The organism is Rhizobium sp. K33 (genome assembly GCF_056501445.1).
Genome location: NZ_CP096478.1, coordinates 1,511,742 through 1,968,404 on the forward strand (window position 1 = coordinate 1,511,742; position 456,663 = coordinate 1,968,404).

The 456,663-nt window shown below is 62.0% G+C and carries 441 protein-coding genes, 4 tRNA genes, 1 other RNA gene, 1 pseudogene and 1 riboswitch (2 of these 448 running past the window's edge); of the genes and pseudogenes, 213 read left to right on the top strand and 234 right to left on the bottom strand.

The window, feature by feature from the left end:
• A protein-coding gene (locus M1E12_RS07590; RefSeq protein WP_479564252.1) for a ComEC/Rec2 family competence protein crosses the window boundary here: on the top strand, positions 1-1,993 show its 3' portion. It extends 323 nt beyond the left edge of the window; 1,993 of the gene's 2,316 nt are visible here — the last part of the coding sequence; its start codon lies beyond the left edge, outside the window; it ends in the stop codon at positions 1,991-1,993.
• Here M1E12_RS07590 and lexA read toward each other — a convergent pair.
• A complete protein-coding gene (gene lexA / locus M1E12_RS07595) occupies positions 1,974-2,690 on the bottom strand; it encodes a transcriptional repressor LexA (RefSeq protein WP_136540738.1) in 717 nt (238 codons plus the stop codon). The genes M1E12_RS07590 and lexA overlap by 20 nt on opposite strands.
• Positions 2,691-2,891: 201 nt before the next feature.
• Between lexA and M1E12_RS07600 the strand changes: the two genes are divergently transcribed.
• The 17 genes from M1E12_RS07600 to M1E12_RS07680 all read left to right on the top strand — a co-directional run bounded on the left by M1E12_RS07600 (position 2,892) and on the right by M1E12_RS07680 (position 16,685).
• Complete coding sequence (locus M1E12_RS07600; protein ID WP_113461276.1) at positions 2,892-3,434, top strand: DUF1003 domain-containing protein; 543 nt, start codon at positions 2,892-2,894, stop codon at positions 3,432-3,434.
• A 26-nt stretch (positions 3,435-3,460) separates the two neighbouring features.
• On the top strand, positions 3,461-4,354 hold the full coding sequence (locus M1E12_RS07605; protein ID WP_479564851.1) for a VOC family protein: 894 nt from the start codon (positions 3,461-3,463) through the stop codon (positions 4,352-4,354).
• Complete coding sequence (gene kdsA / locus M1E12_RS07610) at positions 4,351-5,199, top strand: 3-deoxy-8-phosphooctulonate synthase (RefSeq protein WP_479564253.1); 849 nt, start codon at positions 4,351-4,353, stop codon at positions 5,197-5,199. Before M1E12_RS07605 ends, kdsA begins: the two co-directional genes overlap by 4 nt.
• Positions 5,200-5,412: 213 nt before the next feature.
• Positions 5,413-6,687 carry a phosphopyruvate hydratase gene (gene eno, locus M1E12_RS07615; RefSeq protein WP_136540742.1) on the top strand — a complete coding sequence of 425 codons (1,275 nt, stop codon included), beginning with the start codon at positions 5,413-5,415 and terminating at the stop codon, positions 6,685-6,687.
• A 141-nt stretch (positions 6,688-6,828) separates the two neighbouring features.
• The gene (locus tag M1E12_RS07620) at positions 6,829-7,146 is read left to right on the top strand and encodes an FtsB family cell division protein (protein WP_113461280.1); all 318 of its coding nucleotides are present in this window, start codon (positions 6,829-6,831) and stop codon (positions 7,144-7,146) included.
• A 148-nt stretch (positions 7,147-7,294) separates the two neighbouring features.
• Entirely contained in the window at positions 7,295-8,341 is a 1,047-nt protein-coding gene (gene pdhA / locus M1E12_RS07625) for a pyruvate dehydrogenase (acetyl-transferring) E1 component subunit alpha (RefSeq protein ID WP_113461281.1), read from the top strand.
• Positions 8,342-8,356: 15 nt separating this feature from the next.
• On the top strand, positions 8,357-9,766 hold the full coding sequence (locus tag M1E12_RS07630; protein ID WP_113461282.1) for a pyruvate dehydrogenase complex E1 component subunit beta: 1,410 nt from the start codon (positions 8,357-8,359) through the stop codon (positions 9,764-9,766).
• A 15-nt stretch (positions 9,767-9,781) separates the two neighbouring features.
• Positions 9,782-11,131, top strand: a complete 1,350-nt coding sequence (locus tag M1E12_RS07635) for a pyruvate dehydrogenase complex dihydrolipoamide acetyltransferase (RefSeq protein ID WP_479564254.1) — start codon at positions 9,782-9,784, stop codon at positions 11,129-11,131.
• A gap of 16 nt (positions 11,132-11,147) precedes the next feature.
• Complete coding sequence (locus M1E12_RS07640) at positions 11,148-11,786, top strand: SGNH/GDSL hydrolase family protein (protein ID WP_479564255.1); 639 nt, start codon at positions 11,148-11,150, stop codon at positions 11,784-11,786.
• A 111-nt stretch (positions 11,787-11,897) separates the two neighbouring features.
• Entirely contained in the window at positions 11,898-12,164 is a 267-nt protein-coding gene (locus M1E12_RS07645) for an HP1242/YdcH family protein (protein WP_113461285.1), read from the top strand.
• 76 nt (positions 12,165-12,240) lie between these two features.
• Positions 12,241-13,686 (top strand): dihydrolipoyl dehydrogenase, encoded by a 1,446-nt coding sequence (lpdA, locus tag M1E12_RS07650; RefSeq protein WP_479564256.1) that lies wholly within the window; start codon positions 12,241-12,243, stop codon positions 13,684-13,686.
• Between the two features lie 33 nt (positions 13,687-13,719).
• Positions 13,720-14,016, top strand: coding sequence for a GlsB/YeaQ/YmgE family stress response membrane protein (locus tag M1E12_RS07655; RefSeq protein WP_113461287.1), 297 nt, complete (start codon positions 13,720-13,722; stop codon positions 14,014-14,016).
• A 37-nt stretch (positions 14,017-14,053) separates the two neighbouring features.
• Positions 14,054-15,037, top strand: a complete 984-nt coding sequence (lipA, locus tag M1E12_RS07660) for a lipoyl synthase (protein ID WP_113461288.1) — start codon at positions 14,054-14,056, stop codon at positions 15,035-15,037.
• Positions 15,038-15,064: 27 nt separating this feature from the next.
• The gene (locus tag M1E12_RS07665; protein WP_479564257.1) at positions 15,065-15,346 is read left to right on the top strand and encodes a type II toxin-antitoxin system RelE/ParE family toxin; all 282 of its coding nucleotides are present in this window, start codon (positions 15,065-15,067) and stop codon (positions 15,344-15,346) included.
• Between the two features lie 8 nt (positions 15,347-15,354).
• A complete protein-coding gene (locus M1E12_RS07670) occupies positions 15,355-15,651 on the top strand; it encodes a HigA family addiction module antitoxin (protein ID WP_479564258.1) in 297 nt (98 codons plus the stop codon).
• Positions 15,652-15,653: 2 nt separating this feature from the next.
• Positions 15,654-16,223, top strand: coding sequence for a P-loop NTPase family protein (locus tag M1E12_RS07675; RefSeq protein ID WP_479564259.1), 570 nt, complete (start codon positions 15,654-15,656; stop codon positions 16,221-16,223).
• 9 nt (positions 16,224-16,232) lie between these two features.
• Positions 16,233-16,685: a type II toxin-antitoxin system RatA family toxin gene (locus M1E12_RS07680; protein ID WP_479564260.1), complete on the top strand. Its 453-nt coding sequence runs from the start codon at positions 16,233-16,235 to the stop codon at positions 16,683-16,685.
• On the opposite strand, the gene M1E12_RS07685 is transcribed toward M1E12_RS07680, so the two are convergent.
• Positions 16,670-17,176, bottom strand: a complete 507-nt coding sequence (locus M1E12_RS07685) for a CinA family protein (protein WP_479564261.1) — start codon at positions 17,174-17,176, stop codon at positions 16,670-16,672. The genes M1E12_RS07680 and M1E12_RS07685 overlap by 16 nt on opposite strands.
• Before the next feature lie 2 nt (positions 17,177-17,178).
• Positions 17,179-18,384: a bifunctional 2-C-methyl-D-erythritol 4-phosphate cytidylyltransferase/2-C-methyl-D-erythritol 2,4-cyclodiphosphate synthase gene (locus M1E12_RS07690; RefSeq protein ID WP_479564262.1), complete on the bottom strand. Its 1,206-nt coding sequence runs from the start codon at positions 18,382-18,384 to the stop codon at positions 17,179-17,181.
• A 158-nt stretch (positions 18,385-18,542) separates the two neighbouring features.
• Here M1E12_RS07690 and dusB point away from each other — a divergent pair, with 158 nt between their 5' ends.
• The 11 genes from dusB (at position 18,543) to bchJ (ending at position 32,360) form a co-directional block, all read left to right on the top strand.
• The gene (gene dusB / locus M1E12_RS07695) at positions 18,543-19,556 is read left to right on the top strand and encodes a tRNA dihydrouridine synthase DusB (protein ID WP_479564852.1); all 1,014 of its coding nucleotides are present in this window, start codon (positions 18,543-18,545) and stop codon (positions 19,554-19,556) included.
• A complete protein-coding gene (locus M1E12_RS07700) occupies positions 19,553-20,686 on the top strand; it encodes a two-component system sensor histidine kinase NtrB (RefSeq protein WP_113461296.1) in 1,134 nt (377 codons plus the stop codon). Before dusB ends, M1E12_RS07700 begins: the two co-directional genes overlap by 4 nt.
• Entirely contained in the window at positions 20,686-22,137 is a 1,452-nt protein-coding gene (gene ntrC / locus M1E12_RS07705) for a nitrogen regulation protein NR(I) (protein WP_113461297.1), read from the top strand. Before M1E12_RS07700 ends, ntrC begins: the two co-directional genes overlap by 1 nt.
• Before the next feature lie 176 nt (positions 22,138-22,313).
• Complete coding sequence (locus M1E12_RS07710) at positions 22,314-24,581, top strand: sensor histidine kinase NtrY-like (RefSeq protein WP_479564853.1); 2,268 nt, start codon at positions 22,314-22,316, stop codon at positions 24,579-24,581.
• A complete protein-coding gene (ntrX, locus tag M1E12_RS07715) occupies positions 24,571-25,935 on the top strand; it encodes a nitrogen assimilation response regulator NtrX (RefSeq protein ID WP_136540770.1) in 1,365 nt (454 codons plus the stop codon). Before M1E12_RS07710 ends, ntrX begins: the two co-directional genes overlap by 11 nt.
• 49 nt (positions 25,936-25,984) lie before the next feature.
• Positions 25,985-27,361, top strand: a complete 1,377-nt coding sequence (gene trkA / locus M1E12_RS07720; protein WP_113461299.1) for a Trk system potassium transporter TrkA — start codon at positions 25,985-25,987, stop codon at positions 27,359-27,361.
• A gap of 14 nt (positions 27,362-27,375) precedes the next feature.
• Complete coding sequence (locus M1E12_RS07725; protein ID WP_479564263.1) at positions 27,376-28,239, top strand: D-amino-acid transaminase; 864 nt, start codon at positions 27,376-27,378, stop codon at positions 28,237-28,239.
• A 111-nt stretch (positions 28,240-28,350) separates the two neighbouring features.
• Positions 28,351-28,602, top strand: a complete 252-nt coding sequence (gene hfq / locus M1E12_RS07730) for an RNA chaperone Hfq (RefSeq protein ID WP_113461301.1) — start codon at positions 28,351-28,353, stop codon at positions 28,600-28,602.
• Between the two features lie 67 nt (positions 28,603-28,669).
• Positions 28,670-30,004, top strand: a complete 1,335-nt coding sequence (hflX, locus tag M1E12_RS07735; RefSeq protein WP_479564264.1) for a GTPase HflX — start codon at positions 28,670-28,672, stop codon at positions 30,002-30,004.
• An 87-nt stretch (positions 30,005-30,091) separates the two neighbouring features.
• A complete protein-coding gene (gene bchE, locus M1E12_RS07740; protein ID WP_479564265.1) occupies positions 30,092-31,717 on the top strand; it encodes a magnesium-protoporphyrin IX monomethyl ester anaerobic oxidative cyclase in 1,626 nt (541 codons plus the stop codon).
• Positions 31,704-32,360, top strand: a complete 657-nt coding sequence (bchJ, locus tag M1E12_RS07745) for a bacteriochlorophyll 4-vinyl reductase (protein WP_479564266.1) — start codon at positions 31,704-31,706, stop codon at positions 32,358-32,360. The genes bchE and bchJ overlap by 14 nt, the downstream gene beginning before the upstream one ends.
• 90 nt (positions 32,361-32,450) lie before the next feature.
• Here the strand turns inward: bchJ and mazG are convergent, their stop codons facing one another.
• Together mazG and M1E12_RS07755 are read right to left on the bottom strand one after the other, a co-directional pair.
• Entirely contained in the window at positions 32,451-33,272 is an 822-nt protein-coding gene (gene mazG / locus M1E12_RS07750) for a nucleoside triphosphate pyrophosphohydrolase (protein WP_479564267.1), read from the bottom strand.
• 18 nt (positions 33,273-33,290) lie between these two features.
• Complete coding sequence (locus M1E12_RS07755) at positions 33,291-33,878, bottom strand: deaminase (protein ID WP_479564268.1); 588 nt, start codon at positions 33,876-33,878, stop codon at positions 33,291-33,293.
• A gap of 263 nt (positions 33,879-34,141) precedes the next feature.
• On the opposite strand from M1E12_RS07755, the gene cysG reads away from it, so the two are divergent.
• The 5 genes from cysG to M1E12_RS07780 all read left to right on the top strand — a co-directional run bounded on the left by cysG (position 34,142) and on the right by M1E12_RS07780 (position 39,100).
• Positions 34,142-35,584, top strand: a complete 1,443-nt coding sequence (cysG, locus tag M1E12_RS07760; protein ID WP_479564269.1) for a siroheme synthase CysG — start codon at positions 34,142-34,144, stop codon at positions 35,582-35,584.
• A gap of 2 nt (positions 35,585-35,586) precedes the next feature.
• Positions 35,587-35,901, top strand: coding sequence for a DUF2849 domain-containing protein (locus tag M1E12_RS07765; RefSeq protein WP_136540786.1), 315 nt, complete (start codon positions 35,587-35,589; stop codon positions 35,899-35,901).
• A gap of 15 nt (positions 35,902-35,916) precedes the next feature.
• Positions 35,917-37,590: a nitrite/sulfite reductase gene (locus M1E12_RS07770; RefSeq protein ID WP_479564270.1), complete on the top strand. Its 1,674-nt coding sequence runs from the start codon at positions 35,917-35,919 to the stop codon at positions 37,588-37,590.
• Between the two features lie 13 nt (positions 37,591-37,603).
• Positions 37,604-38,116, top strand: a complete 513-nt coding sequence (locus M1E12_RS07775; RefSeq protein WP_479564271.1) for a DUF934 domain-containing protein — start codon at positions 37,604-37,606, stop codon at positions 38,114-38,116.
• Positions 38,117-38,287: 171 nt separating this feature from the next.
• Entirely contained in the window at positions 38,288-39,100 is an 813-nt protein-coding gene (locus M1E12_RS07780) for a ferredoxin--NADP reductase (protein WP_479564272.1), read from the top strand.
• Between the two features lie 73 nt (positions 39,101-39,173).
• Here the strand turns inward: M1E12_RS07780 and bmt are convergent, their stop codons facing one another.
• The 4 genes from bmt to M1E12_RS07800 form a co-directional block, all read right to left on the bottom strand.
• Positions 39,174-40,193 carry a betaine--homocysteine S-methyltransferase gene (bmt, locus tag M1E12_RS07785; protein WP_479564273.1) on the bottom strand — a complete coding sequence of 340 codons (1,020 nt, stop codon included), beginning with the start codon at positions 40,191-40,193 and terminating at the stop codon, positions 39,174-39,176.
• Between the two features lie 125 nt (positions 40,194-40,318).
• The gene (locus tag M1E12_RS07790) at positions 40,319-41,371 is read right to left on the bottom strand and encodes a quaternary amine ABC transporter ATP-binding protein (protein WP_479564274.1); all 1,053 of its coding nucleotides are present in this window, start codon (positions 41,369-41,371) and stop codon (positions 40,319-40,321) included.
• The gene (locus M1E12_RS07795) at positions 41,364-42,278 is read right to left on the bottom strand and encodes an ABC transporter permease (RefSeq protein WP_310238954.1); all 915 of its coding nucleotides are present in this window, start codon (positions 42,276-42,278) and stop codon (positions 41,364-41,366) included. The genes M1E12_RS07790 and M1E12_RS07795 overlap by 8 nt, the downstream gene beginning before the upstream one ends.
• Before the next feature lie 220 nt (positions 42,279-42,498).
• On the bottom strand, positions 42,499-43,497 hold the full coding sequence (locus tag M1E12_RS07800; RefSeq protein WP_479564275.1) for an ABC transporter substrate-binding protein: 999 nt from the start codon (positions 43,495-43,497) through the stop codon (positions 42,499-42,501).
• A 984-nt stretch (positions 43,498-44,481) separates the two neighbouring features.
• On the opposite strand from M1E12_RS07800, the gene M1E12_RS07805 reads away from it, so the two are divergent.
• Positions 44,482-45,936, top strand: a complete 1,455-nt coding sequence (locus M1E12_RS07805) for a cobyric acid synthase (protein ID WP_479564276.1) — start codon at positions 44,482-44,484, stop codon at positions 45,934-45,936.
• Positions 45,937-45,969: 33 nt separating this feature from the next.
• On the opposite strand, the gene M1E12_RS07810 is transcribed toward M1E12_RS07805, so the two are convergent.
• The 3 genes from M1E12_RS07810 to M1E12_RS07820 all read right to left on the bottom strand — a co-directional run bounded on the left by M1E12_RS07810 (position 45,970) and on the right by M1E12_RS07820 (position 46,531).
• On the bottom strand, positions 45,970-46,095 hold the full coding sequence (locus M1E12_RS07810) for a hypothetical protein (RefSeq protein ID WP_281281744.1): 126 nt from the start codon (positions 46,093-46,095) through the stop codon (positions 45,970-45,972).
• A 135-nt stretch (positions 46,096-46,230) separates the two neighbouring features.
• On the bottom strand, positions 46,231-46,353 hold the full coding sequence (locus M1E12_RS07815; protein WP_479564277.1) for a hypothetical protein: 123 nt from the start codon (positions 46,351-46,353) through the stop codon (positions 46,231-46,233).
• Between the two features lie 102 nt (positions 46,354-46,455).
• A tRNA-Lys gene (locus tag M1E12_RS07820) sits at positions 46,456-46,531 on the bottom strand.
• A 184-nt stretch (positions 46,532-46,715) separates the two neighbouring features.
• Between M1E12_RS07820 and M1E12_RS07825 the strand changes: the two genes are divergently transcribed.
• A complete protein-coding gene (locus M1E12_RS07825; RefSeq protein ID WP_310238962.1) occupies positions 46,716-47,462 on the top strand; it encodes a cytochrome c biogenesis CcdA family protein in 747 nt (248 codons plus the stop codon).
• Between the two features lie 42 nt (positions 47,463-47,504).
• Positions 47,505-48,467, top strand: coding sequence for an AEC family transporter (locus M1E12_RS07830; protein WP_479564278.1), 963 nt, complete (start codon positions 47,505-47,507; stop codon positions 48,465-48,467).
• On the opposite strand, the gene M1E12_RS07835 is transcribed toward M1E12_RS07830, so the two are convergent.
• Positions 48,444-49,649: a UbiH/UbiF family hydroxylase gene (locus M1E12_RS07835; protein WP_479564279.1), complete on the bottom strand. Its 1,206-nt coding sequence runs from the start codon at positions 49,647-49,649 to the stop codon at positions 48,444-48,446. The two genes, M1E12_RS07830 and M1E12_RS07835, sit on opposite strands and share 24 nt — an antisense overlap.
• 189 nt (positions 49,650-49,838) lie before the next feature.
• On the opposite strand from M1E12_RS07835, the gene pcsA reads away from it, so the two are divergent.
• From pcsA to M1E12_RS07880, 9 genes are all read left to right on the top strand, one after another.
• Positions 49,839-50,567 (top strand): phosphatidylcholine synthase, encoded by a 729-nt coding sequence (gene pcsA / locus M1E12_RS07840; protein ID WP_479564280.1) that lies wholly within the window; start codon positions 49,839-49,841, stop codon positions 50,565-50,567.
• A 115-nt stretch (positions 50,568-50,682) separates the two neighbouring features.
• On the top strand, positions 50,683-52,278 hold the full coding sequence (locus M1E12_RS07845) for an ABC transporter ATP-binding protein (RefSeq protein WP_479564281.1): 1,596 nt from the start codon (positions 50,683-50,685) through the stop codon (positions 52,276-52,278).
• Entirely contained in the window at positions 52,268-53,359 is a 1,092-nt protein-coding gene (locus M1E12_RS07850) for an ABC transporter permease (protein WP_479564282.1), read from the top strand. The genes M1E12_RS07845 and M1E12_RS07850 overlap by 11 nt, the downstream gene beginning before the upstream one ends.
• Complete coding sequence (locus tag M1E12_RS07855) at positions 53,356-54,276, top strand: ABC transporter permease (protein ID WP_479564283.1); 921 nt, start codon at positions 53,356-53,358, stop codon at positions 54,274-54,276. The genes M1E12_RS07850 and M1E12_RS07855 overlap by 4 nt, the downstream gene beginning before the upstream one ends.
• A 40-nt stretch (positions 54,277-54,316) precedes the next feature.
• Complete coding sequence (locus M1E12_RS07860; RefSeq protein WP_479564284.1) at positions 54,317-55,390, top strand: BMP family ABC transporter substrate-binding protein; 1,074 nt, start codon at positions 54,317-54,319, stop codon at positions 55,388-55,390.
• 151 nt (positions 55,391-55,541) lie between these two features.
• The gene (locus M1E12_RS07865; RefSeq protein ID WP_310238975.1) at positions 55,542-56,294 is read left to right on the top strand and encodes a FadR/GntR family transcriptional regulator; all 753 of its coding nucleotides are present in this window, start codon (positions 55,542-55,544) and stop codon (positions 56,292-56,294) included.
• Positions 56,295-56,366: 72 nt separating this feature from the next.
• Positions 56,367-57,728: a bifunctional UDP-N-acetylglucosamine diphosphorylase/glucosamine-1-phosphate N-acetyltransferase GlmU gene (gene glmU / locus M1E12_RS07870; protein WP_479564285.1), complete on the top strand. Its 1,362-nt coding sequence runs from the start codon at positions 56,367-56,369 to the stop codon at positions 57,726-57,728.
• 141 nt (positions 57,729-57,869) lie between these two features.
• Positions 57,870-59,696: a glutamine--fructose-6-phosphate transaminase (isomerizing) gene (glmS, locus tag M1E12_RS07875; protein ID WP_479564286.1), complete on the top strand. Its 1,827-nt coding sequence runs from the start codon at positions 57,870-57,872 to the stop codon at positions 59,694-59,696.
• 102 nt (positions 59,697-59,798) lie between these two features.
• Complete coding sequence (locus tag M1E12_RS07880) at positions 59,799-60,527, top strand: DUF502 domain-containing protein (protein ID WP_479564287.1); 729 nt, start codon at positions 59,799-59,801, stop codon at positions 60,525-60,527.
• Between the two features lie 12 nt (positions 60,528-60,539).
• Here M1E12_RS07880 and recG read toward each other — a convergent pair whose 3' ends face one another.
• The gene (gene recG, locus M1E12_RS07885; protein WP_479564854.1) at positions 60,540-62,645 is read right to left on the bottom strand and encodes an ATP-dependent DNA helicase RecG; all 2,106 of its coding nucleotides are present in this window, start codon (positions 62,643-62,645) and stop codon (positions 60,540-60,542) included.
• A gap of 95 nt (positions 62,646-62,740) precedes the next feature.
• Between recG and M1E12_RS07890 the strand changes: the two genes are divergently transcribed.
• On the top strand, positions 62,741-63,055 hold the full coding sequence (locus M1E12_RS07890) for an FAD assembly factor SdhE (protein ID WP_479564288.1): 315 nt from the start codon (positions 62,741-62,743) through the stop codon (positions 63,053-63,055).
• A 6-nt stretch (positions 63,056-63,061) separates the two neighbouring features.
• Positions 63,062-66,568 carry a transcription-repair coupling factor gene (gene mfd, locus M1E12_RS07895; RefSeq protein WP_479564855.1) on the top strand — a complete coding sequence of 1,169 codons (3,507 nt, stop codon included), beginning with the start codon at positions 63,062-63,064 and terminating at the stop codon, positions 66,566-66,568.
• Between the two features lie 17 nt (positions 66,569-66,585).
• Here mfd and M1E12_RS07900 read toward each other — a convergent pair whose 3' ends face one another.
• From M1E12_RS07900 to M1E12_RS07910, 3 genes are all read right to left on the bottom strand, one after another.
• Entirely contained in the window at positions 66,586-67,521 is a 936-nt protein-coding gene (locus tag M1E12_RS07900) for a DMT family transporter (protein ID WP_479564289.1), read from the bottom strand.
• 57 nt (positions 67,522-67,578) lie between these two features.
• Positions 67,579-68,250 carry a DsbA family oxidoreductase gene (locus M1E12_RS07905; RefSeq protein ID WP_479564290.1) on the bottom strand — a complete coding sequence of 224 codons (672 nt, stop codon included), beginning with the start codon at positions 68,248-68,250 and terminating at the stop codon, positions 67,579-67,581.
• A gap of 105 nt (positions 68,251-68,355) precedes the next feature.
• The gene (locus tag M1E12_RS07910; protein WP_479564291.1) at positions 68,356-70,161 is read right to left on the bottom strand and encodes an extracellular solute-binding protein; all 1,806 of its coding nucleotides are present in this window, start codon (positions 70,159-70,161) and stop codon (positions 68,356-68,358) included.
• A gap of 272 nt (positions 70,162-70,433) precedes the next feature.
• Here M1E12_RS07910 and M1E12_RS07915 point away from each other — a divergent pair, with 272 nt between their 5' ends.
• The gene (locus tag M1E12_RS07915) at positions 70,434-71,069 is read left to right on the top strand and encodes an invasion associated locus B family protein (protein WP_479564292.1); all 636 of its coding nucleotides are present in this window, start codon (positions 70,434-70,436) and stop codon (positions 71,067-71,069) included.
• A 78-nt stretch (positions 71,070-71,147) separates the two neighbouring features.
• Here M1E12_RS07915 and hspQ read toward each other — a convergent pair whose 3' ends face one another.
• From hspQ to M1E12_RS07935, 4 genes are all read right to left on the bottom strand, one after another.
• On the bottom strand, positions 71,148-71,477 hold the full coding sequence (gene hspQ / locus M1E12_RS07920; RefSeq protein ID WP_006727720.1) for a heat shock protein HspQ: 330 nt from the start codon (positions 71,475-71,477) through the stop codon (positions 71,148-71,150).
• Positions 71,478-71,564: 87 nt separating this feature from the next.
• Positions 71,565-72,485, bottom strand: coding sequence for a DMT family transporter (locus tag M1E12_RS07925; RefSeq protein WP_479564856.1), 921 nt, complete (start codon positions 72,483-72,485; stop codon positions 71,565-71,567).
• 145 nt (positions 72,486-72,630) lie between these two features.
• On the bottom strand, positions 72,631-74,040 hold the full coding sequence (gene glnA / locus M1E12_RS07930; RefSeq protein WP_113461335.1) for a type I glutamate--ammonia ligase: 1,410 nt from the start codon (positions 74,038-74,040) through the stop codon (positions 72,631-72,633).
• Positions 74,041-74,102: 62 nt separating this feature from the next.
• Positions 74,103-74,441, bottom strand: coding sequence for a P-II family nitrogen regulator (locus M1E12_RS07935; RefSeq protein WP_006727717.1), 339 nt, complete (start codon positions 74,439-74,441; stop codon positions 74,103-74,105).
• A 351-nt stretch (positions 74,442-74,792) separates the two neighbouring features.
• On the opposite strand from M1E12_RS07935, the gene M1E12_RS07940 reads away from it, so the two are divergent.
• Entirely contained in the window at positions 74,793-76,271 is a 1,479-nt protein-coding gene (locus tag M1E12_RS07940) for an NAD(P)H-hydrate dehydratase (RefSeq protein ID WP_479564293.1), read from the top strand.
• Between the two features lie 9 nt (positions 76,272-76,280).
• Here the strand turns inward: M1E12_RS07940 and M1E12_RS07945 are convergent, their stop codons facing one another.
• Both M1E12_RS07945 and M1E12_RS07950 read right to left on the bottom strand, forming a co-directional pair.
• The gene (locus tag M1E12_RS07945) at positions 76,281-77,942 is read right to left on the bottom strand and encodes a Na/Pi cotransporter family protein (protein ID WP_479564294.1); all 1,662 of its coding nucleotides are present in this window, start codon (positions 77,940-77,942) and stop codon (positions 76,281-76,283) included.
• Positions 77,943-78,091: 149 nt separating this feature from the next.
• A complete protein-coding gene (locus M1E12_RS07950) occupies positions 78,092-78,895 on the bottom strand; it encodes a DUF72 domain-containing protein (protein ID WP_479564295.1) in 804 nt (267 codons plus the stop codon).
• A 65-nt stretch (positions 78,896-78,960) separates the two neighbouring features.
• On the opposite strand from M1E12_RS07950, the gene M1E12_RS07955 reads away from it, so the two are divergent.
• Together M1E12_RS07955 and M1E12_RS07960 are read left to right on the top strand one after the other, a co-directional pair.
• Positions 78,961-79,239, top strand: a complete 279-nt coding sequence (locus M1E12_RS07955) for a type II toxin-antitoxin system Phd/YefM family antitoxin (protein WP_479564296.1) — start codon at positions 78,961-78,963, stop codon at positions 79,237-79,239.
• Positions 79,236-79,622 (top strand): type II toxin-antitoxin system VapC family toxin, encoded by a 387-nt coding sequence (locus M1E12_RS07960; protein WP_479564297.1) that lies wholly within the window; start codon positions 79,236-79,238, stop codon positions 79,620-79,622. The genes M1E12_RS07955 and M1E12_RS07960 overlap by 4 nt, the downstream gene beginning before the upstream one ends.
• A 13-nt stretch (positions 79,623-79,635) precedes the next feature.
• Here the strand turns inward: M1E12_RS07960 and uvrA are convergent, their stop codons facing one another.
• Positions 79,636-82,557: an excinuclease ABC subunit UvrA gene (uvrA, locus tag M1E12_RS07965; protein ID WP_479564298.1), complete on the bottom strand. Its 2,922-nt coding sequence runs from the start codon at positions 82,555-82,557 to the stop codon at positions 79,636-79,638.
• A 267-nt stretch (positions 82,558-82,824) separates the two neighbouring features.
• On the opposite strand from uvrA, the gene M1E12_RS07970 reads away from it, so the two are divergent.
• Positions 82,825-83,364, top strand: a complete 540-nt coding sequence (locus M1E12_RS07970; RefSeq protein WP_113377578.1) for a single-stranded DNA-binding protein — start codon at positions 82,825-82,827, stop codon at positions 83,362-83,364.
• Between the two features lie 15 nt (positions 83,365-83,379).
• On the opposite strand, the gene M1E12_RS07975 is transcribed toward M1E12_RS07970, so the two are convergent.
• From M1E12_RS07975 to M1E12_RS08000, 6 genes are all read right to left on the bottom strand, one after another.
• Positions 83,380-85,437: an ATP-binding protein gene (locus tag M1E12_RS07975; protein ID WP_479564299.1), complete on the bottom strand. Its 2,058-nt coding sequence runs from the start codon at positions 85,435-85,437 to the stop codon at positions 83,380-83,382.
• 72 nt (positions 85,438-85,509) lie between these two features.
• A complete protein-coding gene (locus M1E12_RS07980; RefSeq protein WP_479564300.1) occupies positions 85,510-86,967 on the bottom strand; it encodes a cytochrome P450 in 1,458 nt (485 codons plus the stop codon).
• 222 nt (positions 86,968-87,189) lie between these two features.
• The gene (locus tag M1E12_RS07985; RefSeq protein WP_479564301.1) at positions 87,190-87,552 is read right to left on the bottom strand and encodes a hypothetical protein; all 363 of its coding nucleotides are present in this window, start codon (positions 87,550-87,552) and stop codon (positions 87,190-87,192) included.
• 144 nt (positions 87,553-87,696) lie between these two features.
• A complete protein-coding gene (locus tag M1E12_RS07990; protein WP_479564302.1) occupies positions 87,697-89,121 on the bottom strand; it encodes a PRC-barrel domain-containing protein in 1,425 nt (474 codons plus the stop codon).
• A gap of 356 nt (positions 89,122-89,477) precedes the next feature.
• Positions 89,478-90,755, bottom strand: coding sequence for a DUF2254 domain-containing protein (locus M1E12_RS07995; protein ID WP_479564303.1), 1,278 nt, complete (start codon positions 90,753-90,755; stop codon positions 89,478-89,480).
• Positions 90,756-90,765: 10 nt separating this feature from the next.
• Complete coding sequence (locus M1E12_RS08000) at positions 90,766-91,395, bottom strand: MarC family protein (protein WP_479564304.1); 630 nt, start codon at positions 91,393-91,395, stop codon at positions 90,766-90,768.
• Between the two features lie 195 nt (positions 91,396-91,590).
• Here M1E12_RS08000 and gyrA point away from each other — a divergent pair, with 195 nt between their 5' ends.
• Positions 91,591-94,392, top strand: coding sequence for a DNA gyrase subunit A (gene gyrA, locus M1E12_RS08005; RefSeq protein WP_479564305.1), 2,802 nt, complete (start codon positions 91,591-91,593; stop codon positions 94,390-94,392).
• Positions 94,393-94,573: 181 nt separating this feature from the next.
• Here gyrA and M1E12_RS08010 read toward each other — a convergent pair whose 3' ends face one another.
• The 3 genes from M1E12_RS08010 to M1E12_RS08020 all read right to left on the bottom strand — a co-directional run bounded on the left by M1E12_RS08010 (position 94,574) and on the right by M1E12_RS08020 (position 95,163).
• A complete protein-coding gene (locus tag M1E12_RS08010) occupies positions 94,574-94,708 on the bottom strand; it encodes a hypothetical protein (protein ID WP_281281746.1) in 135 nt (44 codons plus the stop codon).
• A gap of 60 nt (positions 94,709-94,768) precedes the next feature.
• Complete coding sequence (locus tag M1E12_RS08015; RefSeq protein WP_162760091.1) at positions 94,769-94,921, bottom strand: hypothetical protein; 153 nt, start codon at positions 94,919-94,921, stop codon at positions 94,769-94,771.
• Positions 94,922-95,004: 83 nt separating this feature from the next.
• Positions 95,005-95,163 carry a hypothetical protein gene (locus M1E12_RS08020; protein ID WP_167494955.1) on the bottom strand — a complete coding sequence of 53 codons (159 nt, stop codon included), beginning with the start codon at positions 95,161-95,163 and terminating at the stop codon, positions 95,005-95,007.
• A 210-nt stretch (positions 95,164-95,373) separates the two neighbouring features.
• On the opposite strand from M1E12_RS08020, the gene coaD reads away from it, so the two are divergent.
• The 5 genes from coaD (at position 95,374) to tgt (ending at position 99,335) form a co-directional block, all read left to right on the top strand.
• Positions 95,374-95,868: a pantetheine-phosphate adenylyltransferase gene (gene coaD / locus M1E12_RS08025; RefSeq protein ID WP_479564306.1), complete on the top strand. Its 495-nt coding sequence runs from the start codon at positions 95,374-95,376 to the stop codon at positions 95,866-95,868.
• 29 nt (positions 95,869-95,897) lie between these two features.
• A complete protein-coding gene (locus tag M1E12_RS08030; protein WP_113461407.1) occupies positions 95,898-96,467 on the top strand; it encodes a peptidylprolyl isomerase in 570 nt (189 codons plus the stop codon).
• Between the two features lie 39 nt (positions 96,468-96,506).
• Complete coding sequence (locus M1E12_RS08035; RefSeq protein WP_479564307.1) at positions 96,507-97,016, top strand: peptidylprolyl isomerase; 510 nt, start codon at positions 96,507-96,509, stop codon at positions 97,014-97,016.
• Between the two features lie 90 nt (positions 97,017-97,106).
• Entirely contained in the window at positions 97,107-98,201 is a 1,095-nt protein-coding gene (queA, locus tag M1E12_RS08040; protein ID WP_479564308.1) for a tRNA preQ1(34) S-adenosylmethionine ribosyltransferase-isomerase QueA, read from the top strand.
• Positions 98,202-98,204: 3 nt separating this feature from the next.
• On the top strand, positions 98,205-99,335 hold the full coding sequence (gene tgt / locus M1E12_RS08045; protein ID WP_113461350.1) for a tRNA guanosine(34) transglycosylase Tgt: 1,131 nt from the start codon (positions 98,205-98,207) through the stop codon (positions 99,333-99,335).
• A gap of 47 nt (positions 99,336-99,382) precedes the next feature.
• Here tgt and M1E12_RS08050 read toward each other — a convergent pair whose 3' ends face one another.
• On the bottom strand, positions 99,383-99,823 hold the full coding sequence (locus tag M1E12_RS08050; protein WP_113461408.1) for a DUF4864 domain-containing protein: 441 nt from the start codon (positions 99,821-99,823) through the stop codon (positions 99,383-99,385).
• A 239-nt stretch (positions 99,824-100,062) separates the two neighbouring features.
• Here M1E12_RS08050 and M1E12_RS08055 point away from each other — a divergent pair, with 239 nt between their 5' ends.
• Both M1E12_RS08055 and M1E12_RS08060 read left to right on the top strand, forming a co-directional pair.
• Complete coding sequence (locus tag M1E12_RS08055) at positions 100,063-102,549, top strand: glycoside hydrolase family 3 C-terminal domain-containing protein (protein WP_479564309.1); 2,487 nt, start codon at positions 100,063-100,065, stop codon at positions 102,547-102,549.
• Positions 102,550-102,650: 101 nt separating this feature from the next.
• Complete coding sequence (locus M1E12_RS08060; RefSeq protein ID WP_479564310.1) at positions 102,651-103,406, top strand: metallophosphoesterase; 756 nt, start codon at positions 102,651-102,653, stop codon at positions 103,404-103,406.
• 148 nt (positions 103,407-103,554) lie between these two features.
• Here the strand turns inward: M1E12_RS08060 and M1E12_RS08065 are convergent, their stop codons facing one another.
• The 8 genes from M1E12_RS08065 to M1E12_RS08100 all read right to left on the bottom strand — a co-directional run bounded on the left by M1E12_RS08065 (position 103,555) and on the right by M1E12_RS08100 (position 112,423).
• Positions 103,555-104,670 (bottom strand): HPP family protein, encoded by a 1,116-nt coding sequence (locus M1E12_RS08065; protein ID WP_479564311.1) that lies wholly within the window; start codon positions 104,668-104,670, stop codon positions 103,555-103,557.
• A gap of 238 nt (positions 104,671-104,908) precedes the next feature.
• Positions 104,909-105,727, bottom strand: a complete 819-nt coding sequence (locus M1E12_RS08070) for an MBL fold metallo-hydrolase (protein WP_479564312.1) — start codon at positions 105,725-105,727, stop codon at positions 104,909-104,911.
• 10 nt (positions 105,728-105,737) lie between these two features.
• Positions 105,738-106,523 carry a TatD family hydrolase gene (locus tag M1E12_RS08075; RefSeq protein WP_479564313.1) on the bottom strand — a complete coding sequence of 262 codons (786 nt, stop codon included), beginning with the start codon at positions 106,521-106,523 and terminating at the stop codon, positions 105,738-105,740.
• A gap of 4 nt (positions 106,524-106,527) precedes the next feature.
• Positions 106,528-108,144: a methionine--tRNA ligase gene (gene metG / locus M1E12_RS08080; RefSeq protein WP_479564314.1), complete on the bottom strand. Its 1,617-nt coding sequence runs from the start codon at positions 108,142-108,144 to the stop codon at positions 106,528-106,530.
• Between the two features lie 134 nt (positions 108,145-108,278).
• Positions 108,279-109,304, bottom strand: coding sequence for a DNA polymerase III subunit delta' (locus tag M1E12_RS08085; protein ID WP_479564315.1), 1,026 nt, complete (start codon positions 109,302-109,304; stop codon positions 108,279-108,281).
• Complete coding sequence (gene tmk / locus M1E12_RS08090; protein ID WP_479564316.1) at positions 109,301-109,996, bottom strand: dTMP kinase; 696 nt, start codon at positions 109,994-109,996, stop codon at positions 109,301-109,303. Before tmk ends, M1E12_RS08085 begins: the two co-directional genes overlap by 4 nt.
• 118 nt (positions 109,997-110,114) lie before the next feature.
• Complete coding sequence (locus M1E12_RS08095) at positions 110,115-111,293, bottom strand: D-alanyl-D-alanine carboxypeptidase family protein (RefSeq protein ID WP_479564317.1); 1,179 nt, start codon at positions 111,291-111,293, stop codon at positions 110,115-110,117.
• A gap of 65 nt (positions 111,294-111,358) precedes the next feature.
• Positions 111,359-112,423, bottom strand: coding sequence for a septal ring lytic transglycosylase RlpA family protein (locus M1E12_RS08100; protein WP_479564318.1), 1,065 nt, complete (start codon positions 112,421-112,423; stop codon positions 111,359-111,361).
• Between the two features lie 292 nt (positions 112,424-112,715).
• On the opposite strand from M1E12_RS08100, the gene M1E12_RS08105 reads away from it, so the two are divergent.
• The 5 genes from M1E12_RS08105 (at position 112,716) to M1E12_RS08125 (ending at position 116,656) form a co-directional block, all read left to right on the top strand.
• Positions 112,716-112,805, top strand: a tRNA-Ser gene (locus M1E12_RS08105).
• Positions 112,806-112,995: 190 nt separating this feature from the next.
• On the top strand, positions 112,996-114,276 hold the full coding sequence (locus M1E12_RS08110; protein ID WP_479564857.1) for an efflux RND transporter periplasmic adaptor subunit: 1,281 nt from the start codon (positions 112,996-112,998) through the stop codon (positions 114,274-114,276).
• A gap of 9 nt (positions 114,277-114,285) precedes the next feature.
• Entirely contained in the window at positions 114,286-115,002 is a 717-nt protein-coding gene (locus tag M1E12_RS08115) for an ABC transporter ATP-binding protein (protein WP_136543118.1), read from the top strand.
• Positions 114,992-116,197, top strand: coding sequence for an ABC transporter permease (locus M1E12_RS08120; protein WP_479564319.1), 1,206 nt, complete (start codon positions 114,992-114,994; stop codon positions 116,195-116,197). The genes M1E12_RS08115 and M1E12_RS08120 overlap by 11 nt, the downstream gene beginning before the upstream one ends.
• A gap of 117 nt (positions 116,198-116,314) precedes the next feature.
• The gene (locus M1E12_RS08125) at positions 116,315-116,656 is read left to right on the top strand and encodes a hypothetical protein (RefSeq protein ID WP_113461369.1); all 342 of its coding nucleotides are present in this window, start codon (positions 116,315-116,317) and stop codon (positions 116,654-116,656) included.
• 3 nt (positions 116,657-116,659) lie between these two features.
• On the opposite strand, the gene M1E12_RS08130 is transcribed toward M1E12_RS08125, so the two are convergent.
• From M1E12_RS08130 to M1E12_RS08140, 3 genes are all read right to left on the bottom strand, one after another.
• Positions 116,660-117,403: a phosphodiester glycosidase family protein gene (locus tag M1E12_RS08130; RefSeq protein ID WP_479564320.1), complete on the bottom strand. Its 744-nt coding sequence runs from the start codon at positions 117,401-117,403 to the stop codon at positions 116,660-116,662.
• Between the two features lie 91 nt (positions 117,404-117,494).
• Positions 117,495-118,196 (bottom strand): ferredoxin, encoded by a 702-nt coding sequence (locus tag M1E12_RS08135; protein ID WP_479564321.1) that lies wholly within the window; start codon positions 118,194-118,196, stop codon positions 117,495-117,497.
• Positions 118,197-118,294: 98 nt separating this feature from the next.
• Positions 118,295-119,860 carry a trimethylamine methyltransferase family protein gene (locus M1E12_RS08140; protein ID WP_479564322.1) on the bottom strand — a complete coding sequence of 522 codons (1,566 nt, stop codon included), beginning with the start codon at positions 119,858-119,860 and terminating at the stop codon, positions 118,295-118,297.
• Between the two features lie 270 nt (positions 119,861-120,130).
• Between M1E12_RS08140 and M1E12_RS08145 the strand changes: the two genes are divergently transcribed.
• Positions 120,131-120,832, top strand: coding sequence for a corrinoid protein (locus M1E12_RS08145; RefSeq protein ID WP_113461371.1), 702 nt, complete (start codon positions 120,131-120,133; stop codon positions 120,830-120,832).
• A gap of 25 nt (positions 120,833-120,857) precedes the next feature.
• Here the strand turns inward: M1E12_RS08145 and M1E12_RS08150 are convergent, their stop codons facing one another.
• Both M1E12_RS08150 and M1E12_RS08155 read right to left on the bottom strand, forming a co-directional pair.
• Positions 120,858-120,992 carry a hypothetical protein gene (locus tag M1E12_RS08150; protein WP_280640729.1) on the bottom strand — a complete coding sequence of 45 codons (135 nt, stop codon included), beginning with the start codon at positions 120,990-120,992 and terminating at the stop codon, positions 120,858-120,860.
• Positions 120,993-121,046: 54 nt separating this feature from the next.
• Positions 121,047-121,208, bottom strand: coding sequence for an entericidin domain-containing protein (locus tag M1E12_RS08155; protein ID WP_113461372.1), 162 nt, complete (start codon positions 121,206-121,208; stop codon positions 121,047-121,049).
• A gap of 38 nt (positions 121,209-121,246) precedes the next feature.
• Between M1E12_RS08155 and M1E12_RS08160 the strand changes: the two genes are divergently transcribed.
• Positions 121,247-121,876 (top strand): DUF1638 domain-containing protein, encoded by a 630-nt coding sequence (locus M1E12_RS08160; protein ID WP_479564323.1) that lies wholly within the window; start codon positions 121,247-121,249, stop codon positions 121,874-121,876.
• A 20-nt stretch (positions 121,877-121,896) separates the two neighbouring features.
• Here M1E12_RS08160 and M1E12_RS08165 read toward each other — a convergent pair whose 3' ends face one another.
• On the bottom strand, positions 121,897-122,064 hold the full coding sequence (locus M1E12_RS08165) for an entericidin domain-containing protein (RefSeq protein ID WP_479564324.1): 168 nt from the start codon (positions 122,062-122,064) through the stop codon (positions 121,897-121,899).
• A 96-nt stretch (positions 122,065-122,160) separates the two neighbouring features.
• Positions 122,161-122,451, bottom strand: a complete 291-nt coding sequence (locus M1E12_RS08170) for a hypothetical protein (protein WP_479564325.1) — start codon at positions 122,449-122,451, stop codon at positions 122,161-122,163.
• 179 nt (positions 122,452-122,630) lie between these two features.
• On the opposite strand from M1E12_RS08170, the gene M1E12_RS08175 reads away from it, so the two are divergent.
• From M1E12_RS08175 to M1E12_RS08210, 8 genes are all read left to right on the top strand, one after another.
• The gene (locus M1E12_RS08175; protein WP_113461376.1) at positions 122,631-123,278 is read left to right on the top strand and encodes an exopolysaccharide biosynthesis protein; all 648 of its coding nucleotides are present in this window, start codon (positions 122,631-122,633) and stop codon (positions 123,276-123,278) included.
• Positions 123,278-124,066, top strand: coding sequence for a formyl transferase (locus tag M1E12_RS08180; RefSeq protein ID WP_479564326.1), 789 nt, complete (start codon positions 123,278-123,280; stop codon positions 124,064-124,066). Before M1E12_RS08175 ends, M1E12_RS08180 begins: the two co-directional genes overlap by 1 nt.
• A gap of 108 nt (positions 124,067-124,174) precedes the next feature.
• Complete coding sequence (locus M1E12_RS08185; protein WP_479564327.1) at positions 124,175-124,477, top strand: virulence factor; 303 nt, start codon at positions 124,175-124,177, stop codon at positions 124,475-124,477.
• Entirely contained in the window at positions 124,470-125,069 is a 600-nt protein-coding gene (locus tag M1E12_RS08190) for a methylenetetrahydrofolate reductase C-terminal domain-containing protein (RefSeq protein WP_310239072.1), read from the top strand. Before M1E12_RS08185 ends, M1E12_RS08190 begins: the two co-directional genes overlap by 8 nt.
• A gap of 5 nt (positions 125,070-125,074) precedes the next feature.
• Entirely contained in the window at positions 125,075-126,172 is a 1,098-nt protein-coding gene (locus tag M1E12_RS08195) for a methylenetetrahydrofolate reductase (protein WP_479564328.1), read from the top strand.
• Positions 126,173-126,255: 83 nt separating this feature from the next.
• Entirely contained in the window at positions 126,256-127,230 is a 975-nt protein-coding gene (locus tag M1E12_RS08200) for a methyltetrahydrofolate cobalamin methyltransferase (RefSeq protein WP_479564329.1), read from the top strand.
• A 17-nt stretch (positions 127,231-127,247) separates the two neighbouring features.
• The gene (locus M1E12_RS08205) at positions 127,248-127,448 is read left to right on the top strand and encodes a CopG family antitoxin (protein ID WP_479564330.1); all 201 of its coding nucleotides are present in this window, start codon (positions 127,248-127,250) and stop codon (positions 127,446-127,448) included.
• A gap of 152 nt (positions 127,449-127,600) precedes the next feature.
• Positions 127,601-129,634: an ASKHA domain-containing protein gene (locus M1E12_RS08210; protein ID WP_479564331.1), complete on the top strand. Its 2,034-nt coding sequence runs from the start codon at positions 127,601-127,603 to the stop codon at positions 129,632-129,634.
• 171 nt (positions 129,635-129,805) lie between these two features.
• On the opposite strand, the gene M1E12_RS08215 is transcribed toward M1E12_RS08210, so the two are convergent.
• Positions 129,806-131,509 (bottom strand): sensor histidine kinase, encoded by a 1,704-nt coding sequence (locus M1E12_RS08215; RefSeq protein ID WP_479564332.1) that lies wholly within the window; start codon positions 131,507-131,509, stop codon positions 129,806-129,808.
• Between the two features lie 378 nt (positions 131,510-131,887).
• On the opposite strand from M1E12_RS08215, the gene M1E12_RS08220 reads away from it, so the two are divergent.
• Positions 131,888-133,672, top strand: a complete 1,785-nt coding sequence (locus M1E12_RS08220; RefSeq protein ID WP_479564333.1) for an SLC13 family permease — start codon at positions 131,888-131,890, stop codon at positions 133,670-133,672.
• A gap of 62 nt (positions 133,673-133,734) precedes the next feature.
• Here M1E12_RS08220 and M1E12_RS08225 read toward each other — a convergent pair whose 3' ends face one another.
• From M1E12_RS08225 to M1E12_RS08235, 3 genes are all read right to left on the bottom strand, one after another.
• A complete protein-coding gene (locus tag M1E12_RS08225; RefSeq protein WP_479564334.1) occupies positions 133,735-134,910 on the bottom strand; it encodes an AAA family ATPase in 1,176 nt (391 codons plus the stop codon).
• A 45-nt stretch (positions 134,911-134,955) separates the two neighbouring features.
• On the bottom strand, positions 134,956-135,537 hold the full coding sequence (locus M1E12_RS08230; RefSeq protein WP_479564335.1) for a hemerythrin domain-containing protein: 582 nt from the start codon (positions 135,535-135,537) through the stop codon (positions 134,956-134,958).
• A 72-nt stretch (positions 135,538-135,609) separates the two neighbouring features.
• The gene (locus M1E12_RS08235) at positions 135,610-136,206 is read right to left on the bottom strand and encodes an NAD(P)H-dependent oxidoreductase (protein WP_479564336.1); all 597 of its coding nucleotides are present in this window, start codon (positions 136,204-136,206) and stop codon (positions 135,610-135,612) included.
• A 97-nt stretch (positions 136,207-136,303) separates the two neighbouring features.
• Between M1E12_RS08235 and M1E12_RS08240 the strand changes: the two genes are divergently transcribed.
• Positions 136,304-136,930, top strand: a complete 627-nt coding sequence (locus tag M1E12_RS08240; RefSeq protein ID WP_479564337.1) for a TetR/AcrR family transcriptional regulator — start codon at positions 136,304-136,306, stop codon at positions 136,928-136,930.
• Here M1E12_RS08240 and pdxR read toward each other — a convergent pair.
• Entirely contained in the window at positions 136,919-138,319 is a 1,401-nt protein-coding gene (pdxR, locus tag M1E12_RS08245; RefSeq protein ID WP_479564338.1) for a MocR-like pyridoxine biosynthesis transcription factor PdxR, read from the bottom strand. The genes M1E12_RS08240 and pdxR overlap by 12 nt on opposite strands.
• Positions 138,320-138,383: 64 nt before the next feature.
• Here pdxR and M1E12_RS08250 point away from each other — a divergent pair, with 64 nt between their 5' ends.
• Positions 138,384-139,109 carry a pyridoxamine 5'-phosphate oxidase family protein gene (locus M1E12_RS08250; protein ID WP_479564339.1) on the top strand — a complete coding sequence of 242 codons (726 nt, stop codon included), beginning with the start codon at positions 138,384-138,386 and terminating at the stop codon, positions 139,107-139,109.
• Positions 139,110-139,153: 44 nt separating this feature from the next.
• The gene (locus M1E12_RS08255; protein ID WP_479564340.1) at positions 139,154-139,783 is read left to right on the top strand and encodes a histidine phosphatase family protein; all 630 of its coding nucleotides are present in this window, start codon (positions 139,154-139,156) and stop codon (positions 139,781-139,783) included.
• 4 nt (positions 139,784-139,787) lie between these two features.
• On the opposite strand, the gene M1E12_RS08260 is transcribed toward M1E12_RS08255, so the two are convergent.
• Both M1E12_RS08260 and M1E12_RS08265 read right to left on the bottom strand, forming a co-directional pair.
• Positions 139,788-140,222, bottom strand: a complete 435-nt coding sequence (locus M1E12_RS08260) for an acyl-CoA thioesterase (RefSeq protein WP_479564341.1) — start codon at positions 140,220-140,222, stop codon at positions 139,788-139,790.
• A 98-nt stretch (positions 140,223-140,320) separates the two neighbouring features.
• On the bottom strand, positions 140,321-141,217 hold the full coding sequence (locus M1E12_RS08265; protein WP_479564342.1) for a LysR family transcriptional regulator: 897 nt from the start codon (positions 141,215-141,217) through the stop codon (positions 140,321-140,323).
• Between the two features lie 111 nt (positions 141,218-141,328).
• Between M1E12_RS08265 and M1E12_RS08270 the strand changes: the two genes are divergently transcribed.
• From M1E12_RS08270 to M1E12_RS08285, 4 genes are all read left to right on the top strand, one after another.
• Positions 141,329-141,529, top strand: coding sequence for a hypothetical protein (locus tag M1E12_RS08270; protein ID WP_479564343.1), 201 nt, complete (start codon positions 141,329-141,331; stop codon positions 141,527-141,529).
• 90 nt (positions 141,530-141,619) lie between these two features.
• Complete coding sequence (locus tag M1E12_RS08275) at positions 141,620-141,862, top strand: hypothetical protein (RefSeq protein WP_479564344.1); 243 nt, start codon at positions 141,620-141,622, stop codon at positions 141,860-141,862.
• A 332-nt stretch (positions 141,863-142,194) separates the two neighbouring features.
• Complete coding sequence (locus M1E12_RS08280; RefSeq protein WP_113461396.1) at positions 142,195-143,220, top strand: GlxA family transcriptional regulator; 1,026 nt, start codon at positions 142,195-142,197, stop codon at positions 143,218-143,220.
• Positions 143,221-143,586: 366 nt separating this feature from the next.
• Positions 143,587-143,991 (top strand): dUTP diphosphatase, encoded by a 405-nt coding sequence (locus M1E12_RS08285; RefSeq protein WP_479564345.1) that lies wholly within the window; start codon positions 143,587-143,589, stop codon positions 143,989-143,991.
• 557 nt (positions 143,992-144,548) lie between these two features.
• On the opposite strand, the gene M1E12_RS08290 is transcribed toward M1E12_RS08285, so the two are convergent.
• From M1E12_RS08290 to M1E12_RS08310, 5 genes are all read right to left on the bottom strand, one after another.
• Positions 144,549-145,721 (bottom strand): hypothetical protein, encoded by a 1,173-nt coding sequence (locus M1E12_RS08290; RefSeq protein ID WP_479564346.1) that lies wholly within the window; start codon positions 145,719-145,721, stop codon positions 144,549-144,551.
• Positions 145,718-146,506 (bottom strand): hypothetical protein, encoded by a 789-nt coding sequence (locus M1E12_RS08295; RefSeq protein WP_479564347.1) that lies wholly within the window; start codon positions 146,504-146,506, stop codon positions 145,718-145,720. Before M1E12_RS08295 ends, M1E12_RS08290 begins: the two co-directional genes overlap by 4 nt.
• A 300-nt stretch (positions 146,507-146,806) precedes the next feature.
• Positions 146,807-147,628: a sulfite exporter TauE/SafE family protein gene (locus M1E12_RS08300; RefSeq protein ID WP_479564348.1), complete on the bottom strand. Its 822-nt coding sequence runs from the start codon at positions 147,626-147,628 to the stop codon at positions 146,807-146,809.
• 331 nt (positions 147,629-147,959) lie between these two features.
• Positions 147,960-148,724, bottom strand: a complete 765-nt coding sequence (locus tag M1E12_RS08305; protein ID WP_479564349.1) for a hypothetical protein — start codon at positions 148,722-148,724, stop codon at positions 147,960-147,962.
• Between the two features lie 156 nt (positions 148,725-148,880).
• Positions 148,881-150,695, bottom strand: a complete 1,815-nt coding sequence (locus tag M1E12_RS08310) for a methyl-accepting chemotaxis protein (RefSeq protein ID WP_479564350.1) — start codon at positions 150,693-150,695, stop codon at positions 148,881-148,883.
• A gap of 178 nt (positions 150,696-150,873) precedes the next feature.
• On the opposite strand from M1E12_RS08310, the gene M1E12_RS08315 reads away from it, so the two are divergent.
• The gene (locus tag M1E12_RS08315; RefSeq protein WP_479564351.1) at positions 150,874-151,263 is read left to right on the top strand and encodes an acyl-CoA thioesterase; all 390 of its coding nucleotides are present in this window, start codon (positions 150,874-150,876) and stop codon (positions 151,261-151,263) included.
• 6 nt (positions 151,264-151,269) lie between these two features.
• Here the strand turns inward: M1E12_RS08315 and M1E12_RS08320 are convergent, their stop codons facing one another.
• Positions 151,270-152,043, bottom strand: a complete 774-nt coding sequence (locus tag M1E12_RS08320; RefSeq protein ID WP_479564352.1) for an MmyB family transcriptional regulator — start codon at positions 152,041-152,043, stop codon at positions 151,270-151,272.
• Positions 152,044-152,192: 149 nt separating this feature from the next.
• Here M1E12_RS08320 and M1E12_RS08325 point away from each other — a divergent pair, with 149 nt between their 5' ends.
• Positions 152,193-152,630, top strand: a complete 438-nt coding sequence (locus M1E12_RS08325; RefSeq protein WP_479564353.1) for a hypothetical protein — start codon at positions 152,193-152,195, stop codon at positions 152,628-152,630.
• A 59-nt stretch (positions 152,631-152,689) separates the two neighbouring features.
• Here M1E12_RS08325 and M1E12_RS08330 read toward each other — a convergent pair whose 3' ends face one another.
• The gene (locus M1E12_RS08330; RefSeq protein WP_113462313.1) at positions 152,690-153,040 is read right to left on the bottom strand and encodes a DMT family protein; all 351 of its coding nucleotides are present in this window, start codon (positions 153,038-153,040) and stop codon (positions 152,690-152,692) included.
• A gap of 349 nt (positions 153,041-153,389) precedes the next feature.
• Between M1E12_RS08330 and M1E12_RS08335 the strand changes: the two genes are divergently transcribed.
• A complete protein-coding gene (locus tag M1E12_RS08335) occupies positions 153,390-155,369 on the top strand; it encodes a putative bifunctional diguanylate cyclase/phosphodiesterase (RefSeq protein ID WP_479564354.1) in 1,980 nt (659 codons plus the stop codon).
• 37 nt (positions 155,370-155,406) lie between these two features.
• Here the strand turns inward: M1E12_RS08335 and M1E12_RS08340 are convergent, their stop codons facing one another.
• Positions 155,407-156,234 (bottom strand): hypothetical protein, encoded by an 828-nt coding sequence (locus M1E12_RS08340; RefSeq protein WP_479564355.1) that lies wholly within the window; start codon positions 156,232-156,234, stop codon positions 155,407-155,409.
• Positions 156,235-156,545: 311 nt separating this feature from the next.
• On the opposite strand from M1E12_RS08340, the gene uvrB reads away from it, so the two are divergent.
• Positions 156,546-159,734 (top strand): excinuclease ABC subunit UvrB, encoded by a 3,189-nt coding sequence (gene uvrB, locus M1E12_RS08345; protein WP_479564356.1) that lies wholly within the window; start codon positions 156,546-156,548, stop codon positions 159,732-159,734.
• 273 nt (positions 159,735-160,007) lie between these two features.
• On the opposite strand, the gene M1E12_RS08350 is transcribed toward uvrB, so the two are convergent.
• A complete protein-coding gene (locus tag M1E12_RS08350) occupies positions 160,008-160,727 on the bottom strand; it encodes a hypothetical protein (RefSeq protein WP_479564357.1) in 720 nt (239 codons plus the stop codon).
• 1,399 nt (positions 160,728-162,126) lie between these two features.
• On the opposite strand from M1E12_RS08350, the gene M1E12_RS08355 reads away from it, so the two are divergent.
• Positions 162,127-162,675, top strand: coding sequence for a hypothetical protein (locus M1E12_RS08355; protein ID WP_479564358.1), 549 nt, complete (start codon positions 162,127-162,129; stop codon positions 162,673-162,675).
• A 356-nt stretch (positions 162,676-163,031) separates the two neighbouring features.
• Here M1E12_RS08355 and M1E12_RS08360 read toward each other — a convergent pair whose 3' ends face one another.
• A complete protein-coding gene (locus M1E12_RS08360) occupies positions 163,032-163,658 on the bottom strand; it encodes a J domain-containing protein (protein WP_479564359.1) in 627 nt (208 codons plus the stop codon).
• Between the two features lie 472 nt (positions 163,659-164,130).
• Here M1E12_RS08360 and M1E12_RS08365 point away from each other — a divergent pair, with 472 nt between their 5' ends.
• A complete protein-coding gene (locus M1E12_RS08365; protein WP_113459654.1) occupies positions 164,131-164,343 on the top strand; it encodes a cold-shock protein in 213 nt (70 codons plus the stop codon).
• An 80-nt stretch (positions 164,344-164,423) separates the two neighbouring features.
• Here M1E12_RS08365 and dusA read toward each other — a convergent pair whose 3' ends face one another.
• The 4 genes from dusA to M1E12_RS08385 form a co-directional block, all read right to left on the bottom strand.
• On the bottom strand, positions 164,424-165,491 hold the full coding sequence (dusA, locus tag M1E12_RS08370; RefSeq protein WP_479564360.1) for a tRNA dihydrouridine(20/20a) synthase DusA: 1,068 nt from the start codon (positions 165,489-165,491) through the stop codon (positions 164,424-164,426).
• Positions 165,492-165,560: 69 nt separating this feature from the next.
• Positions 165,561-166,181: a dual specificity protein phosphatase family protein gene (locus M1E12_RS08375; protein WP_479564361.1), complete on the bottom strand. Its 621-nt coding sequence runs from the start codon at positions 166,179-166,181 to the stop codon at positions 165,561-165,563.
• A gap of 114 nt (positions 166,182-166,295) precedes the next feature.
• The gene (locus tag M1E12_RS08380; protein WP_113459651.1) at positions 166,296-166,733 is read right to left on the bottom strand and encodes a DUF1489 family protein; all 438 of its coding nucleotides are present in this window, start codon (positions 166,731-166,733) and stop codon (positions 166,296-166,298) included.
• Between the two features lie 263 nt (positions 166,734-166,996).
• Positions 166,997-168,397, bottom strand: a complete 1,401-nt coding sequence (locus tag M1E12_RS08385; RefSeq protein ID WP_479564362.1) for an L-serine ammonia-lyase — start codon at positions 168,395-168,397, stop codon at positions 166,997-166,999.
• Between the two features lie 595 nt (positions 168,398-168,992).
• Here M1E12_RS08385 and M1E12_RS08390 point away from each other — a divergent pair.
• The 3 genes from M1E12_RS08390 (at position 168,993) to M1E12_RS08400 (ending at position 171,250) form a co-directional block, all read left to right on the top strand.
• Positions 168,993-169,685 (top strand): DUF599 domain-containing protein, encoded by a 693-nt coding sequence (locus M1E12_RS08390; protein WP_479564363.1) that lies wholly within the window; start codon positions 168,993-168,995, stop codon positions 169,683-169,685.
• 108 nt (positions 169,686-169,793) lie between these two features.
• On the top strand, positions 169,794-170,759 hold the full coding sequence (locus M1E12_RS08395; RefSeq protein ID WP_479564858.1) for a heparan-alpha-glucosaminide N-acetyltransferase: 966 nt from the start codon (positions 169,794-169,796) through the stop codon (positions 170,757-170,759).
• A gap of 14 nt (positions 170,760-170,773) precedes the next feature.
• Positions 170,774-171,250, top strand: coding sequence for a methyltransferase family protein (locus M1E12_RS08400; protein ID WP_479564364.1), 477 nt, complete (start codon positions 170,774-170,776; stop codon positions 171,248-171,250).
• Between the two features lie 25 nt (positions 171,251-171,275).
• Here the strand turns inward: M1E12_RS08400 and M1E12_RS08405 are convergent, their stop codons facing one another.
• Entirely contained in the window at positions 171,276-171,662 is a 387-nt protein-coding gene (locus tag M1E12_RS08405; protein WP_006726220.1) for a MerR family transcriptional regulator, read from the bottom strand.
• 115 nt (positions 171,663-171,777) lie between these two features.
• Positions 171,778-173,190, bottom strand: coding sequence for a magnesium transporter (gene mgtE / locus M1E12_RS08410; protein WP_479564365.1), 1,413 nt, complete (start codon positions 173,188-173,190; stop codon positions 171,778-171,780).
• 134 nt (positions 173,191-173,324) lie between these two features.
• Between mgtE and M1E12_RS08415 the strand changes: the two genes are divergently transcribed.
• Positions 173,325-173,867: a peptide deformylase gene (locus M1E12_RS08415; protein WP_479564366.1), complete on the top strand. Its 543-nt coding sequence runs from the start codon at positions 173,325-173,327 to the stop codon at positions 173,865-173,867.
• A gap of 69 nt (positions 173,868-173,936) precedes the next feature.
• On the top strand, positions 173,937-174,437 hold the full coding sequence (locus M1E12_RS08420; RefSeq protein WP_479564367.1) for a BON domain-containing protein: 501 nt from the start codon (positions 173,937-173,939) through the stop codon (positions 174,435-174,437).
• 6 nt (positions 174,438-174,443) lie between these two features.
• Here the strand turns inward: M1E12_RS08420 and M1E12_RS08425 are convergent, their stop codons facing one another.
• From M1E12_RS08425 to M1E12_RS08445, 5 genes are all read right to left on the bottom strand, one after another.
• Positions 174,444-175,025 (bottom strand): HdeD family acid-resistance protein, encoded by a 582-nt coding sequence (locus M1E12_RS08425; RefSeq protein ID WP_479564368.1) that lies wholly within the window; start codon positions 175,023-175,025, stop codon positions 174,444-174,446.
• A 106-nt stretch (positions 175,026-175,131) separates the two neighbouring features.
• Entirely contained in the window at positions 175,132-176,154 is a 1,023-nt protein-coding gene (locus tag M1E12_RS08430; protein WP_479564369.1) for an SDR family NAD(P)-dependent oxidoreductase, read from the bottom strand.
• A 29-nt stretch (positions 176,155-176,183) separates the two neighbouring features.
• Complete coding sequence (locus tag M1E12_RS08435; protein WP_479564370.1) at positions 176,184-177,101, bottom strand: alginate export family protein; 918 nt, start codon at positions 177,099-177,101, stop codon at positions 176,184-176,186.
• Positions 177,102-177,242: 141 nt separating this feature from the next.
• Positions 177,243-177,977 carry a hypothetical protein gene (locus tag M1E12_RS08440; protein WP_479564371.1) on the bottom strand — a complete coding sequence of 245 codons (735 nt, stop codon included), beginning with the start codon at positions 177,975-177,977 and terminating at the stop codon, positions 177,243-177,245.
• A gap of 200 nt (positions 177,978-178,177) precedes the next feature.
• Positions 178,178-178,262: transfer RNA gene (locus tag M1E12_RS08445), tRNA-Leu, on the bottom strand.
• Positions 178,263-178,476: 214 nt separating this feature from the next.
• Between M1E12_RS08445 and lipB the strand changes: the two genes are divergently transcribed.
• Positions 178,477-179,193: a lipoyl(octanoyl) transferase LipB gene (gene lipB / locus M1E12_RS08450; protein ID WP_136541771.1), complete on the top strand. Its 717-nt coding sequence runs from the start codon at positions 178,477-178,479 to the stop codon at positions 179,191-179,193.
• Positions 179,194-179,197: 4 nt separating this feature from the next.
• On the opposite strand, the gene M1E12_RS08455 is transcribed toward lipB, so the two are convergent.
• Positions 179,198-179,635 (bottom strand): helix-turn-helix domain-containing protein, encoded by a 438-nt coding sequence (locus M1E12_RS08455; protein ID WP_136541824.1) that lies wholly within the window; start codon positions 179,633-179,635, stop codon positions 179,198-179,200.
• A gap of 281 nt (positions 179,636-179,916) precedes the next feature.
• Here M1E12_RS08455 and M1E12_RS08460 point away from each other — a divergent pair, with 281 nt between their 5' ends.
• From M1E12_RS08460 to fghA, 9 genes are all read left to right on the top strand, one after another.
• Positions 179,917-180,849 carry a DMT family transporter gene (locus tag M1E12_RS08460; protein WP_479564372.1) on the top strand — a complete coding sequence of 311 codons (933 nt, stop codon included), beginning with the start codon at positions 179,917-179,919 and terminating at the stop codon, positions 180,847-180,849.
• Between the two features lie 103 nt (positions 180,850-180,952).
• Positions 180,953-182,224 carry a zinc metalloprotease gene (locus M1E12_RS08465; RefSeq protein ID WP_479564373.1) on the top strand — a complete coding sequence of 424 codons (1,272 nt, stop codon included), beginning with the start codon at positions 180,953-180,955 and terminating at the stop codon, positions 182,222-182,224.
• Between the two features lie 56 nt (positions 182,225-182,280).
• Positions 182,281-182,898, top strand: a complete 618-nt coding sequence (locus M1E12_RS08470) for a GNAT family N-acetyltransferase (protein WP_479564374.1) — start codon at positions 182,281-182,283, stop codon at positions 182,896-182,898.
• A gap of 101 nt (positions 182,899-182,999) precedes the next feature.
• Positions 183,000-184,127: an S-(hydroxymethyl)glutathione dehydrogenase/class III alcohol dehydrogenase gene (locus M1E12_RS08475; RefSeq protein WP_136541763.1), complete on the top strand. Its 1,128-nt coding sequence runs from the start codon at positions 183,000-183,002 to the stop codon at positions 184,125-184,127.
• A complete protein-coding gene (locus M1E12_RS08480) occupies positions 184,127-184,579 on the top strand; it encodes a GNAT family N-acetyltransferase (RefSeq protein WP_479564375.1) in 453 nt (150 codons plus the stop codon). Before M1E12_RS08475 ends, M1E12_RS08480 begins: the two co-directional genes overlap by 1 nt.
• 47 nt (positions 184,580-184,626) lie before the next feature.
• Positions 184,627-184,944, top strand: a complete 318-nt coding sequence (locus M1E12_RS08485) for a BrnT family toxin (protein ID WP_479564376.1) — start codon at positions 184,627-184,629, stop codon at positions 184,942-184,944.
• Positions 184,910-185,167, top strand: a complete 258-nt coding sequence (locus M1E12_RS08490; protein ID WP_479564377.1) for a BrnA antitoxin family protein — start codon at positions 184,910-184,912, stop codon at positions 185,165-185,167. Before M1E12_RS08485 ends, M1E12_RS08490 begins: the two co-directional genes overlap by 35 nt.
• Positions 185,168-185,171: 4 nt before the next feature.
• Positions 185,172-185,618, top strand: a complete 447-nt coding sequence (locus M1E12_RS08495) for a YaiI/YqxD family protein (RefSeq protein WP_479564378.1) — start codon at positions 185,172-185,174, stop codon at positions 185,616-185,618.
• Between the two features lie 34 nt (positions 185,619-185,652).
• Complete coding sequence (gene fghA / locus M1E12_RS08500) at positions 185,653-186,486, top strand: S-formylglutathione hydrolase (RefSeq protein WP_479564379.1); 834 nt, start codon at positions 185,653-185,655, stop codon at positions 186,484-186,486.
• A gap of 144 nt (positions 186,487-186,630) precedes the next feature.
• On the opposite strand, the gene M1E12_RS08505 is transcribed toward fghA, so the two are convergent.
• From M1E12_RS08505 to M1E12_RS08550, 10 genes are all read right to left on the bottom strand, one after another.
• Positions 186,631-187,695: a DMT family transporter gene (locus tag M1E12_RS08505; RefSeq protein WP_479564380.1), complete on the bottom strand. Its 1,065-nt coding sequence runs from the start codon at positions 187,693-187,695 to the stop codon at positions 186,631-186,633.
• Positions 187,696-187,910: 215 nt separating this feature from the next.
• Entirely contained in the window at positions 187,911-189,518 is a 1,608-nt protein-coding gene (locus M1E12_RS08510) for a glycoside hydrolase family 43 protein (protein ID WP_479564381.1), read from the bottom strand.
• A gap of 171 nt (positions 189,519-189,689) precedes the next feature.
• Complete coding sequence (gene mgrA / locus M1E12_RS08515; protein ID WP_479564382.1) at positions 189,690-190,742, bottom strand: L-glyceraldehyde 3-phosphate reductase; 1,053 nt, start codon at positions 190,740-190,742, stop codon at positions 189,690-189,692.
• 169 nt (positions 190,743-190,911) lie between these two features.
• The gene (locus tag M1E12_RS08520; protein WP_479564383.1) at positions 190,912-192,045 is read right to left on the bottom strand and encodes a Gfo/Idh/MocA family protein; all 1,134 of its coding nucleotides are present in this window, start codon (positions 192,043-192,045) and stop codon (positions 190,912-190,914) included.
• Between the two features lie 27 nt (positions 192,046-192,072).
• The gene (locus M1E12_RS08525; protein ID WP_479564384.1) at positions 192,073-192,834 is read right to left on the bottom strand and encodes a sugar phosphate isomerase/epimerase family protein; all 762 of its coding nucleotides are present in this window, start codon (positions 192,832-192,834) and stop codon (positions 192,073-192,075) included.
• Between the two features lie 60 nt (positions 192,835-192,894).
• The gene (locus M1E12_RS08530) at positions 192,895-195,354 is read right to left on the bottom strand and encodes a beta-mannosidase (RefSeq protein WP_479564385.1); all 2,460 of its coding nucleotides are present in this window, start codon (positions 195,352-195,354) and stop codon (positions 192,895-192,897) included.
• Between the two features lie 63 nt (positions 195,355-195,417).
• On the bottom strand, positions 195,418-196,506 hold the full coding sequence (locus tag M1E12_RS08535) for an ABC transporter ATP-binding protein (protein WP_479564386.1): 1,089 nt from the start codon (positions 196,504-196,506) through the stop codon (positions 195,418-195,420).
• 4 nt (positions 196,507-196,510) lie between these two features.
• A complete protein-coding gene (locus M1E12_RS08540; protein WP_113459628.1) occupies positions 196,511-197,455 on the bottom strand; it encodes a carbohydrate ABC transporter permease in 945 nt (314 codons plus the stop codon).
• The gene (locus tag M1E12_RS08545) at positions 197,448-198,350 is read right to left on the bottom strand and encodes a carbohydrate ABC transporter permease (protein WP_113459627.1); all 903 of its coding nucleotides are present in this window, start codon (positions 198,348-198,350) and stop codon (positions 197,448-197,450) included. The genes M1E12_RS08540 and M1E12_RS08545 overlap by 8 nt, the downstream gene beginning before the upstream one ends.
• 167 nt (positions 198,351-198,517) lie before the next feature.
• Entirely contained in the window at positions 198,518-199,753 is a 1,236-nt protein-coding gene (locus tag M1E12_RS08550; RefSeq protein ID WP_113459626.1) for an ABC transporter substrate-binding protein, read from the bottom strand.
• Positions 199,754-200,193: 440 nt separating this feature from the next.
• On the opposite strand from M1E12_RS08550, the gene M1E12_RS08555 reads away from it, so the two are divergent.
• On the top strand, positions 200,194-201,225 hold the full coding sequence (locus tag M1E12_RS08555; RefSeq protein WP_246035086.1) for a LacI family transcriptional regulator: 1,032 nt from the start codon (positions 200,194-200,196) through the stop codon (positions 201,223-201,225).
• Positions 201,226-201,278: 53 nt separating this feature from the next.
• Here M1E12_RS08555 and M1E12_RS08560 read toward each other — a convergent pair whose 3' ends face one another.
• From M1E12_RS08560 to ccoN, 11 genes are all read right to left on the bottom strand, one after another.
• Complete coding sequence (locus M1E12_RS08560) at positions 201,279-202,448, bottom strand: GGDEF domain-containing protein (RefSeq protein ID WP_479564387.1); 1,170 nt, start codon at positions 202,446-202,448, stop codon at positions 201,279-201,281.
• Positions 202,449-202,580: 132 nt separating this feature from the next.
• Positions 202,581-203,432 (bottom strand): MBL fold metallo-hydrolase, encoded by an 852-nt coding sequence (locus M1E12_RS08565; protein WP_479564388.1) that lies wholly within the window; start codon positions 203,430-203,432, stop codon positions 202,581-202,583.
• 77 nt (positions 203,433-203,509) lie between these two features.
• Positions 203,510-204,931, bottom strand: coding sequence for an NADP-dependent phosphogluconate dehydrogenase (gndA, locus tag M1E12_RS08570; protein ID WP_136541732.1), 1,422 nt, complete (start codon positions 204,929-204,931; stop codon positions 203,510-203,512).
• Positions 204,932-205,027: 96 nt separating this feature from the next.
• Entirely contained in the window at positions 205,028-205,183 is a 156-nt protein-coding gene (ccoS, locus tag M1E12_RS08575; RefSeq protein ID WP_479564389.1) for a cbb3-type cytochrome oxidase assembly protein CcoS, read from the bottom strand.
• Entirely contained in the window at positions 205,180-207,489 is a 2,310-nt protein-coding gene (locus M1E12_RS08580) for a cation-translocating P-type ATPase (RefSeq protein WP_479564390.1), read from the bottom strand. The genes ccoS and M1E12_RS08580 overlap by 4 nt, the downstream gene beginning before the upstream one ends.
• A 2-nt stretch (positions 207,490-207,491) precedes the next feature.
• A complete protein-coding gene (locus M1E12_RS08585; RefSeq protein ID WP_479564391.1) occupies positions 207,492-207,980 on the bottom strand; it encodes a FixH family protein in 489 nt (162 codons plus the stop codon).
• A complete protein-coding gene (ccoG, locus tag M1E12_RS08590; RefSeq protein ID WP_479564392.1) occupies positions 207,977-209,563 on the bottom strand; it encodes a cytochrome c oxidase accessory protein CcoG in 1,587 nt (528 codons plus the stop codon). The genes M1E12_RS08585 and ccoG overlap by 4 nt, the downstream gene beginning before the upstream one ends.
• Positions 209,564-209,733: 170 nt before the next feature.
• On the bottom strand, positions 209,734-210,600 hold the full coding sequence (ccoP, locus tag M1E12_RS08595) for a cytochrome-c oxidase, cbb3-type subunit III (RefSeq protein WP_136541726.1): 867 nt from the start codon (positions 210,598-210,600) through the stop codon (positions 209,734-209,736).
• A gap of 3 nt (positions 210,601-210,603) precedes the next feature.
• Complete coding sequence (locus M1E12_RS08600) at positions 210,604-210,756, bottom strand: CcoQ/FixQ family Cbb3-type cytochrome c oxidase assembly chaperone (RefSeq protein ID WP_006726187.1); 153 nt, start codon at positions 210,754-210,756, stop codon at positions 210,604-210,606.
• A 10-nt stretch (positions 210,757-210,766) separates the two neighbouring features.
• A complete protein-coding gene (ccoO, locus tag M1E12_RS08605; protein WP_113459618.1) occupies positions 210,767-211,498 on the bottom strand; it encodes a cytochrome-c oxidase, cbb3-type subunit II in 732 nt (243 codons plus the stop codon).
• A gap of 11 nt (positions 211,499-211,509) precedes the next feature.
• The gene (gene ccoN / locus M1E12_RS08610; protein WP_479564393.1) at positions 211,510-213,150 is read right to left on the bottom strand and encodes a cytochrome-c oxidase, cbb3-type subunit I; all 1,641 of its coding nucleotides are present in this window, start codon (positions 213,148-213,150) and stop codon (positions 211,510-211,512) included.
• 276 nt (positions 213,151-213,426) lie between these two features.
• Between ccoN and M1E12_RS08615 the strand changes: the two genes are divergently transcribed.
• Positions 213,427-213,948 (top strand): hemerythrin domain-containing protein, encoded by a 522-nt coding sequence (locus M1E12_RS08615; RefSeq protein ID WP_136541722.1) that lies wholly within the window; start codon positions 213,427-213,429, stop codon positions 213,946-213,948.
• A 25-nt stretch (positions 213,949-213,973) separates the two neighbouring features.
• Here the strand turns inward: M1E12_RS08615 and M1E12_RS08620 are convergent, their stop codons facing one another.
• The 8 genes from M1E12_RS08620 to hemN all read right to left on the bottom strand — a co-directional run bounded on the left by M1E12_RS08620 (position 213,974) and on the right by hemN (position 221,913).
• The gene (locus M1E12_RS08620) at positions 213,974-214,648 is read right to left on the bottom strand and encodes a PAS domain-containing protein (protein WP_479564394.1); all 675 of its coding nucleotides are present in this window, start codon (positions 214,646-214,648) and stop codon (positions 213,974-213,976) included.
• Between the two features lie 294 nt (positions 214,649-214,942).
• The gene (locus M1E12_RS08625; RefSeq protein ID WP_479564859.1) at positions 214,943-215,866 is read right to left on the bottom strand and encodes a lipid A biosynthesis lauroyl acyltransferase; all 924 of its coding nucleotides are present in this window, start codon (positions 215,864-215,866) and stop codon (positions 214,943-214,945) included.
• A 10-nt stretch (positions 215,867-215,876) separates the two neighbouring features.
• Positions 215,877-216,905 (bottom strand): zinc-binding dehydrogenase, encoded by a 1,029-nt coding sequence (locus tag M1E12_RS08630; protein WP_479564395.1) that lies wholly within the window; start codon positions 216,903-216,905, stop codon positions 215,877-215,879.
• Positions 216,906-217,067: 162 nt separating this feature from the next.
• A complete protein-coding gene (locus tag M1E12_RS08635) occupies positions 217,068-218,357 on the bottom strand; it encodes a beta-ketoacyl-ACP synthase (RefSeq protein ID WP_479564396.1) in 1,290 nt (429 codons plus the stop codon).
• A 13-nt stretch (positions 218,358-218,370) separates the two neighbouring features.
• Complete coding sequence (locus M1E12_RS08640; protein WP_479564397.1) at positions 218,371-219,576, bottom strand: beta-ketoacyl-ACP synthase; 1,206 nt, start codon at positions 219,574-219,576, stop codon at positions 218,371-218,373.
• 103 nt (positions 219,577-219,679) lie between these two features.
• On the bottom strand, positions 219,680-220,153 hold the full coding sequence (locus M1E12_RS08645; protein ID WP_479564398.1) for a 3-hydroxyacyl-ACP dehydratase FabZ family protein: 474 nt from the start codon (positions 220,151-220,153) through the stop codon (positions 219,680-219,682).
• Between the two features lie 26 nt (positions 220,154-220,179).
• On the bottom strand, positions 220,180-220,458 hold the full coding sequence (locus tag M1E12_RS08650; RefSeq protein WP_003502893.1) for an acyl carrier protein: 279 nt from the start codon (positions 220,456-220,458) through the stop codon (positions 220,180-220,182).
• Between the two features lie 105 nt (positions 220,459-220,563).
• Complete coding sequence (gene hemN, locus M1E12_RS08655; protein WP_479564399.1) at positions 220,564-221,913, bottom strand: oxygen-independent coproporphyrinogen III oxidase; 1,350 nt, start codon at positions 221,911-221,913, stop codon at positions 220,564-220,566.
• A gap of 194 nt (positions 221,914-222,107) precedes the next feature.
• Here hemN and M1E12_RS08660 point away from each other — a divergent pair, with 194 nt between their 5' ends.
• A complete protein-coding gene (locus tag M1E12_RS08660) occupies positions 222,108-222,833 on the top strand; it encodes a Crp/Fnr family transcriptional regulator (RefSeq protein WP_113459609.1) in 726 nt (241 codons plus the stop codon).
• Positions 222,834-222,884: 51 nt separating this feature from the next.
• Here M1E12_RS08660 and cbiB read toward each other — a convergent pair whose 3' ends face one another.
• The 4 genes from cbiB to cobA are packed head-to-tail and all read right to left on the bottom strand — an operon-like array spanning position 222,885 to position 227,019.
• Positions 222,885-223,862, bottom strand: coding sequence for an adenosylcobinamide-phosphate synthase CbiB (gene cbiB, locus M1E12_RS08665; RefSeq protein WP_479564400.1), 978 nt, complete (start codon positions 223,860-223,862; stop codon positions 222,885-222,887).
• Between the two features lie 3 nt (positions 223,863-223,865).
• On the bottom strand, positions 223,866-224,864 hold the full coding sequence (cobD, locus tag M1E12_RS08670; RefSeq protein ID WP_479564401.1) for a threonine-phosphate decarboxylase CobD: 999 nt from the start codon (positions 224,862-224,864) through the stop codon (positions 223,866-223,868).
• A complete protein-coding gene (locus M1E12_RS08675; protein ID WP_479564402.1) occupies positions 224,861-226,165 on the bottom strand; it encodes a cobyrinate a,c-diamide synthase in 1,305 nt (434 codons plus the stop codon). The genes cobD and M1E12_RS08675 overlap by 4 nt, the downstream gene beginning before the upstream one ends.
• On the bottom strand, positions 226,162-227,019 hold the full coding sequence (cobA, locus tag M1E12_RS08680) for a uroporphyrinogen-III C-methyltransferase (RefSeq protein ID WP_479564403.1): 858 nt from the start codon (positions 227,017-227,019) through the stop codon (positions 226,162-226,164). Before cobA ends, M1E12_RS08675 begins: the two co-directional genes overlap by 4 nt.
• A 107-nt stretch (positions 227,020-227,126) precedes the next feature.
• Here cobA and M1E12_RS08685 point away from each other — a divergent pair, with 107 nt between their 5' ends.
• Together M1E12_RS08685 and M1E12_RS08690 are read left to right on the top strand one after the other, a co-directional pair.
• Positions 227,127-228,263 (top strand): cobalt-precorrin-5B (C(1))-methyltransferase, encoded by a 1,137-nt coding sequence (locus M1E12_RS08685; RefSeq protein WP_479564404.1) that lies wholly within the window; start codon positions 227,127-227,129, stop codon positions 228,261-228,263.
• Positions 228,253-228,942, top strand: coding sequence for a cobalt-precorrin-6A reductase (locus tag M1E12_RS08690; protein WP_479564405.1), 690 nt, complete (start codon positions 228,253-228,255; stop codon positions 228,940-228,942). The genes M1E12_RS08685 and M1E12_RS08690 overlap by 11 nt, the downstream gene beginning before the upstream one ends.
• Positions 228,943-228,954: 12 nt before the next feature.
• Here the strand turns inward: M1E12_RS08690 and M1E12_RS08695 are convergent, their stop codons facing one another.
• A complete protein-coding gene (locus M1E12_RS08695; protein WP_479564406.1) occupies positions 228,955-232,365 on the bottom strand; it encodes a hypothetical protein in 3,411 nt (1,136 codons plus the stop codon).
• 122 nt (positions 232,366-232,487) lie between these two features.
• Here M1E12_RS08695 and bcp point away from each other — a divergent pair, with 122 nt between their 5' ends.
• The 5 genes from bcp (at position 232,488) to M1E12_RS08720 (ending at position 237,397) form a co-directional block, all read left to right on the top strand.
• Positions 232,488-232,955 carry a thioredoxin-dependent thiol peroxidase gene (bcp, locus tag M1E12_RS08700; protein WP_479564407.1) on the top strand — a complete coding sequence of 156 codons (468 nt, stop codon included), beginning with the start codon at positions 232,488-232,490 and terminating at the stop codon, positions 232,953-232,955.
• Position 232,956: 1 nt separating this feature from the next.
• Complete coding sequence (locus M1E12_RS08705) at positions 232,957-233,802, top strand: ferritin-like domain-containing protein (protein ID WP_479564408.1); 846 nt, start codon at positions 232,957-232,959, stop codon at positions 233,800-233,802.
• A gap of 133 nt (positions 233,803-233,935) precedes the next feature.
• Positions 233,936-235,246 (top strand): M23 family metallopeptidase, encoded by a 1,311-nt coding sequence (locus tag M1E12_RS08710; protein ID WP_479564409.1) that lies wholly within the window; start codon positions 233,936-233,938, stop codon positions 235,244-235,246.
• A gap of 225 nt (positions 235,247-235,471) precedes the next feature.
• Complete coding sequence (locus M1E12_RS08715) at positions 235,472-236,986, top strand: DEAD/DEAH box helicase (protein ID WP_113459600.1); 1,515 nt, start codon at positions 235,472-235,474, stop codon at positions 236,984-236,986.
• Between the two features lie 3 nt (positions 236,987-236,989).
• The gene (locus M1E12_RS08720; protein ID WP_479564410.1) at positions 236,990-237,397 is read left to right on the top strand and encodes an NUDIX domain-containing protein; all 408 of its coding nucleotides are present in this window, start codon (positions 236,990-236,992) and stop codon (positions 237,395-237,397) included.
• On the opposite strand, the gene M1E12_RS08725 is transcribed toward M1E12_RS08720, so the two are convergent.
• The 7 genes from M1E12_RS08725 to M1E12_RS08755 are packed head-to-tail and all read right to left on the bottom strand — an operon-like array spanning position 237,385 to position 243,130.
• Positions 237,385-237,726, bottom strand: a complete 342-nt coding sequence (locus tag M1E12_RS08725; protein ID WP_479564411.1) for a TfoX/Sxy family protein — start codon at positions 237,724-237,726, stop codon at positions 237,385-237,387. The genes M1E12_RS08720 and M1E12_RS08725 overlap by 13 nt on opposite strands.
• Positions 237,727-237,728: 2 nt before the next feature.
• Complete coding sequence (locus tag M1E12_RS08730) at positions 237,729-239,372, bottom strand: NTP transferase domain-containing protein (RefSeq protein WP_479564412.1); 1,644 nt, start codon at positions 239,370-239,372, stop codon at positions 237,729-237,731.
• Positions 239,369-240,085 carry an XdhC family protein gene (locus M1E12_RS08735; protein ID WP_479564860.1) on the bottom strand — a complete coding sequence of 239 codons (717 nt, stop codon included), beginning with the start codon at positions 240,083-240,085 and terminating at the stop codon, positions 239,369-239,371. Before M1E12_RS08735 ends, M1E12_RS08730 begins: the two co-directional genes overlap by 4 nt.
• Positions 240,085-240,414 (bottom strand): XdhC family protein, encoded by a 330-nt coding sequence (locus M1E12_RS08740; RefSeq protein WP_479564413.1) that lies wholly within the window; start codon positions 240,412-240,414, stop codon positions 240,085-240,087. Before M1E12_RS08740 ends, M1E12_RS08735 begins: the two co-directional genes overlap by 1 nt.
• Positions 240,411-241,685, bottom strand: coding sequence for a vWA domain-containing protein (locus M1E12_RS08745; RefSeq protein ID WP_479564414.1), 1,275 nt, complete (start codon positions 241,683-241,685; stop codon positions 240,411-240,413). The genes M1E12_RS08740 and M1E12_RS08745 overlap by 4 nt, the downstream gene beginning before the upstream one ends.
• Position 241,686: 1 nt before the next feature.
• Positions 241,687-242,619, bottom strand: a complete 933-nt coding sequence (locus tag M1E12_RS08750) for an AAA family ATPase (protein ID WP_479564415.1) — start codon at positions 242,617-242,619, stop codon at positions 241,687-241,689.
• Positions 242,620-242,644: 25 nt separating this feature from the next.
• A complete protein-coding gene (locus M1E12_RS08755) occupies positions 242,645-243,130 on the bottom strand; it encodes a flavin reductase (RefSeq protein ID WP_136541818.1) in 486 nt (161 codons plus the stop codon).
• Positions 243,131-243,295: 165 nt separating this feature from the next.
• Here M1E12_RS08755 and M1E12_RS08760 point away from each other — a divergent pair, with 165 nt between their 5' ends.
• A complete protein-coding gene (locus M1E12_RS08760; protein ID WP_479564416.1) occupies positions 243,296-244,390 on the top strand; it encodes an ABC transporter substrate-binding protein in 1,095 nt (364 codons plus the stop codon).
• A 16-nt stretch (positions 244,391-244,406) separates the two neighbouring features.
• Here M1E12_RS08760 and M1E12_RS08765 read toward each other — a convergent pair whose 3' ends face one another.
• Positions 244,407-245,171, bottom strand: coding sequence for an SDR family oxidoreductase (locus tag M1E12_RS08765; RefSeq protein WP_113459590.1), 765 nt, complete (start codon positions 245,169-245,171; stop codon positions 244,407-244,409).
• Between the two features lie 174 nt (positions 245,172-245,345).
• Here M1E12_RS08765 and rpe point away from each other — a divergent pair, with 174 nt between their 5' ends.
• The 5 genes from rpe to M1E12_RS08790 all read left to right on the top strand — a co-directional run bounded on the left by rpe (position 245,346) and on the right by M1E12_RS08790 (position 248,955).
• Positions 245,346-246,023: a ribulose-phosphate 3-epimerase gene (rpe, locus tag M1E12_RS08770; RefSeq protein ID WP_479564417.1), complete on the top strand. Its 678-nt coding sequence runs from the start codon at positions 245,346-245,348 to the stop codon at positions 246,021-246,023.
• Positions 246,020-246,739, top strand: a complete 720-nt coding sequence (locus M1E12_RS08775) for a DUF2259 domain-containing protein (protein ID WP_479564418.1) — start codon at positions 246,020-246,022, stop codon at positions 246,737-246,739. The genes rpe and M1E12_RS08775 overlap by 4 nt, the downstream gene beginning before the upstream one ends.
• Positions 246,736-247,218, top strand: a complete 483-nt coding sequence (locus M1E12_RS08780; protein WP_479564419.1) for a hypothetical protein — start codon at positions 246,736-246,738, stop codon at positions 247,216-247,218. The genes M1E12_RS08775 and M1E12_RS08780 overlap by 4 nt, the downstream gene beginning before the upstream one ends.
• Before the next feature lie 64 nt (positions 247,219-247,282).
• Positions 247,283-248,584 (top strand): adenylosuccinate lyase, encoded by a 1,302-nt coding sequence (gene purB, locus M1E12_RS08785; protein ID WP_479564420.1) that lies wholly within the window; start codon positions 247,283-247,285, stop codon positions 248,582-248,584.
• A gap of 74 nt (positions 248,585-248,658) precedes the next feature.
• Positions 248,659-248,955 carry a hypothetical protein gene (locus M1E12_RS08790; RefSeq protein WP_479564421.1) on the top strand — a complete coding sequence of 99 codons (297 nt, stop codon included), beginning with the start codon at positions 248,659-248,661 and terminating at the stop codon, positions 248,953-248,955.
• A 9-nt stretch (positions 248,956-248,964) separates the two neighbouring features.
• On the opposite strand, the gene M1E12_RS08795 is transcribed toward M1E12_RS08790, so the two are convergent.
• Entirely contained in the window at positions 248,965-249,756 is a 792-nt protein-coding gene (locus tag M1E12_RS08795; protein ID WP_310239259.1) for a DUF2189 domain-containing protein, read from the bottom strand.
• Between the two features lie 377 nt (positions 249,757-250,133).
• On the opposite strand from M1E12_RS08795, the gene M1E12_RS08800 reads away from it, so the two are divergent.
• The gene (locus tag M1E12_RS08800; protein WP_136541668.1) at positions 250,134-250,682 is read left to right on the top strand and encodes an RBBP9/YdeN family alpha/beta hydrolase; all 549 of its coding nucleotides are present in this window, start codon (positions 250,134-250,136) and stop codon (positions 250,680-250,682) included.
• Positions 250,683-250,821: 139 nt separating this feature from the next.
• Positions 250,822-253,335 (top strand): sensor domain-containing protein, encoded by a 2,514-nt coding sequence (locus M1E12_RS08805; protein ID WP_479564422.1) that lies wholly within the window; start codon positions 250,822-250,824, stop codon positions 253,333-253,335.
• A 37-nt stretch (positions 253,336-253,372) separates the two neighbouring features.
• On the opposite strand, the gene M1E12_RS08810 is transcribed toward M1E12_RS08805, so the two are convergent.
• Positions 253,373-253,687: a DUF1476 domain-containing protein gene (locus tag M1E12_RS08810; protein WP_136541664.1), complete on the bottom strand. Its 315-nt coding sequence runs from the start codon at positions 253,685-253,687 to the stop codon at positions 253,373-253,375.
• Positions 253,688-253,931: 244 nt separating this feature from the next.
• On the opposite strand from M1E12_RS08810, the gene purC reads away from it, so the two are divergent.
• The 5 genes from purC to M1E12_RS08835 all read left to right on the top strand — a co-directional run bounded on the left by purC (position 253,932) and on the right by M1E12_RS08835 (position 256,350).
• Positions 253,932-254,696, top strand: coding sequence for a phosphoribosylaminoimidazolesuccinocarboxamide synthase (gene purC / locus M1E12_RS08815; protein WP_113459581.1), 765 nt, complete (start codon positions 253,932-253,934; stop codon positions 254,694-254,696).
• 18 nt (positions 254,697-254,714) lie between these two features.
• On the top strand, positions 254,715-254,957 hold the full coding sequence (gene purS, locus M1E12_RS08820; RefSeq protein ID WP_113376567.1) for a phosphoribosylformylglycinamidine synthase subunit PurS: 243 nt from the start codon (positions 254,715-254,717) through the stop codon (positions 254,955-254,957).
• A gap of 19 nt (positions 254,958-254,976) precedes the next feature.
• Positions 254,977-255,234 carry a hypothetical protein gene (locus M1E12_RS08825; RefSeq protein WP_102020215.1) on the top strand — a complete coding sequence of 86 codons (258 nt, stop codon included), beginning with the start codon at positions 254,977-254,979 and terminating at the stop codon, positions 255,232-255,234.
• Entirely contained in the window at positions 255,231-255,902 is a 672-nt protein-coding gene (gene purQ / locus M1E12_RS08830; protein WP_479564423.1) for a phosphoribosylformylglycinamidine synthase subunit PurQ, read from the top strand. Before M1E12_RS08825 ends, purQ begins: the two co-directional genes overlap by 4 nt.
• Before the next feature lie 61 nt (positions 255,903-255,963).
• Entirely contained in the window at positions 255,964-256,350 is a 387-nt protein-coding gene (locus tag M1E12_RS08835; RefSeq protein ID WP_479564424.1) for a hypothetical protein, read from the top strand.
• Here M1E12_RS08835 and M1E12_RS08840 read toward each other — a convergent pair whose 3' ends face one another.
• Positions 256,351-256,695 carry a DUF1127 domain-containing protein gene (locus tag M1E12_RS08840; protein WP_479564425.1) on the bottom strand — a complete coding sequence of 115 codons (345 nt, stop codon included), beginning with the start codon at positions 256,693-256,695 and terminating at the stop codon, positions 256,351-256,353.
• On the opposite strand from M1E12_RS08840, the gene M1E12_RS08845 reads away from it, so the two are divergent.
• The 3 genes from M1E12_RS08845 (at position 256,694) to M1E12_RS08855 (ending at position 260,830) form a co-directional block, all read left to right on the top strand.
• Positions 256,694-258,112, top strand: coding sequence for an aminotransferase-like domain-containing protein (locus M1E12_RS08845; protein WP_479564426.1), 1,419 nt, complete (start codon positions 256,694-256,696; stop codon positions 258,110-258,112). The two genes, M1E12_RS08840 and M1E12_RS08845, sit on opposite strands and share 2 nt — an antisense overlap.
• Positions 258,113-258,259: 147 nt before the next feature.
• Positions 258,260-260,482 (top strand): phosphoribosylformylglycinamidine synthase subunit PurL, encoded by a 2,223-nt coding sequence (gene purL / locus M1E12_RS08850; protein WP_479564427.1) that lies wholly within the window; start codon positions 258,260-258,262, stop codon positions 260,480-260,482.
• Between the two features lie 114 nt (positions 260,483-260,596).
• Entirely contained in the window at positions 260,597-260,830 is a 234-nt protein-coding gene (locus M1E12_RS08855; RefSeq protein WP_054149753.1) for a BolA/IbaG family iron-sulfur metabolism protein, read from the top strand.
• Positions 260,831-260,884: 54 nt separating this feature from the next.
• Here the strand turns inward: M1E12_RS08855 and M1E12_RS08860 are convergent, their stop codons facing one another.
• Positions 260,885-262,039, bottom strand: coding sequence for a hypothetical protein (locus M1E12_RS08860; RefSeq protein WP_479564428.1), 1,155 nt, complete (start codon positions 262,037-262,039; stop codon positions 260,885-260,887).
• Positions 262,040-262,161: 122 nt separating this feature from the next.
• Here M1E12_RS08860 and M1E12_RS08865 point away from each other — a divergent pair, with 122 nt between their 5' ends.
• The 3 genes from M1E12_RS08865 to M1E12_RS08875 all read left to right on the top strand — a co-directional run bounded on the left by M1E12_RS08865 (position 262,162) and on the right by M1E12_RS08875 (position 264,165).
• Positions 262,162-262,392: a hypothetical protein gene (locus tag M1E12_RS08865; protein WP_310239280.1), complete on the top strand. Its 231-nt coding sequence runs from the start codon at positions 262,162-262,164 to the stop codon at positions 262,390-262,392.
• A gap of 105 nt (positions 262,393-262,497) precedes the next feature.
• On the top strand, positions 262,498-262,830 hold the full coding sequence (gene grxD, locus M1E12_RS08870) for a Grx4 family monothiol glutaredoxin (RefSeq protein ID WP_113459572.1): 333 nt from the start codon (positions 262,498-262,500) through the stop codon (positions 262,828-262,830).
• Between the two features lie 129 nt (positions 262,831-262,959).
• Positions 262,960-264,165 carry a multidrug effflux MFS transporter gene (locus M1E12_RS08875; protein WP_310239570.1) on the top strand — a complete coding sequence of 402 codons (1,206 nt, stop codon included), beginning with the start codon at positions 262,960-262,962 and terminating at the stop codon, positions 264,163-264,165.
• Positions 264,166-264,221: 56 nt separating this feature from the next.
• On the opposite strand, the gene M1E12_RS08880 is transcribed toward M1E12_RS08875, so the two are convergent.
• Positions 264,222-265,049, bottom strand: coding sequence for an inositol monophosphatase family protein (locus tag M1E12_RS08880; protein WP_479564429.1), 828 nt, complete (start codon positions 265,047-265,049; stop codon positions 264,222-264,224).
• A gap of 175 nt (positions 265,050-265,224) precedes the next feature.
• On the opposite strand from M1E12_RS08880, the gene M1E12_RS08885 reads away from it, so the two are divergent.
• The gene (locus tag M1E12_RS08885) at positions 265,225-265,842 is read left to right on the top strand and encodes a thioesterase domain-containing protein (protein ID WP_310239285.1); all 618 of its coding nucleotides are present in this window, start codon (positions 265,225-265,227) and stop codon (positions 265,840-265,842) included.
• A 5-nt stretch (positions 265,843-265,847) separates the two neighbouring features.
• Here M1E12_RS08885 and M1E12_RS08890 read toward each other — a convergent pair whose 3' ends face one another.
• The 5 genes from M1E12_RS08890 to rpsD form a co-directional block, all read right to left on the bottom strand.
• Positions 265,848-266,429 (bottom strand): protein-S-isoprenylcysteine O-methyltransferase, encoded by a 582-nt coding sequence (locus M1E12_RS08890; RefSeq protein WP_479564430.1) that lies wholly within the window; start codon positions 266,427-266,429, stop codon positions 265,848-265,850.
• Positions 266,426-267,631, bottom strand: coding sequence for an alpha/beta fold hydrolase (locus tag M1E12_RS08895; RefSeq protein ID WP_479564431.1), 1,206 nt, complete (start codon positions 267,629-267,631; stop codon positions 266,426-266,428). Before M1E12_RS08895 ends, M1E12_RS08890 begins: the two co-directional genes overlap by 4 nt.
• 177 nt (positions 267,632-267,808) lie before the next feature.
• Positions 267,809-268,696, bottom strand: a complete 888-nt coding sequence (gene ttcA, locus M1E12_RS08900; protein WP_479564432.1) for a tRNA 2-thiocytidine(32) synthetase TtcA — start codon at positions 268,694-268,696, stop codon at positions 267,809-267,811.
• A 58-nt stretch (positions 268,697-268,754) separates the two neighbouring features.
• Complete coding sequence (locus M1E12_RS08905; protein WP_479564861.1) at positions 268,755-269,684, bottom strand: glutaminase; 930 nt, start codon at positions 269,682-269,684, stop codon at positions 268,755-268,757.
• A 108-nt stretch (positions 269,685-269,792) separates the two neighbouring features.
• A complete protein-coding gene (gene rpsD, locus M1E12_RS08910) occupies positions 269,793-270,410 on the bottom strand; it encodes a 30S ribosomal protein S4 (RefSeq protein ID WP_113459565.1) in 618 nt (205 codons plus the stop codon).
• 354 nt (positions 270,411-270,764) lie between these two features.
• Here rpsD and M1E12_RS08915 point away from each other — a divergent pair, with 354 nt between their 5' ends.
• On the top strand, positions 270,765-271,586 hold the full coding sequence (locus M1E12_RS08915; RefSeq protein WP_479564433.1) for a D-alanyl-D-alanine carboxypeptidase family protein: 822 nt from the start codon (positions 270,765-270,767) through the stop codon (positions 271,584-271,586).
• A gap of 28 nt (positions 271,587-271,614) precedes the next feature.
• Positions 271,615-272,850: a peptidase T gene (gene pepT / locus M1E12_RS08920; protein WP_479564434.1), complete on the top strand. Its 1,236-nt coding sequence runs from the start codon at positions 271,615-271,617 to the stop codon at positions 272,848-272,850.
• Between the two features lie 27 nt (positions 272,851-272,877).
• Here the strand turns inward: pepT and M1E12_RS08925 are convergent, their stop codons facing one another.
• The 7 genes from M1E12_RS08925 to M1E12_RS08955 form a co-directional block, all read right to left on the bottom strand.
• Positions 272,878-274,398 carry a helicase HerA domain-containing protein gene (locus M1E12_RS08925; RefSeq protein WP_479564435.1) on the bottom strand — a complete coding sequence of 507 codons (1,521 nt, stop codon included), beginning with the start codon at positions 274,396-274,398 and terminating at the stop codon, positions 272,878-272,880.
• 100 nt (positions 274,399-274,498) lie between these two features.
• A complete protein-coding gene (locus M1E12_RS08930; protein WP_479564436.1) occupies positions 274,499-275,635 on the bottom strand; it encodes an MFS transporter in 1,137 nt (378 codons plus the stop codon).
• Between the two features lie 150 nt (positions 275,636-275,785).
• Positions 275,786-276,019: a DUF1127 domain-containing protein gene (locus tag M1E12_RS08935; protein WP_113459560.1), complete on the bottom strand. Its 234-nt coding sequence runs from the start codon at positions 276,017-276,019 to the stop codon at positions 275,786-275,788.
• Positions 276,020-276,413: 394 nt separating this feature from the next.
• On the bottom strand, positions 276,414-277,703 hold the full coding sequence (locus M1E12_RS08940) for a hemolysin family protein (RefSeq protein ID WP_310239301.1): 1,290 nt from the start codon (positions 277,701-277,703) through the stop codon (positions 276,414-276,416).
• Positions 277,704-277,787: 84 nt separating this feature from the next.
• Positions 277,788-278,615 carry a glutamate racemase gene (gene murI / locus M1E12_RS08945; protein ID WP_479564862.1) on the bottom strand — a complete coding sequence of 276 codons (828 nt, stop codon included), beginning with the start codon at positions 278,613-278,615 and terminating at the stop codon, positions 277,788-277,790.
• Entirely contained in the window at positions 278,596-279,429 is an 834-nt protein-coding gene (locus M1E12_RS08950) for an RNA methyltransferase (protein ID WP_310239304.1), read from the bottom strand. The genes murI and M1E12_RS08950 overlap by 20 nt, the downstream gene beginning before the upstream one ends.
• Positions 279,430-279,574: 145 nt before the next feature.
• Positions 279,575-280,111 (bottom strand): hypothetical protein, encoded by a 537-nt coding sequence (locus tag M1E12_RS08955; RefSeq protein ID WP_136541628.1) that lies wholly within the window; start codon positions 280,109-280,111, stop codon positions 279,575-279,577.
• 221 nt (positions 280,112-280,332) lie between these two features.
• Between M1E12_RS08955 and M1E12_RS08960 the strand changes: the two genes are divergently transcribed.
• Positions 280,333-281,547, top strand: coding sequence for an NADP-dependent isocitrate dehydrogenase (locus M1E12_RS08960; RefSeq protein WP_113459556.1), 1,215 nt, complete (start codon positions 280,333-280,335; stop codon positions 281,545-281,547).
• A gap of 33 nt (positions 281,548-281,580) precedes the next feature.
• Here M1E12_RS08960 and M1E12_RS08965 read toward each other — a convergent pair whose 3' ends face one another.
• Positions 281,581-282,099, bottom strand: a complete 519-nt coding sequence (locus M1E12_RS08965) for a hypothetical protein (RefSeq protein ID WP_479564437.1) — start codon at positions 282,097-282,099, stop codon at positions 281,581-281,583.
• Between the two features lie 162 nt (positions 282,100-282,261).
• Here M1E12_RS08965 and M1E12_RS08970 point away from each other — a divergent pair, with 162 nt between their 5' ends.
• Positions 282,262-283,896, top strand: a complete 1,635-nt coding sequence (locus tag M1E12_RS08970) for a SulP family inorganic anion transporter (RefSeq protein ID WP_479564438.1) — start codon at positions 282,262-282,264, stop codon at positions 283,894-283,896.
• Between the two features lie 6 nt (positions 283,897-283,902).
• Here the strand turns inward: M1E12_RS08970 and M1E12_RS08975 are convergent, their stop codons facing one another.
• The 3 genes from M1E12_RS08975 to recA form a co-directional block, all read right to left on the bottom strand.
• Entirely contained in the window at positions 283,903-285,153 is a 1,251-nt protein-coding gene (locus M1E12_RS08975; RefSeq protein WP_479564439.1) for a GGDEF domain-containing protein, read from the bottom strand.
• Between the two features lie 134 nt (positions 285,154-285,287).
• On the bottom strand, positions 285,288-287,945 hold the full coding sequence (gene alaS, locus M1E12_RS08980) for an alanine--tRNA ligase (RefSeq protein ID WP_479564440.1): 2,658 nt from the start codon (positions 287,943-287,945) through the stop codon (positions 285,288-285,290).
• A 153-nt stretch (positions 287,946-288,098) separates the two neighbouring features.
• Positions 288,099-289,187 carry a recombinase RecA gene (gene recA, locus M1E12_RS08985; protein WP_113459553.1) on the bottom strand — a complete coding sequence of 363 codons (1,089 nt, stop codon included), beginning with the start codon at positions 289,185-289,187 and terminating at the stop codon, positions 288,099-288,101.
• A 242-nt stretch (positions 289,188-289,429) separates the two neighbouring features.
• On the opposite strand from recA, the gene M1E12_RS08990 reads away from it, so the two are divergent.
• Together M1E12_RS08990 and M1E12_RS08995 are read left to right on the top strand one after the other, a co-directional pair.
• On the top strand, positions 289,430-290,374 hold the full coding sequence (locus M1E12_RS08990; RefSeq protein WP_479564441.1) for a carbohydrate kinase family protein: 945 nt from the start codon (positions 289,430-289,432) through the stop codon (positions 290,372-290,374).
• Positions 290,375-290,403: 29 nt separating this feature from the next.
• A complete protein-coding gene (locus tag M1E12_RS08995) occupies positions 290,404-291,330 on the top strand; it encodes a pseudouridine-5'-phosphate glycosidase (RefSeq protein ID WP_479564442.1) in 927 nt (308 codons plus the stop codon).
• Between the two features lie 81 nt (positions 291,331-291,411).
• Here the strand turns inward: M1E12_RS08995 and cckA are convergent, their stop codons facing one another.
• Positions 291,412-294,033: a cell cycle histidine kinase CckA gene (gene cckA, locus M1E12_RS09000; RefSeq protein ID WP_479564443.1), complete on the bottom strand. Its 2,622-nt coding sequence runs from the start codon at positions 294,031-294,033 to the stop codon at positions 291,412-291,414.
• Between the two features lie 255 nt (positions 294,034-294,288).
• Here cckA and M1E12_RS09005 point away from each other — a divergent pair, with 255 nt between their 5' ends.
• Positions 294,289-295,755: a flagellar biosynthetic protein FliO gene (locus M1E12_RS09005; protein ID WP_479564444.1), complete on the top strand. Its 1,467-nt coding sequence runs from the start codon at positions 294,289-294,291 to the stop codon at positions 295,753-295,755.
• A 97-nt stretch (positions 295,756-295,852) separates the two neighbouring features.
• Here M1E12_RS09005 and dksA read toward each other — a convergent pair whose 3' ends face one another.
• Positions 295,853-296,272, bottom strand: a complete 420-nt coding sequence (gene dksA / locus M1E12_RS09010) for an RNA polymerase-binding protein DksA (protein ID WP_113459548.1) — start codon at positions 296,270-296,272, stop codon at positions 295,853-295,855.
• Between the two features lie 274 nt (positions 296,273-296,546).
• Here dksA and M1E12_RS09015 point away from each other — a divergent pair, with 274 nt between their 5' ends.
• The 4 genes from M1E12_RS09015 (at position 296,547) to M1E12_RS09030 (ending at position 300,437) form a co-directional block, all read left to right on the top strand.
• Complete coding sequence (locus M1E12_RS09015) at positions 296,547-297,041, top strand: SixA phosphatase family protein (RefSeq protein WP_310239329.1); 495 nt, start codon at positions 296,547-296,549, stop codon at positions 297,039-297,041.
• A 124-nt stretch (positions 297,042-297,165) separates the two neighbouring features.
• The gene (locus M1E12_RS09020; RefSeq protein ID WP_479564445.1) at positions 297,166-298,638 is read left to right on the top strand and encodes a YcjX family GTP-binding protein; all 1,473 of its coding nucleotides are present in this window, start codon (positions 297,166-297,168) and stop codon (positions 298,636-298,638) included.
• Positions 298,635-299,744 carry a YcjF family protein gene (locus M1E12_RS09025; RefSeq protein WP_479564446.1) on the top strand — a complete coding sequence of 370 codons (1,110 nt, stop codon included), beginning with the start codon at positions 298,635-298,637 and terminating at the stop codon, positions 299,742-299,744. Before M1E12_RS09020 ends, M1E12_RS09025 begins: the two co-directional genes overlap by 4 nt.
• 141 nt (positions 299,745-299,885) lie before the next feature.
• Entirely contained in the window at positions 299,886-300,437 is a 552-nt protein-coding gene (locus M1E12_RS09030) for a hypothetical protein (RefSeq protein WP_136541608.1), read from the top strand.
• A gap of 27 nt (positions 300,438-300,464) precedes the next feature.
• Here the strand turns inward: M1E12_RS09030 and folK are convergent, their stop codons facing one another.
• The 3 genes from folK to folP are packed head-to-tail and all read right to left on the bottom strand — an operon-like array spanning position 300,465 to position 302,213.
• Positions 300,465-300,989, bottom strand: a complete 525-nt coding sequence (gene folK, locus M1E12_RS09035) for a 2-amino-4-hydroxy-6-hydroxymethyldihydropteridine diphosphokinase (protein ID WP_479564447.1) — start codon at positions 300,987-300,989, stop codon at positions 300,465-300,467.
• A complete protein-coding gene (gene folB / locus M1E12_RS09040; RefSeq protein WP_479564448.1) occupies positions 300,970-301,341 on the bottom strand; it encodes a dihydroneopterin aldolase in 372 nt (123 codons plus the stop codon). The genes folK and folB overlap by 20 nt, the downstream gene beginning before the upstream one ends.
• Complete coding sequence (folP, locus tag M1E12_RS09045) at positions 301,338-302,213, bottom strand: dihydropteroate synthase (protein WP_479564449.1); 876 nt, start codon at positions 302,211-302,213, stop codon at positions 301,338-301,340. The genes folB and folP overlap by 4 nt, the downstream gene beginning before the upstream one ends.
• Before the next feature lie 104 nt (positions 302,214-302,317).
• Here folP and M1E12_RS09050 point away from each other — a divergent pair, with 104 nt between their 5' ends.
• Positions 302,318-302,944, top strand: coding sequence for a DUF922 domain-containing Zn-dependent protease (locus M1E12_RS09050; protein ID WP_479564450.1), 627 nt, complete (start codon positions 302,318-302,320; stop codon positions 302,942-302,944).
• Positions 302,945-303,235: 291 nt separating this feature from the next.
• Here the strand turns inward: M1E12_RS09050 and M1E12_RS09055 are convergent, their stop codons facing one another.
• Complete coding sequence (locus M1E12_RS09055; RefSeq protein ID WP_479564451.1) at positions 303,236-303,556, bottom strand: 2Fe-2S iron-sulfur cluster-binding protein; 321 nt, start codon at positions 303,554-303,556, stop codon at positions 303,236-303,238.
• A gap of 111 nt (positions 303,557-303,667) precedes the next feature.
• The gene (locus M1E12_RS09060) at positions 303,668-304,051 is read right to left on the bottom strand and encodes an Hpt domain-containing protein (protein WP_113459538.1); all 384 of its coding nucleotides are present in this window, start codon (positions 304,049-304,051) and stop codon (positions 303,668-303,670) included.
• Between the two features lie 462 nt (positions 304,052-304,513).
• On the opposite strand from M1E12_RS09060, the gene M1E12_RS09065 reads away from it, so the two are divergent.
• On the top strand, positions 304,514-310,342 hold the full coding sequence (locus M1E12_RS09065) for an apolipoprotein A-IV repeat region-like domain-containing protein (protein WP_479564452.1): 5,829 nt from the start codon (positions 304,514-304,516) through the stop codon (positions 310,340-310,342).
• A gap of 109 nt (positions 310,343-310,451) precedes the next feature.
• Here the strand turns inward: M1E12_RS09065 and M1E12_RS09070 are convergent, their stop codons facing one another.
• From M1E12_RS09070 to M1E12_RS09090, 5 genes are all read right to left on the bottom strand, one after another.
• Complete coding sequence (locus M1E12_RS09070) at positions 310,452-311,084, bottom strand: ABC-type transport auxiliary lipoprotein family protein (RefSeq protein ID WP_479564453.1); 633 nt, start codon at positions 311,082-311,084, stop codon at positions 310,452-310,454.
• A 26-nt stretch (positions 311,085-311,110) separates the two neighbouring features.
• A complete protein-coding gene (locus M1E12_RS09075; RefSeq protein WP_479564454.1) occupies positions 311,111-312,484 on the bottom strand; it encodes an MlaD family protein in 1,374 nt (457 codons plus the stop codon).
• A 3-nt stretch (positions 312,485-312,487) separates the two neighbouring features.
• On the bottom strand, positions 312,488-313,297 hold the full coding sequence (locus M1E12_RS09080) for an ABC transporter ATP-binding protein (protein ID WP_246035079.1): 810 nt from the start codon (positions 313,295-313,297) through the stop codon (positions 312,488-312,490).
• 10 nt (positions 313,298-313,307) lie between these two features.
• Positions 313,308-314,459: an MlaE family lipid ABC transporter permease subunit gene (locus M1E12_RS09085; protein ID WP_479564455.1), complete on the bottom strand. Its 1,152-nt coding sequence runs from the start codon at positions 314,457-314,459 to the stop codon at positions 313,308-313,310.
• 171 nt (positions 314,460-314,630) lie between these two features.
• On the bottom strand, positions 314,631-315,548 hold the full coding sequence (locus M1E12_RS09090; RefSeq protein ID WP_479564456.1) for a UDP-2,3-diacylglucosamine diphosphatase: 918 nt from the start codon (positions 315,546-315,548) through the stop codon (positions 314,631-314,633).
• 149 nt (positions 315,549-315,697) lie between these two features.
• Between M1E12_RS09090 and M1E12_RS09095 the strand changes: the two genes are divergently transcribed.
• The 4 genes from M1E12_RS09095 to M1E12_RS09110 all read left to right on the top strand — a co-directional run bounded on the left by M1E12_RS09095 (position 315,698) and on the right by M1E12_RS09110 (position 320,792).
• Positions 315,698-318,013, top strand: a complete 2,316-nt coding sequence (locus M1E12_RS09095) for an NADP-dependent malic enzyme (protein ID WP_479564457.1) — start codon at positions 315,698-315,700, stop codon at positions 318,011-318,013.
• A gap of 113 nt (positions 318,014-318,126) precedes the next feature.
• Positions 318,127-318,840 carry a helix-turn-helix transcriptional regulator gene (locus M1E12_RS09100; RefSeq protein ID WP_479564458.1) on the top strand — a complete coding sequence of 238 codons (714 nt, stop codon included), beginning with the start codon at positions 318,127-318,129 and terminating at the stop codon, positions 318,838-318,840.
• Positions 318,841-318,962: 122 nt separating this feature from the next.
• Positions 318,963-319,604, top strand: a complete 642-nt coding sequence (locus tag M1E12_RS09105; protein ID WP_479564459.1) for an acyl-homoserine-lactone synthase — start codon at positions 318,963-318,965, stop codon at positions 319,602-319,604.
• A gap of 186 nt (positions 319,605-319,790) precedes the next feature.
• Positions 319,791-320,792 carry a DUF2865 domain-containing protein gene (locus M1E12_RS09110; RefSeq protein ID WP_479564460.1) on the top strand — a complete coding sequence of 334 codons (1,002 nt, stop codon included), beginning with the start codon at positions 319,791-319,793 and terminating at the stop codon, positions 320,790-320,792.
• Here the strand turns inward: M1E12_RS09110 and bluB are convergent.
• The 4 genes from bluB to M1E12_RS09130 all read right to left on the bottom strand — a co-directional run bounded on the left by bluB (position 320,749) and on the right by M1E12_RS09130 (position 324,626).
• Positions 320,749-321,486, bottom strand: a complete 738-nt coding sequence (gene bluB, locus M1E12_RS09115) for a 5,6-dimethylbenzimidazole synthase (RefSeq protein WP_479564461.1) — start codon at positions 321,484-321,486, stop codon at positions 320,749-320,751. The genes M1E12_RS09110 and bluB overlap by 44 nt on opposite strands.
• Positions 321,487-321,527: 41 nt before the next feature.
• Positions 321,528-321,716, bottom strand: a riboswitch (cobalamin riboswitch).
• Between the two features lie 38 nt (positions 321,717-321,754).
• Positions 321,755-322,591, bottom strand: coding sequence for a TolB family protein (locus M1E12_RS09120; protein ID WP_479564462.1), 837 nt, complete (start codon positions 322,589-322,591; stop codon positions 321,755-321,757).
• A gap of 23 nt (positions 322,592-322,614) precedes the next feature.
• Entirely contained in the window at positions 322,615-322,944 is a 330-nt protein-coding gene (locus tag M1E12_RS09125; RefSeq protein ID WP_479564463.1) for a hypothetical protein, read from the bottom strand.
• Positions 322,945-322,946: 2 nt separating this feature from the next.
• Complete coding sequence (locus M1E12_RS09130) at positions 322,947-324,626, bottom strand: NAD+ synthase (RefSeq protein ID WP_479564464.1); 1,680 nt, start codon at positions 324,624-324,626, stop codon at positions 322,947-322,949.
• Positions 324,627-324,826: 200 nt separating this feature from the next.
• Between M1E12_RS09130 and M1E12_RS09135 the strand changes: the two genes are divergently transcribed.
• Together M1E12_RS09135 and M1E12_RS09140 are read left to right on the top strand one after the other, a co-directional pair.
• A complete protein-coding gene (locus M1E12_RS09135) occupies positions 324,827-326,758 on the top strand; it encodes an LTA synthase family protein (RefSeq protein ID WP_479564465.1) in 1,932 nt (643 codons plus the stop codon).
• A 201-nt stretch (positions 326,759-326,959) separates the two neighbouring features.
• A complete protein-coding gene (locus tag M1E12_RS09140; protein ID WP_310239389.1) occupies positions 326,960-327,850 on the top strand; it encodes a hypothetical protein in 891 nt (296 codons plus the stop codon).
• 6 nt (positions 327,851-327,856) lie between these two features.
• Here M1E12_RS09140 and M1E12_RS09145 read toward each other — a convergent pair whose 3' ends face one another.
• Together M1E12_RS09145 and M1E12_RS09150 are read right to left on the bottom strand one after the other, a co-directional pair.
• Positions 327,857-328,252 (bottom strand): GFA family protein, encoded by a 396-nt coding sequence (locus tag M1E12_RS09145; RefSeq protein ID WP_479564466.1) that lies wholly within the window; start codon positions 328,250-328,252, stop codon positions 327,857-327,859.
• Between the two features lie 82 nt (positions 328,253-328,334).
• The gene (locus M1E12_RS09150; RefSeq protein ID WP_113459523.1) at positions 328,335-329,711 is read right to left on the bottom strand and encodes a class II 3-deoxy-7-phosphoheptulonate synthase; all 1,377 of its coding nucleotides are present in this window, start codon (positions 329,709-329,711) and stop codon (positions 328,335-328,337) included.
• Between the two features lie 242 nt (positions 329,712-329,953).
• On the opposite strand from M1E12_RS09150, the gene M1E12_RS09155 reads away from it, so the two are divergent.
• A complete protein-coding gene (locus M1E12_RS09155; protein ID WP_479564467.1) occupies positions 329,954-330,814 on the top strand; it encodes an alpha/beta hydrolase family protein in 861 nt (286 codons plus the stop codon).
• A 432-nt stretch (positions 330,815-331,246) separates the two neighbouring features.
• On the opposite strand, the gene gor is transcribed toward M1E12_RS09155, so the two are convergent.
• From gor to rpiA, 3 genes are all read right to left on the bottom strand, one after another.
• Complete coding sequence (gor, locus tag M1E12_RS09160) at positions 331,247-332,635, bottom strand: glutathione-disulfide reductase (protein ID WP_136541568.1); 1,389 nt, start codon at positions 332,633-332,635, stop codon at positions 331,247-331,249.
• 115 nt (positions 332,636-332,750) lie between these two features.
• Positions 332,751-333,293 (bottom strand): DUF2059 domain-containing protein, encoded by a 543-nt coding sequence (locus tag M1E12_RS09165; RefSeq protein WP_113459520.1) that lies wholly within the window; start codon positions 333,291-333,293, stop codon positions 332,751-332,753.
• Positions 333,294-333,310: 17 nt separating this feature from the next.
• Positions 333,311-334,012: a ribose-5-phosphate isomerase RpiA gene (gene rpiA / locus M1E12_RS09170; RefSeq protein WP_136541566.1), complete on the bottom strand. Its 702-nt coding sequence runs from the start codon at positions 334,010-334,012 to the stop codon at positions 333,311-333,313.
• 147 nt (positions 334,013-334,159) lie between these two features.
• On the opposite strand from rpiA, the gene M1E12_RS09175 reads away from it, so the two are divergent.
• A complete protein-coding gene (locus M1E12_RS09175) occupies positions 334,160-334,831 on the top strand; it encodes an HAD family hydrolase (RefSeq protein WP_479564468.1) in 672 nt (223 codons plus the stop codon).
• Positions 334,832-334,901: 70 nt separating this feature from the next.
• Here the strand turns inward: M1E12_RS09175 and M1E12_RS09180 are convergent, their stop codons facing one another.
• Positions 334,902-336,776 (bottom strand): L,D-transpeptidase family protein, encoded by a 1,875-nt coding sequence (locus M1E12_RS09180; protein ID WP_479564469.1) that lies wholly within the window; start codon positions 336,774-336,776, stop codon positions 334,902-334,904.
• 449 nt (positions 336,777-337,225) lie between these two features.
• Here M1E12_RS09180 and fumC point away from each other — a divergent pair, with 449 nt between their 5' ends.
• Entirely contained in the window at positions 337,226-338,614 is a 1,389-nt protein-coding gene (gene fumC, locus M1E12_RS09185; protein ID WP_136541560.1) for a class II fumarate hydratase, read from the top strand.
• 51 nt (positions 338,615-338,665) lie between these two features.
• Here the strand turns inward: fumC and M1E12_RS09190 are convergent, their stop codons facing one another.
• Positions 338,666-339,538, bottom strand: coding sequence for a GGDEF domain-containing protein (locus tag M1E12_RS09190; protein WP_479564470.1), 873 nt, complete (start codon positions 339,536-339,538; stop codon positions 338,666-338,668).
• A 171-nt stretch (positions 339,539-339,709) separates the two neighbouring features.
• On the opposite strand from M1E12_RS09190, the gene M1E12_RS09195 reads away from it, so the two are divergent.
• Both M1E12_RS09195 and M1E12_RS09200 read left to right on the top strand, forming a co-directional pair.
• The gene (locus M1E12_RS09195; RefSeq protein WP_479564471.1) at positions 339,710-341,317 is read left to right on the top strand and encodes a fumarate hydratase; all 1,608 of its coding nucleotides are present in this window, start codon (positions 339,710-339,712) and stop codon (positions 341,315-341,317) included.
• Positions 341,318-341,533: 216 nt separating this feature from the next.
• On the top strand, positions 341,534-342,598 hold the full coding sequence (locus tag M1E12_RS09200; RefSeq protein WP_113459513.1) for a GGDEF domain-containing protein: 1,065 nt from the start codon (positions 341,534-341,536) through the stop codon (positions 342,596-342,598).
• A 9-nt stretch (positions 342,599-342,607) separates the two neighbouring features.
• Here M1E12_RS09200 and M1E12_RS09205 read toward each other — a convergent pair whose 3' ends face one another.
• Both M1E12_RS09205 and M1E12_RS09210 read right to left on the bottom strand, forming a co-directional pair.
• Positions 342,608-343,216: a pyridoxamine 5'-phosphate oxidase family protein gene (locus tag M1E12_RS09205; protein WP_479564472.1), complete on the bottom strand. Its 609-nt coding sequence runs from the start codon at positions 343,214-343,216 to the stop codon at positions 342,608-342,610.
• A 68-nt stretch (positions 343,217-343,284) separates the two neighbouring features.
• A complete protein-coding gene (locus M1E12_RS09210) occupies positions 343,285-344,211 on the bottom strand; it encodes an alpha/beta hydrolase (protein WP_479564473.1) in 927 nt (308 codons plus the stop codon).
• A 47-nt stretch (positions 344,212-344,258) separates the two neighbouring features.
• On the opposite strand from M1E12_RS09210, the gene M1E12_RS09215 reads away from it, so the two are divergent.
• The gene (locus tag M1E12_RS09215) at positions 344,259-344,750 is read left to right on the top strand and encodes a MarR family winged helix-turn-helix transcriptional regulator (protein WP_136541550.1); all 492 of its coding nucleotides are present in this window, start codon (positions 344,259-344,261) and stop codon (positions 344,748-344,750) included.
• Here the strand turns inward: M1E12_RS09215 and M1E12_RS09220 are convergent.
• Positions 344,731-345,093, bottom strand: coding sequence for a gamma-butyrobetaine hydroxylase family protein (locus M1E12_RS09220; protein ID WP_479564474.1), 363 nt, complete (start codon positions 345,091-345,093; stop codon positions 344,731-344,733). The genes M1E12_RS09215 and M1E12_RS09220 overlap by 20 nt on opposite strands.
• Before the next feature lie 126 nt (positions 345,094-345,219).
• Between M1E12_RS09220 and moaA the strand changes: the two genes are divergently transcribed.
• Positions 345,220-346,284 carry a GTP 3',8-cyclase MoaA gene (moaA, locus tag M1E12_RS09225; RefSeq protein ID WP_479564863.1) on the top strand — a complete coding sequence of 355 codons (1,065 nt, stop codon included), beginning with the start codon at positions 345,220-345,222 and terminating at the stop codon, positions 346,282-346,284.
• A gap of 23 nt (positions 346,285-346,307) precedes the next feature.
• Here moaA and M1E12_RS09230 read toward each other — a convergent pair whose 3' ends face one another.
• A complete protein-coding gene (locus tag M1E12_RS09230) occupies positions 346,308-348,842 on the bottom strand; it encodes a methyl-accepting chemotaxis protein (RefSeq protein WP_479564475.1) in 2,535 nt (844 codons plus the stop codon).
• Positions 348,843-349,070: 228 nt separating this feature from the next.
• Between M1E12_RS09230 and M1E12_RS09235 the strand changes: the two genes are divergently transcribed.
• The 4 genes from M1E12_RS09235 to mobB are packed head-to-tail and all read left to right on the top strand — an operon-like array spanning position 349,071 to position 352,360.
• On the top strand, positions 349,071-349,976 hold the full coding sequence (locus M1E12_RS09235; RefSeq protein WP_162760026.1) for a DMT family transporter: 906 nt from the start codon (positions 349,071-349,073) through the stop codon (positions 349,974-349,976).
• Between the two features lie 23 nt (positions 349,977-349,999).
• Positions 350,000-351,211, top strand: a complete 1,212-nt coding sequence (locus M1E12_RS09240) for a multidrug effflux MFS transporter (protein ID WP_479564476.1) — start codon at positions 350,000-350,002, stop codon at positions 351,209-351,211.
• Between the two features lie 4 nt (positions 351,212-351,215).
• A complete protein-coding gene (gene mobA, locus M1E12_RS09245; RefSeq protein ID WP_479564477.1) occupies positions 351,216-351,842 on the top strand; it encodes a molybdenum cofactor guanylyltransferase MobA in 627 nt (208 codons plus the stop codon).
• Complete coding sequence (gene mobB / locus M1E12_RS09250; protein WP_479564478.1) at positions 351,842-352,360, top strand: molybdopterin-guanine dinucleotide biosynthesis protein B; 519 nt, start codon at positions 351,842-351,844, stop codon at positions 352,358-352,360. The genes mobA and mobB overlap by 1 nt, the downstream gene beginning before the upstream one ends.
• A 67-nt stretch (positions 352,361-352,427) precedes the next feature.
• Here mobB and M1E12_RS09255 read toward each other — a convergent pair whose 3' ends face one another.
• On the bottom strand, positions 352,428-354,812 hold the full coding sequence (locus M1E12_RS09255; protein ID WP_479564479.1) for an OmpA family protein: 2,385 nt from the start codon (positions 354,810-354,812) through the stop codon (positions 352,428-352,430).
• Positions 354,813-355,166: 354 nt separating this feature from the next.
• Between M1E12_RS09255 and M1E12_RS09260 the strand changes: the two genes are divergently transcribed.
• The 4 genes from M1E12_RS09260 (at position 355,167) to M1E12_RS09275 (ending at position 358,117) form a co-directional block, all read left to right on the top strand.
• Positions 355,167-355,940, top strand: a complete 774-nt coding sequence (locus tag M1E12_RS09260) for an ABC transporter substrate-binding protein (RefSeq protein WP_136541536.1) — start codon at positions 355,167-355,169, stop codon at positions 355,938-355,940.
• 110 nt (positions 355,941-356,050) lie between these two features.
• The gene (locus M1E12_RS09265) at positions 356,051-356,854 is read left to right on the top strand and encodes an ABC transporter permease (RefSeq protein WP_479564480.1); all 804 of its coding nucleotides are present in this window, start codon (positions 356,051-356,053) and stop codon (positions 356,852-356,854) included.
• Positions 356,851-357,681 carry an ABC transporter permease gene (locus M1E12_RS09270; RefSeq protein ID WP_479564481.1) on the top strand — a complete coding sequence of 277 codons (831 nt, stop codon included), beginning with the start codon at positions 356,851-356,853 and terminating at the stop codon, positions 357,679-357,681. The genes M1E12_RS09265 and M1E12_RS09270 overlap by 4 nt, the downstream gene beginning before the upstream one ends.
• Positions 357,682-357,850: 169 nt before the next feature.
• Positions 357,851-358,117, top strand: coding sequence for an aspartate-semialdehyde dehydrogenase (locus M1E12_RS09275; protein WP_113460900.1), 267 nt, complete (start codon positions 357,851-357,853; stop codon positions 358,115-358,117).
• Between the two features lies 1 nt (position 358,118).
• Here the strand turns inward: M1E12_RS09275 and M1E12_RS09280 are convergent, their stop codons facing one another.
• Positions 358,119-358,856 (bottom strand): DUF2270 domain-containing protein, encoded by a 738-nt coding sequence (locus M1E12_RS09280; protein ID WP_479564482.1) that lies wholly within the window; start codon positions 358,854-358,856, stop codon positions 358,119-358,121.
• A gap of 126 nt (positions 358,857-358,982) precedes the next feature.
• On the opposite strand from M1E12_RS09280, the gene M1E12_RS09285 reads away from it, so the two are divergent.
• The 4 genes from M1E12_RS09285 (at position 358,983) to M1E12_RS09300 (ending at position 363,069) form a co-directional block, all read left to right on the top strand.
• Complete coding sequence (locus M1E12_RS09285; protein ID WP_479564483.1) at positions 358,983-359,795, top strand: class I SAM-dependent methyltransferase; 813 nt, start codon at positions 358,983-358,985, stop codon at positions 359,793-359,795.
• Positions 359,796-359,892: 97 nt separating this feature from the next.
• A complete protein-coding gene (locus tag M1E12_RS09290; RefSeq protein WP_136541526.1) occupies positions 359,893-361,419 on the top strand; it encodes a hypothetical protein in 1,527 nt (508 codons plus the stop codon).
• 94 nt (positions 361,420-361,513) lie between these two features.
• On the top strand, positions 361,514-362,386 hold the full coding sequence (locus M1E12_RS09295) for an NAD(P)-dependent oxidoreductase (RefSeq protein WP_479564484.1): 873 nt from the start codon (positions 361,514-361,516) through the stop codon (positions 362,384-362,386).
• Positions 362,383-363,069 carry a DNA alkylation repair protein gene (locus tag M1E12_RS09300; RefSeq protein WP_479564485.1) on the top strand — a complete coding sequence of 229 codons (687 nt, stop codon included), beginning with the start codon at positions 362,383-362,385 and terminating at the stop codon, positions 363,067-363,069. Before M1E12_RS09295 ends, M1E12_RS09300 begins: the two co-directional genes overlap by 4 nt.
• A gap of 13 nt (positions 363,070-363,082) precedes the next feature.
• Here M1E12_RS09300 and M1E12_RS09305 read toward each other — a convergent pair whose 3' ends face one another.
• The 3 genes from M1E12_RS09305 to M1E12_RS09315 all read right to left on the bottom strand — a co-directional run bounded on the left by M1E12_RS09305 (position 363,083) and on the right by M1E12_RS09315 (position 364,879).
• Complete coding sequence (locus tag M1E12_RS09305) at positions 363,083-363,571, bottom strand: Lrp/AsnC family transcriptional regulator (protein WP_479564486.1); 489 nt, start codon at positions 363,569-363,571, stop codon at positions 363,083-363,085.
• A gap of 65 nt (positions 363,572-363,636) precedes the next feature.
• A complete protein-coding gene (locus M1E12_RS09310) occupies positions 363,637-364,281 on the bottom strand; it encodes a uracil-DNA glycosylase family protein (protein ID WP_246035090.1) in 645 nt (214 codons plus the stop codon).
• 34 nt (positions 364,282-364,315) lie between these two features.
• Entirely contained in the window at positions 364,316-364,879 is a 564-nt protein-coding gene (locus M1E12_RS09315) for a thermonuclease family protein (protein ID WP_479564487.1), read from the bottom strand.
• A 118-nt stretch (positions 364,880-364,997) separates the two neighbouring features.
• Between M1E12_RS09315 and M1E12_RS09320 the strand changes: the two genes are divergently transcribed.
• On the top strand, positions 364,998-366,533 hold the full coding sequence (locus M1E12_RS09320) for a sensor histidine kinase (protein ID WP_479564488.1): 1,536 nt from the start codon (positions 364,998-365,000) through the stop codon (positions 366,531-366,533).
• Positions 366,534-366,542: 9 nt separating this feature from the next.
• On the opposite strand, the gene M1E12_RS09325 is transcribed toward M1E12_RS09320, so the two are convergent.
• The gene (locus M1E12_RS09325; RefSeq protein WP_479564489.1) at positions 366,543-366,965 is read right to left on the bottom strand and encodes a diacylglycerol kinase; all 423 of its coding nucleotides are present in this window, start codon (positions 366,963-366,965) and stop codon (positions 366,543-366,545) included.
• Positions 366,958-367,980, bottom strand: coding sequence for a nicotinate-nucleotide--dimethylbenzimidazole phosphoribosyltransferase (cobT, locus tag M1E12_RS09330; RefSeq protein WP_113460933.1), 1,023 nt, complete (start codon positions 367,978-367,980; stop codon positions 366,958-366,960). Before cobT ends, M1E12_RS09325 begins: the two co-directional genes overlap by 8 nt.
• A 123-nt stretch (positions 367,981-368,103) precedes the next feature.
• Here cobT and cobS point away from each other — a divergent pair, with 123 nt between their 5' ends.
• Genes cobS through M1E12_RS09345 form a run of 3 tightly spaced genes read left to right on the top strand, consistent with a single transcriptional unit; the run spans position 368,104 to position 369,844 of the window.
• Positions 368,104-368,889: an adenosylcobinamide-GDP ribazoletransferase gene (gene cobS / locus M1E12_RS09335; protein ID WP_479564490.1), complete on the top strand. Its 786-nt coding sequence runs from the start codon at positions 368,104-368,106 to the stop codon at positions 368,887-368,889.
• A gap of 35 nt (positions 368,890-368,924) precedes the next feature.
• Positions 368,925-369,146, top strand: a complete 222-nt coding sequence (locus tag M1E12_RS09340; RefSeq protein ID WP_310239471.1) for a DUF1289 domain-containing protein — start codon at positions 368,925-368,927, stop codon at positions 369,144-369,146.
• Positions 369,143-369,844, top strand: a complete 702-nt coding sequence (locus M1E12_RS09345) for a retropepsin-like aspartic protease family protein (RefSeq protein ID WP_479564491.1) — start codon at positions 369,143-369,145, stop codon at positions 369,842-369,844. Before M1E12_RS09340 ends, M1E12_RS09345 begins: the two co-directional genes overlap by 4 nt.
• Positions 369,845-369,852: 8 nt before the next feature.
• Here the strand turns inward: M1E12_RS09345 and M1E12_RS09350 are convergent, their stop codons facing one another.
• The 8 genes from M1E12_RS09350 to hmuQ form a co-directional block, all read right to left on the bottom strand.
• A complete protein-coding gene (locus tag M1E12_RS09350; protein WP_113460914.1) occupies positions 369,853-370,614 on the bottom strand; it encodes an ABC transporter permease in 762 nt (253 codons plus the stop codon).
• Positions 370,611-371,537 (bottom strand): ABC transporter ATP-binding protein, encoded by a 927-nt coding sequence (locus M1E12_RS09355; protein WP_136541510.1) that lies wholly within the window; start codon positions 371,535-371,537, stop codon positions 370,611-370,613. The genes M1E12_RS09350 and M1E12_RS09355 overlap by 4 nt, the downstream gene beginning before the upstream one ends.
• 78 nt (positions 371,538-371,615) lie before the next feature.
• Positions 371,616-372,920, bottom strand: coding sequence for a response regulator (locus M1E12_RS09360; RefSeq protein ID WP_246035089.1), 1,305 nt, complete (start codon positions 372,918-372,920; stop codon positions 371,616-371,618).
• 103 nt (positions 372,921-373,023) lie between these two features.
• A complete protein-coding gene (locus tag M1E12_RS09365; RefSeq protein WP_113460917.1) occupies positions 373,024-373,848 on the bottom strand; it encodes a response regulator in 825 nt (274 codons plus the stop codon).
• A gap of 154 nt (positions 373,849-374,002) precedes the next feature.
• A complete protein-coding gene (locus M1E12_RS09370; protein WP_479564492.1) occupies positions 374,003-374,275 on the bottom strand; it encodes a hypothetical protein in 273 nt (90 codons plus the stop codon).
• Positions 374,276-374,384: 109 nt separating this feature from the next.
• Positions 374,385-376,994 carry a DUF3772 domain-containing protein gene (locus M1E12_RS09375; protein ID WP_479564493.1) on the bottom strand — a complete coding sequence of 870 codons (2,610 nt, stop codon included), beginning with the start codon at positions 376,992-376,994 and terminating at the stop codon, positions 374,385-374,387.
• Positions 376,995-377,114: 120 nt separating this feature from the next.
• Positions 377,115-377,633 (bottom strand): heme utilization cystosolic carrier protein HutX, encoded by a 519-nt coding sequence (hutX, locus tag M1E12_RS09380; protein WP_479564864.1) that lies wholly within the window; start codon positions 377,631-377,633, stop codon positions 377,115-377,117.
• A gap of 7 nt (positions 377,634-377,640) precedes the next feature.
• A complete protein-coding gene (hmuQ, locus tag M1E12_RS09385) occupies positions 377,641-377,985 on the bottom strand; it encodes a heme-degrading protein HmuQ (protein WP_113460920.1) in 345 nt (114 codons plus the stop codon).
• 245 nt (positions 377,986-378,230) lie between these two features.
• On the opposite strand from hmuQ, the gene M1E12_RS09390 reads away from it, so the two are divergent.
• The 5 genes from M1E12_RS09390 (at position 378,231) to M1E12_RS09410 (ending at position 383,205) form a co-directional block, all read left to right on the top strand.
• Complete coding sequence (locus M1E12_RS09390) at positions 378,231-379,109, top strand: heme/hemin ABC transporter substrate-binding protein (RefSeq protein ID WP_479564494.1); 879 nt, start codon at positions 378,231-378,233, stop codon at positions 379,107-379,109.
• 20 nt (positions 379,110-379,129) lie between these two features.
• Complete coding sequence (locus tag M1E12_RS09395; RefSeq protein ID WP_479564865.1) at positions 379,130-380,200, top strand: FecCD family ABC transporter permease; 1,071 nt, start codon at positions 379,130-379,132, stop codon at positions 380,198-380,200.
• Positions 380,200-380,991, top strand: a complete 792-nt coding sequence (locus M1E12_RS09400) for a heme ABC transporter ATP-binding protein (RefSeq protein ID WP_479564495.1) — start codon at positions 380,200-380,202, stop codon at positions 380,989-380,991. Before M1E12_RS09395 ends, M1E12_RS09400 begins: the two co-directional genes overlap by 1 nt.
• A gap of 505 nt (positions 380,992-381,496) precedes the next feature.
• Positions 381,497-382,726 carry a tyrosine-type recombinase/integrase gene (locus M1E12_RS09405; RefSeq protein ID WP_479564496.1) on the top strand — a complete coding sequence of 410 codons (1,230 nt, stop codon included), beginning with the start codon at positions 381,497-381,499 and terminating at the stop codon, positions 382,724-382,726.
• A gap of 263 nt (positions 382,727-382,989) precedes the next feature.
• The gene (locus tag M1E12_RS09410) at positions 382,990-383,205 is read left to right on the top strand and encodes a helix-turn-helix domain-containing protein (protein WP_479564497.1); all 216 of its coding nucleotides are present in this window, start codon (positions 382,990-382,992) and stop codon (positions 383,203-383,205) included.
• Positions 383,206-383,221: 16 nt separating this feature from the next.
• Here M1E12_RS09410 and M1E12_RS09415 read toward each other — a convergent pair whose 3' ends face one another.
• Entirely contained in the window at positions 383,222-383,575 is a 354-nt protein-coding gene (locus M1E12_RS09415; protein WP_479564498.1) for a hypothetical protein, read from the bottom strand.
• A 173-nt stretch (positions 383,576-383,748) separates the two neighbouring features.
• Here M1E12_RS09415 and M1E12_RS09420 point away from each other — a divergent pair, with 173 nt between their 5' ends.
• Positions 383,749-384,030, top strand: coding sequence for a hypothetical protein (locus tag M1E12_RS09420; protein ID WP_479564499.1), 282 nt, complete (start codon positions 383,749-383,751; stop codon positions 384,028-384,030).
• A 4-nt stretch (positions 384,031-384,034) separates the two neighbouring features.
• Here M1E12_RS09420 and M1E12_RS09425 read toward each other — a convergent pair whose 3' ends face one another.
• A complete protein-coding gene (locus M1E12_RS09425; RefSeq protein ID WP_479564500.1) occupies positions 384,035-384,247 on the bottom strand; it encodes a hypothetical protein in 213 nt (70 codons plus the stop codon).
• Positions 384,244-385,065 carry a glycoside hydrolase family 19 protein gene (locus M1E12_RS09430; RefSeq protein ID WP_479564501.1) on the bottom strand — a complete coding sequence of 274 codons (822 nt, stop codon included), beginning with the start codon at positions 385,063-385,065 and terminating at the stop codon, positions 384,244-384,246. The genes M1E12_RS09425 and M1E12_RS09430 overlap by 4 nt, the downstream gene beginning before the upstream one ends.
• A gap of 328 nt (positions 385,066-385,393) precedes the next feature.
• On the opposite strand from M1E12_RS09430, the gene M1E12_RS09435 reads away from it, so the two are divergent.
• Positions 385,394-385,846, top strand: coding sequence for a hypothetical protein (locus M1E12_RS09435; protein ID WP_479564502.1), 453 nt, complete (start codon positions 385,394-385,396; stop codon positions 385,844-385,846).
• Here M1E12_RS09435 and M1E12_RS09440 read toward each other — a convergent pair.
• From M1E12_RS09440 to M1E12_RS09450, 3 genes are read right to left on the bottom strand one after another with little or no spacing between them, the layout of a single operon-like run.
• Entirely contained in the window at positions 385,843-386,169 is a 327-nt protein-coding gene (locus M1E12_RS09440) for a hypothetical protein (protein WP_479564503.1), read from the bottom strand. The genes M1E12_RS09435 and M1E12_RS09440 overlap by 4 nt on opposite strands.
• 16 nt (positions 386,170-386,185) lie before the next feature.
• A complete protein-coding gene (locus M1E12_RS09445; RefSeq protein WP_479564504.1) occupies positions 386,186-386,668 on the bottom strand; it encodes a hypothetical protein in 483 nt (160 codons plus the stop codon).
• A complete protein-coding gene (locus M1E12_RS09450) occupies positions 386,665-387,975 on the bottom strand; it encodes a hypothetical protein (RefSeq protein ID WP_479564505.1) in 1,311 nt (436 codons plus the stop codon). The genes M1E12_RS09445 and M1E12_RS09450 overlap by 4 nt, the downstream gene beginning before the upstream one ends.
• An 87-nt stretch (positions 387,976-388,062) precedes the next feature.
• On the opposite strand from M1E12_RS09450, the gene M1E12_RS09455 reads away from it, so the two are divergent.
• Positions 388,063-388,365, top strand: coding sequence for a hypothetical protein (locus M1E12_RS09455; protein ID WP_479564506.1), 303 nt, complete (start codon positions 388,063-388,065; stop codon positions 388,363-388,365).
• Here the strand turns inward: M1E12_RS09455 and M1E12_RS09460 are convergent.
• The 13 genes from M1E12_RS09460 to M1E12_RS09520 all read right to left on the bottom strand — a co-directional run bounded on the left by M1E12_RS09460 (position 388,362) and on the right by M1E12_RS09520 (position 406,621).
• Complete coding sequence (locus tag M1E12_RS09460; RefSeq protein ID WP_479564507.1) at positions 388,362-392,588, bottom strand: hypothetical protein; 4,227 nt, start codon at positions 392,586-392,588, stop codon at positions 388,362-388,364. The two genes, M1E12_RS09455 and M1E12_RS09460, sit on opposite strands and share 4 nt — an antisense overlap.
• Positions 392,588-395,104 (bottom strand): hypothetical protein, encoded by a 2,517-nt coding sequence (locus M1E12_RS09465; protein ID WP_479564508.1) that lies wholly within the window; start codon positions 395,102-395,104, stop codon positions 392,588-392,590. Before M1E12_RS09465 ends, M1E12_RS09460 begins: the two co-directional genes overlap by 1 nt.
• A 114-nt stretch (positions 395,105-395,218) precedes the next feature.
• The gene (locus tag M1E12_RS09470) at positions 395,219-395,746 is read right to left on the bottom strand and encodes a hypothetical protein (protein ID WP_479564509.1); all 528 of its coding nucleotides are present in this window, start codon (positions 395,744-395,746) and stop codon (positions 395,219-395,221) included.
• A complete protein-coding gene (locus M1E12_RS09475; protein ID WP_479564510.1) occupies positions 395,734-396,099 on the bottom strand; it encodes a hypothetical protein in 366 nt (121 codons plus the stop codon). The genes M1E12_RS09470 and M1E12_RS09475 overlap by 13 nt, the downstream gene beginning before the upstream one ends.
• On the bottom strand, positions 396,092-398,779 hold the full coding sequence (locus tag M1E12_RS09480) for a phage tail protein (protein ID WP_479564511.1): 2,688 nt from the start codon (positions 398,777-398,779) through the stop codon (positions 396,092-396,094). Before M1E12_RS09480 ends, M1E12_RS09475 begins: the two co-directional genes overlap by 8 nt.
• Positions 398,779-399,447: a phage connector family protein gene (locus M1E12_RS09485; RefSeq protein ID WP_479564512.1), complete on the bottom strand. Its 669-nt coding sequence runs from the start codon at positions 399,445-399,447 to the stop codon at positions 398,779-398,781. Before M1E12_RS09485 ends, M1E12_RS09480 begins: the two co-directional genes overlap by 1 nt.
• Positions 399,448-399,891: a hypothetical protein gene (locus M1E12_RS09490; protein WP_479564513.1), complete on the bottom strand. Its 444-nt coding sequence runs from the start codon at positions 399,889-399,891 to the stop codon at positions 399,448-399,450.
• 64 nt (positions 399,892-399,955) lie between these two features.
• A complete protein-coding gene (locus M1E12_RS09495) occupies positions 399,956-400,264 on the bottom strand; it encodes a hypothetical protein (protein WP_479564514.1) in 309 nt (102 codons plus the stop codon).
• 14 nt (positions 400,265-400,278) lie between these two features.
• Positions 400,279-401,115 (bottom strand): phage capsid protein, encoded by an 837-nt coding sequence (locus M1E12_RS09500; RefSeq protein ID WP_479564515.1) that lies wholly within the window; start codon positions 401,113-401,115, stop codon positions 400,279-400,281.
• 200 nt (positions 401,116-401,315) lie between these two features.
• On the bottom strand, positions 401,316-402,272 hold the full coding sequence (locus tag M1E12_RS09505) for a hypothetical protein (RefSeq protein ID WP_479564516.1): 957 nt from the start codon (positions 402,270-402,272) through the stop codon (positions 401,316-401,318).
• 365 nt (positions 402,273-402,637) lie between these two features.
• Positions 402,638-404,308, bottom strand: coding sequence for a portal protein (locus tag M1E12_RS09510; protein WP_479564517.1), 1,671 nt, complete (start codon positions 404,306-404,308; stop codon positions 402,638-402,640).
• Positions 404,309-404,550: 242 nt separating this feature from the next.
• Positions 404,551-406,125 (bottom strand): terminase, encoded by a 1,575-nt coding sequence (locus tag M1E12_RS09515; RefSeq protein ID WP_479564518.1) that lies wholly within the window; start codon positions 406,123-406,125, stop codon positions 404,551-404,553.
• Positions 406,115-406,621 carry a terminase small subunit gene (locus M1E12_RS09520; RefSeq protein WP_479564519.1) on the bottom strand — a complete coding sequence of 169 codons (507 nt, stop codon included), beginning with the start codon at positions 406,619-406,621 and terminating at the stop codon, positions 406,115-406,117. The genes M1E12_RS09515 and M1E12_RS09520 overlap by 11 nt, the downstream gene beginning before the upstream one ends.
• 107 nt (positions 406,622-406,728) lie before the next feature.
• On the opposite strand from M1E12_RS09520, the gene M1E12_RS09525 reads away from it, so the two are divergent.
• The 3 genes from M1E12_RS09525 (at position 406,729) to M1E12_RS09535 (ending at position 407,986) form a co-directional block, all read left to right on the top strand.
• On the top strand, positions 406,729-407,034 hold the full coding sequence (locus M1E12_RS09525) for a hypothetical protein (protein WP_479564520.1): 306 nt from the start codon (positions 406,729-406,731) through the stop codon (positions 407,032-407,034).
• A gap of 406 nt (positions 407,035-407,440) precedes the next feature.
• On the top strand, positions 407,441-407,713 hold the full coding sequence (locus M1E12_RS09530; RefSeq protein ID WP_479564521.1) for a hypothetical protein: 273 nt from the start codon (positions 407,441-407,443) through the stop codon (positions 407,711-407,713).
• 30 nt (positions 407,714-407,743) lie between these two features.
• The gene (locus tag M1E12_RS09535) at positions 407,744-407,986 is read left to right on the top strand and encodes a hypothetical protein (RefSeq protein ID WP_479564522.1); all 243 of its coding nucleotides are present in this window, start codon (positions 407,744-407,746) and stop codon (positions 407,984-407,986) included.
• Positions 407,987-408,103: 117 nt separating this feature from the next.
• Here M1E12_RS09535 and nusG read toward each other — a convergent pair whose 3' ends face one another.
• The 7 genes from nusG to M1E12_RS09570 form a co-directional block, all read right to left on the bottom strand.
• Positions 408,104-408,613: a transcription termination/antitermination protein NusG gene (gene nusG, locus M1E12_RS09540; protein WP_479564523.1), complete on the bottom strand. Its 510-nt coding sequence runs from the start codon at positions 408,611-408,613 to the stop codon at positions 408,104-408,106.
• 79 nt (positions 408,614-408,692) lie between these two features.
• Positions 408,693-409,763, bottom strand: a complete 1,071-nt coding sequence (locus M1E12_RS09545; RefSeq protein WP_479564524.1) for a hypothetical protein — start codon at positions 409,761-409,763, stop codon at positions 408,693-408,695.
• The gene (locus M1E12_RS09550; protein ID WP_479564525.1) at positions 409,760-410,335 is read right to left on the bottom strand and encodes a ribonuclease H family protein; all 576 of its coding nucleotides are present in this window, start codon (positions 410,333-410,335) and stop codon (positions 409,760-409,762) included. Before M1E12_RS09550 ends, M1E12_RS09545 begins: the two co-directional genes overlap by 4 nt.
• The gene (locus M1E12_RS09555) at positions 410,332-410,505 is read right to left on the bottom strand and encodes a hypothetical protein (protein ID WP_479564526.1); all 174 of its coding nucleotides are present in this window, start codon (positions 410,503-410,505) and stop codon (positions 410,332-410,334) included. Before M1E12_RS09555 ends, M1E12_RS09550 begins: the two co-directional genes overlap by 4 nt.
• On the bottom strand, positions 410,502-410,819 hold the full coding sequence (locus M1E12_RS09560) for a winged helix domain-containing protein (RefSeq protein WP_479564527.1): 318 nt from the start codon (positions 410,817-410,819) through the stop codon (positions 410,502-410,504). Before M1E12_RS09560 ends, M1E12_RS09555 begins: the two co-directional genes overlap by 4 nt.
• Positions 410,820-410,934: 115 nt before the next feature.
• Positions 410,935-411,117: a helix-turn-helix domain-containing protein gene (locus M1E12_RS09565; protein ID WP_479564528.1), complete on the bottom strand. Its 183-nt coding sequence runs from the start codon at positions 411,115-411,117 to the stop codon at positions 410,935-410,937.
• A 569-nt stretch (positions 411,118-411,686) separates the two neighbouring features.
• Entirely contained in the window at positions 411,687-412,514 is an 828-nt protein-coding gene (locus M1E12_RS09570; RefSeq protein ID WP_479564529.1) for a hypothetical protein, read from the bottom strand.
• Positions 412,515-413,223: 709 nt separating this feature from the next.
• On the opposite strand from M1E12_RS09570, the gene M1E12_RS09575 reads away from it, so the two are divergent.
• From M1E12_RS09575 to M1E12_RS09585, 3 genes are all read left to right on the top strand, one after another.
• Entirely contained in the window at positions 413,224-413,622 is a 399-nt protein-coding gene (locus M1E12_RS09575; protein WP_479564530.1) for a hypothetical protein, read from the top strand.
• A gap of 12 nt (positions 413,623-413,634) precedes the next feature.
• On the top strand, positions 413,635-413,826 hold the full coding sequence (locus M1E12_RS09580; protein ID WP_479564531.1) for a hypothetical protein: 192 nt from the start codon (positions 413,635-413,637) through the stop codon (positions 413,824-413,826).
• Positions 413,827-413,895: 69 nt separating this feature from the next.
• The gene (locus tag M1E12_RS09585) at positions 413,896-414,582 is read left to right on the top strand and encodes a hypothetical protein (protein WP_479564532.1); all 687 of its coding nucleotides are present in this window, start codon (positions 413,896-413,898) and stop codon (positions 414,580-414,582) included.
• A gap of 120 nt (positions 414,583-414,702) precedes the next feature.
• Here the strand turns inward: M1E12_RS09585 and M1E12_RS09590 are convergent.
• The 5 genes from M1E12_RS09590 to M1E12_RS09610 form a co-directional block, all read right to left on the bottom strand.
• Positions 414,703-414,778, bottom strand: a tRNA-Lys gene (locus tag M1E12_RS09590).
• Between the two features lie 148 nt (positions 414,779-414,926).
• The gene (locus M1E12_RS09595) at positions 414,927-415,844 is read right to left on the bottom strand and encodes a PhzF family phenazine biosynthesis protein (protein ID WP_479564533.1); all 918 of its coding nucleotides are present in this window, start codon (positions 415,842-415,844) and stop codon (positions 414,927-414,929) included.
• A gap of 74 nt (positions 415,845-415,918) precedes the next feature.
• Positions 415,919-416,656 (bottom strand): NUDIX hydrolase, encoded by a 738-nt coding sequence (locus M1E12_RS09600; RefSeq protein ID WP_479564534.1) that lies wholly within the window; start codon positions 416,654-416,656, stop codon positions 415,919-415,921.
• Complete coding sequence (locus M1E12_RS09605; RefSeq protein WP_479564535.1) at positions 416,653-417,762, bottom strand: endonuclease/exonuclease/phosphatase family protein; 1,110 nt, start codon at positions 417,760-417,762, stop codon at positions 416,653-416,655. The genes M1E12_RS09600 and M1E12_RS09605 overlap by 4 nt, the downstream gene beginning before the upstream one ends.
• A 108-nt stretch (positions 417,763-417,870) precedes the next feature.
• Complete coding sequence (locus M1E12_RS09610) at positions 417,871-419,094, bottom strand: aminotransferase-like domain-containing protein (RefSeq protein WP_479564536.1); 1,224 nt, start codon at positions 419,092-419,094, stop codon at positions 417,871-417,873.
• Positions 419,095-419,285: 191 nt separating this feature from the next.
• Here M1E12_RS09610 and M1E12_RS09615 point away from each other — a divergent pair, with 191 nt between their 5' ends.
• Positions 419,286-420,479, top strand: coding sequence for a GGDEF domain-containing protein (locus M1E12_RS09615; protein ID WP_479564537.1), 1,194 nt, complete (start codon positions 419,286-419,288; stop codon positions 420,477-420,479).
• Positions 420,480-420,524: 45 nt separating this feature from the next.
• Here the strand turns inward: M1E12_RS09615 and M1E12_RS09620 are convergent, their stop codons facing one another.
• Positions 420,525-421,115 (bottom strand): TetR/AcrR family transcriptional regulator, encoded by a 591-nt coding sequence (locus M1E12_RS09620; protein ID WP_479564538.1) that lies wholly within the window; start codon positions 421,113-421,115, stop codon positions 420,525-420,527.
• Positions 421,116-421,194: 79 nt separating this feature from the next.
• On the opposite strand from M1E12_RS09620, the gene M1E12_RS09625 reads away from it, so the two are divergent.
• Together M1E12_RS09625 and M1E12_RS09630 are read left to right on the top strand one after the other, a co-directional pair.
• Positions 421,195-421,689: a cupin domain-containing protein gene (locus M1E12_RS09625; protein ID WP_479564539.1), complete on the top strand. Its 495-nt coding sequence runs from the start codon at positions 421,195-421,197 to the stop codon at positions 421,687-421,689.
• 211 nt (positions 421,690-421,900) lie between these two features.
• Positions 421,901-422,278 (top strand): hypothetical protein, encoded by a 378-nt coding sequence (locus M1E12_RS09630; RefSeq protein WP_479564540.1) that lies wholly within the window; start codon positions 421,901-421,903, stop codon positions 422,276-422,278.
• A gap of 83 nt (positions 422,279-422,361) precedes the next feature.
• Here M1E12_RS09630 and ilvC read toward each other — a convergent pair whose 3' ends face one another.
• Both ilvC and M1E12_RS09640 read right to left on the bottom strand, forming a co-directional pair.
• Positions 422,362-423,381 (bottom strand): ketol-acid reductoisomerase, encoded by a 1,020-nt coding sequence (ilvC, locus tag M1E12_RS09635; protein WP_113460931.1) that lies wholly within the window; start codon positions 423,379-423,381, stop codon positions 422,362-422,364.
• 23 nt (positions 423,382-423,404) lie between these two features.
• A complete protein-coding gene (locus M1E12_RS09640; RefSeq protein ID WP_113460932.1) occupies positions 423,405-424,091 on the bottom strand; it encodes a TetR/AcrR family transcriptional regulator in 687 nt (228 codons plus the stop codon).
• Positions 424,092-424,525: 434 nt separating this feature from the next.
• Here M1E12_RS09640 and M1E12_RS09645 point away from each other — a divergent pair, with 434 nt between their 5' ends.
• The 4 genes from M1E12_RS09645 to M1E12_RS09660 all read left to right on the top strand — a co-directional run bounded on the left by M1E12_RS09645 (position 424,526) and on the right by M1E12_RS09660 (position 425,838).
• Positions 424,526-424,765 (top strand): hypothetical protein, encoded by a 240-nt coding sequence (locus M1E12_RS09645; RefSeq protein WP_136538457.1) that lies wholly within the window; start codon positions 424,526-424,528, stop codon positions 424,763-424,765.
• 101 nt (positions 424,766-424,866) lie between these two features.
• The gene (locus M1E12_RS09650) at positions 424,867-425,115 is read left to right on the top strand and encodes a hypothetical protein (protein ID WP_479564541.1); all 249 of its coding nucleotides are present in this window, start codon (positions 424,867-424,869) and stop codon (positions 425,113-425,115) included.
• 118 nt (positions 425,116-425,233) lie between these two features.
• Entirely contained in the window at positions 425,234-425,482 is a 249-nt protein-coding gene (locus tag M1E12_RS09655) for a hypothetical protein (RefSeq protein WP_136541472.1), read from the top strand.
• Positions 425,483-425,589: 107 nt separating this feature from the next.
• Positions 425,590-425,838: a hypothetical protein gene (locus M1E12_RS09660; RefSeq protein WP_479564542.1), complete on the top strand. Its 249-nt coding sequence runs from the start codon at positions 425,590-425,592 to the stop codon at positions 425,836-425,838.
• Positions 425,839-425,910: 72 nt separating this feature from the next.
• Here the strand turns inward: M1E12_RS09660 and M1E12_RS09665 are convergent, their stop codons facing one another.
• On the bottom strand, positions 425,911-426,375 hold the full coding sequence (locus M1E12_RS09665) for an Lrp/AsnC family transcriptional regulator (protein ID WP_136541470.1): 465 nt from the start codon (positions 426,373-426,375) through the stop codon (positions 425,911-425,913).
• Positions 426,376-426,540: 165 nt separating this feature from the next.
• Here M1E12_RS09665 and M1E12_RS09670 point away from each other — a divergent pair, with 165 nt between their 5' ends.
• Complete coding sequence (locus M1E12_RS09670; RefSeq protein WP_479564543.1) at positions 426,541-427,254, top strand: aspartate/glutamate racemase family protein; 714 nt, start codon at positions 426,541-426,543, stop codon at positions 427,252-427,254.
• Positions 427,255-427,265: 11 nt separating this feature from the next.
• Here M1E12_RS09670 and M1E12_RS09675 read toward each other — a convergent pair whose 3' ends face one another.
• On the bottom strand, positions 427,266-428,018 hold the full coding sequence (locus M1E12_RS09675) for a pyridoxine 5'-phosphate synthase (protein WP_479564544.1): 753 nt from the start codon (positions 428,016-428,018) through the stop codon (positions 427,266-427,268).
• A 241-nt stretch (positions 428,019-428,259) separates the two neighbouring features.
• Here M1E12_RS09675 and M1E12_RS09680 point away from each other — a divergent pair, with 241 nt between their 5' ends.
• The 3 genes from M1E12_RS09680 to M1E12_RS09690 all read left to right on the top strand — a co-directional run bounded on the left by M1E12_RS09680 (position 428,260) and on the right by M1E12_RS09690 (position 430,726).
• Complete coding sequence (locus M1E12_RS09680; protein WP_479564545.1) at positions 428,260-429,240, top strand: hypothetical protein; 981 nt, start codon at positions 428,260-428,262, stop codon at positions 429,238-429,240.
• Between the two features lie 180 nt (positions 429,241-429,420).
• The gene (locus M1E12_RS09685; protein ID WP_479564546.1) at positions 429,421-430,104 is read left to right on the top strand and encodes a MerR family transcriptional regulator; all 684 of its coding nucleotides are present in this window, start codon (positions 429,421-429,423) and stop codon (positions 430,102-430,104) included.
• Positions 430,105-430,213: 109 nt separating this feature from the next.
• Positions 430,214-430,726, top strand: a complete 513-nt coding sequence (locus tag M1E12_RS09690; protein WP_479564547.1) for a DUF4405 domain-containing protein — start codon at positions 430,214-430,216, stop codon at positions 430,724-430,726.
• Between the two features lie 15 nt (positions 430,727-430,741).
• On the opposite strand, the gene M1E12_RS09695 is transcribed toward M1E12_RS09690, so the two are convergent.
• The 5 genes from M1E12_RS09695 to M1E12_RS09715 form a co-directional block, all read right to left on the bottom strand.
• Positions 430,742-431,872 carry an ATP-dependent DNA helicase gene (locus M1E12_RS09695; protein ID WP_479564548.1) on the bottom strand — a complete coding sequence of 377 codons (1,131 nt, stop codon included), beginning with the start codon at positions 431,870-431,872 and terminating at the stop codon, positions 430,742-430,744.
• 73 nt (positions 431,873-431,945) lie between these two features.
• Entirely contained in the window at positions 431,946-432,320 is a 375-nt protein-coding gene (locus M1E12_RS09700) for a nitrile hydratase accessory protein (RefSeq protein ID WP_479564549.1), read from the bottom strand.
• Positions 432,307-432,966, bottom strand: coding sequence for a nitrile hydratase subunit beta (gene nthB, locus M1E12_RS09705; protein WP_479564550.1), 660 nt, complete (start codon positions 432,964-432,966; stop codon positions 432,307-432,309). Before nthB ends, M1E12_RS09700 begins: the two co-directional genes overlap by 14 nt.
• Positions 432,963-433,622: a nitrile hydratase subunit alpha gene (gene nthA, locus M1E12_RS09710; protein ID WP_479564551.1), complete on the bottom strand. Its 660-nt coding sequence runs from the start codon at positions 433,620-433,622 to the stop codon at positions 432,963-432,965. The genes nthB and nthA overlap by 4 nt, the downstream gene beginning before the upstream one ends.
• 9 nt (positions 433,623-433,631) lie before the next feature.
• Entirely contained in the window at positions 433,632-434,225 is a 594-nt protein-coding gene (locus M1E12_RS09715) for a LysE family translocator (protein ID WP_479564552.1), read from the bottom strand.
• Positions 434,226-434,381: 156 nt separating this feature from the next.
• On the opposite strand from M1E12_RS09715, the gene M1E12_RS09720 reads away from it, so the two are divergent.
• Together M1E12_RS09720 and M1E12_RS09725 are read left to right on the top strand one after the other, a co-directional pair.
• Positions 434,382-435,227: an aldo/keto reductase gene (locus M1E12_RS09720; RefSeq protein WP_479564553.1), complete on the top strand. Its 846-nt coding sequence runs from the start codon at positions 434,382-434,384 to the stop codon at positions 435,225-435,227.
• 165 nt (positions 435,228-435,392) lie between these two features.
• Positions 435,393-435,641 (top strand): annotated as a pseudogene (locus tag M1E12_RS09725) (metalloregulator ArsR/SmtB family transcription factor); the annotation flags it as partial.
• A gap of 356 nt (positions 435,642-435,997) precedes the next feature.
• Here M1E12_RS09725 and ilvN read toward each other — a convergent pair.
• Both ilvN and M1E12_RS09735 read right to left on the bottom strand, forming a co-directional pair.
• Positions 435,998-436,570 carry an acetolactate synthase small subunit gene (gene ilvN / locus M1E12_RS09730; RefSeq protein WP_113460856.1) on the bottom strand — a complete coding sequence of 191 codons (573 nt, stop codon included), beginning with the start codon at positions 436,568-436,570 and terminating at the stop codon, positions 435,998-436,000.
• A 17-nt stretch (positions 436,571-436,587) separates the two neighbouring features.
• On the bottom strand, positions 436,588-438,345 hold the full coding sequence (locus tag M1E12_RS09735; RefSeq protein WP_377344426.1) for an acetolactate synthase 3 large subunit: 1,758 nt from the start codon (positions 438,343-438,345) through the stop codon (positions 436,588-436,590).
• Positions 438,346-438,711: 366 nt separating this feature from the next.
• On the opposite strand from M1E12_RS09735, the gene M1E12_RS09740 reads away from it, so the two are divergent.
• Entirely contained in the window at positions 438,712-440,829 is a 2,118-nt protein-coding gene (locus tag M1E12_RS09740) for an ATP-binding protein (protein WP_479564554.1), read from the top strand.
• Between the two features lie 7 nt (positions 440,830-440,836).
• On the opposite strand, the gene miaA is transcribed toward M1E12_RS09740, so the two are convergent.
• Entirely contained in the window at positions 440,837-441,751 is a 915-nt protein-coding gene (gene miaA / locus M1E12_RS09745; RefSeq protein ID WP_479564866.1) for a tRNA (adenosine(37)-N6)-dimethylallyltransferase MiaA, read from the bottom strand.
• On the opposite strand from miaA, the gene serB reads away from it, so the two are divergent.
• From serB to M1E12_RS09760, 3 genes are read left to right on the top strand one after another with little or no spacing between them, the layout of a single operon-like run.
• Positions 441,750-442,640, top strand: coding sequence for a phosphoserine phosphatase SerB (gene serB / locus M1E12_RS09750; RefSeq protein WP_310242380.1), 891 nt, complete (start codon positions 441,750-441,752; stop codon positions 442,638-442,640). The genes miaA and serB overlap by 2 nt on opposite strands.
• A 5-nt stretch (positions 442,641-442,645) precedes the next feature.
• On the top strand, positions 442,646-443,218 hold the full coding sequence (locus tag M1E12_RS09755; RefSeq protein ID WP_479564555.1) for a GNAT family N-acetyltransferase: 573 nt from the start codon (positions 442,646-442,648) through the stop codon (positions 443,216-443,218).
• 39 nt (positions 443,219-443,257) lie between these two features.
• Positions 443,258-445,633, top strand: a complete 2,376-nt coding sequence (locus M1E12_RS09760) for a putative bifunctional diguanylate cyclase/phosphodiesterase (protein WP_479564556.1) — start codon at positions 443,258-443,260, stop codon at positions 445,631-445,633.
• Between the two features lie 3 nt (positions 445,634-445,636).
• Here M1E12_RS09760 and M1E12_RS09765 read toward each other — a convergent pair whose 3' ends face one another.
• The 6 genes from M1E12_RS09765 to M1E12_RS09790 all read right to left on the bottom strand — a co-directional run bounded on the left by M1E12_RS09765 (position 445,637) and on the right by M1E12_RS09790 (position 451,156).
• Positions 445,637-447,238, bottom strand: a complete 1,602-nt coding sequence (locus M1E12_RS09765; protein WP_479564557.1) for a Do family serine endopeptidase — start codon at positions 447,236-447,238, stop codon at positions 445,637-445,639.
• A gap of 110 nt (positions 447,239-447,348) precedes the next feature.
• Positions 447,349-447,534, bottom strand: coding sequence for a DUF2065 domain-containing protein (locus M1E12_RS09770; RefSeq protein ID WP_479564558.1), 186 nt, complete (start codon positions 447,532-447,534; stop codon positions 447,349-447,351).
• A 4-nt stretch (positions 447,535-447,538) separates the two neighbouring features.
• The gene (gene hflC, locus M1E12_RS09775) at positions 447,539-448,540 is read right to left on the bottom strand and encodes a protease modulator HflC (RefSeq protein WP_479564559.1); all 1,002 of its coding nucleotides are present in this window, start codon (positions 448,538-448,540) and stop codon (positions 447,539-447,541) included.
• Between the two features lies 1 nt (position 448,541).
• The gene (hflK, locus tag M1E12_RS09780) at positions 448,542-449,666 is read right to left on the bottom strand and encodes an FtsH protease activity modulator HflK (RefSeq protein WP_479564560.1); all 1,125 of its coding nucleotides are present in this window, start codon (positions 449,664-449,666) and stop codon (positions 448,542-448,544) included.
• 152 nt (positions 449,667-449,818) lie between these two features.
• Positions 449,819-450,340, bottom strand: a complete 522-nt coding sequence (locus M1E12_RS09785) for a dihydrofolate reductase (RefSeq protein WP_479564561.1) — start codon at positions 450,338-450,340, stop codon at positions 449,819-449,821.
• Between the two features lie 21 nt (positions 450,341-450,361).
• The gene (locus M1E12_RS09790; RefSeq protein WP_113460844.1) at positions 450,362-451,156 is read right to left on the bottom strand and encodes a thymidylate synthase; all 795 of its coding nucleotides are present in this window, start codon (positions 451,154-451,156) and stop codon (positions 450,362-450,364) included.
• Positions 451,157-451,319: 163 nt separating this feature from the next.
• Here M1E12_RS09790 and ssrA point away from each other — a divergent pair.
• From ssrA to M1E12_RS09815, 5 genes are all read left to right on the top strand, one after another.
• Positions 451,320-451,697, top strand: a transfer-messenger RNA (tmRNA) gene (ssrA, locus tag M1E12_RS09795).
• A 170-nt stretch (positions 451,698-451,867) separates the two neighbouring features.
• Positions 451,868-452,371 (top strand): SspB family protein, encoded by a 504-nt coding sequence (locus M1E12_RS09800; protein ID WP_479564562.1) that lies wholly within the window; start codon positions 451,868-451,870, stop codon positions 452,369-452,371.
• A 54-nt stretch (positions 452,372-452,425) separates the two neighbouring features.
• Positions 452,426-452,617 carry a DUF4169 family protein gene (locus M1E12_RS09805; protein WP_113460842.1) on the top strand — a complete coding sequence of 64 codons (192 nt, stop codon included), beginning with the start codon at positions 452,426-452,428 and terminating at the stop codon, positions 452,615-452,617.
• Positions 452,618-452,678: 61 nt separating this feature from the next.
• Positions 452,679-452,909 carry a ribbon-helix-helix domain-containing protein gene (locus M1E12_RS09810; protein WP_136543047.1) on the top strand — a complete coding sequence of 77 codons (231 nt, stop codon included), beginning with the start codon at positions 452,679-452,681 and terminating at the stop codon, positions 452,907-452,909.
• 142 nt (positions 452,910-453,051) lie between these two features.
• Complete coding sequence (locus M1E12_RS09815; RefSeq protein WP_479564563.1) at positions 453,052-453,420, top strand: hypothetical protein; 369 nt, start codon at positions 453,052-453,054, stop codon at positions 453,418-453,420.
• 24 nt (positions 453,421-453,444) lie between these two features.
• On the opposite strand, the gene M1E12_RS09820 is transcribed toward M1E12_RS09815, so the two are convergent.
• On the bottom strand, positions 453,445-456,663 hold the 3' portion of the coding sequence (locus M1E12_RS09820) for an AsmA family protein (protein ID WP_479564564.1). The gene runs 525 nt beyond the window's last position; the window shows 3,219 of its 3,744 coding nt (coding positions 526-3,744); its start codon lies off the right edge, out of view — the gene reads right to left on this strand; the stop codon is at positions 453,445-453,447.

Sequence of the window (456,663 nt, forward strand, 5' to 3'; positions counted from 1 at the left end):
ATGGCGCTACACGCTGAGGATCACGTCAACGGTGGAACCGACGGTGCGACGTCCGCCTGTGCGGGCAAACCTCCTGGCCCGCAGCAGACACGTCCCTGCATCCATCGGCGACCGCCTGACCGGCCGGGCACGCCTGTCGCTTCCGTCAGGACCCGCGCTTCCTGGCCTCAACGACTTTGCCTTTCAAAGCTATTTTTCCGGCATCGGTGCCGTCGGTTTCTTCCTGGGCCCGCCCAGCCGAGAGCCGGCAGACATGGAGGTCGAGCTCGGTTTCTCCACCCGATTCGATGCTGCACTCTTCTCGCTCAGGGACCAGATATCGAACCGCATTCGAAGCATCCTGCCCGGTGATCCCGGCGCCTTCGCAGCGTCGATCATCACGGGCGAACGCCGGTCCATGTCCGAGGAGGCGACGGAAGCTCTGCGGGTCTCCGGTCTCGCCCATATCACGGCGATCTCGGGCCTCAACATGGCGCTTGCGGCCGGGATTTTCTTCGTTGGACTTCGCGGGCTGCTCTGTCTGGCGCCGGTGCTCGCGGCGCGTTACCCAATCAAGAAAATCGCGGCTGTCGGAGCGCTTCTTGCAACAACAGGATACGTGTTGATCTCCGGCTATCAGGTCTCGGCCCTGCGAGCCTATCTGATGACAGCAATCATGCTGGTTGCCGTGCTCTTCGACAGACCCGCGATCAGCCTGCGCAATCTTGCGCTGGCGGCAACCGCGATCCTTTGCCTGCAGCCGTCGACGGTCATGGGACCCAGTTTCCAGATGTCGTTTGCAGCGACCGCGGGGCTTATCGCAGGCTATGCCGGCTGGCGCGCCCGACCGCGGGCGATCCTGCCGCCGGCCCGCGGCCTCGGCTGGCGCGTGGCAGCCGGAGGTGCTGCTTTCGTCGGTGGAACGCTCGCGACCTCGCTGATCGGTGGGCTTGCCACCGCAGTCTTTGCCATCACCCATTTCCACCGCCTGTCGACCCATGGCCTGGAGGCCAATCTCGCCGCCATGCCCCTGATCTCGCTGGTCGTAATGCCGGCGGGCTTCATCGCCATGCTGCTGATGCCATTCGGTCTCGACGCGCCCTTCTTCTGGATCATGGGGCAGGGGCTCGAATTGGTCCTGCAGGTCGCGCACACGGTGGCAGGCTGGGGCGGCGGCTATGTCTTCCCGCGTCTGCCCCTCTTGTTTCTGCCTGGCACTGTTGCCGGGATGTTGCTGCTGACCTTGCTGCGCACGCGCCTGAAGCATGCCGGCACCGCGTTGATCGCCGTCACGGTGGCGGCGACATGGCTGGCCGCACCGAGATCGATTGGCGAGCTGATGATCAGCGAGGACGGCCGTCTCGTCGGCGTCTGGACCGGCACAGGGGAAACATCAGGCTTCGCGACCAACAGACTACGCCCGCCGGCCTTTGTCTTCGATCAATGGAAGCCGGTGCTCGGGCATGAAGCTGCGACCGCACCTCGCATGCTCACGGAAACTCTGCCGCCGGCACCGGACTGGCGCATCGGCGAGGAGTGGACGGATGTGCAGACCAGAGAGGCGGAGGCCGCTTTCGACCGTCTCACATCGGCAGCCCAGGCGACCCGGTTTGTCTGCATCAAGCAGGCTTGTGTCTTGAAGCTCTCGACCGGGAAACTGCTGATCACCATCGATCGCTCGGATCTTCTGGGCCTCGCCTGTGATCGCGCAAGCATCGTTGTCCTTGCCGCACGGACCCGAATGACAGCCTGCCGGTCGGGCGCTACCTTGTTTTCACAAACAAGCCTCAGAGCCTCAGGTGCGGTCGAGGTCTTCGGCCTCGCTGATAATCCTGACAAACTGATGGTCAGGTCATCCTTCGACGGCGCGCCGAGACCATGGACGGCGCACCGGCTCTACGACTGGCGCACGGCGTCGACCGCCTCCCGACACGGCGTCCCATCACGAGGGCAGGGACCAACCGAACCGACGCCTCCAACGTCCGCCGCTGATCTCAGTGATAGCGGCGAATGAGACCGACCAGCTTGCCCTGGATCTTGACGCGGTCCGGCGGGAAGATGCGTGTCTCGTAGGCGGGGTTTGCGGCCTCCAAAGCGATCGATGCACCCCGACGGCGGAACCGCTTCAGCGTTGCCTCTTCGTCGTCGACGAGGGCCACGATGATGTCGCCGGGATTGGCATTGGACGCGTTGCGGATGATGACCGTGTCGCCGTCGAGAATGCCGGCCTCAATCATCGAATCGCCCTTGACCTCGAGCGCATAGTGATCCCCGGATCCGATCATCTCGGCGGGCACCGTGATGTCATGCGTGTTGTTCTGGATCGCCGAGATCGGCACACCAGCGGCAATCCGCCCCATGACCGGCACCGAAATGGAAGAGCTGTTGTCCTCGACCGGCGGTTTGCTCAGCGTTGGCGCCGGCGGGGTCTTGCCGAGGCTGCCTTCGATTACGCTTGGGGCAAAGCCGCGGCGGGGCTGGATACTCGGTGAATAGGCCTCCGGAAGCTTGATCACTTCGAGCGCGCGGGCGCGGTTCGGCAAACGGCGGATGAAGCCGCGTTCCTCGAGCGCCGTGATCAGGCGATGGATGCCGGATTTCGATGCGAGGTCCAGCGCATCCTTCATCTCGTCGAAGGAAGGCGGGACGCCCGATTCTTTCATCCGCTCGTGGATGAAAAGAAGCAGTTCCTGTTGCTTGCGCGTCAGCATATGCGGTGCCCCTAGGGTGAAACAAATCCAGAACAGACACTATCTGTTCCATTTGTGTTCCGCAAGGGGATAAATTTCCGTGAAGAGCCGGTGAGAAAATGCGATAGGCGGCAGAAATAGAACTGACACGAGCCGATTTCGCCGCAGTCGAGCGGCATCAAGGCAGGTGGCGGCTCTATCCACGCGCAAGGACGCATCGGCATGCTGAAGGATATCGAAAAGCTTCTACTGGGTAAGTCTGCGGCGGATCTGTCCTCGGCGGAGAAGAAGGTATTGAAACGCGCGCGGGAGCGCCGGACGGTCTCGACCAATGCCGGCGAGGATTTTCTCGCGCATGCCACTTTCGGTCAGCGCCTCGCGGACGGCATCGCCCGGATCGGCGGCTCCTGGGGCTTCATCATCGGCTTCCTCGTGTTCCTCGCGGCCTGGGTCATCCTGAACACGGTGATTCTCGCGACGCGCTCGCTCGATCCCTATCCCTTCATCTTCCTCAACCTGCTCCTCTCCATGTTGGCCGCCATCCAGGCGCCGATCATCATGATGAGCCAGAACCGACAGGCCGAGCGTGATCGCTTCATGGCGGCGAAGGATTACGAGATCAACCTGAAGGCGGAGATTGAAGTCCTGGCGCTGCATCACAAGATCGACGAGCAGGTCCTGACGGAGTTGCGCGAAACCCGCCAGGAAATCGACGCGCTACGACAGGCGGTCGCTGCCCTTTCAAGCCCATCGCGCAGTTCCTAAATCTTGCCCGAAAACAGGAAACCATGATGTCCAATTCCATGTCTGGCCCGCGGGCGATCGATCATCTCGTCCTGCCCGTGACCGATCTTGAGACCAGCCGGGAGAGACTGAGCCTGCTGGGCTTCACCGTCGCAACCGACGCACGCCATCCCTTCGGCACTGAAAATGCCTGCGTCTTTTTCGCCGATGATACCTATCTGGAGCCGCTGGCTGTCGGGAGCCGCGAGGACTGCCTGGAAGCAGCGCGCACGGGCAATGTGTTCGTGGCGCGCGACCAGGCTTTTCGCTTCCGGCACGGCGAAGGCTTGTCCGCCCTCATCGTCAAGTCGGATGATGCGGTAGCCGATGATCAGCTCTACCGCGACGAGGGGATGAGCGCCGGTCCCATCCTCTCTTTCTCGCGGCAGTTCCGGTTTCCCGATGGGCGGACGGCGGAAGGTTCGTTCCGGCTCGCCTTCGCGGCAGATCTCCGGGCGCCGGACTTCTTCGCCTTCAGCTGCCAGCGCGTGAACCCGATCCCTGCCGATCGCGGCGCGCTTCTGGTCCATGCCAATGGTGCGGCGGGCCTCGCGCGGATCGTTCTGGTGGAGGAAAATCCGAGCGACTTCCAGTATTTCCTGGAAACGGTTCTCGACCAGCGGGATGTGACGGCCCATTCCTTCGGCATGTCCCTCAACACCACGAACGCGGTCGTTGATGTTCTGACGCCGGAGGGGTTCTCGGCCCATTATGGTGTTAAGCTAGGCCAGACTGAACGCGGTCTCCGCGGCGCGGCGGTGGTGGTGGCCGTTCCCGATCTCGGCGTGACAGAAGCAGCCCTCGCTGCTAATGGCGTCGGCTATCAGAAGATTGGCGCGCGCCTCGTTGTCGCGCCGGAAAAAGGACAAGGCGTCACCTTCGCCTTCGAGGAGTTGAAATGAGCGTTTCTCCCAATTCGGAAGTCGTGGTCGGTGAAGGTTCGGCCAAGGCGGTTTTCTCCCAGAAGGGCCGCTTCGCCCTGATCGCTGGCCCCTGCCAGATGGAAAGTCGCGATCATGCCTTCATGATCGCCGGACAGCTTGTCGAACTCTGCAAGGAGCTTGGCCTCGGCCTGGTCTACAAGTCCTCTTTCGACAAGGCGAACCGCACTTCGCTGTCTGCCGAGCGCGGCATTGGCCTCGAAAAGGCAATGGAAGTCTTTGCTGATATCAAGAAGGAGTTCGGCGTTCCCGTCCTCACCGACATCCACACGGAAGAGCAATGCGCAGCGGTCGCCCCGACCGTTGATGTCCTGCAGATCCCGGCCTTCCTCTGCCGCCAGACGGATCTTCTCGTGGCGGCGGCCAAGACCGGCCGTGCGATCAACGTCAAGAAGGGCCAGTTCCTGGCACCTTGGGACATGAAGAACGTTCTGAACAAGATCACCGGCACCGGCAACCCGAATGTCCTGCTCTGCGAGCGCGGCGCGTCCTTCGGCTACAACACGCTCGTCTCCGACATGCGCTCGCTGCCGATCATGGCGGCCATGGGTGCGCCTGTCGTCTTCGATGCCACCCATTCGGTCCAGCAGCCGGGCGGGCAGGGCGGCTCCTCGGGTGGTCAGCGCGAATTTGTCGAGACGCTGGCCCGCGCGGCTGTTGCCGTCGGCGTAGGCGGCCTTTTCATCGAGACGCACCAGGATCCGGACGACGCGCCGTCCGATGGCCCGAACATGGTCAAGATCACCGACATGCGCCGGCTGCTGGAAAAACTGATTGCCTTCGACGACATCGCCAAGGCTGCGTGACCCTCGTTGGCGGCGCTTCAATCGGTTGAACCGGAAGCGCCGCCGACAGTTGCAGTTTAAATCGATTAGATTTCGTTCATTTCGCTTCTGATCCGTCATTGTATTTTCCCGATCATCGGATAAGAGAAGATGACTCAACGGGCGGGTCCGGCGCTTCAGGCGCAGTGATCGGCCTTCCGAGCCTTGTCCAATTTCCGTCACCAGGGAGCGAACATGACCGCCATCACCGACATCATCGGCCGCGAAATTCTCGACAGCCGCGGCAACCCGACCGTCGAAGTCGACGTCTATCTCGAAGATGGCAGCATGGGCCGTGCCGCGGTCCCCTCGGGCGCTTCAACCGGTGCGCACGAAGCCGTTGAATTGCGTGACGGTGGCTCGCGCTACCTCGGCAAGGGCGTCGAAAAGGCTGTCGAAGCCGTCAACGGCGAGATCTATGATGCGATCGGCGGTCATGACGCCGAGAACCAGATCCAGATCGACAACCTGATGATCCAGCTCGATGGCACGCCGAACAAGTCGCGCCTCGGTGCGAATGCCATCCTCGGTGTCTCGCTCGCCGTCGCCAAGGCTGCCGCCCAGTCCTCCGGCCTGCCGCTCTATCGCTATGTCGGTGGCCCGAACGCCCATGTCCTGCCGGTCCCGATGATGAACATCATCAATGGCGGCGCCCATGCCGACAACCCGATCGACTTCCAGGAATTCATGATCGTGCCGGTTGGCGCCGAGACCATCCGCGACGCCGTGCGCATGGGTTCGGAAGTCTTCCACACGCTCAAGAAGCAGCTCGCAGCCGACGGCCACAACACCAACGTCGGTGACGAAGGCGGTTTTGCCCCGGGTCTCGCTTCGGCTCCGGCGGCTCTGGACTTCATCATGAAGTCGATCGAAAAGGCCGGCTACCGTCCGGGCGAAGACATGCATATCGCGCTCGACTGCGCCTCGACCGAGTTCTTCAAGGACGGCAAGTATGTTCTCGAAGGCGAAGGCCGCACGCTCGAGCCGGAAGCCATGGCCGAGTACCTCGCCGAGCTCGCTGCCAAGTACCCGATCTTCTCGATCGAAGACGGCATGGCAGAAGACGATTGGGATGGCTGGAAGGCGCTGACCGACAAGATTGGCAAGAAGGTCCAGCTCGTCGGCGACGATCTCTTCGTCACCAACTCGGCCCGCCTGCGCGACGGCATCAAGATGGGCGTTGCCAACTCGATCCTCGTCAAGGTCAACCAAATCGGTTCGCTCTCCGAAACCCTCGACGCCGTCTCGACCGCGCACCGCGCAGCCTATACCGCCGTGATGTCGCACCGTTCGGGCGAGACCGAGGATTCGACAATTGCCGATCTCGCAGTGGCCACCAACTGCGGTCAGATCAAGACCGGTTCGCTCGCCCGTTCCGACCGCACCGCCAAGTACAACCAGCTGATCCGCATCGAGGAAGAGCTGGGTCCGCAGGCCGTCTACGCCGGCACGTCCATCCTGCGCGGCTGATCGCGTACAGAGTCAGTTTGAAAGCCCGCACCGGTTCCCCGGCGCGGGCTTTTTCTTTTTCGCCCTTGTTAAGGTCAACGGTCGGTTAAGACATGGGCGCTAGTGTTGGATCCAGTTTCGCGTTTCAGGGCATTTGTCGGCATGTGGACCAGACATCACAAGAAAAAGAAGTACGGTCGTCTTATTCTCCCCGCAGTGACAATCGCCTTCCTGTCCTACTTCGGCTATCATTCCATCCATGGTGATTATGGTCTGCGCGCTGGCCAGGAATTCGAGCGGATTCGCAAGGAGCGGGCCGCAGAGCTGGACAAGCTCGTGGCGCATCGCACGGCGCTCGAGAAGGAAGTGGGTCTGCTGAGTGACGGCTCTCTCGATGAGGATATCATCGATGAAAAGGCGCGTTACCAGCTCAACATGTCGCGCCCGGATGAAATTGTCATCTTCAACACCTATTTCTGATTAACCTGAAACTAGTTAATCGTAAATTTTTCAGTCATTACAGTTGCTTGCGGCGAATGTGAGCCATGCATTTATGGCATTGCCGCCGCCGCCTTTCTTCCCTATTCTGTGTCCAACTTTGGACCATAATAACCCATGGGAGGGATGCATGGCGCCTCGCAAGCCTGCGACTGCGACCGGTCGGAAGCCTTCGGCCAAGCCTGCCAAAAAAGAATTCACCCAGGGAGCCATTGTCGAGTTCGACAAGGCTCAGGAGCTTGCAGCCTATCGCGAGATGCTCCTCATTCGCCGTTTCGAAGAAAAGGCCGGCCAGCTCTATGGCATGGGCTTCATCGGCGGCTTCTGTCACCTTTATATCGGCCAGGAAGCTGTCGTTGTCGGCATGCAGATGGCGCTGAAGGACGGTGACCAGGTCATTACCGGTTATCGTGACCACGGCCATATGCTGGCCTGCGGCATGAGCGCCCGTGGCGTCATGGCCGAGCTGACCGGACGTCGCGGCGGCCTGTCCAAGGGCAAGGGCGGCTCGATGCACATGTTCTCCAAGGAGAAGAACTTCTACGGCGGACATGGCATCGTCGGCGCGCAGGTTTCGCTTGGAACCGGTCTGGCCTTCGCCAATCGCTACCGTGGCAACGACAATGTGTCGCTCGCCTATTTCGGCGATGGTGCAGCCAACCAGGGTCAGGTCTACGAGAGCTTCAACATGGCTCGCCTGTGGAACTTGCCGGTGATCTACATCATCGAAAACAACCGTTACGCCATGGGTACCTCGGTCTCGCGCGCCTCCGCCCAGACCGACTTCTCGCAGCGCGGCGTCTCCTTCAACATCCCCGGCATCCAGGTGGATGGCATGGATGTGCGCGCCGTCAAGGCGGCTGCCGATCAGGCGGTCGAGCACTGCCGCGCCGGCAAGGGCCCGATCATTCTGGAAATGCTGACCTACCGCTATCGTGGTCACTCCATGTCCGACCCGGCCAAGTATCGCTCCAAGGAAGAAGTGCAGAAGATGCGCTCCGAGCAGGATCCGATCGAGCAGGTCCGCGCCCGTCTCCTCGAAAAGGGCTGGGCATCCGAGGATGAGCTGAAGGCAATCGACAAGGAGGTTCGCGACATCGTGGCCGACTCGGCCGATTTCGCCCAGGCCGATCCGGAGCCGGATGTATCCGAGCTCTACACCGACATCCTGCTGTAATCGGGGAGGGAACCTATGCCGATCGAAATTTTGATGCCCGCCCTCTCTCCGACCATGGAAGAAGGCACGCTGTCCAAGTGGGTCAAGAACGAAGGCGACACCGTGAAGTCGGGTGACGTCATCGCCGAAATCGAGACCGACAAGGCGACCATGGAAGTCGAAGCCGTCGACGAAGGCGTGCTCGGCAAGATCCTGATCGCGGCCGGAACCGAGAACGTCAAGGTCAACACCGCGATCGCAGTCCTACTGGAGGAAGGCGAAAGCGCCGACGCCGTGGCGGCCCCGAAGAAGGCCGATGCGGATACGCCGCCTGCGGCTGCCGGTGATGCCGGCGGCAAGGCTCGCGCGGCTGCCGACGAACCGGCATCCTCTGCCGACAACAAGGTCCCGGCTGCGCCGAAGATCGACGTTGCCGCCGACCCGGCCATTCCGGCCGGCACCGAAATGGTGACGATGACGGTTCGTGAAGCCCTTCGCGAAGCCATGGCCGAGGAAATGCGCGCCAATCCCGACGTCTTCATCATGGGTGAAGAAGTTGCGGAATATCAGGGCGCCTACAAGATCACTCAAGGGTTGCTGCAGGAATTCGGCGCGCAGCGCGTGGTCGACACCCCGATCACCGAGCACGGCTTTGCCGGTATCGCTGTCGGTGCCGCCATGGCAGGTCTGCGCCCGATCGTCGAGTTCATGACCTTCAACTTCGCCATGCAGGCGATCGACCAGATCATCAACTCGGCCGCCAAGACGCTCTACATGTCCGGTGGCCAGATGGGCGCGCCCATGGTCTTCCGCGGTCCGAACGGTGCAGCAGCTCGCGTGGCCGCCCAGCACAGCCAGGACTATGCCGCCTGGTACAGCCATATCCCTGGTCTGAAGGTCATTCAGCCCTATTCGGCGGCTGACGCCAAGGGCCTCCTGAAGGCTGCGATCCGCGACCCGAACCCGGTCATCTTCCTCGAAAACGAAATTCTCTACGGTCACTCCTTCGAAGTGCCGAAGATGGACGATTTCGTCCTGCCGATCGGCAAGGCGCGCCTGCACAAGGCCGGCAAGGATGCGACCATGGTGTCCTGGGGCATCGGCATGACCTATGCGGTCAAGGCTGTCGATGAACTGGCCAAGGAAGGCATCGATGTCGAGCTGATCGATCTGCGCACCATCCGTCCGATGGATCTGCCGGCGATCATCGAATCGGTCAAGAAGACCGGCCGCCTCGTGACCGTCGAGGAAGGCTTCCCGCAGTCCTCCGTCGGCGACTTCATCTCCAACACCGTCCAGCGCGAAGCCTTCGACTATCTCGATGCCCCGGTCATCACGATCGCCGGCAAGGATGTGCCGATGCCTTACGCGGCAAACCTCGAAAAGCTCGCTCTGCCGAACGTCGGCGAAGTGATCCAGGCGGTCAAAGCCGTCTGCTACAAGTAAGGGGAGGCGAGGCTTATGCCGATCAACATCACCATGCCGGCACTCTCTCCAACCATGGAAGAGGGCAATCTGGCCAAGTGGCTGGTCAAGGAAGGCGACAAGGTCAAGTCTGGCGATGTCATCGCCGAGATCGAGACCGACAAGGCGACCATGGAAGTGGAAGCCGTCGATGAAGGCACGGTTGCGAAGCTCGTCGTTCCCGCCGGCACCGAGGCCGTCAAGGTCAACGCCCTGATCGCGATCCTCGCCGAAGACGGTGAAGACGTCGCTGCCGCGGCCTCTTCCGGCGGTTCGTCCGCGCCGAAGGCCGAGGCCGCTCCTGCGCCCAAGGCTGAAGCAGCGCCCGCCGCGGCTGCAGCACCGGCTCCTTCGCCAACGCCAGCACCGGCTGCCGCCTCGGCAGCGCCCGCGGCATCGACCGGCGAACGCGTCTTCGCGTCACCGCTCGCCCGTCGTCTCGCCAAGGAGGCTGGTCTCGATCTCAAGGCCGTCTCCGGCACCGGTCCGAAGGGCCGCGTGGTCAAGAGTGACATCGAAAAGGCCGTGAGCACCGGTGGTGCCAAGGCTGCGCCGGCCCCCGCGGCAGCCGCTTCCGGTGCTGCGCCGCAGCCGGCTCTCGCCAAGGGCCCGTCTGACGAGGCTGTTCTGAAGAACTTTGCCGAAGGCTCCTACGAGCTCGTGCCGCATGACGGCATGCGCAAGACCATTGCCAAGCGGCTGCAGGAATCGAAGCAGACCATTCCGCATTTCTACGTCTCCGTGGACTGCGAACTGGATGCGCTACTGGCACTGCGTGCACAGCTCAACGCTGCCGCCCCTGAAAAGGAAGGCAAGCCAGGCTACAAGCTCTCGGTCAACGACATGGTGATCAAGGCCCTGGCCCTCGCATTGCGGGACGTGCCGGACGCCAACGTCTCCTGGACCGACAGCGCCATGGTCAAGCACAAGCATGCCGATGTCGGCGTGGCGGTCTCGATCCCCGGCGGCCTGATCACTCCGATCATCCGCAAGGCCGAGGAAAAGAGCCTGTCCACCATCTCCAACGAGATGAAGGACTTGGGCAAGCGCGCCAAGGACCGCAAGCTGAAGCCTGAAGAATATCAGGGCGGCACGACTGCCGTGTCCAACATGGGCATGATGGGCGTGAAGAGCTTCTCGGCCGTGGTCAACCCGCCGCATGCAACGATCCTTGCGGTCGGCGCCGGCGAAGAACGGGTCGTGGTCAAAAACGGCGAGATGAAGATCGCGAACGTGATGACCGTAACGCTGTCCACCGACCACCGTTGCGTCGATGGCGCGCTGGGAGCCGAACTGCTCGGCGCTTTCAAGCGCTACATCGAAAATCCGATGGGCATGCTGGTCTGATCGAGAGGGCGGTGCAATGAAGACCGTTCTTGCCTACGGCGACAGCCTGACATGGGGATACGATCCGGTGAACCTGGGTCGGCATGCCCACGAGGATCGCTGGACGAGCGTCTTGCAAAAGGCGCTCGGCCATGGGGTCCGGGTGATCGCCGAAGGCCTGAACGGCCGCACCACCGCCTATGACGACCATCTCGCGGATTGCGAGCGCAATGGCGTGAAGCTGCTGCCGAGCATTCTGGAGACGCACAAGCCGATCGATCTCGTGATCTTCCTGCTCGGCACCAATGACATGAAGCGCGGGATCGGCGGTTCGGCGATTGCCGCCACCAAGGGTGTGGATCGACTGATTAAACTCGTGCGCCATCATGACTGGGGCTTCGGCTACGAAGGGCCGGACATCCTGCTCGTTTCGCCGCCACCGATCTGCGACACGGCCAATGTCCATTTCGCGGCCATGTTCAAGGGTGGGCTGGACGAATCGGCCATGCTGGCGAGCTATTACAGCGATCTCGCAGACGAGGCCGGCTGCGGCTTCTTCGATGCGGGCTCCGTCGCGAAGACCACGCCGCTGGATGGCATCCATCTGGACGCTGAAAACACCCGTGCCATTGGACGCGGCCTTGAGCCGATCGTCCGGATGATGCTCGGTCTTTGAAGAAAAACCGCGGCCTGAACTCTCCGTCAGGGCGCGTTGATCAAAATCAAGGAGGTCTTGTGCGCTGCGTCTAACCTGAACCCATCAACCCCCGAAAGAGGAGATGGGATCGTGTCGAACACACCGCACGAACTGGCAGTGGAATTCCCGGAACACGTCGCGCTGATGCGTCATCTGAAGGAAACGGATGGTCACTTCGCGAGATTGTTCGATAGCTATCACGATGTGAACCGGGCCATCCACCGCGCCGAAACTGATATCGAGCCTGCAGACGACTTCCATATCGTGGAAATGCGCAAGAAGCGGATGCAGCTCAAGGATGAAATCTACGGGATGCTGGTTCGTCACGAACCGGAGGCCGAGACACCCGCAGCCTGAGGGTCTCGCTTCCAGTCCCGAAACGGGCCTCCGCTTGGAGCGGGGGCTCGCAGGAAACCGAGGAGTGGAAGCGCCCATGTCGAATGCTTACGACGTCATCATCATCGGCTCCGGCCCCGGCGGTTACGTCACCGCCATCCGTGCCGCCCAGCTCGGCCTGAAGACCGCGATCGTCGAACGCGAGCATCTCGGCGGCATCTGCCTCAACTGGGGCTGCATCCCGACCAAGGCACTGCTGCGCTCGGCCGAGATCCTCGACCATGCCAACCACGCCAAGGCCTATGGCCTGACGCTGAACGGCACGATGACCGCCGACGTCAAGGACGTGGTCGCCCGTTCGCGCGGCGTCTCGGCCCGCCTGAACGGGGGTGTTGCCTTCCTGATGAAGAAGAACAAGATCGACGTCATCTGGGGCGAGGCCAAGCTTTCGAAGCCCGGTGAAGTCATCGTCGGCAAGATGTCGAAGCCCGTCGTCGAGCCGCAGAACCCGGTTCCGAAGGGCGTGCTGGGCGAGGGCACCTACACCGCCAAGCACATCATCGTCGCGACGGGCGCGCGTCCGCGTGCGCTTCCGGGCATCGAGCCGGATGGCAAGCTGATCTGGACCTATTTCGAGGCGATGAAGCCGGACTTCATGCCGAAGTCGCTGGTCGTCATGGGCTCGGGCGCGATCGGCATCGAATTCGCCTCCTTCTACCGCTCCATGGGCGTGGATGTCACCGTCGTCGAACTGATGCCGAACATCATGCCGGTCGAGGACGTGGAAATCTCGACCTTCGCCCGCAAGCAGCTGGAAAAGCGCGGGCTGAAGATCATCACGGAGGCCAAGGTCTCGAAGGTCGAAAAGAGCGCCAACTCCATCACCGCCCATGTCGAAACGAAGGATGGCAAGGTCCAGACGATCACCGCGGACCGCCTGATCTCCGCCGTCGGCGTGCAGGGCAACATCGAGAACCTCGGCCTCGAAGCGCTCGGCGTGAAGACCGATCGCGGCTGCATCGTCATCGACGGTTATGGCAAGACCAATGTGCCGGGCCTCTATGCGATCGGCGACGTCGCCGGCCCGCCGATGCTCGCGCACAAGGCCGAGCATGAGGGCGTGATCTGCATCGAGAAGATCGCCGGCGTGCCGGGCGTCCACCCGATGGACAAGGGCAAGATCCCGGGCTGCACCTATTGCAACCCGCAGGTGGCCTCGGTCGGTCTGACGGAAGCCAAGGCGAAAGAACAGGGCCGCGACATCCGCGTCGGCCGCTATTCCTTCGCCGCAAACGGCAAGGCCATTGCGCTCGGTGAAGACCAGGGGATGATCAAGACGATCTTCGACAAGAAGACCGGCGAACTGCTCGGTGCCCACATGGTTGGCGCGGAAGTGACCGAACTCATCCAGGGCTTCGTCGTCGCGATGAACCTCGAGACGACGGAAGAAGAACTGATGCACACGATCTTCCCGCATCCGACGCTCTCGGAAATGATGAAGGAAAGCGTACTCGACGCCTATGGCCGGGTATTGAACGCCTAAAGTCCGATTGTGAAAGGCGACCTTGCCGCCTATATGGGCGGCAGGGTCAAACCAGATGCTCGAAAGGATAACGCCGTGGCAGGTTTTGAAGTCGGTATCATCGCGACGATCTTCTTCGGCGGTCTTGCAGGCTGGCTGGCCGGCAAGCTCATGGACATGCGCTTCGGCGTCTTCATGAACATCGTCATCGGCATCGTCGGCGCGGCGATCGCCGCCGCCATATTCCGCCGCCTCGGCATTTTCGTCGAGGGCGATTGGCTCGGCTATCTGATCACCAGTTTTGTCGGCGCAAGCCTGCTTCTTTTCATCGCCCGTCTCGTCCGGCGATAACCACAAAGGCCGCCTGTGCGGCACAAGGGGTCTACCTATGGTCACCATCCTCGACAGGATCAATCTTGCTCCGGCTGCGGCCGAGGAGAAGCGCGTCCGTCACCCGGAAAAGGCGCACAAGCCCGATACCGAGGTTATGCGGAAGCCCGAATGGATCCGCGTCAAGGCGCCGACGTCGAAGGGCTACCACGAGACCCGTGACCTCGTGCGTTCGCACAAGCTGGTGACCGTCTGCGAGGAGGCCGGCTGCCCCAATATCGGCGAGTGCTGGGACAAGAAACACGCGACCTTCATGATCATGGGTGAGATCTGCACCCGCGCCTGCGCCTTCTGCAACGTCGCGACCGGCAAGCCCAACGCGCTCGATCGTGACGAGCCCGCCAATGTGGCCAAGGCGGTCCGTCAGATGGGCTTGAACCACGTCGTCATCACCTCCGTCGACCGTGACGACCTCGCCGATGGCGGCGCGGAACATTTCGAGCAGGTGATCTGGGCCATCCGCGAGGCCTCGCCGGAAACGACGATCGAGATCCTGACCCCCGACTTCCTGAAGAAGCCCGGCGCCCTGGAGCGTGTCGTCGCGGCCAAGCCCGATGTTTTCAACCACAACATGGAAACCGTGCCCGGCAACTATCTGACGGTCCGTCCGGGTGCCCGTTATTTCCACTCCGTCCGCCTTCTGCAGCGGGTGAAGGAACTCGACCCCACGATGTTCACCAAGTCCGGCATCATGGTCGGCCTTGGCGAGGAGCGCAACGAAGTCCTGCAGCTGATGGACGACCTGCGCACGGCAGATGTCGACTTCCTGACCATCGGCCAGTATCTCCAGCCGACCCGCAAGCACCACAAGGTCGAGCGCTTCGTGACACCGGAAGAGTTCAAGTCCTACGAGGACATCGCCTATACCAAGGGCTTCCTGATGGTGTCTTCGAGCCCGCTGACCCGCTCGTCACACCATGCCGGCGATGACTTCGCGCGGCTGAAGGCGGCGCGGGAGAAACTGCAATTGGTTCGGGCCTAGGCTGCCCCTGTCGGTTTGGATGAAATCATGATACGAGATTTCAAAGACAAACTGACGGAGCAACTCTTCAGAACGTCGAACGTGCGAGGGCTTCCGCCCGATATCGTCGAGCGGGCTCGGCGGAAGCTGATGGCCATTCATGCGGCTCACGTCCTTTCGGATTTGCGCGTGCCCCCGAGCAATCGTCTCGAAGCGCTCAAGGGAAATCGCGAAGGACAGCATTCGATCCGCATCAACGATCAGTGGCGGATCTGCTTTCGCTGGGTCGATGGCGATGCTTCTGACGTCGAGGTCTGTGACTATCACTGAGGTGTAAGATGCTGCATTCGCCGGACGAGCCCATACATCCCGGTCGTATTCTTTTTGACGATTTTGTTGTCGATTTTGATTTGTCGGCAGAGACAATCGCCGCCGAGACGGGAATTCCACTTGGAGTGCTGCAAAATCTGGAACGCGGGGAAGCTTCAGTGACCGCGGAGATCGCCTTGCGTCTGGCTCGCTATTTCTCCACCAGTCCCGAGTTCTGGCTGAACCTCCAGCGCACCTTTGACCTCGCCGTTGCAAGCAAGACCATAACGGGTATCGACCAGATCAAGCCTGTCGCAGCGGCCTGACGATGTTTGAAATAGAACCGGGCGAAGAAGCCGCCAACCACCTGCGCAAGGCGCGGCGCATTTGCGTCATCGGATCCTCCGGCGGCGGAAAAAGCACTCTGTCGCAGAAACTCGCAAGCGGTCTCGGGCTCCAGTACGTGTCCATCGACAGGGACGTGCGGTGGTTGCCCGGGTGGCAGGAGCGGGGCAGGGAGGAGCAACGTGCGCGATTGAGCGCCTTTGTTGCAAACGAGGCTTGGGTGATTGATGGCAGTGGCTCGTCGTCATTCGACATCAGGCTGCCGAGGACGGATCTCATCATCTGGTTGCGGCTTCCCCGATGGAGATGTCTGCTCGGCATTGCAAGGAGAGTCTATCGTTTCAGGGGGACGGTGCGGCCGGATATGGCAGAAGGATGCCCCGAGCCTTTGCCCGATCGCGACTTCCTCTCCTACATCTGGAACTTCGAGCGCCGCTATGCCCCGCGCATCATCCATGAAATCCAGCGCCACGGACCAAACGTGCCGGTAATCACGCTGAAATCCCATGGCGAAATGGCGCACCTGCTTGATCTCACCGGGCTTCCTCATTAAGTCGCTGATATGCCTCAGTTCGAAACCCGCCGCCTCGTCAAGCACTCGCCCGACCGCATGTACGCTCTCGTTGCCGACATCGAGCGCTACCCGGAATTCTTGCCGCTCTGCGAGGCGCTCAGCATCCGCTCGCGCCGCGAACGCGACGGCAAGGAGCTTCTGCTCGCGGACATGACGGTGGGCTACAAGGCCATCCGGGAGACCTTCACGACCCAGGTTCTGCTGACGCCGGCCGAGCGTGCCATCGACGTCAAGTACATCGAAGGTCCGTTCCGCTATCTCGACAATCGCTGGCGCTTCGAAGAGACCGCCGACGGCTGCTGCTCGGTGCACTTCTTCATCGATTACGAGTTCAAGAACCGCATTCTTGGCGCGCTGATGGGCTCGATGTTCGACCGCGCCTTCCGCATGTTTTCCGAAGCTTTTGAAGCGCGCGCCGACAAGATCTATGCCGGCGTCTGAGCCGCAGCCGAGAGCATCTCAAGCGCTGTCCGGATGGTCGCAAGGCGCACGTCCGAACGCCCGATATCGCCGTAGCGCATTTCCCTGTGATCAATGAGACCTAAGCGGGTCTTCAAAGCGAGATGCACGAGGCCAACCGGCTTCTCGGCCGATCCGCCGCCCGGACCGGCAATACCGGTAACGGCCACCGCCACATCAGCATCGGAACGCATCAGCGCTCCATGCGCCATCTGCAAGGCCGTCTCCCTGGACACAGCGCCGTAGACTTCCAGAACTTTCGCCGAAACCCCGATCAGGTCCATTTTCGCATTATTGGTATAGGTTACGAAGCCCCGGTCTACCACGGCGGAAGAGCCTGCGATCTCAGTCAGTGCTCCCGCGATCAATCCGCCGGTGCAGGATTCAGCCGTCGCGATCATCCAGTGTCGCGCGCGATAAGCCGACACGATGGCGGTCGCCTGTGCTTCGATGTCGGCCGGATAAAGCCCCATGGCTACGCTCCCCGATAGACAACCGTTGCCGTGGCGATTGCCGCAATCCCCTCGCGCCGGCCGACAAATCCGATCGTCTCGTTCGTCGTCGCCTTCACCGAGCAGCGGTCGAGAGAGATGTCCAGGATTTCGGCAAGCTTCTCGCGCATGGCCTGACGATGTGGCCCGATCTTTGGTGCTTCGGCAATTAACGAAATATCTGCATTCATGATCGTGCCGCCGGCCGCCAAGACGATCCTCGCAGCATGCTCCAGGAAGATGCGCGATGGCGCACCTCTCCAGCGCATGTCGGAGGGCGGAAAATGATCGCCGATGTCGCCAGCGCCACAGGTGGCGAGCAGGGCGTCCGTCAGCGCATGCAGCGCGACGTCGGCATCGGAATGTCCCTTCAGCTTCTGGTCATGCGGAATGAAGATGCCGCAAAGGGTCACGCCATCGCCCGCCTCGAGCTGGTGCACGTCATAGCCGTTTCCGGTCCGGACATCGGGAAGCGCGAGGCCTTTCAGTTTCTCGTCCGCCATGGCGATATCCCTCTGAACGGTCAGTTTGACATTGTCGATCGAGCCTTCAACGAGATGGACCGGTATCCCGGCCCATTCTGCAATCGAGGCGTCGTCTGTGAAGGCCATGACCTTTTCTTCTGTCGCCCGCTCGTGCGCGCCGAGGATGGTGTCATAGAAGAAGCTCTGCGGCGTCTGCGCGGCATGGAGGTCGTGGCGTGGAACAGTCGCGGTGATCACTCCGGAGGCGTCTGCGCGTTTGATCGTGTCGGAGACCGGAACGGCCGGCAGGATGGCGACGTGACCCGCAGCAAGGCCGGCGGCGACCCGCTCCAGAAGGTCCCCGTTAACGAAGGGGCGAACGCCGTCCTGGATCATCACGTAATTGACACCGTGTCCCTGCAACGCCCGCAAGCCGTTCAGCACGGAGGCTTGCCGGGTCGCGCCGCCCGTCACGATGATGAGCTCTTCCCGTGCCGGCAGGTCCGCAACGGCCTGATCCAGCAAGGCGCGGTCATCCGGATGAATGACGACGGCGATCGGACCACTTTTGGGCCAGTCGAGGAAGGCCTTGAGCGTGTGCCAGATAACCGGCCTGCCGCCGATGCGGCGGTATTGCTTGGGACCTTCGACCGAAGCGCCGGCGCGTTCTCCGCGTCCTGCAGCCACCACGACGATCCCGATTGTTCCGCTCAGCCCTTGCTCCATTGCCCCGCCTGGTCCATGACACATTTTCTTCGCACCCGTGCTCTATCGGCTCGGCATCAGCTTTTCCAGCATTTGCACGATTTTTTATCGCTGCGTGAGCTTTGCCTCTTGGCAAGCCAAGAGTGACTGTCTAAAAATAATGCAAATGCGTTCTTTGCCTGAAAGATAATCATTTGTTTTCCGTCGCGTTGGATACGCCCTTCAGCATTGGCTCGGTTCCCGTCCGGAACCGGGTGGTGCTTGCGCCCATGTCCGGCGTCACCGATTTGCCCTTCCGCCAGCTCGCCTTCCGCTTCGGCGCCGGTCTCGTCGTCACGGAGATGGTGGCAAGCCGCGAGTTGGTTTTCAATGCGGCCGAAAGCTGGTCGCGGTTGAAGGGGGCAGGCTTGACGCCCCACATGGTCCAACTCGCGGGACGTGAAGCCAGATGGCTCGCCGAGGCGGCCGTGATCGCTGAGGCGAATGGCGCCGATATCATCGACATCAACATGGGCTGCCCGGCCAAGAAGGTCATCGGCGGCTATGCCGGTTCGGCCCTGATGCGGGAACCCGATCATGCTCTGTCGTTGATCGAGGCGACCGTCAAAGCCGTCAAGATACCGGTCACGGTGAAGATGCGGCTGGGCTGGGACGAGGCCTCGATCAATGCCCCGGAGATCGCTGCGCGCGCCGAAGCTGCGGGTGTGCAGCTGATTACGGTCCACGGCCGCACACGCATGCAGTTCTACGAGGGCCGCGCCGACTGGGATGCAATTGCTGCGGTCCGTGCCGCCATCCGCATTCCCCTCATTGCGAATGGGGATGTCGAGACCGTCGAGGACGCACACGAAATCCTGCGCCGGTCGGGCGCCGACGCCGTGATGGTCGGGCGCTCATGCCAGGGCAGGCCATGGCATGCCGGCGTCCTTGCGGGTCACATTGGTCCCAAGGTGGACGAGATCCCGGATCTTGTCATCGACCACTACCAGATGATGCTGGAGCACTACGGCCCCGATGTCGGGATCCGGCATGCACGCAAGCATCTTGGGTGGTATCTCGATCGCCACGCGCCCGATATCGCGGCGCAGGCGAAGGCTGCAATCATGACATCGAAAGACGCCGGCTTTGTTGCTGACGCGCTGGGGCGCGCGCTGAACGATCCGGAGGCAAACGCCAGACAGGAGGCTGCATGACGGCGAACGACAAGGGCAATGGCCTTGCCATGGCCGTGCTCAACGCCATCCAGAACCCGGTGGTGATGGTGGATGCCAATGGGCACATCGCCTTCGCCAACTGGGAGGCGGAAGCCTTCTTCGGAGCCAGTGCCACCCATCTCGCGCGCTACCGCATCTCCACCTTCATCCCCTTTGGCAGCCCGCTCCTGTCGCTGATCGAGCAGGTGCGGGAGCGCCGTGCGCCCGTCAACGAATACCGTGTCGATCTGAGCTCGCCGCGCCTTGGCCAGGAGAAGCTGGTCGATCTCTATGTCGCGCCGGTGCTGAGCCAGCCGGGCAATGTCGTGGTGGTCTTCCAGGAACGCTCCATGGCCGACAAGATCGATCGTCAGCTGACCCATCGCGCCGCCGCCCGCTCCGTCACCGGCCTTGCTTCGATGCTCGCCCACGAAATAAAGAACCCGCTTTCCGGCATCCGCGGTGCGGCCCAATTGCTGGAGACAGCGGTAACTGACGAGGATCGTGCGCTCACCCGGCTCATCTGCGACGAGACGGATCGCATCGTGTCACTGGTCGATCGCATGGAGGTATTCTCTGACGAGCGCCCGGTCGATCGCCAGTCGATCAACATCCATTCGGTCCTCGATCAGGTGAAGGCGGTCGCAAAGGCGGGCTTTGGCCGCAATATCCGCATCACCGAGAATTACGACCCCTCGCTGCCTCCGGTCTTTGCCAATCGCGACCAGTTGGTGCAGGTCTTCCTCAACCTCGTCAAGAATGCCGCAGAAGCGATCGGCGAACGCTCGGATGGCGAGATCCAGCTCACCACGGCCTACCGTCCCGGCATCCGCCTGTCGGTTGCCGGATCGCGGGAGAAGATCTCGCTGCCGCTCGAATTCTGCGTCCATGACAACGGTCCGGGCGTGCCGTCCGACCTCCTGCCGCATCTCTTCGATCCTTTCATCACCACGAAAACCAATGGCTCAGGACTTGGTCTGGCGCTGGTCGCCAAGATCATCGGGGCCCATGGCGGGATCGTCGAATGCGACAGCCAGGCGAGCCGCACCACATTCCGGGTCCTGATGCCCATGTCGAAAGAGACGGCGCTGGAAGACGCGCCCCTTGCCAAATCCACGGGAACGAACTGATGACGGCCACGATCCTTGTTGCAGATGACGATGCTGCGATCCGCACGGTGCTGAACCAGGCTCTAAGCCGCGCGGGCTATGATGTCAGGATCACCTCCAATGCGGCGACTCTCTGGCGCTGGATTTCGGCAGGCGAGGGCGATCTCGTGGTGACCGATGTGGTCATGCCGGATGAAAACGCCTTCGACCTTCTGCCGCGCATCAAGAAGGCACGGCCTGACCTGCCGGTCCTCGTCATGAGTGCCCAGAACACCTTCATGACCGCCATCAAGGCGTCGGAGAAGGGAGCCTACGACTACCTGCCCAAGCCCTTCGATCTGACCGAACTTATCGCCATTATCGGCCGCGCGCTGTCTGAGCCGAAGAAGCGGCCGGCCCGTCTCGACGACGACATGCAGGATGGCATGCCGCTGGTCGGCCGCTCGGCCGCCATGCAGGAAATCTATCGCGTTCTCGCCCGCCTGATGCAGACGGACCTGACGCTGATGATCACCGGCGAGTCCGGCACGGGCAAGGAGCTGGTCGCCAAGGCGCTGCATGACTACGGAAAGCGCCGCAACGGGCCCTTCGTCGCCATCAACATGGCGGCCATCCCGCGTGACCTGATCGAATCGGAACTCTTCGGTCACGAGAAGGGCGCCTTCACCGGCGCGCAGACGCGCTCCACCGGTCGTTTCGAACAGGCGGAAGGCGGCACGCTCTTCCTTGATGAGATCGGCGACATGCCCATGGATGCGCAGACGCGTCTGCTGCGCGTCTTGCAGCAGGGCGAATACACCACGGTCGGCGGCCGCACACCGATCCGCACCGACGTCCGGATCGTCGCCGCAACGAACAAGGACCTGAAGCAGTCGATTAATCAGGGCCTCTTCCGCGAGGACCTCTATTATCGCCTGAACGTCGTGCCGCTTCGCCTGCCGCCGCTGCGCGACCGTGCCGAGGACATTCCGGACCTCGTGCGTCATTTCATCCAGCAAGGTGAAAAGGAAGGCCTCGATTCGAAACGCTTCGATCACGAGGCGCTCGAAGTGATGAAGTCCTACCCCTGGCCGGGCAATGTGCGCGAACTGGAGAATGTGGTGCGCCGTCTGATGGCGCTTTATCCACAGGATGTGATTGCGCGCGAGATCGTCGAGCAGGAACTGCGCGCCGACGTCGCCGACAGCCCGATCGCCAAGGTCGGCATGCCCTCGGGCTCCATGACCATTTCCCAGGCGGTCGAGGAAAACATGCGCACCTATTTCGCCTCCTTCGGCGATGCGCTCCCGCCGTCTGGTCTCTACGACCGCGTCCTGACCGAGATGGAATACCCCTTGATCCTTGCGGCCCTGACGGCCACCCGCGGAAACCAGATCAAGGCGGCCGATCTGCTTGGTCTTAACCGCAATACCTTGCGCAAGAAGATCCGCGAGCTTGGCGTCTCGGTCTATCGGAGTTCCCGCTCCGCTTGACAATAGCGGAACAGCCGTTGCAATTTCGCCACATTGCGTTGCTCAAAAGTCACGATGTTTCGTGATGGAACGCTGCTGCGCCGAAAGGTCGGGAGCGCCGCGCGCGATGATAACTGGTCGGCTGCCGCAAGGTTGCCGCGTCAATGAGATCCGATTGCGCGGATCCGGGGGAAATGATGGCACGCGTGAGGAAGACCTCCGTTACCGACGTCGATACAGCGCTGGCGCATGACCGCCGGGCGTCGTTTGCGTTGCCCGGTCTGCTGCTGGCGGGCGGCGCGCTGCTCTGCGCATCCTTGACGCTGCCGATTCTGCTCGGGCTGACGCCGATCGAGCCGACCTCGCGTGTGCTGATTGCCTCTGCCGTCATCAATTCGATGTTCATCGTCGGCCTGATGTTCCTGATCGGTCGGGAGGTCATGCGGCTCTTCAAGGCGCGCAATCGTGGTCGCGCCGCAGCGCGCCTGCATGTTCGGATCGTCGCGCTCTTCTCTGTCATCGCCATCACGCCGGCGATCCTCGTCGCGATCTTTGCCTCGATCACGCTGAATGTCGGTTTGGACCGCTGGTTCTCGCTGCGCACCCAGTCGATCGTGTCGTCGTCCATGAATGTCGCCCAGGCCTATATGCTGGAGAACGCGAGCTATCTGCAGGGCCAGACGATCTCGATGGCCAACGACCTGGAGCGCAATCGAGCTCTCTTTTATCTCGACCGCAAGGGTTTCGTGGAACTGATGACCCGTCAGGCGCGGGGACGCGGCATGCTCGGTGCCTTCCTGGTGCGGGAAGACGGGTCCGCGATCACCCAGGCGGATATCGACACCGAAAAGCCGCTTCCGGCCATTCCGCGCGATGCGCTTGCGAGTGCCGCCGCCGGCCAGCCGACGCTCATTCCTCCGGGTGTCACCAACCTGGTCGGCGCAATCATCAAGCTGGAAAGCATTTCCGGCACCTTCCTCTACACCATCCGCGCCGTTGACCCGAAGGTCATGCAGGCGATGCGTCAGATGGAAGAAAACACCGCCGAATATCAGGCAATGGAAGACGGCCGCACCACGCTGCAGATCGCCTTCGCCATCCTTTATCTCGGCTTTGCGCTGATCGTGCTGCTCGCTGCCATCTGGACCGCGATCGCGGTGGCCGACCGGATCGTGAGGCCGATCCGGCTGCTCATCGGGGCAGCCGACAGCATTGCCTCGGGTAACCTGAATGTTCTCGTGCCGGTTCGCGCTGCCGATGGCGACGTCGGCAGTCTGTCGCGCACCTTCAACAAGATGGTCTCCCAGATCCGCTCGCAGCGCGACGAGATCCTGGAAGCGAAGGACGAGGTCGATGACCGCCGTCGCTTCATCGAAGCCGTGCTTTCTGGCGTCACAGCCGCAGTCATCGGCGTCGAGGACGACGGCATCATCACGATCGTCAATCCTTCAGCGGAATACTTCCTTGGCCTGGCCGGCGAGCAGTTGATGGGGCAGAAGCTGGCTCTCGTGGCGCCTGAAGTCGACGGCGTGCTCGCCGAAGCGGCCGTGCGTCATCGCGGTGAATATCGCCAGCAGATCAACATGATACGCGGCGGCAAGGAGCGGACCCTGAATGTCCAGGTGACCCGCGAAGAGACGCGTGGCTCAGTCGATTCCTATGTCATCACGCTCGACGACATCACCGATCTGGTCGTTGCTCAGCGCTCGACGGCCTGGGCCGATGTGGCGCGCCGCATCGCACACGAGATCAAGAACCCGCTGACCCCGATCCAGCTATCGGCAGAGCGCCTGAAGCGTCGTTACGGCAAGCAGATCGCCGAAGACGACAAGGCCGTCTTCAACCAGTGCACGGATACCATCGTGCGCCAGGTCGAAGATATCGGCCGTATGGTCGACGAGTTCTCCGCCTTCGCCCGCATGCCGAAGCCGACGAAGCAGCGCTCGGATCTGCGGGAAATCCTGACGGATGCCGTCTTCCTGCGGGAAATCGGCAGCGCCGAGATCGAGTTTCAGCGCAGCTTCGGCGACGAGCCGCTGGAAGGCAGCTTCGACGCGCGTATGCTGGCCCAGGCGGTCGGTAACATCGTCAAGAATGCGGTGGAATCCATCGAAGCCGTACCGAAGGAGGAGCTCGGCGGGCAGGGCAAGATCCTCGTCCGCTCCAGTTTCGATCCCGAGCTCGACCGTTTCACGGTCGATGTCATCGACAACGGCCGCGGTCTGCCGACGGAGAACCGGCACCGCATCCTCGAACCCTATATGACGATGCGGGAGAAAGGCACCGGGCTCGGTCTCGCCATCGTCAAGAAGATCATTGAAGAGCATGGCGGGCAGCTCGAGCTGCACGACGCGCCGGCCGATTTCGACCGGGGCAGGGGTGCGATGATCCGCATCATCCTGCCGCGCTCAGACGCCCCCGCCATGCTCACGGAAAGCGATAAGGAAGTAGTCCATGGCCTCTGACATTCTTGTAGTCGACGACGAAGAGGACATCCGCGAGATCGTATCTGGCATTCTGAGCGATGAAGGCCATGAGACCCGCACGGCCCACGACGCAGACAGCGCGCTCGCAGCCATTTCCGACCGCGTGCCGCGCCTAGTCTTTCTCGATATCTGGATGCAGGGCAGCCGTCTCGACGGCCTCTCGCTGCTCGACGAAATCAAGGCCCGCCATCCGGACCTGCCCGTGGTGATGATTTCCGGTCACGGCAACATCGAGACGGCGGTTTCCGCGATCAAGCGCGGCGCCTTTGATTTCATCGAGAAGCCCTTCAAGGCCGACCGGCTCATCCTGATTGCCGAGCGCGCGCTGGAAAACTCCAAGCTGAAGCGCGAGGTGTCGGAACTCAAGCGCCGCACCGGTGATGCGATCGAACTGATCGGAACCTCGGTTGCCGTCTCGCAGCTGCGCCAGACGATCGAAAAGGTCGCGCCGACGAACAGCCGCATCATGATCTTTGGCCCCTCCGGTTCCGGCAAGGAATTGGTGGCGCGCATGATCCATAAGCGGTCCTCGCGCTCGGCCGGGCCGTTTGTTTCGCTGAATGCTGCGGCCATCACCCCGGACCGTATGGAGATGGCGCTGTTCGGCACCGAGGGCACGCCCGGCCAGCCGCGGCGAATCGGGGCTCTGGAAGAGGCCCATCGGGGTATTCTCTACCTCGACGAGATCGGCGAAATGCCGCGCGAAACGCAGAACAAGATCCTCCGCGTGCTCGTCGAACAGCAGTTCGAACGTGTCGGTGGCTCCAAGCGCGTGAAGGTCGATGTCCGCATCATCTCCTCCAGCGCCTACAATCTCGAAAGCCTGATTGCCGAAGGCCGCTTCCGGGAGGATCTTTTCCATCGCCTCGCCGTTGTCCCGGTCAAGGTGCCGGCACTGGCCGAACGCCGCGAGGATATCCCCTTCCTCGTCGACATGTTCATGCGCCAGGTCTCCGAGCAGGCCGGCATCCGCCAGCGCAAGATCGGCGAAGATGCCATGGCGGTCCTCCAGGCCAATGACTGGCCCGGCAACATCCGTCAGCTGCGCAACAATATCGAACGCCTGATGATCCTTGCTCAGGGTGACAGCCCCGAAGCGCCGATCACGGCCGAAATGCTGCCGCAGGATCTTTCAGACATGCTGCCGAAGGTCTCCGCTCGCAACGATACGCATATCATGACGCTGCCGCTGCGCGAGGCGCGTGAAATGTTCGAACGGGACTATCTCATCGCCCAGATCAACCGCTTCGGTGGCAACATTTCGCGCACCGCGGAATTCGTCGGCATGGAGCGCTCCGCCCTCCATCGCAAACTGAAGTCGCTTGGCGTATAAGCGGTCGAAGCGAGTCCGGTAGAACCGATCCTGGGGCAGGAAGCATAGCATGAAAGTCATCATCTGCGGCGCGGGTCAGGTCGGTTACGGTATTGCCGAGCGGCTCTCCCAGGAGGGCAACGACGTCTCGGTCATCGATACCTCGGCCTCCCTCGTCTCGCACATCACCGAGACGCTCGATGTCAGCGGTTATGTCGGCCATGGCGCCCATCCCGACGTGCTGGCCCGTGCGGGCGCCGACCAGGCGGAAATGCTGATCGCCGTCACGCTCTATGACGAGATCAACATGACCGCCTGCCAGGTGGCGCATTCGCTCTTCAACGTGCCGACAAAGATCGCCCGCATTCGCTCGCAGAACTATCTGCGACCGGAATATTCCGATCTCTTCAGCCGCGACAATCTGCCGATCGACGTCACCATCTCGCCCGAAATCGAGGTCGGCAAGATGGTGCTGCGTCGCATCTCCTTCCCCGGTGCGACCGACATCGTGCGCTTCGCCGATGATCACATCGCCATGCTCGCGATCGAATGCATGGAGGACTGCCCGGTCGTCGACACGCCGCTGAATCAGTTGAGCGAGCTGTTCCCCGACCTGATGGCAACCGTCTGCGCGATCTATCGCAACGGCCGGCTGAACGTCGCCCGCTCACAGGATCACCTGCAGGTCGGCGATCTCGCTTACGTCATCTGCCAGCGCGATCACGCCCGCCGTACCCTCGGCCTCTTTGGCCATGAGGAGCAGGAAGCCGGGCGCATCATCATCGCCGGTGGGGGCAATATAGGCTATTACGTCGCGCGCGCCATCGAGGAGATGCAGCCCAAGACCAGGCTGAAGATCATAGAGAACGATCGGGAACGGGCGCTTGCCGTCTCCGATCAGTTGAAGGACGGCATCGTGCTGCATGGCTCGGCGCTCGACCAGAACATCCTTCAGCAGGCCGACATCCAGGATGCGGATCTGATGGTGACGCTCACCAACAACGACCAGACGAACATCCTGAGTGCTGCCATGGCCAAGCGCCTCGGCTGCAAGTCGGGCATGGCGCTGATCAACAGCCCGTCCTTCCACGAGCTTGCAACCTCGATCGGCATCGACGCCCATATCAACCCGCGCGCCGTGACCATTTCCCGCGTCTTGCAGCATGTCCGCAAGGGCCGCATCCGCGCGGTCTATGCCGTGCAGAAGGGCAAGGCCGAGGTGATCGAGGCAGAAGCGCTGGAAACTTCGCCGCTGGTCGGCAAGCCCTTCCGCGAACTCGAGCTCCCGCCGGGCCTGCGCATCGGCGCCATCCTGCGCGACAAGACCGTGATCCGTCCCTATGGCGACACCAAGATCAAGGCCAAGGATCGCGTTGTCCTCTTTGCCGCAGCAGATGCCGTACGCCATGTCGAGCAGCTCTTCCGCGTCTCGATCCAGTATTTCTGAAGGTTTTCGTTTCCATGCCCCGCATCGCCTATGTCAACGGTCGTTACCTGCCGCACTCTCAGGCTGCGGTGCATATCGAGGATCGCGGCTATCAGTTCGCCGACGGGGTCTATGAGGTCTGCGAGATCCGCCATGGCGTGATCGTCGACCTGACGCGCCATCTCGATCGGCTCGACCGCTCTTTGTCGGAACTGGCGATGAAACAGCCGATGAGCCGCGCCGCACTCACGCAGGTGATCCGCGAGGTGGCCCGCCGCAACCGCGTCAGGAACGGCCTCTTCTACCTGCAGGTGACCCGGGGCGTCGCGCGCCGCGATCACGTCTTCCCTTCGGACGACACGCCGCCGAGTTTGGTGATCACCGCAAAGATCACCGACCCTGCGATCATCGCGAAGAAGAACGAAACCGGACTGAAGGCAATCACCCTGCCGGACAATCGCTGGGATCGGGTCGACATCAAGACGGTCGGCCTGTTGCCGAATGCCATGGCGCGCCAGGCCGCAAAGGAGAAGGGCGCCCAGGAAGCGATCTATGTGGATGCGCGGGGCATGGTCACCGAAGGTGCCGCCACCAATGTGTGGATCGTCGACAAGGACGGCATGCTCGTCACCCGACCGGCGGAACACGGCATTCTTCGCGGAATCACCCGCACCGGTTTGATGGATGTTGCGGCCAAACTTGGGATCACCGTCGAGGAGCGGGAGTTCTCCCGCGAGGAGATGCTGGCCGCACGGGAAGTCTTCATCACCGCTGCAACCAGCATTTGCTTCCCGATCGTGGAAATCGACGGGCTTCCGATCGCAAACGGTCATCCCGGCGCCATGGCTGAACGCATCCGTTCGACCTTTTTCGACGTTGCGGAAAAGACGGTGATTTGATACCACGTTTTTTCGGCAGGGGGGCGAGGGGCCATTTGCCTAAGCTGATCAGCTGTCAAACAATAATCATACCGGTCGAAAAGGGCCGGCAAAAAAGAAAGAAGCGGCGCCATGGCGGAACGTTCTCAGAATCTGCAGGATCTTTTCCTCAACACAGTCAGAAAGCAGAAGATTTCGCTGACGATCTTCCTGATCAACGGCGTTAAGCTGACCGGTGTTGTGACATCCTTCGACAATTTCTGTGTTCTCCTGCGTCGCGACGGCCATTCCCAGCTGGTCTACAAGCACGCCATCTCGACCATCATGCCCGGCCAGCCGATGACGATGTTCGAGAGCGAAGACACCGCTTCCGGACAGGACTGACATCATCACCAGCCGCGATACAAAGAACGAATCGATCATCCCGGAGGACGAAAAGCGCCGGGATGACATGCGGGCGCTTGTGCTCGTGCCGGTGCTGAAGCAGACGAAGCCCCAGCCTCTTCCGGAAGGCGCGCCGCCGGCCCCCGGCCGGTCGAACGAAGCACGCCTCGAAGAGGCGATTGGCCTGGCACGCGCGATCGATCTGACCATTGTGCAGGGGCTCATCGTCCAGGTGAACCAGCCGCGTCCGGCAACGCTGATGGGCTCCGGCAAGATTGCGGAAGTGAAGGCACTGCTCGACGAGCATGATGCGGGCCTCGTCATCGTCGATCATCCGCTGACGCCGGTGCAGCAACGCAATCTGGAAAAGGAATGGGGCGCCAAGGTCATCGACCGCACGGGCCTCATCCTGGAAATCTTCGGCCGTCGCGCCTCCACCAAGGAAGGCACGCTGCAGGTCGACCTCGCGCATCTGAACTACCAGAAGGGCCGTCTGGTCCGCTCCTGGACGCACCTCGAGCGCCAGCGCGGCGGTGCGGGCTTCATGGGTGGCCCGGGTGAAACGCAGATCGAAGCCGACCGACGGCTCCTGCAGGACAAGATCGTCAAGCTCGAGCGCGAGCTGGAACAGGTCGTGCGCACCCGCCAGCTTCACCGCGCCAAGCGCCGCAAGGTGCCGCATCCGATCGTGGCACTGGTTGGCTATACCAATGCCGGCAAGTCGACGCTCTTCAACCGCATCACCGGTGCGGGCGTGCTGGCCGAAGACATGCTGTTCGCCACGCTCGATCCGACGCTGCGTCGGATGAAGCTGCCGCATGGACGCACGGTGATCATGTCGGACACCGTCGGCTTCATCTCCGACCTGCCCACCCACCTCGTCGCCGCCTTCCGCGCGACGCTGGAAGAGGTTCTCGAAGCGGACCTGATCCTGCATGTGCGTGACATGTCGGACCCGGACAACGGCGCCCAGTCGGCAGATGTTCTGCGCATCCTCGATGACCTCGGCATCCACGAGAAGGAACGCGCCGAGCGCATTCTCGAAGTCTGGAACAAGATCGACCGGCTGGATCCTGAAACCCACGACGGCATCCTCCAAAAGGCCGCGGGTCGCGAAAACGTCTTGCCGGTTTCGGCCATCAGCGGCGAGGGCGTGGACACGCTTCTCGACGTGATCTCGCAGCGTCTTTCGGGCGTGCTGACTGAGGCGACGATCACCATTCCCGCCGACAAGCAGTCCGTCATTTCCTGGCTCTATGAAAACGGCATCGTTGATGATCGCGAAGATCACGAGGATGGCTCCGTCAGCCTCGACGTTCGCCTGACCGACCGCCAGGCCAATGAGCTCGAACGCAAGCTTGGCGGACCGAAGCCCCTGCCGAAGGAAGACTGGGAGCGCTGATCGCTCCACCCGTCGCGCTCTTGATCCAGGTCAACTGATCGCCCGATCATGTGTGTCAACTTTAGTTTACACACATGGGAGGTGGTCATGCGCGTCGTCTTCATCCATCCGAACTATCATTCCGGCGGCGCCGAGATTGCCGGCAACTGGCCGCCTGCCTGGGTCGCCTATCTTGCCGGCGCGCTGAAGCAGGCGGGTTATACCGACGTCCATTTCGTCGATGCCATGACCAATGACCTCACGGAAGACGCGCTCCGTGATCGTCTGCGCGAACTGCAGCCTGATGTCATCGGCTGCACGGCGATCACGCCCTCGATCTACATGGCCGAACGGTGCCTGGAGATCGCGAAGGAGGTTTGCCCTCAGGCGCTGCGCGTGCTTGGCGGCGTGCATGCGACCTTCATGTATCAGCAGGTTCTGACCGAAGCCCCGTACATCGATGTGATCGCGCGGGGCGAGGGCGAGGAGATCATCGTCGAACTGGTCAGGGCCTTTGCCGCCGGCAACTGGAAGCAGGCGAGGGCGGGCATTAAGGGTCTTGCCTACATCACCGACGACGGCAAGATCATCGCGACACCTGCGGCTCCCACCGTCAAGAATTTCGATGCTGTCGAGCCGGACTGGACGCTGCTCGAATGGGAGAAATACATCTACGTGCCGCTTGGCGTCCGCGTCGCGATCCCCAACATGGCGCGCGGCTGCCCCTTCACCTGCTCGTTTTGCTCGCAGTGGAAGTTCTGGCGGGACTATCGCATCCGTGATCCGAAGAAGGTGGTCGACGAGATCGAGAAACTGGTCAACGACCACCAGGTCGGCTTCTTCATCCTCGCCGACGAGGAGCCCACCATCAACCGCAAGAAGTTCATCGCCTTCTGCGAGGAGCTCATCGCCCGCGGCCTGCCGGACAAGGTCAAATGGGGCATCAACACCCGCGTCACCGACATTATCCGGGACGAGGAATATCTGGCCCTCTATCGCAAGGCCGGCCTCGTGCATGTCTCGCTCGGCACGGAAGCTGCCGCCCAGCTGAAGCTCGACCGCTTCAACAAGGAAACCAAGGTCGCCGAGAACAAGAAGGCGATCCGTCTCCTCCGCGAAGCCGACATCTTCACCGAGGCGCAGTTCATCGTTGGCCTCGAAAACGAGACGGCGGAGACGCTGGAGGAAACCTATCGCATGGCCCGCGACTGGAACCCGGATCTCGCCAACTGGGCCATGTACACGCCCTGGCCCTTCTCGCCGCTTTTCCAGGAACTGGGCGACAAGGTCGAAATCTTCGACTTTTCGAAATACAATTTCGTCACGCCGATCATGAAGCCGGATGCCATGGACCGCGCCGAACTGCTCGACCGCGTCATGAACAACTACCGCCGTTTCTATATGATCAAGGCGCTCTTCCATTATCCCTGGCGCGGCAAAGGGTTTCGCCGCCGCTATCTGCTCGGCTGCCTCAAGGCCTTCTTGAAGGCCGGCTTCGAGCGCAAGTTCTACGATCTCGGCAAGCACAATTATTGGGGACCGCAATCGAAGGAAAAGGTCGATTTCGGCTTCGACATGAGCCGCAAGATTGCGCCGGCCCAGATGGCCGACTGGCAGGCAGCCTCCGATCGCGCAAGCCAGCTGCGTGCCCGCAAGGCCGGTGAGGCGGAAGAGGCCCGCACCCCCGTCATGGCCTGCGGTGGCGGGCCGGCGAGCCACGATGCCCATGTCTAATCAGGGCATCGGCAGGATCCTCGGGCACGGAAGCGCCGGGGATGCGGTAGCGTCACCATCGCCGGCGCGCATCGGACCGAACGCCGTCATCCAGACGGGGCAGGCGCTGTCGGCACTTTACGGCGTGGGAGCCGCGCGGCTGATCTTCGAAGCCGCCGGCCTTGGGCGCCATCTTGCGGCGCCGCCAACGTCTATGGTCGACGAGCGCGAACCAGTGGCGCTCTTTACCGCGATCCGGGCGATGTTGCCGCCGGCCGAGGCCGATCGTGTGCTGGCCGAGGCCGGCTATCGTACCGCCCATTACATTCTCGATCACCGCATCCCGCCGCTCGCACGAAAGACGTTACCGAAGCTGCACCCGGCGCTCGCCTCGCGCCTTCTCGTCTCGGCCGTTTCCCGCCATGCCTGGACCTTTGCCGGCAGCGGCGTCTTTCGCGGCAGGGTGATGGACTGGACCAAGCCGCGCGTCAGGCTCGAGATCGTCGGCAATCCCTTGGCGACGCCCGGCTGCCCCTGGCACGGAGCAGTTTTCCAGCGACTGTTCGGGACACTCTGCAGATGCACTGCAACCGCCAGGCATCTGGAGTGCTGCGCCGCTGGCCAGAACCGATGTGTGACGGAACTGCTTTGCACAAGCACGTGAGCAGCTTCCGGGTGCACCCGCTCACCTGCGGCGCTCGATTGAATGGGGCAGCAAGACTGGCAGCGAAATTCGGTGCCGAGCCCGCGAGAGCTACACTTTCCCCTTCGCCGCCTGCCAGAGCTCCTCCATCCGCTCCAACGATGCCCCCAGCAAGGTCTCACCTGACGCTTCAAGAGATGTCTCTATATAGCTGAATCGATTCCGGAACTTGGTATTCGTCCCGCGCAGGGCCTGCTCCGGTTCTGCCCCCACATGCCGGCCGATATTCACCAGCGCAAAGATCAGGTCGCCCAGTTCGTCCTTCACCTTGTCCGGCCTGTTCTCGGCCAGCGCCTCGCGCAATTCGCCGATTTCCTCCTCGATTTTGTCGAGGATGGGGGCCGCCTCCGACCAGTCGAAGCCGACCTTCGCCGCGCGCTCCTGCAGCTTCAGCGCTTCGGTGAGTGCCGGGAAGGAGCGCTGCACTGAGCCGAGATAGCCGATGTCGGGATCAGCCGCCGAGCCACGGGCGGCGCGGCGTGCGAGACGTTCGGCCTTTTCCTGCTGCTTGATCTTGTCCCACTGGGCCTTCACCGCCTCCGGCGTGTCGGCATCGGAGCGGGCAAAGACATGCGGGTGACGGCGGATCATTTTGCGGGTGATTGCCTCGACCACGTCGCCGAACGTGAAGAGGCCTTCTTCTTCGGCGATGCGGGCATGGAAAACCACCTGCAGCAAGAGATCCCCCAGTTCCTCGCAGAGATCGTCCGGATCCTTGCGCTCGATTGCGTCGGCCACCTCATAGGCCTCCTCGATCGTATAGGGCTTGATCGTCTCGAAGGTCTGGACGATGTCCCAGGGGCAACCGGTCTCGGGTTGACGCAGCGCCGCCATGATCTCGAGCAGGCGGTTGATATCGGTCGAGGCTTCCATGCTGATCTCGTCTGCTGCTCAGTTGAGCGGAATGTCGTTGTCGCCCTTGGACGACTGATAGGCTTCCGAGAGGCGGTCATATTCCGCCTTGATCCGGCTCACCTGTTCGAAGAGAGCGGGCCGTTCGGCATCGTCTGCCGAGGCGACCATCTCGATCATCGCATGGCTTAGCCAGAAGGCGTTCTGCCGACGGTAGCCACCGGGCTCCAGACCGAAGACCTCCTTGAGGATCTTCAGGTCATGCGGGATGGCAAAGGCATCGCGGCTGTCTTCATGGCTGAAGAAATAGTAGAAATTGTCGAAGCCCGCCCAAGTGATCGCCGACATGCACATGGTGCAGGGTTCATGTGTCGACAGGAAGATCAGATCCTTGGTGTTGGGCCGCTCACCCTGCTCGTAAAACCGCTTCAGCGTGTGCACTTCGCCATGCCAGAGCGGGTTTTCCAGCTCATTATTGGTCTCTGCCAGAACGAGCGACAGATCCGATTTTCGCAGGATTGCCGCCCCGAACACCTTGTTGCCGGCAGCCACGCCCCTGGCCGTTAGCGGCAGAATGTCGTGTTCGATCACGTCGAGCAATCGACGGGTGAGTTCGGGTGTGGTCAAGGTGAGCGCTCCGGCCTATGTGTGCACCGCAATCCTAGGCTTGCCGACTTGCGCCCGAAAGTGAAATGATGGTCTGTCTCCAACTTTTTGCAGCGCCAACGGTTTTGGCAAGCAAGGCGATGCGAATGGCAATCGGTGACTTTTGCTCGCATCGGCGAGGGGACTAGGACAGAAATACGCAAGGTGCGGAGCGAAGGGATTCCTGTTTCTTCAATTATTAGGCCCGTGACGCGATGATGCGGTCAACTGGCAACGGATGATTCATGACACAGCAGGACAAGCAGCTTTCGGTCTTTCCGGCCTTCTTCAAGGTCGAGAACGAGGTCGCCGCCGTTTTCGGAAACGGTGACGAGGCCTATGCCAAGGCGCGCCTGCTGAAGAACACCGAGGCCCGCATCGTCGCCTATGCCGATGCCCCGGAAGCCGATTACGCCGCCTTCCTCGCAGCGAACGCCATCGAGCAGATTGCCGAGCCATTCGAGCCGTCACAGGTTCAAGGGGCGAAGCTGGTCTTTGCCGCAACGGGCGAGGGCGCTCTCGACCGCGAGATCGTCGCGGCCGCCCGTGCCGCCCGGATCCCGGCCAATGCCGTGGATCAGCCTGACTTTTGCGATTTCTACACGCCGGCTCTGGTTAATCGCGCCCCGATCGCCGTTGCCATCGGCACGGAAGGCGTTGGCCCGGTCCTCGCCCAGATGATCCGCGCCGATATCGACCGTCTGCTGCCGCGCTCGCTCGGCAAGCTCGGGCGCCTTGCCAATTCCTATCGCCGTGCCGTTGATCGTCTCGTGCCCCGTGGCGCACCGCGCCGCTTGTTCTGGCGCGACTTCTTCAAGGGCAAGGTCGCCGACCACGTCGAGGTGGATGAGATCAGCCTTGCCCGTCGCGAAGCCACCCGTCTTCTGAAGGGCGTCGCTGCCGATCGTGTCGAGGGCCGCGTCTTCCTCGTCGGCGCCGGCCCGGGCGCCGAAGATCTGCTCACCCTGCGTGCCCATCGTCTGATGATGGAATGCGACGTCATCGTCTATGACGCCCTTGTCCCGCGCGAGGTGGTCGATATGGGCCGGCGCGATGCCGAGCGCATCCCGGTCGGCAAGCGCAAGGGCTGTCATTCGAAGTCTCAAGACCAGATCAACGCGCTGCTCGTCGAGCTCGGCCATGCCGGCAAACGTGTCGTCCGTCTGAAGTCGGGCGATCCCTTGGTCTTCGGCCGCGCCGGGGAAGAGATGGCCGCCCTTCGTGATGCGGGCATTGCTTACGAGATCGTCCCCGGCGTGACCTCGGCACTCGCCGCCGCCGCGGATTTCGAGCTGCCACTGACGCTGCGTGGCGTGTCCTCGTCGCTGGTCTTCACGACCGGTCACGATTTGCAGGGTAATGTTCTGCCAGATTGGGCGCGGCTCGCGCTATCGGGCGCAACCGTCGCCGTCTATATGGGTCGCACGGTCGCCGCCTCCGTCGCCGAGCGGCTGATGGCGGGCGGCCTCGCCGAGGACACGACGGTTGCCGTTGTCGAGAATGCGGGGCGTCGTGACAGCCGTCTGATGCACGGCACGCTCAAGGAATTGCCGGGACTGGAGGCTCGCACGGAGCTGACCGGCCCGGTCATGGTCATCATCGGCGACGCTGTCGCCGGCGCCGATTTCAGCCGCTCCGAACCGCTCGGTGCGCATGTCTCGGCTGAACTGGAAACTGCAAGGATTTGACGATGGTAGACAAGGTTCTCACAGCAAACCGCCTGACCGACGGCATCGCCGTCTGGCTGGACGCCAATGGCCAGTGGACCGAGCGTCTGCAGGAAGCCTTCGTCGCCCGCCATGCCGAGGCGGTCGAAGCCCTGGAAGCCGCCGGCAAGCAGGCCTTCGCCAGCAACCTCGTCGTTGACGTCAATGTCATCGAGATCGAGGAAAAGGATGGCAAGCTGCGCCCCTTGCGCCTGCGCGAGCGCATTCGTGCGGAAGGCCCGACCATTGCATATGCCGAGGGTCACGGCTATGCCGACCCGGCATTCATCGCCGCTTGAGGCTTGAGGTAAGACATGTATCGTTATGACGAATTCGACCACGCCTTCGTATCGGCGCGCGTAGAGCAGTTCCGCGACCAGGTGGCCCGCCGCCTCTCTGGTGAACTCGCCGAAGACGCCTTCAAGCCGCTGCGCCTGATGAACGGCGTCTATCTCCAGCTCCACGCCTATATGCTGCGCGTCGCCATTCCCTATGGCACGCTGAATTCGAAGCAGATGCGCATGCTGGCCCATATCGCCCGCAAATACGACCGCGGCTATGGCCACTTCACCACCCGCCAGAACATCCAGTACAACTGGCCGAAACTCTCGGACACGCCCGACATCCTGACCGATCTCGCAAGCGTCGAGATGCATGCCATCCAGACCTCCGGCAACTGCATCCGAAATGTGACCTCCGACCATTTCGCCGGCGCTGCCGCCGATGAAGTCGCCGATCCGCGTCCCTATGCCGAGATCCTGCGCCAGTGGTCCTCGCTGCATCCGGAATTCTCCTTTCTGCCGCGCAAGTTCAAGATCGCCGTCACCGGCGCCGAGAAGGATCGTGCCGCGATCCAGGTGCATGACATCGGCCTGCATCTGAAGAAGAATGAAGCTGGCGAGCTCGGCTTTGCCGTCTATGTCGGCGGTGGCCAGGGCCGCACGCCGCTGATCGCGAAGAAGATCCGCGACTTCCTGCCCGAAGCCGATCTCCTGACCTACATCACCGCGATTGTGCGCGTGTACAATCTGCACGGCCGTCGCGACAACAAGTACAAGGCGCGCATCAAGATCCTCGTGCACGAAACCGGCGTCGAGGAACTGACCCGTCAGGTCGAGGCCGAGTTCGACCAGATCCGCGACAGCGAACTGAAGCTGCCGGAAGGCGATATCCGCGCCATCGAGACCTATTTCGCCCCGCCGGCACTCGCTGCCCGCGCCGACGGTTGGGATGCGCTTGCCCGCGCGCAGAAGGCCGATGCCGCCTTCGCCGCCTGGGTGCGCCACAATGTCCAGGAACATCGCCACCCGGATTATGCCATGGTGACGATCTCGCTAAAGCCGATCGGCGGTACGCCGGGCGATGCTTCGGACGCCCAGATGGATCTGGTCGCAGACCTCGCCGAGACTTATGCCTTCGACGAGATCCGCGTCAGCCACGAGCAGAACCTGATCCTGCCGCATGTCGCAAAGGGTGATCTCTATCCGCTCTATCAGGCGCTGGAAAAGGCCGGCCTCGCGACCGCCAATTCCAACCTCATCACCGACATGATCGCCTGTCCCGGCTTGGACTACTGCGCGCTTGCCAATGCCCGTTCGATCCCGGTGGCCCAGGCGATTTCCGAGCGCTTCGGTTCCCAGGCCCGCCAGGAAGAGATCGGCGAGCTCAAGATCAAGATCTCCGGCTGTATCAATGCCTGCGGCCACCACCATGTCGGCCATATCGGCCTGCTCGGCGTCGAGAAGAAGGGTGCCGAACTCTACCAGATCACGCTGGGCGGGTCCGGCGACGAAAACTCCTCGATCGGCGAAATCATCGGTCGCGGCTTCGAACCGGAAAAGGTAACCGATGCGGTCGAGACGATCGTCGATACCTATCTCGGCCTGCGCCTCGACCCGAAGGAAACCTTCCTCGAAGCCTATCGCCGCGTCGGCCCCAAGCCGTTCAAGGACGCGCTTTATGGCAACGCTTCTGTCGAAGCCGCGTGAGACTGGAAGAAGTATGACCAAGATCTGGAAAGAAACCGGTTTCGTCGATGGCGACATCTGGGTGACCGAAACGGAAGAGCGCAAGGCAGGCGAGGGTGAGAAGGCCCTGCTGCCGCTCGAGGCCTTCCTGGAAGCGGTCGCCGAAACCAACGATGTCGGTCTCGGCGTGCTGATCGCACCGGCTGACGACGTGACAAAGCTCGAGGCACATCTCGACCGTATCGCGCTGATCGCCGTCGCCTTCCCGGCCTTCAATGACGGCCGTGGCTTCAGCCATGCCACGCTGCTGCGCGAGCGCCTCGGCTATCCCGGCGAACTGCGCGCCGTCGGCGACGTCCTGATCGACCAGGTGCCGCTGATGCTGCGCACCGGCTTCGACAGCTTTGCCGTCACCAACCCGGTGGCCCAGCGGCGTCTTGCCGAAAACTGTCTCATGGGCGTTGCCCAGCGCTATCAGCCGACGGCCCGAGATTCGGAAGTCGTCGGCGGTTTCAGCTGGCGTCGCCTCGGCTCCACCGGCGCCTGAGACATATAAAAATCGCTATCGAAGGGCGGCGAATTGACCTCGGTCAAGGTTGCCGCCTTCGCTTTAACGGATATCTCGGCTGCGAAATGCGCATGCCGGCTGAATTGTGGAATGGGACGGTCTGGATTATAGGCTTGGTCCCAATCGACTGAACGATAGGACCGACAGCCTATGAATGCTCCTGTGAAGACCGACAACGCCGAACTGATCGTGCCCGAGGGCGTCTATGCCGAAACGGTTCTGAGCGTCACGCACTATACCGATCGCCTGTTCCGCTTCCGCATGACCCGTCCTGCCGGCTTCCGCTTCCGCTCCGGCGAGTTTGCCATGATCGGGCTGATGGTCGAGGGCAAGCCGATCTACCGCGCCTATTCGATCGCGAGCCCCTCCTGGGATGAGGAACTCGAATTCTTCTCGATCAAGGTTCCGGACGGCCCGCTGACCCAGCACCTGCAGCGCATCCAGCCGGGTGACAAGGTGCTGATGCGCAAGAAGCCGACCGGCACACTGGTGCTCGATGCACTGACCCCGGGCAAGCGCCTCTACATGTTCTCGACCGGCACCGGTATCGCGCCGTTTGCGAGCCTTATCCGTGATCCGGAAACCTATGAGAAGTTCGAGGAGGTCATCCTCACCCATACCTGCCGCGACGTCGCCGAACTGAAGTACGGCTTCGATCTGGTCGAGGAAATCAAGAACCACGAATTCCTGGCGGAAATCGTCGGCGACAAGCTGAAGCATTACGCAACCGTGACTCGCGAAGACTTCCCCTTCAAGGGCCGCATCACTGACCTGATCGAAAATGGCAAGCTCTTCACGGATCTCGGGGTGCCGCCGCTCGACCCGGCAATCGACCGCGGCATGATCTGCGGCTCGACGGCGATGCTGAAGGACACGAAGAAACTGCTGGAAAAGGCAGGCCTGACCGAAGGCGCCAACAACAAGCCGGCCGAATTCGTCATCGAACGCGCCTTTGTCGGCTGATAGAACAGCAAATCGATGAGACAGAAAGGGCGCCCTGCGGCGCCCTTTTTCATTTCAGTGGATTGGTCCTGCCTCAGTTGCCGCGACGACGGCTGCGGCGACCGCTTTCCTGGGCTCCGCTCTCATCGGCCGTCTTGTTGCGCAGCGGCCCGATGCGCTCCACGATCACCTCAAGCGTGGGGCGGGGACCCGGCGTATATTCGTCGAGCGCCTGGCGCATCGCCGCCAGATGGCCGCACGACGTGCCGCAGCAGCCGCCAATGATCTTCGCGCCGGCGTCACGGGCGAGGCGGGCATAATCCGCCATCAGCGGCGGTGTGCCCGAATAAAAGATCTCCGAGCCACGGAATTCCGGAATGCCGCAATTTCCTTTGACGATCACGGTCGCTTCCGGGTTGGCGCCGGTCATATCGAGCAGGCTCTGCAGGATGTCGGAAGCGCCCACGCCGCAATTCGCACCAACGGCCAGCGGTCCGGATCCGATGTCGGCGGCAACGCCGTGAATGTCCTTCGGGTGCAGACCCATCATCGTCTTTCCGGCCGTGTCGAACGAACCGGTGAACGTGTAGGGTAAGCCAACCTTGACGGCGGCTTCGGCAGCCGCACGGATTTCCTCGGGCGAGGACATGGTCTCGATCCAGGCCACGTCGGCACCACCGGCCTTCAGGCCTTCCATCTGCTCGACAAAGGCTGCGACCGCATCCTCGTAGGAGAGGGCGCCAAGCGGGATAAGCAACTCGCCGGTCGGGCCGACGGAACCGGCCACGATCACCTTGCGCGGCGCCTTGTCGGCGACCGAACGGGCAATCTCGGCTGCCTTCTTGTTCAGCTCATGGACCCGGTTCTCGGCATGGTGCAGCTTCAGACGATGGCGCGTGCCACCGAAGGAATTCGTGAGAATGATGTCGGCGCCGGCATCGACGAAATCCTGATGCAGCTTGACGATCTTTTCCGGCTGAGCCTCGTTCCAGAGCTCCGGCGCCTCACCGGCCTCGAGGCCCTGAGCGAAGAGATTGGTCCCGGTCGCGCCGTCGGCGAGCAGCACGCCTTTTTCGGCCAGAAGTTCGGAAAGCGGATTGGACGGGCTTGCCATGGAAGTTCCTCTGATTGTCATGCTGATCATATAAAGAAGTCTTTATATGGTTTCAATCACCAAAACCATAACGGCCCCGCTGAGGGCGGGGCCGCATGGGAGTAGGGACCACAAGTCAGCCGCCGTCAGGCCGCCGCCATCTGCGTGTCTTCATGCGACTTGGGCTTGACCATCGCGGCGATGATCTGCTGCAGGTCGACCCGACCGATCGGAGCGCCAGCATCATCGGTGACGAGGACACTCGACTGGTGTGCGTCGGTCATGATGCGTGCGGCGGCCTCGAGCACGGTGGCACCCGGCAGCGTGAGACCCTCGCTCTGACCAGAAACCGGACCCATGATCGTGTCCAGCCGGATGACGCGGCCGCGGTTCACTTCCTTGACGAAGGCCGAGATGTAGTCGTCGGCCGGCTGCAGCACGATCTCCTGACCCGAGCCCTGCTGGATGACTTCGCCATCCCTCAGGATCGCGATCTTGTCGCCGAGACGCAGTGCTTCGTCGAGGTCGTGCGTGATGAAGACCACGGTCTTCTTCAACTCCTGCTGCAGATCCAGCAGAACCGTCTGCATGTCGACGCGGATCAGCGGGTCGAGTGCTGAATAGGCCTCGTCCATCAGGAGGATGTCGGCATCGTTCGAGAGGGCTCTGGCAAGCCCGACACGCTGCTGCATGCCGCCCGAAAGCTGGTTCGGATAATGGCCTTCGAAGCCGGAGAGACCAACCCGATCGATCCAGCGACGGCCGATGTCCTCGCTCTTCGAGCGCGGGATTCCCTGGATATCCAGACCATAGACGGTGTTTTCGAGCACGGTCCGGTGCGGGAGAAGGGCGAACTTCTGGAAGACCATCGCCGTCTTGTGACGACGGAATTCGCGAAGCTCCGTCGGGTTCATCCGACAGACATCGACGCCGTCATAGAGCACTTCGCCCGAAGTCGGCTCGATCAGCCGGTTGATATGCCGGATGAGCGTGGACTTGCCGGAGCCGGAAAGACCCATGACAACGGTGATGCCGCCACCGGGCATCTGGATGTTGATGTCCTTCAGACCCAGAACGTGGCCATGGGTCTCGTTCAGTTCCGCCTTCGACATGCCGGCCTTCACCTGGTCGATGAAGGCAGACCCATCAGGTCCGAAGATCTTGTAAAGATTGCGGATCTCGATGTCGTGACTAGCCATGGACCACCTCCGTATGGCGCTGAAGGCGCTTGCCATAGGCCTGGCTGGCGCGGTCGAAGATGATGGCGATGGCAACCAGTGCAAAGCCGTTGAGGAACCCAATGGTCAAGAACTGGTTGGAGATAGCCTGGAGAACATTCTTGCCGAGACCACCGACACCGATCATCGAGGCAACGACGACCATGGCAAGCGACATCATGATGGTCTGGTTGATGCCGGCCATGACGGTTGGCAGGGCAAGCGGGATCTGCACGTTGAACAGTTTCTGCCGCGGCGAGGAGCCGAAGGCGTCGGCCGCTTCCAGAACTTCACGGTCGACCAGCCGGATGCCGAGATTGGTCAGACGGATCATCGGTGGGACGGCATAGATGACGACGGCGATGACGCCCGGCACCTTGCCGATGCCGAAGATCATGACGACGGGGATCAGGTAGACGAAACTTGGCATCGTCTGCATGACGTCGAGGATCGGGTTGACCACCGACTGCGCCCGGTCCGAACGCGCCATCAGAATGCCGATCGGGATACCGATTGCAATCGCAAGCAAGGTGGAGACGGTCACGATGGCGAGGGTCACCATCGTATCCTCCCACAGGCCGACAAAGCCGATGAACAGCATGCCGATGATCGTCAGGGCGACGATCCGCATGTTGCGGCTGGTCAGATAGACGATCAGCACCATGGCCGCGAGGATGATGAACCACGGGGTATTGACGAACAGGGCTTCGAGCCAGTTCAGAAAAAGCTGGAGTGGATTGGTGACGGCGTCGATCACGTTGCCATAGGCGCGGACGAAGCCCTTGAAACTGTCGTCGACACTTTTGCGCACTCCGCGCATGACTGTGTCGTCGATCTCCGGAAATCTGCAGAGCAGTTCCGGCAAATAATTGCATAGACTAGAAGCCATCTCTTTCCCCTTTTCGACCCCCGCTTGTTTGGCGTTTCCAACGCTGCAGTGAGCCCTGACGGCGGTGCCGTGTTCCCGAGAAGAGAGGCTAGTCGAGTTCCGGAAGGGAATTCATGCCGTCTGCGACGTCGGGAGTCGTTCAATGGCGTGATGCGGCATGCCGCTTCGCAGAAAGCGCGGCGGGCTTTTGAGCCCGCCGCATTGTCAACTCAAGTGAGGCTCAGAGAGCCGCCTTGACCTTCTCGGCGACCTCAGGAGCGACCCAGGTGGTCCACATTTCCGGATAGGTTTCGAGGAAGTGCTTGGCGCCGTCTTCGTTCGTGCCCTGGTTTTCTTCCATCCAGGCGAGAACCTTGCCGACGGTCGCGTTGTCCCACTTGCGGGTCTTCACGTAGTCCATGGCAACGCCAGCCTTTTCGGAGAAGCCCTTGGTCACGACGGTATAGACGTCGGAAACCGGATAGGCATTGACCTTCGGGTCGGCGCAGTCCGGAACGGCCGTGCAGGCATCCCAGCTCGCCTTGTCGTGCTCGACGCCGAAGGACAGCTTCACCATCTCGTACTTGCCGAGGATAGCGGTCGGAGCCCAGTAATATCCGAGCCAGCCCTTCTTGTTTTCGAACGCGTTGGCGATCGAGCCGTCGAGACCGGCGGCCGAGCCGGTGTCAACCAGTTCGAAGCCCTTATCCTGCGCGCCGAGGGCGCGATAAAGATTTGCGGTCGAGACCTGGCAGTTCCAGCCGGACGGGCAGTTGGTCACGGCACCCTTGGACGGATCTTCCGGAGCCGGGAATAGATCGGGGCGGGCCAGGGCATCCTGCACCGTCTTGATTTCAGGATGTTCGTCGGCAATGAACTTCGGGATCCACCAGCCTTCGACACCGCCATCAGACAGAAGCGGTGCAGCCTGGATCAGGCGGCCTTCAGCGATGGCCTCGTCGAGCGCGGTGCGCACGGCGTTGACCCAGAACTCCGGCGCCATGTCCGGCTGTCCTTTTTCGTTCATGGAGGCGAAGGTCGGCATGGTGTCGCCGGTCACGACGGTCACATTGCAGCCATAGCCGTTTTCCAGAATGATCTTGTCGACGTAAGCGGCGACGCCGGCCGAGGCCCAGTTCATTTCTGCGATGGAAACATCGCCGCACTCGGCAGCCTGGGCAGAGCCCGCAACTGCGTAGAGACCCGCGGCGAGAATGGTGGAAGCGATCAGCTTCTTCATGGAGTAAGACCTCCCAGTCTTATCTTGCAGCGTTCATCGGGACGGGCAGAAACGGCTACTGCGGACCGTTCTGCCAATTTGTACTGGTTTCGGATGTCGGTCGGGGCGCGTCACGCCGACCCGCATCCTTGCAACCGGGCCTTGTCGTAAGAGGCTGAGTGCCTGTCGACCGCGTGTTACGTCCTTAAGCCTACGTCTTTGGTTTTGAAAATCAACCTCTCGCCGCAGCCGGTGGGCGTGTCGTGCCCGGAACCAAGCTGTTGTTGCGACTGAATTTGCCGCATTTTCGATGTCTGGCGAGGTCAACCCGCTCAAGAGACGGGCAGTTGCTCACGACGGAGCAGAAGCTTCGAAAACTCGCCCTCTCACCTGAGACTTAGGGTATCTCAGCTGCGTCAATATGACGGGAGGGCGCCTGCTTTCACGCAGGCACAAAAAAAATTGAAAAAAAGCTTAGGAAGGATGGCTGCTAACGGTCCGGTAACATCTAGAGCGATAGATGGAGGGGCCGGCGCGTTACTGTCGGTTGCGCCCCGGATCGAGTATCGCGTACCGGGGCGTTTGTATTTTTGGCACACGAAACAGCGTGTCGAAGGCTGCCGTGGTCGCGGCGGGAAGTCCCCGGATCAGCGCTTCTTGAACGAGAACGGCACACGCGCTTCCCAGCGGGCGACGGTGCGGTGCTGCGGCGCACGACCATTCCAGGCGATGGCGAGACTATTGCGGTTCTGCAGGATGTAGAGCATGGGTGTTTCCTAAGGTGTCACGCCTCTTCGGGCGCTGATTTCGAGCGGCAGATAATCACTTCACGAACGCCGCGCCAGAGCGCAAACCGTCATGGCGCGTCGCAAATGACAAAGTCAGACTAAAACATCTGCGACAGGCTGCCGCAGTGTCGCATTCGCGGTAATGTCCAAGGCAAAATCGCGGCAAAAGCATGAAAAACCGGCGATCTCCGGCAGGGCGGAAACAGGACAGAATGCGATGGCAAGAACGATCATGTTGCAGGGGACAGGGTCGGATGTCGGAAAAACGATATTGGTCGCGGGGCTTTGCCGACTGGCCTCCAATCGCGGGCTGAAGGTTGCGCCGTTCAAGCCGCAGAACATGTCGAACAATGCCGCCGTTTCCGATGATGGCGGGGAGATCGGCCGCGCCCAGTGGCTGCAGGCGCTCGCCGCCCGCACGCCCTCATCCGTGCACATGAACCCGGTGCTGCTGAAGCCTCAAAGCGAAACCGGCAGCCAGATCATCGTGCAGGGCAAGGTCTTCGGTCAGGCCAAGGGCCGCGACTATCAACGCTTGAAGCCGCAGCTGCTCGGCGCGGTCCTCGAGAGCTTTGCAAGGGTGAGTGAAGGCGCAGACCTCGTGATCGTCGAAGGCGCGGGCTCGCCGGCTGAAATCAATCTGCGCGCCGGGGACATCGCCAATATGGGCTTTGCCACCCGGGCGAAGGTGCCGGTGGTTCTCGTCGGCGACATCGACCGGGGAGGGGTCATCGCCTCGCTCGTCGGCACGCACACGATCCTGCCGGACGAGGACCGGGCGCAGATATCGGGCTACATCATCAACAAGTTCCGCGGCGACGTCAGCCTGTTTGACGAAGGCATTTCCGCGATCGGAGCCTTTACCGGCTGGCCCTGTTTCGGCGTCGTTCCCTGGCTGAAGGCCGCAGTACGACTGCCGGCAGAGGACTCGGTCGTTCTGGAACGGCTGGTCAAAGGCAATGGCGGCGCGCTCAAGGTCGCCGTTCCGGTCCTGTCCCGCATCGCCAATTTCGATGACCTCGACCCGCTGGCCGCCGAGCCGGAAGTCGATCTGGTCTATGTCCGCAGCGGTGAGCGGCTGCCTGCCGACGCCGGTCTTGTGGTCCTGCCGGGATCGAAATCCACCATCGCCGATCTGGAGGAATTCCGCTCCCATGGCTGGGACCGCGATCTTGCCATGCATGTCCGCCGCGGCGGGCGCGTGATCGGCATTTGCGGCGGCTACCAGATGCTGGGTCGCAGCGTCGCCGATCCGCTCGGACTGGAAGGACAGCCACGTACGGTGGACGGTCTTGGCCTGCTTGATGTCGAGACGGTGATGGCTGCGGAAAAGACGGTGAGGAACAGCTACGCCCATTCGCTGGAACACGACGTTCCGTTGTCAGGCTATGAGATCCATCTCGGCGTCACCGAAGGTCCCGATACGCTGCGCGCGCCCATCTCCATCGATGGCCGCGAGGACGGCGCCGGCTCGGCCGACGGCAAGGTGATCGGCACCTATCTTCACGGGCTGTTTTCGAGCGACCTCTATCGCCAGCGACTGCTGGCTGATTTCGGGATCGAAGGGGGAGGGCGCAGCTACCGCGCGATGGTGGATGAGGCGCTCGATGATCTCGCGGCCGAACTGGAGCAGCGTCTGTCTTCGCAATGGCTCGACGAATTAATGGCCTGAGGCTCGCTCAGCGGAACGAACGGATACGAGCGCTCACTGCGCTTCCGTCACATCCATGGGCGAGGCCATGAGTTCTCCGCCACCCAACGAGTTGTTGGAATATTTGAAAGCGAGAATGCTGAGCACCGAGGCGACCAGCAGGATGAAGATGTATCGCATTGCATTTGCTCCTGCTTGACGACCATCAACGAGATTGTGGCAGAAGCGGTTCCGCGGTCGCCGCTGGCACTGCGCCGCAAGGCATCTTGGCAGGTTCCTGTTGCCGTTCAGCAACAAATCGGGCGGTGTTACCGCTCAACCGGTTGCCACTTCAGCCGGCGAGGCCGTCAGCCGCCGCGTACCGAGCGAATTGTCGGAATATTTGATCGCCAGAATGCTGAACACTGTTGCGATCATGAGAATGACCATCACGCGCATGAGCTACCCCTAGCCAAGATATGGCTCAGAATAGAACAAGGATGTTGGAGATCACCTAAGTGAATCCCTACAATCTGAATGATCTGGTGGAAATCTAAGAAGTGGTGAGAGCGCAGGGATTCGAACCCTGGACCTACTGATTAAAAGTCAGTTGCTCTACCGGCTGAGCTACGCTCTCCCGTGCGGTTTTTGCGCCGCCTCAAGAAGTGCGCGGAACATATGCAGGTGACCCCGGCCGGTCAACCGCAAAAATGCAGTTTCGTCAGCAAAATGCAGCCCAGTTGTCGCAGCCTACGCAATGGTGATTGGCAAGCAGGGTGTCGGGGGATTACGTAGGGCCCGTTCGGGTTCCGGAGTTCACCGTGTCGATTGCCGATATTTCCTTCTTCAGCGCGCTTCTGGCCGGAGCCCTGTCGTTTCTGTCGCCTTGCGTCCTGCCGCTGGTGCCGCCCTATCTCTGTTACATGGCCGGGATTTCCGTCGACCAGTTCCGCGAGGGTGAACAGGCTGAAAACGCAGCGGCCCGGCGCACGGTGCTCTTGACCTCGCTGGTCTTTACCCTCGGCTTTGCCACCGTCTTCGTCTCACTCGGCGCCGGTGCGTCGACCATCGGCGGCCTGCTGCGCCAGCACATGGATCTTCTGTCCAAGATCGGTGGCGTGATCATCATCATCATGGGCCTGAATTTCCTTGGCCTCTTCCGCCTCGGCTTTCTCTCGTCCGAATACCGATTCGCAGGCGGCGGAAAGCCCGCAACCCTATCCGGCGCCTATGTCATGGGACTTGCCTTCGCTTTCGGCTGGACGCCTTGCATCGGCCCAGTTCTGGGCGCCATCCTCGGCGTGGCGGCATCGAAAGAGACGGTGGGGGATGGCGCACTTCTGCTCGCCATCTATTCGCTCGGTCTTGCCGTGCCCTTCTGGATCGCCGCGGGCTTCTCCGGCGCCTTCATGCGCTTCCTTACCCGCTTCCGCCGCCATCTTGGCCTGGTGGAAAAGGCCATGGGTGGCCTCCTCGTGCTGACAGGCCTTGCTTTCATCTTCGGTTATGTCTCCGACATGGCGATCTGGTTCCAGCAGACCTTTCCAATCCTCTCCCAAATCGGCTAAGCCCGGTCAGGACGCATTTACGCGTCCAGGAGGAGACAAGACGTGGCGGATATCGTTGCGCTGGTATTGCCGTTCTTCGGCCTGATCCTGATCGGCTATATCTCGGGCCGTCTCGGTGACCATTCCGCGCAGGCGCTCGGCTGGCTCAACTTCTTTGTCATCTACGTCTCGCTGCCGGCACTCTTCTTCAAGCTCGTTTCGCGCACGCCGATCGAGCAGCTGACGCGCATCGATTTCATCGCCGCCTGCCTCGCGGCAACCTACACGATCTTCGCGCTGGTCTTTGTCATCGGCCGCTATGTTCGCGGTAACAACATCGCCGAGTCGACCGTCCAGGCGCTGGCCGGCGCCTATGGCAATATCGGCTACATGGGCCCTGGCCTTGCGCTGCTGGCCTTCGGTGAAAAGGCGGCCGTTCCGGTCGCACTCGTCTTCTGCTTCGAAAACGCTGCCCATTTCATCGCAGCACCCGCCCTGATGGCGTTTGCCGGCGGCGACAAGAGGCCCCCAGCGCAGCTCGCGCTCGATGTGGCGCGCAAGATCCTGACGCATCCCTTCATCATCGCCACACTCGTCGGCTTTCTCGCCGCAGCCCTCGCCTTTGAGCCGCCGCTCGCCCTGCAGCGCCTGATCGATTACCTCGCGCAGGCTGCCGCGCCTTGCGCGCTTTTTGCCATGGGCGTGACGCTCGCTCTGCGCCCCTTGAAGCGCATCCCGGCTGAGATCGGCTACATCGTGCCGATCAAGCTCGTTCTGCATCCGATCCTGGTCTATGTCGTGCTGAGCCTCGTCGGCAATTTTGATCCGCTCTGGGTCTACACCGCGATCCTGCTCGCCTCACTGCCGACGGCGACCAACGTCTTTGTCATCGGCCAGCAATACGGCGTCTGGCAGGAACGGGCCTCGGCCACGATACTGATCACGACGGTCATTTCAGTGTTTTCGGTCTCGGCGCTGCTTTTTGCGATCACCCAGGGTGTCTTACCGGCGGACCTTTTCCCGTAACAGCGACGGCAGGTTTTTCAGACCGCGACCCGGCGCGACACCCTCTTGCATCACGAGGTTGCGCAAGGGTGGAACGCTGGCGAGCACCTGCAGGCCGGCCGCGCGAAGCATCTGAACCGGTAACAGGCCCGAGAGAAGCGAGCGGTTGAGCAGGTCCACACTTGCCGTGCGGCTTGCAATGTCCAGACGCCGCTTCCGGTCGAAGCGATCGCCACTGTCCGCGGAAATGGGCGTCGAGCCGCGATTGATCAGGATATCCTCCAGCGCCGCGATATCCCGCAGGCTGAGATTAAGCCCCTGCGCGCCGATCGGCGGGAAGGCGTGGCCGGCTTCGCCGATGAAGGCGGAGCGACCTTTGCCATATTGACGTGCCGTCATGCCCGAGAGCGGCCAGGCTTGTACGCCGTCTTCGACCGTCACCTTGCCGAGCATAGACTGCATACGTGCTTCGACCTCTCCGGACAGTTGCTCGGTCGAGAGCGAAGTGAGGCGGTCCGCTTCCTTCGGTGTAACCACCCAGACCAGGCTGGACCGCAGGCCGGGCAGGGGAACCTGGGTGAAAGGGCCTGATTCGGTATGGAACTCCGTCGAGATGTTCTGGTGCGGCAGGGTGTGCGCGAAGTTCATCACGACGGCGGTTTGGGGGTAGGACCAGGTCTTGACGCCGACGCCCGCACTGTCCCGTGTCTTCGACCGCCGACCGTCGGCACCGATCGCAAACGCTGCCGTCAGGACCTCGCCGCCGTCGAACCCAATGGTGACGGCATCCGTACCGATATGGATGGTTTCCGCAGCGACCGCCTTTCGGGTGATCAGGGGCTCGGCAGCAACGGCTGCGGCCAAGGCGGAGACAAGAGCGGCGTTGGGAATGTTGTAGCCAAAGGCATCAAGCGAGATCTCGGCGCTGCGGAAGGCCACGGTCGGTGCCCGCAGGAGCCGCTTCGTGCTGTCGATGATCTGCATGACGGCAAGCGGTGCCGCCTGCGCCTTCAGATCCTGCCACAGGCCCAGCCGCTTCATCATCGCAAGCGACTGATCCATCAGTGCCGTCGTGCGGCGATCCGAGCCATCGGGTTCTGGACCGACAAGCGCCACCCGCCGGCCGCCACGGGCCATCGCGATCGCGGCGATCTGCCCGGCCGGTCCTGCACCGATCACGGCAATGTCGAATTCGTGGCTCATTGTCAGCTTCCCGATTGGCGATTTCACGATGATATCTAGAACCCCATCCTCACAAAATCCATGGGCCCAAATGGCGCAGCCACTGGAAAGAGCGCAGGCGAAATCCGGGCAAAGACGGCCACTTGTGTTGCAAACCGCGTCGTTTCGTCCGATACCGTTTCCTTCGAAATGCCGCCGACTGGAGCAGGGATGAAGATCTTCAATTACAAGCGGGTGCCCTATGCGGAAATCCGTGCCTTCTCGGTCCATATCCTGACCGCTTCCGGATCCTTCCTGGCATTCCTTGGAGTCGTCGCCGCGGCTGAGCGCCGCTTCGTCGACATGTTCTGGTGGCTGGGGCTCGCCCTCCTGGTTGACGGCATCGATGGCCCGATCGCCCGCAAGGTCCGCGTCAAGGAAGTCCTGCCCAACTGGTCCGGCGATACGCTCGACAACATCATCGACTATGTCACCTATGTGCTTTTGCCAGCTTTCGCGCTCTATCAGAGTGGCATGATCGGCGAGCCCTGGTCCTTCGTTGCCGCCGGACTGATCGTCGTCTCGAGCGCCATCTATTATGCCGACATGGGCATGAAGACGGATGAATACTTCTTCTCCGGTTTCCCCGTCGTCTGGAACATGCTGATCTTCACGCTCTTCGTCATCGATGCGAGCGCCATCACGGCGCTGATCGCGGTTCTCGTCTCTGTCGTCCTGACCTTCCTGCCGATCTTCTTCCTGCATCCCGTGCGGGTGAAACGGCTCCGCAATCTGAACATGGCCGTCTTCCTGCTCTGGTGTGCCTTCGGCGGATATGCGCTCCTCCTGCATTTCCAGTCGCCTGCCTGGGTCGTTTGGGGCATGATCCTGACCGGCATCTATCTGTACGTGATCGGCGGCGTGTTGCAGTTTTTCCCGAGCCTTGGACGGCGAGGCTGATCCGACGGGTGATGGCTGGGCAAAACCAAAAAAAACTTTTGCCTATATATTGTGCGCTGCCGCAAACCGGTTATGAATTGAGCGATGGACCGGGCGCAAGACCCGGCCGACGCGCATGAGAGTGCAAGGGGGACCTGTGCCGCAACGACCGCCCGAGGGCGAAAAGCCGCTTTTGACCGTGCGCGGCCTGACGAAGCTGTTCGGCAGTTTCAAGGCCTGCGATGGCATCGATCTCGACATTGGCCACGGCGAGATCCACGCGCTGCTCGGCGAAAACGGCGCAGGCAAGTCGACCCTCGTCAAGATGTTGTTCGGCATCCTGGCACCCTCTGCCGGCACCATAGGTTGGGAAGGTGAGGAACGCGTCATCCCCAATCCGGCTGCCGCACGCCGCCTCGGCATCGGCATGGTTTTCCAGCATTTTTCCCTTTTCGAGGCGCTGACGGTCGCAGAAAACATCGCATTGTCGCTGGACGAGAAGATCTCGATCTCCGAACTCTCGAAGAAGGCGGCCGAGCTTTCCGTTGCCTATGGTCTGCCGCTCGATCCGAATGCGCATGTGGCCGATCTCTCGGTGGGTGAACGCCAGCGGATCGAAATCGTCCGCGCGCTTCTCCAGAATCCGAAGCTGATCATCCTCGACGAACCGACCTCGGTCCTGACGCCGCAGGAAGCCGACAAGCTGTTCGAGACCCTGTTCAAGCTGAAGGCCGAGGGACGCTCGGTCCTCTATATCAGCCACCGCCTGGAAGAAGTGCAGCGCATCTGTGACCGCGCGACCGTGCTGCGCCATGGCAAGGTCACGGGCGCCTGCGATCCGCGTCAGGAGACACCGGCGTCGCTCGCCCGCATGATGGTCGGTGCGGATGTGGCGGGCGTCGAAAAGGCAGAACCACCATCGGACGGCGCGGTCCAGCTCCAGGTCAGCAATCTGTCGGTCAGCCCGCGCACACCTCTCGCCATGCCGCTCAAGAATGTCTCGATGACGGTCAAGGCGGGCGAGATCCTCGCGATTGCCGGTGTTGCCGGCAACGGTCAGAGCGAACTCTTCGATGCCCTTTCCGGCGAATACCCGGTTCAGAACCCGGAGGCCATCCAACTGCGTGGCAAACCTGTAGGTCGCCTGGGGATCAACGAGCGCCGTCTGCTCGGCGCTGGCTTCGTGCCGGAGGAGCGTCACGGCCATGCCGCGATCCCCGCCATGAGCCTTTCCGAAAACCTCTTCCTCTCGCGCAACGCTTCCGATCGCAGCGCCTACCTCTCGGGCGGCAAGATCGGGCTCATCCGCCATGGCCTGGTGCAACAGGCCGCCCGCCGCATCTCCGAGATGATGGACGTGCGCAAGAGCGGTGACGACCCGGCTGCCGGCTCGCTCTCGGGTGGCAATCTGCAGAAATTCATCGTCGGTCGAGAACTTGACCGCCAGCCCTCGGTGCTCGTCGTCAACCAGCCGACCTGGGGCGTCGATGCCGGTGCTGCGAGCCGTATCCGCCAGGCCCTCGTCGATCTCGCCAAGGCCGGCTCGGCGGTCGTCGTCATCAGCCAGGACCTCGACGAGATCTTCGAGGTTGCCACCTCGATTGCCGCCATCTCGGAAGGCAAGCTGTCCGACGCCTATCCCGCCTCGACCATGACCCGCGAACGCATCGGCATCCTGATGGGCGGCGTTCACGGTCTTCAGACTGCCCCGGAGGCAGCCCATGCGCATTGAACTCGAACGCCGTTCCCGTCAGTCGAGCCTGTTTGCCATCGTCTCGCCTCTGCTCGCCCTGGCGCTGACCGTCTTCTTCGGCGGCATCATGTTCGCGCTGCTCGGCAAGGACTCGGTATCGGCGCTTTACAGCTTCTTCATCGAACCCCTGCTCGAAGTCTGGTCGCTGCATGAATTGGCGGTCAAGGCTGCACCCCTGATCCTGATCGGCGTGGGTCTCTCGGTCTGTTATCGCTCGAACAATTGGAACATCGGTGCCGAGGGCCAGTTCATCGTCGGCGCCATTGTCGGCTCGATCTTGCCGATCACCTTTTACGAATGGACTTCACCGCTGCTTCTTCCACTGATGCTGGTCATGGGCGCGGTCGGTGGTGCGGCCTATGCCGCAATCCCAGCCCTGTTGAAGACGCGTTTCAACACCAACGAGATCCTCACCAGCCTGATGCTGGTCTACATCGCGCAGCTGCTTCTCGACTGGTTGACGCGCGGCATTTGGAAGGACCCTGCCGGCTATAACTTCCCGCAGTCGCGCTCCTTCGTGTCAGAAGCCGTGCTTCCGGAAATCCTGTCATCGGGCCGCGCCCATTTGGGCATCGTCTTCGCCTTGATCGCAGCTGTCGCGGTCTGGTTCATGATGCGCTACACGCTGAAGGGCTTCCAGGTCGTCGTTCTCGGCCAGTCCGAGCGGGCAGGGCGCTTTGCCGGCTTCTCGTCTCGCAAGATGGTCTGGTTCTCAATGATGTTTTCCGGTGCGCTCGCAGGCCTTGCCGGTATTTCGGAAGTATCCGGCTCCATCGGCCACCTGCAGCCGACGATCTCGCCGGGCTATGGCTTCACCGCCATCATCGTTGCCTTCCTGGGCCGCCTCAATCCACTCGGCATCATCGCCTCCGGCTTCGTGCTGGCGCTCACCTATCTGGGCGGCGAGGGCGCGCAATTGTCGATCGGCGTCTCCGACAAGGTGACGCGCGTCTTCCAGGGCCTGCTGCTCTTCTTCGTGCTCTCCTGCGACACGCTCATTCTCTACAAGGTGCGTGTGGTTTTCGACCGCGCCCGTAATGCCGCGACGAAGGGTGCGTGACAATGTTTGAAGCCATCCTTCTGACCATCATCACGGCATCCACTCCGCTGGTCATTGCCGCCATGGGTGAACTCGTCGCCGAACGGTCGGGCGTTCTGAACCTCGGCGTCGAAGGTATGATGATCATCGGCGCGGTTTGTGCCTTCATCGCGACCAACATGACCGGTTCGCCCTATCTCGGCGTTCTCGCTGGCATCGCGACCGGCGCGCTCTTCTCGCTGCTATTCGGCTTCCTGACACTAACGCTTGTTGCAAATCAGGTGGCAACCGGCCTCGCTTTGACCATCCTCGGCCTTGGCGTCTCCGGCATGGTCGGCGAGAGCGTCGTGGGTGTGCCGGGCGTCAAGATGCAGCCGATCGTTATCCCGCTCCTGTCGGACATTCCGGTCCTCGGTACCATCCTCTTTGCCCAGGACATCTTCTTCTACCTGTCGATTGCCCTGGTCATCGGCGTCAACTGGTATCTCTTCAAGAGCCGCTCGGGCCTGAAGCTCCGAGCGATCGGCGACAGCCACGGCTCGGCCCACACGCTCGGACTTCTGGTCATCCGCACCCGCTATCTCGCCGTGATGTTCGGTGGCGCCTGTGCCGGCCTTGCCGGTGCACAGCTGTCGCTCGTCTATACCCCGCAATGGGTGGAAAACATGTCCGCTGGCCGCGGCTGGATCGCACTCGCCCTCGTCGTCTTTGCCGCCTGGCGGCCCTGGCGGGTGCTCGCAGGCGGTTATCTCTTCGGCGCCGTCACCATCGGCCAGCTGCATGCCCAGGCGCTTGGCATTGGCCTGCCGTCCCAATTTCTGTCCGCGCTTCCCTATGCGGCGACCATTGTCGTCCTGATCATCATCTCGCATAATCGCCGCACGACGCTGATCAACACGCCGGCATGCCTCGGCAAGCCGTTTGTGCCGGATAGATAATCAAAACAAGAGCTTCAACCTAACCAGACAGGGGTAATCCATGAAGAACTTCCTCCTCGCGCTTGCCGCCTCGGCAGCCGCTATCGTCGGCGTCGCGGCACCCGCCGCCGCCCAGGACAAGACGAAGGTCTGCTTCGTCCATGTCGGCTCCAAGACCGATGGTGGCTGGACCCAGGCCCACGACATCGGCCGCCAGCAGCTGCAGGAACACTTCGGTGACAAGATCGAGACGCCTTACCTCGAAAACGTTCCGGAAGGCCCGGATGCCGAGCGCGCAATCGAGCGCATGGCCCGCTCCGGCTGCGCGATCGTCTTCACGACCTCCTTCGGCTTCATGGATGCGACCCTGAAGGTCGCCGAAAAGTTCCCGGACGTGAAGTTCGAGCACGCGACCGGCTACAAGACCGCCGCCAACGTCGCCACCTACAACTCGCGCTTCTATGAAGGCCGCTTCATCAACGGTCAGATCGCCGGCAAGATGTCGAAGACCGGCGTCGCCGGCTACATCGCCTCCTTCCCGATCCCGGAAGTCGTCGCCGGCATCAATGCCTTCCTGCACGGCGCCCGCACCGTCAACCCGGACTTCAAACTGAAGGTCATCTGGGTCAACACCTGGTTCGACCCAGGCAAGGAAGCTGATGCCGCCAAGGCTCTTTTCGACCAGGGCGTCGACGTGCTCACCCAGCACACCGACACGACCGCGCCGATGCAAGTTGCTGAAGAGCGTGGCATGAAGGCCTTCGGCCAGGCTTCCGACATGATTGCGGCCGGCCCGACGGCACAGCTCAGCTCGATCGTCGACACCTGGGCACCCTACTACATCAAGCGCACCCAGGCTGTTCTCGACGGCACCTGGACCTCGGTCCAGACCTTCGACGGCCTGAAGGACGGCATCCTCTCCATGGCGCCTTACACCAACATGCCTGACGACGTGAAGGCGATGGCCATGGACACCGAAGCGAAGATCAAGTCCGGCGAACTGAAGCCCTTCACCGGCCCGATCAACAAGCAGGACGGCTCTGCCTGGCTGAAGGAAGGCGAGTCGGCTGATGACGGCACCATCCTCGGTATGAACTTCTACATCGAAGGCGTAGACGACAAGCTGCCGCAGTAATCGGCAGACGATCGAAAAAGGGAAAGGGCGCGTTTTCGCGCCCTTTCTTGTTGAGGTGGTGTAAAAATACGAAGTTCGAGAGATAACGACTTCACCGATTTTAGCCTTTCGTATAATTAACCGAGCAGTACAGTCGGTAGTGAGAGGCGGCATGCGCAGGGAAGAAGTTGGGGAACTGAAGGTCGTTTCCAATCTTCGAACGAGCCATGCCAAGGTGGTCGAGCAACTCGGCCTTTCGATTGTCGGCGGCCGATTCGGGATCGGCGAGCCCTTGCCCGGCGACACCGAACTTGAAGCCGAATACGGCGTCTCCCGCTCTGTCCTGCGCGAAGCGATGAAGACCCTGGCAGCCAAGGGTCTGGTGATCGCCAAGTCGCGTGTCGGCACGCGCGTCACCGACCGCTGTCACTGGAACCTGATCGACGAAGACGTGCTGCGCTGGCATTTCCGCACGGGCGTCACCCGGGAATTCATCGACCATCTCTATGATGTCCGTCTGGTCCTGGAGCCGGCTTCTGCAGCCTTTGCGGCCATGCGGGCGACGGCAGAGGATTGCGAGCAGTTGAGAGGCTATGCCAACCTGCTCGGTTCGAACGATCTCGATTGGCCAAGCCAGGTGGAGGCGGACCTGCGCTTCCACGTGCTTCTCACGATCGTCGGTGGCAATCCGTTTCTTGAAAGCATGATCGGCTTCATCAAGGCCTCGCTCGACGGCGCCTTCACCATGGCGTTCGACCCGCAGCTGGCCGGTCGCGGCGAAGCCATCACCGAACTGCACCTCGCAATCGTCGAGGCAATCGAGAATCGCGACCCGGATGGCGCACGTCGCGCCACGGAAAAGGCGATCGGACAGGGGCGCGCAGCCGCCCTGAAGGCCGTCGACAGCTCCAACAAGAGAACCTGACGGCGCGACACCCTTGCGGCTGGCGCCGGCTGGCATTAGTCAGGAGCGCCATCGTCATCCTTTGGAGCCACCATGACCCGCACCTGCCTTGCCATCGTCCTTGCTGCCGGCGACAGCACCCGGATGAAGTCCTCGATGTCCAAGGTGCTGCATCCGGTCGGCGGTCGCCCCATGATCGCGCACGTGATGGCGTCGATCGCGGCGTCAGGCGTCTCGGATGTCTCGTTGGTCCTGGGCCGCGATGCCGAGAAGGTGGAAAAGGCAGCCAGCATCGACGGGCTTGCCGTCGAAAGCGTGCTGCAGACCGAACGCCTCGGCACCGGCCACGCGGTCCTGATGGCGAAAGACGCCATCAGCCGCGGCTATGACGAAATCCTGGTCGCCTATGGCGATGTACCGCTGATCACCGCAGCTCCGCTCAAAGCCGCACGCGAAGCGCTAGCCGGCGGCGCGGATGTCGCTGTCATCGGTTTCCACACGCAGAACCCGACTGGCTACGGGCGCCTGCTCGTCGAGAATGGCGAACTTATCGCCATCCGCGAGGAAAAGGATGCGACCGAGGCCGAGCGCGCCGTCACCTGGTGCAACAGTGGGCTGATGGCAATCGACGGCAAGAAGGCGCTCGACCTTCTCTCGCGGATCGGAAACAAGAACGCCAAGGGCGAATATTACCTGACCGACCTCGTCGAGATCGCCAGATCACTCGGCGGCAAGGCGGTCGCGGTCGATGCACCCGAGAGCGAGCTGACCGGCTGCAACAACCGCGCCGAACTTGCCGTCATCGAACGCCTCTGGCAGGAGCGCCGCCGCCACGAACTGATGGTGTCGGGTGTGACCATGATCGCGCCGGAGACGGTCTTCCTCAGCCATGACACGGTCATTGGTCAGGACGCGCTGATCGAGCCCAACGTCGTCTTCGGTCCCGGCGTCACGGTCGAGGGCGGCGCGGTCATCCATGCCTTCTCGCATCTCGAAGGCGCCCATGTCGCCGCCGGTGCGACTGTCGGACCCTTTGCCCGACTGCGTCCCGGTGCCAACCTCGCCGAAGGCTCCAAGGTCGGCAATTTCTGCGAAGTGAAGAAGGCCGAGATCGGCAAGGGCGCGAAGGTCAACCACCTGACCTATATCGGCGATGCTGTCGTTGGCGCGGAGACGAACATCGGCGCCGGCACCATCACCTGCAATTATGACGGCGTGAACAAGCACGAGACGAAGATCGGGGCAGGGGCCTTCATCGGTTCCAACTCGTCTCTCGTTGCCCCGGTCTCGATCGGAGACGGCGCCTTGATCGCCTCCGGCAGCGTCATCACCGAAGACGTTCCCGCCGATGCGCTCGCCTTCGGTCGCGCCCGCCAGGAGATGAAGCCGGGACGCGCCGCCGTCATCCGCGAGCGGAACCTCGCGATCAAGGCGGCCAAGAAGGCCGGCAAGTAACCGCGCAAAACCGAACTTCACCGCTTGTTATGCTGCGTTGCATTACGAGACGAAACGCAATTTGACCTGGCGCATGATTGCCTCTTGGCGTGGAACCGCTAGGAACAGTGCGCGTGAGATGAACAAGATACGGAGAAGTGCATGTGCGGCATCGTCGGCATCGTCGGTAACAAGCCCGTGGCGGAGCGTCTAGTCGACGCCTTGAAACGGCTGGAATACCGTGGCTATGATTCTGCCGGAGTCGCCACCATCAACGATGGCAAGCTCGATCGCCGCCGCGCCGAAGGCAAGCTCTTCAATCTCGAGACCAAGCTCGCCGGCGAACCGCTGCCCGGCACTATCGGCATTGCGCACACCCGCTGGGCAACCCATGGCGTGCCAAACGAAACCAACGCCCATCCACATTTCGTCGATGGCGTGGCGGTCGTCCACAATGGCATCATCGAGAACTTCGCCGAGATCAAGGAAGAGCTCGCGGCCGAAGGCGCCGTCTTCACTACGCAGACGGACACCGAAGTCGTTGCCCAGCTCTTGGCCAAGTATCGCCGCCAGGGCCTTGGCCGCCGGGAAGCCATGCACGAGATGTTGCGCCATGTGACCGGCGCCTATGCGCTCGCCGTCATTTTCAACGATGATCCCTCGACGATCATGGCCGCCCGCTCCGGCCCGCCGCTTGCGATCGGCTTCGGCGATGGCGAGATGTTCCTAGGGTCGGATGCCATCGCGCTCTCGCCCTTCACCAACCGCATCGCCTATCTGCATGACGGCGACTGGGCGGTCATCGGCAAGCAGGGCGCGCATATCTTCGACCTCGACGGCAACCCGGTCGATCGTCCGGTGCAGATTTCCTCGGCTTCCGCATACATGATCGACAAGGGCAACCACCGTCACTTCATGGAGAAGGAGATCTACGAGCAGCCGGAGGTGATCTCCCACGCACTGTCGCATTATGTCGACTTCGCCGAACACACCGTGCGCGACATGGCGGCGGAGATCGATTTCGCCAACCTCCGCGGTCTTGCCATCTCCGCCTGCGGCACGGCCTATCTCGCCGGCCTCGTCGGCAAGTACTGGTTCGAGCGCTATGCCCGCCTGCCGGTGGAGATCGATGTCGCCTCGGAATTCCGCTACCGCGAAATGCCGCTGTCGAAGGATCAGGCAGCCCTCTTCATCTCGCAATCAGGCGAGACTGCCGACACGCTCGCCTCGCTGCGCTACTGCCGCGACAATGGTCTGAAGATCGGCGCCGTCGTCAACGTCAAGGAATCGACCATCGCCCGCGAATCGGATGCGGTCTTCCCGATTCTCGCCGGTCCGGAAATCGGAGTCGCCTCGACCAAGGCCTTCACCTGCCAGCTCGCAGTCCTCGCCTCCCTGGCGCTCGCCGCCGGGCGTGCTCGCGGCACCATCTCGGAAGCGGAAGAAAAGCAGCTCGTGAAGAGCCTGGCTGAAATGCCGCGCATCATGAGTCAGGTGCTGAACGCGGTGCAGCCGCAGATCGAGGCCCTGTCGCGCGATCTCTCCAAGTTCAAGGACGTGCTCTATCTCGGCCGTGGCACCAGCTATCCGCTGGCGCTCGAAGGCGCCCTGAAGCTCAAGGAAATTTCCTATATTCATGCAGAAGGTTACGCCGCCGGCGAGCTGAAGCATGGCCCGATCGCCCTGATCGACGAAAACATGCCCGTGATCGTCATTGCGCCCTTCGACCGCTTCTTCGAAAAGACCGTGTCGAACATGCAGGAAGTCGCGGCCCGCGGCGGACGAATCATCTTCATCACCGACGAGAAGGGTGCCGCCGCCTCGAAGCTCGAGACCATGGCGACCATCGTGCTGCCGGTCGTCGCCGAGATCGTCTCGCCGATGATCTATTCGATCCCGATCCAGCTGCTCGCCTATCACACGGCCGTCTTCATGGGCACTGATGTCGATCAGCCGCGGAACCTCGCGAAGTCCGTCACGGTCGAGTGAGGATCGGCGGGTGGATCCCGCCGCCCCAATTCTAGCTCTTGCGCCATCTGTCACCCTCCGGCATTGTCCGCTGCGTTACGGCGCTGCACAATGACGGTGGGCATGACCGAAGGTTCAGACAGAATTTCGCTGGCGACCCGGCTCAGGAACAACTTCCTGACCGGCCTGATCATCTGCGCGCCCATGGCGATTACCATCTACCTGACCTGGACCTTCATCCATTGGGCAGACAGCTGGGTGAAGCCCTATCTGCCGGACCGCTACAATCCGGAAGCCTATCTGAAGTTTGCCGTCCCCGGCACCGGCCTGCTGATCGCTGTCGTGTTCATCACGCTGGTCGGCTTCCTCGGGCGCAATCTGATTGGTCGCTCAATCGTCTCCTACAGCGAAAACATCCTGAACCGGATGCCGCTGGTGCGCACCGTCTACAAGAGCACCAAGCAGATCTTCGAGACGGTGCTGAAGGAGCAGGGCAATTCGTTCAAGAAAGTCGGCCTGATCGAATTTCCGCGCGCCGGCACTTGGGCGCTGGTCTTCGTTTCCACCGATGCCAAGGGCGAGATTGCCGCAAAGCTCAACGAGAGTGGCGAGGAAATGGTCGCCGTCTTCCTGGCGCCGACGCCCGTGCCGACCGCAGGCTTCCTGATGTTCGTGCCGCGCAGCAAGCTGATGCTGCTCGACATGACGCCGGAGGAGGGTGTGAAGCTCTTGATCTCCGCCGGCCTGGTGACCCCGGAGTATAAGCCGACAGCAGCAGACGCCATGGCCGCCTTCGGGAACCTCCCGGATGAAGAGGCTGCCGAGCCGCCCAAGCGCGCGGGCCGCTCCTGAGCCGATCGGGCGTCACCCCGCATGCAGGAAGCGGATGGCCTCGTCGCGGCGATGGAGATAGAGAAGCGTCCTCACCGCCTCGCCACGCTCTGACGTCAGCTCCGGGTCCCGCTCCAGCAGATAGGCCGCATCCTTGCGGGCGATCTCCAGCAGGTCGCCGTGATGCTCCAGGCTGGCGATCTTGAAGCCCGGCGTGCCCGACTGCCGCGTGCCGAGCAGCTCGCCTTCGCCTCTGAGCTTCAGATCCTCCTCCGCAATCAGGAAGCCATCCTCCGAATCGCGCAGGATCGATAGCCGCGCCTTTCCCGTTTCGCCGAGCGGCCCCTTGTAGAGCAGGATGCAGCTGGACGCCTCGTCGCCGCGCCCGACCCGACCGCGCAGCTGGTGCAGCTGGGCAAGCCCGAAGCGCTCGGCATGTTCGATCACCATGATCGTCGCATCCGGTACGTCAACGCCGACCTCGACCACGGTTGTCGCCACCAGCAGCCGCGTCTCGCCATTCTTGAAGGCAAGCATGGCGGCATCCTTCTCCGGCCCGCTCATCCGCCCATGCACCAGCCCGATCGGCGCCTTGATGAACTGCGCCAGCACCGACTGCCGCTCCTCGGCCGACATCAACTCGCTTTCTTCCGTCTCCTCGACGAGCGGGCAGATCCAGTAGGCCTTCTTGCCTTCTGCAATCGCAGCCCTCAGCCGCTCGATGACATCGGGCACGCGTTCCGTCGGCACCGTCACCGTCTGGATCGGCTTGCGGCCCGCCGGCTTCTCGGTGAGCTTGGAGACGTCCATGTCGCCGAAGGCCGCCAGCACCAGCGTGCGCGGGATCGGCGTTGCCGTCATGACCAGCATATGCGGCGAGATGCCCTTGGAAGTCAGCCGGAGGCGCTGATGCACGCCAAAGCGATGCTGCTCGTCGACCACGGCAAGTGTCAGGTTCCTGTAGTTGACGGCATCCTGGAAGAGCGCATGCGTGCCGACGACGATCTGTGCTTCGCCAGAGGCAATGCGTTCAAGGATCGCCTCGCGCTCCTTGCCTTTGGTGCGGCCGGTCAGCACCTCGATCTTGAGGCCCGCCGGAGCGCCGAGCTTGGCGAGCGTGGCATGATGCTGCCGCGCCAGGATTTCCGTCGGTGCCATCAGCACCGCCTGTCCGCCCGCCTCGACGGCAGCGGCCATCGCAAACAGCGCCACCAGCGTCTTGCCGGCGCCGACATCGCCCTGGACCAGTCGCAGCATGCGTTGATCGGAGGCCATGTCCTTCAGGATATCGTCGATCGCCGCCAGCTGGCTGTTGGTCGGCGTGAAGGGCAGGATGGCGCGGATCTTCCCGCTGATCTCGCCCGTCGGCTTGATGGGCACGCCCGGCACCCGCCTGAGCTTTTGCCGCACAAGCGCCAGCGAGACCTGACCGGCCAGAAACTCGTCATAGGCGAGCCTGCGCCGGGCCGGTGCCTGCGGATCGATATCCTTCTCGTCGCGCGGATTGTGGAGCGCTTGCAGGCTCTCGCGCACACTCGCAAAACCCTGTTTCGTCACAAGCGGCGCATCCGCCCATTCCGGCAAGTCCGGCATGCGCTCGACGGCAGCCTCCACCGCCTTGCGCAGCACCTTGGGTCCGAGCCCCGCCGTCATCGGATAGACCGGCTCGACCAGCGGCAGGTTCTCCGCCTCGCTCGCCTTCACCATCAGGTCTGGATGCACCATCGAGGCGCGGCCGTTGAACCAGTCAACCTTGCCGGAGACCATCACGGTCTCGTCGATCGGCAGCGCCTTTTCCAGCCAGTTGCCCTTGACCCGGAAGAAGGTGAGCGCCAGTTCCCCCGTCTCGTCATGCAGCATCACGCGATAGGGCAGGTTGCTCTTGCCCTTGGGCGGCGGCAGATGGCGGTCGACGCGGCCGGTGATCGTCACCAGCGAACCTTGCTGGGCATAGGCGATGCCCGGCTGGTGCCGCCGGTCGATCAGCCTGTGGGGTGCCAGGAAGAGCAGGTCGACGACCCGCGCATCCTCGGCATCCTCGCGCCCGAGCAGCGTGGCGAGAAGCTGGGCGAGCTTGGGGCCCACTCCGCTGAGCGAGGCCACGGAGGCGAACAGGGGATCGAGAAGCTGGGGACGCATGATGGCCGCAAAATGCATTGCAAATTGCCCCTTTGGCAAGCTGACATTTGCCGGTCGCTGCTCTATAGAGGCGCAAGATTGAAGAGGATCCCGACATGACAGGACTGGTGAGAAGCAGTGCCGACCTCGATCCGCGCCGCCGGCGCATCCTGTTCCGCTGCTGGCATCGTGGTATCCGCGAGATGGATTTGATGCTCGGCCAGTTCTGCGAGGCTCACATCGCCGAGCTATCGGACGCGGATCTCGACGAACTCGAGCGCATCATGGCCGAGGAAGACAACGACCTCGTCAAATACATCACCGGCGCCGAACCCGTTCCTGCCCATCTTCAGACCCCGCTCTTCGAACGCATTGCCGCTCTCCGGCCGGATTTCTCGCCGGTCACGGGCGAAGAAAACGCTGCAAAGTAATTGATGATGTCCCTGATCGATGTGAAGCGGATTGTCGGCGCACAATCCGCGCTGACGCTCTCCCATGTGCCTGACGGCATGGATGCCTTCATCCTCGCCGAGTTGGCGCGCGAGGGTAAACCGGTCGCCTATGTCGTCTCGGACGGGCAGCGCCTGCAGAACATCGAACAGACGCTGAGCTTTGCCGCGCCCGATATCCCGGTGCTCACGCTCCCGGCCTGGGACTGTCTGCCTTACGACCGCGTCTCACCCTCGGCCGACGTCTCTGCACGACGCCTGGCAGCACTTTCGGGCCTCATCTCGCTCTACCTGAAGCCCCACCCGGCGATCGTCCTGGTCACCGTCAACGCGATGTTGCAGAAGGTGGCGCCGGCTGACGTGATCGACAGCCTCGGCTTTTCTGCAAAACCCGGCAACCAAGTCCGCATGGACGACATTGCCGCACGCCTGGAGCGCAACGGCTTCGACCGCGTCGCAACGGTGCGCGAGGTCGGCGAATTCGCCGTGCGAGGCGGCATCCTTGATGTTTTCGTGCCGGGTTCGGAAGAGCCCGTCCGTCTCGACTTCTTCGGCGATACGCTGGAAAGCATCCGCTCCTTCGATCCGGCGAGCCAGCGCACCATCGGCCAGGTCCGCTCGCTCGACCTCAATCCGATGAGCGAGGTGACGCTGACACCGGAAAACATCAGCCGCTTCCGCAAGAACTATCTGTCGCTCTTTGGCGCTGCGACCCGCGACGATGCGCTCTACGCCGCCGTCTCGGAAGGCCGTCGCTATGCCGGCATGGAGCATTGGCTGCCGCTGTTCTACGACAAGCTGGAGACCACCTTCGACTATCTGCGCGGCTTCCGTATGGTCACCGACCATACCGTGCGTGAGGCAGCCGAAGAGCGCGCCAAGCTGATCCGCGACTATTACGAGGCTCGCCTCAATTCGGCGACACCCGGCAAGGGCCATCTTGCCCAGGGCACGCCCTACAAGCCGGTCCCGCCGGAGCGGCTCTATCTCGGCGCCGGCGAATTCGGCCGAGCCCTCGACGCCTTCGACCCGATCCGCATCACCCCCTTTGCCGAACATGGCGGCGAAAGCCGTCTTGTCATCGAAGTCGATGCGCGCCCGACGCCGCGCTGGGCCAAGACGGCGAATGAGGCAACGGAAGAAGGCAACCGCACCAACGTCTTCGGCCAGGCCGTCACCTATATCGCCGACAAGCGCGCAGCCGGTGCCAAGGTCGTCGTCTCCGGCTGGTCCGAAGGCTCGCTGGACCGCCTGCTGCAGGTGCTGAACGAACACGGGCTGGAAAAGCTTGTTCCCGTCGCAGCCCTCAAGGATGTCGACAAGCTGAAGAAGGGCGAGGCGGGCACAGCGGTCCTCAGCCTCGAAGGCGGTTTCGAAGCCGGCAACCTCATCATCGTCGGCGAGCAGGACATCCTGGGCGACCGCATGGTCCGCCGCTCCAAGCGCCGCAAGCGCGCCGCCGATTTCATCTCCGAAGTTGCCGGCCTGGACGAGGGCTCGATCGTGGTCCATGCGGAACACGGCATCGGCCGCTTCATCGGCCTGCGCACGATCGAGGCCGCCGGCGCGCCGCATGCCTGCCTCGAGCTGCAATATGCCGACGAGGCAAAACTCTTCCTGCCGGTCGAGAACATCGATCTGCTCTCCCGCTATGGCGGTGAGGCGACCGAGGTCCAGCTCGACAAGCTGGGCGGCGGCGCCTGGCAGATGCGCAAGGCCAAGCTCAAAAAGCGCCTGCTCGATATGGCCGGAGCCCTGATCCGCATTGCCGCCGAGCGCATGACCCGTTCCGCCCCTGTGCTGACGACGCAGGAAGGCCTCTACGACGAGTTTGCCGCCCGTTTCCCCTATGACGAGACGGAAGACCAGGAAAACGCCATCGAGGCTGTCCGCTCCGACCTGGGGCAGGGGCGTCCCATGGACCGCCTCGTCTGCGGCGACGTTGGCTTCGGCAAGACGGAAGTGGCACTGCGCGCCGCCTTCATCGCGGCGATGAACGGCATCCAGGTCGCCGTCGTCGTGCCGACCACGTTGCTCGCCCGCCAGCACTTCAAGACCTTCTCTGAACGCTTCCGGGGGCTCCCCATCCGCGTCCAGCAGGCCTCACGCCTCGTCGGCACCAAGGAGCTGAACCTCGTCAAGAAAGAGGTCGCCGAAGGCAAGACCGATATCGTCGTCGGCACCCATGTCCTGCTCGGCTCCGGCATCACCTTCGCCAATCTCGGCCTTCTCATCATCGACGAAGAGCAGCATTTCGGCGTCAAGCACAAGGAACGCCTGAAGGAGCTGAAGTCCGACGTTCACGTTCTGACGCTCTCGGCCACGCCGATCCCGCGTACCCTGCAGCTCGCCATGACCGGCGTGCGCGAACTCTCGCTGATCACCACGCCGCCGGTCGACCGCATGGCGGTGCGCACCTTCATCTCGCCCTTCGATCCGCTGGTCATTCGCGAAACCCTGATGCGCGAGCATTATCGCGGCGGCCAGAGTTTCTATGTCTGTCCGCGTCTCGCCGATCTCGCCGACATCAAGGCCTTCCTCGACGAGAACGTGCCGGAACTGAAGGTCGCCGTCGCCCATGGTCAGATGGCGGCCGGTGAGCTCGAAGACATCATGAACGCCTTCTACGAGGGCCGCTACGACGTGCTGCTCTCCACCACCATCGTCGAATCCGGCCTCGATGTACCCACGGCCAACACGTTGATCGTTCACCGGGCCGACATGTTCGGTCTGGCGCAGCTCTACCAGATCCGTGGCCGCGTCGGTCGCTCCAAGGTCCGCGCCTTCGCGCTCCTGACGCTGCCCGTCAACAAGGTGCTGACGGCGGGCGCCGAACGTCGCCTCAAGGTCCTGCAGTCGCTCGATACGCTCGGCGCCGGCTTCCAGCTTGCCAGCCACGACCTCGACATCCGCGGCGCCGGCAATCTGCTCGGCGAGGAACAGTCCGGCCATATCAAGGAGGTCGGCTTCGAACTCTACCAGCAGATGCTGGAAGAGGCCGTTGCGGAAGTGAAAGGCGTGGACGAAGTGATCGACACCGGCTGGTCGCCGCAGATCCAGGTCGGCACCTCGGTCATGATCCCGGAAAATTACGTACCGGACCTGCATCTGCGCATGGCCCTCTATCGCCGCCTGGGCGAATTGGACGATCTCAGAGAGATCGACGGCTTCGGCGCGGAATTGATCGACCGCTTCGGCCCGCTGCCGATCGAGGTCCAGCACCTCCTAAAGGTCGTCTATATCAAGGCGCTTTGCCGCAAGGCCAATGTCGAGAAGCTGGAAGCCGGACCCAAGGGCGTCGTCGTCCAGTTCCGCGGCAAGCAGTTCCCGAACCCGGCAGCGCTGGTCGGTTATATCGCCAAGCAGGGCACCATGGCCAAGATCCGACCGGATCACTCGGTGTTCCTGACCCGCGATCTGCCGACGCCGGAAAAGCGGCTGGCAGGCGCGGCAGTGGTTATGACGCAGCTGGCGGAACTGGCGAAGGCAAGCTGAGAGGCTGCTTCTATGCGTCAGACGCCGGGCTCTTCCGGCTTGATCGCCAGTGCCGCATCCGTCTTGCCGGCCACCGGTGGCGGAAGCGGCGTGTCGCGCTTGCGCTCGCGGATCAGCGTCAAAAGACCCGAGCCGACGATCAGCGCTATGCCGATCCCCATCGGCCAGTCGACCTTGTCGCCGAAGACGAGATAACCGAGCAGGATGGCCCAGAGCATCTGGCTGTACTGGATCGGACCGACGATCGCGGCCGGCGCATAGAAGGAGGCGAGCATCATGAAGATGTTGCCGACCGCACCGAGAATGCCGAAGGCTGCGAGCAGACCGAGATCATAGGCACTCGGAGCGTGGAAGTCCGGCAGGGAAAGCACACCGCAGAGGATGACATTGCCGAGCAGGCCTGCGCCATAGAGCGAGATGTTCTTCTCCTGCGGTCCGATGGCGCGGTAGATGACGATCGACACGCCGCCGGCAAAACCCGAGATCAGCGCTGCAAGATGTCCGATCTCGAGCTCTCGGAAGCCGGGCCGCAACACGACGAGAACTCCGAGGAAGCCGATGATCACGGCTGCCCAGCGCTTCATGCCCACCTGTTCCTTGAGAAAAAGCACCGACATGATCGTGGCGAAGCTCGGCAGAAGGAAAATCAGGCAGAAGGCCTCCGCCATCGATAGCCGGGTAAAGGCCACGATACTGCCGACGGTCCCCACCGTGGCGCAGACGAAGCGCAGCCACCAGAGAGGCCAGTTGGTGCTGCGTACCAGATCGGTATAGCGATCGCCGCGCTTCATCAGGAAGGGGATGGCGAGGAAGCCGAAGAGGCTGCCGATAAAGCCCGCCTCGAAGGCGGGCACACGCCCCTCGACCAGCTTCACCGAAGCATCACTGAAGGAATAGGCGGCAAAACAGATGAAGGCGAGCAGAATGCCCTTGAAGGTGGTGTCGGCGGACAAGATGATGATCCCGGGGAGGAGGTGACCTCACCGGGATACGGGTGTTCGGTAAAACCGTCAATTGAGATTACGGATCGCCTCAGCCTTTGCCTTGGCGATTTCACGCAGCGCGTTTGCCAGTTCCGCCGGCGGCTGGGCGCCGCTGACTGCATATTGCTGGTCGAAGATGAAGAAGGGCACGCCATTCACACCCATCTGCTTGGCGGCATCCACTTCCGAAAGCACATGCGCGACGTCGGCATCGCCCGAGAGCAACGATTCGATCACCGGCCGCGACAAGCCGGCTTCGGTCGCGATGTCGAGCAGCACCGCCGGGTCGCCGATATTGCGGCCCTGTTCGAAATTCGCCTTGAACAGGAGATCGACGACGCGCCCCTGCGTCTCGCGGCTTTCCTGCCCGGCCCAGTGGATCAAGCGGTGCGCATCCAGTGTGTTGGGCCCCACCTTGATCGCCGCGAAATCGAAGTTGATCCCGACTTCCGCGCCGAGCTCCTTCAAGTGAGAGTGGGCCCGGTCCATGTTGTCCTTGCCGCCGAGCTTCTTGGCGAGCTCGACCTGCTGGTCGACGCCCTCGGGCGGATAATCCGGATTGAGCTGATAGGGGCGCCAGTTGATGTCGACGCTCACCTCGTCCTGAACCTGTGCGATCGCAAGCTCGAGCCGCGCCTTTCCGAGATAGCACCAGGGGCAGACCACGTCTGAAACGAGGTCGATGGTGATGCGGTCCATGATGTGTCCTTCCTGCGGCAGGGCGTGTTCTGTCATCCGTCACTTAAATCAAAACGGGCCGGAGGCAAGCTCCGGCCCGAAAACACAGCGTCAAAGGGTCTGCTCTTATTGCACCCGCGCGTCGAACCAGGTCGGCCGTTGGTAACCGTAGAGCGGGTTCGCGTCCGGCCGGCCGATATGCTTCCAGCGTGCGACCCACTGTTCGCCGATATGGTAGAGCGGCACGACATAGTGACCGGCCACCAGAAGGCGGTCATAGGCGCGCACCGCCGCTTGAAAATCGGCCGGGTCGCGGGCCTGCAGCAGCGCTTCCATCACCCGATCGATATCCGGATCGGCAACACCGGCATAATTGAAGCTGCCCTGCGCGTCCTTCGATTCCGAGCCCCAGCGATTGACCTGCTCGGCGCCAGGCGAGAGCGACGAGGTGTAGGACTTGATGATCATGTCGTAGTCGAAGCTGTTGGAGCGCGCCTGGTACTGCGCATCGTCCACGGTCCGGATCGCCATGTCGATGCCGATCAGCTTCAGCGTCCGCTGGAAGGCGAGCGCCATCTTTTCCTGGCCCTCGTTCTGGGTCATCACCTCGAAGGCGAGCGGTTTGCCGGAGGCATCGACCATCTTCCCGCCCTGGATCTTGTAGCCGGCCTCGCCGAAGAGCTTCACGGCCTTGCCCAGCGCCTTGCGGTCACCGCCAGAGCCGTCGGTCGCAGACTGCGCATAGGTGCCGGCAAGGATCTCCGGCGAGAGCTTGTCCTTCGCGGGGCCGAGCAGGGCGAGTTCCTTCTCGTCGGCCGCATTGCCGTAGGCGCCGAGCGCCGAGTTCTGCCAGTAGCTCTGCGTGCGCGTGAAGGCATTGCCATAAAGCGTCTTGTTCAGCCATTCGAAGTCGAAGGCCGTGCTGATCGCCTCGCGCACCTTCACGTCGCCGAAGATCGGGCGACGGGTGTTGAAAACGAAGCCCAGCATGCCCGCTGGCAGGCCCGGCTTGAAAGCTTCCTTCACGACGTCGCCATTCTGCACTGCCGGAAAATCATAGGCCCGCTGCCAGTGATTGGAATCACCGTCCGGATAGATGTCGATCTCGCCCTTCTTGAAGGCCTCGAACAGTGTCGCTTCCTGCAGGAAGTAGGTGACCGTGATCTCGTCGTAATTGTCGAAGCCGATCTTCGACGGCAGGTCCTTGCCCCAGTAATCGGGGTCGCGCGCCCACGTCACCTTCTCGCCGGGCCGTAACTCCTTGATCTTGTAGGGACCGGACCCAACGGGAATGGCGAGCCCGCCCTGGTCGAAGGTGGCAGGATCGATCGCATGCTTCGGCAGGATCGGCGTGGCGGATGCAAAGATCAGCGGCGTCTCGCGATTCGCCTTCTCGTTGAAGGTGAACTTCACCCCATGCTCGCCGACTTTCTCCATCTTGGCGACGGCATTGAGGCGGCCGTTGAAGGGCGGACGGCCCTTGTCGCGCAGCAGCTTGAAGGTGAAGATCACATCCTCCGGCGTCACTGGCTTGCCGTCATGCCACCGGGCCTTGGGATTGAGGTTGAACTGCACATAGGTCCGGTCCGCATCCCATTCCACGGTTTCAGCCAGCAGGCCATACAGCGTGAAGGGCTCGTCGGCGGAGCGCGTCATCAGCGGTTCGTAGAGCAGGTTTCCGAATTCCGGATCCCAGACGCCACGGGCCGTCGTGCGCATGCCCTTGAGGACGAAGGGGTTCAACGCATCGAACGTCCCGACCACGCCGTAATTGACCTTGCCGCCCTTTTTCACATCCGGCTTCACATAGGGAAAATGTGTATAATCCGCCGACAACGCGGGTTCACCATGCATCGCAATCCCGTGAACGGGTTCCGCCTGGGCGACGGTTGCAAAAGGCAGGAGACAAAGGCTGAAGAAGAGACGGCGCAAGATTGAGGTCCTCTCGGCATGTGAATCTGTAATGTGCGCGAAGGCTAGCACAATCACCATAAAACCAACACAAGCGGGTGGGATTTAGGCGGAGTGAGTCGATCCGGCGTCAAAGAAACGCTGGATATTCCGGCCGCCACAATGTAACAGGTGAGCCAGATCGCCGGGTCATGTATTTGCCTCATTTGAACGACAGGTGAGGGCACACACGACTGGTGAATGACGCGGCAACGAAGTCCGCGCGACAGGGGTTTTCAGGAGACGGAATACGTATGATGTTCAAACTTAGCAACGCAACGCGGACGGCTGTGTCTGCACTCGCACTGTCCTTCGCTGCCAGCGCCATGCCGGTTGTCGCGCAGGCTCAGGAAGCCGCTGCTGCACCGAACTCGGCCAAGTGGTTCAAGACCTGCGCCAAGCAGGAAGAATCCGATGTCTGCGTCGTTCAGAACCAGCTCGTGGCGGCCAATGGCCAGCTGATCACCGCTGTCGGCCTGATCACGGTTGAAGGCAAGGTCAATCGCAAGCTGCTGCAGGTCACGGTTCCCTCGGCCCGTCTGATCCCGCCGGGCGTGATGATGCAGATTGACGGCGGCAAGGGCACCAAGCTCGACTACGCAGTCTGCCTGCCGGATCGCTGCACCGCCGAAATCCCGCTGACCGATGCGATCATCGACAGCCTGAAGAAGGGTGGCGAGGTCGTGTTTACCTCGATCAACTTCCGCCGCGCGCCGAACCCGATCAAGATCCCGCTGACCGGCTTCACCGGCGCATTCGAAGGCGAGGCCATGTCGCAGTCGCAGGCCGAAGAACGCCAGCGTCTCCTGCAGGAAGCCATGCAGAAGAAGCAGGAAGAGCGCAACAAGGCGATCACCGACGCCCAGAACGCTGCCAAACAGGGCAACTAAGCTCCGCCATAGCAGTGAAATGCAAGAAGCCCGCGTCGCAAGACGCGGGCTTCTTCGTATCTGGTATCTGGAAGACCGTCAGTGCGCGAAGTTCATCTTCGGCTTGTAGCGGCCAGTCTGCTGCGGTTCGAAGATCTGCTGGATCTGCGGATTGCGCAGCGGCTCCTGGCTCTGGTCGCGTTCGAGGTTCTGCTCGGACACATAGGCCACATATTCCGTCTCGGAATTCTCGGCGAGCAGGTGATAGAAGGGCTGATCCTTGTGCGGCCGCACCTCGGCCGGGATCGCATTCCACCACTCCTCGGAATTCGCGAACTCCGGGTCAACATCGAAGATCACGCCGCGGAACGGAAAGAACTTATGCCGTACGACGTCCCCGATACCAAATTTAGCGCTTCGTTGTTTCATGGCTTGACTTCCTTTCCCTGTCATATTTGGGAAGAAAGCCCGGCAAAATCAAGGGATGGTGTGTGACACCGTGGCAGCCTGCCACACCTAGCCCGCCTTCCGCCCCGGTGCGGTCGCGAGCATCAAGCCGCCGGTGACCAGAACGATGCCAACGGCGTGGTAACGCTCGAAGTGCTCGCCGAGAAAGACGACGGCCATGAGGATAGACATTGGCGGCATAAGATAGAGCGTCATGCCGGCAATCCCCGGTCCGAAGACCTGGACGGCATGCTGGAAGCAGTAGAAGGCGGCAAGTGATGCAAAGAGGATGATGCCGGCAAGCTTGGCGAATTCCGTCATCGTATCCGGCAGAAGGCCGCCGGACGCCATCTCGACCACGCCCGGTGGGATGAGAACGATCGCACCCGACAGAGCGAGCAGCGCAAACAGTGGCAGAGGTGGCATCTCCCGCACCGAGGGACGCCGCAAGAGCAGCGAATAGGCCGCAAACGCAATTGCCGCCACCAGGATCGCCAGGTCGCCGATGTTGAAGCTCAGCGAAAGCAAAGCCTCGGGATGCCCCTTGAGCACGATCGCCACGACGCCGGAAAAGGCGATCACCATCCCCAGCAGCTCGAGCTTCGTGATCGCCCGCTTCTGAAACAGCCACTGAAACAGGATGATGAAGAGCGACGAGGTCGTGTAGATCAAGGTCGCGTTCGATGCCGTGGTCAGCGTCAGCGCCCAATAGACGACACCGCCACAGATCCCCATGCCAAGGATGCCCAGCGTGAGCCAAAGGGCCGTGTGCTGGCGCACGAAGGATAGGCAAGCCCGCCGTTCCTGCCAGATGAAGGGCGACATCAAGAGCGCTGCCCCCAGCCAGCGCAGCAGTGCCGTCGTGAACGGGCCGACTTCGCCGGTGATGCCGCGGCCGAAGATCAGGTTCGACGAAAAGAACAGGGGCGCCAGGAGAAACAGGATCCAGTCGAACAGGCGCGGGGAGGAGATATTCTGGGAGGCCGCCATCGGAACCGTGACATGAGAAGAAGACGCCACATTGCTAACCCGAGCCTGGGCGGCGAGAAAGCGCAATTCGCGTCGGCGCTTGTCTTCGACCAAGAAAAAACGCCGGCGGATCTCTCCGCCGGCACCTGGATCGAAACCTGATGGATCAGGCCGAGTAGTACATATCGAATTCGACCGGATGCGGGGTCATTTCGAAACGCATGACTTCCTGCATCTTCAGTTCGATGAAGGCATCGATCTGGTCGTCATCGAAGACGCCGCCGGCGGTGAGGAACTTGCGATCCTTGTCGAGGCTCTCCAGCGCTTCACGCAGCGAACCGCAGACGGTCGGGATCTTCTTCAGCTCCTTCGGCGGCAGGTCGTAGAGATCCTTGTCCATGGCCTTGCCCGGATGGATCTTGTTCTTGATGCCGTCGAGGCCGGCCATCAGCATGGCGGCGAAGGCGAGGTAGGGGTTCGCCATCGGGTCCGGGAAGCGGACTTCGACGCGCTTGGCCTTCGGGTTGGTGCCGAAGGGGATTCGGCACGACGCCGAGCGGTTGCGCGCGGAATAGGCGAGCAGAACCGGTGCTTCGTAGCCCGGGACCAGACGCTTGTAGGAGTTGGTCGACGGGTTGGTGAAGGCGTTGATCGCCTTGGCATGCTTGATGATGCCGCCGATATAGTAGAGGCAGCTTTCCGACAGGCCGGCATATTCATCGCCAGCGAAGGTCGGCTTGCCGTCCTTCCAGATCGACTGGTGCACGTGCATGCCCGAGCCGTTGTCGCCGAAGATCGGCTTCGGCATGAAGGTAGCCGTCTTGCCATAGGCATTGGCGACCTGATGCACGACATACTTGTAGATCTGCATCTTGTCGGCGTTGCGCACCAGCGTGTCGAACTTGATGCCGAGTTCGTGCTGGGCAGCTGCCACTTCGTGGTGATGCTTTTCGACGACGACGCCCATTTCGCCGAGAACCGTCAGCATTTCGGAGCGCATGTCCTGCAGGCTGTCGATCGGCGGAACCGGGAAGTAGCCGCCCTTGACGCGCGGACGGTGACCGAGGTTGCCGGTCTCGTAGTCGGTGTCGTCGTTCGACGGCAGTTCGGTCGAATCGAGCTTGAAGCCGGTATTGTACGGGTCCGCCTTATACTTGACGTCGTCGAAGACGAAGAACTCGGCTTCCGGACCGACGAAGACGGTGTCGCCAATGCCCGATGCCTTCAGATAGGCTTCGGCCTTCTTGGCGGTGCCGCGCGGGTCGCGGTTATAGGCTTCGCCAGAGACCGGATCGAGAATGTCGCAGAGGATGACCATCGTCGACTGCGCGAAGAAGGGATCCATGTGCACGGTGGCCGGATCCGGCATCAGCACCATGTCGGACTCGTTGATGGCCTTCCAGCCGGCGATCGAGGAGCCGTCGAACATGACGCCATCGGCGAACATGTCTTCGTCCACACAGGTCACGTCCATCGTCACATGCTGCAACTTGCCCTTGGGATCGGTAAAGCGCAGGTCGACGAACTTGATGTCGTTGTCCTTGATCTGTTTCAGGATATCGTTTGCGGTCGTCATATTTTTTATGTCCTCGCGTGAGCTGACGATTTAAACCCGACCTCCCTTGATGTCGGGTCCGATTAGATGGCGTCGATACCGGTTTCGCCGGTACGAATGCGGACGACTTCTTCGACGTTCGAAACGAAGATTTTGCCGTCGCCGATACGGCCCGTCTGGGCAGCATTGCGGATGGCGTCGATGACGGCCTCCACGTTTTCGTCGGCCAGTACCACTTCGACCTTCACCTTGGGCAGGAAGTCCACGACATATTCGGCGCCACGATAGAGCTCGGTATGGCCCTTCTGACGACCGAAGCCCTTGGCTTCCGTCACGGTGATACCCTGCAAACCGACTTCCTGAAGGGCTTCCTTCACTTCGTCGAGCTTGAAGGGCTTGATGATCGCTTCGATCTTTTTCATGAGAAAATTTCTCTCCGCTTCCTCATTAAAGCAGGATGAGCCCCGCCCGCCGGGCTGGATGCATGGAATGTGCCAATCTTTCGCGAAAATCGTGCGAAATCCTGCGCCTCCTCCGTCCGACCGGGCAAATCTCCAGCAAAATGGCCGGAAAAGCCAGCCCGTTTCGATCAAAATAACGCTTTTGGGCAATCTTTTTTATGCCGGCGGGTGCACGGTAAGCCCTTGTGGTGCTTGCGTTATCTCGAATGAATAAGGCTAATTATAAGGCAATTGCACACGAAGTGAGCATCTGTGACTGCCTAAAATCGTGCATCTTTGCGCAAGGGATGGTTTGTGGTCTAACTTCGATACATGAACCGATCGAACACCGAATTCCTTCTGACACCCCAGGCAATGGGCCGCGTCGATGCCGCCGCCGCGCGCTCGGGCATCGATAGCTACGGCCTGATGCGAAGGGCAGGAGAGGCCGTCGCAGCCTCGGCCCTGCGCCACTATCCGCAGGCCCTGCGTTTCGTGGTCCTGTGCGGTCCGGGCAACAATGGCGGTGACGGTTACGTCGCCGCCGCTGCTCTCGCCCGGAGCGGCGCGCAGGTTGCCCTTTTCAGTCTGGTGGATCTGGCGCTTCTGAAGGGCGACGCCGCGCGGGCAGAGGCGGATTGTGATCTTCCGGTGGCCCCGCTTGACCGTTATGATCCAATGCCCGGCGACGTGGTGATCGACGGTCTCTTCGGTGCAGGCTTGGCAAGGGATATCCCCCATGGAGCGAAATCCGTTGTCGACGCGGTCGGGAAAGCGGGTCTGCCCGTCCTGGCGATCGATCTTCCCTCGGGCATTGACGGTGCGACGGGCGCTGTCCGGGGTGCAGCCTTCAAGGCATGCCATACCGTGACCTTCATGACGCGCAAGCCTGGACACCTGCTGCTTCCCGGTCGCCTCCATTGCGGCGAAGTCGAGGTGTTCGACATCGGTATCCCCCGGCGCATTGTAGAGCATGAGGCGGAAGGGCTCTGGGTCAACGGTCCCGGCATTTGGGCGGGACGCGAGAGAGCCGCCTTAGCGACGGATCACAAATATCGCCGTGGCCATCTGACCGTTTTTTCCGGCCCCGAAACTGCGACAGGTGCGGCGCGCCTCACGGCAGCTGCGGGGTTGAAGGCGGGGGCAGGCCTGGTCACGCTGGCATCCCCCGCCTCGGCCTTGTCCATCAATGCCGGACATCTGACGGCGGTGATACTGACGCGGCTTGATACGGCGCAAGACCTCTCCTCGTGGCTCGAAGACAGCCGCCGCTCGACCTTCGTGCTCGGACCGGGTTTTGGGGATCTCGATCGTGCGCGTCGCTTCGCGCTCATCCTGGGAGAAGCCAGCCGGAGCCTGGTCCTCGATGCCGATGGCATTTCGGCTTTCAAGGACATGGCCGGCGAACTCTCGATTGCCTTTTCCAGCGAAGAGCCCCGGCTCGTCGTGACCCCGCATGAGGGCGAATTCGTTAGGCTCTTTCCGGACATCGCGTCCGAGGAGAAACTTGGGAAGGTCGAGAAGTCGATCGCTGCCGCGCGGGCGATCGGTGGTATCGTTGTCTACAAGGGCGCCGACACCGTCATTGCCGCGCCCGATGGCCGGGCCGCGATCGAAGAGGAGGCTCCGCCCTCCCTGGCGACGGCGGGGTCCGGCGATGTCCTGGCCGGGATCATCGGTGCCAGGATCGCAAACGGCATGCACGCCTTCGAGGCCGCCTGCGCCGGTGTCCACTTGCATGGCCAGGCAGCCTCTAGGGCAGGGCAGGGTATGACCGCGGAAGATCTCGTGGCCCATATCAGGCCAGATTGATAGAACAGCTCATAATTCCGCCGGCTGAACCAGACGGCTGCGTCGCAGCAGGCCTTGACCCTCGAGCAGCGGATAGGCGATCGAGACGAAGAGCGAGTTGATCTCCTTGAGGTCACGCATCGTGTCGATATGCAGCGAGCTCGACTCGAAGCTTGCCGCATTGCCCTGCCGCAGACGCTGCAGATGGCTCTCCTCGCTGGTCTTCACCAGCATCCGGATCGCTTCCTTGCGCGCCACGAGCTGGCGGGCATGCTGGAGATCCCGGGTCACCAGAAGATTGAAGGCGAGATGCGCATTCTGCAGCACCTCGTTGTGCATGGCGCAGAGTTCCGCCCAGCCCTCCGCCGAGAAGGCCACGTTGCGCTCGTTCTTCTTGCGCGCCCGGGTCAGCATGTTCTGCGAGATGATGTCGGCGGCCTGCTCGATCTTGATCGTCGCCCCCAGCAGGTTCTGGCACTGCGCGGCAGAGGCCTGATCCAGCGCGGTTTCCGAGATGCGAGCGAGGTAGAACTTGATGTCCCGATGGATCGTGTCGATCTGGTCGTCCATCGTTTCGATGCGCTGCGTTTTCTTCGGATCCCAGCACTCGAACAGGTCGAAGATCCCGTTCAGCATCACCTCCGTCTTGTCACAGACGGCAAGCACTTCCCGCGTCGCGTTCGAAATCGCCTGCTGCGGGTTCGCAAGATCTGCAATGTTGAGCGCGGAAAGCCGGTCGTCATTGGCCGCGCGCTCATCCGAGCGCGCAAGAAGCCGCTCAAGGGTCGCGGCGACGAGGCCCGCAAAGGGCAACCCTAGAACCAGAACCGCACCGTTCAGTGCCAGATGGGCAAGAACGACGGAATCGCCGGGTTGCGTCGAGAAGACAGTCGGGCTCACCGCAAAGGCGAACTGAGCCGCGAGCGCGATCAGCGTCATCAGGCCACGGATCACGACATTGCCGAGCGGCACGATCCGCGCATTGGCCTCGGCATTCTTGGTCAGAAGGGCTGCAATGATCGCCGCGCCGAAATTGATGCCGAGCACCAGCGGAATGATCAGCGCATCCGGCAGCAGGTGTTTGTCCGCCAGCGAGGCCACGAGCAGCACGGCCGCCACACTGGAATGGAAAGCCCAGGCAAGAAGGGCTGCGAGCGCAAACGCCGAAATCCAGTCGCTGGCGAGGTAATTGAAGAGCACCGGCAGGATGCGGCTTTCGCGAAGCGGCTCCGATGCCTCGCCGATGAGGCGGAGCGACAGGAGAAGCAGCCCGAGCCCGAAGAGGATCCGGCCGAGCTGCCGCCAGCCACGTGCTTCCGAGGCGCGAAAAGCAACCGTGCCCGCAAGCAGCAGCACCGGAACCAGCAGGGAGAGATCGTAGCGCAGAATCCGAACGACGAAGGCGGAGCCGAAATCGGCCCCGAGCAGCGTCGCCACGCCGATTGCGGGCAGCACATAGCCGGCCGCCGAAAAGGAGGCCACGATCAGGGCGACGGCGGTCGCACTCTGCAGCGCCACGGCGAAGAGAAAGCCGGCAAAGGCAGCGGAGAACCGGTTGTCCACCGCATGGCGCAGCTTGTCCTTCAACACGCCGCCATAGGCCCGCTCGATCCCGGTGCGAACCATGCGGGTCGCCCAGAGGAGCAGCGCGACGGCGCCAGCCAGATGAATGAAAACGGCGATGCCCGACATGGAAGTGCCCCGAACTCCTGAACTCTGGACGCGCACGTCCAAAGAGGGAAGCATGCCGGTCCAGAATGCGGTCGCGACCGCGACTCTGCGACCGAGCCTAGTCCAGTTTCGCCAATGTCACAAATTGGTGAGCGTCAGCGCCAAGCAGATCACCCGACGCGTTCCTGCAGCTCGACAGCGCCTCGCGGGGCATTGACCTTGCCGCCCGAGATGAAGAAGGCGAAGACGTCGTGCGGTTTCTGCTCGGCCGGGCTTTCCTTCGCGACCAGCGGCAGATCGTCAGGAACACCGCCGGCGGCATAGGTTTTCAGCCGCTTCGCCCATGCATCGATCTCCTTCGGCGGATAGCAGGTCGGCGTTTCGTCGTCGCCCTTTTGCAGGCGGGCATAGACGAAGTCTGCCGTTGGGTCTGCAAACATCGGATAGTCGTGATGATCGGCACAGACGGCTGCCACACCATGCCGGCGCAGCATGTCGATGAATTCCGGCACCTGGAAGCTCTCATGCCGTGGCTCGACCACATGCCGAAGCGGCAGCCCGTTCAACGTCTTCGGCAAGAGCTCGAGGAAGGCCTCGAAGTCCTGCGGCTCGAACTTCTTCGTCCCCATGAACTGCCAGAGGATCGGCCCCAGGTGCGGCCCGAGCTCCTCGATACCCTGATGCACGAACTTCTCGATCGAAGGCCCGGCCTCCGCCAGGATCTTGCGATTGGTACAAAACCGGCTGGCCTTGAGCGAGAAGACGAAATTCTCCGGCACGTCCGATGCCCATTTCGCAAACGTCGCCGGCTTCTGGCTGGAATAATAGGTGCCGTTCACTTCAATCGCCGTCAGCTGCCGGCTGGCATATTCCAACTGGCGCTTCTTCGGCAGATCGGATGGATAGAAACTGTCGTCCCACGGATCGAAGCTCCAGCCGCCGATGCCCGTGCGGATCGTGCCTGATTTGGTCATGAAATACCTCCCATTGAAGTTAGCTAGGGGATTAGCTAATATAAAAATCAGCCCGGGAGCGCGCGATGACGGTCGTCACCATTCACAAGGCCAAGACGGAACTCTCTAAACTGCTCGCCCGCGTCGAAGCCGGCGAAGAAATCATCATTGCGCGCGGTGACGAGCCGATTGCGAAACTCGTGCCTCTTGCCTCGCTGGAGACACGAAACCCGCAGCGAAAGCCAGGCGCATTGGCGCACTTGCAAGGAACGCTTCCGCCCAAGCTTTTTCTTGAGCCGATGTCCGAGGACGAGCTTGAGGCATGGGAAGGGAAGTACTCGTTTCCTGGTGACAACGGTCAATGAGATACCTGCTCGACACGCTCACGCTGGTCTGGTGGTTGATCAATGATATACGTCTCAGCAGCCCGGCCCGGGTGACGCTTGCCGATGGCGACAACGAGGTTTACGTGAGCGCAGTCTCGGCTTTCGAGATGGCGACGAAACATCGTCTGGGAAAATGGCCCGAAGCAGGTCCTGTCTGTGACAACTTCAATAATCTCGTCATAAACGAACGTTTCACCTTCCTCCCTGTCGAAACCTCGCATGCCCTGCATGCTGGGCGATTGATTGTTGATCACAAAGATCCGTTCGATCGTTTGCTTGCTGCCCAGTCCATCCTCGAAGGCCTCGTTCTACTCAGTGCTGACGAGGCCTTCGACAGCTTCGGCGTCCGACGTCTTTGGTAGCCGCTGCGGCGGATCACTCCGCCGCCTGCACCTTCTTCACAGGTCGCCGTTCCAGAAGCTCCTTGAGGAACTGTCCGGTATAGGACGCCTCGACCTTCACCACCTCTTCCGGCGTACCCTGGGCGACGATCTGGCCGCCGCCATCGCCGCCTTCGGGGCCGAAGTCGAGGATGTAGTCGGCGGTCTTGATGACCTCGAGATTGTGCTCGATGACCACGACGCTGTTGCCCTGGTTCACCAGTTCCTGCAGCATTTCCAGGAGCTTGGCGACGTCGTGGAAATGCAGGCCGGTGGTCGGCTCATCCAGAATGTAGAGTGTGCGGCCCGTCGAGCGCTTCGACAGCTCCTTGGCGAGCTTGACGCGCTGCGCTTCGCCACCCGACAGCGTATTGGCCTGCTGGCCGACCTTGATATAGCCGAGACCGACGTCATAGAGCGCCTGCAGCTTGTCGCGCACCGCCGGCACCGCCTGGAAGAACTCCACACCTTCCTCGACCGTCATGTCGAGCACGTCGGCGATCGACTTGCCCTTGAAGGTGACGTCCAGCGTCTCGCGGTTGTAGCGTTTGCCGTGGCAGACGTCGCAGGTGACATAGACGTCAGGCAGGAAGTGCATCTCGATCTTGATCACGCCATCGCCCTGGCAGGCTTCGCAACGGCCGCCCTTGACGTTGAAAGAGAAGCGCCCGGCCTGATAGCCACGCGCCTTAGCCTCCGGCAGACCGGTGAACCAGTCGCGGATCGGCGTGAAGGCGCCGGTATAGGTCGCCGGGTTGGACCGCGGCGTGCGCCCGATCGGCGACTGATCGATATCGATCACCTTGTCGATGAATTCGAAACCGTCGATGCGCTCGTGTTCGGCCGGATTTTCCCGCGCGCCCATGACGCGACGGGCTGCCGCCTTGTAGAGCGTCTCGATCAGGAAGGTCGACTTGCCGCCACCCGAAACGCCGGTCACTGCCGTGAACACCCCGAGCGGGATCGAGGCGGTCACGTTCTTCAGATTGTTGCCCTTGGCGCCGACCACCTTGATCTGCTGGCCCTTCTTCGGCTTGCGCCGCTGGGCGGGAACGCTGACACCCAATTCGCCGGTCAGGTATTTGCCCGTCAGCGACTTCGGATTGGCCATGATGTCCTGCGGCGAGCCTTGCGCGATCACCTGGCCGCCATGAATGCCGGCCGCCGGACCGATGTCGACGACGTAGTCGGCCGTCAGGATTGCATCCTCGTCATGCTCGACGACGATCACGGTATTGCCGATGTCTCGCAGGTGCTTCAGCGTATCGAGAAGCCGGGCATTGTCGCGCTGATGCAGGCCGATCGACGGCTCGTCGAGCACATAGAGAACGCCTGTCAGACCCGAACCGATCTGTGACGCCAGACGAATGCGCTGGCTTTCGCCGCCCGACAGGGTTCCGGAATTGCGCGACATCGAGAGATAGTCGAGACCGACATCGTTGAGGAAGCGCAGTCGTTCCCGGATCTCCTTCAAGATGCGGACCGCGATCTCGTTCTGTTTGTCGGTGAGCGTGGCCGGCAGATCCTCGAACCAGGCACCCGCATTGCGGATCGCCATGTCGGTCACCTGGCCGATATGCAAGCCATTGATCTTCACCGCCAGCGCCTCCGGCTTCAGGCGGAAGCCGTTGCACGCCGGGCAGGGGGCGGCGGACATGAAGCGCTCGATTTCCTCGCGCGCCCAGGCGCTGTCGGTCTCCTTCCAGCGCCGCTCTAGGTTCGGAACGATGCCTTCGAAGGTCTTGGTCGTGGTATAGGAGCGCGCACCGTCGGCATAATGGAAGTCGATCTTCTCTTCGGTGCCGTGCAGGATCGCCTTCTGCGCGGCCTCCGACAGATCGGACCATTTCGATGTCAGCTTGAAGCCGAAGGCCTTGCCGAGGGCTTCGAGCGTCTGATTGTAATAGGGCGAGCTCGACTTGGCCCAGGGCGCAATCGCGCCGTCATTCAGCTTGCGGTTGGCCTCGGGCACGATCAGTGCCTCGTCGATCTTCTGCTGGCTGCCGAGACCGTCGCAGGTCGGGCAGGCGCCGAAGGGGTTGTTGAAGGAGAAAAGCCGCGGCTCGATTTCTGGAATGGTGAAGCCGGAAACCGGGCAGGCGAACTTCTCCGAGAACAGCACGCGCTCATGCGTTTCGTTCAAAGACTTGTTGGCCGAACCGCCAGCCGCGGTTTCCTCCGGCGGCAGCGGCTTGTCGGCATATTCGGCAACAGCCAAACCGTCGGCGAGACGCAGGCAGGTTTCCAGACTGTCGGCCAGGCGGCTTGCAATGTCGGGGCGCACCACCACGCGGTCGACCACCACGTCGATGTCATGCTTGTATTTCTTGTCGAGCGTCGGTGCCTCGGCGATCTCGTAGAACTGCCCGTCGATCTTGACGCGCTGGAACCCCTTCTTCATCAGCTCGGCGAGTTCCTTCTTGTACTCGCCCTTGCGGCCGCGGATCATCGGCGCGAGGATATAGAGGCGCGTGCCTTCCTCGAGCGCCAGGATCCGGTCGACCATCTGGCTCACCGTCTGGCTCTCGATCGGCAGGCCCGTCGCCGGCGAATAGGGAATGCCGACGCGCGCAAACAGGAGACGCATGTAGTCGTAGATTTCGGTGACAGTACCGACCGTCGAGCGCGGGTTCCGCGAAGTCGTCTTCTGCTCGATCGAGATCGCCGGCGACAGACCCTCGATCTGATCAACGTCCGGCTTCTGCATCATCTCGAGAAACTGGCGCGCATAGGCCGAAAGGCTCTCGACGTAACGCCGCTGACCCTCGGCATAGATCGTGTCGAAGGCGAGCGACGACTTGCCCGAGCCGGAAAGCCCGGTCATCACGATCAGGCTGTTGCGCGGCAGATCGAGGTCGATGCCCTTGAGATTGTGCTCGCGCGCGCCACGGATGGAAATGGTCTTGAGTTCGCTCATGTCAGGCTCTGATCGGCAAAGGGAAGGGACTGTTCCTGGGAGAACTGTCCTTATGTAGTGAACGCGGCCCTTGAGTCGAGGCACAAGGCGCAACCGTTGTGGAATTTCGATTATGTTGACAGGATCATAGAGAAATACTAGAACAAATAAAGAACATTTTCGCTGTGGATTTAAGCCGGTCATCGCCCAATCGCTGCAGCGGATGGGATAAGGTGGCATTTGATTGGAATTTGAACGCCGCGGCGGCGCGGCAGTAAGGTGAGTGTCATGGCTGGTAGCGTCAACAAGGTCATTCTGATCGGCAATCTCGGAGCCGATCCCGAAATCCGCCGGACCCAGGACGGCCGACCGATCGCCAACCTGCGCATCGCGACGTCTGAAAGCTGGCGCGACAAGAACAGCGGCGAGCGCAAGGAAAAGACCGAATGGCATCAGGTCGTCATCTTCAACGAGGGTCTCTGCAAGGTCGCCGAACAGTATCTGAAGAAGGGCTCGACGGTTTATGTCGAGGGCCAGCTGCAGACCCGCAAGTGGCAGGACCAGAACGGCAATGACCGTTACTCCACCGAAGTGGTGCTGCAGGGCTTCAACGGCAATCTGACCATGCTCGGCGGTCGCGGTGATGGCGGCGGCGCCTCGCGCGGCGGCAACGACTTCGGTGGCGACAGCTACGGCGGCGGCGGTTACGACGGCGGCTACGGCTCGCCGGCTCCCTCGCGCGGCGGCTCCTCCGGCGGTGCAAGCCGCGGCGGCAGCGCTCCGTCCGGCGGCTTCTCGCGCGATCTCGACGACGACATCCCGTTCTGAGGCTGCCGTCAGACCTTACGGATCGAGGCCCGGTTTCGCCGGGCCTTTGTCGTTCTGGATCAGCCAGTCGACGACCCGTTCGAGGCCTCTGTTGAGCTGATAGCGATAGGTGTTGAACGGCAGTCCCAATTCCTCGGCGACCAGTTCCTGGGGCGCCCCGGGTTCGATCCAGGTCTTGCGCAAAGCCATCATGAAGCGGGCGTCGCGCGGATCTGACGAAAGAGCGTCGATCGCGGTAAGGAGGTGTCGGCGCAGAGCATCGGCCGAGGCGTAGACGGGCGCAGCGCCAGTGTTCGATTGGCAGAGAAGCCTGTTCTGAAGAAGCCTGTCGTCACGTCGAAAATTCTTGAGGGCCTGCCGGACGCCTTCGGTCAACTGCTCCCTCGCAAGCATGCTGTTTACAGAGCGCTCGGAAAGGCCATGCCAGAGCGGGTTCGGCTCTTCGCGCCAGTTGCGTCTGTAAGTGCCGATCGCCCCGCCCTCGAATTCCATTTCGGCGCTTTCCAGCCTCTGATGCCAGTGGAACCGCGACATCGAGTGGAAGAGGGGGGCGAGCCTGTCGGGCTCCGGACTGCAGACCGCACTCCACACCAGCCGCGGTTCCGTCGACCAGAGAAGTGCTGCTGCATGCGAAGCGTGATCGAAGCTGGGATTGGGGATCGCGTAGCTGGCCTCGTGCAGGCAGAGCCGGAAGGCGAGCGCCAGATCGCCGTCGACCGGCTTGGCCTCCAGTTCGGCGATGTGCCGCAGACGGGTGGCGAGAGGGTCGATATCGCCGTCGCTGTCGCGGACCTTTAGAAGATCGAGCAGCAGCCAGAAGCCTTCGACGTCTCCAGTCTGCGCCCGCACGACGGAAAACCCTTCCGGTTGCTGGTCGAGCCAGTGGCCGGCAATCTCGGCGTGCTGCGTCCCCAGCGCCTGCCGCGTCATGGAGATGATGACATCGCGCAGGCTTGGATCGTAGCGGTCGACATACTGGCTGGTGAAACTGTCCCAGTCGAGGAAGCGCCCAAGCGTCGTCGTCTTGGCGAGAAAGACGAAGTCCCGGCTAAGCGCCCGCCGCCCGGCAGACCCGTGCCGCACCATCGCCCGATGCACATGCATCATCAGTCGCAAGCGCAGGTCTTCGGTTTCTTCCGGGCGGGGGGCGAGACAAAGCGCCTGCAGTGCATCGCGGGCCAAATCATGGGGGACAAGTCCTGTCATGCTCTGCTCGACAAACGGCAGGGACGACAGCCACTGATAAAGCGTCCCGGCATCGCGGTCGCTGCAGATGGCCGCGAGCATCTCACGGTCGACGATCCGCGCCGAGGCCAGGATCTGCAAGGCGGTGCGATGCCGATGGCTCGGAAGGTCCTCGAGCAAATAGCCGATCAGAGATGTCATGACCCGCTTTTGCTCGCCGGCCATGTCGAGCGGCAGAGCAGCGCCACGGCGCAAGTGCTCCACCCCCAGCGCCAGCACCAGCGGGTTTCCCGCGCTAACCCTGTAAAGCGGCTCGGTTAGTGCAGCGTCGAGACCTTGAGCGACCAGCAGAGCACGTGCCTTGTCGACCGAGAGGCCGGGCAGAGCAATCTCCGTCATCATCTGGTGCCAGCCGATATCTCGCAGCACCGCACGTGACGGCGGCAGACGGCTGGCGAGCAGCACGATACTGTCCTCGGGCAAGGTGGGAATGAACTGATCGAAAAGCCAAAACTCGAGCGAGGCCAGCCGTTCCAGGGTATCGATGACCACCAGCAGCCTGTCATTCCCCAAACGCGAATGCGCTTCGCGCTGGGAAGACATAGCGTCTTCGATCCCGGCCGGTGTCGGTTCGAGATCGCGGGCATCGATCCTGATCGTGCAAAACATCCTTGCCTCGGGGAGGCGCAGGCAGGCATCGAGAAAGGTTGTCTTGCCCATGCCGCCCGGTCCGTGCACGAAGCCGATCTGCCGGTCGGCCTCGCCGGAGAGCATGGCCCGGACGATCTCGATCTCCCGCTCTCGACCGACGAAGCGCGCTTCCCGCAATCTCGAAAGCTTGTCGCGAATGGTCCCCAGTGTCTCTCCTCCCTCCGACAGGCGGCTCATGTTAGCAAACTTGCCGCAATCGGCCAGTGCGGTCTGGTTTGAGCGTCCATGGCCCAATGGGCAGGCACCGCTCTACATCCGAAGAGTGCCCGTCCTCGTTTGGCCCCGCGGGATCAGTCGGACCGGCAAGCTCTTCGGGCCCATGGTGAAGGCTTGCACCTCTTCAATCCGGTCTGCGGCTACGGCAAGTTCGAGCTTGAATTGACGAAGCAGCATGGAAAGGACGAGCTTGATCTCCAACATCGCCAGGTTGCGCCCAGGGCAGACCCGAGGACCGGCACCGAATTGCAGGAAGGCGCGCGCATCATGCGCGCGGCGTGGTCCGCGCTCGTCTGCCTGTGCCAACCAGCGCTGGGGCTGAAAGTTCAACGGATCGGCGAAGTGGTCGGCATCAAGCAAGGACGGCCGGTTGAGGAAAAACAGCATGGTGTCGCGAGGAATTACAAGATCGCCGAGAACCATGTCGCGCTGCGCGACGAAAGACTGGAACGGCACGACGGGCTTGAGCCGCAGCGCTTCCTTGCCGCAGGCCTCGGCAAGCGCGAGCGTCCGGATCTCTTCCATCGTTGAGACGGGCCCTTCACTGGAATTTGCCGCCATCGACTCCGCATGGAGGCGATCTTGCAGGCTCTGGTCCTGCGCGATGTAGTAGAGGGCCCAGGCGATTGTATGGGCCGTCGTGTCTTCGCCAGCGAGAAGCAGTGTCAGCACATTGGCCGAGACACGCGGGAGATCAGTCTCTCCACCGTCCTGCGCACCGAGGATCAGCGCCTCCAGGAGATTGTCGGGTGGGACATCGGCGTCCCGCTCAGCAAGCCTCTGCTCTGCCTCGGCGATCAAGGTTTCGATATGGCGCTTCACCCGTTCGAGGGCGGCGTCGGCGCGACGCTCCGACGGCGGCTTGACGTAGTGCCAGTAGGGAAAGGGGCTCATGACCCGCTTCATGAAAACCGGAAGGATCTCTGCGATCGCAGCCTGGATGCTATGTCCGTCGCCCTCGATCGTTCGCGGATCCTGGCCGAAGGCGAGCGCTGAGGTGACATCCACGGTGAAGCGCATGAGCTCCCGTCCGAGATCGATGATCTCACCCGCACGCGCCATCCGCGCAAGCTTGCAGAGGAGCCGTTCGGCAATTTCCGAAATGACTGGCAGGAAGCGAGGCAGATGGGCCGGGAAAAAAGCCTCGGCGGTGCGGCGCCGCTGCATCGCCCAATCGGCTCCTTCAGCAGCAAACACCCCCTCGAACCCCATTTCCCGAGCAACCGGTAGGATGCGCCTGCCCCGCGTAAAACCCGCGGGGCGATCCTGGAGGACATCGCGGGCGAGGCGGCTGTCGGTGAACACGACGACCCTCTCTCGCCCTAGTCGAATGGTGTAGGCAGGGCCGAGTTCTTTCGCCCAGGCCTCGAAAGTGATGTGTGCCTTGAGCGGATCGATACGATGCAGATGCCCGATCAGCGGCAGCCCCGCGGGTGAGGGGAGGTCGGACAAAGACCGTGCCGAATGAGTGTGTAGTCTGTTGATTGCCATGGTGCAGGGCCTTCCGTTCATGACCCAAAGCCTTCACCGATCTTGCTTGCTGCACCAGACAGGAAACTGCCGAATCTCTGCCGAAAAACAGGCAGCGCCCCGTCCGGCGGCTTCTCTCGCGATCTCGACGACGACATCCCGTTCTGAGCGCCGAAGATCACGACACAAGCAAACGGCGGCCGATTGGCCGCCGTTCTTCTTTGTCGATCTGGGAGGATGCGATTACGGGGTCGTGCTTTCTGTCGAGCCGCTCTCGGAAGAGCTGGAACCCGAAGTGCCGGATCCCGACTGGCCGCTCATGCCGGAACCACGCATCGGCGGGTCGATGACCATGAGGACCGTATTGCCCTCTTCGGTCTGTGCCTGCACCAGATAGGATGCATCCAGGATCTGGACATTGCTGAAGCCCGCGCCTTCGAGCTGGCTCTGGAGCTTCTGCTGCGTGACAGCCGAGGGCTGGCCGGACTGCGATGACGTGGTGGTCGTGGTATCGGTCGAAGAACTGTCCTGTGCATCGCTGCTGGACTGGGCATGTGCCGGTGCGGCAAACAGGCCGAGGGCGAGGGCGGTAGCAACATATTTCATGGTGTTTTCCTTCCTGATTTTGGGGTGTGAGGTTATGACTGCCATCATGCTGCGGCAGCCGATGTCGCTCCTTGGCGGAGCGGAGATGCCGGCCCGGCATGGTCATGCCGGGCGGTCATTCCGACGGTCAGCCGGAATTGAGCGTCAGCCCTCGTTGATCCGATCGTAATCGAAGGGGGTGAGGGTGACGGAGTCGTCACGGGAATAAGGCAGGTCGTAGTAGCGGCTGCCCGGAGCCCAACCGTAGCCATAGCCGTAGAACGGATAGGCATAGCGGCCTCGCGTGCCGTAACCGGCATCCCGGTTGACGATCGCCGCGGCGACCTTGTCGTTCTGGAAGACGATATCCTCGACATAGCCATAGCCGAGGCGACTTCCGGGAGCCATGGCGTTTCGACCCTGAGCGTCACCAGTGGTGGCAGCCGCCTGTTCGTTCTGCGTTGTCGCAGCGGCATTGTTCTGGGCGTCACCCGTTTCCATGCCGGCCTGCGCGCCGCGAATGCGTGCGATGTCACCGATCAGTTCCGAAGCGCGCCAGACACGCGGTCCGAGTTCCTCGTCATCGAGCCCGCTGGCGACATTCTCGGACAGGCTGCCGGTCGTCAGCTCGTTGATGACGCTGAAATCATCGGCATTGTCCTCGGTCACGGGGATCGTGAGGGTCCGGTCCTCGCGGAACGACACCTGGTCCCAGGGAACGCTCACATGCGTGTCGCCGATGTCCCAGAGACCGCCGACTTCGGCCACGAGCGCCACGAGATCACCATTGGCACCGATGATCAGGTCCTCGACGTCACCGATCTCTTCGCCACCCGATCCGTAGACCGTGCGTCCGAACAGGGCCTCGGCCGTCCAGCCGTTGTCATAGAGCGTGTCCGTGTCCCAGTCCCGCAGCGGGATGATCTCGCCGACTCGAAGCTCGCCGTCGTTCTGGGCGCGATTGCTAGCGGATGCCTGCTGCTGGCCGGTTTGCGTGGTCGTGTTGTCGACAGTGTCCCGCTGCGTCGAAGCGGTTTCCGTCTGATCGGGCGCCACGACGGCGATCACGGAGACGACGGCGTCGACTTCGGCCTGATCGAGCGATCCATCGCGGTTCCTGTCGCCGACGGTGTTCACCCCGGCCTGGAACTCCTCTCGCGTCAGATAACCATCCTCGGCGCCCTGCCAGTTTCCGCGCAGGTCCGTGTCGGACAGCGCTGCCCGAAGCTCGGTTTCAGAGATGCGGTCATCCGAGTCTTCATCGATTTCCGAGAACTCCGGGCGTTCGCTGCTGAACCAGTTGCCCCAGTTGTTTTCGAACGCTGCCTGATCGAGTTCACCGGATTCGCCGCTCCAATTCTGGTGCAGGCCCTGTGAAAACTCGCCGTCATCCAGGCGGTCATTGTTGTTGGCATCCCAGCGGGAAAATGCCGATGCGCTCAGTTGGTCGACCTTACCGGTCTGGGCGGATGCGTTCTGCGATGCTTGATCGCCGACCTGCGATGCCTGAGTGTCCGGTGCAGTCGAGTTGGCCATTGCCGGCGCGCCGGCGGCCAGGATAAGCGCGAGTGCCGTGTGCGAGGTCTTCATGGAGAACTCCTTTCAGGTTGGTGGCGAGCACGGATGTGCGGCAGCCAGGCGCCTCTCGAGCTCCCGTCCTCGCCGAATGAAATGGTTCGTTCCTGGTGGCTCGACGTCGCCGCAAAATGCGGCGTCGCATGTGGGGCTACACTTGAGCGCAGCCCGGAGCTTTCGATGATCCGTGTCGGAAGTCTTCGACAGTGCCGTCATCACGGAACACCGGGCTAACCCGAGAGCGCCGCCACTGTTCCGTAGAAATGTCGATTTTGCGGCGAAAAAGTGAGCTTCTTCAACAGCTTCATCTGCAGCAACCGGCGGCCGAGCAAGGCGCGACTGCGCTGCTTGTCCAATAATGTTGGCTGCGATCAGTTGTTTCCGGGGTCGCCGCGCAGACGCTGCAGATCGGCGTCGCTCAGCGCCTTCTCGGCCCGCGAAAGGGCCAGCGCCGACTGATGGGCGGCGGCAGCGCGAAAATCAGTGTCGCCCAGACGCGCGAGAGCGGCCAGACTTTTCTGCAAACGCAGCTGAACCTCCACCTGCTGCGCCCCGTCGCGCGCCACTGTCATGAACGCGTCCTCGAAAAGATCCTCGGCAGTCAATGCAGGAATATAGACGCGGGAAAACTGCGGATCTTGATCCTGGATCGGCTCCGCCCAGCGTGTGAGGAGCCGCGTTGCGCGGCCGATGATGTCGATGGCTGTGCCCGGGTCGTTGACGGCAGGCGACAACGCACGCTGGCCGGTCTCGCTCAGGACAACCAGACCGAAGCGCGGGTCCTGATCGAAATTGCGCTCAGGGCCAATGGTGACCGCGCCCCGCAGCGTGTCCTCGGGTAAGGGCATGTCCTCGCTCTTCTCGACGGGCGGCGCATCGATATAGGCGATCACGCTGTCCCGATAGACGAAGGCGCCGGGGTTGATGACCATATAGATCTCGCCGTCGATCCGGTCGGCAAGCGCCGACAGCGCCTGCATGTCGAGATGCTGCACATACCCAATGGTATTGGCCTCGACAGGCTTCATGCCCTCGAACCGCGTGCGCGCGCTCTCCACCAGCGGCCGTCCGCCGAGATAGGGATTGTTGCGCCGCGCCTCGATCGCGCGCTCTGCCGCGTGCTCGATCCGGCTCGCCGTCTCGCCGACGCGCCCGAGTTTCGTCAGGTGATCGATCCAGCGCAGCAGCTGGAAGACGATGAGCGCGATGACGCCAATCGTCACCACGAAGAGGATGACGCGCCCCTGATCGCCATAGGCGCCGGTCTGCAGCACCACGATGCCGACGATCCCGTAGAGAAATGAGCCGACGAAGGTCGACAGCACGTTCTGCGTTAGCGGGTCCTCGATGAGAAGCTTGGTTGCCCGCGGTGTCACATTGCTGGTCGCCGAGCCATAGGCCGAGGTCATGGCGCTCAGCGAAAACGTGGTGACCGCCAGCATGCTGGAGGCGATGATGTTCAGGATGGTGTCGACCGAATCCGCCTTCATCGTGCCAGGGATATCGAAAGGCACGAAGCGCTCGGCGACGGTCGCGAGAACGGCAGCCAGAACGCCGATCGCACCGATCGCACTCGCCCGGACCCAAAGCCGCCGACTGAATTGCCTGAGAATAAATCGCCAGCGGCTGAAAACGGCGTCTTGGGACATCGGTGGCTCCTCAGCCCGCGAAGGCGGACTTCACACCGTCAACGACGAACTGGACCGAAAGTGCCGCAAGAAGCACCCCGAGCAGGCGCGTCAGCAGCGCCCGACCGGTCACGCCGAGGAAGCGATTGAGCCTTTCGGCAAGATAGAGCGAGGCAAAGACGAGGCCCAGCACGATGGCAATCACGGCGATCAGCTGCAGCTTGTCGACCCATCCGTCCATCGTGCCCGAAATGAGCACCGTCGCCGAAATCGCGCCGGGACCGGCAATCAGCGGGATGGCAAGCGGGAAGACGGCGAGGTTGTGGATGTGGTCCTTGGTGATCGCGTCGCCGGTCGTCTTTTCCTTACGCTCATTGCGTTTCTCAAAGATCATCTCGAAGGCGATGGCAAACAGCATCAACCCGCCGGCGATGCGGAAGGCGCCCATGGAAATGCCGAGCGCGCCGAGAATGCTGGCGCCAAACAGAGCAAAGACGGTGAGGATCGCAAAGCCCATCACCGACCCGCGCACGGCGACCTGCTGGCGCTGCGCCCGCGTCATGCCCTGGGTCAGGCCGAGAAAGAGCGGCGCAAGCCCGGGCGGGTCGACGGTGACCAGCAGGGTGGTGAAGGCGCTGATCATCGTATCGGACATGGCCATGGCGTCGTTTTCTCCTGTGCAGGCGCCCATAAAGCCGAAGCGCTGGTGGCCTTGCAAGCTTTTGCCCCAAGATATTGAGGAAAATGCCTTTCCGCAGCCGCAAAAGCCTGTTTATAACCGGGTGCAAAATTGGCGCTCCCGCGCCTGTTCCGCTATAAATTCCGCAGTGATTCCGAACAGAGATCGTGACCTGATTTGACTGAGCAAAGCACTCCCGGCGGCGGCAAGTTTCCGTCCGACATCGAGCCGATTTCCATCATGGAGGAAATGCAGCGGTCGTATCTCGATTACGCGATGAGCGTGATCGTGAGCCGCGCGCTGCCTGACGTGCGCGACGGCCTGAAGCCGGTGCATCGCCGCATCCTCTACGGCATGAACGAGCTGGGGCTCGACTGGAATAAGAAATACGTCAAGAGCGCCCGCGTCACCGGTGACGTCATGGGTAAGTATCACCCCCATGGTGATGCCGCGATCTATGACGCGCTGGCGCGTATGGCGCAGCCCTGGTCGCTGCGCATGCCGCTCATCGACGGTCAGGGCAATTTCGGTTCCGTCGACGGTGACCCGCCGGCAGCCCAGCGTTACACGGAATGCCGTCTCCAGAAGGTCTCGCACGCACTGCTCGACGACCTCGACAAGGAAACGGTCGACTTCCGCGACAACTATGACGGCACCATGTCGGAGCCGGTGGTCGTTCCCGCCAAGTTCCCGAACCTGCTGGTCAACGGCGCCGGCGGTATCGCGGTCGGTATGGCGACCAACATTCCGCCGCACAATCTGACCGAAGTTCTCGACGGCTGCACCGCACTCATCGACAACCCGGCCATCGAGCTGCCGGAACTCATGCAGATCATCCCGGGCCCGGACTTCCCGACCGGCGCCATGATCCTCGGCCGCTCGGGCATCAAGTCGGCCTATGAGACGGGCAGGGGCTCGGTCGTCATGCGTGGCGTTGCCCGCGTCGAGCCGATGCGCGGCGACCGCGAACAGATCATCATCACCGAGATCCCCTATCAGGTGAACAAGGCGACGATGATCGAGAAGATGGCCGAACTCGTGCGCGAAAAGCGCATCGAAGGCATCTCCGATCTGCGTGACGAATCCGACCGCGACGGTTACCGCGTGGTAATCGAGCTGAAGCGCGACGCCAATGCCGACGTCATCCTGAACCAGCTTTACCGTTACACGCCGCTGCAGACCTCCTTCGGCTGCAACATGGTGGCACTGAACGGTGGCAAGCCCGAACAGCTGACGCTGCTCGACATGCTCAGAGCCTTCGTCGCCTTCCGCGAGGACGTCGTCAGCCGCCGCACGAAATACCTGCTGCGCAAGGCGCGCGAGCGCGCGCATGTCTTGGTCGGTCTGGCGATTGCCGTCGCTAATATCGACGAAGTGATCGCGCTGATCCGCAATGCGCCGGATCCGGCAACCGCCCGCGAGCAGTTGATGACGCGCCGCTGGCCGGCCAAGGACGTCGAGGCGCTGATCCGCCTGATCGACGATCCGCGTCACCGCATCAATGACGACCTGACCTACAACCTGTCGGAAGAGCAGGCGCGCGCGATCCTCGAGCTGCGCCTCGCCCGCCTGACGGCCCTGGGTCGCGATGAAATCGACGAGGAACTGAACAAGATCGGTGCCGAAATCGCCGATTACCTCGACATCCTCTCGTCGCGCGTCCGCATTCAGACGATCGTCAAGGACGAGTTCGCCGCGATCCGCGACGAATTCGGCACCCCGCGCCGCACCCAGATCGTCGACGGCGGTCCTGACATGGACGACGAGGACCTGATCGCCCGCGAAGAAATGGTCGTGACCGTTTCCCATGCCGGCTATATCAAGCGCGTGCCGCTGACGACCTATCGTGCCCAGCGTCGTGGCGGCAAGGGCCGCTCCGGCATGGCGATGAAGGACGAGGATTTCGCAACCCGTCTCTTCGTTGCCAACACGCACACGCCGGTTCTGTTCTTCTCCTCGCGCGGCATCGTCTACAAGGAAAAGGTCTGGCGTCTGCCGATCGGCACCCCGACCTCGCGCGGCAAGGCCATGATCAACATGTTCCCGCTGGAGCCCGGCGAGCGCATCACCTCGATCATGCCGCTGCCCGAGGACGAGACGAGCTGGGAAAACCTGGACGTCATGTTCTCGACGACCCGGGGCACGGTCCGCCGCAACAAGCTGTCGGATTTCATCCAGGTCAACCGCAACGGCAAGATCGCGATGAAGCTCGAGGAAGAAGGCGACCAGATCCTCGGCGTCGAGACCTGCACCGATCGCGACGACGTGCTCCTGACGACGGCGCTTGGCCAGGCCATCCGCTTCCCGGTCGATGAAGTCCGCGTCTTTGCCGGCCGCAACTCGATCGGCGTGCGTGGCATGACCATGGCCGAGGGCGACCGCCTGATCTCGATGACGATCCTCGCCCATGTCGATGCTGAACCGTGGCAACGCGCCGCCTATCTCAAGCGCTCGGCCGCCGAACGCCGCGCCATGGGCGTCGATGAGGAAGATATCGCTCTGGTCGGCGAAGATGTGGGTGCGGAAGGCGAGCTGCCGGAAGACCTGTATCAGGAGCTGAAGGCCCGCGAACAGTTCGTCCTCACCGTCTCTGAAAAGGGCTTCGGCAAGCGCTCCTCGTCCTACGACTTCCGCACATCGGGCCGTGGCGGCAAGGGCATCCGCGCCACCGACACCTCTAAGACCGCAGAGATCGGCGAACTCGTCGCTGCCTTCCCGGTCGAGGACAAGGACCAGCTGATGCTGGTGTCCGACGGTGGTCAGCTGATCCGCGTTCCCGTCGACGGCATCCGTATTGCGAGCCGCGCGACGAAGGGCGTGACGATCTTCTCGACGGCCAAGGACGAAAAGGTTGTGTCCGTCGAACGCATCAGCGAGCCTGAAAACGATGAGGAAGTGGTGGAAGCCGTCGAAGGCGCAGAAGGTGAGGGGACTGCATCCCCGGCACCCGAGGCCGATGGTGACGCTGCAACGGAATGATCTGGGGCTGCCTCAGGGGCAGCCTCGAACATCGAGTGATCCAAACGAAAAGCCCGCCGGACATTGTCCGCGCGGGCTTTTTGCTGGAGGTCTGCATCAAGTTCGATGTGGTCTTGTAGTGGCGGTCTTGATTGGGGCCGGCGTGTGGATCCACCGACTGTGACCGCCTTTAAAAGGGGTCTCAGAATGCCTTGCGGCGTTCCATCATGGCCCGGAAATCGTCGTTTTCGCGCTTGAGCGCCGTGATCGTCGAAGCGACCGAGGCAACGAACATGCCGCTGATGAGAGCAGCCAGAACCGACAGGGTGATAAACATGGCTTTTCCTTTCTTTCTCAGCGTTGTGTTGCGTTTCCAGCGGCGAATTCCGAAGTCCGATCAGTGCCCGAAGCTGTGATAGCGGGCCGTCATCGGGGGGCCGTAGAAAGCAGCGTCACCGCTGTCTTTGATGTAAAAGGTTGCGGAGGTGGCAACCATGGCAGTCATCATCATCATCCATACGAGGTTGATCAGGGTAACCTTGTCATGCATTGCTTTAGTCCTTTGCGTGCCGGCATTCGCAGCCGTAAAATGCTTGCATGCGGAAATAGTTCCCGCACAGTGTAGGAAGATGTTTACCAAGCACCGCCTGAAGTCCTCTTGAACGCTCCGTTCATCTGGCGTTCATCTTCGCGAAGGAAGTGCTGCTCCTCCATCTGGTCCCGCACGACCATCAGTCCGAGCTCGATCAGAAGCGAGGCAGCGATGGCGATTGCGATGAGGAGAACCAGCATGGGAACGACCTTCTGGATTGGCGGGTTGTGCAACGATTGAAGGTTTAGGTCTTTCCGGCTGAAGCAGCCTTGAATAGGCCGTTCATCTGCGGTTCAGAGCAAAAGCGCGGCGGAGAACCGGCGAAATGGTGACTGTGCCGCGGCAGTTGCACGCTTGCGATATCCGGCTGTCCATGACAAAAGGCGGTCGAAACCTCAGAACGGGCTCTCATGGCGACGGCTTTTTATCCTGGCTCCTTCGATCCGATGACAAATGGTCATCTCGATGTGCTCGTGCAGGCGATGAACATCGTCGATCGCCTCGTCGTCGCAATCGGCACGCATCCCGGAAAGACGCCGCTCTTCTCCTATGAGCAGCGGGCCGACCTGATCAGGGCCTGCCTCAAGGACGTGCTGCCGGAGCGGGCAGGGGATCTCGAGGTCGTGTCCTTTGCCGATCTCGCCGTCGACGCCGCCCGCCGCCATGGCGCCCGCATCATGCTGCGCGGCCTGCGCGACGGCACGGATCTCGACTACGAGATGCAGATGGCCGGTATGAATGCCACCATGGCGCCGGAGGTGCAGACCGTCTTCCTGCCGGCCGCGACAGCCTCCCGGCCCATAACCGCCACATTGGTCCGTCAGATCGCGGCCATGGGCGGCGATGTCAGCGCCTTCGTACCGGCGCCGGTCCTGGCCGCCCTCAAATCCAGATACGGCCGCTGAGCCGCAGATCTCAAAAAACGGGAGTGATCATGAAGCTCGTCCAACTCGCAACCGCTTTGCTGCTGGCCATCGCCGGCTTCGGCACTGCCCAGGCCCAGTCCAACGAGGACTTCCTGACCATCCAGCTGAAGGATGGCCCGGTCGTGATCCAGCTGATGCCGGATGTCGCGCCCAAGCACGTTGCCCAGATCAAGGACCTCGCTGCCAAGGGCGAATACGACAATGTCGCTTTCCACCGCGTCATCGAGGGCTTCATGGCCCAGACCGGCGACGTCGAGTTCGGCGACATGGAAAATGGCTTTGACCCGCAGCGCGCCGGCACCGGCGGCTCGAGCCTGCCGGACCTGCCGGCCGAATTCTCGAGCGTCCCCTTCGAGCGCGGCACGGTCGGCATGGCCCGCAGCCAGGATCCGAACTCTGCCAACTCGCAGTTCTTCATCATGTTCGCCGAAGGCGGCTTCCTGAACGGCCAGTACACGGTCGTCGGCAAGGTCGTGTCGGGCATGGAATATGTCGACAAGATCAAGCGCGGCGAAGGCGGCAACGGCGAAGTCAGCGACCCCGACCGCATGGTCAAGGTCACCGTCGGTCGCAACTGATATCTACCGGGCGACAAGCCCCAACCAAGGAGAAACACCATGGCCGAGATCAAGGATCCGGAAAACACCATCATGATGGAAACCACCAAGGGCAAGGTCGTCATCGCGCTCTTCCCGGATCTGGCCCCCGGCCATGTCGCCCGCATCAAGGAACTGTCGCGTGAAGGCGCCTATGACGGCGTCGTCTTCCACCGCGTCATCGCAGACTTCATGGCCCAGACCGGCGACGTGAAGTTCGGCAAGAAGGGCGGCGACAGCTTCAACCCCGGCCGTGCCGGCATGGGCGGCTCCGACAAGCCGGACCTGAAGGCTGAATTCTCGGCCACTCCACATGTCCGCGGCACCTGCTCCATGGCCCGTTCGCAGAGCCCGAACTCGGCCAACAGCCAGTTCTTCATCTGCTTCACTGATGCCCCCTGGCTGAACAAGCAGTACTCCGTCTGGGGCCAGGTCATCGAAGGCATGGACGTCATCGACCAGATCAAGAAGGGCGAGCCCGTGGCCGATCCCGATTCGATCGTCTCGATGAAGGTTGCCGCCGACGCCTGATCGGCTTAAAGCCACACCAAGCCCGCCTCGGTGCCTGGCACCCGGGCGGGTTTTCGCGTTTAGTCCCTCGCCACAACAGATCCGATTTCCATGCGTGTAGATCTCTTCGACTTCGACCTGCCGGATGAAAACATCGCGCTGAGGCCCGCAAGCCCGCGCGACCATGCCCGTTTTCTCGTGGTGCGCCCCGATGCCGATCCAGTGCTCGAAGACCGTCACGTCTATGATCTGCCGTCCTTCCTGAGGCCCGGCGACGCCCTCGTCTTCAACGACACCAAGGTCATCCCGGCGCAGCTCGAAGGCATCCGCCACCGCGAAGGCGCCGAGGCGATCGCCGTTTCCTGCACGCTGCATATGCGGGCTTCCGCCAGCCGCTGGAAGGCGTTTGCCAAGCCGGGCAAGCGCATCAAGCAGGGCGACCGCATTGACTTCGGCACGGGGCAGGGCGACAGCGCCGCCTGCCTGCTCGGTTCTCTGGTTGCCACTGTCGCCGAAAAGGGTGACGCCGGCGAAATCGAACTGGCCTTCGACCTGTCGGGGCCCGATCTCGATCAGGCCATCGCCACGGTCGGTCATATACCGCTTCCGCCCTATATCGCCGCCAAGCGGCCGGAAGACGAAAAGGACCGCGCCGACTACCAGACCATCTATGCCCGCGAGGAGGGCGCGGTCGCTGCCCCGACCGCAGGCCTGCATTTCACCCCCGATCTCTTTGCGAAACTCGACGCCGCCGGTGTCGAACGCCATTTCGTCACGCTGCATGTCGGCGCCGGCACCTTCCTGCCCGTCAAGGCGGATGATACCGCCGAGCACAAGATGCACGAGGAGATCGGCTATATCTCGCCCTCGACCGCAGCCGCTCTCAACGCGGTGCGCGCCCGCGGCAACCGGGTCATCGCCGTCGGCACCACCTCGCTGCGCCTGCTTGAAAGTGCCGCCGAGGAGACTGGCCACATCCCCGCCTGGTCGGGTGCCACCGGCATCTTCATCACGCCCGGTTACCGCTTCAAGGCAGTCGACATGCTGATGACCAATTTCCACCTGCCCAAATCCACGCTCTTCATGCTGGTATCCGCCTTTGCCGGCCTCGACACAATGCGCGCGGCTTACGCCCACGCCATCGAGACCGGCTACCGCTTCTATTCCTACGGCGATTCCAGCCTGCTCTTCCGGAAAGACGACTGACCGATGTCCGAGAATTTCACATTCAATCTGAAGGCCGTAAGCGGCAAGGCCCGCCTCGGCGAGATCACCATGCCGCGCGGCACGATCCGCACCCCGGCCTTCATGCCGGTCGGCACCGTCGGCACGGTCAAGGCCATGTATCTCGACCAGGTCAAGGAAGGTGGCGCCGACATCATCCTCGGCAACACCTACCACCTGATGCTGCGCCCCGGCCCGGAACGCGTCGCCCGCCTCGGCGGTCTGCATGAACTCATTCGCTGGCCCGGCCCGATCCTGACGGATTCGGGCGGCTTCCAGGTCATGTCGCTGTCTGGCCTGCGCAAGCTCGACGAGCAGGGCGTCACCTTCAAGAGCCATGTCGATGGCAGCTTGCACCATATGTCGCCGGAACGCTCGATCGAGATCCAGGGCCTGCTCGACAGCGACATCCAGATGCAGCTCGACGAATGCGTGGCGCTTCCCGCCGAACCCCGCGAGATCGAACGTGCGATGGAAATGTCGCTGCGTTGGGCCGAGCGTTGCCGCGTCGCCTTCGGCACCCAGCCCGGCAAGGCCATGTTCGGCATCGTCCAGGGCGGCGACCAGCCGGCCTTGCGCATCCGCTCGGCGGAAGGCCTGAAGCAGCTGGACCTCAAGGGTTACGCCGTCGGCGGCCTCGCGGTCGGCGAGCCGCAGGCTGTCATGCTCGACATGCTGCGCATCACGCTGCCGGTTCTGCCCACCGAAAAGCCGCGCTACCTCATGGGCGTCGGCACGCCTGACGATATTCTGAAGTCGGTCGCCGAAGGCATCGACATGTTCGACTGCGTCATGCCGACCCGCTCCGGTCGCCATGGCCTGGCATTCACGCGCCGCGGCAAGGTCAATATCCGCAACGCCCGCCACGCCGAAGACATGCGCCCGCTCGACGAACAGTCGAATTGCCCGGCGACCCGCGATTATTCGCGTGCCTATCTGCACCACCTCGTTCGCTCCAACGAAGCCCTGGGCGGCATGCTGCTCTCCTGGAACAATCTCAGCTATTATCAGGAACTGATGCAGGGCATCCGCCAGGCGATCGCCGAAAACCGCTTCGAGGATTTCAAGGCGGAAACCATCGAGATGTGGAACCGCGGCGACATCGACCCGGTCTGATTTCAAGTCTTGAGGGGCAGGGCGCTTCAAGCATCCTGCCCTTTCGATTAGATGCCCTGGCTGTTGGTCTCGCGCATCATGCGCACGCCATTGATGGCAAACTGCCCGTCGCGCTGACGCTTGAGCTCATAATAGACGGCCCAGTCCTTGCCGTCAGGCGCCGAGATCAGCACCTCCTGATAGGCGACGGTACCATCGGGCGAAACCTGATTGCGGCCGAAGGCATAATTGCCAGGCCGATAGACCGGGCCATAGCTCTTCTTGACCATTTCGAAGAAACGCTCGGCATTGGGGAACACCGACTTGATCTCCGGCGATGCGAAGGAATAGGCGGTCGTCGCATCGTCGTTGAGGAAGGCCGTGATCTGCTGCTCGATCACATCCTTGGCGAGACCCGCGGCCTCGGCCTTTACATCCTGTTGAGCAAGTGCCGGCGCAGCGAAGAGGCCGACCATGAGTGACAGGGCAATTGCAATCCGCATGCGCATCATCCCCTTGTTTCAGGAAGTCGAAATAGAAGGATAGGCCGATTCGGCGCGGCGGAAAGACCCCGTGACGGTTTCATGTCAGTAATCGCGATATCGTGAGTGAAAGCGCCATCACGCCCACCCCTGGGCTGGACAAGGCATGGGTGAAGCCGCTTAAAAGCAGATATCAAAAGTTGGCCACTGCCTTGCCGAGCGACGATGCCCGGCATGATGGAACAGCCGGATGAGGAGCCTTGCCTATGATCGATGACTTGCTCGACCGAATGACACTCGAGGAGCAGGTGAGCCTGCTCGCCGGCGCGGATTTCTGGACGACGGTGGCGGTCGAGCGGCTCGGCATTCCCAAGATCAAGGTGACCGACGGTCCGAACGGCGCGCGCGGCGGTGGATCGCTCGTCGGCGGCGTGAGATCGGCCTGCTTCCCGGCCGCGATCGGCCTCGGTGCGAGCTGGAACCCGGATCTCGTCCGTGAGATGGGCGTTGCGCTTGCCGAGGAGGCGAAGACGAAGAGTGCGCGCGTCCTCCTGGCGCCGACGGTCAACATCCACCGCTCCGGTCTCAACGGACGCAATTTCGAATGCTATTCCGAAGACCCGATGCTGACCTCCGCTCTCGCAGTCGCCTACATCGACGGGGTCCAATCGCAGGGCATCGCCGCCACCATCAAGCATTTCGTGGCAAATGACAGCGAGGTCGAACGGCAGACCATGTCCTCGGATCTCGACGAGCGCACGCTGCGCGAGATCTACCTGCCGCCCTTCGAGGCAGCGGTGAAGAAGGCTGGCGTTTTTGCGATCATGTCCTCCTACAACCGGCTGAACGGCATCTGGACCAGCGAGCACCACTGGCTGCTGACGAAACTGCTGCGCGAGGAATGGGGCTATGACGGCATCGTCATGTCGGACTGGTTCGGCTCGCATACGACGGAGGCTTCGGTGACAGGCGGTCTCGATCTCGAAATGCCGGGCCCCACGCGCGACCGTGGCGAAAAGCTCGTCGCAGCCGTCCGCGAGGGCAGGGTGCCCGCCGAAACCGTCAAGGCCGCGGCCCGCCGCATGCTGCTCCTTCTCGAGCGTGTCGGCGCCTTCGCCGACGCCAGCATGGAGGACGAGAAAGCCATCGACCGCCCCGAGCACCGCGCGCTCATCCGCAAGCTCGGCGCCGAAGGCATGGTGCTCCTGAAAAACGACGGCATCCTGCCGCTCGACAAGTCGGGACTCGATCGCATCGCCGTCCTCGGCCCCAATGCTGCCGAACCGCGCGTGATGGGCGGCGGCAGTGCCCAGATCAACGCCCATTACAAGGTGAGCCCGCTCGAAGGCATCCAGAACGCGCTGTCGGGCACCAATCGCGTCGTGCATCTGAAGGCCTGCCGCAACAACCGCCTGACCCAGATGATCCGCGGTGACGTCGAGGTCGAATTCTTCCATGGCCGCGATTGGTCCGGCCCTGTCGTGCAGCGCTCCTCGGCTGAAGAAAGCCAGTTCTTCTGGCTCGACATGCCGGATGCCTCTCTCGACCCTCGTAACTTCTCCGCCCGCATCAGCACCCGTTTGCGCGCCGAGGAATCAGGCTCCCACGTCTTCGGCCTCACCAATGCAGGTTTCGCCAAACTCTATGTCGATGACGAACTGCTGGTCGACGGCGAAACCGGCTGGGCAAAGGGCGACAATTTCTTCGGTCTCGGCAACACGGAAGTCCGGGTGGAAAAGCCCCTCGAAGCCGGCCGAACCTACGAGATCCGCGTCGATTACCGCGCCATGCCCGAGGGCTACGAAGGCATCGAGATCCGCGCCGTGCGCTTTGGCGCAGAGCTTCCGACCACGGATGCGGCCATTGCCGAGGCCGTGGAGCAGGCCCGGGCCTGCGACGTTGCCGTCCTCGTTGTTGGACGGGAAGGGGAGTGGGACACGGAAGGCCTCGACCTCCCAAACATGCGCCTGCCCGGTCGCCAGGAAGAGCTGATCGAGAAGGTCGCGGCCGTCAACCCGCGCACCGTCATCGTGCTGCAGACGGGTGGTCCTGTCGAAATGCCCTGGCTCGACCAAGTCTCGGCCGTCATCCAGGCCTGGTATCCGGGCCAGGAGGCGGGCAATGCCATCGCCGATGTGCTGTTCGGCGACGCCGAACCCGGCGGCCGCCTGCCGCAGACTTTCCCGCAGCGCCTGACCGACAACGCCGCCATCACGGGAGATCCGAAGACCTATCCCGGTCAGGATGGCCATGTTGTCTACGCGGAAGGCCTCGCCGTCGGCTACCGCCACCATGATGCCGATGGCGCCAAGCCGCTCTTTCCCTTCGGCTATGGCCTTTCTTATACCCGTTTCGACTGGTCGGCGCCGCGGGCCTCCAGCCTCGACATGGACAAAGATGGCATTGCGATCGAGATCGACGTGACGAACACGGGCGACCGGGCAGGCGCCGAACTCGTCCAGCTCTATGTGAAGCCGAAGTCTTCCCGTCTCCCGCGGCCGGTCAAGGAGCTCAAGGCCTTCGCCAAGCTGGCAATCCCGGCCGGCGAGACATCAACGGCAAGGCTTGCCATCACCATCCGTGAGCTCGCTTACTTCGACCCGCAAGCCCGCGCCTGGATTGCTGAAGCAGGTGATTACGAGCTGGTGATTGCCGCCAATGCCGAGGATATCCGTGCCACGCTGCCGCTGAGGCTTGCCGAGGAGTGGCGGGAAGGGGTCTCGGCCCCGCCTCTGCCCGCCGTCGTCGACTGAGGCGGTCCGGCGGAGGCACCCGGCCTCCGCCTCTCTTGCCGTGACGTGAAAATGCAGTAGAAGGCTCTGATGTCTTCAAAACCGGAGCGGATCCTCTGAGTATGCGTCTCTTTCTCGGGTCCGATTTCCACGTCGACTACCGGCAGAATCTCGACTGGCTGCGGGCGCTCTCGCGCGCAGACTTCACCGATGACGTGCTGATCATCGCCGGTGATCTCTCCGACGAAATTGATCTCGTGAAAACCTGTTTCGACGAGCTCGTGCCGCGCTATAGCAAGCTTCTATTCCTGCCCGGCAACCACGACCTCTGGACGTCGAGAAGCGGGAAGGGACCCTCCTTCGAGAAGTTCGAGACGCTCAACGCGCTCTGTCGCGACTACGGCATCGAGACCGGCCCCGTCGCCTTTGGCAAAACGCTGATTGTTCCGCTGCTCGCCTGGTATGATTATTCCTTCGGCGAACCGAATTCGACCATCCGCCGCGGCTGGATGGATTTCTACAAATGCAATTGGGAAGGCCTGACACCGGCGGAAGTCGCCGAACGCTTTGACGCCATGAATGTGCTTCCGGAAACATCGGGCTACGACGACATCTTCAGCGTCTCGCATTTCGTCCCGCGCATCGACCTGATGCCGGCGCGTTATCCGGAGAAGCATAAGGCGCTGTTTCCGGTTCTCGGCACAGACCGTCTCGAGCGCCGCATCCGCGCGCTGGGCGCCTCCAGGCATTTCTACGGCCACAGCCATCTGAACCGGAACAAGGAGATCGACGGCGTGACCTATATCAACAACGCCTTCGGTTATCCCTCGGAGACCGAGATCTCCGCCAAGACGATCCTGCACGTCGCGGACCTTTGAGGCATCAGGGGACAGTCCGAAACGCTCCTGCAGGCCAACACGGAAAGATCGCATAAGATAGATTATGGAACTTGGAGATGGGTATGGAATACCGCAGCTGCGGGCTTTGAGGCTTTGCTGAACCTGGCATCAGGCCTTTCACATCCGTCTAAGAGACCGTCCCATGCGCAAGGCTTTGCGCCACGGTGGCCAGAAGATCTGTCTGCGAAACCACGCCTTGCACGTCACCGTCCTCGTCCGTGATGATGATGATATGGCTGAGCCCATCCGTCAGTCGCGGTAGAAGCGTCATCACGGGATCGGCCGCCTTCGCCGTGATCGCTGCGGCCACTGGTATGCGCTCGGCGTCTGCAGGTGCCGCTGCAAGCTCCCTGAGGCCGACCTGGCCGGCCAGCCGCCCGTCGGCTCCGAGAACCGGCAGCGTCCGGATATTGTGCTGGAGCAAAAGCCGCCGGGCTTCCTCGGGCGTCTCCTGAGCCGTCACCGTGATCACGTCGCGCGACATGACGTCTGCGCAGCGCAACGCGCCATGTTGGCGCAGCAAGGCTTCCTGCTCGACCTCGCGCAACAAGGCGCCGAGATCGTCACGGCTGATATCGAGTGTCTCGTTGAACTTCTCGACAGCCGCGTCGATGTCCGCGCTGGTAAAGCCGACACGCAAACCCGGCGGCGGATCCCGTGTCTCGTGCACATTGACCGGCGCCGGTGCCTGACGATGCGGATAGCGGCGGCCGGCCAGTCGGTGAAAGACGACGCCGAGACCCACCAGGATCAGGGCATTGATCGCGACCGGCACCAGCGGAAACCAGAAACCCGCGCGCGCCACTGCGGCACCGCCAATGACCGCGGTCAGTGCAGCGGCACCTCCGGGCGGATGCAGTGAACGCGTCAGCGACATGGCCAGGATCGCCAGGGAAACGGCAAGTCCCACCGCCAGCAGCGGATCACTGACCATCCGCGCCACCGCCACCCCGACCAGCGCCGAGATCGTGTTGCCGCCGACGATCGGCCAGGGCTGTGCCAGCGGGCTGGCCGGTACCGCAAACAGCAGCACTGCCGAGGCGCCCATCGGTGCCACGATCAGTGGCAATTGCGGATCGCCGCCGCTCGCGAGATTGCAGATGAAGCCCGTCAGGCTGATGCCGATGAGCGCGCCGAGACATCCGATCAACCGCTCCCGCAGCGTCGCCCCGGTCAGGATCGGCGCGAAACCCGGGAAGCGATCAATGACACTTTGGGCATGTTTTGACCGGAAGCGGCGCATGAACGTCACAGCAGAAGTACCTTAAAATATTGATCTTTTTAGAGAGTCTGCACACCTGCGGCATTGAGGATCCCAGACCCCCGCCAGAATGCGCGTTAGAGGTTGTCCAGCTTGGTCTGCAGCGCCCTCGCCCAACTCCTTGTCGAGCCCCCTGCTCCATCCCGCACCCTTGAATCGAGGAATGCTATTATATTTCAGATAGATAGAGCATATACATGAACTGAACCCTGGATCTAGCTCAGATATCAAATTGTTTTTCAACAACAAATCCGTCATATCCCGGCTCGACATGCGGTGGCGTCTCGCCCATGACCGTCTCGTAATCCAGCGGCGTATGCATATGGGTCAAGACAGCATGTTTCGGCCCGAGCCGCTCGATCCAGCCCAGCGCCTGCGCGAGCGACAGATGGCTCGGATGCGGCCGGTATTGCAGAGCATCGATGTAAAGCAGGTCGAGCCCGGAGAGCTTCGCCACCGTCTCCTCGGGAAAGTCGGAGATGTCACAGCAATAGGCGACGTCGCCGATGCGGAGACCAATCGAGATGATGTCACCATGCTGCTGTTTCAGCGGCAGGAGGCTGATGGTCCCGCCGGCGCCCGAGATCTCGATCGGCCGATCGAGAGCCTCGATGATGATTGGCGCGACGATCGGCGGATAGCTGCTGCCGACCGGCGTCTTCAGGCAATAGCCGAAGCCCTCTTCGATGCGCGCCATGGTCACCGGCTCGGCATAGATCGGGATCCGGTTCTTCTGGGTGATGAAATAGCCGCGCAGATCGTCGATCCCATGCAGGTGGTCGGCATGGGCATGGCTGTAAATGACTGCATCGATGTGCTCGACCTTCGCGCGGATCATCTGCTCCCGAAAATCTGGGCCGGTATCGACGACGACGGTCGTCTTGCCGCCATCGGGTCCGATCTGCTCGATCAGGAAGGACGCGCGGGTGCGCCGGTTGCGCGGATTGTCAGGGTCGCAATTGCCCCAGTCGCCATTGATCCTGGGAACGCCGGGAGACGAGGAACAACCGAGCAGCGTGAACCGGCGCGTGACCTTCATCGAAGCTCCCTCAAGCCAGCCGCGGCATCTTGGAGAAGCAGCGGAAGGCGTTCTCGGTGGTGATCTCGGCCATCTCCGCGTAGCTCACGCCCTTCACCTCCGCCAGCACCTCGGCCGTGTTCACCACATAGGACGGCTCGTTGCGTTTTCCACGCCAGCGCTTCGGCGCCAGATAAGGCGCATCCGTCTCGACCAGCAGCCGGTCCATCGGCACGGTCTTGGCGATCTCGCGCAACTCTTCCGATTTCGGGAAGGTCACGATGCCGGAGAAGGAGACATAGCCGCCGAGCGCAACACCGGTGTCGGCCAGCGCCTGGCCGGAGGAGAAGCAATGCAGGATGAAGGGGAAGGCCCCCTTCCCTGTTTCCGTGGTCAGTATATCCGCCATGTCCTCGTCCGCACTGCGGCTATGGATGACGAGCGGAAGACCCGTCCGCCGGGCCGCCTCGATGTGGCGGATCAGGCCGGTCTTCTGGTCCTCGGGCTTCTGCGTGTCGTAGAAGTAATCAAGTCCCGCCTCGCCGATCGCCACGATCTTCTCATGGCTCTCGGCAAGCTTCACCAACTCGTCCGCCGTCACATCCAGCTCGTCGCCGGCATTGTTCGGATGCGTGCCGACTGAGCAGAAGACGCTTGGATAGCGCTCCGTGAGTGCCAAAAGCGTCTCAAGCTTCCTGACGCGCGTCGAGATCGTCACCATCTGCTTCACACCGGCCTGGTGCGCCCGCGTGACAAGCTCGTCACGCTCGCTGTCGAAATCGGCGAAGTCGAGATGGCAATGGGTATCGATCAGCATGGTGTCAGGCCTTGCCCGCGTCCGGGGCGACGTAGCGCGGATAAACCGGCGAGGGTGCCGGCAGTTCCGTGCCCGGCTGCAGACGGCCGGCAGCGCCGAGCCTCGCAAACACGCGGTCTTCTGCGGCGACCGCCACGAGATCGAGGATCTTCGCCGAGGTTTCCGGCATGATCGGCTGGAACAGGATTGCGATCTGGCGCACGACATCGGCGGTCACGTAAAGTACCGTGCCCATGCGCGCCTCGTCGGTCTTCTTCAAGACCCACGGCGCCTGTGCCGCGAAATAGCGGTCGGCTTCGTTGACGATGTTGATGATGGCAGCCACCGCCTTGTGGATCTGCTGCTTGCCCATCTCCTCGCGGCAGATGTCGATCGCCTCGTCGGCAATCTTCAGGATCGCCTCGTCCTCGGCTGTCAGCGCACCGGGTGTCGGCACCCTGCCCTCGCAGTTCTTGTTGATCATCGACAGCGAGCGCGACGCCAGATTGCCGATGCCGTTGGCGAGATCGGCATTGATACGCGTGCCGATCCCCTCTTCCGAATAGCTGCCGTCCTGACCGAAGGAGACCTCACGCAGGAAGAAGTAGCGCACCTGGTCGAGACCGAAATGGTTTACGAGGTTCACCGGGTCGACGACATTGCCGAGCGACTTCGACATCTTCTCGCCCTTGTTGAGCAGGAAGCCATGGGCGTAAACGCGCTTCGGCAAAGGCAGGCCCGCCGACATCAGGAAGGCCGGCCAGTAGACGGCGTGGAAGCGGATGATGTCCTTGCCGATGATATGCACGTCCGCCGGCCAGTATTTCGCCCGCGGGCCGTTCTCGTCTTCGACGTATCCGGTCGCGGTGATGTAGTTAGTCAGCGCATCGACCCAGACATACATGACATGCTTGTCGTCGCCGGGCACTTTGATGCCCCAGTCGAAAGTGGTGCGCGAGATCGACAGATCCTTGAGACCCGACTTGACGAAGGAAATGACCTCGTTGCGTCGCTCGTTCGGACCGATGAAGTCTGGCTGGTCCTCGTAAAGCTTCAAGAGCTTGTCTTCATAGGCCGAGAGCTTGAAGAAATAGCTTTCCTCTTCCACCCATTCGACCGGCGTGCCCTGCGGCCCGTAGCGCACGCCATCGCCGCGCAGCTCGGTTTCCTCTTCCTGGTAATAGGCCTCGTCGCGCACGGAATACCAGCCGGCATAGCCGCCCTTGTAGACGTCGCCGTTCTTCTCCATCCGCCGCCAGACTTCCTGCACGGTCTCGTGATGGCGCTTTTCGGTCGTGCGGATGAAGTCGTCGTTCGAGGAATTGAGCAGCTTGCCCATCTCGCGGAATTCGTTCGAGTTCCGCTCGGCAAGCGCTTCCGGCGTTATCCCTTCGGCACGCGCCGTCTGCTGCATCTTCTGCCCGTGTTCGTCCGTGCCCGTCAGGAAGAACACATCCTTGCCGTCGAGCCGCTGGAACCGCGCCATGGCATCGGTTGCGATCAGCTCATAGGCATGGCCGATATGCGGCTTGCCGTTCGGGTAGGAGATGGCAGTGGTGATGTAGTAGGGATCGCTCATGGCTTCTTGTTGTCTTTTCGTCGGTTGCGATGGTCGTGTGCGATTGTCTTGCGGCCAGACCATGGCGGCGCGGATCAGCCACCATGCACGGCAAAAACAAATGGGGTCGAACGCTCTTAAAACATTCCGCTGGCTTTAGGAACATCCGTTTTGCTGCAGCGCCACCAGGAACCGCAGAGAGCCCCGATCGGGCATGTTCAACGCACGATCGCGCCGAGCACGTCGAGCATGGTCTGCTTGCGGTCGAGATTGTAGGCCGCGGCGATGCCGAGCTGCTGGTTGATTGTGGACGACAGCCGGGCGAAATGCTCGGCCCCACCGAGATCGCCTTCAAGAGCCAGCTGCCGTGCCGTCGCCGCAAGATGGTCGCCCAGATGCTCGGTGAAGAAGCCGAAGGCCACGTCGCTGTCCTTGCCCGACAGCGCCTCGGCGATCTTAAACATCATCTTGCGCTGCGAGGGTCCAGACGCCGTGAGCATTTGATCGAAGGCGTCGAGGATATCGGCGCCCCCGTAATTCACCAGTTTCAAGGCCCGCGCCACGCTGCCCTTGGCAAGCGCGAGAACCGCCTCCCGCCTGTCCGCTGGAATGGCGAGCCCAAGCTGCCCCAGCGCTTTGTCCATGGCTTCAGGCGACAGTTCATGCAGCCGGAGCGGCAGGCAGCGCGAGCGGATGGTAGGCAGGAGTTTGCCGGGCGCATGGGAGAGCACGAGGAACATCGCCCGTTTCGGCGGCTCCTCCAGGATCTTCAGGATCGCATTCGCCGCATTGCGGTTGAGATCGTCGGCCGGGTCGATGATGACGATACGCCAGTTGCCGGTCCCCGACGTCTGGCTGAAGAAGTGACCCGCCTTGCGCACCTCGTCCACGGTGATCGCGCTGCGCACCCGGCCGGTCTTCTCGTCCACCGGCCGGTGCAGATGCAGCAGGTTGTGGCTCGCACCGGAGGCGAGCTGCCGTGTGACCGGATGATCCGGGTCCGGATCGGACAGGGTCTCGGGCGCACTGGCCGGCTCGGGATGGCGCAGGATGTGGTTGGCAAGACGGAAGGCAAGCGTGGCCTTGCCGATCCCCTCCGGTCCCTCGATCAGCACCGCATGGTGCCCCTTGCCCGAGCGATAGCTGCGCGCCAGAAACTCTTCCGCCGCCTCATGTCCGAACAGTTTCACATTGCTGACCGGCGCAATCGCCCCGTCGAGCAGCCCTGCCCTTTCCTCGCTCATGACCGCGCCGCCTGCTCGGTGTCTGCTGCGCGACCCGCCTGTCGGGCAAGCGCGAGCGTCACCTCGGAAAGGATGTCCCGCGCGATATGGTCGACGTCGAAGGAGGCATCCACCACCCGGCAGCGTTCGGGCTCACGGCTGGCGATGTCGAGGAAGCCCTGGCGGCGCTTCTCGTGCACTTCGAGCTTTTCCTTCTCGAACCTATCCGGCGCCGTCGCCTCGCTCAACGCCCCGGCCCGTCGCCTCGCCCGCTGCAGGCCGACTTCGGCGGCAAGGTCCAGCACCAGCGTGATGTCGGGCATGGTCTTTCCGATCGACACCCGCTCGAGCGCCTGCATCAGCGGCGGCTCGATATTGCCGGTGACCCCCTGATAGACTCGAGAGGAATCGACGAAGCGGTCACAGAGCACGATCTCGCCGCGCGCCAGTGCCGGACGGATCACGCAGTCGAGGTGATCGGCGCGCGCCGCCGCAAACAGCAGAGCCTCCATGCGCACCCCAAAGGGTTCTGCCGCGCCCGAGAGCAGCACATGGCGAAGCGCTTCGGCTCCGGCCGATCCCCCCGGTTCGCGGGTGGTGATCACGGTGTGGCCCTTCTCCCGCAGACTGTCCGCCAGAAGACGAATCTGGGTGGACTTGCCGGCCCCCTCGCCTCCCTCGAAACTCACGAATAATCCGCGCGCCGTCGCCAATGCCTTGCCTACTTCCCGCCTGAGGCGTCTGAAATTCACCCTTGTGGGCCTGCCTACGGCTCTAACCCAAGATCGTCTTCAGCGAAACCGTGAAGCACGCGGAGGATGCGGATTTTCGTCAGATCCAGAAGAACAGGAGTTCGATCACTGCATCCCAGGCGCGCTGGCGCAGTGTGCCTACTTCGACTGCCTGCGCACTCTTCAGCGGCACGCTGACAAGTGGACGCTCGCCTGACAGGATGTTGAGCGTCGCGATCTCCCGATCCGCAGCCACCGGCGGCTTGAGCGGCCAGCGATAGACGATCCGGGCCTGCAACCGATCGGGATTGTTGATCGGCACATAGACCTCGACCGGCCCATGGGCCACCAGCGGCACCTTCGAGGGATTTCCGCCATAGACGCTGGCCTCGCCGACCACTTCGCCGGGCTTGAACAACGTGCGCATCTCGAAGCCGTCGAAACCCCAGTTCAGGAGGCGCGTCGCTTCCTCCGTTCGCTCCTTGTCGGTCTGGGCACCGCTCAACCCGAGGAACAGCCGTCGCCCATCCCGCTCCATGGAAGCGATGATGGCAAAGCCGCTCTCCTCGGCAAAGCCGGTGCCAAGCCCGTCCGCCCCGATCGGCAGCAGCGGATTGCGGTTGCGCTGCAGGATCTTGTTCCACTCGAACTCGGCGAGGCTGAAGGTCTGGTAGAGATCCGGATAGGTCTCGACCAGATGCCGGGCGAGCTTGACCAGGTCGACCAGCGTCGAACGGTTGTCGGGATGAGGAAGTCCGGTCGCATTGGCGAAATGGCTGTCGGTGAGCCCGAGTTCGGCTGCGCGCGCATTCATCCGCTCGACGAATTTCGCCTCTGATCCGGCCATGCCCTCGGCGATGATCAGGCAGCCATCATTTGCCGTCTGGACCGCGACCCCCTTGATGAGGTCGGCAACCGGCACCTGGCTCTTGACCGCCGCAAACATGGTCGAGGTTCGGGACGGCGCGCCGCCCGTGCGCCAGGCATATTCCGAAACCGGATAGATCGTGTCGGGCCGGATCTCGCCCTTCTTCAGCGCATCGAACACCACTTCGAGCGTCATCAGCTTGGCAAGCGACGCCGGCGCAAAACTCTTCTTCTCGTTCTTGGAAAAGAGCACTGTGCCTGTCGAGGCTTCGATGAGATAGACCTGCGCTGCCTTGCTCTCGATCAGCGGCGCCGGTGCCGCCGTCTGCGCAAATGCCGCCGGAGACGGAAGTCCAGGCGACAACAGGCTCGCCAGAAGCAGGACGACGGTGGAGAAGATACGCATGATCACACTTCGGCTGGCCAGTCTCGGTGTCGGAACACCCGCATTCTCGCTGCGACGCACCGCCAACCGGCTTAGCGGCCTGTGGAGAGCCGGATGCCGCCGCTTGCGACCGAGGAGAGAATCGAGCGCTCGGTGAGGCCGCCATTGCGCACGAGAATGGCGTCGAAGGCAAGCGCGTCGGTTTCCACAGGCTCTTCCGCAAAGGCCGCGGCATAGCCGGAGCCGTCATAGCCATCGATGTGATGCGGCCGAGGCATCGGCGTCGGGCCAAAGTCCGGCAGAGCCGCGAAGCTCTCGGCGGAAACCACGCCAGTGCCCGCAGCGCCGGCGCTGCCCTGCATCAGCAATTGCGCATCGAGCGTCTGGGGCTGAGCACTGCCGCTCGGTGTCGGACCGGCCAAAGCGGTCTGATAGGTGGTCGCCGCCGGGGGCTGGTAGTCAGGCGTCTTGACCTCGTTCGAGGCCACCATCACGCCGGATGCGATCTGACCGCCGGGATCGATGACCGGTCCCCGTTCGCCCTTCCGGATATAGGACGCCATGAGATAGGGCATGTCATGCCCGTCGAGCCGCGCCGGCCCGATATACTGCACGCGCACCTCGCCAGTGCCGCTGTGTTTCATGTCCAGCATGTCGGCGGTCTTGCGCGACAGGTCGATGATCCGCCCCTTGTGGAACGGACCGCGGTCGTTGATGCGCACAATGACGGAACTGCCGGTGTTGAGATTGGTAACGCGGGCATAGCTCGGCAGTGGCAGCGTCGGATGGGCCGCCGACAGATGCTCCTTGTCGTAAAGCTCGCCATTCGCCGTCATCCGGCCGTGGAAGGCATCCCCATACCACGAGGCGACGCCGACCTTGTCGTAATCGGGGTTCTCCTTCGGCACGAAGGTCTTGCCCTTCACCACATAGGGCTTGCCGACCATGTAGCGCCCGCCGCCCTTGGGAACGGGACCGCTCGCCACGACTCGCGGGCTCGCCTTCACGCCATAGATCGATTCGGCGAAATACTCCTTCGACCGCTTCGGCTTCTCCGCCGTCTTGGTGGTCGAACAGGAGGCGGTAAAGGCGCACAACAGCACAAGCCCGCACCACTTCCCCGAATTGGCCAGGCGGCCAGCGATCGAAAACTGCATCAGTCCCACTTCACATCAGCAGGGCCTGCAATCATCGCGCCCCATCCGCGAAGCCCCCATGCCTCGCTCACGTCAGCGCAATAACTCTCGTGGAAAAATGACCAAAATGGGAAAAGTCACAATTTGAATGATTGCGAGGGGCGCAAAGCTGCAATCATGGTTAGCTGACGGTTAATACACCACGGCCCGACGCCGCCGGATACGCACACCCCGTCGGGCACCCCTTCCCCACCTTTTCCCGCGACAATCGCTCTTGCCAAGTCGAATGGCTTTGCGCATAACGCACCCCACTGGAAGAGTGTCCGAGTGGTTTAAGGAACCGGTCTTGAAAACCGGCGTGCGGGAGACCGTACCGTGGGTTCGAATCCCACCTCTTCCGCCATACTGGCAAGTTTCGCCGCCGAGGCCGCCCGCTGACCGCCTCCCAACCTTACCAATCTTTCACTGTCCTTTCCGCTGCGAATGTCTATCTCCATAGCCATGGAACCTGATCGCCCTTGACCGCGATCAAGGGTTTGAGAGCTTGCCTGCCCCAGGATGGCGGCGAGTTGAACCATCCGGACGGAGCAGACGTGAAAGACGACGTGAAACCGCAAACCTCTCCCGAGACCGAAGAGCTGAAGGCGATCCTTGATCAGGCCGCACGGCCCAAGGCCCGCTGGGGGCTGCGCATCCTCGGCCTCGTGGCCGTCGCCGGTCTCGCCTATGGCGCTTATCTCTGGTCGGCCGGCGGAACCACGGTGAGCTACACCACGGCAGAGGTGAAGCCCGGCGATCTCACCGTCATCGTCACGGCAACGGGCTCGGTCGAACCGACCGTGCAGGTCGACGTCTCCTCCGAACAGTCCGGCACCATCCGCGAGGTGCTGGTCGACTATAACAGCGAGGTCAAGAAGGGCGATGTGCTTGCGCGCCTTGATACCGACAAGCTGAGCGCCGACCTGAAGGCGAAGGAGGCAGCCCTTGCCTCCGCGCGCGCCACGGTCTCTAAGGCCCGCGCCGATGAGCAGTCGGCCAAGGCCAAGCTCGATCGCCTGACGACGCTCGTTTCCAGCCGCGTCTCCACCCAGCAGGATCTCGATACCGCCGAATACACCTTCCAGGCCGCCGAAGCCGCACGCCAGAGCGCCGAGGCCGATGTCATCTCGGCGGAAGCCGCCCTTGAGCAGTCGAAACTCTCGCTCTCCAAGGCGACAATCGTCTCGCCGATCGATGGCATCGTGCTCTCGCGCGATGTCGACACCGGTGCCACGGTCGCGGCATCGCTTGAGGCCCCCACCCTCTTCACCATCGCCGGCGACCTCCGCCAGATGGAACTCCAGGTCTCGATCGATGAGGCCGATGTCGGGCAGGTCGCCGTCGGCCAGGACGCGACCTTCACCGTCGACGCCTTCCCCGATCAGCGCTTCCCCGCAAAGATCACCTCGATACGCTATGCCGCGGAAACCGTGAGCGACGTCGTCACCTACAAGGGCATTCTGTCTGTCGCCAACGACGACCTGCTGCTGCGCCAGGGCATGACGGCAACCGCCGACATCGTGGTCCAGTCGATCACCGACGGTCTGCTGATCCCCAATGCCGCCTTGCGCTACGCGCCGCCGGCCGCCACGCCGGCCGAGACCGAAGGCGGCGGCAGCGGTGTCTTCAGCATCTTCCGCCCGCCCCGCCAGACGCCGACAAGCGCACCGGAGCCGGAAGGCAGTGAGCGCACCGTCTGGGTCTTGCGCGACAGCGCCCCCGTGGCCATCAACATCGAGATCGGCGCCTCCGACGGCCAGAACACCGTGATCATGAAGGGCGACCTCAAGGAGGGCGACCGGGTCATCACCGACCAGACCCTCCGCAACGGGTAAGGACGCTTCATGGCCAGCGCCCCGCTCATCGAGTTTCGCCAGATCTCGCGCCTCTATGGACGCGGCGAAGCCACGATCCGCGCCCTCGACCGCGTCGACCTCACCATCGACCGGCACGAATTCGTGGCAATCATGGGCCCTTCCGGCTCCGGCAAGTCGACGGCCATGAACATCCTCGGCTGCCTCGACGTGCCGACCTCGGGTCAGTATCTCTTCCAGGGGATCGACACGACTGGCTTCGACCGCGCGCAATACACCCTGCTGCGCCGCCACATGCTGGGCTTCGTCTTCCAGGGCTTCAATCTCCTGGCCCGAACCTCTGCCGTGGAAAATGTCGAGCTGCCGCTCGTCTATCGCGGCATGGACGCCCGTGAACGGCGCGCCCGGGCGCTGAAAGCGCTCGCCCAGGTCGGTCTCGGCGGCCGGGAGAACCACACGACGCAGGAGCTTTCGGGCGGACAGCAACAGCGCGTGGCCATCGCCCGCGCCATCGTTACGAGCCCCGCCGTGCTTCTGGCCGACGAACCCACCGGCAATCTCGACACGAAAACCAGCCGCGAGATCATGGATCTGATCACCGGCCTCAACCGCGACCATGGCATCACGGTCATCATGGTCACGCATGAGGACGACATCGCCGCCTATGCGAAGCGCAACCTGCGTTTCGTCGACGGCCATATCCAGTCCGACAGCCGGAATGAGGAGCCCCTCGCCCATGTTCGGTGAAACCATCAAGCTCGCGCTGCGCGCCATCCGCCGCAATCTACTCCGCTCGTTCCTGACCGTGCTCGGTGTGGTCATCGGCGTTGCCGCCGTCATCGCCATGGTCACGATCGGCAATGGCACCACAGCGCAAGTGACCAGCGAAATCTCCAAGCTCGGCACCAATCTCCTCTTCGTCCGTCCCGGCCAGTTCGGCCCGGGACGTGCCGCCACCGACGCGAAGAAGTTCACCATCCGTGACATCGAGGCGATCCGTGATCAGATCCCCGGCCTGCGCGCTGTCGCCGCGATCAACCAGTCCAGCCAGACCGTCATCTTCAGTGGCCAGAGCCGCCAGACCTCGATCATCGGCTCCGGCAATGACTACCTTGTCGCCCAGAACTGGGAGCTCGCCGCCGGCCGCAGCTTCCTGCCTTCGGAGGAGCGCGGCGGCCAGGCCGTCTGCCTGCTCGGCGAAACGGTCCGCGCCAAGCTCTTCGGTTCGACGCCGGCCGTCGACCAGACGATCCGGGTCGGCAATGTCGCCTGCCAGGTGACCGGCATTCTTGCCAAGAAGGGCCAGAGCGGCATGGGCAGCGATCAGGACGATGTCGTCATGATGCCGCTCAAGGTCTTCCAGCGCCGCATCGGCGGCTCCTCCGATGTCTCGAGCATCATGCTCTCGGCCGAGGACGGCGTCTCCACGTCCAAGGTCCAGGCGGATGTCGAGCGCCTGCTTCGCGAACGCCGCAAGATCATTGCGGGTCGCGACGATGATTTCAGCGTCAACGACATGACCCAGATGGCGGCAACCCTGACCGGCACCACCACGCTGATGACCGGCCTTCTCGGTGCCGTCGCGGCCGTCTCGCTCCTTGTCGGCGGCATCGGCATCATGAACATCATGCTGGTCTCGGTCACCGAGCGCACGCGCGAGATCGGTATCCGGCTTGCGATCGGCGCGGTCGAGCGTCAGGTCCTGATGCAGTTCCTCGTCGAAGCCGTCACCCTCTCTATCTTCGGCGGTGTCGTCGGCATCGCGCTGGGGCTCGGCATCGCCTATACGGCGGTCAGCCTGATGTCCGTGCCCTTCGTCGCAAGCCCCTCCATCATCCTGCTCGCCTTCGCCTTTTCGGCCGCGATCGGCATGGTCTTCGGCTATTTCCCCGCCCGCCGCGCCGCTCAAATGAACCCGATCGACGCGCTCCGCCACGAGTGATGGCGACGTCGGAGCCGCGGGACAAGCCTCGGGCAAACTTGTTGTGGTGTAGCTGGTCCTAATGGATGCGGGTTCTGCTCGCGTCCCGGAGCCTTGACCATGTGAGGGAGTAAGCCCATGTCCGCCTTTCCGGATCGTGACACCGTCGCCGCCAAGATCGCCTCGATGCAGGAGCAGGATCAGGCCTTCCTGAAGCTGATCTTCGAAAACCCGGCTCAGGACGACGCGCTGCTCGAAGGCCTGTGCCTCTATCTCGACATCGCCTCCGAGGGGCGTTTCCTGAACACGCTGAAGCTCGAACGCAATGGCGAATGGATCGGCGACAACGCCCCACCGCGCCTGCAGATCCGCCTGATGGAAGTCGCCCGCTCGAGCCAGCATCCGGCCTTTGCCGCTTTCCGCACAGGCCTCAGCCGCTCCGGCGGACTGGAGCGCGCCTATCCCAAGGCGGCGGTCTAAGCCTTACTGCGGGATCGGCATGCTGACCGAAAGGATCGGCCCCATCGGGAAAAGCCGGTCCATGCGCTCGTCCTCGGCGATGAAGACGCTCGAAATCGTGCCGTCGAGGTAAAGTGCGTTGGCACAGCCCAACCGATCCCGGAAGAAGGTGGCGAAGTCGTAGAACCGCACGGGCACCCTCGACACCACCATATGCACCCGCCCCTCGGCATCCACGCCGACCCCGTTGCGGATCTTGAAGCTGTCGCTGTCCGGCAGGAAGCGCGGATGCAGTTGTCCGTCGATCACCAGCATCGGCCCAGACTGCGTCCCGAAATCCGGCACCATTCCGCTCGCGACGAACGCCTTGGTCTCCATGACCGAGGCCTTGCCGTCCTTGATCAGGAAGACCCCGTTCGGCAGCAGGTGGAAATTGCCCCAGCCGCCGCCGGTCACAGCCGGTTTCAGCACCTTGCCATGCTCGGCAAAGTAACCGACCGGCGACAGATCAACGTGATACATCCCCGCATTCATCGCAAAGGTGAGCACCCGCCGTTCGGCCCAGAGTTGCCGGCGCAGAGAAGCAAAGCCGCCATAGGCCTGTCCATCCGGAGAAGCGAGATGCAGCCGTATATCGTCCTTGGCAGGGTCGAAACGGCAGGAAAGATAGCTCTGGGCACCCTCCTGCAGCACCTCGCATGCCGCATGGGAGGCCGACGGCAATGTCAGGCTGGTCAGAAAACCGAGGAAAGAGAGGATCTTGCGCACGCATTGGCCCTTTGCTGAGCCCGCTTCTTGCCGCCGATATCAGGCATTGTGAAGACGGCTGGAGCGATATCCCCGAAATCGATCCCATCGATCAATCCGGCAGTGTCAGCGCCTGCATGTGAAATCGGAGCTGCGCCTCTGGATAGCGGTACTCGGTACCGACAGGACAAGCATTGCGGGCGAGACATCCCGAAACCATGCAGCTGCGCTGTCCCTCGGGCGTCGCGAGATGCCGCCGGCACCCCAGAACGCCAAAGCCATCTTCCGTGATCGCGCCAACGGGACAGGCGGACAGGCAAGGCTTGTTGCGACAGCGATCGCAGGGGTGATCCGACCCAACGGCCGCTTTACCACCTTCCGGCCAGTCGCCAAACAGCAACGCCCCGCGATAGCTGTGCCAGAGCCCGAAGCGCGGATGGATGAGAATCCCGAGCGGCGAGGCTCTGAGGCCCTCCGCCCGCGTCGCCCAGGCCTGAAAAGGTTGGTAAGGCGCCTCTGACGGATAACAGGCCGCCGCGCCGACCTCTCTGGCGACCGCATCGATAATGCTCTTTGACCAGCGATCGAGCGGGTCTGTCCCGCCCCGATCCGGCTGGGCTGCCTGCCAGGCCGAAAAGACCGGCCACATGCCACCGCCTGCGAGGCCGATCAGCACCACAGCCACGCTCCGTCCGCCATCCGGTAGCCGCGGCGTTGGCTCGTCACTCCCAAATCGAACCACCCCGCGCGGCGAAAGCCCGTGCCTGGCAAGCAGCGTTTCGATCTCGGTCAGAACGGAAGAAGGGCCGCTCATCGCGGCCCCTCGATCTTGTAATGCGGTCGCCAGACCTCCTCTTGGATCATGTCGGCAACTCTGTTGGCTCCGCCTTGCTCCCTGGCAACGGGACCCTTTCAGGAGAAGGCGTCGGGCATCGAATCCTTGCGGCTCGCGACGAAGGCCAGCAGCGCCTCGTCGATGGCGGGATCGAGCGCCGGCGCTTCATATGCGTCGAGCCACGAGCGGCAGAGTGCGTTCGCCCGGTCCTCGATGCGCTTGCGGCCCTCGATTTCCCACTGCTCGAAGGAATTGTTGTCGGCGAGCGGCGAGCGATAGAAGGCGGTCTGGAAGTTCGCCTGCGTATGGGCGCAGCCGAGATAATGCGCGCCCGGGCCCACTTCGCGGATCGCATCCATCGCCTGACCGTCGTCAGAAAGGTCCACGCCCTGAGCAAGCTTCTGCATCATGCCGAGCTGGTCCTGGTCGATCATGAACTTCTCGTAGCAGGCAGCAAGACCGCCCTCGAGCCAGCCGGCCGCATGCAGCACGAAGTTGGCGCCAGCGAGCAGCGTCATGTTCAGTGTATTGGCGCTCTCGTGTGCTGCCTGCGCGTCCGGAACCTTCGACGCACAGAGCGAACCGCCGGTACGGAAAGGCAGACCCATGCGCCGTGCGAGCTGGGCTGCGCCATAGGACACCAGCGCCGGCTCCGGCGTGCCAAAGGTCGGTGCACCCGACTGCATCGAGATGGAGGCGGCGAAGGTGCCGAAGAGCACCGGTGCGCCAGGACGGATCAGCTGGGTGAAGGAGGCACCTGCCAGCACTTCCGCCAGGATCTGCGTCAGCGTACCGGCAACCGTCACAGGGCTCATGGCGCCCGAGAGAATGAAGGGTGAAATGACCGAGGCTTGGCCGTGACGCGCATAGACCTTGGCAGCGCCCAGCATCGTCTCGTCGAAGACCATCGGCGAGTTGGCGTTGATGAGGTTCAGCATGACGCAGTTGTTTTCGACGAAGTCATCGCCGAAGACGAGCTTGGCCATGGCAACCGAGTCTTCCGCGCGCTCCGGTGCCGTGACCGACCCCATGAACGGCTTGTCGGAATATTTGATATGGCTGTAGACCATGTCGAGGTGACGCTTGTTCACCGGGATATCGACGGGTTCGCAGACCGTACCACCCGAGGAATGCATCGACGGCGCCATATAGGCGAGCTTGACGAAGTTGCGGAAGTCCTCGAGCGTCGCATAGCGACGATTGCCTTCCAGGTCGCGCACGAAGGGCGATCCGTAAACCGGGGCAAAGACTGTGGCATTGCCGCCGATGCGAACGCTGCGCTCGGGATTGCGGGCATGCCAGGCGAATTCGGACGGCGCCGTCTTCAGAAGTTCGCGGCAGAGACCCTTCGGGAAGTGCACGCGCTGCCCGCGCACATCGGCCCCGGCTTGTTTCCAGAGCTCCAGGGCTTCCGCGTCGTCGCGAAACTCGATGCCGATTTCTTCGAGAACGACATCGGCATTGTGTTCGATCAGCGCCAGACCTTCCTCGTCCAGAACCTCGTAGGTCCGGATCTTGCGGGTGATGTAAGGCATGGCAGGACCGGCACCGCCGCCGCTGCGCGATGCCCTGCGGGCCGCAGCCCCCCGCCCCTCGCCGCGTTGGCGGCGGCCTGCGCCCGGTTCTGCCGTGATATCGTCCATGTCTGCTTCCTCGCTCGAGCGCTCGATCGCGCTGCTTCTCTCCCCATTATGCTAATCCAATCCGCTTGTGAAACCATCCTTTATGCGCCAACGGCTTGCGTCATGCAGACATCGGCTTTTTCCTCCACTTGTCTGCCGCCGTCGCTTTTCACCGCCGCCGCGTCGTAATCGAAAAGAGTTTTTCACGAACTTGAGGTTTAACTTTCGATCGGGCAGTCTGATGCCCGGCGCGACCGGAATCGCGTTGAAAAAGAAGCGGGAAGCACCACCATGGCCGAAGACGACATCATTCTTTCCGAACTCTCCGATGAAGAGCTCGTGCAGCAAATGCATGATGACCTCTATGACGGCCTCAAGGAGGAGATCGAGGAAGCGACACAGATCCTGCTGGACCGCGGCTGGGCTCCCTACGACATCCTGACCCAGGCGCTCGTCGAAGGCATGCGCATCGTCGGCATCGATTTCCGCGACGGCATTCTCTTCGTTCCGGAGGTTCTGCTCTCCGCCAACGCGATGAAGGCCGGCATGACGATCCTGCGTCCGCTGCTTGCCGCAACCGGCGCGCCCAAGCAGGGCAAGATGGTCATCGGCACGGTCAAGGGCGACATCCACGACATCGGCAAGAACCTCGTCGGCATGATGATGGAAGGTGCAGGTTTCGACGTGATCGACCTCGGCATCAACAATCCGGTCGAAAACTATCTGGAAGCGCTGGAGCGGGAAAAGCCCGATATCCTCGGAATGTCCGCGCTGCTCACGACCACCATGCCCTACATGAAGGTCGTGATCGATACGATGAAGGAAAAGGGTATCCGCGACGATTACGTCGTTCTCGTCGGTGGCGCGCCGCTCAACGAGGAATTCGGCAAGGCTGTCGGTGCAGATGCCTATTGTCGCGATGCCGCCGTTGCGGTCGAGACGGCCAAGGACTTCATTGCACGCAAGCACAACAGCATGGGCGCCCGCGCCTAAAGACTGCAAACGGCGAAGCCGGCCCTTAGAGGCCGGCTTCTGCGTAGAACTCGCCCTGAGGGGCCGTTGCCATGGTCTGCCAGGCAACATGCCCGCCGGCATACAGGATGGCCGCCAGCATATAGATGGCACTGGCCTTTGCGATGGTCGTGAGCGTCATGCTCCCTCTCCTGTTTCAGGTGCGCTCAAAGCGGTGTCCACCGCGCGCTGACAATTAGCGGGAGGCGGCGGCGTCGACGTTGTTGGCGGCGTTCTGCGTCGCATCAACAGTGTTGGCAGCGTCCTGGCCTACGCCACGGATCGTATTGCCGCACGACGACAGTGCGAAGACGGTGAGGATGAGAGCTGCGCCGGCTGTCAGTTTTTTCGCCATCATGTGGGTGTACCTTTTCTCTGGGTAACGAGTGGATTGCGATGGAACAACGCGCGACATCAAAAAAGGTTCACGTGATCGCATGCGGTGCGATTGCCCGTGAAATCCTGGCCGTCAAAGCGCTGAACGGGCTGGACCATCTCTCACTCGAATGCCTGCCCGCCATCTGGCATGTCTGGCCCGAAAGGATTGCACCGGCGCTTCGGGAAAAAATCGCGGAAGCCCGGGCTGCCGGCCATGAAAACATCTTCCTCGGCTATGCCGAATGCGGCACCCAGGGCGAGGTCGACAAGATCTGTCGCGAGGAAGGCATCGAGCGGCTCTCAGGCCCCCATTGTTATGCCTTCTTCACCGGTACGGAAAAATTCCTCGCCGAATGCGAAAGCGAATTCACCGCCTTCTATCTGACCGACCTGATCACCCGCCAGTTCGAAGCCTTCGTCATCGAGCCCCTGAAACTCGATCGTCACCCCGAACTGCGTGACATGGTCTTCGGCAACTACACCAAGATCGTCTATCTCGCGCAGACCGAGGATGCCGAACTTCAGGCCAAGGCCAAATGGGCCGCCGACTATCTGAATCTCGACTATGAATATCGCTTCACCGGTTACGGCGACTTGCAGCCGGAACTCGTCGCGGCTGCCGAACGAAGCTTGGTCACGGCCACCTGAGGTCGGGAAAATCGATCCCTTTAGCGGACCGAATTGGCGACACTGCGCCCCGCATCCTGCGTCGCATCCACCGCATTGCCGAGATCCGCGCCGACGCCACGGATCGTGTTTCCGCAGGAGGTGAGACCCAAGGTCAGTGCGACGAGAACGGCAACGAAACCTGCAGTTACGTGAGAAGACTTCCTCATTCTGATTCCCCGTTTTTTGAAGGCAGCCCGTTTAGCTGACAAGGGAGAAAGGAGAAATCAAGGCAATGAGGTAGGGTGATGAGCTGGTGCGTACGGTCAGCTGAAGATCAGCGCGCCCGCGACGAACAACAGCCCCACCACCAGGATCAGCTGCACCAGCAGGAAAAGTGGAACACGTGACAAGGCAGCGGCGACAACTATCGTCAAAACCCAATGCCAGACTTCGTAGACGGTCACCAAAACACAAAACAAGACCAAGCCACCAAGGACAACCGTCATGAAGAAGGCGTCAAAGCCTGACGGCAGCTGATTGCCGCTAGAACTTGACCCGGCACTCTCCACCGGGTGAGCGTTTTTCTCGTCTGTGTTCAATTTGGTCCGATCCATGCCGACATCTCAGTCGCTGCGGTCCGCAAAGGTCAACAACCATTTGTGGTGGCAACAAAATTCACCCTCCTTTCACCATTCCCGAAAGCGTGAACAGGACACGGATCCGCTTTAATCCCACTGTAATCTCCCCTTGCGACACTGCCTGTCAGGTCAACAAGAAACCAAGAGAATCAGCAATGACCGACAGGGCGGAAACATGGGTGGCGGGTCTCGCCACCGCGCGTGAAGACAAGCATCCCGAAAACCTCTCCGACCTTCTCGTCCGGCTGGCCCGCACGACGGACCGTAAGGTGACGATCCGCGACATCGCGATCGCCCTGCAGGACCGCTCCTTCGGCGCCTTCCTTCTGGTCTTCGCCCTTCCGAACCTCGTGCCGATGCCGCCGGGCGCCACCTTCATCCTCGGCCTGCCCCTCATCTTCGTCGCCTGGCAGATGATGGCGTCTCCGGGCGGTCGCGTCTTCTTTCCGCGGGTCGTCAGCGACTACGGTGTCGAACCGCAAACCTTTGAAGCGATCGTCAAGCGGCTGGTCCCCTGGATGCGCTGGGCCGAGAAGCTGGTCGTGCCGCGCTTCTGGGTTTTCGAAAGCCGTTTCGTCGAACGGGTAATCGGCTGCTTTGCCCTGATCCTCGCCATTGTCGTCTTCTTGCCGATCCCGCTCGGCAACTGGCCCCCGGCCTTTGCGCTCGCCGTCCTCGGTTTTGCCCATTCCCAGCGCGATGGGCTCGGTGTCGTCGTCGGCTGCCTGATCGGCCTCCTGTCGCTCGCCGTTGCCGGTTTCGTCGTCTACACCGCCATTGCCGTCGTCTCGCTCGTCGTCTGATGTCCGAAACAGGAGACAACCCGACGCACCGCAAGGTGGTCGTCATGACCGCCGGCGGCCTCAATCCCACCGTCGTGATCCAGCATCTGGCGACGTGCGGCTTCGACGTCGAAGTCATCCTGGAGAACCCGGAAGCCAAAGGCGAGATCACCCGCCGCCGGGCGCGGCGCCTCGGCTGGCTCAACGCGACAGGCCAACTCGGCACCATGATCGCCGCACGCCTGCTGCGCCGCCTGGCGGACCGGCGCATCGCCGAACTGCTGGACCGCCACGGCCTTCAGCGCGAACTTCCGCAAACGATCGCGATCCATCCGGTCACCTCGATCAACGCGCCGGAAACGGCAGCGCTCGTTACGGAGCTCGATCCAGGAGCAATCCTTCTCGTCTCCACCCGCCTGATGTCGGCCCGCCAGCTCTCGGCCATGCCCTGCCCGGTCATCAACCTGCATGCCGGCATCAACCCGAACTACCGCGGCCAGATGGGCGGCTACTGGTCGCTGCGCGAAAGCGATGCCGACAATTTCGGTGCGACCCTTCATCTCGTCGACGCCGGCACCGATACCGGCGGCACGCTCTACGAAATCCGAACGCGGCCCGAACGCGCCGATTTCATCTCCACCTACCCGCTGCTGCTGACCATCGCTTCGCTCGAGATCACGCGCCAATCGATCGAGGACGCGCTCAAGGACCGTCTCGCTCCCAAGACGCCGGAAGGTCCCTCGGCCCTGCGCTTCCCGCCCACCCTCTGGTCCTGGATCTGGTGCGGTCTGACGCGACGCATCTGGTAAAAACACCGGGACTCGTGGCAGCGTCGTTTTTGGCGACAAGCGACGTCGTGAAGAGCGCAGTCCGGCGAATGCCCCCCGTGCATTCTGGCCCCAAAGGGAGTGAGTGGCATGGCAGACAAGATCGTCGTCTTCTGGCGGGACATTCCCGCTCAGGTGATCGTCAAGCAAGGACGTAAATCGGCAAAACGCGAACTCTCGCTCCGCTTCACCGAGGCCATCGATATGGCCGCGATGCGCACGGGCGCGGCCGAAACCGACGCCTATCTCGCCGATTGGCGCAAGGCCGATCCGGTGCCGGTCGGTGACGACCTCGAAACCGAAGCAGAAACCGCGGCAGCCGAGATCGAGGCCGCCTACGACAAGGCCCGTCTCGTGGCCCTCGTCCATGCCGGAGGCCGCGACAATGGCTGAGCCCGTGCTCGTCGATCCCGGCCCGCCGAAGAAGGGCAATGCCGCACCGGCCGCCAAGGCCAAGACCGGCGCGTTTACGCCGGCAGGCGTCTCGCCCAACCGCCGCGCCCGCCGCTCCTATACGATCCGCCTCTGGGCCGTCAGAAATTCGCGCTTCCTCGAATGGTTCTATCGCAATTTCGCCAGCGCCTTCCTGTTCCTCCATCCCGTCTGGAAGAAGCTCGGCTACAACAGGGTCGAAAAGCCGATCACCTTCGTCGAGCGCAATGTGAAGGGCCTGCTCTTCGACTGTCGCATGTGCGGCCAGTGCGTCTTGTCCTCGACCGGCATGTCCTGCCCGATGAACTGTCCGAAACAGTTGCGCAACGGCCCCTGCGGTGGCGTGCGCGCCAATGGCAATTGCGAGGTCGAGCCGGACATGCCCTGCGTCTGGGTTCAGGCCTGGAGCGGCTCGCGCAACATGGTATCAGGTGATGCGATCCTGAAGGTGCAAAAGCCGGTCAATCAGTCGCTGCGCGAGACATCCTCCTGGCTGCGGGTCACGGCAGAAGCCGCCGCCGAGCGCGAAAAGAATACGGCAAAGGAAGCCTGAAGAGCATGGCCCAGATCGACGAAAATCCGCTTGGCGTTCACCTGCCGCTCGATCCCCTGCCCGGCCATTCCTCGCTCGGCCGCCTGGAGCGCGTCCTGCGTCGTGGCGAATTCGCCGTCACCGCCGAACTCAACCCGCCCGACAGCGCCGATCCGGAAGATGTCTACGAGCGCGCCAAGGTCTTCGATGGCTGGGTCGACGGCATCAACGCGGTCGATGCGTCCGGTGCCAATTGCCACATGTCCTCGGTCGGCATCTGCGCGCTTCTAACCCGCATGGGCTATGCCCCGATCATGCAGATCGCCTGCCGCGATAAGAACCGCATCGCGATCCAAGGCGACGTTCTCGGTGCTGCCGCCATGGGCGTCGCCAACATCATGTGCCTCACCGGCGACGGGGTGCAGGCTGGCGACCAGCCGGGTGCCAAGCCCGTCTTCGATCTCGACTGCATGTCGCTTCTGGAAACCGTCCGCACGATGCGCGACGACTCGAAATTCCTCTCCGGCCGCAAGCTGACCACGCCGCCCAAGGTCTTCCTGGGTGCTGCGATCAACCCTTTCGCGCCACCTTATGATTTCCGCCCCTATCGCCTGGGCAAGAAGATCGAGGCCGGCGCCCAGTTCGTCCAGAGCCAGTATTGCTTCGACGTGCCCATGTTCCGCGAATACATGAACAAGGTCCGCGACCTCGGCTTCCACGAGAAATGCTTCATTCTCGTCGGCGTCGGGCCGCTTGCCTCGGCCAAGACCGCCAAGTGGATCCGCTCCAACGTGCCCGGCATCCACATTCCCGATCACGTCATCAAGCGCCTGGAAGGTGCCGAAGACCAGAAGAAGGAAGGCAAGCAGCTCTGCATCGACATCATCAACGAGGTGAAGGAGATCGAGGGCGTCTCCGGCGTGCATGTCATGGCCTACCGCCAGGAAGAATATGTCGCCGAGATCGTCCATGAATCCGGCATCCTCAAGGGCCGCCGCCCGTGGAAACGCGAGCACGGCCGCGCCGATGACATCGCCGCCGAGCGCATGCGCGAGATCGGCGCCGATCCCGTTCAGGACCAGCAGGAAATGGCGGCCAAGGCCGCCCATCCCCAGCCGCACTGAACCCACCCCATTGCTTTTTCCCGGCACCTGCCGGCACATCCCATTCCCGCCGTGCGAGAGCCGGCACCGACCGGAGGACTGAAATGACCCGCACCATCGTCGCATCCGCCACCAAGGAAATCATCATCGGTTTCGACCAGCCCTTCTGCGTGATCGGCGAGCGCATCAACCCGACGGGTCGCAAGAAGCTCGCCGCCGAAATGCAGGCCGGCAATTTCGAAACCGTCATCAAGGACGCGCTGGAACAGGTCGCCGCCGGCGCCACCATGCTCGACGTCAATGCCGGCGTCACCTCCGTCAACCCGAACGAAACCGAGCCCGGCCTGCTCGTCCAGACGCTCGAAATCGTTCAGGGCCTGGTCGACGTGCCACTCGCGATCGACTCCTCCGTGACGGCCGCCATCGAGGCCGGTCTCAAGGTCGCCAAGGGCCGCCCGCTGGTGAATTCCGTCACCGGCGAGGAAGAAAAGCTCGAGGCCATCCTGCCGCTCGTGGCCAAATACAATGTCCCTGTCGTCGCGATCTCCAACGACGAATCCGGCATCTCCCAGGATCCCGATGTGCGTTTCGCCGTCGCCAAGAAGATCGTCGAGCGCGCCATGGATTACGGCATCAAGCCTGAAGACATCGTCGTCGACCCGCTGGTCATGCCGATCGGCGCCATCGGCTCCGCCGGCCTGCAGGTCTTCGCCCTTGTCCGCCGTCTGCGTGAGGAGCTGAAGGTCAACACCACCTGCGGCCTCTCCAACATCTCCTTCGGCCTGCCCCATCGCCACGGCATCAATGCCGGCTTCATCCCCATGGTCATCGGTGCCGGCATGACATCCGCCATCATGAACCCCTGCCGCCCGCAGGAGATGGAAGCCGTCCGCGCCGCCAACGTGCTCAATGGCACAGACGACAACTGCTACAACTGGATCAAGACCTATCGCGACTATAAGCCCGCCGAGGGCGGTGCGCACGCCGCTCCCGCCGCAGCCCCGGCAGCAGCCGCCTCCGGCGGCGGCCGCCGCGGTGGACGTGCGGCCCGCGTCGGCGGTGGTGCGCCGACGGAGTAAAAGCAGGAGAAGGCCGGATGGAGACGAAGAAGGCACTGCCAACCTTCACTAGCGATGAAGACGCGGAAAAATTCGTCGCCACGGCGGATCTGTCTGACTATGACCTGTCTGGCTTCACGCCTGTGACATTTGAACTCGCGCGACGCAAAGGTGACGGCTTGGGTGAGCCCCCCTCTGCCCTGCCGGGCATCTCCCCCACACGGGGGGAGAGCGGGTAGACGCACCGGCTCAGCCGACCGTTCAAGGCAACGCGAGCCGGGGCGAAGCACCACTCTCCCCCCTTGTGGGGGAGATGTCACGTAGTGACAGAGGGGGGTAAAGCCCCCTCGCAACAGATGAGGGAGACGTCCCTCGAAACCGAAAGACCAGAATGACAGACGCCACTGATCCCCTCGTCCTCTTCATGCCCTCAGGCAAGCGCGGCCGTTTTCCTGTCGGCACCTCCGTGCTCGAAGCGGCGCGATCGCTCGGCGTCTATGTCGAAAGCGTCTGCGGCGGCCGCGCCACCTGCGGCCGTTGCCAGATCGAGGTCCAGGAAGGCCAGTTCGCCAAGCACGGCATCACCTCGTCCAACGACCACATCTCCCCCGTCGGGCCGAAGGAGAAACGCTACGCTGAGGTGCGCACCATCCCCGCCGGACGCCGCCTCTCCTGCTCGGCCACCATCCTCGGTGATCTCGTCGTCGACGTGCCGCCGGATACGGTCGTCAACGCCCAGGTCATCCGCAAGGCTGCGACCGACCGCACCTTTCCGCGCAATCCCGCCATCCAGCTCTGCTATGTCGAGGTTGACGAACCTGACATGCACAAGCCGCTCGGCGATCTCGACCGGCTCAACCTGATGCTGGAAAAGGACTGGGGCTTCCAGAACATCCTCGTCGCCCAGCATCTCCTGCCCGATGTCCAGAAGACGCTGCGCAAGGGCAACTGGGGCGTCACCGCCGCCATCCACCGCGATCTGGAAACCTCGCGCCCCAACATGATCGCGCTCTGGCCCGGCCTGCACAACGAGGCCTATGGCATCGCCTGCGACATCGGCTCGACGACGATTGCCATGCATCTCGTCTCGCTGCTCTCCGGCCGTGTCATCGCCTCCTCTGGCACGTCGAACCCGCAGATCCGCTTCGGCGAAGACCTGATGAGCCGCGTCTCCTATGTGATGATGAACCCCGATGGCCGCGAGGCCATGACCAAGGCGGTGCGCCAGGCGATCAACGAGCTGACGGTCAAGGTCTGCAAGGAAGCCGGCGTCAACCCCGACGATATCCTCGACGCCGTCTTCGTCGCCAATCCGATCATGCACCACCTCTTCCTCGGCATCGACCCGACCGAGCTTGGCCAGGCGCCCTTTGCGCTCGCCGTCTCCGGCGCCGTGCACACCTGGTCGCGCGAGATCGATCTCGCCATCAACCATGGCGCCCGCGTCTACTGCCTGCCCTGCATCGCCGGCCATGTCGGCGCCGATGCCGCCGGCGCCACGCTGTCGGAAGGTCCGCACCGCCAGGACAAGATGATGCTGCTCGTCGATGTCGGCACCAATGCCGAGATCGTGCTCGGCAACAGCACCCGCACCGTTGCCGCCTCGTCCCCGACGGGGCCTGCCTTCGAAGGGGCGGAAATCTCCTGCGGCCAGCGCGCCGCCCCCGGCGCCATCGAACGTGTCCGCATCGACGCGCAAACGCTGGAACCCCGCTTCAAGGTCATCGGTGTCGAACCCTGGTCGGACGAGGCAGGTTTTGCCGAAGCCGCGGAAAAGACCGGCATCACCGGCATTTGCGGCTCGGCGATCATCGAGGTCGTCGCCGAAATGTATCTCTCCGGCGTCATCTCCGCCGACGGCGTCGTCGATGGTGCCATGGCTGCGAAAAGCCACCGCATCCTCGAAAACGGCCGCACCTTCTCCTACCTCCTGCATGACGGCGCCCAGAAGATCACGGTGACGCAGAACGACGTGCGCGCCATCCAGCTCGCCAAGGCCGCCCTTTACGCCGGCATCAAGCTCCTGATGGAAAAGCTCGGCGTAGACACCGTCGACACCATCCGCTTCGCCGGCGCGTTCGGCTCCTTCATCGATCCAAAATACGCAATGGTCTTAGGGTTGATCCCCGATTGCGACCTCGCCGAAGTCAAGGCCGTCGGCAACGCCGCCGGCACCGGCGCCCTGATGGCTCTCCTCAACCGCGACTACCGCCGCGAGATCGAAGACACAGTCACCCGCATCGAAAAGATCGAAACGGCCCTCGAACCCCACTTCCAGCAACTCTTCATCGACGCCATGGCCTTGCCGAACAAGGTCGATCCCTTCCCGAAGCTCGCAAGCGTCGTGACGCTGCCGGAGCGGAAGGTGCTGGCGGAGGGGGATGGCGAGGCCGGCGGGCGGAGGAGACGGAGGTCGCGGGAGTGAGGCGTCGGCGGGAGGCTGCGAGGTTAAGGCACTTTTCGCCTTTGCTCAGGACGCTGAGATCATCACTCAGGCGAGCGCCTATCCCGGATATATCTGCCAATTCAGGCTCTGACGCAGACAACCAGTTCGCATGCTTCTTCAAGCCAGTGACCGGAGAGCCCCTAGGATGTCTTAAAACACCCTACCCGTTATCGAGCATCGCACGCCATCAGCTTTGTACTCAATCAGTGCCTCACCTTCGATCATTGATGCGAGAGCCTGTTGGATGAGGCGGGAACCAAACCCTTTCCGAGACGGTGGCGTCACGGTCGGTCCTCCCTTTTCCTCCCAAAAGATCTGGAAGCCGACAGGCTCCGTTTGCACCTTTCTGTAGTCGATATGCACACGACCGCTTGGACCCGACAATGCGCCATACTTTATCGCGTTCGTGCCAAGTTCGTGAATAGCCATTCCTACCATGACCCCATTACGTCCCGACAGCTTGAAGTCATCTCCCGCCAAATCGATTCTGTGCACTTCCACACCCAGTGCAGCAACCGTAGACAGTATAACCTCACTCACGCTGAGTTCCTGCCAGTCATCTCGAACCAGCAGATCATGGGTTCGGGCGAGCGCCGCAAGACGCGCGTGGAATGCACTGAGTGCTGTTTTGTGATCGTCGAAACTGCGAAACGAAAGGCTTGCTATGCCTTGGACGAGAGCCAGCGTATTTTTGACTCGATGATTGAGCTCCTGCAGTAGGAGCTGTCGTTCATGCTCGCTCCGCTTGAGTTCCTCGATATCGGTTGCGGTACCAACCCAGCGAATGTCGATATCGGAGACCTCCTGCTGCGAATTGGCGCGGCTGAGATGCCAGCGGTAACTTCCATCGCGCATCTTTAGGCGGTGATCGCACGCGTAGTCGTGGCCGCTCGTTGCCGCTGCTTCCCATTCCTGCATTGTGCGTGCCAGATCGTCGGGATGTACGATCTTACGCCAGTCAAAAAGGCCCGTATCGGGATCCCGCGCCGGCCAAAAGGCTGCTATACGCTTGTTATAATAGTCCACCTGACCTTGAGCGTTCACCGTCCACACGAGCTGCGGCATCGAGTCCGCCAGCAGTTCAAATTGCCTCTGGAGACGGTGAGTTTTTTCTTCATTTTGTCGTTGCTCGGTCACATCCGTGTTCGTCCCGAACCAAGCGCGGATCGTGCCCTCATCATCGCGGATGGGACGGGCACGCGACAAGAACCAGCGATAGCCGCCATCTGCACCTCGCAAGGGGAAAGTATCTTCCCAGTCTTCGCCAGTGGCAAAAGAATGTGAGATGCGCTCGACCACTCTCTCAAGATGGTCCGGATGGTGAACACATTGCCATCCCCAACCCATAACGTCGTCCAACGTCGTCCCGGTAAACTCGTACCAGCGCGCATTATACCAGTAGATCGAGCCATGTTGGTCGGCAATCCAGGCGAGCTGATTGATGTTGTCAGCCAAGGCTCTGAAACCGACAAATGGATCGGCGAGGCGCTCGTCGGTGATGTCAACGTTCACACCTCGAATGGCAACCACCGAGCCGTCGGGCGAACGTTCGACTTTCGCTCGATCCAGAATATGCCTGACAATACCGTCCGGCCTGATAATGCGGAATTCGTGGGAAAAGTGCGTGGCATGCTCGAGAAACGCGGTGGTTTCCGATTGAACCCTCAGGCGGTCTTCTGGATGCAATAGTGCGTTAAACGCCGCTTCGTCAGTAGGAGCGAGCTCTAGCCCATACAGCGCCACCAGCCCAGGAGACCACTCTAAAACGTCGTCGGCAACATGCCAGACATAGGACCCCACACCCTCAAGCGCAGGCAGTGAATGCTCTTTTGACATCACGATTGCGCCGTGCATGCGACGATATCCCCTGATCGGTTCAACGGTAGGCCAGCTTACGAAGAATCTTCCATATAGGGAACACGTTCTTCAACCTAAAGGAACCAGAGTCCACTTACGACAGAGATCAGGCTGCAAAGGTGTATGGTCGCACTCGCTTGGAATTCGCGCTCTCGCCCTAAGAGCCCCGAAATTTGGAGGGTCCGCCTCCCGCCCCATCTTCCCCTTCACACCGAAGGTCAGGGCGCAGCTCCCACCATTACTGCAACACTTGACTTCCAAATCCCCGCAACCTCGCCACCCTTCCCCACCCCCTCATAAGATTTTTTCCGGGTCAACGGAGCTTGTTCCCGTCTGGCGCGTTCATCGACGTCGATATCATGGGGCCATCGCTATATGTTCACGGAATTCCTCGCAGACTACCAGGCGCAGATCGCACTGGGGCTGGTCGTCGTGCTGTTCGCCTTCTTCGTCTGGGAGAAATACCCGGCCGAAGTGACGGCCTCCGCCGGGGCGGCCCTCTTCATCGTCCTCGGCTTCGTGCCGGCCGACAAGGCCATGGGCGTCTTCTCCAATTCCGCCCCTCTGACGATCGCCGCCATGTTCGTGCTGACGGGCGCCCTGGTCCGGACCGGCGTGCTCGAACGCGTGGCGGGCCTCGTGCTCGAACGCTCCAAGACCTATCCGAAACTCGCGCTCGGGGTCTTCCTGCTGACGGCCCTCATCGCCTCGGCCTTCATGAACAACACCCCCGTGGTGCTCGTGCTGATCCCGATCGTCATCCGGCTTGCCGCAGCGCTCGACATCGCCTCCACCCGGCTCCTGATCCCCGTCTCCTATGCCGCAATCCTCGGCGGCACCCTGACGCTGATCGGCACCTCGACCAGCCTGCTCGTCGATGGCGTCGCCCGTGGCCAGGGGCTCGAACCCTTCTCCCTCTTCGAGATCACGCCCGTCGGCCTCGCGACCGCCGCGACCGGCATCCTGACCATGCTCGTGCTCGGCAAGTTCCTGCTGCCCGATCGGCGCGATGAAGGCGGCGAACTCGAAAACCAGAACGACGCCGAATATCTCTCGGAATTGACCGTGCTCGCCGACGGCGCCTTCACCGAAAAGCCGGTGGGCGAGATCGCCGAATTCAAGCAGCCGGGTCTGCGCATCACCGGCATCCGCGCGAATGGCGAGATGATCCGCAAGGACGTCAATGCCCAGACGCTGAAGAAGGGCGACAGCCTCATCGTGCTCGCCAAATCCGCCGATCTGCTCACCCTGAACAACCTCGAAGGCATCCGGGTTGGCCAGCGCCGGGCCATGTCGGGCGAAGGCGAGCGCTCGATCGTCGAAGCCGTCGTCGCGCCCGGGCGCTTCTCGCAAGGCATCCGCCTCTCGAGCCTCTCGCTCGGCCGCCGCTTCGGCGTGCGCATCCTCGGCGCCCACCGGCAAAAGCATGTGCCCGGCCCCGATCTCGGCAATGTCCGCCTGCGCCCGGCAGACAAACTCCTCCTGGAGGGCACGCCCGAAGCGCTCGACGAACTCTCGCATGAAAGCGAGCTCGTCTCCGTCACCCGCTCGACCGCCCGCGCCTTCCGCCCGACCAAGGCGCCGCTCGCCCTCCTCGCCCTCGGCCTCGTCGTCCTCTTGGCCGCGCTCAACGTCATGGACATCGGCATCCTCGCCATGATTGCCGTGCCCGCCATCCTCATCCTGCGCTGTATCGATGCCGATGAGGCCTGGGGCTCGATCGAAGGCGGCATCCTGATCCTGATCTTCGCCATGCTTGTCGTCGGCCAGGGCCTGCAGGAAACCGGCGCCGTCACCCTCGTCGTCGACACCGCCATGCCGCTGATGTCGGCCGTCTCGCCCTTCGTGGTCCTGCTCCTGGTCTACGCGCTCTCCTCGACGCTCACCGAATGCGTGACGAACAATGCGGTCGCCGTCATCCTCACCCCGATCGTCATCGGCCTCGGCCAGCAGCTCGGCATCGAGCCCCGCGCCCTCGTCGTCGCCGTCATGTTCGGCGCCAGCGCCAGCTTCGCCACCCCGATCGGCTACCAGACCAACACCCTGGTCTACGGCGCCGGCAACTACCGCTTCAGCGATTTCGTCAAGATCGGCCTGCCGATGAACCTCATCGTCGGCTTCGTCTCCTGCTACGCGATCTATCTGTATTACGGGGTGTAAGAAGGCTCAGGGACTGCATCGCCACCTTGTCGAATACCCGTGGCAGCGGCGGCACCCGCAGATCACCGTTCCGGCCATTCCCAGGCCGGAACGTCAGTGTTCCTGACGATCGTCTCGCCGGCTTCCTTCTCCAGCGCCAGCATCTGCGCCCCGTGTTCGGCAAGCGCCTCGACAAGGGCCTGGGCATGGCTGACGACGATGATCTGGCTGCGCTGGCTTGCGGCGGCAATCATGCGGGCCAGCGGCTCAAGCAGGTTGGGATGCAGACTGCCCTCCGGCTCGTTCAGCACCATCAGTTCCGGCGGTCGCGGCGTGTGTAGGGCCGTGGCAAGCGCGATATACCGCAATGTTCCGTCCGAAAGCTCGGAGGCGTCAAGCGCGCGGTTAAGCCCGCTTTGACGCATGGTGAGGCGAAACAGGCCATTGACGGCATCGATCTCGACCGATGATCCCGGAAAGGCATCCTCGATCGCGCCATCGAAGGCGGGTCCATCGCCGATTTCCCGCACGGTCTGAACGGCCGGAGCAAGATCGGACCCATCGGAGGCGAGAGCGACCGTACGCGTGCCGATCCGGGGAATGCGCGAGGGAGCATCGCGATCGATGCGGAAGTGGTCGTAGAAACGCCAGGCCTTCATCCGCTCGCGCAGGAAAAGCAATTCCACCGCATTGGTCGGGTCGGCCGCGCGCATCATCATGGTCTCGAAGGGCGCGAGGTCGGTGACGACAGGCCGCAGCCGCCCGCTCTTGTCCCGCACGAGAACGGATGCATTGCCCCGTCGGGCGATCACGTTGAACCGCGACAGCCTCTCGCCCGCCCAGACGGCTTCCGCCTTCACGACCGGATCGTCGCCGAAGAGAGATGCCTCCTCGCGGCTCGCGCCAGGTCCGGGGATCGGCAGCCCGAGATCGATGGCATAGCCATAATCCTCCGACGCGAAACCGAGGCGAAGCGAGACCGGACCGCGTCCGACATTGCCCTGCATCGGGGAGCGTCCCGAGCGCATCGCGCTGGAATAGCCGGCTCCGCCCGCCCACATCGTCGACCGCAAGCCGCCCTCGGCGGCAAGCGAAGCGATCGCCTGCCCCTGCGCAACATCCGCAAGCAAGCGCAGCGACCGATAAAGGCTCGATTTGCCGCTGCCGTTCGCGCCGGTGACCACATTCAACCGCTCGAGCGGCAGCACGAGGCTGCGCAGCGATCGGTAGCCGGAAACGGCAAGTGTGATAAGTGCCATTAGCTCTTCACTTCAGGGCCCGGAGAACGACAGGCTACGACGGCGTCAGATCGACCCGAGGTAATAGCCGATCGCCTCCTCCAGTTCGTTTTCCTCATAGCCGAAATGGGACCGTACGACCGCTTCGAGTTTTCGGAAAGTCTTTCCCGCCAGAATGAAATTCGCCTCCGTCGGCGCATCCGCCAATGCCTCTGCCGCGCGGGCCAGCCGGACGATCAACTCGTGCACGACTTCGTGCTCCGCCATCAGCTTCGCAACGACAGCGCCAAACCTGCCACCACCCGCAGCCTTAAGCCGGGGAAACATGTCGGCGCTTTCGATGTCGTGGTGGAATTTCAGCACATGGCATTCCCGGCCGCACAGCGAACCGAAGGCTTGAAAATTCTCCGCCATATCGAGGGAAAGCACGATCTGCCTGAGATGCTCAGGAGGCGCATCCCCCGCTTCGATCCGGGTGAGGATTGCGCCGATCTGCGCCATCTCTCTGAGGTGATGGCTGTGGATCTGGGCAAGTTGCTGGCCCTGGTAACGATGCACATCCGTCGCCTCGGGCACCGGCGGTGCCTTCGGTCGTGCGGCTTCATCCAGACTCAGTTCATCGAGCGGTTGGGTCGACAGATTAATCATGCCGCTTGATATTGGCCTATGCCAGGCCAAGTCAACGCGATCCAACGGGGGCCGGGAACGAGAATAGTCGCCTCACCCCAAGATCCCGGGCGCCGCCTCGACCATCTTGGCCAGCGCCTCGGGCTTTGCCCCGCGCACCGTGGCGAAATACTTGACCTTCAAATCCTTGAAACCGCAGAAGCCGAGGATCTGGCGGCGCAGCAGCTTCACCCAGCCATTGCCGTAGATCCATTTGAGAAAAATGGTCGGCGTGTCCGACGTGATCACGATGCGCGCCTTGCGGCCGGCAAGCAGCGGCTTCGGCAGGGGCTTGCCCTCGATATACTGAAAGCCGAAGCCGGGCAGCAGCACGCGGTCGAAAAGGCCCTTGAGCTGCGCCGGCGCTGATCCCCACCACAGCGGATGTACGATCACCAGCCGGTCGCACCAGATCAGGTCATCGGCGAAAGCTTTGAGATCCGGCTCCCACTCCATCCGCGCGCGATAACCCTGCTTCAGATTGGCGTCGAAGGACAGATCCTCGAGATGCACCAGCCGCACCGTCTGACCGCGACGCCGGGCATCCGCGGCAATGTTCTCGGCCATGGCTCCGCACAATGTCTCCCGCGAAGGATTGCCATTCAGAACAAGAACGCGGGAGGGTTGCGCATCACGCGAGAGAAAAGACATGAGGAACCCTCAAATATTGACCGTGGTCATTTTATGGCGTGTAAATTGACCGTGGTCAACTAATATTTGGCGTAGGCTCGGTCAAAAGGATTCGCGCATGAAGCTTCGCCAGACCCGCAGCCGCCAGACCAGAGAACAGATCCTGGCCGTTGCGCGCGAGCTTTTCGCCCGCCAGGGTTTTGGTGAAACCAGCATCGATCAGATCGCGAGCGCGGCGAAGGTTGCGAAGTCGAGCGTCTTTGCCCATTTCGGCGACAAGACCAATCTTCTCGCGGCCTTGGGCCTCACCGAGATCGAACCCATGGCCGAAGCCGGACGCAAGGGCACGGGGATCGACCCGGAAGCGCCGCTGGAGGCGCAGATCTTCGCCCTGCTCAAGCCCTGGCTCGACTATTTCTGCCGCGAGCCGGCCTTTGCCGGGCTCTATCTCAGCCAGGCGGCCATTGTCAGCGGCCCCTATACCGAGACCTTCATGCGCCTCTGCTTCGAACTCGAAGACCAGATCGCCGATCTCTTTGCCCGCGCCACGCCTTCGCTGACGGCCGAGCAATGCCGTACCTATGCCCGCGGCGTGCAGGCGCTTTTCCATGAGGTGATCGTCTTTGAAATGTCCGAGGGGCTGAAGCATTCGCGACCGAACCCGGCGCCGCCCCAGGCGCTCCTGTCGACCATGCTCGCCGTCTGGGTCTCCGGTGTCCGCGCGCAGCAGACCTCAAAGGCCTGACACGAACCGCCGCGCAGCATCCGCCAGAACATCCGGCGCAAAGCCGGAAAACCCGATCACCAGTCCCCGCCGGCCGGTGTCCCGCTGGCAGAGCGGCGAAAGCGCCTTCACGCCGAAGCCGACCGTCCGCGCCATGGCCGCCAGCGCCACGTCATCCTCGACACTCTCGAGATCGGCCACCAGATGCAGCCCCTGCTCGGGCACGGTCACCCGCAGCCTCTCGCATTGCAGGGCCTCGACCAACGCGTCCCGCGCTGCCCTGACCCGCTTGCGCGCCCGCTTGATATGCGCCGAAAAATGGCCATCGCGCAGAAATTCGGTCAGCGCATCCTCGGCAAGTGTCGAGGGAAAGCGGTCCGTTAGCCGGCGAATGGTCAGTATTCGCGCACGCAGATGTCGTGGCACCACCAGATAGCCGAAGCGAAAACCCGGCAGCAGCGTCTTGGAAAAGGTGCCGAGATAGATCACACGCTCCTGGCCATCGATGCCCTGCAGCGCGCTCAAGGGCGGTCCGGCAAAGCGGAACTCGCTGTCGTAATCATCCTCGATGATATAGGCGCCGGCCTCCTGCGCCCAGTCGATGAGGGCAAGCCGCCTGGCCATGGAAAGCGTCACACCCAGCGGATATTGATGCGACGGCGTCACATGAACCGCCTTGGCATCCGGCCGCGCCGCAATCCCTGCGGCCACATCGATCCCCTCGCCATCGACGGGCACCGGCGTGACGGATAGCCCCGTCCCCTCGAAAAGCTCACGCGCCGCCGCATAACACGGGTCCTCGATCCAGACGGGATCACCGGGTTTCAAAAGCGCCCTGACCGCCAGATCCAGCCCCTGCTGCGTGCCTGCCGTCATGATCACCTGGTCCGGGGAGCAATTCACCCCGCGCGCCGCCTTGAGATAGGCCGCGACTTCCACCCTGAGCGCGTGGCTGCCGGCCGGATCGTTATAATGGAAATGCCGCGCCGAGGGCTGCGTCAGATGCCGGTTCATCAGCATGCGGAAGATCCGGAGCGTCGTCTCGTCCGCCGTCGAACAACCGAGCGCGCCGGGCAGCGGCGCAACCGCCTCCTCGACTACAGCCGGCTCCTGCACCGGCGCTGCCTGCAAGAGGGGAACGGCCTCGGCCACATAGGTCCCCGCCCCCACCCGCGCCTCGGCAAAACCATCCGCAATCAGCATTTCGTAGGCCGCAACCGCCGCGCCGCGCGAGACCCCGAAACGTTTCGCGATGTCCCGGGTGGTCGGCAGCTTGTCGCCGGGCCGCATCTGACCGCTTTCGATAAGCCCGCGCAACGACCGATAAAGCGCAAGCCGCCGCGGCCCCATGGCTGGCAAAACGGGCGTATTCGCTGACCAGTCGGAATTGGTTCGGATAATTTTGGCCATGGTGGATCTTTCTTGGACCAATCGCTCCACCTATCCCTGCCGCATCAGCCGTCAGGAGGCAAGCATGAACGACAGACCCGATCCCCAATCCTTTCCCGTCACCCCGCGCAACCGGGCGAAACGCCTGCACGAGCGCGCAGCCTACGACCGCGACGCCGTGTACGCCGCGCTCGACGCAAGCCTCCTCTGTCACGTCGCCTATGTCATCGACGGACAGCCCTATTGCACGCCCACCATCCACTGGCGCGACGGCGACTGGCTGTTCTGGCACGGTTCGTCGGCGAGCCGCATGCTGAAGACCCAGAAGGCCGGTTTGCCCGTCTGCCTCACCGTCGCCCATCTCGACGGCCTGGTGCTCGCACGCTCCGGTTTCCACCATTCCGCCAACTACCGCTCCGCCATGTGCTTCGGCACAGCCCATATCATCGACGATCCGGAGGAGAAGGCCGAGGCCCTGAAAGCCGTCGTCGACCGCTTCTATCCCGGCCGCACCGACATGCTGCGCGAAAACGACCCGCAGGAAGCCAAGGGCACCATGGTCATCGGCATGCGCATCGAGGAGGCCTCGGCAAAAATCCGCACCGGTGGCGTCTCCGACGATCCCGCCGATGTCGACGCCCCCGTCTGGGCCGGCGTCATCCCCGTCGAAACCCGCCTGCGCGCGCCCGAGATCTGCCCCAAGGTCCCGGAAGGCGTGCCCTTCCCCGATCACCTCGCCCATTTCCAGGAAGGCCGTCGGCTGGATGAGGTCTTGACGGAGAGCCAGGCGCTCTATGAAAAGCTGGGCTGAAACCAGCCTCCCATGCGGGGCAGCCACAATCCGGGAGGCCCCGCATGAAAACGCTCTACGTCGTCACCCATCCGCAATCGATCCACCATGTCGAGAAAAAGGTCGGCGGCTGGTACGACACAGGCCTCACGGATCCCGGCCGCCGCCAGGCCGAGGCGATCGCCGCGCGCCTCGCAGACCTCTGGGCCGGCGAGCCGCCGCTGCTTACTTCTTCGGATCTCCTTCGCTGCAGCGAGACCGCCGAAATCATCGGCAGACACCTCTCCGTCCCGCCCCTGCTGACGCCCGGTTTGCGCGAGATGAGCTACGGTGTCGCCGAAGGCCGGCCACAAGCCTGGCTCGACGCCAGCCGCTTGCCCGTGCCGGACGAAGGCAGCCTCGACGACGCCGGCGGCATCGAGCGCGCCGAAACCCGACGCCAGACCGCAACCCGCATTTACCGCGCCATGGACGAGATCCTCACCGATCCCGCCGACTGCCACATCATCGTGACCCACGGCTTCTCGCTCACCTTCGTCATCGCCTGGTGGATCGGCATGCCGATCGAAAGCCTTGGGAAAGTGAACTTTCCGGTCAAGTCGGGCAGCATCACGCATCTGGCGGAGAACGCTCAGTGGAAGAGCCGCGCCGTCGTCACGCTCGGTGACACGGCCCATCTCGCCGACCTCACCTGATCCACTACCCCGCCGAGATCCACCCCTCGAGCTTCGCCCGCTGAGCCTCCGAAAACGGATGCGACTTGCGCGTCGTCTGGTCGAAATGCACCACCACCGTCTCGGCCGAGGCACACAGCCGGCCGTTCTGAAACACCGCCTGCTGCATGGTCACCGAAGACCGCCCGACCCGCGTCACCCGCGTGCCGATCTCGACCGTGCCGGGCCACAGCACCTCGGCGATATAGTTGATGTCGAGCTTGGCGAGCACGAAGGAGAATCCGTCCCCGAGCAGCGGATCATCAGGGTTGTAGATCAGCTCCACACGCCCCGTTTCCATGAAAGTGGCAAAGACCGCATTGTTGACATGCCCCTGCCGGTCCGTGTCGCCATATCGCAGCTTGTCGTAAGCCTGGCCGGCAAAATCCTCGAGCCTCAGGTCCTTCGTCTCATCATTCATCCGCACTCAAATCCTGCTACCTGCTGCCTGTTCGCCAAAACACAATTCGGCATTTCCCTAATTCCGGAAATCGCCAATCGCTTACCGATCGGGACCGCTTACGCCGCCATCCCGATCATCTCGGAAAAGGCATAGCGCACACTGTCGGCCACCGCCTGGATCGTCTCGCTCGTCTCTTTACCGGTCAGCAACCGCACCTCGAAGGAGCCGAGCTCCGGCAGCCCGTGTTTGGCGCCCAGCGCCGTCATGTCGTCGGTCAGGTAGCTGCGCGGAAGCGGCGCGACGGCCAGATCGGCAATCACGGCGGCGCGCTGCGCCATGGTATGCGCCGAGAGATAGGCGATGCGATAGGGCCGCTTCTCCTTGTCGAGCCGCGCCAAGGCATCCGCCCGCCAGCAGCAGCCATCCTCCCAGATCGACACGGGCAGCGGATCGCGCATATGCGCCGTGCCGCATTTCGCCCCCGCCCAGACCAGCTGCTCCTGATGGATCACCTCGCCCTCATGCACCACCTGTCCCGGCGCGCAATTGACCAGCGTCAGATCGAGCCGCTGCTCGGCAAGCCGCCGGCGCAGCGCCCCCGACGTATCAACCGTCAGATCCACCATGATCAGCGGATAAAGCTCGGCAAAGCGGCGGAGAATCGTCGGCATGAAGCGCTCGCCGATATCGTCGGGCGCGCCGAGCCTGACCACCCCCTTCATTTCCGGCATGCGGAAGCGCCCCACCGCCTCGTTCGACAGCGCCAGCATGCGCCGCGCATAGGGCAACAGCACCTCGCCGCTCTCCGTCAGCGTCACCGAGCGCGCATCGCGCAAGAAGAGCGTCACATTCAACTGCTCCTCGAGCTTCTTGATCTGCATCGAGACGGCCGACGGCGTGCGATAGACCCGGTCGGCGGCCGTGGTGAAACTGCCGGTTTCGGCAATCGCCACGAAGGTCCGGAGCACGTCATTGTCGAGAAGCGGAAGCGGCTGGCGCAGCATGAGTGTCATGGCGATTGACCTTCAACAAAATTGAACTTGAAGACGATACTATTGCGTTTGATTGAATGTCAATCCGGGCGCATCCTGCTTCTCATCGCATACGATCAGGAGGAGCACGTCATGACAGACGCCCGCATTCACCCCCTCTCCCAGCGGCTTTCGAGCCTGATGCGCGACATGAAGCGCCAGTCGATCCGCGAGCAGACCCGCCAGGCGCTCGAAGCCCTCGGCCCCGCCCTGCGCGACGACATCGGCCTCACCCGCCATCGCCAATTGATCAGTTTTCAGAATGATAGGCATCAGAAACATTCGTTTGAATGATGGAACAAACAGGATCACAAGAAGACCCGGCCCTGCTACGGAGTGAAAGACGAAAGGCAAGCGGCCGCTGAACCCGAAAGGATGACGACCATGGCCATGGTTTGCTGCGATACCCCGATCCCCCGCGCCGAGCGCTCCCGCACGGCTGCCGCTGCCCTGACGCTCGACGAGCGCGCAAGCCGCGCCGCCGATCGCCTCGCCGCGGCCATGAAGGCCGTGGCCAATGCAATTGCCAGCCACCGTCGCCGCCGGCTCGAAGCCGCAGCCCTCGAGGCGCTGCCCTTCGATCTGCGCAAGGATCTCGGCTGGCCTGCCGGCGACACCGCCCCTTGAGATCGGGATCTCCCGGCACCCCGTTTGCGACCGCCCCGCCCCTGCCCGGTGCCCCAAGCGTCGCAAACGGGGCAGTCGCCTGCCCGTCTCCGCGCATCGCCGCATTCCGTTAAGCCAAGGCTTTTCAACCCGCTACCGCTGACCTCTTAAAAACCGCCCGGTTCACGGCGTCGCAGCCTGAAAAATGCCTTGTTATGTCGCCCTTTAGCGATCATCGACAGTTTTGCGACGTCTGGCTTCATGACAATGTCGTAAAACGACAATCGCGGCGATCAATTCAGGCGGAGCATGCCGGAAAACAAGGGAACGGCAGCAAGGACACCGGCACCATCATGAGCAAGCAAATGACGCAGACCAAGAAGCGTTCGCTCGTCTTCTTCCTCGTACCCCATTTCACCCTTCTGCCCTTCGCCGGCGCCATCGAGACGCTGCGCATCGCCAACCGCATGCTGGGCTATGCGGCCTATGAATGGCGCCTCGCTTCCGTCGATGGCCAGAAGGTCTATTCCTCCTCCGGCATCGGCATCGAGGTCAATTCCTCGCTCGCCGACGAGCGCCGTTTCCTCGGCGGCGAAAACCGCCCGAACATGGCGATCGTCTGTTCCGGCATCTATGTCGAGGAGTTCAACAACAAGTCGGTCAATGCCTGGCTGCGCGAAGCCTATAACCGCAATGTCGCGGTCGGCTCGCTTTGCACCGGCGCCCATGTGCTGGCCCAGGCCGGCCTGTTGAACGGCAAGCGCTGCGCCATCCATTGGGAAAACCTCCCCGGCTTCTCCGAAACGTTCCCTCAAGCCGAGGTCTATGCCGACCTTTACGAAGTCGACGGCAATCTCTACACCTGCGCCGGCGGCACGGCCTCGCTCGACATGATGCTGAATCTGATCGGCCAGGATTTCGGCGAAGGCCTGGTCAACCGCGTCTGCGAACAGCACCTGACCGACCGCGTCCGCTCCGCCAACGACCGCCAGCGCCTGCCGTTGCGCGCCCGCCTCGGCGTGCAGAATTCCAAGGTGCTGCAGATCATCGAGCTGATGGAAGCCAATCTCGCAGAACCGCTCTCGCTCCTCGAAATCGCCGACGACGCCGGCCTTTCGCGCCGCCAGATCGAGCGCCTGTTCCGACAGGAAATGGGCCGTTCACCCGCCCGCTACTATCTCGAAATCCGCCTCGACCGCGCCCGCCATCTGCTCGTTCAGTCCTCCATGCCCGTCGTCGAAGTCGCCGTCGCCTGCGGCTTCGTCTCCGCCTCCCACTTCTCCAAGTGTTACCGCGAACTCTACAACCGCTCCCCCCAGCAGGAGCGCGCCGAACGCAAGCTCACGATGTCGAGCAATCGGACTGGGGTGGTGGTGTAAGGGGTTGGCCACCAACTGGTCCGTAGTGCCGCTTTTGACTTCACCATACACAGTGCGTAAGAGACACATGGGAGATTTAGCGGTTTGCTCTCAGGTGTCTATTACAGGGCCTTGCCCGCATGCGCGACATCCGCGCCGTGGATCCTCAGAGTCGCCTTAGTGAATAGATCTGAAATTATATGGGATAGCAATGTCGGGATTGGCGCAGAATGAAGAGGACGCAGGCTTGTGCCGTCGTGACCGCGCGCGCTGTTGAAAGCTCAGCTGAACGAATTACAGAAGAAAACCGGCCCCTGCCACGCGCAGTTGATCACTCGACATCATATAGTTTTTGGCAAGATTAGGTTACGGCAAAACAGGGAAGTCATGGCGGGCAATTCGACTACATCCATTCTAGTGTCACCTGGATCTTCTGATGAGACGATAAAGTCGGTGCGAGAGGTCAAAGGCTTTCCTCTTCGCCTCTACGCGCGACTGCCCCAGAAGCAGATCGTTCTGTCACGTTATGGCCGCGCAGCAATACCAACTGGAATAACTATCGCTCTACCCGACCTAGTTGAAGCTCAGGTCATAGCGCCGCCTGAGTGGAGTTTAGAAACACCTCTAGCGGTCCTGAACTCACCGGGAACAATCGACCCGGACTATAGAGGCGAAATTCACGTTCTGCTTATCAATCTATCTGAGAGCCCCGTAACAATCATCCATGGGCAAGAGATTGCCGAGTTAAAGGCTGCGCGATTCACGCGCTTTGCTTTAGCGGAAATTGAATAGATTATATTCGTGATCTACGGCTTCCAGCCAGACGCCAAAAAAGCAACTATTTGATCCGAAATAACGACAGGATCTAGTGCGGTTGTGTCAAATACCAAATCAGAATGACGACGAAATTCCATAACTGAAAGTTCCGTACCAAGGGCATTTGCTTGCTCCCAGCTAAGCTGACCAGCATTAGATTCATACCTCTGGCGCCTATGGGCTTCATCGCAGTAAAGATAGACAACTCTGCAATCAGGGTCGATTAGCCTAGCGTAGCTGAGGGTTTCGACGAATCTCGGTCCATCGACCAAAGTAGGTGTTGGACCCGACAGGGATGCAAAGAGCAATTGGTGGAATTGCAAAAGTGCGCCTGCATCCCGCAGCTGCATGCCCAAGTCAGAAAGCGATCTACGGCCTCCGTCATTCCGCCCCAGCATCCGCCCCACGTTTCGGAGTGCTTCGCTAGCCGAGCGAGTCTGAAAACCGCGCTCTGCCAGATTTCGACAAACCGTACTTTTACCCGAGCATGTCTGCCCAACAACAAGTACAATCGATGGGGACCTGTGTTTCAACTAAGCACCCCTCAGGTGAGCCTTCGACAAGTGCTCGATTAAATCCACCACGGGCCCAATGTCGCCACGCCGCTTCACTTGGCACATGTAGAGATGTGAGCTCACCGCCCCAGCTCCATGTGCGTCGAACCGGTAAAGAACTTCGCTTCCGTCCCATTTCCTTACTATGGAGCACTTGATTGGTGTAGGGCTTCCAAACCGGATCTTGTTCTGCTCTTCGAGCTGCTGAACAAGTGCCGCAGCATCGACTGTCCCGCCAAGTCCCAAAACGACTTTTTCCCGTGAAGAGTCACTAATGATATTCAAACCTTCACGGCTGGCCAACCGCTTAAAAATCGCTAGAAATTCAGCATTGTCCTTGACGAAAGAAAAGTCGCCCGAAAAAATTGTAAGCCCCTGAGCACTCTTAAAGCTTTCACGCATTAACTCCAAATCGTGCCCCGATCGGTTTAACTCCGTCGTCCGAACCCTGCCGAACCTTAGTCGGGCACTATACAGACTTAGTATCGGAACGCACAGAAGCACCAAGCCAACAACTATGCTCAGATTCCTGTAGGCAACCGCCAACATGCTATCACGATCCCCCCCAATATCCACATCACACAAGGGCGAAACGAAATTTCCATTCAGTGCGCACACCATAAAGTCAGGAAGCTTACTTATATGATAGGAGAAGTAAAGCAAAACAACGCCCGATATCAAACTCGCGCCACTAACAATCTTTGGAACATGATTTTGAATTATTTTGTTGAAGCCGCTCGACAGGTAGGCAATAGATTTAGATATGAATTCCCAGAAAAAGTAATGTGTGCCTTCTCGGTGAATTGAGTAACATTCAGATAGTTCGGATATCTTTCCCTGATCGAACTTGAAACAAATTTCTCCGAATATTGTTTGCCTTTGCCGCTCTTCTGAATCCAAGAAGGTCGCACAAAACGCGACCCTGGATGAGTCGGCACCATCCTCAATGCGAATCGACTTAAAAATGTGAATGCCGTGCTGTCTTGATTTATTTCGTTCCCAGTATTCCCGCAGCTCACGCAGGCCGCTGATCGTTCGCTTGTCTTTGATATCGTATTTGCAGTTGGTTACGAATATATCCTGCAACATTGACGCATCGTGCTTAAGCCAAGATTCAAAGTAGGAATCTATTAATTTATCAATTGGATTCATCTCCAAAAAACCCCACCGGATATAGTTATGATTTCTTGCCGCAAATAGACCGAAAGTTCCGGATCAAGCGGCAACTTCATCGATTTGACCAATCTGTTATTCCACCCGCCTGACGCCGTGGAATCAGCTACAGCCCTGACTATCGGCAAGTAATCGACAACCACCGAAAAATCTCCGATAGCGCCTCTAATTGCCGCATTGCAACAAAGTAAGTGGCGGTTTTCGCACAAGAAGTATGAAAGTAAACGGGGTTCGGACTTCTCAAGAAATAGATCTTGAGTCACTCGCCGCTTCTGAAAGGAAACGTTGCGCGGCATCAATTGGCGCTGCAGAAGCTCTTGAAATATCGCCTCCTGAGCAGGGCTCTCGTCGTAAATAGTGCAACTCAGATTAGGAGATACATTAATAGCGGCGAGTGAGAAAGGGCCTCCACCACCTCCGAAATCCATAAAGCGGGATTTGCCTGCGATCTCCGTGCTTGCAAACCTGCACACAGCTAAGCACTTAATAAAATTCCTCAGCCAGTATGCGGAGTTGAACTCTTCCGCAAGCGAACTGTAGTCGATTCGGGCATCCATCCCCTTCTTGGAAACAAGTTGCGACACCTTCTCAGTCGGGGCACGCGACAAAATGTCCGCTATGCTACGAGCAACTTTTGGCAAATCACCAAAGCCGACACCAGTTTGATGCGCGCTTGGAAAATAGTCCCGCCAACGCGTGTCTGGCTCGCTATCTTGTCGCCCAACTCTGATTGAGGTAGCAATCGGTAAAGTTAAATTGCCCACCGCGCACCTCAAAGCCGAATGCGTGCAAAAGCTATTGACATTTATTCAAAGTGGCCAACAGCTTACATTCTAGAACTGTAGTTTAAGGCTATAGATTTTGCCGCTCGGAAAATCAAGGCTATGGGTTCAGAAATCGAATTGCAAGTTATCAAATTGTAGAAAAAAAAGGCCGTCATTCTGTGGCGAACTGCCAAAGCTGCGGTTCTGAACCAGCAAGAGCCGCCTGAGCAGGCGCAAAACAAAGGATGCGCGCAGTGGCTGGGCCACAGCCGACCTGAGATCGCCGCCCCCCCCCCGACCTCACCCCACCAAACTCCAGAAGAACCGCGCCGAGACGAACAGCAGAAACACCGCAAACCCCATTTCCAGCTGCCGCTTGTTCAGCTTATGCGCCAGCTGCGCGCCATAGGGCGTAACCAGCATGGCGATCGGGAAGATCACCGCAAAGGCGATCCAGTTGACATAGCCGGTGGAAAAGGGCGGCAGGCCCGCCTCGCCCCAGCCGGCATAGATGAAGCCTAAAAAGGCCGGGATCGAGATCAGCACGCCGACCCCCGAGGAGGTCGCGACCGCCTGGTGGATCGGCCGGCCGAAGATCGTCATGAAGGTGTTGTTGAACACCCCGCCGCCAACCCCCATCAGCCCGGAAAAGAGCCCGATCGCCGAACCGGTCAAAAACCGCCAGGGCTGGCCCGGCAGTTCGGTGCCGAGATGCATGCGGTTGGAAAGGAAGAGCATGCGGGCGGCCAGCACCAGCCCCATCACCGCGAAGAACAGGCGAAGCCCAGCACTCGAAACGTAAGCCGCGACCACGGTCGCAAGCAGCGCCCCGAGCGGCACCGCGATCACCCAGCCCTTGAGCAGATCCATGTCGACCGCCCCGCGCGCCTGATGCGCCCGAAACGACCGCAGCGAGGTCGGCACGATCAGCGCCGTCGAGGTGCCAACCGCAAGATGCATGATCACCTCTTCCGGGATGCCGGCATAACCGAACACCTGGTAGAAGACCGGCACCAGCACCGCGCCCCCGCCGATCCCGAAGACGCCGGCCAAGAGCCCCGCCACGGCACCCGCCGCCGCCAGCATGGCAGCAAACATCAAGACATCGGCAATGGGCGGCATGGGGAGCACTCCGGATCAGGGTGGCCAGTCCAAACGGACGGCCTGAGGGGCAGGACAAGGCACCTGCAGCGGGACCCGACGGAAGGCCGGACCGGCAACAGGGTTGTGATCCCAAAGCCTCTAGGCCCTGCCCGCCCCGCCCGCAAGCCCGCGACCGGCCCGTCCGGTACGGCTTGGACGTTCACCGCTCGCGGAAGCCGGTCGAAGTGGGATGACCCTGTGCTCGCGGAGACGTAAGCAGACCCTTCCCCAGTCGCCCTCCGGGCACCAAGAGTCGCCGCAACAGAGACTTAGACAATTCCCGAATTAGGAAATTAAGCGATCACGAACCTTAGCGGCAGTTCCGCTTGTCGAGATAGAGCGAGCAATCCTTGCCGGCTGCCGCTGGAGCAGCCGCTGCCCGCCGGGTCGAAACCGGAACCGGATCCTCCAGGCCGGAATTGCCGCTATCGACCGAAAGCGGCAGGATCCCGCCCTCCTCCGGCATTTCGGCTACCTGCGTCTCGGCCATGATCGGCTGCGAGGCTGCGCTCGGGCCCGTCACGATCTGCGTCGGCTCGTCGAAACCGATCCCGTCGACCACAGGCTGGCTGGTATTGCCCTCGGCAATCGCCATGGCGCCGCCCTGCGTCACCACATGCGGCTGCACGCCGACAGGGCTCGTCGCATCCGCATAGCCGGCATCCGAGAGAGACGACGCCCCGCCGATCCCGAGCTCCCCGTCGATATTGACGCCACCTTCGGGGATCGCCATCGCCGTCATGCCGGAAGGTGCGGCCCCATCCGCCGCAGTGTCGACGGCAGGAGCCTCGGCCAGATTGGGTGTATTCAGATAATCGATGCCCGCGCTGCCGCCGTTTTGCGCAGCAGCCGGCGGCGCATAGGCGGCCGTCTCCGGCGAAACCTCGCCGACCCGCCCGACCAGCACCCGCCCGTCCCGGCTGCGGTCGACCTTGCCGATGAGCTGGTCGCCCGCCCGCGGTCCGCCGACATCGGCAAAGGGAATGCGATCGCTGCCGGAACATCCCGACAGCAGCAGGACCGAAAACGCAGCCACCGTCAGCCGGCGGCCAAGGGACGAAAACACAAGACTCATTTCACCCTCGATGGCCCTGAATGGGACAACTTCCGGCAGCATAGGGCCTTCCGGCTTAATGCGCCATGAACGGAATCGGCAAGCATTGCGGAGCAAAAAGGAAGGGGCCGACGGATCGCTCCACCGGCCCCGGATCTTTTGCCGTCGTCTTGACCGTCAGGCTGCCCGGCGATGCCCCGCCGCCGCCTGCGCGGCATTTACCTTCAGGCGCGAGAGCAGCTGGCGCAGATTGTAGCTCTCTTCCGCCAGCGACTGGCCGGCGGCCGAGGTTTCCTCAACCATGGCAGCATTTTGCTGCGTCATCTGGTCCATGTGGTTGACCGAGGTGTTGATCTCGGCAAGCCCTGTCGCCTGCTCCTTGGCAGCGGTCGCGATCGTGTTAACGCTCTCGTTGACGCGGTTCACCAGCGCCTCGATCTCGAGCAGCGCCTCGCCGGTCGAACGCACAAGGCCCACACCGGTATCGACTTCCGCCGCCGAAGCGCTGATCAGCGTCTTGATCTCCTTCGCCGCATTGGCCGAACGCTGCGCCAGCTCCCGCACTTCCTGCGCCACGACCGCAAAGCCGCGACCGGCTTCACCCGCACGCGCCGCCTCGACGCCTGCGTTCAGAGCCAGGAGGTTGGTCTGGAAGGCGATTTCGTCGATCACCGAGATGATCTGGCTGATCTTCTGCGAAGACCCTTCGATTCGGCCCATGGCATCGACGGCGCTGCGCACGATCTCGCCGGAGCGGTTGGCGCTCGACTTTGTCTCGGCCACCATCTGGCGGGCTTCGTTCGCCCGTTCGGCCGCCGTGCGCACGGTCGCGGTGATCTCGTCCAGCGCCGCTGCCGTCTCTTCCAGGGCCGCCGCCTGCTGTTCGGTGCGCTTCGACAGGTTGTTCGTCGCCTCGCTGATATTGCCGGCCGAGGACGTCACGATGTCACTCGTCTGGTTGATCGCGGCAATTACACCGCCAAGCGAGTCCACCGCACGGTTGAAGTCGTCCCGCAGTTTCTCGTATTCCGAGCCGATCACGCCGATCTGCACCGTGAGGTCACCCTCGGCCAGACGTTCCAGTGCCGAACCCAGCGCGTTGATCGCATGGTTCTGGCGCTCAGACGAGGTCCGCAGGTTCAACTCGTTGCGCTCGCGCTCGCCGTTCAGGCTCGCCTGTTGCTCGGCCTCGCGGTCACGCAGCTCGATACGGTCGCGCACGCTGTCACGCAGCACGACCAGCGTCTGCGCCATGCCGCCGATCTCGTCGCGACGCTTGGTGTCGGCGATCTCGATATCGACCTTTTCCTCGGCAATATCGCTCATCGACTGCTTCAGGCGGTTGATCGGCTTGACGACACTGCGCACGACCAGCGTGGCGCAGACGAGCTTGCCGACGAGGGCCAGCGCAATCAGCATGCCGTACTGGATGGCGGTCTGACGAAAGAGAGCCGCAAGGTCATCCGAATAGACGCCAGTGCCGACGACCCAGCCCCAGGGCTCAAAGCCGATGACATGCGACAGCTTCTCGACCGGCTCCTCGAAGCCCGGCTTCGGCCAGTAATAGTCGACGAAGCCTTCCTTGCTCGCCTTCACGGTATTGACGAACTCGACGAACAGATGCTTGCCGTTCGGGTCCTTGTTCTGGCTCAGATCCTTGCCGTTCAGCTCCGGCTTGATCGGATGCATGACCATGGCCGGCTGCATGTCGTTGATCCACATATAGCCATCGGGCTGATAGCGCATGGCACCGATGACATCCTTGGCTCGCTCCTGCGCCTCCTCGCGCGTCAGCGTGCCGTCCAGTTCCATCTTGTGGTATTTGTCCAGGATCGCGACAGCGTTGTCATTGATCTGCGCCAGACCGATCCGGCGCTCCTCGACCAGCATGTCATATGACTGAAACAGGCTGTAAGTCAGCGCACCCACAAGGACTGCCAGAGCCAGTGCGACCAGTGCATAGAGGCGCACCGACAGAGACATGATTTTCATTCTTCCACCCCCAAAAATTCCATAATCTCTAAAGTTTGATATTTATCAGTTCTAATTTCCGTAAATGCGCGCCTGCGAAAAATGAGGGGCGCATTTTCACCCACTAAAATTAGTAGTGGCGCCCTTGGTCTGAGGGTCGTTCCTTGGCGGAAATGCAAGAGAAGAGAATCAAGCAACCATGACGATTGAGGCAAATACACCGACGGGCGAACTGACACTGAGAACGCTTGCCATGCCGGCCGATGCCAATGCCGCCGGCGATATTTTCGGTGGCTGGGTCATGGCCCAGATGGACCTCGCCTGCGGCATCCGCGCCGCCGAACGCGCCCGCGGCCGCGTGGTGACCGCCGCCGTTCAGGAAATGGCCTTCGCCATGCCGGTCAAGATCGGCGACACGCTCTGCGTCTACACGGAGATCAGCCGCGTCGGCCGCACCTCGATGACGCTCAAGGTCGAAACCTGGGCCCAACGATACCTCACCCATGTCATGGAAAAGGTGACCGAGGCGACCTTCGTCATGGTGGCGCTCGATGCCGAGGGCAAGCCGACGCCCGTTCCGGCCGCCTGAACCGCATCAACGTTCGGCCATCTGCCGGAACAGCGCCTCGCAGGCCTCATCCATCGGGAAGAACATCTCGATCTTGATGTCGGCCAGCGCGATATCCTCGGCCGTGCCGAATTGCGTCATCGTCGAAAACATCGGATAGACCTGGCCCCCGAGACGGAAGCGGACCGTCAGCACCGGCGGCAGGTCGCCGCCGCGGTTCGGATCACCGTCTTCCGCCACCTGCCCGGTAAGCCCCTGAGCGGCCCGTTCCAGAACCGGGTCGCCGCCCAGATGCGCACTCTCCAGGCGGAAGCGGGCGGCCAGATGCTGCGCGACCTGCACCCAGTTCTCGACCAGCTCGACACCGCGTCCCGGTAGAAGCAAAAAGTCGAGGAAGCTGTCACCCATATCGAGCCCGAAACCGGCCAGCATGCCCCGGCCGCTGCCATTGGCGTCCAGCACGCGCCAATGCCGATCGAAGACGAAGGCCGGATAGGGCGAGTGTCCCTCGATCATATGCGCGATCGCCTTGCGGATCGGCTCCATCGCCGCACTGTCCAGCGGACGGCTGGCATAGGCGGCCCGAAACCCAGCGGCGTCCAGCATCAGGTTTCGGTCCGCCCGGGGCACCTCGAGCGCTTCGCCGAGCAGCAGCACCATGCGCCGGCTGGGTTTTGCCCGTCCCGTTTCCAGAAACGCGATGTGCCGGGCGGAAACCTCTGCGGCAAGCGCCAGCTGCAGCTGGCTCATCCGCCGCTTGCCACGCCAGGTTTTCAGCTGCCCGCCGAATTCAGTCGCCATCGCCGGTCTCCCTGTCTTCCGCTGCCACCATGGCATCAGCGCAGTTTTGCCACGCCTGCTTGAGGCCGTCACTTACCTCCGGGGTAATTGCAGCCCCGTCTCGCCCGCTTCAGGCTCTCGGACGTCCAAACAACCAGAGGAATGTTGCCATGTCCGCCGATTTCACGCCCACCTGGCTGAAGCTCACCAGCCTGTTCGTCATCCTGCTCGGCCTGTTGGTCGCCGCCGGAGCCCATCCCGCAACGGCCTTGCCGGCCAACATTCTGACCGACATCGTCTTTTGGCCCTTGGATGGCCAGCAGGCGCTCGATACTGAGGCCGCACACATGCTCGCCGCGATCAGCGGCGGTGTCATGGTCGGCTGGGGCCTCATGATGTGGCTTGTCATCGACCGGCTGTATCTTGCCGATCCCAGGCTCGCACGCCTGCTCTTGGTGGAATCCACTCTGGCCTGGTACCTCGTCGACAGCACGGGGTCCTTCATTTCAGGCGCGATCGTCAACGTTCTCTTGAACACGGCGCTGATGCTCGCGATCGTCGTTGCGGCATGGCGCATCGGATCCAGGGCTGCTGTCGTGCAGCCGTGAACGACCATTGGCGAATGGGTGGAAGGGCGCAGCCAGATCGGACTGCGCCCTCTCATCCCTCATCCGCGGAAGACGAAGGCTGCACCGGCCGCAATCAGCGCAAAGCCGATGGCGTGGTTGATCGTCAGGCTCTCTTTCAGGAAGAAGACGGAAAAGCCTGAGAACACGATCAGTGTGATCACTTCCTGGATCGTCTTGAGCTGCGCCGCCGAATAGACCTCGGCGCCGATACGGTTGGCCGGAACGGCAAGGCAATACTCGAAGAAGGCAATGCCCCAGCTCGCGACAATGGCGATCCAGAGGGCTGACGTCTTGTATTTGAGATGACCGTACCAGGCGAAGGTCATGAAGATGTTGGACAGCGAAAGAAGCAGGATGGGCCAGAGAGCGGCGGGGGAAAAGCTCGGCATGAGACGCTCGTGTGAGAGGAGTATGAAGGTGCGACCCGAGTCGCCCCGGATATCTGCTCATAGCAATATGGAATGAGCATGGTGCAACTCTCTTGCATGCGCCCGGCGCCTATCGAACCGACGATTGCAACCTGAGGAAATCAGGTCGGCGTATCGGCCCCCCTTCCTTTGCGCGTCAAGCGGGCAGGCAGCGGCCGCGCTTTAACACCGAAAAGTTGCCGATGATTTCTCGTTAAATTGCGCAAAGCTGCCGTAACATCCCGTTAAGTCGCTCTTGTTATTGAGTATTTATTGCGATCGGTATGGGTTTTATTTTATGTGGTTGAGTGAGAGCCGAAGCGGCAAGACAATGCCGGCAGTGCTGCAAGCCCAGGTGGCGGACATCGCCGACGGCTATCGCTCCACCCTGGTCCTCAACCTCATCACGCTGTGCGTCAGCCTCTTGATCATCCACCTCAACAATGAGGCAAGCACCGTCAACCTGGTCTGGTTTGGCTGTGCGCTGGTGGTCGTCTCGGCCCGCGCCTATTGCATGAATGCCTTGACCAGACGCGGCGCGCTAATCTCCGCCCCCCAGACGAGCCTGCGTATCCTCTCCGTCGGCGCTCTCGCGCTCGGCCTGGTCTGGGCCACCCTGCCCTGGACCGTGCCCGCATTCGATCCCCTCGGCCGCCACGCAGCCCTTTTCCTGATCATGGGCGGGATGGCCGCCGGCTCAGTGATCAAGCAGATCGGCTACACGCCGCTTGCCCTCAACTATTCGATCCCGATCCTGGTGTCGCTGGTGATCAATCTCCTGACCCTGTGGCGCGCCACCGAGGTCCTGATCGGCGCCTGCCTCTGCCTGATGATCCTGGTCTTCATCCGCCGCAGCATCTGGGCGGAACGCATGTTTGTCAGCAGCCAGGTGGCGCGCCACGAGGCGACGGCGCTTGCCGACAGCCTGACGCGGGCTAACAGCGACATCCTGCGCCAGAATTCGCGCCTGGAGGCACTCGCCAATCGCGACACGCTGACAGGCCTCGCCAACCGCATGTTCTTCCATGGCCGTCTGGCCGGTGACATCGCCCGCGCCGCCGTCGTGAAGGAAGAGGTCGCGCTCCTAATCTTCGACGTGGAACGCTTCCAGTCGATCAACGACACGCTCGGCCACAGCGCCGGCGACGCCCTGCTCCGCGAGATCGCGGCCCGCCTCTCCTCCATCGTCGAGGATGGCAGCCTGATCGCGCGGCTCGGCGGTGACGAGTTTGCCGTCGTGGTCAGCGGCCCGGAAGCTCTGGAACGCGCCCGCGCCCACGCCGCCTCCGTGCTCGAGGCAAGCCGCCGTCCGATCCACTGGCACCAGCGCCAGGCCGTTGTCGGCCTCAGCGTCGGTCTGGCCGCCTATCCGGATCACGCCGAAAACGCCGAGGAACTGCTCGCCTGTGCCGACATGGCGCTCTACGACGCCAAGCGTGGTGACCGCCGCCAGCTGCGCGAATTCGATCCGGATCTGCGCCGCAACGCCGAGCGCAAGCGCATCATCGAACAGGATCTGGAGCGGGCCATCGACACCGGGGCTCTCGGTGCCTGGTTCCAGCCGCAGGTCGACCTGATGACGCGCCGCATCACCGGCTTCGAAGCCCTGGTCCGCTGGCAGCATCCGCAACTCGGCTTCGTCTCGCCGCCCGAGATCGTCAATGCCGCCCGCGCCGTGCATCTCTCCGAACAGCTGACCGCCCGCATCGCCGGCGACGCCTGCCTGCTCGCCCGCCGCCTTCCCAAGCTCGGCCTAGCGGACGTGACGGTCGCACTCAACGTCTCGCCGCGCGAATTCGCCCTCTATTCCGTCGCCTCCATGCTGCAGCGGGTGACGACCGCCCATGACGTCGATCCCTCGGCGCTGGAGATCGAGATCACCGAAGAGGCGATCCTCGATCCGGCACTCGCCGATGAGCAGCTGAAGCAGCTGGAACAGGCCGGCTACAAGCTCGCCGTCGACGATTTCGGCATGGGCCACTCGTCGCTTGCCTATCTCATCGGCCTGAAGGTCGACCGGCTGAAGATCGACCGCAGCTTCGTCAGAGACGTTGCCCGCAGTGAAACCAACCAGAAGCTCATCTCCGCCATGGTGAGCCTCGGCCAGTCCCTGTCGCTCGAAATCGTCGTGGAAGGCGTCGAGACCCCCGAGGACGCCGCCATCCTCGCCCGCCTCGGCTGCAGCACCGCCCAGGGCTTTCTCTTCGCCCGCCCCATGCCCCCAAGCGCCCTCGACCCTTGGATCGCCGACCACCAGCCCAACACCGAGCTGAAGCGCAAGGGTAAGGCGAAACACCTGTCGGTGGCGTGAACGTTAGATTTACGAGCAGTCCTGACGAGCGACGATCCTAAAGATCGTGCGTTGCGTCGACACGTGACAACACGCCGTGCAGCATCCTGGCAAACGGCCTGATGTCCAGATCGACATCTAGGTCCTGAATGGGAGTTTGCCCATTCCAACCGAGGCGCTGCATAGGCAGCAGCACAAAGATATCCGCGCCCCTGATTGCAATCTGTGGGAGGTTCTGGAGCTTGAGCGTCAGCAGCACGTCGACCGCCGCGACCAGCCCGGACAGTCTCGCGGTGGCGGCACTTACATCCGTTGTGACGAAATCATACGCCCACCGACCGAGATGTGTGGTGTTGGGAACCGGTCTCAGGCGGTCCGGTAGCGCGGTGCCCTGCCACAGCGAGCGCTGCCTGTTGGGCCGCCTGAGCGCGGCGAAATCGCCGGGGAATGAGGTCGACGCCTGAACCCATACGATGAGGCCACAAAACGTCGTCTCTGCAGTGTCATCGCCCCGTGTCCGCGTCAGCAAAGTCTGTGTGATCGAAAATGGAATGCCGGCGACCGAGCCTTCGACATGAAAATCGCAATCGATCTCGTCGCGCGGAACGAAATAATGACCCGGCATGCGCTCGATCTGTCGTGCCGGCTTCCTGGTAACGATCGACCACTGGTCGAGGCCGGGCAGAAGCAGGGGCAGGATTGCGATGTAGAAATCCGTCTGGAACCGACGCTGCTTGGCCGCGATGACCATGAAGAGCGGGGCCGGCGCTAGCAATGCCAGAAAAAGCGTCGCGGACGCGATTTCGGGATCGGACCGGAGGTAGCTCAGCCAGAGCCCGGCGCCGCAGGCCAACGCGATGACGCCTAGGCCGCAAATCTTGAGCATTCGCTCCTGGCGCAGCAGACTCTCACGCGCCGTGCTATGGGCAAGAACAACCGCCTTGACCGCGGACCAGTCCGGCTCCGGCGAGGTGAACTGCTGTGCGGGCGAATGAGCAGTATGGATGCGAAGCCTCCCATCGGTTGCAGCATCACTATGCGCAACCCCGCCAGTCTTCGCAATACATCCGTGTGGATACAGCGCCCCCACCCTCCTGCCACCACGCTGGCAACAACCTCCTTTGCCCGTTGCGTTTTTGTTCTGATTTCCCGCCGCCGCCCCTTCCCTTTGCCGCTGCCCTTCTCCATATTCCGGCCATGGCCAAGTCTCCCAGATCCTCCGCCCCCTCTGATAGTTTCGAGGAAGCCCCGCAAGCTCCGTTCGAAGGCGCGCCGCTCTCCGGCTCGGTTTCGGATTGGGTGAAGCAATTGGAGGCGGAGGCCGAGGCCTCGACCGTCGAGAGCCAGCGCGAACTAGCGTCGAAGGCCGGCAAGCACCGCAAGAAAATCGAGATCGAGGCCCGCCGTCACGCCGAGAAGGTGGCGCTGGAAAAGGCGCAGAAACCCACCACCGCCAAACACACCACCGCCTCCAAAACCTCCCGCGGCGTCTCGATCGGCGCCTCCTCCGACCCCAAGACCCGCGCCGCCGCCGGCCTCAATCCGATCGCCGGGATGGATGTCTCGCTCGAGGAAGCCCAGTCGCTCGCCACCGGGGCCGTGACCGCCACCGTCGACGCGCTTTCAAAGCTCATCGAAAGCGGCAATCCGCTGTTCAAGAACGGCGAGATCTGGGTGCCGCACCGCCCTGCCCGCCCGCAAAAGTCCGAAGGCGGCATCTCGATCCGCATGGCCTCGGACTACAAGCCCGCCGGCGACCAGCCGACCGCGATCAAAGACCTCGTCGAGGGCCTGAATTCCGGCGAGCGCTCCCAGGTCCTGCTCGGCGTCACCGGCTCCGGCAAGACCTTCACCATGGCCAAGGTGATTGAGGAGACCCAACGCCCGGCCGTCATCCTCGCGCCGAACAAGACGCTCGCCGCCCAGCTCTATTCCGAGTTCAAGAACTTCTTCCCCGACAACGCGGTCGAATATTTCGTCTCCTACTACGACTACTACCAGCCGGAAGCCTATGTGCCGCGCTCGGATACCTTCATCGAGAAGGAGAGTTCGATCAACGAACAGATCGACCGCATGCGCCACGCCGCCACCCGTGCCATTCTCGAGCGCGACGACTGCATCATCGTCGCCTCGGTCTCCTGCATCTATGGTATCGGCTCGGTCGAAACCTACACCGCCATGACCTTCCAGATGCAGGTCGGCGACCGCATCGACCAGCGCCAGCTCCTGGCCGACCTCGTCGCCCAGCAATACAAGCGCCAGGACATCAACTTCATCCGCGGCTCCTTCCGCGTGCGCGGCGACACGATCGAAATCTTCCCCGCCCACCTGGAGGATGCCGCCTGGCGCATCACCCTCTTCGGCGACGAGATCGAGAGCATCACCGAATTCGATCCGCTGACCGGCAAGAAGACCGGCGAGATGAAGTCGGTCAAGATCTACGCCAACAGCCACTACGTCACCCCGCGCCCGACGCTGAACGGCGCCATCAAGGCGATCAAGGACGAGCTCAGGCATCGCCTCGCCGAGCTCGAAGCCGCCGGCCGCCTGCTCGAAGCCCAGCGCCTCGAACAGCGCACGAAATACGACATCGAAATGCTCGAGGCGACCGGCTCCTGCGCCGGCATCGAGAACTATTCCCGCTACTTGACCGGCCGCAAGCCGGGCGAGCCGCCGCCGACGCTCTTCGAATACATCCCCGACAACGCCCTGATCTTCATCGACGAAAGCCACGTCACCATCCCGCAGATCGGCGGCATGTACCGGGGCGACTTCCGCCGCAAGGCAACGCTTGCCGAATACGGCTTTCGCCTGCCCTCCTGCATGGACAACCGCCCGCTTCGCTTCGAGGAATGGGACGCCATGCGCCCGCAGACGGTCGCCGTCTCCGCCACGCCCGGCAACTGGGAGATGGAAGCGGCCGGCGGCGTCTTTGCTGAACAGGTCATCCGCCCCACGGGCCTCATCGACCCGCCGGTCGAGGTCCGCTCGGCCAAGACCCAGGTCGACGACGTGCTCGGCGAAATCCGCGAAACCGCGCAGAAGGGCTACCGCACCCTCTGCACCGTGCTCACCAAGCGCATGGCGGAAGATCTGACCGAATACCTGCATGAACAGGGCGTGCGCGTCCGCTACATGCACTCCGACATCGACACGCTGGAGCGCATCGAGATCATCCGCGATCTGCGCCTCGGCGCCTTCGATGTCCTGGTCGGCATCAACCTGCTGCGCGAGGGCCTCGACATCCCCGAATGCGGCTTCGTCGCCATCCTCGATGCCGACAAGGAAGGTTTCCTCCGCTCGGAAACCTCGCTCATCCAGACGATCGGCCGCGCCGCACGAAACGTCGACGGCAAGGTCATCCTCTATGCCGACCAGATCACCGGCTCCATGCAGCGCGCCATGGACGAGACCGCCCGCCGCCGCGAAAAGCAGATGGCCTACAATCTCGAACACGGCATCACGCCGGAATCGGTCAAGGCGAAGATCTCCGACATCCTGGACTCAGTCTACGAACGCGACCACGTCCGCGCCGACATCTCCGGCGTCTCCGGCAAGGGTTTCGCCGATGGCGGCCACCTCGTCGGCAACAACCTCCAGGCCCATCTCAACGCGCTCGAAAAACAGATGCGCGACGCCGCCGCCGACCTCGACTTCGAAACCGCCGCGCGCCTGCGCGACGAGATCAAACGCCTCAAGGCCGCCGAACTCGCCGCCATGGATGACCCGATCGCCAAGCAAGAGGCGTCGAGCGCCGAAGGCGCGAGAGGGAATGGAAAGAACCAGGCGAAGGCAACGGAGAGCGGTGGCGGAAACCGCAAGGCCGCCGCAGGCACCCACCTCCCCCTCGAGGGGGGAGGTCGCGCGGCACGCGCGGGTGGGGGTGATCCCGCCGCCGAAGGTCACCCCACCCCGGACCTGCGGTCCGACCCTCCCCCTCAAGGGGAGGGTGTACCCCGCATCTCCCCCTCCGGCCGCAACAAATCCGGCACGCCCGAGGGCAAGGGCAGCTATTTCTCAAAACCCCATATCGACGACATGGGCCCCGGCACCGACACCGCCGTCCCCCTGCCGAAATCGGGTGCGGAAGGCTCCTATTTCCGCAAGAACACCCTCGACGAAATGACCGTCGGCCGCACCGAAAAACCGGTGACCGGCAAGATCCCGGAGAAACCCCGCGCTCCCGCCTCTCCCCTTGTGGGAGAGGATAGTTCGCCCCAAGAGGCGAAGCCGATTGGCGAGGCGAACTTGGTGAGGGGGTCAACCGCCTCCGACGACCCCCGCCCCATCATCCGCGCCCGCTCCGGCGCCGGATCCTACGAAGACCCGATGGATCAGAAGCGCAAGGGCCGCACCAAGGGCAAGACGGGACGCCCGGGTCGGTGACGTTATCTCCCCCCTTGCGGGGAAGAACGGAATTTCAGCATCTTGGCGCAGCCAAGTGCTAGAAATTCCTAGAGAGGGGCAACTGGGGACACCATGCAAGACTTCGCAAGCCTGCTCTCCGATATCCTCAGTTACATGACCGCCGGCTGGCGCAGCCGCTCCCGCAGCGTGAGATGGCTGGTGCGGGGTATGACGATGGCGTTGGTGCTTGGGTTGGGGTGCGTTTTGTGGGCACTCCAATCAAATCTTTATTCATCTACGCGGTAGTCAAATTCATCCTTCGTAACTTCCTTGCCGAAATAGGTGATCATGCTCAAGATAGTAGGCCTCACTGATTGGAAACACAGCCCATCGATCCATCACCAACTGAATCTGCCAATCCATAGCTGTGGACTCGCCAATAGCTCGAAGGTGAACTTGGATTGTTACCGCTTGACGCGGCTCAGGCGGAAAAATATCTAGATCTTCTTCGTTGTATTTGATTTTGAATACAAAATCCGGAGCCGCTGCGCTTCGGTCAAGCCAGCCCTCAATATAGGGCTTCCAATCCAATGTACCGTCAGGTCTTACGGAGAATTCTCCGGCCCCTTTCGTAGAAGAGATTTCCTGCTCTAACGCAACTATAGGCGCGAGAAAGTCTCCAGCTTTAGCGATTATTTTAGTGACGGAAATCGTTCTCCGATTCCAATTGACGATTTTGAAACGTGCCGGTGCGCGATCCCCTCTTTTGCCGAGGGGTTGTATTGTCGGCGCCCCATCGCCAAGCTGAAAATCTATCTGTAATTGCTGTTGTTCAATCTGCTTTCGCAAACTCGAGACCGTCCACCAAGCCGCGATCAAGGCGCCAAAAGCGCCGGCCCATCCGCTTAGCGCACCGACCCAGTCAACCAAGCAAGTGTCAGAATTCCCGCACACAGCCTGACCTGCTTCAGGCATCGAAAGAACAATCCAAAGAAATATGTTGATCAGGACCAACGGACCGAGCCAAGCCATTACATTGTCAGGCGGCCGAATTCCCATCAGTGTAGCCCTCCGCTCAAGTTGTTTTTCCCCATCTTTGCTATATCGAAGGCTATAACCAGCGACCAGTGGCAATCGAGGTTGCATAGACGGTGGTAAATGCGACGATCACCTCCCCATGCGGGGGAGGACGGAAAATCGAAGGGTTAGGCGAGCGCAAGCCGCCTAAACTTCAGATTTTTCCGGAGAGGGGCACGGCTTCGTTGGCAATCACATCACAGCCCCGCTCTTGCGAAATCTGAGCTTTAATCCCTGATTGGCGAAGGTCTTCGCTTGTGACTGGATCCTCGGGTCAAGCCCGAGGATGACGACCCCTAGGGTTAGAGGAAGGTATTCTCCTCGAGCGGTGTGCGACCTGAAACGGCGGTGGAGGATACCTGTCGCTCCCCTCACCCTCCGTCATCCTCGGGCTTGACCCGAGGATCCGAACACAAGCGTGCCAAGGCCAGCCCCCCCGCCAGATCGCGCCAATTCCCGAAAAAAAGGGGGACGCCCCGCAGCGATTCCTCAACAAAAACAAACCCCCACACATTTTTTCATCCCCGCCCATTGCCACCCCCGTAGAATCAACGCTGTCCCGCCCTCGGATACACCTGACGATGCGATGTCAGGCGAGGCGGGGCCGGCGCCGGGATGGAGGGTTGTCGCAGACCTGAAATCCCGGCCCGCTGCAACGGTCTCCCTCCGGACGGGGGGCTGGTAACGAAGGTGACGGGGTCGGATGCTCTCGTCACCGGATACCCCGATCGGAAGGACGTGCCTTAGAGGCACACAGACAAGGCGCCCACGCCGTCGCGAACATCACCAGACGGCGGGGCGACAAAAACGGCGGGGATGAGGACCGAGGTCGAAAATGACCGAAGGCCGCATCCCCCGGGCGAGGGTCCCGGTCGGTATGGTGCACCATCCGGCGGGAACCTCCCGGGCCACCGGCCAGGCTCTGGCAGACACTTCTTCGGGAAGACTCTGCCGAGCCGGACCCTACGCCCGGTCATCCTCGGGCCTGACCCGAGGACCGTCGCCGCCTTGCCAGAGAGACGCATGCAGCGGGAATAGACGCCGAACGAGGCGTCGGAAGGAGCCACATACATTCCTTAGACAGGTTGCTTCTGGCGCCTCGTCCGAGACTTGAATGACCCACCCGGAGGACGACGAGTCTGACCGGTGGCGAAGCTTGGCCAAAAGTTTCCCCGCACCCTGAGGTGCCCGACCGCGTCGGGCCTCGAAGGGCGAGGCCACAGGTACAGAAAAAGAGAGGGATGCTTCGAGGCCCGCGCTTCACGCGGGCACCTCAGCATGAGGGCGTCGCCCCAACCGCCCCTTCCGAAATTCCCTATTTCGCCATTTCCCTAATCACCGAAAGGAGCCCGACATGCCAGACCCAAAAACCACCCCCGCCCCCGAACCGCTCACGCTGCGCCTGCTGCGCGACATCTTCGACAAACGGGGAATCCCACGCCGCTGCCCACGCCGCCGATGCCGGCGCAGCCGACACTGCAGCGGTGCAGCCCTCAGCCCGGTCGCCCCGCTCACCCCAGACGAAAGGCTGCCGCCCTGCGCCGTCAGCGCCAAACCCGAGGCGCGCCGGCAGTTCATCGCCATGGCGAGAGACTTGCTCCCGCCTCTGGACGACAGCACCACCCTTGGCACATGGCCCGATGACAGAGAGGCGGCCAACCATCTTCGCCAAGCGATCGCGATCGTCGAGCGTATTCATTCCCGCCCCGGCCCGCATCCGGACAGCGAAGGGACAGCGCTTGCCGCCTGGCATGCCACCGACCCAGCACCGGAACTCACCGCCCTTTGCCGCCGCATCTGGCGCCAACCCAAAGCGGAGAAGCGCCCAACCGCAAACGCGGGCGCCACCCAGCCCGTGACGCAGACTGTATCCAGCCAGGCGTCCCAGGGGCCGCACACATGAGGCCGATCACCCACCTCCCCCTCGAGGGGGGAGGTCGCCGCAAAGCGGCGGGTGGGGGTGATACCGGCGTGGTTCGGACTTTCCATCTAAACAGGTGGTCACCCCACCCCGGCCCTGCAGTCCGACCCTCCCCCTCAAGGGGAGGGTGGCGCCCCGCTGCCAAGCCCCTCATGCTGAGGTGGGCGCAGCAGCGCCCCTCGAAGCACGAGGCCCCCACTCTCCCCACCTGTGGGGGAGATGTCGGCGCAGCCGACAGAGGGGGGTATGCCGCAGGCACCAGCACCCGCGGACAGTGCCGGCGGGTTAAGCCCTCCCCCTTGTGGGGAGGGTTTGGGAGGGGAAAGCCGGAGGAGCCCCTACTCCGCCGCCTTGGGCAGATCCCCGACCTCGGCCTCGACGGGCAGCGGCTCCATCTCGTAGGAATAGCCCTCGAGCATGGCATAGGCCCGCTCGATCGCGGCGATCTGCACTTCCGAGGCCTTGATGGCGTCGGTGATCGATTGCGCCCGCGCCCGCAGCATCGAACCGAGCACATCGGTGTCCGGCCGGCGGCCGAGGCGGTCGAGATGCTTGCGCACCCGCGCGCGGTGGCGCTCCAGCTCGAGAATGTGGAAGCGGCATTTGAGGATGTCGTCGGTGAGCTTGCGGCGCAGCCCCGCGACCGGATCGAAGGAGCCGGGTTCGCGCTCGTCGAGGATCATGTCGTTGATCAGCGTTTCCAGCACCATCAGCCCCTTGAGGTCGGTGGGCTCGGCGAGCTGCGGGTCATAGCCCGTGTCGTCGAAGACGCGGCGGCGCACGGGATCCTTCAGGAGCTCGTAGCAGGCGGAGATCTTGGCGAAGGCATCCGCATCGCCGCCCGCATCCGGATGGGCCGTCTTCGCCACCTTGCGATAGGCGGCCTTGATCGCGGCCTCGTCGGCATCGCGGGCCAAGCCCAGGAGCTCGTAAGGATCGATCACCGCGGCACCCGTCTTTGCCATACTCATCCACTCCCGCGTCCTGAACGTCTCGACCCCGCCCCCGGTCACACCTCCCCTAAACCCGGAAGGCGGCTGCTTCAAGACGGAACACGAGCTCGTCCAAGGTCGCGATTAAGACGGGCTTTCGCCCGGGCGCCGGGCAACGCTTTGCAAGCGCGCCCGCTTCACCCCTCAAATCTCAAGGATTTCAGCCCGTTGCCGCCGAAAAGCGCCGCCGATTGTGACTTTTCATACTTGCCAAGATTCCGAAATGACCCTACCTCTTGTCGCGTTCGGGCAGCAATGATCCCGGAGACTGGACTGATGTGTATTGACCGCGACCCGCGGTCCTGGGGGCCTTCTCCCGCCGGTAGACGTTCTTTCCCCGTTATCGCGACCACTCGACGGTTCCGTTTCGGCGGAACTTTACCTAGCCGCTTCCGGTCCGCCGGCCGCGGCGCAGACGACAAACACGGGAACAAGGAACTCTCCCATGGCCACCAAGGGCACCGTAAAATTCTTCAACCAGGACAAGGGCTTCGGCTTCATCACCCCGGAAGGCGGCGCGAAGGACGTGTTCGTCCACATCTCCGCGCTCCAGGCTTCCGGCATGCAGACCCTGCAGGACGGCCAGCAGGTCACCTTCGACACCGAGCCGGACCGCATGGGCAAGGGCCCCAAGGCCGTCAACATCCAGGCTGCCTGATTACTCGATTTCGAATGGCGTCCCCCGGGACGCCATTTTTGATTCACGACCTTAGAAACGCCGGAATGCCGCGCTAGAAATCATTCCGCAGCGGCGGAACTGCTCGAAGCGCCCTGTGTCTTCGGCCCGCCCGCGATGTCGACCGCCGCAAAGGCCTCGGCGATGAGCTCCGGCGACACGCCCGGCTTGGTCGCCTCGGACGACAGGATCTGCCGGTAGCGCCGGGCCCCCGCATAGCCCTGGAACAGCCCGACCATATGCCGAGTGACATGGTTGAGCCGCCCGCCCGACGCCACCACCCGCTCCGCGTAGCCGATCATGACATCGCGCACCGCATCCCAGTCGACCGCCACGGCCGCCACGCCATAGATCCGCTGGTCGACCTCGGTCAGAAGGGTCGCATTGTGATAGCTTGCCCGCCCGAGCATCACGCCATCCATGACGGCGAGATGCTCGACCGCCTGATCGAGATCGGTGATCCCGCCATTGATGCCGAGGAAAACATGCGGGTTCTCCCGCTTCATCCGATAGACGAGCTCGTAATCGAGCGGTGGAATCTCCCGGTTCTCCTTCGGCGACAAGCCCTTGAGCCAGGCCTTCCGCGCATGGATCCAGATCGCATCGGACCCCGCCCCGATCATCCGCTTGAGGAAATCCGGAAGCACCTCGGCCGGCTCCTGATCATCGACCCCGATCCGGCACTTGACGGTCACCGGCACCGTCGCCACCCTTTTCATCGCGGCAACACATGCCTCGACCACCTCCGGCGTCTGCATGAGGCAAGCCCCAAAGGTCCCCGACTGCACCCGGTCCGACGGACAGCCGACATTGAGGTTGATCTCGTCATAGCCGTAATCGGCCGCGATCCTGACCGCCTCGACAAGCTTTACCGGATCCGACCCGCCAAGCTGCAGCGCCACCGGATGTTCGGCGTCATTGAACGACAGCAGCTTCTCCCGCGGCCCATGAATGATCGCATCGGCCACCACCATCTCGGTATAGAGCAGCGCGTGGGCCGAGAGCTGCCGATGGAAGAAGCGGCAATGCCGGTCCGTCCAGTCGATCATCGGGGCAACGGCAAACACCGCCCGCCCATAGGGTGCGGGACCGGGAATGTCGCGGGTGAGGAAGTCAGCATGTGTCGTCATGGCGGCGCAGATATCACGCTTTGCCGGGAAATGACACCATTCACGCCAAGCAAGGCGAGCACCGGTGCGTCAGCTATCAAGCCCGATCACCTTCTCGAGCGCTTCCCAGCTGTCGTCCATCGCATAGGCCGCAAGGAATGGCAGGTTGATATGGCCGTAGAGCGGCGAAAGCTGCCACTCGGCCTCTTCCTCGTCGACGCCTGCCACCTGCTGCAGGAAGATGACGGAGGCGAGACCGGTTCGGTCGGCGCCGGACATGCAGTGCACGAGGATCGGCTGTTCGGCCGTCTTCAGGATCGAAAGCAGTTCCTGCGTCCGCTCCGCGGTCAGGTCCTTGCGGGCCGACATGCCGAAATCGATGTGTCTTGCGCCATGCGCGGCGGTCGCAGCAATCTCGTTGTCATACCAGTCCTTGCCCGGGTTGTCGCCGCGAAGATTGATGACCGTCTTGATCCCGTACCGGTCGATTTCTTCGCCTAGCCGCTCGCCCGAAAGCTGGGCCGAGCGATAGAACTGACCGGGGAGCACCTCGTGAAAATTGCCAGAGAGAATAAGCAGTCCGACATAGGCGCCGAAGAGCAGCGCCAGAGCCGCAATTGTCACGAAGGCCAGCCGCACGCGCACGCGCCAGGAAGACCGCTTCGGAGCATTTGCCGCCGCTGCAGAATGCGTCTTGTCGATATTATCCAAAGTCAGACCCACCCATGAAACTTACCCGCAGACAGGCTGCTCGCCGATTCCGGCGTTAGAATGGCGGAACAAAAGGCAGGACACCAGGAAAAGAAGCGCGGATGAAGGCGGTGCTCAGAGCAGCCCGAGTTCGGCGAGTTCCCGCTTCAGATCGTCGGGCATGTCCTCGATATTGGCACCAGAGGCCGAGAGGTCGCGGGGTGCGGCGTCCGCATCGAGATAGCGCCAGCCCTGGAAGGGACGACGCGGCGCAGGCGCCACCTCCACCACTTCGGGTCCGAGGATCAGTTCACAGCGGGTGATGCCATCACCGCCGGTGAACGTCTTGATGTCGAGAAGCTTCTGACGGGCGGCGAGCTGGCCCTTGATGATCCAGTAGAGCGAGCCGCCATCGAGCAATTCTTCGACGCGCTTCGGCACCATGCGGGTGACATGCGACGAATGCGGCTCGAGCCCGGCTGCGACCGCAACGAGGCAGCGCTCGGCGACCCAGTCGCGCAGGTCGTCGATGGAATCGGCTCCGACGCAGAGCTTGAGGAGATGCAGTGCCATGACACCGAGATAGCCGCTCCCCGCGGCGGGTCAAGGGCCCGGGTGTCGCAGGGGTGATGTGCTCAACAGTTTCGCTGTGTTCCATGACGCACCGTCATCCTCGGGCTTGTCCCGAGGATCTATTGAGGGCGGCCATTCGCGGGACGAAGGCATGGGTATGCCACGTCCAACGTCGGGCGCGTAGCGGACGTAGCAGATCCTCGGGACGAGCCCGAGGATGACGGCGGAGGCGTTTCAGGACAGGAGCAAGGCCCCTGCCCGCATCAACACTCGACAACGTTGACAGCCAAGCCGCCGAGCGAGGTTTCCTTGTATTTCTCGTTCATATCGTTGCCGGTCTGGCGCATGGTTTCGATCGCGGCGTCCAGCGGCACGAAATGCACACCGTCGCCCTTCAGCGCTAGCGAGGCGGCGGTCACGGCCTTGACGGCGCCGAGCGCGTTGCGCTCGATGCACGGCACCTGGACGAGACCGGCGACGGGGTCGCAGGTCATGCCGAGATGGTGTTCGAGTGCAATTTCCGCAGCGTTCTCGATCTGCTCGGGCGTACCGCCCATGACGGCCGCGAGACCTGCGGCGGCCATGGCAGAGGCCGAACCGACCTCGCCCTGACAGCCGACTTCCGCACCCGAAATAGAAGCATTGTGCTTGATGATCCCGCCGATGGCCGCCGCCGTCAGCAGATAGTCGCGAATGCCCTCCTGATCCGCATCCGGATGGAAGTGCAGATAGTAGCGGATCGTCGCCGGCACGACGCCGGCAGCCCCGTTGGTCGGCGAGGTCACGACGCGACCACCGGCGGCATTTTCCTCGTTGACGGCCATGGCATAGACCGACAGCCAGTCATTGGCGAGCACGGGGTTGAGGCGGTTGGAGCGCCACTCCTCCTGCAGCTTGTCATGGATCGACTTGGCGCGACGGCGAACTTTGAGGCCGCCAGGCAGCTGGCCTTCCTGGCGCAGGCCGCGGTCGATGCAGCTCGCCATCGCATCCCAGATCCGGTCGAGGCCGGCATCGAGGTCTTCGCGGGAGCGCACCACCTCCTCATTCGCCCGCTTCATCTGGGCAATCGTCAGACCGGAAGAGGCCGCCATGGCGAGCATCTCCTTGGCCGACGCGAAGGGATAAGGCACCTTCTGGCTCGAAGCCTGCTTCTTCTGCTTCTGCATGGCCAGAAGCTCGGTATCGGTGACGACGAAGCCGCCGCCGATCGAATAGTAGATCTGGGTCAGCAGAACCCGGCCGTCCTTGTCGAGGGCAGACAGGCGCATGCCGTTCGCATGGCCGGTCAGCGGCGTCTTCTTGTCGTAGACGAGATCGTCCTTCGGCTGAAACTGGTAGGCCGGATGTCCCGGCGGGGTAACCCTGCCCGTGCGCTCGACATCGGCAATAATCGTTTCCATGCGATCGGGATCGACACTATCAGGCGCCTCGCCCATCAACCCGATGATCACGGCATTGCCGGTTCCATGTCCGATGCCGGTATAGGCCAGAGAGCCATGCAGGCTCACCTTCAGGGCGGCCACATGCGCGCCGGCTGGACGCGGCCATTGGTCGGACAGAATGAGATCGAGAAAGCGATTGGCCGCCGTCATCGGACCCATGGTGTGGGAACTCGAGGGGCCGACGCCGATCTTGAACACGTCGAAAACCGATAGAAACATGAGGCTCCTCGCATGCGGGATAAGAAAGCGCAAAGGCTAGTGCATCGCCTAACACGAATGCGCCTTGCAATCGACATCGGCTTTCATCGCCGCGACATGCCGGAGATGGTGTACGGGTCGCCGAAACGCAAACAGCGCGGTCGAAACGACCGCGCTGTTTGTTCAATCGCCTGTGGCGGATGTCAGATCGTGCCGAAAAGATAAGCCAGGCACATGATGCCGGCAAAACCCATCAAGGCACGGAAGGTGACACCCCAGCACGACTTCTGGAAACTGCCTTCCATGAAAACTCCGTGTGAGATCACATTCACAGGAAAGCCGTCCCCCGACCGCTTTCTGAGTGTCTGATTATTAAAATCGGGGCCGCTCCGCAACCGCAAAAATGGCAAAAGGAAGGCGCATTTTGCGCATCAGACATGCACTCACCGCATGGATTTATGAAATTCCAATGGGTTAGCGCGTTAATTCATTAACATTGGCGCGGCGTGCAAAGCCCCAATTCGGGCCAATGTCTTTCGCGTGGTTAATTCCCCGTTGTGGAGAAAGACGCGACAACGATAATGCCGGCAGCGTTCAGACCCGGGGATTCGCTCACATGACCATCGTCGATTACTGCGCCATGGCGCTCTTTCTGCTGCTCTGGCTCGCTTATGCCCGCATCATCGGCGATCAGCAGATTCTCTCGCGCACCAGCCTGACAAAGGCCATGGCCGAGCGACGCCGCGAATGGATCCTGAACTCGATGAACCGCGACCTCAAGATGATCGACACGCAGATCCTGGGCGGCCTGCAGAACGGCACGGCCTTCTTTGCTTCCACGACAATCTTCGCCATCGGCGGCTGCTTCGCCTTGCTTGGGGCCACGGAACAGGTCGACGCGATCCTGAAGGACATCCCCTACATCGTGCAGGGCGGACGCGCGACCTTCGAGCTCAAGGTCTGCGGCCTCATCGGTCTCTTCGCCTATTCCTTCTTCAAATTCGGCTGGTCCTACCGGCTGTTCAACTATTGCACCATTCTGTTCGGCGCGATCCCGATGACCGAGGAAGCGGCGAAGGACCCGGAGCGGGCGATGGCCGCGGCCGAGCGCACGATCCAGATGAACATCATTGCAGCAAGCCACTTCAACATGGGCCTGCGGGCCATCTTCTATTCGATCGGCTATCTCGGCTGGTTCGTCAGCCCCTGGGTTTTCATGGTAGCGACGGTTCTCGTCTTCATCGTTCTCCTGCGCCGGCAGTTTTTCTCCGAAGCCCGCCTTGCTCTCCTGAACGGGAGCGATACCTGAAAGACGGCGCGCGGGTCCGACAGCCATGAATTCGCCGTCTTTGAACCCGACCGGGCTCTCAGTGAAAAGCTTGCCGACGAAGACGTGAAGGAAGACTGCGTGGCAGACATGATTGAGCCCCGATCCGGGTCACCGAGACCACGCCTGCTCTCCCTGGACGCCGCGCGAGGGCTCGCTCTCATTGCCATGGCGACCTACCATTTCAGCTGGGATCTGGAGTTCTTCGGCTATCTCGCCCCGGGCACCTCGACTCAAGGCTTCCTGCGGATCTATGCGCGCCTGATCGCTTCGAGCTTCCTGTTTCTGGCAGGGTTCAGCCTCGTGCTGGCGCATTATCCGAAGATCCGCTTTGCGCCTTTCCTGCGCCGGCTTGGCGTGATCGTCGCGGCCGCCGCCGTGATATCCGTGGCCACCTACTGGTTCACTCCCGACAGCTGGATCTTCTTCGGCATCCTGCATGCCATCGCGGTGTCGAGCCTGATTGGGCTTGCATTCGTCAGGGTGCCGCCACTGCTGACGCTTTTAGTCGCCGCGATTGCCATTGCGCTGCCGGCCCTGTTACGCTCGCCGAGCTTCGACGCGCCCTGGTTCTGGTTCCTCGGCCTCTCCGAGACTCTGCCACGATCGAACGACTATGTGCCGCTCCTTCCCTGGATCGGCGCCCTGCTGGCGGGCATTGCAGTCGCGCGCTTCATGGTGGACCGGCAAAAGCTCGGCGTTCTCGATCGGCTGCCGGCCGGACCCCGCTGGCTGCGCTGGGGCGGGCGCCATTCGCTCACCGTTTATCTGCTGCATCAGCCGATCCTGATCGCCGGTCTTTATATTGCAAGCTTCGTCGTGCCGCCGCCGGCCGTCGACCCTGTCGCCCAGTATACCGGCAGCTGTGAAGCGAGCTGTCTGGAACAGGGCAATGAAGCGGGGCTCTGCCAGCGCTTCTGCGCCTGCACACTCGAACGCCTGCAGGCGGAGAATCTGTTCGAACCGCTCCAGTCTGGCGCAATCTTGCCCGATCAAGATCAGCGGATACAGACGCTGGCCGATGACTGCACCATCAGGAGTCAATCAGCGCCGTAGGGAGGAGTTCTTCAATGAAGACCTACCGTGCGAAGCCACTGAGATATCCCTGGCCACCGATGCTCTATCTGACGAGCATCCTGACCGCCATGCTGGCCGGCCGGATCGCGGAACTGCAGCCGATCCCCTCGCCTTTTCCGTTCGTCCTGCCATCTCTCGGTTTAGCCATCGCCATGCTGGCGGTGGCCCTCGACATCTGGGCGGTGCGAACGCTGATGCAGCGGCAGACGGCAGTGCTCGACAGCGGCTGCGCCCGCTACCTCGTCACCTGCGGCCCCTTCCGCTTCAGCCGCAACCCGATCTATCTCGGCTACACGCTGTTCACCCTGGCGCTGGGGCTGATCTCCGGAAACAGCTGGTTCTTCGTCGCTGCCATCATTTCGGTGACAGCCACACGCATGATCGCCATACCGAGCGAAGAGCGGCATCTCGAGGCCCGCTTCGGCTTCGATTACGAGAGCTACCGGAAGCGCACACGGCGCTGGATCTGATTCGGGAATTGAGCCTGGGGCGGCGTCAGGTGCCGACGCCGATCTCCACCAGGCGGGTCAGACAGGCTTCTTCGGCCTGATCGAGTTCGGACAGGGTCTCGTCGATGTCGCGACGCTTCTGGCGCAGTTCGTCGCGCTTCTCGTCGATCTTCTTCATCATCAGCTTGAGCTGGCCGATTTCCCCCGGCGGCTCCTTGTAGACGTGAACGATCTCGCGAATTTCGGCAATCGTGAAGCCGATGCGGCGGCCGCGCAGGATTTCCTGGAGGAAACGCCGGTCGGCGGCGCGGTAGAGGCGCGTGCGGCCCCGACGTTCCGGATGCAGCAGGCCTTCGTCCTCGTAGAACCGCAGGGTGCGCGTCGAAACACCGAATTCACGCGTGAGCTCTGTTATGCTATAGTATTTCTTCACGGTCGTCCGATCCTGTACTGGACACCATGATATTGACTTTTACGTACAAGTCAATTTTTCGCACCGCCCTCACCCACCGGTGAGTGTCCGCGGCCCGCAATTCTTGTGCGATTCCTCACATAAACCACCAGGTGGCAAGGCCGAGGAAGGCAAAGAAGCCGGTGATGTCGGTGACCGTCGTGACGAAGACCGCGGAGGCAACCGCGGGGTCTGCCCCGAATCGATCAAGCGCCAGCGGAATGAGAATGCCGGCGATGGCAGCCGCCATCATGTTGATCAGCATGGCAGCCGCGATGATGCCGCCGATATTGACGTCCTGGAACCAGAAACCGGCGATCGCGCCGATCAGGATCCCGAAGACCACGCCGTTCAGGAGACCGACGCCGGCCTCACGGCGCACGACGCGGAAGGCGTTGTGGATGTCGAGATTGCGCGTCGCGAGCGCCCGGACCGTGACCGTCATCGTCTGCGAGCCGGCATTGCCCCCCATGCCGGCAACGATCGGCATCAGCACGGCAAGGGCCACGATCTGCTCGATGGTGGCTTCGAAGAGCGAGATGACGGACGCGGCCAGGAAGGCGGTGACCAGATTGACGGCAAGCCACGGCACGCGCGAGCGCGAAGTTTCGGCGACGCTGTCGGACAGTTCTTCGTCACCGACACCACCGAGACGCAGCAGGTCTTCCTCGGCCTCTTCCTGGATGACGTCGACGACGTCATCGATCGTGAGAACGCCGACGAGGCGCTCGTTCTCGTCGACGACGGCGGCCGAGAGAAGGTCGTATTGTTCGAAAAGCTGCGCCGCCTCTTCCTGGTCCATCTCGGCCGGGATCGGGTGGTTCGTCGCATGCATGATCGTCTCGATCTTCACCTGCCGCTTGGTGCGCAGGATCCGATCGAGATTGACGGCGCCGAGCAGCTTGAAGGTCGGATCGATGACGAAGATCTGGGTGAAGCTTTCGGGCAGATCCTCCTCGTCGCGCATGTAGTCGATCGTCTGGCCGACCGTCCAGAACGGCGGCACGGCGACGAATTCGGTCTGCATGCGGCGACCGGCCGAGCTTTCCGGATAATCCAGCGCCCGGCGCAGGCGCACCCGCTCGGTAAACGGCAGCTGCGCGAGGATCTCCTCGCGGTCCTCGTCATCGAGGTCTTCGAGAATGTAGACGGCGTCGTCCGAATCAAGTTCGCCGATCGCTGCCGCGATCTGCTCGTTCGGCATCTGATCGACGATCTGCATGCGGATCGCTTCGTCGACCTCGGTCAGCGCCGTCATGTCGAAGTCGTCGCCGAGCAGGCGGATCATCGCGAGACGCTGATCTGGCTGGATCGCCTCGATCAGGTCGCCGAGTTCCGATTCGTGCAGCCGGGCGACGTTCTGGCGCAGGAAGATGACGTCCCGGTCGGCAATCGCCGCGCCGACCATGGTCAGGAAGTCGTGGCGGACCGAGCCTTCCTCGTCATAGATATCGTCATGCGTCTCGTCTGCCCCCGGGCGGTCGAGAATGTCGTCTTCGTTCTCTGTCATCCCACCCTCACGCTTTGCGGCACCTGTCTCGACGACCCGGAGAATGGCGGCAAAAACCCTCAAGTCAACAAGCAGATAGCGGAAAAATGCCGGTGGCTGTGCAAAGCAGGCGGCTTCCTGCTAGCGTGACCCGCATGCCACAGCCGATTGCTGCGGCACCACCCGAGAGAAGTGACGATATCGTGACCCGCCTGACCATCCGCCGCTATCCCGATCCCGCCTTGAAGACCGTCGCCGCACCGGTCGTCGAGTTCGGCCCCGCGCTCCAGTCCCTGGCCGACGACCTCTACGAGACGATGAAGGCTGCTCCAGGTGTCGGCATCACCGCGCCGCATTGCGGCACCTCGCTACGCCTGACGGTGATCGAACTGCCGGAGCTTGGCGGCCGCAAGGATTACGCAAACCCGGAGATCCTCTGGGCTTCGCCGGACCAGATGACGCAGACCGAGGGCAGCGTCTCGATGCCGGGGATGACCGAGGAGGTCACGCGACCCAGGGCGGTGCGGGTCCGGTATCAGACGCTGGACGGCGCGATCGTCGAGGAAATGCTCGAAGGTTTCCCCGCCATCTGCATGCAGCACGAGATCGACCAGCTGGACGGGATCTTCTGGATCCAAAAGCTGTCGCGGCTGAAGCGCGAACGGCTCTTGAAGAAATGGGAAAAGGTGTCCCGCTGACGGCACCTGCCGAACAAAGGCGAAGCTGCGGCGTTATCTCGTCAACCACAGTGACGAAGGAGCCCTCCCATGGCCAAGGACGACCGCAAGACCGACTTCTCCCGCGAAGACGACTACCGTGACTATGACCAGCGCAATATCGGTGACGGCTGGCCCTATGCGGATGGCCCTGGCGCCACCGCAACACCGGTAGCAAATCGCGGTTACGGCGAGACCGGCGCTAACTTCGACCGCGACCGCAATGGAGGTTTTCGCGTCGACGCAGTCGATGGTGAAGGCTTCGAACCCGACGTGGCAACACCCGTCCTGCCGACCACCGACGGCCGCGAAGATGACGACCAGCTCGAATCGGACATTTCAGTTGCGCTCGAGGCCTTCGACGACAGCCTGCTGACCGGTCTCGACATCCATGTCGATGGCCATGTCGTGACCCTGCGCGGCTCGGTCGATACGGCGGAAGAGCGCCGCGCGATCGAGCTGAAGGTTCTGGGCGTGCGCGGTGTCAGCGAAGTCAAGAACTTCATCACCACGCTCGGCGTCGACAGCCACATTCCCGACGACGGCGATTGAGCAGCCTTACCCAGCAGCGCTCTGGCGAACGGCCCAGGCCAGAGCGCCAAGGGAGAGCCCGATCGCGATTAGGTTGATGCCCAGGATCAAACCGACGAGCCAGAGTGCCGCGACCGGCATCGAGGCCAGCAAGATCAGGGACAAAGCGATCGACAGGCAGCCGCTGATCAACATCCAGATCCAGCTCGGCAAGGGGCGAATCGTCATCGCGCAGACCATCTTGGAAATACCCTCGATCATCAGAAATACGACCATCAGCAGGGACAGCAGCAGCAGGCCCTCGCCAAGATTGCGCAGCAGTAGGATACCCAACAGCACCGCAAGCACGGCGGAAGTGAACTGCAGCCAGAAATTCGGCGCGTGGCGAGCACTGATCAGTCCAAGGCACTGGATCAGGCCTGTCAGCACCATCAGCCAGCCGAAGGTGACAACCGCCGCGGCAGACGAGACCACCGGAAACAACGCCGCGAAGATGCCAGTCACCACCAGCAGTCCCGCCTCGACGAGATGGAACGTCGCATGATTGCGCACGGACTGGCGCACCGCTTCACGATAGACCTGGGCTGCAGCATCGAGTGAGATGGTCATGGACCGTACCTTTTGGCCGGGCATCGGCCAGGAAGAATGCAGACGAAGATGGCCTGCGGCGCATCATGGGCATTGCACAGATGATACGCCGCATTGAACGGTCGGCTCAATAGGCCGTCCAGCCCCCGTCGGTGGCGTAGATGCCGCCGGTGAAGTTGGACGCCTCGTCCGACAGGAGGAACAGCATCATGCCCACCTGCTCGTCGACAGTCGCCGGACGATGCTTCTTGTCGGCATAGGCAAGGATGCTGTCGATCTTGATGCGCCCCATGGTGGGACCGGTCGCAGCCTTCGAGGAAAGCGCAACCAGTTCACCGGCTCGCGCCACCATCGGCGTATCGGTGGCAGCCATGTTCACCGAATTGACCCGGATCCCGTACGGCGCGTAGTCGATGGCCGCATTGCGGGTGAGCCCGGTGACAGCATGCTTGCTCGCCACATAGGCCGGATTACCCGAAAGACCCGTCATGCCGGCGATGGAACCGACATTGACGATCGCCCCGCCGGCGCTCTGTTTGACCAGCTGCTTCAACTGCGCGCGCATACTGTAGAACACGCCGGTTGCATTCGTCTTGAACACATTATCCCAATAGAGATCGCTGGCCTCGTGAATGGGCGCGAAAATCAGGTCGCGCTGCTTGTCGAAATCGATCGGATCACCCGAATAGACGCCATCCATCACACCAGCATTGTTGAGCGCGCCATCGAGCTTGCCGAACTGCGAGACAGCCTGCGCGACGGCCTCTTCCGACACGGCAGGATCACCCACATCGCCAAAGACGAAAACACTTTTGCCGCCGCCGGCCAGAATGGAGTTGTGTGTTGCCTCTCCGAGATCCTTGATCCAGTCAACGCCGACGACATTCGCTCCTTCGCGCGCAAGCCTGATCGCCGCCGCCTGCCCCATGCCCCGCGCAGACCCGGTCACGATGAAGGTGCGCCCTGCGAAACGGTTGGAGATGAAGAAATCACTTGGCGCGGGTGTGATGTCGACCACGGCATTGCCGTCCGGTCGACCACCGCCCATCTGCGCAGTGGCCGTATTACCGGCGACCCCGTCCATCACCGCACTCGCAGCCACCGCACCTGCCGCCAGCGACACGCCTTTCAACAAACCCCGTCTGTCCATTTCGGCATCCTCCTCAGTGAGTGGTAAAATCAGAACGCCACGCGCAGGAACGCCATGGCACTCCACCAGGTATCGGCATCACCCGAAGTCGCTTCCTTGACGGCCTCCCCGGGGAAAGTCGCGGCAACATGGCCTTGCAACATCACCCTCTGCGAGATGAACCACTTGGCCGTGAGATTGGCCTCGTAGCCGAGTTCTCTTGAACCGAGGAATGAGAGGGCGGGGTTGCCCCCGAGGTTTGTCGCGCTATCGGCCGTGAAGATCCAGAACTGCGGGACCAGTTCGACCCGGGGACTGGGCTTCAAGCGCAACTGCAGGCGATGCGCGACGAGATTGCTGTCCTGAAACACCTTGAAGTGATTGATACCCTGCACCCACTGTTCGCCGTTGCCGCCGGACAGCAGAGGATCCCAGCGTTCGAACCTGGCCGTGTCGGGGTCATCGCCGGAAAACTGCGCATAGCAGTAACTGACGACGGGTTGCCAGGGCATCTCGGAGAACTGGTAGCCGATTTCCGCCGCAAGGGCTGTCGCGTGCATGTCAAAATTGTCGTTGCGCTGCAGGGCGAATTCCGCGTTTCCGAAGAAATCGCCATTTGGCTGGTCCCAACGGATGCGCGCATTGAACACCTCGAGCCCGTCACGTCCGAGAGTGGCTGTTACCGGATCGGGCGCAGTGAGAGCAAAGTAGGAGTAGTCCGACTCCAGAACCCTGATATAGCTGCCGCCCAACTTGAAACGGCCACCGATCGGGCTCTCGACGTTCAGTCCCACCATGCGCGTCCGCGAATCGACGACCGGAAGTTCGTCCGGATCGAGATAGAAGATCTCGGCGAGACTGTTGTTGTAGCGCAACTGGCCCAGAACCAGCATGTCGGCGGCCCAGCGCGGATTGGATTGCAGCGCAGCCCGCTCGTCGCCGTTGGACGCGGTATTGCCGATAATCATGCTGTCGGCGATGGCGTATCGCTTTCGTCCGACCGAAGCGTTCCAGACCAGCCGGTCACCTGAATCAAAGGTTTCACCGCCGACGAGGCCGAGATAGGCATCCTCGATGCCGAGATAGGCGCGGCTTTCGTCCGTGAAGAGCTAGGTGCCGGCCGAACCGCTCAAGATCCCGCTCAGACCGCCATAGAGGTAGATGTCGTCGCTGAGCGGGGTCAACCCATAGAGACCCGTGTGGACGAAGCCTTCGCCCCATCCGCTCGCCCCGCTCCCGGCCGTGTCTCCAGACGCCAGCGGATTGCCGTTGAGAAACAGATCCGGGCGTCCATACCACGCATCGACATTGCCATAGAGCATTGTCAGAGTTTCGAGCTTCCCGACAAGAATGGTCCCTTCACTATCGTACAGGATGGGCAGATCCTTGGCATCGCCGGTGACAAGGTAACCGCGATCCTCCCGCAGAATCTGATCGCTGAGCGTCGCATTGATGGTGAGAGCCACCCCGCCTGAACGCCCGGTATCAACAACAAGCTCAGCGGAGGCTATAGGCGCCTGACGGGAGGCCCGGGCAATCGCGATCTCCACTTCGGCCCGATTGAAGCTTGCACCGGGAAAGAGACCGATGCTGCGCCGGATCAGATCGATGACACGACCATTCGCAGCGGTGTCGCCCGACGGATTGGCCAGAACAACATCAATGCTCTCGACGACCCGTCCTTCGTCTGACGAAGGCGTCTGAGCCTGCGCAAGCCCTCCCGTCAGCGATCCCAAGAACAAGACGGCGAGGATAAGAACAATGACATGGAATGATCGGGGATGGATGCGATCGGTTGTGCGACGCGAGAGAATTCGGGATGCATCAGCAAGTGTTTGATACATATGGCCCACCGCGCTTCTATCCAACACGTTATCACCGTATGCCGATGCAAATCTTTAGCAACGCGTGATAATCGTATACAAAAAATTGTGGAATGCTAGCGCCGCAAGCAAGATCAGATCGCTCACGCGGGGCGGTTTCGCTGAAGCCGCTCGACTGAACAGGGCAACAAAAAACCCGGCACAAAGGCCGGGTTCTTTTTTGGTGCGGTCGAGAAGACTCGAACTTCCACGGGTTGCCCCACAGCGACCTCAACGCTGCGCGTCTACCAATTCCGCCACGACCGCATCGTGGTAGGCGCCGAATTGCTCCGGCGCGGCTGCATGTAGCAAAAGCATTCTGGGTCCACAAGCCCGTCGTGACAGATTTTTGAAAATTCGTCACGACCCGTGGAAAACCCCTCCGGACGGGGGTGGCCGCTGCCCTTGAACTCCCGGGCTTTTCTTGCCAAATACAGGGAAAACAAGGCTTTTCGCCAATCCACAGCCGAAGGCAGATTTCATGCTCCGCACCGAACTCGACCATGCCATGCATGCCCGCGAAGGCTCAGCACCCGTGCGCTGGCGAGTCTCCGACGGGCTCGTCCCTTACGAGGACGCGGTGGCCGAAATGGAGCGCCAGGTGGCGCTGATTGCCGACGGAAAGGCCGATGAACTGGTCTGGCTGGTCGAGCACCCTCCCCTCTATACGGCGGGTACAAGTGCCGATTCAAAGGACTTGATCGAGCCGGATCGGTTTCCGGTTTTTGCCACCGGACGCGGCGGCGAATACACCTATCATGGTCCCGGCCAGCGGGTGGCCTATGTCATGCTCGACCTGAAGCGCCGCCGCCAGGACGTGCGCGCCTATGTGGCAGCACTCGAAGAGGTGGTGATCCGCACCCTCGACAGCATGAATGTCAAGGGCGAGCGCCGCGAGGATCGTGTCGGCGTCTGGGTTCGTCGGCCGGAGAAACCTGTTTTGCCCGACGGCACGATGTCCGAGGACAAGATCGCCGCCCTCGGCATCCGGCTGCGTCGCTGGGTGAGCTTTCACGGACTGTCGATCAATGTCGACCCGGACCTGAGCCATTTCACCGGGATCGTGCCATGCGGCATCTCAGCCTATGGCGTGACAAGCCTCGTCGATCTCGGTCTGCCGGTCATGATGGCGGATGTCGACATGCGGCTGCGCGAAGCGTTCGAAGACGTCTTCGGGCCGACCGTGATGGAGGCCTGACGCCTCAGGCGCGGCCCATCACCGGGCCGTCGAGATCGCCCGACTTGCGGCGGCGCTCGTCTTTCTCTTCATAGGATTCGATCTGACGGGCGATCTTTTCGATCAGCCTGCCAGTCTCGAGATGGGCCTCGGTCAGGCGCTGCAGATCGAGCTTCAGCGCCTCGAGCGGCAGGTCCCCGCTTTCCTGGATCGGCCCGGAGCCGACACCCGTCATCAGCCACATCGGAGAGACGCCCAGGATACCCGCCAGATCGATCAAGCTGGAGGGACGCGGCTCGGCGCGATCGGCTTCCCAGGCGAGCAGGCTTTCGCGCTTCACGCCGATCCGGTTGGCAACATCGGCAAGGGACAGCCCCGAGGCATCGCGCGCCGCAGACAGGCGCCCGCCCAGCGTGTCATCGCTCGAATCCGTCATTCGGTGATAGTTTTCGCGTGCCGGCATCGCGACCTCCTGATCGTTCGGGATCCGCCGCGCATAGCTGTCGACGGTCTACAAAGTTCCGATCTCACATCGCTATATTAGCCGATACGAAGACCCCACATCTGCCCCGGGACGCCACCAACCTGTACAAAACCGCCGTGTGGGGCTGTCCGAAAGAAGCATACAAACATGCGGGCAACGCGGAAGTCGACCCTTTGTTCCAAATTTCTTTTGCTTGATTGCGCTTCAGCGCCGTGCTTGGTCACGACCCACAAACACTCTCCCTTTTCAGAGTCGCCACAATGCAGGCTTCGCTTTCCAGTCCTTTCCGCGGCATGGTCTTGATGGCGGGATGCATGCTCGTGCTTCCGGTGATGGATGCCATCGCCAAATACATGGCGAATGTGGAGGGCATGTCGCCGGGGCAGATCACCTTCTATCGTTTCTTCTTCCAGCTGGCCTCCGTGCTCCCGGTGCTCGTCGCACTCAATGGCCTCAGCGCCTTTTCCGCCAAGCGTCCCTGGGTCAACCTGTTGCGCGGCGCAATCCACGGGGCCGCCAGCCTCATGTTTTTTATGGCGGTCAAATACATGCCGCTGGCGGACGTTTTTGCGATCTATTTCGTCGAACCTTTCATTCTGACGGCCATGTCGGCGATCTTCCTGAAGGAGAAGGTGGGCTGGCGGCGCTGGCTGGCGATCGCCGTCGGCTTTGGCGGTGCGATGATCGTCATCCAGCCGAGCTACGAGGTCTTCGGCCTGACGGCCCTCCTCCCGGTCGCCTGCGCCTTTCTCTATGCCCTCTACATGTTCCTGAACCGCGCCATCGGTGAAGCCGATTCCCCGATGACCATGCAGACCATGGCGGGCATCGGCGGAACGCTGTTCATGGCGGCCGCCTTGATGGCAGGGACGGCTGCGGGTGACGCGGACTTTGCAGTCTCGCTTCCCGATTCGACGCTAGGCCTCGGGCTTCTGATCCTGCTGGGCGCCATCTCCGGCTATATCCATCTGCTCGTTGTCCGCGCCTTCCGGATGGCGACGCTCTCGGTCCTGGCTCCGTTTCAGTATTTCGAGATCATCGCCGCCGTCGCCCTCGGCTATCTGCTGTTCGATGACTTCCCGACCCCGTCGAAATGGCTGGGCATCGTCATCATCGTCGGCTCTGGCCTGTTCATCCTCTGGCGCGAGCAGAAACGGGCGTCTCCTGCACCGCTGGTGGCAGAGGCGGGTTGAGCAAGATCAGGCAATCGGTCGCATTTTACCGATTCTGCCCACCAGATCGTAAGGTCTGTCATTTAGTCTGGCGCTCATCATCCTCACCATCGGGAGAGCCCTCTTGGCGACTTATCAGGCCGCAGTCTTTCTGGCCGCGTTCAATCTCGCCTTGCTATGGCTCCTGATGGCAGCGCCCCTGGGCCACCGGACGATCCGTGTCAGCCGCGTCATCCGGGAGCGCCCCGAAGAACTCTGGAATATCACCCGGCCGGCCGGCAACCAGACAGCCTGGCATCCGAACGTGATCTCGGTCGAGCCCGTGCAGGGAAAGCCGGACCTCATCGAATTCGCCTATAAACATCCTGACAGGCACGGGCGCCCGAGCCGACGCACCATGATCGTGGACCGGACAGCGAGGACGGCCGCCGGCTGTTTCTCCTGCGATCTGCGCGTTGTCGGCGACAGCACACTCGACCAGACCTTCTGGGAAGGCTATCGGGAAAGCCGCAAGGTGGAGCGCGCGCCGCTCGGCAGCCGGGTCACCTTCGAGCAAACCGACAACTACCGCGGGCTTGCCTTCTATCTCTTCCGCCGCATGGCGCTCGCCCGAGAACTGGTTTCGCTGCAGGATCACGTCGAGCAGCGCCGCAGCCATGGCTTGCTGCATTTCGAGCACCCACTCTGGCAGACGGTGCTGGTGATCGTGTCGACACTCCTGCTATGGCCGTTCTTCAGCCTGACCGCGACCGGACTGATGATGTCGGTCTTCCTGACCCTGGTCATCCTGCTGCATGAACTCGGCCACATGGTCGCCTATCGCGCCTTCGGTCATCCCAGCGTGCGCATGATCTTCGTGCCGCTGCTCGGCGGGATCGCGATTGGCGGACGCCCCTATAACAGCCATTTCGAGGTGGCGACCTGCGCCCTGATGGGCGCTGGCTTCTCCGCCCTTCTCGTCCCGATCCTGATCGCGGCGCATGAATCGGCGCAAGGGATTCCCCACTCCGTCGCCATGGATGGGCCGGCACTGGTCTTCCTCGTCATTCTCGGCGCCTTCAACCTGCTCAATCTGCTGCCGACCTACCGGTTCGACGGCGGCCAGGTCTTGCGCCAGGTGTTCGAGGGACAAAAGGCGCTGGCCGTGACAAGCTTCGTCGTCACCGGCGTCATCCTCTGGACCGGATGGCGGATCGGCCTTGGCGCGCCCATGCTGATTGGCGGCCTCGCAATCTTCATCCTGCTCAGCATGATCCGGACAAAATCCATCAAGCCGCGCGAAGCCCTGGTGCCGATGAACGCCCCAGAGAGACTGATGACCGGCTTCGGCTATTACGCGGCACTCGCCATTCACGCCTATGCCGTCATCTATGCTTGTGACAGGCTGTTTGCCTGACCGGATCGGCGATCCCGCCGCTTGACAGAATGGCCGGCTCGGGCTCCAACGGGCGCATGGACAAGACTAACGCACCCCTCTCCGCTGGCTACCACGACGTCGCGCCCGAAATGCTGGCGACGATCGTGACCTGCCTTGAAATGACGGCCCGACCCGATCCGCGGCCGAATCCGCCGGCCGACGGCCTCTCGGTCGAGCGCTGGATTGCGCCGACGCTTGATGAATACCGTAGCCTTTACCGTCTGGTCGGCGAGGATTGGCTCTGGGTGTCCCGTGCCGTCATGGAAGACGACCGGCTGAGGGCGATCATCGAAGACCCGGCAGTCGAGATCTACACCATGATGCGCGACGGCGAGCGGCTCGGGCTTCTGGAGCTGGACTTCCGCGAATCCGGGCAATGCGAACTCGCCTTTTTCGGTCTGGACCAGAGCCTGATCGGTGCTGGCGCCGGGCGCATCCTGATGAATGTCGCGATCGACAAGGCCTGGGAGAAACCGATCTCCCGCTTCTGGGTGCACACCTGCCATCTCGACCATCCGGCGGCACTTGCCTTCTACCAGCGCTCCGGATTTCGCCCCTACAAGCGCATGGTCGAGATCTTCGAAGACCCACGCCAGACCGGGAAACTGAGAGCCGATGCGGCTGCGCATTTCCCTGTTCTTCGCGCGGAATAGCCAAGAAGAATCAGACTATTGAGAAAATCCGGTTCTGCTCTTGAGCCGGATGGTGCAGCCGTGCGAAAGTCCGAGCCAACGATTTGTCAGGGAGATAAACCATGGATGTCCGCGCCGCCGTTGCCACCCAGGCTGGGAAGCCGCTCGAAGTCATGACCGTTCAGCTCGAAGGCCCGCGCGCCGGCGAGGTACTGATCGAGGTGAAGGCGACCGGCATCTGCCATACCGACGACTTCACGCTCTCGGGTGCGGATCCGGAAGGCCTGTTTCCGGCCATCCTCGGCCATGAGGGTGCGGGTATCGTCGTCGATGTCGGCCCCGGCGTCACCTCGGTGAAGAAGGGCGACCACGTCATTCCGCTCTACACGCCGGAATGCCGCGAATGCTATTCCTGCCTGTCCCGCAAGACCAACCTCTGCACGGCGATCCGCTCCACCCAGGGCCAGGGCCTGATGCCCGATGGCACGAGCCGATTCTCGATCGGCAAGGACAAGATCCACCACTATATGGGCTGCTCGACCTTCGCGAATTACACGGTCCTGCCGGAAATCGCCGTGGCCAAGGTCAATCCGGACGCACCCTTCGACAAGATCTGCTACATCGGCTGCGGCGTCACGACCGGCATCGGCGCCGTCATCAACACGGCCAAGGTCGAGATCGGCTCCACCGCAATCGTTTTCGGTCTCGGCGGGATCGGTCTGAACGTGCTGCAGGGCCTGCGCCTTGCCGGTGCCGACATGATCATCGGCGTCGACATCAACCCCGACCGCAAGGAATGGGGCGAGAAGTTCGGCATGACCCATTTCGTCAACCCGAAGGAAGTCGGCGACGACATCGTGCCCTATCTCGTCAACATGACGAAGCGCGGCAACGACCTGATCGGCGGCGCGGACTATACGTTTGACTGCACCGGAAACACCAAGGTGATGCGCCAGGCACTCGAAAGCTCGCATCGCGGCTGGGGCAAGTCCGTTATCATCGGCGTCGCCGGCGCCGGCCAGGAAATCTCGACGCGTCCCTTCCAGTTGGTCACCGGCCGCAACTGGATGGGCACCGCCTTTGGTGGCGCGCGCGGCCGCACCGACGTTCCGAAGATCGTCGACTGGTACATGCAGGGCAAGATCCAGATCGACCCGATGATCACCCACACCATGCCGCTCGAAGACATCAACAAGGGTTTCGACCTTATGCACAAGGGCGAATCGATCCGCGGCGTCGTGGTCTATTGATGTCTGCACCTTACACCGTCGACGTGCGGAGGCTCGACGAGTTCTCCGCCGTCGATCTCTACGCCATGCTGAAGCTGCGCGTCGATGTCTTCGTCGTCGAGCAGCATTGTCCCTATCCGGAACTCGACGGCAACGATGTCGACTGCCTGCATCTCAGGCTGCTCGATGGTGAAGATCTTCTCGCCTGCGCACGGCTTTGGCGTCCGACACCGGAGCATCATCCCCGGATCGGTCGGGTGGCGGTGTCGCCGGATCATCGCGGCAAGCGGTTGGGCGAAGCGCTGATGCGCGAGGCGATTTCAGAGGTGGAGAAGCGTCATCCAGGTGAGCCGATCGAGATTTCAGCGCAGAGCCATCTGCAGAAATTCTATGGATCGCTAGGGTTTGAGGTGATCTCGGAGGAATATCTGGAGGATGGGATCCCGCATGTGGATATGCTGCGGCGAGTGTGAACTTCCCGAGCGGCTGAACATGCGCCACAATGCCCGCCGGAAGATCATTGCCGGTAGATGCATTTGTGGCTACATTCCTTTTCGAGTGGGATGACGACAAGAACGCGACGAATATCGCCAAGCATGGCCTGAGTTTCGATCGGGCCTGCCGGGTGTTTGACGATGTGGTGCTGACCATCCAAGACGATCGCCGCGACTACGGAGAGACACGCTTCAACACGATCGGGACGATTGACGGCGTTGTTGTCATCGTCGTCACCCATACGGACAGAAATGGTCGGATCCGGCTGATTTCAGCGAGGCCAGCCAAACGAAGGGAAAGGGAGCGTTATGCAGAAGCGCTTCGGCAAAGAACTCAGCCTTGAGGAACTCGCCAACCTCGACGATGACGCCATCGACACCAGCGACATACCGGAACTCGACGAGCACTTCTGGCAGAATGCCGTGATTGTCGAGCCGGAAGGCACGGAGCAGATCACGCTCCGAGTGAAGAAGTCCGTGCTGCAGGCCTTTCGTTCAACCGGCAAGGGCTACCAGACCCGCATGAATGCCGTGCTCGAATCCTACGCCCGTAGCCTCAAGAAGTAACAGCATGCCCGAAATCTATGTCGATGCCGATGCCTGTCCGGTGAAGCCGGAAATCCTGAAGGTCGCCGAGCGGCATGATCTGGCGGTGACCTTTGTCGCCAATTCAGGTCTGCGCCCATCGCGCGATCCCAAGGTCAAGAATGTCATCGTGTCAGGCGCCTTCGACGCGGCGGATGACTGGATTGCCGAGCGCTGCGGCGAAGGCGATATCGTCGTCACCGCCGATGTGCCGCTCGCCGGTCGATGCGTGGCCGCCGGCGCGCTGGTGACCGGGCCGACGGGCCGCATCTTCGACACCGCCAATATCGGCATGGCGACCGCGATGCGCGACCTTGGGGCACATCTGCGCGAGACGGGTGAGAGCAAGGGCTACAATGCGGCCTTTTCGCCGCGCGACCGCTCGGCCTTTCTCGAAACGCTCGACCGGCTCTGCCGCCGCGTCAAGAAATAAGCCCTCGAAGGCTCAAGCATAAGGACAGATTTCCATGAACATCCTCTCCCAGAACACCGCCTTCGGCGGCATGCAGGGCGTCTTCTCGCATCAGTCAGAAGCGACCGGCACCGAGATGACCTTCGCGGTCTTCGTGCCGCCCCAGGCGATCGCCGAGAAGCGGCCCGTGCTCTGGTATCTCTCCGGCCTGACCTGTACCCATGCGAACGTGATGGAAAAGGGCGAGTATCGCCGCATGGCCGCCGAACTCGGTCTGATCGTCGTCTGCCCGGACACGAGCCCGCGCGGCAATGACGTGGCCGACGAACTCACCAACTGGAAGATGGGCAAGGGTGCCGGCATGTATCTGAATGCCACGGAAAAGCCCTGGGCCGAGCATTACCAGATGTATTCCTACATCACGGAAGAGCTGCCCTCCCTGATCGCCGAACAGTTCCGCGCCGACATGAACCGCCAGGGCATTTTCGGCCATTCCATGGGCGGCCATGGTGCCATGACGATTGCGCTGAAGAACCCCGACCACTTCAAGAGCTGCTCGGCCTTCGCGCCCATCGTCAATCCGCTGACCGCCGACTGGACGCAGGACGCCTTTGAAAAATATCTCGGGGCGGATCGTGCCACATGGCGGGAATACGATGCCTGTGCGCTGGTCGAAGACGGCGCACGCTTCCCGGAATTTTTGATCGACCAGGGCAAGGCGGACAGCTTCCTGGAGACGGGCCTTGCTCCCTGGAAATTCGAGGAGGCGGTGAAGGGGACTGATATCGGCCTGACGCTCAGGATGCACGAGCGCTATGATCATTCCTACTACTTCATCTCGACCTTCATGGACGATCACCTGAAGTGGCATGCGGAGCGGCTGGGTTGAAAGCGAGCCGGCTCGTGATGCTCGGGCTCTTCCCGAGCATCCGCTACCGTTGAATCTACTGCGACGTCAGTAGATCCTCGGGACAGGCCCGAGGATGACGTGCCAGGGTTTAGGCCCCTTCACCACATCCTCTTGAGACGCCGATCACCCATGCCCATGACGATGATGCAGATCCGGGTAATGCGGATGTTTGTGACGCAGCGGCGTGTGGCGGTGCCAATGCGCATGCGGCTCGGTCACCGGGCCGTCATGGACATGGCTGTGGTGGTCGTCATGGCTGTGGAGATGATCATGCTCAAGCGGATCGTGCTCATGGTCATGCTCGTGGCGTTCAGACAGATGTAGCCACAAGCCGATGCCCATCAGGAAAGCCGCGATAAGGAGCGAGACGGATGGCGCCTCGCGAAAGACGGTCACGGCGATCAGGGCGCCGATAAAGGGCGCGAGTGAGAAATAGGCGCCAGTGCGCGCGGTGCCGAGATGGCGCAAGCCCAGCATGAACATCACAAGGCTGACGCCGATGCCGAAAAAGCCGACGACAGCGCCGGCGGCGATGATCTTCACGTCGGGGATGGCGGCGCCAAGCGTAAAGGCCAGGATGACATTGGTAGACCCGGCGGCCAGCCCCTTGATCATCGCGATCTGCACCGGGTCGGCAGACGAAAGCTTGCGGGTCAGATTGTTATCGATACCCCAGCAGAGGCAGGCTACCGCAATCCATAAACCGCCCGGATCAAGCCGGAAAGCGCCACCGTCAAATGACAGGATCGCCGCTCCGAGAAGAATGGCAAGCGCGCCGATCAACAGGCGGCGATCGACATTTTCGCGAAACACCAACCAGGCGATCAGCATCGTGGCCAGGCCTTCGAGATTGAGCAGCAGGGAGGCGGAAGAGGCGGTCGTCAGCGACAGGCCGAGCATCAGGAAGAGCGGCGCCATGATGCCGCCGAACAGAACGACGGCGGCAAGCCAGGGCAGGTCCGGGCGCGACAGCGGGCTTTCTACCCGCTCAAGTCCGATCAGCGGCCGCACCCAATGAACAAGCGCCAGGCCGATCCCGGCACCGAGATAGAGGATTCCCGCCAGAAGCCAAGGATCCACGCTGCCGAGCAACCATTTCGACAGCGGCGCCGAGGCGCCGAACAGGATGGCCGAGCCGAGGGCGAGCGGAACGCCGGGAAAGAGGTGAGAATGATGTTGGTGGTCCATCCGCCGAGTTTAGCGACAATGTCGAAAGCGTACAGCCCATGTCACGCCGCGACTGTCCATCCCGTCACGAATGCACTGACGCATTGGTACGACATAGCCTCCCCGCGCCGTCATGCTCGGGCCTGTCCCGAGCATCTGCGACCGTCGAACAAAATGAAACCACAGTAGGTCCTCGGCACGAGGCCGAGGATGACGATCAATAAATGCCGTGCCCCTCACACCCGCCGATAGACAAACCGCTCGAAATCCGCGGCCTTGCCACGTCCCGTGATGTCGAAGCAGAACATGCCGGCAAAGGCGCCGGTGAAGGAGCCGTGTTCGCCGAAGCCGCCCTCGTCGGAGACAACGCCGGCGTCGAGGATCGGGCCGATGGCTTGCCATTCGCCCTCGCCTGCCAATCGCCAGAAGAATTGCAGGTCGTTGTCGGTGATCTCCATGGCGAGATCGATCGCACCCTCGGGAATGGACTGGCCTATGCCGATGGGGAACTCAAGGCTGCCCGAGGGATAGTCGCCCGGGCAGGACAGGATGATCAGCGAGCGGCCGAGCTGTTCGTCCGTGGAAATGCCGAGCGCGTGGAATTTGTAGCGATTGTAGTAATGCGTCAGGCCCGCGACCTGCTGATAGGTTTCGGGCGCAAATTCAAGCCGTGTTTCGGCGCGGAAGCTGTGATGCTCCTGGCGACGGGCGACCAGCGACTGTTCGAACCAGGAGCCGATGCTTTCGCGGCCGAAGAGGCGCAAGCGCCCTGCCCGCTCGGTCAGGCTGAACAGGCGCTCCGGCTGCGGCGTGCGCAGCCACTGGAACTCCTTCGGTAAGTCGGCGCTGTCGAATGTCCGGACGATCTCGACCGGTTCTTCGCGTTTGACGGCACCCTCGAGCCCCGGCACCTCGACGGCCGGCACGACGCCGCCCTGTTCGAGATAAAGCCAGCCGTCTTCTTTCCAGACGCATTTCTGCAGCCCCGTTTCGCGACCCAGCGTGCATCGGCGCTTCGGGGCCATGGGCCGACCGCAGAGATGAGTGTGGTAGACCTGGCCATCCGGCGTCTCGACATATTGGCCGTGGCCGGCGCGTTGCAGAACCGCTTCCGGATTGTCCTTCGAGGTGATGAGATGCGTGTTCGGATGCATCTCGTAGGGGCCATCGATTGAACGCGAACGCGCCATGGTCACCACATGGTCATAGCCGGTGCCGCCCTCGGCGGTGGTCAGATAGTACCACCCGTTGCGCTTGAAGAGGTGCGGGCCTTCGACGAGCCCCTGTTTGCTCCCTTCAAAGATGTTCTTGATCGGGCCGGTGAGCTTTTGCGTCTTCGGGTCCCATTCCTGGAGCAGGATGCCGTCGAACTTGGCGTGGCCGATGGTGTTGCGCGCTTCGGGCCGGTGGTTCCACTGCATGTTGGTGAACCACTTGCGGCCGTCGTCATCGTGGAAGAGCGAGGGGTCGAAGCCGGAGGAATTGACATAGATCGGATCGGACCATGGGCCTTCGATGGAAGGCGCCGTGACGATGTAGTTGTGCGCGTCCTTGAAAGAGCCTTCGAAGCGTTTGACGTCGGTATAGACGAGCCAGAACTGGCCGTCGGCGTAAGAGAGGCACGGCGCCCAGACGCCGCAGCTATCCGGGTTACCGCGCATGTCGAGCTGGCTTGCGCGGTTGAGCGGACGGGTGACGAGGTCCCAGTTCACCAGGTCGCGCGAGTGATGGATCTGCACGCCCGGATACCATTCGAAGGTGGAGGTGGCGATATAGTAGTCCTCGCCCACGCGGCAGATCGAGGGATCCGGATTGAAACCCGGCAGGATGGGGTTGATGATCATGGTGTATGTTCTCCTGCCTGATGGCAAATCTTACGTGGACGATGCCCCTCATCCCCCTGCCGGGACCTTCTCCCCGCAGGCGGGGAGAAGGCGGAGACGGCGGCCGCAGTGCCCTTCTCCCCGTTCACGGGGAGAAGGTGGCGGCAGCCGGATGAGGGGCCATCTTCAGCCTTACTTCTTCTTCCTCGGCGGGCCCTTGCGCTCGGCGGACGCCGCCCAGATGTTGATGTCGGCGTCCTTGGCGAAGACGTCGATCTCGGCGAGTTCTTCCGCGGTGAAATCGGGCGTTTCGATCACCTTGACGCAATCCTCGACCTGCGAGGGCTTGGATGCGCCGATCAGCGCCGTGGTGATGCGGCCGCCGCGCAGCACCCAGGCGAGCGCCATTTGCGCCAGCGTCTGGCCGCGCTTTTCAGCGATGCGATTGAGGCCCCGGATGTTTTCGAGATTGCGCTCGTTGAGGAAGCCTGGATCGAGCGATTTGTCCTGCGTCGCGCGCGTGCCCTCCGGAATGCCGTTGAGGTATTTCGAGGTCAGCATGCCCTGCGCGAGCGGCGAGAAGACGATCGAGCCGACACCGAGCTCTTCGAGCGTGTCGATCAGCCCGTCTTCCTCGATCCAGCGATTGATCATCGAATAGCTGGGCTGGTGGATGAGAAGCGGCGTGCCCAGGCTCTTGAGGATCTCATAGGCTTCGCGGGTGCGCTTGGAATTGTAGGAGGAAATGCCGACATACTGCGCCCTGCCTGAGCGAACGATGTGGTCGAGCGCGCCGCATGTTTCCTCCAGCGGCGTGTCGGGATCGAAGCGGTGCGAATAGAAGATGTCGACATAGTCGAGGCCCATGCGCTTCAGGCTCTGGTCGCAGGAGGCGATGATGTATTTGCGGCTGCCCCATTCGCCGTAGGGACCGGGCCACATGTTGTAGCCGGCCTTGGAGGAGATGATCAGCTCGTCGCGGTAACCGCGGAAATCGGTCTTGAGGATCTCGCCGAAAGCTTCTTCCGCAGAGCCGGGCGGCGGGCCGTAATTGTTGGCGAGGTCGAAATGAGTGATGCCGAGGTCAAAGGCCTTATGGCAGATCGCCCGCTTCGTGGCATGCGGCGTGTCCTGGCCGAAATTGTGCCAGAGCCCCAGCGAGATCGCCGGCAGCTTCAGCCCGCTCTTGCCGCAGCGATTATAGGTCATCCGCTCATAGCGGTTTTCGGCGGGGGTATAGGTCATGGATGGTTCTCTCCCGGAAGGTCTTGTCTTTGGGTCTACCCCTCATCCCCCTGCCGGGACCTTCTCCCCGCAAGCGGGGAGAAGGGGGCAAGACGCCGGCCACACCGGCCTTCTCCCCGTTTACGGGGAGAAGGTGGCGGCAGCCGGATGAGGGGCTAAGACACCACCCTTATCTAAGCAGAGCCTGCGCTTCGTCGATACCCAGAGCCGCCGGTTGGGTGCAGGTTGTCGACAGGGTTACGAATTCACCTGTTTCACCCGACTTCAGGATCGACACCATGACGTCGACACCATGCAGGGTGCGGTCCAGCGAGCAGCGGGCATCGCGGCCTTCGAGGATCGCGACCGCCATGTCCGCGAGGCCGGCCGTGCGGTAATTGGCGCGCGGACCTTGCGGGCTTTCCTGGTTGTTGCGACCGAAGGGATGGTCCCAGGCTTCGAGCGGCTGGATGTTCTTGTCGCGGCCGGAGGCCTCGACGACACCGCCGAAGAAGTTCGGGTCAGGCACATAGAGCGAGCCTTCGGTGCCGTAGAGCTCCATATTGGCGTGGCGGTGACTCCAGACATCCCAGCTGGCAGACAGCGTGATCGTGGCACCGTTCTGGAATTCCAGAAGCGCATGGATGTTGGTGGGGGTCTTGACCGGGATCGTCTCACCATTGCGCGGTTGGCTGGTGATGGTGCGAGTGTCGTTGGCCATCGAGGTCAGGGCAGCCACACGCTTTACCGGGCCGATCAGGTTGATCAGGTTGGCGATGTAGTAGGGGCCAAGGTCGAGAACCGGGCCGCCGCCGGGCAGGAAGAAGAAGTCGGGGTTCGGGTGCCACATCTCCATGCCGGGGCTCATGACATGGCAGGTGCCGGAGGTGACGCGGCCGATGCCGCCCTTGTCGATATAGGCCCGCGCCAGCTGGTGCGCACCGCCAAGGAAGGTGTCGGGCGCGCAGCCGACGGACAGACCCTTGGCCTTGGCAATCGCCCGCAGGTCCTCGCCCTGCTCGAGCGAGAGCACCAGCGGCTTTTCCGAATAGACATGTTTGCCAGCTTCGAGGATACGCTTGGAAACCGGATAATGCGCATCCGGGATCGTCAGGTTGACGACGATGTCGACCTCAGGATTGGCGAGGAGTTCATCGATGGTCTGGGCCTTCACGCCATATTCGGCGGCCCGGGCCTCCGCCGCAGCCGGATTGATGTCCGCGCAGGCGACAACCTTCAGGCCGCGAAACAGCGGCGCCAGCGAGAAGTAGGTGGTGGAGATATTGCCGCATCCGATGATGCCGACGCCGAGTTCGCGTGCCATGGAAATGTCCTGCTTGCTGCGAGTGGTTCAGTAGGTCTTGAAGGAGGCGATCGAGCGGGTGATCAGCCGGTCGATGTCCTTCGGATTGTCGTGTTCGACGACGAAATGCTTGACGCGGGTGTCCTTCAGCGCCGCGATCAGGCCCTTCCAGTCGACCGTGCCATGGCCGACATCGGCCCAGCCGTCTTCGTCCGAATTCTCGTCCGCCGGCGCGATGTCCTTCACGTGGACGGCGCTGATGCGCTTGCCGTAGCTTTCGATCCAGGCGAAGGGATCGGCCTTGCCGCGGATGACCCAGGCAATGTCGGCTTCCCAATCGAGTTCCGGGCCACCGGCGAAGATCTGTTCCTGCGGGGTCGAACCATCCGGAAGGGCTGCAAATTCGAAGTCGTGATTGTGCCAGCCGAAGACGAGGCCGGCGTCGCGCAGCGGCTTGCCAGCTGCCTGCAGACGCTGGCCGAAGGCGAACCAGCCGGAAGCATCCGTCGGGCGCTGGTCGGGCATCAGATAGGGGCAGTAGACCGCTTCGATGCCAAGCGTCCTGGCGATCTTGATCACGCGAGCCGGATCATTCTCGATCATGTCGAGGCCGAAATGTGCGGTCGGCATGGTCAGGCTGTTGTCATCGAGCTCCTTGCGGAAGGCATCGAGTTCGCCATCGGCGAGCGAAGCATAGAGCGCGCCGTAACCTTCGACCTCGCCGTAACCGGCAGCCTGAAGCTTCGGGTAGATGCCGCTGAACGGCTGGAAATTGCGGGCGCTGTAAAGCTGGAAGCCGAGCGTGGTCATCGGGTAGTCCTCCTCGTTGATCCCTGGATCGGGCGCCCAGGGCCTTGATTGTCTCGCCTGTCAGTCCACCGACTGGCAGGTGTATAGATCGTAGATGCGGAAGTCCGGCAGTTCGCCTGCGGGCAGAGCCGTCTCCGGCGTGAAGATGATGCGGCGGATCTCGCCGGCCGAAAGGTCGAAGGCATTGTCAGAATAGCGGCCGGGGGTGCGGCTTTCGAGCATGACGAAGAGCGCAAGACCGTGAGCCGTGACCGTGACCTCGAAGGCGCCGTCGACTGTCGGGGTGACCGAGGTCTCGACGCGGGAAGGCTCGAGATCGAGCGCCTTATAGGTGCCGTTGAGGAAATGTCCCTCCCCACTCATGCCGTTCGACGCGATGAAGCTCCAGGCAAGCAGACCGTCTGCCGGGATTTCGGTCGCATCGAGCGTGATCAGCGTTTCCGCAGCATCCGGGCCGCAATCGCCCTGCACGCTTTTCAGCGGAATGCGATCCCCCGACAGCGTCAGCACAAAAAGGTTGGCATCGATGGTGACGGTATCGAGCGTGTCGTTGACCATCGAGAGCGTGATGCCAGTACCGTCCTCGGAGGGAATGGCGGCGACGGCGACCGGCTGGAAGAAGCGGCGCACCATGTAATGCATGGCCTTCCAGCTGCCGCCGTAATCGAGGCTCGACCAGGAGGCGACCGGCCAGGTGTCGTTGAGCTGCCAGTAGATCGTCCCCATGCAATGGGGCTTCAGCGACCGCCAGTATTCGACGGCAGTCTTGATTGCGAGCCCCTGCTGGATCTGGCTCAGATAGACGAAATTGGAAAAATCCTTGGGGAAGCGGAAATAGCGGAACATGGTGCCCGCAATCCGCTCATTGCCACCGGCATTCTTCTGGTGCAGCTCGATGACGGGCGAGGCAATGTTCATGTCCGCCTTGTCGGCGAAGCTCTCGATGACCGGCAGTGAAGTATAGGACTGGAAACCGAATTCCGAGCAGAAGCGCGGTTTGACGGTTCGGTAATTATCGAAACTCTTGTTCTCGTGCCAGACCGACCAGTAATGCATGTCGCCGGAGCCATCGGCATGCCAGGCGTCACCATAGTCGAGATAGCCCGAGGCCGGGCTCGAAGGCCACCAGATGCCTTGCGGGAAGCACTTCTTCACACCCTGCTCGATGACGCGGTTGAGCCGGTCATAAGCGACGAGATAGCGGTCTCTGTTGTCTCGCGATTCCGGGAACCAGGTCAGCGCACCGACGAGCTCGTTGTCGCCGCACCAGATGACAATGGAGGCGTGGCTGGAGAGCCGCTTGACCTGGTACTCGACCTCGTGGGCGACATTGTCGAGGAACTCGTCCGTACAAGGATAGAGGTTGCAGGCGAACATGAAGTCCTGCCAGACCATCAACCCCAGCCGGTCGCAGAGATCGTAGAACCAGTCGGCCTCGTAGAAGCCACCGCCCCAGATGCGGATCATGTTCATATGGGCGGCGACGGCGGAATTCAGGAGATCGGTCGTCTTCTCCTCGGACGAGCGCGAGAACAGCGCATCGGCCGGGATCCAGTTGGCGCCGCGGCAGAAGATCTCACGGCCGTTGACCTTGAGCGCGAAGCGGCTGCCGGCCTCGTCCGGATCGGTCAGCAGTTCCACGGTGCGCAGGCCAATCTGGCGGGTTATGACCTCCGTGGGCAGGTCCACGGTCAGAGTGTAGAGCGCCTGCTCGCCGGAGCCCGCGGGCCACCACAGGCGCGGGTTCTCGATTTCGAACACATGCACCACCTTGGTCTCGCCGGCGGAGATCCCGACATCGAGGCGGACGCGCTCGCCGTCTAGGTCGAAATGCACCGGCACGACGGCCGGCTCGACCGAATGGATGGTCGCGGTGACCTTGAGCTCGACGCGGCCATCGCCGTGATGGACCTGCTCGGTCTCCACGTGTTCCAGGCGCGCCGGGTCGAGCTTCTTGAGGGCCACCGTCCCGTAGAGCCCGAGGGGTGCGATCGCGATGTTCCAGTCCCAGCCGAAGTGGCATTGCGGCTTGCGCAGCATGTTGCCGTTCGGGATCGGGGAATTGGCTGTCGAATACGGGATATAGAAGGGCTGGCGCGCCTGGCGCTCGGCGCCGGCGGTGATGCTCGAATGGAAGACGATGCGGATCGTGTTTTCGCCCGGCTGCAGCGCATGGCTGACATCCGGCCGATAGCGGCGGAAGCAGTTGTCGGCGGAGAGAACCGGCACGTCGTTGACGAAGACGACGGCCACCGTGTCGAGATAGTCGATGTCCAGGTACCAACTGCCGGCGATATCGGGAACAACGACCTGACGTTCGATCACCCAGTCGCGCTCGGCGACCCACTGCACGACCTCCTCGTTGCGCCCGAAATAGGGGTCGGGGATCAGGCCTGCGGCAGTGAGCGCCGAATGCACATCGCCCGGCAGCGTGATTGCCGCCTGATGGTCGCCGTCGACAGACGCAAGGCGCCATTCGCCGTGTAGATCGATGACGCCGCTATGGGCATTCTGGGTCATGACTGAAGTCCTGCAGAAGAAAAAGGCGCCCCGGTCACAGCCCGGGACGCAGGGGGGAAGGTGTCAGATGCGCTCTTCGGTCTCGGCATCGAAAAGAGAGGCGACTTCCATGTCGAAGCCGAGGCGAACCTTGGCGCCCGGTGCATAGCGGCGTGTGCCGCCGATGCGCACCGACATGGAATGGCCGGCATGCTTCAGCCAGAGCAGGTTGTCCGCGCCCATCGGCTCCTCGATGTCGACCACCGCCTCGTGCAACTCGCCGATACCGGTTTCCTCGTCGACCTTGATATGTTCCGGGCGGACGCCGAGCACGACCTTGCGTCCGGCGGTCAGCGGTTCGCTGGCCTCGTAACCCTTCATCGAGAAGAGCACATCATGGGTGCGGAAGAAAACCTCGCCGCCTTCGTTGATCAGGTCGCCCTCCAGGAAGTTCATCGAGGGCGAACCGATGAAGCCGGCAACGAAGAGGTTCTTCGGCTGGTTGTAGATCGTGTTCGGATCGGCAAGCTGCTGAATGACGCCGCTTTTCATGATCGCGATGCGGTCGGCGAGCGTCAGGGCCTCGATCTGGTCATGGGTGACGTAGATCATCGTGTTCTTGAGGTTCTGGTGCAGGCGCTTGATTTCGACGCGCAGTTCCGAGCGCAGCTTGGCGTCGAGGTTCGACAGCGGCTCGTCGAAAAGGAAAACGTCGACATCTCGCACCAGTGCGCGCCCGATCGCCACGCGCTGACGCTGGCCGCCGGAAAGTTCGGACGGCTTGCGCTTCAGGAGCGGGCCGATCTGCAGGATGTCGGAGGCGCGCTGGACGCGCCTTGCGATCTCATCCTTCGGCATCTTGGCGACCTGGAGGCCGAAGGACAGGTTCTTTTCCACCGTCATCTGCGGATAAAGCGCATAGGACTGGAACACCATGCCGATGCCGCGGTCCTTCGGCTCTTCCCAGGTAACGTTCTTGCCCTTGATGAAGATCTGCCCGTCGGTCGGTTCGAGCAGGCCGGCAATGCAGTTGAGCAGCGTGGACTTGCCGCAGCCGGACGAGCCGAGGAGAACGATGAACTCACCGTCGACGATGTCGAGATTGAGGTTCTCCAGCACCTTGACGGCGCCGAAGCTCAACGAGAGGTCCTTGATCGATACACTATGCGACATGAGCTTAACCTTTGACTGCGCCGGCGGCGATGCCCCGGACGAAGAGGCGTCCGGAAATGAAGTAGACGATGAGCGGCACGGCGCCGGTCAGAAGTGTCGCGGCCATGTTGACGTTGTATTCCTTCACGCCCTGGACCGAGTTGACGATATTGTTGAGCTGAACCGTCATCGGGTAGTATTCCGGTCGAGTGAAGACCACGCCGAACAGGAAGTCGTTCCAGATGCCGGTGATCTGCAGGATCATGGCAACCACGAAGATCGGCAGCGACATCGGCAGCATGATCCTGAGATAAATCTGCCAGAATCCTGCCCCATCGATACGGGCGGCCTTGAACAACTCTTCCGGCAGCGAGGTGAAATAGTTGCGGAAGAGCAGCGTCAGGATCGGCATGCCGAAGATGGTGTGCACGATGACGAGACCGGTCAGCGTTCCATAGATGCCGAGTTCGCGCAGCACGATGACGATCGGATAGATCATCACCTGATACGGGATGAAGGCGCCGATGATCAGGATGGTGAAGAAGAGCTCCGCACCCTTGAAGCGCCAGTTCGCCAGAGCATAGCCGTTGACCGAGGCGATCAGGATCGAGATCAGCGTGGACGGCACGGTGATCCGCACGGAGTTCCAGAAGCCGCGGGACAGACCATCGCAATTGAGGCCGGTGCAGGCGGTGGCCCAGGCTTTCACCCAGGGCTCGAAGGTGATCTCGACCGGCGGCGAGAAGATGTTGCCGAGGCGGATCTCCGGCATGCCCTTGAGCGACGTCACGACCATCACGTAAAGCGGGATCAGGTAGTAGATCGCAAAGAAGATCAGCGAGCCGTAGAGCATGATGTTGCGGGACGAGAACGCCCGCTTCGGCTTGGCGCCACGGGGGCCCGTCGCGACATGATCGGAGACGGCATCGAAACCGGCGGCGGTAGCGTTAAGGGAACCGGGATTAGCCACGCTTCTTTCCTCCGAATTCGAGATAGGCCCAGGGGATGATGACGATGGCGACCGTGAGCAGCATCATGGTCGAGGCGGCAAAGCCCTGGCCGAGGTTCTGCGCCTGGAACATGTAGTCGTAGACGTATTTTGCTGGCACTTCGGACGCGATGCCCGGGCCGCCACTGGTCTGGGCGACGACGAGGTCATAGAGGCGAACGATGCCCGAGGTAATGATCACCAGCGTGGTGATGAAGACCGGACGCATCATCGGAATTATGATGAAGACATAGGTCTTCCACATCGGGATGCCGTCGACGCGCGAGGCTTTCCAGATGTCCTCGTCGATGCCGCGCAAGCCTGCGAGCAGCAGGCACATTACGAGCCCCGTGCCCTGCCAGAGGCCGGCGATCAGGATGCCGTAGATGACGATCTCGGAATTATAGAGCGGATTGAAGGTGAAGGTCTCCCAGCCCAGCGAGCGGACGATCGACTGCACCCCGAAATCCGGGTTCAGGATCCACTGCCAGACGAGACCGGTCACGATGAAGGAAAGCGCGAAAGGATAAAGGAAGATCGTGCGGAACGCGTTTTCGAAACGGATCTTCTGGTCCATCAGGGCCGCCAGCACGAAGCCGATCACGATCGAGAAGATCAGCGACAGGATACCGTAAATCGCAAGATTCTGGATCGAGGTGACCCAGCGCGGCGCATCCCAAAGGCGCTCATACTGGTCGAAACCGACGAAGCTTGCCCGCGGCAGTAGCTTCGAATTGGTGAAGGAATAGACGATCGTCCAGATCGTGCCTCCGAGGAAGATGACCAGGGCGGTCAGCACCATCGGGATGGAGGCGATCTTGGCATTCAGATTGCGAAACAGCTTGTTGGGTCGACCGGCATGCGACGCGCTCGCCATGGGTCAGTCCTCCTCGTCCTGGACACGGGGGTGTCAGCCAAGACCGTCACGCTGAAACGCACACGCTTCCCGCACACGGCCGGCGGACGGGCGCATGCGCCCTACCCGGTCGATAATGGCCAATGTCCGGCCAGGGCTTTGCCCCTGGCCGGACAGGTCACCCGCGATTACTCGGCGGAAGCGATGATGTCGGCGAAGCGCTTCTGCGCATCCTCGACAGTCATGGACGGATTGGCGAAGAACTCGGAGAAGAGGTCTTCCTTCTGCTTCTGGCTGTCGGCCGAAAGCAGCTGGTCGGTGCCCTGGATCACATTGCCCTTGGCGAGGATGTCGAGGCCCTTCTTCATGCAGTCGTTGGCGGCTGCCAGATCGACGTCGCCGCGAACCGGCAGAGAGCCCTTCTTCAGGTTGAAGGCAACCTGCGTGGCAGGCGCAAGCAGGGTTGCTGCGAGCACGTCCTGAGCGGCAGACTTGGCTTCGTCGTCGACGGCCGGGAAGTAGAAGGCATCACCACCGGTGGAGATGATCTCGTTCACACCGAGGCCCGGAAGGCAGGTGTAGTCCTTGCCAGCAACCTGACCGGCAAGCGCGAACTCGCCCTGAGCCCAGTCACCCATGATCTGGCCGCCGGCCTTGCCGGTGATGACCAGGTTGGTGGCCTGGTTCCAATCCTGGACGTTGGAGCCCTTGGACATGCGACGGGCATCGTCGGCAGCCTTGAACACCTTGGCGATTTCAGGACCGGCAGCGACTTCCTCGTCCTTGTCCTGGAAGACCTTGTAGAAGGTGTCCTTGCCGGCGATGGCGACCATCAGAACGTCGAAGGCACCGGCCGACTGCCACGGCTGACCGCCAACGGCGAGCGGAATGATACCCTTGGCTTCCAGTGCCGGAGCAGCTGCGACGAATTCGTCCCAGTTTTTCGGCACGGCGACGCCTGCCTGTTCGAAGGCGGCATTCGAGAGCCACAGCCACTGCCAGGAGTGGATGTTGACCGGCGCGCAATAGATCTTGCCGTCGATCGTGCAGCTGTCGAGCAGGCTTGCCGGCTTGACGATGTCCTTCCAGCCTTCCTTCTCGGCAACAGCCGTCAGGTCCTTCATCAGGCCGGCTTCAACGAGTTCCTCGGCCTGACGGCCGTGGTTGAACTGCGTGGCGCCCATCGGATCACCGCCGGTGATGCGGCTGATCATGATCGGGCGGGCGGTGCCGCCGGAACCGGCGATCGCGCCGTCGACCCACTTGTTGCCGGTGGCATCGAATGCCTTGGCAAGCTCGGCGACGGCCGCGGCTTCACCGCCGGACGTCCACCAATGAGTCACTTCGAGATCGGTGGCCTGCGCTGCCGCAAACGGCATGGCGACGGTAGCGGTCAAAGCTGCCGCAAAGCTACGAAAATTCATGAGTCTCCTCCCTCACTGAAACGTTGCCGGAAAAACTTATGCGAAAGGTTTGAGAGACGCAACCAGCCGGATTGGAAAAAATGCGTTAAAACCCGTTTTCCTCGTCAGGGTGCAGCTGCACACACCCTTTCAAAACGCTTTGATCCCCATGGAGACGGCGGCACACCCGCGGCTTTTACTCGTGTATTACAGAGTTTTACAGCCTAAACACATCCGCATCGCCGGGTCATCGGATCACGGCCCAAACCACCGTCTCTTTCTGCAGCGCACAATCGCAAAAGTTGCACCTCTTCGCACCGCAGCACAAGAAATGGCTCGACAAATCTACTGTATCGTTTCAGATTTTCCCTTCGCCGCACCGGGAGGAGGTGCCGGTCTCCAGGTTTGCAGGCGAGGAAAAGCCAACTATAAGCGTGGCTTGTGCGAGTGGCGGGGACGACATGACAGATCAGCAGGGGGGCGGCCTCATGGACCGCCCGGTGGCGACGAAGGAGCGGCCGACGCTCAAGACGATCGCTTTCATGACGGGCCTTGGCATCACCACCGTGTCGCGGGCCCTGAAGGATGCTCCCGATATCGGCGCGGAAACGAAGGAGCGCGTGCGCATGGTCGCACGGCAGCTCGGCTACCAGCCGAACCGCGCCGGGGTGCGTCTCAGAACCGGCAAGACCAATGTCATCGCGCTCGTGCTCGGCATCGACGAGGAAATCCTCGGCTTTTCCAATCAGATGGTCGTCGGCATATCCGAGGTCCTGTCAGGCACGCCTTACCATATCGTGGTGACACCGCATGCGCATACCAAGGATCCGATGCTGCCGGTGCGCTACATCCTGGAAACCGGCTCGGCCGACGGCGTCATCATCTCCCGCACGGAGCCGGATGATGCGCGCGTCCGTCTGCTGACCGAGCAGAACATGCCCTTCGTCACCCACGGCCGCACGGCCATGGGCATCCAGCACCCGTATCATGACTTCGACAACGAGACCTTTGCCTTCGGTGCCGTCGAGCAACTGGTGAAACGCGGCCGCAAGCGGATCGCCCTCCTGCCGCCGCCGAGCAAGCTGACCTATTACCAGCACACATTCGATGGCTTCATGCGGGGCCTGCGGGCCTTCGGGGCGGAGGAAGTGCCGCTGCACATCAACATCGATGCGCCACTCGGCCAAATCCGCTCTGCGGTCGAGGCGCTGATGCGTGGTCCGGATGCGCCCGATGGGCTGATCTCCTCCTCCGGCAGCAGCGCGATTGCCGCCAATGCTGGGATCGAGGCGGCCGGCAAGCGCGTCGGCGCCGAGATCGACCTCGTCGCCAAGCAGGGCACGCCCATCCTGAGCTGGATCCGGCCCGACATCATCGCCGTCTATGAAGACGTGCGCCAGTCAGGCCGGGAGCTCGCCAAGGCCGTCATTGCCCGCATCGACGGGGTGGATCCGGAACTGTTGCAGAGCGTGAGCGAGCCGCGCTGGGAGTAGCCGGCAGAAGCGGGGGCAGCACCCTGCCCCACATCCGACTTTCCTCAAGAGCCTCAGGCGAAGGACGGCCGGTGCCCCTCGCCCCAGACGACGACCGAGTTGCGACCATTGACCTTCGCGCTGTGAAGGGCCGCATCAGCCCGCTTCAACAGCTCGTCGGCGGTCACCTGCATGGCGCCATGCGCCACACCGACGCTGACCGTGACCGGAACAAGATCATCCCCGAGGAAGAACATGTGCTGTTCGACGCTGTCGTGGATGATGTGCCCCAGCCTTTCTGCTTCCTCGACCTTGCAGAACGGAACGTAAGCCGCAAATTCCGCACCGGCGAGGCGCCCGAGAAGGGCATGTTCGGGCAGTTCCCGCAGGATGAGATCGGCACAGGTCTTGAGCACATCGTCGCCGCCCGAATGTCCGTAGCGGTCGTTGATCCGTTTGACATGGTCGACATCGACATAGAGGAAGGCGCCCTCGCCGCGGACCTTGGTCGAAAGCGTCTGCAGCATGTCGAGGAAGGTGAAGCGGTTGGCAAGGCCGGTGAGCGCATCCGTGGCACTCGCCCACTGGGTCTCGACCAGCAGACGATCGCGCGGCAAAAGCACAAAGGTGAGCGGTCCGACGATGGACTGCAGGAAGACAGCCAAGGCAGCAGCACTGGCCCAAAACGGCAGGCCCGCCGAGACAATTTGCTGAGGCAAGGGCGCGATGAAGGTGGCAAGCCCGGCCAAAAACAGAAGACCTGCCTGCAGCGAGAACCAGATGCGGGCAGCCCGCCGATTGGCCAGTTGCTCCTCACGCTCCGAGATCCAGTGCTCCCCGGCAATCAGCCCCGAATAGAGCGCACCAAGCATGGACAGGAACAGAATACGCGCATTGGCATCCTGCTCGAAGACAGGAGCGGATGCCGTGAGAACGAAGAAGAGAGCCGGACCGGCGATTGCCAGGCGCAGATCGAATTTGCGGTGATCAAAGACCCTGAGCCCCTGCCAGGCGAGCGCGCCAGCGAGCAGCAGGTAGCTTTGCGCGAAGGACGTACCAATGAGATAGCTCTCGCTGAGCAACCCCAGGAGCGCACCCAGCGAGCCTGCAGCGGCACCGAGCGCCCAAAGGACGAACTCAATGCGGCCTCGATCTTCCCGCCAGTGGCGAAGAAAGACTGCCGAAAAAACGGCAAGAACGACAAAGCTGCCCAGAAGGAGCGTATGAATATCGATGGAAAACATCGCAAAAGCCTGAAATTCGAGCGGATTCGTTAACTACTGCGTCACGCTAGGGCTGACTTGTTAACTCCGTCATAAAACAGGAATTAGATTTTTAACCAATTCGGCTGCGATCGCCGGATCAAGGCGAATTGTTCACAGGGAAATAACGAGCCCATCCCGACCGACCACAAGGGAACCGCCGAAGATGGGGATAACCGCCGCACGCCAGTGCGCTTCGGTAAAGGCCGGATCGTCTGCGGGGATCAAATGGTTGAGCACCAGCATGCCAACACCTGCCTCTGCAGCGATCTGCGCAGCATCCGCGGCAAAGCTGTGGGAGGCGACCAGATGCTCACGCAGACGGCTGCCGTTTCCGGTTCGCCTGACTATGCTGTCCAGTCCTTCCGGCAGCATGGCCTCGTGCACCAGAAGATCGGCCCCGCGGGAGAAATCGGCCAGCGGCGGAAACGGTGCGGTGTCGGCGGAAAAGACGATGGTCTTGCCCGATCCGACGAACTTCAAGGCGAAACAGTCGGTCACGGGCGGATGATCGACGCGCAGTGCGGTGACCGTGAGGTCCTGGTCGGTCAGCAGCTCGCCCGGGCCGTATTCGACGATCTCCACCAGACCGGCGAGATCCGGCCGTCCCTCGTCGGCGATACGCGTCTCGATGTCATAGGCGAGCGACGAAAGGAAGCCGGCCCAAACTGCCCGCGTACCGGCGGGACCATAGACGGTGACCTTGTGGTTGAGCCCCGTCGTCCAGGCCGTATGGATCAGAGGGCAAAGCTCGAGCACATGGTCAGAATGCAGATGGGTGATGAAAACAAGATCCAGCTCTTTGAGCGACATGCCGGCTTCGACCAGGCCACGCGACACGCCGAGCCCGCAATCGATCACGATGCGGCGTCCCGAGAGTGTCAGCAGCATCGATGTCGGATTGGGACCGCCGGGGCGGATGGCCGGGCCGCCCTTGGTGCCGAGAAGCGTCAGCGTGTTCATCATCGAAGGCTCCCATGGAAAAAAGGCCCGACATCGCGAGATATCGGGCCTCGATCAGATGACGGGTCTCAAGGGACCGATCAGAACTGGCCGGCCCAGGGACCGTGATGGATGTCCTTGCCGTCGAGACGGTCGAAGCCATGGGCGCCGAAGAAGTCGCGCTGGGCCTGGATGAGGTTTGCCGTACCGCGACCGCGACGATAGGTGTCGAAGTAGGAGAGCGCGGACGACAGCGCCGGGACAGGAAGGCCGGACAGCGCGGCATGGGCGACGACGCGGCGCAGCGCACCATCGGTTTCCTTCACCATGGCGGCAAAGGCCGGGGTGACGACGAGGTTCGGCACGTTCGGGTCCTTGGTGAAGGCCGAGGTGATTTCGTCGAGGAACTGCGAGCGGATGATGCAGCCGGCACGCCAGATCTTGGCAATCGTCGGCATGGGCAGCGACCAGTTGAATTCGGCCGATGCCGCAGACATCACGGCGAAGCCTTGGGCGTAAGCGGCAATCTTGGCGGCGAGCAGCGCGTTTTCGAGATCGGCGATGAAGGCGACCTGATCAGCAGGTGCCTCGGCAAGGGCCGGCAGGCCGAAAAGCTTTTCGGCGGCAAGACGCTCGTCGCGTAGCGAAGACAGGACACGACCGGCAACAGCAGCCTCGATGCCGGAGGCAGCGACCGCGAGGTTCTGCGCCTCAATGGCCGACCACTTGCCGGTGCCCTTCTGGCCAGCGGAATCGACGATGACGTCGACCATCGGCTTGCCGGTTTCCGGATCGGTTGCCTTCAGCACCTTCTCGGTGATCTCGATCAGGTAGGAATTGAGGCGACCCTTGTTCCACTGACCGAAGATCTCACCGATTTCGGCAGCCGACATCTTCAGGCCATCGCGCAGGATACCGTAGATTTCGGCGATCATCTGCATGTCGGCGTATTCGATGCCATTGTGGATCGTCTTGACGAAGTGGCCTGCGCCATCGGTGCCGAGCCAGGCAACGCAGGGGTCGCCGTTGAATTTCGCGGCGATCGAAGTGAGAACCGGCTCGACGCGCTTCCAGCTCTCTTCCGTGCCGCCGACCATGATCGAGGGGCCGTGGCGGGCACCTTCTTCACCACCCGACACGCCCATGCCGATAAAGGTGACGTCGGTTCCGGCGAGCCGCTCGAAGCGGGCGACGGTGTCGCGGAAGTTGGCATTGCCGGCATCGATCATGATGTCGTTCTTGGCAAGATGCGGCAGAAGCGCGGCCATCTGCTGGTCGACGGCCTCGCCGGCCTTGATCATGATGATGATCGGACGCGGCGGGCGAATGGCAGCAACGAATTCTTCGATCGTGTGGCAACCGATGATGCGGTCGGCGAGATCGCCGGCTTCGCCGAGGAATTCATCCGTGCGCGCGGGCGTCCGGTTGAAGACTGCGATGCGATTGCCTTTCTCGGCAATGTTGAGCGCCAGATTGGAGCCCATGACTCCGAGACCGATCAGTCCGATTTCCGCTTGCTGCACGATGAAGCCTCCGCATGCAATTTCAGGGATGCGGCTTTCTCGCATTCGCGAAGGCATGCGGCAAGAGTGAAATTTGACCGTCCGGTAAACGCTGTATCAAGCATCCGGCTTGTCATCGGACTCCGAGATCACCCGCCAGGCAGCCCCGTCGAGATCCTCGTACTGGCCGCTCTTCAGCGACCAGAGAAAGGCGGAGAGACCGAGACCGCCCAGGAAGAGCGCGATCGGAATGAGGAAGATCAGCATGTTCATGCGGCAATCCTCCGAGCCTCGGCATGGGCCGCCGGGAGACCTGCAGCTGGAGCCTCGCCGAGCACGCGTTCGTCGAGCGACAGACGGTTGAGCCGGAGCGCATTGGCAACGACGATGATCGACGAGGTCGACATGGCAACGGCGGCGATCAGCGGTGTGGCGTAACCGAGAAGCGCGATCGGAACGGCAGTGACGTTGTAGCCGATGGCGAACGCGAAATTCTCGCGGATCAGACGGCCGGCGCGGCGCGAGGCTTCGATGGCAAAGGGTACGGCCTCAAGGCCATCGCGCATGAAGACGAAATCGGCGGCCTGACGTCCGACATCGGCAGCCGTTGCCGGCGCCATCGACACATGGGCGGCCGAAAGCGCCGGTGCGTCATTGATGCCGTCACCGACCATGAGCACGCGACGTCCTCGCGCAGAGGCATCGGCGCAAGCCTCGGCCTTGTCGCGGGGGGTGAGGCCGGCGCGCCAGTTGTCGATGCCGAGATCGGCAGCGAGCTTGGCCACGACCGGCGCGCGGTCGCCCGAGAGGATGCCGAGATCGAGGCCAGACTGACGCAGGCTGTCGATGGATGTCCGGGCCCGTGGCCGGAGCGTGTCCTCGAACAGGAAGGTGGCACGCTCGACGCCATCAAGTGAGAGAACGACTTCGGAATAGGGCTTTTCATCCGCAGCGCCAGCCTCAGCACCACAGGCAAAGCGACGGTTGCCGAGACGCCAGACCCCTTCCGATGTTTCCGCTTCGACGCCAGCGCCGGGAATTTCCCGGACGGTCTCGAAACTGCGCGGCTGTCCGCCATAGGCCGCCCAGAGCGCCCGCGACAGCGGATGGCGGGAATGCGCGGCAAGGCCTGCGGCAATGCCGAAAGAGACGGGTTCAAGCCGGGCGGCGTCAACGAGCCGCGGGCGGCCAAGCGTCAGTGTGCCGGTCTTGTCGAAGGCGACGGCTTCGATCTCGGCCAGCCGCTCCATCGCCGAGCCGTCCTTGACCATGACGCCCGCCTTGAACAGGCGGCCGGCAGCGACGACCTGGACGACAGGCACGGCAAGCCCGAGAGCACAGGGGCAAGTGATGATGAGCACAGCGATCGCAACCATCATCGCGTGCTTCCAATCGCCATCGTAGAGCCCCCAGGCGACGAAGGAGGTGATGGCCAGGAGATGCACGGCCGGCGAATAATACTGCGCGGCGCGGTCGGCGATCCGGCGATAGCGCGCCCTGCCCCCCTCGGCGGCTTCCATCAGGTGGATGATTTCCGAAAGGAAGGAGTTCTGCGCAGTCGCCGTCGCGCGGACGGTCAGCGAGCCGGTGAGGCTCAGCGTGCCCGCCTGAACCTCCGAACCGGGGCGAACCGAGACCGGCGCGCTTTCGCCGTTGACGATCGACATGTCGAGATCGCTCTCGCCGGAGACGACGACGCCATCAACGGGAATGCGGTCGCCAGCTGATATCGCCACCTGATCGCCGACACGGATTTCATCGACCGCGCGATATTCACGCGATCCGTCGTCGGCGAGAACCATGGCGCCGCGCGGATTGAGGCGCGCGAGGCCGCTGATGGCCGAACGTGCCCGGTCGCGCATGATGTGATCCAGCGTGCGGCCGATCAGAAGGAAGAAGAGGAGCGACGCGGTCGCATCGAAATAGGCATACTCGCCGTGATGGATGGTCTCCCAGAGCGAGGCGAAATAGGAAAGCGTGATGCCGATGGCGATCGGCACATCCATATTGGTGCGGCCGTGCTTGAGCACATTCCAGGCCGACTCATAGAAAAAGCGGCCGGCATAGATGAGCGCCGGTGCGGCGATCATCGCCGAAATCCAGTGGAAGAGATCGCGTGTGGAGGCATCCGCGCCGGACCAGACGGAGACCGAGAGCAGCATGATGTTGGTGGCGGCAAAACCGGAGACCGCAACGGCGCGGATCAACTGGTTGCGCAGCGCATCGGAGGCTTCCTCAGCCGCTGTGAACAGATGCGCGGTGTAACCGGTCGAGGCGATCGCCCGTGCAAGATTGACGGGATCGGTCTCGACCCCGTCGACGCTCTCTTTCCACACCACCGAGACACGTTTCGTCGAGAGATTGACGCGGGCGCGCTCGACTTCCGGGAGCGCTCTGAGCACCCCTTCGACCGTCGTGATACAGGTGCCGCAATGCACTGCGGGCACGCTCATGTCGACCTGCCAGAGGCCCGGCCCGACGGCACGGCTGGAGAGCTTCAGCTCTTCCGCCGAGGGGAGCGAGACCCCTGCCCGCTCCATGTCGAGTGCGCCTTCGGTGCCTGCTGCACAGCAACTCATCGTCATTCTCCCGAAACGGTAACCCGCTTCGCCTCATGCATGATCATCTTGCCACCCTTGGTCGCCTTGATCTCGACGATCCAGCTTCCGGGAAGAACGGCCGCTTCAGCGAGGTATAGGCCATCACCGGCAGGTGTCAGAACCAGCTCGAAATCCTGATGCTCGCCCACCGGGCGCTTGAAATGGGCAAGCACGCTGTCGGCAACGACAGGCACATTGTTCGGCAGTGTCAGCCGGTAGCGCATGCCCTTCGTGTCAACAGAGAGGTCGCCGGCAATCCCCGTCGCCAGCATCTCCTTGATTGCGGCGGTCTTGCCGTTGAACTCCTGGCTGGCGACATAGGTGTTCTTCACCACCAGACCGCTCCAGGTGGACGTGGCGAAATAGGCCATGGTGAAATTGACCGTGATGATCGTCCCGAAGAAGGCGAGCATGATCGCCAGCATGTGCCAGCCGGTGAAAGTGAAGGCTTTGCGTGTTTCAGCGGTCATTTCTTTGCTCCCGGACCCATGAAGACTGCGTCATAGACGTCGCGCTCATCACTGCCGGTATCCTTCGCGATGAACTGGAAATCCTGGTTGTCATCGGTGACCTTGTCACCGGCGAGTGTGACGAAGACCTTCAGCGTCGTGGCCTCATCCGGCTCGACCGATACGGTGAAGGTACGGGCCGGCGGCTGGTTGATGCCGTTGATCTTCATCGTGGCCTCCGGCAGACCTTCGAGCGACACCTCGATCTCGCGCGGCGCTGCGATCATGTTGAGGATGCGCACGGTGTAGCCGTTGCGGATCGATCCGTCCGACTCCAGCACATATTGCGGATTGCGGTCGTGGAGCACATTGACCTCCAGCCGGTCGCGGCCAAGCAATGCGACAAGCATTGCGACACCCACGGCGGTCCACACGCCCATGTAGAGCAGCGTGCGCGCCCGGAAGATCACGCGCCAGTCGAAATGGCGGATCTTGTCCGAGAAGCTGCCATCGGCATTGCGCACCTTGGCGGGATCGATGCTGCAGGTCCCGTCACTGGTCGCGAGCGCCATGTTCGACTGGTATTCGTCGAGCGTCGCATAGGCGATCAGCCCGCGCGGCTTGCCGATCTTGTCCATGACGCCATCGCAGGCATCGATGCAGAGCGCGCAGGTGATGCATTCGAGCTGCTGGCCGTCACGGATGTCGATGCCCATCGGACAGACGGCAACGCAGGCATTGCAGTCGACGCAGTCACCGACTGCTTCACCGGCCGCGATTGCCTTCTTGGCGTGCCGCGTGCGCGGTTCGCCACGCCAGTCGTTATAGGTGACGACAAGCGAATTCTCGTCGAGCATGGCGGCCTGGATACGCGGCCAGGGGCACATGTAGATGCAGACCTGCTCGCGCATCAGTCCGCCGAAAACGTAAGTCGTGGCCGTCAGAATGGCGACGGTCATGTAGGCGACGGGTGCGGCATTGCCGGTGAGGAAATCCATGGCGAGTGAAGGCGCATCGGCGAAATAGAAGATCCAGGCACCGCCCGTCAGCACGCCAATCAGGATCCAGGTCGCGTGTTTCGTGACCCGCTTCCAGATCTTGTCGAAGCTCCAGGGTGCCGCTTCGAGCTTGATTCGGGCATTGCGATCGCCTTCGATGAAGCGCTCGACGACCAGGAAGAGATCGACCCACACCGTCTGCGGACAGGTATAGCCGCACCAGGCGCGGCCGACGGCGGAGGTGACCAGGAAGAGGCCGAAACCGGCCATCACCAGCAGGCCGGCAACGAAGAAGAATTCCTGCGGCCAAATCTCGATGAAGAAGAAATAGAAGCGGCGATGCGCAAGATCGATGAGGACAGCCTGATCAGGCGCAAATTCCCCGCGGTCCCAGCGCAGCCAGGGCGTGAGATAGTAGATGCCGAGCGTGATCGCCATGACGATCCACTTGAAGCGACGGAAGCTGCCTTCGGCACGTTTCGGGAAGATCTTCTTGCGGGCTTCGTAGAGCGGCTTGCGGGACTTGGCCGACATCACGGCTTCGGCGTCATGTCTCTCGACCTCAGGCGCGTCCGGCGCACGGGTTTGATCGGCATGTATGTTCATGGGACGAGAACCTTCTTCTGATGCTCGCCTTGTCCCACCTCCACGGCGACCCCGCCTTGACTTAAGTCAAGCAGCGGCGAAGCGTCGCAACAGATAGGTTTTTTCGAATGTAAAATGAAAAAAGGGCCGCATCACCGGATGCGGCCCACAGTCTGGGAGGAAGAGGAGGCTTATTCGCCGCCGCCCAACTGGTGCACGTAGACGGTCAGCTGCTTGACGGTGGTGTCACCGAGGCGGGCGGCCCAGCCGGGCATTGCGCCGTGACGCGGCTGCCGGATCTGTGCGGCAATCTGCGCCTCGCCATCGACCTTCAGCCAGATGGCATCGGCGAGATTCGGCGCACCGAAATCGCGGCTGCCCTTGGCATCTTCGCCGTGGCAGGAGGCGCAGTTTTCGGCAAACACCTGCTTGCCCGGTTCGACCATGGACGCGTCGAGCGGCGTGCCGGTCAGGCTGACCACATAGGCAGCGGCCTGTTTGATTTGCTCGGCGTCGAGAATGTCGGTAAAGGCCGGCATTTCCGAGACCCGGGTATCCGGATCCTGATCGTAGCGGATGCCGTGTGCGATCGTGGTGTGGATCGCTTCGAGATCACCGCCCCAGAGCCAGTCGTCGTCGTTGAGGTTCGGATAACCGGCACCACCGGCAGCACCCGAACCATGGCAGGGCGAGCAGTTGACCTTGAAGGCGGCCGCGCCGCCGGCAACCGCAAACTGCGTGAGCTCCTTGTCGGCGACGATCTCCTCGAGCGGCAGCGTGGCGATCCGGTCGAGATAGACGGCCTGGGTCGACTTGGCCGCGGCCAGTTCCTGCGCGACCTCCGCACGGCTGGAATAGCCGAGCAAACCCTTGGTGTTGTCGGTCAGGAGCGGCCAGGCCGGATACATGATGGTGTAGCCGATGGCCCAGACGATGGTCGCGTAGAAGGTATAAACCCACCAGCGCGGCATCGGGTTGTTCAGCTCGCGGATGCCATCCCACTCATGGCCGGTGGTCTCGACGCCGCTGATCTCGTCGATGTGTTTCTTGTCTGCCATTGTTCAATCCTCCTTGAGAGGGATGCTGGCCGCGTCGTCGGCAGGCTTTTTGCCGCCCGGGCGGAATGTGAAGAGCACGACGCCAACGAAGAACAGGGTCATGGCGAGCAGAGCCCAGCTGTCGGCGAAGTGGCGCATGGCGGTATAGGTTTCCATGGCGCCCTCCTCAGCGATAACCGCTTGCGTCGTCGTAGGTGGAGAAGTCGACAAGCGTGCCGAGCATCTGCAGATAGGCGACGAGTGCGTCCATCTCGGTGAGCTTCGTCGGATCCCCGTCGAAATCACCGACCTTGGCCTTCGGATAGCGCTCCAGAAGACCTGAGGTGTCGGCATTCGGATCGGCCTGAGCGACCAGGTCGGCTTCCGCCTGCGCCATCATGTCGTCGGTATAGGGTACGCCCACGAGGCTGTTGGCCTTCAGGTCCATCGTCACGTTGGCGACCTTGAGCGGCGTCGTCTTCAGATACGAGTAGCTCGGCATGATCGATTCCGGCACGACGTCGCGCGGTTCGGTCAGATGCTGGACGTGCCATTCGTTGGAATAGCGGTCGCCGACGCGCGCAAGATCCGGACCCGTACGCTTCGATCCCCACTGGAACGGATGGTCGTACATCGACTCCGCCGCCAGCGAATAGTGACCGTAGCGCTCGACCTCGTCCTTGAACGGCCGGATCATCTGGCTGTGACAGACATAGCAGCCTTCACGGATATAGATGTTGCGGCCGGCCAGTTCGAGCGGCGAGTAGGGACGCATGCCCTCCACCTTTTCGATGGTGTTCTCGAGGTAGAAGAGCGGGGCGATCTCGACGATACCGCCGATGGTGACCACCAGAAGCGAACCGAGGAAGAGAAGGCTCGTGTTCTTCTCGAGGATTGCGTGTTTATCAAGAATGGACATGGGTGCCCTCCTCATTCAGCCGGCTGCAGGGCAGCAGGGGCGACCGATCCGGGGATCGGGGCTTCCTGGCGCTCATAGCCGAGGATGGTCATCAGGATGTTGTAGGCCATGATCACGCTGCCCAGCAGGTACATGGCACCGCCGACGGCACGCAGGACATAATAGGGGAACATGGCGGCGACCGACTCGGCGAACGAGTAGACCAGGAAGCCCTGGGCATCATATTCGCGCCACATCAGACCCTGCTGGATACCGGCAACCCAGAGCACGGCGGCATAGACCACGATACCGAGCGTGGCGAGCCAGAAGTGCCAGTTCACCAGGCGCAGCGAGTAGAGGCGGTTGCGGTTCCACAGCTTCGGCGTCAGGTAGTAGATCGCACCGAAGGAGATCATGCCGACCCAGCCGAGGGCGCCCGAGTGAACGTGACCGATGGTCCATTCGGTATAGTGGCTGAGCGAGTTGACGGCCTTGATCGACATCATCGGTCCCTCGAAGGTCGACATGCCATAGAAGGCGATCGCGATGACCATCATGCGGATGATCGGGTCGGTGCGGATCTTGTCCCAGGCGCCAGAGAGCGTCATCAGACCGTTGATCATGCCGCCCCATGAGGGCATCCAGAGCATCACCGAGAACACCATGCCAAGCGTCTGTGCCCAGTCCGGCAGAGCCGTGTAGTGCAGGTGGTGCGGGCCGGCCCAGATATACATGAAGATCAGGGCCCAGAAGTGGATGATCGACAGGCGGTAGGAATAGACCGGACGGCCGGCCTGCTTGGGCACGAAGTAGTACATCATCCCGAGGAAGCCTGCGGTCAGGAAGAAGCCCACCGCGTTGTGGCCATACCACCACTGGGTCAGCGCATCCTGGACGCCAGCAAAGGCAGAATAACTCTTGGTGCCGACGAAGGAGACCGGGATCGCGAGGTTGTTCACGATGTGCAGCATCGCGATCGTGATGATGAAGGACAGGTAGAACCAGTTCGCCACGTAGATGTGGCTTTCCTTCCGGGTCATGATCGTGCCCATGAAGGTGATCAGATAGGCGACCCAGACGACAGTGAGCCAGAGATCCACATACCATTCCGGCTCGGCATATTCGCGGCCCTGGGTAATGCCCAGAACATAGCCGGTGGCAGCCATCACGATGAAGAACTGATAGCCCCAGAAGACGAACCAGGCGAGATTGCCGCCGAACAGGCGCTGGCGCGAGGTGCGCTGCACGACATAGAACGAGGTTGCGATCAGCGCATTGCCGCCGAAGGCGAAGATGACGGCCGAGGTGTGCAGCGGACGAAGCCGTCCGAAGTTCAGCCAGGGCTCAATGTTGAGATCGGGATAGGCGAGCTGCAGAGCCACGACGACGCCGACCAGGAAGCCGACAACGCCCCAGAAGACGGTCGCGATGACGCCGTAGCGCACCACTTCGTCGAAATATTCCGACGTCGGCGCCTTGGGCTTGAGCGTGGAGGAGGATGCCGCAGACGGAGCAAACTGCATCCGGCGCAGCATGACGATCGTGCCTGCTGTGAGCACGAAGAAGGCAACCCACATATGGGCTGCAAAGAGGCTGTCCTGGGTGAAAGCCACCCCGAGCAGCGCGGCGAAGGCGAGAACCGCCATCACCAGTGTCTCTAACGTGTAGTTCATTGTTGGAATCCCCCAACGCTTGCTGATCTCATCGCGGCGGCGGTCCCCAAACTGGAGATTCCTTCCGCGTCAGATGCACCAATCGCATTGGGGGCGGCCATCCACCTTGATCCAAGTCAATGCACCGACCTCTAAAATTCGCGAGGCTTTGAGCTGCAATCGGGTTCGCGTTCATCGGAGACCAAGACCGACACGTCGCATCGACCAAGGCCCGTTGCGCGTGTCTTGGAGCACTGGGGTGCCGAGCGGCGGTCGACCCCGTTGGAGAAAACGGACATGCTGACGAACATCGAAAACAGCAAGCGCATCGCGGGGGACACGCGGACGGGCAACCGCTTGCTCGACGCCGGCAAGCGCGACCTCGCATGGCTGGACCGCGCCCATGCGGAGCAACTGGCGCTGTGCCGGGAGCTGGAAGAAATCGCCGACTCACTGCCGGCGAGCATCAACCGGCAGAAATGCATCTATGCAGCCAAGGCACTCGGCCCCCTGATCAAGGGCATTCACCACTACGAAGAGACAGTGCTGTTTCCGCAACTGCAGGCCAATCCGGACGCGACGGAGGCGCTGGGGCCGACGCTCGAGAGGCTGAAATTCGAACATTGCGAGGATGAGTGCTTCGCCGAAGAACTGACCGACGCGCTGCTCAAGCTCGGCTCGGGCGATCGGGTCAATATGGAAGCGGTCGGCTATATGCTGCGCGGCTTCTTCGAAGGCATCCGCCGCCACATCGCTTTCGAGCGCGAGCATCTGCTGCAGGGTGTGACGGACGAGGAATTGCAGACGGCAGGGGCCTAAGCGGCCCCTCCCCGATCGTCCAGCCTCAGGCTGCGACTTCGCCGAACACCGCTTCCGATTCACCCAAGGTCAGGATCGCACCGCTGATGCTGCCATCGGCCGAGCGCAGCGGAGAATAGCGGCCGCGCATGTCCCCCTCGGACATGATGGCGGGAACGCGGGCGAGGAACGAACCGGACCGCCCGGCAAACGCCGAATCGAGCGCATCCTGCAGCCAGTCGCTATTGCCATCCGCCAGACAAAGATCGAAGGCGCTGCGACCGATGATATCCATCTGCCGCACACCGAGCATCCGAGCCATGGCCGTATTGGCGAAGAGGTAGCGGTAATCGCAGGTGATGACGGCCACCCGTTCCGGAAGATTGTTGAGAATGGCCTCGTTCAGCTGCTCGTCGTCGCCCACCTGCACCGGACGCGCCGAAGATACCGCCGGCTGCGGCGCCTCCTCTGCCCGTTTCGGACCGAAATAGCGTTCGACCAGCAGCGTCAGCATGGAGGCGTGCCGCAAGACGCAGGAGCGGTCATCGGCATCTTCGCGCAGAAGCTTCGTCAGGAGACGCATCTGCAGATAGATGTCGTCGATATCCGATGCACGGTAGCTGATGAGGGCGGAGATCATCGGGTCGATCTCGCGATCGAGAACCCGCACGAGCTGGTCGTTGCCGCTGCGAATGGCCTGCTGCAGCTGAAGATTCTTCAACGAAACCGCTTCGAACATTGCGCGCAGATTCGAATCACGGAACTCGCCAAATGACATTCGCAACCTCACCCCTGAGATGTGACAAAAGAAATGAAGACGTCACAGATCTTCGGGCTGCGTAACATGAGGTTGTGTCACCTTCAATCGGCAGAACCGGCAGGATTGCGCCCAGCCCAAAAAATATCCTTGGGGCCAAATGAAATGAATGATGAGAAATCAGGCTGACGCGAGCGCGTCACAGAGCGAGCGCTGGAGCGAATCAGAGGTGCTGATAAAGCGGCGATGATAGCGGGATCAGATGGACCGCTTGATGTCCCAGCGGTCGTGATACCAGAGCCACTGCTCCGGATACTCGCGCACCCAGGCCTCGACCTTGTTGTTCAGCATCTGCGCCGTCGCATTGACGTCGATCTGACCCTTGTCGTTGCGGGGCAGGATGAACTGTGGCTCGATCTCCAGCCGGAAGCGGTTGCCCGGCAGGCGAATGCAGCGCGCCGGATAGACCTCGCACTCGAACTGGCGCGCGAGCTTGGCGAGCAGCGGATTGGTGCGGACAGGATTGTTGAAGAACTGGGTCTCCAGACCCTTCTTGAACTTCTGGTCGACCAGCACGCCGACGCCGCCGCCCTGCTCCAGCTGGCGGGCCAGCGCAAAAGACGAGCCGGCATGCGAGGGCACGAGCTTGCCCATGCGCTTGCGGCGGAAGTCGAAGACCTTCTCGGCGATATAGGGATTGTTGGGCGGCCGGAAGAGCACCGTCACATAGAGGCCGAAGGCGGCACCCGCGACCGGCAGGAGCTCGAAATTGGCGGTATGGCCGGTAAAGACGATGAAGGGACGCGGATTGTCGCGCAGGTCGAGGAACTGCTCGACACCAGACACTTCCACCCTGCCCTCGCCCGGCTTTTCCGGATCGAAGTCGAACAGACGATCGAGGAAGACATATTCGGCAGCCAGCCGGCCCATATGGCCCCAGCTTGCCAGTGCGATCTCTTCGCGCTCGGCCTCGGACTTTTCCGGGAAAGCATTGCGCAGGTTCACCTGCATCAGGCGATGGCGCTTCGTCTTCGGTCCGACCCAGCGCATCAGCCTGTCGGCGAAGTTGATCGCGGAATCAGCCGGAAAGATCTTGAGCGCCGTCAGGAACCCGAAGGCCGCCTGGGCGACGGACCACTGATAGAACTTGCGCAGCGCCAGAACGATGCGGGTGACGAGCATCCGCACGCGATCAGTCCATCTTCAGAATGATCTTGCCGAAGACCTGGCGGCCTTCCATCCGGGCGAGCGCCCGGTCGATATCGTCGAAGGTGACTTCGGTGTCGATGACCGGATGCACGATGCCGCGCGCCATCTTCTGCATGGCGTTCGCCATGTTCTCCATACGGCAGCCAAAGGAGCCGAGAAGCCTCAGCTGCTGCTGGAAGAGCATCATCAGGTTCATGTCGGTCGACACACCCGAGGTCGAACCGCAGGTGACGAGACGGCCGCCGCGCTTCAGGCAAAGCATCGAGCCTGCCCAGGTATCCTTGCCGACATGTTCGAAGACGACGTCGACGCCCTTCTTCTTGGTGAGCTTGCGCACGACACCTTCGAAGCGGTCGGTGCGGTAGTTGATGACGTGATCGGCACCGAGCGCCTTGGCCGGCTCGATCTTGTCGTCGGAACCGACGGTGGTGATGACGGTGCAGCCGATCTTCTTGGCAAGCTGGATGGCCGCCGTGCCGATGCCCGAACCACCGGCATGGACGAGAATAGTTTCGCCCGGCTCGAGCTTGGCATTGTCGAAGAGCATGTGCTCGACGGTGCCGAAGGTGACAGGAGCAAGAGCGGCACCGACTGCATCAACGCCGTGAGGTGCCGGCACGAGCAGGCGGGCCGGCAGGTTGATCTTTTCCTGGGCGAAACCGTCGAGGTGGAAGCCGTGCACGCCACCGACATGTTCGCAGAGATTGTCACGGCCTTCACGGCAGGGCTTGCAGAGACCGCAGGTGCGCGCGCCGTAGACGGCCGCCAACTGGCCCGGCAGGATGTTGCCGACGCCCGGGCCGATCGCCTCGACTACGCCCGAAGCTTCCGCACCGATGACGAGCGGCATCTTGCGCTTGGCGAATGCCATGCCGCGCCAGCCCCAGACGTCGATATGGTTCAAGGCAACGGCCTTGACGCGCAGCGTGACCTCGCCTGGACCCGGCGCATCCGGCTCCGGCAGATCGACGATTTCGAGCTTGCGGTCTTCGACGAGTTGCAATGCGCGCATGGCAGTTTCCTTCAGGGCCAGGTGGCGGATAAGGCGTCGTCACGCTCCCATCGTCATGCCCGGGCATGTCCCGAGCATCTGCCGACCTTCGTTGTTTAAGCAGGGTTCGCGGATCCCCGGCCTTAAGCCGGGGATGACGTCCCGAATTTGTTGGCGCAGGCCTTAGACCGGTTCCCGCGTCATGACAAGGCTGGCGTTCTGGCCGCCGAAGCCGAAGGAGTTCGAAAGAACCGCCGAAACGGAGGCCTCCCGCTTCGTGTTCGGCACCACGTCCAGCACGATCGACGGATCGGGATTGGTGTGGTTGATCGTCGGCGGTAGGGTGCCCGTCAGCATGGTCTGGATCGAGAACACGGCTTCGACCGCACCGGCAGCCGTCAGCGTATGGCCGATCATTGACTTGTTCGACGAGCACGGAATGGCATCCTTCAGACGGTCACCGAAGACCGACAGCATGGCACCATACTCCATCTTGTCGTTCTCGGGCGTCGAGGTGCCATGGGCATTGATATAGCCGATGGCCTCTTCCGACAGTCCGGCATCTGCAAGGGCTGCCTTGATGGTCGCAATCGCAGGGCCGCCGTCCGGCGAAGAGCGCGTGCGGTGGAAATGATCGGCCTTTTCGCCGCAGCCCTTGATGATACCGAGCACCTTGGCACCACGGGCAACCGCCGATTCCAGTGATTCCAGCACGAGGGTTGCCGCGCCCTCCGCGATCACGAAGCCGTCGCGCTCCTTGCTGAAGGGCTTCGAGGCCTTTTCCGGCGGATCGTTCTGGGTCGAGAGTGCCGACAGCAGCGAGAAGCGGATGACCGCTTCTGGGCTGATCGAGCCGTCGGTTGCGACCGTCAGCGCCCGCTCCGTGCGGCCCTGGCGGATCGCCTCGACGCCGAGCTGGATCGCCGTCGCGCCAGACGCGCAGGCCGTCGACAGGGTCACCGGCAGACCCCGGGTGCCAAACTTGTCGGAAAGGCGCTCGGAGATCGAGCCGAACTGCACGGCTTCCAGGAAGACCGGATCCGGCTTCTCGCGCATGGCTGCAAGGAAGCGGTCATAGGCGTCGCCCGGCTGGGTCGAGGCCGGGGCGCGTTCAGCGAGCGCAAAGCGGTCATGCCATTCCGGCTCGACCGGCGGGGCGGCGAGGAAGAGCGGGCCGTTGAAGTCGCCATTGATGCCGGCCTGGGCGAGCGCCTCGATGGTCGTCTCGCGCGCCAGCGCATAGGAGCGCTCGACGGCATTGTTCGCGGGAACGGCAATGAAATCGACGGTGCCGCCGATGCGGGTCGACATGCCCTCGGTGTCGAAACGCTTGATGTAATGGATGCCGGATGTGCCCGAAGTGAGCTTCGACCAGTTGTCGGAAAGCCCCTGGCCGAGAGAGGTGATGACACCCATGCCTGTCACGGCGATGATCGGGCGGCCGAGATGATCCTTGAAACGGCTATCGGTCATGGATCCTTACTCCTCACGCATTGGCCGAGAGCACGGCGAGGCCTTCGCCTCGCACATAGCCGACGGTGGAGATGATGGCATGTTTGGCCGGACCGGACTGAGCCGTTTCATGCGCCGGATCGAAGGCCGGCACTGTGGCGCCGGCGTCGATGGCAAGGGCGGCAAGCGCCAGACCCGCGGGGAACTGCGCCTCGACCGAATGACCGATCGAACCAGCGAAGCCGCGCACCGGCATACCGGCAAAACGTTCCGTAAGGAGAGCCTTTTCACGTTGCGTAAGCTCGGCAAGACCCGAGGCGCCCGAGAACACCACGGTGTCCGCAGCCGACAGTTGGTCGGCTTCCGGAACCATGCCGCTGAGGCGTGCTTCGAGCTTTCCGTCGTCACGCTGCCCGCGATCGCCTTCGACGGCGTCCAGCACGGCATAGATATGCGCGCCGCGCGCTTCGGCATGTTCGCGCGATTCCAGCACCAGAAAGGCGCCGACCGTTCCGAGGATCATGCCGCCGCCGGACGTACCGTCACGCGACCAGAGCGGCTGCCACGGGCCGGTCTGGTGGGCGCGGATGCCTTCGACGAGCAGCAGGATGTCGGGGCGTTCGGCCACGAAGGCGCCGCCGACAAGCGTATGCGTCGACTGGCCGGCCTTGATGCGGGCGAAGGCTGTGGCGATCGCCGAGATGCCGGCCGCTTCTTCGCCCATGAAGGTGCGCGAAGAACCGGTCACCTTGTGGACGATCGAGATGTTGCCGGCGAGCAGGTTCGAAAGCTGTGCCAGGAAGAGCGTCGGACGCAGTTCGGTCTTTAGCTTCTCGATCAGGAATTTTTCGCGATCATTGCGCTGCAGGGCCTCGTCGACGATCAGGCTGTCGACGGCGATGTCACGCTCGCCACCGCCGGCGGCCACGATAAGATCCATGGTGCCGCAGGCATCCGCATCGTCCTTCATGCCGGCATCGTCGAGCGCGAGACCGGCGGCGAAGACGCCGAGACGCTGCCAGTTCTCCATCTGGCGCTGGTCGCCACGCTTGGCGATCTGCTGCGACCAGTCGATGTCAGGCAGCTTGTGCACGACGTAAGGCGCGAACTTTTCGGTCTCCAGGACGGGCTCCGGAGCGGTCTTGGCGGACAGAAGCGCCAGATGGGCATCCTTGCCGGTGCCGTGGCAGGTGACGATCCCGACGCCGGTGATCACCACATCATTCGGTTGTTTGACCATAAGCAATCCTCTCGCCGGCAGGCTCACCGGCGTAAAATGCGGGTTTTCCCGAATAAGGCCCCAAGGTCAATAGGAGATTGCCTGCCTTGAAGCCGAATGCGTGTCAGCCTCGAGAGGCCATCGCGGCGATCAGGCCGACTTCCTCCGCGCGCTTGCGCACGATCGGTGCCAGAGGCACCTCGGAGAAGGGCATGGTGCGCAGCTTCAGCTGCGCGTCGCAGACCTTTTTGCCGGCGCTCGTGATCTTCGCCTTGGTGACGGCGAAGCCCGATCCGTCATGCTCCAGCTCCGCCTCGATATCGAGGACCGCACCGGGCTCAACGAAGGTGCGCATCTTGGCGCCATCGACCGACATCAGGAAGGGCATGGACTCGAAGTCCTTGACCGCGAGCAACAGCATGCCGGAGGCCTGCGCCATGGTCTCGATGAGGAGAACGCCGGGCACGAGCGGCATGCCCGGAAAATGGCCCTCGAAGACAGGGCTTTCCATCGGCACGGTCGAGGTGGCCTTCAAACGACCAAGGCCGAGATCCACGCTCTCGACCTTGTCAATCATCTGGAAATATTCAAGCAGCATGACAATGTCCGCTCGTTGGAGACGGATCAGCCCTTGGCGGCGCGAAGCTCGTCGATCTTGGCGCAGAGGTTCTTCAGAACGAAGTATTCTTCGGTCGAAACCTTGCCTTCGTTGACTTCCTGCGTCCACTGCTCGAGCGGGATCTTGATGCCGAATTCCTTGTCGATCGCGAAGACGATGTCCAGGAAGTCGAGGCTGTCGATGCCGAGGTCATCAATCGTGTGGCTTTCCGGCGTGATCGTCTCGCGGTCGATTTCGCTGGTCTCAGCAATGATGTCGGCAACTTTGTCGAATGTAGCGGTCACGCCTGTACCTCATATGTCTCAAATTCTGGGTTCCACATAAGGAAAACACCGTCAAATGCCAATGGTGGTTTTTTGCGGCAGCGAAATTTGCGGGGTTAGTGTTGCTTAAACAGCAATCGAATGGCGTCCCTTGCCATTGCCGAGATAGCTGTCGAAGACGGCGGCAATCGTCCGCGCGAAGGGACGGCCGGTCTCCGTGATGACGAAGCGGTCACCCTCGACGAGACAGATCCCGTCCTGGTTCGACTGGGCAAAGGCTCTCGCCTCATGGACGATCGCCTCGGCGGCATCGCCGAACTCGGCGCGCAGATCGGAAAAGTCGACGGCAAAGCGGCACATGATCTCCTCGATCACCCGGCGGCGCAGCCTGTCGTCGGCGCTGACCTCGATGCCGCGCACGGCCGTCAAGCCACCATTATCAGCCATGCGCTGGTATTCGCCGGTTGCCGGCATGTTCTGGACATAGCCCTGCGGCAGCTGGCCGATCGAGGAGGCGCCGAGCCCGATCAGGGCCTCTGCGGCGTCATCCGTATAGCCCTGGAAATTGCGCCGCAGCCGCCCTTCCCGGGCGGCAATCGCCATCCGGTCGGAGGGAAGCGCGAAATGGTCGATGCCGACCGGCTCGTAGCCGGCCTCGATCAGCATCGATGCCGCGAGGTTCATCTGCGCAAAGCGCTCGTCGAGCCCAGGCAGCACCTCTTCCTTGATCATCGTCTGATGCTTCTTCATCCACGGGACATGGGCGTAGCCGAAAAGCGCGATGCGATCGGGTGCGAGCGAGAGGATGTCCTTCACCGTTTCCGTGAGTGTCACCTCGGTCTGGTGCGGCAGGCCATAGAGGATGTCGCAGTTGACGGAATGCACGCCACGCGCACGCACCGCATCGACGACCGATTTCGTGTGTTCAAACGTCTGGATCCGGTTGATCGCCTTCTGCACCTCAGGGTGGAAGTCCTGAACCCCGAGGCTGGCACGGGTCATGCCGATGGCAGCAAGTGCATCGTAACGCGGCTCGTCGAGATCGTTCGGATCCATCTCCACGCTGATCTCGACGTCATCGGCGAAACGGAAGGCAGAGCGCAGCGCCGTCATCAGGCCGATAAGATCGTCCGGGCGCAGCATGGTGGGAGAACCGCCGCCGAAATGCACGGCCGTGACGGCGGCATCTCGCGAGACCAGCGCGCCGACCGCAGCGATCTCTCTCTTCAAAGATTCCAGATAGATGGTGATCGGCTCGTATTTCAGCGTGTGCTTGGTATGGCAGGCGCAGAACCAGCAGAGGCGATCACAATAGGGCACATGGATGTAGAGAGAGATTCTCTCCTGTCCAGTGATGGCCCTCAGCCACTGCGCATATTTGCCGCAGTCCACGGCCTCGTTGAAATGTGGCGCCGTCGGATAGCTCGTATACCGTGGAACAGCGCCGGAATACTTGGAAAGTAGAGGAATTTGCATGGATTTGCGCTGCCTTGGATGTGTCGAGCTACGACCAAAGATAGCGCCGTCAGCAGATCCATCCTTTGACTTCGATCAATTTACTGATAGATTTCTCACGTAGAGTTTATTGAAACTCAGCCACCCCAGAAGGGGTTATCAACCGGGTGCGGCGCGGGGCGCGCTGGAGACCGGTGTGACGGGACGGCACGACCATGGACACCTATCGAAAACACTTCCCGGAATGCGAGGCTCCGGCCGTTTGTCGTTCCTGCGAGGCGCGCCATGGTGGCCTGTGTTCGGTCCTGACGGCCTCCCAGTTGACCGAGCTCAACAAGCATTCGATGCGCCGGCGGATCGACTCGGGCAATGAGGTGATCGGCCAGGGCGAACAGGTCGGCAGCTACAGCAATATTTTGAAGGGCGTCATCAAGCTGTCGAAGATGATGGCCGACGGTCGCCAGCAGATCGTCGGGCTGCAGTTTGCCCCGGATTTCCTCGGTCGGCCCTTCCTTGGTGAAAGCACGATCACGGCGGAAGCCGCGACCGACACGGAAATCTGCACCTTCCCGCGCAACATTGTCGACCGCATGGTCGGCGAAGTGCCGGATATGGAGCGCAAGCTTCATGCGCAGTCGCTGAAGGAACTCGACGAAGCCCGGGACTGGATGCTGACGCTGGGTCGCAAGACGGCGCAGGAGAAGGTCGCAAGCTTCCTCTACCTGATCGCAACCCATATCGACCCGGAAAGCGAAGGCACCCAAACTTTCGACCTCCCACTGTCGCGGGCCGATATCGCCGACTTCCTCGGATTGACGATCGAGACGGTCAGCCGCCAGATGACGAAGCTGCGCAAGGACGGCATCATCGTCATCGAGAACAACCGGCACGTCATCGTGCCGAAGCTCGACCGCCTGCGGGACGCAGCCGGCGTCGATTGATCGGACAATCCCGATCTTCAAGGGACCTCGACATGCCCTTGCGGCATGCGATCAGAAAATGCGCACCACCAGCCAGACAAGCACGACGAACGCGGCCATGGCGCTGCAGGCCGTGTAGAAGACGCGGATGCCGGATAGGATGTCCTGCGGGCCAGCATCAGCCCGGCCGGCCGCATGCATCATCGGTTCGCTCACCCTGATCCCGCCATAGACGCGCGGGCCTGCGAGTTGCAGATCGAGTGCTCCCGCCATCGCTGCCTCCGGCCAGCCGGAATTCGGTGAGCGATGCAAGCCGCTATCGCGCAAGGCCGCGGAGAGCGAACGGCGCCCTGCCCCCGTCCCGAGCCGTAGTAACGCAGCCACGGCGATGAAGCCGGCGGACAATCGCGCGGCGGGCCAGTTCGCCAGATCATCGAGGCGGGCAGAGGCCCAGCCGAATTGCAGGAAGCGTTCGTTCTTGTGACCGATCATGGAATCGGCGGTGTTCAGCATCTTGTAAGCAAGGATGCCGGGAAGACCAGCAACCAGGTACCAGAAGACCGGCGCGACGACGCCATCGGCGAAATTCTCCGACAGGCTCTCGATGGCAGCGCGCGACACGCCCGACTCATTGAGCGTCTTCGGATCGCGTCCGACGATCATGGCAACCGCCTGCCGCCCTCCCTCGAGACCATTGCGCAAGAGACCATCGGCAACCGCCTGCACATGATCGCCGAGGCTTTTTTGTGCAAGGAAAACCGCAACGACGATGATCTCCAGAATCAGCCCGAGAAATCCCAGGTGATGGAAGATCATGGAAAGCAGCATGCCGACGAGTATCGTCAGCGCGAGCAGCGCAACGATGGTGATGACGCCATTCAAGCGGCGGCCTTCCGGGGTAAAAGCCCCGGTATTGAGCCGCTTTTCCAAGAGGTCGATGCCCTTGCCGAAGATCACGACCGGATGCGGCACGCGCTGCCAGAGCCAGGGCGGGTCCCCGACGATGCGGTCGAGCCCGATCGCGGCGAGCAGGATGAGGAGATGGCTCATGCCTCAGGGTCTCCGAAACGATGCGAGTGCATCCAGCAACCGCTTGTCCGACGCCTCATCCGGAGCAAGGCCGAAACGCAGCCAGTCCGGGCGATAGTCGAACTTGCGGGTCAGGATGTGGTGCTTGCAGAGGTGCTGGTGCAAGTCGCCCGCCTGTGCATCCTCGACCAATTGGAAAAGCTCGGTACCGCCACGAATTGTCAGGCCTGCCGTTGCCAGAACGTCGCGCAAGGCGCGGGCGCGTTGTCTGATGCGGTCGGCAATGATGTCGGTATCCGAGGTCATCAGCTTCTCGGCGAGGATCAGCGCGGGGCCGGAGACGGCCCACGGTCCGAGCCAATCCGAGAACTGCGCAGCGATCGGCTCATCGGCGATCACGAAACCCAGCCGCACACCGGCAAGGCCGAAGAACTTGCCAAAGGAGCGGAAGACAATGAGGTTTGGGCTGACGTCGCCAGCGAGGCTCTGATCGGGCTGCATGTCCCCGAAGGCTTCGTCGACCACGAGCACCCCATTCCGCTGCGCAAGCGTCTCGGCAAGCCGGCGCAATCTCTCCCGACCGTGGAGCTGGCCGTCCGGATTGTTCGGGTTCACGACCACGACCAGACGGTGGTCGGCGGTTACGTGCTTGAGATCGTCGACCATGTCGACGGCAAGCCCGGCCACGGTGAAAGCACGGACATATTCACCATAGGTCGGCGAAATAACTGCAACCCGCGCGCCTGCGGGAACGAGGCGCGGCAGCAGCTGGATTACGGACTGTGTGCCCGGTACGGGCAGAGGCAGGCGTTCGCCGGAACGATAGTAGAGCCGGGCGGCCTCCCGCGCGGCCAGTTCGCGCTCCCGGTCGGGAAGTCTGTGCCAGGCGCGCATTGGGATCGCGGGCAGATCGGGCGGGCAAGGATTGATGCCGGTGGAGAGGTCCAGCCAGTCCTCGATCCGGCCGCCACAAAGCGCCGCCGCTGCCGCAAGCCCGCCACCATGCTGGATCGGTGCGCTCATCGGCTCTCTCCGGCGATGTCGATCAGATGCATGTAAGACCCGGCGATCGCACCACGGCGCAGGCCTACAGGGCCCAGCGGCTCACCGAGCGCATCCTCGGCTGAAAAGAGACGATCGGCTGAACCCTCGGAGACGACGCTCGAATAGTGAAACTCATGCGCGGTGAAGGCACCGGCGAAGAGATCGGGCGCCAGCGATGTCAGACGCCGATAGCCGAGATGGCGCTTGCGGGCGGCATAGCTGGTGACGAGCGGCAGCAGGCCGAGCATCCCGTGCCGCGCACCGCTGGCATCGATCAGGCCCTCGCCCAGCACCATATAGCCCCCGCACTCGCCATAGATCGTGGTGCCCCGCTCGGCCGCTGCAAGCATGCCAGCATGGAAGTCAGCCGCTGCTGCCAGCGTGCCCGCATGCAACTCCGGGTAACCGCCCGGCAGATAGACGGCATCGGCGTCAGCGCCCGGGGCCTCGCCGGCTAGCGGCGAGAAGAAGGATATCTCGGCCCCCTGCGCCCGCCAGCTTTCGATGAGGTGCGGATAGGAGAAGGCAAAGGCGATGTCACGGGCGACTGCAATCCGCTGCCCGAGGGGGAAGACGCCGGTGACCGCTGCTGAGGGAGACGCCGCGGCGCTCTTGCCCGCAAGCTGGATCAGCGTGTCGAGATCGATGCCCTTCTCGACGGCATCGGCTGCGTGCCCAATGAATACTTCCAGCGCGCCATGCTCCCCGGCCTGAACAAGCCCAAGATGGCGCTCTGGCAGTGCGAGCGCAGGATCGCTTCGCAGACAACCGAGAACGGCTATCTCCGTCTGAGCCATGGCGGCCCGCAGCATCTTCTCGTGCCGATCACTGCCCACGCGGTTGAGGATGACGCCGGCGACACGCACATCCGGACGAAACCGCGCAAAGCCGGTAACGAGAGCCGCAACGGACTGGGACGTACGCCCGCAGTCGACGACAAGCACGACCGGCAGCGCCAACAGGGCCGCGAGATCCGCGGCACTGCCGTTGCCGTCGGCCGCACCGTCGAACAGGCCCATCATCGCTTCGATGATCAGGGAACCCTTTATCGAGCAGCGCGCGGCCTGGAACCTGAGGAAATCCGGCCGCATGGCCCAGGGGTCGAAGTTGAAGCAGGAGGCGCCACTGGCGGCAGCGTGAAAGGCCGGGTCGATATAATCGGGTCCGGCCTTGCCTGGCGCCACCGCAACACCCCGTCGCCGCAGCGCACGCATCAGGCCGAGCGTCACCACTGTCTTGCCCGACCCGGAAGCCGGCGCGGCGATCATCAAACCGCTCATGCCGTGTCTTTCCGCTCCACGGCAAAGGGATCCGGCAGCAGCTTGCGTCCCGACAAGGCGCCGAGCCAGTCCAGCGAGGGCCTCAGACGCACGACTTCGCCGATGACGACGATCGCCGGCGGCTCGATGCCGGCCGCCAGCATGTCGGTCTCAGCACGGCCGAGCGTTGTTTCGAGCACTGTCTGCTCAGTCGTGGCGGCATTGCAGACGAAGGCAACCGCCTCTTCGGCGCGCCGGCCCGCGGCCATCAGGTTGGCGGCAATCTGCCCCATATGTTTCATCGCCATATACATGACGATAACAGGTGAGCCGCGACCGATCGCATGCCAGTCGATCCGGTCCGGCACGACACCGGAGGAATCATGGCCGGTGAGGAAGGTGACCGCATGATTGACCTCACGATGGGTCACCGGGATCCCGGCATAGGCCAGGCCGCCGATGCCGGCGGTAATGCCGGGCACGATGCGGAAAGGCACACTGTGTTCGATCAGCGTCAGCGCCTCTTCGCCGCCACGTCCGAAGACGAAGGGGTCACCTCCCTTGAGGCGCAGGACCCGATGGCCGGCTTTGGCGAGTTCGACCAGCCGAAGCGAAATGTCACGCTGCTTGGCGGAGGGTTTGCCACCCCGCTTGCCGGCATATTCGAGCACGGCACCGGTGCGAGCGAGCTTCAGGCAGTCTTCGTTGACGAGCGCGTCATGCACGATGACATCGGCTTCCGACAGGCCCTTGGCTGCGAGCAGCGTCAAAAGGCCAGGATCCCCGGGCCCGGCACCGGCCAGCCACACATGGCCGGGCTGGATTGCCGGCAGGCTCGTGGGCAGGGCTAGACGCGTCGTGTCACTCATGCTCATGGTCTAGGCCCCGTGCGGCAAAATTGCAATTCCGAGATGCGGCTTTCCGTATGCTGGCAAGCGTCATCCGCCTTTCGCCGGGCAGCCGCCTCGCCTATAAGCGAGCCATGAGCGACGCCAACAGACCGGACGCGAAAGATGCTGTGGAGACCCAGCGGCTGGAGAAGCCGGAGGGCGCTGCCTTGCGCAATGGCTGGACGACGGGTGCCTGTGCGACCGCGGCGACCAAGGCGGCCTTCACGGCTCTTCTCACCGGAAAGTTCCCGGATCCGGTCTCCATCACCCTGCCGAAAGGCGAAACGCCGGCCTTCGCGCTTGCCCGCGAAGGCTTCGACGGTGAGAGCGCTTATGCTGGCATCGTCAAGGATGCGGGGGATGATCCGGATGTGACCCATGGCGCCACCGTAGTCGCGACGGTCAAACGCCTGCCTCCCGGAAGCGGCATCCGCTTTGTGGCCGGCGACGGCGTCGGCACGGTCACCAAGGCCGGTCTGCCGATCGCCGTGGGTGAGGCCGCGATCAATCCCGTACCCCGGGCGATGATCACGGCCGAAATCGAGGCTCTTGCGGCAGAACATCGCGTCTCGCCGGACGTGGAGATCAGGATTTCCGTGCCCGGCGGAGAGACAATCGCGCAGAGCACCTGGAACCCGCGGCTCGGCATACTGGGCGGCATTTCCATTCTCGGCACCACGGGCGTGGTGCATCCCTTCTCCTGCGCGGCCTGGATCCATTCGATCCACCGGGGGATCGACGTTGCGCGGGCGGAGGGGCTGACCCATCTGCTCGGGGCCACCGGCTCGACATCTGAAAAGGCAGCGCAAGACTTTCACCGCCTGCCCGATGGCGCCTTGATCGACATGGGGGACTTTGCCGGCGGGCTGCTCAAATATCTGCGCAGTCATCCCGTTCCCCGTCTTACGATCGCTGGCGGCTTCGCCAAGATGTCGAAACTCGCCCAGGGCGCGCTTGATCTTCATTCCTCCCGCAGCCAGGTCGACAACGGGTTCTACTTGTCCCTCCCCTGCACGGCATCCCTTGGAGAGCAAGAGCGGGACGCGGTCGAAAAGGCCAACACGGCGATGGAAGCGCTGGAGATCATGACGGCCGCCGGCATCGACATTGCAAAGGCTGTGGCTGAGACGGCCAAAAAGACGGCTGAAGGCGTGCTGCGGGACAGTGGCGTCAGCGTCGATATCCTCCTCACCGACCGCAAGGGCACGATCATCGCCCATGCAAAGTGATTGTTCGCCATCGCAAAAGATCCTGATCCTCGGCGGCACGGTCGAGGCACGCGAGCTCGCGGAAACTCTGGTCCGAGAAGGCCACGACGTCACGACGTCGCTCGCCGGCCGGACAATCGATCCGGTGCAGCCGGAAGGTTCCGTGCGGATCGGCGGCTTCGGTGGAGCGGAAGGCCTCGCCACCTATCTCCGGGAAGAAGGCTTCGACAGACTGATCGACGCCACGCATCCCTTCGCCAGACGCATCAGCGAAAACGCCATCAAGGCATCCGCCTTGTCAGGCGTTCCGCTCGAGCAACGGCTGAGGCCCCGCTGGCAGAAGCAACCCGGCGACCGATGGAAGGCGGTAGCGACGCTCAACGCGGCAGCCGAAGCTCTGCCACCAGGTGCCACCGTCTTCCTTGCGCTTGGGCGTCAGTATCTCGACGCCTTTACCGCGCGCCACGATTGCCGGTTCGTAATCCGCATGGTGGATCCGCCTGAGGCGCCCCTCGCCTTTTCCAACCACGTGCTCGTCCTCGGCAAGCCGGCCAGCGATCCGGATCGCGAGGCCGATCTCTTTAGCGCCCATGGGATCACCCATATCGTCTGCCGCAATTCCGGTGGCCTCGGCGGCTATGCCAAGATTATCGCGGCGCGGCGCCAGGCACTGCCGGTGATCATGCTGGAGCGCGAATAGAACCGCTTTCGCTCAGCGGAATTCGAAGATCTGACGGAAAACGCCGGGCGCGATGATCGACAGGGGATTGATCACCAGATTGGGCTTCGTCGTCGCACCAGTGAGCTTGAAGGTGATGCCCAGCAGGCCGCGATCCCGGCCGTTTCCAAGGATCGCTCCGATGACGGGCAACTCACCGAATAGACGGTTCAGGCCATAGGCCGGCATGAAGGTGCCGGTGAGGTCGATGCGTCCGGACCTGTCGCGCACGATCCCCTGGAAGGTCGCACCGATCTGCTCGCCGCGCACGATCCCGTTCTCGACGCTCAAGGTCCCGTCAACAAGGGCAAGACGGGCAAAGGCGCGCTGGAAGCGGGCGGAGCTGACGTCGATGTCCCTGCGGACGGCCGTGTTGAGACTGCGCCCATCGGCACCGGTCGGTGTCGAAACGATGGTCTGCAGCCGCTCTTCGTTCTCCACCTGGAAATTGCGCAGATCCAGACTGCCGCTCCAGGACCCCTCGCGCGTTTCCGTCAGCCTCAGATTGGCAAGTCCACCCCCGAGACGCTTGTAGGTATCGAGGAAACGCAGCACGGCGCCGGCGTCACTCGTCGTCACCGACAGTTCGCGCAGGTCGTTCGGCTGGCGAAGCTTGGCAACCACGGCCTGGCCGCTGCGCGTCACGCCGGAAAAGTCGACGGCATTCACCCGGCCCCTGGACGCGCCGTAGAGGATAGACACGCCCGACAGATCCTCGCCACCGAAGCCGAGCACGCGGTCGAACCGCCCCTCGATCCTGAGAGATGTCCGCGACTTGGCCGCGTCACCGCCCCCGGCCGGGCTCTGTAGTGTATTGAGCAGCGAACGCGCGTCGAAAGCGCGGCCATTCGCAACGACCGAATAGACGCCCTTCGACAGCCGAACCGTGAGCGCAACCTCATCTTCCGGCGACAGGCGCACGCGCGAGAGATCGGCAGCCACGAGCCCCGAATCATCAGCGGAAATCTTGCCGCTGGCACCGAAGCCGTCACCGGCGAGCTCGAATCTCTCGATCAGCGACAGGTCACCGTTCTTCGACAGTTCGAATTTCGCCGTCGCACCGATGCCCTGCCCCTTGGCCCAGCCCACCCACGGGATGGTGAGGGTCGCCGAGCGCAAATCGACGGACACCGCCTGGCGTGTCTCGTCCACGCGCCGCAACTCGACCTTCAGCGGACCATTGATGATTTCGCTAAGCCCCGGCACCAGCTTTTCGCGCATGGCGTTGTCCAGCGTCGCTGTCACCACCCGTTCGCGGGTCACCTCGCCTTCACCCTTGCGGATCGGTTCGGTGAGTTCGACCTCCATCGGCACATCGTCGATGCGGGCCTCCGCATCGAGCCTGGCGCTTGCCATGTCGACAGAGAGCTTGCCCGAGACATCAGCAATTTGCCGCCCGTCGAAAGGCTTGGAGATGTCGACGTCCGTAAGATCGACCTCCGCATTCCAGACGGGGTCGGGCGGCCCCTGATCGGGCACGAGCCCGAGGCGGATCTTGGCCTGACCGCGCACCTGTCCGGAAAAGTCGTCGGGCTTGAAGTCGACGACCCTCAGCGCCTCGATCGGTCTGAACGAGACGAGTTCGGCAACGGCATCGGCCGCACCACTGACATCGAGGTCGAGATCAGCCATCAGCGGCTTTTCATAGGCGTCCTGCAGAACCAGACGGCCGCGCTCCAGCTTGACCATCCGCCCGGACGGGAAGAAGGACCCGGCGGAATGGATATCGACATCCACACGCTCGCCCACCATGTCGAACCGGCCGTAGAGATCGCGCAACGGCGGCAATTCACCTGTCAGGTTCAGGCGCGCATCTTCGAGATCGAAGCCGATCTTCAACTCATCCGCATTGAGGCGCACGGGCTTCGGGTCGATCGAGAGACGGTTCTGCGGGATGAAGACATCAATCGTGCCGCTCGGGATGACACCGCCATAGAGGTTTTCGAGCACCCATTGGCGCGGCTTCGAGGCGATCCAATAGGGCCACAGCTGCTTGACCACCGTCGTGCGCATGTTCTGCACGCCGGCATTGAACCGGATCTCCGGACCGGTGCCACCGAAGCGCACCTGCAGCTTGCCGGCCATGTTGCCGCTCGGCGTCGAGACGTCGAGCGTGTCGAGCTGCAGCATGTTTTCGGCAACGAGATAGCGGCCATAGCCCTTCATGAAGAAGGGAAAGGGTGTCTCGCCGGCTGCCGGCACATTGGCCTTGCCGTCATTGACCACGAGATCGATGCCGAAGCCCTTGCCGAAACTTGGCCCTTCCGGAAGCCGGTCGAGATCGATGATGCCACCGGACAGGGGGAAGACGGTTTCGCTGAAGCGCGCCACCGAATCGGCAAGCTCAATCGTGTCCTTAGCAAAGTCATAGGAGAACTTCAGCCTGGCGTCTGTGAGGTCCTGCCGCTGGCCGTCGGAGTAGAAGCCACCGTTCTGCATGTTGATGCCGAGCGAAATGGCAGCTGCCTGGCTGCCATCGGCGCGCCGCGCATTGAGAAGGAGTTCCGCCGAGCCTTCGATCCCCTGGCGCGCTTCGCCCGTGCTCGAGCGGCGCAGGAGGAAGGGCGTGACCCTGATATCGGCAACCCGCATCGTCAGCGTCTCGGCACGGCCCCCGACATTGGTGGTGAGCGCCGTCAGCTCTGTCTGCTGCCCATTGACGGAAACCGCGCCGAAGATCGACAGGGAATCGTCATCACCGCGCTCCAGCACGACATCGTCGATGGCGATCGCCAGCGGTCGTCCGCTTGCACTGGTGGAGGCGATCTCCAGCCCCGCCAGTCGCATCCGATCGAGGCCGCCACGGGCAATGAAGCCCTGCAGCCGGTCGAGTTCCGCGAAAGCATCCGCCAGTCGCGCCGGCACCTGATCGACGCGCCAGTTGGTAAGATCGATCGGCTTTCCCTTGGGCAGCACGGTCGCATCGAGATTGATGCCTTCGCTGACCACTTCGCGGATCGAGAAGCGACCGCCAAGAAGCGCTAGCGGTTCAACGATGAAGCGGACGGAATTGGTCAGCGCCACCCGCTGACCGCCAGCCTGCTCAAGCAGCGTGACGTCCCGCGCCTCGACGGTCAGTTCCAGATTGTTGGAGAAGCGGACCTCGGTGCCGCCGATTTCGGCAGAGAATTTCGGACCGAGCGCATTGTTGAGAACCGATTGCGCCCGCTGGGCGAGTGCCGCATCGAGTGTGCCGCTCTCGACGACCGCGTAGACGGCAAAAAACACGATGAGCCAAAGCCCGGCAAAGCCCGCAAGCACGCGCGAAAATCGACGAAGCAAGGACCGCTTCGGCGGCGGACAATGCACGATCAAGGGATCCTCGGCCTGGGCAGACGGAAGAGCATGCAAGGGTACGATGTCCCGCTTGCGAAACCGTAGCTTTTCGCCCCGGATCTCCGACATGTCCTGGTGATTGTCTCCGTCGATCGATGCCGCTAACAAGTCGCTCTGGACGACTGCGGAGCGGACTATATATCGATGAAGCCCACAATCACCCACAAAACGGGCAAAAGAAAGGTTATCCCATGACGGATTTGACTGCAGGGGACATGGCCCCCGATTTCTCCCTGCCCCGCAACGGCGGAGGCACGATTTCCCTTTCCGATTTCGCCGGGAAACCGGTGGTTCTCTACTTCTATCCGAAGGACGACACGAGCGGCTGCACGGCAGAAGCCATCGACTTCTCGGGCCTCGCCGGCGAGTTCGAGAAGCTCGGCGCGACCGTCATCGGCGTGTCGCCCGATTCGGTGAAGAGCCACGATAAGTTCGCCGCCAAGCATAACCTCTCCGTCGTGCTCGCGGCCGACGAGGAACACAAGGCGCTCGAAGCCTATGGCGTCTGGAAGGAAAAGAGCATGTACGGCAAGACCTACATGGGCGTTGAGCGCTCGACCTTCCTGATCGACAAAGCGGGCAAGGTTGCCGAAGTCTGGCGCAAGGTGAAGGTTCCAGGCCATGCCGAGGCCGTGTTGAAGGCAGCGCAGGCCCTCTGACATGCCCGAGACGATGCAGCCCGAGACGGCTTTTCATTCCCTTCGCGGCGCTGCCACTCTCGCCATCTTGAGCGCCGACCTCGACAAGAAGACGGCGCTCGCTCAAGCCGCGGCACTGCGCTGGCAGGAGCGGCGGCTTTCGCTGCGTTCGCCACTTGATCCGCCCCTGCCGGACAGGCCCGGCCGACCGGCAAAGCCGGAACTGGTGCCGCCCAAGGCGGTCGAAAAGCGGTCTCTGCATACCCTGCCCGGCCGGATCGCGCTTCTCCATGCGCTCGCGCATATCGAGCTCAACGCCGTCGATCTCGCCCTCGACATCGTCGCCCGCTTTGCCACAGAGCCAGTGCCTCATTCCTTCTTCGACGGCTGGATGAAGGTGGCTTACGAGGAGGCCAAGCATTTTCGGCTGGTGCGCGACCGGTTGCGGGCGCTCGGCGCCGATTACGGCGACATGCCCGCCCATGACGGCCTCTGGCAGGCCGCGCATTCGACGAAGAACAATCTGACGGCACGGCTCGCCGTCGTCCCGTTGATCCTCGAAGCCCGAGGGCTCGACGTGACACCTTCGCTTCAGGAGAAGATGCGTGAAACAGGCGACATCGAGAGCGCGGATGTCCTCAAGGTCATCTATGAGGACGAGAAAGGCCATGTGGCGGTCGGAGCCAAATGGTTCCGCTTCCTCTGCGCCCGGGAAAAGCGGGATCCGGCGCGTGCCTTCCAGGATCTGGTGCGGGCCAACTTCCGCGGTCAGTTGAAGGCGCCCTTCAACGACGTTGCCCGTGCCGAGGCAGGACTGACACCATCCTTTTACCGGTCGCTATCCTCGAAGAACAACTCGTCGTTTTGACACGCAATTCCAAGCGCCTAACGCTTCATTAACCCTAATTATGCGTAACTTCGTGCGGCGGGAGCGGACAGGCGACTCGCTGCCATTGGGCAAGCGCGTATCAACGCTCAGCCCGGAATAAATGGGGGTGAGCGTGGCGACGAGTTCGAACGGCCAGGTCTTCGGCAAACGCAAGGAACAGCACATCGTCATCCTGGCGAGCGGCGACCGCATCCGCCACATGACGATCCGTCCCTGGATGGTGGCGCTGACCGTCTGTTTCCTCGGCACCATGGCCATCGGCTATCTGGGTGCCACCACCTATCTCGTCCTGCGTGACAATCTGATCGGCGCCACCATGGCGCGGCAGGCACGCATGCAGCATGAATATGAAGACCGGATCGCGGCCCTGCGCGCTCAGGTCGATCGTGTCACCTCCCGCCAGTTGCTCGACCAGCAGGTGGTCGAGGACAAGGTTGAAAAGCTGCTCGAGCAACAGATGGCTCTGACCTCCCGCCATGGCCGCATCGGCGCGCTGCTGCAAGGGGCAGACACGACAGGCTCCTTGCCGAGCGACGGACCGGTCCCGGCCGACAAGCCCTTGATCGACAGCAATGATCAGGCAGCCTTGCCGAACAGCACGCAGGCCTTCGCGGCCTTGCTGGGCGACGCGAAGGTGGCTCCTGGATCGGACGCCTCTCGCAAACCCGTTCTGGCCCTCGGCTATGTCCCGATGACCGGTGAAAATGTTGCCGATCGCGCCGACAGGCTGTTTTCCCATATGACGCTGTCGCTGAAGGAGATCGAGGCCGAACAGCTGCAGCGGATCGAGGAACTGGCAAGCGGCGCCTCGCAGACGGCCGATGAAATCGCAGCGATCCTCAAGCGCCAGGGCGTACCTGTCGACGAACAGGCCTCCCTGCCCGTGACCGACGCCGTGGGCGGTCCCTATCTCGCGCCGCAATCCGACCGCGACTTCAATGACTCGCTGAACGCGCTCGATGCCGCCCTGACGCGGCTGGAAACGGTTCGCGACACCGCTAAGCGGCTCCCCTTCGCCAATCCGGCTCCCGGCCGCGACATCACCAGCCGATTCGGCAACCGCCCAGACCCTTTCTTTGGTGGCCTCGCCATGCATGCCGGCATCGATTTCCGCGCGCCGACAGGTACGGAAATCCGCTCGACCGGCTCCGGCAAGGTCGTCACCGCCGGCTTTTCCGGCGGCTACGGAAACATGGTGGAGATCGACCACGGCTTTGGCCTGTCGACACGCTACGGCCACATGTCCCGCATCCTGGTGAGTGAAGGCGACACGGTCGAACCGGGCCAGATCCTCGGCCTGTCCGGGTCGACGGGCCGCTCGACGGGACCGCATTTGCATTACGAAGTTCGCCGCAACGGCGCACCCGTGGACCCCATGCGTTTTCTGAATGCCGGAATGAAGCTGACGCCGCTGATCAATTGACGAACAGCGCGATTCGCCTAGCAAATATCAAAGGCCGAGCGCCGGTTCACAGACAGTCTGGACGGTGCAACCCAATTAATCGTGATCATTAAGCCTTTGTAGGGGTAAATCCGGCGGTTTCCTTGACTTTCCGGCAGTTTCCTTCTATTCGCCGCAACCATTGGAGCCCGATACGCCGGGCTATAGAGCGATGTTCGCGAGAACAGGAACGGAAACTACTTCCCTTTGACCACTTTTGCTGACCTTGGCCTGAGCCAAAAAGTCCTTTCTGCCGTCACCGATGCCGGCTACACCATTCCAACACCGATCCAGGCAGGCGCAATTCCGCCGGCCCTGCAGCGGCGGGATATTCTCGGCATCGCGCAGACTGGCACCGGCAAGACCGCATCTTTCGTTCTCCCGATGTTGACGCTGCTCGAAAAGGGCCGCGCCCGCGCCCGCATGCCGCGCACGCTGATTCTCGAACCGACCCGCGAACTCGCGGCACAGGTTGCCGAGAACTTCGAGAAATACGGCAAGAATCACAAGCTCAACGTGGCCCTGCTGATCGGCGGCGTCTCCTTCGAAGAGCAGGACCGCAAGCTGGAGCGTGGCGCCGATGTTCTCATCTGCACGCCCGGCCGCCTGCTCGACCATTGCGAGCGCGGCAAGCTTCTGATGACAGGCGTCGAGATCTTCGTCATCGACGAAGCCGACCGCATGCTGGACATGGGCTTCATTCCGGACATCGAGCGCATCGCCAAGATGATCCCGTTTACCCGCCAGACACTGTTCTTCTCGGCAACCATGCCGCCGGAGATCCAGAAGCTGGCCGACCAGTTCCTGCAGAACCCCGAGCGCATCGAAGTCGCGCCGCCGTCCTCGACGGCGAAGACCGTGACCCAGCGTCTCGTCGCCTGTCACAACAAGGATTACGAGAAGCGCGCCACCCTGCGCGACCTGATCCGCGCCCAGGACGATCTGAAGAACGCGATCATCTTCTGCAATCGCAAGAAGGATGTCGCCGATCTCTTCCGTTCGCTCGATCGTCACGGTTTCTCCGTCGGCGCCCTGCATGGCGACATGGACCAGCGTTCGCGCACGACAATGCTGGCGAACTTCAAGTCGAACGCGATCACGCTGCTGGTCGCCTCTGACGTTGCAGCCCGTGGCCTCGACATCCCCGATGTCAGCCATGTCTTCAACTTCGACGTTCCGATCCACGCCGAAGACTATGTCCACCGCATCGGCCGCACCGGCCGTGCCGGACGCTCCGGTGCTGCTTTCACTCTGGTGACGCGCAGCGACACCAAGTTCCTCGACGCCATCGAAAAGCTGATCGACCAGAAGATCGAATGGCTCGATGGCGACCTCTCCGGCCTTCCGGCTCCGGCAGAGAGCCATGACGAAAGCCGTGGAAAACGCGGTCGCGACAAGGGTCGCGAGCGGCGCGGCGGTCATAAATCCGATACGCGCAGCGAGTATGTGAAGCCGACCGAGGCTCGCAACGAACCAGTCAAACCGGCAGAGGAACAACAGGTGATGGAAGCGGTCAAAGTGGAACCGGTGGCGAATGAGCGCAAGGCCGACAAGCGTCGCGACCAGAACCCGCGCAACAACCGCAACAATCCCTATCCGGCCAATGATGACAACCGCGATCGCCGCCGCAATCGTCATCACGACCACGACGATGGCCCGACCCCCGTTGGCTTCGGCGACGACATCCCGGCCTTCATGCTGATCGTCGCCGCCAAGGCCTGATCCGTGGGTCAGCCCGGTATCGATTTCCCCGGTCTCGGGGTTGGTCTTGCCATCCTTCGGGATGGCAAACTGCTTTTGTGCAGGCGCATAAAGGCCCCCGAAGCCGGCTACTGGAACATCGTCGGTGGCAAGGTCGATCACATGGAGCCGGCGGAACTTGCCGCGCGCCGCGAGGCCGAGGAAGAAACGGGCCTGACGATCGGCGCGATCCGCTATGTCGGGATGACCGAGCAGCTGATCGAGGCCGATCGCCAGCACTGGATTTCACTGCTGTATGTTTCCAGCGACACGACCGGCGAGCCGCAGCTGACCGAGCCGGACAAGCTGTCGGAGATCGGTTGGTTTGATTTGGACGCCCTGCCGCAACCGCTGTCGGTCTTTACCCAGGCTGTGCTGCCCTACTTGCGTTGAGCCGCCTCCCGCTCCGTCACCCGGATCGCCGCATCGAGCGCAATCCGCGCCCATTTCGCCATGATATCGGGATCATCGAGCGCCTCGTCGGGAATGGTCCAATAGGGCATGGCGACGGGTTTGCCTCCCTTGCCCTCATAGCGCCAGCGTGTGGCTCCGGCCTCTTCGAGCAAGGGCGCACTCTCCTCGTCGCCCTTCAGCATCAACTCGCCGCGCAGCTCAAGCGCGAAGATGATGCCCCGCGCGTAGATCCCCTTGCCCCCGAACATCCGGCGGATGGTGACCGGCCCGACCGCCTCGAACATTTCCTCAATCGCCGCATTGTCCATAATCAGCCCTTCAAGATCCCGCCGGCGGACAGAATAGCCTCCGGCGTATCGACATCAAGACGCGCGGCGGGCCCGATTTCGACATCGATGACGGCAAGCCCGGCGCTTTCGATGACGGGCCGCGCGCCGATATCGCCTTCCAGCGCCTTCAGAGCCTCGAAGGTAGCGGCTGGCAGGATCACCGGATTGCCGCGCTGGCCATCGGAGACGGCGCGCACGACCGCCTTGCCACCGGACTTTGCATAGGCGCTGGCCAAAGCCACGATGTCGGCAGCAGAAACATTCGGCATATCGGCGAGCAGCACCATCATGCCAGGCAGCCCCCGGGTCTCGATGTCAGCGAGCCCGGTTTTCAGCGACGAGGCCATGCCGGAGGCAAAGTCGGGATTGTGCACCAGTTTGACCGGAAGGCCCGCCAGCGCATCTGCGATCTCTGCACTGCGATGGCCGGAGACGACGGTCACGGCCCCGATCTTCGCCTCCACAGCCTGACGCACGGAACGCCGGACGAGCGGTTCGCCTTCGAATTCCCCGAGCAGCTTGTGGTGACCGCCCTCGCCCATTCGACTTGCGCGACCGGCGGCGAGCACGACGAGACCGAGAGCCGCGGGATCCGAGTCGGCAGTGGCCGTCAGTCGCGGCAACGGGCGGCTCGGGATCTCCATGAGGAGACCTCCGACACCCCAGCCCGTCATTTCAGCCCGATCCGGCGGATGGCCGGCAAGGATGCGGTTCAGCACCCAGTCGAAGCCGTTTTCCTTCGGTGAACGGGCGCAACCAGGAGCGCCGATAACCTCGACATCACCGACACGCCCGAGCACGAGCAGATTGCCGGGATCGACGGGCAATCCGACCTGGTCGACCACGCCGCCGGCGAGGCGGATGGCGGCGGGAATGACGTCATCGGCATCGGCGACGGCGGACGCACCGAAGACGATGACGAGGGGTGGCTGACCCTTCTCTGCCTTTGGCTGGGCAAGGGCCGCCGAAATGGCCTCCGCCACAGCCTCAGCCCGGTGCGGTACACGATTTTCCGACACGATCCGGCTTTGCGAGGACGTGAGACGCGCATCGAGCACGCGCGCGGTCTTGTCCATGACCGAGGGTTTCAGCGAGCGCAGCTGGGTGGCAATGAGATGCACCTGACGAGACTGATAGCCTGCAACCTGGAAGGCAGTGCCTTCGCAGAGGATCGCGGCGGCTGCCTCGACGCTCGAACCGGCGACCGCGAGCGGAATGATCTTGATCGTCGCCACCAGATCGCCCGTCCGGACATCGCGACGGTCGGCAAGACAGGCAAGCGTGATGGCCGGGTCGACAGCATTGAAGCGATCGACCAGCCCCTTCTCCGCGAGGAAGAGGCCGTTCTCGGTCGCGTAGAAATTCACGCGTCCCGTCGAGGCCGGACTGCGACTGATGCCCTTGAGGTCGATCGCTGCGGACAGGCGTTCGGCAGCCTCGTCCTCGGTGAGATCCCCCGGCTCGAGCCGGCAGGCAATCACGCTGGCGATGCCCTCGTCCAGCAGCCGCGCGATATCTTCAGCCTCTAACCGCCGGCCTTTCCGCAGCTTGCCCGAGGCGAGTGGATGGGAATGGGCGAGTATTACGCCCTCCGCCTCTTCGGTCGGGACGGGACCGAACTTCAAGACACGGCCTCAGCCGGAACGCTGGCATGGGCAAGGTCCCGGCGGCGCAGCGCGCCGATGATCTCGGCCAGGATCGCGACCGCGATTTCCGCCGGCGTGGCAGCCCCGATATCGAGGCCGATCGGCGCCCGGATGCGGTCGATCCTGGACTGGTCGAAGCCGAGCGACGCAAGACGGTCGACGCGCTTTGCATGGGTCTTGCGGGACCCGAGCGCGCCGACATAGAAACACCCCGCCTCGAGCGCTGCAGTCAGGCCGGGATCGTCGATCTTCGGGTCATGGGTGACGGCGACCATCGCGCTGTAGCGGTCGAGCGGTTGGGCGGAGAAAACCTCATCCGGCCAGTCTGCGCGGAGATCGATGCCGGCGAAGCGTTCCGGCGTGGCAAAGGCCGTGCGCGGATCGATGATGGTGACAGCGAAACCTGCAAGGGTCGCCATCGGCGCCAAAGCCTGGCTAATGTGAACAGCCCCGATCACAACGATCCGCGGCGGCGGAAGATGAATGTTGAAGAAGAGGCTCTTTCCGTCGATTTCCGCAGTGCCCGACTTGCCGGAGAGAAGCCGGGCGCGGATCTCGCCACCCACCGGATGCGACCCGATCTGATCTTCGGTGACGAGTTCTGAGGTGCCGGCATCGAGGTCGCTTACCAGCACGGCGCCACGACGCTCGCGTTTGGCGGCATTCAGCGCGACAAGCGTTGCGACATCCATCACCCGAGCCTCTCGACATGGACGCGGATTCGGCCGCCGCAGGAGAGGCCCACCCGCCAGGCCGTCTCATCGGCGACGCCGAATTCGAGCATCCTCGCTTGGCCGCTTTCGATGACGTCCAGCGCTTCGGTGATCACGGCACCTTCGACGCAGCCACCGGAAACCGAGCCCTCGAAATTGCCCTCGCTGTCGATGACGAGGTGACTGCCGACTGGGCGCGGTGCCGAACCCCAGGTTTCGATGACGGTCGCAATGGCGACAGTACGGCCTTCGCCATGCCAGCTTTCTGCGATCGCAAGAGGATCGCGTGCGGTGGTCTCCATGGTCATGTCAGGCTCCTTTCAGAACCGAGGTAACGCCTGGGATCGCAATCCCGATCCGGTGCGCCGGACAAAGATTGCACCAGATCCGACAGGGCTTCCAGATTGTGCACGGACCTCAGTTCGTCAACATGCGGCAGCATGGCCCGCACGCCGCGCGCCCGTGCCTCGAAACCGGCAAAGCGCAAAAGCGGATTGAGCCAGACCAGCCGCCGGCAGGAGCGGTGCAGGCGGTCGGTCTCGCGCCCCAGCACATCCACTTCGTCGCGCTCCAGCCCGTCGGTGATAAGCAGCACCACGGCGCCCTGCCCCAGCACACGCCGGCCCCAGTGACGGTTGAAGAGCCTCAGCGTCTCGCCGATGCGGGTACCGCCCGACCAGTCGGCAACCGCATCGGTGCACTGGGCGATCGCCTCATCGGGATCGCGATGGCGAAGCTGGCGCGTGACATTGGTGAGCCGCGTGCCGAAGAGGAAGGTATGGACGCGACGGCGCCGTTCGGTCAGCACATGGAGGAAAAGCAGGAAGATGCGCGTATACTGGCTCATCGAGCCGGAGATATCGGCAAGGATGACGAGCGGTGGCGGCTGTTGCCGACGCTCGCGAAACTTCGGCAGCATCAGGTCGCCGCCGGTGCGCAGCGACTGGCGCATGATGGCGCGCGGATCGATGAGGCGGCCCTTGGTTGATGACCGGTAGCGGCGCGTCTGCACGAGATCGAGCGGCATGGCGAGACGCTCGATCGCGCGGCGTGCCTCCTTGAGTTCGGACGCCGTCATCTGGCCGAAATCGAGCCGGCGAAACACTTCCTGGCCGGAGACCGTGAGCCGGGCATCCACTTCGACATCCGGCTCGTCGCGCGGCTTCGGCTCGCTTTTCCGGTCGGCAAACAGCGCATCGCCGACGCGTGCGCCACCCGCCTTCGGCTTCTGCCGCTCACCGATTGCCGCAACCGGTGACATCAGCGCGATCATCTTGCCGACGAGATCCCGCGAGCGCCAGAAGATAGAGAAGGCCTCGTCGAAAACAGGCTGGTCTTCGTGCCGCTTGACGAAAATGGCCGACAGCGCAGCGTGGAACTCGACGCGCGAGCCGATCCCGATTGCGTCGACAGCCTCGATCGCATCGATGACGGCTCCGGGCCCGGGCTTAAGCCCAGCCTTGCGCAGCACGCGAGCAAAGTGAACGATATTGTCGGCGAGCCGGCCATCCCCCTGCACCGGTGGCGGCACGATGATGCCGTCATGTCCGCGGCTGGGATTGGGCCCGAAGCTCTCCATCTCAGCCGGCCTTTGCGAGCAGCTCTGCCTTCACCTCGGACAAGAGCTTCTCGCCTTCACTGCCCTGGATGCGGGCAATGTCTTCCTGATACTTCAAGAGCGTGCCGAGTGTGTCCGCGATCGTCTCGGGATCGAGCGCCAGCCGGTCGAGCTCGGTCAGCGCCGTCGCCCAGTCGATACTTTCGGCGATGCCGGGATTCTTGAAGAGGTCGATGGTCCTGAGCTTCTGCACATAGGCAACGATCTGCCGGGAAAGCTGCTCGTTGCAACCCTTCACCTTGCGGCGGATGATCGCGAGCTCGTCGGCCGCGGCCGGATAATCCACCCAGTGGTAGAGGCAGCGGCGCTTCAGCGCGTCATGGACCTCGCGGGTTCGGTTTGAGGTGACGATCACGATCGGCGGCTCGGCGGCCTTGACCGTGCCGAATTCCGGGATCGTCACCTGGAAATCCGAGAGCACTTCCAGGAGGAAGGCTTCGAAGGCTTCGTCGGTGCGGTCGAGTTCATCGATCAGGAAGACCGGCGCGCGGCCGGGTTCGCCTTCGAGCGCCTGCAGCACGGGACGGCGGATTAGGTAGCGTTCGGAGAAGATGTCACCTTCGAGCCGGGATCGGTCGGACACGCCGGAGGCTTCCGCCATGCGGATCTCCAGCATCTGCGCCGGATAATTCCACTCATAGACAGCGGAGGCGACATCGAGCCCTTCATAGCACTGCAGGCGGATGAGAGGACGGTCGAGCGCCTTGGCCAGCACCTTGGCGACTTCCGTCTTGCCGACCCCCGCCTCCCCCTCGAGAAACAGCGGCCGCTTCATCTTCAGCGCCAGGAACAGAACGGTGCCAAGTGGCCTGCCGGCCAGATAATCCTCAGCCGCAAGCAGATCGATGATGCCATCGATCGTCTCCGGCAGCGCCTTTCCCGAGGTCTCTGCCATGTCTCCTCCCTGGTTCGAGGGAAGCTTATAGCGTGTGAAAGCCCCGGTCCAGATAGATGAGCGATGGCTCACGCTCTCCGAAATGCACGGCCCGAACTTCGCCGAACAGCACCGTATGGGTGTTCGTCACCTTCCGGTCCGTCACGACGCAATCGAAGGCAACGACAGCGCTTGCAAGGACTGGCGAACCCGTTTCCATCACCTGCCATTCGGCCAGTGCAAACCGATCCTCCGCAGAGAGTTTGCCGAAGCCGGCAAAGGCATTGGCCAGTTCCTGATGGTGAGCACCGAGCGTGTTCAAGGCGAAGTGCCCGCTCTCGAACAGGACGGCATTGCTGGGATTGCTGTTGTTGAGGCAGGCGAGCACCATGGGCGGGCTGTCGGAGACCGAACAGGCGGCGGTGATCGTCACGCCGCGCCTGACACCCTCATGCTCCGTCGTCACGATCTGCACATGCCCCGCATAACGGCTCATAGCCTCGCGATAGACGACCGGATCCACACCTTGCATGCTCAAATTCACGTCTCCCCTCGGCGACCTTTCCCCGTCGCCATCGCAATATGGGCCGCAGGCCTTACCTTTTCCACAACGGCATCACGATTTCGTTCCGAGAGGTCACCATCGACCGGAAAGCCAGCATTTCCAATCGCCTGCGCTTTCGGCTAGGATCGCAGCATGACCAAAGCGCGACCGATCCTCTCCTGGCTTTCACTTCCCCTGCTGTTCGGCGTGACGGCAGGACCACTGATGGCAGACGAACTGAAGCTCGCGGTCGTGGCGCCGAAGACAGGTCCCTTCGCGGTGCTCGGCGATCAGGTGCGCCAGGGGGCCGCGCTCGCCGCCGGCAAACTGTCCATCACGCTCGTGGAGATCGACGAGAACTGCGACGAAGGCAGCGGACAAGCCATCGCCGAAGCGATCACGGCAGCGGAGGCAAAGGCTGCGATCGGCTTCCTTTGCAGCGAAAGCCTGAAGGGCGCTCTGCCGGACCTCGCCAAAGCCGATATTACCGCCTTCACGCTCTCGGTCCGCTGGAAAGGCCTGATGGAGGATGCGCTGAAAGCCGGCTGGCCGCTGTTCCGCCTCGCGCCCAATGGCGATCAGGAGGCCGCAAAGCTCTCCGAGATCATTCTGCGGGACTGGGCGGGCGAACCGGTCGCCCTTCTGGAGGACGGCACGATTCGTGGCCGCGAACTGACGGAGGCGATCCGCATCAGTTTGGAAGAGCGTGGGCTGAAACCGGCCTTCATCGACACCTTCCGGCCCGGACAGGAGCAGCAACTGGCCCTTGTCCGCCGGTTAAAGACGGCAGGTGTCACGCATGCCTTCGTCGGTGGAGACAGGAACGACGTGGCAATCATAGCTCGCGACGCCAAGCAGGAGAAGATGGCGCTCACCTTGCTCGGGGGCGAAGCCATGCGGGCAGCCGATGATCCGGTGCCGCTCGAAGATGGCGTGCTTGCCGTCGGGCTGATCGAGAAGCCGCAGGAACCCGCTGCAACACAACTGGCGACAGAACTCCAGGCGGCGGAGCTCGAACCGAAAGGCTATCTCATGCCGGCCCACGCCGCCGTCACGATCCTCGCGGATGCCTGGGGCATCTCATCGGCCATGGGCACGCCGGTGACCGATGCGCTCATCGGCACGACCTTCGAGACGGCGCTCGGTCCGATCACCTTCGGCGAAGATCATGAGCTGAGCGAGAACCCCTATCGCCTTTTGCAATGGCAGGGGGATGCTTTCGTGCCCGTGGCCGAGCCCACGCAATGATGAGCCTTGCGAAGGATCAGTCGCGATAGGGCCAGAAGGCCTGGCTGAACACGCCACCATCGACCCAGATCGTCTGCCCGGTCACAAAAGCCGATTGCGGTCCGGCGAGGAAGAGGATCGGCCCGGCGATATCCTCGGGCGTGCCGACGCGGCGAAGCGGCGTCACATCACCCCAGGTCTTGGCATAATCGGGCGCTTCCGCTTGGGTTCGTGCCGTCTCGATTGCACCGGGGGCGATGCAATTGACCCTGATCTGATGCGGTCCAAGCTCGACAGCGGACACCTTGGTCAACTGTTCGATGCCCCCCTTGGAGGCGGTGTAGTCGACGAGTTTCGGAAAGGCGTGTTTGTTGCAGCCGGAGCCGAGATTGATGATCGAACCTCCCTTGCCCGCCTCGACCATCCGCCGCGCCACGCGCTGCGTATTGAGGAACGTGCCCTTGAGATTGGTGCTGATGACGGCATCCCAGCGGTCTTCTGAAAGCTCGAGCATCGAAGCCCAGGTCTGGATGCCGGCATTGTTGACGAGGACGTCCGGCACCTGTCCGGCCCATGCGATCACCTCGTCCAGAAACACCTCGATGGCCGCGCTGTTGGCAACCTCGCATTCGCGGCCGATCGCGCGCCCGCCAAGGGCCGCGGCCTCTTTCTCGACCTCCGATGCCGCATCATGCTGCCCAAGATGGCTGAACGCGACGTCATACCCTTCTCGCACGAAGGCCGAGACCAGATGCCGGCCGATGCCGGAACTGCCGCCGGTGATGATCGCGAACTTGGCCATGTCGTCCTCCCAGACTGCTTTTCTTTGGCCGAGGGATGAAGCGAGCAAGCGTGATCGTCAAGGGTGCCGGACCCGGAAAGCGACCGCTTCTCATCCAAAGGCATGGTTGCCGGTGGGGGTGGCCGGTGCTATGCGGACGCCCAACAGTCGCCCTACCCTCGCGAGGAGCCTTAGATGACCCGTCCTCTTCTGATTTCGCCTTCCATCCTCGCCTCGGATTTCTCGCGTTTGGGCGAGGAAGTCCGCGATGTCGTCGAGGCCGGCGCCGAATGGGTGCATCTCGACGTGATGGATGGTCATTTCGTGCCGAACATCTCCTTCGGCCCCGCGATCATCAAGGCGCTTCGTCCTCGGACCAAGGCGGTCTTCGACTGCCATCTGATGATTGCGCCGGCCGATCCCTATCTCGCAGCCTTCGCCGATGCCGGCTGCGACATCATCACGGTTCACGCCGAAGCCGGTCCGCATCTGCATCGCTCGCTGCAGACCATCCGCGGGCTCGGCAAGAAGGCCGGCGTTTCGCTCAATCCGGCAACGCCTCTCTCGGCAATCGAGCATGTGATGGATGATCTGGATCTGATCCTGATCATGAGCGTCAACCCCGGCTTCGGCGGCCAGAAATACATTCCCGCCATGACCGACAAGATCGCCAAGGCGCATGCCTTGATCGGCAACCGTCCGATCGATCTGGAGGTGGATGGCGGCGTCGCCGCCGACAACGCGGCCGAAATCGCCAAGGCTGGTGCCAATGCCCTGGTTGCGGGCTCGGCGATCTTCAAGGGCAAGGGCGTTGACGACTACCGCAAGACGGTCGACACTCTCAGGCAGGCAGCCCTGGGAGGTCGCGGTTGAGGTCACAGCTTTCTGCCATTGCGCTCTCGCTTCTGTCGGCCTCTGCCGCAGGCGCGGGGGACGTGGCGGAGATGCGGCCGATCGGTTATTCACCGGATGGCAGATATTTCGCCTTCGAACAGTTCGGCGAGCAGGATGGCTCCGGCTTCGCCTATGCCGAAGTCCAGGTGATCGACACCGAAACGGACCGCTATGTCGAGGGCACGCCGGTCAGGGTTCTCATTCAGCGCGAGGAAGCCTCGATCGGCGAGGCGCGTCGCCAGAGCCTTGAACAGGCCAAGGCAATCCTAGAAGCACGCAAGATCGGCGACGATCCGGGCCATGTGGTGGCTCTGACACCCATCGGCGAGCTGACCGAGAAGACGCGAGACCTGCGCTATCAGGCCTTTCCGAGCTTCTATGTCTCGGAGGGCATTCACCGGATCTTTCTCGAAGAGTTTGAGGCCAAGGGTGAAGACCTCTGCGAAAGCATGGACGTCGAAGTGCGTGGCTTTGCACTGTCCGTCGCCAGTGACGCAAAGCCAGATGAGCGGCGCGAGGTCTATCGCGACCAGGCCGTTCCGAAGAGCCGCAACTGCCCCAGCGCCTATGCCATCGGCGGCGTGGTAACGCCTGGCTATGGCTCCTCTGCGCCGCATATGGTTCTGGTGCAGGTCGTATCCCTGGGCTTCGAGGGCAACAATCTGCGCTGGCTGGCCGTCCCGGTGAAGCCTTGACCGGGGGACGCTGGCTTCCCTCCGCTCGGTTCTGGATGCTCGGCGCGCTGGGCTGGGGACTGGCCATGGCGGCGAGCTTTCTTCTCTCCATCCATCTTTTCAGTCGCGCGACCGGCAGCCACGACCTCATCCTGACGGTGATCTATGCCGGTGGCGGGATCCTGGGATGGGTCGTTGCCCTGCCGCTGATCCACATCCTCACTGTCGGACGCCAGCCGCAGATTGTCCTGGCCGGCTGGATATTGCTCCTCGGCATCGTGACGATCGGCGCGACGGCCGGCCTCTATGCGCTACAGTACCGCTATTTCTATGCCCACTGGCACGCCCCTTTCGCGACCCGCATCGGGGGTTATCAGCTGATCTACACGACGGCGGTCGCACTCTATCAGTTCGCTGTTCTGGGCCTGCGCCATCTCCTACCGGTCGGATTGGTCCTGCTTCTTGCCGTGAGCATCTTCATGGCCCGCCGCAGCCGTTGAGCTTGCTGCCCCACTTTGCTAAGGGGGGCCAGAATTTTCCCATGTCCAACGAAAGACGAGCCCGATGATCCCGCGTTACTCCCGGCCGGAAATGGTCGCCATCTGGTCCCCCGAAACCAAGTTCCGCATCTGGTTCGAGATCGAGGCCCATGCCTGCGACGCGCTCGCTGATCTCGGCGTGATCCCGAAGGAATCCGCCCGCACCATCTGGGAAAAGGGTGGACCGGCCGAATTCGACGTCGCCCGCATCGACGAGATCGAGGCCGTCACCAAGCATGACGTCATCGCCTTCCTGACGCATCTCGCCGAGTTCATCGGCCCTGACTCGCGCTTCGTCCACCAGGGCATGACCTCGTCGGACGTGCTCGACACGACACTCAACATCCAGCTGGTGCGTGCCGCCGACATCCTGATCGCCGACATGGACCGCGTGCTGGCAGCCCTGAAGGCGCGCGCCTTCGAGCACAAGGACACTGTTCGTATCGGCCGCAGCCACGGCATCCATGCCGAGCCGACGACCATGGGTCTGACCTTCGCCCGCTTCTATGCCGAAATGGCCCGCAACCGCGATCGTCTGGTCAATGCCCGGGCGGAAGTCGCAACCGGCGCGATCTCCGGCGCCGTTGGCACCTTCGCCAACATCGACCCGCGCGTCGAAGAGCATATCTGCGCCAAGCTCGGCCTCGTGCCGGAGCCGATCTCGACCCAGGTCATCCCGCGCGACCGCCATGCGATGTTCTTCGCCACGCTCGGCGTCATCGCCTCGTCCATCGAAAACGTCGCGATCGAGATCCGCCACATGCAGCGCACGGAAGTGCTGGAGGCGGAAGAATTCTTCTCGCCAGGCCAGAAGGGCTCGTCCGCCATGCCGCACAAGCGCAACCCGGTTCTGACCGAAAACCTGACGGGCCTTGCCCGCCTCGTGCGCATGTCGGTGACCCCGGCGCTCGAGAACGTGGCCCTGTGGCATGAGCGCGACATCAGCCATTCGAGCGTCGAGCGTGCGATCGGCCCGGATACGACCATCACCCTCGACTTCGCCCTGAACCGCCTCGCCAGCGTCATCGAAAAACTCGTGATCTACCCCGAGAACATGTTGAAGAACATGAACAAGTTCAAGGGTCTGGTCATGAGCCAGCGCGTCCTCCTGGCGCTCACCCAGGCCGGCGTGTCGCGTGAGGACAGCTATCGTCTCGTCCAGCGCAACGCGATGAAGGTCTGGGAAAAGGGCGCCGACTTCCTTGAGGAACTGCTGGCCGACGAGGAAGTTCGTGCCGCCCTGTCGGAAGAGGACATCCGCGAAAAATTCGACCTCGGCTATCACACCAAGCATGTCGACACGATCTTCAAGCGCGTTTTCGGCTGATTTCCATCAGGCGATCTGACATGACGAGGGGGCGCGAAACATTCGCGCCCCTTTTCGTTTGAGAGGAAAGACCCTTGCGGCACCTGTTGCGCCTGATGCTTGCAGTGATCTCGCTGTCCGCGAGCTTCGGCATTGGGCTGCTCAGTGGTCACGAATACGGCTGGATGGCCGAATTCGATGCGAGCCTCGATCCCTCGACAATCGAAACCAATGGCGCCCGAGCGCTGGTGCGCATCGTACTGCTGCTCATTGCCTTGGCTGCGGCAGCCATCATGGTGGCGACGACGAAGACTGCGACAAGAAGTAGATACGTGCTGCCTCTTGTCCTGTCCTTGCTCGCAATCGCCGCCTATGGCTTTGGCAGCCGCTGACGCTGCGCCTCAGACCACGAGCCGCCGGTAGAAGTGCCAGGTCGCATGGCCGAGCACGGGCACGATGACGACCAGTCCAACCATCAGGGTTGCCATGCCGATCGCGAGCAGCGCGGCGACCATGAGACCCCAGGCGGCGACCGGAACAGGATTGGCAAGGCTCGCCCTGACCGATGTCGAGACGGCGGATGCAGCGCCACAATCGCGGTCGAGCAGCATGGGAAACGCCACGATGCTGATGACGAGCGCAATCAGCGCCAGAACGAAGCCGAAGGCATTGCTCCAGAACAGGAAGGCAATGGCGTTGGGGTGGTCGAGAATACCGCTGGCGAAGGCAAAGACGCCCGGCGACGGATAATCGCCGATCAATTGCAGGTACAGCCCCCGCGAGACCACCAGCCAGACCATGAAGAGGGTCAGGAGGTAAAGGCTCATCATCAGCAGCGCAGGCAAAGATGGCGACCGCATGAGATCGAGCACATTCGACCAATCGGCCGGCTGACCAAGCTCGCGCCGACGGCTGATTTCCATCAGCCCGAGCGCCAGAAGCGGCCCGACAAGGGCGAAACCGGCGAGAAGCGGGTAGACCATCGGCAGAAGCTCGATGCCGGCACTCCAGCCGATCATGATCGCACCGGCGATCGGATAGATGAGCGCCACGAAGGCGTAATGCGAAGGCTTTTCGCGAAAATCCTCATAACCTTCGCGCAGGGCCGCAAAGACGTCGGACACGCTGATCCGCCGCACTTCGGGCCTGACGATCGTACCGGTGGCATCGGTCATTACATGAAAGGTCGACATTCTCACTTCCTCCTCGAGCAACAGGGTCTGTAAGCTGCAAAGTGAAATGCGTGGGCGACGTCGGGCCAAAGCGGTCGCGACGAGGCGCTGGCTCTTCCTCCCAAGGCCGGGGTGATGAACGCAATGCGCCGGGCAAGGGGGTTAAGCGATTAGGTTATCACCTAAAGGTCTATCTGTCGCCTATTCTCGACGCACGAAGCCGTGAGTCATCTCGTTGCTCGGTGGCTCCCACGTCTCCGCGAGTTGGCCCGCCCTTCCGCCTGCACAAAATCCTAAGCCGCCGGCGGCAAGCAGAATGACCCGTTCAGCGCGATTTTCTGGCGCTGAGCGCGCCGCGAAATCTTGACGTTGCAGCAGCGGAACAGCAGATAGGGGCCATGAAAGTTTCAGAAGCAGACATCCTGATCGTCCCCGGCTACACCAATTCCGGTCCTGACCACTGGCAATCCCGCTGGGAAGCGAAACTGTCCACCGCGCGACGCGTGGAGCAGGCGGAATGGTCGAAGCCCGTACGCGAAGACTGGGTCGCCCGCGTGGCCGAGGAAGTGAACGCCTCGACCAAACCGGTCGTGCTCGTGGGGCATTCGCTGGGCGTACCCGCGATCGTGCACGCTATTCCGGAGATGAAGCAGCGTGTGGCCGGAGCCTTTCTCGTGGCGCCGCCGGACGTTGCCAATCCGGATATACGGCCGAAACATCTGATGACCTTCGGCCCCTACCCGCGCCTTCCGCTTCCCTTCCCGTCGATCATGATCGCGAGCCGCAACGACCCCTTCGGCGAGTATGCCCATGCGGAAGACATCGCCAATGCCTGGGGCTCCTTCCTGATCGATGCCGGCGAATCCGGTCATATCAATGCGGAGTCCGGGCATGGTCCCTGGCCTGAGGGAACCATGGTTTTTGCGCAGTTCCTCGGTCGCCTCTAGGCTTCGGGCATTTAGGACACGGCGCGAGCCGGCAATTGCAAAGACGGCGTTAATCTGGGCGTCGGACGGGAGAGTTTAAAACCTTCTTAAGCGGGCACTCATAAACTTCCTGCAACCGTTCGAAGCCAGGAGCATGATCTTGCGCCCAAAAGCTGCCACCCTCCCCACGCCCGGCGCGGGTGGAATGGAGATCTCCTGCTTCGACTGGCCTGCTGCATGGCTCACCCCGGATGGGATCATCCGCTCGCTGAATGACGCCATGCGCAACGCCCTTGGCGACGATGCGTCGCCAGGCCTAAACGTCGCCACATGCTTCAAGGATGCCGACGCGGCGAAACTGCTGCTCGCGCTCAGCCGGCTGATGGACAACAAGCCGTCGTCGATCGAGATCTCGACGTCAAAGGCTGACCAAAAGCACTTCATCGCCGGCCTGAGCCAGGCCAATTTCAACGGCTCAGGCGACGGCGCTGTTCTGCTCCAGCTGACCGATATCACCGACCTCCGTCGCAAGCTCGACGAGGTTACAATGCGGGAAAGCCGCTGGAATTACGCCCTGGTCGGCTCCACCTCCGGGGTCTGGGACCAGCGCAGTTCCGGCGACTACTATTACTCGGATGTCTGGCGCGAGATCCGCGGCCTGGGGCCCGATGATGCCTTCCCCCCGACCATGGAAGCATGGCTGGAGCTCGTCCACCCGCAGGACCGCGAGCGCGTCTTGCACTGTATCGAGCGGCAAAATGCCGGTGACCCTGATTACAGCGTCTTTCAGTACAGGGAGATGCACAAGCAAGGCCACTATGTCTGGATCGAGTGCCGCGGTGCATGCGTCGAGCGCGATGCGGATGGCAACCCTGCGCGCATCATCGGCACCGACACCGACATTACCGCCCGCAAGCAGCAGGAAGAGTGGCTGGAAGGCCTCTCGCGCCGCCTGAAACTGGCAATCGACATTTCCGGGATCGGCATCTTCGAGACGGACTTCGAAGCCGGCACCAGCGAATGGGACGAAGGGATGCGCCGGATCTTCGAAGTCGAAAACGACTGCGAGGTACAGATCGGCGGCTTTTGGGAGAGCAAGCTGCATCCGGAAGATCGGGCCCGAACGCTTGCCTATGTCGCGGGCAAGATTGCGGAGATGAAGCCCTTTACCGACAACTACCGGATCATCGCCCGGGACGGCAGCACCCGCTACATTCGCTCCAACAGCCTGCCCTTCATGGACCATGACGGGCGGCTGAAGATGATTGGCGTGAACTGGGACGTGACGGAGGACCAGCGCCTCAGACAGGAGCTCGAGCAGCAGAAGACGCTGGCCGAGGCCCGCAATGCCGAGCTGGAACGCACACGGCTCGAAGCCGAGCATTCGGCCATGCACGACTATCTCACCGGGCTGCCCAATCGCCGCTATCTCGAGATGAAGCTTGAGGAGTGGCGGGACAGCAAGGGAGAGCTCGGCACCGGCATCGCCGTGCTTCACATCGACCTCGACCGTTTCAAGCAGATCAACGACACGCTTGGCCACGGTGCCGGCGACGCCATGCTGACACTGGCGGCCAAGATCCTCAGAGACAATATTCGCGTCACCGACTTTGCCGCCCGAATCGGCGGCGACGAATTCGTGGTGCTGATCGATCATGATGGGGCCACACCGGCACTTGCGACCGTTGCCAGCCGCATCATCGCCCAGATGCGGCAGCCGGCCTGGTACAACGGTCAGGAATGCCGCTTCGGCGCCAGCATCGGCATTGCACATAGCCTCACGCGAGACATCGACCCAAAGCAACTGCTGCAGAACGCCGACATCGCGCTCTACAAGGCGAAGTATCTCGGCAGAAATCGCTACGAGTTCTATGTGCCTGCCAGCCGCACACTGCTCGCCGACAGCAATCGCCTTTCGAGCGAGCTCTTAAGAGCGCTGGAAAACGATGAAATCTTTCCGCAGTACCAACTGCAGTTCGACGCACGAACCCGCAATGTGGTCGGGGCGGAGTGTCTGGCCCGCTGGCGCCATCCGACCCGTGGCATCCTTGGCCCAGACAAGTTCCTCACGATCGCCGAGGAATATGGGGTGCTGGCTCAGATCGACGGCCTCATCCTGGAGAAGGCGCTTATCGACCAGGCGGCCTGGCGCGCGGAGGGCATCGCACCGCCCAAGATTTCCGTGAACGTCTCCGCCCGCCGCCTCACCGACCCCGATCTGGCCCGCGGACTGTCTGATCTCGACATCAAGCCCGGCACCGTGTCTTTCGAGCTTCTGGAAAGCGTCTTCCTGGACCGTCAGGATGCTGCCGTCATGAGCAATCTCGACATGCTCCGTCGACTGGCCATCGATATCGAGATCGACGACTTCGGCACCGGCCACGCCTCGATCGTCGGACTTCTGAACCTGAAGCCGACGACACTGAAGATCGACCGACAACTGATCGAGCACGTGCCCGACAGCCAGGAGCAGCGGATCCTCGTCAAGTCGATCATCCAGATCGCCCGCTCGCTCGGCATCAAGGTGACGGCGGAAGGCGTGGAAACCGAAGAGCACGCCCGGATCCTGAGCCGCCTTGGCTGTGATGTCCTGCAGGGTTATGGCCTCGCCCGGCCCAAAAGCTTCGAGGACGTCACGCAGATGCTCAAAGACAAAAAATCCGCCCAGGCATGAGCCGGGGCGGATCGGTATCGACGAAAGACAATTTCGATCAGGAATTCTGGACCTGTTCGATGGCCTGGCCGAGGAACTCGATCATCTTGGCGCGCAGTTCTTCATCGGTGATCGAAACGCCACCAGCCGTCAGGTCGCCCATGACCTTGCGGATCACGTCTTCATCGCCGGCCTCTTCGAAATCGGCAGCAACCACTTCCTTGGCATAGGCATCCGCATCGGCCTTGCCGAGCAGGCCTGCGGCCCAGAGGCCGAGCAGCTTGTTGCGGCGGGCTTCTGCCTTGAAGCGAAGCTCCTGGTCGTGTGCGAACTTGTTTTCGAAGGCCTTTTCACGATCGCTCATGCCGCTCATATCGATCTCCCGTTTTATACCGCCATCGTGCGGTTTCGTTTCCCCATTAATCAAAAGGGAGTACAAAGTGCAATGCAAACTTCCGCGATTCTGGGTCAGTCCCTGGTGGCGCGACGTTTTGGCAGGAAGGGGTGATCTGCGCATTGTGAAAACGAAGGTTTTCCGTTAAGGGACCGCTTCAGAGACCGATCCACTGCGTCCGCGCTTCAGGCGCCGGGATGCCAACCAACAGAGAAAACCATCCATGAACCGTCGCCGCCGCGTTTACGAGGGCAAGGCAAAGATCCTCTATGAGGGTCCCGAGCCCGGCACGCTGATCCAGTTCTTCAAGGACGATGCAACGGCATTCAACAAGAAGAAGCATGAAGTCATCGACGGAAAAGGTGTTCTGAACAACCGCATCTCCGAATACGTCTTCACGCATCTGAACAAGATCGGCATTCCCACACACTTCATCCGCCGCATGAACATGCGCGAGCAGCTGATCAAGGAAGTCGAGATCATTCCGCTCGAGATCGTCGTGCGCAATGTCGCCGCCGGCTCGCTCTCGACCCGGCTCGGCATCGAGGAAGGCATCGTTCTGCCGCGCTCGATCATCGAATTCTACTATAAGTCCGATGCACTCGGTGACCCCATGGTCTCCGAAGAGCACATCACGGCCTTCGGCTGGGCGAACCCCGCCGAGCTCGACGACATCATGGCGCTCGCCATCCGCGTCAACGACTTCCTGTCCGGCCTCTTCCTCGGCATCGGCATCCAGCTCGTCGACTTCAAGATCGAATGCGGCCGTCTCTACGAAGGCGACATGATGCGCATCATACTGGCCGATGAGATCTCTCCGGACAGCTGCCGCCTCTGGGATATCGAGACCCGCGAGAAGCTCGACAAGGACCGCTTCCGCCAGGATCTGGGCGGCCTGCTCGAAGCCTATCAGGAAGTCGCCCGCCGTCTCGGCATCATGAATGAAAACGAACCGATCCGTGGCACGGGCCCGGTTCTCGTCAAGTAAGCTTTGGAGAAGAGATCAGTGATCAAGGCACGTGTCACAGTCACCCTGAAGAACGGCGTTCTGGACCCGCAGGGCAAGGCCATCGAAGGCGCCCTCGGCGCACTCGGTTTCGACGGCGTCGGCCAGGTCCGCCAGGGCAAGGTCTTCGATCTCGAACTCGCCGGCGACGACAAGGCCAAGGCAGAGACCGAGCTGAAGGCCATGTGCGAAAAGCTCCTCGCCAACACGGTTATCGAGAATTATACTATCTCCATCGCCTAAGGGTTGAGGGAGATGCACGATGGCCGAAGTCACAAGCGAATTGATGTTCGAGCTTCTGAAGAAGCTCAATCAGCGATTTGACAAGGTCGACTTTGCCATCAGCGAGTTGCGCGCGGACAATCAGACAATGCGCGCGCAATTACATGCACTGCAGGGTGACGTGAACAACCTGCGCGCAACCGTCGGACACTTCGAAAGCCGATTAGACCGCATCGACAATCGCCTGGAGCTGCGGGAGTTCCAGGAAGCCCAGCTAAGGTTTGAGCCACAGCCATGAAATCAGCCGTCGTCCAGCTCCCAGGCCTCAATCGTGACCGCGACATGATCGCGGCTCTCACCAAGATCTCCGGCCATGCGCCCGTCACGATCTGGCAGACCGAGACTGACATTCCCGATGTAGACCTGATCGTCATTCCGGGCGGCTTCTCCTATGGCGACTACCTGCGTTGCGGCGCGATCGCAGCCCGCATGCCGGTGATGCAGGCGATCAAGGAAAAGGCCGAAAAGGGCGTCAAGGTCATCGGCGTCTGCAACGGCTTCCAGATCCTGGTGGAAGCAGGCATGCTGCCGGGCGCGCTGATGCGCAACACTTCGCTCAAATTCGTCTGCAAGGAAATCAAGCTTGAAGTCGTCAACGCCGATACCGACTTCACCCGCGCCTATGCCAAGGGCCAGATCATCCGCTGCCCCGTCGCCCACCATGACGGCAACTATTTCGCCGATGCCGAAACGCTGAAGGCGATCGAAGGCAATGGCCAAGTGGTCTTCCGTTACGCAGACGGCACCAACCCGAACGGCTCGATGAACGACATCGCAGGCGTCATCAACGCCAAGGGCAACGTGCTCGGCATGATGCCGCATCCGGAAAATCTGATCGAAGCCGCGCATGGCGGCAATGACGGTCGCGGCATCTTCGCCTCCGCGCTGGACGTGATTGCTGCCTGAAGTAAGCTTCGCTTAACCACAGACCTTTAAGGGAAGGCGGCAGTCAGCCGAAAGATCGCCCATGCGCCGCTTCGCCTTCTCCGTCATTCTCCTTGCAGCAACAGGTCTCACGGCCTGCAAGCCTGAGGCTCCCAGGCCCGCAGTGCGTGGACAATCTGCGCTGGACATCATGGAAAAGGTGGCGGTCGCTGCGAACCGCTGCTGGATCAAGTCCGGAGACGCCGCTTTCCGGACCTACCAGCTTTCTCCTGAACTGAGCTCCTTCTCCGGCCGCCCACGTATCCTCCTGGTTCGCAAGGGATCCCGCGACGACCGACCCGTGCTCGTGGTTCAGGCCGAGGGGACGCCCCCTCGCCTCGACGCGTTCGGCCCACTGTTGAACGAAAACGTCGCGCCACGGATCCGCCAGGACGTCGTCCGCTGGGCGAATGGCAGGAACGACTGCTGATCAGAACGGCGGCTGATAAGGCCGCTCGACCAGCAGCAGACGCGACTTCCTGATTTCTCGCTCGGCTACATCTGGCGACAGACCGACATCCCGCAACTGATCTTCGGTCAGTTGTGAGAGATGGACGCGTGTCATCCGCCGCCGCCGCCGAAGTGCCAACGCCCTTCCCGCAGCCTGAATGGTCGCAGCCAGCCACCTCAATCTTGGCGGCTGAACCGGGGCAACCCCGGTCTTCGAACCGATTGTCTCTATTGTCACCATATCGAATATTCCCGATGTCAATTCCTGTGGTGACAGCATATGAATTGACTCCTCTTGGGTGACAATATATAGAATTGTCATCATGACAAATTGGCTCCCTTCCCTTGATACAGGTACTGGCCCGCTTTATGTCCGCATCGCGGATGAAGCGGAAAACGCCATCAAATCAGGCGCACTGCCCAATGGCGCCAAATTGCCGCCGCAGCGCGATCTCGCCTATGATGTCGGGGTGACAATAGGGACAATCTCGCGTGCCTATGCCCTGCTGCGTGAAAGAGGGCTGGTGACAGGCGAGGTCGGTCGCGGCACCTATGTCCAAGGCAACGACGACAGCGGCGCGGCGCCGCCCCGCGATCCCGTGTCGATCAACTATGGCGGCACACGCGCCATTATCCCACCGCCGGGCAAGCTACGCTTCGACACGACGGCCGCAATTGATGTCGGCCAGGCAGGACTGGTCGGACGCATCATGGCGGAGATCGCGTCGGCTCATCCGGGGGAGATTTCGAGCTACACCCGAACCCTCTCCCCCGACTGGCTAGAGGCAGGTCGGCAATGGCTGTCTTCCGGCAGCTGGACACCAGACGCCGAACAGATCCTGCCACAACTCGGCGTCCATGCCGGGGTCAATGCCGTGGTCGCCGCCGTCAGCGTCGCGGGCGACCGGATCGTCTGCGAGCATCTGACCTATTCGCAGGTCTCCCGCAGCGCAAATCTCATGGGCCGGCAGATTGCACTGGTCGATTCGGACCAGGATGGAATCTTGCCGGAGGACTTCGAGCGCGTCTGTGCCCGCGAGCATCCGAAGGCCGCCTTCATCATGTCATCGGGCCAGAATCCGACGCTCGCCTGCCTGCCACTCTCTCGGCGCAAGGACATCGTCGACATCGCGCGCAAATACAATGTCTGGCTGATCGAGGACTATCTCTATGGCGGCATGATCGCAGACGAGATTCCGCTGTTGGCCGAACTCGCGCCAGACCGGACTTTCCTGTTGAACGGCTTGTCGAAATGCGTGGCGGCCGGCGTGCGCGGGGGCTGGGTAGCCTGTCCGCCCCATATGAGCCAGCGCGTCCGCGTGACCCAGAAGATGGTGAGCGGCGGCTTGCCTTTCCTTCTCGCTGAACTTTCCGCCCGGCTGGTGCTGTCGGGTGCCGCAGGCGAAATCCGAGGCAAGGTGCTGGCGGAAATCGGCGCGCGGGAAGCTGTTGTCCGCGAGCTTTTCGCTGGCAAGGACTTCCGCTCCCATGCCCGCCTGCCTTTCTTCTGGCTGAAGCTTCCCGAACCCTGGATGTCAGGCACCTTCAAGCAGGCCGTGCTCGATGCCGATGTCCTGATCGACGACGAGGACGAGTTCAAGCCCGCCCGTTCGTCGCGGGTCTATCACCATGTCCGCGTCGGCTTCAGCGAAGGCAGCGAACGCTCGATTTCGATCGAAGGACTGAAGACGGTCCGGCGCATCCTCGACCAGTCGCCGCTCGGCACCAGCGCCATCGTCTGACCATCGGGAATATGCAAGGCGACCTGCGCCGGAAAGCGGCAGGAAAGGCCTGATTGCGCGCATTTTTCAAGTGCGCCGGGCGCAGGCTTGGGTTATAGGCTGCCTCGAAACCGATCTCCCACCGATCTCCATTGCCCTGAGAGCCAGATGACCGTTTCCAACTCCCGTCCCATCACCGCAGAATTGATCGCAAGCCACGGCCTGAAGCCGGACGAATACGATCGCATCCTGAACCTGATCGGACGCGAGCCGACCTTTACCGAGCTCGGCATCTTCTCGGCGATGTGGAACGAGCACTGCTCCTACAAGTCTTCGAAGAAGTGGCTGAAGACGCTGCCGACCAAGGGTCCGCGGGTCATCCAGGGTCCGGGCGAAAACGCAGGCGTCGTCGATATCGATGACGGCGATGTCGTCGTCTTCAAGATGGAGAGCCACAACCACCCGTCCTATATCGAGCCCTATCAGGGCGCAGCAACCGGCGTCGGCGGCATCCTGCGCGACGTCTTCACCATGGGCGCCCGGCCGGTCGCGGCCATGAACGCCCTGCGCTTCGGCGCGCCTGATCATCCGAAGACCAAGCATCTGGTAGCTGGTGTCGTTGCGGGTGTCGGCGGCTATGGCAATTCCTTCGGCGTTCCCACGGTGGGCGGTGAAGTCGAATTCGACGCCCGCTACAACGGCAACATCCTGGTCAACGCATTCGCTGCCGGCCTTGCCAAGGCGGATGGCATCTTCCTCTCGGAAGCCAAGGGCGTCGGCCTTCCCGTTGTCTATCTCGGTGCCAAGACCGGCCGCGACGGCGTCGGCGGTGCGACCATGGCATCGGCCGAATTCGACGAGTCGATCGAAGAGAAGCGTCCGACCGTCCAGGTCGGCGACCCCTTCACCGAAAAATGCCTGCTCGAAGCCTGCCTTGAGCTGATGAAGACCGGCGCCGTCATCGCCATCCAGGACATGGGTGCTGCTGGCCTCACCTGCTCGGCTGTTGAAATGGGCGCCAAGGGCGACCTCGGCATCGAGCTGCATCTCGACAAGGTGCCGGTGCGCGAAGAGCGCATGACGGCCTACGAGATGATGCTGTCGGAAAGCCAGGAGCGCATGCTTATGGTGCTCGAGCCCTCCAAGGAAGAGGTCGCCAAGGCGATCTTCGTCAAGTGGGGCCTCGACTTCGCGATCGTCGGCTACACGACCGACGACCTGCGCTTCCGCGTCATCCATCAGGGCGAGGAAGTCGCAAACCTCCCGATCAAGGAACTGGGTGACGAGGCTCCGGAATACGACCGTCCGTGGATCGAACCGAAGACCCCTGCCCCGCTGACCGAGAACGACATTCCGGCCGGCGACGTCGCGGACGCGCTCGTGAAGCTCGTCGGCTCCGCCAACAACTCCTCGCGCCGCTGGGTCTACGAACAGTATGACACGCTGATCCAGGGCAACTCGCTGCAGCTTCCGGGCGGCGATGCCGGCGTCATCCGCGTCGAAGGCCACGCCACGAAGGCGCTCGCCTTCTCCTCCGACGTCACCCCGCGTTACGTTGAGGCCGACCCGTTCGAAGGTGGCAAGCAGGCGGTTGCCGAATGCTGGCGCAACATCACGGCGACCGGCGCCCTGCCGCTCGCCGCCACCGACAACCTGAACTTCGGCAATCCCGAGCGCCCCGAGATCATGGGCCAGTTCGTCTTTGCGATCAAAGGCATCGGCGAGGCCTGCAAGGCACTCGACTTCCCGATCGTCTCCGGCAACGTCTCGCTCTACAACGAGACCAATGGCCAGGCCATCCTGCCGACCCCGACGATTGCCGGCGTGGGCCTCATGAAGGACTGGAAGAAGATGGCACGCATCCGCTTTGCCGCTCAGGGCGAAGCGATCCTGCTCGCCGGCGCGCCGTCCGGCTGGGGCACGCATCTTGGCCAGTCCGTCTATCTGCGCGACATCCACGGCCGCACCGACGGTCCCGCACCGCATGTCGATCTCGAGCACGAGAAGAAGGTCGGCGATTTCGTCCGTGGGCTGATCGAAGACGGTCTGGCAACCGCGGTGCATGATTGCTCGTCCGGCGGTCTCGCGCTGGCTGTGGCAGAGATGGCCATGGCCTCGGGTATCGGCGCCCATATCAACGCCCTGACCGACGCCAATCCGGTCGCCGTCTTCTACGGCGAAGACCAGGGCCGTTACGTTCTGACGGTCAAGGAAGCCGATGTCGACCAGGTGCAGGTCCGCGCCGAAGTGGCAGGTGTCTTCTGCCCGTGGATCGGCCGCACCGGTGGCTCGAACGTCGTGCTTGGCGATGCGAAGCCGGTGGCGGTCGAGGACCTGAAGAAGGCGCATGAGGCCTGGTTCCCGGCGCTCATGGACGGCGAGATCGCCTGATCCATTCGATCACATGCCTGTGGAGCATGGGGTAGGCGCCACCTACCCCATTGAAACGCTTCGGCGAATGCACGATAGTTCTCACATTGCTGATTTGCATGAGGGATCCGTTACATGCCGATGAAACCAGGCGACATTGAAGACATGATCAAGGCCGGCATTCCGGGAGCAAAGGTCGTAATCCGCGACCTCGCTGGTGACGGAGATCATTACGCCGCCGAGGTCGTCGCCGAAGCTTTCCGCGGCAAGAGCCGCGTTCAGCAGCACCAGATGGTCTACGACGCGCTGAAGGGCAATATGGGCGGCGTGCTGCACGCTCTGGCATTGCAGACAAGCATTCCCGACTGACCACCGGACTATAGAGAAGATTTTGAAGGCCTGCCGTTCACCGGCGGGCCTTTTTCATGACCTTGCAGGGATGGCCGGCGGCTTCTGCGAATCCAGCGCCTGGAAGGTGTTGGCCGGCAGCGGCCCGGCCGTCATCAGCGTAAAATCGAAGCCGCTCGGCTGGTCCGGTCCCAGCACATATTGCCGATGCATCCGCAGGAAATCGCGCCGGTTTTTCTCATAGCGCGACTGTGACATCGCATGCTTGAAGCGGATGAAGACGAGCCTGGGTTGCGGCGCATCCTTATGACCAGACAGCGCCACCGTATGGCATTTGTAGAGATGGATCGGGTCTGTCAGACACTGAATGTCAAACCAGTCGACATCCGGCCGCCTAGCGAGCGCACCGATGCGACCGCGCAGCACAGCCGCCGATGACAACAGGCTGCATTGGAGAGCCGCACCACCGAGTGTCACGAAGACCAGCCGACGGCCTTTGAGAGCCTCCGGCGCCAGCTCGAACACGCGAGCGATGACCGAGACGGCGAAATTGGCACCCATGCTATGGGAAGTGACGAGGATTTCATCAGCGGGCTCGTCCAGTGCAGCAAGCACCTGAGCAGCGGCCTGATCGATCCAGGAGGCAATCTCCGATCGGTTTTCGGCCACCGCGACGGCGAGCCGCCAGTCAGCTAGCAGATGCAGGACGTGATAGCGGTCCGAGAAGCGGATCACGCCGTAACGAAAGACAAGATAGCCGAGAGGTGCGCAGAGCGCGAACCACCACGCCGAAAGCTCCAAGGCAGTCGGAATGGCCGCGATGTTGACGCCAAGCGCCAGACCGGCCGCCAGGAAAAGGTATGGGAAGAGGAAGAAGAGCCCGAAGCGCCAGGCGTTGCGGAAATAGGCCCATGCGCCGCCCTGGACGACAACATCCCATCCGGCTCTGAAACCTCGTCCGATCTGAGTCCAGAGGGGCTCGACCCGCATCGTCGTGATCAGTGTGTTGTGATCGAAGACATGGATCTTGGCAGAGGTATTCCAGCCGGCAACATCGGCATCAACCGGGAAATGGGCGCCCCGCCTGTCGCAAGCAAGTTCACCGACTTCGAAGCCTGCATTCCAGACCGCTGACGCCTGCGCTGCAGATCGCTTGTAGCGCTGATGGTGGGCTTCGGCGTCCAGTGGCTCGAAACCCGGAAAATGCAGAACAATGCGGCTTTGAATCATGGAGGCAGTCACTCGATCGACGGCCGGCGGCCGCAGGTGGCGCTTGCTAGACGAGAATTGCGCTGATTTAAAGAGCGTATGGAACAAAACCACCTGAAACACAGGGTATATGGGAGGCGAACATCGCGGATCTGCTCGGCACCATCGTGAAGGACGTCGTCGAGGGCGTCCTGAAGGAAATCCTCAAGAAGACCAACCGCAAGGGTACCACCCGTCGGCGCAAGCGCCAGACCCGCTCAGCTACAACTGGGCGTTACGTCCGCAAGACGACGAAGCGGGTCAAGGCACCGGCCCGCAAGCAGGTAAGCCGCCGTCGCACCGCTGCCAAACGCAGCCGTCAGCGCAGCCGCTAATTCGGGCGTGCCACAAACTCGCCACTGGCAAAAGGCGATCCGTGTTGCTATTTCTACGGCAAATCGAAGCTGCCGCCTTGAACGGCATGTGAAAGGAAGAATGACATGAGCGCCCACGATTTCATCGACAACGAAGTCAAGACCAACGACGTAGTCCTGTTCATGAAGGGCAGCCCGCAGTTCCCGCAGTGTGGTTTCTCCGGCCAGGTGGTTCAGATCCTCGACTACCTCGGCGTGGACTACAAGGGCGTGAACGTGCTCGCCGACATGGAAATCCGTGAAGGCATCAAGGCCTATTCCAACTGGCCGACGATCCCGCAGCTCTACATCAAGGGCGAGTTTGTCGGCGGCTGCGACATCGTCCGTGAAATGTTCCAGGCGGGCGAACTTCAGAAGCATTTCGAAGACCAGGGCATCGCCGTCCGCGGCGCTGCCTGACCCCCGGCCGACAGGCCATACAAAATCTCCAGGTTATGAAGGCGTTGTTCAAAGCAACGCCTTCATGCCGTTTCAAGGTCATAATTCATGTCAGATTCATTACAGGCCACGCCCAAAACCCTGGGCGCCATGGGACGTGCCGAATTTATTGCACTGATGGCTTTTCTAATGGCGCTCAACGCGCTCGCCATCGACATCATGCTGCCGGGTCTCCAGGAGATCGGCGCCGCGCTCAACGTCGAGAATGAAAACCACCGGCAATATGTCGTCTCCGCCTATCTGATCGGCTTCGGCATCGCGCAGCTCTTCTACGGCCCGATCGCCGACCGTTTCGGTCGCCGGCTGCCGATGATCTTCGGTCTTGCCATCTATATCATCTCGTCGCTTGCCGTCGTCATGGTGCCGAGCTTCGAAACGCTGCTCTTCCTGCGCTTCATCCAGGGCATCGGCTCCGCCGCGACGCGCGTCATCACCGTTTCGATCGTGCGCGACGTCTTCGGCGGCCGCCAGATGGCGGAAGTCATGTCGCTGATCATGATGGTCTTCATGGTCATCCCGGTCGTCGCGCCCGGCACCGGTCAGGTGATCATGCTCTTCGGCGACTGGCACTGGATCTTCGTCTTCATGGCGGTGATCGCCATGATCGTCGGCGTCTGGATGTATATCCGCCTGCCGGAAACCCTGGCACGGGAAGATGTGCGGCCCTTCACCATCAAGGTGATTTTTGACGGTTTCCGCATCGTCCTGACCGACCGCGTGGCACTCTGTTACACGATCGCCAGCACCTTCATCTTTGGCGCCCTGTTCGGCTTCATCAACTCCGCACAGCAGGTCTATGTCGGGATCTATGGTCTCGGCGTCTGGTTCCCGGTCGCCTTTGCCGGCGTCGCCCTGTTCATGGCCTTGTCGTCCTTTGTCAATGCCAAGCTGGTCGGTCGTTTCGGCATGCGCAAGCTGTCGCACGGCTCGCTGCTCGGCTTTATCGCGATCAACTTCATCTGGCTGATCGTTCAGGTCGTGGGCCCTCAGCCCATGCCCTTCTTCTTGTTCATCGGCTTCTTTGCACTGGCGATGTTCCAGTTCGGCTGGATCGGCTCGAACTTCAACTCGCTCGCCATGGAGCCGCTCGGCCACGTCGCCGGCACCGCGTCCTCGGTTCTGGGCTTCATGGGCACGATCGGTGGCTCGATCATCGGCGCCGCGATCGGCCAGGCCTTCAACGGCACGGCTTTGCCCATGGTGGCCGGCTTCTTCGTGGTCGGCATCATCGGCCTCGTCTTCGTCCTGATCGGCGAAAAGGGTCGCCTGTTCCAGGCGCACAACAAGCCGGTCTGAACGGCGCAAATGCAATCGACACAAGAAGGCCCGGTCAATGCCGGGCCTTTTCAGTTTCAGTCGACGGTAAAGATCCGTTCCCGCAATTCCTGCCAGGCATCCGCATCCGATGCCACGAGCAGCCCGCCGGAGGTGTGGTGCGGCAGATAGGGCGAACCATCGAAGCGTGCGACATGGGCACCCGCTTCCTGCATCATCAGGGCACCTGCAAGGTGATCCCAGGGCATCAGCTTATTGTACATGGCAAAATCCATGTGTCCCTGGCCCAGCAGACGATATTCGTGCGCTGCGCAGCGATAGCTGGTGAAGAGCCGCACCTCGGCGAGATTTGAAAGGATCCTGCGGCGCGTCTCGATGTCGAAGAAGCCGGTATTGGCGATCCCGATCATCTGCTCGAGCGGGCCGCTGGGACGCACCTGCATCTGCTCCTGCGAGCCATCCGGTCGGTAGAGCCACGCGCCCGAGCCCTTTTCGACCAGAGCCCAGTCGTTGCCGATAGGGTCATAGATGACACCGCCGACGGTTTCGCCTTTGGAGACCACGGCCAGGATCATCCCGAACAGGGTGAGGCCGGAGGCGAAGTTGAAGGTTCCGTCGATCGGATCGACCACGACGGCAAGCTCCGCACCCTGCAGACGATCGAGCAGGGCCGGGTCTGCTGCGACCGTTTCCTCGCCGACGAAGAGTGCATCGGGCATCAGGCGCTCGATCCCCTTGCGGATGACGCGTTCGGCGGCCTCATCAGCCTCGGTCACGAGGTCGATCGCTTCCGTCTTCATCCTGACGTCGTCATCCCCGAGATTGCGGAAGCGCGGCAGGATCTCCTCCACGGCGGCCTCCTGCAGGAGATTGGCAAGGGCGGCGATGTCGATGGCGGCTGTCATGGGCGTCTCCTTGTGGGTGTAATGGACGCACGCTTCGACATACGATCCAGTCACCCGTCTTCTAGCGTGCCGATAAGGGCGAAGTACAGGCCCAAGCATGTGGCAATCCGGTTGTCAGCCGGCCTGAATCATGCATGAATTCGGAACAACTGCATTCCCAGGATCTTCTTCCGACATGATCTCCAGACGCGCCCTCCTCTCTCATGCCTCCCTGATCCTTGCCGCTTCCGTCCTGCCCGCCGAGGCCGCCAAGCCTCGCAAGCCGAAGCTCGCAACGGGCCAGGTTTATCTCTTCCGCGGTTTCGCCAACATTTTCTCGACCGGGCTCGACACGCTCGGCAAGCAGCTTGCCGCGGACGGGATCAAGGCGGAGGTTCTGTCGCTGCCAAATGCGCAGGCCTTCGCCCGCAAGATCGCGGATCGCTACCGGGAATCGAAGGATGCCCGCCCGATCGTGCTTGTCGGTCACTCGCTGGGCGCGGACATGACCTTCTCGATCGCCTCCGCCCTGCAGCCGATGAAGATCCCGGTGGCGCTGATCCTGAGCTTCGACCCGACAGGCAAGGGTCCGGTGCCCGGCAACGTGAAGAAGACGCTGAACTTCTATACCGGGGGTGAAAACCTCTGGTCGCCTGTTCTGCCCGCCCCCGGCTTCAAGGGCGAGCTCGCCAACATAAACCTGCGCCAGGGCGAAACCGCCATCAAGGGTATCGGCCACTTCAACATCGACAAGAACCCGGCCCTTCACGACCGCGCCATCAAGGAAATCACGCAGGCGCTTCGCAAGCGCTGACGCGGTCAGAAGATGCCGGGAATGAGACGTTTGGTCCGGGCGCTGTAGGCGTCATATTCCGCACCGAACGTGTCGCGCATCATTGCCTCCTCGCGGGATTGACGGACGGCGTAAAGCGCAAGCACGGCGGCGAGCCCGGCAAAACCCGCAATCCAGTTCGGGATCAGCAGCGCCTGGGTGACGCCCCAGAGCAGAAACGAGGCATACATCGGGTGGCGGACATGGGCGTAAACGCCCTGAGTCACCAGCTGATGGCCTTCGCGCACTTCCAGCGTCACCGACCAGTTCTTACCGAGATCCTTGTGGCTGCGGCGGAAGAGCCAGAGGAAGGCGATGCCGCTCAAAAGGCCTAGGATCAGCGGGATGATCCCCTGCCCGCGATCGGCAAACCCATCAAAGGCATGCAGGCGCCAGAGGATCGGCAGCACGACGAGGCCGACGGTGCAGAGAACCAGCAGCGAAATATCGAGGGTGGAGCGGCGATCGACCCGGGTCTTCTGCCGGCGTGCGCGACGCATGGCCGGATAGCGCATGGCGCACCAGGTCACCAGCATCAGGGCCCAGAGGATGAAGGATACGCGCGTCATGATACTGTCTCTGTCATTGCACCGGCATCTGCCGCAATCGGCAGCCGGTCGTTTCTTACGGCCTCGATCGGGCGCGTGCCACAGCAGATCATGAAGAAATCATAGAAATAGCGCCGGCTGTTGGCCGAGATAAACTGATAGTGAACCCGGAAGAAGTTCTTCTGCACCCGCTTGTAGGCCGCGCGTTCGAGCATGTCGCGAAAGCGGACCTGGAACTGGCGCGGAAAAACGTCCGACCGCTGGTGGGTCAGCCCGGCACGGGCGTAAGGGTCACATTTGTAGAAGTTGATGATGTCGGTCAAAGCCTGGAATTCGACCCACCGGATCCCATGATGCCGCGCTAGCGCCTCAAGCCGTTCTCCCGCGCGCTTCGCCTTCGGATGAAGCGCCACCTTGAGCGAGGTCGAGCCCACCGTCACGAGCTTGAAATCGGCATTTTTGCCCTCGGACGAGAGGTGTTCGGCAAGCCGGTGCGCGACATCGAGAATAAGCGCGCCGCCGGTGGAGTGGCCGATCAGAAGCACTTCGTCGTAGTCGGTCGCCGCAGTCCGCTTCGCGATCAGCGATGCCCAGTCGTCGATGCGGGCGTCCATCTCGGGCCGCCGGCAATGCAGATGCTCCCGGCTGAAGGACCAGAGATCCATCAGGTGGAAGACGAAGTAGCGGCGTCCGATGAAGCGCCCGACCCCATAGGCGACGCTGGCGCCGACAAGCATCGGCAAGACGGGGCCGCCTGGCAGGGCCAAGAGACCAGTCAGCCGATAGGCGATGGTACCGAGCCAGGCAAAGAGGACCAGCATCACGAAGGGATAGAGAAAATAGAGGGCAAAGCGCCAGTTGCTCGAGAAGAAGCGGAACATCGTGCCGCTGAAGACATAGTCGAAGAAGGCGACCAGATAGACCCCGAGCCGCACGAGGAAGGGCCGCGCGCCATCCCGTTTGACGATGTCATCGAAGCTCAAGAAGGTGATGTCCGAGCGGCAGGCACCGTCAGGACCGAGATAGTTCGCGATCGCAGTCGTTGCCACCGCGCCGGTCGCCTCAACCGGTGCGCCGAGCTTTGCCTCGACGGACCAGCATTTGCAGAAGCGCTCCATCTCGCGGCCGATGCGCCGGAAGAAGCCGGCAGCATCGTTGCGTTCATAGCCTCCGACGAGAAAGACGGCACGCTTCGACACCGAAGGCTGAGCGACCTCAGACATTCCTACTCCCACGCATTGCGGGGGGGCCGACACTGGAAAACGCCCCGCCCCCTGATCCGGCCGCAATGTGCAAGAACCGTCCGACACAGTCCAGCCTTGGACGTCGATCTGCGTCGAATACGGCAATTTTCCTGTGTCTTTACAAGCAACCGCGCGAAGAGAGCGGAAAACCCGCCCTCAATCGCTCTTCGTTGCCATGAGCCCGGCGAAATCGAAGAGCTTGGGATCAAGGAGATGGGAAGGGTCGACATGGGCGAGCGCCCGCAGCATCGCATCCTTCCGGCCCGGCATCTTGGCTTCGATCCCCGCCAGCATCTCCTTCATCGCATTGCGCTGCAGACCGTCTTGGCTACCGCAGAGGTCGCAAGGAATGATCGGGAACTCCATCGCCTGCGCGAAGCGCGCCATGTCCTCTTCGGCCGCGTAGGCCAGCGGACGCAGCACGAAGAGATCCTTCTCGTCGTTCAGAAGCTTGGCCGGCATGGCCGAGAGACGACCGCCATGGAAGAAGTTCATGAAGAAGGTTTCAAGAATATCCTCGCGATGATGGCCGAGCACCAGCGCGTCGCAGCCTTCCTCACGGGCGATCCGGTAGAGATTGCCGCGGCGCAACCGCGAACACAGCGAGCAATAGGTGCCGCCCGTCGGCACCTTCTCCTTCACGATCGAATAGGTGTCGCGATATTCGATCCGGTGCTTCACGCCGATCGAGGCGAGATAGTCCGGCAGGATATGCTTGGGGAAATTCGGCTGTCCCTGATCGAGGTTGCAGGCGATGAGTTCGACCGGCAAAAGACCGCGCCATTGCAGGTCGAGCAGCACGGCGAGCAGGCCGTAGCTGTCCTTGCCACCGGAGAGACCCACTAGCCAGCGCTTCTGACCCTTCAGCATATCGAAGTCGGAGATCGCCTGACGCACCTGGCGGATCAGGCGCTTGCGCAGCTTGTTGAAGGACACTGAGCGCGGCGCTTTCGCAAAAACCGGATGCACGGTCGCAAGGTCGAGCTCATCCTCGCCCTCGAGCACGGCGGCGTTCTGGCTGTCGATCGTGTTGACGAGGTTCATCTCAGGCTCCGGCCTCGGCGGCAGTTTCGCCCTGCAATGCCTGTTGCAGCCCGGAAGATCAAGTCCCGAAGACGGACCAGCCGGTCCTCGTGGCGAGCATTTCGAGCGCTGCCGAGCCGAGCGCCGAATTGCCGACCTTGTTGAGCCCCGGCGACCAGACGGCGATCGAGGCCTTGCCCGGAGCAACGGCGAGGATCCCGCCACCCACGCCCGACTTGCCAGGCAGACCGACCTGATAGGCGAAATCGCCGGAGCCGTCATAATGGCCACACATCAGCATCAGGGCATTGATCCGCCGCGCCCGCTTCGGTGAGACGACGGAGAAACCGGTCAGAGGGATCGTGCCCCTGTTGGCGAGAAACAGGCCGGCATGGGAGAGCTGCACGCAGGAAAGCGCCAGCGCGCACTGGTGGAAATAGACGCCGAGCGTGTGCTCGACCGGATGCTCCAGATTGCCGAAGCCGCGCATGAAATTGGCGAGCGCGAAATTGCGATAGCCGGTGCGTTGCTCCGACTGCGCCACCTTCTCGTCGATCGACAGGGTCTCGTCATCGGCGAGGTAACGCATGAAGCGCAGATACTCGCCGATCGCCTCGCGCGGCGCGTGGCCGGCCAGCACCATGTCCGTAATGACAATCGCACCGGCATTGATGAAGGGGTTGCGGGGAATGCCGTGCTCGTGTTCGAGCTGGACGATCGAATTGAAGGAAGAGCCTGACGGTTCGCGCCCCACGCGTTTCCAGATCGATTCGCCAGCCTTGCCGAGCGCCAGCGTCAGCATGAACACCTTGGAAATGCTCTGGATCGAAAACGCCGTGTCCGCATGCCCGGCCTTATGGGTCTGGCCGTCGACGGTCGTGATGGCGATCCCGAATTGCTTCGGATCGACGCGGGCAAGCTCCGGGATGTAGTCGGCGACCTTGCCTTCTCCGAGACGCGGCTCGAGCGCGCTGACGATGTCGTCGGCGATCAGCTGCAGATCCATCACGTTCCCCTTACCCATTCCTGCAACACCATTGTCCTTAGTCGGCGCTGCACTGCAAACAGAAAAAGCCGCCCCGAGGGGCGGCTTTCCACAAATCCGTCGCGCGAGCGATTAGCGCGAGTAGAATTCGACGACCAGGTTCGGTTCCATGATGACCGGATACGGAACATCCGAAAGGGTCGGAACGCGTGCGAAGGTCGCAACCATCTTGTTGTGGTCGACTTCGATGTAATCAGGAACGTCACGCTCAGCGAGCTGAACCGACTCCAGAACCGATACGAGCTGCTTCGACTTCTGGCGAACTTCGATGACGTCGCCGGCCTTGCAACGGTAGGAACCGATGTTGACGCGAACGCCGTTGACCGAAACGTGGCCGTGGTTGACGAACTGACGGGCAGCAAAGACGGTCGGCACGAACTTGGCGCGGTAGACGATGGCGTCCAGACGCGACTCGAGCAGGCCGATCAGGTTTTCACCGGTGTCGCCCTTGCGGCGGTTGGCTTCTTCGAAGATCGCGCGGAACTGCTTCTCGCGGATGTCGCCGTAGTAGCCCTTCAGCTTCTGCTTGGCGCGCAGCTGTACGCCGAAGTCGGAAAGCTTGCCCTTGCGGCGCTGGCCGTGCTGGCCCGGGCCATATTCGCGGCGGTTAACCGGGGACTTCGGACGGCCCCAGATGTTTTCGCCCATACGGCGATCGATTTTGTACTTGGAAGATGCGCGCTTGCTCATCCGTATTTCCTCTCAACAGGTTACAGCGGTTTGTTACCAAGCCGCTTAAGGAAACACGCCCTCCTCTGAGCCTCCGTTTCCGAGGCTCCGACAGGATTCTCACGTCAGCGAACGGAGAAAACCACGGGACATGTCAAAACAAACACCGGGCGTTTCGGCCCGGCGTTGCGGCGTCATTAGTGGGGTGCGTGAGAAATGTCAACACGTTGTGCGGCCCGCGTGTGACGAAAGGGTGACTGCGCGAGACGTTGATTCTCCGGCGGAAAACGAGGCGAAAGCGCCTGCAAAGGCTGACAGGGGGCCAGAAGTTCGCTATCCCCCATAGCAACCTCCATGAAAGAAGTCTCTCCCTCGATGATGACAGACCTGTCCCGCCGTCTCCTGCTTGCCCTCGCTGTCACGCTTTCGATCTTTGCGCCGGCAGCGGCCGAAATCAAGAAACCCGGCCATGCCCATATCCTGGTCGACGCCGCGACCGGCACGATCCTGGAGGCGGAGAATGCCGATATGGTTCTTTATCCGGCCTCGCTGACCAAGATGATGACGCTTTACCTGACATTCGAGGCGCTGCGTTCCGGGCGCTTCGACTGGGATCAGCGGCTGGTGATTTCGCAGAACGCGAATAACAAGGAACCCTACAAATTCGCTGTCGGTGCCGGCAACACGATCAGCGTGCGCGAGGCGGTCATGGGCATGGTCGTGCTCTCGACCAATGATGCCGCAACCGCGGTGGCCGAAACATTGGCCGGCTCGGAGGAAGCCTTCGGCCAGATGATGACCCTGAAGGCACGTGAACTTGGCATGACAAGCACGGTCTTCACCAATCCGTCGGGTCTGCCAGATCCCCGCCAGGTGACGACGGCCACGGATATGGCACGCCTCGGTCTGGCGCTGATCCGGGACTTCCCCGAGGAATACAAGCTGTTTGCCTCCCGCGGCATGACCTTCCGCGGCATGAAGTTTCGCGGCCACAATGCCTTCCTGGTGCAGTATCCGGGTGCCGAAGGCATCAAGACCGGCTTCACGAATGCTTCGGGCTACAACATTGTAACCGCGGCCAGCAATGGCGAGCGCCGGCTCGTGGGCGTGGTCCTCGGTGCGGACAGCGCCAATGCCCGCACGCAGGAAATGATCACGCTGTTCGACCGTCACCTCGGCACCAAAGTCAGCCAGTGACCGCTGAGCCGGCCAGAAAGACAGAACCATGACCGATACCGTTCTCGACCGTTTTCTCCGCTATGTCGTCATCGACACCCAGTCCGATCCGTCCTCCGGCAGCCAGCCTTCCACGGAAAAGCAGAAGGATCTCGGCCGCGTTCTGGTCGCCGAGCTCCTGGCGCTCGGGCTGTCGGACGCGCATCTCGATGAACACGGCAATGTCTATGCGACGATCCCGTCCAACACGGACAAAGACGTGCCCGTCATTTGTTTCTGCAGCCACGTGGATACGGCTCCTGATTTCACCGGCACGAATGTCAAGCCGCAGCTGGTGCGCAACTACCAGGGTGGCGACATCACACTGACCGGCGACACGAGCCAGGTGATCCGAGTCGCCTCACATCCGCAGCTCAACAACCAGATCGGCAACGATATCGTCACCACCGACGGCACGACCCTGCTCGGGGCAGACGACAAGGCAGGCGTGGCCGAGATCATGACGGCGGCCGCCCATCTGATGGCGAACCCTCAGATCAAGCACGGCACGATCAAGATCCTCTTCACCACCGACGAGGAAATCGGCCGCAGCGCCGACAAGGTGGATATTGAAAAGCTCGGCGCGCGCTTTGCCTATACGCTCGATGGCTCGACGGTCGGCGAAATCGAAAACGAGACCTTCTCCGCCGATGGCGTTGTCATCGAGATTACCGGTGTGGCCATGCATCCGGGCTATGCCAAGGGCAAGATGGAAAACGCCATCAAGGCCGCAAGCGACATCGTCGCCCGCCTGCCGCGCGACATCGCGCCGGAGACCACGGAGGGCCGTGAGGGCTTTATCCACCCGGTCGACATCTCCGGCAGCATGGAAGCGGCCAAGCTGCAGCTCATCGTGAGAGACTTCACCGAGGCGGGCCTGAAGGAAAAGGAAGATCTGCTGGAGAAGATCACCCGGGACGTCATGGCGACCTATCCGGGCTCCACACATATGCTGACGGTCAAACACCAGTATCGCAACATGAAGGAAGTCCTCGATCGCCATCCGGAGATCATGGACAATCTGGAGGAAGCCGTGCGTCGCGTCGGCCTTGAACCGGTGCGCCACAGCATCCGCGGCGGCACCGACGGCTCGCGCCTCTCCTTCATGGGCCTGCCCTGCCCCAACATCTATACCGGCGGCCACGCCTATCACTCGCCGCTGGAATGGGTGAGCGTTCAGGACATGGAAAAGGCCGTCGAGACGATCGTGGCACTGGTCAAGGTCTGGGAAGAGCGGGCGGCCTGAGCCGCCCGACGAACAAGCTCGATAGGCCTACTCTGCCGCCGATGCCGTCTGCTCGTCGGCGTCGGCCTGGTTCGGATCGCCGGGCTGCGTCTCGGCCTCCAGATCCGGGAAAGCAACAATGCGCTTGCCGGCAAAGTCGGTGTGGACGACGACGAGCCCCTGCTCCTCGAAATAGCCGAGCAGACGACGCGCACGACGGGCCGAATGCGTGCCATAGGCCCGCGCGATGCGCTGATCGGACGGGCATTCTTCGTTGCGGAGTGCGGCCTTGGCGAGCAGCAGGAAGACGCCCTGCAGATCGTCGGAAACGCGGACGGACAGCGACAGCGCCGTCTGCCAGCCCTCGCTTGCGGCCGTCTCCTCGTCGACACCGGCGCGGGCGATCGCCACCCGACGGCGGAACTCGCCCATCGGCATCGGCGGTCCGGTCACACGCCGCATGCGGGCCCGCACCAGGAACTCCTGGTAAAGCACACTGTCAGTGCGATAGGCCGCCTGCGGATCGCCGAGGATTTCGGAAAGCACCGCAGCCAGTCGCTCCTCGCGCTCCTCCGCCGACATCTCGCTGCCGCGGCTCGGCATGTCGTTGGCGACCGGCGCGCTCGAGGCCGGCGTGGAGCGGGACAGCTCGGCGAGGATGTCGGTGGTCGGACGCGGTGCCGGCGGTGCGCGGCGCACGATCGGCCGGGTGAACTCCTCCGGGTCCGGCGTGAAGATCAGGTCCTCGACATCCTGGGGTGCATCCGGCAGCGGCATCAGCATGGGCGAGGACGAGCGCGCCGAGGTTTCCACGGCGCCGATGACGATCGGCAGCGGCCGACGCGACATGGCAGGTCCAAGTGCCACGAAATTGCCGCGCTGCAGGTCGCGGAACATTTCCGCCTGACGACGGTCCATACCAAGCAGGTCAGCCGCACGTGCCATGTCGATATCGAGGAAGGTACGGCCCATCAGGAAGTTCGAGGCTTCCGCCGCGACATTCTTCGCAAGCTTTGCCAGACGCTGGGTCGCGATGACGCCGGCCAGTCCGCGTTTACGGCCACGGCACATCAGATTGGTCATGGCGCCGAGCGACATCTTGCGCGCATCTTCCGAGACATCGCCGCCGACGGCGGGGGCGAACATCTGCGCTTCGTCGACCACGACGAGCACCGGATACCAGAATTCGCGATCGGCATCGAAGAGGCCATTGAGGAAGGCGCCGGCGGCGCGCATCTGCTGCTCGACATCGAGGCCTTCGAGAGTGAGTACGCAGGAGACACGGTGACGGCGGATACGGTCGGCGATACCCGCAAGCTCCGCCTCTGTGCGCTCGCCGTCGACGACGACATGGCCGTACTTGTCGGAGAGCGTGACGAAATCACCCTCGGGGTCGATGATGACCTGCTGCACCCATTGCGCCGATTGCTCGAGCAGACGGCGCAAAAGATGCGACTTGCCCGAGCCCGAATTGCCCTGCACCAGCAGACGGGTCGCAAGAAGCTCCTCGATATCGAGCTTGGCAGGCTGACCGCCCTGCACCGTTCCCATATCGATTCCGACCTTCAATGGCGGCATCCTCAATTCATGTGTTGATCTCAAGTCCCTAACAGACTTGCACGCGTCCGTGTGCGCCGCATCCGCGAAACCCACAGGGAACTGCGCCTTTTCAGGCGCCCTGGCGCCGACGCAGCAGTCCGGCAAGCAGGATGCTGAGTAGCAGCGGCGGCAGCAGCGTGGCAAGCCCGCTGCGCAAACCGAGCCATTCCGCGACGAAGCCAATCATAGGCGGCCCCACCAGAAAGCCGAGGAGCGCGATGAAGCTCAGGATCGCGACATTCTCGGCCGCCGGACGATCACCGAGATCGGCGGCAGCGGTGACCGCCAGCGGAAATCCGACAGAAACGCCGAGGCCGACGCAGGCCAGACCGAGATAGACCAGAGCGGCTGCGGGCGCCGTGACCACGAGCAGCATGCCGCCGAGCGCAAACAGCAGGCAAAGCCGGGCGAGCATGACAGCGCCGAACCGCCCCTTCGCCTCATCCCCGAGGAAGCGCCCGAGGGACACCATCATCGCGAAGACGACATAGCCCATGCCGGTTGCCATGCCCGCGGTGGCGAACACGTCCTTGAGATAGACGCCAGACCAGTCGGCGACGGCCCCTTCCGTCATGGTGACCCCGAAGACAAAGAGACTGATCCCGAGGATCGCCGGGCTTGGCAGACGCCACGAGGATTTGACCCTGATGTCAACAGCCGGTGCGTCATGCAATGGCAGCGCGCGGCAGACGACGATGGAAACCGGGATCAGGATCAGCGAGAGCACGCCGATCGCGATGAAGGGCTCCGTCTGCAGCGCGAGAAAGCCCGCACCGATGAGGCTGCCCGTCATGATCCCGAGGCTCCAGAAGCCGTGACAGCGGTTCATGATCGAAGCCGTCCCGCGTTTTTCGATCACATCCGCCTCGACATTGAGACCGAGCTCAATGGTTGAGAGACCAATGCCAAGCAAAGCGAGCAACAGAAACAACGAGACGATGTCGGGAGCCGCGACCGGCAGCGGTACCAGCGCGAGAAAGACGGGGAACCCGAAGATCAGCGTGTTGCGGCTTCCGATCCGCCCGACCAGTTGACCGGCAAATGGCAGCATCAGGAGGATGCCGGTCGGCAGTCCGAGCAAGGCGACCGCAAGCTCTGCCGGTCCAAGCGACAGCCGCTCCTGAACGACAGGGATCTGCGGCAGCCAGCTGCCGAAGGCGATCGGCTGCAGGAAAAAGGCAGCCATGATGGTGAGCTTGGGGGACATGGATGATCCGGAGGCGGCGGGAAAGAAGGAATCAGAGAGTCTCCGACTGTCCGACAGCGCCGGCGATTTGAAAAGCAGACCACCCCCTCGAGTGGTCTGCTTCGGGTCGAAAAAGGGATGTGGCCGACAGCCGAAGCCGACCGCACCCGGCTAAAGCCGGATATCCCAGAGGGAGAGCCGCCGCGGGAAGACGACCTCCTGTTCCGGCAGACCGATGTCCCGCCTCAGCTGCGGTGACAGGTGGTCCGTGAGATTGCGGATCTGCCGCCGGCGCCAGCTCGCACCCAGAAGTGCGGTGAAGAGACGCCAGGAGCCGAACCTCTGGATGAGATCATCCATCCGCTGCGACAGCGGTATTTCAACTATAGATTGATTATCGTGCATGACTTGTCCGTCCCGGAAACGCAAAAGCGCCCAGGTCCTTTCGAGATGAAAAGCGACGTGATGCAGGCACGCGAACGCAGTCACACGCGCAGGCGGCAAGTCACGTCAGGATGGTTGAAAAATGCCGAAATGGCCGGAAAAATGACTGTTCAGACAGTCATCGGGTGCAGCGGCAGGTCGCGGAAGCTTCCACGTGGGCCGATGGCACCGATCCGCCAGAAAGGCGCATGCGCATGAAAAAATGAGTCATCTGTCGCCTCCTGTTGTTCGTGTTGCGGATGTAGGGACCATGGCACGCAAAAACGCCCGCCGCAAGAGCACAATTCGGGATTGCAAAACTTGCGGCGGGCCGTTGCACATATGCAACAAATTGTCGCAGGGGCTGTCGCGGGCGTCAGGCCTCGCCGGAGGCCACGCGCGAGATCAGCAGTTTGTCGATGCGACGCCCGTCGAGGTCGACCACTTCGAAGCGCCAGTCGCCCTTGACGAAACTCTCGCCGAGTTCGGGAATGCGCTTGAGCTCATCCAGAACGAAGCCCGCGACCGTCGTGTAATCCGGATCGGGATCGATCGGGACGCGGATGATGTCGACGAATTCGTCGACCGGCGTCCAGCCGGCGACGAGATAAGACCCGTCTTCCCGCTGCACCATGGCCTGCTCTTCGGTCTCGTCCTGGCTGAAGGCGCCGGTGATCGCCTCCAGAATGTCACCGGAGGTGATGATCCCTTCGAAATGACCGTATTCGTCATAGACGAGCACCATGTGCAGCGATGTGCGACGCAGGGATTCGATGATATCGGTCGCTTTCGCCAGATCCGAGACGACAGGAACATCGCTGACGAGATCGGAGAGGTTCAGCGGACCGCCCTCGGCCATGCGCTCGTAGAGCTTCTTGGTGAAGAGCACACCGACGATTTCGTCGGAATCCCCGCTGCGGACGGGAATGCGCGAATGCGGGATTTCCCGCAACTTTTCGCGCACTTCGTCGAGCGTGTCTTCGATGTCGAGCATCTGCACGTCACGGCGCGGGGTCATCAGGCCGCGGGCCTGGCGGTCGGCGAGACGCATGACACCGGACAGCATGGCGGATTCGCTGGTCTCGATGACGCCGGCGCTATGGGCCTCGGCAAGAACGGTGCGGATTTCCTCGTCCGTCACCTTACCGCCGCCATCGCCGCTCTGGCCGAGCAGAGACAGGACGAGCTTGCCGGATCCGTCGAGCAACCAGACGAGTGGCGCGGCGATCCGCGACAGGACGGACATGGGAATGGCAACCCGCGCGGCAACACCTTCGGCATTGCGCAGCGCCACCTGCTTCGGCACGAGCTCGCCGACGATCAACGACAGATAGGTGATGAGCACGACGACGGTACCGACGCCGAGCGCATCGGCGACACCGACGGAAAAACCCTGGGCCTGCAGCCAGAACGACAGACGCGCACCCAATGTCGCGCCAGAAAACGCGCCGGAGAGAACGCCGACCAGCGTGATGCCGATCTGCACGGTGGAAAGAAAACGGCCAGGGTCACTGGCGAGCCTGAGCGCCGTCTCGGCACCCCGGCTGCCCTGCTCCGCGAGAACCTTCAGGCGGGCAGGACGGGCAGATACGACCGCAAGCTCGGACATGGCGAGAACGCCGTTCAAGACGGTCAGGAATAAGACAATCGCAATTTCGATAAACAAGTAAGGGGCTAGGCTCCTCTAAACCGGCTGAGCGTCCGGCAGCGAGCCATAGCTACCACATCAGGCCCTGCGCAAAAAGACTGCTCAGACGGGATGCAGCGCGTCTGCCGGCTGCACCGACAGTCCGAGCCCCTGCATCAGCCGGCGCGTCGAGAACGTCGGCACACCCGAGGTAAAGACCGCAAGATCGAGCCCCTCCGGATGCTCCGCGCCATCAACGAGCGGCACCAGACGCCGCGCCTGACGCGCGATGGCTTCGGCCGGATCGAGCCAATCGACCGGCCAGGGTGCGAGCCTACGAAAGACATTGGCGAGGAAGGGATAATGGGTGCAGGCGAGCACGACGATGTCCGTTCGCGCACCGTCTTTTTCGACGAAACAGGGCGCGATTTCCGAGAGGACCGCCGCATCGTCCAGGCTCTCGCCACGGATATAGGCTTCCGCCATGCGGGCAAGATTTTCAGACCCGACAAGCCGGACGTGGCACTGCGAAGCGAAGGACTGGATGAGGTCGCGCGTATAGGCCCGCTTGACTGTGCCGGGTGTCGCAAGCACGGAAACGAGCCCGGACCGTGTCCGCTCCGCCGCGGGCTTGATCGCCGGGACCGTACCGATGAAGCGCATCTCGGGAAAGGCAAGCCGCAGATCCGCTCCGGCCAGCGTGAAAGCCGTGTTGCAGGCAACGATGACGGCTTCCGGGTCGAAGCGGTCGAGAAGGTTGCCGAACAAGGCTACGATCCGTGCATTCAGCGGCCCCTCTTCCCAGCCACCATAGGGGAAGCCGGCATCATCCGCCACATAGATGAAGCCGCGCTCCGGCATCAGGAGCCGGGCTTCACGCAGCACCGTCAGACCGCCGATGCCGGAATCGAAGACTAGGATCGGCTTCAGCTCAGGCGTCCCGTTCGTCATCATCCGCTGCTCGCGCCTCGCTCTCGTTCATCGCCGCAGGCAGCCTCTGCCCGGAGCGGGCGTAGCGGTCGAGCGAACTGATGACTCCACGGACCACATGGATCTCCGGGCCGGTGAACGCGCGCCTGCTGAACACAGCCCTCAGATTTTCGATCATCTTGGCCTTTTTGTGAGGCGGATGGAAATAGTTGCGCACCTCGAGCGCCTCTTCCAGATGCTCGAACATGCCGATCACCTGCTCCTTCGTGGCCGCCGGCTGTTCCGGCGCATCGAAAGGAACGGCATGCACATCATCCATGCCCGACTTCATCCACTCGTAGGACATCAGCAGGACAGCCTGGGCAATGTTGAGCGATGCGAAGGCGGGATTGACCGGAAAGGTGACGATCTCATCGGCAAGCGCGACGTCTTCATTGGACAGGCCGGATTTCTCCCGCCCGAACAGAACGCCCGTCTTCTCACCGGAGCGGAACCTGGTCCTGAGCGTTTCGGCCGCAGTAACCGGAGAGCGAACTGGCTTGAAGCCGTCGCGGTGGCGTGCGGTCGTGGCATAGACGAAGTTGAGATCGGCGATCGCCTCCTCCAGCGTATCGAAGACCACTGTCCCGTCGATCACATGATCGGCCTTGGCAGCCGCAGCACGGGCCTTGTCGGAGGGCCAGCCGTCTCGCGGATTGACGAGACGCAACTCGACGAGACCGAAATTCGCCATGGCGCGCGCCACCATCCCGATATTTTCGCCGAGTTGCGGCTCGACGAGAATGATCGCCGGCCCTTCGGCCAGCATAATGCGCTCGCTGTTCGTTCCTGCCATGGTCTGTCCTTCTGAGATTTAGGGACCCATTGGCACAAAACACCGGGCAGGCAAAGGGGCCTCACGATCTCTCGCGCGGCGCAGCATCGCTTTCCACCGGGGTCTGCGACCTCGACGTCGATGTGAAAGCACCCTCCGCCAGCGGTCAGAGGCCGCCCTGCAGCTTGAGGTCCCGCTTGATCGACGAGCCGCTCTGGCCATCCACGACCGGATAGAAATCGTCGATGACAGTCCGACCATCCTCTTCAACGACCTCGAAGATCAGGACCGTTTCGACCTCGTAGTCAGGGCCTTCGCCCATGCAACGGCGATTGTTGAAAAACGCAGTCACCTGCCCCTCTCCATCATCCTCAAGATGGATATTCTCGAAGGGGCAACCATCCTGCCCCTGGGCAATCGGGTCGTAGTCGAAGGGATAGCCGGTCGTCTCGCCCTCCGGCGGGTCGAAGGGCGGATTTTTCGATGCAGCCTCGAAAGCTTCAACGAAATCCTCGCTGAACAGTCGCTCCAGCCGATCCACGCTGAAGACGTCTTCGGCGGGCTCGTCGGTCGTGTTGTCCCAGCTGCGGGCCGCCGCCTCGATGATTTCCCGGACCGGAGCCTTCATGTCGGCTGTCGCGGCACTCGGCGCAACCGATACGAAAAACAGGCCAAGGACGAAGGCTGCAGACAGGGGCTTCATGGGAGACTCCGAAGGATCTGATCGATACTTTGCTTTTAACCGGAAATCGGGCGTCTCCCGCAACCAAGTTTGGGGCAAAACGCACGTCGAAAGTCTGAACCATAATCTGTCCGAAGCGCCCCTCTGCTGTTTGCCTTGTCCTGAGAGAATGTTATAGGCAGGCCATCGGCAGAGCGCCCTCCCCGCGCCTGCGCGTCAGGCAAAAACTCGTGAGGATATTCATGACCAAGATCAAGGTAGCCAACCCGGTCGTCGATCTCGACGGCGACGAGATGACCCGTATCATCTGGCAGTTCATCAAGGACAAGCTGATCCTTCCCTACCTGGATCTCGACATCGAATACTACGACCTCTCGGTCGAAAACCGCGACGCCACCAATGACCAGGTAACGGTCGACGCCGCTCACGCCATCAAGAAGCACGGCGTCGGCATCAAGTGCGCGACGATTACGCCGGACGAAGCCCGCGTGAAGGAATTCAACCTCAAGGAAATGTGGAAGAGCCCGAATGGCACGATCCGCAACATCCTCGGCGGCGTTATCTTCCGCGAGCCGATCATCTGCAAGAACGTACCGCGCCTCGTTCCCGGCTGGACCAAGCCGATCGTTGTCGGCCGTCACGCCTTCGGCGACCAGTACAAGGCAACCGACTTCAAGTTCCCCGGCAAGGGCAAGCTGACGATCAAGTTCGTCGGTGAAGACGGCGAAGTGATCGAGAAGGAAGTCTACAACGCTCCGGGCGCCGGCGTGGCTCTTGCCATGTACAACCTGGACGAATCGATCCGCGAATTCGCCCGCGCCTCGATGATGTACGGCCTGATGCGCAAGTGGCCGGTCTACCTGTCGACGAAGAACACCATCCTCAAGGCCTATGACGGTCGCTTCAAGGACATCTTCGAAGAAGTCTACCAGAACGAGTTCAAGGCTCAGTTCGACGAAGCCGGCATCGTCTACGAACACCGCCTGATCGACGACATGGTCGCCTCCGCCCTGAAGTGGTCGGGTGGCTATGTCTGGGCCTGCAAGAACTATGACGGCGACGTCCAGTCCGACACGGTTGCCCAGGGCTTCGGCTCGCTCGGCCTGATGACCTCGGTTCTGCTCTCGCCCGATGGCCGCACCGTCGAAGCCGAAGCGGCACACGGTACCGTTACGCGCCACTACCGCCAGCATCAGAAGGGTCAGGAAACCTCGACCAACTCGATCGCCTCGATCTTCGCCTGGACCCGAGGTCTCGCCCACCGCGCCAAGCTGGACGACAATGCTGAACTCGCGAAGTTCGCAACGACGCTCGAAAAGGTCTGCATCGACACCGTCGAAGCCGGCTTCATGACCAAGGACCTGGCGCTGCTCATCGGCCCGGATCAGCCGTGGCTCTCGACCACCGCCTTCCTCGACAAGGTCGACGAAAACCTGAAGAAGGCCATGGCTGCCTGATCGGCTGCCAAGGTCTGACCAATCAGAACCCGGTCACGGCGACGTGGCCGGGTTTTCCGTTTCAGGTACAGCCTCTTCGGCATCGACCTCGGCAAAACGCTTGCGGATCTCAGCCCCGACGCGGCGCCCGGAGATATGATAGCCCGAAAGAGGCAGGTCATAGCTTTCCAGCCGATCGGGATCGTCTTCATCGAGATAATCGATATCGATCACCCAGCGGCCGGCGACCCGCCTCTGGGCCAGTTCGACCATTGAGGCCCAGGCGATGCGCCGCTCGGTCCGGTAGTCGATCAGTTCCTCGTTGTTGAGCTCCACCACGGGACGCATCGCAGCAGACAGCTCGCGCCAGCCTTTCCGAAAACCGAGGATGCCGAGCGTGAGCAGCACGAGATAGACGAAGGTCATCAGGCCCGCCCAATTGCCGCCGAGGAGGCTCGCCATCAACCCGCCGAATGCAACGGAGAGGATCACGGCGGCGCCCGATGCCCAGAGCACCGCAAGCCCGCGGCGCGGATAGAGAACTAGGGTGGGATATGTGGTCTCGGTCTTCATGGTCTCTACCCTTAGGCAAAAACTGCTGGCTCGACCAGACGGGCACCGCCTGCCGATGGTGTCCCTTTGGCCATGTTGTCAAAAGGCGGGACTCAGCGTCCAATGACGATGAGACGCGGCAGAGGGGTTGATCGCGTTCGCCACATCAGATCCGCGGTCACCATGGCAGACGTCATTCTTCCAAAAACCGTCAGCGTCTTCAAAGAAGGCTATGGCCCGGCACGCTTCAAGGCGGATGCGCTTGCCGGTCTCACGGTGGCCATCGTGGCGCTGCCTCTTTCGATGGCGATTGCCATTGCCTCGGGCGTCACGCCGGATCGCGGCCTCTACACCGCAATCGTCGGCGGCTTCATCGTGTCACTGCTCGGCGGCAGCCGCCACCAGATCGGCGGCCCGGCCGGCGCCTTCATCGTTCTGGTCAGCGCGACCGTCGCCCGCCATGGGATCGACGGCCTCTTGCTGGCGACCGCCATGGCCGGCCTGATCCTGATCGCCTGCGGCTTCCTGAGGCTCGGCGACTACATCAAGTTCATTCCCTATCCGGTGACGGTCGGCTTCACTGCGGGTATCGCCGTCATCATCTTTGCAAGCCAGATCGGCGAACTTCTGGGCCTGACATTCCCGGGCGGCGAACCTGGGCCGCTCGCGGAAAAACTCGCCGCGATCGCCACCGCCCTTCCGGGCTTCTCCGCCGCAGCGGCGGGTGTTGCGGGATTGACCGTCGCGATCATCCTTCTCCTGCGCCGCTACCGCCCGTCATGGCCGGGACTGCTGATTGCCGTCATCGCGGCCTCCACGGCCGCCGCAGTCCTCCAGCTGCCAGTCGCGACCATCGGCTCGAAATTCGGCGGCATCCCATCAGGGCTTCCCCTGCCATCCGTGCCGGATATCACGCCGGAACTCGCCCTTGCCGTCTTGCCCGATGCGATTGCCTTCGCGCTGCTGGGAGCGATCGAATCGCTCCTGTCTGCGGTGGTCGCCGACGGCATGACCGGTCGCAGGCACAGGTCGAACACCGAGCTTGTTGCGCAAGGCACCGCGAATATCGCCTCGGCGCTCTTCGGCGGGATCTGCGTGACCGGAACGATTGCCCGCACGGCCACCAATGTCCGCGCCGGCGCCACAAGCCCGGTCTCAGGCATGCTGCATGCCGTCTTCCTGCTCGCCTTCATGCTGATCGCGGCACCGCTGGCCGCGTATATTCCGCTTGCAGCCCTCGCCGGGGTCCTTGCGGTCGTCTCCTGGAACATGATCGAGAAATCGGCGATCGCCGCACTCGTGCGCTCGTCGCGTGGCGAGGCACTGATCCTGGCCGTCACCTTCCTGCTCGTGATCTTCCGGGACCTGACGGAGGGCATCGTTGTCGGCTTTTCGCTCGCCGCGCTGCAATTCATCCACCACATGTCGAAGAGCATCCGGGTCACGGCCGAGGGCCCGGAAAAGCCGCTCGATGCGACCGATGCCGATACCGTCACCTACCGTCTGGACGGCGCCTTCTTCTTCGGGGCCGTGGCCGCAGCTGGCGCCGTGCTCGACCGGATCGGGGACGATCACCGCAACCTGATCCTCGATTGTACCGGCATCCAGTTCGTCGACGCCTCCGGCGGCAACCTCTTGGCCAGCGTCATTCGCAAGGCGATCCGGCAAGGCGTTCAGGTTTATCTGATTACGGATCGCACGGAATTACAGACGATGCTGCACCACCACGAAGTGCCGGAAGGCGGGGTCACCTTCGTCCGGAGCATGGCGGAAGCCAGGACAGCGATTGCGGGCCAGGCGGCGAGCACTCGGTCGTAGGGCACGTCAGGCGGCGGATCTCGTCGCCGTCGATGCCCCGACACCGGTGGCGTCGCTCGCCTCAGCGATCGGTCTGTCGCCTCGGCCATTCTCGAGCGCGGCCAAGGTGACGCAGTTCCGCCCGGCCTTCTTCGAGGCGTAGAGCGCCTTGTCCGCCCGCGCCAAGGCACGGGAAAAATCGAGCGGACCGGCGGGTAAGGACGCCGCACCAATGCTGACCGTGACCATAGGCAAGGGCGGCTGGTGGTCGGTGGTGATAAGGCTCACGCCGCGGCGAAGCTCTTCGAGAAGGTGGGGACGATCCAGCACGAGATCCGCCGGCAGATAGACGCCGAACTCTTCGCCACCAAGCCGACCCACGATAGCTCCCTGCGGCAATTCGCGTGACAGGTAGTCGCACAGCGCGACCAGGACCGCATCGCCAGCTCCATGACCGTAGGTGTCGTTGATCGTCTTGAAGTGATCGGCATCCACGACGGCCATGGCAGCACCCGGCCCGGCGCCGCCGAAACCCGCACGCGCTCTGGTCACCGCCTGCATGAAGGCGCGCCGGTTGAGGAGCGATGTCAGATGGTCGGTTTCGGATGCCTGCTTGTAGCGCCGGGTCGCCCGCTCATGCACCATTGCAAAGATCGCTAGCGCGCCGACGAGACCCTGGAGGAAGAAGCCGAAGGTCATCGTGCCGTACCAGAGCGGCGCATAGCCCTCGACGATCTGCACCGGTTCGATCATCTGCAGGGGAAAGCGGAGGACATAGGCCGCGCCATGAGCGCCGAAGGCGATCAGCGCAATGACGCGCGCCGGAAGGGGCTCTCGCCGCTGACCTGCGAGAAGCACCGGAAGCGAGAGAAAGGAATAGGCGGCGTAAAGCGCTGACGCAACGAGAATGCGCGTGCCGAGATCCGCTGAAAGAGCGGGAAATGCAAAGAGACACAGCCAGATGACTGCACCGGCCGCGGCAATGACGCCGGCCCCTTTCTGCTGCACGTCCTCGAAGGCGAGGCAGCCGAGCCAGATCAGCCCCAGACTGTAGATCCCCAGACCATTGCCCAGGCCAAGCGCGATGAAGGGGGGCGCGAGTTCCCGCAGGCTGACCAGCACCATGCCGAGCGCACCGGATGAAAAGCCGAGCGACCAGTATTTGAGGGCGAGATTGCCGCGATCATGCGCCCAAAGCAGCGTCAGAAAACCGGAAACGATGATCAGTGTGGCCGCAAGGCACACGGTGAGCGTGGGGATGTGGAAAACTGCGGACAAGACGACGACCTCGAGAACGATCGAGGTCTAATCGGGAAGTTTGAAGAATCCCCAAAAACCGGGTGTAAAATATACCGTGTTGACCACAAAAAAGGCCGGGCATGACCCGGCCTTTCATATGGTGTCAAAACTTGTCAGCCGAGCGCGGCTTCGACGGCGGCGATCGCCGCATCGGCCTGTGATCCATCCGGGCCACCCGCCTGGGCCATGTCCGGACGGCCACCGCCGCCCTTGCCGCCGAGTGCAGCCGAGGCCAGGCGAACCAGGTCGACCGCGCTCAAGCGATCGGTGAGATCGGGCGTGACCGAGACGACAGCACTCGCCTTGCCGTCTTCGGCGACAGCAATCAGCAACACAACAGCGGTCTCGAGACCGGCCTTGGCCTCATCGGCCATGCCCTTCAGATCCTTGGCATCGATCCCGTTGAGCGTGCGGCCGATGAAGTTGATGCCGTTCACCTGCTTCGGAGCCTCGGCACCGCCGCTTGCGCCGCCGCCCATGGCGAGCTTCCGCTTGGCATCCGCCAGTTCCTTCTCGAGCTTGCGACGCTCTTCGACCAGCGCTTCGACGCGAGACACGACATCCGTCGGCTGCACCTTCAGCGTTGCCGCAAGCGTCTTCACCCGCTCGTCCTGCTCGGCGAGATAGGCGCGGGCCGCATCGCCCGTCAGCGCCTCGATGCGACGCACGCCCGCACCGACAGCACTTTCGCCAACAAGGCGCACCAGGCCGATGTCGCCGGTCGCCGACACATGGGTGCCGCCGCACAGTTCCGTCGAATAGGACTTGCCCGCCTTCTGGCCGCGCACCGCCTTGCCCATCGACACGACGCGAACCTCGTCACCATACTTTTCGCCGAACAGCGCCATGGCGCCCTCGGCAATCGCATCGTCGACAGCCATCAGACGGGTGGTCACCGGCGCGTTCTGGATGATGATCTCGTTGGCCATCTCTTCGACGACCTTCAACTCCTCGGCCGAGATCGGCTTCGGATGCGAGATGTCGAAGCGCAGACGCTCGGGCGCCACCAGCGAGCCCTTCTGCGCCACATGCGTGCCGAGAACCTCACGCAGAGCCTCGTGCAGGAGGTGCGTGGCGGAATGGTTGGAGCGCAGACGCGCGCGGCGGGCGTGATCGACATTGAGCGTAACCGCGCCACCAGCCGTCACAACGCCGTTCTGGACGGTGGCGACATGCACGAAGACGCCCTCGCCCTTCTTCTGGGTATCGGTGACCGCGAGCGAAAAGCCTTCGCCGACGATTTCACCAGTATCGCCCATCTGGCCGCCGGACTCACCGTAGAACGGCGTCTGGTTGACGACGATCTGCACGTCCTCGCCGGCACTCGCCTGGTCGACGACCTTGCCGTCCTTGACGACGGCGAGGATCTGGCCTTCCGCGGTTTCGGCGCTGTAGCCGAGGAATTCGGTGGCGCCGAACTTTTCCTTGAGCTCGAACCAGACCGTTTCCTGCGCCTTGTCGCCGGACCCGGCCCAATTGGCGCGCGCCTCGGCCTTCTGCCGCTGCATGGCGTCGTTAAAGCCGGTGAGGTCGACGCCGATGCCGCGGCCGCGCAGCGCATCCTGCGTCAGATCGAGCGGGAAGCCATAGGTGTCGTAGAGCTTGAAGGCGGTTTCACCATCGAGGCTGTCGCCCTTGTCGAGGGTGGCGGTCGCGTCGGACAGCAGTGTCAGGCCGCGCTCGAGCGTCTTGCGGAAACGGGTCTCCTCAAGCTTCAGCGTCTCGGAGATGAGCGCCTCGGCGCGGACCAGTTCCGGATAGGCGCGACCCATCTGCTGCACCAGGACCGGCAGCAGCTTGTAGATGATCGGATCCTTGGCACCGAGCAGCTGCGCATGACGCATGGCGCGGCGCATGATGCGGCGCAGAACGTACCCGCGGCCTTCATTGGACGGCAGCACGCCGTCGGCAATGAGGAAGGCGGACGAGCGCAGGTGGTCGGCGATTACGCGGTGGCTGGCGCGACGCTCGCCTTCAGCCTTCACGCCGGTCAGGTCGACAGAGGCGTCGATCAGCGCGCGGAACAGGTCGATATCATAATTGTCGTGCTTGCCCTGCAGCAGCGCGGCGATGCGCTCGAGGCCCATGCCGGTATCGATCGAGGGACGCGGCAGATTGATGCGCTCTTCCTTCGTCACCTGCTCGTATTGCATGAAGACGAGGTTCCAGATTTCGATGAAACGGTCGCCATCTTCTTCCGGAGAGCCCGGAGGGCCACCCCAGATATGATCGCCGTGATCGTAAAAGATTTCCGAGCACGGGCCGCACGGGCCGGTGTCACCCATGGCCCAGAAATTGTCGCTGGTCGGGATGCGGATGATCTTGTCGTCCGACAGGCCGGCGATCTTCTTCCAGAGGCCGTGCGCCTCGTCATCCGTGTGATAGACGGTGACCAGGAGACGGTTGCGGTCGATGCCGAATTCCTTGGTGATCAGGTTCCAGGCAAGCTCGATCGCCCGTTCCTTGAAGTAATCGCCGAAGGAGAAGTTGCCAAGCATCTCGAAGAAGGTGTGGTGGCGGGCGGTATAACCGACATTGTCGAGGTCATTGTGCTTGCCGCCGGCGCGCACGCATTTCTGCGCGGTCGCAGCCGTCGTGTAAGGGCGCTGTTCGAGACCGGTAAAGACGTTCTTGAACTGCACCATGCCGGCATTGGTGAACATCAGCGTCGGGTCGTTGCGCGGCACCAGCGGGCTGGAGGAAACGACCTCGTGACCGTTCGTCTTGAAGTAATCGAGAAAAGTCGACCGGATGTCGTTTACACCGCTCATGTCACGCCCTTCATTCAGGCCGGGAAGCCGGCCAATTTGCAAAATCAATGGCTTTTATCGCCCGGCTCACTTGCTGTCCAGCAGTCGAAACGAAAACCGGCCGCGCTTCGGGAGAAACGCAGCCGGTTCGAAGAACCCTCGAGGATGAGGCGATTAGATATCGTCGGCACCGTCGCCGTCATTGGCGTCAGGACCACCATTCTGCAGGAAGCGCTCGGCGATCAGACCGGCATTCTGGCGAAGCGCCATTTCGATTTCCTGGGCAACGGCGGGATTGTCGCGCAGGAAGAGCTTGGCGTTTTCACGGCCCTGGCCGAGACGCTGGCTGTTGTAGGAGAACCAGGCCCCCGACTTTTCGACGATGCCGGCCTTAACGCCGAGGTCGATCAGTTCGCCCGTCTTCGAGACGCCTTCGCCATACATGATGTCGAATTCGACCTGCTTGAAGGGAGGCGCCATCTTGTTCTTGACGACCTTGACGCGGGTCTGGTTGCCGACGACCTCTTCGCGATCCTTGACCGCGCCGATGCGGCGGATGTCGAGGCGGACCGAGGCATAGAACTTCAGCGCGTTACCGCCGGTCGTCGTTTCCGGGGAACCGAACATCACGCCGATCTTCATGCGGATCTGGTTGATGAAGATGACCATGGTCTTGGAGCGCGAGATCGACGCGGTCAGCTTGCGCAGCGCCTGGCTCATCAGACGGGCCTGCATGCCCGGCAGGCTGTCGCCCATTTCGCCTTCGATTTCCGCACGCGGCGTGAGCGCTGCAACCGAGTCCACGACGAGAACGTCGATGGCACCGGAGCGCACCAGCGTATCCGTGATTTCGAGCGCCTGTTCACCGGTATCGGGCTGGGAGATCAGGAGGTTCTGCAGATCGACGCCAAGCTTGCGGGCATAGACCGGATCAAGCGCGTGTTCGGCGTCGACGAAGGCGCAGATGCCGCCCTTTTTCTGGGCTTCCGCAATGGTCTGCAGGGCGAGCGTCGTCTTACCCGAGCTTTCCGGACCATAAACTTCAATGATGCGCCCCTTCGGCAGGCCGCCAATGCCGAGCGCGATGTCGAGGCTGAGCGACCCCGTCGAGACCGTCTCGACTTCGACCACGCTCTCGTTCGCGCCGAGCTTCATGATCGAGCCCTTGCCGAACGAGCGTTCGATCTGCGAGAGCGCCGCTTCCAATGCCTTGCTTTTATCCACCGATTTGTCCTCTACAAGCCGCAAAGAATTCTGTGCCATTTGATCCACCTTTAGGTTATTGAGGCCGCATAGGCAATGAAGCCGCCGATGGGGAATATGTACTCTTTTTGTTCTCATTTTGCAAGAGCAAGCGAAGCGATTGATTTTCAATGGCTATCGGCAGTATGTTCGAAATTCGTTCCGCCCGTTCCGCATGTTGGCAACCCTACAGGCCGGACTGGCGTCCACTGGCTTGATCACGGGCTTTCGATTCGGCTCCAGACTGCTGCGGAGGCGAGAACATGACCATCGAAATCCTGGCCATCGGTGGCGCGCATATCGACCGTCGCGGGCGCCTGTTCGGCGAGACGAAACCGGGCGCCAGCAATCCAGGCCAATGGTTCGAAGAAGCCGGCGGCGGTGTCTTCAATGCCGCCTGTAATCTCTCTCGGCTGGGTCGCGCGGTCAGGCTGATCGCGCCGCGCGGCGGTGATGCGGCAGGCCAGATGGTCGCCGATGCCGCCGAGCGGGCGGGCCTCGATGACCAGCCCGTGATGTTTCTTGACCGCGCCACGCCGAGTTATACGGCGATCCTGGAGCGCGACGGCAATCTCGTCATCGCTTTGGCCGACATGGCCCTTTACGACGCCTTCACCGCCCGGCGCCTGAAGGCACGCTCCCTGCGCGACAGCCTCGCTGCGGCAAAACATGTGCTGGCGGACGCCAATCTGCCGGCAGAAACACTGGCCGCACTCGCGGCAAGCTGCCACGCGTCGGGATGCGCACTGTCGGCCATTGCGATCTCGCCGGCCAAGGTGGTGAAGCTGAACCGCGCTCTTTCGAACCTCACCCATCTCTTCATGAATGGCGCCGAGGCGGAAGCGATCGCCGGCACAAGGCCGGACCACGCCGAAGACTGGCCCGCCCTCCTTCGCGCCACGGGCCTTCAGGGCGGCACAGTCACCAGCGGCAGCGGCCCGACGGTCGCCTTTGGCCCGGAGGGCGTGGCGCTCATAGAACCTGTAGCACTCGACACCATCGCCGACGTGACCGGCGCCGGCGACGCGTTTGCGGCCGGCTTTCTGCATGCGAGGCTGAAGGGCGCGGATCTTGGCGAAGCCCTGCGTCATGGCACGGCAAGCGCCGCGATCACCCTCGCCTCACCCCATGCAACCGATGAAAATCTCTCTGAGGAACGGCTCGCACGTCAGTTGGCTCTTGTCCCGCCGGCCCGTTTCCTGTCATGAGAGCCTGAATTTCTAGCGGAAGATCCCCCATGACCCGTTCCATCTCCTCCCTCCTCCCCATCACCTATTCGAGCGAAGTCAGCGCCGCCAAGCAGCGTGGCGCTCCGATCGTCGCGCTCGAATCGACCATCATCACCCATGGCATGCCCTATCCCGGCAATCTGCAGATGGCCCGCAGCGTCGAGGACATCATCCGCCAGCAGGGTGCGGTACCGGCGACCATTGCCGTCATCAAAGGCGTGTTGCACATCGGTCTCGAACCGGCCGAACTCGAAGAATTGGCGCAGATGGAGCACGTGATGAAGCTCTCGCGCGCCGACCTCGCCTTCGCGATCGCCGAGCGCCGCAACGGCGCCACCACGGTTGCCGCCACGATGATTGCCGCCTATCGCGCCGGCATCCACGTCTTTGCGACCGGCGGCATCGGTGGCGTGCATCGCGGCGCGGAAGAAAGCTTCGACATCTCGGCCGATCTTGAAGAGCTGGCCCGCACCGCCGTCATCGTCGTTTCCGCTGGCCCGAAGGCCATCCTCGACATTCCCAAGACGCTGGAGGTGCTGGAAACACGCGGCGTTCCGGTCGTCACCTATGACAGCGAAGACTTCCCGGCCTTCTGGTCGCGCAGCTCGGGGCTGAAGAGCCTCCTCAACCTGCAGAGCCCGGCGGCAATCGCCAACTTCCAGAAGATGCGCGACCAGCTCGGCATCGATGGCGGCATGCTGATCGCCAATCCGGTTCCCGAAGCCGACGAGATTCCGCGCGAGGAGATGGAAATCTATATCAGCCGCGCTCTTGCCAATGCCGAACGCGACGAGATCGCCGGCAAGGCCGTGACGCCTTACCTGCTCGACAACATCTTCCACCTCACCGGTGGCCGCTCGTTGAAGACCAACATCGCCCTGGTGGAGAACAACGCTCGTCTGGCCGCAGAAATCGCCGTCGCGATGAACGGCTGATCCCCGAACAAGGCCTGAAACAAAGAACCCGCCGGAGCGATCCGGCGGGTTCTTTCGTTCTAAGGCCTGACGGACAAGATGTCAGGCTTCACCGTCCAGCATCTCGCGCACGGCAACGGCGAGCTGCTTCAGCGAGAAGGGTTTGGGCAGGAAGCCGAATTTGGCATCGGCCGGGAGGTTGCGGGCAAAGGCATCCTCGGCATAACCGGAGACGAAGATGAACTTCAGGTCCGGATACTTCTTTCGCAGTTCGGTAAGCAGGGTGGGGCCATCCATTTCCGGCATGACGACGTCGGAGACGACGATATCGACTGCACCGTCGAGTTCGTCCATGATGTCGAGCGCCTCGACACCCGAACCGGCTTCGTGAACGGTATAGCCGCGCGTCTCGAGCATGCGTTTCCCGCCGCGCCGGACCGCCTCCTCGTCTTCGACAAGCAGAACGACGGCCGACTTGCCCGTCAGGTCAGGCGCATCCTGCGCCTCGACCGTGGCCGCTGCCGGGGCGACGGTGATCGTGTCGCCGCTGACGGAGGCCATGACCTGTCCTTCCGGAAGCGCCTGAACCTCCGCCACGTGACGCGGCAGGAAGATGCGGAAGGTCGTGCCCTTGCCCACCTCCGATTCCGGATAGATGTAGCCGCCCGACTGCTTGACGATGCCATAGACCATCGCAAGGCCGAGACCCGTGCCCTTGCCGACCTCCTTCGTGGTGAAGAAGGGCTCGAAGATCTTGTCCATGATTTCGGGCGCAATGCCGGTTCCGGTATCGGCGACTTCGACCAGCACCATGTCTTCGGACGGCAGACCGCGATAGCCGAAGGCACCGGCTTCCTCGGCATCGACGTTGCGGGTCGAGACGGTGATCGAGCCACCCTCGGGCATCGCATCGCGAGCATTGACGCAGAGATTGATCAGCACCTGCTCGAACTGCGAGAGGTCGGTTTTCACCGGCCAGAGATCCCGGCCATATTCGACGCGAAGCTTCACATTGGTGCCGGAGATCAGGCGGTCGACCAGCATGCGCAGATCACCGATGACATCGGTCAGGTTCAGCACGCTCGGCCGCATGGTCTGCTTGCGCGAGAAGGCGAGCAGCTGGCGCACGAGAACGGCGGCGCGGTTGGCATTGCGCTTGATCTCCATGAGATCGGCAAAGCTCGCATCCGAGGGGCGCGCCTGCAGAAGCAGGTGATCCGAAGAGAGAAGGATGGCCGTCAGCACGTTGTTGAAGTCGTGCGCGATACCGCCGGCCAGCGTGCCGACGGCGTTCATCTTCTGCGTCTGCGCCATCTGCGCTTCGAGCGCCTTCTGGTCGGTCACATCGACGGCATAGACGATGGCCGCCTCTTCCGGCGCCTCGTCGCTCTGATCGATGACGGCATTCACGTAGAAGCGGAAGTGTCTGACGTCATTGGTCGGGTGGCGACTGTCGATCGGCGGAATGTCGCCTTGGCGGTCCATCGCCGCCGCAAGCGCCTCGCGGAAACCTTCCCGCTCGTTCTCGTGCAGCACGACTTCGATCAACCCGTGACGCTCGATTTCGTCGCGCGAGATGATGTCGGCGAAGAGCTTCATGAAGGGCGCGTTGGTCCGCAGGATCCGGCCCTCGCCGTCGACGGAGGCAATGGCCATCGGCGTATTGTTGAAGAAGCGGGTGAAGCGCATGGAAGCGACCGAATCGGACTGGTCGCTCCCCTCGCCTTGGGCGCGCGACAGGACGATCGACCGGCTCTCGCCCGGCGCGCCGTCGCGAGCAGCCTTCACGCGATGCACCAGTCGAACCGGCAGGCTCTGGCCGTTAACGCGGCGCAGGTCGAGATCAAGCGTCTCGGTGCGCGCCTGCCCCGGTTCGGCCTGCACCGAATCGATCAGCGCCATGCCCTCGCCGGCCACAAGATCGGAAATCGTCATGGAGCCCGGATTGAACTGGGTGAGATCGACGCCGAGCCACTCCGCCAGTGTGGCATTCAGATAATAGATCTCGCCCTTGCGCCCGGCCGAGAAGAAGCCGGCCGGTGCATGGTCGAGATAATCGATTGCGTGCTGCAACTCCTTGAAGAACCGCTCCTGATCGTCGCGCTCGGCGGTGATGTCGGAGATCTGCCAGACATGCAGCGGCTTGCCGCGGCCTTCGCCCGGCAGAAGCCGCGCCTTCAGACGATACCAATGGGCACCGGAGCCGTTGGCCGTCTGGTTGCCGAGCGGCTTCAGCAGTCGAAACTCTTCATAGCTGTCGCGCCCTTCGCGCAGCCCGTTGGTCAGTCGGTAAAGCGCCTCGCTCGATTCCCGGTAGCGGGAAAGCAGCGCCTCGAGCGTCTGGACTTCGGTCGCCTTACGCGCGCCCGTCATCTGGCCATAGGCGGCATTCGCAAAGACGATGCGGCCTTCCGCATCCGTGATCAGCGTACCCTCGGGCTGGCTCGCGAGGAAGCGGCGGGCAAGCGTATCGCTGTTGGTCTGCGGCATCACCTCGACGAAACCGATGACCGCCGAGACGATGAAGAAGATGCCCATCATCGCCAGGATGCCGAGCACGCCGAGAACGATCTGGTTGTCGAGTTGGTCCCGGAAGAAGATGAAGGCGGCCGAGGCTGCGATCAGGACGAGCGCGAGCAGCAGGATACGCAGCGCCATGCCGACGCCACCGCGGCGATCGACCAGCGGGCCGTCTCCATCTCGATCAAACTGCTGTCGTGTCATGGATGCCTCATGCGTAAGCGCAAAACTGATCCGCCATCGCGAGAATCGGCGCTGCCTCCTGTTTATCAATTTGCCTTGACAGCAAAAAGCAAAGAAAGGGCCAGATGGCCGCCGGAGGCTGCTCTCCCACAGGATTGCCGCATTCCTGGCCGAGCATTTGACGGATCGTGCGCCGCAGGCCGCAAATCCTTGCGCGTTGCAAGATTGCGGAAGGGGACGTCTTCTGACAGAAAGCCAGATAAAAGGAGCACGACAATGCTGGATGACCTGATCTCGGCCTATGGCAATCGTTTTCTCGTGGCGGCACTGGGTGTTAGCCTTGCCCTGCTTTGCCTGTTCATCGTGCTTTGGATCCTGCGCAACCGCGCGCCCTCGCCCTTCGTCCGCGGCGGACGCAATCGCCAGCCGCGTCTTCAGGTTCTGGATGCGGCAGCCGTCGACACCCGCCGACGTATCGTGCTGATCCGGCGCGATAATGTCGAACATCTTGTGATGATCGGCGGCCCGACCGATATCGTGATCGAGAGCGGCATCGGTGACGAGCGCGCCTATCTGAGTGCGCGGGCTGTCAATCCGCTGCCTCTGGAAGAGCAGTCCGAACTGCCGAAACCGGCGGAAGCCCCGGGACTCGCCACGATCGAACCGCCGGCAGCCCGAATCGCAGCACCGTCTCCGGCCGCAAGCATGCCAATCGACCTGCCCGCAAAACGTCCGTCAGCCCCGCAAACGCCGCCGGCGGAACCGGCACCGGTCCAGGCCCGCGCGGCGCAGGCGCCCGCACCGGCAGTCGAGCAGCGCCGCCCGAAAGCCGCGCCTGTTCGTCCGGCAGAGCCCACCGCCGACGCGCAACCCGCGCCGGCCGTTGCCCCGGTCGTGGCCTCTCCGATCGTCGCTGCCGTAGCCGCAGCCCCTGTTGTCACGGCGCCGTCGCGCTCCGAACCGGAGATCACGCCAGCCGCTCCTCCCGAAGCCCCGAAGCCGGAACCCGTCGCACGCGTCACGCCTGCGTTTTCCCCGGCACCTGAAGCTCCGGTCACCCGCCCGACGGCAAGCCTGGAGCCGGTCATGGCCGCTGAAGTTAACACAAACTTCGACCCGGTCCGCCTGGACACCGAAACGGCGCGCACGGAGCCCGCTATGGAGCCGGCTGTGACGTCCGGGACTCCGCCGATTGAGGTCTTCCGCGTTGAGCCCGTCGAGCCGGTGATGGCGGAGGTGAAGCCTGAGCCTGCCTCCGAAATGCAGAGCCAGCGTCCGCCCATGCAGTCCGCCCCCGATCTGGGTCCGGCGATCAATGCGCCGGCCGCCGAAGATCTGCTGGAAGCCGCGCGCCAGCGCGTGCTGGTCGCATCACCGGCGCCCGTTCCGCCCCGTCCCTTCGAAGCGCAGAAGTTCGAGCCGCCAGCGGAGATACGTCAGGCAGCACCGGATCCGCAACCAGCAGCCCGCGACATGAGCGATTTCGAGCGTGTCCTCGAAGAAGAGATGGCCCTGCATCTGGCATCCGATCCGACGCCGGCCCAGACGCCGAGAGTGGAGCTTCCGCAGATCCTGCCGGAGACCCGCGCCGATAGACCGCGCCTTCCGGCAACAGCCATCCTGCCAGCGGCTCCGTCTTCGGATCCGCCGGCATCGCCCGCGGCACAAGCGGACAAGGAACCCAATCTGCAGAACGAGATCGCGCGCATCTTTGGCGAGATGTCGGCCAGCCGAAATCCCTGATCACCGGTCGGGATCACCGGCCGCGCATGGCATAAACGAAAAAGACCCGCCGGTGGCGGGTCTGAAAACTTGGGACTGTTTCGAAGACCTCGCGTCTTCACTCGTCGCGATAGACCTTCTCGCGGCGCTCGTGACGCTCCTGCGCCTCGATCGATAACGTTGCGATCGGGCGGGCGTCCAGACGCTTCAGACCGATCGGCTCGCCGGTCTCTTCGCAGTAACCGTAGGTGCCGTCTTCGATGCGCTGCAGAGCGGCGTCGATCTTCGAGATCAGCTTGCGCTGACGGTCGCGGGCGCGAAGTTCGATGGCTCGGTCGGTTTCGGAGGAGGCCCGGTCGGCGAGATCGGGATGGTTGGCGCTTTCTTCGGCGAGGTGGTCGAGCGTCTCGCGCGCTTCTCGGAGGATATCGTTTTTCCAGGCAATGAGCTTGGCTCTGAAGTAAGCCCGCTGGTTCGCGTTCATGAACTCGTCGTCTTCCGAGAGGACATAATTGCTAAGATTGATCTTCTCACTCAACGCGATTCTCCTGAAGAACATCTCAATGGGCGGGTGTATATCCTTTCAACGCAAGCGGTTCAAGCCTCAACAGTGTTTCAACCCCATTTTTAAATCTGTTACATTTTTCATCTAAATTTCTATTTTTTAAGCATAATTTTCTTAGAGCCCGAGGCGCGATATACATGCGACCACCACGATAGGATGATGATCGTCCCGCGCCCACACGGTTGACGGCATAGGCCTAGAACCGGTACTCCAAGGACAGCACGATCTTACGCGGAATGTCCAACGGATGACGCCCTCCATTCAGCTTCCCAAGCGCATCTATCTGCTGCGCCACGCGAAATCCGGTTGGGCCGAGCCAGGTGGCCGTGATTTTGATCGCAGCCTCTCCGACGCGGGCTTCGCGGAAGCCGAACTCCTGGCCGAAACCGCCGCTGACAAGAACTATCGCCCTGATCTCGTTGTCTGTTCCACGGCAAAACGCTGCCGCCAGACGGCCGATGCGATCGGTCGCGTCTTCTCGGGCCTCGTCGAGTTTCGCTATGTCGACGCGCTCTACAACGCCCCCGCCGACACCTATCTCGAGATCGCCAGTTCCACCCGTGGCGTGGATGCGCTCATGCTGGTCGGCCACAATCCGGCGATCGAGGAAGTCTTTGCCAGCCTCTGCGGAAACGATGTCATGGCGCGCACCGTCCCGGAAGGCTATCCGACCTCCGGCCTGGCGGTCATCGACGTCATGGGCGAAGAGGCCTACAGCCTGCGCGATTTCCTGGTGGGCTGACCGCACGGCCACTGACGGCACTGCCTCTTTTTTGCCCCCTCAGCCACGCCTATATGGGGATGGACACATCTTGAACCTCGTGCCGTAAACGCATGTGCACGGCATCGCCCAGCAGGACAGCCCCTTGCCGCCATCCCTCACCAGCCTGACCGACGAAGCAGCGATCACCTTAGACAATCTGGCCGATCGCGCCGCTAATCTGGTCAATCCGACCATCAGGCTCGGCGTCACCGGCCTGTCTCGTGCCGGCAAGACCGTCTTCATCTCGTCGCTGGTCCACAATCTGCTGCATGGCGGCCGGTTGCCCTTGTTCGAGCCGCTGCGCTCCGGCCGCATGACCGGCGCCACACTCCAGGAGCAGCCGGATGATGCGGTACCGCGCTTCCAGTACGAGGATCATATCCGTGCCCTCGTCGATGAACGCATCTGGCCCGATTCGACCCGTGCGATTTCAGAACTGCGGCTCACCATCGAATATCAGAGCGCCAGCACCTGGAGCCGCATGTTCTCGGCAGGCAGGCTTTCGATCGACATCGTCGACTATCCCGGCGAATGGCTGCTCGATCTGCCGCTGCTGGGCCAGGATTACCGCACCTTCTCCGACAACACGACGAAACTGGCAGAGAGCGGCGTCCGCTCCGAACTGGCGCGGGAATGGCTGGCGCTTGCGGCGACGATCGACACCGAAGCCCCTGCCGACGAAATGACCGCAAGGCGCCTGGCCGAAGCCTTCACTACCTATCTCCGGCTCTGCAAGTCGGACGAGCGCTCGCTGTCGACGCTTCCGCCAGGACGCTTCCTGATGCCCGGGGATCTCGAGGGCTCACCCGCCCTCACCTTCGCTCCCTTGCCGGCATTGCCGGAAGGACGGGCACCCAAGGGATCGCTGCGGGCGATGATGGAACGTCGCTTCGAGGCCTACAAATCGGTGGTCGTCAAACCCTTCTTCCGCGAACATTTCGCCCGTCTCGATCGTCAGATCGTGCTCGTGGACGCGCTGCAGGCCATCAATCGTGGCCCGGAAGCCGTGCAGGATCTCGAACGCGCACTCGGCGACGTGCTCGCCTGCTTCCGCGCCGGATCCAACAACATCCTGACCTCACTGGTGCGTCGTCGCATCGACCGCGTTCTCGTCGCCGCAACCAAGGCGGACCACCTGCATCACGAGAGCCATGACCGGCTGGAGATACTCACCAGACGTCTGGTCAACCGCGCGATCAAGACGATCGGCATGAGCGGTGCCGGTATCGAGGTCATGGCCCTCGCCTCCGTGCGCGCCACCCGCGAGGCAAGCGTCAAGCAGGACGGCCACGACCTGCCGGTGATTGTCGGCACCCCGATGGCGGGCGAGCGAATCGGCAACGAGGTCTTCGACGGAAACCGCAAGACGGCGGTGTTCCCGGGTGACCTGCCGCAGGATCCGGAGGCCTATTTCCGTTCCGTCGATGAAGGCGATACCTCCGCGCTGCTGCCGGACCTGAGCATCGTGCGCTTCCGCCCCCCGCAGCTTGAAGAGAAGCAGGGCCTCACGCTCTCCGTCCCCCATATTCGTCTCGACCGCGCGTTGCAGTTTTTGCTGGGAGACCGTCTCGCATGAAAAAACCGACTGTCCCTCCCATGGGCTCGTCCAGCCCGAATGCCAGCGACGCACAGCGGCGACCGGCAGCCTTCACGGTTGATCCCGACGTCAAGCCTCCGGCACCCGCGCAACCGCTAAACCGGGCGCCACGGAGCTTTGCCGGCGATGTTGCGATCGTTCCCGACGAACAGGATCCCTTCCTGGCCGCGGCGGTCGAAGACATGCCGCCTCTGCCCGTTGCCGAACCGCGCCGTCGGCGCTTCTCCTTTGCCAAACTCGCGACCGGGGCCTTCGGGCTCCTGCTCTCCCTCGCCTTCGGCCTCTGGGTCGACCGGCTGATATCGGATCTTTTCGCACGCGCCGACTGGCTGGGCTACGCCGCGATCGCCGCACTCGCTGTCGGTGTGCTGGCGTTGGCCATTGCCGTGGGACGCGAACTCGTCGGTCTGTGGCGGCTGGATACGGTGCAGGATCTGAAGCTTGAAGCTGAAGCGGCGGCGGAAAGCGGCAAACGTGCTCGAGCGGCCGCCGTGGTGGCCAAGCTTACGGGCCTCGTCCGACACCGTCCGGAAACCGCGAAGGGCCAGAAGTCGCTCGATGCGGTCAAAGACGACATCATCGACGCGCCCCATCTGATCGAGCTTGCCGAGAGGGAGCTCCTGGCACCGCTCGACATCAAGGCACGCGCGCTTATCCTCAACGCGTCGAAGCGGGTCTCGGTCGTCACCGCAGTCAGCCCGCGCGCGGTGGTCGATCTGGCCTATGTGCTCTTCGAGGTCGTCCGTCTCGTGCGAGGCATGGCAGACCTCTATGGCGGTCGTCCGGGTTCCTTCGGCATGCTGCGGCTCCTGAAGGACGTGTTCGCACATCTGGCCGTCACCGGCTCGATTGCAATCGGCGATGGCCTCGCTCAGCAGGTGCTCGGCCATGGCCTTGCAGCGCGTCTTTCGACCCGGCTCGGCGAAGGCGTGATCAACGGCCTCATGACGGCCCGGATCGGCATTGCGGCCATGGATCTTTGCCGACCGCTCCCGTTCCGTGCCGCGAGACGACCCGGCATCGGCGACTTCATCGGCGATCTCACGCCATCGATGTCAGGCAAGGATCGCCCGCGCGCGGAGTGAGGCAGACAAGCCACACCCGAGACACCAGTGACTTTTGCCGATTGTCGGACCCAGCATTTGAGGGTATTGGCAAGGATGCATTAACCATTTTTCCGCTAGGGTTTCCGCGGGGTTTCTGGTTTCTCGTACCAAGGCAAATCGATGTTCTCTCGCTCCTCGACATTCGGCCGCTGCGCCGCCATCCTTGCTGTTGCCGCACTTCTGCCGGCCACGGTTGCTGATGCCGCTTCCCGCGACAAGCGCTTCTTCGAATCCGTCGCCGGCGTCTGGAAAGGCCCGGGCGAAATCGTTGCGGGCAAATACAAGGGCACCAAGTTCACCTGTAACCTGACCGGCCTGCCGGCCGAGGGCAAGGAAACCGGGCTCAAGCTCGACGGCACTTGCCGCGTTGGCGTCTTCAGCCAGCCGATGTCGGCTGTCATCTCGCAGTCCGGCGGCAGCTACAAGGGTCAGTTCCTGGATGGCGCAGACGGCAAGGGCCTCGACATCGTCTCGGGCAGCGTGACCGGCAATCGCGCCGTCATGGGCATCAACCGCGCCAAGCTCAACGGCGCCATGGTTGCGCGCCTGGAAGAAGGCGACGCCATGAACATCACCATTTCGGTGAAGGTGGAAGATCGCATGATCCCCGTGATCGGCCTGAAGCTCAATCGGCAGGCAACCGCCATGGCCGAGACCGCAGAAAACGACTGATCGCTGCCAAGCCTTGCCGGGACGACTTCAACCGCGCCACCAGGCGCGGTTTTCGTTTGCGACAGCGATACCCGTGCGATCGGCACGATCAAGCCAGCTCGCCACGGCCTCTCCCTTCACCACCAGATACGGATCGATGTCAGCCAGCGGCATCAGCACGAAGGCGCGCTCGGTCATGCGTGGATGCGGGACCTTGAGATGCTCGGCATCGATCACCCGGTCGGCGAAGGTCAGGATGTCGATATCGATCGTGCGCGGACCCCAGCGTTCGACGCGCACGCGCTTCATCGTCCGCTCGATCTCGAGACAAGCGGCGAGCAGATCCTGTGGCTCAAGCAGCGTCTCGACCGCCGCGCAGGCATTGTAGAAATCGGCCTGATCCGTCTTGCCCCAGGGCGGCGTCCGGTAGAGACGCGACACGGAGGTGACCCGACAGTCGGCGCGCTCGTCGAGACGGCGCAAAGCTTCCGCCATGGCGGCCACCGGATCTCCGATATTACCACCGAGGCCAAGCGTTGCCGCCAGCCAGGTCTTACTGTCTGAATTGTTCAACGCTCACCTGTACATGATCGAGAATGCCGGCAATCGGCGCACTCGGCTTGCGCACCGTGATCCGGCATCGCTGCATCTCGGGGAAACGGTCCAGAAGGCCTCGGGCAATCGCCAGCGCAAGAGCCTCGATCAACTGTCGCCTGCTGCCGGTGACGATGTCGCGGATGACCTCGAAGGCGATACCGTAATGCACCGTGCCTTCGAGCGTATCCGTCTCGGCGGCCTCGAGCGCATCCACATCGAATTCAGCGTCGACGAAAAACCGTTGGCCAAGGACGCCCTCCTCGGGGAAAACCCCGTGATGGGCAAAGAAGGCACAGTTCTTCAGCGTGATGGTGAAAACGCCGCTCATACGGGCTGATCCTCGTTTGCAGCAAGCCGCCGCTCTGCCGCGAGCATAGCATCGGCCATCACCAGGGCGTCGCGGTTGATCGCGACATTATGAACCCGGAAAACGGAAGCCCCCTTCAGGCGAAGGGCGACCGTGGTCGCCGCGGTCGCCGCGTCACGGTCGCGTGCGTCGCGGCCGGTGAGTGTTCCGAGAAACCGCTTGCGCGATGTACCGGCCAGAAGCGGGAGGCCGAAGCCATGCAGTTCCTCGAAACGCGCGATCAGGTCCATGTTCTCTTCCAGAGTTTCTTTGGCGAAGCCGAAACCCGGATCGAGAACGATTGTTTCCCTGGACACGCCCGCACGCGCCGCAATCTCCAGCGACAGCCCGAGGAAATGTCGCTGATCGGCGATAGGGTCCTCAAGCTTCTCTCGCCCGCGTCCGGTATGCATGATGCAGAGCCCTGCCCCAGTCGCAGCCGCGACATCGGCGATCTCAGGCTCGCGCTGCAGGCCATGCACATCATTGATGATATGCGCACCGGCCTCGACGGCCGCCCTGGCGGTCGCCGCCCTGTAGGTGTCGATCGAGATGAGTGCGTCGGTCTTTTCGCGCAAGGCGCCGATCACCGGCAGAACGCGGGCCATTTCCTGGTCCGCACTAACTTCCGCGGCCCCTGGCCGTGTCGATTCGCCGCCGATATCCAGGATGACCGCGCCGTCTTGGGCGCAAGCCAGCGCATGGGCCACTGCCGTCTCGACGCCCGCATGCAATCCACCATCCGAAAAGGAATCGGGCGTGACATTGATGATCGCCATGATCGCACCATGCTCGGTCAGATCGAGGGAACGGCCATGCCCTACACGCCAAATTGTGCGTTCAACCATGGTCACGCGACCCTGTATCCTCTCGACGTATTTCGGCGAAGCTGCGATAGTGCAGATCGGGTTTGGCTATGCCCCAAGGGCGCGGCGAATACAACATTGCGGAAAAAAGAATGAAGCACTCCCGCCGTCTTCGGGCCGCCGTCACCTTGGCTGTCCTGATCGGCATCTCCCTGCCACCCTCGGCCAGTGCCGACGTGGTGGTTCGCAAGTCCATCAGCTATTTCCAGATTGGCGGGCGAACCGCAGCCGACATCGATGCGGAACTGTCGCGCAAGGGTCCGTTCACCCAGGCGAGCGGCAATCGTCATCCCGGCGCCACCCAGATCCGCTTCGGCGGCGACATGACTTACACCAGACGCGGCAATCGCTGCGCGGTCGACGATGTCCGCGTCACCGTCGAGACCAAACTCATCCTGCCGCGCTGGAAGAACCGCAAGCGCGCGACGCAGGACATGGCCACTCTCTGGGATGCCCTCGCCTCCGACATCAAGCGTCACGAAGAGCGTCATGCCGAAATCGCCCGCCAGCATGCGAAGCTCTTGGAGCAACGCCTTTTGAAGCTGCGGCCGGAGCGGGACTGCGAAATCCTGCAGGAGCGCGTTGGAGAGGTCACGGAAGAGGTGACTGCGGCCCATGATGAGGCACAGATGCGATTCGACAGAATCGAAGCGAAGAACTTCCAGGATCGCATGCTGCGGATCCTGCGATATCGCCGTGGATCCCAGGAAAACCAGTAGAATTCACCCCTAAATTACGAGGGTGAGTGTTGCCGCCATGCTGCGGCTTGCCCGAGCCTTGCGCCTCCGCCTGTGAATAACCGGCAATTTCTCGGCGTGGCTCTTGATACAAAACTGAAATATAAGTGTCATCGAATACGTTGATTAAGCGTAACCGATTTCCCCGTTCTCCCGGCGCGTCCTGGTGCCACAGGTGCTTCCTCCCTCGCCTGGTTGGCGATGCGCCCCCTTGCCCCGCTTTCGTCTGACGGAAGCGGGGCCTTTTTTGGCGGGTAGCGCTGACAGGAGATGTTAGCCCTGACGCTCGGGCACATGGACGACGAGGCCGTCCAGCGCCGCCGTCACCTTGATCTGACAGGAAAGACGCGACGTCGGCCGTACATCCACGGCAAAATCAAGCATGTCTTCTTCCATCGGCGACGGCTGGCCGACCTTTTCGGACCAGGCGTCGTCGACATAGACATGACAGGTGGCACAGGCGCAGGCGCCGCCGCATTCGGCATCGATCCCGGGGACCGAGTTGCGGACGGCATTTTCCATGACCGTGGAGCCATCGGCTGCCGCGATGTCGAAACGAGTGCCGTCGAATGCGATGATGCTGATATTTGCCATGAGTGCCTGTCCAGATGTCGCCTTGTGAAAACCGGCGAAGTCATCTCTTAAATCGGAAAGTCAGTCAACTCACGGCGAAGCGATCAGTGGATCGCACTCAAGCAGCGTCGTTCAGCGGGCAAGCTTCAGGATGAAATGCTCGGCCTCGAGCACGGCCGCCGCAACGGAGGCAAGTGCGTCGGCATTGGCACCCTTGGTCTCGATCAGATCGGCCGCACCGGCAACCCGCAAGGCGCCGACCGCCATGGCGGCGTTGCGCAGACGATTGGCCGCAGCCTTGACCTCGACCTTGTTGCGCCCGGCGGAGATGGCAGTGAGGCATCCCCGCGCCTGGCGGGCAAACATCTGGAGGATCTCGATTTCGACCGCCTTGTCGCCCTTGGTCTGCGCCGCGAGGTGAACGAGATCGATCGGACGTTCTCGGGAGGGCGTCGGGCCAACGAGGTTGTCGGGCGCATCGAACGCGATATTGACTGCTGCTGCCATGCCACTCATCCTTGGTTTTCTTGTTTTTGGTGACCAGACTTTGCGGCGCGGCAATGGGCATCCCGTTAAAAACCCCGGGGATCGGGCCAAAAAGCTTTCGCTATGGTTAACGCGAATTAAACCCCGATACAGACTGGCTTTTCGGCCGAAACCTTGATTGAAATACTGTTAACAAGAGCAAGGGGCGCTGGACCCAGGGAACCGCATTAATTGTATCGCATGGGCAAATGTGTCAGTACGATACGGTTGATTGGGCAAAACTGCGTGAAGTTTGCCCGAAAGCCAGTCGGTGCTAGAACTTCCGGCGGGAATGCCGGCGGCGAGCAGTCCGACTGCGAAAGAAGAGATTTCGTCTGGCGTGGCGACAGGCGGGACCTCAAGTGAACGGTGGGATCAGGACGAAGCCTGGCGATGAGCGGCATCGCTGCCTGCGTCCCCCGCCGAGAGTAAGCGGTAACGAGGCGTAACCCTATGGCGAACAAGAAGACCGACTCGATTGACGAGAACGCGTTCCAGGCTCTCGAGGCGGCCCTGAGCATCGATTTCGAGGGCGAGGAGTCCGCCGCGCCTGCCAAGGCACGGTCCAAAATGCACGCCCCGGAGGCCCCTGTGTCAGATAGTATCCCGCGGTCTGCGTCGAAGAAGACGATCGAGCGCCGCTCTGCGCGCGCCGGCGAACTCAATCCCGAACCGGCACCCAAGGCGCCGGCCTTCGCGCCCGCCAATGACGGTTCGCGCCGCACGCCCAACGCGATCCTCAAGACGCTCGATGGCGCCTCGCTGACCTCTGCCCTCCGCAATGCCGGCATCGTGTCCGCGCTCTGGGTGCTCGGCGCACTCGGCCTCACGCAACTTCTTTACGGCAGCAGCATCTGGCAGGCCCCGTCCATCGCGGACATCGTCGCCACGCCGGGCGTCGTTGCCATTGTCGTCGGCACCTTCCTGCCGATCATGCTCTTCTTTGCTTTCGCCATCATGATGGCGCGCGCGCACGACCTGCGCAATGCCGCCCGCTCCATGGCCGAAGTGGCCCTTCGTCTCGCAGAGCCGGAAACCATCGCCTCTGAACGCATCATGACGGTCGGCCAAGCCGTCCGCCGCGAAGTTTCGGCGATGAACGAGGGCATCGAACGCACGATCGCCCGCGCGACCGAACTCGAAACGCTCGTCCATTCCGAAGTCACCGCGCTCGAGCGCAGCTATACCGACAACGAACTGCGCGTCCGTGGTCTCGTGCACGAACTCGGCGCCGAGCGTGATGCCATCGTTAATCACGCAGAGCGGATCCGGTCATCGATTGTCGGCGCCCATGAACAGCTCAAGGAAGAGCTTTCGCTGGCGACCGAGGAAATTTCGGTCCGACTGCAGACGTCGGGCGAGGCTTTCGCCTCGATGATCGACACCCGCGCTGCGACGATCATGGAAAAGTCCGACGCGGCTGTGACCGCGCTCGGTTCGCTGCTCGCGCACAAGACCGAGACCATGGTGCAGACGCTGGCCGCATCGGGCATGTCGCTGTCCAACGAGTTCGACACCCAGCTGCAGTCCCTGACCTCGACGCTGAGCCAGCGCGGTCGCGAACTGCTCGGTGAATTCGAGACCCGGGCCTCAACGCTCGATGCCAATACCGAGAAGCTGAACGCTGCTCTCAACGAGCGCGCCCGCCAGCTGAACGAGACCCTGGTCGAGCGGACCCGCGACATCGCGGAGACCCTCAAGGGCAGCGAAAGCTCGATCGCCTCCTCGCTCGATGACGTGCTTTCCCGCCTCAACAGCTCGCTCGACGAACGTGGCCGTAGCTTCCGCCAGAGCCTTCAGGCGAGCGCCGACGACGCGATCGTCGATCTCGACCTGCGCTCCGGCCTCTTCGAGGATCGCTTCCAGACGACGATCGGCCAGATCAACGCGACCTTCGACCAGCGCGTCGCCGAATTCGCCAGCGCATTCGACCAGAGGTCCGGATCGCTCGATTCGAAGCTCATGGAAAGCCTCGCCCGCATCAACGAGACCGTCAACGGCGGGACCGATTCGATCAGCGGCATCCTGAACTCCAGCATCGAACGCCTGGGCTCCACCCTGACCGACCAGTCGCTGGCGCTGGCGATGACGCTGAGCACCAGCCAGGAAATGCTGGACAGCTCGATGTCGGACCGCGCGCAGGAAATCGCGGACGCCATGTCTGCCCGCGCAGCCGCTCTGACCGAAAGCCTGGAAAGCGCCCAGAAGCGCATCGATCAGGTCATGGAGGAGCGCAGCGGCTCGCTCTACAACGCCCTCACCGACAACCAGTCGCGCTTCGAGCAGACGCTGTCGAGCCGCGCCGAGCACATCGTCAATGCACTGGAAGCCAACCAGGATCGTTTCGCCGAGACGCTCGACGTCAAGGCCCGCGGCATCGCGACCCTGGTCGAGGGTCAGAGCGAACAGCTGATCGACGCGCTCAACACCAAGAGCCTCGAACTCGACCTGACCCTGACCGCCCGTACCCAGGATCTCTCCGAGACGCTGAACGACAGCCAGCGCCGCATCGACGAGACGCTGAGCCAGCGCGCCTCCGCGATCATCGAGACGGTGGCCGATGCCGATCGTCGCATCGACGCAGCCTTCACCGAGAAGGCCGAGGCGATCCGCACGGCCTATGGCGACAATCAGGAACGTCTCGAGCTCTCGCTTGCCAGCCACACGTCCTACCTCGCTTCGACGCTTGAAGATGCCACAGGCGACATCGAGCGCACGCTTGGCCAGACGACCGGCCGCATCTCGGAGACCCTGGCCTCCGGCATTGGCGAGTTGGAAAACAAGCTCGGCAGCAGCGAACGGAACCTCGGCGAGATTCTTACCTCCGCATCCGGCGCGATCGCCCAGACGCTGGATGACAATGCAACCCGCATCGCCGAAACGCTGACCTCGGGTGTCGGCGATATCGACGGACGCATTGCCGAAACAGGCGCGAACCTCCGCGCAAGCCTCGAAGCAGCCTCTGGCGCCTTGGCCACGACGCTTGGCGAGAACACCGACCGGATTGCACAGACGATCGAGCAGGGCGTCGAGGCGATCGACGGTCGTCTTGTCGACACGCATGAACGCATCCGCGCCACCCTCGACGACCGCACACAGGCGATCTCGCTGACGCTCAACGATGCCCGCAGCACGCTTGAGACGAGCCTCGGCGAGCACGCCACCTCGATCGGCGCTTCGATTGCCGCGAGCGCCGGCATGCTCGAAATGAGCCTGGAAGATCACGAGGAAAACCTGCGCAAGGCCATCGACGACTCGAGCCGCGCTTTGGACGAGCGTCTGCGCGGCACGGCCGGTGCCCTCACCGATCAGATCCGCGAGGCAGCCGACGACATCACCCGCTCGGCACAGGGCTTCTCGGGCACCGTCGAACAGTCGGTCACCGGCATGGCCAGCCGCCTTGACGAGACGAGCACCCGCATCGAACAGAGCCTCGGCACACTTGAAGACCGCCTGCGCAACGGCCTCGACGGTGTCGATGCCCGCGTCAACGATGCTGGCGAGAAGTTCGCCGCCCGCCTCGACGAAAAGGTCTCCACGATCGAGCGCGTCGGCAACGAAGCCTCGATGCGCGTCGCCCAGGCTCTCGACGAAGGCACGAACCGCGTCGCGGAAACCTTCGACACCCGCACGCCTGTCATCGAAGAGCGTCTGGCGACCATGGACCGCGCACTCAACATCGGTCTTGAAAACGTCAACCGCACGATCGAAGGCAAGGCCGCCGGCCTTGCAACGGCTCTGCGCAGTGCCGTCACCGACGCCGCCCGTGATCTCGATGCCGAAGCCCAGCGCTCGGTCGATCGCCTGACCGCCACCACCTCGCAGTTTGCCGAGCAGATCGGTGAGCGCAGCGCCGAGCTCAACCGGACGGTCGAGGAGCGGTCCGAGGAACTGGCAAAGCGCATCACGGATACGCAGAACCGCCTCGCGGGCCAGGCTGCGACGATCGCCGAAACCTTCTCCCAAGCCGGCGATGTCATCAGCAACAAGGTTTCGCAAGCCGAAGCCCTGGTCAGCGCGCAGGTCGCGAACCTCTCCGGCACGCTCGGCGAAGTCAGCACGACGCTCGAGCAGCGCGCAGCCGCAATCCGTGAAGCAATCTCCGGCAATACGCGGGAACTTGCCGATGCCATGAACGAGGCAGAAAAGGCACTCGAGGCCCGCGGCAACTCCATCCGCGACGCGATCTCCGGAAACACCCAGGAACTCGCGACCACGATGAACGCGGTGGAGAAGGCGCTCGAAGCGCGTGGCAACTCCATCCGCTCGGTTCTCGATGACCGGACCCGCGAGCTCAACTCCATGCTCTCGACGCGCTCAGCAGAACTGTCACGCCTGATCGACGAGAAGGCCGCCCCGGTCGTGGCGTCCTATGCCGAAACGGGCCGCGCCGCCGCCGAGCAGATCGCAGCCGCCGCAGAGCAGAGTGCAGAACGCCTGCGCAGCGAAAACGCAGCTCTCGTCGATGCTATCAGCCAGCGCACCGACCGCGCCGTCTCGACCCTCAGCGCTGCCGAACAGAACCTCGTGGCAAGCGCCTCTCAGCTCATCGAGCGTCTGGGCGACAGCAATGCCGGCCTTTCCTCGATGATCGATCAGGCCGTTCAGAGCATCGGTTCGCTCGACAGCCGCCTCGGCGCGACCGCCAACCGCTTCAACGAGACGGCGACCCAGGCGACCGACATGCTGTCGACCTCCAACCGCCTGCTCGACGACAAGCTCGGCCGCCTGACCGCGGTTTCCGGCGAAACGCTGCAGCAGGTCTCCTCGATCGTCAGCCGCTTCGGCGACCATACGCAGGTTCTGGGCAAGGCATCGGAGCTTCTCTCGGCCGCCCAGTCGAACCTCGTCGGCACGCTGGAAGAGCGTCAGCAGGCCCTGCGCGACCTGTCGATCGGCCTCGTTAAGCGCTCGGAAGAAATCGAAACGACGATGCAGTCGCTCGGCAAGATGGTCGAGACGGCCTTCGATCGCGCCGAGCAGCGTTCAGGCCAGATGGCTGGCAACCTGCGCCAGAGCGTGCAGGCCTCCTTCACCGATATCGGCCAGATCCTCGGCGAGACCGAAAAGCGGGCGCAGTCGACCGCCGCCAGCATGCGCGACAGCGTCCAGGCATCGTTCTCCGATGTTGGACAGATGCTCGGCGAGACCGAGAAGAAGGCGCAAATCACCGCGGCCAATATGCGCAACGCCCTTCTGTCCGCCGAACAGGAAGCCCAGCAGTCGATCGACAAGACGCTGAGCGAGGCGGAGAAGCGTTCGGGCGAACTCGCAAACCGCCTGCGCGGCGGACTCGCGGTCTCCCTCAACGACATCGACCACCTCCTCGGCGAGGCAGGCCGCAAGTCGGAAGGTGCTGCCGCAGCCCTGCGCCAGGCCATGCAGGAAGCCGTCAACGAGGCGGTTGCCCGCTTCACCGGCGCGACGGACGAAATCCGCCGCTCGGCTGTCGATATCCGCAAGGAACTCGACCTGACGCGCAACGAATTGAAGCGCGGCGCCTTTGACCTGCCCGAGGAAGCCAAGGAAAGCGCGGCCCAGATGCGCCGTGCCGTCGCGGAACAGATCAAGGCCCTGCAGGACATTTCCCAGCTCGTGGGCCGCACCAGCCAGACGCTGGAGATCTCGGAACCCGTGGCGCGTCGTCTCGCGGAAGCCCAGCCTGAACCGGTCCGCCGTCCGGCAGCTGCTCCGCAGCCGGCCCGTCAGACCGAAAGCCTCGGCCTGCGTGGCAGCCTAGGTGCGACCGAGCCCTACACGCAGTCGACTGCAGCCACCACGCGCGCAGAAGGCGGCGGCTGGATCAGCGACCTGCTCCGTGGCGCCTCCCGTGAGGAACCCGCAGAAGCCCCTGCCCCGGCACGCCCGGCCCCGGCGCCCCAGCGCCCGGTCGCCGAGAGCCAGCCGGCCCGTCAGGGTGACACGCGCAATCCGCGTCACATGGTCGAATCGCTGAACTCACTTTCGGTCGACATCGCCCGCGCCATCGACCACGACGCCTCGGTCGATCTGTGGCGCCGCTACCAGCGCGGCGAACGCGACATCTTCACGCGCCGCCTCTACACGCTGAAGGGCCAGCAGACCTTCGACGAGATCAAGCGCAAGTATGACCGCGAGCCGGAATTCCGCGTTGCAGTCGACCGCTACATCGCCGATTTCGAGAAGCTCCTGGCAGATGTCGCCCGCACCGATCGCGACAAGTCGATCACCCAGTCCTACCTGACCTCGGACACGGGCAAGGTTTACACCATGCTCGCCCACGCTGCCGGTCGCTTCAGCTAAGAAACGAAAAGAGAGCCGCGCAGCCGGCTCTCTCGCTGCACACAGAAAACCCCGGACCGCATCTGCGCTCCGGGGTTTTTCATGTGCTGAATGCCTGGATTGGCAAGTGTCACATGGACTGAAGCGTCCAGGCGACGATATCCGCCGTCACACGGGCAAAGGCCCGATCCAGTGCCGCGACATAGGCGGCATTGTCCGTTCCCGAAGACGGGACTTCGGCACGGAACACCCGTTGCGCCCTGACCGTACCATTGCGGTCGTTGAGCAGCTTGGCCGAGATCTCGACGACGCCACGGTCGGCACCTTCGGCAGAAATCTCGAATGCGCGAACATCGGTGATGAGCTGGTAGTCGATCGCCAGACCCTGGCCCGGCTTGCCAACGCCACCAAGACGATTGGTGTTCTCGAAGGCTTCGACCAGCTTGGACTGCACGACGCGTGTCAGGCGGTCGCTCCACTGCGACTGTGACAGATACTGGATCTCGGCGCCCGAGACGCGCACGAGGATCTGCTCGCTGTCGAGCGCCTTCAATGCCGAGGGATCGGCAACAAGCAGCTGCCGGTTACGGGCGCTGGCAGGTGTCGCAATCTCGCTGACGGAGGCCGTCAGGTCGAAGGTGTCATTGACCGCCTTCGAGCCGCAGGCGGCAAGCCCAAGCCCGAGTGCCGGAACGAGCGCAGTCATCGAAAGCAACCGGCGCAACCGCATCACGGAAAACTCGCTCGCCCCGTTCCTGTCCATTCTGTCGTCCTTTCGGGATGTTCTTGTCATCGGCGCGTCCGTCCGTCGAATTCCTTCACGGTGTCGCCACCGAAGAGAAGGCGCTGCGGGTCGTCGTCGAAATTGGTGATCGCGTCGTTCAGGCCACGCACGGTGTTGCGTGTATCGTTGACCAGCGTCTGGATGTCACGCAGTCCGGTCGACGAGAAGCGCTGCAGATTTTCGGCGATCGGCCCGATGCGCGCATTGAGGTTCTCTGCGGCAAGGCGGATCGACTCGAGCGTCCGGCGCGCTTGTGCGCTAAGCGAATCCGCTTCACCCGAACCGAGGAAACTGTCCACCTTGCGCAGGATCCCGTCGACCTGCGTGGAAGCATTGTTCAGACGATTGGCAAGCTGCGTGAAGTCGTCGATCGCGCGATCGATATCGTCCTTGCGGCCGGTGATGCTGTTCGACAAGTCGCGGAAGCCGGCAATGGCCTGGCGCGCATCGGCCGAGGCAACGGAGACGTCGTCGACCACGCGCCCGATCTTCTGGCTGTCCACCGCATCAATGAGACGGGAAACCTTCTGCAGTGTCTGGTCGGCATTGTTGCCGAAGCGCTGGAAGGTGTCGGCAGTCTCGCGGAAGCTGTCGATGGCCGGCCCGATGCGGTTCGAGGCCTCGGCAAAGCTTGCGGTCGCCCGTTCGGTGTTGGCGAGGATCTGGTCGATCTTGTCGGAGTTCAGCGACCTGAACAGATCTTCTGCGGCAGAGAGCGTCGAATCGAGGCGGCCCGACAAACCGGAGACGGAGTCGGACAGAGCGCTCACGCTCTGGAGAAACTGGTCGATGCCGGCGGCATTGTCAGCCAGCGATTTCGAGAATGTCTCGGCATTGCGCACCGTGTTGGTGAGCGGCCCGCGCGCATCGGCGATGAAGCCCTGCAATTCCGCGACCGCGCCATCGGCACGCTGCAGGATCCGGTCGGCCGTCGACAGAAGATTGGTCACGCTGGACTGTTCGGCCGTCAGGATCGCCGGTTCGCCTGTGTCAAGCGCCCGCTGAAGAATGGCGTCGCCCGAACCCGGACCGCCACCCGAAAGCTCGACATAGGCGGCGCCCGTCAGACCCTGGATCTCGAGCACGGCCTTCGTCCCAGAGGTGACAGGCGCATCGGCGCGCACCTCGGTGAAGGCGACGGAGAAGTTCGGATCTTCGTTATCGATATAGAGATTGCGGACCGAGCCGACGGAAATGCCGTTGAAGCGCACCGGAGAACCGATGCTCAGACCATTGGCCGAGCCCGGAATACGAATGGCGAGCGGCGCCATCTCGCCGCCGCGTCCATATTCCGCCATCCAATAGACGAAACCAAAGGCGGCCCCGATGACCATCATCGTGAAAAAACCGACTATGGCGTAATTGGCTTTGGTTTCCATGGCTCACTCTACCGGATGTCCGGCGGAAGACTCCGCCCGGGGAATGGAACGGGCACGTTTGCCCCTGAAATAGGATTGCACCCACGCATCATCGAAGGCGAGCATATCGTCCAGCGTCCCCTCGACCAGAACCTTCTTCTGTCCGAGAACCGCGATACGGTCGCAGACGGAGAACAGGCTGTCGAGATCGTGGGTCACCATATAGACCGTCAATCCAAGGGTATCGCGCAGCTGCGCGATCAAATCATCGAATTCGGCGGCACCGATCGGGTCGAGACCGGAGGTTGGCTCGTCGAGGAAGACGAGATCCGGATCGAGCGCCAAAGCACGCGCCAAGGCCGCGCGCTTGATCATGCCGCCGGAGAGTTCCGAGGGATATTTGTCTGCGGCATCAGGCTTCAGACCGACGAGGTCGATCTTCAGATAGGCGAGTTCGTCCATCAGCCATTGCGGCAGGTCCAGGTATTCGCGCATCGGCAGCTGGATATTCTCCTTCACGGTCAATGCCGAAAATAGGGCGCCGTGCTGGAAAAGAACCCCCAGGCGGGTGTCGAGCGTCATGCGCTGTGCATCATCCACCGCATCGTAATCCGCACCGAGGATCTCGATCTTGCCGGATCGCCGCGGCAGAAGCCTGAGAACCGTCCGCATCAGCACCGACTTGCCGGCACCCGAAGCGCCGACGAAGCCGAGAATTTCGCCGCGATAGATATCGAGGTTCAACTTGTCGAGGACGATCTTGTCGCCAAAGCCGACAGTCAGATCCTGAACCGACAGGATGATCTCGCGCTCTTCGGAAGGTCTTTCGTTCACCGGGCCCTCCTCAGAAATCGATGGCTGCGTAGAACATGGCAAACAGCCCGTCCACGAGGATGACGACAAAGATCGACTTCACCACGGATGCCGTGACATGGCGGCCGAGCGATTCGGCGCTGCCGCCCACCTTCATGCCTTCGACAGCGGCGATGATGCCGATGATCAGCGCCATGAACGGCGCCTTGATCATGCCTGTGGCCAGCGTCGAATAGTCGACGGCTTCGTGCAGGCGGGTGATGAAGACGTCGAAGGTGATGCCGGAATAGCCCCAGGCGACCACCGCAGCGCCGTAAAGGGCCGCAAAGTTCGCGACGATGGTGAGCAGGGGCAGCGCGATCGTAAGCGCCACCAGCCGCGGGAACACCAGAACGCCGATCGGATTGAGCCCGATCACCTTGAGCGCGTCGATCTCTTCGCGCATCTTCATCGAGCCGATCTCGGCCGTAATCGCACTGCCGGAGCGACCCGCGATCATGATGGCGGTCAAGAGCACGCCGATTTCACGCAATTGCAGGATGCCGACGAGATCGACGACGAAGACCTCGGCGCCGAAATAGCGGAGCTGGAATGCCCCCTGCTGCGCGATGATCGCGCCGATCAGGAAAGACATGAGCGTGATGATCGGGACCGCTCGGACACCCATATGGTCGAGCTGATTGACGACGGAAGCAGGCGAGACCCCTGCCCCACGGCCGAGCTTGGTCTGGGCGCCGCGAACGGCAGAGCCCAGAACGAACATCATCGCGACGATGTCGCCCCAGAGGCTTAAGGTGACCTTTCCGACGGGTTCAAAGACGCGCTCGAACCGGGTGCGGTGATCGACCGGCTTTTCAGGCGCCGTGACATGTTCGGGAAGCGCCTCGATCAATTCGCGCATGCCGGCAGTACCGCCGACGATTTCGACGGAGCCTCCCCGCTCGCGCTGCTCCGTGACGAAGCGACGGATGAGCCAGGCACCGGCCGTGTCCATGCCGGTCACGCCGCTGAGGTCGATCGTCTCGTGCCCGGAACCGCCGGCATCCACCAGTGGCCCGGCGGACTTGATCATCGCGCTCAGGGAATTGTTTTTCCAGCGGCCGGCAAGGCGGATCAGCCGACCGTTGCCGTCCGGCTGTTCCTCGATGTCAATGCGGGCATTTTCTGGCTCAACCGAACTCAAGGTGGCGACAACTTCCAAATTCGCGCCGGGGGATCCGGTTGCGCAAATCACGTGACAGATGGCTGCACACTATAACCATCGCCGCCCGCGAAGAAATCCTTTGCAAACCGTTAATTGCTTTTTCCAATCCGATTGCAGGCGGCCATGACCGCTTTGCAACAGGCAGCGTCGTCAGGCGGCGCGGATACCGTCGTCCTGAGCGGCTTCCGGCATTGGCTTAGGCAACAGGATCGGCACGAGTTTGCCCGCCCGTTTGCCAGCCGGCACTTCGCTGATCTTGTGGCCCCAGGAGATCAATTCCAGGCGACCGTCCGGGTGCTCGGCGATCGCCGTGCAGCTTTCGACCCAGTCACCGGTGTTGACGTAATGGATGCCGTCGATGTCTTCCATGACCGCATGGTGGATATGGCCACAGATGACGCCATCCACCTCGGCGCGACGCGCCTCGTCCGCCACGACCCGCTGAAACTCGCCGATGAAATTCACCGCATGCTTCACCTGCAGCTTGGCCCAGGCCGAGAAAGACCAGTAGGGCATGCCGAGACGACGGCGGATGGCAGCGAGCATCACGTTGATGGCAATGGCGGTGTCATAGGCCCAGTCGCCGAGATAGGCGAGCAGCCGGGCATTGCGGACCACGACGTCGAACTCGTCGCCATGCAGCACGAGGTATTTCTTGCCGTCCGCCATCTCGTGTACGATGCGCTGGGCAACTTCGATGCCGCCGAAATGAATGCCGGGGAAGTCCCGCATGAACTCGTCGTGGTTGCCGGGGATATAGATGATCTTCGTCCCCTTGCGCGCCTTGCGCAGGAGCTTTTGGACCACATCGTTGCACTGCTGCGGCCAGTACCAGCTGCGCTTCAGGCGCCAGCCATCGACGATATCGCCCACCAGGATGATGGTCTCCGCCTCGTGGGTACGCAGGAAATCGAGAAGGAAGTCCGTCTTTGCGGCCTTCGATCCGAGATGCACATCCGAGATGAACAGGGTCCTGAAATGGCGTGTTTCGCTGGCTTCTTCCACGGCACGGTCCTCTTCGCTGTCTGCACAGCGCTTAATCAGACTCGTGTTGCAGGAAGATGACATGGCCGTGATCTATTGTTCCACTGGGCCTTGGCCGCCGCCAGTCCGACCACACGCTGCTGGGCATAGCCGGAACTAAAGTCTACCACTCCCGATCAATTCGTGTATGACGGGCAGACCAGATTTAAAGACCAGTAACTGCCGGTGGACCGATGAATTCCCAGGACAAGAACAAGCCGCAAGCTGCGAACCCGACCGCTGATCTCGACGAACAGGCTCTGTTCTACCATCGCTATCCCCGCCCCGGAAAATTGGAAATTCAGGCCACCAAGCCGCTCGGCAACCAGCGCGATCTGGCGCTGGCCTATTCGCCCGGCGTTGCCGCCCCCTGCCTCGCGATCAAGGATGATCCGGCCGCTGCCGACGATTACACCGCGCGCTCCAACCTCGTTGCGGTGATTTCGAACGGCACGGCCGTCCTCGGTCTCGGTAATATCGGCCCGCTCGCCTCCAAGCCGGTCATGGAAGGCAAGGCCGTCCTCTTCAAGAAATTCGCAGGCATCGACGTCTTCGACATTGAGATCGACTCGCCGACCGTCGACCAGATGGTCTCGACCATCTCGGCGCTCGAGCCGACCTTCGGCGGTATCAACCTCGAAGACATCAAGGCGCCGGAATGCTTCCAGGTCGAGGACCAGCTTCGGGCCAAGATGAACATCCCGGTCTTCCATGACGACCAGCATGGAACGGCCATCATTGTCGCTGCCGCGATCCTGAACGGCCTGGAACTGGCCGGCAAGAGTATCGAGAACGTCAAGATCGTCGCCTCTGGCGCGGGCGCTGCAGCGCTCGCCTGCCTCAACCTTCTCGTCATCCTAGGTGCGAAGCGCGAGAACATCTGGGTGCATGACATCGAAGGCCTCGTCTACAAGGGCCGCAACGAGCTGATGGACCCGTGGAAGGAAGTCTACGCACAGCCATCCGACAAGCGCACGCTGTCCGAAAGCATCGATGACGCCGACGTCTTCCTCGGCCTTTCGGCCGCCGGCGTCCTGAAGCCGGAACTGCTGGCCCGCATGGCGCCGAAGCCACTGATCATGGCGCTCGCCAATCCGAAGCCGGAAATCATGCCGGAAGAAGCGCGCGCCGCGCGACCCGATGCGATGATCTGCACCGGCCGCTCGGACTTCCCGAACCAGGTCAACAACGTCCTCTGCTTCCCCTATATCTTCCGCGGCGCACTCGATTGCGGTGCAACGACCATCAATGAAGAGATGAAGATGGCAGCGGTGCGCGCGATTGCAGCGCTCGCCCGCGAGGAAGTCTCGGAAGTCGCCGCCCGCGCCTATACCGGGGAAACACCGACCTTCGGCCCCGACTATCTGATCCCCTCGCCGTTTGATCCGCGCCTCATCCTGCGCATCGCGCCGGCTGTTGCGAAGGCGGCCGCCGACAGCGGCGTTGCCCGCCGCCCGATCGCCGACTTCGACACCTATCTCGACCAGCTGAACCGCTTCGTCTTCCGCTCCGGCTTCGTGATGAAGCCGATATTTGCGGCGGCCAAGACGGCTGCGAAGAAGCGCGTCATCTTCGCCGAAGGGGAAGACGAGCGCGTGCTGCGCGCTGCCCAGGTTCTGCTCGAAGATGGTATCGGCGAACCGATCCTGATCGGCCGCCCGCAGATCATCGAGACACGTCTCAAGCGCTATGGCCTGCGCATCCGGCCGGGTATCGACTTCCAGCTGGTCAATCCGGAAGACGATCCGCGTTACCGCGACTATGTCGACGACTATTTCGCGCTGGTCGGCCGCGCTGGCATTAACCCGGAAGCCGCCCGCACGATCGTGCGCACGAACACGACGGTGATTGGAGCGCTGGCGGTCAAGCGCGGCGAAGCCGACGCGCTGATCTGTGGTGTCGAAGGCCGCTTTGACCGTCATGTCCGGGACGTCCGCCAGATCATCGGCAAGCGCCCGGGTGTGCGCGACTATTCGGGCTTGAGCCTGCTGATCTCGCAGCGCGGTGCCATCTTCTTCACCGACACCTTCGTAACCGATGACCCGAGCGCCGAAGAAATCGCCGAGATGACCATGCTCGCGGCTCAGGAAATCCGCCGCTTCGGCATCACGCCGAAGGCGGCCCTGCTGTCGCACTCGAATTTCGGCTCGCGTCCCTCGGCTAGCGCCTCGAAGATGCGTCACGCTCTGGAGATCATCCGCAAGAACGCCCCGGATCTCGAGGTCGACGGCGAGATGCAGGGTGGTTCGGCCCTGTCCGAAGTCCTGCGCAAGCGCGCCATGCCCGACAGCACGCTCACCGGCGAAGCCAATCTCCTGGTCTTCCCGAACCTCGATGCAGCGAATATCTCGCTCGGCATTGTCCGCACCATGATGGACGCCCTGCATGTCGGCCCGATCCTCCTCGGTGCCGCAATGCCCGCCCACGTGCTTTCGACCTCCGTGACCTCGCGCGGCGTTGTCAACATGGCAGCACTTGCCGTCGTCGAAGCCTCTCAGCCGGCCGGTTAATGCCATCAACCGCATGCGGCAGTCCGCTGCCGCATGCGGCTTGAGAAATGCCCTCTGGACAAGTCAAAGCTGCAACCGCGAGATTGTTACCCTTGAAATCTAGGGTAAGTGGCATGGCAGCAGCGGAGGCCTATTTCGATTTGCTGGATCTCTTGGACAGTCAGGAGATCCTTGATCCCCCGGCTTTTCTGTCCCTGATCCAGCACGCTTACGGCACCGGTCCGGTCACCTACCTCGAGGGTGCAGTCATCGATGGGCGTCTGCAGGCCCGCAGCCTCCACTTCAGTCACAGGACCAATGCCAATGCCAATGCCTTCCGCCGAAGCCTGCATCGCAAGGCGGCCGTTGAGCAGATCCTGCGTGTCCTTGTGGCCCTGGAGCCGATCGCTTGTTCCGGCTGGCAGAAGAGCAAAGACCACGATCAGCATCTCATCGGCTATCCATTGCCGGGACGGCACAGCTGCCTGCTTGTGGACCTCGGCTCCGTCCCCAGTGAGATCAGCGCGTGGCGGCGGGCCCATGACCGCGACCTTCTGAGCCTCGGAGCGAAGCTGAATGCCCGGCTGGCGAGCGCCGCTACGGACGGGCCGCAGAAGCGTATTGCCTCCATACCACTCACCCGCCGCGAGCGGGAAACGCTGGCCTGGATTGCCGCCGGCAAGAGTTACTGGGAGACGGCTGTCATCCTCGGCATATCCGAGCGCACCATCCGCCATTTCATGGCTAATGCGCGCCAGAAGCTCGACGTGGTCACCAATGCGCAAGCGGTCGCAGAAGCGGTCTGGCGGGGGTTGATCCCGCGTCTTGCGGAGACTCAGGCGTCCTGAAGTCAGCGCAAACGTATGACAATATCATAGATTGCATCCAGCAAAATGGTCGCTACCGCCAGTTTAACAAAATGATGCTGCACGCCATCCTTCCTGCTTCGTTGTGCAAGAAGGAGCAAGGCATGATCAGGATCATCAACGGCGCGCGTCGAAACCAGTTTCCCTCCGACATCGACGCCATGCACAGGCTGCGCAAGCGGGTCTTCCATGACCTCCTCGGCTGGGAGGTTCAGGTCCAGGAAGCCTGGGAAATCGACGACTACGACCGCGCCAACCCGCTCTATGTCCTCTCCTATGACGAGGAGGGAAAACTTCGCGGCTCGCTGCGCCTTCTTCCGACGCTCGGCCCGAACATGCTTGACGACACCTTCCCGATCCTGCTCGGGGATGGCCCGGAGATCCGCAGCGCAGCAGTCTGGGAATCAAGCCGCTTCTGCATCGATCCGGAGATTTCCCAGGACCGTGCGAGCAATCAGGTGACGATCGCTGCGGCCGAACTGATGTGCGGGGTCGGCGAACTCGGCCTCGCTTCCGGCCTCAGCCATATCGTGACCGTGACCGATGTCTTTCTGGAGCGGATGTTCAAGCGCATGGGCTGCCCGGGCAACCGCATCGGCGAGCCGAAACGCATCGGCGTCGTCCAGGCGGTCGCCGTTTCCTGGGAGGTCTCCCATGAGCTTCTGGATCGCATGAAGGCCGTGGCCGCGATTGACGGCAGCGTGCTGGAAGAAGAGATGACGCTCGCCACCGCCCGCGCAGCGTGACGGCATCTCGGGCGGATGCGGCCCATGCCGCATCCGCCACGTCATCCGTCATTTCGTTTTGATCTACATTCGGATATCCTGCGATACGTCAGGGCGTTGATCTGCCCTGCAAATGCCAACTGGGATCCGGATGTGCCGAGCAGGATAGTCAGTTCCATTGCCATGATCCTCCTCATGGGCGGGGCCATGCCAACCGCGGCTGAGGCCTCAGCGCTCTGCGAGCGACTGCGCGATCGGCTGGTTCTGGTGGAGCAAGGCGGGCCTTCGCCCGAGATCAACAGTTATGCCAGCGCGATCGCCCAGCAGAACCTGGAGCTGCGCAAGGCTCGCCAGGACCAGCGCCGGCTTCGCTGCCTTACCTCCTCCATCGTCCAGATCCGCCCCGACGGCGGCAATGACTGCGGGGATCTCGCCACCGCGATTTCACGCATGGAGGCAAACCGCGATATTCTGGCTGCACGCCTTGCCGATCTCCGCGAAAGCCGCGCCGCCGATGCCAGGGCCGCACTGGTAACGGCCCTTGAAGCCAATGGCTGCGGGCCCGATCAGGCGCCGCTGCCGGAGGAAGCGCAGCGCATCCCGTACCTCGACACCCTGGCGGAACCCTACAGGCCCGACCGCGCCGCCGAGGCTGCCTATTCCGATCCGCGCCCATCCTTCGGCATCCTGCCAAGCGGCAATGTCCGCACGCTGTGTGTCCGCACCTGCGACGGTGGCTTCTTCCCGATCTCGTCCCAGACCTCGGCCATGAATTTCGCCCGCGACGCCGCCCAGTGCGAGCAGATGTGCCCCGGCACCCAGACCGAGCTCTTCTTCCACGCGCCCGAGCGCAGCGAGACGGTGGACATGATTTCGGCCGTCACCGGCCAACCCTATCGCGACATGCCGAACGCTTTCCTCTACCGCAATCGTCGGACCGATGCGGATCCCGCCTGCAGCTGTAACCTGCAGCAGTATTATCAGCGCATGACACCCAGACCGGCTGTCCCGGATTATCAGTCCTCGGTGCTCGATATGGCGCCGAAGTCGAAGCCAGTTCCAGCAGCACCTCCTGCGGCGACCGAGCGCCCCCTGGACGAAGCAAGCCTCAATGTCCGGCGCGTTGGCCCCGCCTTCCTGCCGTCCGACAAGGGCACGATCGACCTCAGGAACCCCGCGGCGCCTGGCCCCCAGCCGCTCCAGGAGTAACGGCGACCTCAGGCGTCTCGCCCCAGCGGTCCTCGAAGATCAGGTCGTCGAGTGAAAGCCGCTTCCGCCAACCCTTCACCTCGAGCTCGGGCTTTGAATAGAGCGCGTAGACATAGCCGATGCAGAGATAGCCGATGATCTGCACCCGCGGCGGAATGCCGAGGATGTCCTTCACTTCGTTCTCGTGGAAAATGCTGACCCAGCCGAGGCCCACGCCTTCGGCGCGAGCGGCAAGCCAGAGGTTCTGGATTGCACAGACGGTCGAGAACGCATCCATTCGCGCGTCATGCGTTCGCCCGAGCACGACGGGACCGGCTCGGTCGGTGTCGCAGGTGATGCAGATATTGAGCGGCGCCTTGCGGATACCCTCAAGTTTGAGGGATCGGTAAGCGCTGCGACGCTCCGGCGGAAACATCGCCTCAGCTTCCTCGTTGGCGCGGACGAAGGCTTCCCAAACCGCCTGCCGTTTCGCTTGGCAGCGGATCAGCAGGAAATTCCAAGGTTGCATGAAACCGACCGAGGGCGCCGCATGGGCTGCTTCGAGCAATCGCCTGACGAGGTCATCGGGCAGAGGGTCGGACAGGAACTGGTCGCGCACATCGCGCCGCGTATGGATCGCCTTGTAGACCGCGTCCCGCTCATGCTCGGCAAAAGGCGCAGCCCCGACGAGAAACTCGTTCGGTTCGTCGTGCATCGTAATCCCCACAATGCGCAACCACCCGCCGTCCGCGCGGGCTCGGTCTATCTCGCCAGGCCGGTCTTCTGACTGGGCTTCACCTGTAACGCGCGCCTTCCCGGATTACTCCAGTGGCTGGGTTTCCCCGGCGCATGACATCCGCCTCACAGTGTTGGGCACGTGCCGGAATCTCACCGGCTTCCCGATTCTCCCGCCTTTCGGCAGGCACCTGGCGTGGTTGTTTTACGTCAGACAGCGCACGAGCGACAGATCAAAAACGACAACCTCAATCGGTCACGGCGAAATAGCGGACGAAGGCGAAGGCCGATCCGTCCGGCGACCAGTTCGGCACGTTTATGCTGCCCTGCCCGCCGAAGAATTCGAACAGGGTCTCGATATTGCCGCCATCGGCATCCATCAGCCGCAGCCTGACCTGCTTGTCACGCGGATGTCCGGAGACATCTTCGTCATAGGAGAGAAAGAGAACCTTGCTTCCATCCGGCGAGGGATGGGGGAACCAGTCGCCATAGCCGTCCGCGGTTAGACGCTCAAGATCACTGCCATCGGTCCGCATGCGCCAGATCTGCATCGTGCCGGTGCGGCTGGAGTTGAAATAGATCCACTGACCATCGGGAGAGTAATCGGGACCGTCATTGTGGCCGTCCCCATGGGTCAACCGCTTCTCTGGCCCACCCTTGGTCGAGATCGTGTAGATGTCGAATACGCCGCCGCGATCACCGCAATAGGCAAGTTGCTTTCCATCCGGCGACCAGCCGTGCCAGTAGGAGGGCATCTTCTCGGTCACCTGGCGCGGCTCCTCATCGCCATCCCCGAGCAGGTAGATGCAGGACTTGCCGAAGAGCGTATGGTCGGAAAAGGCAATCGAGGCGCCGTCGGGCGAAATGCCGTGATCATTGTTGAGACGGACGGCAAAACCGGTATCGATCAGTTCCGGCTCCGGATCGTCGTCATCCAACGACAGGGCGTAGAGAAGGCCGTCGCCATTGATCACCAGGAACTCGCCGTCCCGCGACCAGTTGGGCGCCTCGACGAGGTCCTCCGTCTGCCAGACCACCTCAGCTTCACGGGTCGCCATGTCGTAGATCTCGACCGAACTGCGCATCATCATCTCCTTGGAATAATCAGTCAGCGACCGAGCGACTTTCGATCGCCTGGCAGTTTGGCGAAGACCGTCCGGCCGGTCCGCTCGATATGGGCATTGCGCCATTCGGTATAGAAACCCCAGCACAAGCTGACGATCAGGGTGACGAACCCGATGCCGAGCATCTTGAAGCTTTCCTCCCACAGGCCGTAGCAGCCGATTGCCATGGAGGGCAGAAAGTATGCAGCACCGGACAGCACCCGGTAGAGCCCACTATCCTGATTGTCATGGGCTCCGACAGCAAAGATATAGCTGCGCTCCTCCGCCGTGAAATCCGGCAGCTCAGCCCGCGCGAAGCGATCCTCTGTCGACACCTTCAGCGATCCCGGAACCGGTTCGTGATCGGATAGCGACGATCGCGCCCGAAGTTCTTCTTGGTGATCTTCACGCCGGGCGCCGACTGGCGGCGCTTGTATTCGGCGAGATAAAGCAGGTGCTCGACCCGGTGGACGGTCGCGATGTCATGGCCACGCGCCACGATCTCGTCGACACCCATTTCCTTCTCCACGAGGCATTCGAGGATGTCGTCGAGCACGGGATAAGGCGGCAGCGAATCCTGGTCGGTCTGGTTGGGACGAAGCTCCGCGGAGGGCGCCTTCGAGAGGATATTCGCCGGGATCACTTCGCCCGAGGGGCCGAGCGCACCTGGTGGAACGTTTTCGTTGCGCCAGGCCGACAGCGCATAGACCTGCATCTTGTAGAGGTCCTTGATCGGATTGAAGCCACCGTTCATGTCGCCGTAAAGCGTCGCGTAACCGACCGACATTTCCGACTTGTTGCCGGTCGTCACGACCATGGAGCCGAACTTGTTGGAGATGGCCATGAGAATGGTGCCGCGTGTGCGGCTCTGCAGGTTCTCTTCGGTGATGCCGCTCTCCGTGCCCTCGAACATTTCCGAAAGCGATGAGAGGAAGCCTTCGACCGGCTCCTGGATCGGCACGATGTCGTAATGGCAGCCGAGCGCCTTGGCACAGGCCTCTGCGTCCGCGAAGCTCTCCTGTGAGGTGTAGCGGTAGGGCAGCATGATCGTGCGCACCCGCTCTTCGCCCAGCGCATCGACGGCGATTGCCGCGCATATCGCTGAGTCGATACCGCCGGAGAGCCCGAGCACCACGCTCTTGAAGCCGTTCTTGTTGACGTAATCGCGGAAGCCCAGGACGCAGGCGCGGTAATCGGCCTCTTCCTTCTCAGGGATCCGCGACATCGGCCCGTGCTCGCAGCGCCATCCATCCGGCGTGCGCTTCCAGGTCGTGACAGAAAGCGTTTCCTCGAACTGGCTCATCTGGAAGGCAAGCGACTTGTCGCCGTTGAAGGCGAAGCTTGCGCCGTCGAAAACGAGTTCGTCCTGGCCCCCGAGCTGGTTCGCGAAGATGAGGGGCAGCCCCGTCTCGATCACCTGACGCAATGCCACTTGATGGCGCACATCGACCTTGCCGCGATAATAGGGCGAGCCGTTCGGCACGAGCAGGATCTCGGCCCCGGTCTCGGCCAGCGTCTCGCAGACGCCGAGATCGTTCCAGATCTCCTCGCAGATCGGCACGCCGATCCGCACGCCGCGGAAGTTCACGGGACCGGGCATCTCACCTTCGACGAAGACACGCTTCTCGTCGAACTCGCCATAGTTCGGCAGATCAATCTTGTCGCGGAAGGCGAGGATCTTGCCGCCATCGAGGATAGCGACCGAGTTGTGCCGCCCTTTCTCTCCCTGGCGCGGAAAGCCGACGATCACGCCCGGGCCGTTGTCGGACGTATCGGCGGCAAGCGCCTCGACAGCGTCCAGGCAAGCCTTCAGGAAGGCCGGTTTCAAGACGAGATCCTCCGGCGGATAGCCGGAAATGAAGAGTTCCGTCAGGAGCAGAAGGTCCGCCCCCTGTCCGGCGGCTTCAGCCCGCGCAGCACGTGCCTTGGCCAGATTGCCGGCGACATCGCCGACAATGGGATTGAACTGTGCCACCGCAATACGCAGGACGTCGGAGATCTTCTTTGCTTCGCTCATGACACCGATTTAGCCGCTCACCCGTTCGACCGCAACGATGCATGTCGAGCAAGTGTTCCGCAACCTCCTGAGCCGCTAACCAAGCCCCTCGAAATTCAGGGAACAAACCCTAGAACGCCGCGGTTCATGTAGCATTCATGACACTTATGTGACATCTGTGCGAAACTTTCACGACACTTGCTCATGACCTGGAGTACGACGTGGCCCAGCCCACCCCGAAATCGCTTGTCGCGACATTCTTCAATTCCTTCGGCGCGACCCGCGAACGGGACTTAGGAAACTCCTTTGCACTCCAGCTGGCGGTTCAATGCGTCAACACCGCACTGATCGCTGTCGCCATTGTCATGCTGAGCGAAGTGCTGGCGCGCGGCACCATGGTCGATGTGGTGGAATATCTGACGTCGTCGAGCCGTCCTGGGCTCGTGGCCGTGGGTATCGTCTTTCTGGCCCTCTGCTTCGCCGACGCAATCATCGGCAAGGCCTACCAGTCCACACTCCTCATCGCGCCCCTGGCGCTGTTGCCCGCCTTCTTCTCCGGGCAGAAGCAGCTCTTCCTGTCTGACCCGCTTTTCCCGAGCGACCTGCTCTTCGGCCGCCAGATCCTGCAGCTCATGCCGGCCATGGTTGCCGCTGAACCCCTGAAGGCCATCGCACTCGGCATTGGAAGCGTGGTTTTGATCGCAGCTTTCGGCGCCTTGATCTGGAAGAGCCGCAAGGTGTTTCCGCGGCTGAACCTGACGGGCCGCGGCCTGCGCCTCGCCCTCGCCTTCCCGCTGCTTGCCGGCTTTGCCACGCTGATGGACCCGATGGCCTTCTCGGCCGTCCGCGATCGCCTGAACATCGTTCCGATGATGTGGGACCAGAAGGAAAACTACCGGCACAATGGCTTTCTGCTCGCCTTTGCCTTCAACGTGCCGATGGCCTCCGTCAGCGCGCCCGCGGGTTATAGCAATGTCGCGATCTCCGACATGCAGACCGACCTTCTGCCGGCATCCTTCTTTTCAGGACGTCAGGCCGACGTGATCATGGTGATGAGCGAGTCGCTCTGGGATCCGACGAAGATGAGCGCGGTCCGCTATTCGACAGACCCCATGCCCGTGATCCGCGCGGCGCAGTCGGGCGCAGTTTTCTCCCCGGAATTCGGCGGCATGACCGCAAATGTCGAGTTTGAGGCGCTCACCGGCTTCTCCAATGCCTTCCTGCCCTATGGCAGCATCCCCTATCAGCAGTATATCCGCCGCCCCGTTCCCTCGCTCGCGACCTTCTTCGAGTCCAAGGGCTATGTGACCAAGGCCTTCCACCCGTTCGAAGGCTGGTTCTGGAATCGCACCAACGTCTATCAGTCGCTCGGCTTTCAGGAATTCCATTCCGAGGAAAACATGCCGGCGATGAACAAGCGCGGCATCTTTGCCTCGGACGAGGACCTGACGCGCTACATCATCAAGGAAGCGGACAACACCGACGAGCCCTTCTTCTTCTTCGCCGTGACGCTTCAGGGACACGGACCTTACGAAGCCAATCGTTATGCCAAGAACACGATCGAGGTTGACGCACCGACGCTCTCGGATGCCAGCACGAGCGCCCTAGCTACCTATACCCAGGGTGTGAAGGAAGCGGATCAGAGCCTGAAGGCACTGATGGACTGGGCCAAGAAGCGCCGCCGCGAGACCATCATCGTCCTCTTCGGCGACCATCTGCCGCCGCTGAATGCCGTCTACACAGAAAGCGGCTACATGCCGAATGTGGTCGCCACCCGCAAGGCCTCGGTCGAGACCATGAAGCGCGAGCATGAGACGCCGCTGGTCGTCTGGTCGTCCAAGCGCGGCGTCCAGAAGGACATCGGCTCGATCAGCCCGTCACAGCTCCCCTATTACATCGTGCACATGGCGGGGTATCGTCACCCCTATTACACCGGCATGCTCGGCCGCGTCGCCGAGCGCTATGCCGTGATCGACAGACACCAGCTGATCGGCCGCAACAACAAGGCTCAGGCAGACTGGGCGCTGGCCGGTGGCATCGATCCGCTCATTCGTGATTACCGCTTCCTGCAGCACGACGTGATGTTCGGGGAAGGTTTTGGTCTCGAGCGCTTCTTCCCCGAGCAGGCGGATCGACTTCAACCCACCAGTTGAACCGGTCATTACTTCCAATCACAATTATCCATAAAGAGGTTTTGATCGGGTGCCGCTCTTGCAGCGTCACCCGATTTCGGCCATAGACTTTTTTTGTTCGATAAATCAGCGTGCTTGACAGTATTAAGATAACTGTTCTTGCCCGAACGCTTGTGCGTTCCAACACTCTGATGACTTAAAGTTTAGAACAGAGCTATTGCCATGCCCCCGATGTCACGCGCAGATATTGTTGCCCATCCGCTTTATCCTGCCATCGAAAAGCAAATTGCCAAGCACCTCATCGGCATCCACATGCGCACACCGCGCATGTCGCGCCTGAAGGCCTCTCATCGCAAGTGGCTGATGACGCATTCGGTCTTTGCGCTTGCCCTGCGCCGGACCGAGGATGATCCGCTGTCCGGCCTGACGGCGACGCGCTTCGTGGAGACAGTGATGCGCCTGGGGGCTGCAAGCCGCAACACGGCGACCGGCTATCTGGCAGAACTGGTGGCCTACAAGTTCCTGCGGGACGTTCCGGACGTGCCCGACAAGCGCGTGCGCGTTCTCGAACCGACGGAGATCAGCCTCAACGGTCTGCGCAGCTGGTTCAATGGTCACTTGGCCTGCCTCGACAGGCTCGACGGCGGCAACCGCGAAATGACCTCGCTGGCGGAAGAGCGCATCTTCCTGATCGCCCAGCCGATCGGCGCAGACATCATGGTCGCCGACCCGCTCTGGCGTGAACCGGCGGACTCGATCGGCCACTTCCTCTGGTCCGATCTCGGCGGCATGATCCTGCATGATCTGACGGCCCGCCTCGACAATATCGACCGTTCGGCCCCCACCGTATCCTGCGGGCCCGTGACGCTGGTGGAGTTGAGCGAGACCTATCAGGTTTCGACCACCAATCTGAAGCGCATGTTCAAGAAGGCGGAGACGGAAGAGCTACTCTACTGGGAGCAGCCGCGCCGTCGTGGCGACCTGCTGCTCACCAGCCGTTTCATCGAGGACTACTTCACCTGGCAGTCGGCCAAATTCGCCGCCATCGACCAAGCCTATCACATGGCTCTGGATCAACTGGGCATCAAGGCTGGAAACGCCGCGGCTGCCTGATGACGATCAGCTGCTGCTCGCCCGATGTTGCGGCAGTCCGTCATTAATCTCGTAGAAGTCGCCTTTGTCCGCGCAAAAGATATGCGAACCGCCCTTCAGCCCGGTCGGGTTCGGGAAGAGGCCGGCCATGAGCGACAGTCGCGAGCCCCCATCCGCCTTCCAGTAGAGCGGCGAGCCACAGTCGCGACAAAAGGCACGCTGCGCATCCGGGCTTGCCCGGAAGCTGCCGATCTTGTCACTTCCAGAAATGTCCACATCCGCGACCGCCGCATCCGTGGTCGCGTAGTAGAGCCCGGTCTGGCGACGGCATTGTGAGCAGTGGCAATAGCTGACCGGCCCAAGTTCACCGCGAACCGTAATGACCACTGCGCCACAGAGGCAGTGCCCCGTCTTCTCTTCCATATGATCCACCTCCGAAACGAAAACCGGGCGAGCCTCACAGAAGCCCGCCCGGTCGTCAAACTCGGAAATCTGAAACTATGTTTCAGCCGTTCGCAACCATCATCCGCTTTTCGTCGCGGCCGCTCTTCATCCGCTCGGCGAGCAGGAAGGCGAGCTCGAGCGCCTGGTCGGCGTTGAGACGCGGGTCGCAATGGGTGTGGTAGCGGTCGGCAAGGTCGTTGCCGGTGACGGCACGCGCACCGCCGGTGCATTCGGTCACGTCCTTGCCGGTCATTTCGATATGGATGCCGCCCGGATGCGAACCTTCGGCACGGTGGATCTGGAAGAAGCTCTCGACTTCCGACAGGATCCGCTCGAACGGACGGGTCTTGTAGTTGTTGAGCGTGATCGTGTTGCCATGCATCGGATCGCAGGACCAGACGACCTTGCGGCCTTCACGCTCGACGGCACGGATAAGGCGCGGCAGGTGCTCGGCAACCTTGTCATGACCGAAGCGGCAGATCAGCGTCAGACGGCCTGCCTCGTTCTGCGGGTTCAGGATGTCGATCAGGTTCAGGAGATCGTCAGCCTGCAGCGACGGACCGCACTTCAGACCGATCGGGTTCTTGATCCCGCGGCAGTATTCGAGGTGCGCGTGGTCGGCCTGACGGGTGCGGTCGCCGATCCAGATCATGTGGCCGGAGGTGGCGTACCAGTCGCCAGAAGTGGAATCGACGCGGGTCAGCGCCTCTTCATAGCCGAGAAGCAGCGCTTCGTGGCTGGTGAAGAAATCAGTCTCGCGCAGGCTCGGGTTGTTTTCCGACGTGATGCCCACGGCCTTCATGAAGTCCATGGTCTCGGAAATGCGGTCGGCGAGCTTGCGATAGCGCTCGGCCTGCGGGCTGTCCTTGACGAAGCCGAGCATCCACTGGTGCACGTTCTCAAGGTTGGCATAGCCACCCATGGCAAACGCGCGCAGCAGGTTCAGCGTTGCAGCCGACTGGCGGTAAGCCATCAGCTGGCGCTCCGGGTTCGGAACGCGCGCATCTTCGGTGAATTCGATGCCGTTGATGATGTCGCCGCGGTAGCTCGGCAGCTCGACGTCACCGATCTTTTCCATGTCGGACGAGCGCGGCTTGGCGAACTGGCCGGCGATCCGGCCAACCTTGACGACCGGCAGCTGCGCACCGAAGGTTAGAACGACGGCCATCTGCAGGAACGCACGGAAGAAGTCGCGGATATTGTCCGCGCCATGCTCGGCAAAGCTTTCGGCACAGTCACCGCCCTGCAGCAGGAAGGCCTCGCCTTCTGCGACCTGAGCAAGCGACTTCTTCAAGCGACGGGCTTCGCCCGCAAAGACCAGCGGCGGATAGGTGGAGAGCTGCTGCTCGGCTGCCTTCAATGCGTCGAGGTCCGGATAAGCCGGAACCTGCTTGATCGGCTTCTGTCTCCAGCTGCTCGGGGTCCAATTCTGCGCCATGGTCGTCACCTGTCTAAAACTAGCTGCGGCAACCTCCCGGCCGCATCGGATGGGGGCTTATAAACGGTTAATCACCGCTTGGAAAGGCGTAGTTTAGGGACTTTAGGAGCATCGATAAAGCGAGCGTCGAGTGCCTGAGGCAAGGCTAAATGGCACGCTCCTTCCCTGCCTCGCGGCTGCTGCTTGATATGACCTGCACGTAAACGTAAGATCCGCCGTAAATCCGGAACGGGAGGTTCTGCATGAGCGATTATCAGGTCGAAAGGGCGGAGGTCGAATTTCGGGCACCGGATGGGTTCCCCCTGCATGGCACGCTGATGCGCGGCAGCGGCGACGGACCCATGGCGCTCATCTCCTCCGCTGCCGCCGTGCCGCGCGGCTTTTATGCCCGCTTCGCCGAACACCTCATCACGGTGCATGGGTTTCGCGCTGCCCTGACATACGACTATCGCGGCGTTGCGTCCTCCCAGGCGCCGAAAAGCTGGCGCCAGCCTCTGCTGATGCGGGATTGGGCGCATCTCGACATGCCCGCAGCGCTGGGGCGTCTGGAGCTGGAAGCTCCGGAGCATCCCATCGTCGGCGTCGGACAGTCTTTCGGCGGCCAGGTGCTCGCGCTTGGCGGACGCCACGATAGGTTCTCCCGCTACCTGATGGTCGCGACCATGACCGGCTACTGGGGCAACACCAAGCCGCGGTTTCGGGTCTTCGGCCAGATGAACCTCGTCGGCGTGCCGCTTGCGGCCCTGCTCGGCAAGGTGCCGGGACGCATTGGACTCGGTCAGACGCTTCCAGGCAGCATCTTCCGCGAATGGGCGCGCTGGGGCCGCCATCCCGAATATTTCTTCGCCGATGAGAGCATGGACGCAGCCCGGCGCTTCGCCGAGGTTAAGACGCCGATCCTCGCCATCGGCCTGACGGACGATCCCTGGGGCACACCGAAGGCACAGCATGCGCTGCTCAAATACTACCATCGTGCCCCCACCGAAATCCGCTGGATCTCACCCGCCGAAGCGGGCGGACGCGTGGGCCATCTCGGCTTCTTCCGCTCCGCCTTCAAGGACACCCTCTGGCAACCCGCGATCGACTGGCTGAAGCAGATCTGAGCCTTTCGCACTGCACCAGGGTTACCCACATGATCCACAGGTCGGCACGCAGCACTTCTTCAGGGAATGCTTGCAAAGCAAAGCCTTCGTGACACCATGAGAGGTCGTTGCACCATTTCGGCACGCAGCGACTTTCGGCAAGCCTCAGGCAAGCCTCGGCATCTACCCCGCTCGGCGGGGGCGTAACGTGGTGTTCGGGAAGACCGAGTCTTCCTGTGTTGATCATGAGGATCGTGTGATGGCGTATGATTGGACCGGAGTACAAACCCGCAGGAGCCGCAGGCTCCGCATTGCCCTGCTCTCTCTCTTGAGCCTCGCCGCGCTGTCGGCACCCGTTCTCGGGCTGGATCTTCTCTCAAAATTCTAAAGCGGACTGCGGACCTCGGGCGAGGTCCGCACCCCTAACGGTGTTCTGACTTTAGCCGCGGCGGGTCAGACCCGCTCGCCGTTCCGCACCCGGTAGCTCGGGCTGTACATGGTCACCAGTTCCTCGGCTGCGGTCGGGTGAACTGCCATGGTGCGGTCGAAGTCGTCCTTCGTGCATCCGGCCTTCAGCGTGATGCCCAGCAATTGGGCCATCTCCCCGGCATCATGTCCGAGGATATGTGCACCAACGACCTTGCGATCCGCGGCGTTGACGATGAGCTTCATGATCATCTTCTCCGCACGGCCCGAGAGGGTTGCCTTCATCGGCCGGAACTGCGCGCGGTAAACCTCGATCTCCTCGAACTTCTTGGCAGCGGCTTCTTCAGAAAGGCCGACCGTGCCGATTTCCGGCTGCGAGAAGACGGCCGTGGCGATCAGATCATGGTCCGGAGAAGTCGGATTGTTCTTGTACTCCGTCTCGATGAAGCACATGGCCTCATGAATGGCGACCGGCGTCAGCTGAACGCGATCCGTGACATCGCCCAGCGCGAAGATGCTCGGCACATTGGTGCGAGAATACTGGTCGACGACGATCGCGCCACGCTCGTTGATCTCGACGCCGGCGGCCTCGAGGCCAAGCCCCTTGGTGTTCGGATCGCGCCCAAGCGCCAGCATCACCTGTTCGACGACGAGCCGCCCATGATTGATTGTATCGACCTCCAGATTGCCGGCCGGCGATTTCGTCACCTTCTGCACGTGGTCATGGCAGAGGATCCGGATGCCCTTTGCCTCCATCGCCTCATGCAGCCCACGACGCATGTCGTGATCGAAGCGGCTGAGGATCTCTGCACCTCGGTAGATCAGCGTGGTTTCAACACCAAGCCCGTGGAAGATATTGGCAAATTCCACGGCGATGTAACCACCACCGGCGATCAGGATCGAGCGCGGCAGCTTCTCCAGATGGAAGGCCTCGTTCGACGAAATGCAGTGTTCATAGCCTGGCAGGGCAGCATGGGGATTGGGTGCGCCACCGACGGCAACGACGATCCGCTCGGCCGTGACTTCCTCGCCACCCTTCACCAGTCGCACGCTGTGTGGCCCGGTGATTTCAGCCCGTGTCTCAAGGATTTCGACACCGGCATTCTCGAGCCCCTTGCGATAGAGGCCCTCGAGACGGTCGATTTCCTTGTCCTTGGCGGCGATCAGCGAGGGCCAGTCGAACTTGCTCTCGCCCACGGTCCAGCCATAACCGGCAGCATCCTCGAAATGCTCGTGATACTGCGAGGCATAGACGAAGAGCTTCTTCGGCACGCAGCCGCGGATTACACAGGTGCCGCCGAAGCGGTATTCTTCCGCGATCGCCACCTTCTTGCCGAGTGAGGCCGCGACACGCGCGCTGCGGACCCCGCCAGAGCCGCCACCGATGACGAAAAGGTCGTAGTCGAATTGGCTCATGGAGATCTCCTGCCCGGTCGGGCGCTTGCTGCAACTGTGCTTGATATAGGAGACGCAAGCACCAAAAGAAAAGCCCGGGACGATGCCCGGGCTTCAAAATCCAGCGTCGAATGCCTTATGGCTTCGGTGCTTCTGCGGCGGCCGGCTGCTGCGCCTGCACCTCGGCGAGAAGCGACGCATTGGCCTGCTGCTCCAGATCACGGGCAATGCCGGCAGTCCAGATATCGGCAGCCTTCAGGAGTTCGCGCGTGGCGATCGGGCCGTCCTTCAGAAGCTTCTTACCGGTTTCGCTGTTGTAGAACGCGGTGATCTGGGTTAGTTCCTCGGCCGTGAAGGCCTTGGCATAAACCAGAGCGGCTTCGCGCTCGAGGTCCGCGCGGCGGGCGGCGAGCTTCAGCGCTTCTTCTTCGACCTTGGCAGAGATGACGTCCTGCAGGTTCGGATAGGCCTGGATGAGCTGCGCCGTCAGGCGATCCATGATGTTCGGCAGGATCGCATCGAAGCGGTTGGTCACGCCAAGCGCCGTGATCGCGTCGCGCGCAGCCTGCATGTGCTCGGCCGGCACATCCTGTGCCTTGGCGGAAACGGCGCCCAGCGCAAGGCTGCCGGCGATAACGGCGATCGAGGCGAAGCGGCCCATACCCGTAAAGCTGATCATGAAATTCAATGCTCCTGTTAGTTCTTCGGCTCCATCACCCGCGCACCCGCCGGTCCGGCGATGATCGCAAGCGATGCCAAGTGAATGAATAGGCCGTGTTCCACCACGCCGGGGATTTGGTTGAGCCGGCTTGCCAGTGCGTCTGCATCAGGAATGCGGCCAAAAGATGCGTCGAGAATGAGGTGTCCACCATCCGTCATGAACAGGCTCTCGTCGGATCGTGTGCGCAGCGTCATCGGACCGGACAGTCCGAGCTCCGCGGCGAGGCGCTCGATGGCAAGACGGGTCGATGCCTGGCCAAACGGATTGATCTCGATCGGCAGCGGAAAGGCGCCGAGCGTGTCGACGAGCTTGGTCTCATCGGCGATCACGATCATGCGCTTTGAGGCAGCCGCCACGATCTTCTCGCGCAGGAGCGCGCCGCCGCCGCCCTTTACCAGTCGGAATTGCGGGTCGATTTCATCGGCGCCATCGATGGTCAGATCGAGTTCGGGCAATTCGTCCAGCGACTTCAGCGGCACGCCGAGTTCGAGGCAAAGACGCGCGGTGCGCTCCGACGTCGGCACCCCCTGAACCTTCAGGCCGCCCGCAACCTTTTCCGCCAGCAGGCGGACGAATTCTTCCGCAGTCGAACCAGTTCCGATCCCGAGACGCATGCCATCTTCGACATGCTCCAGTGCCGCGGCTGCGGCCTTGATCTTCATTTCGCGGGCGTCCATGCGCCGAAAGCTCCCGTCCGTTTCGTTGGAAGCTGTTTACACGCCTCCTTGTCGGAGTGAAAGCCCTGCATCGCCATGCGACATTGCCTTTTCAGAGGATTTCCCCTACCGGGGCGGACATTAAAGAATGCGCAAGGGAGGCCCGTCTTGACCACAACGACCATCGTCTTCGACCTCGACGGAACGCTGATCGACACGGCTCCCGATCTCGTCGAAAGCCTCAATCACACCATTGCCGCCCGCGATCTGGATCCGGTGAGCTACGAGGATCTCACCCATCTCGTCGGCCAGGGGGCGCGGGTGATGATCCAGCGAGCCTTCGCCCTGCGCGGCGCGCCGCTCACCGATGACGAGGTTCCAGGCCTGCTCGATCGCTTCATCGATCACTATGAAGCCGGCATGCCCGGCAAGAGCCACCCTTATCCCGGGCTCATCGAGGCGCTCGGCAGGCTGAAATCGGCGGGCTACATTCTCGCCGTCTGCACCAACAAGATGGAGCGCCTGGCCCTGCCCTTGCTAGAGCGGCTGGAGCTGACGCGCCACTTCTCAGCCATTGCCGGTGGCGACACCTTTGCCTTCCGCAAGCCCGACCCGGAGCACATCCTGGCCACGGTCGACCGCGCCGGCGGCAGCCGCGACAAGGTCCTGATGATCGGGGACAGCATCAACGACATCCTGGCTGCGAGAAATGGCGGCATCCCCTCGATCGCCGTCCCCTTCGGCTATTCGGACGTGGCCGTCGACGAGCTCGGCGCGACACAAGTCATCGGTCATTTCGACGAGCTGACGGTCGAACTGGTCGAGACGCTCACGCGCTGAGCCTCACGCACCAGAAACGACGAAGGCGGCCCGGAGGCCGCCTTTTCTGCTTTCGAAATCCTGTTTCCGCTCAGGCGCGCGGTGCGCGTGCATCCGTGGTCGCCTTGAAGGCCTTCGCCGTGTGGCTGTCGCGGTCATAGACGTCGTCATAATACTCGACCACGCCATCCTTGTTCGGCCATGCCGTGAAATACGACACGTAGACCGGGATCTTCTGCGGCACCTGGACGGCGCGGTTCTGACCCGAGGCGATCTGCTTGCCGATCTCCTCGACAGTGGTGCCCATGACGGCAGCGGCCATCACACGCGGCTCGGCAAGGCGCACGCACCCATGGCTGAGCGCGCGCATGTCGCGCTTGAAGAAGCTCTTCGACGGCGTGTCGTGCATGTAGATCGCGTGCTCGTTGGGGAACAGGATCTTCAGCTCGCCCAGCGCATTGTCGCCACCCGGGGGCTGACGAACATCGACCGCATGTGTCGCATTCCAGTCGACCTGGCTCGAGGCCACCTTGCGGCCACCATAGGAAACCTCGTAACCCAGACGGTCGAGATAAGACGGATCAGCCCGGAGCTTCGGCAGCATCTCGTTGACGATGATCGACTTCGGCACGCCCCAATAGGGATTGAATTCGACAGTCTCGATCTGGTCCTGGAAGAAATAGGTCTGGTTGGCCTTCGAGCCCACCACGACGCGCATCGCCAGCTGTTCCTTGCCATCATTCACGTAATATGCGGTGAAAGCGGGCTGGTTGATGAAGACGTAGCGCTGCCCCAGATCGGCCGGCAGCCAGCGGATTGCCTCGAGCGAGACCTGCAGCTTGGCGATCTTCTCGGCGTTGCTGTGGCCGGTCATGGCCCGGATCGTAGCGGGACCAACGACGCCATCCGGCTTCAGTCCCTTTTCCTTCTGGAACGCTTCGACAGCCGCGACCAGCTCCGGCGTGTATTCCGGCGTGCCGGTATAGGCGTTGAGCGCCATGGAATGCTCGGCCAGCAAGGCTTCCGAGCCGACCTGCTTCAGCGCACCGATGACTTGCGCCGTTTCCGGGGTGCTCTGCCCGGGCTTCAGAAGCGTGCCGGGCGTGATGGTGATCGCCTGCGTCGTCGCAGCCGCATCCTCGGCCTTCAGCCGCGCGAGTTCGTCACGCAATGCGATGAATTGCGGGCTCTTGGGATCGCGATTGCGCAGATAGGCCGCGACGTCGGGGCTCATGCGCAGCATATCGAGCACCGGCGCGATGTTCACGCCCTTGCGCTTGAAGTCGTAATAACCCGAAATCTTGTTCGGATCGATGCGACCGCGAGCCGTGTCCTGCACATAGGTCAGCACCTTGGCAGAAAGCGCGACCTCGAAGGTCATCAGCTCCCGCTGGCGCTTTTCCGGATCGGCAGGATCTGCCGTCTCGGCCGGCATGGCCACGGCATAATCGTCCGGCGAGAGGCCGACGGTATCAGCAGCGGCAAGCGCTTCGATCATGGCGCGACCGCGCGGGGAAATGCCCTCCCCGTCCGTCCAGATAAGCGGCTTGTTCGGATTGCCGTAATAGCTTTCGACGGTCTTCGCCACCTCGTCGGTCGCCCGCACGGCGACATCCGACAGGAAGCGGCGCGCACCAAGAACTTCCGGCGGGGCCTGCGTCTCGGTCGAGCCTGCCGTGGGTTCGGATACCGGCAGCTTGATCTTGATCGCGCGCTGTGCCTCGGCCTTGTACGTATAGTATTGCGGGCCAGAGATCTTCGGGAGAGGCTCCGGATCTCCCATTTCAAGGCCACCACGCGCCTGGCTTTCGAGCGACGCGGGCGCCGCCTGCTGTTTCACCTGACGGCCCGGGCCGCCCCTGAGAAGATCGAGAAGCGTGGTGGCAGTCGCCTCGCCCGGCAGGGTTCCGACCGCTGTAGTCGCTGCAAGGAGTGCGGTGACTACGAATTTCGTGTTTCTCGTCATTCTCTCTTCCATTCCCGGTCCGAGTCCAGACTGGACTCGCGGCATCATGAGTTTCAGCGCGGATCACTAGCGGATCAGCATTTCGTTGAAAAGTTGGCCGGCGGCGCCCTCGTCGAGAGCACGGCGTCAAGTTTGCGTGAGCCGTGAAGCGATCCGAACGCCCGCCTCCGCGCAAACTAAATGGAAACATTCGTTAAATTTTGATTGACGTTAACAACTGGTGACGAATCCGCCCCAGAGATCCACATTCACATGATCACAAATAGTCGTGACACGTGCTGGAAAGGCCACAGCGAGGCGGGGTCTGCGACAGGTCGCACGGAACCGACACCGATAGTTGACAAGGATCGTCATCTTATGATGTGCAGCTTGCATCGGCGCGGCGAACACCTAGATCCAACCACACAGCCGACAGCCAGAACGAGCCCCCGCAACAGGCAGGATAGAAGATGACACACCGCACAGAGACCGACACCTTCGGACCGATCGAAGTCGAAAGTGACCGCTATTGGGGCGCCCAGGCGCAACGCTCGCTCGGCAACTTCAAGATCGGCTGGGAAAAGCAGCCCCTGCCGGTGGTGCGTGCGCTCGGCATCGTCAAACAAGCCGCCGCTCGGGCAAATATGGCCCTTGGCAAGCTCGACCCCAAGCTTGGAGACGCGATCGTCAATGCCGCTCAGGAGGTCATCGACGGGAAGCTGAATGAGCATTTCCCGCTCGTCGTCTGGCAAACCGGCTCCGGAACGCAGTCCAACATGAATGCCAACGAGGTCATCTCGAACCGGGCGATCGAAATGCTGGGCGGCGAGATGGGATCGAAGAAGCCTGTTCATCCCAACGACCATGTCAACATGAGCCAGTCGTCGAACGATACCTATCCGACGGCCATGCACATCGCCGCCGCCGAACATGTCGTTCACCACCTGCTGCCAGCGCTCAAGCACCTGCATGCCGCGCTCGATGCCAAGGCGAAAGCCTTTGCGCACATCATCAAGATCGGCCGCACCCATACCCAGGATGCCACCCCACTGACGCTCGGTCAGGAGTTCGGCGGTTACGCCGCCCAGGTCGCGTCCTCGATCAAGCGCATTGAAATCACCCTTCCCGGCCTGTACGAACTCGCCCAGGGCGGCACCGCCGTTGGGACGGGCCTCAATGCGCCCATCGGCTTTGCCGAGAAGGTGGCGGACGAAATCGCCCGCATCACCGGCCTGCCCTTCATCACCGCGCCCAACAAGTTCGAGGCGCTGGCCGCCCACGATGCCATGGTCTTTGCCCATGGCGCGATCAATGCGGCCGCGGCCGCCCTTTTCAAGATCGCCAATGACATCCGCTTTCTGGGCTCGGGCCCGCGCGCCGGCCTCGGCGAGCTGGCACTCCCGGAAAACGAGCCGGGTTCTTCGATCATGCCGGGCAAGGTCAATCCGACCCAATCCGAAGCCCTGACCCAGGTCTGCGCCCATATCTTCGGCAATCAGGCCGCGATCACCTTTGCCGGCAGCCAGGGCCATTTCGAGCTCAATGTCTATAACCCGATGATGGCCTACAACTTCCTCCAGTCCGTCCAGTTGCTGGGCGACGCCGCGGTCTCCTTCACGGACAACTGCGTTGTCGGCATCGAGGCGCGCGAGGACAACATCCGCAAGGGCGTCGAAAACTCCCTGATGCTGGTGACCGCGCTGAACGGAAAGCTCGGCTACGACGTCTGCGCCAAGATCGCCAAGACCGCGCACAAGAATGGCACCACACTGCGCGAGGAGGCAGTCGGCGGCGGATACCTCACCAATGAGGAATTCGATGAGTATGTGCGTCCGGAACTGATGATCGGACCGAAGTAACGGTCACGCCGCGGCGGCGTCGTTATAGGCGCTGCCGCGGCCCGAGCGGGGTCAGGATCTCAGCGTCTCGAGACCGGTCCGCAGCATGTCCTTGGCGCGAAACAGCGCCATATCCGCCTTGTGCAGGAGGTCAGCGATGGGTTCGCTCGACTGACGCACGGCGATCCCGAACGTCACGCGCAGGCTGCCAGCCGCAAGCGGGCCGACTTCGAGTTCCGCAACGCTCTTGCGGATGGCCTCGCAGCAGGCAAAGACCGCATCCGGCGTGTCACCCGAAAAGAGAAGCACGAAGGTGGTGCCGGACATGCGTGCCGCCACCTGTCGCGGCAGAAAATATCGGCGGACCACATCGCCGACCGCGACGAGCGCGAGATCGGCAGTCTCCCGTCCGTGTCGCGCACCCAGGGTCTCGATGCCCTCCAGCTCGAATACGGCAAGGGTGATGGCGGTGCCGCCGACGGAATCGCTCGGGAAGTACGGCAGCTGCACGCTATAGGCAGCGCTACCATTCAGAAGACCGGTCAAGGGATCGAGCGCCGGTTGGCCCTCGACACGCTCGGCAAGCGCCGAGATTTCGCCCACCATCCCGCACACGGCCCGGGTAACGACAGCGATTTCGTCGTTTCCGTATTTGCTAAGCTGCTCTTCGGCAAAAACACCGCCCGCCCGATAGCGGCTGATCACGCTGGCAAGGTTGCGCAGCGGCAGCGTGAGCCACCACATCGCGGCGAGGCAAGCGGCGGTGCCAACGAGCGTGGCGCCGAGCACCACCAGCCCTATGGACCAGGCGTCCGACCCGGTGCCGGTGCCGAAATTCAAGAGCAGCGCGATCAGCGGGATATGGATACAGACAAAGCAGATCACGAAGATCTTCAAGACGACCGAACGGCGCCAGTTTGCCCGGCTCGTCCCATCCCACACCATGCTCTACCTCCGAATCCATTACATTAGTTACAAGCGCTCGAAGCCGCCCTTTTTTAGATCGGCAACCCTCCTGTCAACGCTTGCAGCTTGGGCTTTCGGCGCATTGAATTTTTAAGGCCTTCCGCTTACACCACCGAAAATCCTTAAGCTGATGCCACGAAAGGCCCCGTGATGGCAGACGATCTCTTTCCCCTTGGCGAAGACACGACCCCCTACCGCAAGCTCACCTCAGACTTCGTCTCGGTGGAAACATTCAAAGGTCAGGAAATCCTGACGGTCGAACCGGAGGGTCTGCGCCTGCTGGCCGAAACGGCGCTCTCCGACATCAATCATCTGCTGCGCCCCGGCCATCTGAAGCAGCTCGCTTCGATCCTCGCCGACCCTGAGGCGACCGACAATGACCGCTTCGTCGCCTTCGACCTCCTGAAGAACGCCAACATCGCCGCCGGCGGCATCCTGCCGATGTGCCAGGACACGGGCACCGCGATCGTCATGGGCAAGAAAGGCCGCCGCGTCTTTACCGACGGCCACGACTATGAAGCGCTCGCCGAAGGCGTCCGCGACGCCTATGAGCGCCGCAACCTGCGCTATTCGCAGCTGGCGCCGATCAAGATGTTCGAGGAAAAGAACACCAAGACGAACCTGCCCGCCCAGATCGACCTCTATGAAGAGGGTGAGGACGCCTACAAGTTCCTCTTCATGGCCAAGGGCGGCGGCTCGGCCAACAAGACCTTCCTCTACCAGGGGACACCCTCGCTCCTGACCCATGACCGGATGATCGACTTCCTCAAGGAGAAGATCCTCACCTTGGGTACGGCAGCCTGTCCCCCCTACCATCTGGCGATCGTCATCGGCGGCCTTTCCGCCGAGATGACGCTGAAGACAGTCAAGCTCGCCTCCGCGCGCTATCTCGACGACTTGCCGACGGAAGGCTCCGAGTCCGGCCACGCCTTCCGCGATCTGGAAATGGAAAAGGAAATCCACAAGCTGACCCAGTCGATGGGTGTCGGCGCACAGTTCGGCGGCAAGTATTTCTGTCATGACGTCCGCGTGATCCGCCTGCCCCGCCACGGCGCCTCGCTGCCGATCGGCCTCGGTGTCAGCTGTTCCGCCGACCGCCAGGCCAAGGGCAAGATCACGAAAGACGGCATCTATATCGAGCAGCTCGAAACCGATCCGTCGAAATACATGCCCGACATCGACGAGACCGCCCTCTCCTCGTCGGTCGTCAAGATCGACCTGAACCAGCCGATGAGCGCGATCCTCGCCGAACTGACCAAGCATCCGGTCAAGACCCGCCTCTCGCTGACCGGCACGATCATCGTCGCCCGAGACCTCGCCCATTCGAAGATCCGCGAGCGCCTGGAAAAGGGTGAAGGCATGCCGGATTACATGAAGAACCACCCGGTCTATTACGCCGGCCCGGCCAAGACCCCGACCGGCTACGCCTCCGGTTCGTTCGGTCCGACAACGGCGGGACGCATGGACTCCTATGTCGACCAGTTCCAGTCCTTCGGTGGCTCCATGGTGATGCTCGCCAAGGGCAATCGCTCGCGTGCCGTGCGCGAAGCCTGCAAGACGCATGGCGGCTTCTATCTCGGCTCGATCGGCGGCCCGGCCGCGCGTCTCGCACAGGACTGCATCAGACATGTCGAGGTGCTGGAATATCCAGAACTGGGCATGGAAGCCGTCTGGAAGATTGAGGTCGAAGACTTCCCTGCCTTCATCGTCACCGACGACAAGGGCAATGATTTCTTCCAGGAATTCAACCTCGGCTGATTTTTCCTGAGAACGACACTGACTGCCGTTGCGGAAGGCACACTCCGCAACGGCGAATTTCTGAAAGATCTGAAATACTTGCGGGTCGTGAGCGATAATTGCTCATTTCGCACCGACAATTTGTCGTTGCTCGAATATTAAACATTTTCCAATCATTTGCCCCTAATTTTTCTTAGGGCCTTAAGGCCAGCACTGACGACCACTGGAGTTGGCCGAATGAGCACGGCAACACCGCCGAAGACGCAGACACCTGACGTTGCGGCACAGATCACCTATGCAATGCGCTCGATGGGGGTCGCTCCTATCCCGCGTAACTACGAGCTATTTTACGAGGCCTTCATCGGCTCGAACCCTTCCCTGACCCGGGAACTGGCAGCGCTCGGCAGCCGCGCCACCCAGGACGAGCTGGATGCCCTCGGTGAGCAATATTTCGCGGCCCACCAGACCAAGGCCATCGAAAACGTCCATAGCAAGCTGATCGGTGAACTGGATGGGCTTTTGCGGCTGCTTCAGCAGGAGCAGAACTCGCTGCAGAGCTACAATCGGCTGCTGGGCGAAACCTACCACCGGATCAACTCCAAGAGCAGCAACAGCGCCGACATCCTGCGCAGTGCGATCAGCATCCTGACCGAAGCCACCGGTTCCACCATGGCGCATGGTGAGGAAACCGTCGTGCAGATGTCGCAGCGTTCCCAGGAGATGGACGAGGTTCGTCGCGAGCTCGACGAATACAAGCGGATCGCCAACACGGATTCGCTCACCCGCATCGCCAATCGCCGCGCCTTCGACGAAAAGCTCGCATCCGTCTACACCAGCGGCACCAAGCCGCTTGCCGCACTCGTTCTCGCCGACATCGACAACTTCAAGAAGGTCAACGACGCCTATGGCCATCCGGTCGGCGACAAGATCCTCGCGACCGTTGCAACCGTGATCCGCAGCAATGTCCGCAAGGACTGCTTCGTCGCCCGCACCGGCGGCGAGGAATTCGCCATCATCATCGAGGGCAATACCACGGACGAGATCTATCAGACCTGCGAACGGGTCCGCATCGCGCTCGAGACCACGCCTTTCAAGAACTCGAAGACCGGCGTCAACTACGGGCCGATCACCATCTCGCTCGGCTTCGCCATGGCCTCGGATGCCGAAGACGCCGGCGAGCTATACGCCCGGTCTGACATCGCGCTCTACTGCGCCAAGAATGCCGGCCGCAATCGCACGAAGCCCTATGAAGACGGGATGAAGAAGGACTTCACCAAGAGCTGGCTGATCTACAAGCGCTGACGCTGGCGATCACCACATGGTCTTTGCGGCCCGCGCCGGCCACTCGCGATCATATGTCTCGCGGTCGAAGTCCTCTTTTGCAGCCTTGAGCATCTCGCCGGGCGTCGGCAGATCCTTGGCCGCCACCTGGCTGTTAGCCGCCCACAGATCGGCGCGCATCACGGCGCGGGCGCATTGGAAATAGGCTTCCTCGATCGTCACCACCACCACACTCCGGGGATGGCGGCCTTCCATCTCGAAACTGTTGAGAAGCTCTGGCGCGACCGACACAACGGCGCGACCATTGATCCGCATGACGCTGCTCGAGCCCGGGATCAGGAACATCAGCGCAACCCGCGGGTCCCGCACGATATTCAGAAGCGAATCCACACGGTTGTTGCCGCGCCAGTCCGGCAGGGCGAGCGTCTTCTCGTCTTCGACACGGACGACCGAGCCGCGATCACCGCGCGGCGAGCAATCGAGATCTTCAGGCCCGACCGTCGCCAGGGCAACGAAGGGAGACATCTCGATCATGCGTCGATAGGCCGGCGTCAGCTGGGTCGTGACCTTGGCGGTCGAGGCCTCGGTCACGTCACCATAGATCGCCTTCAATTCCTCGACACTGCTGATGATCGTCATGAGTCGCCTCCCGTTTCGCGCCGCCACCATTTCTCAACGGCGCGGCTTAGGGAAGCCCCATGACGGCTTCATGACACCGCGCGCACCCTCGAATTGTCGGAGGCATCGGCGGCCGTGAGGAAAGAGGAAACCGCATGGATGACTTCGGGCGCGCTGACGATCCTGCGGTGACCATGGCCATTGGCCCAGAGATGCCGGACATGCGGTGACACGCCGATATAGCGCTGCGCATGGCCGACATTGACCTCTTTGTCGTCTTCGGCATGGACGACAAGCAGCGGCCGGTCGATGCGCCGCGCGACGGCGACCCCATCGAGATCCTCGACCTGGGCACCGACCAATTCCATCGCCCTGTTCCGCATGGCCCCGACACTGCCGCGTCCGAGACCGACCGTGGATGCAAAGCCGTTGAACACTTCACCCATGCTGGAAGGCGAGCCGATCAAGGCGATGCGGGCCGCGTTCAAGGGCTGAAGTTCCGGGAAGACGTGTCCGGCTGCCATCATCACGGCCGCCCCGCCGAAAGAATGCCCGACCACGCCGTCAAAGCGTCCGAAATGGCGTTCAGCCGCGACGATGGCTTCCGCTGCAATCTTGAGGTCCAGCCGCCGTCCGCTCGATGCCCCATGCCCGGGCAGGTCGAGCATGACGACTTCCGTTCCCGTCTGGCGAAGACCCGTCGCAAGGTCCGTGAGATACTCGACCCGCGATCCCCAGCCATGCACCACGAGCACCCGACGGCCATTGGCGGGCACACCTTGCACGGCCAAGACGTGGACCGCCGCCATACCGCGCGACAGTGCAAGCCGCACCGTCTGCGCCTGCCGAAGCCTGTTGCGTCCGGTCAGAAAGACCTGCTTCGCCTTCGCGCCTTTCGGGCGACGGCTTGGCGTCCGGCAGAAGAGCTCGAAGGCGAGCCGCCCCGCGAGTGTCGGCGACATCTTCTCCAGCCCGGTGAAAGCGAGGCGGGTGACCTTGAGAGGAAAGGATGGCATAGTCGGAATCCCATCAAATGTTCAATGCTGAACAATAAAGTACAAGAATGAACAAAACGCAAGCCTTCCCCTGGGACCATCCCCGTTTTCGCAGCTGGATCTCCGTTGCCCGGGCCTGCCAGCTGATGCAGCAAGCCCTGGGGCGAGCGCTGGCACCGCTCGACATCAAGCCGCCGCATCTCGATATCCTGGTCAATCTCTACCGGTTCGAAGGCATCTCGCAGCAGGAACTCGCGCGGAAACTGCTCGTCGGTCGCTCCAACATGAGCATGCTTCTGCCCCAGATGGAAAAGCGCGGCCTTCTCGAGCGACGGCCCGATCAGCGGGATAAGCGCGTGCTCAGACTGGCCCTGACCGACGAGGGACGGGCGCTCAGCGAAAAGGCCATGCGCATTCAGACGGAGCTCATCGAGCGGACGCTGTCGGCAACGCCGATCGAGGATTGCCAGCGCCTGGCTGACAACATGGACCTTCTCATTCAGCGCATGTTGTCTTCGGACGACATGAAGGATCTGGAGATCAGCGAGGATCGCGGCTGAGACGCTTCTCGGCGAGTTCAGCTTCGTAGGCGGCGAATTTCTCATCGCCGGTCTCGCCGAGCTCGCGCAGGTAGAGCCATGTGAAGATGCCGGTGTCATGTCCGTCATCGAAGCCGATACGCACAGCATAATTCCCCGTAGGCGTCATCTGGCGGATGGCGACGTTGCGCTTGCCCGGCACCGTGACCTTCTGGCCGGGCCCGTGCCCCTGCACTTCGGCGGAAGGTGAGAGAACCCGCAGCATCTCCGCCGGAAGCGCGGCGACGACGCCGTCATTGAAGGTCACCGTCAACAGACGGCGATCCTTGGACACCTTCAATTCGCTCGGCCAGATCTCACTCATGGGGCACTCGTCTTTCGGTTCGAATGCTGCAGACCTAGGTCGATCCTCTCCGGTTTGCAACGCAATTTCGCTGAGATATCAGGTGTCAACTTGACGCTTCCAGGCCTTGGCCCCACATTGACGGAAATGCACAGGAGAGACCTGTTGGACCATAGCCCCGCCAACTGGCGCAATGCCGAACCGCTCACAAACCGTGCCGCTCCGATGATCGACCCCTTCGGCCGCTCGGTCACCTATCTACGTGTTTCCGTCACGGACCGCTGCGATTTCCGCTGCACCTATTGCATGGCGGAGAACATGACCTTCCTGCCGAAGAAAGACCTCCTGACGCTGGAAGAACTCGATCGGCTCTGTTCCGCCTTCATTGCAAAGGGCGTTCGTAAGCTGCGGCTCACCGGCGGCGAACCACTGGTCCGCAAGAACATCATGCATCTGGTGCGCGGCCTGTCGCGCCACATCGGAAGCGGCCTCGACGAACTGACGCTGACGACCAATGGCTCGCAGCTTGCCCGGAATGCGGCCGAGCTCGCCGACTGCGGTGTGCGCCGCATCAACGTATCGATCGACACGCTCGATCCGGTCAAGTTCAAGACGATCACCCGCTGGGGCGAGCTCGACAAGGTCATGGAAGGCATCCGCGCCGCCCAGGCAGCGGGCATCCACGTGAAGCTGAACGCCGTCGCGCTGAAGGATTTCAACGAGCACGAGATCCCGGATCTCATGCGTTTCGCTCATGGCGAGGGTATGGACCTGACCCTGATCGAAACCATGCCGATGGGCGAGACCGACGAAGACCGGACGGACCAGTACCTGCCGCTCTCACTGGTTCGCCAACGGCTCGAAGAACAGTTCACCCTGGACGACATCCCCTATCGCACCGGTGGACCGGCGCGTTATGTCGAGGTGCGCGAAACCGGCGGTCGCCTTGGCTTCATCACGCCCCTCACCCACAATTTCTGTGAGAGCTGCAACCGCGTGCGGCTGACCTGCACGGGTACGCTTTACATGTGTCTTGGTCAGGACGATGCCGCCGACCTGCGCACCGCGCTCAGAGCCTCCGACGACGATGCCTATCTCTCGGCGGCGATCGACGAGGCGATTTCGCGCAAGCCAAAGGGCCACGACTTCATCATCGACCGGAACCACCGCAAGCCAGCCGTTGCCCGGCACATGAGCGTGACCGGCGGCTGACCGCCGCCGGTCGGTTCAAACGATCATGCCGACCGGCGATAGGACTGCAGGTCCGCGCGCTGCGTATCCGTGCGGAAGCGCGAGATCTTGTGCATCAGGATATCCACGCGCTGGCGAAGCCCCTGGATCTCGGCGTTGTTTTCCTCGACCATCGCCGCATTCTGCTGCGTGATCAGTTCGACATCACGCACGGCGGACGTCACCTCACTGATGCCCGTCGACTGCTCGCGGGTGGCGGCCGAGATGCTCTCGACAAGCGACTGCACCTCTTCCACCTGATCGATGATCGACTGCAGCGCCACACCCGTATTCTCGACGAGCTCGACACCCGACTTGACCTGACCGCCACTGACCGAAATCAGCGTCTTGATCTCCTTCGCCGCATTGGCGCAGCGCTGGGCAAGATCGCGGACTTCCTGGGCGACCACGGCAAAGCCGCGGCCAGCTTCGCCGGCCCGGGCGGCCTCGACGCCTGCATTGAGAGCCAGAAGGTTGGTCTGGAAGGCGATCTCGTCGATGACGCCGATGATGGTCGAGATCTTTTCCGACGAACGGCTGATCTCGGCCATGGCCTCCACTGCCTTGCGCACGACGACACCCGATTCGCGGGCGTGATCGCGGGCCGACTGAACGGACTGGGCGGTGCGCCCTGCCCCGTCGGCCGTCGAGCGAACCACGTCGCTGAGGTGCGACAGCGCACGCACGCTTTCCTCGAGCGCTGCCGCCTGCTGCTCCGTCCGGCGCGCGAGATCGTCAGCCGAGACTGCGAGGTTCTCCGTCCCGGCATTGATATCGACGCTTGCCGCGCGGACCTCTTCAAGCGTAGCACGCAGCGCTTCGACAGCCTGGTTGTAGGTTGACGCCATGGCAACGAAGTCCGCCGGCAGGTCGTCGCGCATGGAGACGTTGAGCTGGCCATTGGCAAGCGCTTCGAGCACGGAAGACAGGGCTTCGAGCGCCGAGCGCTGATCGGCCTCGACGCGGGCCCGTTCCTGCGCACGCTGGGCACTCTCCTGTTCGGAGCGCGAACGGGCGGCTTCCGCCTCCTCTTCGAGACGTTTGTTTTCCAACGCCGCGTCGCGGAAGACGGTGACGGAGCGGACCATATCGCCGATCTCGTCGCCGCGATTGCGCCCTTCGATCGGAACCGAAAGATCGCCATTCGCCAGCCGTGCCATGACACTGGTGATGCGCTTCAGAGGTGCCCGCAGCGTCTCCACCAGCATCAGGCCGCCGATGATGGCAAGCAGCGTGCCGACGACCATGGTGATGACCGAGATGGTCGCCGAGCGCTCGCTGTCTTCACGGCCGATTTCCTGGGCTTGGCTCACGAAGTTGCGCAGTGATTCCATCGCAGCAGAGACGGCAGCATTCGCCGCCAGGCGCTTATCCTGCCAGTCACGCCCGGCATCCAGACGGGCCTGGGAGTTCTCTGTGATGGATGCCAGATGCGGCGCAATCTTCTGCGGGAAGTCGCGCAGCGCACTGTTCTTGGCACCAAGCTCGGAGATGCGTGCGGCAACCTTCTGAAGAGCCTCGACTTCGGCAACGACCACGCCACGGGCCTGATCATCCAGCGCACCGAGCATCTGCTGAACGCGCAGTTCGACGGTTGCGATCGTGAGCGCCGCACTGTCGACGAGCGACATCAGCTCCTTCTGTTCGGCCACGAGTTTGTCGAGGCTGACGAAGCGGTCGGCCGCGACGTCGCTGTTCTTGGCCGCCTGCAGCGTGATCTTCTGTTCGATCTCCACCAGTTCGGCGAGAACCCGTCCGAGCTCCTGCGCCCGTGCATCATCCGGCCCCGACTGGTTCAGGATCGTCTCGACCTTGGTGATGGCGGCATCGACCTCCCCAACCAGCACCTTGCCCTTCTCGGATGCGATCTCGTTGGCTTTCGCCAGATCCTTCTGCATGGGCTTCAGATAGAGCTTCGCCTCCGCGAGTTGCTCTTCCGGGGTGAAGGCCATCTGCACGCCGACGCGCAGCTTGCCGAGGCGATCGAGCAGCGACTTGAACGCGGATGCGTCGAAAAGCAGTTCCTTGGCGAAGCGTTCTTTGCCCGCCAGATCCGTGCGAACGAAATCGACCTGCTTGACGATCTGCTGGCCCTCCGCCTGCAGCGCCGCGACGGCGGACGTCAGGCCCGCATCCAGCTCGTCGCGCGTCGTCTTGTTGTCCCACAGCGCGGTCGTCTGCGCTCGCATCGTGCCGGGCAAACCGGTGAGTGCCGATAGATCGCCCGCCTGCGCCTGCTTGGCGAGGACACCGTTCAGCACGGCCAGCCCTTTTTCCTGATCATCGATAGCCGACGAAAGCGCATCCTTGCTCTTTTCCGTCGGTTCGAGGCTGAACTCCTGCAGGCCCTGCTGCAGCCGCTCCAGATCGCTGATGTTGCCGATCGTGGCGCGGGTCACGGTCATATGGCCGTTGAGCGTAGTGGCGGTCCAATAGCCCAGGAGGCCAACGCCAGCCATGAGCAGAACGAGAGGAACGACGAATAGCAAGACTTTGGTGACGATCCTGCGGCTTTGCAGGAGGCGATCAATAAAACTCATGAGGCCCTCGAAAGAGGTCGATATCCCGCGAGGTCATTACCCGGTATCGAAAAACAGGCGCCACCTCATGTGCGCCACGCGAGAGATTGCAGTGTTCAGTTTGAACAATGGTTAATCGCAATTCGTCATTTTGGCACTGCAGCATCGTTTCAGCGGGAGAAAAGGCGAATTCTGTTCCTCGCGCATGCCGCTTGGTTTAGAACCGCCGGGTACGCACGGGAATCGAGCATGGCATTATCAGAGAACACCCGAGGCGCCCTCCTGATGGCGATCTCGATGGCTGGCTTCACCTTCAACGACGCCCTGACGAAATCGGTGACTGCGGAACTGACCGTGGCGCAGATCATGTTCGTGCGCGGCGCCTTCACGGCGCTTCTCGTCTACATCGTTGCGCGGCGCATGGGTGCCCTCGACCACATCAAGAACATCCTGCAGCCGATGATCCTGGTGCGGATCGCTTTCGAGACCGTCGCGGCAGTCGCCTTCCTGGCCGCCCTGGGACAGGTGCCTCTCGCCAATGCCTCCGCCATCCTCCAGTCCCTGCCGCTCGCGGTGACCTTGGGCGCAGCACTTTTCTATAAGGAACCGGTCGGCTGGCGGCGCTGGACAGCGATCGGCTTCGGCTTCATCGGCGTCCTCGTCATCATCCAGCCGGGTCCCGAGGGGTTCACGCTTGCTTCCCTCTACATCGTCCTCTGCGTCGTCATGGCGGCCGGACGAGACCTCGTCACACGACGTATCGATGCGAGGATCTCCTCGCTGACCGTCACCTTGTTCACCGCCGCCTCGATTTCCTTCGCCGGACTCCTGCTGATACCGGCCTTTGGCGGCTGGCAGCCGATGTCGGGCAGCGCGCTCGGGCGACTGGCCTTTGCCTCGATCTTCCTGTTTGCCGGCTACCAGGCCATCATCATGGCGATGCGAACAGGCGAGATCTCGTTCATCGCGCCGTTCCGTTATACGAGCCTCCTCTGGGCCGTGCTTCTCGGCATGCTGTTCTTCGGCGAAACGCCCGACCTCTGGATGGTCATCGGCTCAGCCATTGTCATCGGCTCCGGGCTCTACACATTCTACCGCGAGAGCAAGCGGAAGGCGGCGCTTGCCCGCCGCGCCGACCCGGCCTCCCCCGGCTGATATCGGCTCAGTTTCAAGGATAGATGCGCGTGCAGCAGGTTTCCCGCTTCCTGGATAGAACCACGGCCCCACACATCGTCAGTCTGGTGGCGATCGCGGGATTGTCAGCGCTGACAATGAACATCTTCCTCCCGGCCCTGCCCGCCATGGCATCCGATCTCGGCGTGGATTATGATCGCGTGCAGATCCTCGTCTCCGGCTACATCGCGATGACCGCACTGGTACAGCTGGTGATTGGCCCGCTGTCGGACCGCTACGGTCGCCGGCCGGTGATGCTAGGCGCCTTGGGCATTCTGATCGCCGCCTCCCTGATCTGCATGATCGCGACCTCGATCGAGATCCTGACGATTGCGCGCATGGTGCAGACGGCAGTCGTCGCCGGCCTGGTTCTCTCGCGCGCCATCATCCGCGACATGGTGCCGATGGACGAGGCAGCCTCGATGATCGGCTATGTGACCATGGGCATGACGCTGATCCCGATGATCGGCCCGACACTCGGCGGCCTGCTCAGCGATAACTTCGGCTGGCGCTCGAACTTCACCGCGATCCTCGTTGCCGCCGTCCTCGTGCTGATCCTCGTCTACCGCGACCTCGGCGAGACGAACCGCCAGAAGAGCGGCAGCTTTTCCGCCCAGTTCCGCGCCTGGCCGCGCCTGCTCGCCTCCCCGCGTTTCTGGGGCTACACGATGGCCGGCACCTTCACCTCGGGCGCCTTCTTCGCCTTTCTGGGCGGCGCACCCTTCGTGGGAGGCACGCTGATGGGCCTGACACCGAGCATGCTCGGGCTGCAGTTCATGTTCATCGCCGCTGGATACATCGCCGGCAACTATCTCTCCGGGCGCTATGCCCGACGCCTCGGCATCGACATGATGATGCTGGTCGGCGGCATCGTCGCCCTCGCAGGCGCGGCGATCCCGATCGTTCTCTTTCTGCAGGGCTTCGTCTCGTCGCTGGCCTTCTTCGCCCCGCAGGTGGTCGTCGGCTTTGGCAATGGCCTGTCCTTGCCGAGCACCAATGCCGGGATCGTCAGCGTCCGTCCTGAGCTTGCGGGCTCTGCATCCGGATTAGGGGGCGCGATCACTATGGGCGGCGGGGCCTTCGTCTCCTGGCTCGCCTCCCGCATCCTCTCGATCGAGACCGGCGCGATGCCACTCCTGCTGGTCATGCTCGCCTGCTGCGTTCTGGCTCTCGGCGCCGTCCTCTTCCTGCGCATCGCCCCTGGCGAGGAGCGCTGAGCCAATGGCAGAGACTAAGCCTTTCCCCGCCGTCATCCTCGCTGGAGGCCTGTCCCGGCGTATGGGCTCGGACAAGGCGATGATCCCTTTCGGCCGAGGAACGCTCGCCGAACATATCGCCGAACGACTGGCGCCACAGGTTTCCAGCGTCTCGCTGAATGCCCCGCTCGACCACCCACTTGCCGGCCGGCTGCCGCTGCTTCCCGATCCGATCCCTGATCGTCCCGGCCCCCTGGCCGGCGTTCTGGCAGCTCTCCTTGCAGCAAAGGACATGCCCGACAGACCAACCCATGTTCTCACGACCGCCTGCGACACACCCTTTTTGCCACCGGACCTCGTGGGTAAGCTCACCTCGGTTGCAGCCGAGAATACGATCGTCATGGCCGCCTCGGCGGGGCGCGGTCATCCCGTCACGGCGCTTTGGCCCGTGACGGTGGCAGAGGATCTGAGCGCCTGGCTCGACGACCCTGATCATCGGCGGGTCTTCGATTTCATCGCCCGCCATCCGGCGAAGATGGTGGAATTTGCCGCTCTTAAGCGTCCTTTAGGACCTGTCGACCCCTTCTTCAACATCAACACGCCAGAGGATCTGGCTGTTGCCCAGGCCGTCCTCGACAAAGGTGATCTCTGATGACCAGTCCCCGCATCTTCGGCATCGCCGGCTGGAAGAATTCCGGCAAGACCGGGCTCGCCGTCCGGCTCGTCGAGGAATTCACCCGCCGCGGCTACCGCATCTCGACCATCAAGCACGCCCATCATGACTTCGACATCGACAAGGTCGGTGCCGATAGCTACCGCCACCGTGAAGCCGGCGCCCATGAAGTGGTGATCGTCTCGGGCACCCGCTATGCCATCATGCATGAACTGCGCGGCGCGCCTGAACCGAGCTTCGACGAAATTCTCGCCCGCATCGGTCCCTGCGATCTCGTGCTGATCGAGGGCTACAAGCGCGAACCCGTGCCGAAGATCGAGGCAAGACGTGAGGCGGCTGCCAAGCGCGAGCCATTGGCACCGACCGATCCGCATATCCGCGCGATTGCGGCCGACCACGCTGTCGAAGATACCGACCTGCCGGTCTTCGATCTCGACGACACCAGCGCGATCGCCGATTTTATCGCGGACGTCACCGGACTGCCACCGAAGCCATAACCCCCTGCCCAGATGCAAAAAGGGCCGCCGGATTGCTCCGGCGGCCCATCCTTTGTCTGTTTGCCGATCAGTCGTTGCTCGACACGTTCGCCGGACGCACCAGCGTCGTGACGCGGCGGATGGCGACGCGGCGGTTCTGCTGTTCGGCAGCCTCGGTGCGGATCTTCAGGAACCGCTCGCCGTAACCCTGGACCGACATGTTTTCCGGCGGGATGCCGTAGACTTCGGTCAGCAGGTTGGCGACCGTCTCGGCGCGTTTGTCGGAAAGAACAAGGTTCGACCGATCCGAGCCGACGGCATCCGTGTGACCCTCGATGAGGAAGACTTCACCCGGATCCTGCTCCAGCAGCTTTTCCATCGCCTGAGCCACGCGACGCAGGGTGCGGGCCTGCTCGAGCGGCACTTCGGCCGAACCCGACGGGAAGGTGATCGTATCGAGGTCGATACGACGAACCTTGTCGCGGATACGAGCCGACGACTTCACTTCGTCGATCGAGTAGACACGCTCGACGCGCTCGACCGGCGGACGGGCGAGGAAGTCGTAGTAGTCACGGTCCGGGTCACGGGTCGTGCTGACGATGTAGTCGCTGACCGGAATGGTCAGGCGCATCGGCGGCAGAGCGGCGCCGACGTCGACATACATGCTCGGACGCTGGCCATCGGCCTCCGGCGAGTACATCAGGACATATTCACGACCGCGCGGCGAGATCCGCGAGCGGATGATGATGTCGCCATAACGGTTGTAGACCGTGACCAGCTTGCTGCCGTCAGCACGCTCGATGGTCTCGCGAACGCGACCACGCGACAGCTGCTCGTAATACGTCTCCTCGGCATCGTAGCGCAGACGCTGGCGGTCGTCGCTGCGGACGACAATGCGGTCGCCGACATTGATGACGGTGCGGTTGTCGATCTGCTCGATGACCCGAACTTCCGTCACCTGATTGACGACGTTGTTCTGGACGATCGTGTTGTTGGTGACGTTATTGGTCACATTGTTCGTGACGTTGTTGGTCACATTGCTGTTGCTGACATTGTTGACGACGGTGGTCGGCACGTCGAAGGTCGGCGCAGCATCAAGCGTCGTGCCGTCTTCCGTGATGGTCGCCTGAATGGTCTGCGGATCCACCTCGATCGAATCGGCCTGTGCCTCTGCATCCGTTTCCGGCGGCGGAGCCACGTCTTCCTGCGCTCTCAGCTGATTGCGCTGCTCGCGGCTATCCTGCCCGCCACTGTTGTCGGCATCCTTGTCGCTGTCGAGGACGGCTGCACCGTTCTCAACCGGCAGGACAACGGTTTCGGAGGTCTGGGACGGATCTTCTGCGATCGCTTCCTTTTCCTCAGCTGTACGGGTGTCGGTGATCTCCTGGACAGGCTGATCCTCCGGCGGCTCGACAGCAGGCACGAGAACCTGTTCGCCTTCCGGCTGCTGACCATCGGCAGGCACCTCTTCATCGGTCGCCTGTTCTTCGGTCGGCTGCTGATCGGCGGGCTGCTCGGCCTGGTCGGCCGGCACTTCGCCTTCGTTGGCAGGCTGTTCGCCGGCGGCATCCTGGGACGGACGAAGCTCTTCGTCAGCGGCCGGCGCCTGCTCTTCGGTCTGTTCAGGTGACGCCTGTTCTTCGCTCGGCTGGGCTTCTTCCGCCGGCTGTTCTTCCGTCTGCTGCTGCTCTTCCGCCGGCTGTTCCTCGGTGGCCGGAGCGGCACATTCGGCTTCGGTCGCAGCCTGAGAGCCATCTGCGCAGGTCACACCCTCAGCGGCCGGCTCTTCGGCAGGCTGCTCGGCCTGCTCGGCTTCCTCAGCCTGCTGTGCTGCGGCTTCTGCCTCGGCCTCGGCCTGGCGCTGCGCCTCTGCTTCGGCTTCAGCCTGCCGCTGTGCCTCGGCATCGGCTTCGGCCTGACGCTGGGCTTCAGCCTCGGCGTCTGCCTGACGCTGTGCTTCTTCTTCGGCTGCGCGCTGGGCTTCAGCTTCCGCTTCGGCCTGACGCTGGGCTTCTGCCTCGGCTTCGGCCTGGCGCTGAGCCTCTTCCTCTGCGGCTCGCTGAGCCTCGGCTTCCGCCTGGGCCTGTGCTTCCGCTTCGGCGGCACGTTGCGCTTCCGCTTCGGCTTCCGCCTGAGCCTGTGCCTCTGCTTCGGCAGCACGCTGCGCTTCTGCTTCCGCCTGGGCCTGAGCTTCCGCCTCAGCCTGACGCTGCGCCTCTTCCTCGGCGGCGCGGCGCTGCTCTTCTTCAGCGGCTGCCTGGGCGTCGCGGGCGGCGCATGTTTCGGCATCCGGGGCTTCGGTGCCATCGCCGCAGACGACGGCCTGCGCGAGCTGAATCAGTGCTTCTTCAGCCTGGCGTGTTTGGCTCTGGCTCTCGCCCATGCCGATTGTCGAGGCACCCACCGGCTTTGCCAGCATCGCCACCGACAGCACGGGGATCGCAACCGTGGCCAGCAATCTGTTTTTCAACATTCTTCGAGTTTCCTTCCCTACCATCGCAACCGGCAAGTGAGCCGGACGATGTTCTTCAATAACGATGTCAACGACGCGTACCGTAACTGCCGCCAGACTAGGTTCCGCAGGATTAACCCTGCCTGAACGCATCCGGACGTCTTTTGCTCCATTGCCCATGATCGCATCGGTTCTCAGCGAACGGCAGCCCTGCTCCCGCCTGAACCACTGCAATTTTTGTCCAAAGCGCTGTTTCCTGTTGATTTCGTCACTCAAACAAGACGAATATTGGGCCCAAGTGTGGACGACCATGCCACACGATCACGGGCAGCTGCATCACAACAACAAGCAGCGCCCACCAACAGAGAGGATCTCATGCGTATTCCGACACGTTTTCTGGCCGCAGCTTCCATCGCAGCCCTGTCGCTCTTTGCCGGCTCGGCGATGGCTCAGGAAAAGCTGATCATCGGCACCGAAGGCGCCTACCCGCCGTTCAACAACCTGGAAGCCGATGGCTCCCTCGTTGGCTTCGACATCGACATCGCCAAGGCGCTCTGCGAGGAAATGAAGGTCACCTGTGAATTCGTCACCCAGGATTGGGATGGCATCATTCCGGCGCTGCAGGCGAAGAAGTTCGACGCGATCATCGCGTCCATGTCGATCACCCCGGAGCGTCTGGAAAAGGTCGACTTCTCCAAGAAGTACTACAACACGCCGCCGGCCGTCGCCGTGCCGAAGGACTCCGCCATCACCGATGTGGCTGGCCTTGCCGGCAAGACCATCGGCGCTCAGTCTTCGACGACCCACGCCAACTATGCCGAAAAGCACATGGCCGACAGCGAGCTGAAGCTCTACCCGACTGCCGACGAATACAAGCTCGACCTCGAAGGCGGCCGCGTTGACGCCGTGGTCGACGATATCGTCGTCCTCTCGGAATGGCTGAAGACGGATGCCGGCGCCTGCTGCAAGATCCTCACTCCGCTGCCGGTTGACGTTGAAATCAACGGCGAAGGTGCAGGCATTGCGGTTCGCAAGGGTGAAACCGAGCTGGCCGACAAGTTCACGGCTGCCATCGCGGCGATCCGCGAGAACGGCAAATACGCCGAAATCAACAAGAAGTATTTCGATTTCGACGTTTACGGCGAGTGATCCCGGGATAAGCTGATAAAGCCGAGTGGCGGAAGTCGAACACTTCCGCCATTTTGCATTTGAACTGCAACGACATCAAAAAGGCGGACAAACCGCCAAGGGGGAATGGCATGGGCGGATTGTCTTCCGCGCTCGGCTCGATCTGGGAGTGGATCAACTACGCATTCGATCCGCTCTGTGGTCCGGTCGGGCTTTTCCGGCTGTTGGCAGCGGACACCCTGGTCGGCTGCGGCGACACCGGCTGGGGCGACGAAATCGCCTTCGGCGTGAAGGTGACGATTTCGCTGGCGCTCGCCACCCTGCCCGTTGGCCTAGCTCTCGGCTTCCTGATTGCGCTCGCCAGACAATCGGGAGAATGGAGCCTGCGCGCCGCGACCGGTGTCTACACGACGATCTTCCGCGGACTGCCCGAACTGCTCACACTCTTCATCGTGTATTTCGGCTTCCAGATCCTGGTGCAATCGGTCCTGACCTGGTTCGGCATCGAGCAACGCGTCGAGATCAACGCCTTCGTCGCGGGCATGATCGCGCTTTCCGTTGTCTTCTCGTCCTATGCCTCGGAAGTCCTTCTCTCCGCCTTTCAGGCCATTCCCCGTGGTCAATATGAAGCGGGCAGCGCAGTCGGCCTCTCGAAACGCCGGACCATGTGGCTGATCATTATTCCCCAGTTGATCCGGATCGCGCTTCCGGGCCTGAGCAATCTCTGGCTCGTCCTTCTGAAGGACACGGCGCTCGTTTCCGTCATCGGCCTTGCCGATATCGTCCGCCAGACCGGCGTCGCAGCGCGCGTGACGAAGGAAGCATTCCTGTTTTACGGGATTGCCTGTCTCCTTTACCTGCTGCTGGCAACGGTCTCGTCGATCGGTCTCAACGCTGTTTCCCGCTGGGCCAATCGTGCGGAGGTCGGACGATGAGCCACGCAGTGGAGATGATCCCCGCCCGCCCCGCCCCACCGGCCAAAGCCAGCCGCATCAGCGCCGCGCGCATCCTCGGATATGCCATACTCGCGCTCTGGGTGGTGCTCGGCGTTGCACTCGTCTGGTACCTCGCATCGAGCTGGGACCCGGAGAAAATCGAACGCTATGGCTGGCGTTACCTCGACGGGCTGGCAACAACGCTGATCCTGACCTTCGGATCGATTACGCTCGGCGCCATTCTGTCCTTCCCCGTGACCTTCGCCCGGATGTCGAAGAACCCGGTTCTGAACACGATCGCCTACGGCTACGTCTACGTGTTCCGCAGCACGCCGATGCTCTTGCAGATCTTCCTGATCTATTACGGCCTCGGCTCCTTCCGCGCCCAGATCGAGGCGATCGGCCTCTGGTGGTTTTTTCGCGAGGCCTGGTACTGCGCGCTCTTCGCGATGACGTTGAACACAGCAGCCTATCAGGCCGAGATCCTCCGTGGCGCCATCGAGAGCGTGCCACGGGGCCAGACCGAGGGTGCCAAATCGCTCGGACTGCCGACGTCGGTGACCTTCTGGAAGATCATCCTGCCCCAGGCCCTGATCGTCGCCCTGCGCCCCTACGGCAACGAGATCATCTTCATGATCAAGGGATCGGCCGTGGTCGCGGTGGTGACCGTGCTCGACCTCATGGGCCAGACCCGCTACGCCTTCTCGCGGACTTTCGACTACCAGACCTATCTCTGGGCGGCGATCTTCTATCTCGCCATCGTCGAGGCCCTGCGCCACACCTGGGGTGCTATCGAAGCGCGCCTGACACGCCATCTGAAGCGCTGACTTGTACCGGGCGGCGCTGACCGTGCCGCCCGTTTATTAGCAGTTCCTTCACCATCCGGTGCTTCCATGATCACAGGGCCCGCGTTGGTCGCGGCCCCGGTCGGTCGCGGAAGCGATGACACCGTCCGCGTCGATCCGTCTTCCAAGAGAACACGGGGAACGCATTACGATGAACACTGAAATGGAATTGATGCTGAAGGGCTATGGGCTGACCACCGCCCAGATCCTCTATCGCCTGCCCGACCACCCGTCCCTGCTACAGACCTACATCTGGCAGCACTACGATCTGGCGCCTGACTTTCCCGAAATGCGCGGCTTCCTGCGCTTCTGGCAGGACAAGATCGAAGGCCCGATCCACTCGGTCACCTACGTGCACAAGAAGATGATCGCCGCCAGCGAATGGCGTTCGCTCAAGGGCGAGTTCATCCTGCATTAGGTCAGACATGCACCTCGCCATGCGCAATTTCTCCATCCTTTGGCTTCCGATATACGACGGCGAAAAGAAGAGCGAGATAGAACGCGCCGACAAGCGCCAGAACGAAGCCGCCATGCAGCGGTCCGAGATCCGCATGGCCGACGAGCTGCCAGAGGTTGCCGACAAACTCCTCCGGCGCCTCTCCCTGCTGCAGCTTGGGGCTTGAGATCTTCAGCGCCCAGGCGAGAAGCAGGATGAGATACATCCAGATGTAATTGCGCCTGATACGGCGGAACAACGCCTCGCGATAAGCCATCAGGAAGACCGGCTTGCGCAGGCTTGCGGCAATCGCCTCGGCCCAATCGGGTTTGAGTTCGGCCTGGGGGCAGAGAGCCTGCGAGAAATAGTGCCGCTCGAGCTGGCGTACGCGGGCCCGGTAGACATCGAAGAAGCGGTAGCGCCGCGCCTCGATCAACAGGAAGACCGAGACCAGAAGCATGGCGAACAAGACGACGCCATGGTGCGATGACGGCGTTGATAGCGAGACGGACAGAAGACCCGCGACCACGGTCATCGACCAGTTGGTGGTTCGGTCTATGCGATCGCGCCAACTGGTCATGCGGCCCATTTCTCCACGATAATAGTGGATGATCATATTGGCCTTCTCGGCCGAACTCGCCGGCAAAGCAGGGGCAAGGCGCGCGGGCTTGGCGCTCTCCAGTGGCAGGATGCTCGTATCGGTCTGAGATGTTTGTTCCATGCTTGGCTCCCTGTCGGGAGAACACCAAGGGGCGCCCTGCGGTTCCCTTTTGATTGCCAAGCCGGGCGCGACCCGCTAGACGAGCCGAAAAGGCCCGGTGAGCGGCCAGGAAAATAGGAGCCGGACATGGCAAAGATCGACGAAGAAGCCCTGGCGGAAGCCTATAACCGTGCCCTCGCACTGGAAAAGGCCGGCGATGTCGATGCAGCCGTCAAGGCCTATGAAGAAGTCCTGGCAATCGACCCCGACGACCACGGCGGCGCGTCGGTCCGGATCGCAGCACTCGGCCGTGGCGAGGCTCCGCCCAAGGCGCCCGACGCCTATGTCGAGACACTGTTCGACCAGCATGCCGACGCGTTCGAGGACATCCTCGTCGAACAGCTGGGATATACCGTGCCCATGATGGTGCGCCAGCGCCTGCAGGCACTCAACCTTGGCCCGTTCAAACGCCTGCTCGATCTCGGTTGCGGCACCGGCCTGACCGGCGGCGCCTTGCGCGACATGGTGGACGACATGACCGGCATCGACATCTCGGAGAAGATGGTCGAGCTGGCGCATGAAAAGGATCTCTACGAGACGCTCTATGTTGCCGAACTCGAGGACTTCCTCGAAGACAATGACGACGAGCCCTTCGACCTGGTCACGGCCACCGACGTGCTCCCCTATCTCGGCGCCCTCGAGCCGCTCTTCTTCGGCGCGGCCGAAAACATGGTCACCGGCGGCATCTTCGTCTTCTCCTCCGAAACCATGCCGGCCGACGTGATGGCCGGCCGCCCCTTCATGGTCGGCCCACACCAGCGCTACGTCCACGCCGAGACCTATGTCCGCGAACGCCTGACCGCCACGGGCTTCGATCTGGTGGAAATCACGGACATCAATGTCCGCATGCAGGACGGCAACCCGTCACCGGGGCACCTCGTCGTCGCGAAAAAGAAATAATTCGAACGTGGGGGTTGCGAAAGACAACCCATGCGCGCATCAAATTTGTGGCCACAACGCGAATATCCTGCTTTGCTCCCTTTGAGAGGGCGCTGCGATGGATGTTGGCTATCTTGTGAACTACCTGAACGCATGGCTGGGTGAATGCTTTTCGCCCACCTGCCCGCCGAATTACTATGCACTTGCACTGGCGGTACTGACGCCCGCTCTATTCATCTACGCACGCAACGAGATGCGGCAGAAAAGGCTTCTCGTCATCCGGGACTTCCTCACGTCCTATCCCGCGACAACCAGGCCGTCCCAAGACCAGCCGGAAGGAACGGGCTATCTTAACCCGTCGGTCGAGTTCGTTCGATCCAAGTACGTGCAGGGCATTTCACTTAGCAAAGCATCAAGTCAGAGTGGCCGCAAACTGTCACCGGTCGAGGAGATCGATCAGTACATCAATGATGCTAGGCTGTTCGGCTGGGGAGACCTCAGACTGCTTGCATCCGCCCTCGGCATGATGATCGTGACCTACTACGGGATGGATGCGCTGCTCGTGGGGCTCTCGGCCAAGGTGTCGGCACAGGGCTGTGGCATTGCATTTCTGTCCCCGCTGTCCGCGCAAGTGCACCTGATCGCCGGTCTCGCGTTCGCCGGAGCCTTTCTCGCTGCCATCCGAGGGTTTACACGCGGGCTCGCCGCATTTGACCTCTCACCGATCACGTTCCTCCGTTACACCGTCGAGACGATCGTATCGGTCGTCTTCATCGTCGCTGCCTACCGCGCGATCCCTGATCCGACCCTCGGCATCCGGATAGTGGCCGAGTCCGGTGTGGCGACGCCCTCGCAGACTCCCGCTCCCCAACAACTACCTGACGTGTCCCGCATATGGCTGATTTTGGCGCCGGTCCTCGGCTACTTGCCAGACAGTGCTTCGAAGTTCGTGTTGCTGCGTCTGCAATCACTGATCTCCTGGGTAAAAATGGACGACGATCGCTTCAACAAGGTGACACGGATCACGCCCCTCGATGCGCTGGACGGCATCGACTATGCAACGCGCTTCCGGTTGCAGGAGTCTGGGATCTACGACGTTCAGGGACTCGCAACTTACAATCCGATCATGCTGCATATCGAGACCCCCTATGGCATCTATCAGTCAGTGGACTGGGTGGCTCAGGCGCAATTGTGTCACCTTGTCGGGCTCGAAAAATTCCTCATCCTGCGTGAACTGCAGATAAGGACCATTTTCGATTTGGAGAGGGCGATCGATTTTAGGAAGACCGGATCCGACGTCAGTGACAGCCCAGAAGAGTTCGATCTTCTGCTTGCGGGGGTGCTGATTGCGCCGACACAAAACCTCCGCGATGTCTGTAATATCGGTGGGACGAGCCTATTGATGGTGGACCAGAGAACCATCCGCCAAGCCGCCAATCCCGACGAATTTTGCCGCTGGTTCCGCGAAAACCTCGGGGTCACCACCACGGAAGTGAAAGCCCGTGTTGAACACATGATGGGCTGGATCGCCGACGATCTCCATGTCCGTCGTCTAAGGCGCATATGGCAGGAGATTTCCGACTCGCTGGGGGAACGCTCGAAACGCCTTGACGGTGAAACACCGAGACAGACCGCCCTCGGTTAGCAAGCAAGCCTCAGCGGTGTGGCATCTCTGACTTTTCCTTGATCGCGTCCTGCTTTATGCCTTTGCCTCAACTGTAATCGCAGAGGCAGAGCAAATGGCAAAGGTCGCATTCATCGGTTTGGGCGTCATGGGCTTTCCCATGGCCGGTCACTTGAAGGTCAAGGGCGGCCATGAGGTCAAGGTCTACAACCGCACCACCGCCAAGGCCGAAGAATGGGTGAAGAAGTTCGGCGGCAGCCATGGCCTGACGCCGGCGGAGGCCGCAGAGGGTGCGGATTTCATCTTCACCTGCGTCGGCAATGACGACGACCTGCGCTCGGTCACGACGGGCGAACATGGCGTGATCGCAACCATGAAGCCAGGCGCCATCCTGATCGACAACACGACGGCGTCCGCCGAAGTGGCGCGCGAACTGGCGCAGGCGACGGCCGCCAAGGGCTGCGGCTTTATCGACGCCCCCGTTTCGGGCGGCCAGGCGGGCGCCGAAAACGGTGTCCTGACCGTCATGTGCGGCGGCGAGCCGGAAGTATTCGAAAAGGCAAAGCCGGTCATCGATTCCTATGCCCGCATGGTCGGCCTGATGGGTCCGGCCGGTGCCGGCCAACTGACCAAGATGGTCAACCAGATCTGCATTGCCGGCCTCGTCCAGGGCCTCGCCGAGGGCGTGCATTTCGGCAAGAAGGCCGGTCTCGACATCGAGAAGGTCGTCGAGGTCATCTCCAAGGGGGCGGCCGGTTCCTGGCAGATGGAAAACCGCCACAAGACGATGAACCAGGGCAAATACGACTTCGGCTTTGCCGTGGACTGGATGCGCAAGGATCTGGACATCGTGCTGACGGAGGCCCGTCGCAACGGCGCCAACCTGCCGGTTACGGCACTGGTCGATCAGTTCTACGGCGAGGTCCAGAAACTCGGCGGCAACCGTTGGGACACGTCGTCCCTGTTGGCACGGCTCGAAACCAAGTGATCGACCCCTCCGCCACCGCAGCCGAGATTATCGCATATCTCCGCTCGATGCGGTCGGTGGAAAACGTCGCCGGGATGGCGCGCTTCGGGATCGCCACCGAGGATGCCCTCGGCATCGGCAATCCTGCCTTGCGCCACATCGCCAAAGCGATCGGCCCGAACCACGCGCGGGCCGAAAGTCTCTGGGCATCCGGCATACGAGAAGCGCGACTGGTGGCGATCTGGACTTTCGTGCCGACGCAGCTGTCGCCGGACGACATCTGGCAGCTCGCCGCCGATTTCAACTCATGGGAAATCGTTGACGCCGCAGCCGATCTGCTGACCGAGACGCCCTGCTGGCATCAACTGGTTGAAGACTTCGCCGCGGACGACAGGGAGTTTGTCAGGAGAACGGCGTTCGCCATGATCGCAGGCGCCACAGTTCACAACCGCAGTGAGCCGGATGCGACCTTTCTGGTATGGCTTCCGCTGATCGAGCGACACGCCGCCGATCCCCGAAACTTCGTCAAGAAGGCCGTGAACTGGGCGTTGCGGAACACGGGCAAGCGTAGCCGCGCTTGCCACGAAGGGGCGCTGCAATTGGCCGGAAAGCTGGCCGAAAACGCCGATCCGACCGCCCGCTGGATTGGAAAGGATGCCCTCCGAGAGCTGCGTGATCCGAGGCGGATCGCCAGGCTCAAGTGAAACGGCGTCCCTCTCAGTCTTCCGCGTTCTTCTGGCTGTCGAGCACCATGTAGTCGAGCGGCAGCTCGGTCGTGTACTTGATCTGCTCCATGGCGAACGCCGAGGAGACATCGCGGATCTCGATCTTGGCGATCATCCGCTTGTAGAAGGCGTCATAGGCCGCGATGTCGGGCACCACGACGCGCAGAAGATAATCGACGTCGCCGCTCATGCGGTAGAATTCCACGACTTCCGGGAATTCCGACACGACCTCCGAGAAACGCTTCAGCCATTCGATCGAGTGGCTGGAGGTCCGGATCGAAACGAAAACCGTCACCTTCGTATTGACCTTGCCGGGATCGAGCAGCGCGACGCGGCGTCGGATAACGCCGTCCTCTTCCATTTTCTGGATGCGCCGCCAGCAAGGCGTGGTCGAGAGCCCGACTTTTTTGGCGAGGTCCGCCACGGCCAGCGTCGAATCTTCCTGGAGAATGCGGAGAATTTTACGGTCGAGGCGATCCATGACAGGTCCTGAAAAACTGATTTTCCGTCATATAGCTGATTTCAGACAATTTATGGAAAATCATTTCAACCTATCAACAAGGAAACTTCACGCCGCAGGACAGGCAGCACTTCTGCCTCGAACCAGGGATGCCGCTTGAGCCAGCCGGTGTTGCGCCAGCTCGGATGCGGCAGAGGGAGCACCCGAGCCCCCTCGCGATTGGCGAGCAGGAAATCGCGCCAGTTGGCCACGGTCTCGGTCATGGTCTTGCGCCTCAGCGCACCCAGATGCCAGGCCTGAGCATATTGCCCGATCGCCAGGATCAGATCCACCTGCGGCATGGCATCCATGACCGTCTGGCGCCAATGCGGCGCGCATTCCCGCCGCGGCGGCAGATCGTGACCGTTTGCATCATAACCCGGGAAACAGAAACCCATCGGAGCAATCGCGAAGCGCGAACGGTCATAGAAGGTTTCCCGGTCCACCCCCAGCCATTGCCGTAGTCGATCTCCGGATGCATCGTTGAAGGGAATGCCGGTCTCATGCACCCGAAGCCCCGGAGCCTGACCGGCGATCAGCACCCGCGCCGTCGATGAAAGATAAGCGACCGGCCGCGGCTCGTGTGGCATCCGTCGTTCCGGTCCGCCGGCCGGACAATCCCGGCAGATCCGGCATTGCGCGATGGCGTGGCTCAATTCGCCGATCGGTGGAGGCAGATCGCCGCGCGGCATCACCGGCGGCAAGGGGGCATCAGCAGTCATTCTTTTATTCCTCGAACCAGCGCGACATCCATCGTGGCAGTAACGCCTCGACCCAACCGGCAAGTTCCGCTTCCTCGATCTGTCTCTGACGGCGCCAATCGGAAGGCCGCTCGAAACGTCCACGCCAGATCCCCTCGCTCGCCGCCCGCGCCTTGTCTTCAGCCGCCAGATATCGTCCGTCGGCAACGGCAAAGCCGGCCGAGACGATGCGCTCGGCAAGATCATCCGTTCCGGATTTGCAGAGAACGAGGAGCCGCCGATAGCGATCGCGGCCCGTTCCGCTGCATTCCCATGCACGGGCCACGACGAGGGTCGAAAGCAAATCCCGCGCGTCCTCGCCGCAGCGATAAGTGGAGCCATCCGCCGCGTCGCAAGTCTGGGCGAGTTCCGGAGCATCGATCCCTTCCAGGCGAAGCCGCTCCCCTGATGTCAGCAAGGTGTCGCCATCAACAGCCGTGAAAGGCCCCGCGAAACGCAGCGCCTGCTCGTTCTCGAGCTTCGCGATGATGAGCAGCGCCAGCGCCAGGATGGCGAAACCGAGCACCACATCCCGCAGGCGCTTCGTCACATTCCCACCCATTTCAACAACAGATCCTTTTCACACATGGCAAACAAATCCTTCCACGAAAGGATCTTCTTAAGAATTCCTCGCTAGGTTCCAACAAGGCGCGGAAGACTGCAACGCAATGAGTAACGGCGTAGACACATCGGCGGACAAAAATGTGCTCGACCTGACGCGGAACATCCGCAACCGGTCGACGAACCGTGCCGTGCGCTCCACCCGCGAACGACTGCAGTCTGGCCAGGGCACCTCGCCGGCCTTCGACGTCGAGATCCTGGCGATGCATATCGCGGCCTGCCTTCAAGGTGCGGCTGTCATCCCGATCATCATCCTGCTGATAGCCGCCTCCGGCGCCTACTTCACCTCGCAGCCGCATTTCATCGTGTGGGGCCTCTTTGCGCTGTCGATGCACGCCATTGGCATCATGATCGTCAAGCGCGCATCGAAGAGCGAGATCACCCTGGAGACCCAGGGCAGCTGGAGGCGCATCCTGCTTCTCTCGCAGGTCGCCATGGGGATGTCCTGGGCGATCTTTGCCCTGCAGGATTGCGACACCTGCAATCCCACGGCCTTCACGTTCTATAAGGGCGCCGTGCTTCTGGTCGCCCTGTCGATCACCGCCATGGCGAGCATGCTCCTCCGCCAGGCTGTCCTGTTCGGCTTCCTCCCGACGGTGATTGCGCTCACCTTTTCCTCGAGCCGAAGCCTCGACATGCTGGATCTCGGCCTGACGGCCGTCTTCACCACCGCCCTCATTTTCTTCATCTACATCACCAACAGGCTGCATCAGGCCAATCTCAAGCTCCTGTCGTTCCAGACGGAAAAGGATGACCTGATTGCCGAGCTGGAAGTGGCGAAGTCGCTCTCGGATGAAGCGCGTCGGCGCGCCGAAGAAGCCAATATGGCAAAGTCGCGCTTCCTCGCCTCGATGTCGCACGAGCTGCGCACACCGCTGAACGCCATCCTCGGCTTCTCCGAGGTGATGGCGACGGAAGTTCTCGGTCCCTTGAGCAACCCGCTCTACAAGGAATATGCCGGCGACATCCATCGCTCCGGGTCGCATCTGCTCGAACTGATCAATGAGATCCTTGACCTCTCCCGCATCGAAGCCGGCAAGTATGAACTGAGCGAGGAAAGCGTCTCTCTGCTCGAGATCGCCGAAGACTGCATCGGCATGATCCAGCTGCGTGCGAAATCAAAGAACATCCGCATCGAACAGCAGTTCGAATCCAACCTTCCCTCGCTCTGGGCCGACGAGAAGGCGATCCGGCAGGTCATCCTGAACCTGCTGTCGAACGCCGTGAAGTTCACGCCCCAGGGCGGCGAGATCATGGTGAAGGCCGGCTGGACCGCCGGTGGCGGACAGTACATCTCGATCCGCGACAATGGCCCGGGCATTCCGGAGAACGAGATCCCTGTCGTGCTCTCCGCCTTCGGTCAGGGCTCGATCGCCATCAAGAGCGCGGAACAGGGCACCGGCCTTGGCCTGCCGATCGTCCAGGCGATCCTGGCCAAGCATGGCGGCGAGTTCAAGCTGAGGTCCAAGCTGCGCGAAGGCACGGAAGTCATCGCCATCCTGCCCCCGAGCCGCGTGCTGGAGAGCCTGCCGGCCGTGTCCGAGGTCAAGGCCGTCGAACCCCGCCGGCGCCAGTTCGCATAAGCGGTGTGCTCAGCCGAGGAAGGCCCGGCTGACCACGACGTAGAAGGCAAACGCGCCATTCGCGATGATCAGGCAGAAGACCGCAAAGGAGCCGAGATCCTTGGCATTGCGGCCGACGGTCGAGATCTCCGGGGAGATCCGGTCCACCAGTTCCTCGATCGCCGTATTCAGCGCCTCCACCGAAAACATCAGCATCATCAGGACGATGAAGCCCAGGAATTCGAACAGGTTCGCGCCGACAAGGGCGAAGATGACGAGCCCGCCGACAAAGCCCAGCAATTCGTGCCGGAAGGCCGATTCCTGAACCAGGCGCCTGAAGCCCTGCGCGGAATACTGGGCGGCTGCAAACAGATGCGCGACGCCGGTCTTCTTCTTGATGACAGTCGATGCGAGCGGCTCGGGACCACCGGCCTGTGCGTTGCGGTCAGTCATGGGACTTGTTGGATACCCCGGCCTGTTCGAAGGTCGCCATGCCGGAATGGCAGGCAGCCGCAGCCTTGACGATGCCGGCGGCAAGCGCCGCACCCGTGCCCTCGCCGAGCTTCATGCCGAGCGCCAGAAGCGGCGTCTTGCCGAGCCGCTCGATCGCGCGCAGATGCCCGGGCTCGCCCGAGACGTGGCCGATCAGGCAGTGATCGAGGGCTGACGGATTGGCGGCCTTCAGGATCGAGGCGGCGGCAGTCGCCACATAACCGTCGATAAGAACCGGGATCTTCTCCATGCGCGCAGCCAGAATGGCGCCCGCCATGGCGGCGATCTCGCGACCACCGAGACGCCGCAGCACTTCGAGCGGATCCGAGAGATGCTCCTTGTGGAAGGCAACAGCCTGTTTGACGGCCGCGACCTTGCGGGCCAGCACATCGCCTTCCGAACCGGTGCCGGGGCCGACCCAGTCTTCCGCCTCGCCGCCATAGAGTGCGAGGTTGATGGCTGCGGCGATCGTCGTGTTGCCGATCCCCATTTCGCCGATGCAGAGCAGATCCGTGCCTCCGGCAATCGCCTCCATGCCGAATGCCATCGTCGCGGCGCAATCGCGCTCGGAGAGTGCCGGCTCGCAGGTGATATCGCCCGTCGGGTAATCGAGCGCGAGGTCGAAGATCTTCAGCCCGAGATCATGCGTCACGCAGATCTGGTTGATGGCCGCACCGCCGGCCGCAAAATTCTCGACCATCTGCTGGGTCACGGACGGCGGGAAAGGTGTGATCCCATGTTTGGTGACGCCGTGATTGCCGGCAAAGATCGCGACCAGGGGACGATTGACGGCGGGAGCCTTACCGCTCCAGGCGGCGAGCCACATGGCGATCTCTTCCAGGCGTCCGAGCGCACCCGGTGGCTTGGTCAGCTGCTTGTCACGTTCGCGCGCGGCCACCAGCGCTGCGGTATGCGGTCCCGGCAGGTCGCGCAGCAAGGCGCGAAAATCGTCGAATGGCAGGCCGGTAACGCTCATGGATCGGGCTTCCTTGTATTCTTCCAGCAAATCAGGCTTTGTGGCCTCTCTCATACTGACCGGACCCGTGCCGCTCAACTCAAAAAAGCGACGCAGGCCGTCGAGGACGAAACGGAAGGAACCATGCAGGTCATCGAGAACCTCGTCACGGAAACGATGCGCGCCATTTCCTTTCTGAGCCGCCTGCCGATACCGGATCGCTTCTTCGCCGGACATGATGGAAGCCTGAGCCGGACCGTTGCCGCCTTTCCCCTCGCCGGTCTGGTCATTGCCCTGCCGGCCGCGGTGATCCTCTTCTTGCTCTCGGCATTTGGCGCAGAGCCCGTGCTCGTTGCACTTATCGTCATTGCCCTGCAGATCATGCTGACGGGAGCTCTGCACGAGGATGGTCTTTCGGACACGGTCGATGGCTTGGGCGGCGGCGCGAACCGGGACAAGGCGCTGGCCATCATGAAGGACAGCCGCATCGGCACCTATGGCGCGCTGGCGCTAATCCTCTCGGTCACCCTGCGTGTCGTGTCGCTCGCGATCCTGATCGAAACCTTGCCACCGATCGCAGTTGGCCTCTCATGGCTTGCGACGGCTGCACTGAGCAGGAGCCTGATGGTCTGGCACTGGTCGTCTTTACCGGCGGCCCGCGCAGGCGGCGTGGCGGCTGCGGCAGGTGCGCCCGACAGTGCCGCGGCACGCATGGCATATCTTATCGGCAGCCTTGCCACGGCTTTTCTCGGTCTCCTCGCCTTGCCGTTCCATGCCTGGTTTGCGGCTTCGCTTTCCGCGCTCGCCGCGGTCGCCCTCTTTACCCGCCATTGCCGCAAGCGCATCGAGGGTCACACGGGCGACACGATCGGGGCCAGCCAACAACTCTCCGAGATCGGCTTCCTGCTGGCTCTTGCCATGATAGTTTAGGGACCCGATATAGGTGCGAAACCAAAGGGCTCGCGATGGAATCTCCCTGCATTCTCGTCTGTTCGATCGATGACAAGACCGGCTATTGCTTCGGCTGCGGACGTACCCGCCAAGAGATCGGGCTGTGGACGAGCTATTCGAGCCTCGAACGCCGCACCATCATGGCCGAGCTTCCGGCGCGCCTCGAGAATGTCGAGCGCAAGCCGCGCCGCGAAACCCGCCGCACGCGGATGATCCGTGAGCGCGAGGGCAGTTGATGCGGTTCATCCTCGGCATCGCCATCCTGGTGATCGGTCTCGTCGTCCTCGTCGTCAATCACGATAGCGGTCAGAGCTTTGGCATCGACAACGAAGCCTTCGGGCGCTTGGTCGTCGCACTGCCGATCCTGCTGATGATTTCAGCCGGTATTCTCGTCGGCCGCCGCTCGCTCGGCCAGAGCCTGCGCCAGATGGCGATCTGGGTTCTGATCGCGCTCGTGCTCGTCACCGGCTACCTCTATCGCGGAGACTTCCGCAGCATCGGTGAACGCGTCCTTGCCGGCCTCATGCCAGGGCGCGCCGTCACGGTCACAACCGCTGATGGTCGCGCCGAAGTCATCCTGCACAAGACCCTCGGCGGGCATTTCGAGACGACAGTCGATGTCGGAGCTACCTCCGTGCCGGTTCTGATCGACACCGGCGCAAGCTCGGTTGCCCTGCGTTATGAAGACGCCATGCGCATGGGCATCGATCCGGGCGAGCTCAGCTTCACGCGCACGGTCCTCACCGCCAACGGCCGGGCTTCAGCAGCACCGTTGCGTCTGCCCGAGATCCGGCTGGGCCCGATCGTGCGGACCGATGTCGAGGCCGTCGTTCTCGAGGAAGGCCTGCTTGACCAGAGCCTTCTCGGCATGAGTTTCCTCTCGACGCTGAGTTCCATGCAGATGCAGACGGACGAGTTGCGGCTGCGCGACTGACGCACTCCTCAGGGACGCAGCTTGTAGCCCGTGTGGAAGATCCAGGCGAGGAAGCCAAGGCAGGCAGCGAGGAAGACGCCGATCATGCCGAGGCTGATCAGGGGATGCACATCCGACACCTCGAAGAAGCTCCAGCGGAAACCGCTCACCAGATAAAGAACCGGATTCAGGTGGCTGACCGCCTGCCAGAAGGGCGGCAACATGTCGATCGAGTAGAATGTCCCGCCCAGGAAGGTGAGCGGCGGGACGACGAGTGACGGCACCAGGCTTAACTGCTCGAAATTCTTGGCGAGAATGCCGATGATGAAGCCCGCAAGGCTGAAGGTGATCGACGTCAGCACCATGAAGAGCAGCATCAGCAGCGGATGCGCAATGCTCAGATCGACGAAGAACATCGCCGTGATCAGGATGATCAGCCCGATCATCATCCCCTTGGTGGCGGCGGCCCCGACATAGCCGATCAGGATTTCTGTCATCGCGACGGGCGCCGACAGGATCTCGTAGATCGTCCCGGTAAATTTGGGAAAATAGATGCCCGCCGAACCGTTCGACACGCATTGGGTGATCAACGCCAGCATGATGAGCCCGGGCGTGATGAACCCGCCATAGGAAATGCCGCCAATGCCCTCCATCCGCGAACCGACGGCAGCGCCGAAGACGATGAAGTAGAGCGCGGTGGACAGAACCGGAGAGATGACGCTCTGCAGCAGCGTGCGGCGCGTGCGCGCCATCTCGTAGACGTAGATGGACTTGATGGCTTCGATATTCATGCGGCCTCTCCGATCAGCGAGACGAAGATGTCTTCAAGAGACGTCTGGCGGGTGGAGACATCGCCGACTTTCAGACCGGCGGTATCGATGGCCAGCAGGAGCCGCGCGATCTCCCCGTCCTCGCTTCCGAGTTCATATTCATAGACAAGTTCACGCCCGTCTTCACCGAGCGCCAGCGAGTAGCCGGCAAGGCTGGCCGGGATCACCTCGATCGGCTCGGTGAGCACGACCGACAGCTGCTTGCGCCCGAGCTTGCGCATCAGGGTGTTCTTTTCCTCGACAAGCAGCAGCTTGCCGCGGTTGATGACCCCTACCCGGTCGGCAATTCCCTGCGCTTCCTCGATATAGTGAGTGGTCAGGATGATCGTGACGCCGGTCTGACGCAGGCGCTCGACGAGTTGCCACATATCCTTGCGCAGCGCGACATCGACACCCGCCGTCGGCTCGTCGAGAAACAGGATGCGCGGCTGGTGCGACAGCGCCTTGGCAATCAGCACGCGCCGCTTCATGCCGCCGGAGAGCTCGCGCAGCGCATTGTTGCGCTTGTCATAGAGGCTGAGGTCTTTCAGGACCTGCTCGATATAGGCGGGATCAGGAGACTTGCCGTGCAGACCGCGGGAGAAGCTGACGGTGTTGAACACCGTCTCGAACATATCGGTGGTCAGTTCCTGCGGTACGAGGCCGATTTCGGCGCGCGTCTTGCGGAAATCCTTGACGACATCGTGGCCAGACACGGTCACCTGACCTCCGCTGGGATTGGTCATCCCGCAGATGATCGAGATCAGCGTGGTCTTGCCGGCGCCGTTCGGACCGAGAAGCGCGAGGATTTCGCCCTCTTCGATATCGAAACTGACATTATCGAGCGCCTTGAACCCGTTGGAATAGGTTTTGGACAAAGATTTGATGGAAATAATGGGAGCCATGGGACACTCCGGGCTGCGGAAGGTCGGACACATATAGGCACCCACCCACGGCGAGACCAGAGCCGAACGGCCACCAAATCAGGAAAGCATGGTTTCGGAATAGACGCGGTTACGCCCATAGCTTTTCGCGAGATAGAGCAACTGGTCTGCCGCAGCGAGATAGTTACTGAAGCTCTCACGGCCCGCGATCTCCGCGAGACCGATCGAAATGGTGACATTCAGGTCCTGGTCATCGAGCGCCACCCGAAGGCTCTCTATGTCGGCGCGCAGGGTCTCGCAGAGCGCGGCACCCGCCTCGACATCGAGCCCCAGCATCAAGACGCTGAATTCCTCGCCACCCAGGCGCGCCAGAAGATGCCCGCTCCCCTCCAGCCGGCGTGCGAGCTTGGCGCCTACGGCCTGCAGAACACGGTCACCGATCTCGTGACCATAGGTATCGTTCAGCTTCTTGAAGTGGTCGATGTCGAGCATGGCGATGCAGCAGGCCTCGCGCCGCTCGAGCCGTCCGGCCACCTGCGCCGGCCCCTCATCGAAGAAGTAGCGGCGGTTGGGAAGCCCCGTCAGATAGTCGCTGAAGGCAGCGACGCGCAGCTGTCTGAGCTGCGCCAGGGTCTCGATATTGTGCTGGATCCGGCATTGCAGCTCTTCGACGACGTAAGGTCGGTAGACGAAATCATTCGCACCACCCTTGAGGAAGCTCGCCGACAGCAGCCGGTCGGCCGAAGAGGAGATGCCGATGATGCGAAGGCGATCGCTGTTGTGCTCGCGACGGATCCGCCGCGTGAGTTCGTAACCGTCCATATCGGGCATGTGGTAGTCGGTGATGACGAGCTCGATATGCGGCTGACGCGCCAGGATATCCAGAGCCTGATAGCCGGTTGCCGCCTCGTAGACCTGGAACTTCTGGACCCGCAGCAGATCGGCCAGCATCGACCGGGCCGACGGCACATCGTCGACCACGAGCACGCCGACATCCCGGTTGCCGAGCAGCCGCAAGACGGAGGACACCACCATATCGATGGCATTCTCGTTGTTCTTCACATGGTAATCGGCAACGCCCTTCTGGAGGAGCCGGTCCCGCAGATCGCGATTGAAATCCGCCGTGAAGACGACAGCCGGGATGCCTTCGGCGATGACGGCATCGAGCACCTCGCCATCGGACGCGCCGGGCAGGTTGAGATCGACGACGGCGACATCGAAGGGGTCACCTCGGCGGATGATGTCCCGGAAGACATCGGCGGACGCGCATTGCGTGACCTGGCAGAAGAAGTCCTTCTCGAGCCGATGCCGCATGAGGGAAGAAACCGACCGAGAGTCCTCGATGATGAGAATACGGCCCTGTTCGGCACGTTTTGCACTCAGCGCCCCCTGGCGCGCATACATCTGCTCTGAAAAATACATAAAATACCCACCACCTCGCGAGGTCGCTTGAAAAGCGACCTCTTCCCAATGGCAGGACATTAGCGACCTTGGTTATAAGTCGCACCTATTTTTTGCGGGCTTGCGCAGCTTTGATTTGTACCAGTGTGTCCAGGTTCTGGTTGACGCGGCAATAAAACTCTTCGTCGATGAAGGGACGCAGCATGAAATCGTTGCCGCCGACCTTCAGGAAGCGCGCGGAGAGGAGGCGATTCGTGGATGACGAGACCCCGATGATTCGCAGTTCGTGAGATCCGCGGACCGAGCGGATGCGTCGCGTAAGCTCGAAGCCGTCGATGTCGGGCATGTTGTAGTCGGTGACCACAAGGCCGATGTCCGGATTGGCCTTCAGGATCTCGATGGCCTTGGCGCCGCTTTCGGCGAGGCTGACCCGGAAGTTGTAACGGCGCAGGCGGCTCGACAGCAGCGCACGGGCGGTGGGGCTGTCATCGACGATCAGAACGTGATGACGATGGTTGGTGAGGAAGCGGTAGACCGATTCGGCCAGCATCTCGACGGCAAAGACATTGTCCTTGAGGATGTAGTCGACGATGTCCTTGGCGAGCAGCTTCTCGCGCATCTCGTCCTGGAAGGTCCCGGTGAAGACGATCGTCGGAATGTTGCAATCGATCAGATATTCGAGCGCTTCACCGCTTTCGGCACCCGGCAGGTTGATATTGGAGATTGCCAGCACCACCGGCTCTTGCGACAGCTCGTTCGCCATCTGCAGATCCTCGAAGGTCCGGCAAATCTCGACATCGACGCCCATCAGCTCCTTCAGGCGCTGACTGATCATCTGCGTGAAGACGTTGGAGTCTTCACCGAGGATGATCCGGATATCGGGAAAGGTCTCTCCCGAATATTGCATTCCAGAAACGCCGAGAACTGCCATGGCTAGCCTTTGTGTGTCTTGTTTATGGACAACACAACTATCTGAAGCCATTTGCGGAACCGTTAACTGCGGCCTCTCGGCGGCAGCAAGGACGGTTCATAGTTAAGCATTTCAGAATATCGAGTTACAACGGTCAGCGCCTGCAAACCCGGCACTATTTGATCGTGGCGACGCCGTCCTTGATTTCCACGGTCTCGCCACCGGCCAGACCGATACGATCGCCGTTCGGCAGCGTCAGAAAGCAACCCGACGAGCAGATCACGTCCGACCCGCCGGCATCGAGCGAGATCTCGACCTTGTTGCCGTCTTCGACCACGACGATCACCACCGAAGACGATCCGATATTGACGACGGAGGCCGCAAAAGCGGGACCGGCGACCAGCGCACCCGCGAGCACCGCGACCAGTTTTGCATAGAACTGCTTCATGCCGACAGCGAAGCCTGAGGCTTCGTCCTCTCAACCGCGGTCGGTCAATCCCGATCGCTCCTGCCCTTCTTGTGCCGCATTGCGCCTGAATGGCGGCTGAATGCAGCGTTCATGGCAAGAGTTTGTCATCATCCGTGTCCGGTGACAATTCCTCGGTCGGATCCGATCGCTTCTGCACCTCACGGGCCCGGCGCCGAACCAGCGCCTGCCGATCGTGATCCTGAACATGCAGCATGACGTCCTGATGCGGATACGGCATGACAATCCCGCGCGCCCGGAAGCGGCTTAGGATCTCCATCCGCACCTCGTTTCTGACCTTCAATCCATCGCCGATATCGGCGAGATGAAAACGCAGTTCGAAATCGAGCGATGACGCGCCGAACCGCAGAAACTCCACATGCGGTTCCGGATTGCGCATGATGTCGGTCCGCTCGTTCACGACCTCCAGCAGGACATCCATCACCTCCTGCGGATCGGTGTCGTAGGCGACGCTGACCGGCACCTCCGAGCGCTGCATGCGATTGCGATGCGTCCAGTTGCCCAGCGGCGAGTTGATGAGCTCCGAGTTCGGCACGATGATCGATTGGCGGCGGAACGTCTCGATCTCTGTGGCGCGCACAGAGATGCGCTTCACGATGCCTTCGTTGACGCCGGTGATGACGTGATCGCCCACCTTGAACGGCCGCTCAACTAGAAGGATGAGGCCCGAGACGAAGTTGGATACGATGTTCTGGAGGCCAAAACCGATCCCGAGGGAGAGCGCACCGGCGACCAGCGCCAGGCTGGAGAGGTCGATGCCGGCAGCGGAGATGCCGATGATACCGGCAATCCCGGTCCCGAGATATCCCACGCCGGTCTTGATCGAGTTGCGCACGCCGCCATCGACATGGCTGCGCGCCATGACATTGCCGTCGAGCCACTTCTGGAACCAGCGCGTGACCACCAGACCACCGGCAAACAGCAGGATGCCGCCGAGGATGCCGAAGATGGAGATCCGGATCGTGCCGATATTGATCTCGGTGAAGAGGTTGAACAGCCAGAGCTGCAGATCGCGCGGCTGGAAGCCCCAGGACATCAGGATCAGCGGAAGGCCTGTCGCGAGCGCAAAGATGTAGATGAACAGCCCGGCCGCGATCCCGCTTTGGTCCAGCCCCACGGCCGACAAGCGGAAGCGCCGACCGATGAAGCGACCCACACGGGTCTCGCCAAACTGATTGGGCGCCGAGATCGCCTTGCCGGACAGGATGCCGATATACATGGTCGCAAAGACTGCGCCCGTGAGCACGATCTGCGTCGCGAGGAATCGAGCAAGCCCCACATAGCCGATGGCGGCAGCAAGGATCAGGACTGCACCGACGACCCTCAGCGTGATCGCAATTGCCCGCGGCCAAGGCCGTCCCCGCTGGGCCGGGTTTCCATTCTCCGCCAGCACCGGCCGCAGGAAGGAGACCAGGAAGAGAAGCAGTCCGACGATCACCGAGGACGCGAAACTCTTCATGACGGTCAGCACGACCGGCGAACTGTAGGTCTCGCTGACAACGGACAAGACGTAGTCCAGCCCATTGATCAGCGCCATCAGGAAGATGGCGATGCTGATGTCGCGGGCGCCCTTGTTCGACAGCCGTACCAGCCGCCAATTCGGCGCGGCTGGCGCCATCACGGCACGGGAGATGGCGGTGACGAAGAAAACAAGACCGATCAGCCCGAACACGGACGCAACGATCGGCGCGATGTCGGGTCTCAGAACATTGAAGGTGTCGAGCAGGAAATAGGTCGACGCAAGGAAGAAGCTGAGCGCCAGCGACGGCAGGATCGTGGAGAAGAAGGCAACGGAAAACCGGCTGAGATAGGACGGGTTTTCGATTGTCGGATCGCGGCGGTTGATGCGCCCGAAGAGCCGGTATTCCGCAAACAGAATGAGCGAAGCCAGCACCATGGACAGAACGACGGCGATGGCGAGCGGCAGCGCCTTGAACTTGAAGACGAAGGTCAGCCAGCTCATGATACTCCGCTGCACCCGGTCCGCATCCGCCGCAAAGGACTGCAAGGCCTCGTCCAGAACGCTGCGATTAATCTCGGTATGCTCGAACAGGCGGCTCGTAAAGAGCGCGCGCCGCGTATCGGATATGCGATCGGAAAGCGCCTTGGCGTCGATGGAAAGATCCTCGGCCTGCCCTGTCAGCGCGTTGACCTCGGCCCTTGCCGCATTGAGCCGCGCACGTTCTTCCGCCACGCTCGCGCTTTCCGGTGGCTGCCCTTCCGCGGGCGGCTCGCCCAGCTCGGTCAGGCGGGCCTGGATATCGTCGATCCGCGGACGCAGATCGACGGTGGTCGCAAGCGCCTCCCGCACCATGGCGTCGGACTTGACCTTCAGATCAGCGAGAAGCCCGTCGTCCTGAAGGTTCTTCTCGACCTGATCACGAAGGGCAGCAAGACGCGCGCGCGCCTCCTCGATCCGGCGCTCGACGGCGACGATCGTCTCATCCCGCGCGGGCGCTGCTGCGGGCTGGGGTGCGGCAGTTGTCGGCGCGGGCTGGGGTGCGGCGGTTGCAGGCGCAGGCTGGGCGGGAGCGGCCTCCGGGGCTGCGGGCGCGGCAGGAGCCGGCGTTGCCGTCTCGCTTTCCTGCGCAAAGCCTTCGTGCGGACCGATGAAAAGCGACGGACCTGCAGAGAGCAGGCTGAGCGCAACGACAAGGGCAAACGGGCGGAAGCGGATCAAGAGGATGTCCAGTGCGAGAATGAAATCCGGCGGACAATAGATCGAGCTTAAGGCAAAAGAAAGAACGGCTTAAAGGCATTGAGCCGCCGGTCACACGGGGCCGGCGGCTACCGATTTTTCTTAGACCAGCGCGGCGCGCAGCGTCTCGAAACGCTCCACCTGCTCGTCCAAAAGGTTGCGCTCCTTGTCTCTGCGGACGAAGACCTTGAACATTGCCTTGCCGTCGGCATTCATGAACCAGACCGAGCAGGATCGGCGCCCATGGAAGCCGCGATCGACGAAGGCGATTGAGACACAGCGCTCCTTGCGGATGTGCCCGCCGATCGGACTGTCGCCGTGGATGTTGAACCAGCCGTGGCCTTCGCTGCCATCGGGGAGGCGCCCTTCGACTTCCAGCACGATGTCCTCGGTATGCACGATCATCAGGATCTCGCCCCACGAGCTCAAGTCCGTCCAGATCCGCTCCCACTGCTGAGCCGGCACGACGACGGCCGCGCCCTCGGGGAGAACCGAAAGCACCTCGGCGGGCGTCACCTCAGCCTTGGCAGCAATCTGCTCGATCACGCCATCGGGTTTCTCGGCGAGCGCTGCAATCGCTCGTTCCCGTCTTTCGCTGCTGGTTTGCGTCAGCGTGTCCATCATCGCCTCACGCGGCTTCGGGGGCGGAGCGCTTGCCCGAGCGATCTTCGTGGATGATCACGTCGAAGCCTTCGAAATGCGGACCCGACAGATACTGCACCTTGCTCTCGCCAGCACGGGCATGGGCAGCGCGGAACTGCTCGGACTTGGTCCAGGCGACGAAATGGGCATGTGTCTCCCAGACCGTGTGCGAGGCATAGAGCGTGTGGTCGTCCGCCTTCGGCCCCTTCAGCATGTGGAATTCGATGTAACCCGGCATCTCTGCGAGGCGGCCCTCACGAGCCTTCCACTGGTTTTCAAAGGCTTCTTCGAAGCCCGGGACGACGCGAAAACGGTTCATGGCGATGTACATGGATCAGTTTCCCTCTCTGGAAGACGCTGTTTCGCCGAGGTCGCACATGCTTGCGGATAGAGAGCTTACCCTGAAATCCGCCAGCGTGGAACGACCTCGCTCTGTTGCCTTCCTATTTAAACTTGTGTATCGCAGTCAAGTTAATTGTCGGGCTGTCGGCCCGACATGACGATCTCCACATCGGCACCCTGTTGGGCGACCCTGGCCGCTCTTCAGACGCCCGAAACACAGGTTTGAGCGCATCCATGTTGACCCTTCGCCCGTCGCGCCGTCAGGTGCTTTCCACCGCCTTCTTCGCCCTGACGCTCTCGCTCACACTCCCCACGACGGCTTCGGCCAAGGATGCCGAACGCATCGTTTCGATCGGCGGCACGATCACGGAAATCATCTACGCGCTCGGCGAAGGCGACCGGGTCGTCGCAGTCGACACGACAAGCCTCTATCCGCAGGAGGCCACAGCGAAGCCGAACATCGGTTATGTCCGGCAGATCTCGGCCGAAGGCGTCCTCTCGCAGACGCCGGATCTGATCATCGCCGAATCCGGCGCCGGTCCGGTCGATGCGGTGAACATCCTGAAGGCGAGCGGCCTGCCCTTTGTCAGCATCCCCTCCCCGCCGGAGACGGCGGCGATCCCGGACAAAATCCGCGCTGTCGGCGAGGCCATCGGCCGCCCGGAAAAGGCAGAGGCACTGGCGAAGTCCGTCGAGGAAAGCCTCAAGGCGATCGAGGACAAGGTGGCGGCATCACAGGGTGCCAAGAAAAAGGTGCTCTTCGCGCTCTCGCTCGCCAATGGCCGCGTGATGGCAGCCGGCAGCCAGAGCTCGGCAGACGCGATGATCCGTCTCGCCGGCGCAGAAAATGCCGTCTCGACCATCAACGGCTACAAGCCGCTCACCGATGAGGCCGTGATCGCGGCAGCACCCGACGTGGTGCTCGTCATGAGCGGTGGCGCCCAGCACCTGACGGCCGAACAGGCCTTTGCCCTTCCGGCCCTCGCTGCTACGCCGGCCGGACGCAACAAGGCGTTTCTCACCATGGACGGCCTCTACCTCCTGGGTCTGGGACCGCGGGCTGCCGATGCCGCCCGTGATCTGAATGCCATGCTTTACCCGGAAGGACAGTGACCGTGAACACGCTGGCCCTGATGTCCACCTTCGGCAGACGTGACGGAGATCGATCCGCGCTCGGCGCGCTGGTCATCGCTTTGCTGGCTGTTCTGCTGATCATCGCGATACTGGTGTCGATCGTGATCGGTCCGACCGGCGTCGGCCTGCCCCATCTGATCGCCTATCTGACGGGTGATGCGGCAGCCATCGACCCGCAGAACCGGATCATCCTCGAAGCCGTGCGGCTTCCCCGGACAGGCTTGGGCTTGCTGATCGGCGCAGCACTCGGCGTCTCCGGTGCCATGATGCAGGGCCTTTTCCGCAATCCGCTGGCAGATCCCGGCATCGTCGGGGTCACCTCTGGCGCGGCTTTCGCCGCCGTCATCGCGATCGTTCTCGGCCCGACCCTGCTCTTTCCGCTCCAGGCCTTCTCCGGCGAGCAGTTCCTGCCGATGATGGCATTCCTCGGCGGGCTCGCCAACACGCTGCTCCTCTACGCGATCGCGACGCGCAACGGCCAGACCTCCACCACCGCTCTCATTCTCTCAGGCATTGCGATTGCCGCCATGACGGGTGCTGCGACCGGCCTCCTGATTTTCATCGCCGATGACCGGGCCTTGCGCGACATCACCTTCTGGTCGCTCGGTTCGCTGAGTGGCGCAACGACCTCCAAGATCGTCGCGATCCTTCCCTTCGTGCTCTTCGTTGTCGCCATCATACCCTTCGTTGCCCGGGGACTGGATGCCCTGATCCTGGGCGACGCCGCCGCCTTCCACATGGGCGTGCCCGTGCAGCGGCTGAAGCGGATGACGATTCTGGCTGTCGCCGCCGCCTGTGGCGCAACGGTGGCCGCCGCCGGTTCGATCGGCTTCATCGGCATTGTCGTCCCGCATCTGCTGCGCCTTGCCATCGGACCGGCACATCGGTTTCTCCTGCCAGCCTCGGCGCTTGGCGGAGCGGCCCTGCTGCTGCTCGCAGACACCGTTGCCCGCACCATTGCCGCGCCGGCAGAACTGCCGATCGGCATCATCACGGCGATCCTGGGCGCACCCGTCTTTCTGATGCTTCTTCTCGGACGGCAGGGCCGTCAGGCCATGGAGGGCTTGTGATGATCCGCGCGCAAAACGTCTCGGTCCGCCGCGGCGGCCGCAATCTCATTGAAGACATCAGCCTCTCTCTGGAACCCGGCAAGTTCACCGTGGTGATCGGGCCGAACGGTGCCGGCAAATCGACGCTGCTCAAGACCCTCTCGGGCGAGATGAAGCCGGACGATGGCGACGTCTACTACAACGACCGTAGAATCCCTACTCTGAGCGCTCTGGAGCTCGCGGCCGAGCGGGCCGTGCTGCCGCAGTCCACCGCCCTCTCCTTCCCCTTCACAGCGCTCGAGGTGGTGCGTATGGGCGCCGTGGCACAGGGGAGCCGCGATCCCAATCTTGCGGCACGAAAGGCGCTCGCCCGCGTCGATCTGCTGGGCTTCGAAGGGCGCAGCTACAATGCCCTTTCGGGCGGCGAACAACAGCGTGTGCAGCTCGCGCGTGTCCTCGCCCAGATGCCGGACCCGGTCGCAAACGGCCGACCGCGCGCCATCTTTCTCGATGAGCCCACGGCAAGCCTCGACATCGGCCATCAGATTTCTGTCCTGGAGATCGCCCGCGATTTCGCAAGGCGTGGCGGGGCCGTGCTGGCAATCCTGCACGATCTCAATCTAGCGGCGGAGTTTGCCGATCATCTCGCCATCCTGCACCATGGCCGCCTGATCCGCGAGGGAAGCCCCAAGGCGACGATCGACGACGACACGATCGCCCATGTCTACGGCCTGTCTGGCACGGTCGGACGCGTCCCCAGCGCCACAATCCCCTACGTCCTGCCGCAATCCCGGTTCAGCGCATCTCGCTGAGCCGGCTACCGGTGTTGTCCACAGTTATCCACAGGGTGACGCCACACAATATCGCAAAAAACCCGATACATAACGGGAACACGATCGACCGGCGGGCGATACATAAAGAGAACACCGCCGTTCGGATCAGGGTGTTATCGGCTGCGTAAGACTCAGCCAATCGATTTCCCGGCTAACATCCTCGGCAAACGCTAATAGGCCGACGCAGTTGAGCAGCACGCGATGTTCAAACACAAGCTGAATGGTCCTCGGAGAGAGGTCCGAAATACGTGTTTCAGTGTTCTGAGAGAAGAATTTGGTGGGTGATGTAGGGCTCGAACCTACGACCCGCTGATTAAGAGTCAGAGATTCGCACGTTTCACCACCATTCGCAGCCGTTCGCTATCCACACCCACACCCGTTGCACTACAAGGCTTTCCGACGCTATGAAAGGTCGCGAACGTTCCATCACGTTTCACCGCCGACCACCCAATTCTGTTACCCCAGCGTTACCCCGAGGAAGCCCATGCCCAAAGCCCTTACCGTCAAAGCGATCGAGGCCTTGAAGCCGAAGGACAGCAGGCAGGAGATTGCGGACGGTGGGTTGCCGGGGCTCTACATCATCGTCCAGCCTTCCGGAGCCATGAGCTGGGCGATCCGCTACAGGTTCGAGGGCAAGCCTAAGAAGCACACGCTAGGGGCCTATCCGGCATATGGCCTTGCAGCCGCACGAGAGGAGGCGAGCAAGGCACTAAGGACAGTCTCAGAGGGGAGAGATCCGGCAGCGGAGAAGGTCGCCAGAAAGGCGAAAGAAGCCGGGACGCTGGTGGACGACGTGCTGGACGACTTCATAAAGCGCCACGTCGAGAAGAAGAACAAGCCGAACACGATCCGCGAAAACAAGCGCATCATTGACAAGGAAGTCAGGCCCAAGTGGGGGAAGCGGGAAATTGCCAGCATCAAGCGGGCAGACGTGATCAAGCTCATTGATGAGGTGGGCGAGCGGGCGCCGATCCTTGCGAACAGAGTGCTTGCCCTGCTTCGCAAGTTCTTCGCCTGGTGCGCAGAGCGGGACATCATCGAAGTCTCGCCTATGCAAAAAAAGATCCAGGCGCCAGGGCAGGAAAAGACCCGCTTTCGCATCCTTACAGATGAGGAGATCCGCTGGCTGTGGAAGGCCTGCGATAAGCAGGGATGGCCGTTCGGCACGTTGGCAAAGCTCCTGCTCCTCACGGGCCAACGTCGAGCTGAGGTTGCCGAGGCAAAGCGCAGCGAGTTTGACACCGCCGGCAATGACCAGCTTTGGAAGATCCCGGACCACCGATCGAAGAACAAGAAGGAGCATTACGTTCCGCTATCGGGGCTCGTGCTGGAGACGATGAAAGAGATCCCGGACGTGAAAAGCGAATACCTGCTGACTACGACGGGCGAGACGCCCATCAGCGGCTTTTCCAGGGGCAAGGCAGCGATAGACGCTGACATGAAGGAAATAGCGAGGAAGGAGGCAGAGGAGAAAGGAGAGGAACCGGACGAAGTGATTATAGAGCCGTGGACGCTGCACGACTTGAGACGGACAGCGGCCAGCGGCATGGCCCGTCTAGGCGTTCCGGTTCATGTGGTTGAGGCTGTGCTGAACCACCAGAGCGGGACGATCAAAGGGGTTGCCCGCGTCTACAATCGGTATGAGTATGCTGAAGAGAAGAGAGATGCACTGGCCAGTTGGGCAGGCTACGTCACCAGTCTTGTGAGCCGATAAATGCTGCCAGACATATTTACCCCGGAGGAAGTGGCCAAGCATTTCGGCTGGTCGCCTCGTAAGGTCCGCCAACTAGCTAGGAAGCTGGGAGCATGCAGCATCTTAGGTAACAGGATGGTCATGAGGCACGAGGATGTTGCTACTCTTCTTGAGGCGACGAAGCCACCTGTAGCGCCCAAACCAGTTTCGAGCGATGTCGCTGCAGCCTGGAGGGCGCTTGAGCGAGCAAAGGACAGAGAGAAGCTAGGCCGGGGGCGGCACCGATGAACGATGAAGCACAAAGCAAAGCGTTTACGCCTCGAACGTTGGCGGAGCGATGGCACTGTTCAGAGCGACACGTCCGAAACATGATCGATCGTGGGGAGATCCGAAGTTTCAGACTGGGTGGGAAGCTTCTACGGATTAGGCGAGAGGACGTTGAACAGTACGAACTAGGGGAAAGGAGTGAGGCAGAGCCTAGAGGCTTGAAAGACTGGTAAAGCTTGGCGCCTCGCCTTAGGGCTGGTTTTGCCTGTTTCCATTTTCAAGCCTTTGCAGGATTTCTTTCACAACCCGGATATCCGTGCCCAAGGCATTGAGCGTGGTTTCGAGAGAGCGCATGGAAACGGACGCATCGCTTGACTGCTTCTCAACAGCCTTCAGGCGGAGCTCCTGAGTGTCTAGAACACGCATTGATGCCTCAACGGCAGTCAGGCGCTTGTCGAGACGTTCGATCCCGATAGCGTTTGCTTCCGAGCGATTCTGTAGCTCGTTCCACGTCGCACCCCACGTCATGAACCCGCCAACGAAACCGGCCAACATGACTATGGTGTTCAGATTGAATTCGAATTTCCATGCTGGCGCGCGCATAACTTCGGGTCCCTTATCGGTCAAATCCCCGCCCTTTCAATGCTCATGCGTATTGGATAGTTCACTTCCGGCAGGCCGAGTCCCGGCGGCACTGCTGGTTGTTGCTTGAAATGGCAGGCCCGGCAGTCGGATCCTGAGAGGCGGCCACAGCCGCAGCGGCGTTGGTGAACTTGATGAACTGGTATCCGCTACCGCTCGTCGCAGCTGTCTTCTGGCAGCCCACTATCGCGCATGAAGCTAAGGCAACGCTCGCGATCCGGCAGAGCAAGGAAGTCTGCATTGTTCTTCTCCATTGTTTCGATGCGTTCAAGGGCGGCATGAGCTGCCGCCAGCTTTGCGGCTTCGCGCTCGTCGGATCGAGCAGCCGGAATCCACCACAGGGAGGCGAGGAGGTAGCAGGCAAGGAAGCCAAGCGCTGCGCTTGCCGCCAGCTTTGGAAGATCGAGCAGGCCTGACATGCTACGTCTTCCACCCGAGGCGCTTTGCAACGGCGTAATAGACTTCCGTTGCGGTCCACATGATCAGGCCTAGAGAGGCGTCAACCAGCGCCGTCATCAGCGTTTCAACGTCGGGATTGGTCATTAGCTCCTGCACAACTTCACGCGGCACCATGTACCCCATGAGGACGCCAGCAATGATGCGCAGGAGGATTCGGGTAATAGGGCCAGTCATGCCTTTCGTCCTTTCATTGCCGAGAGGATGGCCGCGAACAGGGACGCGAGCCAGTTTCCGCTTTTCACCGGCTGCCGTTCGATCGTCGCGGGCTTGGGAGCCGATACTTTGGGAGCAGGTTCTAAGGTTTCGCGGGGAGCTTCTAAGGGATCAGGTTTGAGTGGATAGCCGGCGGCAACCAGCGCCCGCTCAAAGGCCACGGCGTAGCCAGCAATCAGATCCGCCTTGTCGGTCCCGTTGATGATTTTCCGAGCCGCCTTGTATTCGGCACGGTCTAGCGCGTCGGACTCGTCAAGCTCGTCAATGAAGTCGTTGAACCCCTTGCCAGTGAAGGAGCCCAGCTCCATTCCTTCAAAGAGGATCTGAACCGCAATCTCAGGGTCAAGCGCCTTGTCAGGATCAGCCACGAGATCCACGCCGAGGGCTTCGGACATCTTCTCATAGTTGACCTTATGGGTGATCTGCGCGAGGCCGCGGCCCAGCCAGGACTTGCCGGCGCTATCCTTGCGCCAGTAAGCCGATCGAACCCACGGCATCCGGCCGCGCTTCCATGAGCTTTCCAGGCGAGCGATAGCGGTATCAACGGACGGGTTCTTGCGCTCGCTTAGCTGCCGCGTCTCAATGACCGGCTGCATTGAGTGCCCCGTCTCGTGATAGGTGGTCGAGAGCGCATAGGCGAGATGGTTTCGCAGAGTCCCGCGCTTGACCGCCTCGTTGATTATGCGCTCCGTCCCGTCAACCTGCCCCTGAGAGAGAGACGTTCCGAAAACTCCGGAATCGCGACGGCGCAGCGCCGCATAGAATGCGGTTCTGTTCATGATGTTTCTCCAAGAACTTGATTAGGAGGAGGGTTACGCGCTACGCACCGGCTGAGAGGAGACGCGCAAGCGCGCTCCTAAAGATTGTGGGCAAGGCAGCGGGTATGGACTTAGCAACAATTGAGCGCACAAAGCTCTTGGCGAACGCTCTAGATCGAGTTTCTACCGCTTGCTTGATCACCGGCTTCCTGACACCCTTCGCCGCAGCACACGCGCCGACTGTGGCTCCCGAAACTCAGGCTGGGACGACAATTTCCGTAGGGATTTGGATTCTGGCTTTTCTAGCGCTACATTATATGGCGCACATCGTCCTCGGAAGGCTTGAACAATGACCGTCAGCTTCTTCTATTTTGGACTCCCCATTGCACTGATGGCCTTGGGTTTGGCTGCAGTTGGAGTGCATGGTTATCTGCTTCGTCCGTCTGCTAAGGTCACAGAGGTGCAGGCAGATCATCACACGGAAGAGCTAAATAGACTTGAGGCAGAGACGGTAGCGCTAAAAAGTCTACTGCACCAAGCTATCTTAAAAGAGCAACAGTCTAGTTCAGACGAGCAAGCGTCTTCTCCACGTGTCCACCTCAGTGAAGCATACTACTCTACGGGTTGGGACAGCGACACAGGCCGGATTGTTGCGCGCGTAAGCAAGGCGGGCAGAGCAAGCGCAACTGCAGCCACCTCTCATGGCGTCATTACACAGGCCGAGATTGGCGGATTCTCCACACATGCAGAGTCCAGAGATAAAGACGACCGGCGCACTGCAGCGGTGAGCAAAGAAAGCTAACCTTCCTCCTCGGGTAGATCGATGATCACCTCGTAAGGCTGTGTGTGCGGGTTCGCCTTGAAGGCATTGATGATGGCCTGCGTCTGCGGCCACGTCTCTTGAGCCTCAAGAGCCCCCACGAGCGAGAGACTGAAGTTAACGCCAGGGTTCGGAGTAATGGTGTTCCAGACCCAGAACTTTTTTGCCGTACCGTTGGGCGGGATCTCGTTGGGGAAAAGGCGGTGGATCAGCAATCCCTCTGCGCCCGATACAGCGGCCCAGATGCGCGGCTCAGTCACGCCGTTGATTTCCTGCTCGAATACAACCTTTGTCATTTCTGGCATGTCCCTTTTTCCTTGGTTAGAACGAGTAAAGCGTGAAGCCGAACGAAGGAGGATCAATGAGCGTCCCGCCCGCGTGGTCCTTCACCTCGATAAAGAAATAGTCCTCGCCACGTTCGGAGAGGGAGACGCTGATGCCGTTGTTGGGAACCACGACCAGCTCATCTGTCACGTCGATCGGCTCCCCGAGCAAAGCCATGTAAGAGCCCATATCCATGCGGAAGATGCCGAGGACATTGAAAACGCCCTTCATGTCATCCACCACGCCGTCGTTGACCGAGACGCAAAGGGCACATGCTCGTTCGCGGCGCGTGTTCCCGACTGGCAAAGGATCAGGATCAACCGGCTCCGGCTCCGGCTCGAACGGCAGCGCATCCCCCATAGCTTGCGCCGCCGCAGCTGCTTCGGCGAAACGTGCATCCGTTTCCGTGATGTGATACGGCAGGCCGTCCACCATAGCGACAAACGTCCCATCTGCCCTGCGATACTGAAGAGTAATCATGCGATCCTCCAAGAAACACCGGTCCAGACCATCCCGGATTGTCCGTTCTGCGCCACCCCACCGCCCGCTACGATTGTCGCATTGATGCCCGCCCCCCATACGCCGGTTGCTGCGACGTAACCTGCCCATATGACCAACCAAGTGCCGCCGAGGGGGGCGCTATATCCGCCGCTCGTAGGGGTGCCCCACGCAACGACCTGACCGACGCCTGATGCCAGCTGAGGTTTTGGCGTGACCAGAGAGCTGATAATCGTGAACAGTTCGGATGCGGACAGATCCGTGGGGGCTCCTGTTCCAGCACCAGATGCCCGCCCCTTGACCGTACCTTGTGCCATATTGGCGAGCTTGGCATTTGTGAGGGAGCCGTTCGCGATCCCCGCCGCATAGAAGGCCGTGCCGTTGCACCAGAGAACGACATACGTCCCATTGGCGACGGTCAGTGTCGAGCTGCCGTTGATGGTCTCTGAACCGTTCGGATCAATCACGACATCGCCGCCGTCTGCCTGAACGAAACACTTCCAATTTGCGCCGAGCGTTGCGGCTGCCGTGAGCGAAAGTGTGTATACCCCCGTAAACCGAATGTGTGTATTAACGTCTCCCGCAACAGCTGTGTAATTGGCGCTCTTCGTTACCAGCTCGCCGACTGCTGCCTGCTCCGCCTCTGCCGCAGACTGTGCCGCGGCCGCTGCGGAGTTGTTAGCAGCTGTCGCAGATCCGGAAGCGGCCGCGGCATACCCTTGCGCCTCTGTAACAGCTGCGTTCAGGTCGCCAACAGGAAAGACAACCTCAAACCTCGTGCCGGTGAAGTAGAGAACCGCCTGACGGGCTGCAGTGAACTCGCCAGGGGCAATGTCAGAGGCGTTCCCGTACTTCACGTCATACGTGCCAACTCCGGCAACCTGGATTGTGGTTGCGCCCGTGTTGGTCGAAGAAGGCGTGATGAGGTAAAGCCGGTTAGACCTGAAGCCTTCCGGCTCAGAGACGACAACCGCGTCGGCCGTGCCGCCCGTGACCGTCAGGTTATCGACAGCCGACTGCCGAAACAGCCGATCATAGGTCATCGGCACCCAGGATGAGCCGGTGGAATCCCATTCCTTGAGAACGGCTGGATCGGTGTTCTTGTCGAGCCAGAGCTTGTCCGTTGCTGGCGCGGACGTGCCGTCTTCGAGGTTGCTGAACACGCCAGCCGCACGGAGAGCAGCAAGCGTCAACTCAGACATCCGCACGAACTTGCCGCTGGAACTCGTCAGCTTTGGGTTCGTGACGAAAATCCCGTAATGTTCGCTGTCGTCAAAATCGACTGCCATTTCTTTACCTCATGCGAATGGGGCCCACGGAGGGGCTTGCTGGATCATTGATTTTGAGATTGAATCTGCTCCTGACCGGAGACAGACATGGTATTTCTTGCTCTACTGATCGCGCAGACGATCGACCCACTCCGCATAGTGGCAGTGGCCCTCGGCGTGTTCTTTATTTGGAAGACCTACTCACCTGGTCGCAGGCTGTTGCCGCTCGCTGCTGTCCTGGTAGTAATCGCGCTCTTGATGACATTCATCATCTCAGAGCTTCTGATGATGCCGCTTGATGCCGCTCAGTTCGCCGTCAGATCAGCTCTAGGACTCGTGGCGAATAGCATCATCGCTCTTGTTGCCGCCGGCGTTGCGCGGCTGATTTCCGCCAGGCGCAGCCGCGCCTAGTCTTCCACCGCATCGACCAGCAGCGGCTTAGCCCCGAAGTGGAGCGCCGGCCGTATCCCCGGCAGCGTCCCGCCAGGGATCTGCCGAATGGCCGCGTTCGCTCCAGATGCCTTGATGTCGCCGTCAACGGTCTGGCGAAGGATTTCCGCTAGATCCTCGAACGCGCCGACAGTAGGGCCAGCCAGAGCCCCGAACTTCCCGCGGCTGGCGTAACGCGATGCCCCGCCGCTACGGTCCTCGTCGCCAGCAATCGCTTGCGCAGCCGTGACAATGCCAGGCAGGCCCATTTTTTCCGCCGTGTTGGAAATCTCAAACGGGATGGAGAGGATGCCCGATCGATCAAGGCCGTTCGCCAGCCAGAGACCAAGGTTCTCCGTCAGCTTTTCAGCGTCTTCAAAATTCCCGCGCTCGACGTACTTCAGATAGCTGACGAGCATCCCAAGGCCGGTTGAGAAGACGAGCATTTCCGCCAGACGGTGCGGCCGCTCCTGAAGACCGGCAATCAGAATGCGTTGGTGCGCAGCCAGGGCAAAGCTCTTGAACTGGAAAAGCAGCTTGCCCACGTTCGTTTTCATCCACAGCGGGTTATCAGCCACGCCCTTGATGATGACGGTACGGTCAGCATCCTTGTTCAGAGCTGCAGCCCACGCCCGCCGCGCCACGTCATCGTCCCAGGCCGAGGCGTTAGCACCGAAAATGCCCTCTTCCTCGACGCCCCACTTGCGGAACTGGTTTGCAATCCGCTGTGCCATCGTCTCGTCAATGCCGAGCATTGCCATATAGGCCGCTTCCGCTTTGTCGATTCGGCCATAGTTCGCCTTTACGAAGTTGACGGGAACCGTGCCAGCACCGCCAGCCCGAGCGACCGCATTGATAGACTGATCCTCTGAGGCTTTAACTATGTTACGTAGCAAGCGGTTCTGCGTCATGACCGCAACGACAGTGCGTAACGTGTCGTTCCAGAGGCCGAGGCCGGTTGCCTTGGTGAAGGCGTTGGAGGCGTTCGATAGCATCCGCTCATAGGTGGAGCCGTAGCGGTATGGGTCTTGAAGATCCGCCAGAGAGGCAAGCCGCGACTGCAGCACCCTTTCCGTCACCACGCCCAAGTCCCGCGCATCCTGCCTTGCAATCTTCGCAGCCTTCGTCCCGCGCACGAGCGCCGGCAGTGCATCCGATAACATCGCCCGCATCCCGAACTTTCCGAGGATGTTTGCAGCGTCCGTCATGCTTGTGAGAGTGACGCCACCCATCAGCCGCAGATAGTTCCAGGTCAGGGCGCCGCGACTAATCCGGCTCCAGGAGCTGCCCTCTTCAGCAGCGCGATAGGTGCCGCGGATCATGTCCCGGAAGGCAGAAAGGTTCTTGATGTCCCGCTGCTCAGCGTCGGCCAGCTTCGCGCGCTCCTGATCCGTCTTTGCCGCCTTGCGTAGCCCTTCATATTCACGGGTTATTTCCTCGAACTGGTCCCGCATGTCAGCACGGCCGAAACGCTGTGCAAGCTCCACTTCCGCGCCCATCGTGCGAGCATAGCGGCGAAGCACCAGCTCCATGTCGTTTTCCAGGAAGTCTTCAACCATCTCGTCGGGGATGTTGAACGTGCGCTCTTTCAGCGGCCCACGAGTAACCGGAACGATCCATTCCGGAATATCGCCCTGCCCCCGGCCCGTCAGGTTGTTGAACACTGATGTAACAATTTCTTCAATGTAGTCAGCGCGGTCTTCCGGCCCGATGAAGTCGGGGATTTCTTCGCGCTGCTTCGGAAGCATGGGCTTCAGCTTGTCCGAATGTGCCCGTGCCTTTGCCACCCGCTGGTCAATTTCGCCCAGCTCGCGCTCCAGGCGGATCATTTCTAGTTCCATTTCGCGGGTAAGGCGCCCTTCAGCGTCAACCAGGCGCAGAGCCTCAAGGCGATTGTTCGCCCTTACCTGCTCATATCGAGCCTTTCCGAAGTCGCGCCGAGCCTTGGCATAGTCCACCATGCGCTTGATTACCGGAGAGGACTTGGCGAGATCCGCAGAGGCGTTGATTTCGTCCTCAAGGGATCGCAGCTCTTTCGCCACGTTATCAGCTTCAGCCTTGGAGATAACCTGTTCATTGCGCAGCGCATCGGTCGCCGCGTCGAACTCGTCAATCTCACGGTTCAGGTCCGCAATCCGCATGTCCGCGTCATCAAGGCCCTTTTCACCGCGCAGAACTTCAGAGATCCGTTCGCGAACCTGCTTGATCGTTGCATTCTCGCTAATGCCTACGCTCTTCAGCCAGGCCGTTGCGGCTTCAATCATTGCTTCATCGTTCGCGGCCTGCGTCATGTCGTCAGACGTGCGAACCGGAGCGCCGGCCAGCTCTTGGCGAATGGCTTCCAGGATATAGTTCTGGTCAACGTAGCCGTTTGCATCAATCGGTGCAGACTCGAAAATATCGAAATCACGGGCAACGATGTTATCCGCAGCACCGCGGCCACCCTCATTCCGGAAGATCCCAGGATAGGTCTTGTTGGTCACGCCCATGCGCTGCAGCTCAGCATAAAGAGGGGAGCCGATCCGAACGCCACCACGACGCCGCAGGATGCCCAGGACCGGATATTTCGCTGGACGAGACGCCATAGCCTTCCGGCTTTCACGGATGAGTGTCATGACGGACTGGTTCTGATCCGCTTCCCGTAGAGCCTCGACTACGGCACGAGGCGCCCGATCGGCCAGGTAGTCGAAGCGCCTCGCCTCTTCTGCCTGCACTCGAGAGAGCTTGCCAGAGCGAACCTTCGCCCGCTTCATAAGCCGCTCTTCTACATTCTGCAGCCGATCGAAGGCGCGGGCGAAGCGGTCATCAATCGCCATAGATTGAACAATCTTGTTCCCGAGCTGCTTTTCTTCCTGCCGGATTAGAGCCCGGTCAAGTTCCTGCTCGAAATAGCGCCGGGCAATTTGCCGGAAACGCTCTTCCTCACCAATCAGGCGTTGACGGTTCCACAGGCGCGTCACGTAGCTTGCAGCCGTTGTGGTCTTTACATCTTCAGGCAGAAGCTCTAGCTGCTTCGCCCGCTCCAGCAGCGGGTTAAAGACCATCTCACGGGCCTTTTGCGCCGCCTGAGTCACATGGATGTTGCCGCCAGGATCTACATCGCCACGCCGACCGGCACGAGCGACAGCCTGATAGAACTCCGTTCGCGAGCCGACATAGCCCTGTTTCCGAGCCTGCCTGTACAGATCACGCGAAGCTGAGATCCACTCACCCACCGCGCCGCGCTCATAGAGCTTGACGGCGTTTTCAACGTCAGCGCCCAGAGAGCGGCCTTCCATGTTCATGGTGGTGTAGATCGGGTTATCCACAAGCCGACCGTAGGTTTCGCGCACCTTCACCGAAGGCGAGAGCATCGTCTGGACACCAGGATTGATTCTTGCTGCTGCCGTAGCTCGCGCCACCAATTCGGCAGCGCGGCCACCCCCAATGCCAAGGTCCGAAAGGTCAAGCTCATCAACTGCCGACGCGCCCGCAGACTGCATCCGCTTGACAATGGTATCAGTCACCGCGGCAGGGTCCGGAACCTCCTCCGCAAGATCCGCTTCAAGTTGCTTGCTCACCCGACCCCATTCCGAGGCCGAGAAGAAACGAGAAGCGGCCCCACCCAAGATACCGCCAAGCAGTACAGACCCGCCCACAGTTAGAGCAGATGTTTGCAAGGAGCGGGTTTCCTGTGTGGCCTGAAGCCCAGCCTCCTGAACCGCAGCACCCGCACCAGCCGCCAAGCCAACAGCAGCACTCGAACGCAGAGCCGAAAAGCCGATCCGGCCGGCACGATAGAGCGTCCCGCCAGGCAGCAGCGTGGGCAAGTCCGTAATGCTCGCGCCCATAGCCAGGCCGACGCCGGTCCACCCGCTCGCCTCAAGCGTTTGCCGGTCCCTCCGCTCCTGATCGATCTGAGCCCGCCGAGCGTCCGCAGCAGTCTTGCTGAAAATGTCCTCGCCAAGCGTGGGATCTTCGTCCAGGTAGGATTTCATATCCGAGTCTTGGTAGACATTATATTGCGGATCGACCGCACCCACGTCGCCGGCAGCAGCGTTGATCCGCGCCTTGGTGAAGGCCGAGCCAATGATGTTCTCTTGCCTGTAGGCAGCCGAGAGCGTGTCCAGGAATGACGGATCTGGAGCGTCGTGTTCCGAGACGCCGACCGTTTCCGGCTCCTGTAGTGTGATGTAGTCTCGCGGGCGATCGAGCAGCAGCGGCATTACCAGCCACCCTCACCGCCAATGCGAGGAGCAGCCCGCGGCGCTTCCGATGGTGCATTCTGTTCCATGCGCTCTTTCTCGATTGCCGTTTCAGCGGCCCGTGCTTTCATCCAGTCAGGGCCAACAGTGGTTTCCAGAGCCTGCCCCACAGTGTCACCCTCACGAACCCTGTCCGATCGGTTTTCCATCATTCGCTGTTCAGACTGGCGAAGCTCTTCCGCCTTCTTCGCCTTGGCTCGCTCTTGCGCTACGCCAACATCCGCCACGAAAGGAGCATTAAACCGCTGAATGATTCCATCCTCGTCCTCGTAGAAGACGACATAGGAAGGTTGCCGGCCGGCGCGTATATCCCGTTCAGTCTCAATGTCAGGATTGAGGAAGTAGCGGCTGGACGTGATGCCTTGCTCCGCCATCGCTTCGGAAAGCTGTTCGCTGATGTAGTCATGCGTCCCGTCAGGCCCAGGCGGATAAGCCTTCTCAGGTGGGTTCTTGACGACGGTATTGTTGCCCATCGTGGAGAAGTTCGAGACGCCGTAGCTGCGTTGGAAGCGGATGTTTGCCTGCTTCCGTGCCGCAACCATGTCGCCCTGCGTGTCAACAAGAGCTTCCTGCAGAATAGACCTGTACTCCGCCACCATAGCAGCCTCTGCAGCCGGATTAGGCCCAAGCTTCGGATTACGCGACAGCCCGCCCCAGCTCGTGTCAAAAGAGGCCGAAACCGTGCTGGCATCGATCTTGTCCAGCTCGTCTTTCACGGTCTTTGACTTGAGAAGGCTTTCACGTTGCGCCTGGTTGGCAGGATCGTTCATCTGCACGAGCTTCTTTGCAGCCTCATCAGGCGAATAGCCCATGTCCCGCGTATAAGTGCGGTAGAGATCCATCTTGTTCCGCACCGTTTCAGAGCCCTCAAAGGCACGGAACGACGCGGGCGCCCGCTGTTCCAGGACAAGCGCAGCTTCCATTGATTGCGCCATCAGTTGCGCATCGTTGCCAGCCGCACCGCGGCGAAGCTCAGCAACAACAGGCTTCGGGATATAGCTTGTGCGGGAAACATAATCCGCCGTGATGGCCTGCCGCTCAGCATCATCAGCAGCAGAACCGGCCAGCTTGTCATAGGCCTTGTCAGCAACCTTCGTCTGTTCGCTGTCGAACGGGTTCACGGAGACGTTGCCCGACGCCATTGCGGAAATCATGGCATTGACACCAGCCGTTTCCTTCATCGCCGTGCGTAGCGAAGTCACCAGCGTTGCCTTGTCGCCGTCGTCAAGCGTCGAGTCTTGGAGGATCACGCCTTCACGCACCCGTTCCGGCTGGGTAGCAATCTGCAGCGCGTAACTATCCTTTACCGCCGCCCGCTGCTTTGTCACCTGCTGGGAATACTCGGTCTCACCCCATGCCGCGAGCTGTTCACGCCGCTCATAAGGGATCGACTGGAAGTCAGGATCCGGAGCGCCGGCCGTGGCCGTGCTTATCCCAGCGCCTCCCATCTTCTTGTCAGACCAGGCAACGACATCAGCCGCCGTCTTGCCCTTCAGGAACGGGTTCGCATTGACCGCATCCTGTCCGACGATGTTAGCAACTGGCGTGGTAGGATCTGCCTTAAGCACTTGAACGGCACCACGCGGCCCGAGGAAGTGAGCAAGGTACAGATTGCCGTCTGTCGTCTGAAGACCTTGGTTCCGCAGGAACTGCCCGTTCTCTTCAGCGAGATAGCCGACCATCTCACGGGACAGCGCCATGTCGTTCCGAAGCGCCAGGACTTCAGCCGTAGAGCGACCCTCTAGGAGATCCGGACGGCGGCGCTTGACCATATCCATCCAGGTAGAGGCAATGAACTGACCGCCACCGGTGGCCGAGGAATTGGGGTTCTTCGCCGTAGCGACCCCGCCACTTTCAACGCCAACAATCTTGTCAACAAGCGTTCCAGGCGCCTGCCCACGGATCGCGCCGATAGCTTCCTGCGGGTTCTGCTGGAACTTCCACCGCCACTTGCTTTCGGCCGCGTCCGCTTCCCACTCGGCCCGACGCTCAGCCTTCCAGGGTTCCGGCATGTTGGTAGCGTTGATGGCGTCCAGGCCCTGCCGCTTCAGCGTCTCGAAATCAGCAGCATTGTTCTGGATCTGCGTCCGGTACGTGCCGAGAGACTGGTTCGTTGAGCGGTCGTAATATGCAGCCTTCGTCTGGTTCTCGTAGGCGTTGGCCTTCTCATAGAGCGAGTTGCCACGAGACAGGATGTTATTCAGGTATCCTGTCTGAGCATCTGGAGAAAGCCCTCCAAGGTGCTGCTTCGCGAATTCGTCGGCTCGTTGCTGGTAGCCTTCCATGAACTGCCGAGTGAAGCCAATACCGCTTTCCGACGACTTGGCCTGCTCATCAAGGAACCGCTTCTCTTCAGCATCCATGAAGCGCGTCAGTTCCGTCGAAACCTCATTGGATCGGTTGTTCTTCCGATCGATGCGCTCACGCTCTGCCAGCTCCTGCAGGTTGTAGCCAGCTTGAACGATCGACTGGCCCATGTCCTGCATAGCAGCGCCAACCATAGGCGTGGGACCGCTAGGAGCAACCCGCCCCGAGCGCGTTCCTGCATAGCCGACGTTTCGTGCTGTAGGGATATCAACCATATGCTTTCATCACCCGTAAGGCAGGGGAACGCTCGACGCGGTTTGACCCGCGCCCATGTTAGACTGTCCAAACCGGCTGAACATCGAGGAGAAACCGGAGATGAGGATCCCGTTCGCCTTCATCTTCGCGGCCCGCATTGCGGCTTGCGCGTCATAACCGGCAACCTCTGCAGCATCCTTGTAACCGCGTTTCTGCTGCTCGCCCTTGAACATCTCAGAATCGACGGCATAGCCGACCCGATCCCTGGTCTCGTCCATGATTTTGATGACAGACGGATCTTCCAGGCTTCCACCCGAAGCAGCAATAGCGGCCTGCTGCTGGGACAAGAGATAACGTCCCTCTCTCCCGCGCTCGATGGCGTCACGCTGAGAGGATGCCACGGCTTCGTCTGCCTGCTGCTCCCTCACCTTCTGCTCGTATTCAAAGCGCCGCTTCTGTTCGCGGCCCTCTTCCCGCGCACCTTCAGCCGCCTGCATGGTGCCAACAACCTGCAGCCCCATGCCAACGATGCCTAGGATTGGCGTCAAAGCACCCATTGCCAAACCACCTTTCCGTCAATCTCTTCGTCAGTCGGCTCAAAGCCGAGCTTCTGCATCATCTCTTTTGCGCGTGGGATATCTTCGTCGCACCACGTCTTGACGACGCGAGCCCCCCGCCCTTTCAGTTCTTCAAGAACCTGCTTCACATGCCGGTATAGGTGAGGCTTCCGCGCCTCTGCCGGCAGTTCAAGGAAGCCCAACCATTCGCTATCAGCCGTTTCCAGGGCGCCACCGAAACCCACGATGATGCGCCGTCGCCAAAGCGCCTTAGCCACAAGCGAAGATGTAGGCTGTACGCCGCGAAAGAAGCGGGCAAAGTCGATTTCATCCGCCGGACGGATGTCAGCCATTCGTCTTTGCATCCATGACGAGAGAGGCCGCAGTGAAGGGGTAAGGCGAGCGAGCCTCGATGCACACACGGCTGTCCGTGTCCCAATCGCTGGAGACGGACATCATGTCGGCGTCGAATGACGTATAGAGGTGGTTCGCCGGGATAGGCTTGTCGCCCTTCGTCGTGGTGAAGCGCCGCAGCGTGTCGAAGGAGTTTCCGACCCGCAGGCCGTCAAGCATGGTGTTCACCAGATACATCCCGAGCTGCGAAACCCGCTTTTTCTGGAATAGGGCGGTGCCACCAGCCGCACCGTATGCAAGCTTGGTGGACTTCCATCGTCCGGCATAGGGTAGGCCGATAACGACCCGCGCCCCTTCGTCTCGAGCCTCAATGACGACGTTTCCGCCTGAAACCGTGTAGAGGTCGCCTTGATCGTGAACCGCCACGCCATCCGCCCACACAGTAACGTCTAGCCCGTCCAGGTGCGGAACAGAAAACGTCGCCTGCCCCGCCGTCGCAGTGAACCGCGTAAAGCCGTCAGCCAAGCAGTTGAGGTCGCCACCCTTGCAGTCAACGAGATCCGCCAAACGCTCCAGGCGTTGCGTCCCATCGCGCACGACAGCGAAATAGACGTTATCCTGCCCAGAACCGCGGCAGGCTATCACGCCCTTGAAATCGCCATCCGTCAAAACGCGGGACCAGGCAATGACCTTCTCCGATGGACGATAGGTCAGCGCCCGCGCTTCGCCGTTCTCCAGAACGAACCAGACGACAGTATCAGGCCGGCGCTGCACGGCTATACTGACAACCGGAGAACCGCCGAAAATGTTCTCGTGCATCTGCGTCAGGTCCATAGCGCCGTAGTCTAGCGTTCCTGCTTCTGGAACTAGCGCAAAGACCCCAAGGCCCGAGCTTTGGACAAAGATCCCGTCCTTGTCGCATTTCACGGCCCGCATGTCGTAACTGCCTTGAGTTGACCCTTCTACAGGGAACCAGCTTGCGGCAGTCAGCGGTTCGTCAAAGCTTGAAGACTTCACCGAAATCTCTGCGTTGTCCGTGCCAGCAATCAGACGCTGAAGCCCAAGCAGCCATAGAATGCCGCGATCCGTTCCCGTGCCGATCGAGCGATAGATAGGGGCGCTGTCACCCTCCACCGTATCGTCAAAATTTAGGTACTCGTCAGGGACGGAGCCGTGGATGAAGTCTCGCTTGCCCCAATACAGGCGCCCGCCGAACGTCTCGACCGCCCACGGCCAGCCGTCAAAATCCGACCATGTGGAATAGTCCCATGTGAAGGTGTTTGACGTAATGCCGATGTTGGAGAAGCGCGAAAGAACCTCAATGTTCGCCTGGGCGTTGTTGAGGTAGCCCGTCATGCGGCAAGTTCCGGTAGAGCTTCCGCCAGCGTAGGCAAGTGTGGTGGCTATCGTTCCACCACCGTAGGAAGTGCAGACAAACCGAAAATATTTGATCGTGTTATTGTCGGTGTCTTCGTAGACCTTGCTGACGTTGGCGTTGGTGTAGCTCTCGCCAGATACGTTAGACCATGAACCCGGAGCGCCGCCGCTATCAAGCGCCTCCTGCAGCACCACTGTCCCGGTCCATGAGCCGCTGATGCTAACACTGAACCACCGATCACCACCCACGCCGGCAACCCGGATATAACCACCTTGAGCAGGTGCCGAAGTGAAATTCTCGTTGATAGTCTGTCCGTTTTGCACCAGGCGAAACACGCGCCCGACCATGCCGGGTTCGAAATAAGCGCGACTAGCGCTCAGAGTGCCGTTGCCGGTGTAAACGTCAGGCCATAGCGAAACCATACCGTCGGAAGTGATGAAGGGGCCATTGCCGACCTTGCACCGCTGAACGCCCCAGCTCGTGTCTCCAAAGTGAAGGATCTCACGCTGCTGATAAACCCGCGAAGCGACGTAGAGCTTATCAATGTTCTGCTTGTAGCGGATCAAACGGCGCACATCGTCGCCAGTCCACGGTGCCTCAATGACGAGCGTTCCAGCCGCGTCGATCGTGCAGCTATTGACCAGCACTTGCCGCGGGACATCAGTGCGCAATTGAAGATAGACAGATGCAGCGCCAGGAGTGAAAGCAAGGGAGTGGTCGCCGTCTTCAAGAACCCGTTGCTGAATGAGGTCATCGCCGCCCGATGTTGACCCAAGACGAACAACAACGGGACCGCGAACAACCTTAACCCGAAGCCCATGCTCTTTGTCTTGGTCGCCAGACGCAACAGTGATTGTCTGCCGCGCTTCCGCCCTCGCCTGCGTCGTACCGGTCAGCACAAGGTTGCCGCTTGAAACTGCAGCCGAGGCACCCGAGCCGCTGGCGTTCGTCCAGCCCGTAAACGAGCTAAAGTCGCCGTTGGTGATAGCCGTAGAGACAGCCACCCGAGAAACAAAAGCGCCATCTTTCAGGACGCGCAGTTCCCCATCAGAAAGAACAGGCACCAGAACCGCGCCATCAGTCCCGGAATAGGAATATTCCAACAGCAGGACACCGCCCAGATCGATATCAGCGATGTGCTCAAGACCAGGCCGCAAGGTCATCGCGCCAGAGATCCGCGGCAGGACGTTGGAGTAGAGCTCGCCGGCGAACTGCATCCTTTCCAGGTCCAGCCGGGAAAGCGCCTCCTCGCCTACCTCACCACCGTTCAGCGAATAGAGCGGTGCATTGACACTAGGCATCAGACATCACCCTCGCCAAGCGTGATTTCCCCGCCAATGATGGAGCCGCCCTCGCCCGTACCGCGGCCAATGCCGCCACCGTAGCGCGACATGATCCAGGAACCGGGGTTTAGAACCTTGTTGTTCTCGTTGCGGGCATCGACGCTCTTTGCTTGGCGCAGCGCCTTTTCCATGCGCTTTTCAATCTTCTGCTCCAGCGTGTCGCCGGCAGTCAGTCGGCCGCAGGTATCAAACGCAAGCTTCAGCGCGACATAGCGCCAGAACAACGTCGGCCAGTTCGAAATCTGGTCGTCTGCCATCTTGGCAGTGCTGATATAGCGGAGATAAAGCGCGTTGGTGTTGGCGAAGAGATAGCCGCCTTCGTCCCGGTACTCCAGGAACGGAGTGCGGAAGTCCGCTCTATCGGAGACGGCAATGGTGCGCAGCCAGTCATCGGGGTAGTCAAGCGTGTACTGCCACCCCGGCGAAGGGGTGACAGCATCGTTCACGTCGATTGCTGCCGTCACCTTGGCAAAGTTCCAGTCCCCCGCGTTGAAAGCTTCCTCGACCACGCCAGACCAGGCGGCGCCGAAGGTGTAAACAGCCTCAACGTCATCAGTCAGTGTGGTAATGGTCGCTTTCTCCAGGTGAACCAGAGCCTGCTTCCAGATCTGCAACTTGTCGGCCATTTATTCGCCCTTCATCAGCTCGAAATATTTGGCAGCCGCCTTGTCGGCAGCGTCCTTGGTTTCAAAGCCGGTTTGGATGATGTCTCCGTTATGGATGAAGCGCCACTTGTGAGCGGGTCCACCGAAGCTAACGACAGGAGCGGAGATTTCCCCTTCCTTGACCGCAGGCGCGGCAGCGTCGTCATAGAGACGGATCACGCGAACCTTTGCCGTGGTCTTCGTGACCGACAGAACGCGCAACGTGCAGTCAAGCTTGTGGTCGTCGGAGAGGACATCGATTGTCATTCCGGTGCGGAAGACGCCGAGGTGATTGGAGAAATACTCGGGATGCGTGACATCTTCGAGGGTGGTTTCAGCGGGAACCATCGCAGCGCAACGGCCGATCATGTAATCAGCCTGCCCAAAACGTTGAGCGCCCACCAGCTTTACAGCTTTGGAAGTCATGTTCTTCACCGTGAGAAAAGAGAAAGGGAAAAGGGGCGAATTTTCCCCGCCCCCATAGGTCCGATTAGTCGGTATCGGTTGCAGTGACAGCCAGACCGTCAGTCAGGTCGATGCCGAGAGCGTCCGAGCCGGTCGCTTCGTCAATGACCCAGCAGATATGCACTGCGGTGACGGTTGCGGTGTTCAAGGCGGTGCGGGTACGGACAAAGACGATATCGCCCTGCCGTGCGCCCTTCTTGTAGCCGTCGCTGACATAGTTGGACGTGTTGACGGTCGCGATTGCGTCCGTCGTGTCCAGGAGCCAGATGTTGACGTTGCCGGTGCCCGACAGCCCGCCGATGATCTGCTTGAAGCCCTGAGATACATAAGCCATGATGTGCGCCCTCCTTAGCTGAACGCTGCCGTGTCGTCCGTGAGGACTTCGATCACGCCGGCCTGCTGCAGGATGGTTGCACCGTCGAAGATGGTTGCACGGTCGTAGGAATAATCATCCTCGTCGTTGTAACCAGCCGCGACCTGAACCATGTCATTGGCAATGGCGTGGCCGACTGCACCCTTCGCGAAGATGAAGTTGGACGCCGTAGCCGTACCCTTGCCGGGAAGGCCGTTGTGCATGATGTGCTTTGCACCGAGCCAGATCTTCGGGCGATCGAGGGCAAGACCGACAAGCGGCTTTTCATCGATATAGTCCGCAGACTTGAACTCCTGGAACGTCAGCAGACGAGCCCAGGCCTTGGGAGTCCAAAGGCAGGTGATTTCGTCGCCAGCCATCACGTCCTGCTCGAAAAGTTCGGTCAGAGCGTCAACGGTCTTGCCATACGTCAGAGTGATGGCCGAGCCGCCGTTGTACTGGTTGGTTGCCGTCTCCAGTGCTTCGATAATCGTATGGTCGATTTCGCGAGCAGCGGTCTTGGCGCTGGCGTTCTGCATGGCTTCACGCAGGTTTGCCGGTGCGGTGAATACGTCGAAGCCGGTGCGCGTTTCCTTGGAGTGCTTCTCCTTCAGGGTAACGGTCGGCTGCGAGTCTGTGCGGTTGCGGGACGGGATGCGCCCGTTCGTGCCGCGCTCAGTCATGCGGCCGGCAGCGCCCTGAACTGCAAAGCTTGCAGTGAGGCCCGACAGCATGGTTTCTTTCGTCACGCAGTCCTTGAGGTAGGTTTCGCCGCGCTGAAATGCGACGACCCACTCATCACGGTACTGAGTCTTGGTAATAGCGTAAGCCATAACCTTGTTGCTCCGTTCTTTGATGATGTTGAGAGGTTGATTCCAGCCTTCGGATCAGGGTGCCGCGTGAGCGTTCGCGGGGTGCTTCGCATGGCGAAGGGCCGCTAGTGGCTTAATTGCGGGGCGTCTCTTTGGCTTGTCTTGCTTGGAAGGTGCGGGGCCGTCGCCGGGGTGCCGCGGGTACTCACATAACCGCCAGGTTATTTCCGGCGTTTATTGTTCTTGTCGAGCCGATCATAGATCTGCGTAATTTCACGCTGAACCTCGTCGCTCTTGTACTTCTCCGGGTCCGTAAGCTTCAGGGCCATCAGCTCTGCTCTGCGAGCCTCCAGCGTCTTGCCCATCGTCTCCACATCGCCGGTCATGATGGCGTTTGCGCCGAAGTAATCCGTGCCAATCTCTGCCATCATCTTGACGAAACCGACATGATCCTGAAGCCGGGAACCGTCAGCCAGCCGCAGGCCCATCATGTCGCTGAAACCCTCTTCCCCGAGGTGCTGTGTCATGATCTGTTGAGCGGCGCCGATATGGCCCTTGTATTCCCCGCCCCATTCCGCCTGCAGAGCGGCTTGCGTTTCCTTGGCAGTCTTCGCCATGTTGGCGTCAAGCTGCTGCTGCTGGGCAACGGCAAAGTCCTGATACCAGCCTAGCGCCGCTTCAGCAAATGCCGGCGGCACGTTCTTTTCAAACATGGCCGTCTTGAAGTCAGCCAGGATTTCACGGTCGAAGTCGCTGGCCTCGTAGCCTTCCCTGAAATCGCCGGGATAAGCCGCAGCGTCGTCAGGAATGCCGAACGCCTCGCGATAGGCCTTGACCTCTTCGGGCGTGGATTTGTCCGTCAGCGCGGCAGGGAGCTTCTTTCCGTTCTTCGCCGTGTTGTATGCTTCCCGGTAAGCCTTGGAGATAGCGTCGATCGACCGATAGCGAGCAAGCTGCTTCAGGATCGTTTCATCGCCGCCGGCCAATTTCTCGCGGAATGCCTGCAGATCCGCATCAGTGGAACCGTTATCAGCCCCAGGAGCGGGAGAGGCGCCGGGATCGAGATCCGAGCCAGTATCGACGGTGTCTAGCGCGTCATTCGTTCCGGGGTCTTGCCCGTTCAACGTTTCGGTCGTCTGCAGGTTTTCCGGTGCTGCGGTCGTGCTTTGGTCTGTCATGTGCTTCACCCGTTAAAATCGAAAGGGAAATGGTCGAAAGCTTGCGGAGCTGGTGCCCCACATGCTGCTTGCCTGCAGCGAACGTGGTGTCCCTGTCGCCGCCATGCTCTTCCGGCATCCAGGAAGCCTGATTGATGCCCGTTATGTGGAGGATCGCAGCCCAGGCCCTCACCTGTTGATCCTCAGAGGCAACCCCCTTTGAGAGCGCCTGAATTGCCACGCAGTCAGCCTTGCGAATTTCAAGGTCGCTTGTCGGCTGGTCGTTCGTGTTCTGCACCGTGACGGGAAGCCACGGGCGATAGTGCCGCCGCTCAGTCATTGCTCACCTGTTGAAATGGAAAACCGGGGAGACCGCCCCGACACGGTTACTCTGCGAAGCCAGCCTTGAGAGCTTGCGCGGCCTCGCCAACATTGGCAGCGACTTCCGCGCCCTGCCCTACCTGCTGCATCGCCTGCTGCGCCTGCATCGACTCTTGCGCCATCTGGCGATTCATTGCCGCCTGTTCCGCCGGCAGAAGCCAGTCAGAGCGGCCAGCAGGAACGGCACCGAACGCATCGCGGAACATGGTGCGGGTATCAACTTCAGCCGCAACCGAAGGATCAAGCGTCATTCCAGCTTGGAGAATGCCGGCACTCTCCTGGAACGCATTGATGATTTCGCGGTCCCGCGCTTCCTTCAGCGCATTGTTGAACTCGTAGGTGATGCTCTCGCCCAGGAGCGAGTCAGGCATGTTGAGAGGAACGCCATTGCGATCAACGGGGCCATAGCCGCCCGCCCGCATGACCTTCATCGTCACAAGCTCCAGCGTTGCGCCGGTCCACTCGTTTTCGATCGGCCCAAACAGCGGGAGAGCGTTCCTAATCCAAGACTGGACACGCTGCGCTGCCTCGTAGGCGGTCATCTGCTTGTCAGCCATCGCAATAGGCTGCAGCTTGTTCATGAAAAACGTATCGCCAAGCCGGTTCCGGACATCGTTCACGAGATCCACACCAAGCCCGACGTTCTTCCCAAGATCCAGAGCCCGCAGAGCAGGCCCAAGGCGCTCGTCATACTCAGCATCAATGAACGTGACGCCGTTTGATGTCAGATCGATCGGAGACAGGATAGCGTCTTGAGCAGCAACAAGTGGCGGGTCTACCTGCTTTTCGCCAGCCTCGATGATGGTCATCATCATGCGCTGAAGCATCCGGCTATCCATGAGCCCGAGCATCGCGGCCGAAGAGACGGCATAGAACTTGTTGCTCAGCAGTTCCCAGCGAGGAACCACGTAATCAAATGTGAAAGCAGGCGTTTCCTTCAGAATGTGCCCGTCAACGGTAACGTAGACATCCGCCCACTTCGCACCCTTCGGGAACTTCCGGTAAGGCTCGTAGATATCGAGCGGAATGAAGACGTGGCGGACCTTGAACTTGGTTTCCGTGTCCTTCTTCTTCAGCGCGTTTTTCACCGGCTGGGGAAGCCGATCGGAGCCGCACCAGAACTCCATCGTCTGTGCAGTCATGTCACATTTGCGGTGAACGTGGTTCACCTGACCGTCAGGCCCTTCTTGACCGGCGCAGTTCTTCGGATGATGGCACCTGAAAAGCAGATTGTTCCGTTCGCGGTTGTAGCTGACCTGTTGCCAGCCCATCCCGAACGCAGCGAAGTCACGTTCCACCTGACCGGCTGACCGTGCAAACCCGCTATCCTTTGACGCCAGGATGGCCGCATTGACAGCCGTCATTCCTTCCAGGAACTCAGCCGCCGCCCTGTCGCGCTGGACAGCCTTGTTGACGGCAGCAGCCTTGAACCACTGCCGCCCATGAGGCCGCACCATAGAGCCGATCTGATCACCCAGCTCACGAGCCATAAGCGCCGCGGTCGGGTCCGTCAGATGCGAAGCGAACTCTTGTCCGAGGATGATTTCGCTCGTGAAGTCAGCCCGCGTTGGGTACATGAACTCGGCAATCTCCTGATAGAGACTGTCAAGCGTTCCCTTTGCTGCGAACAGCCGGGAATCTATGGACATCAAGTCGCGGCCGGCCTGATCAGCCATTAGCTGGCTCCGAGCGTCGAGCGCGAGAACTCACGCCCCAATGTGCCAGGCACAGGAGCAAGCCGGTCAACGCGAGAGCTGCTTTGCCCCGTAGTACGACGCAACGCTGGAGACTTGGCACGTTCACGCTTTGCCATCGGATCTTCGGGATCTGGCATCGGTGCGGGCGGCTCAGGTTCCGGATATTCCGTCTTCTCAACCTTTGGCTTACTTCTGAATAGTCCACCCATGAGCGTGTCCTTTCACTTCTTGCCACGAAGACGCGCTTTGAATGAAGCGTTCGACGTGGCGGATTGCAGTTTGCGGCGCTGAACTTCCCGCCGTTCTTGTGCAGCCTTTGGCCGCTTGAGCCCCGACACATGCGAGGCGGAAAGCATGATGGTCGTATCTCCCTTGTCAGGCGATCGACCGAGCATTTCCTTCATGTCCTCTTTCGGCAGCACCGCGATAATCTCGCCACCACCACCAGGACGGACTTCATATCGGAACGCAGCGAGGTCTTGCGCCATCTCAGCGTCAGGAGGCAGCGCGATTTCCGAGCCGAATGCGGGGTCTAGCTGTTCCCTGAATTGCCACACCGCTTGCGAGCGAAGGTTCAAGAACCCGTACATTCCCTCACGGGAGGTAGACGCCGAGGCCGAGGAGCTTTTGAAGCCGTAGCAATCAACATCAGCATGAGCGAGCTGCGTTAGCGTGTCGCCGCCATATCCCCCGCCAGCATCGACAACCACTCTGCAGCGGTCCCGCATCTGGGGAACGATCAAACCCGCAACCGTTGGACCGTCCGGCGTGTCGCTGCCCTTGTGACTGCTGAATTGCGAATACCAGGAGCCATAGCGGCTTTGAATTTGTGTCTTGTCCTTGCCACCTTGCGCTACGTCAGCGGCAACGGCAGTCATCGGAATGTCTGCAGGCGGCTTGTTCGTCCAACGAGCTTGAGCAAGCTTGATCCACTTCGTCGGGATCACCTGCCAGGGATCGTCTTCCTCATCCGGGATGAAGTCGCCGTCTCGCAGTCTTGCCCGAAGCTCTGCCGGCATTGCTTCCAGCGTGGAGGCATAGCCCGAGGCCATGAGATCCGGATTGTCTTCCAGCTTGGAGCGGATGAAGGTTCTGGAGCGGGGACGTTCGCCGTTCGGACCCTCATAGTCACGGTCAACCTCGACATCTTCCCCGTCGATGCTTGTGAACCACCGCAGTTCGCCAGACTTCGCAGGGTTCGGGTGCGAAGGATCAAGCCAGGGCGCCCAATACTTGATGACCCACAGTCCCGCCGCAGAGGTTGGCGGATTGCCTGTTGCCACCACGCGGCACCGTCTGCCTTGAGCATCACGGTTCCAGCCGATGATGTAGCGGTATTGGCTTTCCGTGAACTGCGTTATCTCGTCAAAGCCCTTCAGCCTATGCGGCCGGCCCTGATACTTTTCCTTGTCTGATTCATGCGGGACGCCGCCTAGTTCGATCGTACCGCCACCAGGAAGGCGCCAGATGTGGCTTTGCGAGTTGTAGCCGTCCCGAGTTCCGAGAACCCGCGCTAGCTCGTCCTCAATGCCTTTGATCTGCGTTGCCTGCCGTCGAAGGATCAGCGCAGGCTGGTATTCCGTCGCAGCCAGTCCGCACAGCAGGGCGGTCTTTCCACCACCAGCAGCGCCGCCATAGAAGGTTTCATCCGCTTCCGTGAACCAGGCTTCTGTTTGGGGGCCGACGTTCGGCACGAATGCCATTGCAGCCGTCTCCATGAGAGCCAGCCGCTTGACCTCTTCCTGCTCCTCTTGCGGCAGCCCCTGAAGCGCCGCGAGGATCTGCTTAAGATCCACTGCCCTGCAGGCCCTTGGTCAGCAGGAAGGCAACACGCCGCAGCATTTCGTTCTCTGAAGGCTGATCCGGCACGAGAGGCGCGCCGTTCGCGCCAGTCACTTCCGACTTGTCAGCCAGCCCCAGGTCGCGGGCGATGATGGCAGGGTTCAGCAGATCCGCAGAGGCGCCCTCGAACTTCTGTGCCCGAATGATTTCTTCCACAGCCGCACAGACTGCAGAAAAGTCTTCTTTCTTCCGATAGGCATCCCATGTCGGGCGAGCGATATCGAGGAAGATGCAGAGCCCGCCGATCGACATTGCCCGCATCTTGGGAATGGCTTCCTGCTTTATCTCACCCTGATAAGCGAATGCCTTCATCTCGTGGAGCGGGTTATCCTGCACCCACTGAAAATACTCTTCGCAGGCGGACATCAGATCCACCGGAGCGGCGAAAATAGGCGAGCGTCCGTGAGAACTACGTGCCTTCCAAAAGGCGTTACCAGCTGGAGCAGCCATGTCAGCCCCCTTCAAACAAAAACGGGAAAACGTAAATTTGTAGCTGCCGCAGCAACCGTCCTTTCACCCCAACGGCCTAGACGAAACTCCGGCAAAGTGAGGGTGCGATGGAATTCGTCAGTAGAGTGTGGAGTGGCTTCCTGAAGTTCTTGGAAGTGGCGGCGACCAGCGAGGTCGCAACGACGACGGCGCTGCTGGACTTCTACAGCGTCATCTTTGCGCTTGTGCTGGCGCCCGCTTGGCTGCCGCGCATCTACAAAGGCGTGAACCACTATGAAGAAAAAAAGAACGAAGAAGGAAAGTGGGCGCACAGGATCTGGATGCTCTGCTATCTTGGAGCAGCTTACGCAGCGCTGCTGTCCCTGTGGCTGAAGACAGAAGGCTTCCGAAATGATTACCTCTGGCCCTACTAAGCCTGAGAGTCTTCAAACACGTCTGTTTGGCTGTCCGCTATAAACGAGACGTACATACCACCCCCGACACCTGAGAGCGTACGCTGTTGCCCAGCTATAAGGCGTCGGCTTTTGCCGATGGCGGCCTTGTCCCTGTGCGATCCTCTAGAGACGTGCAGCCAGCCATCCTCATCGGAGGAGACCAGCATCACGTCGAAGGAGCCGTCCAGCTTGACGCCGAAGGCACCACTCACCAGAGCGAGGGGCTTTGGGCCCATTGCAGGAAAGCCAGCCGAGGAGGCATGGCCGAGCTCGATGTAACAGGACATCCCAATACCTCATCTTGTTGTGTGCATTCGCCCTCACAAGCTTGCATTGGCTCTGAGCTTTTGTTTCCCTGCAGTTGCAGATCTTCAGGGAGATTCTAATGAAATACTACGTCACGTTCCAAGAACTGGGCCCAAACGGCCGGCCGATCGACCATCCTGGACCGGCTGATTTCGAAACCGACGGTCTGGGCATGATCCCAAACGTTGGGGATTACGTGCAGATGATCCCAATGGGCAATGAAGATGCGCCGGAGTTCGACGGAAAGGTTCGGTCGCGTCTGTTTCGGTACTTTGGTGCCGAAAACTGTGGCGTCAACATTGTCGTTGAAAGTGCCGACGGTGACGATTGGGGCAAGCTCATCAAAGAATAAATATTCGTCACAGCGCTTGGAGGAGTGACAATGTTTGAGGTTGGCTGCGAATACGAGTTTCGCATGATTATCGGCGGAGACGAAACCTTGTTCTGGGGGACCATAGAGACCTACGAGCACCCCCTGCTAAAGCTCCAGGACCATGAACTTCCAGTGATCACTTTCGAAGCTGAAGCCCCGCCCGAAGATGCTGGCCCTCCTACCTTCATTCCGGGAAAGGTGATCAACGTGACATCACCCAACTTCATCAGCGCCGTCAGGCACAGGCGGTAAGCGTTTTCGGGAATTCGGGCAAAGCGCGGCAAGCGGGAGAACTGAAACTCTCCCTTGGCCCCGCGGGTGACTTAGGACGCCCCCAACTGAACAGGCCGCAAATCAGTTGCGTGCAATCTAAGCGACCATGCGCAGATTTTCAACTGGTATTTCCACCTCCCGGTGGGAGCCGAAGAAGTCAACCACAGCTTTGATTGCCTTCTTACCGACAACGCCTGTGACGGTCGTATAGTGGCCAGCCAGTATGCCGTCCTTGATCTGAACGTGAGCGCCAGGACGAAGCCGCCGCTGTTGCGGGCGCATCTCGTCAAAGTCGCCCCGCTCTTGAGCATCCCGCACCGCGTCAACCACGGCAGAGGAAACGGGTATGGGACACCCCTCCCCGTCGCCCAGCACGCCGAGGATGTCCTTCATGTCCCGGAGCTTGCCGAAGTCTGCCGGCCACAGGCTCGCGAAAACATAGCCGGTGAATAGCGGGAACTCCCGCATGATCCATTTCTTGGTCTGATGGTGCCGGATCTCCTTGCGCATCTTCGGGTGATAGAACTCGATATCTGCATTGACCAGGTCTTGAGAGGCCTTCTCTTGTCGCCCTGCCCGCACCCGTACCACGTACCACTTTGCCATTTAGCTGGTCCTCGTCGCCGCGCTGTAACTGAATAACATTACTAGCAGATTCCGGCGGGCACCACACCCGCCGGGACCGTTATTCCTGCTCAAATCCCCTTACTTGGAACAGGGTAGAGCTGACATCTGGCAGATCCGCAAACAGATCCTCGGAGACCTTTACGCTTGCTTTGTGGTGCCCATAGAAGGACTCCGAGTTTAGGAAGATCCATGAGCCCTTGCGCCGAAACTCCAGCCGAACAAACGGCGAGTCGTCGAGCTCGCCCCATTTCTCAAAGAGCCGCAGGTTGTTGACGTGCAGGAAGCGCCTGGCGTCGGAAACGTAATTCCGAATGTCCTTCATCCTGTTGACTGCAGAGATAGCCGCGCGCCCGCGCCGCAGGATCTCGTCCAACCGTTCTGCGCCCTCTTCATCACCTGGTCGCCAATCCGGCAGTGGATCGTCCAAATCCTCAAGCGACTTGATGATTGGCTTCAGCTTGGTTGCCGGAGAGTACTTCTCGCAGAACTCGTGACCGACCAGAGTTCCGAACTGGACCGTTTCATATACCGTCTTGCCCTTCCGATCCTTCAAGCCCGTGTCCACCGTGGTGGAGACGACGCTGGCGCCGGAGAATTTGGCCTCAGATAGCATCCGTCGAAGGAAGTCCTCAGCGTCCTTGCCAAAATCCCTGCGCGCCTGTTCGACCGCTATAGCCACTGGCAGCAGTTGCGCCGCTGTCTCGCGAAGCAGTGGGGCTTTGCGCTGCAGCTCGCCCCATACATCAAGGACGCGCCTTGCTTCCGCCTCGCGCTTGTACTGCCGATCGGCAACAACGTAGTCCTCGCCGATATGCCGCTTGGCGCAGTCATGACCGACGAAGAGAACTGTCTTCTCGATAGGAAAGTAGAGCATGCGGCCCACGCCAAACTTCGGGCTGTTCGGACGGCAGAGAGGGCAAGGAACAAGCGCCTGATCTTCGCGCCGGATGATTGGCACCTTCAGTTCACCAGAAAGGACGACAACGCCGGCCATGTCGAACGGCCGAACCGTTGAGACGTTGTCGAATGTTTCGGGATGCCCAGTCTCGTTGATGTGTTCCTTCCAGCGATCGAGGAAAGCCTCGTCTGGCCGGCTATCGAAAACGGGGAAATGACGTACTTCCATCATGCTACCCCCATGATTTGCCGGAAACGCTCGCTAAGGGGATCGCGGGCCCGTTCCAGAACCTCTTGAATCCCGATGGTGGAAAGCTCATCCGCCCGCTCGTTGCCTATGACACCGGCATGGCCTTTGACCCACGTCAGCGTCAGCGGGAACGCCAGAAGCGCCGCGTCAAGCTCTTTCCAGAGATCGAGGTTCCTTACCGGAGCATTAGGCGCCCTCGTCCAGTGCTTGCGCTTCCAGTTATGGCGCCAGGTATTGCAGCCCTTGACGACATACTGGCTGTCACAGTGGAGTTGCGCCGATCGATCGGCCGCGTTCGCGGAGATCCACCGGACCCCCTCTAATGCGCCCGTCAGCTCCATGACGTTGTTGGTGGTCATCGCCGCCCCGCCGTGAGCCGAGAAGATTTCCGCGCCGTCCAGGTATGCGACGACGCCCCAGCCGCCAGGGCCAGGATTAGGTTCGCAGGCCCCGTCCGCGAAGACGTGCAGTCCCGTGAGATAGGAGGCGTGGTCAATCTCGTAGACCCGCACCGGATTACTGCCGCTGAAGCGCGGTCTTCTTGTCTTGGTCACGCCGCCCCCGCAACTTCGCGCAGAGCCTTGGCCTCCGTACAGGCGATAGCCGCTTGCGCCGCCGTGATGCTGAACCGTTGCCGCATGTCATGGATGACATTGGGAGGGGTTTCCTTCTGGCTCGCAAGCCAGGTAGCTGCTGCCTTGATCTTTTCTTGACCCTCAGTCATGCAGCCCTCCTCATGTCCTCGACAATCTCCAGCTTAGAGACCAGGAGGTACCGAGCGTGTGAGCCGGGGAATTGTCCGCCGTGCGCCTCGTCGCGGGTTTCGATATCAATTCCCGCCTGCCGCAGCTTCCAGACGTAATGCGACCATCTGGGCGCCGGATTGTCGATCGGCGTACAGCCTTTCTTTCCGGCCTGCATGAGCTGCTGCAGAGCCCACCAGTCCCGCCCGACAACTGTGATCGGAAGTCCGTGCGGCTCGCCATCCTTTAAGATCTGGATTCGACCGCTGATCTGTGCTCTTGTCCCACCCGGCATTGATAGTGATCCTTTTGCTATCGATGTTGGAGGAGCCACGGATTATTCCGTGACACCGTTCGGCAGCGTGGGCAGTGAGTTTGGCGACCGCGCCCATGCTGCTTTACGCCCGAGGCTAAGCCGCCTCGCGAGCGCGTTCCTTTTCCCATTTCTCAACCTCTTCTTCCTTGAACATCTTGCGCCGGCTGAAGACGACAGGCTTCGGAAAGCCGATATCGTCACTGCGGCACCAGCGCCAAAGCGTGGTAGGTGAGATTTGGTATCTGTTCTGCACATCGGCAGAGGTGAGATAACGCATCGGTTATATTTCCTCTCTTTGTTCCCGGCTTTTCGCGACCATTCATAATGCAAATCAGTTATACCACGACGCGCTGATTTTTGAATCGCCTGACAAGCCAAAAAGCGTAGCAATCAACGGGTTTAGCCGCTTTCCCCAAAGAAAATGCCGCCCTGTGGAGGAGCGGCCGCAACGTGCTGGCTGGCTGATAACTCGAGCGCTGACGGTTAACCGTCAGGCTATCTGGCCGCAATGGCCGCATTCCTATCAGGCCTTCCTTGGAGATCCCCCCCCGCGGCCGATGGCCGCCAGCGCTTCGCGCTATTTCCTTCGAGGCTTCCCCAGATCGCCCAAGGCCGTTCCGGCCCCCGGCGCTTCGCGCCAAAATTTTCCCAAATGGCTGTTTTTCGCCTGTTTTTGCTGCCTCAGACCCTTCAGAAAGAGACAGAAGAAGGGGGATAAGGAGAGGGAGGAAGAAGACCGGAAGGGCATATGTAAGACGTTTTAGGGTTAACCCTTTGTAAAGTAAACGAATTATTAAGGTTTTTGGCCCTCGGAAACTGAGGCTGCGCGTGGCTGTTACAGCGACCCTATAGGGCCGTTACCGTCTGTCTTACGCGCTCAGTCTTCAGAGCCTCAAACCCGGCCTCGTGGGCAACGCGGATCATCACTTCTTCAAGCTCAGAGGCTTTCGACTCCTGAACTAGAAAGCTGTCATGCACGGGCAGGACGACAACGCCTGCCATAAGCATCATGTGCATGATCATTTCGGCTAGCTCACTGTCGACCCTCATCAGCTCGCCGCCCTTGTCACTATGAAACGAGCCGGCAATCTTCCTGTGCTTGTCCTTTATGTCTGCGATTAGATCCGTCGCAGTTTGATATGCCTTCTGGCTGCCGGGCGCAGTCATGAGCCGCATTTCTTCGCTTCGCGCTATGCATGCTCTCGCATCGCTTTCTTTCTTCGCGTTGATAAGGACGAGGAAAGCCTTTTTCACGAGTGCCCGCGGCCAACGGCCGATAGCGTAACAGTCGTCTGGCAGCGGCTCTTTAGCCAAGGCATACAAAATAGCTGGATGAATGGTCTTGTAGTCAATCTCAACGACAGGCTCGCCATTGATCGTGATTTGCGTGTTGCGTAGTGTCTTGCTCATTGTCTGCCAACTCCCGCCTGTAGCGTAGAACCTGCCGCCTCTGTTGAAGCTTTTGTTGAATATCCTAACCATTGCGTCAGGCATTGTTCCTGTGAACATGGTGGTGCGGATTGCCTCGTTGATCTCTGCCAGCCGGTTGCGCATCTTCCGAATGGAAGGCGACTCCTCATAATCCAGGCTATTCTTGTCAGCGTCTCTGAGGATTATAAGCTCTGGTGGCTTAGCCGACACCAAGCCAGGGCCGGCGCTAATGATCGATCGCACTCGCGACACTGTCTCGGGCGTTGCGGTAAGCGAGCTTTGCCAGCCGAGTTGTCCCGGCTGGACTTTGTGATGAATGGCTAGCCCTTGCCCTGCGATATAGTCGGCTGCTTTCGTAACCTTGGCATAGGTAAACAGTGGAGACCGATACCGAGAGGAAGTGACGTAGAAATTCCTGTTGCGGGAATAGGAGACAGGGCCGTTTGCCGTCGTTAGGCTGAGGAGCATTGAAGCCGCTGTTTCGCTACCGCCAAACTCTTCCCGTAGCGCCGGCCAGTGTGGTCGATGCTCCCAGTTAAGGAATAGTGGGGTTTGGTGATCTAACAGCGGTCGGCTCCTAAAGTATTCATCCTATGGTCAACGGTTCGTGACAACAAAAATCTTGGGCTGACGATAGTTACCCGCCGGTTTTTTAGGAGCTATCCTTCAGGATCTTGTCGCGCACCCACTCGCTTACGCTAGCCGCGCCATCTTTACGCGCCCGCTCCTGGAGACGGTCTAGCTCGCGCTCCGTCAACATGACTACGAGCCGCTTGTCTCTCTTCAAATGTGCCGGGACTGCCGGTCTACCCATCTTTGCCACCTTCGCTCGATTGCTCTGGAACATACGCCATCCGCATATTCAAGGCAATATCTATTGCAATATGTATTGACAAGCCCCTAATGTATGGTCATAACTATTTGCATAGAAACTCAAGCCAGGAGGAAGAAAATGACACAGCAAGAAATGACCGTTTCGGACCTCACCGAAATCTTGACCGTCTTCCAGCACCTGACCCCCGAGGGCAGGCAAGTTGCTTTGGCCGAGGTTGAAAAGCTGGTTGCCGCCGCCGCTATCGCCGACGCGCTCGCCCGCGTCGAAGACACACACGCAGCTTGGGTTGCGACGGCAGCAGAGGGCGAGGATCTGGAAACGGACAATGCAGAGTATGAGGCATTCGCTCAGGCAGAGGCTAATCTGCTTTCTGCCCCGTGCCGCAGCTTTGACGACGTGCAGGCCAAGATTTCATACCTGCTCGGGTCGAAGACCTCAGCCGGTCGCGTCATCTTTGACGGCCTTACAGATCTGGAAAACCGGGACCGTCTCTTGCGGTCGCTCATCAGCGAGTAAGAGGAGGCAAGGATGCTCACCAACGCAGACGGAACAAAGATCCTCATTCCGACCGGACGCGGAAGCTACGTTTTCTTTGGAGAGAAGACGCTGGAGCAGCTTCTGGCCTCGTTTGATCGGGCGCACCCGGAACACACGAATGGAATGACGAGGGAGGAAGTTATCGCAGCCTATGAGCGGGCGAAGCAGTTCGCAGGCGAATGAAGCGGATCGGGAAAGGTTGCCGCCTCTCCCGACCCCAACCACCACGAAACCCACGCAAGGATAACGACGATGGAAAATCAGAATATGACCCGGGACGCCGCTGTTGACAATGCCTCGCCCTCGCGGTCTGGCTTGAGCCGCCGCACCTTCCTGAAAAGCACTGTCATCGCGTCCGCAACTCCTGCAGCGGCATTTGCCCCGCTCATGGAGAAGACCACGATTGGCGCCCTCCTCGCAGACTATGACAGCCTCGTGGGCCAAGCCCACAATGCAGACGAAAAAGCGAACGCCATCTATGACCAGCCAGGGCGACCGGAATTGCCTATGATCCGTTGGGCGGAAATGGATTTCCGGTATAGAAACACCCTTGACCGGTCTGACTTCTACTCGGTCAAGGCGTTGAACAAGCATTTCGATCAATGGCCGGCTGGCCTGTTCCCGACCGACGTCAAAGCCGCACGGGTCGAGGCTATGGAAGTTGAGAGGGAGAAGGTTTTGGCCCTCTTCCGGCAACGGCAGGCAGTCTATGACCAGTGGGGCAAAGCGTCCGGCCACACTGCGGCAGAGGCGGAAAGCAGCCGCCTTTGGAAGCTGGTGAACGAAACGGAGGAACGGATTCTCTCATTCCCATGCACGAGCTTGGAAGATGTCGTTACTCAGGCGCGTTTCATCAAGCGCGAGTTTGAGGGGGAAATGTCGGCAGAGCTTGGCAACAGAATCGTTGCGCAGCTTGCGTCAATCGGGTTGACTGCCTGACACCAGATACACCGACGATAGCAGACCCGCCCACCGTGGCGGGTTTTCTGCTTTTGTTACCCCAGACGTTACCCCAAAGAGGTAAGACTGGCCGGAAATTCGTCTAAGTGCTTGATATGATGGTGGGTGATGTAGGGCTCGAACCTACGACCCGCTGATTAAGAGTCAGCTGCTCTACCAACTGAGCTAATCACCCGCCTGCACCGTTTCCGGTGTCTCCGCCGCCGTTTCCGGTGGCGTGACCGGGCGTATAAACAGGATAAGGGACCTTGTCTAGCGCCGCCGCGAAAAATCTTGGCTGTTTGGTCAAAAAAATTTCAAAAAGCGGAAATTATCCTTTGTTTTCAAATGTCGAGCGTGCCGGTCGCAACACGCACGGCCTGTCCTCCGATCCGCGCGCGCGACACGGCGCCGTCCTTCACGTCGATATGCAGGTAAATATAGGACGGGCGGCCCATCTCGACGCCCTGCTCGATCATCATCGGATGATGCCCGTCCCGAAGCGCATCGAAATGATGGATCGCGCCGGAGAGAGCCGCAACCGCCGAGCCCGTGGCCGGATCTTCAGTGATGCCCATGTCCGGCGAGAACATCCGGGCATGGAACTTGGCGGCATGATGGACGCCACCGCGACAATAGACATAGGCAGACGTCAGGCGGCCCTCGCTGATCGGCGCGACGCGCTCCCAGAGCTGCGGGTCGAAGTCGATGCTTTCGACAGCGGCGAGATCATGCAGAGGTACCAGCAGAAACGGCACGCCGGCGCTCCAGACGACCGGCTGATGATTCTCGAACCCGATGGAGGTCACCTTCACCGAGAGGGCATCGGCTAGCCCCTGACGGTCGAGCTGGTGCTCGTGATGGCTGGAGATGCGCGGCAGGTCGAATTCGGCGAAACTCGCCTCCCCTGGCCGCACACGCACAGCGCAGCGCACAGGGCCGACGGTCTCCTCGAGAACCGACACCAGATCCATGCTGGCCGTGTCGCCGCTATAGGCCCGTTCTGCAAGCGCTATCGCCGTGCCCACAGTGGGATGGCCGGCAAACGGCAACTCGCGTCCAGGCGTGAAGATACGAATACGGGCCGTGTGCGAAGCATGATCGGCCGGCTGGACGAAGACGGTCTCGGACAGGTTCATCTCCCCTGCCACCGCCTGCATCATCTCGTCCGAGAGACCTGCGCCATCGAAGATAACCGCCAGCGGATTGCCCGCCAGTTTCCGGTCGGTGAACACGTCGTAGATGGCATAGTCTCTCGCCACGGGCCGTCTCCCTGAAGGTCTCGCTCGCGGCCCACACTGCCCGAGCCGAAACGGCAAGGCAAGACGAGCCGGCCTTACGCCCTCTGCGAGAAGTACCAGCCGAGAATCGGCAGCATGGCCAGGCCGTAGCGATGCGCCGTCGGATCCCCGTCGCGAATGGCAACCGCACGGGTGATCTCCGGCTCGTTGCACCGGCGGGCAAAGGCGTTGATGCTCTCGACCAGTTCATCTGCCGTCTCGCGGAAGTGGAAGAGCCGCAGAAGCGTCATTTTCCGCGATCGGTAGCTGGCATAGAGAATCGGATCCGGCTCGGCCGCGCGAAGGTCGAGACCCGTCTCCTCCAGCACTTCGCGCCGCATGTTACCCTCAATGTCACAGCGCCCGTCGACAATGTCCGAGAGGTCGAGTGATCCGGCGGCGAAATAGACCTGGCCGGGATTGGCCGTATGCGGCGCCATCTCGACCGCGATGAGCGCGCCATCGCTTCCGACCAATACCGGGTAGGCAAACAGGTGGCATGCGCCAGTGAGCTCGGGCTGTCGCCGCCACCACAGGAAAGTGGCAAAGCCCGCGACATGGCCCTCGGCCTCCAGATGCCCCTCAGAGTAGCGGATCTCCCGTTGCAGGATCAGCGGCCCATTGAAGAGTGCGGGATTGGCTGCCAACTCCGCCTCCCAGTTGCGGGCGATCGCTTCAGCCTGTGCCGCCTCCAGAGGATGAACCAAAGAGGAAACGCGCAGATCGAGCGAACGCACCTCATGCACGCTACCGTCTGCTGGCAGACCGACATCGTCGAACACGAGCGCGCTCATGGCAGGTGCAGGGTGATGGCGATCGGGCAATGATCTGAGGCCTTCGGCCGATCCCAACCGATCCGCGGATAGCGCTCCACCTCCTGCCCCGGTGGAAAGGGCGTGCGGAAAGGCTGGCCATTGCGGATCACCTCGGGCACGGCAGCCGGATTGGCGTCCGCGAGGCCTTTCGACAGCCAGATATAGTCCAGCTGGCAGAGATGCTGCTCTTCCGGCCCTCGCGCATGGTAGAGCGTCCAGCGATCGAGAGCATCGCGGCGAGCCATGGCATTCTCGGCAAATCCATCATGCGAGAAGACATCGAGCGCACTTTCGAGGTCTGGCCGATGAATATAGTCATAGCCCTGGCGGCGATCGCCGATAACGTCCACCCGCTCCTGATAATCGTTCATGTCGCCACAAATGACGAAATTGCGCCGGCTCGCATGGTCACGTCCAAAGCGGTTCTCGATGATGTGGCGGACGGCCTTCGCCTCGGCCTCGCGGATCGGCATGGTCGATGTGCGCCCGTCGACGCCATCGCGGCCATTCGTCATCGATTTGAAGTGGACCACATAGACGGTCAGCGGCCGCCCGCCGATGCGAAGGTCGAGCTCAAGGCAGTCCCGCTTGAAGATACGGTCATCCGGACGAGTATTGGGTCCAAGGCCCGGATGATGGAGGCCGAGATCGTGATAGGTGAGTGCGGCGTGACTGGTGACATCGCGCACCTCGATCCGCTGGCCATCGCGTGTCTCCTCACGCATCAGAACGGCGACGTCGATGCCGCGACTATCATTACCCTCGACCAGATATTTCTGTCGGTATCCCGAGCCGATCATCCGGAAGAGATAGCCGTATTCGAAGGCCTTCAGCGCCTCGATGTTATCGACTTCCTGCAGGCACAGGATGTCGGCATCGGTGTCGGCAATGGCAAGCGCCGAGAGCTGCCTTGTATCGTCCGTCGACGACACGATACGGGCTGCTTCCAGCCGCTGGTAATCAGCCTCGGACTTGATCTCGAAGAGTTTCAGCACACGATCGGACCGCAGCTGGTTCCGATAGCCCGTGAAATCGAAGCGGGCGATCAGGTTCTCGATGTTGAAGGTCGCGATGCGGATGGACATGGGCACTCGTCGGCTTGAGGCAATAGGGCGGGGCGCACTCAATCACGCCCTCCCCCTTGTCGCAACCCGCACGGCTGCGGCTGTCGAGAGCTTAGGGCAGAGTACCCGTCAGGCGGCGCGGTCCAGCGCGCTGCCGATCAGACGGCCGAGACGGCGGATCCCCTCGTCGATCATCGCCTCGTTTGCACAGGAATAGGAGAGCCGGATGGTGTTGGCACCGGACCGATCGGCGAAGAAGGCCTGACCGGGCACGAAGGCGACCTTTTCCGTTTCCACCGACCGGGCCAGGAGCGCGGCTCCGTCCATGCCGTCCGGCAGTGTCACCCAGACGAACATGCCACCTTCCGGCCGCGTCCACTGCGTCCCCTCCGGCATGTATCTGTCGAGAGCCGCAAGCATCGCATCGCGGCGGGCGGCATAGGCTCTCCGGATCTTTGCAATCTGCGCGGGGAAATGTTTCGCGGCGACCTCGGCCACGACCATCTGGTTGATGGTGGAGGAATGCAGGTCCGCTGCCTGCTTCATCAACACCAGTTTACGGATCACGGGCTTTGCCGCCACGACGTAGCCGACCCGCAGACCAGGCGCGAGCGTCTTGGAAAAGCTGCCGCAATAGATCGTCCGGCAGGCGTCGATCCCGCCGCTACGGGCAATGTCGAGCGAAAGGATGGGCGCGATTGGCGTCCCGTCATAGCGCAGATGCTGATAGGCCGCGTCCTCGACCACCGGAATGTCGAGTTCATCGGCCAGCGCCAGGATCTGCTGCCGTTCCTCAAGGCTCACCGTCTGGCCTGTCGGATTGGCGAAATCGGTCGAGAGATAGGCGAATTTGACGGCACTTGCCTGCGCTTCCGCCGCTGCCCGGTAGCTCGCCGGTGTCCGGTTGCCGGTCGACAGTTGATCATACTGCGGCTCATAGGCATTGAATGCCTGGAGCGCACCGAGATAGGTCGGCCACGTCACCAATGCGGTATCGCCAGGAGACAGGAAGAGCTTGCCGAGATAATCGAGCGCCTGCTGGGATCCTGACGTGATGAAGATATTATCGACGTCGCAGGCGATCCCGAGACGCCCCATCTCCTCCTTGAGCCAGGTCCGGAGCGGCAGATAGCCTTCGGACACCGAATATTGCAGCGCCGCACCGGCCTTGCCTTCCGAGAAAAGCGCCTGATACGCCTGGTTGAATTCCGCTTCAGGAAAGAGGGCTGGATCGGGAATACCGCCTGCGAACGAGATGATATCCGGCTTGTCGAGCAGCTTCAGCAATTCTCGGATTTCTGACGCGCGCATGCGCGACGACCGGGTGGCAAAGACGTGATCCCAGTTCAGCATCGGGGTTTCCTCAAGCGTGTTGTTATCGCGGCAGAAGACCACGAAATATGCGATAGGTCAACAATGCTGACCTATCGCATATCCATCGGTCACCATATGCTAACCACGCGGAAGTCGCTGCCTGAGATTGCGCTAACATTTGAGTAAAACTCCCCTATGATTGAAGGCGAAATCAGCAAAGGACTCACTGCTTGCTCCTGCAAAAGCTCGCCCTGCCAATGATCGGCGCCGAAGACGAGACGGATCCGCCATGGGATCATCTGGGCGTCCTCTTCAGCATCACGCCACATCTCGTTGCAGCCGTCGCCATCCTGGCCGCGACCATTCAGCCTTACGGCGCGGGAGAGTTTGGCAAAGTCGTGCTCGTTCTTCTGATCCTCTCGGCCCAGGTCGCGATCCGAGGCATCGGCGACTACATGTATCGGCACCGCTCGCCGGCGGACAAGCTTCAGCTCTGGCTTGCGCGCTTCTCCGTGATCTCGCTGCTCTCGGGTGTCGCTTGGGGGCTGGCGCTTGCCATTCTCTACGCAGACAGCCCCCCGGACACCCAGGTGGTCGCGCTGGCCATTGGCTGCGGCATTGTGCAGTCGGCCGCCGCCCGCGCCTATCTCGCACCCCGCTCGACTTTGCTGGTCATCATGACCGTGACGGCCTTCGTCAATGTCGCGGCGATCCGCGAGGGCAACTGGGTCATGGTGCCGATCTGCGTCGCCTATGTCGGCTTCCTCGCAAGCTACATGGTGCGGCTCATTACCCTCGACGAGAAGCGCATCGCGGCCGAAAAGCGGACGCGTGTACTGGTCGACGCTCTGGCGGAGAGCAATGAGAAGCTGACCGAGGCAAACGAGCAGCTTCGCCGCCACGCCCGCACCGACGCGCTCACGGGCCTCGACAACCGACGCGGCTTCAATGAGGAACTGACCCGCCGGCTCGACCTTGCTCACAAGGCAGACCGGCCGCTGGCGCTTCTCCTGATCGATGTCGATCACTTCAAGCGCTTCAACGACACCCATGGCCACCAGGCGGGTGACCGATGTCTTCAAGTGGTGGCCGAACTCCTGCAATCCGCCATCAGGGGCCTCGATGCCACCGCCGCTCGCTATGGCGGCGAGGAATTCGCCCTCCTGCTTCAAGGATCCGAGGCGACAGACGCGACCGCCTTTGCCGAGACGCTAAGGGCCAGGATTGCGCAATTGCTGGTGCCGGCCGAGGATGGACGGGCGGCCAACCTCACTGTCAGCATCGGGGTCGCCGTGGCGCGTGCCGACGATGATGAGAACACCATCGTCAGCCGAGCCGATCGCTATCTCTATGCAGCCAAGGAAGCGGGCCGCGACTGTGTTCGCGGCACCGAAACGCCGATGTGGGCCGACGTCAGCGCCTGACCGAAGCCCAGCCTCACAATGGTGGTTTCAGGCCGTCCGATCCGCTCAGGACTGCGGAACGGCAAGGCCGGCGAGCAGGGTCTTGGCAGCCCATAGCGTGGTCTCCCGCGCATCGGCCGCATCCAGTCCGCAGACGTCCTTGAGAACCACGATCGTCTCGATCCCGGTGAGCAGGGACAAGGCGTAGACCAGTTTCTTGAAATCCCCCGGCGGCAGATGCGGGCGCAAAGGCTCGAGCGTGTCGGTCAGCCATCCGATACGCCGCCCTCCCCGCTTGGCTGTCTCCTCTCCGGTCACCGTGCTGGCCAGCAAGGCGCGAAACATCGCCTCATTGTCGATGACCATATCGAAGATGCGGCCGACCAGCGATTGCACTTGAACGCCGACGGTCTCCGGACGCGCATCTGCCTGGGGCGGTTCGATCGAGATCGTATTGGCGACCGCGTCCAGCACGGCCTCCCGGATCATTTCCTCCGGTGCCGAGAAGTAGCGATAGGCCGTGGCGCGCGAAATACCGGCATGATCTGCCACTTCGGCCACCGATGGCTGCCGACCGCCTTCCGCAAGATCTCGGGCTGCACGCAACAGCTCCGTGCGCGTACGCCGCTTCTGGTTGATCCGTTCGAAACTTTTCACTTGACTGCTCATCATCACCTCATTATGAGACAACCATCTCATTAAGAGATAATGTATCACAAAGGAGAAGGGATGCAACATGAATACGGAGACCATAACAGTATCGAATGAAACCGCCTCGCCGGCAAAGACCGTGCATCTTCTTGGAAGCCTCTTGACCTTCCGCGCCCGCGCGGCAGAAACCGGCGGTCAGTTCACGATCGTGGAGTCCTGCTCCGCACCGGGTGCCGGAGCGCCGCCGCACCATCAGGCCGACGCAGAAGCCTTCCTGGTGACCGAAGGCAGCTTCGAGTTCATGCTCGGCGAAACCTGGCGCCGTTGCGGCCCGGGCGAGTTTGTCTATGTCAGCCCCGGCATGGTCCATGCGTTCCGCAACCCGGCAAGCACGCCATCCAAGATGCTGATCATCAATCTGCCGGGCGGCCCGCATGAACACTTCTTCGAAGCGGTCGGAGAGCCGGTCGAAGACGAGACCACCACCTTCCCGCCGATGGGACAGCCGGATGTCGCGCACATCACCGCAGAAGCGGCACGTTTCGGCGTGACCATGCTGCCCCCGCCGGCGCATCACTGATCCCCACCCGCTGATGCCGAAGTCCCCGGGGGACGATCAGGGACTTCGGCAAGGAGCGAGTGGCCGACGTGGAGCGACTGAGGGACGGCGCTCCACGAAGGCCAAGCACCGGCCCAAAGGCACCGCGATGGCGCCAGCATGTGCCGAGCCATGGCCTCACCACCTGTCGGCGTTTTTCAAGACAATCTCAAATCTAAGAAAGGTTCGCCTCATGCGCGGATTGGCATATTTCTGTTTCGTGTCGGCTGCAGCCTATGCGCTGGTCGGCATGGGTTTCGGCATCGTCATGGCCGCATCGCACGACCACACGCTGTCGACCGCCCACGCCCATCTCAACCTCCTGGGATGGGTGTCCATGGCCATCTACGGCCTGTTCTACCATACGGTTCCCGCAGCCGCTGAAACGCGCCTGGCGCGGAACCACGTCGTCGTCGCAACCCTTGGCCTCTGGATCATGATCCCGGGGGTTGCGATGGCCGTGATGGGCATGTCGGAGGGCCCGGCGGTCATCGGCTCCCTGCTGACCATCGTCGGCATGATCCTGTTTGCCGCGCGCGTTGTGACGATGAAACGCTCTCTGGCGGTCTGATCGCCAGAGAGGCGGAGGCCCGAAAAAGAGAAGGCCGGGAAGGTTTCCCCTCCCGGCCTCTGTTCATCCTGAGCGGATGAAGATCAGTTGCGGTCCTTGTCGACCAGCTTGTTCTTGCCGATCCACGGCATCATGCCGCGCAGCTTGGCGCCGACTTCTTCGATCTGGTGGGCGTCGTTCATGCGGCGGATACCCTTGAAGCGGGCAGCACCGGCGCGGTATTCCTGCATCCAGTCCGAGGTGAACTTGCCGGTCTGGATGTCGTGCAGGACGCGCTTCATTTCAGCCTTGGTTTCAGCCGTGATGATGCGCGGACCGGTGACATATTCGCCCCACTCGGCCGTGTTCGAGATCGAGTAGTTCATGTTGGCGATGCCGCCTTCATAGATCAGGTCGACGATCAGCTTCACTTCGTGCAGGCACTCGAAATAGGCCATTTCCGGTGCGTAACCGGCTTCGACCAGGGTTTCGAAACCAGCGCGGATCAGCTCGACGAGGCCGCCGCAGAGAACGACCTGTTCGCCGAAGAGGTCGGTTTCGCACTCTTCCTTGAAGGAAGTTTCGATGATGCCCGAACGGCCGCCACCAACGCCACAGGCGTAGGAGAGAGCGAGTTCAAGGGCGTTGCCCGAGGCATTGTGATGGATGGCCACGAGGCAGGGAACGCCGCCGCCCTTCTGGTATTCGCCGCGAACCGTATGGCCCGGGCCCTTCGGCGCGATCATGACGACGTCGACGGTGGACTTCGGCTCGATCAGGCCGAAATGAACGTTCAGGCCGTGTGCGAAAGCAATCGCTGCACCGTCGCGGATGTTCGGAGCGATGTCAGCCTTGTAGATGTCGGCCTGCAGTTCGTCCGGGGTCGCCATCATCATCAGGTCGGCCCAGGCGGCAGCTTCGGCAACCGTCATGACCTTCAGGCCATCGGCCTCTGCCTTCTTGATGGTCGGCGAACCGGCCTTGAGGGCGATGACGAGGTTCTGAGCGCCGCTGTCCTTGAGGTTCAGCGCATGCGCGCGGCCCTGGCTACCGTAACCGATGATGGCGACCTTCTTCGACTTGATCAGGTTCAAGTCGGCATCACGATCGTAATAAACGCGCATTGTAGTGTCCTTCCCTATGCTTGTCAGTTGTGGTGGATGTTGTTGATCGGCGAGCCGGAACGGGAGGCCCCGTCCAGTCCCGCCAGTACGCGGTCGGTGCCATAGAGCGCGAGAAAGGCGGAGACAGCCTTTGCGGCGCGGGCACCAAATTTGTGGGTCTGCGGCGCTTCGCCAAGCAGCATGCGCACATGCAGATCGCTGACGATGAGGCCATAGAGCGTCCGGTAAGCTTCTTCACCATCGCCGAAGCGCAGCAGGCCGTCGCGCTGACCGGCTTCGAGCAGCGCCCTCGCCCGCCGATCGATCTGGCGGCGGCCCCGCTCGAGAAGCAGCGTGCCGAGCTTGGATCCGTCACGGCTCGACTGGCCGATGGCCAGACGGTTGAGCGCGAGCGAGACGTCGCCGGCAAGCACCTCCAGCAAATCACGGGCGAAGATCTCGAGGTGGTCCGTCAGGCTGGCGACCGTCAGCCGCTCGCCGGGACGCTCGAAGGTGCGAACCTTGCTCGCCTGATAGGAGATCATCGCCGACAGGAGACCGTCGCGATCGCCGAACCACTTGTAGAGGCTCTCCTTGGAGCAGTTTGCGGCGCGAGCCAGGCCCGCGGTCGTGACCGCCTTGTCCCCGCCTTCCACCAGCAGACGGAGAGCCTCGGCCAGAACTGCATTCTGGCGTGGCGTGAATTCCGAGCTCTGATTGTCGATCGACATGGGCGCCTCCTGGTACCGTACGGTACGGTTCGGCGTCTTTATGTCTGGTGGAACACCCGAGGTCAAGTCCACCGGCGCAGAAATTTTTGGCAACTGCCGTTCTGACGAGGCTGGATTTTGAGCAGCCGGCTCGGTGTTGTGGCCGCCATACTCCCCTCCCCCACCCCCTCGGGCCCTCAAACGGCAGTCACAAAAGGGTGAAAGAAATAAAAAATAATCGTTGTATGTCATAGTTAAATGACGGCAAAAAGACAGCCTAACCCGCTGTTTTCATTCAACCATAATTTCAAGTGCCTCCCGTGATACCGGGTACTTTCACCGAACCAATCAGTTCGATTGTGCGCAAAGGGGTATTGCAAACCCAATCATCCTGCGCCAAATACAACTCATCGAACCAAGCAGTTCGATCCGCAAGGTTCTAAAGGTACACGAAAATGAAGACCATCGCAGCAGCACTCCTGACCACCATCGCAGCCGCTTCGGCCGCTTTCGCGATCGAGCCAATCCCGGGCTCCATCACCTATGGCGGTGCGCAGCCGAGGCTCGAACAGGCGCCCGCCGGTTCGAACTTCTTCCATACCTTCTACGCCAATGGATCCGAAGTCCACGAGATCTATCAGGTGAACGCAGACCGGACCGTTTCCCTCGTTTCCCGTTCCGTAGCGAACGACTGACGCGCCAGACGATCTGAGATCCCGGGTAGAACTCTACCCATGTCCACAATCATGAGCTGAACACATCCGGTGTTGCTCAATTCAAGATAAGGAATACGACCATGAAGACCATCCTCTCTGCAGCCCTCATCTCGCTTGCAGCCGGTTCGGCCGCTTTTGCCGCCGTCCAGCCGATCCCGGGCTCGATCACCTATGACAACGCAAACGTCCAGCTGGAAAAGGCACCTGCGGGTTCGACCTTCTTCCACACCTTCTCCAACGGTGACGGCCGTGACGTCCGCGAAGTCTACAAGGTCAACGCCGACAAGACGGTGACCCTCGTCAACCGCACCGTCTCCAACGCTTCCTAATCCGAAGCGTCCAACCTCGCGCCTCCCAAGACGCAAAAGCAGACCTCCAGCGGCAGGCTCGGCCCCTCTCCACCGCCCCGAGCCGCCGCATCACACAACGCACAAAGGAATTAAGATCATGAAGACCATCATCTCTGCAGCCCTCATCTCTCTCGCAGCCGGCTCGGCCGCTTTTGCAGCCGTTCAGCCGATCCCGGGCTCGATCACCTATGACAACGCAAACGTCCAGCTGGAAAAGGCACCTGCCGGTTCGACCTTCTTCCACACCTTTGCCAACGGTGACGGCCGTGACGTCCGCGAAGTCTACAAGGTGAACGCCGACAAGTCGGTGACCCTCGTCAACCGCACGATCTCGAACGCTTCCTAATCAACGCGCCTCTTGAAGACGCATCCTTCGGCGGCCGGCTCGGTTCCCCTCTCCCCCTTCCCCCAACCGGGCCGCCGCCAACCCAAATCCTTGAAAGGAACAAGACCATGAAGACCATCATCTCTGCAGCCCTCATCTCCCTCGCAGCCGGCTCGGCCGCTTTTGCAGCCGTTGAACCGATCCCGGGCTCGATCACCTATGACAACGCCAATGTTCAGCTGGAAAAGGCACCTGCCGGTTCGACCTTCTTCCACACCTTTGCCAACGGTGACGGCCGCGACGTTCGCGAGGTCTACAAGGTCAATGCCGACAAGACGGTGACCCTCGTCAACCGCACTGTCTCCAACGCCTCCTAATTCAAGGGTGCGTGATGGGCCTCGGGGCTTCGGCCCCGGGGCCTTTTTTTGTATTCAGGTCCTGATCTGACCTTATTCGGCGTAATCCACCGGGACGGCAAATCCCTGCTTCAACGTCTCCATCGAAATGGAAGCGGACACATCGAAGAGTTCGACGCGTTTGACGAGCCTGCGATAGACGACATCGTAATGTTCGACACGGGGCAAGACGACTTTCAGAATATAGTCGTAATGCCCGGTCAGCCGATGCGCCTCGACGATCTCCGGGATATCGCTGATCGCCCGGCGAAACTCCTCGATCCAGTCATCGGCGTGATGCGCCGTCTTCACCAGCGCGTAGACGGTGGTCGGCACCCCGCTCTTTTCACGATCGAGCACCACGATCCGGCGAGCGATGTAGCCGCTCTCTTCAAGCTTCTGGATGCGTCGGGAGCAGGCTGAGATCGAAAGCGACACCTTCTCGGCTATGTCGGTTACGGGCGTTGCGGCATCCCGCTGAAGGATGTCGAGAATCTTCCTGTCCCTGTCGTCAATCACGCGATCAAATCCCGCTCATACTATACTATGCGCAAAAATTGCGCGTCCAATGACACTAAAGCCGAAATCGAGCTACGGCAACGCCCGAAATCGACGCGCGAAACGCAAACACAGCGCGATCGCTCTGCGCCATTCTTTCCCCATTGAAAACACGAGGGGCAAGACATGCGCACGATTGGTTTGATTGGCGGTATGAGTTTCGAAAGCTCGGGGGTCTATTACCGCCAGATCAACGAGACCGTGCGGGCGAAGCTCGGTGGCCTCGCCTCTGCCGAAGTCATCATGCACTCGGTCAATTTCGAAGAAATTGTCGCCTTGCAGAAGGCAAGTCGCTGGGATCATGCAGCCGACCGTCTGGCACGCGCCGCCGAAGGCCTGGAGCGCGCCGGCGTCGACTGCATCCTCATTTGCACCAACACCATGCATCTGGTGGCCGATGAGGTCGCAGCCCGCGTCGCGATCCCTCTGATCAACATCATCGACGAAACCGCTACCAGCCTGATCAGGAACGGCGCCCGCCGCCCGCTTCTGCTCGCGACACGCTACACCATGGAGCACGGCTTCTACGCAAAGCGCATGGCAAGCCACGGCGTGGACGTCATGGTTCCCGATGCGGATGGTCGCACGGCGACCCATGACATCATTTTCGACGAGCTCTGCGCCGGAAGTGTCAAGGATTGCTCGCGCGACAAGCTGCTCGCCATCATCGAAAAGGCACGTGCAGAGGGCGCCGACAGCGTCATTCTCGGATGCACCGAGATCTGCCTGATTTTGGATCCGGCCAAGCTGCCTCTTCCCGGCTACGACTCGACGACCATTCACGCCGAGGCGGCCGTCGCCTTCGCGCTCGAAGGCATGAGCGGCAGAAAAGCGGCCTGACGCTCAGCGGGTCAGATCGCCTGACCGCAGGCACGGCAGAAGCGGCGCACGGTCTCGGCCATGCCATATTCCAGCGCATCGGCCGTCAACCCGTGGCCGATCGAAACTTCGGCGAGATAGGGAATGCGCTTCACCAGAAGCGACAGGTTTGCGACCGTCAGGTCGTGCCCGGCATTGACGGCAAGGCCTTCCGAACGCGCCGCATCGGCCGTCAACCCGAGCAGTTCGACCTGTCGTGCAGCCTCCTGCGGATCATTGTAGCAACCGCCATAAGGACCGGTATAGAGCTCGACACGCTCGGCACCGGTCGCCTTGGCAAGCGCCATCGCCCCGGCCTTCCCGTCGCCGTCCACGAAAAGCGACACGCGCATGCCCTTCCCCCGCAGGCGCGAGACCACGCCTTTCAGAAAATCCTGATGCCGTTCGAGATCCCAGCCATGATCCGAGGTCGCCTGAGCCGGGTCGTCGGGCACGAGCGTCACCTGCTCCGGCTCGGTTGCTTCGCAAAGCGCCAGAAAGTCCTCGCTCGGATATCCCTCGATATTGAACTCGGCCGCCGGAAACTCGTCGTCGATCAGCGCCCGCAGCACCGGCAGATCACTGAAGCGGATGTGCCGCTGGTCTGGCCGCGGATGCACCGTCAGCCCGCTCGCGCCTGCCTTCAGGGCAATCCGACCGAGATCGGCCACATCAGGCCAGGGAAGGTCCCGGCGGTTGCGAAGCATGGCGATGGCGTTGAGATTGACGGAGAGCTTGGCAGGCATGGCGGCATTGTCCGGCGATGAAGATGGTGCGGCATCCTTACGGCATCGTGGAACCGAAGGCCAACGAGAATCGCAAATGATCTGATGCGCGAAATTGATGCATAGCAACGGCCAACACCCCCTAGACTTTGGGGTATTGACCGGATGGCCGCATCCTTTAGTCAGAGTGCCAATTGTGACGGAACGCACACGGCGCGACATCATCGCGCAGAGGCGTCCACCGAAACGGTTTGGAGCAACCATGTCGACGGCAGCCAGGATCGATGGCGCAGAAGTCTCTGACGCTCTTCAGCGCGTGCTGACGAGCCGGACCTTCGCGCGGTCCGAGCGTTTGCGCTCCTTCCTGAAATTCATCGTCGAGATGGAGCAGCTTGGCCTGTCCCATCAGCTGAAGGGCTACACGATCGGCATCGACGTCTTCAGTCGCGACACCGGATTCGATCCCGGCACGGATCCGCTGGTCCGCGTTCAGGCCGGCAAGCTGCGCAAGCTGTTGCAGCAGTATTATGCATCCGAGGGCCGCGACGAAACCTTGCGGATCAGCATTCCCCTGGGCGGCTACGTGCCGGTCTATGAGCGGATGGCCGAGGACGGGCTGGTGCCAGCAGACGGCAGTGGGCTCGACCTGATCGAAGCGCATTTTTCCGATGGGGCCGACCACTGGACCCTGTCGGGCGCAAAGTCTCTGCCACGCCTCTTCATCCGCAAACCGGCACCGGACGACCAGCTGGCTTCGATCTTCATCAACGCCATGCGCCTGTGGAATTCACGCCTCTGGGCCGTCAGCTTTGCCGGTCCGGAGGAGCGCATCCATTTCGAGGGCGGCGCGCCCCACCCGCTGCAGTTCGAGCTGAAGGCCGAGGGGGTCTCATCGGGGCTTCGCCTGCAACTGCGCCACCTCAGGTCAAACCGCGAAATCCCGCTCTCACCAAGCGTCTTCGAAACCTCGGGCGACAGCCTCGAGATCGGTGCCATTGCCAACCAGTTCGCCGGCGCCAACCTGACCATCCCGGGGTCCATCTATCGCTTCTGCCACAAGAACGAATTGTCGACCGGTCAGATGCAATGCCTCGACGCGACCTATCGCTATACACTCGAGGGCACCGACGCCGCTTACCTTGTCGCGCGGCGCTCCCAGCAGCAATGGGCGGGGCTTGGCTCGAGTGGCGAAATCATCACCGAGATGAGCAAGCTGATCGCACGGTCTTCCCTCCCGCGCTGAGGGCTTAAGCCCACCTCTCGCCGCGTAACGCCGCAACGCCGAAAGTTATTTCACCGATGTCGAATATACTGTAGCCTCGGGGCTGGCGGAGATTCGGAAATCGGGGAGAACGGCAAAACCAGAAAGAGCGGCAAATCATCGGCTTTCGCAGACGCGTCGAAACTGAGCATGGAGGGGACCATGTCGAACGGACTATACCATCTGCAACCGATTACCAGTCCATCAGAGCCTTCCGGAAAGCCTGTATACTTTCCCGAAATCGCCCTGACCCGGACACCACCCAGGGAGCCCGTGGCCATCGCGGATATGGCCGAATTTTTCGGGGTCACCCACAGGACTTTGCATTTCTACGAAGAGAAGGGCCTGATCACCGCGAAGCGGTTTGGCCTCATGCGTGTCTACGGGCGCAGCGAAGTCACCCGCATGGCGCTCATCAATGTCTGCCGCGAAGTCGGCATGTCGGTCTCCGTCATCCAGGATCTGTTCGACACCCTGTCAACCGCGACCTCGCAGAGCGAAGCCAACCTTATGTTCGAAGAGGCTCTGATCGCCCGGCGACGGGAGTTGGCAGCCAACCTCTCCACCGTTCACAGGCAGTTGCAGCAACTCAACATCCTCCTGGAGCCCGAAGAGACTAATCCCGGCCGTGGCCCGCAAAGCAAGGGACCTAGCCTTGACGACATGGAGACACGCTGCCTGCAACTGATGGCAGAAGGCTACACGTCGATGCGGATCGGCCGCACGCTGGAGCTCAAGGCCGACGAGGTCGCGTCCCTTGAGGCGAGCATCGCAGGCAAGCTCGGCGCACAGAACCGGTTTCAGGCCGTGGCCAAGGCCGTTCTCCTGGGCATGGTGGCGAACTGAAGCTCGGACTCAAACCTTGAGCATCGTCAAAAATGGAGGAAGTTTAACGGGACAGTGACGGGCGGCGGCGCTAGGAGCGGATGAGACCCACCTAGACAAGGCCGCCCTCATGCCCACGCTTCTCTCGCGCTATGCCACACCCTTCACGACCGGGCTGTTTCTCGTTTCGTTGATTTCCGGCATCGCGCTCTTCTTTCACTATGGGACGGCCGCCTTCCGCGGAATGCATGAATGGTTGAGCATGGTGCTCATCCTGCCGTTCCTGCTGCATGTCTGGAAAAACTGGCGCCCCTTTCTCGCCTATTTCAAGCGGCTGCCCATGGCGCTGTCGCTCGCGGCCTGTCTGATCGCCGGTCTCGCCTTCGCCTGGCCAGCCATCACCGGGTCTGCGAGCGGTGCAGGCGGCAACCCGGCTTTTGCCATGGTCAATGTCGTGGCCGCCGGAACGCCCAGCCAAGTGGCACCGCTTCTGGGCAAGACGGATGCGGATCTGGTGAGCGCGCTGAGGGAGGCCGGGTTCACGGCCGCCGAGACCGACAAGCCGCTGTCGCAGATCGCGACCGACTCCGGCAAGAACACGATGGAACTGATGGCAACGCTATCGGCCCAGAAGGCGAAATGAGCGGATCGCCGACGCTCACCGCACGATGGTGAGCGTCTCCGCCGCACGGGTGACGGCGGTATAGAGCCAGCGCTCGCGCGTATCTCGGAACGCCCAGCTCTCATCGAACAGCACGACGTCGTTCCACTGCGAGCCTTGAGCCTTGTGCACGGTCAGCGCATAGCCGTAATCGAACTCGTCGTAACGCTTGCGTGTCGACCACGGGATCTCGGTATCGATGTCCTCGAAGGCCGCCTTCAGAAGCTTGATCTTCGCCGCGCCGCGATCCATGTCGTCGTCTTCGGGCTTGATCAGGAGATTGATGCCGGGCTTCACCGTTTCGCGCGACGAGGTCATGACCTGCCAGAGCGAGCCGTTGAGCAGGCCCTTCACCTGATCGTTCCTGAGGCACACCAGCTTGTCGCCGGCCTGCGGATAATCGACGGTAAAGCCCTTCAACTCGCGCAGCCGCATGTTGTAGCGCCGCCTGGTTTTGTTCGTCCCGACGAGCACCTGATCGGCACCTAGCACCAGGTCCTGCGTCACCTCGTTCTTCGAGATCACGCGCGCGGTTGAGCCGTAGTCGCCATACATGATCTCCTTGCCCTCGCGGATATGCATCGCGAGCTGGATGATCGGGTTGTCGCGCGCCTGGCGATGGATCTCGGTGAGCAGATAATCCGGCTCCTGGTCGGTAAAGAAGCCCCCCCCCGAAACTGGCGGCAACTGACCGGGGTCTCCGAGCACAAGGATCGGCGTGCCGAAGCTCATCAGGTCGCGGCCGAGCGCCTCGTCGACCATAGAGCATTCGTCGATGACGATCAGTGCGGCCTTGGCGACCGGGCTCTGGCGGTTGATCGAGAACATCGGAGCAATCGACGTCTTGCCCGTCTCCTCGTCCTCCACCGCCTCCTCGCCGCGCGGGCGGTAGATCAGCGAATGAATGGTCTTGGCGTTGGAGGCACCGCGCGAGCGCAAAACCTGCGCCGCCTTGCCGGTAAAGGCAGCGAACAGCACGTCACCGTCGACATGTTCGGCAAAGTGCTTGGCCAGCGTCGTCTTGCCCGTACCCGCATAGCCGAACAGCCGGAAGACGGGGGATTTTCCCTCCTTCAGCCATTTTGATACGGCCTTGAGGGCCTCGTCTTGCTGGGGCGCGAATTGCATGGCCTAGGTCATGCGCGGATTCGTAGGCCCGATGCAAGGCCAAAGCCGGGAAAATCAGAACAAATCGTGGACATCAAACCCTGAGCGGGTCGTTTGAAAGCTCGATCGGCGCACCATGCGGCGTCGCTTCCGCCGCCCGCTGCCAGCTTTCCCGCAAGGCCTCGACCGTATCTCGATCAGCCAAGCCCTTCCGCTCCAGCAGTCCCGCCAATGCCGCGACCCAGGCGTCGAAATAGTCGGACCCGTCAGTCGCCCGCCCGGGTCGATGCACTTCGGCAGACAGGCTCTCCGCCCATTCGGACCAGCTGAACACATCGCGTGCATGCAGATGTACCGTCATGGCGAAGGCCTGTGCATGCCAGGGTTCGGCGAAGACGGGCGCCCCTTCGGACGAGCGCGGCAGGCCCGGCGATGCCGTAAGATCGGTCACCGTGTCACACGCGCTCAAGATAGCTCTCCCAGGCATCGATCGAGATGGACAGCGTCGGGTCAGCGCCCTCGCCCCAGATCTCGTCTCCGGTGAAGACAACCGTGTAGACCCATTGCGGGTTTTCGCCGCGTCCATGAGCATTATCATCCGGGAAAACGAAGCCGCCTTGGACGGCCTCAACCACACCCGTTTTCGCCCGGGCATAGCGGGGCAGCCGAGTATGGCCGGTCGGATGAAAATTCTTCGTCCGCACCCTGTCGCCGACGGCAAACGTCGGTTCGGTCTCGACGGGACGGTCGCAAGGCCCGCCTCGGGCCAGCACGCCTTCGACCATGTCCGCCTTCAACACGCGCTTCGGCACGCGGCCCGGCTCCAGGTGCCGACCTGTTGCCAGTTCCTCAGGCGTGGCAAAACCATGCCGCTCAAGCAGCATGTCGATACCGCGGATCCAGACCTCGTAATAGCTCGCCGCTAGATAGTTGGCAGGCGGGATGTTTTCGCGCGCATGCCGGCTCTCGTCGATCGACCAGGCGCCGAAAGCGCCGCAGGAGAGCGTGATACCAAGCGCCCGCTTTTCCCAGTCGGCATGAAAGTAAGGTTCGTCCTTTTCCGGCGCGACCGGACCGAAGCCCATCTGCCCGCCGAGATCATGCGCCCCATTCATCGCGACCCCTCCGGCGTAAGCGCCAGACCCGTGCCGATCATCGAATCGCGCGTCACGAGATCGGCGAGCGCCTCTTCGTCCATCTCCTCGGTTCCGGCGGGCCGTAAGGGCACGACGAGATAACGCAGCTCCGCCGTCGAATCCCAGACGCGGATCCGCATCGTCTCGGCCAAGCTCACCCCGAATTCGGCCAGCACGCCGCGCGGATCGATCACCGCCCGCGATCGATAGGCCGGCGCCTTATACCAGAACGGCGGGAGCCCAAGCACCGACCAGGGGTAACAGGAGCACAGTGTGCAAACGACGAGATTGTGCGTCTCCGGCGTGTTGAAGACGGCGCGCATGTGCTCGCCCTGCCGCCCGGTATAACCGAGGCTGGCGATCGCTTCCGTCGCATCCCGCCTCAGCAAGTCGGCGAATGCGGGATCCGCCCAGGCCCTGGCCACGACCCGCGCACCGTTTCTCGGGCCCACCTTCGTCTCGTAGGTCTCGACGATCGCATCGATCGCATCAGGATCGATCAAGCCCTTTTCGGTTAGCAGCGTTTCCAACGCCTTCACCCGCGCCTGCATGTCCGAATACTGGTTGTCGTGGTGGTGATCATGGCCATGGTGATGGTGATGATGATCGTCGTGGTCGTGATGATGGCCGGACATCGGGCAATCCTATTTCAGCATGGGCCAGAGGCTGAGCACGAGCAGCACAGCCATGGTGATATTGAACCATTTGAGCCGGACTGGCACCGCCAGCCACTCCCTGAGCGCCGAGCCGAATCCCGCCCAGGTCGAGACACTGGGTACATTCACAGCCGCAAACACCAGCGCGACGATCGCCACCGTCAGAGCATACTGCTCCGGATCAGGATAGACCGCCATGGCTGTCACCGCCATGACCCAGGCTTTCGGATTGACCCATTGAAAGGCGGCAGCCCCCAGAAACGTCATCGGTCGCGCCTTGGCCTCCCCCTCGCCCATCGAGCGCGACGAACCGATCTTCCAGGCGATCCACAGGAGATAAAGACCGCCGGCGACCTTGAGCGCGATGAAGGCCGGCGGATAGGCATGCAGCACCGCCCCCAGGCCCATACCCACGCCGATCAGAAGGGAGAGGAACCCGGCACCGATGCCGAGCATATGCGGCACCGTCCGCCGGAAGCCGAAATTCACGCCTGATGCAAACAGCATCATGTTGTTCGGCCCCGGCGTGATCGAGGTCGCAAAGGCAAAGAGGACGAGCGCGAAAAGCGTATCGGCCGACATGGATGTTTCTCCCGAATTTTTATGTCAGCCTAGCTGTCCTTTGGATCTATGCCATCCGCATTCTTGTTACGGTGACACGAAGACAACAGCGCTTTGTCCTTGCCTCGCGGGGCCGCCTCGCTATCCTTCGCGCATCCCGCCCGAAGGAGGATCACCATGCATGACACCATCCCCACTGTCACTCTGCCGAGCGGCCAGGAGATCCCGACGCTCGGCTTCGGCACCTGGATGATGGGGGAAACGAGATCCGAGGCCAAGGCAGAAGTCGATGCCGTCAGGCTGGCGCTCGATCTCGGCATGACGGTGATTGACACGGCTGAGATGTATGGCGATGGCGGCGCCGAACGCATAGTCGGCGAAGCGCTGAAGGATCGACGCGAAGACGCCTTTCTCGTCTCCAAGGTCCTCCCGTGGAATGCAAGCTATGACGGCACGATCAAGGCCTGCCATGCCAGCCTCGACCGTCTCGGTACCGACCATCTCGATCTCTATCTCCTGCACTGGCGCGGTGAACACCTGCTCGAAGACACGGTCGCGGCGATGGAAGAACTGAAAGCGGCCGGCAGGATTGGCGCCTGGGGCGTCTCCAATTTCGACCTTGACGACATGGAGCAGCTGTTCTCCGTGGCCGATGGCGAGAATTGCGCCCTCAATCAGGTCCTCTACAATCTCTCCCGCCGCGGCATCGAATTCGACCTCCTGCCCTGGTGTCAGGAGCACGGCATCCCGATTATGGCCTATTCCCCGATCGAGCAGGGCCGCATCCTCCATCACCCGGAGCTCATTCACATCGCCAAGGCCTATCAGGCGACCCCGGCACAGGTTGCCCTTGCCTTCCTGCTGGAGCGTGACGGGGTGATCCCGATCCCGAAGACCTCGAACCTGCGCCGTCTTCAGGAAAACCGCGACGCGGTCGATCTCGACATCTCCGACGAAGACTGGGCCCGCCTCGACGCCGCCTTCCCGCCCCCGTCGCGGAAATTGCCGCTGGCGATGCTGTAGAGGCCAGAGAAGGCCGGGCGGCACCCTATCCTGCCCATGCACCGCAAAATCGCGATCTATCCACAGGCCCCGCATTTCCGGCACTTTACCGCAGCCCCTCAGGAAATTAGGAGATTGCCTAACTGAAAAATTGCGGTGTGAAATCCGCAGGCTGAGGGGCATGACATGGCAAAGCGCGGAAAGACCGAAGTTCATCCGGCAATGGACAAGATCTCGTCCCGGGTCTTTCACGCGCTCGCTTCGGATCCCCGCCGGATGATGCTGGTGCATCTGTCGCAGTCGACCCTGACCGCCGGCGAAATCGCCGCCCGCTTCGACATGGCCAAGCCTTCGATCTCCCAGCATCTTTCGATCCTCGAAAATGCCGAAATGATCGAAGGCGAGAAGAAGGGCCAGTACATCCACTACAGCCTGAGACCCGCAGCCCTGCGCCATGCGCTGACCGCCATGCTGACGACGACAGAAATCGACGGCGAAATGGTCGAGGCGGCGACGCAGGAGGAACCGGTCGCTAAGGCGAAGAAGCCGACAAAGAAGAAGGCCGATCCGGCAGACGTCGGGGCAGCCTCTGACAAACCGGAGAAGGCTTCGAAGGCAAAGGCTGGTGAGAAGCCAGCTAAGGAAAAGCCGAAAAAGGCGGAAGTCGACCTGCCCCCTGCACCCCAGCAGATGGGCCTCCTTGACCTCCTCGGCATGAACTGAAACAGCGGACAACAAAAAAAAGGCGACCAACGGGCCGCCCTTCTGCATTTCGGGTATTCCCGAATTCCTTACATGCCTTGCGGGCCTCGGTTCATCGCGGCAATGCCGGTGCGGCAGATCTCGTTGAGGCCGAGCGGCTTCATGATCGAGACAAACTGGTCGATCTTCGAGGACTTGCCTGTAATCTCGAAGATGAAGTGATCGACGGTCGCGTCCACCACCTTGGCGTGGAAGGCATCGGCCAGACGCAGGGTCTCGGCGCGCATCTCGCCGGTCGAAACCACCTTTACCAGAGCCACTTCCCGCTCGATCGGGCGCTCCTGGCCCAGTTCACGGGCGCGGACGGTCAGATCCAGCACGCGATGCACCGGCACGATGCGCTCGAGCTGCGCCTTGATCTGTTCGAGAACGGTCGGCGTTCCGCGGGTCACGATGGTGATGCGCGAGAGATGCGCCTCGTGCTCGGTCTCGGAAACCGTGAGGCTTTCGATGTTGTAGCCGCGACCGGAAAACAGGCCGATGACGCGAGCAAGAACGCCCGGCTCGTTGTCGACCAGAACCGAAAGCGTGTGGCTTTCGATCGTGGCGGTTTCCTTGGCGATGAAATAGGCCGAGCCGGTCGGCTGAAGATGTGCATTCATGGTCTTGTTCCTCCCGGTCAGACGAGCTGACGGCCCTTGGCATCGATGGCATTGGCGACTGCTTCATCCGTCGCCTCGTCCGGCAGCAGCATCTCGTTATGCGCCTTGCCCGACGGAATCATCGGGAAGCAGTTGGCGAGATTGGCCACGCGGCAGTCAAAGATCACGGGCTTCTTCACGTCGATCATCTCCTGGATCGCACCATCGAGATCATCGGGCTTTTCGCAACGAATGCCGACGGCGCCATAGGCTTCGGCCAGCTTGACGAAGTCAGGCATGGCTTCCGTGTAGGAGTTCGACAGACGGTTGCCGTGCAGGAGCTGCTGCCACTGGCGGACCATGCCCATGTACTGGTTGTTCAGGATGAAGATCTTAATCGGTGCTTCATACTGGATGGCGGCCGACATTTCCTGGATGCACATCTGGATCGAGGCATCGCCCGCGATGTCGATGACGAGGCTCTCCGGATGGGCGATCTGCACACCGAGTGCTGCCGGCAACCCGTAACCCATGGTGCCGAGGCCACCCGAGGTCATCCAGCGGTTCGGCTGCTCGAAGCCGTAATACTGAGCGGCCCACATCTGGTGCTGGCCGACTTCGGTCGTGATGTAGGTGTCGCGATCCTTGGTGAGCTCATAGAGCCGCTGCAAGGCGTATTGCGGCATGATCACGTCCTTCGACGGCGTATAGGCGAAGGAGTTGCGGGCGCGCCACTTGGCGATGGTTGAATTCCACTCAGCCGTCTGCGACGCCTCGGGCTTCTTCGGCAGGGCGCGCCAGGCGCGGACCATGTCTTCGAGAACCCGGCCGACATCACCGGTGATCGGAACGTCGACGCGGACATTCTTGTTGATCGACGACGGATCGATGTCGATGTGGATCTTCTTGGAATTCGGCGAGAACGCGTTGAGGCGGCCGGTGATACGGTCGTCGAAGCGCGCACCGATGCAGACCATGACGTCACAGTCATGCATCGCCATATTGGCTTCGTAAGAACCATGCATGCCGAGCATGCCGAGCCAGTTCTTCCCCGAGGCCGGATAGCAGCCGAGGCCCATCAGCGTCGAGGTGATCGGGAAATCGGTGAGACCAACCAGTTCGCGCAAGAGCTTGGTGGCTTCCGGACCGGAGTTGATGACGCCACCGCCGGAATAGATGATCGGACGGCGGGCGGACGCCATCAGCTCGACGGCGGCCTGGATCGCGCGAGCGTCACCCGTAACCTTCGGCTGGTAGCTCTTCAGCGCCTTGTGGGCATCCGGCGGCGTATAGGTGCCGGTGGCGAACTGAATGTCCTTCGGAATATCGACAAGGACAGGACCCGGACGGCCCGTCTGGGCGATGCGGAAGGCTTCATGGATGATCGAGGCCAGCTGGTTGACGTCCTTGACCAGCCAGTTGTGCTTGGTGCAGGGGCGCGTGATACCGACGGTGTCGCATTCCTGGAAGGCGTCGGAGCCGATCAGCGAGGTCGGAACCTGGCCGGAAATGCAGACGAGCGGCACGCTGTCCATCAGCGCATCCTGAAGCGGCGTCACGGCATTGGTGGCGCCGGGACCTGAAGTAACCAGCATGACGCCAACCTTGCCCGTCGAGCGCGCATAACCCTCGGCAGCGTGGCCGGCACCCTGCTCATGGCGTACGAGAATGTGCTGGATGTCGTCCTGCTGGAAGATCTCGTCATAGATCGGAAGCACGGCCCCACCGGGATAGCCGAAGATGTGTTCGACACCGTTATCCTTGAGCGCGCGCAGGACGATCTCGGCGCCAGTCATCTGATTGTCTTTACCCGTCATGCTGTGTTTCCATCTGCCTTCTTGGTTTTGGGGCTGATAACCCGGTTCAGGGCATAAAAAAAGGCCCCTTTGAGGAGCCTGTCATCTAGCGCATGGGTGGCTATCGCCGGATGGTTACACCATCCTGCCCATGCGCCTTCCCACCACGATAAGTGCAACCGAGTTTTTCATGGGCCGAAGTGTTAGCCAGAAAGCCCCCGAGCGTCAACGCATCTTTTGCAAATTTTTGCCTTGCAGCACGAAAGTTTGTTGCGCCGAGTCCGATCACATCTCGCCATCCGCCTAATGAATTACACGAAATTTTAAGCGCTGCCGCCTAAGCTTGCGCCAGCAGGGAGAGTGCGCTTGTTGAACGATGATCTTCACAAGTCCGGCGATGCCGGAGAACAAGACCGCCGCGATGGCATGCGGCCTGGCAACCGGATGCTGGGGCGCGTCGTCGCCTGTAACGGCTCGCGCGCGACCATTTCTGCCGTTGCGGCCGACGGCGGAACCGACCTCACCGAACTCTGGTCCGTCGGCCGGCTGATCTCGATCAGCGTCGGCAAGAACCGGGTCGTGGCACTAGCCTATTCCATGCAGACCGAGGAGAAGGACTGGGGCGAAGGCGCCGACAACCAGTTCCTCATCGAGGTCGAGCTTCTCGGCGAGGTCTATGTCCAGCAGGACGGCAAGGAAGTCTTCTCGACCGGCATATCGCGCTATCCCTATCTCGGTGCGATCGCCCACCGCATCCGCGCCGCAGACCTGCTCCGCATCTACGACACGCGGCTCGGGGACACGGCAGTCATCGGCAAGCTCACCCAGGACGAGTCGATCGACGCCACGATCCACATTCCGTCAATGCTCTCGAAGCACTTCGCCGTGGTCGGCTCGACCGGCGTCGGCAAGTCCACCGCCGTGTCGCTGCTCCTGCGCAAGGCGATCGAGAGCGATCCGAAGCTGCGCATCCTCATCCTCGACCCGCACAACGAATTCGCGGCCGCCTTCCCCGAGCTTGCCGTCGTCATCGACACGGATACCCTCGACCTGCCCTTCTGGCTGATGCGCCTCGACGAGTTCGCGGAAGTTCTCTTCCGTGGGCGTCCACCCGTGCCGGAGGAACTCGACATCCTGCGCGACCTCATGCCGGAAGCAAAACGCGCCTTCCGCGGCAATGAGAGCGCCCTGATGCGCCGCATGGCCGACAAGAGCTCGATGACCGCCGACACGCCGGTGCCTTATCGTATCGCGGACCTGCTTGCGCTCATCGACGAACGCATCGGGCGTCTTGAAGGCCGCGGCGAAAAGCCGTTCCTGCGGTCACTGAAGATGCGCATCATGTCCGCGGTCAACGACCCGCGCTATCACTTCATGTTCTCCAACAACACGATCAGCGACACGATCATGGAGACGATCGCGCATATCTTCCGCATTCCGGGAGACGACCGCCCGATCTCCACGTTCCAGCTGGCCGGCATTCCCTCGGAAGTCGTCAACTCCGTCGCCTCTGTTCTCTGCCGCATGGCCTTCGAACTGGCGCTCTGGTCGAACGGCGCGATCCACATGCTCGTCGTCTGCGAAGAGGCGCACCGTTACGTGCCCGCTGATCCCACGCTCGGTTTCTTCCCGACCCGTCAGGCCATCGCCCGCATCGCCAAGGAAGGCCGTAAATATGGCGTGTCGCTCGGCGTCATCACCCAGCGACCTGGCGAGCTCGACCAGACCATCCTCTCGCAGTGCTCGACGCTCTTTGCCATGCGCCTTGCCAACGACCGCGACCAGGAGATCATCCGCTCGGCGATCCCCGACAGCTCGATCTCGACGACCAGCTTCATCTCCTCGATCGGTAATGGTGAGGCGATCGCCTTTGGCGAGGCCATCGCCGTGCCCATGCGCATGCGCTTCAGCCGCGTTGAGGAACGCCAGCTGCCAAAGGCCAATGGCGTGAACGCCAAATACACCGAGGACACGCCCGACACCGTCGACCTGCGCACGATCGTCAGCCGCATGCGGGCCATCGCCGGGCCGGATATCTCGGCCTTCCAGCAGGCCTTCGACAGCAGTTTCGGCGGCGGCCACGTGCCGAACGCACCGGATGGCATCTATGACGACGAGGAGTTCGACGACGAGGATCAATACGATGATCCCCGCGCGGCTTTCATGAGCCGCCCGGCGGCTCCTCCGCCACAGCCCATGCCGTCGTTCCAACAGGCCCCTCGCCCGAGCTACGAGCCGCCGATCCAACGCCACACGCTTGCGGCCTCCGAGACGCCCGCCATCGAGCCCTACCGACCGGACATGCTGCCGCGCGCCGGTGCGGACGAAGTCCTGCGTCCTCGTCCCGAGACACCGGCTCCGGCCTATGCCGCAGAGCCGCCGCCGCCGGCTTTCGGCTCTCAACCGCTCCGCCGCGAAGGTGGCACTTCCCTGCGCGAAAGCATCCTGAAGAAGCCGCTTTCGAGCCTCTACAAGCGGGACTGAAAGCCGATTACTCGATCCGGAATGTCGCCGGATCGACCCGCTGCCAGCGGTCATCCATCTGATTGCGGAACCAGGTCATCTGCCGCTTCGCATATTGCCGTGTCGCGGCAGACGCGCGCTCGATCGCATCTTGCCGACTGATGCGTCCGGCAAGCATTTCGGTAATTTGCGAAACGCCGATCGCCTTCATGACCGGCATCTCCGGCGGCAGCCGAAGCGCCAGGATGGCCTCCACCTCCTCGATCGCGCCTTCGTGCATCATCGCTTCGAACCGACGATTGATCCGCTCGTGAAGCACCTTGCGATCCGGCAAGACAACGAGCTTCAACGCACGATCCGGATCAACGAGAACCGGCCCGGACTGCTTCTGAAAATCGGCGATCGATCGCCCTGTCGTGCGAATGACCTCGAGCGCCCGGACGATCCGTTGCCCATCGCCAGGATTGAGACGCTCAGCCATGGGCGGGTCGACTTGCGCAAGCTCCTCATGCAGCGCGAGCGCTCCCTCTGTCTCCAGCCGTTGACGCAGCTCGGCGCGCAAGGCATCCGGCACGGCAGGCATGTCCGACAATCCACCCGTCAAGGCCTTGACGTATAGTCCCGTCCCGCCGACGACGACCGGCAAGCGCCCCTCGCTGCGCAAGCGAACGAGCAGCATCTCGACCTCTCGCAGCCACTCACCTGTCGAATAGCTCCGACCGGCGGGGACATGGCCATAGAGCTCATGGGGAACCCCATGCATCTCTTCGACGCTGGGGCGCGCCGTGACGACCCGCAACGTGTCGTAGACCTGCATGCTGTCGGCATTGATCACCACGCCTGCGTGGCGCTTGGCGAAAGCGAGAGCGAGCGCGGACTTGCCGCTGGCGGTCGGCCCGGTTATCAGGATCGCGTCGTTGTTCATGCTAGGATCTTCCATCATGGCCTTGGTTGCCACGCTTGTCGCCAATCCGTCAAACCCTGTTCTGACCCCGGCGCTCGCCGAGAAGGCTGCAGACGCGGTGGCATCCTCACGTCTGTACTGGCTCGCCGACGGCATTGCCTGTGACATCCCGCTCCTCGACCATGCCGATCCGGTCGAGGCGGAGCGCCTGTTGCGCGAGGCCGTCGCCGGCCATCCGGTGGACGTCGCCGTGCAGAATGCAGAGACGCGACGCAAGTCCTTCCTGATCGCCGACATGGATTCGACGATGATCGGCCAGGAATGCATCGATGAACTGGCCGCCGAAGTCGGGCTGAAAGACAAGGTTTCCCAGATCACGGCCCGCGCCATGAACGGCGAGATCGCCTTTGAACCGGCGCTTCGCGAGCGCGTCGCCTTGCTGAAGGGCCTGCCGATCACTGTGGTCGACGAGGTGATCGAGAAGCGCATCACGCTCACCCCCGGCGGGCGCGAACTGATCGCGACGATGAAGGCCAGAGGCGGCTACGCGGCCCTCGTCTCCGGCGGATTCACCGTTTTCACGGCACCGATCGCAAGCCGGCTCGGCTTCGATGAAAACCGCGCCAATATCCTGATCGAAGAGAATGGCATTCTGACCGGCGAAGTGGCCGAACCCATCCTCGGCAAGCAGGCCAAGGTGGATTCTCTGCTCGACATCGCCGGCAAGCTCGGCATTTCGCCTGATGATGTGATCGCCGTCGGGGACGGCGCCAACGATCTCGGCATGCTGAGCATCGCCGGCTCAGGCGTTGCCCTGCATGCGAAACCGGCTGTAGCAGCAGAAGCCAAGATCCGCATCGATCATGGAGACCTGACTGCCCTGCTCTATCTCCAGGGTTACCGAAAGACCGATTTCGTTACCGGCTAAGACCAATGATCCTTGTCGAAACCGAGCGGCTTGTCCTTCGCAACTGGCAGGAAGGCGACCGCGATCTTTTCTATGAGATCAACCGCGATGAGAAGGTGATGACCTTCTTCCCGCTGCGACGCAGCCATGCCGAATGCGATCTGCTCTTTGCGCGCAACCGTGATACGATCGCAGAGACGGGCTTGGGCTTCTACGCTCTGGCGGATCGCGACACCGACGAGGCCTACGGCTTCTGCGGTCTGGCGAGGGTTGACCTACCGGCCATCCTTCCGCAAGGCGCAGTGGAAATCGGCTGGCGCCTGGCCACTCGCTACTGGGGCAATGGATATGTCACCGAAGCTGGCAAACGCCTGCTCCAATACGGCCATGATCACTTGGGCTTGCGCGACATCTACGCCTTTGCCGTCCATGACAACATCCGGTCCACCGCTGTCATGCGCCGCCTTGGGATGCAGTATCTGCAAGGACAAGACTTCGATCATCCGAATGTCCCCGACACGCATCCGCACCTGAAGAGACATGTTCTTTTTCGCTCGACAGGCGATATTCGGCCAACCGCAACAAAGCAACACGACTAATTTACGCAGACTTAAAATATAGTGGCTATAAATTGCGCTATGGACACAAGAATCCTTGCGCGTGTAGCCGGCCCGATGATCCACATGTTCGACCGCTTCCTGCGCCTTGGAGAAGGCGGACAAACAGCGGAAGAAGCCGAACGCATTCGCGCCGTCCGCCTCTCCGTGGTCGGGGCCAGCACCCCATGGATGATGGCTGCCAACATTTGCAACGCAATGCTTGCAATGTTGGTTTTCCAGGGAAGCTCGGCATCCTTGGCTGTCAATCTCGTATGTCTACTCATTCTTGCCTGCGCCATCTATACGAGCTTTTCCTGGTGGCGTAACCGCAATCGGGGCCCGCGAGAGCGCGCAAGCCTGCGTGGAACAGTCCGGGCAGTCATCTACGCTGCCTTGCTCAGCGGCCTTTGGGCGACGCTGGACGTCGTTGCCTATCACGTCGCCGATGAAACCCAGCGGATGGTGTTGATCGCCTTGACGGTCGGCATGGCCGGCGGCGGTGGATTTGCACTGGCAACCATTCCGCCGGCAGCGATCACCTTCTGCGGCACGGTAGCCATCGGCGCGGCCGTTGCCCTCTCCCGCGATCCGACAGCGGTAGGCGCCTACCTGTTCGCCCTCTACCTCGTCTTCGCAGCCATCATCATCCGATCATCACTGGCCGTATGCCGCAGCCTGACGGAGCGCGTCCGCGCGAAGATCGCCGCCGACGAACAACGCGATGTGATCAATCTTCTGCTCAACGACTTCGAGGAGAATGCTGCAGACTGGCTGTGGGGCGTTGACCGCGACTTCAATCTGGAGCGCGCATCCGCACGCTTTTACGAGCAGATGCAGGTGCCGGAAAACATGGTCCTCGGCCGGCCGATCACCAGCATCATTCCCTTCTCGCCGGTCAGTGTGGACGGTCGCAACTGTCGTGAGAATTTCGTCAACAGCCTGCTCTCCAAGCAGACGTTTCGCGATCAGGACATCTGTGTCGAGCTCGGCGGCGAACTGGCGATCTGGTCCCTGACGGCCAAAGCCATTCTGGATGCGAAGGGCAACTTCACGGGATATCGTGGCGTCGGCCGTGACGTGACCGCCAGCCGTGAAAGCCGTATCCGTATCGAGCACATGGCGCGCCACGATCCGCTGACGGAGGTGGGCAATCGGGTGATGCTGGCGGAGGATTTCACCCGCGCCGTCTCCCGCCATGAGCGCTTCGGCGACCCCTTCTCCGTTCTTCTCCTCGACCTCGATCGCTTCAAGCAGATCAATGACAACCTGGGACACACGGGAGGCGACGAGCTGCTGCGCTCGGTCGCCAGCATCCTGAGCCAGCTGCGTGGCGAATCCGATACGCTGGCACGTGTCGGGGGCGACGAGTTTGCCATCCTGCATCTCTCCGGTGACGACCCGCAGAGTGCCGCCTTGCTCGCGGCAAGGATCATCGACAAGCTGCAAAAGCCGATCGCCCTTCGCACGGGCATGGCGCATATCGGCGTTAGCATCGGGATTGCCTGTGCCCCGATCGATGGCACAGACCCTGACCAGTTGATGCGCAATGCGGACTTGGCCCTTTACCGCGCCAAGGCCGACGGCAGAAATCGCTACCGCTTCTTCGATTCCTCCCTCGACGCCGCAGCTCGACGGAGAAGCCTGATCGAGCAGGAACTGGCGCTCGCCGTGGCGGAAGAGCAGCTCAGCATCAACTACCAACCACTGATTGACGCCCAATCCCGGAAGGTCGTCTGTGCGGAGGCGCTTCTTCGCTGGACCCACCCGACGCTTGGCGTCATCAGCCCGGCCGAATTCATTCCGATCGCTGAAGAATCGGGCCAGATCGGCGCGATCGGCAGCTGGGTTCTTCGCCAGGCCTGCAAGGACGCAGCCAGCTGGCCGGATAGCGTCCGCATCGCCGTGAACCTTTCGTCCCGCCAGTTCCTGAGCCCTGGCCTGCTGCCACTGGTAGAAACGGCCCTGCGCCAGAACGACCTGCCGGCCCATCGCCTGGAACTCGAGGTCACCGAAAGCCTTTTGATGGAGACGGCGATCGGCGTTGAGGAAACGCTCGCCTCCCTGTCGCGGCTCGGCCTGCGCATCGCGCTCGATGATTTCGGAACGGGCTTCTCGTCGCTGAGCTATCTGCGCCGCTACCACTTCGACAAGCTCAAGATCGATCAGTCCTTCATCTCGGACCTCGAGACCAACTCCGACAGCCGCGCGATTGTCGAGGCCGTCATCAAGCTCGCCCGCGACCTGCGCATGAGCGTCGCAGCGGAAGGCGTGGAAACCAACGGTCAGTTCGAACTGCTGCGGCAACTCGGCTGTGGCGAGATCCAGGGCTATCTCGTCGGGCGGCCGAAGCCACTCGACCGTTTCGAGCAATATCTCCGGGACAACAGCACGTCTGTCCAGCGCCTCTCGGCCTGATCGCTATTCGAGCGGCACCGCAACCAGCCGCAGATTGCCGTCGCTGTCTGCGATCATCAGATAGCCGCTGCGCCGTCCTTCACCCTTGATGCTGGTGAGTTTCTGCGCGACCTGTTGCGGCGTCTTCATGAATTCCTGCGCGACTTCGACGATCACCTCGCCGACCTTCAGCCCCTTGCTCTCGGCCTTGGAGCCCGGGAGGACGCGGGTGATCAAAACCCCTTCGACACCCTCGGCGATGGAGAAGCTCTGACGCTTGGCATCGTCGAGTTCAGACAGCTCCACGCCGATCAAGCCCTCAGTGACAGGCGCCGCCTGCTGCGCCTGATCTTCGGCGCCGGGTGCGTCGCCCGGAGCCTCTTCGGCCTGCGGCGCTTCTTCACCCGCCTGCGGATCATCGGACGGGGTATCGCCATCCTGATCCTCCGGTGCCGTTCCCTCTTCACCCGGTTCGACCACGGTTTCCGGATCGGTTTCGTTGCTCGCCACCTCGTCGTCCTCGAGACGGCCGAGCGTCACCTTCACGGTCTGCTCCTTGCCGTCACGCAGTATTACCACGTCGAGCGGCTCGCCGATCGGGCTCTCGGCCACGATCCGTGTCAGATCGCGGGTCTCGGCAATCGCGCGACCGTTGAAGCTGGTGACGATGTCGCCGACCTGGATCGGCCCATTCGCGACCGGACCGCCTTCGACGACGCCGCTGATCAAGGCGCCGCGGGCGCGACCGATCTTCATGCTTTCCGCCACCTCGTCCGAGACCGGCTGGATGCGCACGCCGAGCCAGCCACGACGCGTTTCGCCGAACTCGATCAGCTGGTTGACGATATTCTCGGCGAGTTCGGTCGGCACGGCAAAACCGATCCCGATCGATCCGCCGCTTGGCGAAATAATCGCGGTGTTGATGCCGATGACCTCGCCATTCATGTTGAACAGCGGGCCGCCGGAATTGCCCTTGTTGATGGCCGCATCCGTCTGGATGAAATTGTCATAGGGGCCGGCATTGATGTTGCGGCCACTGGCCGAGATGATGCCGACGGTCACCGATCCACCGAGCCCGAAGGGGTTGCCGATCGCCATGACCCAGTCGCCGATGCGCATCTTCTTGGAATCGCCGAACTTCACCGACGTCAAAGGCTGCGGCGGTTCGACCTTGAGAACTGAAAGGTCGGTCTTGGTGTCGGTGCCGATCAACTTCGCCTTCAGCTTGGAGCCGTCGGAGAAGATCACCTCGATGTCGTCGGCATTTTCGATCACGTGATTGTTGGTCACGATGAAGCCGGTCGGATCGATCACGAAGCCGGAACCCAGCGAGTTGACCTTGCTGTTCGGCTCGGCACCTTCACGGTTCCGATAGAAGTCCTCGAACAGTTCCTGGAACGGCGATCCCTCCGGCACCTGCGGCAAGGGGCCCTCGCCCTCGTCGGCGACGCTTTGGGACGTCGAGATGTTGACCACCGCGCCCAACAGACCGCTTGCAAGATCGGCAACCGAATCAGGCCCCTGGGCGTAAACGCGCTGCGGTGCGCCAACCGTGCCGACAGCCAGTGCGGTTCCCACGAGGAGAGCCGGCAGAATCATTCGCGACGTGCGGGCAGGTTTCATCATCGGCTTCCTCGCTGATTTATCTGGGGTCTCATAGAACATAAGGCGGTTTGGGCAGAGGGAAAATCACAATTCCCGGAATAGCTCTATCCGCCGGTTGCGACCAGATCTTGTCAGCCCTGCAGCAACCAGACGATTGCGACACCTGTCATCACGGCGCCGAGCCCGAGGAGCCGCGATTGGTCTTCCGGAACATGCGGCAGGAGCCTTGCCATCCGCACAATGAAACGAGGGGCCAGCGCATAGGCCAGCCCCTCGATGATCAAAAAGATAGCGAACCCTGCGAGCAGGTCGTCCATCAGGTCAATTGCCGACGGCTGCCGGGGGCGTCGGAGCCGGTGTCTGCGCTGGCGCCTGAGCCGGCGCTTGAGCCGAAGGTGCCGTCGTGCCTGCCGGCGGCGTCGGAGTGCCTTGCGAAGCGCCACCTGTGTTCATTCCGCTGTTAAAAAAGCGGAAGAAATCCGAGTCCGGCGACAGGACCATTGTCGTGCCCTGATCGCTCAAGGCGGCGACATAGGCCCGCATCGAGCGATAGAACTCGAAGAAGCCCGGATCGCGCTGGAAGGCCTCGGCGAAGATGTTGTTCCGCTGAGCATCGCCCTCACCGCGCAGGATTTCCGAATCGCGCTGCGCTTCGGCCTGAAGTTCGACGACCTGACGGTCGGCGATCGCCCGGCGACGCTGGCTCTCTTCGTTACCGCGGGCGCGGATCAGTTCGGCTTCAGCGAGACGCTCGGCCTTCATGCGCTGGAAGGTCTGCTGCGAGACTTCCTGCGTGAGGTCCGTACGGCGGATGCGCACATCGGTCACCTGCAGGCCGAGGCTTTCGGCTGCGGCCTGGAGATCGTTGCGCACGTCCGACATCATCGAACCACGCTCTTCGGAGAGCGCCGCATCGAAGTTGCGCAGACCGTAGACACGGCGCAGGGCTGCGTCGAGACGGGTGCGCAGACGCGATTCTGCAGCTTCACGGTCGGCCGAAACCGTCTCACGGAAGCGGCGGGCATCGGCGATGCGATAGACGGCGAAGGCGTCGACTTCGTAGAAGGCACCGCCGCGGACCTGAACGCGGATATTCGGCAGGTCGAAGCGCAGAGCGCGGTCTTCGACATATTGTACCCGGTCAGCGTCGATGAAGGCGAAGGGCAGCTTGAAGTAGATGCCCGGTTCGCTCTTCACGTCCTGGATCTGACCGAAGCGCAGGACGATGGCCTGTTCGCGTTCATTGACCACGAAGATCGACGAATAGACGAAGAACAGGGCGACGCCGATGGCGACGAGGATATAGGGAAGACGGTTCTGCATGTCAGTTCCCTCCCGTCGTCGACTGGCCGGCAGGCTGATTGCCCGACTGGCGCGTGATTTCGTTGAGCGGCAGATAAGGCAGAACACCCTGCTGCTCGTCGATGATCACCTTGTTGGAATTGCGCAGGACATTCTCCATGGTTTCGAGATAGAGGCGCTGGCGCGTGACATCGGGTGCCTTGACGTATTCGTTGTAGATCGAGACGAAGCGCTGAGCCTCACCTTCGGCCTCCTTGACGACACGATCCTTGTAGGCAGCCGCTTCTTCACGGATCTGGGCAGCCTGACCGCGTGCCTGACCGAGACGCTGGTTGGCATACTGGTTCGCTTCTTCAACGAAACGATCTTCATCCTGCTGTGCGCGCTGAACTTCTTCGAAGGCTTCGGCCACTTCGCGCGGCGGAGCAGCGTCTTCGATCGGAACAGCATTGATCGCGATGCCGGCACCGTAGGTGTCCATGGTGCCCTGAATGATGTCGCGAACCTGGGTGGAAATCTCCTCACGATTGTCGCGGAAGACGTCCTGCGCCGGACGGCGACCGACCACTTCGCGCATGGCGCTTTCCGAGACCTGCTGCAGGGTCTGCGTCGGGTCTTCAAGATTGAACAGATAAGCCTGCGGATCCGAGACCGTGAAGAGCACCGAGAACTGGACGCTGACGATGTTCTGGTCGCCGCTGAGCATCAGCCCGGCGCCCGGATTGTTCGAGGTCGGACGGCTGCCGATGTTCTGCTGCTGCTCGGTGACCTTGACGATCTCGACGGATTCGATCGGCCACAGATGGAAGTGCAGGCCAGGCATGGCCACCTCTTCCTTGGGCTTGCCGAAGCGAAGTTCGACGCCGCGCTCGTCCGGCTGGACGGTGTAGACGGCCTGGATCAGCCAGAAGGCGACCAGCACGATGCCGACGATGACGAAGGCACCGCCGTTGAAACCGCCGGGGACGACATTCTTGAGCCGGTCCTGACCGCGGCGGATAAGTTCTTCGAGATCCGGGGGCTGATTGCCGCCGCCACCGTTACCGCGTGGCCGGTTTGGCCCCTGCCCCCAGGGGCCCTGATTATTACCACCGCCGCCGCCGCCGCCCCATGGGCCGCCGCCGCCGTTCTGATTGCTCCAGGGCATCAATACCTCTTTGCTGTAAAAGCTCCCAAGTCCCCTGCCCGCGGGCCGATCGGCCGACATGCATGAGGTTCCAGAGGGTTATAGGTATCGCAGCCACTCCTTTCAACGCGAGGCGGCCAACTTCTTCTGCGGAAAGGGCAAATTTTGCGTTATCAGCCGCTCCTGCGACGGTATATCGCGTAGCGTGTGGGGTAATTGTCCTTTTCCCCCGCCGGAACGCGTGTTTCCTCGACCCGCTCGAAGATTTCCGGATCGATCGCCGGGAACGAGGTGTCACCATCCACGATCGTCTCGACATGGGTGACATAAAGGACATCCGCAAGCCCGAGAGCCTGTCGGTAGATCTCGCCACCGCCAACCACGCAGACCTCATCAACACCGGCATCGACAGCGAGTTCTTTGGCCCGCCGGAGCGCCTCGTCCAGGCTTCCGACGGTCTCTACACCCGGCATCTCGATCTGCTGACTGCGGCTGACGATGACATGCGGACGGCCCGGCAGCGGCTTCGATCCGACGGACTCGAAGGTCTTGCGCCCCATCACCAGAGGCTTGCCCATGCTGAGCGCCTTGAAGCGCTTCAGATCGGTCGACAGCCTCCACGGCATGTCGCCGTCGCGGCCGATGATACCGTTCTCCGACACGGCGACGATGATGACGGTCTTGATCGCATTCATTCAGACGAGCCCTTCCGCCGCCTAGACGGCGATCGGTGCCTTGATGCTGGCATCGGCTTCGTAGCCGATCAGCGTAAAGTCCTCGTAGGTGAACGAGAACAGATCCGTTACCTCCGGATTTAGCTTCATGACCGGCAATGCCTTCGGCGTGCGCGTCAGCTGCAGCTTCGCCTGGTCGAAATGGTTTGCGTAGAGATGTGCATCGCCCAGCGTGTGCACGAAGTCACCCGGCTCCAGCCCCGTCACCTGCGCCATCATCAGGGTCAGCAGCGCGTAGGACGCGATGTTGAAGGGCACACCGAGGAAGATGTCGGCGGAACGCTGGTAAAGCTGGCAGGACAGGCGGCCGTCCGCCACGTAGAACTGGAACAGGCAGTGACAGGGCGGCAGCGCCATTTCGTCCACAAGCGCCGGGTTCCAGGCCGTCACGATGTGCCGCCGCGAATTCGGGTTCGTCTTGATGCTCTCGACGAGCTTCGCCATCTGGTCGATATGCCCGCCGTCATAATCCGGCCAGGAGCGCCACTGCGCGCCATAGACCGGCCCGAGGTCCCCGTTCTCGTCGGCCCATTCGTCCCAGATGCTGACACCGTTTTCCTTGAGATAGCGGATATTGGTATCGCCCTTCAGGAACCAGAGCAGTTCGTGAATGATCGACCTCAGATGCAGCCGCTTCGTCGTGATGACCGGGAAACCATCGGCAAGATCGAAACGCATCTGATGGCCGAAGACGGACCGCGTGCCCGTGCCGGTGCGGTCACCGCGGTCGCTGCCATTCTCCAGCACGTGGCGAAGGAGGTCGTGATACTGGTGCATGGGTCCATCATCGAGTCGTTGATGCCGGCATCATATCGCCGCCACCGCCACGAACCAATGCGTTTCGCGGGGTTATCCCCGAATCGCGTGGCGTCGCTCTCCTGAAGTGGAACTGGCGCGGTCTCATCAGGCATCCTGATGCGGTGTCCGATTATCCGCTCGCCCTCTTTTCATCGCGATCGGAAACACCTATATCAGCCTTGCCGGGGCTTGCTCCGGCTATGGCAATAAACGGTCGGTGTAATAAACCTATTGGACCCGGGGGCGGTACCCGGCGCCTCCACCAAAAACCGGTCGGTGACGACATCATGTTCGGACCGGCTTTTGATGGGGGCGAAATAGGATCGACAAGGGCGTAAAGATCGAACTTTTGCTCGGCATGATACCGCCGTTATCGGGTCACAAGTGTAGTTGCAAACGACAACAACGCTAAGGGTTACGCTCTCGCTGCCTAATGGCGGTGCGGGAAACCCGCTCTAAGTCCTTAGGGTTAGCCCCTTAAGGCGGGGTCCGAAGGCACCTGGCAACAGAAGCCTTCACCTAACCTCCCCCATTCCTTCCCCATGACTTTGCTTCGGATTTCGCTGCTACCCGGCGACATTGATTTGATATACATTACGCGAACCAGTTTCACGCGCCGGGGCTTTTCCGCTTCGCCGTGTCATGGCATAAGCCGCTGAAATTCGGCATGACAAGGAAAGCAGGGATCTGATGGGGCACGACCATATTCGCTACGACATTCTGGCCCAGGACGCACTTCGCGGCGTCATCCGCAAGGTCTTGGCCGAGGTTGCCGCGACGGGGCGCCTGCCGGGTGACCATCATTTCTTCATCACCTTTCTGACCGGCGCTCCGGGTGTGCGGATCTCGCAGCATCTGAAGGCCAAGTATGCCGAGCAGATGACGATCGTGATCCAGCATCAGTTCTGGGATCTGAAGGTGACCGACAGCCTGTTCGAAATCGGCCTGTCCTTCTCCGATACCCCGGAGAAGCTGGTGATTCCGTTCAACGCCATCCGCGGTTTCTACGACCCCTCGGTCAACTTCGAACTCGAATTCGATGTGCCGCTCTCCGAGGAAGAGGAAAACGACGCCGAGATCACCGCGTATCCAGTCGAAGCCATCGCCAAGCCGGACGAGACAGATGCGGCGAAGACCGAGGAAAAGAAGGAGGGCTCGGTCGTATCGCTCGATGCCTTCCGCAAGAAGCATTGATCAGACGACGATCGGCCGGGTCAAAAGCCCGGCCTTTTTTGTGGAGCACCGAGAATGGCCGCCGACATCGTCAATCTTCGCCAGTTTCGCAAGGCCAAGGTCCGCAGCGAGCGCGAAGCCGCAGCCGAGCAGAATCGCATCAGCCACGGTCGCACCAAGGCGGAAAAGTCTCTGACACGGGCATTGAACGACAAGGACGCCCGCCAGCATGAGCAGGGACGCCTCGAGAAGCCTGAGCAGGATTGAGGGCTTTTCAATCCACGTTCGTCCAGCTTGGCACGCGTCAGCGTCTAGCACGGAGTTGCCCTTGATCCGGAAGCGATCAATCAGCCTTCAGGGACACCGGACAAGCTTCTCGATCGAGGATGAATTCCTGGCAGAGCTGAAGCTGATTGCGGGCGAGCGGAAAATGAGCCTTGCGTCCTTGATTGCTGAGATAGACGAGGCACGCCCTGTGACCTCGAACCTGTCGTCGGCCTTGCGACTGTTCGTCTTGGCCGAGGCCAAGAAGACAGCATCCAATCGTGACAAAGAATAATTATCTGCGCCACATACTTATTTAAATATTGGAATAGGATGATCCTGTATCGCCGGAACCGGCGATTCGGCCTAGCTGCCGAATGGCCTGACACTCTGACGGACTTTTGAACTGCAACTTTTTCAGTCAAGGTTTTCCGATCATGACCTCCATCTCGACGTCGACATCCTCCACCACGATATCCACCTCCACCACCTCCGCCGGGAATTCGACATCGGCCATCAAGGCTCAGATTGCCAGCCTGCAGAAAAGCATCTCGAGTCAGGAAGAAGCTCTGGATGCAGCGGCAACTGACGACGAGAAGGCCGAAATCAATGAAGCCCTGACTGAACTTCGGGCGCAACTCTCGATATTGGAAGCGCAGCTTGCGGCAGCCAAGGCTGCGTCCGATCAGGCGACAGGTGAAGAGACCGCGCCACTGCTATCCGGCGAGAGTGATCTGATCGGCAGCTCGAATCTCACCGAAAATGTCGAAGACACACCCTTCGGTGAGCGGACCGCCTACGTCTGAGACGTCCAGGCGAACCACAAGGCATCACTCAACGCCCGGCAGCCCCTCGAAGGTCATGTCGGGCAGCGGCTGGCGCACGACGCGCTCCTCCGGCGCGACGGGAAATGCCGGTCGTTCGGCGGGAATAGTCTCCGTCGTCACGTCACCGGGCTCGGTGCTCGGCTGCGGCTCGACAGGTGTCCCAGCTTCGCCGGCGGCCTGCGCCTCCGCAGCAGCATTGGCTTCCTGTTCGGCTTTCAGCCGGGCTTCCTCTTCCAGTCTCAAACGCTCGGCCTCGGCACGCTCCCTCTCGGCAGCGCGGGAGCGCGCAAGAGCGGCCTCGCGGCGCAGACGCTGCTTCTCCAGCACGCTTGCTTGCAGTGCCTCGACCCGCCGCCGCTCTATCTCGAATGCCCGCAGTGACGCGAAATTCGTCAGTTCGGTAACGTCGAGCGAACGCTCCGGCGCAAGAACCGGACCATCGAGCAAGAGCCGAAAGTTCGGCTCGGCGCCCTCGATAGCGCCATCGCCAGCATCGAGCGCGATCCCGACCTCGGCCTCCAGCATGCCGCTCCGCAGGTCTAGCCGCAGATTCCCGTCGAGATCCGCGTCCGCCGTCCGCTGTGTCGCAGCCTGAACGCGCACGGTCCCATCCGAAAGGGCGAAGGGCAGCGCCACGTCACCCAGGTCCGTCGGACCGCTCCGCAAGAGACGCTCGGTGATCTCCCGCACCTTCTCCTCGGTCACGTCGGTACCGAGGGCATCAAAACCGCTCAGAAGGTCCGGCATGATCGAGAGATTGAAGTCATCGATGCGTGCGCCCTTGAGGCGGGCCTCGCCGGATCCGCTTGCGCCACCGATGAGTTCGGCCGGCGTCTTGCCGCCGCCCTCGACAACGAAGGTGGCGTTGAGCTCTCCGGAAGGCGTCTCTCTGGAAGCGATGCCCCGTTCGACACGCAGCGCATTGATGGCCCGCGCCAGATCCCCCTTGGAGAGATCGAGACGCGCCTGCATGAAGCCATTGCCGTCGCTGTTGGCGATCGAAAGACGCCCCTCGACCGCCCCACCAAGCCATGTGCCGGAAACATCCTCCAGGGCGAGTTCGCCGGCATTGTTGCGAAGCTTGGCCCGAACCTCGGTCATGGCCTCAGCAAGCCCTGGCCACAGCCGTCCGACGGAAAGATCGAGGTTGAGGTCGAACGGCAATGCGGCGGCAGCCAGCGGCGTCTCGGACAGGCTGCCGGTCGACGGATCATAGACCGGTCCGACCACGCTCTCCGCCAGCCACTCCAGGTCGAGTTGTTCGAGCGTCAGCGACCCTGTCGCAGCCGGGACCGTCCCCGTCAGATTGATTTCTCCCTTGGCCGAAACGTCTTGCCCGGCCACACGGCCGTCGAGGCTCTCGACCGCCAGCTGACCTTTCGCAAGCGAGATCCTGATGTCGCCGGCCACGGGCACGCCCGTCGCGGCCTCCGGCAGACTGAGGCCGAGCGCCATCAAGTAGGGGCCAAGATCCTGGCTTTCGACTGAGACGACCCAGGAACCGTCGAGCAGACCAGGCGTGTTGACTGCCGTGAGGCTGCCCGTGGCGTCGAGCGTCGTTACTCTGCCTGCGATTGTGACCTCGGCCTCCGCCGTGCCGTCCCCGGCCGCATCCAGCGTCAGCGTCAGGACACCACCCTCACCGATAGTCCAGGGAAGCGGGTCGAAACCGGCCTGTCCGAGCAGGATCTGCGCCTCCTCGTTTTCCAGCTGCACGTCAAACCGGCGCTGACCGCCGTTCAGAAGCGCTGAAAGGTCGGCAGCGGTGGCTTTGGCCGAGACTGCACTGTCATTGATCCGACCCGATAGATCGAGGCTGACGTCACCCGATGCCGGTACGGCGAGCGTCCCCCGGAGGTCGCTGTCTTCATACCAGCTTGCGCTGTTGGAGAGCCGCTCGATCAGCGGACTGTTCGGCAGCCGCTCGCGCATGAGCGCAAGAAATGGGCCGGGATCAGCGGAAGAAAAACCGATCTGTACCTGGCCGACCGGTTTCGTCTCGGTATCGCTCAGATTGCCGGTCACCCGCAGGGTGCTTCCGGCGACATCGCCGAGGTTCAGACGCTCGATCGAAAGCTCACCGGCCTGGTATGAGGCGACAGCCTCCACATCTTCGGCGGTCACACCGAATGCCCGGAGCGCATCCACCTTCAGGCGCGTCGCCACGCGCTCGGCCAGCAGCCGCTGCTCAGCATCCTCGCCGACCACCAGCGCCGCGATCGCGCGCGCCGCGTCGAGATCGAGCCCCTCGCCCGTGAGGTCAATGGAGAGGCTCGCCGCCTGGCCACTGCGCGATTCCCGCTCGATACGGCCCTTCAGCGGCTCGGCACCGATGGCAAGCTCGAGGTTCTCGAACCGCTGCAACTCGGACGTCAAACTGACCGAGGCGGAGAAGCCGGCCGACGGCAAACCTCGTATCGCCGGATCGACACGCCCGGAAATCCAGGTGGCAAGGCCGGAGGGCTGGGTGGTGGCGATCAGAAGATTGCCCTCGAAGGATGGCGTGTCGCGAAGCACCAGCCGACCACTCGCCTCGACCTGGGTGCGGCCGGGCAAGACGCCGACGGCCTTGTCCACGGTCCAGCCATTTCCCGCCGGACGCACATCGAGCTGCAGGTCACGGAACACGGTGTCACCGGCGACAATGGCCGGAAGCCGCAGCGTTGCGCGCCCGGGAACGGTCGGGATCGGGATCTCGGCGGCGGTCGCCATCAGTAGCGCCATGCGCTGCTGCATCGAGACCGTGCCGTTGCGTGAGGTTTTTGCCCGGCTTCCATCCGCCGCCAGCCGGTTCACATCCACCTGCTGCCCCTCGGCCGTCAGCAGGAATTCCGGCTCTGCGCCTGTATCGAGCTTGCCCTCCCCGGTGATTACATAGGGGTCGACGGGATCGCCGAGTTCGAGGCGGTAGCTGGGAATGGTCACGCTGTCATTGGCAAGCTTGAATTCGCCACGCACACGAGGCGCCGGCGCCGGTGGCTGGCTCGCGCCCCCCTCCTCGACAGGTGGCGCCACCTTCCAGGTCGCGCTGAATGTACCGGCATAGAAAGGTTTGCCTTCTTCGAGCGCCAGTTCGCCATCGAGCGTCAGATCGAAGGGCCGCGCCTGCGGATCGATCCGCAGCCGGAGAGGCAGGCTCGCATCGGTGAAGGCCGAAGTCGTCAGGGTGAATTGCGCCGCCTCGCCGTCGAGAACCGCCTCGCCTTCGACCGACCACGGCCC

Coding starts and splice junctions, on each gene's coding strand:
- lexA (WP_136540738.1), bottom strand. CDS start 2,690: ATGCTGACGCGCAAGCAACAGGAACTGCTTCTTTTCATCCACGAGCGG.
- M1E12_RS07600 (WP_113461276.1), top strand. CDS start 2,892: ATGCTGAAGGATATCGAAAAGCTTCTACTGGGTAAGTCTGCGGCGGAT.
- M1E12_RS07605 (WP_479564851.1), top strand. CDS start 3,461: ATGTCCAATTCCATGTCTGGCCCGCGGGCGATCGATCATCTCGTCCTG.
- kdsA (WP_479564253.1), top strand. CDS start 4,351: ATGAGCGTTTCTCCCAATTCGGAAGTCGTGGTCGGTGAAGGTTCGGCC.
- eno (WP_136540742.1), top strand. CDS start 5,413: ATGACCGCCATCACCGACATCATCGGCCGCGAAATTCTCGACAGCCGC.
- M1E12_RS07620 (WP_113461280.1), top strand. CDS start 6,829: ATGTGGACCAGACATCACAAGAAAAAGAAGTACGGTCGTCTTATTCTC.
- pdhA (WP_113461281.1), top strand. CDS start 7,295: ATGGCGCCTCGCAAGCCTGCGACTGCGACCGGTCGGAAGCCTTCGGCC.
- M1E12_RS07630 (WP_113461282.1), top strand. CDS start 8,357: ATGCCGATCGAAATTTTGATGCCCGCCCTCTCTCCGACCATGGAAGAA.
- M1E12_RS07635 (WP_479564254.1), top strand. CDS start 9,782: ATGCCGATCAACATCACCATGCCGGCACTCTCTCCAACCATGGAAGAG.
- M1E12_RS07640 (WP_479564255.1), top strand. CDS start 11,148: ATGAAGACCGTTCTTGCCTACGGCGACAGCCTGACATGGGGATACGAT.
- lpdA (WP_479564256.1), top strand. CDS start 12,241: ATGTCGAATGCTTACGACGTCATCATCATCGGCTCCGGCCCCGGCGGT.
- M1E12_RS07655 (WP_113461287.1), top strand. CDS start 13,720: ATGGGCGGCAGGGTCAAACCAGATGCTCGAAAGGATAACGCCGTGGCA.
- lipA (WP_113461288.1), top strand. CDS start 14,054: ATGGTCACCATCCTCGACAGGATCAATCTTGCTCCGGCTGCGGCCGAG.
- M1E12_RS07665 (WP_479564257.1), top strand. CDS start 15,065: ATGATACGAGATTTCAAAGACAAACTGACGGAGCAACTCTTCAGAACG.
- M1E12_RS07670 (WP_479564258.1), top strand. CDS start 15,355: ATGCTGCATTCGCCGGACGAGCCCATACATCCCGGTCGTATTCTTTTT.
- M1E12_RS07675 (WP_479564259.1), top strand. CDS start 15,654: ATGTTTGAAATAGAACCGGGCGAAGAAGCCGCCAACCACCTGCGCAAG.
- M1E12_RS07680 (WP_479564260.1), top strand. CDS start 16,233: ATGCCTCAGTTCGAAACCCGCCGCCTCGTCAAGCACTCGCCCGACCGC.
- M1E12_RS07685 (WP_479564261.1), bottom strand. CDS start 17,176: ATGGGGCTTTATCCGGCCGACATCGAAGCACAGGCGACCGCCATCGTG.
- M1E12_RS07690 (WP_479564262.1), bottom strand. CDS start 18,384: ATGGAGCAAGGGCTGAGCGGAACAATCGGGATCGTCGTGGTGGCTGCA.
- M1E12_RS07700 (WP_113461296.1), top strand. CDS start 19,553: ATGACGGCGAACGACAAGGGCAATGGCCTTGCCATGGCCGTGCTCAAC.
- ntrC (WP_113461297.1), top strand. CDS start 20,686: ATGACGGCCACGATCCTTGTTGCAGATGACGATGCTGCGATCCGCACG.
- M1E12_RS07710 (WP_479564853.1), top strand. CDS start 22,314: ATGGCACGCGTGAGGAAGACCTCCGTTACCGACGTCGATACAGCGCTG.
- ntrX (WP_136540770.1), top strand. CDS start 24,571: ATGGCCTCTGACATTCTTGTAGTCGACGACGAAGAGGACATCCGCGAG.
- trkA (WP_113461299.1), top strand. CDS start 25,985: ATGAAAGTCATCATCTGCGGCGCGGGTCAGGTCGGTTACGGTATTGCC.
- M1E12_RS07725 (WP_479564263.1), top strand. CDS start 27,376: ATGCCCCGCATCGCCTATGTCAACGGTCGTTACCTGCCGCACTCTCAG.
- hfq (WP_113461301.1), top strand. CDS start 28,351: ATGGCGGAACGTTCTCAGAATCTGCAGGATCTTTTCCTCAACACAGTC.
- hflX (WP_479564264.1), top strand. CDS start 28,670: ATGCGGGCGCTTGTGCTCGTGCCGGTGCTGAAGCAGACGAAGCCCCAG.
- bchE (WP_479564265.1), top strand. CDS start 30,092: ATGCGCGTCGTCTTCATCCATCCGAACTATCATTCCGGCGGCGCCGAG.
- bchJ (WP_479564266.1), top strand. CDS start 31,704: ATGCCCATGTCTAATCAGGGCATCGGCAGGATCCTCGGGCACGGAAGC.
- mazG (WP_479564267.1), bottom strand. CDS start 33,272: ATGGAAGCCTCGACCGATATCAACCGCCTGCTCGAGATCATGGCGGCG.
- cysG (WP_479564269.1), top strand. CDS start 34,142: ATGACACAGCAGGACAAGCAGCTTTCGGTCTTTCCGGCCTTCTTCAAG.
- M1E12_RS07765 (WP_136540786.1), top strand. CDS start 35,587: ATGGTAGACAAGGTTCTCACAGCAAACCGCCTGACCGACGGCATCGCC.
- M1E12_RS07770 (WP_479564270.1), top strand. CDS start 35,917: ATGTATCGTTATGACGAATTCGACCACGCCTTCGTATCGGCGCGCGTA.
- M1E12_RS07775 (WP_479564271.1), top strand. CDS start 37,604: ATGACCAAGATCTGGAAAGAAACCGGTTTCGTCGATGGCGACATCTGG.
- M1E12_RS07780 (WP_479564272.1), top strand. CDS start 38,288: ATGAATGCTCCTGTGAAGACCGACAACGCCGAACTGATCGTGCCCGAG.
- bmt (WP_479564273.1), bottom strand. CDS start 40,193: ATGGCAAGCCCGTCCAATCCGCTTTCCGAACTTCTGGCCGAAAAAGGC.
- M1E12_RS07790 (WP_479564274.1), bottom strand. CDS start 41,371: ATGGCTAGTCACGACATCGAGATCCGCAATCTTTACAAGATCTTCGGA.
- M1E12_RS07795 (WP_310238954.1), bottom strand. CDS start 42,278: ATGGCTTCTAGTCTATGCAATTATTTGCCGGAACTGCTCTGCAGATTT.
- M1E12_RS07800 (WP_479564275.1), bottom strand. CDS start 43,497: ATGAAGAAGCTGATCGCTTCCACCATTCTCGCCGCGGGTCTCTACGCA.
- M1E12_RS07805 (WP_479564276.1), top strand. CDS start 44,482: ATGGCAAGAACGATCATGTTGCAGGGGACAGGGTCGGATGTCGGAAAA.
- M1E12_RS07810 (WP_281281744.1), bottom strand. CDS start 46,095: ATGCGATACATCTTCATCCTGCTGGTCGCCTCGGTGCTCAGCATTCTC.
- M1E12_RS07815 (WP_479564277.1), bottom strand. CDS start 46,353: ATGCGCGTGATGGTCATTCTCATGATCGCAACAGTGTTCAGCATTCTG.
- M1E12_RS07835 (WP_479564279.1), bottom strand. CDS start 49,649: ATGAGCCACGAATTCGACATTGCCGTGATCGGTGCAGGACCGGCCGGG.
- pcsA (WP_479564280.1), top strand. CDS start 49,839: ATGAAGATCTTCAATTACAAGCGGGTGCCCTATGCGGAAATCCGTGCC.
- M1E12_RS07845 (WP_479564281.1), top strand. CDS start 50,683: ATGAGAGTGCAAGGGGGACCTGTGCCGCAACGACCGCCCGAGGGCGAA.
- M1E12_RS07850 (WP_479564282.1), top strand. CDS start 52,268: ATGCGCATTGAACTCGAACGCCGTTCCCGTCAGTCGAGCCTGTTTGCC.
- M1E12_RS07860 (WP_479564284.1), top strand. CDS start 54,317: ATGAAGAACTTCCTCCTCGCGCTTGCCGCCTCGGCAGCCGCTATCGTC.
- M1E12_RS07865 (WP_310238975.1), top strand. CDS start 55,542: ATGCGCAGGGAAGAAGTTGGGGAACTGAAGGTCGTTTCCAATCTTCGA.
- glmU (WP_479564285.1), top strand. CDS start 56,367: ATGACCCGCACCTGCCTTGCCATCGTCCTTGCTGCCGGCGACAGCACC.
- glmS (WP_479564286.1), top strand. CDS start 57,870: ATGTGCGGCATCGTCGGCATCGTCGGTAACAAGCCCGTGGCGGAGCGT.
- M1E12_RS07880 (WP_479564287.1), top strand. CDS start 59,799: ATGACCGAAGGTTCAGACAGAATTTCGCTGGCGACCCGGCTCAGGAAC.
- recG (WP_479564854.1), bottom strand. CDS start 62,645: ATGCGTCCCCAGCTTCTCGATCCCCTGTTCGCCTCCGTGGCCTCGCTC.
- M1E12_RS07890 (WP_479564288.1), top strand. CDS start 62,741: ATGACAGGACTGGTGAGAAGCAGTGCCGACCTCGATCCGCGCCGCCGG.
- mfd (WP_479564855.1), top strand. CDS start 63,062: ATGTCCCTGATCGATGTGAAGCGGATTGTCGGCGCACAATCCGCGCTG.
- M1E12_RS07905 (WP_479564290.1), bottom strand. CDS start 68,250: ATGGACCGCATCACCATCGACCTCGTTTCAGACGTGGTCTGCCCCTGG.
- M1E12_RS07915 (WP_479564292.1), top strand. CDS start 70,434: ATGATGTTCAAACTTAGCAACGCAACGCGGACGGCTGTGTCTGCACTC.
- hspQ (WP_006727720.1), bottom strand. CDS start 71,477: ATGAAACAACGAAGCGCTAAATTTGGTATCGGGGACGTCGTACGGCAT.
- M1E12_RS07925 (WP_479564856.1), bottom strand. CDS start 72,485: ATGGCGGCCTCCCAGAATATCTCCTCCCCGCGCCTGTTCGACTGGATC.
- glnA (WP_113461335.1), bottom strand. CDS start 74,040: ATGACGACCGCAAACGATATCCTGAAACAGATCAAGGACAACGACATC.
- M1E12_RS07935 (WP_006727717.1), bottom strand. CDS start 74,441: ATGAAAAAGATCGAAGCGATCATCAAGCCCTTCAAGCTCGACGAAGTG.
- M1E12_RS07940 (WP_479564293.1), top strand. CDS start 74,793: ATGAACCGATCGAACACCGAATTCCTTCTGACACCCCAGGCAATGGGC.
- M1E12_RS07945 (WP_479564294.1), bottom strand. CDS start 77,942: ATGTCGGGCATCGCCGTTTTCATTCATCTGGCTGGCGCCGTCGCGCTG.
- M1E12_RS07950 (WP_479564295.1), bottom strand. CDS start 78,895: ATGACCAAATCAGGCACGATCCGCACGGGCATCGGCGGCTGGAGCTTC.
- M1E12_RS07955 (WP_479564296.1), top strand. CDS start 78,961: ATGACGGTCGTCACCATTCACAAGGCCAAGACGGAACTCTCTAAACTG.
- M1E12_RS07960 (WP_479564297.1), top strand. CDS start 79,236: ATGAGATACCTGCTCGACACGCTCACGCTGGTCTGGTGGTTGATCAAT.
- uvrA (WP_479564298.1), bottom strand. CDS start 82,557: ATGAGCGAACTCAAGACCATTTCCATCCGTGGCGCGCGCGAGCACAAT.
- M1E12_RS07970 (WP_113377578.1), top strand. CDS start 82,825: ATGGCTGGTAGCGTCAACAAGGTCATTCTGATCGGCAATCTCGGAGCC.
- M1E12_RS07975 (WP_479564299.1), bottom strand. CDS start 85,437: ATGAGCCGCCTGTCGGAGGGAGGAGAGACACTGGGGACCATTCGCGAC.
- M1E12_RS07980 (WP_479564300.1), bottom strand. CDS start 86,967: ATGGCAATCAACAGACTACACACTCATTCGGCACGGTCTTTGTCCGAC.
- M1E12_RS07985 (WP_479564301.1), bottom strand. CDS start 87,552: ATGAAATATGTTGCTACCGCCCTCGCCCTCGGCCTGTTTGCCGCACCG.
- M1E12_RS07990 (WP_479564302.1), bottom strand. CDS start 89,121: ATGAAGACCTCGCACACGGCACTCGCGCTTATCCTGGCCGCCGGCGCG.
- M1E12_RS07995 (WP_479564303.1), bottom strand. CDS start 90,755: ATGTCCCAAGACGCCGTTTTCAGCCGCTGGCGATTTATTCTCAGGCAA.
- M1E12_RS08000 (WP_479564304.1), bottom strand. CDS start 91,395: ATGGCCATGTCCGATACGATGATCAGCGCCTTCACCACCCTGCTGGTC.
- M1E12_RS08010 (WP_281281746.1), bottom strand. CDS start 94,708: ATGTTTATCACCCTGTCGGTTCTGGCTGCTCTCATCAGCGGCATGTTC.
- M1E12_RS08015 (WP_162760091.1), bottom strand. CDS start 94,921: ATGCATGACAAGGTTACCCTGATCAACCTCGTATGGATGATGATGATG.
- M1E12_RS08020 (WP_167494955.1), bottom strand. CDS start 95,163: ATGCTGGTTCTCCTCATCGCAATCGCCATCGCTGCCTCGCTTCTGATC.
- coaD (WP_479564306.1), top strand. CDS start 95,374: ATGGCGACGGCTTTTTATCCTGGCTCCTTCGATCCGATGACAAATGGT.
- M1E12_RS08030 (WP_113461407.1), top strand. CDS start 95,898: ATGAAGCTCGTCCAACTCGCAACCGCTTTGCTGCTGGCCATCGCCGGC.
- M1E12_RS08035 (WP_479564307.1), top strand. CDS start 96,507: ATGGCCGAGATCAAGGATCCGGAAAACACCATCATGATGGAAACCACC.
- queA (WP_479564308.1), top strand. CDS start 97,107: ATGCGTGTAGATCTCTTCGACTTCGACCTGCCGGATGAAAACATCGCG.
- tgt (WP_113461350.1), top strand. CDS start 98,205: ATGTCCGAGAATTTCACATTCAATCTGAAGGCCGTAAGCGGCAAGGCC.
- M1E12_RS08050 (WP_113461408.1), bottom strand. CDS start 99,823: ATGCGCATGCGGATTGCAATTGCCCTGTCACTCATGGTCGGCCTCTTC.
- M1E12_RS08055 (WP_479564309.1), top strand. CDS start 100,063: ATGATCGATGACTTGCTCGACCGAATGACACTCGAGGAGCAGGTGAGC.
- M1E12_RS08060 (WP_479564310.1), top strand. CDS start 102,651: ATGCGTCTCTTTCTCGGGTCCGATTTCCACGTCGACTACCGGCAGAAT.
- M1E12_RS08065 (WP_479564311.1), bottom strand. CDS start 104,670: ATGCGCCGCTTCCGGTCAAAACATGCCCAAAGTGTCATTGATCGCTTC.
- M1E12_RS08070 (WP_479564312.1), bottom strand. CDS start 105,727: ATGAAGGTCACGCGCCGGTTCACGCTGCTCGGTTGTTCCTCGTCTCCC.
- M1E12_RS08075 (WP_479564313.1), bottom strand. CDS start 106,523: ATGCTGATCGATACCCATTGCCATCTCGACTTCGCCGATTTCGACAGC.
- metG (WP_479564314.1), bottom strand. CDS start 108,144: ATGGTCTGGCCGCAAGACAATCGCACACGACCATCGCAACCGACGAAA.
- M1E12_RS08085 (WP_479564315.1), bottom strand. CDS start 109,304: ATGAGCGAGGAAAGGGCAGGGCTGCTCGACGGGGCGATTGCGCCGGTC.
- M1E12_RS08100 (WP_479564318.1), bottom strand. CDS start 112,423: ATGCAGTTTTCGATCGCTGGCCGCCTGGCCAATTCGGGGAAGTGGTGC.
- M1E12_RS08115 (WP_136543118.1), top strand. CDS start 114,286: ATGGCCAGCGCCCCGCTCATCGAGTTTCGCCAGATCTCGCGCCTCTAT.
- M1E12_RS08120 (WP_479564319.1), top strand. CDS start 114,992: ATGTTCGGTGAAACCATCAAGCTCGCGCTGCGCGCCATCCGCCGCAAT.
- M1E12_RS08125 (WP_113461369.1), top strand. CDS start 116,315: ATGTCCGCCTTTCCGGATCGTGACACCGTCGCCGCCAAGATCGCCTCG.
- M1E12_RS08135 (WP_479564321.1), bottom strand. CDS start 118,196: ATGAGCGGCCCTTCTTCCGTTCTGACCGAGATCGAAACGCTGCTTGCC.
- M1E12_RS08140 (WP_479564322.1), bottom strand. CDS start 119,860: ATGGACGATATCACGGCAGAACCGGGCGCAGGCCGCCGCCAACGCGGC.
- M1E12_RS08145 (WP_113461371.1), top strand. CDS start 120,131: ATGGCCGAAGACGACATCATTCTTTCCGAACTCTCCGATGAAGAGCTC.
- M1E12_RS08150 (WP_280640729.1), bottom strand. CDS start 120,992: ATGACGCTCACGACCATCGCAAAGGCCAGTGCCATCTATATGCTGGCG.
- M1E12_RS08155 (WP_113461372.1), bottom strand. CDS start 121,208: ATGATGGCGAAAAAACTGACAGCCGGCGCAGCTCTCATCCTCACCGTC.
- M1E12_RS08160 (WP_479564323.1), top strand. CDS start 121,247: ATGGAACAACGCGCGACATCAAAAAAGGTTCACGTGATCGCATGCGGT.
- M1E12_RS08165 (WP_479564324.1), bottom strand. CDS start 122,064: ATGAGGAAGTCTTCTCACGTAACTGCAGGTTTCGTTGCCGTTCTCGTC.
- M1E12_RS08170 (WP_479564325.1), bottom strand. CDS start 122,451: ATGGATCGGACCAAATTGAACACAGACGAGAAAAACGCTCACCCGGTG.
- M1E12_RS08175 (WP_113461376.1), top strand. CDS start 122,631: ATGACCGACAGGGCGGAAACATGGGTGGCGGGTCTCGCCACCGCGCGT.
- M1E12_RS08180 (WP_479564326.1), top strand. CDS start 123,278: ATGTCCGAAACAGGAGACAACCCGACGCACCGCAAGGTGGTCGTCATG.
- M1E12_RS08185 (WP_479564327.1), top strand. CDS start 124,175: ATGGCAGACAAGATCGTCGTCTTCTGGCGGGACATTCCCGCTCAGGTG.
- M1E12_RS08190 (WP_310239072.1), top strand. CDS start 124,470: ATGGCTGAGCCCGTGCTCGTCGATCCCGGCCCGCCGAAGAAGGGCAAT.
- M1E12_RS08195 (WP_479564328.1), top strand. CDS start 125,075: ATGGCCCAGATCGACGAAAATCCGCTTGGCGTTCACCTGCCGCTCGAT.
- M1E12_RS08200 (WP_479564329.1), top strand. CDS start 126,256: ATGACCCGCACCATCGTCGCATCCGCCACCAAGGAAATCATCATCGGT.
- M1E12_RS08205 (WP_479564330.1), top strand. CDS start 127,248: ATGGAGACGAAGAAGGCACTGCCAACCTTCACTAGCGATGAAGACGCG.
- M1E12_RS08210 (WP_479564331.1), top strand. CDS start 127,601: ATGACAGACGCCACTGATCCCCTCGTCCTCTTCATGCCCTCAGGCAAG.
- M1E12_RS08215 (WP_479564332.1), bottom strand. CDS start 131,509: ATGCACGGCGCAATCGTGATGTCAAAAGAGCATTCACTGCCTGCGCTT.
- M1E12_RS08220 (WP_479564333.1), top strand. CDS start 131,888: ATGTTCACGGAATTCCTCGCAGACTACCAGGCGCAGATCGCACTGGGG.
- M1E12_RS08225 (WP_479564334.1), bottom strand. CDS start 134,910: ATGGCACTTATCACACTTGCCGTTTCCGGCTACCGATCGCTGCGCAGC.
- M1E12_RS08230 (WP_479564335.1), bottom strand. CDS start 135,537: ATGATTAATCTGTCGACCCAACCGCTCGATGAACTGAGTCTGGATGAA.
- M1E12_RS08235 (WP_479564336.1), bottom strand. CDS start 136,206: ATGTCTTTTCTCTCGCGTGATGCGCAACCCTCCCGCGTTCTTGTTCTG.
- M1E12_RS08240 (WP_479564337.1), top strand. CDS start 136,304: ATGAAGCTTCGCCAGACCCGCAGCCGCCAGACCAGAGAACAGATCCTG.
- pdxR (WP_479564338.1), bottom strand. CDS start 138,319: ATGGCCAAAATTATCCGAACCAATTCCGACTGGTCAGCGAATACGCCC.
- M1E12_RS08250 (WP_479564339.1), top strand. CDS start 138,384: ATGAACGACAGACCCGATCCCCAATCCTTTCCCGTCACCCCGCGCAAC.
- M1E12_RS08255 (WP_479564340.1), top strand. CDS start 139,154: ATGAAAACGCTCTACGTCGTCACCCATCCGCAATCGATCCACCATGTC.
- M1E12_RS08260 (WP_479564341.1), bottom strand. CDS start 140,222: ATGAATGATGAGACGAAGGACCTGAGGCTCGAGGATTTTGCCGGCCAG.
- M1E12_RS08265 (WP_479564342.1), bottom strand. CDS start 141,217: ATGACACTCATGCTGCGCCAGCCGCTTCCGCTTCTCGACAATGACGTG.
- M1E12_RS08270 (WP_479564343.1), top strand. CDS start 141,329: ATGACAGACGCCCGCATTCACCCCCTCTCCCAGCGGCTTTCGAGCCTG.
- M1E12_RS08275 (WP_479564344.1), top strand. CDS start 141,620: ATGGCCATGGTTTGCTGCGATACCCCGATCCCCCGCGCCGAGCGCTCC.
- M1E12_RS08280 (WP_113461396.1), top strand. CDS start 142,195: ATGAGCAAGCAAATGACGCAGACCAAGAAGCGTTCGCTCGTCTTCTTC.
- M1E12_RS08285 (WP_479564345.1), top strand. CDS start 143,587: ATGGCGGGCAATTCGACTACATCCATTCTAGTGTCACCTGGATCTTCT.
- M1E12_RS08290 (WP_479564346.1), bottom strand. CDS start 145,721: ATGAATCCAATTGATAAATTAATAGATTCCTACTTTGAATCTTGGCTT.
- M1E12_RS08300 (WP_479564348.1), bottom strand. CDS start 147,628: ATGCCGCCCATTGCCGATGTCTTGATGTTTGCTGCCATGCTGGCGGCG.
- M1E12_RS08305 (WP_479564349.1), bottom strand. CDS start 148,724: ATGAGTCTTGTGTTTTCGTCCCTTGGCCGCCGGCTGACGGTGGCTGCG.
- M1E12_RS08310 (WP_479564350.1), bottom strand. CDS start 150,695: ATGAAAATCATGTCTCTGTCGGTGCGCCTCTATGCACTGGTCGCACTG.
- M1E12_RS08315 (WP_479564351.1), top strand. CDS start 150,874: ATGACGATTGAGGCAAATACACCGACGGGCGAACTGACACTGAGAACG.
- M1E12_RS08320 (WP_479564352.1), bottom strand. CDS start 152,043: ATGGCGACTGAATTCGGCGGGCAGCTGAAAACCTGGCGTGGCAAGCGG.
- M1E12_RS08325 (WP_479564353.1), top strand. CDS start 152,193: ATGTCCGCCGATTTCACGCCCACCTGGCTGAAGCTCACCAGCCTGTTC.
- M1E12_RS08330 (WP_113462313.1), bottom strand. CDS start 153,040: ATGCCGAGCTTTTCCCCCGCCGCTCTCTGGCCCATCCTGCTTCTTTCG.
- M1E12_RS08335 (WP_479564354.1), top strand. CDS start 153,390: ATGCCGGCAGTGCTGCAAGCCCAGGTGGCGGACATCGCCGACGGCTAT.
- M1E12_RS08340 (WP_479564355.1), bottom strand. CDS start 156,234: ATGCTCAAGATTTGCGGCCTAGGCGTCATCGCGTTGGCCTGCGGCGCC.
- uvrB (WP_479564356.1), top strand. CDS start 156,546: ATGGCCAAGTCTCCCAGATCCTCCGCCCCCTCTGATAGTTTCGAGGAA.
- M1E12_RS08350 (WP_479564357.1), bottom strand. CDS start 160,727: ATGGCTTGGCTCGGTCCGTTGGTCCTGATCAACATATTTCTTTGGATT.
- M1E12_RS08355 (WP_479564358.1), top strand. CDS start 162,127: ATGCCAGACCCAAAAACCACCCCCGCCCCCGAACCGCTCACGCTGCGC.
- M1E12_RS08360 (WP_479564359.1), bottom strand. CDS start 163,658: ATGGCAAAGACGGGTGCCGCGGTGATCGATCCTTACGAGCTCCTGGGC.
- M1E12_RS08365 (WP_113459654.1), top strand. CDS start 164,131: ATGGCCACCAAGGGCACCGTAAAATTCTTCAACCAGGACAAGGGCTTC.
- dusA (WP_479564360.1), bottom strand. CDS start 165,491: ATGACGACACATGCTGACTTCCTCACCCGCGACATTCCCGGTCCCGCA.
- M1E12_RS08380 (WP_113459651.1), bottom strand. CDS start 166,733: ATGGCACTGCATCTCCTCAAGCTCTGCGTCGGAGCCGATTCCATCGAC.
- M1E12_RS08385 (WP_479564362.1), bottom strand. CDS start 168,397: ATGTTTCTATCGGTTTTCGACGTGTTCAAGATCGGCGTCGGCCCCTCG.
- M1E12_RS08390 (WP_479564363.1), top strand. CDS start 168,993: ATGACCATCGTCGATTACTGCGCCATGGCGCTCTTTCTGCTGCTCTGG.
- M1E12_RS08395 (WP_479564858.1), top strand. CDS start 169,794: ATGATTGAGCCCCGATCCGGGTCACCGAGACCACGCCTGCTCTCCCTG.
- M1E12_RS08400 (WP_479564364.1), top strand. CDS start 170,774: ATGAAGACCTACCGTGCGAAGCCACTGAGATATCCCTGGCCACCGATG.
- mgtE (WP_479564365.1), bottom strand. CDS start 173,190: ATGACAGAGAACGAAGACGACATTCTCGACCGCCCGGGGGCAGACGAG.
- M1E12_RS08415 (WP_479564366.1), top strand. CDS start 173,325: ATGCCACAGCCGATTGCTGCGGCACCACCCGAGAGAAGTGACGATATC.
- M1E12_RS08420 (WP_479564367.1), top strand. CDS start 173,937: ATGGCCAAGGACGACCGCAAGACCGACTTCTCCCGCGAAGACGACTAC.
- M1E12_RS08425 (WP_479564368.1), bottom strand. CDS start 175,025: ATGACCATCTCACTCGATGCTGCAGCCCAGGTCTATCGTGAAGCGGTG.
- M1E12_RS08430 (WP_479564369.1), bottom strand. CDS start 176,154: ATGGACAGACGGGGTTTGTTGAAAGGCGTGTCGCTGGCGGCAGGTGCG.
- M1E12_RS08435 (WP_479564370.1), bottom strand. CDS start 177,101: ATGATTATCGGCAATACCGCGTCCAACGGCGACGAGCGGGCTGCGCTG.
- M1E12_RS08440 (WP_479564371.1), bottom strand. CDS start 177,977: ATGTATCAAACACTTGCTGATGCATCCCGAATTCTCTCGCGTCGCACA.
- lipB (WP_136541771.1), top strand. CDS start 178,477: ATGCTCCGCACCGAACTCGACCATGCCATGCATGCCCGCGAAGGCTCA.
- M1E12_RS08455 (WP_136541824.1), bottom strand. CDS start 179,635: ATGCCGGCACGCGAAAACTATCACCGAATGACGGATTCGAGCGATGAC.
- M1E12_RS08460 (WP_479564372.1), top strand. CDS start 179,917: ATGCAGGCTTCGCTTTCCAGTCCTTTCCGCGGCATGGTCTTGATGGCG.
- M1E12_RS08470 (WP_479564374.1), top strand. CDS start 182,281: ATGGACAAGACTAACGCACCCCTCTCCGCTGGCTACCACGACGTCGCG.
- M1E12_RS08475 (WP_136541763.1), top strand. CDS start 183,000: ATGGATGTCCGCGCCGCCGTTGCCACCCAGGCTGGGAAGCCGCTCGAA.
- M1E12_RS08480 (WP_479564375.1), top strand. CDS start 184,127: ATGTCTGCACCTTACACCGTCGACGTGCGGAGGCTCGACGAGTTCTCC.
- M1E12_RS08490 (WP_479564377.1), top strand. CDS start 184,910: ATGCAGAAGCGCTTCGGCAAAGAACTCAGCCTTGAGGAACTCGCCAAC.
- M1E12_RS08495 (WP_479564378.1), top strand. CDS start 185,172: ATGCCCGAAATCTATGTCGATGCCGATGCCTGTCCGGTGAAGCCGGAA.
- fghA (WP_479564379.1), top strand. CDS start 185,653: ATGAACATCCTCTCCCAGAACACCGCCTTCGGCGGCATGCAGGGCGTC.
- M1E12_RS08505 (WP_479564380.1), bottom strand. CDS start 187,695: ATGGACCACCAACATCATTCTCACCTCTTTCCCGGCGTTCCGCTCGCC.
- M1E12_RS08510 (WP_479564381.1), bottom strand. CDS start 189,518: ATGATCATCAACCCCATCCTGCCGGGTTTCAATCCGGATCCCTCGATC.
- mgrA (WP_479564382.1), bottom strand. CDS start 190,742: ATGACCTATACCCCCGCCGAAAACCGCTATGAGCGGATGACCTATAAT.
- M1E12_RS08520 (WP_479564383.1), bottom strand. CDS start 192,045: ATGGCACGCGAACTCGGCGTCGGCATCATCGGATGCGGCAATATCTCC.
- M1E12_RS08525 (WP_479564384.1), bottom strand. CDS start 192,834: ATGACCACGCTCGGCTTCCAGCTTTACAGCGCCCGCAATTTCCAGCCG.
- M1E12_RS08530 (WP_479564385.1), bottom strand. CDS start 195,354: ATGACCCAGAATGCCCATAGCGGCGTCATCGATCTACACGGCGAATGG.
- M1E12_RS08535 (WP_479564386.1), bottom strand. CDS start 196,506: ATGTCGCATAGTGTATCGATCAAGGACCTCTCGTTGAGCTTCGGCGCC.
- M1E12_RS08545 (WP_113459627.1), bottom strand. CDS start 198,350: ATGGCGAGCGCGTCGCATGCCGGTCGACCCAACAAGCTGTTTCGCAAT.
- M1E12_RS08550 (WP_113459626.1), bottom strand. CDS start 199,753: ATGAATTTTCGTAGCTTTGCGGCAGCTTTGACCGCTACCGTCGCCATG.
- M1E12_RS08555 (WP_246035086.1), top strand. CDS start 200,194: ATGACAGATCAGCAGGGGGGCGGCCTCATGGACCGCCCGGTGGCGACG.
- M1E12_RS08560 (WP_479564387.1), bottom strand. CDS start 202,448: ATGTTTTCCATCGATATTCATACGCTCCTTCTGGGCAGCTTTGTCGTT.
- M1E12_RS08565 (WP_479564388.1), bottom strand. CDS start 203,432: ATGATGAACACGCTGACGCTTCTCGGCACCAAGGGCGGCCCGGCCATC.
- ccoS (WP_479564389.1), bottom strand. CDS start 205,183: ATGAACATGCTGATCTTCCTCATTCCGATCGCGCTCTTCCTGGGCGGT.
- M1E12_RS08580 (WP_479564390.1), bottom strand. CDS start 207,489: ATGAGTTGCTGTGCAGCAGGCACCGAAGGCGCACTCGACATGGAGCGG.
- M1E12_RS08585 (WP_479564391.1), bottom strand. CDS start 207,980: ATGACCGCTGAAACACGCAAAGCCTTCACTTTCACCGGCTGGCACATG.
- ccoG (WP_479564392.1), bottom strand. CDS start 209,563: ATGAACATACATGCCGATCAAACCCGTGCGCCGGACGCGCCTGAGGTC.
- ccoP (WP_136541726.1), bottom strand. CDS start 210,600: ATGGCAGACAAGAAACACATCGACGAGATCAGCGGCGTCGAGACCACC.
- M1E12_RS08600 (WP_006726187.1), bottom strand. CDS start 210,756: ATGGAAACCTATACCGCCATGCGCCACTTCGCCGACAGCTGGGCTCTG.
- ccoO (WP_113459618.1), bottom strand. CDS start 211,498: ATGTCCATTCTTGATAAACACGCAATCCTCGAGAAGAACACGAGCCTT.
- ccoN (WP_479564393.1), bottom strand. CDS start 213,150: ATGAACTACACGTTAGAGACACTGGTGATGGCGGTTCTCGCCTTCGCC.
- M1E12_RS08615 (WP_136541722.1), top strand. CDS start 213,427: ATGCTGACGAACATCGAAAACAGCAAGCGCATCGCGGGGGACACGCGG.
- M1E12_RS08625 (WP_479564859.1), bottom strand. CDS start 215,866: ATGCTCGTCACCCGCATCGTTCTGGCGCTGCGCAAGTTCTATCAGTGG.
- M1E12_RS08630 (WP_479564395.1), bottom strand. CDS start 216,905: ATGCGCGCATTGCAACTCGTCGAAGACCGCAAGCTCGAAATCGTCGAT.
- M1E12_RS08635 (WP_479564396.1), bottom strand. CDS start 218,357: ATGACCGATAGCCGTTTCAAGGATCATCTCGGCCGCCCGATCATCGCC.
- M1E12_RS08640 (WP_479564397.1), bottom strand. CDS start 219,576: ATGGTCAAACAACCGAATGATGTGGTGATCACCGGCGTCGGGATCGTC.
- M1E12_RS08645 (WP_479564398.1), bottom strand. CDS start 220,153: ATGCTGCTTGAATATTTCCAGATGATTGACAAGGTCGAGAGCGTGGAT.
- hemN (WP_479564399.1), bottom strand. CDS start 221,913: ATGCAAATTCCTCTACTTTCCAAGTATTCCGGCGCTGTTCCACGGTAT.
- M1E12_RS08660 (WP_113459609.1), top strand. CDS start 222,108: ATGGACACCTATCGAAAACACTTCCCGGAATGCGAGGCTCCGGCCGTT.
- cbiB (WP_479564400.1), bottom strand. CDS start 223,862: ATGAGCCATCTCCTCATCCTGCTCGCCGCGATCGGGCTCGACCGCATC.
- cobD (WP_479564401.1), bottom strand. CDS start 224,864: ATGAGCGCACCGATCCAGCATGGTGGCGGGCTTGCGGCAGCGGCGGCG.
- M1E12_RS08675 (WP_479564402.1), bottom strand. CDS start 226,165: ATGAGCGGTTTGATGATCGCCGCGCCGGCTTCCGGGTCGGGCAAGACA.
- cobA (WP_479564403.1), bottom strand. CDS start 227,019: ATGAGCATGAGTGACACGACGCGTCTAGCCCTGCCCACGAGCCTGCCG.
- M1E12_RS08685 (WP_479564404.1), top strand. CDS start 227,127: ATGAGCGACGCCAACAGACCGGACGCGAAAGATGCTGTGGAGACCCAG.
- M1E12_RS08690 (WP_479564405.1), top strand. CDS start 228,253: ATGCAAAGTGATTGTTCGCCATCGCAAAAGATCCTGATCCTCGGCGGC.
- M1E12_RS08695 (WP_479564406.1), bottom strand. CDS start 232,365: ATGTCGGAGATCCGGGGCGAAAAGCTACGGTTTCGCAAGCGGGACATC.
- bcp (WP_479564407.1), top strand. CDS start 232,488: ATGACGGATTTGACTGCAGGGGACATGGCCCCCGATTTCTCCCTGCCC.
- M1E12_RS08705 (WP_479564408.1), top strand. CDS start 232,957: ATGCCCGAGACGATGCAGCCCGAGACGGCTTTTCATTCCCTTCGCGGC.
- M1E12_RS08725 (WP_479564411.1), bottom strand. CDS start 237,726: ATGGACAATGCGGCGATTGAGGAAATGTTCGAGGCGGTCGGGCCGGTC.
- M1E12_RS08735 (WP_479564860.1), bottom strand. CDS start 240,085: ATGGATGTCGCAACGCTTGTCGCGCTGAATGCCGCCAAACGCGAGCGT.
- M1E12_RS08740 (WP_479564413.1), bottom strand. CDS start 240,414: ATGACCATGGAGACCACCGCACGCGATCCTCTTGCGATCGCAGAAAGC.
- M1E12_RS08745 (WP_479564414.1), bottom strand. CDS start 241,685: ATGGAGAGCTTCGGGCCCAATCCCAGCCGCGGACATGACGGCATCATC.
- M1E12_RS08750 (WP_479564415.1), bottom strand. CDS start 242,619: ATGGCAGAGACCTCGGGAAAGGCGCTGCCGGAGACGATCGATGGCATC.
- M1E12_RS08755 (WP_136541818.1), bottom strand. CDS start 243,130: ATGCAAGGTGTGGATCCGGTCGTCTATCGCGAGGCTATGAGCCGTTAT.
- M1E12_RS08760 (WP_479564416.1), top strand. CDS start 243,296: ATGACCAAAGCGCGACCGATCCTCTCCTGGCTTTCACTTCCCCTGCTG.
- M1E12_RS08765 (WP_113459590.1), bottom strand. CDS start 245,171: ATGGCCAAGTTCGCGATCATCACCGGCGGCAGTTCCGGCATCGGCCGG.
- rpe (WP_479564417.1), top strand. CDS start 245,346: ATGACCCGTCCTCTTCTGATTTCGCCTTCCATCCTCGCCTCGGATTTC.
- purB (WP_479564420.1), top strand. CDS start 247,283: ATGATCCCGCGTTACTCCCGGCCGGAAATGGTCGCCATCTGGTCCCCC.
- M1E12_RS08795 (WP_310239259.1), bottom strand. CDS start 249,756: ATGTCGACCTTTCATGTAATGACCGATGCCACCGGTACGATCGTCAGG.
- M1E12_RS08800 (WP_136541668.1), top strand. CDS start 250,134: ATGAAAGTTTCAGAAGCAGACATCCTGATCGTCCCCGGCTACACCAAT.
- M1E12_RS08810 (WP_136541664.1), bottom strand. CDS start 253,687: ATGAGCGGCATGAGCGATCGTGAAAAGGCCTTCGAAAACAAGTTCGCA.
- purC (WP_113459581.1), top strand. CDS start 253,932: ATGAACCGTCGCCGCCGCGTTTACGAGGGCAAGGCAAAGATCCTCTAT.
- M1E12_RS08825 (WP_102020215.1), top strand. CDS start 254,977: ATGGCCGAAGTCACAAGCGAATTGATGTTCGAGCTTCTGAAGAAGCTC.
- purQ (WP_479564423.1), top strand. CDS start 255,231: ATGAAATCAGCCGTCGTCCAGCTCCCAGGCCTCAATCGTGACCGCGAC.
- M1E12_RS08835 (WP_479564424.1), top strand. CDS start 255,964: ATGCGCCGCTTCGCCTTCTCCGTCATTCTCCTTGCAGCAACAGGTCTC.
- M1E12_RS08845 (WP_479564426.1), top strand. CDS start 256,694: ATGACAAATTGGCTCCCTTCCCTTGATACAGGTACTGGCCCGCTTTAT.
- M1E12_RS08840 (WP_479564425.1), bottom strand. CDS start 256,695: ATGATGACAATTCTATATATTGTCACCCAAGAGGAGTCAATTCATATG.
- purL (WP_479564427.1), top strand. CDS start 258,260: ATGACCGTTTCCAACTCCCGTCCCATCACCGCAGAATTGATCGCAAGC.
- M1E12_RS08855 (WP_054149753.1), top strand. CDS start 260,597: ATGCCGATGAAACCAGGCGACATTGAAGACATGATCAAGGCCGGCATT.
- M1E12_RS08860 (WP_479564428.1), bottom strand. CDS start 262,039: ATGATTCAAAGCCGCATTGTTCTGCATTTTCCGGGTTTCGAGCCACTG.
- grxD (WP_113459572.1), top strand. CDS start 262,498: ATGAGCGCCCACGATTTCATCGACAACGAAGTCAAGACCAACGACGTA.
- M1E12_RS08875 (WP_310239570.1), top strand. CDS start 262,960: ATGGGACGTGCCGAATTTATTGCACTGATGGCTTTTCTAATGGCGCTC.
- M1E12_RS08880 (WP_479564429.1), bottom strand. CDS start 265,049: ATGACAGCCGCCATCGACATCGCCGCCCTTGCCAATCTCCTGCAGGAG.
- M1E12_RS08885 (WP_310239285.1), top strand. CDS start 265,225: ATGATCTCCAGACGCGCCCTCCTCTCTCATGCCTCCCTGATCCTTGCC.
- M1E12_RS08890 (WP_479564430.1), bottom strand. CDS start 266,429: ATGACGCGCGTATCCTTCATCCTCTGGGCCCTGATGCTGGTGACCTGG.
- M1E12_RS08895 (WP_479564431.1), bottom strand. CDS start 267,631: ATGTCTGAGGTCGCTCAGCCTTCGGTGTCGAAGCGTGCCGTCTTTCTC.
- ttcA (WP_479564432.1), bottom strand. CDS start 268,696: ATGAACCTCGTCAACACGATCGACAGCCAGAACGCCGCCGTGCTCGAG.
- rpsD (WP_113459565.1), bottom strand. CDS start 270,410: ATGAGCAAGCGCGCATCTTCCAAGTACAAAATCGATCGCCGTATGGGC.
- M1E12_RS08915 (WP_479564433.1), top strand. CDS start 270,765: ATGATGACAGACCTGTCCCGCCGTCTCCTGCTTGCCCTCGCTGTCACG.
- pepT (WP_479564434.1), top strand. CDS start 271,615: ATGACCGATACCGTTCTCGACCGTTTTCTCCGCTATGTCGTCATCGAC.
- M1E12_RS08930 (WP_479564436.1), bottom strand. CDS start 275,635: ATGTCCCCCAAGCTCACCATCATGGCTGCCTTTTTCCTGCAGCCGATC.
- M1E12_RS08935 (WP_113459560.1), bottom strand. CDS start 276,019: ATGCACGATAATCAATCTATAGTTGAAATACCGCTGTCGCAGCGGATG.
- murI (WP_479564862.1), bottom strand. CDS start 278,615: ATGACGAACGGGACGCCTGAGCTGAAGCCGATCCTAGTCTTCGATTCC.
- M1E12_RS08950 (WP_310239304.1), bottom strand. CDS start 279,429: ATGGCAGGAACGAACAGCGAGCGCATTATGCTGGCCGAAGGGCCGGCG.
- M1E12_RS08955 (WP_136541628.1), bottom strand. CDS start 280,111: ATGAAGCCCCTGTCTGCAGCCTTCGTCCTTGGCCTGTTTTTCGTATCG.
- M1E12_RS08960 (WP_113459556.1), top strand. CDS start 280,333: ATGACCAAGATCAAGGTAGCCAACCCGGTCGTCGATCTCGACGGCGAC.
- M1E12_RS08965 (WP_479564437.1), bottom strand. CDS start 282,099: ATGAAGACCGAGACCACATATCCCACCCTAGTTCTCTATCCGCGCCGC.
- M1E12_RS08970 (WP_479564438.1), top strand. CDS start 282,262: ATGGCAGACGTCATTCTTCCAAAAACCGTCAGCGTCTTCAAAGAAGGC.
- alaS (WP_479564440.1), bottom strand. CDS start 287,945: ATGAGCGGTGTAAACGACATCCGGTCGACTTTTCTCGATTACTTCAAG.
- recA (WP_113459553.1), bottom strand. CDS start 289,187: ATGGCACAGAATTCTTTGCGGCTTGTAGAGGACAAATCGGTGGATAAA.
- M1E12_RS08990 (WP_479564441.1), top strand. CDS start 289,430: ATGACCATCGAAATCCTGGCCATCGGTGGCGCGCATATCGACCGTCGC.
- M1E12_RS08995 (WP_479564442.1), top strand. CDS start 290,404: ATGACCCGTTCCATCTCCTCCCTCCTCCCCATCACCTATTCGAGCGAA.
- cckA (WP_479564443.1), bottom strand. CDS start 294,033: ATGACACGACAGCAGTTTGATCGAGATGGAGACGGCCCGCTGGTCGAT.
- M1E12_RS09005 (WP_479564444.1), top strand. CDS start 294,289: ATGCTGGATGACCTGATCTCGGCCTATGGCAATCGTTTTCTCGTGGCG.
- M1E12_RS09015 (WP_310239329.1), top strand. CDS start 296,547: ATGACGCCCTCCATTCAGCTTCCCAAGCGCATCTATCTGCTGCGCCAC.
- M1E12_RS09025 (WP_479564446.1), top strand. CDS start 298,635: ATGAAAAAACCGACTGTCCCTCCCATGGGCTCGTCCAGCCCGAATGCC.
- M1E12_RS09030 (WP_136541608.1), top strand. CDS start 299,886: ATGTTCTCTCGCTCCTCGACATTCGGCCGCTGCGCCGCCATCCTTGCT.
- folB (WP_479564448.1), bottom strand. CDS start 301,341: ATGAGCGGCGTTTTCACCATCACGCTGAAGAACTGTGCCTTCTTTGCC.
- M1E12_RS09050 (WP_479564450.1), top strand. CDS start 302,318: ATGAAGCACTCCCGCCGTCTTCGGGCCGCCGTCACCTTGGCTGTCCTG.
- M1E12_RS09055 (WP_479564451.1), bottom strand. CDS start 303,556: ATGGCAAATATCAGCATCATCGCATTCGACGGCACTCGTTTCGACATC.
- M1E12_RS09060 (WP_113459538.1), bottom strand. CDS start 304,051: ATGAGTGGCATGGCAGCAGCAGTCAATATCGCGTTCGATGCGCCCGAC.
- M1E12_RS09065 (WP_479564452.1), top strand. CDS start 304,514: ATGGCGAACAAGAAGACCGACTCGATTGACGAGAACGCGTTCCAGGCT.
- M1E12_RS09070 (WP_479564453.1), bottom strand. CDS start 311,084: ATGGACAGGAACGGGGCGAGCGAGTTTTCCGTGATGCGGTTGCGCCGG.
- M1E12_RS09075 (WP_479564454.1), bottom strand. CDS start 312,484: ATGGAAACCAAAGCCAATTACGCCATAGTCGGTTTTTTCACGATGATG.
- M1E12_RS09090 (WP_479564456.1), bottom strand. CDS start 315,548: ATGTCATCTTCCTGCAACACGAGTCTGATTAAGCGCTGTGCAGACAGC.
- M1E12_RS09095 (WP_479564457.1), top strand. CDS start 315,698: ATGAATTCCCAGGACAAGAACAAGCCGCAAGCTGCGAACCCGACCGCT.
- M1E12_RS09100 (WP_479564458.1), top strand. CDS start 318,127: ATGGCAGCAGCGGAGGCCTATTTCGATTTGCTGGATCTCTTGGACAGT.
- M1E12_RS09105 (WP_479564459.1), top strand. CDS start 318,963: ATGATCAGGATCATCAACGGCGCGCGTCGAAACCAGTTTCCCTCCGAC.
- M1E12_RS09110 (WP_479564460.1), top strand. CDS start 319,791: ATGCCAACCGCGGCTGAGGCCTCAGCGCTCTGCGAGCGACTGCGCGAT.
- bluB (WP_479564461.1), bottom strand. CDS start 321,486: ATGCACGACGAACCGAACGAGTTTCTCGTCGGGGCTGCGCCTTTTGCC.
- M1E12_RS09120 (WP_479564462.1), bottom strand. CDS start 322,591: ATGCGCAGTTCGGTCGAGATCTACGACATGGCGACCCGTGAAGCTGAG.
- M1E12_RS09130 (WP_479564464.1), bottom strand. CDS start 324,626: ATGAGCGAAGCAAAGAAGATCTCCGACGTCCTGCGTATTGCGGTGGCA.
- M1E12_RS09140 (WP_310239389.1), top strand. CDS start 326,960: ATGCCCCCGATGTCACGCGCAGATATTGTTGCCCATCCGCTTTATCCT.
- M1E12_RS09145 (WP_479564466.1), bottom strand. CDS start 328,252: ATGGAAGAGAAGACGGGGCACTGCCTCTGTGGCGCAGTGGTCATTACG.
- M1E12_RS09150 (WP_113459523.1), bottom strand. CDS start 329,711: ATGGCGCAGAATTGGACCCCGAGCAGCTGGAGACAGAAGCCGATCAAG.
- M1E12_RS09155 (WP_479564467.1), top strand. CDS start 329,954: ATGAGCGATTATCAGGTCGAAAGGGCGGAGGTCGAATTTCGGGCACCG.
- gor (WP_136541568.1), bottom strand. CDS start 332,635: ATGAGCCAATTCGACTACGACCTTTTCGTCATCGGTGGCGGCTCTGGC.
- M1E12_RS09165 (WP_113459520.1), bottom strand. CDS start 333,293: ATGATCAGCTTTACGGGTATGGGCCGCTTCGCCTCGATCGCCGTTATC.
- rpiA (WP_136541566.1), bottom strand. CDS start 334,012: ATGGACGCCCGCGAAATGAAGATCAAGGCCGCAGCCGCGGCACTGGAG.
- M1E12_RS09180 (WP_479564469.1), bottom strand. CDS start 336,776: ATGACGAGAAACACGAAATTCGTAGTCACCGCACTCCTTGCAGCGACT.
- fumC (WP_136541560.1), top strand. CDS start 337,226: ATGACACACCGCACAGAGACCGACACCTTCGGACCGATCGAAGTCGAA.
- M1E12_RS09190 (WP_479564470.1), bottom strand. CDS start 339,538: ATGGTGTGGGATGGGACGAGCCGGGCAAACTGGCGCCGTTCGGTCGTC.
- M1E12_RS09195 (WP_479564471.1), top strand. CDS start 339,710: ATGGCAGACGATCTCTTTCCCCTTGGCGAAGACACGACCCCCTACCGC.
- M1E12_RS09200 (WP_113459513.1), top strand. CDS start 341,534: ATGAGCACGGCAACACCGCCGAAGACGCAGACACCTGACGTTGCGGCA.
- M1E12_RS09205 (WP_479564472.1), bottom strand. CDS start 343,216: ATGACGATCATCAGCAGTGTCGAGGAATTGAAGGCGATCTATGGTGAC.
- M1E12_RS09210 (WP_479564473.1), bottom strand. CDS start 344,211: ATGCCATCCTTTCCTCTCAAGGTCACCCGCCTCGCTTTCACCGGGCTG.
- M1E12_RS09215 (WP_136541550.1), top strand. CDS start 344,259: ATGAACAAAACGCAAGCCTTCCCCTGGGACCATCCCCGTTTTCGCAGC.
- M1E12_RS09220 (WP_479564474.1), bottom strand. CDS start 345,093: ATGAGTGAGATCTGGCCGAGCGAATTGAAGGTGTCCAAGGATCGCCGT.
- moaA (WP_479564863.1), top strand. CDS start 345,220: ATGCACAGGAGAGACCTGTTGGACCATAGCCCCGCCAACTGGCGCAAT.
- M1E12_RS09230 (WP_479564475.1), bottom strand. CDS start 348,842: ATGAGTTTTATTGATCGCCTCCTGCAAAGCCGCAGGATCGTCACCAAA.
- M1E12_RS09235 (WP_162760026.1), top strand. CDS start 349,071: ATGGCATTATCAGAGAACACCCGAGGCGCCCTCCTGATGGCGATCTCG.
- M1E12_RS09240 (WP_479564476.1), top strand. CDS start 350,000: ATGCGCGTGCAGCAGGTTTCCCGCTTCCTGGATAGAACCACGGCCCCA.
- mobA (WP_479564477.1), top strand. CDS start 351,216: ATGGCAGAGACTAAGCCTTTCCCCGCCGTCATCCTCGCTGGAGGCCTG.
- mobB (WP_479564478.1), top strand. CDS start 351,842: ATGACCAGTCCCCGCATCTTCGGCATCGCCGGCTGGAAGAATTCCGGC.
- M1E12_RS09255 (WP_479564479.1), bottom strand. CDS start 354,812: ATGTTGAAAAACAGATTGCTGGCCACGGTTGCGATCCCCGTGCTGTCG.
- M1E12_RS09260 (WP_136541536.1), top strand. CDS start 355,167: ATGCGTATTCCGACACGTTTTCTGGCCGCAGCTTCCATCGCAGCCCTG.
- M1E12_RS09265 (WP_479564480.1), top strand. CDS start 356,051: ATGGGCGGATTGTCTTCCGCGCTCGGCTCGATCTGGGAGTGGATCAAC.
- M1E12_RS09270 (WP_479564481.1), top strand. CDS start 356,851: ATGAGCCACGCAGTGGAGATGATCCCCGCCCGCCCCGCCCCACCGGCC.
- M1E12_RS09275 (WP_113460900.1), top strand. CDS start 357,851: ATGAACACTGAAATGGAATTGATGCTGAAGGGCTATGGGCTGACCACC.
- M1E12_RS09280 (WP_479564482.1), bottom strand. CDS start 358,856: ATGGAACAAACATCTCAGACCGATACGAGCATCCTGCCACTGGAGAGC.
- M1E12_RS09285 (WP_479564483.1), top strand. CDS start 358,983: ATGGCAAAGATCGACGAAGAAGCCCTGGCGGAAGCCTATAACCGTGCC.
- M1E12_RS09290 (WP_136541526.1), top strand. CDS start 359,893: ATGGATGTTGGCTATCTTGTGAACTACCTGAACGCATGGCTGGGTGAA.
- M1E12_RS09295 (WP_479564484.1), top strand. CDS start 361,514: ATGGCAAAGGTCGCATTCATCGGTTTGGGCGTCATGGGCTTTCCCATG.
- M1E12_RS09305 (WP_479564486.1), bottom strand. CDS start 363,571: ATGGATCGCCTCGACCGTAAAATTCTCCGCATTCTCCAGGAAGATTCG.
- M1E12_RS09310 (WP_246035090.1), bottom strand. CDS start 364,281: ATGCCGCGCGGCGATCTGCCTCCACCGATCGGCGAATTGAGCCACGCC.
- M1E12_RS09320 (WP_479564488.1), top strand. CDS start 364,998: ATGAGTAACGGCGTAGACACATCGGCGGACAAAAATGTGCTCGACCTG.
- M1E12_RS09325 (WP_479564489.1), bottom strand. CDS start 366,965: ATGACTGACCGCAACGCACAGGCCGGTGGTCCCGAGCCGCTCGCATCG.
- cobT (WP_113460933.1), bottom strand. CDS start 367,980: ATGAGCGTTACCGGCCTGCCATTCGACGATTTTCGCGCCTTGCTGCGC.
- cobS (WP_479564490.1), top strand. CDS start 368,104: ATGCAGGTCATCGAGAACCTCGTCACGGAAACGATGCGCGCCATTTCC.
- M1E12_RS09340 (WP_310239471.1), top strand. CDS start 368,925: ATGGAATCTCCCTGCATTCTCGTCTGTTCGATCGATGACAAGACCGGC.
- M1E12_RS09350 (WP_113460914.1), bottom strand. CDS start 370,614: ATGAATATCGAAGCCATCAAGTCCATCTACGTCTACGAGATGGCGCGC.
- M1E12_RS09355 (WP_136541510.1), bottom strand. CDS start 371,537: ATGGCTCCCATTATTTCCATCAAATCTTTGTCCAAAACCTATTCCAAC.
- M1E12_RS09360 (WP_246035089.1), bottom strand. CDS start 372,920: ATGTATGCGCGCCAGGGGGCGCTGAGTGCAAAACGTGCCGAACAGGGC.
- M1E12_RS09365 (WP_113460917.1), bottom strand. CDS start 373,848: ATGGCAGTTCTCGGCGTTTCTGGAATGCAATATTCGGGAGAGACCTTT.
- M1E12_RS09370 (WP_479564492.1), bottom strand. CDS start 374,275: ATGAAGCAGTTCTATGCAAAACTGGTCGCGGTGCTCGCGGGTGCGCTG.
- hutX (WP_479564864.1), bottom strand. CDS start 377,633: ATGGACACGCTGACGCAAACCAGCAGCGAAAGACGGGAACGAGCGATT.
- hmuQ (WP_113460920.1), bottom strand. CDS start 377,985: ATGTACATCGCCATGAACCGTTTTCGCGTCGTCCCGGGCTTCGAAGAA.
- M1E12_RS09390 (WP_479564494.1), top strand. CDS start 378,231: ATGTTGACCCTTCGCCCGTCGCGCCGTCAGGTGCTTTCCACCGCCTTC.
- M1E12_RS09395 (WP_479564865.1), top strand. CDS start 379,130: ATGTCCACCTTCGGCAGACGTGACGGAGATCGATCCGCGCTCGGCGCG.
- M1E12_RS09400 (WP_479564495.1), top strand. CDS start 380,200: ATGATCCGCGCGCAAAACGTCTCGGTCCGCCGCGGCGGCCGCAATCTC.
- M1E12_RS09405 (WP_479564496.1), top strand. CDS start 381,497: ATGCCCAAAGCCCTTACCGTCAAAGCGATCGAGGCCTTGAAGCCGAAG.
- M1E12_RS09410 (WP_479564497.1), top strand. CDS start 382,990: ATGAACGATGAAGCACAAAGCAAAGCGTTTACGCCTCGAACGTTGGCG.
- M1E12_RS09415 (WP_479564498.1), bottom strand. CDS start 383,575: ATGCGCGCGCCAGCATGGAAATTCGAATTCAATCTGAACACCATAGTC.
- M1E12_RS09420 (WP_479564499.1), top strand. CDS start 383,749: ATGAACTGGTATCCGCTACCGCTCGTCGCAGCTGTCTTCTGGCAGCCC.
- M1E12_RS09425 (WP_479564500.1), bottom strand. CDS start 384,247: ATGACTGGCCCTATTACCCGAATCCTCCTGCGCATCATTGCTGGCGTC.
- M1E12_RS09430 (WP_479564501.1), bottom strand. CDS start 385,065: ATGAACAGAACCGCATTCTATGCGGCGCTGCGCCGTCGCGATTCCGGA.
- M1E12_RS09435 (WP_479564502.1), top strand. CDS start 385,394: ATGACCGTCAGCTTCTTCTATTTTGGACTCCCCATTGCACTGATGGCC.
- M1E12_RS09440 (WP_479564503.1), bottom strand. CDS start 386,169: ATGCCAGAAATGACAAAGGTTGTATTCGAGCAGGAAATCAACGGCGTG.
- M1E12_RS09445 (WP_479564504.1), bottom strand. CDS start 386,668: ATGATTACTCTTCAGTATCGCAGGGCAGATGGGACGTTTGTCGCTATG.
- M1E12_RS09450 (WP_479564505.1), bottom strand. CDS start 387,975: ATGGCAGTCGATTTTGACGACAGCGAACATTACGGGATTTTCGTCACG.
- M1E12_RS09455 (WP_479564506.1), top strand. CDS start 388,063: ATGGTATTTCTTGCTCTACTGATCGCGCAGACGATCGACCCACTCCGC.
- M1E12_RS09460 (WP_479564507.1), bottom strand. CDS start 392,588: ATGCCGCTGCTGCTCGATCGCCCGCGAGACTACATCACACTACAGGAG.
- M1E12_RS09465 (WP_479564508.1), bottom strand. CDS start 395,104: ATGGGCCAGTCGATCGTTCAAGCTGGCTACAACCTGCAGGAGCTGGCA.
- M1E12_RS09470 (WP_479564509.1), bottom strand. CDS start 395,746: ATGGGTGCTTTGACGCCAATCCTAGGCATCGTTGGCATGGGGCTGCAG.
- M1E12_RS09475 (WP_479564510.1), bottom strand. CDS start 396,099: ATGGCTGACATCCGTCCGGCGGATGAAATCGACTTTGCCCGCTTCTTT.
- M1E12_RS09480 (WP_479564511.1), bottom strand. CDS start 398,779: ATGCCTAGTGTCAATGCACCGCTCTATTCGCTGAACGGTGGTGAGGTA.
- M1E12_RS09485 (WP_479564512.1), bottom strand. CDS start 399,447: ATGGCCGACAAGTTGCAGATCTGGAAGCAGGCTCTGGTTCACCTGGAG.
- M1E12_RS09490 (WP_479564513.1), bottom strand. CDS start 399,891: ATGACTTCCAAAGCTGTAAAGCTGGTGGGCGCTCAACGTTTTGGGCAG.
- M1E12_RS09495 (WP_479564514.1), bottom strand. CDS start 400,264: ATGGCTTATGTATCTCAGGGCTTCAAGCAGATCATCGGCGGGCTGTCG.
- M1E12_RS09500 (WP_479564515.1), bottom strand. CDS start 401,115: ATGGCTTACGCTATTACCAAGACTCAGTACCGTGATGAGTGGGTCGTC.
- M1E12_RS09505 (WP_479564516.1), bottom strand. CDS start 402,272: ATGACAGACCAAAGCACGACCGCAGCACCGGAAAACCTGCAGACGACC.
- M1E12_RS09510 (WP_479564517.1), bottom strand. CDS start 404,308: ATGGCTGATCAGGCCGGCCGCGACTTGATGTCCATAGATTCCCGGCTG.
- M1E12_RS09520 (WP_479564519.1), bottom strand. CDS start 406,621: ATGGCTGCTCCAGCTGGTAACGCCTTTTGGAAGGCACGTAGTTCTCAC.
- M1E12_RS09525 (WP_479564520.1), top strand. CDS start 406,729: ATGGAATTCGTCAGTAGAGTGTGGAGTGGCTTCCTGAAGTTCTTGGAA.
- M1E12_RS09530 (WP_479564521.1), top strand. CDS start 407,441: ATGAAATACTACGTCACGTTCCAAGAACTGGGCCCAAACGGCCGGCCG.
- M1E12_RS09535 (WP_479564522.1), top strand. CDS start 407,744: ATGTTTGAGGTTGGCTGCGAATACGAGTTTCGCATGATTATCGGCGGA.
- nusG (WP_479564523.1), bottom strand. CDS start 408,613: ATGGCAAAGTGGTACGTGGTACGGGTGCGGGCAGGGCGACAAGAGAAG.
- M1E12_RS09545 (WP_479564524.1), bottom strand. CDS start 409,763: ATGATGGAAGTACGTCATTTCCCCGTTTTCGATAGCCGGCCAGACGAG.
- M1E12_RS09555 (WP_479564526.1), bottom strand. CDS start 410,505: ATGACTGAGGGTCAAGAAAAGATCAAGGCAGCAGCTACCTGGCTTGCG.
- M1E12_RS09560 (WP_479564527.1), bottom strand. CDS start 410,819: ATGCCGGGTGGGACAAGAGCACAGATCAGCGGTCGAATCCAGATCTTA.
- M1E12_RS09565 (WP_479564528.1), bottom strand. CDS start 411,117: ATGCGTTATCTCACCTCTGCCGATGTGCAGAACAGATACCAAATCTCA.
- M1E12_RS09575 (WP_479564530.1), top strand. CDS start 413,224: ATGACACAGCAAGAAATGACCGTTTCGGACCTCACCGAAATCTTGACC.
- M1E12_RS09580 (WP_479564531.1), top strand. CDS start 413,635: ATGCTCACCAACGCAGACGGAACAAAGATCCTCATTCCGACCGGACGC.
- M1E12_RS09585 (WP_479564532.1), top strand. CDS start 413,896: ATGGAAAATCAGAATATGACCCGGGACGCCGCTGTTGACAATGCCTCG.
- M1E12_RS09600 (WP_479564534.1), bottom strand. CDS start 416,656: ATGAGCGCGCTCGTGTTCGACGATGTCGGTCTGCCAGCAGACGGTAGC.
- M1E12_RS09605 (WP_479564535.1), bottom strand. CDS start 417,762: ATGTCCATCCGCATCGCGACCTTCAACATCGAGAACCTGATCGCCCGC.
- M1E12_RS09610 (WP_479564536.1), bottom strand. CDS start 419,094: ATGCTGAACTGGGATCACGTCTTTGCCACCCGGTCGTCGCGCATGCGC.
- M1E12_RS09625 (WP_479564539.1), top strand. CDS start 421,195: ATGAATACGGAGACCATAACAGTATCGAATGAAACCGCCTCGCCGGCA.
- M1E12_RS09630 (WP_479564540.1), top strand. CDS start 421,901: ATGCGCGGATTGGCATATTTCTGTTTCGTGTCGGCTGCAGCCTATGCG.
- ilvC (WP_113460931.1), bottom strand. CDS start 423,381: ATGCGCGTTTATTACGATCGTGATGCCGACTTGAACCTGATCAAGTCG.
- M1E12_RS09640 (WP_113460932.1), bottom strand. CDS start 424,091: ATGTCGATCGACAATCAGAGCTCGGAATTCACGCCACGCCAGAATGCA.
- M1E12_RS09645 (WP_136538457.1), top strand. CDS start 424,526: ATGAAGACCATCGCAGCAGCACTCCTGACCACCATCGCAGCCGCTTCG.
- M1E12_RS09650 (WP_479564541.1), top strand. CDS start 424,867: ATGAAGACCATCCTCTCTGCAGCCCTCATCTCGCTTGCAGCCGGTTCG.
- M1E12_RS09655 (WP_136541472.1), top strand. CDS start 425,234: ATGAAGACCATCATCTCTGCAGCCCTCATCTCTCTCGCAGCCGGCTCG.
- M1E12_RS09660 (WP_479564542.1), top strand. CDS start 425,590: ATGAAGACCATCATCTCTGCAGCCCTCATCTCCCTCGCAGCCGGCTCG.
- M1E12_RS09670 (WP_479564543.1), top strand. CDS start 426,541: ATGCGCACGATTGGTTTGATTGGCGGTATGAGTTTCGAAAGCTCGGGG.
- M1E12_RS09675 (WP_479564544.1), bottom strand. CDS start 428,018: ATGCCTGCCAAGCTCTCCGTCAATCTCAACGCCATCGCCATGCTTCGC.
- M1E12_RS09680 (WP_479564545.1), top strand. CDS start 428,260: ATGTCGACGGCAGCCAGGATCGATGGCGCAGAAGTCTCTGACGCTCTT.
- M1E12_RS09685 (WP_479564546.1), top strand. CDS start 429,421: ATGTCGAACGGACTATACCATCTGCAACCGATTACCAGTCCATCAGAG.
- M1E12_RS09690 (WP_479564547.1), top strand. CDS start 430,214: ATGCCCACGCTTCTCTCGCGCTATGCCACACCCTTCACGACCGGGCTG.
- M1E12_RS09695 (WP_479564548.1), bottom strand. CDS start 431,872: ATGCAATTCGCGCCCCAGCAAGACGAGGCCCTCAAGGCCGTATCAAAA.
- nthB (WP_479564550.1), bottom strand. CDS start 432,966: ATGAATGGGGCGCATGATCTCGGCGGGCAGATGGGCTTCGGTCCGGTC.
- nthA (WP_479564551.1), bottom strand. CDS start 433,622: ATGTCCGGCCATCATCACGACCACGACGATCATCATCACCATCACCAT.
- M1E12_RS09715 (WP_479564552.1), bottom strand. CDS start 434,225: ATGTCGGCCGATACGCTTTTCGCGCTCGTCCTCTTTGCCTTTGCGACC.
- M1E12_RS09720 (WP_479564553.1), top strand. CDS start 434,382: ATGCATGACACCATCCCCACTGTCACTCTGCCGAGCGGCCAGGAGATC.
- ilvN (WP_113460856.1), bottom strand. CDS start 436,570: ATGAATGCACATCTTCAGCCGACCGGCTCGGCCTATTTCATCGCCAAG.
- M1E12_RS09735 (WP_377344426.1), bottom strand. CDS start 438,345: ATGACTGGCGCCGAGATCGTCCTGCGCGCGCTCAAGGATAACGGTGTC.
- serB (WP_310242380.1), top strand. CDS start 441,750: ATGGCCTTGGTTGCCACGCTTGTCGCCAATCCGTCAAACCCTGTTCTG.
- miaA (WP_479564866.1), bottom strand. CDS start 441,751: ATGATGGAAGATCCTAGCATGAACAACGACGCGATCCTGATAACCGGG.
- M1E12_RS09755 (WP_479564555.1), top strand. CDS start 442,646: ATGATCCTTGTCGAAACCGAGCGGCTTGTCCTTCGCAACTGGCAGGAA.
- M1E12_RS09760 (WP_479564556.1), top strand. CDS start 443,258: ATGGACACAAGAATCCTTGCGCGTGTAGCCGGCCCGATGATCCACATG.
- M1E12_RS09765 (WP_479564557.1), bottom strand. CDS start 447,238: ATGATGAAACCTGCCCGCACGTCGCGAATGATTCTGCCGGCTCTCCTC.
- M1E12_RS09770 (WP_479564558.1), bottom strand. CDS start 447,534: ATGGACGACCTGCTCGCAGGGTTCGCTATCTTTTTGATCATCGAGGGG.
- hflC (WP_479564559.1), bottom strand. CDS start 448,540: ATGCAGAACCGTCTTCCCTATATCCTCGTCGCCATCGGCGTCGCCCTG.
- hflK (WP_479564560.1), bottom strand. CDS start 449,666: ATGCCCTGGAGCAATCAGAACGGCGGCGGCGGCCCATGGGGCGGCGGC.
- M1E12_RS09785 (WP_479564561.1), bottom strand. CDS start 450,340: ATGAATGCGATCAAGACCGTCATCATCGTCGCCGTGTCGGAGAACGGT.
- M1E12_RS09790 (WP_113460844.1), bottom strand. CDS start 451,156: ATGCACCAGTATCACGACCTCCTTCGCCACGTGCTGGAGAATGGCAGC.
- M1E12_RS09800 (WP_479564562.1), top strand. CDS start 451,868: ATGGGGCACGACCATATTCGCTACGACATTCTGGCCCAGGACGCACTT.
- M1E12_RS09805 (WP_113460842.1), top strand. CDS start 452,426: ATGGCCGCCGACATCGTCAATCTTCGCCAGTTTCGCAAGGCCAAGGTC.
- M1E12_RS09815 (WP_479564563.1), top strand. CDS start 453,052: ATGACCTCCATCTCGACGTCGACATCCTCCACCACGATATCCACCTCC.